Source organism: Curtobacterium sp. S6 (assembly GCF_000710345.2).
In the GTDB taxonomy this organism is placed as follows: Bacteria; Actinomycetota; Actinomycetes; order Actinomycetales; family Micrococcaceae; genus Rothia.
In genome coordinates this window covers 805,806-1,260,484 of the sequence record NZ_JHEL01000015.1, presented here as the reverse complement: position 1 = coordinate 1,260,484, position 454,679 = coordinate 805,806, and the positions used below count along the sequence as shown (strand labels likewise).

The window sequence follows — 454,679 nt, the reverse complement described above, 5'->3', positions numbered from 1 at the left end:
TTCAGAATCGTCTGGTGAGGACCATGCTCATCTTCGTCGGCCCTGCGCAGGGCTCGGCGCAGTCCGATCCACGGCAGCGGCTCAAGCGCGAATACGACCGCCGGAAGGCCCTGCACGAGCAGCGACTCGCCGACGGACAGAAGGACCAGCCGACCGGCTAGATCAGCTTGTTCTCCCGCGCCTTGGCGATCGCCGAGGTGCGGTTTTCGACGCCGAGCTTTCCATAGATATGGACCAGGTGCGTCTTGACGGTGGCTTCCGAGATGAAGAGTCGTTTGGCGAGTTCCCGGTTGCTCTTTCCGGTGGCCAGCAGGCGGAGGATCTCGAGTTCACGGTCGGAGAGGGACTGCGCCGGGCTGTGCATGCTGGCCATGAGCGCGGCGCTGACCTCGGGGGCCAGGGTCGACTTTCCCGCGGCCGTGTCGACGACGGCCTTCCGCAGGGTTTCCTCGGGGGCGTCTTTCAGGAGGTATCCCAGCGCCCCGGCCCGCACGGCCGCGACGATATCGGCCTGGGTGTCGTAGGTCGTGAGGATGAGCACGGGAGGTCCGGAGCGTTCCCGGAACTTCGCCGTCGCGGTGATCCCGTCCATGCCGGGCATCTGGATGTCCATGACGACCAGATCCACCGCATCCTCGGTGTCTCGAAGGCGCTCCTCTTCGCGCAACGCGGTCTCGCCGTCTCCGGCCTCGGCGACCACGGAAACGCCGTCGAAGCCGTTGAGGAGGGCGCGCAGACCCGCCCGGACCACCGGGTGATCGTCCACGAGCAGGACCTTCAGGGGTGTTCTCATTCTTCTCCTGGTGTTTCTGAGGGGGTCAGCGCCGAGGTGAGCGGGATGCGAATCCCGAGTGCCGTGCCTTCCCCCGGGGACGAGTCGATGCTGAGGCTTCCTCCCAGGGTCTCCAGGCGGCGCTGGAGGCCCTTGATGCCGTAGCCACGGGACGGGATGTCCTGAACGTCGCGATCGGGCGCGAATCCGCGACCGTCGTCGAAGATGTCCAGGGTGACTTCCGCATCCCACACGGCGAGGGTCACGACGGCGATGCTGGCCTCGGCGTGTTCGAGCACGTTGGCGAGGCTGCCCTGGGCGGCCCGCACCAGCGCAGAGCCCACGGGCTCCGGGAGGGTCGTGGCGTCGCCGCCCTCGACGCGCAATTCGCAACGAAGGCGGCTTCCGGATGCCGTCGCGCGATCCTGGGTGCGTTCGCAGATCGCCGTCAGAGCGGCGATCACGGAGTCGCTGAGTTCGGGCGAGGAAAGGTCTTTGACGAATCGCCGGGCCTCGTCCAGGCTCTCGGACGCGGTCTTGCCGATGGCTTTCACGCGAGCGGCGGCCTCTTCGGTGCGCATGTCCGCGAGCGAGGAAGAGGCCGCCCGAGACATCAAAACGATCGAGGAGAGTCCCTGAGCGACGGTGTCGTGAATTTCCCGGGCGAGCCGTTCTCGCTCCTCGAGCCGCCCGGACTGGTGTTCCTTTTCCGCGAGCTCGTCCTGGGTCAGGCGAAGAGCTTCGGCCACGTGGAGGTGGTGGAGGGCTTCCTCATGGAGCGCGCGGTAGGCGGTGGAGATCACGATCGCCAGAACGGCCCCGAGGAACGGGCCGACGAGGCCGCCGGCATTGACCTGTCCGGCCTGCCCCGACTGGGTCAGCTGGGCGACGGGAATCAGGGATGCGGCGATCCACAGGATGATGACCGCGATGATTCCCTGCCATAGCCGCAGAAGATGCAGAAAGAGGAACATCAGGGGGAAGACGACCCACACGAAGTTTCCCGAGATGAGTAGCAGGGCGAACCACAGAAGGGTGACGCACGCGAGCCACCACGGGGCGAATCGTCGGGGCGTGCCGCGGGACGGTCGTCGGCCGGCGCGCACGGCCCGTGCGTACCTGTTCTCCCAGACCGTGCCCACCATATAGACGGTCCCGAGGAGGACGGCGACGACGATCGCGCACACGGCGGGAGCCGTGCTGGGGGTATCGGAAGCGCCCCAGATGTAGCGCACCAGGCCGAAGAGCAGCAGAAAAGCGAACATCACGTGGAGCGCGATACGGAGGGACTGCAGAACCCGGTTCTGGCCCTCGCGGGGTGCCTCGGAGGTCGAAGTGCTCACGAGAGTACTGTATCCGCGTCCCGAAGCCGCGGCATCAACCGAACGGTTGATCGGAGGTTCACCCGTCCTCCCGATGTGTGCCGCGCGCCGGGCCGGAAGAGTGGATACCAACGGAATTCACTCGGAAGGAAACACGATGTTCGTCGGAATCAGAGACGTCTTTTACGCCAAGGGGAGGTTTGCGCTGATCGGCTCGGTCGTCGGCCTGATCACCCTGCTGCTGGTCATGCTCACCGGCCTGACCGGCGGCCTCGCATCTCAGAATACGTCGGCCCTCACGGCCCTGGGGCCGGACCGCTTTGCCTTCGGAGCCCCGTCGTCGAGCGTCGAGACGGATGGCTCCTCCAAGGACCCCAAGGTGGACTACTCCGCGTCGCAGGTGACCGAAAAGCAGGCCGATGAATGGGCCTCGACCGGTGGCGTCGACAAGGCCAGCCCGATCGGCTTCTCCCAGACGCAGTTGGCCGCCGACGGCAGCGCCGGAGTCGCGGTCTTGGGTGTTCCGGACGCGGACATCGTCAAGGACGCCGTGGGATCGGCCATCGACGGCAGCGTCAACCTCAAGGACGACGGCGTCGTGGTCTCCCAGTCGGTGGCCGACGAGCAGGGCGCGTCGGTCGGCAAGGAGGTCAGCATCTCCGGACAGAAGTTCACCGTCAACGGCGTCGTCCCGGACGAGTATTACAGCCACAGCCCGGTGGTCTGGATGGATACCGCGGGCTGGCAACAGGTCGCCCACGTTGCATCAACCGGCGATCAGGCCGTGGTCGGTACCGCCCTCGCCGTGACCGGAAACCTGGACAAGGACGCCTGGAACCAGGCCGCGGACAAGACCGGCACCGCGGTCTCCAAGGTCAAGGATTCCTTCTCCGGCCTGCCCGCCTACTCGTCGGAGCACAGCTCGCTGCTGACCATGCAGGCGTTCCTCTACGGAATCTCCGCCCTCGTCACGGTCTCGTTCCTGACGGTCTGGACCATTCAGCGAACCCGTGACATCGCGATCCTCCGGGCCCTCGGCGCGGGCGGAAAATACCTCATCAAGGACGCGGTGGGGCAGGCCGCGATCGTCCTCGCGGCGGGCGCCGTGATCGGCCTGGGTCTGGGTGCCGGCTTCGGCTGGCTGGCCCAGAACGGAGTCCCGTTCCAGCTCAACGCCGCAAACACCCTGCTACCGGCGGCCGGCATCTGGGTCCTCGGAATGCTCGGTTCCCTCCTGGCGGTCCGCAAGGTCGCCAGCATTGATCCCCTCATCGCCCTAGGAGGCAACTAAACATGTCGACGCATATTGCTGAACACGTGGCGGGTCAGACCGCCTCCACCACGAGCTCCCACGCTCTCGAGATGTCCGGGGTCACCCTGGAATACCCGGACGGGACGACCCCCGAAGGTAAGACCCGCACCGTCACCGCGCTGAACAGCGTGGACTTCCGGGCCGAACGAGGCACGATGACCGCCCTGGTCGGTGAGTCCGGATCGGGGAAGTCTTCCCTCCTGGCCGTCGCCGGAGCCTTGGTGTCACCCACGAGCGGATCCGTCCGCATCAATGGTCGAGAGGCCGTCGGGACCTCGGAAAAGGTCCGTGCCGGTCTGCGCCGGGACGAGATCGGCGTCGTCTTCCAGCAGCCGAACCTGATCCCCTCGCTGACGGCCCGGGAACAACTTCTGGTCGCCGACCACATCCGAGGCGTCCGCGGCAAGGAGCTGAAGCAGCGCCATCGGGCGGCCGACGAGCTGCTGGCTCGCGTGGGACTCGAGGGTCAGGGCGACCGCCGCCCGCACCAGCTCTCCGGCGGGCAGCGTCAGCGCGTGAACATCGCCAGGGCGCTGATGGGCAATCCTGTCCTTCTCCTCGCCGACGAGCCGACCTCCGCCCTGGATCACGAGCGGTCCCTGGAGATCGTGGAGCTGTTGCGTGAGGTCACCCGGGAGTTCGAGGTTGCAACGGTCATGGTCACGCACGAGACGGACCTGTTGGACCACATGGATGCCGTGGTGACGATGCGGGACGGAAAGCTCTCGTAAGTCCGCGACGGCCCCGGGCCGCCCGGAACCCGGGCCGTCGCCGAGGTATCGCACGAACGACAAGCGCGGGGCGGATCGGTATGACCGATCCGCCCCGCGCTTGTCTGCGTTCAGGTCGTCCTACGCCGCACCGGCGAGGACGAGCTGGGGCCTAGCGTCCCCACATCCCGTAGGTCTGAGCCAGCTCGGAGACCTTGCGCGCGCGGGCCAAGCGCGGCAGGTAGGAGCCATCCTTGGGGACGGCCCCGCCTTCTTCACGCTCGAGCATTTCGCGGGCCCACGAGATCTCTTCCTCGCTCGGTGCCAGCCCGCGGTTGATCGTGTCCGTCTGGGCGGGGTTCAGGGTCAGCTTGCCCGTCATGCCCATCGAGGCGGTCACGCGGCAGGCGTCCATCAGGCCCTTGTCGTCGACCCCGTTGGCCGGGCCGTCGATCGGGCCGGGAAGCTCACCGACGCGGGACGCGACGACCAGCGCGGAGCGCGCGTACGCCAGGGCCATCGGGTCGTCGCTGATGCCGGTGTCCTTGCGGTAATCGCCCATGCCGAAGGCGAGGCGGAAGGTCCCGGGGGCGCGAGCGATGTCGACCGCGTTGACGATGCCTACGGCCGATTCGATGAGGGCGATGATCGGCGTTCCGGCGCGGGACATCATCGCGGTGCGCGTGACGTCGTGAGGGTGCTCGGTCTTGGCCAGGACGATGCCGCGCAGGCCCTCGGCCTTGGACAGTGCCGCGAGGTCACCCTCCCAGAATTCGGTGGTGATGTCGTTGATGCGAACCCAGGCGCGCATGCCCTGGTTGAGGGCCTGGATGACGCGCTCGCGGGCCTCTTCTTTCCGGTCGGCGGGGACGGCGTCCTCCATGTCCAGAATGATGGAGTCGGCCTCGGACTCGTAGTTCGGCTCGAACGACTCTTCGTTGGATGCCGAGGTGAGCAGCCAGGAACGGGATAGGCGTGCCGGAAGGTTCGCGGCCCGTTCGTTGCGGTGATAGGTGTTGGTCACTGTCAGCCTCAGCTCTCCGTCGTTCTCATCTGCTGTCCCCGCCGCGCGGGGTTCACCCCTCATTGTGGCAAATCCACGGTGTTCGGAGGGAACGCACCGTTGCGTGCAAGACATAAGGCCCCGGAACGTCGAGGTTCCGGGGCCTTATGCCTTGTGAGAGCCCCCTGCCGGAATCGAACCGGCGACCTTTTCGTTACGAAGGAAACGCTCTACCGACTGAGCTAAGGAGGCCTGCGCGAGGAAGCGCGATCATGTGACCGCTCTCTTGCGCGAGTGCCACTGTAGCAGAAGGCGGGCCGCTCCCACCAACTCGTGTGACTCGAAGTGCACCGTGGGGGTTCCGGCATAAACGACCCGGTGCCATGGTTGTAGTGAACGACCACAAACCCCATGCAAAGGAGTCAGACATGGCACATATCGGCATCATCGGCGGACACGGCAAGATCGCGATGCTCGCGGCACCCCTCCTGGTGGAGGCGGGGCACGAGGTTACCTCGATCATTCGCTCGTCCGATCAGGTCGGCGAGGTCGAGGAGACCGGCGCCAACGCCCTGGTGAAGGACGTCATGGAGCTGTCGACCGAGCAGATGGGTGAGCTGTTCCGGGACCACAACTTCGATGTCCTGATCTGGTCGGCAGGCGCCGGCGGCGGCGATCCGGAGAGGACCTGGAAGGTCGACCGCGACGCGGCGATCCGTTCGATGGACGGGGCCGAGCGAGCCGGGGTCAAGCGTTACCTCATGGTTTCGTACCTCGGGGCTTCCTTTGACCACGGCGTCCCCGAAGACGACGACTTCTACGCCTACGCACAGTCCAAGGCCGAGGCGGACGAGCACCTGCGCGGAACCGACCTCGACTGGACCCTGGTCGGCCCGACGGCGCTTTCCCTCGACGAGCCGACGGGATCGATCTCGGTCACGACCGACCCGCAGGGGGCCAAGGCCTCGCGTGGAAACGTTGCTCGGGTGCTCGTCGCGGCGATCGCGGATGACGGCACGATCCGTAAGGCCTACCCCTTCGCGGATGGGGATACCCCCATCGCCCAGGCCCTTCGCGACGACACCGTGACGGATCAATTGGCGTAGGTGGATCCGCATGAGGTGGTTGAATACCCGACGCGGTCGCGGCTCCGAGAATGGTGCCGAGGCCGCGCCTGAGGCACGAATTGAGGCCATGGTCTCCGGACGCGTTCAAGGCGTGGGATTTCGGTGGTGGACCAGGGGCATCGCGCAGGAGAACGATCTCTTAGGCTTCGCCGAAAACCTTCCGGACGGTCGCGTGCGGATCATCGCCGAAGGTTCCCGGCGGGGGATTGAGGCGCTGTGGGGCGCGCTGAATTCCGGCGATACCGCGGGCAAGGTCAGCGACGTTGAGCGCTCCGATCCCGCGCCGACGGGAGAATTCGACCAGTTCGGTGTGAAATAGCCCGCACCGGGAGGCCTTCCCGAGGTGGTTCCGGCGAGATAACATATAAATAATTCCTTATATGTTAGGACGGTGCCTCATGGGACACGCGCACGATCACCATCACGGGCCCGAGACCGGGCGAAAGCGGCTGTCGATCGCCTTCGGGATCGCGCTGGCCTTGTTCGTCGTGCAACTCGTCGGGGCCATCTGGACCGGTTCGCTCGCCCTCCTGTTCGACACGGTGCACGTGCTGACCGACGCCGCCGGGTTGGGGATGGCGTTGTGGGCGGCGGTCCTCATGGGGCGCCCGGCCACGGAGCATCGCACGTGGGGCTGGAAGCGGGTCGAGGTCCTCGCGGCGGCCGTGCAGGCGACCGTCCTGATCGTCGTCGGGATCATCGTGATCGTGGAGGCCGTCCAGCGGTTCGCGAATCCCCAACCGATCGCGGATCGTGAGCTCATCGTCTTCGGCGCCTTGGGGCTGCTGGGGAATATCGCGGCCATCGTGGTGCTCTTTGGTGGTGAAAAGTCGCTGAACATGAAGGCGGCCTTCCTGGAGGTCGTCAACGACGCCCTCGGGTCGGTCGCGGTATTGGTCTCCGCGGTCGTCATCGGGCTGACCGGATGGGTTCAGGCCGACGCCGTCGTGGCCCTGTTGATCGGCGTCCTCATCATCCCGCGGGCGCTCGTGATTCTCCGCGAATCCGTCAGCGTGCTCCTCGAATCGGTGCCGCCGGGCTTGGACATCGCCGAGGTCAAGCGGCACATCGAACGCCACCCCCACGTGGTGACCGTCCACGATCTCCACGCGAGCCGCATCTCGACGGACCTTCCGGTGCTCACCGCCCACGTCGTGGTGCGGGACGATTGTTTCGAGGACGGCCACAGCGCCCAGTTGCTCTGCGAGATCCAAAACTGCATCTCGGAGCACTTTGAGGTCTCGATCGCCCACTCGACGATCCAACTCGACCCGCAGAGCCACTACCGTCACGAAGAGAACGAGTTTCCGGTATGACCGGGCAGGAGAGGCTGCGCAGCGTCAATCTCTCGTCCTCGGGCCTGAACGCCTTGATCCTCCCGGACGGGTTCAGCCCGCGCGGTTACGTCCTCGAGATCGGCGGTGCGGAACAGTCCCACGTGGACTTGGAGAACCCAGAACATATCTTCTACGAATATTTGCGGCGCATCGGCAACGTCGTCGATACGATCGCGCCCGAGGGGGAGCCCATCACCGCGGCCCACTTGGGAGCCGGCGGGATGACGCTTCCCCGATACATCCACGCGACCCGGCCGGGATCGCCGCAGGTCGCCGTCGACATCGAGCGGGAGCTGTCCAGCCTCGTGACCCGCGCGCTTCCCCTGCCGGAGGGCACCCGACTGGTATCGGTGACCGACGACGCCCGCGCGGCGATTCCCTACCTCGCCGAGGCGGCCGGTCTCCCACAGGATGCCGGCTTCGACGTGATCGTCGTCGATATCTTTTCGGGCCGCGACTCCCCGGAGCACCTGGCCTGCCGGGAGTTCTACGCCGAAGCGCTCCCGGTGCTTTCCGACCGGGGAGTCCTGCTCGTCAACGTGGGCGACGACCCCGGCTTGGGGTTCTTCGCCCGGCAGGCCGAGGCCTTGGCAGCAGCGACCCTGAGCGATCCGCGGCTCGGGCATCGATCCGGGGTGTGGACCCTGGCCGACACGTCCGTGACGTCGGGGCGGCGGGAGGGCAACCTGGTGATGGCGGCCGGCCCGGGGATGCTGGACGCCCCGCAGCGGGCCGATCGCTGGCTTGCGGCCGGCCCTCATCCGGCGACCGTGATGGATCCGGTGCAGACCCAGGAATTCGTCCGCGGGTTGTGAGAAAACGGCTCCAGGGGGCGTCCGAACCAGCCGAGAGCGGGGGAGAGGACGCGGGTGCGAGGTGCGCTGTCGGCTAAGAGGCTGATGAAGACGCGGTGCCCGTGGTTAGATGAGGGCATGGCACCGAAGTTTCCCTTTGAATCCGCAATGAAAAATGCCTTCGACGATCACGGGCAGCCCAAGCCCGCCTTGAATAAGGCGCTGGATTCGGTCCTTCGCGCCCAGCGTCCCCTGGTGGTCACGGCCATCAAGAAGCTCCGCAAGAAGCATCCGGATGACACCCCGGAGCAGATCGCCCAGCGCCTGGAGCGGTTGTACCTCCGCGATGTCACGGTCGGTGGCGGAGCCGTCGGCGCGTCGGCCTTCATCCCGGGCATCGGCACCGTCACCTCCGTCGGGCTCTCGTTCGTCGCCGTCGGCGGTTACCTGGAGCGCACCGCGATCTACGCGCAGTCCATGGCCGAGCTTTACGGCGTGCACGTGGACGATCCCGAGAAGGCGCGCACGATGGTCATGGCCCTGATGCTCGGCGAGGACGGCGCCGTGCTCATGAAGCAGATCCTGGGCCAGTCCGGTCGGACGGCCGGCATCAGCAACAAGTGGGGCTTGATGCTCGGCAAGGAGGACGGCAAGTCCTTCAGCGTGTCCCGGACGATTCGCAACATGTTCATCAAACGGTTCCTGACGCGGCAGTCCGGCGCCCTGCTCGGTCGCGCCCTGCCCTTCGGCATCGGGGCCGTGGTGGGTGGCGGCGCAAACCTCGCGCTGGGTCGCCAGGTGATCAAGTCGACCAAGGCCGCCTTCGGGAAGGTCCCCCAGGAGTTCCCGGACAGCCTCCAGCTGGACGGCCGGGCGCCGAAGTTCTCCGATCCCCACGAGGAAAAGAAGGCGCAGGCGCTCGCCGGCGACCTTCCGGCGGGCAAGGCCGCAGAGGCAGAACAGGAGAAGTCGGAGGACTCCTCGGACCAAGGCTCGAAGCGGTAGCACCCGAGCGCTGATCGTCCTCACCTCAAACGCAGGGCATCGACCACCACGGTGGCCGATGCCCTGCGTCGTCTCCCGGTGCGACTACTTCAGGTGGTCGACGAGCCGGGCGGCGATGCCGTGATAGGTCGCCGGGGTGAGGCTCGTGAGCCGAGACTCGGCCTCCGGCGAAAGGCCCAGGCCCGAGACGAACTCGATGAGTCGCTGCTGATCCACGCGGTGGCCGCGGGTCAGGTCCTTCAGGCGCTCATAGGGCTGATCCATGCCCTCGACGCCGGCGATGGATTCGGCGCGCATGACCATCTGGATCGCCTCGGCGAGGACCTCCCAGTTGTGGTCGAGGTCCTCCGCGAGGGTTTCCTCGGCGACGTCGAGCTTGGACAGGCCCTTGCGGACGTTGGAGATGGCCAGCAAGGAGTGCCCGAAGGCCACGCCGATATTGCGCTGCGACGAGGAATCCGTCAGGTCACGCTGCCACCGCGAGGTCACGAGGGTTTCGGCCAGGGTATTCAGCAAAGAGCAGGAAATCTCCAGGTTCGCTTCGGCATTTTCGAAACGGATCGGATTGATCTTGTGAGGCATGGTCGACGAGCCGGTGGCGCCTTCCACGGGGATCTGGCGGAAGTAGCCGATGGAGATATACGACCAGATATCCGTGCAGAGGTTGTGCAGGATCCGGTTGAAGTGGGACATCGTCGAGTAGAGCTCCGCCTGCCAGTCGTGCGACTCGATCTGCGTGGTCAGCGGGTTCCAGGTGAGTCCCAGGTATTCGACGAACCCGCGGGAGACCGATTCCCAGTCCACGGTGGGGGCCGAGGCGACGTGGGCCGCATAGGTGCCCGTGGCGCCGTTGATCTTGCCCAGGAATTCCTGGTTTTCGACGTGCTTGAGCTGACGCTGGAGGCGGTAGGCGAGGACGGCCATCTCTTTGCCGAGCGTCGTCGGCGTGGCCGGCTGGCCGTGGGTTCGGGACAGCATGGGAACATCACGGGTTGACTCCGCGAGGGACGCGACCATGTCCGTCAGCTCCCGGGCCGCGGGCAACCACGCGAAACGGACCGCGTCACGGATGCCGACCGCGTAGGAGAGGTTGTTGATGTCTTCGGAGGTGCACCCGAAGTGCACCAACGACGTCAGGTGCCCCAGTCCGAGGCCCTCGAGGCGGCGCCCGATGAAGTATTCGACGGCCTTGACGTCGTGAACCGTGACCGCCTCGATCTCGGCCAATTCCGCGATGGATTCCGCGTCGAACTCGGTGACCAGCGCGCGCAGTCCGGACTTCTGCGACTCCGTGAGGGGAGCGAGCCCCGGAAGGACCGAATTATTGCTCAAGTAAATAAACCACTCGACCTCGACGTGCACGCGATCTCGGTTGAGCGCCGATTCCGAGAGGTAGTCCACCAGGGGAGCGGTCTGGGGCTGGTAGCGCCCGTCAAGGGGGCCCAGGGCAATCGCCGGCGAGACCTCGGTGAGGCTGCGGCGACCGTTCGGCAAGGTCGATTCGGGCAGGGAGGTGTTCTCTGAGGAGTTGGCCATGGCTTTATTGTGGCACGGCCTCCCGGCCGACGCGGTGCCGTCCACAGGCATGACGTCATCTCCGGTGGGAAGGAACTTGTCCACGAATTCGTGGGGAACGGCCGCTCGTACCGGTCGCGGCGGGACGCGGCATCGGAAGCTGGTGGCGGACGGGGCGGAACGCTCGCAGTCTTCGGTCGCGAGAAAGGCAGGGGCACATGAATATCGTCGGCGCGTGGGGCATGGAGATGCCGGGGGTAGTGAGAGCGGTCGGAGAGGCCGCCGCGGAACGGGTCGAGAGCCTCGCCCGAGAAACTCTCGGGCTTTCGGAGGAGGTGCGCGCCGCGAGGGACCGGGTCGCCGAGACGGCGGCGTCCTCCTGGGAGTCCAAGGCCGCGCGGGCGTTCCGGGACGGTGTGCACCGCCACGTCGGGCGCGCCGACGCCGCGGCCGAGCACCTCCGGCGCGGCGTCGAGGAGCTTCTCCGCTCCGCGGATGAGATCCGACAGCGCATGAACGGCGTCGCGGTCGCCACGGAAGCCCTCGAGCGTCGACTCACGGAATTCACGGTCCGCCACGCGGCTCACCTGGGGCTGTCGGTGGGCTCGGTGATGGCGAACGTGGAGGAGTTCTTCGCGACCCTCGGCGCGCCCGCCGCTGAGGAACTCCGAACCATCAGGGAGGCCTTTCAGGGGCATGCGCACCCCGAGGAGATCGATGCTCTGCGCCGGGCCGTGTCCGGAAACGGAAGGAAGTGACGCGGTATGGGTGCGTTGACCGGATCGCTCCGTGAGTGGGCCGACTTCGCCACGGAGCCCGCGGGTGAGACCGGCGCCTTCGCTTCGGGATTTGGCCTGGTGCCCAGGGATGGGGCCGTCCTGCGGTCTTCCTCTGACCGCCTGCGGGTCGATACGGCCGAGGTCGGGAGAATCAGCGAGGTCTTGACGGAAGCGGCCGGAGAGACGGCGGCCGTCGAGGCTCGCTTGCTCGTCCTGGCCTCCGAGGTGGGCACGATATGGGCCGTGGTCTCGGAGCGGCTCCGGCAGGCATCGGAGTCGATGGCCCAGGCGAGGCGGGAGGTTCAGGCGTTCGTGGTGGGCGTCGGAGAATTCGCGGCCAAAACGCGCCTGGCGCAATTGTCCTATGAGCACGCGGAAGAGTTGGCCGAGACCTTGGTCAAGGGGTTCGACGCGGTTCATGCGGTGCCCTATCGGGTGCTCTACGGTTCGGCCTTCTCCGTGGGCATCCATCCGCTCGGACTGCTGACGGGCGCGGCGGGGTTTGCGGTCACGGAAGGAACCCTCCTGGCCGTGGATTCCGCGAGCCGGGGAACCGCGGCGGCGGTGCGGTCGTCGCTTGCCGGGAGCGGCCTTCCCCTGGAGACGCTGCGGGGTGACGTCTCCCGGGTCAAGGCCCAGAGGCGCAGCGTCGGGCTAGGTCTCGTGCGGTTGAGCGGTTTCCGGAAGGTCGGCGAGCACTCCGTGCCTCGAACATCCGCGGCCGGTTCGGCGACCGTGATCGCGGAGGGGCTTCGCGGCGCGGGGGCCCACGACGAGCAATTCGACGCCGCGACGGGGCCTCAAGAGAGGGTTTCCCTGGCGCACGTGGACGTCACCGAGGTGACGCGGCCGGACGGGACCCGCACGTTCGTCGTCGCGATACCGGGCACGGATTTCGATAACCTCCTCAGCCGGACGGATCCCAACAGCGCCTTCAGCATCGCCGATGTCGCGACGACCACCCCGGACACGCCGCTGGCGCAGTCACCGGCCCTCCTCCAACTCGTCGACCGCGCGTTGGCCGAGGCCGGGGCCGGCAGGGAAGACCCGGTTCTGCTGTCAGGCTTTTCCCAAGGGGGAATGGCGGCCATGGCGCTGGCCTCGAATCGGGAGTTCATGGGCAGGTACTCCGTCCGGGGCGTCGTCACCACGGGAACCCCGAGCACGATGTACCGCGCCGTTCCTCGGGATGTTCGGCTTCTGCATCTTCGTGACGTGAACGACCCGATTCCGGTCGTCACCGGCGGAGGGCCGGACCCGGGCAATGACCACGCCGTCGTGGTGGAAACGAACGTCGGGGTCGGTGGCCTGGTCGAGTTCACTCACGACGCCGAGGACTACGTTCGAGCCGGACGGGCGGCCGACCGCGTGTTGGCCACGACCTCCGAGGGCCGGGAACACGCCGAGTTGATGCGCCAGATGCTTCCCGCAGGGGCCGCCCTGCGCACCATGACCTTCGAGTCATCCGCGGAAAACTACGATCGAGCGTCATCGAATACCGCCGAAAGTGAGCGATGACACCTTTTGGGGGTGGCCCCGTTACAGTGGAATTCATGAGTGAGAATGAGCAAGCAGTTTCGCGCGGAATCACGCCGCGAGAAGTCTTCAGCGGTCTTCCCAAGTACGCAGCGGGCAAACCCCCGCGCGCGGTGGAAGGACTGACGCAATACAAGCTCTCGTCCAACGAGAACCCCTACGGTCCGGTGCCCGCCGTGCGCGAGGTAATTCGCGATTTCGCGACCGCGAACCGGTACCCGGACCCGTTGTGCACGCGTTTGCGCGGGGTCCTGGGTGAGCACCTGGGAGTGGACCCCGCGGACATCGTGACCGGCGCGGGCAGCCTGGGCGCGCTGAGCCAGATCCTTGCGGCCTTCGCGGGCGGCAATTCCGACGGGACCCAAGACGAGGTCATTTATCCGTGGCGTTCCTTTGAGGCCTACCCGATCGTGACCGGGCTGGCCGGCGCCCGCGAGGTTCGGGTGCCTAACTTGCCGAGCGGGGAACACGATCTCGAGGCCATGACCCGCGCGATCACGGACAGCACGAAGGTCATCATCCTGTGCACCCCGAATAACCCCACCGGGCCTGCCCTGACCAAGAAGAAGGTCCAGGACTTCATGGCGAGGGTGCCCTCGCACATCGTCGTCGTCCTGGACGAGGCCTATCTGGAATTCTGCCAAGAGTCCGAGCTCACCGAGGCCGAGATCGCCGAGGGCGGCCTGGCCGAAGGCATGGATCTGTACCCGGACTACGAGAACCTGGTGGTTCTCCGCACCTTCTCGAAGGCCGCCGGCCTGGCCGGGCTCCGGGTCGGCTACTCGATTTCCCATCCGGAGGTCACGCAGTACCTGCGGGTTTCGGCCACGACCTTCGCGGTGACCGCGGTGGCCGAAGAGGCCGCGATCACCTCGATCGAACACGACGCCGAGGTGCGGGACCAGGTGCGGCGTCTTGTCTCAGAGCGAACACGCGTCGTGGACGGATTGGCGAGCCAGGGGTGGACGTTCCCCGTGACCCGAGCGAATTTCGTGTGGCTGCCGCTGGGCGAGAGGACCCAAGAATTCGCCGAACTGGCAGACGAGAACGCACTGTCGGTCCGTGCCTTCGGGGCCGAGGGGGTGCGCGTGAGTATCGGGGAAGAGGAAGCGAACACCCGCTTCCTGCGCATCGCGGAAGAATTCTCCCAGCAGGGCGAACGGTAGGCTAAGGGTGTATTTTGTGACCGGAGGATCCGCCTGCTTGTCGGATCCGCCGGTCACGCCGGCCGCCGGACAACTTAGCCGCATGGAGGACTCATGGAAACCACGGAATCCCACCACCCTGGGGCTACCGAAGGTCAGCTGAGGAGAGTGACCATTCTCGACGAGAACGGTCGTCGGGGATCGGATCCCACCTTCGATCCGTATATCAAGGACCTCACCCTTGAGGACCTCCAACGCTCCTACACCGACATGCTGATGGTGCGTCGCTTCGACGATGAGGCGACCTCCCTGCAACGTCAGGGCAAACTGGCGCTCTGGGTCCCCTCCAAGGGGCAGGAGGCCGCCCAGGTGGGATCGGCCAACGCCATTCCGACGCAGGATTTCATCTTTCCCTCCTACCGAGAGCACGCCCTGGCGTACGCGCGAGGCGTCGACCTCGTGGACATCCTGAAGGTTTTCCGCGGATTCGCGCCCGGCGGCTGGGATCCGAAAAAGCACCGGTTCAACCTGTATTCCTTCGTTCTCGCCTCCCAGATTCCTCACGCCGTGGGCTACGCGATGGGGCAGAAGCTCGACCGCGAGATCCGCGGCAGGGAGGTCGACGAGGCGACGGTCGTCTATTTCGGCGACGGGGCCTCGACCGAGGGCGAAGCACACGAGTCCATGGTCTTCGCGGCCTCCTACGATGCACCCGTCCTGTTCTTCATCCAGAACAACCAGTGGGCGATTTCCGTCCCCTTCGCCACTCAATCCCGGTTGCCCCTCGCGGAGCGCGCGGCCGGCTACGGCTTCGAGGGAATACGCGTGGACGGCAACGATATCCTCGGCGTCCAGGCCGCGACCGCCTACGCGATGGACAAGATCCACCGGGGCGAAGGGCCCGTGCTGATCGAGGCGGAGACCTACCGCATCGGCGCGCACACGACGGCCGACGATCCCACCAAGTACCGCACGCGCGAGGAAGAGGACGAGTGGACGACCAAAGATCCCCTCGTTCGGCTCGAGCGTTACCTTCGCGACCAGGGCACGCCCGAGGAGTTCTTCGAGAGCGCCAACGCCGAGGCCAAGAAGTACGGGGCTTCCATCCGGGAGGCCGTGCTCGCCATGGAACCGCCGGAATTCGACGCGGCCTTCGAGCACGTCTACGCGGAGAAGAATTCTCTCGTCGAGCGGGAGCGCGCGTGGTTCCACGAGTATGAAGCAGGATTCGAAAAATCCGGCACCGCGGAAGGCGGGCGGTGAACGTGACCAGCAATGACAAGGTGGAGGCCTCCGTGGAAAACATGCCGATGGCGAAGGCCCTCAACGTGGCCATGTCCGATGCCCTGAGGGAGGACGAGACCGTCCTGCTGATGGGCGAGGACATCGGGACCCTCGGTGGCGTCTTCCGCGTGACCCAGGGGCTGAAACAGGAATTCGGCCCTCAGCGCGTCATGGACTCGCCGCTCGGCGAGGCCGGCATCGTCGGCTCGGCCATCGGGCTGGCCATGCGGGGGTACCGTCCCGTGTGCGAAATCCAATTCGACGGATTCGTCTTCCCGTCCTTCAACCAGATCACCACGCAGCTGGCGAAGATCCGGGCGAGGTCTCGGGGATCGGTGAGCCTACCGGTCGTCATTCGCATTCCTTACGGCGGAAATATCGGGTCTATCGAGCATCACTCGGAGTCCCCGGAGGCGCTGTTCGCCCACACCGCGGGCTTGCGGGTCATGACGCCGTCGAATTCGCAGGATGCCTACTCGATGATGCGCGAAGCGATCGCCTCGGAGGATCCGGTGATCTTCCTCGAACCGAAGCGGCGCTACTGGCTCAAGGGCGAGGTGGACCGCGCCACGGCCGCCCCCGGAAGCCAACGGGCGCAGATCGTCCGCGAAGGCAGGGACCTGACCCTGGCCGCTTACGGTCCGCTCGTGCCGGTCGCGCTGGCCGCGGCGGAGGCCGCGCGCGAGGACGGCCTCTCCATCGAGGTCATGGACCTGCGGTCGATCTCGCCGTTGGATTTCGACGCGGTCGAGGCTTCCGTCAAGAAGACCGGGCGGCTCATCGTGACCCACGAGGCCCCCACCTTCGGCGGCATGGGCGGGGAGCTTGCGGCCGAAATCGGGCAGCGATGCTTCTACAGCCTGGAGGCGCCCGTGCTCAGGGTCGGGGCCTTCCACATGCCCTATCCGGTCGCTGCCGTCGAAGAGGATTACCTTCCGAATATCGACCGCCTGCTGGAAGCCATCGACCGTTCGCTGAACTACTAGCCAGCCTCATCACCCAGGAGTTCTCATTGTCTTCGATATTTCATCTCCCGGACGTCGGGGAAGGCCTGACCGAGGCTGAGATTCTGTCATGGAAGGTCGGCCCCGGAAGCACCGTCGAGGTCAACCAGGTGGTCCTGGAGATCGAGACGGCCAAGTCGGTCGTCGAGCTGCCCTCCCCGTTCGCCGGTACGGTCGAATCGATCATCGCCGCAGAAGGTGAGACCGTCGAGGTCGGCGCGCCGCTGATCTCGGTCACGGTCTCCGGCGAGGCCCCGCAGCCTTCGGAGCCTGACGCGTCGGCGGAACAGGCCGAGACGGCCGCGGTCGAGACGCCGCGCGACGAGGTCGAGCCCGAGCAGGCCCCGGCCACGCGCGCCTCCGCGCCCAGCGGCAAGGCGTCGACCCCGTCGCCCGACGCGGCGGAGGAGACCGAGGCCCTGGTGGGTTCCGGGCCCAAGGCCGACCCGGTCAAGCGGCGTACCCGCAAGCGCGCCGTGGGCGCCGGGGTGACTCTCAACGCCGCCCCGTCGGAGCAGGCCTCCGCCGCCCCCGAAGGCGAGCACCCCGAGACGCTCCTGACGCAGCTCCTCAACCGGACGCAGCGCCAAGGGGGCATGGGCCTCGCCGAGCGCGCCAAGAGGCTCGCCGAGGAAGGCCGCGGCGCCCTCAAGCGGTTGCCCGGGCGCGCCGCCGAGGAGCCGATGGGCCAGGTTTCCGGTCACAAGACGGTGCTCAGCGAGCCGCCCCGGCGCCCCGCGCTCGCCAAGCCTCCCGTACGCAAGGCCGCCAAGGACCTCGGGATCGACTTGGCCGATGTCCCGGCGACCGGCCCGCAAGGCCAGGTCACCCAGCGCGATTTGGTCAACTTCGCCGCCCACGCGCAGGACGTCGAGAGCCACAAACCCGCAAACTTCTGGGTCGAGCGTGGCGGGACCGAGGACCGCATCGAGCGCGTACCGGTCAAGGGCGTCCGCAAGGCCACCGCGAAGGCCATGGTGAAGTCCGCCTTCGAGGCCCCGCACGTGTCGATCTTCGTCGACGTGGACGCCTCCCGGACCATGGAATTCGTCAAGAGGCTGAAAACCTCGCCCACCTTCGACGGCGTCAAGGTGACCCCACTGCTGATCCTGGCCAAGGCGGTCATCTGGGCCACGGCCAGGAACCCGCAGGTCAACTCGCAGTGGACCGACTCCGAGATCCTCATCAAGCGGTACGTGAATCTCGGGATCGCCGCGGCGACCCCGCGGGGTTTGATGGTGCCGAATATCAAAGACGCGCAGGACCTCTCCCTCCGGGAGCTCGCGGTGGCGCTGAACGCGCTGACCACCAAGGCCCGCGAGGGCAAGACTCAGCCGGGGGACATGGCCTCCGGGACCATGACGATCACCAACATTGGCGCCTTGGGGATCGATACCGGAACGCCCATCATCAACCCGGGCGAGGCCGCCATCGTCGCCTTCGGAACGATCAAGCAGAAGCCGTGGGTCGTGGACGGCGAGGTCATTCCCCGGTGGGTCACAACCCTGGGCGGATCCTTCGATCACCGCATCGTCGACGGTGACCTCTCGGCGCGTTTCATGGCCGACGTCGCCGCGGTGCTGGAGGAACCGGCGCTGCTGCTCGACATGTAGCCTCATCGTCATACACGGAACCCGCCCGGACGACCGTCCGGGCGGGTTCCGTGCATCGAGGCGACCGAACTTACCGGCCCTCGAAGCCCCAACGATCCACGGAACGGTGGAATCGGGTGCCCCAGAGGCCGCCGAGGATGGCCCCGATCAGGCCCACGATGAGGGCGCACACGGCCGCCGCGAGCCCCCAGAGGAAGTCGTCGCCGCCCAGAGACTGCACGGATCCCAGGGGGACGCTCGTGCCGACGCGATCCGCGAGGAAGAGCGACAGAACGGTCGTGACCGCCGCCCCCATGAGCTGCCACAGCCAGACGGCGACGCCCTGTTTGGCCCCGGCGAAGCGCCCGGAGCGTCCGGCGGCGAACCCTCCGACGACGTAAGAGACGAAATACACGGCCCCGAACACGAGCACCCAGGCGCTGCCGCCGGCCGAACCTTGCGTGAGCTCCTTGAGGGATGCGCCGACGTGGTCGGGCATGGTCGCGGAGCCGATGCTCGGCACGACCTGCCCCGCCAACCACAGCAGGAATCCGGCGACGGCGGTGGCCACGAGCCATCCGATCAGGCCCGGGAGTAGCTGAATCCGCCCGTACTCGGCCTTCTGCCGCCGAACGATCATGGAACGAAGCTCGGCTCCCGAGGGCCCGCGCGGCGGTTCCGGCGCGTAGCCACCCTGCTGGCCGCCCGCGGGGAAGCCCTGGGTCGGGGAGCCCGCGCCGCCCGGGGACATTCCGGCGCCGGCCGCGGGGGTGGAGGCGCGCGAGTCGACAGGCTCGGTGCGTCCGAGGACCTGCGTGGCGTCGTCGGCCCGGCCCCGGGCATCCCATTCGGCCGGGTCGTCGTATTCGAGGCCCGAATACTTGTGCGCTTCCGTGGTCCGGGATCCCTCCCCGTAGGCCGGGAGGGGCAGGGTCTCATTGGCCGACGCGTGGCTCGACCCCCAGGAGCCCCCGTCCAGGACCTGGGTTCGTTGGTCGTCCCCGGAGAGGTATTCGGTCCTGTCCTCGTCGAGAACCTCGGTGCGCTCCTCGTCGATCCGGCCCGCGGACGAGTGGGGGATCACCTCGGTCCGGTCGTCGTCCAGGGGGACGGTCCTGTTCGGGTCGTTCGAATCGGCGTCCGGGCGTTCATTCCACGGCCTATTTCCTGACGTGCTCACGCGTTCTGCTCCTGACTCGGATCGGTCCGATGCGATGGACGGTTAACCTGTTCCCGATACGACGGGGGAAAGTTCTCGAGGGCGTATTGGCCGGATCGTTCCTCGGGATCGATTGTGCGGATGACCCGCGCGGGGGAGCCGACCGCGATCGAGAACGGAGGAATGTCCTTGGTCACCACGGCCCCGGCCCCGACCACGGAGTCGTGTCCGACGGTCACGCCCGGCATGACGATGGCGCCACCGCCGAGCCACACGTTGTCCTCGATGGTGATCGGCAACCCGCCTTCCCACATGAGCCGCCGGTCGGTGGGGTTCAAGGGATGGGTGGGGCACAAGAGCTGCACGTGCGGGCCGATCTGGACGTCATCGCCGATGCGCACGTCGCAGACGTCGAGGATGGTCAGCCCGAAGTTCGCGAACAGCCGGTCCCCGACGTGGATGTTGTATCCGTAATCCACGTGGAACGGGGGACGGATGCGCACGTCCTCGCCCATGCTCCCGAGCAACTCACACAAGAGGGCCTGCGCGGAAGCCGGCTCGTCGAGATCGAGTCGCTGGTAGCGGTCCGTCATGCGGGCCGCCTCCGCGGAGGTCCGGGCCGAGAGCGATGCGTCATGATTCGTCTCGTTCGCCGTTCCCTCCCCTCGGTAGGGTAGGCCGGCGTGCATGCGTTCCCGCATGGTCATCGAATCCGGATCGGGTCCAGGTGCGCTCATTCGAGGAGGCCTTTCGTCGGAGTGGTTGGTCGGTCGTGGTCGGCTCGGTTAACGGAGGTGTCGCGGCCTCGGGCCTAGGTGAGCAGGGCCGCCAAGCCGATCACGACGAGGCCGATCAGGATGGCGATGCCGGTTCCGATCAGCATGCGGCGATTGATCTGTCGCATCACGGTGCGAAATTCGTCCTCGGTCCAGGGGCTCTTGCGGCGTGCGGTCATGCTGGACAGTATTCCAGGTGACGCGGCCACATGGCAGAATCTCGACCATGGATGCACTTCCGTACGACGGATCCGAACGAAGCACGCAACGCCGACCCTGGCTTAAGAACTACAATTCGACGACCTCGGAGACCCTCGACCTTCCGGAGACCTCTCTGGTCCACGTCATGGAGCGTTCCGTGAAGGCCGCGGGGCCGAAACCGGCCCTCGAATTCTTCGGGGCCACGACCAGCTATTCCCAATTGGGAGACCAGATCTCCCGGGTGGCCGAGGGGCTACGCCTGATGGGGGTGCAGCCGGGGGACCGCGTCGCGGTGATCCTCCCCAACTGCCCGCAACACATCGTCGCTTTCTACGCCATCCTGAGGCTCGGCGGCGTCGTGGTCGAGCACAATCCCCTCTACACCGACGGCGAGTTGCGGCACCAATTTGAGGATCACGGCGCGAAGGTCGCTTTCGTCTGGGACAAGATCGCCGCCAAGGTCACGGACCAGCCGGCCGACATCCGTCCCCGCGAGGTCATCGCGGTCAACCTCATCGAGGCCATGCCGCGCCACCTTCGGCTCGGGCTCAAGCTCCCGCTGCCTCGCGCCAAGGAATCCCGGGCCAAACTCGAGGGTCCGGCCCCGAGGACGACACCGTGGCGAAAGCTGCTCAAGGCCGCACCGATCGCGGCCGACCATCACCGCCCGACGGCCCACGACACTGCGTTGCTGCTCTACACCTCGGGCACCTCGGGGACGCCCAAGGGGGTCATGCTCACGCATCGTAACCTCGAATCCAACGCGCTCATGGGCGAGGAATGGATCGGTGTGGGAACCGACGAGGTGATCTACGCGTTGCTGCCGCTTTTTCACGCCTACGGGATGACCCTGGGGTTGGGCATCGCGATGGCCGTGCGCGCCAAACTGGTGTTATTTCCCACGGTGGACCTGGATTTGGTGTTCTCCGCGATGAAGAAGACCACCCCGACGATCCTTCCGGCCGTTCCGCCGATATATCAACGGCTGATGGATATGGCCCGGGAACGCGGCGCCGACCTGTCCGGTATCCGAACCTCCGTGTCCGGGGCCATGAACCTTCCGTCGCAGCTCGTCAGCCAGTGGGAGGCCAAGACCGGGGGATTCCTCGTCGAAGGGTACGGGCTGACGGAATGCGCGCCGCTGGTGTGTTGCAATCCGCTGAACGCCTCGCGCCGCACCGGATCCATCGGGGTGCCGTTCCCCTCGACGGATATCCGGATCGTCGACCCCGAGAGCCTGGAGGACGCCCCCGATGGCGAGGCCGGAGAGCTCTGGGTCAAGGGACCACAGGTTTTCCGCGGGTACTGGAAGAACGAGGAAGCGACCCACGCGGCGTTGACCGAGGACGGGTGGCTGCGCACGGGAGACATCGTCACGATGGACGAGGACGGCTACCTCTTCGTGGTCGATCGACTCAAGGAAGTCATCATCACAGGGGGATTCAACGTCTCGCCGTCGGAGGTCGAGACCGCGCTGAAGTCGAATGACCTCGTGAAGGACGCGGCCGTGATCGGCATCGACGCGGACGGGGGCGGGGAAGACGTCGTGGCGGCCGTGATCATGGAGCCGGGGCACGCCCTCGACGTCGAGGCGCTGCGGCAACACTGCTACTCCAAGATCACCCGCTACAAGGTGCCCCGCCGCATCGTCGAGCTCGAGGACTTTCCCCGGTCGATGCTGGGCAAGACCCTGCGGCGCGAGGTCAAGAAGCTCGTCGAGGAGAAGCTCGGCTAGCCCACGCGCAGGGCCGTACGACGATGCCCGCCGCGCCTCCCAGCGGGGGCGCGACGGGCATCGTCGTGTCGAGGGGCGGGCCTGACTAGCGGCGCATGATCTTGCGCGCGAGCCAGTTGCCGAAGAGCTGGACGAACTGGACCATGACGATGATGACCAGCACCGCGGCCATCGTGATGTCCCAGTTGAAACGCTGGTAGCCCTTGGACAAGGCGTAGTCGCCCAGGCCGCCGGCGCCGATGTAGCCGGCCATGGCGGACATGTCGACCACGCCGATCAGCAGGAACGTGTAACCGAGGATCAGGGGCCCGAGAGCTTCCGGCAGGATGACGGAGAACATGATCCGGGAGCGCGTCGCGCCCATTGCTCGCGCCGCCTCGATCACGCCCGGGTCGATCGAGACGAGGTTCTGCTCGACGATGCGGGCCACCGCGAAGACCGCGGCGACGACCATGCCGAAGACGGCCGCCTTCATCTCGATCGTCGTGCCGATGGTCGCGAGCATGACCGGCCCGAGGGCCACGAGCAGGATGATGAACGGGATTGGGCGGACGAAGTTCACCACGAGGTTCAGGACCCAGTTCAGGGCGCGATTCTGCAGGATGTTGCCGCGCCGCGTGGTGTACAGCAGGAGACCCACGATGAATCCGAGGATGCCGGCGATCACCATGGTGATCGCGACCATCTCGATGGTTTCCCAGGTCGCCTGCAACAGGTCGGGGCGGACCTCCGACCAATCGGTCTTGGGCTTGGCCTCGAGGGAGGCGGACAACAGGGTGTGTGCTGACAGCGTCATCAGGCGCGCACCTCCTGGACGAGAGTGACGGATTTGAGTTGTTCGATGACGGCCTCGATGGCCGTGACCTCACCCAGCAGTTCGAGGGTGAGTTTGCCGTAGGTACGGCCCTGGAGGGTCTCCAGGCCGCCGTCGACGATGTTGAAACGAACGTTGCGCTCGCCCAGGCGGGAGAGGACGTCGCCCAATTTGGTCTCGTCGGTCACCTCGACGCTGATGAGGAAGCCGCGGTGGCGTTCCTTGAGCTCACTGGCCCGAGCCCCGGAAGGCGTGGGCTTGACCGTCGTCGCGACGAAGCGCTGGGCCGGGGCCGTTTGCGGGTTCGAGAAGACGTCGTACACGTTGCCCTCCTCGACCACCTTGCCGCTTTCCATGACGGCCACCCGGTCGGCGATGGAGGCCACAACATCCATCTCGTGGGTGATGACGACGACCGTGATCCCGAGCTCCCGGTTGACCTTCTTGAGCAGGCCGAGGACCTCCTCGGTGGTCTCGGGGTCGAGGGCAGAGGTCGACTCGTCGGCCAGCAGAAGGCTCGGCTCGGTCGCCAGCGAGCGGGCGATGCCGACGCGCTGCTTCTGACCGCCCGAGAGCTGATCCGGATAATTTTTGGCCTTGTCTCGGAGGCCCACGAAGTCCAGCAACTCCTGAACCCGCTCGCGGCGTCGTGCCGTGGACCATCCCGCAACCTTGAGCGGGAATTCCACGTTGGCCGCGACCGTCTTGGAGTTCATCAGGTTGAACTGCTGGAAGATCATCCCGATGCTGGTCCGCGCCTTGCGCAACTGAGCATCGTTGGCGCCGGAGATCCGCGTTCCGTCAACCGTCAGGGTCCCCGAGGTCGTGGACTCGAGCCCGTTGATCAATCGGACCAGGGTGGACTTGCCCGCGCCGGAGTACCCGATGATCGCGAAGATGTGGCCGCGCTGGATGGACAGCGAGACATCGTCGACGGCCGTCACGGTGGTTTTCCCGACGGTGAAAACCTTCGAGACGCGATCGAGGACCACCATGTCCGAGGGATCTTCCCCGGTTGTGGAGCTCGTGTGCTCGGTCATGTGTTTCCCTTACTGCTTGTCGATGGGTTGCCGGAGCCGTCAGGCCCCCACAGCACACGAGACGCCGGCAGGCGGTGGCCGGCCGGCGTCTGACGAACGGCGGGTCAGCGACCCGCACGCGCGCCGTGCTACTACTTCTTGTCTTCGTTCTTCTTGTCTTCGTCCTCGAGCTTCTTCTGCGTGTCACGGAGCTTCTGGACGTCCGTGTTCACCACCACGGCGGTGTTCTTGGAGGACTTCTGCTGGGCGTCCTGAACCGGCTTGCTGCGGTAGATATCGAGGATCTTCTTGTAGGTGTCGTTGTCCTCCTGGCCCTTCTGGGACACGAAGACGTTGACGTACGGCAAGGCCGAGTCCTGGTTGGGGTCGTCCTGGAAGAGCGCGTTCTTCGGATCCAGGCCGGCGTCATCGAGGAAGTCGTTGTTCACGACCGAACCGTCCACGGAGGACATCGAGGTCACGGTCTGATTGGCCTCGACGGCGGTGACCTCGACCTTGGACTTGTCCTTGTCGATGTCCTTCTCGGAGGGCTGCGCGGCGTCGTTCTTGAGCTTCAGGAGCCCGGCCGACTTCAGCAGGCTGATGGCTCGGGCCTCATTGACGGCGTCGTTCGGGATGGCGATCTTGCCGCCCTGGGGGATGTCATCCACCGACTGGTGATTCTTCGAGTAGAGGCCCATCGGGAAGATCGCGGTGGGGCCGACGATCTGGAGATCGTCGTCGTTATCCACGTTGTAGTTCGCGAGGTAAGAGATGTGCTGGAACCAGTTCAGGTCCACCTGGCCCTGGGTCAGCTGCGGATTGGCCTCGGTGTAGTTATCGAGTTCTTTGTACTCGATATCGATGTCCTGTTTGGCCGCCTCTTCCTTCAGGACGGTATTGACGTCCATTTCTTTGGCGATAGCGATTTTGACGATCGTCTTACCGTCTTTGGTCTCGGGTCCGCTGGGTGTCCCGCCGTCGCCGCAGGCGGCGAGGGCCACGGTGATCGGAATGAGGGCCAAAAGGGCGCCAAGTTTTTTCTTCACGGCTATGAATCTCTCTACTCGGTGCGGTGAGTGCGATGCGACGGTCCGTGGCGGACCCATCGCCTGCCCAATTACACCACGGACCTTTTAGTCGGAAAGAAGTCGCGAATTTATGTATGTGAACTCTTCACGGAGCTTCATAATTCGACACAATTCACGAGAGGCTCGGCGAGCCCGCTCTCCGGCCGGTCGTCGAAGAGCATCCTGCGCCCCGCGGCGGCCGACATGGGGTTATCGCGTGAACTTATGTTCAGAACGGTTGTGCGAATGAGATCGTTGCGCTTATGCTGACCGCAAGCCTGTGGGGCGTCTCACGTAGTGGCCGGCGTATGTCGGCCCGTCGCCGCCGGGCACGTTCATCAATGGGGACCGACGTCGCGCCCCACAGAAGGAGCACCTTATGTCTTCCACCGCCGGCACTTCGGCTCCTCAAGTCGAGGGGCATTTTCTCGATCGCATCGGAATTCCCCAGGTCCTCAAATGGGGATTCCTCGGGGTTCTGCTCTTCATGACCGGCCTGGGTGTCGAGTCCAATATCCTGACTCCGCACCTCGTCGAGGTTCTGCACAGCAAGGAGAGCGCGGTGGCTGCGATCATCGCGTCGTACTCGCTCGCCGTCGCCGTCGGCAGCTACCTTTCCGGGGCCCTCTCCGACCTCATCGGCCCTAAGAAGGTCATGATGATCGGCTTCCTGGTCTGGGCCGTTTTCCAGGTCGGCTTCATCCTGGCCATGGCCAGCGGAGTCTTCTGGCTCGTGGCCGTCACGTACTTCTTCCGCGGCTTCGGCATGCCGCTGTTTACCTTCTCCTTCTTGGTGTGGGTCAACATCACGGCCCTGAAGTCCAAGGCGGGAACCGCCATCGGGTGGTTCTACGTGATGTTCACCGGCGGCCTTCCGACGCTCGGATCGCTGGTCGCGATCGGCGCGATCCCGACCTTTGGCGGCGGGGTCGGCGGCGAGACCGGCGCGATCATCTTCTCGTGCGTTCTCAACGTCGCCGGTTTCCTCCTGGTGTGGCTTGGTTGCCACGACGAAAAGGGCAAGCGGAGGATCGCCCCCGAGGGCGAGACCGCATCGCAGGTAATCTTCTCCGGACTGCGCCTGACGTTCACCAACACCAAGGTCCTTCAGGGATTCCTGGTTCGCCTGATCAACACCGCACCCGAGTTCGGCATGTTCATCGTGATGCCGGCCGTCATCAGCACGAGCCTCGGGTGGGGCCAGTCGCGCTGGTTGGCGATGACGGTGGCGGTCTACGCAGGCAACATCTTGTTCAATGCGTTCTTCGGCAACCTGGGCGACCGCCTGGGCTGGGTCACGACGGTCCGCTGGTTCGGTGTCTTCGCCTCGGCGGTTTCGCTGCTCGCGTGGTGGTACGTGCCCCACATGGTTCCGGCCGGATCCGGCTGGGGATACATCGTCTCGGTGGTCGCGGGTGTCTGCTACGGCATCTTCCTCGCGGGCTTCGTCCCGATGGGAGCGATCATGCCGGCGAATGCGCCGCAGCACCGTGGTGCCGCGATGGCCATGTACACGACCGCGGCCGGGGGCGCGACCTTCCTGGGCACCGCGGTGGTCACCATCGTCCTGAACATCACCGGGGCGTTCGGCATGAGCACCTTTGCCCAGAACTCCGCCGTGATCTGGACCTTCGTCGCGCTCTACGCGTGCGCGTTCATCATGGTCGGCAACCTGCGCACCGAGCAGGATGACCCGGAGCACCGCCGCAAGATCAAGGAAGCGGACACCCAGGCCCTTGCGATTCAGGAGGCCAACGAGAATCGCGTGACGATTCAGGACCCGGCCGGCCGCGACTGATCGACGGGGTCGTGCCCTGCCGGGCTCTGTAACGCTGTCCCACGACGACGCCCCCGCAACAACCTCATCGGTTGTTGCGGGGGCGTCGTCGTTGGCTTAACGGTCGGTTCGCTCCTCGAGTATCAGGCCCTCCCATGGCAGGGATCGGATATTTCCGAAGAACATGGCGGCCGATGGGTATGCCTCCAGTGAGGCGATGGGGGGTTGAGGCGTTGAGGTCGAGTACATGGATCCTCCTGGGTCGTGTCAGACGTCGCGTTGGTGGGGCTGAGGGTCAGTGGGGGCGGTTTACGGGAACGAAGATGGGCATGGTTGAGGTGTCGAGGTTCTCGTCACGGTCCTGGCCTCGCACCAGCGCCTCGGCCTCTTGGATGGACTCGACCACGGGCACGGATCCCACGAGCGGGCGCCGGGCCGACTCCTTCAGGAAAAACAGGGCCACCAGCGCGAGCAAAGCGAAGAACATCGCGTAGAAGGCCGGTGAATAGGCGCTGCCCGTCAACTGCATGAGTCCTTGGCTGAAGAACGGAGCGGTCCCGCCGAAGGCCGAGAGTGCGACGTTGTGGGTCAGGCCCATCCCGCCATAGCGTGAGGCGGTCGGAAACAGTGCCGGCAATACGGATGCGGTGAGGGAGAGGTATCCGGTTACTGGGATGGCGATCAGGAACATTGCGACGTATACCGACCACTCCGTGCCGCGGTGAACGATGGCGAAGGCAGGTATCAGCAGAATCAGGGTCGAGGCGATCGAGATGAGGTAGACCGGCTTTCTGCCTACCCTGTCCGAGAATCTTGCGGCGAACGGGATGCCTGTGGCGACCAAGATCAGGATCGGGATCGTGGCGACCGCCGCACCCACCGAAGTGACTCCTACCTCCGTCTCGAGGTAGGTGGGCATGTAGCTGGTCAGGATGTAGGACAACGAGCTGTCCGCGGCGGTCAGGGCGCAGCCGATCAGAATGGCCGGCCAGTAGTTCTTCAGGATGCCGAGGACGCCGTAGCGACGGAAGATCGACCCGGGCGGGATGGTCACGGACTTGTTGTACTCCTCCTCGAACGCCGGAGTTTCGGGGGTCCGGGTACGGAACCAGATGACCACGGCACCCAGGGGGATGGCGACGAGGAAGGGGATGCGCCAACCGCCGTCGAGCATCGCGCCCTCGCCCCAGATGCGGGTGGTCACCACCGAGGTGATGGCGACGACGCCGGCGCCGGCCGCGAATCCCAGCATGGATTGGCTGTTGAGCCACGACGTCGCGATGCCGCGCTTCTTGTCCGCAGAAAACTCCGAGACGTAGGTCGCCACACCCGAGAACTCCCCGCCCGTGGAGAAGCCTTGGATCATTTTCAGCAGGTACAAGGGGATGAGTGCCCACAACCCGATGGTGTGAGAGGTGGGGAGGAGCCCGATGAAGGCCGTCGAACACGCCATGAGGGTAATCGTCAGATAGAGGATCTTCTGACGGCCGATTTTGTCTCCTAGCGGACCGAGGATCATGCCTCCCAAGGGTCTCGTCAGGAAGGAAACTGCGAAGCCGGCCAGGGTGACCAGGAGGCCGATTCCCTCGTTCATTCCGTGGGTGAAGACCGACGTGATGGTTACCGCCAGGTACCCGTAGATGCCGAAGTCGTACCACTCCATGAAGTTTCCGACGCCGGCCCCTATCTGCGCGCGTCTCATCTTTCGTTGGTCGACGATGATCACGTCGCGAACTTCGAGGTCCCGCCCCATGAGGGGTGGGGCCGATAGTGACTCGGTGTGCTCCTGTTGTGCCATCCCGTGTCTCCTTCGGATGCGGTGGGGGCGGGTTGAGGCCCGCATGGCTCACATAACGACCAAGATGTTCATTAGATGGACGTTATTCGTGCTTGATGCATCATCGTAGGGTGCTCTGAATCACAGGTCAAGGGCCTCGGTCAACTAGGCGCTAGGATCGCAAATTTTCCGGCAAATAGATCCACATTGCCTGTAATCCGGGATTTTCCTGTCGTCTTGTGTGTGGCTTACTTTGTGGTCCTGTCAAAATCTCCAGCAGAAAACCACTTGACGCTGTGATTTGCACTACCGTAGGTTGTAGTCATTCAGTAAACGAGACGTTCATTAGATGAACACAAAGGAGTGTGGGATGAACACGCCGATGCGGCTCTTCGCCTTCGATTTCACGGGCCCAGCTCACCTGTCTGCCGGTCTCTGGCGCCACCCGAAGGACCGGGGTGACGAGTACACCTCGGTGCGCTACTGGACCGAGTACGCGACCATGCTCGAGAACGCCGGGTTCGACGGGATCTTTTTCGCCGACAACGTCGGGTACCACGATGTTTACAGGGGGTCCGTGGCGGATTCCCTCCGAGACGGCGCGCAACTTCCGGCCAACGATCCGACATACGTCATACCCGCCATGGCCGCCGTCACCAAGCGTCTGGGGTTCGGCGTCACGGCGAGCACTACGTACGAGAATCCCTACTCCCTGGCCAGGAAGTTCACGACCCTCGACCACCTGACCGACGGCCGCATCGGGTGGAACGTCGTGACCTCGTACTCAGACAGCGCGGCCAGGAACCACGGAATGGGTGACCACCACCTTGGTCACGAGGAACGCTATGCCAGGGCCGAAGAGTTCATCGATGTGGCCCTCAAACTCTGGGAAGGGTCGTGGGAGGAGGATGCCGCTCCGGTTGACCGCGCCGCCGGCATTTACGCGGACCCCGACAAAATCCACCCGGTGCAACACCGGGGAGAACATTTTTCGGTCCCCGGAATCCACCTCTGCGAACCGTCCCGACAGCGCACGCCGGTTATCTTCCAGGCCGGCGGATCGAGCCGAGGCACCGAGCTGGCGGCCCAAACGGCCGAGGCGGTGTTCATGAATGCCACGTCGAAGGCCGGGCTCAAGAAGCAGGTGGACAACCTGCGGCACCGCGCCGCCGAGAACGGGCGGGATCCGAAGAACATCGCAGTCTTGCAGATGATCACCGTCATTAGCGCGGCAACCGACGAGGAAGCCGAGCGCAAAGCGCAGGAATATCTTTCCTACGTTTCCTACGACGGTGCCATGGCTCGGTATAGCGGCTGGTCCGGTCTGGATATGGACACTTTTGATCCGGATGTTCCCCTCGCGAACGTCAACACGAACGCGGGCCAGACCATGGTGGATCTGTTCTCCAAGATGGACCCCACCAAGGAATGGACGCCGCGCGATATCGCCGAGTACATCGGGTTGGGAGGCACCTCTCCCGTCATCGTTGGGGGTCCGTCCACCGTGGCCGACGAACTTCAGTCGTGGATCGACGAGACGGGAATCGACGGTTTCAACCTGGCCCATGCCGTGGCCTATCAGGACGTCAGCGACTTCGCCGAATACGTGGTTCCCGAACTCGTCGATCGCGGTCTGCTGCTCACACCCGATAACGGCACGTCGCTCAGGGCGGCCCTGTTCGGTGGGGCTTCTGACCATCTCAGGGCCGATCATCCCGGCGCCAAGTATCGGCGTGGGTCGGTTCCCACGCCGGGACCGGAGATGTCCACGGACGCGCCGTCGGAGGCAACCGCGGGCCAGGCCCTGTCCACGGCCGGATCCTGAACACGCAGCACAACATATGAGAAGGAGGAGGACAGCATGAGCGCTACGCCCTCAACCGCCCCCGCGGCGGGAAACGTCATTACCAAAGAGGACTATCGCACGGTCTTCGGGCAATTGCCCACGGGAGTCACGGCGATTACCGGCCGTACCGACGAGGGCCATCCCATGGGCTTGGTCGTCGGAACGTTCGCGTCCCTCTCGCTCGATCCGCCGCTGGTCACGTTCTGCGTCGACAAGTCGTCGAGCACGTGGCCCAGCATCCGGCACATGGAGCGCTTCACCGCAAATATCTTGACGAAAGACCAATTGCCGACCTGCCGGGCACTGTCGCGTAAAGGCGCCGACAAATTCAGGGACGTTGCCTATTCCGAGAGCCCGCTTGGCACGCCGCGACTTGAGAACTGCCTGGCTTGGATCGATTGCCACGTTCTCTCCGAGGTCGTGGCGGGAGACCACTACGTCATCGTCGGTTCCGTGGAGGTCATGGAGGCCGGCGTCGGCGACGCACTGCTCTTCAAGGGCGGGAAATTTGGACGGTACGAAGGGATCGATATCGATCCCGGGAACACGGGAGGGGTCGCACGATGACTGACATGTTAAATAAGGTCACCGACGCATGGACGCGAGCCTGGGGCGAAGGAGATACCCAGGCCTTCGAGGATCTGGCCGCTCCCGAGTACCGGCGTCATTCCAAAACCGGTGAGGAAGGCATCGAGGAGGTTACCCAGCAGATCCGACAGTCCTCTGCTGCCTTCAGCGATTTCACGGTCGAGGTTGTCAACGCGATCGAAGACGACGGCGTCATCGCGATCCTGTGGCGAAGCACCGGCAAACACACGGGTGAGTTCATGGGCGTCCCACCCACGGGGCGAACCGTGACGGTCATGGGCTCTTCGTTTATCGAGCATCGGGACGGGAAACTTATCGACGAATCTTCGGTGTGGGACCCGCGAGAGCTGCTCTCCTCGATGCGGATCTGGCACCTCGGCGACTTCCTGCGACAGAGCAGTTAGGAGAGTAACCCATGGATATCGAGACAATCGCCCGTTCCATCATCGATGCGACGGATCGTCGCGAACCGATGGAACGCATTTTTCCGGACGAGACCGGCATGACGGCCGATCGCGCCTTCCGTGTTCAACAGGAAATCGTCCGGTTGAAGACCGAGCGCGGAGACACAGTGGCGGGGTTCAAGCTAGGAAACATCGCTAAGGCGATGCAGAATCGGTTCGGAATTGATCAACCCGATTTCGGATACATTATGGCCGAGCAGTTCCACCCCGAGAACATCACCCTCCCGTCGGAGAACTACATACAGCCCTTCGTCGAGGTGGAGCCGGCCTTCGTCCTGAAACGCTCCTTGGGCGGAAGACACACCACCTCCGCGGACGTGATCCGGGCGACTGACTTTGTGGTTCCGGCCTTGGAGATCATCGACTCACGGGTTCGGGGGTGGGACATCGGCATCTTCGATACGCTGGCCGATTCCGGCTCCACCGGGGCAATCATCCTCGGATCGCAACCGCGTTCCCTGAACGAGGTCAACCTTGCGGATACGCCGGGGCGAATCGACATCGACGGTCGCACAGTCATGACCGGCAATACCTCCGAAATTTACGGAAGTCCCATCTCCGCGATCGCGTGGTTGTGCAGGCGGCTGTCGAATTACGGCATCACGTTTTCGGAAGGCGACGTGGTCCTTCCCGGCAGTTGCCTCGAGGCCATCGAAATGCAGCCCGGGACCGACCTGGAAGGTGTCTTCGAAGGTTGGGGTGGTGTCCGCGTGAGATACGGAAGCTAGGCCATAGGCTGGTGGTAATCGATAGGAAGGCCACCACAGAATGACCGAGAAAGACCTCGAAGCAACCTCCGGCACGACGGGCGGCAACCGGTCCGTGGCCCGAGCGGTACAGATTATCAGGGCCGTGGCCGGTAGCGCGGACCCCGTGACGGCCAGCGAAGTCGCGAGAATCGTCGACTTGCCCCGGCCCACGGTCTTCCGGATCCTCCTCACCCTGGAGGAAGAAGGGTTCGTCGATCGTTCGAGCAACCACTACAAGCTGGGCTGGGACCTTGCTCGCATTGCGCGCAGCGTGGATCCCAAGGTCGGGATCGCTGCCCGGGCGGAACCCATCGTTCAAAGCATCGCCGAGGACCTCGAGGAAACCGTGACCCTGAGCGTGATGCAGGGGCCGGGCGATCTCGATCTGGTCATGCAGAAGTCTCCCAGAACAATGGCCGTGCGGCTCAATGACATGAGCGGGATGAAATGGCCCTTGCACGCTTCGGCCACCGGGAAATTGGTGCTGGCGGACCTGAGCGAACAAGAGCTCAGATCGGTGGCGGCTTCGGGACTGACGAAGATCGCGTCCAAGACGATCACGGATTTCGACGAGCTGGTCAAGGAACTCGCGTCCGTGCGAGGCAACGGCTGGGCAGAGATCGAGGACGAGCTCGAGGACGGGGTTTACTCGCTGGCCGTCCCGATCCAGGACAGCCACGGGGTCATGGTCGCGGCCGTCGCCCTCGTGGCCCAGAGCTACAAATTCGACTCCGTGAGCTTCCGCAACGAAAAATTGCGGATCTTGCTCAACGGGGCCCACGACATCAAGAAATTGCTGTATTCCGCGACGTCGAACGACGACAGGGAATCTCCCGAGGGGTCGATTCAAGCGACCCCATAATCGGATTCTGATTCTTCCGTCTTCGCCGTCGTGGGATCGGCGAAGGAGGAAGAATCATGACGACGACAACCACTCAGGGTTCGCTCATCGGTGGCCGTTCGGTGACCGGCACCGCGGGAACCGTCCGGGGCGTGGATCCCCGAACCAACCAGGCCATCGGAGACGAGTTCTCGCTTCTGGGCCCGGCGCAAGTCGAGGAAGCGACGGAGCTGGCCCACGAGGCCTTCGCGACCTATCGGTCCACGGACCCCGAAACGCGCGGCGCATTCCTGGAATCGATCGCCGAGCGCCTGGAATCCGTCGGCGCACAGGTCGTCGAAACCGCCCAACGCGAAACTGGGCTCCCCGAGGGGCGGCTGTCCGGGGAACTGGCCCGCACAGCCAACCAGCTACGTCTCTTCGCGACCGTGGCCCGCGCCGGGGACTATCTGGGGGCCAGGATCGAACCGGCCCTTCCGGACAGGAAGCCGTTGCCCCGACCGGACCTTCGCCAGGTCAAGCTCCCCCTCGGCCCGGTGGCCGTTTTTGGGGCCTCGAACTTCCCCCTCGCCTTCTCGGTCGCCGGAGGCGACACGGCATCGGCACTCGCGGCCGGTTGCCCCGTCGTCTTCAAGGCCCACAACGCGCATCCCGCCACGAGCCGCATCGTCGGGCAGGTCATCGCGGACGCGGTGGCATCGGCAGGACTCCCGCCCGGAACGTTCTCGTTGATCTACGGGTCGGGAAGCACCGTCGGTCAACGGCTGGCGGCCGATCCGCGCATCAAGGCCGTGGGCTTCACCGGCTCGCGATCCGCGGGTGTTTCGCTCATGGAGACGGCCGCGGCTCGTCCGGTGCCGATCCCTGTGTATGCGGAAATGAGCTCGATCAACCCGGTCTACGTCCTTCCGTCCGCGATCCGCGAGAATGCCGGGGCACTCGCGCAGGGGTTCGTCGGTTCCCTCAATGGATCGGCGGGGCAACTGTGCACGGCTCCCGGGCTTCTGTGGGTTCCGGAGGGTCCCGAGGGGGACCGCTTGATCGACCTCGTCATCGAGGAACTCACCCGGACGTGTGGGCTTCCCATGTTGACCGAGGGTATCTGCCGATCCCGCATCAACGGCGAACATCACATCGTCGACGTGGAAGGGGTCGAGCTGATCGCCCGAGGCCAGGAAGGCGACACGGAGAACGCCCCGGCCCCGGCCGTATACCGGACCACGGCCGAGAATTTTCGCCATCGTCCCGAGCTCTCGGCCGAAGTCTTCGGGGCCTTCTGCCTGATCATCAGGTATGCATCCGAGGACGATCTGCTCCAGGCGGTTGGGGCGACGGAGGGGCAGCTCACCGCGACGTTGCACGTGGACCCAGAAGACGTTCAGGACATTCGTTTTGCGCAAGACCTCGTCACGGCGGTCCAGTTCACGGCCGGTCGGGTTCTATTCAACGCGTGGCCGACGGGCGTTGACGTGGGTGACGCCATGGTTCACGGAGGACCGTTCCCCGCGACATCGGACGGCCGCTCGACGTCGGTCGGAACCCTGGCCATCGACCGTTTCCTTCGGCCCGTGGTCTTTCAATCCACGCCCGAGACGCTCCTGCCCCAGAGCCTGTTGGACTCGAATCCCTGGCACCTGGTCCGTCGCGTCAACGGCGAGTACGTCCTGCCTGCGACCCAGTAGCACCGCGACCGGACAGCAACAGAGAAGGAGAATGTGATGCAGACATACGACGTAGTCGTCATCGGCGCCGGATTCGCGGGCTTGGTCGCGGCACGGGAGCTTGGACGCAAGAACAAAAAGGTGTTGGTCCTCGAGGCAAGAGACCGCATCGGCGGACGCACCTGGACGGACCATCGTTTGGGGCGCGACCTCGAACTCGGCGGAACCTGGGTTCACTGGACACAGCCCCACGTCTGGTCCGAAATCAGCCGGTATGGCCTCGAGGTCACGCGCGGCCCGCGCGCCGAGCGAACCTATTGGCACGCCGGAGGCCGCGTGGAGACGGGAGACCTCGAGGAATTCATGGACCTCATCGATCCCGGGATGACTCGGCTCCTGGAAGAAACGACGGACTGGATCCCGCGCCCGGATCGGCCGCTCTCGAACGAGAAGCTCGCCGAGGCCGACGCCGTGACTCTCCAGGAGAGGCTCGACGACCTCAACCTTCCTCCCGAGGAACGGGACGCAAATGCCGCCGCGTGGGTCGGGCACTTTAATGGGCCCCCGGACCATAGCAGTTTCGTCAACGGTTTGCGGTGGACCGCCGCCGCGGCGGGCCACTGGAAACTGATGCACGAATCCACGGCGATCTTCCGTCTCACGGAAGGAACCAAGACGCTCGCGGCTCACATCGCGGAAGAGTCCGGGGCCGAAATCCGGCTCGGTAGCCCCGCGGTGGCCATCCGCCAGGACGACGACTCCGCGACCGTCGTGTTCGGGGAAGGCGAGGAAGTCCGGGCGCGCGACGTCGTGGTGACCCTGCCCCAGAACGTCCTGGACCGCATCGAGTATTCGCCGGAGCTGTCCGCCGCGAAGAAAGCGTCCTCCGAGGAGAAAACCGCCTCGCAGGGCCTCAAGGTCTGGATCCGGGTCAAGGGGCCGATCGAACCGTTCTTCGCCTATTCGACACCGAGACACCCGCTGTCGGTGATTCGTACCGAGTACGTGGGGGAGGACGACGCCGTGCTCGTGGCATTTGGTGCCGACTCGACCCGTCTTGACATCGAGGACATCGACCAGGTGCGCGAGGCCGTGGGGGCCTGGCGAGACGACCTCGAGATCCTTGAGGTCACCGGTCATGACTGGATGGCTGACGAATGGGCCGGAGAGACGTGGATGATCAGCCGCCCGGGGCAGTTCACGAATTATCACGAGCAGATGAGTACGGCTGAAGGTCGGGTCCACTTTGCCAGCGGGGACTTCGCCAATATCTGGGCCGGCTTCATCGACGGCGCGATCGAGAGCGGCTTCCGGGTGGCGCGAGAGATCGAGGACACCGAGCGCGGGACCGGCTCCGGACGCGCCGGAGCAGTCCACAGGGCGAATAGTTAAGGAGGCGGCGAGATGACCACGATTACCGGACGAGTGGTTCCGGGGGATCAACGGGGCCGACTCCTGGGATTCCCCACGGCCAATATTGCGCTCGAGGGCGGAGAAGATATCGACGGCGTCTGGGCCGGAACGGTGTGGCTACCCAGCGGGGTCCGCTACCCGGCCGCCGTGTCCATCGGACGGAGGAGCACGTTCTACGCGGAATCGACGGAGCGCTTGTTGGAGGCGCACGTCATCGGGTACACCGGCGATCTCTACGGCACCGAATTGCGCGTGGACCTGAAGGCTTTCCTCAGAGAACAGATTCCCTTCCGCACCGCCCAAGAGCTGATCGACCAGATGCACGGCGACGTGGCCCACGTCCTGGTGGCGCGGGAATCGTGGGAGACCACCGTGGGTGTTGGCCGCCTCGGTCCACAGCGATGGGACGAAGAACGCGTGGCAGTGGCGACGGGTCTCACCTCATGAGGCCTGCTGAAAACATCACGGAAGCACGGCCGCTGATTCGAGCGGGAACCTTCGAGGCCCGACCGCGAGTTCCTCGCTGGGCCGTTCAGCGCGTGGCCTCGGCGGTTGAGGCGGAACCATCCATCGGTGGGGCAGGCACCGTGCGCGGGCCCGCGACCGCAGCGCGACGCGTAGCGATCGCTGCGATCGCGCAAAAGGCCGGTATGAGCCGGAGCCTCACCCGAAGGTGCCTGGACCAACTGGCGACATTCGATGAACAAGGAGAAAGATAGACGATGCGTTACGAAAACAAGGTCGCCTTGGTGACCGGTGCGGCCGGCGGCGTCGGCCAGGCCCTGGTACGGAAGCTCGTGGACGAGGGCGCCGCGGTGGTGCTGAGCGATCTCGCCGAAGAACGGACCGGGGAACTTGTCCGGGAAATCCGCGCCCGGAATGGCAAGGCCGCTTATTTAGCGGGCGACATCCGCGATCCCGAGCACTGCCGAGAGCTCGTGAATCTGGCGGAGCAGGAATTCGGTCGACTCGATATTGTCGCGAATAATGCCGGAATTATCCCTCGGGGCACGATCCTCGAAACAACCGACGACATGTGGCATATGGCGCTCGACGTCAACCTCACCGCGATGTTCTACATCTGTCGCGCGGCCATCCCGTTGATGAAGGCCAACGGCGGTGCGATTGTCAACACCTCTTCCGTATGGGGTGTTTATCCTGGCCCTGGCCACATCGCCTATTGCACGAGCAAAGGCGCCGTTGCTTCTTTCACCAAGAGCCTCGGCCGGGACCACGCGCCGGATGGAATCCGCGTCAACGCCGTGTGCCCACATGAGATCAATACGCCGATGCTGCGGTCGGGTTTCGAGCGGCGGGGTCTCGACCCGCAAAGTGCCATCGATGACCTGGGGCAAACCGTCCCGTTGGGACGTGTCGCGGAGCCGGAAGACATCGCTGACGTCATCTTGTTCCTGGCCTCCGATGAATCGCGGTACATCGCGGGTGAAACCATCGAAGTGACCGGTGCGAAGCCGGTAGGAAGCTGAGGGATCATGCAACTGACAGAAAAGGTTGCCCTCGTCACCGGCGGAGGCCAGGGGATTGGGCGTGGGATCGTGGAAAGATTCCTCGAGGAGGGCGCCCAGGTGGTCATCGCCCAGCGCTCACCCCTGGACGCCGACCTGCAAGCCCGTCCCGACGTCGCACATGTGGTCGTAGACCTGTCCGATTCGGAGGCGCTGGCGGACGTGGCGGAGCAGGCCGCCCAGGCCTTCGGCGCGCTCGACATCCTGGTCAATAACGCGGGATTCATGGCGGAGCACCACATCTCGGAGTTGCCACTGAAGGACTGGCAGCGCATGGATGCGGTCAACGTGACCGCCCCTCTCTTCTTGTCCCAGGCCGTCGTGGCGCACCTCCGGGAGAGGGGCGGGGGAAGCATTATCAATATCGGATCGGTCGAGGGCATACTCACGAACCCCGCGCATGCCGCCTATGCGGCGTCGAAGGCCGCGGTGCACGGCATGACGCGAGCCATGGCGATCGATCTGGGCCCGCTGGGCATCCGGTGTAACGCGATTGCTCCGGGGTGGATCACCTCGGAACTCAGCGAAACGTACCTGGATTCCAAGAAGGATCCCGCCGCGGCTCGGACGGCCCTTTTCAACCTCCATCCCATCGGACGGCTTGGCCAACCGGCTGATGTCGGGGACCTCGCGGTCTTTTTGGGTGGGGATCGCTCGGCGTTTCTGAGCGGCGAGGTCATCGTGCTCGACGGTGGGCGGACGATTCGGTTGCCGACACCGGAATAACCGGTGTTTCCACGGCCCCCCCCGTGGGAAGGCCATCGGCGCGAAGGGGCCGCTCGAACTTGTCGTTCGGCCGGCCCCTTCGCACGCCGCGGTGCTTAGCCCTGGAGCGCGCGCAGAATTCGGGTCGCGGTGGCTTCGTCCGTGACCAGTCGGCGGAAGTGGCGCATCGAGGCGGCCACGATGATCGACCAGCTCTTCTCCTCGCCCACGGCGACCGCCGTCGAGTACGGAATCGCGGAGAGGTCCTTGGTGGGAATGCGCACGGTCCTCTCGGACCCGGGAAAGGACAGTTCGCGCCCGTCGCGGTTGTAGAAGTGCAGGCAGACGTCGCCGATCGAATCGGTGAGGCTGTCCTTCGGGATGGAGGAGGCCAGCGAGGTCCGCCCGGTGGTCGGGGAGCCGACGCCCACGAGCGCGCCCTTGGCCGAGCTCCAGAGGCGGCGAACCTCGGCGAAGGACTCGTCCCTCTGCAACGCCTGGTAGATGCTCTTGGACGGCACGGCGCTGGCGAACAGTGGGGAGTATTGGCTTCCCGTGGTCTGGGCGAGCATGCGCACGATTTCGTTCGTTTGGTGCCACGCCTCGGGCTCGGAGACCCCACCCACGGAAGGGACCAATTTAACCCCGTCCATCCGGGACAGGTGCATCTGGGCGATCCCGTACAGGGCCATGCCGGAGGAGACCACCAGGGCGTCGCCGTTGCCGAGGTGCATGTCGTCCAGGGCGCGTTGGACCGGCGGAAGCATTCCCTGTCCCATGGTGGCCGGTTGCATGCCCTTGGCGAGGTAGACCTCGTCCAGCTGGAGCGCGGCGCGAAGGTGATCGGCCAGGTCGGAGCGGCCCTCGGCGTCGGGATGAATCACCCGGATCTGGACCATGCCCATGGACCTGGCCTGCGAGAGCATGCGGCTGACCGTGGGTCGAGACACCTTAAAGGCCTCCGCGATGGCGGATTGACCCTTGCCGTCCTCGTAATACATGCGCGCCACCGCGTAGAGGCGGTCGACGTCGTAGAGGTCGGGGAGGGTTTGGCGTTGGTCCATCGTGTGCTCGTTCATAGGCGGACAGGGCGCCTTTATCGTAACTCGGATTCGTCGTGATGAACATATGTGCTTGACATATGTGCTGGAGGCTCGAAGAATGTGTGGTACGTGACATACGCGCGCGACACAAAGGAGTGACCATGAGCACCACGGATCTACCCACCCAGATGCGAGCAGTCGTCTGCAATAAGCCGGAGGACTATACGCTCGAAACGCGCCCGGTTCCCGAACTCGGACCGGACGACCTGATGATTCAAGTAGAAGCCGTGGGCGTGTGCGCGTCCGACCTGAAGTGTTATCACGGCGCGGCCAAATTCTGGGGCGACGAGAACCGTCCCCAGTGGGCGCTCGAAGATACTATCCCGGGCCACGAAATCACCGGAACGGTGGTCGCGGGCACCGATCTGGCCTTCAACTACCACGGTGTGCACGAGGGAGACCGCATCGTGGTCGAGCAGATCGTGCCCTGCGGCGAATGCCGCTTCTGCCGCCGCGGCGAATACTGGATGTGCGGCCCTCACGACATGTTCGGTTTCCGCAACTTCGACGGTGGCATGGCCGAGTACATGCTCGTTCCCCTGCGTGCGCGGGTCCACCGCATTTCCAAGGACGTCAAGCCGCAGCACGCGGCCTTCGCGGAGCCGCTGGCCTGTTCGCTGCATGCCGTGGAGCGCGGGAACATCAAGTTCGAGGACGTCGTCGTCATCGCGGGCGCGGGTCCGATCGGTCTCGGCGCGATCATGGGCGTGCGCGAGAAGAACCCGCTGAAGATCGTCGCCCTGGACATGGACGACAACAAGCTTGCGCTCGCCAAAAAATGCGGCGCGGACGTGACCATCAACATCAAGAACGAGGACGCGATCGCCCAGGTCAAGGAGATGACCGACGGCTACGGGGCCGACGTCTACATCGAGTGCACGGGGCATCCCTCGGCGGTCGGTCAGGGGCTCAACATCCTCCGCAAGCTGGGCACATACGTCGAGTATTCGGTCTTCGGTCAGGACGTCACCGTGGACTGGTCCATCATCTCGGACGACAAGGAGCTCAGCGTTCTGGGCGCCCACCTGGGCCCCTACACCTGGCCCAAGGCCATCAGCCTGATCGAGTCCGGGAAGCTCCCGCTCGACGAGGTCTGCACCGATCAGTTCCCGCTCGAGAAGTTCCAAGAGGCCCTCGACAGCGTCGCCGATTCCGCCGGCGCGTCCATCAAGGTCTCCATCATGCCGCAGTCCTGACCTGCCCCGCGCGGGCCGGGGGACCCTCCGGCCCGCGCCCCGATTCACCGCACGCCGCCGGCCGACCAGCGGCCATCCCGGGAGCCGTGGTTGCTCCCGGGCGACCCCCCAGAGGAGACAGCTCGATGACGAAGCTCTACAACGATCCCGCCGAATTCTCCGACGATCAGTTGGAGGGATTCGTCGACCTGTATTCGGACCGGCTCGCCCAGGTGCCCGGCGGCGTGATCTCGCTGCCGCCCAAGACCCCGCAGGTCGCGGTCATCGTTGGCGGCGGATCGGGCCACTATCCGGCGTTCGCGGGACTCGTGGGCCCCGGATTCGCCTCGGGCGCCGTGGTCGGAAACATCTTCACCTCGCCCTCGGCGGCGCACGTCTACTCCGTCGCGAAGGCGGCCGATCAGGGCAAAGGCGTCGTGCTGACCTTCGGCAACTACGCCGGGGACAACATGAACTTCGGCATCGCGGCCAAGATGCTGAAGGCCGAAGGCATCGACACCCGCATCGTGGTCGTCACGGACGACATCGCCTCCGACCCGGATTTCCAGAAGCGCCGCGGCATCGCCGGTGACTTCACCGTGTTCAAAGCGATGGGCGCGGCTGCCGCGGCCGGCAAGAGCCTGGACGAGGTCGAACGCCTGGGGAACCTGACCAATCTCCGGACGCGTACCTTGGGCGTGGCCTTTTCGGGATGCACCATGCCGGGAGCCACGACGCCGCTGTTCGACGTCGCCGAGGGCCAGATGGGCGTCGGGCTCGGAATCCACGGCGAGCCGGGCATCCGCGATGACGCGCGCCCGGAGGCCGAAGAGCTCGGAAAGCTTCTCGTGCGCACCGTGTTGAAGGATGCCCCGGACAGCCCCGGCGGACGCATCGGCGTGATCGTCAACGGGCTCGGGACCACCAAGTACGAAGAGCTATTCCTGCTCTACCGCACGATCGCGCCCCTGCTGCGGGAAGCCGGCTACGAGATCGTGGATCCCGAGGTCGGAGAGCTCGTGACGAGCCTCGATATGGGTGGTGTCTCGTTGACCGTTCTCTGGCTCGACGACGAGCTCGAACCCTTGTGGACGGCGGACGCCTACGCCGCGGCTTACCGCAAACAGTCCGCGCCCCTGGGGACCATCGAGGAAACCTACGAGGCCACGGCGACCTCGGTCGACGAGGAATCGCTGGTCGAGGCGAGCCCTGCCGCGCTCGACGTCGCGGGCTCGATCCGTGAGGTCGCGCGCCAGGTCGCCGAGCTCATGCGGGACCAGGAGGACTACCTGGGAGAGATCGACTCCTTCGCGGGCGACGGCGACCACGGGCGGGGAATGGTCCGCGGCAGCGAAGCCGCTCTCACGACCATCGACGAAGCGCCGCAGAAGGCCGGCCCCTCGGCGTTGCTCCGGGCGGGTGGCCGGTCCTGGGCCATGCAGGCCGGCGGCACCTCCGGCGTTCTCTGGGGCGCATCCCTCGAGGCCGCCGCCAACCGGATCGACGACGCCGCGGACCGGCTCGAGCCTACGGACCTCGTCCAGGCGGTGCGCGCTTTCGCCGACTCGATGGTGACGCTCGGGGGCGCGAAGGTCGGGGATAAGACCCTCCTCGACGCCTTGTTGCCGTTCGCGGACGCCTTGGAGGAATCCGAGGCCCCGCTCGCCGAGGCCTGGTCGGAGGCCACCCGCGTCGCGAAAGACAGCGCCGAGAAGACCTCGGAGCTTCGGCCGCAAAAAGGCCGGGCCCGGCCCCTCGCCGAGAAATCCGTCGGGCACCCGGACCCGGGCGCCGTGTCCATGGCGATGATCCTCGAGCTCATCGGACAGAGCCTGTAGCCAGGCTGAATTCACCGCCATCGGGGCGGCTCGCGACACGCAGATTGCGGGCCCGGTGGCAGACCACGAAAGGGCGGCCGTCATGGTCACACTCAAGAACTCAACCCTCCCAGAGATCGAACGAGCCGCGGCACACAAGGTGCCCGAGGGCAGCACTTTCCGGGTGCCCAACTACAACCGTGACGAACTGACCGTCGGCATCGTGCATTTTGGCGTCGGCGGATTCCACCGGGCCCATCAGGCGCGATACCTGGATGACCTGCTCAGCCAGGGAGAGGCCAGGGACTTCGCGATCTGTGGGATGGGCGTGCTGCCCCACGACCGGAACATGCGCGACACCCTGGCCGAGCAGGACTACCTCTACACGCTCGTGGCCCGCTTCCCGGACGGCCACGAGGACACCCGGGTCATCGGCTCGATCGTCGACTACGTGTGGACCCCGGAGGATCCCGCGGGCGCGGTGGAGTACCTGGCTCAGGAGAACATCAAGATCGTCTCGCTGACGGTGACCGAGGGCGGTTATAACTTCAACCAGGTCACGCACGAGTACGCCCTGGATAACCCGCAGGTCGCGGCGGACATCGCCGATCCGGCCCGGCCGAGCACCGTGTTCGGACTGGTCACCCAGGCCTTGAAGGTGCGTCGGGAGCGCGGCATCCCACCGTTCACCGTGCGCAGCTGCGACAACATCCAGGGCAACGGGCACATGGCCCGACGCGTCTTCACGGCGCACGCGCGCGCCGTCGACGCCGAGCTGGCCGAGTGGATCGAGCAGAACGTCAGCTTCCCGAATTCCATGGTGGACCGCATCACCCCGGCGACGACCGACGCGGACCGCGAGTACGTCCGCGATGCCTACGGGATCGATGACGGCTGGCCCGTGGTGACCGAAGACTTCATCCAGTGGGTCATGGAGGACGACTTCGTCAACGGGAGGCCGTCGTACGAGGACGTCGGGGTTCAGATGGTCGACGACGTCGAACCCTATGAGAAGCTCAAACTCCGCATGCTCAACTCCTCGCACCAGGGCCTCTGCTACTTCGCGCATCTCGCGGGGTATCACAAGGTCGACGAGGCCGTCTCGAACCCGCTCATCGCGGATTTCCTGCGCGCCTACATGAAGAACGAGGCCGAGCCGACCCTCGACCCGGTCGAGGGCATCGACGTCGACGAGTACGCCGAGACGCTGATCCGACGCTTCACCAACGCGTACGTCAAGGACACCGTTCCGCGGTTGTGCGCCGAGTCGTCCGACCGGATCCCCAAGTGGCTGGTCCCGGTCGTGCGGGACAACCTGGACCGCGGAGGTCAGGTGAAAATGTCGGCGGCGATCATCGCGAGCTGGGCCCGCTACGCGGAAGGCGTGGACGAGCAGGGCGAACCGATAACGATCGTCGATAACGCCGAGGATAAGGTCCGCGCGGCCGCCCAGGCGCAGGCCGAGGACGAGCTGGCCTTTCTCCGGGACCGCGACTTCTTCGGCGACCTGGCCGATCAGGAGCGGTTCACGAGCGAATACCTGGCCGCGCTGCGGTCCCTGCACGAGGTCGGCAGCCTGAAGACCTTGGAGAAGCTCCTCGCCGAGTAGCATGGGCACGACATTCCCCCGAGCCGACGAGGAAGTTTCCGTGAGCACATTCGTTCTGGGGGTGGACTCGTCCACCCAGTCCTGCAAGGCACTTTTGGTCAACGCCGAGACCGGGGAGGTCATCGACTCCCGGCGCGCCTCGCATCCGGACGGTAGCGAGGTGGATCCTCGGGAGTGGGCCCGGGCGTTGCGCGAGGCCACCCAGGAGCTGTTGCCGCGGGCCGACGCCGTCTCGATCGCGGCCCAGCAACACGGCATGGTGCTCCTGGACGCGGAGGGCGACGTCGTCAGGCCGGCATTGCTGTGGAACGACACCCGCTCCGCGGAAGCCGCCGAGCGCCTCACGGAAAGCCTCGGGGGCCCCGCGGAGGCCGCTCGCCGGGTCGGGAGCGTGCCCGTCGCCTCGTACACCGCGACCAAGCTTGCCTGGGTCCGGGAGAACGAGCCGGAGAACGCCGCGAAGACCGCTTCCGTCGCGTTGCCTCACGACTACCTGACCTCGGTGCTCAACGACTCCGGGCAGCTGTGGACCGATCACGGCGACGCCTCGGGCACGGCCTATTACTCTCCCGCTCGCCGCAGCTGGGTTCCCGAGATCGCGGAGCAGGCGCTGGGGCGCCCGGTGGACCTGCCCCGTCTGGCCGAGCCCGGCCAAGCCGTGGGGAAAACCTCCGGCGGCGCCCTGATAGGGGCCGGAACCGGAGACAATATGGGCGCCGCGCTCGGGCTGGGGCTGGAGCCCGGCGACGTCGCCGTCTCGATGGGGACCAGCGCGGTGGCCATGATGGTCAGCGAGACCCCGACCCACGATGCCTCGGGGTGCGTCTCGGGTTTTTGCGACGCGACCGGCCGTTACCTGCCGCTGGCGTGCACGCTCAACGGGGCGCCGGTGATCGATCTGGGGTGCCGGCTCCTCGGGGTGGACCACGAGGAGTTCTCGCGACTCGCCCTGGAGGCCGAGCCCGGGTCCGGGGGCGCGGTCTTCCTGCCCTATCTCCACGGGGAGCGCACCCCGAATTTGCCGAATGCCCGGGCCCGATTCGGGGGCCTGACCGGGGACTTCACGCGGCCTCAGATGGCGCGAGCCATGGTCGAGGGGCTGGCGAGCTCCGTCGTCGAGGCGATGGGTTACGTGACCGGTCAGGTCGGGCGTGAACCCCGTCGAGTCATCTTGATTGGCGGCGGGGCCAAGTCGGAGGCCTTCCGGCAGATCTTTGCCGACCTCGTCGGGCGGCCCGTGCAGGTTCCGGAGGCCCAGGAGTTCGTGGCCCTCGGCGCCGCGCGCCAGGCCGCGTGGGCCCTCAGTGGTCGGGCCGAGCCCCCGACGTGGAGTGTGGCCGCGGCCCCCGAGGTCGATCCCCAGGGATCGCCGGAGGCCTACCGCGCTTACCTCGATTTCCGCCGCGAGACGTATCCCGACGCCACCCGCGACGCTTGACGGCTCCCGGCCCCTCCGAGGAAAAGCCGGCGGCCGGGAGCCGCCCGCTCGATCACACGGTGGTGTATCCGCCGTCGATGACCATGTTCGATCCGGTGACCATGGCGGCCTCCTCGGAGACCAGATAACCCACCATCGCGGCGACCTCCTCCGGGAGCGCGAACCTGCCGGTGGGAATCTGTTCCTTGGCCCGTTCGCCCTTCTCACCGGCCCACGCCTTCTTGCCGAGGGGCGTCTCCACGATGGTCGGCGAGACCGCGTTGACCGTGACCCCGGCGGCGGCCCACTCCATGGACATGACCCGGGTCATGCCGAGGATTCCCGCCTTGGAAGCCGAGTAGGCGACGTGTTCCTGAAGGCCCACGATGGCCCCCTGCGAAGCCAGGTTGACGATCCGGCCGTAGCCCGCCTGGGTCATGACGCGACCGGCGGCCTGGGCCATGTAGAAGGATCCGCTGAGGTTGATGTCGATGGTTCGCTTCCAATCCGCCGCCGACAGCTCGGCCGCGGGGCCTAAGAACACCACGCCGGCCGAGTTGACCAGGATCTGCGGTGTGCCCAGGGTTCGCACGACGTCTTCGACCACGGTTCCCGCGGCCTCGGGATCCGTCAGATCGGCCCGAAAACCCCGGTGGCCCGCGCCGGGCAGGGCCTCGAGGAGCTCGTCGAGCCCGTCCGCGATGTCGACCCCGGCGATGCGGGCGCCGCGTTCGGCCAGGTGATGCGCGATGGCCGCGCCAATACCGCTCGCCGCGCCCGTGACGATCGCGATGTTTCCCTCGTACTTCTGGTCCATGGTTACTCCTTCTTCTCGCCGCGGTTTGGTTCGGCCGGAATCCCCGCGGTGTCGATCCCGGCAAGATGATGGGCGATGCTCGCGGTGGACTCGTAGAGACTGCGGTAGTCCTCGTACAGCGCGTCGTAGACCGGCGTCGGTTGCGGCTCGATGATCTTTTCCACCGGATTCCACTCCTCCAGATCGGTGACGAATCCCAGCGCCTGCGCGACCATGAAAGCGTCTCCGTAGGAAGCGCCCACCGAGTGCCGATGAATGCTCTGGGGGCGTCCGGTCACGTGGGAGACGATCTGCGGCCAGAGATCCGAACCGACGCCGCCTCCCGCGCACGTGATGCTCTCGATGCGGGCGCCGGCTTGTTCCATCACGTCGATGTTGTGCCGGACCGCGAAAGCCGTGGCCTCGAGCAGCGAACGATAGATGTGCCCCCGGGTGTGCCGGAGGGTGAGGCCGGCCATGACCCCTCGGGCGTCCGGGTCCTGGATCGGGGTTCGTTCCCCGGCAAAATAGGGCAGCGTCAGCAGCCCGTCCGATCCGGGCGGCACCCGTTCGGCCTCCGCGATCAGCTGCGCGAACTCATGACCGCCGGTCAGGTCCCGGAACCACTGGGTCAGGGCCCCGGAAGTCGCCAGTCCGCCCGCGAGGTTTCGCGTTCCCTCGCGGGTGCCCGTGGTTCCCCACATCGAGGCGTGGCGCAGCCGTTCGGAGGAGTTGGCAATGAGGAAGAGGGTGGTTCCGTACATCAGGAACAGCTCGTTCTCCGAGGTCGCTCCGACGGACTCTTGCTCACTCCAGGCGTCGATGCTGCCGTAGATGACCGGGATGCCGCCGTCCAGCTCCGGTAGCTCGGGGTTCGGGCGGGTCCGGCCGCAGACGTCGTTGCTCCAGCCGAGCCTCGGAAGCTCCGTGCCTTCGGCGAAGCGATCGACCATCTCGCGGTCCCATTCCTGGGACTCCGGGTCGTAGAGCGGGGTGCATTGGCTTGCGGAATGCCGATCGAGCACGTACTCGCCCGTCAGATGCCGGATGATCCAGCTCGATGGCATGTACAGGCGCACCCCGGCGGCGAACGCCTCGGGATGCCGCTTGGCGAACCATCGTACTTTGGGACCCGCGGCCTGAGAGGTCAAGGTGGAGTCGCACCGGCGGAGGAGACTGCTCTGGTCGAGGACGGAGGTCATCTCCTCGATTTCTTCCCGCGCCCGGTAGTCCACCCCGTAGAGCGCGGCGGGGGCGAGCGGAACGTCGTCGAGATCCGTCATGCCCACGCAGGGCCCCATTCCGGAGACGCCGATGCCCGCGACGCGCACGCCCGCGCCGCCGACGATCTGCGCGTACAGCTCCTTGAATTCCCGCCACCAGGCGCCCATGTCCATCTGGACCACGCCCTGGGGGAGCCGCTCGACCTGGTGCGCGGCGGTCCTCTGATCGAGCACGGTCCCATCGGGGGCGACCAGCACCGCCTTGGTGCTGGAAGTTCCCACGTCAAGACCGAAAAATGCGCTGTCTGTCATGTGCTCCATAGTGGTACACAATGTGGGCCACGGCCACGCCTCGACGTTAATGGGCCGGTCCGTTACCCCGCATCCAGTCCGAGTCGTAGAGGTCGGGGTCTCCTCCGCGGTCCTTCTGGCGCTTGCGCTCGGCAAAGTCGGTCTGGCGGAGGATCGAGTCGTCCTCGTCCGGGGGCGTCCACATGCGCAACGCGACGAGTCCGGCGGAGAGGCTGGCCATCAGGAGGCACAGGAACCCGAGCTCGGACCACATGAGGACGTGCGTGCGGATACGTACCGGATCCGGGTCGGTAAGCCAGCCCGGGATCAGGTAACTGACCACGAAAAAGACGGCGCTGAGGACCAACATGCCGATGGGGACCCAGAACCACCGGGCACCGGTGCGCCGCGGACGTCGTCCACCCGCGTCCCGGAAGGCGGGGAGCAGGCGCCACCAGACCGAGACGAGGCCCGCGACGCCGACCAGCAGAGGCGCGATGCCTGTGAGCGCCCAGCGAGAATGACCGGACGCCGCGAGCCCGAAGACCGCCAAGACGCCCAACATGCAGACGGCCAGCGACAATCCGGCGGCCATCCGGCGATAGGCCGAGGCCCTGGTGCCGCCGCCCCGGGCGAAGCCCTGCGCGGTAGGGGCGGTCGGTTCCGCACCGGGGCGACCGGAGGCGGCCCCGTGCGGCGTTGCGCGGATACCGTAAGCCGGGGTCGGTTCCTCGGAACGATGCCCGGCATCGTGAGCGTGAGCCATGCCGAACCTCCCTGAGTGTGTCCCGTGGTGGGCGGCGGCCACGGTGTGTGATCAGCCCGTGCCTCCATGGTAAGCCGCGGGTTCGTCGCGGGTCATCCGGTATGGGCGCGACAAGGACCGATTCTCACAGTCAGATCTCAGTCCCGGCGCATGGAACATCCAGAAAAACTAGATAACGTGGCTATGCAATGCCCGGGGGATCTGAGGAAGTGCGAGCCTCAGATTCCCCGGGCATTCGTTCGCCTGGGCCCGCTGGTCGCCCCGGCGTTCGCGCGGTTATCCGATCCAGGCGTCCATCTGGCGAAGAAAAGCGGCCTCCGTGAAGCTCGACGTCGCAAAGTGCGCCGGCGGCGCCGAGTCCGCGGGATCGCTCAGCGCGACCACGCGCGTCCCCGCGGCGACCGCGGCCGCCGCGCCGGGGCCGGAGTCTTCGAAGGTCAGCGCGCGATCCGGCGTGCCATTCAGCGCGCTGATCGCGGACAAATACATGTCGGGGGCCGGCTTCCCGTGGGCGACGTCGTCCGAAGAGACCCACGCGCCCAAAAACGGCTTGTAACCGGCGACCTCCAACTTGGCGTCCAGGATTTCCCGCGACGAGTTGGAGGCCACCCCCACGGGCAGGACGTCGGCGAATTTCCGGAGCAGGTCCATGGCGCCGGGTATGAGGTCGACGCCGCCGGCGATCCGCTGCCTATCCAGTTCGCTCAGGCGGTCCAAGATGTCCCGACCCCGACCTTCGACCTCATCGTCGGGGGCCCCGCTCGGGAGTTCCTCCCGGGCCAGGCCCTCCGCAATGGTCTTCGCGGGAAGCGCCGTCATCTTATCGGCGATCGCGTGGGGGTCGCCCAGGCCCAATTCCCGGCTCACCCGCGCAACTGTTTCTCCCCATGACCTTTCGGTGTCCATGAGGACTCCGTCACAGTCGAAGACCACCGTGGTGGGGGTCCACTCCGGGTCGAACGGGGTGGGGCTGAGGGGTGCTGACCAGGGGAGAAACGTCATGTCCCCATCTTTGCAGGCGAGTGCCCGCTCGAGCGACGTGGTGCAACTCACGGTGTGGCGGTCCTGGCCTGGCCTCCTCCCGTTTTCGCGTCCGGAGGTGACATATTTCGGTCATTTTTTAGTGCGCTAATTCGATCCGTTGGATAGTATGATGAGGCTTGCCTAAGAAGACCTCGACCTGAGGTGATTACGGCAGTCATCAATCATGCGAGTCGCGGTGGCTTGCATCGTGCGGGCCAGCCCCCGAACCCAGAGGAGTCACAAAACACATGGTTTCCATCTCACGCGGTACCTTCCTGAAGGCCGCTGCGGCCTCGGCGGCAGCGCTCGCGCTCGCCGGTTGCTCGACCGGATCGAAGGATGACTCTTCTTCCTCTGGCGACAAGGGATCCTCCGCCGAAGCCGATGCCTTCCCCGTAACCCTTCAGTCGCAGTTCGGCGAGACCAAGATCGAATCCGAGCCCAAGAAGGTCGTCGGCGTCGGCTGGATCAACGCCGAAATCGTTCTCTCCCTCGGCGTGGTGCCGATCGGGTCGGGTTACGTGAACTGGGGAGAGAATAAGAACCACTCGACCGACTGGTTCGACGACAAGGTCAAGGAGCTCGGCGGGGAACTGCCCACGCGCTTCTCGGAGACCGACGGCATTAACTTCCAAGAGATCGCCAAGCTCTCCCCGGACCTGATCGTCTCCGCGGTCGGCACCATGGATCAGGAGACCTTCGACAAGCTCAAGGACATCGCGCCGGTCGTGGTTTACAGCAAGGACTACCACGACGGCTGGACCGTCCCGTGGCAGGATTCCACGCGGACCATCGGCAAGGCCCTGGGCCGTTCCAAGGCGGCGGAGGATCTCGTCAAGAAGGTCGAGGGCAAGCTCAGCGACGCCGCGTCCAAGTACAGCCAGCTCAAGGACGCCACGTTCGTGGCCTCCAGCCTGTCCGTCGCGGACGCGCAGCCGAGCATTAGCGTCTACACCCAGGGTGACGGCCGCGTGAACTTCCTCCAGACCCTCGGAATGAAGCTGTCCGACGCCGCGAAGTCGCTCAAGACCGATACGTTCTACGGCACCTGGTCCAACGAGCGCGCCTCCGAGCTGTCCTCGGACATGATTTACTCCTGGGTCGACTCGCAGGAGAGCATCGACAAGATCAAGTCCAATGCCGTCTTGAAGCAGATTCCGGCCATCGCCAAGGACGCCGCCGTTCTCGACGCGGACAAGAAGCAGGCGTTGGGCATGGGCAATACGCCCCTCGGCATCGAGTGGCTCCTCGACAACACCGACTTCGTGAAGCAGATCGCCGACGCCGTGAGCAACGGCAAGAAGTAGTCTCGGGTTCTTGATGTCAACTGCCGTCGAGACCGTTCGACACAGCACGCCGGCCAGGGCCGGTTCCCGCAGGGGGACCGTCTTGGCCGGCGTGTCGGCGCTTCTGGTCGTGACCGCCCTGGCCTCGCTGTTGATCGGGTCCAACATGATCTCTCCCGCGGCCGCCCTGCGCGGCCTGACACACCCCGGGTCGGGGTCGGCCGAGTCGGTCATCATGTCCGGCCGGTTGGTCCGCACCGTCATGGGCGTGGTGATCGGGGCGAGCCTCGCGACCGCGGGTGCCGCGATGCAAGGGGTCACGCGAAACCCCCTGGGCGACCCCGCGATTCTCGGAATCAACGCCGGCTGCTCGTGCTTCGTGGTCATCGGTATCGCCCTCGTGGGTGCCTCGGGGGCGCCGGCCTTCGCGGCCTGGGCGATCCTCGGTGCCGCGGTTGCCGCCGTGGCCGTGTACTCGATCGCGAGCATGGGCCGGGACGGGGCGACGCCGATCAAGCTTGCCCTGGTGGGTGCGGCCTTCAGCGCCGGCGCCATGTCCATCACCAACGCCTTCATCCTGCAGGGTCAGGAAACCCTGGACGAGTTCCGCAGGTGGCAGATCGGGTCGCTGACCAGGTCTTCCTTCGGAGATCTGCTGAGCCTCGCGCCGCTGATCATCGTGGGTCTGGCGCTGACGGTCGGATTCGCCTCGTCGATCAATAACTTCGCCCTCGGCGACGACATGGCCGCGTCCCTCGGCGAAAAGGTCGCGGTCAAGCGGTTCGTGATTTTCGTGGGCATCGCGGCCCTGTGCGCCGCGAGCGTGGCGATCGCGGGGCCGATCGCGTTTCTGGGGCTCATGATTCCCCACGCCGTGCGAGCCCTGGTCGGCCCGGACTACCGATGGATCATGCCCCTCAGCGTCCTGGGCGGTCCCTCGATCCTCTTGGTCGCCGACGTCGTCGGTCGAGTCCTGCTTCCCCCGACCGAAGTCGAAGTGGGCGTCACGATGGCCATCGTCGGGGTTCCGACCTTCATTTACCTCATTCGTTCCAGGAAGGCGGTCGATCTATGAGCACCGCGACCACGGAGCGGCCCGCCTCGATCGAGCGTCAGGACGTCCCATCGTGCGACGTCCGCTCGTTGAGAAAGCGCCGCAATCTGCGACCTCGCCTGGTGATCCCCGCCCTGGCGGTGGCCCTGCTCCTCGCGGTGGCGGTCCGGGTTCTCCTCGGCAGCTACACCGTGACCATCCCGGATTTCTTCTCGATTCTGACGGGACATTCCATCCCCGGCGCCGGGGGCGCCAGGTTTATCGTCCTCCAGGATAAGTTGCCGCACGCCGTCCTCGGCGCGCTGGCCGGTCTGGCCTTTGGCTGCTCGGGCGCGATTTTTCAGTTGCTCCTCCGCAACCCGCTGGCCAGCCCGGACATCATCGGCATCAATGCGTCCTCGAGCCTTGGCGCGATCGCGGCCGTGGCCTTCTTCGGGGCCTCGGGCACCGGGATGGCCCTCGGCGGACTGCTGGGCGCCATCGCGTGTGTCCTGGTGATCTTTGGCCTCTCGGCGGGGCGCGACGGGCTCGTCGGCAACCGATTCGTCCTGATCGGTCTGGGAGTGGCCGTCCTGGCGGTCGCCCTGGCGAATTACCTGCTCTCGCGGGTCAACATCTACAAGGCCGCCGACGCCGCGATCTGGCTGACGGGCTCGCTCAGCTCCGCCAATTGGTCGCGGATCACGATGCTCGCCGTCGTGCTGGCCATCGTCTTCCCCCTGATCGCCCTCTTCACCCGGAATCTTCACGCGATGGAGGTCGGCGACGAGCTGGCCTCGGGCCTGGGTGTCCCCGTGGCCGCGACGCGCTGGGTCTACATCGTTCTCGCGGTGCTCCTCGTGGCCTTCGCGGTGGCCATGACGGGACCGATCACGTTCGTCGCGTTCGTCTCTGGTCCCATCGCCCGCAAACTCGTCGGAGGTCGACACTCCCTGGTGGCTTCCGCCCTCACGGGGGCGATCATCGTTGTTCTGGCCGACTTCGTCGCCGCGAACATGATCCCGGGCGGCCGCCTGCCCGTGGGTGTCATCACCGGAATCGTCGGTGCACCCCTCCTGCTGTGGCTCGTCGCCTCGGCCAATAAGGAAAGGTCCTGATCCCCATGGTCCAATCCACCCGGACCCCATCACACGCTCTCCGCCTGTGCGCGGAATCCCTGACCCTCGGCTACGGGGGACGCAATATCGTCGAGAACCTCGATTTCGAGGTTCCGCAGGGACACGTCACGGCGATCATCGGCCCCAACGGGTGCGGAAAATCGACGATGCTTCGGGGATTCTCCCGGTTGCTCAAGCCCGTCGCCGGGCGCGTGCATCTCGACGACAAAGACCTCGCCCGCTACGGCTCGCGGGAATTCGCGCGGCGCGTGGGGCTGCTTCCGCAGCATCCTGTGGCGCCGGAAGGCATCACCGTGGCCGACCTGGTCTCGCGAGGCCGGTACCCATATCAGGGCATGTTCTCGAAGGCCTCCGCGGAGGACGACGCCGCCGTCGCGTGGGCCCTGGAAGCCACGCACACGGATCAGCTCGCCGACGCCCAGGTCTCCGAGCTCTCGGGCGGCCAGCGGCAACGGGTGTGGATCGCGATGGCCCTCGCCCAGGAGACCGATGTTTTGCTCCTCGACGAGCCGACCACGTACCTGGACCTGGCCCATCAGGTGGAGCTCCTGGACCTCGTCGTCGAGCTGAACCGGACGCGGGGAACCACCATCGTCCTGGTGTTGCACGAGCTGAATTTGGCGGCCCGCTGCGCCGACCACCTGGTGGCGATGAAGGACGGCGCGATCGCCATGGCCGGGGCACCCTCCGAGGTGCTCACGAGCGAAAATCTCACCGATGTGTTCGGCCTGGACGCATCGGTCACCACGGATCCCGGGGGAACTCCCGTGGTCATCCCGGCACCCCGAAAGGAGTTCGCGTGAGTTCGGTTCCCATGGAGCTCTTCGAAGCACAAGTCACCGGCACGGAGAGGCTCAGCCGTGACTTCGTCCGCGTGCAATTGGCCTCCGAGCAACTGACCCGTCTGGCGGCTCCGGCCGGCGACGGCGTCGGGGAGCGCGTCGACGACGCCTACCTCAAGCTCTTCATTCCCCACCCCGACCTCGAGGGGCCGGTGCGCCTGGACCTTAACGACACCTGGCGCAAGGAATGGTTCGCCGCGGACCCTCGCGAGCGAGGGGGGTGGATCCGCACCTATACGATGCGCGACGCCCGCCCGTGGACCTCTCCCAAGGGCACCGACGGCGTCGAAATCGATATCGACTTCGTCCTGCACGCCCCGGAGGAGGGCGAAGAGTCGGCCATGGGGCCGGGTGCCGCGTGGGCCGCAAACGCCCAGGCTGGTGACTCCCTGACCTTTATCGGGCCCTCCCGGGACGGGCAGCTGTGGACCATGTGGCGGCCGGAAGAAGCCGGTAAGGTCCTCGTGTGTGCCGATGAGACGGCGGTGCCCGCAGCCCTGTCGGTCCTGAGGTCCCTCCCCGCGGGGGCCCAGGCCACGTTCCTGTTGGAGGTGGCCGAGGGCAACCAAGATCTTGCCGAGCTGGCGGCCCCCCTGGTCGAGGCCGCCCGGGAGCGCACCGAGATCGACCTGCACTGGCTCGAAAGGGCCCCGCGCCTCCAGCGGGGTCAGCTCACCCTCCGTGCGCTGCGCGACGTGCTCGGCGTGGAGTCGGCCGATGATGAGTCGGACAGCTCCCTGGGGGTGCGGATCCCGGCCGATGAATTCGTCTGGGGTGCCAGCGAACACCCCGGGCAGACGTACGTCTACCTCGCGGGGGAGGCCAGCGTCGTCAGAGCGTCTCGGCGCGTGTGCGTCAACGAGGCCGGGATCGACAAAGCGAGCATCTCGTTCATGGGGTACTGGAAGGCGGGACACGCCGAGTCGTGACCCGCCGGGGCGGGAGTCTCCCGGCCGTGTTGCGGTCCCGCGAGGACCGATATTAACCTCGAAGGAAAGCCTCCGCCGATTCGCGGGGTGCTATTCCCCAGAGCCCACGGATGCGGTGAATGATGTCGGCAGAGACGGTACGCGACGCACAGGAAAACCCAGAGCGCGATCCCATCAGGTTCGTCGCCCTGGGAGATTCCTTCACCGAAGGCGTCGGGGATCCCGATCCTTCACGCCCCAACGGGGTCCGCGGTTGGGCCGATCGCGTCGCGGAGCAGTTGACCCTGCGCTTCCCGCGCACGACGTATGCCAATTTGGCCATACGCGGCCGAACCATGGGCCCGATCCTCGACGAGCAGATCGAACCGGCCCTCGCCCTCGAACCCACCCTGGTCAGCATCTACGCGGGCGGCAATGACATCCTGAGGCCCAGCATCGATATCGACGACATGATGCTCCAGTACGAGGACGCGATCTCACGGTTGCGTTCGAGTGGGGCCCACGTCATGGCCTTCACGGGCTTCGACGCCAAGAACTTTTACGGCGTCTTCAAGGGCACCCGGGGGCGCGCGGCCATCTACAACGAACTCTTGCGGGAGATCGCCGACCGGCACGGCGTGATCTTGGTGGATTACTGGCGGATGAGTAAGGAATTCTCCGATCCGCGCCTCTGGGCGCCCGACAGGCTGCACATGAACTCCCTGGGGCATCAGAAGCTCGCGGGCAAGGTCCTGGAAGCCCTCGACGTGACTCCGGTGGTCGACCTCGGCCTGGAGGCCCTGCCGCAGCTGCGCAAGGTCTCCAGGGTTCAGACCACGCGCGCTAACGTGGAATGGATGAGGGAATTTGCCCTTCCCTGGGTCGGCCGGCGCTTACGCGGGACCTCGTCGGGCGACGGCATGAAAGCCAAATATCCGGAATTGCAGTCCCTGCACGTGACGGAATCGACCGAATCGAAGACCGGTAATTCCGGTGATTAAGGCCATGTTCCCGGACCGACAGGTTGCGGATGGCCCGGTAATTCCATAGTATTTAACGCTGTCGTAGTGGTGAGTCCACCTCTCGGCACCGAAGAAAGCTTCACCGTTATCCCGCGGCGGGGGCGACACCTGAAAATCTCACGCAGGCGTCTGCTCCACACTCATGGCCCGGCGAATAACCCGGTGCTCTAAGTAGGTGACGGAGCGCTCGGAATGCCCGCCCTCGAGCGGGCAACAACTGCGCACCGTCATTTCGTCAACATTGGAGGAGAAACTATGGCAGCCGTCTGCCAGGTGACCGGAGCTGTTCCCGGCTTTGGACACAGCATTTCGCACTCGCACCGCCGCACCAAGCGCCGGTTCGATCCGAACATTCAGAAGAAGCGCTACTGGGTCCCGTCCCTTCGCCGCAACGTCACCTTGAACGTGTCCGCTAAGGGCATCAAGGTCATCGACGCTCGTGGCATCGACGCGGTCGTAGCCGACATCCTTGCACGCGGGGAGAAGATTTAAGCATGGCATCGAATACCAAGGACGTTCGTCCGATCATCAAGCTCAAGTCAACTGCCGGCACCGGTTACACCTACGTGACCCGCAAGAACCGCCGCAATAACCCGGATCGCCTGGTCATGAAGAAGTACGACCCGGTCGTCCGCAAGCACGTCGATTTCCGAGAGGAGCGCTAAGAGCAATGGCCAAGAAGTCCAAGATCGCTCGTAACGAGCAGCGCAAGGTCATCGTTGAGCGCTACGCGGAAAAGCGTGCCGCCCTCAAGAAGACCCTTGTTGATGAGAACGCGAGCCCGGAGGAGCGCGAAGAGGCCCGCTTGGGTCTCCAGAAGCTTCCCCGCAACGCGTCGCCCATCCGCGTCCGTAGCCGCGACCAGATCGATGGTCGTCCCCGCGGTACTTTCCAGAAGTTCGGTATTTCCCGCGTCCGCTTCCGCCAGATGGCGCACCGCGGCGAATTGCCGGGAATTACCAAGTCCAGCTGGTAATTTTTCGGGTGTAGGCCGGTATAGTCGGCTTGAGCCAAGAAAATTCAAGTCTCAGGAGGGACACAGATATGGCTAAGAACCGTAGCGAACTCGTTGCAGAGGTTGCCGAGAAGTCGGGCATGAGCCAGGCCGCCGTGAATGGCGTTCTGGATGCCGTCTTCCAGGTTTTTGAATCCTCGGTTTCCAAGGGCGAGAAGATCACCATCCCCGGCTGGTTGTCGGTTGAGCGTACCGATCGTGCGGCTCGCACCGGACGCAACCCGCAGACTGGCGAGGCCATCAAGATTCCCGCCGGTCACGGCGTGAAGCTGAGCGCTGGTTCCAAGCTGAAGGCAGCTGTCGCCAAGAAGTAGTCGTCTGAGACTGCTGAACACCGAAGGCCCCGCATCCCACTATGGGATGCGGGGCCTTCGTCGTGCCGGGGATGAATCCGTGGCCCTGAACCGTCCCCGGCGCGCCCGTGAGGAATGACGGCAACGCCACACGGCCCCCGGATCCATCGGCGCACGGCCATTGGTAGACTGGCGCGGGAGTGGCGGCGAGCACGCCACTGCCGATTTCTCTCGTCATCACGCCGAACCGCAGGGGGTGAACCATCGTGACACGACGTCGTGCCCCGAGGTCTCGCCTCTCCCTGCTCGCACGCGGCTGGTCGGTAGCGACCATCGCGACGTTCACGGGCGTGGCCTCTCACATCGCCGCGATGGGGCATGCCCCGGGGGTTCTGCTGATCCTCGTGTGCTGGGCGCTCTCGGGCTTATTGTCGGTCCTCGCGGCCGGGCTGAAAGGCTCCGCGGTCTCGACCGCGGTGGGCGTCCTGCTCACCCAGGGCGTCCTGCACACGTTGTTCGCCCAAGCGGGCCACGGAGTCGTCATGCAGCCCGCCGACGGGTCCGGGTCGATGGCCATGGGGCACGCGGCTCATATGGACCACGGGTCGGGAACGCTGAGCGCGACCGGGATGTCGCACGGCGCGGAGCTAACGCCCGCGATGATCGCGACGCACGTGGCCGCCGCCGTCCTGACGTACCTGGCGATCCGCCGTGGGGACGAGGCCATCGCGATCCTGCGCCGCGCCATACGCATCGGCATGCGATGGCTTGCCCCGATGCTGCCGCGCCCCATCCTGCTGGGTTCGTCCCGCCGGGCCCTGCCGTGCAGCGCTCCGTTGCGGGTCCGCGTGCGCACTTTTCTTCCCGGTCCCATATCTCCTCGGGGCCCGCCGGCCTTCGTCGCTTCTGTCTAGAACACACATCACTCCGGGAACCGACCCTGGGCACCGAGCCCACGGCCCGGAGAGTCCAGCGACGAAAGAGAGAGCCGACCATGGCTTCGACCGAGCACAGCACCTTGACGACCACGACCCCGAACCGATCCCGCCGAATCTCCGCGATCCTCGCGGCCGTGATGATGGCCTGCGCCGTGCTGTTCACGGGTGGAACGGCCGCTCAGGCCCACGACCAGTTGGTCAGCACCGATCCGGCGCAAGACGCCACGATCGACAAGGCGCCGGATCACGTGACGCTCACGTATTCCGGCGAGATCACCGACGTGCAGAACGGCAACAAGGTCATCGTGACCGATTCGACCGGCAAGACCGTCAGCTCGGGGGACAGCACCGTCAACGGACGTGAGGTCACCCAGAAGATGAGCTCCGACGCGAAGGACGAGACCTACAAGGTCGCGTGGCGCGTCGTGTCTCAGGACGGGCACCCGATCGAAGGGTCCTTCACGTTCACCGTGGGCAAGGGTGGCTCGGGCAACGCGTCGTCCGCTAGTGCCAACGCATCGACCGGAGCCAGCTCCGGTTCCTCTTCCGCCGACTCGGACTCCTCGGATCATTCACAGAAGTCTGGCCTGCCGGTATGGGTGAGCGCCGTGATCGGCGCGATCATCGCCCTCGGCGTCTTGGCCGTCGTCGCCCTTCTCGTGGCGCGTGTGCGCGCCCGCAAGAGCGACGAAGAGAACGAACGGAAATAATCCTCATGAAGAATAAACGACACATTCTGGGCCCTGCCGTGCTCGTGCTGACGGCATCCCTCGCCCTGACCGCGTGCGGCGGATCCCAGGAGGCCTCGGGCGGCTCTTCGAGTTCGGCGTCGGCCTCGTCCTCCGCAAGCTCCTCGGACGCGGGCCTCAAGGTCAAGGACCCGTGGGTCAAGGCGGCGGACAAGGGCATGACGGCCGTGTTCGGAACCCTGACCAACACCACCGACAAGGACATGGTGATCTCCTCGGCCACGACCAACGCGTCGGACGAGGTCCAGCTGCACGAGACCGTGATCGATCCGAAGACCGGCGGCTCCTCGATGCAGGAGAAGAAGGGCGGGTTCCCCCTCAAGCCGGGTGAGTCCAAGGAGCTGAAGCCCGGCGGCGACCACATCATGCTGATGAACCTCAAGTGCTCGTTGCTGGCCGGCGACAGCCTGAAGGTCACGCTCAAGGTCTCCGACGGCAAGTCCGTCGTCGTCGATGCCCCCATCCGCGACTACACCGCGGCCAAGGAGAGCTACGCGCCCTCCGAGGGAGCGGACTCCTCGGAGCACGCTTCCCACGGTGGTGGCCACGACATGTCCTCGATGGACAACATGAGCTCCGGATCGAGCCAGTTGCCCAGCTGCTCGTCCTAGGGCCGAGGCATATGACCGACGATCAGAAGCAATCGGCACCACGGCGATCGCTGTGGAGCCGCAGAAATCTGCTGATCGGGGGCGCCACCGCGTCTGCGGGTGCCGTCGCGGGGGTGGGCGTTGAGCTCGCCGGCCGCGGCGGCACCCGTGAGGGCGGGTCCGGCGGCGACGGCAACGAGGGAAATCCTCAAGCCGTCGCCTCCGGGGGCGCACCCTTGGCATCCTCCCGCGTGGAGTTCCACGGCAAGAGACAGGCCGGCGTCGCAACCCCGGCGCCTGCCTACGGGAATTTCATCGGCCTGCGTCTTCGGGACTCGATCGGCCGCGACGACATCAAGAGGCTGTTGCGCATCCTGAGCGAGGACGCGCGGGCCCTGATGTCAGGGAAGGCCCCGCTCAACGACCAGGAACCGGAGCTCGCCGAAATCAGCGCGAACCTCACGGTCACCTTTGGTTTCGGCGAACGCATCTTCGACGTCGTGAACCCGCAGGGAAAACCCACCTGGCTCAAGCCGTTGCCGGCTTTTGACAAGATCGACCGGCTCTCTGACGATTGGGGCCCGGCCGATCTCCTCCTGCAACTGTGTTGCGACGACAAGGTGACGTTGGCGCATGCGCAACGCATGTTGCTCAAAGACACTCGCAGTTTCGGCAGCGTCCACTGGGTTCAGGACGGTTTCCGGAACGCGGCCGGGTCCCTGAAGAAGGGCACGACCATGCGGAACCTCTTCGGTCAGATCGATGGCACGATCAATCCGACCACGGAGGACTCCAGCATGGACGAGGTCGTCTACGGAAATATGGACGGCCTGAAGCCCTGGGTCGACGGAGGAACTTCCTTGGTGATCCGCCGAATTCACATGAATTTGGACACGTGGGACGAAGTGGACGGACCGGGTCGCGAGGACGCGGTGGGCCGGAAGATTTCCAACGGCGCTCCGCTGACCGGGAGCAAGGAGACGGACCCAGTGGATCTTTCGGCGAAGACCCCGATCGGGTTTCCCGTCATCGCCGAATACGCCCATATCCGGCGGGCTACGGCCAAGGCCCCGCACGAGCGAATCCTGAGACGACCGTACAATTATGACGTGCCGGTCTCTCACGCGTCGGGACTCGCGGAGGCCGGCTCGACCACCGGTGGCGTGAGCCAAACCGGCCTGATCTTTGCCTCCTATCAAACCGATCCCGTCAAACAGTTCGTACCGATACAGCAGCGATTGGCCGATCTGGACATGCTCAACACCTGGACCGTTCCTATCGGCTCCGCCGTGTTCGCGATCCCTCCGGGGTGTCACGAGGACGGATTCATCGGGGATTTCCTCTTCGAGGCTTGATCCTGAACGGCCCTCTCGCCCGACCCGTGTCCTCGGGGCGGGCGAGAGGGCGCCCCTTTCCATGACCGTCGATCCGAGGAACTGATGACGAGCAGCAAGTCGAACACGCCCCGCAAGGCCAACGCGATTGAGCGTGAGGTCCCGCAGGGCTTGGCGCGAGGGTTCTATCGACCCTGGCTACTGGTCATCCCGGCGGCCACGCTGCTCTTCCTGGTGATCTCGCTGGTCGCGACCGGCACGTCCAGCGCCACCGATCTCAACGATCCTGGGCCGTTCGTGCGGTGGGCGTTGCCCGTGGCCACCGCGATCCACAACCTGTCGATGGCCGCGACCATGGGTTCCTTGATCTTCGTGGTCTTCCTGATTCCCCGGTACGCCTCCGATGCGACCGGACGGAAAAAACGGAGACGGCGTAGCGCGCGGACGGTCGACGCGGACGTCATCAGCGTCGAGGACATGGCCGCGGCCTCCGCGGACGAGGCCAAGGAACTGCTCGACGCGGAGGACACCGGCAAGGCGGAGTATCCGCCATTCACCGCCGCCCTGAACTTCGGTGCGGTTGCGTCCCTGACATGGACGATCTCCGCCGTCGCGGTCCTTATCCTGGCCTATGCCGATGTCTCGGGCACCAGCGTCGGTACGGACAAAGCCTTCACCTCCCAGCTGATCAGCTACATGCAGTCCATCGCGGGAGGACAGGAACAGGTGACCATCGTCGTGGTCGCGGCCGTCGTGACGACGCTGATCTTCGCCGTGCGTCAACTACTCGGTCTGCTGATCACCCTGGGCGTCTCCATGATCGCTTTGGTCGCCCTCGCCCTGAGCGGCCACTCCTCGGGCGGCGACGACCACATGGGGGCGGTCAACTCGCTGGGTCTTCACCTGTTGGGCGTGAGCCTCTGGTTCGGCGGCCTCATCGTCCTCACGTACCTTTCACGCCAGCTCACCGGTAAGGATGCCGGAACCGGGACCTTGCCGGAACGCCAGCGGGGGAGCAAGAGCACCATGGCCCGGCGCGCCCCGATGGCCGTCGTGGTGTTGCATCGCTACTCGATCCTGGCCCTGGCCGGTTTCCTCCTGGTGTTCCTCTCCGGGGTCATCAACTCGGAGATCCGGATCTACGGCTGGTCCGATCTGGGCACCAGCTACGGATCCATGATCGTCGCGAAGGCCGCGCTGACCCTGTTGCTCGGGATCGCGGGGGCCGCTCACCGTCTCTACCTGATCCCGCGCATCGAATCCGGTGCCGTCCGGGCCTTCCGGGGTATTTGGCAGGTCATCCTGGCGGAACTGATCCTGATGGGCGCGGCCTCCGGTATCGCGGTCACCTTGTCTCGCTCGGCCCCGCCGGTCCCGGAACAGCTGAAGCCGGACGCCTCCCCGGCCAGGATCATCACCTGGTACGAAATGCCGCCCGAGCCGAACACCGCCTCGTGGTTCACGACGTGGCGCTGGGACTGGATGTGGGTCGCGATCGCCGTGTTGGCGCTCTTCGCCTACCTCTGGGCCTTCTTCAAGGTCAGGTCGCGGGGGATTTCGTGGAATCCGTTGCGACTGGTCTCGTGGATCATCGGGCTCCTCTTTCTGACCTTCGCGACCTCGGGCTCCCTTACCGTGTATTCCCGCGTCTTATTCTCGGCCCACATGGTCGAGCACATGTTGCTGACGATGATCATCCCGATCTTCCTCGTCCTGGGCGCCCCGGTGACGTTGCTGCTGCGCGGCCTGCAACCCCGTTCCGACGGAACGCGAGGCGCGCGTGAATGGATCCTGCGCTTTACCCACTCGACCTGGGCGAAGGTGGTGACCAACCCGATCTTCGCCGCGGTGAACTTCGCCGGGTCGATCGTGCTGTTCTACTTCACCCCGATCTTCGGGCTGGCGCTGAAGTATCACGTCGGCCACGAATTCATGATGGTTCACTTCCTCATGACCGGGTACATCTTCCTGCTGGTGCTCATCGGCATCGACCCGATCCCGCGACGTCCTCAGTTCGCGATCCGGCTCATCCTGCTGATTGCGACCCTGGGTTATCACGCCTTCGTCGGCATCGCCCTCATGAGCTCGAACGCGCTGTTGGAGGCCTCCTGGTTCGGGAACGTCGGGCGCCCCTGGGGGCTGTCGGCGATCGCGGATCAAAAACTGGGCGGCTCGATCATGTGGGGCATGGGGGAGATCCCGACCATGCTGATCGCGGTGGTCGTCGGCGTCCAATGGTCTATCGCGGACGGCCGCCTCGCCAAGAGGATCGACCGGCAGGCCGACCGCGACGGCGACGCCGAGCTGGAAGCGTACAACGACATGTTCGCGACGCTGAACGAAGGCGAGCCCACGGACCCCAGGTCGAGGCGCTGAGTTTTCCCCATGCTCAGGCCCGGTCGAAGAAATATGACGTTTTTCCACCGTGCGTGACGCACGGCCGCAACAGGGAACATCCCCGCGATGCGCCTTGTTACCCTGACGCAAGCCACTCGCGTGGATGAGACCCACCGCAAGAGAATTCAGAAGGAAAGAGGATCCGATGGTTGACCGCGCTCCACGAGTACGCGCCTCCGAGCTCACCGGCCGGAATTGGCTGAACACCGGCGGAAAGAACCTGACCTGGTCCGACCTGCGCGGAAAGATCGTGATCCTGGACTTTTGGTCCTTCTGCTGCATCAACTGCCTCCATGTCTTGGACGAGCTGCGTCCCTTGGAAGAGGAGTTTTCGGACGTCCTGGTGACCGTGGGCGTCCACTCGCCCAAATTTGAGCACGAGGCCGACCCCGATGCTCTGGCCGCCGCGGTAGACCGGTACGACATCGCGCACCCCGTTCTGGACGATCCCGAGCTGAACACGTGGCAGGCCTATACGGCACGCGCGTGGCCGACCCTCGTGGTCGTCGACCCCGAAGGCTACATCGTGGCCCACCTATCGGGTGAGGGCCACGTTCAGGGGCTGGTGTCGCTCGTTCGCGAGCTGGCGGAGGAGCACGAGGCCAAGGGAACCCTGCACCGTGGGTCCGGGCCGTACGTTCCCAGGCCCAAGCAGGAGGGCGTCCTCTCCTTTCCCGGAAAAATCATCGCGGTTCCGGAGGAGCTCCGCGCGGCCGGTGCCGAGGGCCAGACCTACTTGGTCACCGACACCGGACGGCACCGCATCGTCGAGCTGGACTCGACGCTCGAACGGGTTCTGCGGTCCTGGGGAGGAAACAGCAAGGGGTACGAGGACGGTGATGCGGACGCCGCCCGCTTCAACGAACCCCAAGGCTTGGCGGTGCTGCCGGAAAAGCTCCGCGCACGGCTGGGATACGATCTCGTCGTCGCGGACTCGGTCAACCACCGCCTGCGAGGCATTTCGCTCGAGGACGGAACCGTGACCACCCTCGCGGGCAACGGCGTACAGCGCTTGCTCGACGCCGAGGGGACCCGCACGGGCGATCCGAACGTGATCGATCCCCAGGCAGACCCCCTGAGCGTCTCCCTGTCCTCGCCGTGGGATCTCGTGTGGTCGGATCGTGTGGAGGCCTTCGTCGTCGCGATGGCCGGAACGCACCAGCTCTTCACCTTCGAACCGGTCGCGGGGACCTTGCAGGTCTTCGCCGGAACCGGCGCGGAAGGCCTCTTGGACGGGTCCGCGGCCGACTCCTGGTTCGCCCAGTCCTCGGGGCTCGCTCAAGCCCCCGACGGCACCGTTTGGGTCGCGGACTCCGAAACCTCCGCCTTGCGCCGGGTGAGCTTTGACAACGGTTCGGTCACCGTGAGCACCGCGGTCGGCCAGGGCCTGTTCGACTTCGGATTCCGCGACGGCGATCGGGAGGAGGCCCGCCTGCAACACTGTCTCGGCGTTGCCGTGCTCCCGGACGGGTCAGTGGCCCTCGCGGATACTTACAACGGCGCGGTGCGACGCTGGGATCCGGCATCGGGCGAGCTGACCACGCTGGCCCGGGACCTCGCGGAGCCTTCGGACGTTCTGCTCGAGGACAGGGGCCCGGAGGCCGAGCCGTTGTTGCTCGTGGTCGAGGCCAACGCCCACCAGGTGGTCCGGTTGCCGATTCCTCGGCAGGCCCAGCGCGTCGACGAAGGAGCCTCCCAGACGCAACGTCCGCCGTCCCTCCTGGCCGGCGAAACCCTGGAGATCGTCTCTCGCTTCGCCGCCCCCACCGGGCAGAAGCTCGACGATCGATGGGGCGATCCGACGCAGCTCAAGATCTCCTCGACGCCGCCGGAATTCATTACCGACGGCGCCGGCGCCGCTCAGGGGCTGACCCGGACGCTGACGCTGAATCCGGACATCACGGATGCCGTCCTGCATATCACGGCTCGTGCGGCCGCATGCGACGGCGAACCAGGGGGCGAGATCCCCGATCACGCGGCCTGCCATCTGTATCAGCAGGACTGGGGCATACCCGTTCGGGTGACGGGAAATTCCTCGGACGAGCGCAGCATGACCCTGGACCTTCGCGGCGTGAACTGACTATTTCCGGGCCAGCTCGACCGAGTCGCCGTTGACGCGCAGCTCGGCATTGAGCTGGAACGGCACGGTCTCATCCACCGAGGTGACCTTTCCGGTGTAGAGGTCCAGCGCCTGGAACCTGATGCGGGCCTTGCCCTGGGGATTGGTTAGTTTCCAGCGTCCCTGCGCGTCGATGGTCGCCGACGAATCGGGTTTCTCGACGATCGACCACGTGACGTCCCCTTGGACGCGACCGTCGAAGTCGTATTCGAAGGGGCAACCCGGGGGATAGAGGGAGTCCTGGGCGGCGCAACGCTTGAGGACGTCGTCGACCTGGGACCTGATCGAGTCCTTGGCCTGCGCACTGGGCGCGAGGTCCAGGGTCAACGACGGGTTCCGGTCCACGGTCTTGGTGGGATCCGCGCTGGTCACCGTGGTGGTCGACTCCCGGGCGCTCAGCAGCGAGGAACTGTACTGAGCCGTGTAGACCCCGGGGAAGAACACGGCGAACTTTTCGGAGCCCTGGGGGACGCCGACCTTCTCCCTGTTTAGCGTCGCGGTTTCGATCCCGGGGGCCGTGACGTTGAGCGTGGGAAGGGTCGTCGAGTCGATCTCCCAGTCGTCCAGGACGCCGGCGTGCACTCCGGTGCGGTGGACCGGGATCTCCGTCGAGGAGTCCTTGTCATTGAGCCGATAGCGCACCGTGACGACGGCTCGGTCCTCGGAGACGGTTTGGACTTCGTAGCGGAGATGTCCCAGGGTCTTCGTCGACTCGGAGAGGGCATGACCGTCGAGCATGGCGGCGTTCGAGTCGGGCACCTTCGCGTCCAGCAGCGCCATCGCTTTGCCACCGTCGCCATTGCGGATCGCCTGAATGTAATCCCGCACCGGCGCGGTCGGCCCGAACGCGTAGGCCGCGATCAAGGCCATGACCGCGACGCCCAGGGCTCCGGCGATCAGTACCCCGGCGCAAAACGTTGCCAGGGCGCGGGTGACCGGAGACTGGGAAGACATGTGGCAAGCATATCGGCCGCCGGTCCCCGCGGGCGTCATCGCATAGGGTTGAAGGCATGGCAGAAAACCTCCGCGATGTTCCGGCAAAGTATGGCCACACCCAGCAGGGATTTTATCCCCGCATCAATTCGTACGGCCGCCGGATCCTCGCGGTCCTGCCCACGATCCTGCTGGCCCTGGCCCTGTTGGCGATCCTGTACTTCAAACGACCCGCCGCGGCCTTCGTGGTGGTCGTTCTGGCGATGGAACTCGTCGCGGCGCTGACGGTGTATTCCCTGTTGAAGCCGGCCGTCGCGGTCCTGACCGATACGCACGTGCTGCGGGGCCGACTGATCGGGTGGAAGGCCGTTCGTCGCGACAAGATCCAGCACACGATTTTCGTCGAGAGGCTCCAGCCCAAGGCCGCGCTCACCGCGGGGGACGGGACCCTCGCCAAAATTCGGTATCGCGGTGTGCCGGGGCTCTGGTTCACGGGGGAGCGAGGAAAACGCCTCCTGCGTTTCGACGGCAGGATCTGGGACGCCAAGACGTTGCGGGAGCTCTCGACCAAAGTCACCCCCGAGACCACGAGGTACTCGGCGATCAACGTGACCGAGCTGGCCCGTGAGCACCAGGGGCTGGTCAGCTGGATCGAGCTCCATCCGGCCTTTCGGTCGACCGTGGTCGTCCTCCTCGGCCTCGCCTTTCTCGCGCTCATCGTCGTGCTCGGGGTCTGGCCCGAGGTGTTTGGCGCCCGCGACGGCATCGCCCATGTCGGGGAATAGGATGTGACCATGCGAGAGCCATCATTATGGGAAGTTCAGAAACAGCGAAATCCGGGACATTCGCGGTGGTACATCGAACGGTTCGAGACCATGCGCGCTCAGGGCGCGGATCTGAACGGGGAAGCACGATTCGTTGACGCCATGGTCCCCCGCGGGGCCGCGATCCTGGACGCGGGCGCGGGCCCGGGAAGGGTCGGCGGCGAGCTGACCCGGCGGGGCCACCGCGTGGTCGGGGTCGACATCGACCCGGATCTCGTGGACCAGGCACGGATCGATCACCCGGAGGCCACCTGGGCCGTGGGCGATCTGGCGGATCTGGATTCGGCCCTTGCCCCCGGATACCAGGGGAGCTTCGACGCCGTGGTTTGCGCCGGCAACGTGATGACCTTTCTGGCGCCGTCGACCCGTCGCGCCGTGCTGGCCGGCTTCGCCAGCGCGCTGGTTCCCCAGGGCCGCGCGGCCATCGGATTTGGGGCCGGCCGCGGGTACGACTTCACCGATTTCTTCGACGACGCCGCGGCGGCGGGCCTGTCCCGTAGCCTGACCCTCGGTACGTGGGACCTGAAACCCTTCTCGGACGACTCGACATTCCTCGTCGCGATCCTTGAAAAGCCGGCCGACCCGGCCCAGAGCAAGGGGGCCAGAACCAGCCTTCTCGGCTGAGGCTGTGGACAGTCCGACGCCGTCCCGCCGAGGGCGGAAAAGAAACACGGCGGATCGGCGAGAGGGTACTCGCCGATCCGCCGTGTGGTGGAGCGGCTGACGGGAATCGAACCCGCGTATCAGGCTTGGGAAGCGTGCGCTCTACCATTGAGCTACAGCCGCGCGGTGCCATGAGGCACGAGCTCTATTCTAACCCATCCTCGGGATGGGAGCGAACCGGGCGGCTCGCTTCTCGGCGGATGACCTATTCTTAGAGACGTGCTGATATCAGATCACGACATTCGCGAAGAGATTGACCGCGGCCGCATTCGCCTGGACCCGTACGACCCGGAGATGTTGCAGCCGGCGAGCATCGACGTCCGCTTGGACCGGTACTTTCGGCTGTTCGACAACCACAAGTACCCGCATATCGATCCGTCGAAGGATCAGCCCGAGCTGACACGGCTCATCGAGACCAAGCCCGGAGAGCCCTTCATCCTGCACCCGGGGGAGTTCGTGTTGGGCTCGACCTACGAGCGCGTCACCCTGCCCAACGACGTCGCGGCTCGCCTCGAGGGCAAATCCTCGCTCGGGCGGCTGGGATTGCTCACGCATTCGACCGCGGGGTTCATCGATCCGGGATTCTCCGGTCACGTGACCCTGGAACTGTCGAATATGGCGACGCTGCCGATGATGCTGTGGCCCGGCTCCAAGGTGGGGCAACTGTGCTTTTTCCGTCTCAGCTCGCCCACGGATCATCCCTATGGTTCGGGCGCATACGGCAATCGATACCAGGGGCAACGTGGGCCCACCGCTTCGCGAAGCTACCAAAATTTTCACATCACTGATACTTCGGAAAGTTAGATCACTCAATGACCGAGACCCTTGTGTTTTCCATGAGGGCTATGGGGGCGGTCGTGGACGTCGTTGCTCGACCCGGGATTCCTCCTCAGCTCATCGACTCTTTGCGGGCCTCCTGGATCGATTGTGAGCCCTTCCTGCCAGGGGATACCGGGCGCCAGGAGCCCCACGGCGACGTGCGAATAGTCCTCGCTCCGACGGAGGCACCAGCCACCGAGGGGCGCGTCGACGCCGCAATCCTGCGCGTCACCGCCGACGATCCATCATTGGCCGCGCGGGACTTCACCTCGATGGTGACGCTGGAGCTCATCAAGCATCAGATCGTGAAATTACATCTTTTCCACGCGGCGGCCCTGATGCAGGGGGAGACCGGGGAAGTGACGGCGTTGATCGGCCCGTCCGGGCGGGGGAAAACCACCGCCTCGCGGACCCTCGCCGGGAGCGGCTGGACCTACCTGAGCGATGAAACCTGCGCCATCGACCCGGCGACGCTGAGCGTGCTTCCCTACCCCAAACCGCTGTCAGTGATCGAGCATCCCGGGGCGCCCAAGGCCCAATGGGCGGCGTCCGGGATCGGCCTGAACACGTGGCGACGCGGCAAAGGCGCGGAGCCCCGGTTGTCGCGACTCGTGATCTTGGACCGGGTCGACGAGGCGCCCTCCGACCAGGAAGACGGGCTGTATCCGATGCCGCTCCTTCGTGGCGTCCAAATACTCGCGGAGCAGTCCTCCGGTCTGGCCCAAACACCGCACGCCCTGCGTGGGCTCGCCGAGCTCGCCGAACGCGTCGGCGGCATATGGCGCGTGCAGTACCGAGACGCCTCCCAGCTGCCCGGCCTTTTGGCGGCGGCCGGCGATCGGGACCACCAAGAGTGGGAATACGTCGAAGCCATGGGAGCCACCGGAGAGGCCGCGATCGCACCGGCCGACGATGAACGTCCGGCGGCCTCCATCGTCTCGCGAAATCCGGCGACGAGAGGGCTGCTGACCGAGGAGGGGATTCTGCTGATGCACGCGGACCGGACCGTGCTGTACACCCCCGTGGGCGCCGACCTGTGGCTCGAAGCGGGCGGCGGCATCACCCGTGAGGACCTCCGGCAACACCTGGAAGACATATACGGGCCCGCGCCCGAAGGTGCCTTCGAGGCGGCGCTTGCGGCCGCGGTCGACGACGGTGGCGTCCTCGAGTCGGTCCGGGGGCCGCGCGATGGCACGGAAGACACGCCTCCGCGGGACGAGCCCCACCCCGCTTCCGGGGCGGAGGAAGCCGCGTCGTGACGGCGAACCTGGTCCCGGCCGTGGTCCTCGCGGTCGTGCTCATCTGGTCCGGCGTCGCCAAGCTCCGGGCTCCGGGATCGGTGGTCTCCGCCATGGAGAACCTGGGGGTTCCGGCGGCCGTGCGCCGCAGGGTCGTCGTCAGGGCCTTTCCGTGGGGAGAGATCCTTCTCGGTGTCCTGCTGGTGGCGGCCCCGGGAGCCCTCGCCCCGGCGGTCGCCCTCGTGTGTCTGGCGCTTTTCGCGACGTACTGGGCCTTGATCTACCGGGTTTTGGGCTTTGACGAGCCCGTCGCGTGCCACTGTTTCGGGGCGAGCTCGGCCTCCGAGGTGACGCACCGGACGCTGTGGCGCAATACGATGTTCGTTCTCCTCGCCCTCTGGTGGACGGCGGCCTCGGTGGCCGCGTCCGGGCCCGCTCGGTGGCGCGACGTGACGGGTGCGGACGCGCTGTGGGGCCTTGGCCTGTTGTGCGTGGCCGCGACCGTCTGGCTGGTCACGGTGCCGCCCGCCGGCGCGCCCAAGCCGCGGCGGGAAGAGGATCCCGGAAATTCGGCCACCTCGGCGCGCTCGGGCGCGGGGACCACGGTCGCACCGGCCCAGGAACCCGTGGGCGACGAACTCGACTACCTGAGGACCCCCATCCCCGGCGTCGTCGTGCAGACCGCGGACGGGGAGTTGGTCTCCCTCAGGTCTCTGGCATCGAGTCAGGCACGGCTTCTCCTGTGGGTCTCGGCGGGGTGCGGCTCATGCGCCGCCGTGATGAGGGAGGCCGCCGGCTGGCGCACGGAATTCTCGCCGACGGTCGGGGTGCACCTCGTGACGCCGTCGAGCCGCGAGGCCCTGGAGACCGTTGCGCACCGCTCCCTCTGGGACTCGGCCCTCTACGACGTCGGCGGCGTGGTTTCCGAGGTCATGGAGCTCCCCGGGACCCCCGCCGCCATCTTGTTGGGCGCCGACGGGCTCTTGGCGGGCGGGCCCGTGCTGGGGCATGAGGTCATCGGGTTTGTGCGGGACGTTCGGGTCGAGCTGGCAGCCGCGCGGCCAGGGCAAGGCCTGCCGCAAGAACGATCATGATGCCCACGACGCCCCAAATCTGCGCGCCGAGCAGCCCGACGAACAGCGAGAAGAGCGCCGGGGCGAGGAAGCTCATCGCTCGCCCGGTGGTGGAGTAAAGACCGAAGTACTCTCCTTCGTCTCCCGGAGAGGTCAGCCGCGAGAGATAGCTCCGGGCCGCGGACTGCGCGGGTCCCACGAAGGTGCACAGCGCCAGGCCGCACACCCAGAACACCCACTGATCGTGGAAGAACAGCAGGGGAGCGGCGACGACGAGGAGCCCGGACAGCGAGACCACGATGACCCGGCGCGGGCCCCAGGCATCGTCGAGCCGTCCCCCGAGGACCGCGCCCAGGCCGGCGACCACGTTGCCGGCGATCGCGAAGACGATCACCTGGCTCGAGGAGAACCCGAAGGTTCCGGCCGCCAGGACGCCGCCGTAGGTGAAGATCCCGGCCAGGCCGTCACGGAATACCGCCGAAGCGATCAGGAAGCGGAGCGTGGTCGGTTCCTCGCGGTACATCCGCCGTAACGTCCGGCCGAGCCGCCGGTAGGAGCCGATGATCGAATCGCGGCGACCGGGGTTTCCCCCGCCCTCGGCCAAGCCGTAGCCGCTCGACGTCGCGGTGACACCCGGGAACCGGATGAGCAGCGGAAGGGAGAGCGCGAGGAGCCACACCGCCGAGAACAGCGCGATGGCCCGCAGATTCAGCGAATCCTCCTCGGGTATCCCCAACACCCCGGGGGAGACGAACCCCACCAGCACGATGGCCAGCGCCACGATGCCGCCAAAGTATCCGAAGGACCATCCCAGCCCCGAAACGCGTCCCACGGTCTCCGGGGTGGAAATGGACGGGAGCAAGGAGTTGTAGTGCACCGTGGCGATCTCGCTGAAGACGTTTGCCGCCGCGATCAGACCGACCCCGAGATAGAGAAATGAGGGTTCGGGGCGCGCCAGAAAGCACAGGGCGACGAACAGGCCGACGGCTCCCGTGGTCCAGGCGAGGGAGAGGCGGCGGGACCCGCTGCGATCCGCCCGCTGCCCGGTGATGGGGGCGGTCACGGCGACGACCACACCCGCGGCCGTCAAACCGGCCGAGAGGACTTGCGTGGTGTGTTCGGTGGACCCGAAGGCCTCGCTCGTGAGGTAGACGGTGAACACGAAGGTGGTCATCACGGCGTTGAAGCTCGAGGATCCGGCGTCCCACAGGGCCCAGGGGATCACCGGCTTTTTGCGGGAAGCGGCGGAGTGCATGATCCCCAGGATACAAGTGCCGTGCGCCACTGCGTGCCGCGGGCGAGGGCCGAAACGGTCTGGTCGAGGCATGCGCGCCGCGGAATTTATATTGCGCTGCAAAGCAATCAGCTCAGAGCTTGGCCGTCGGCGACCAAATTTCCCCGCTGATAAGCTTGACCGGGACTGGAACCGTGATCAGGCAGAGGGGGCGCCACGTGAGCATCGTGATTCTGGTCCACGCTTTGGCGGCGCTCGTCGCCCCGGCGTGCTTTCGCCGTTGGGGTAGAACGTGCTTCTACGCGCTCTCGATCGTCCCCGCCGTCAGCTTCGTCTGGCTCTGCACCACGGCCCCCGCCGTCTTCAGCGGTCACGTTCTCACCGAGAGCTACCCCTGGATCTCCCAGCTCGGGATCTCGCTGACGTTCCGCCTTGATCCGCTCTCATGGATTCTTTCGGCCATGATCCTGGGGATCGGCGCACCGATCATCTTCTACTGCGCGGCCTATTTTCGACACACGAACCAATACTCCGGGTCCTTTGCCGCCCAACTGGTTCTCTTCGCCGGCGTCATGTTCGGGCTGGTCACCGCCGACGACATGATCGTCATGTTCATCTTTTGGGAACTGACCAGCATCCTGTCCTATCTGCTCATCGGCTACGCGCACGTCAGATTCTTCGCCCGACGCGCGGCGCTCCAGGCGTTGATCGTGACGACCGCCGGTGGGCTCGCGATGTTCATCGGCATCATCATGCTGGCGGCCGCGAGCCACTCCTACCTTCTCTCCGAGGTCGTTGCCCGCGCCCCCGAGACCATTGCCTCGCCGGCGGGCGGGGTCGTGGTCGGCGCGGCCCTGGTGCTCATCCTGGTGGGCGCGATGTCCAAATCCGCGCTCTTCCCCCTGCACTTCTGGTTGCCCGGGGCCATGGCCGCGCCCACCCCGGTCTCCGCATTTCTCCATGCGGCCGCGATGGTCAAGGCGGGCATCTATCTCGTCGCGCGACTCGCCCCCGGATTCGCCGAGGTGGCCCCGTGGACCGGCGTCGTCGTGATCATCGGGCTCTTCACGATGCTCTTCGGCGGGTACGTGGCGCTGAAGCAATACGACCTCAAGCTGATCCTGGCCTACGGGACGGTCAGCCAGCTCGGCTTCATCCTGACGATCGTGGGCATCGGAAGCCCCGACGCGATTTACGCCGGATTGGCCATGATGATCGCCCATTCGCTCTTCAAATCCGTCCTGTTCCTGTCCACCGGAATCATCGACCACCAGGCCGGCACGCGTGAGATCACCCGTTTGTCCGGGATCTGGAGGAAAGCGCCGGTCCTGTTCGTGATGGCCGTGATCTCCGCGGCGTCGATGGCCGGCATTCCGCCGCTGGCGGGCTTCGTCTCCAAGGAGTCGATCCTCGAGCTCGGCGTGGAAGGTGCGGCGCAGGGCATGGGCGCGCTGGGACCGGGGCAGTCCGCCGTCGTGTTGCTGTGCGTCGCGCTGGGGTCCGTGCTGACCTTCGCCTACAGCGCCCGGTTCATCTGGGGCGCCTTCGCGACCAAGAAGCCCGACGACGCACACCCCGACCTGATCCAGGGCGGTTCCGTCCACGCGACGGATTTCCACGCGATCCCCTTCACCTTCGCCCTGGCCCCCGGGCTGATCACGGTCCTGACGATCGTCTTGGGGATCTATCCCGAGCCGGTTCACCTGATGGTCGGCGAATTCGCCGCGAAGTCCGGGGAGATCCACCAGCACCTGGCCCTGTGGCACGGGTTGACGCCGCCGCTGGGCATCTCCGCGATCATCATCGTTGCGGGCCTGGCGTTGTATCTGGCGCGGGTGCCGGTGCAGCGCGCGCAGATGTCTCTGCCGTCCGTGACCTCGGCCGATACGTCGTATCGCGGGGTCGTCGGGTTCATCGACTGGATGGCCGTCCGCGTCACGGGATTCACCCAACGAGGTTCCCTGAGCTTCTACCTCGCGGTGATCCTCGTGACGGCCGTCGTGGTGCCGACGATCGGGCTGTTCATCGTCGAGACTCCTCCGCTGAATCCCGTCAACTGGTCGGATTCCCCCGCCCAATGGGCCATTGCGGCCGTCATGATCGGCGCCTCGCTGATTGCCGTTCGCGCGAATAAGAGGTTCTTGGCGATCCTCATGGTGTCGGTGACCGGTTACGGGCTCGCGCTGATCTTTGCACTGCGAGGTGCGCCGGATCTCGCCCTGACCCAGATGCTGGTCGAGACGATCTCGCTGATCGCGTTCGTTCTCGCGCTGCGCATGTTGCCGTCGGGGATCGGTAAACGCCAGACCACGCGGCGGCCGGCCCGGGTGATCATCGCCGTCGGTTTTGGCCTGTTCATGATGGCGCTGGCGGCCTTCTCCATTTCCTCGCGCACGGCGACTCCGATCTCCCTGGAAATGCCCAAGCTGGCCTACGAGATCGGGCACGGAAAAAACGTGGTCAACGTGACCCTGGTCGATATGCGCGCGTGGGATACGTACGGGGAGATTTCGGTGCTGGCCCTCGCCGCGACCGGCGTCGCGAGCCTCATCTTCATCGCCGGACGTCAGGACGCGGGCCGCAACGGCCCTGCGCTGGATACAGGACGCATCCGGGCCGTCAACAAGAAATTCGCGGGGCGCACCGGCCTGAGCGCCGGAACCCGCGTCGTCGGTCGGTTCATGAACGTCAAGAGGGACCCGTTCCTGGTCGCGGGACGGACCTTGGCCCCCGAGAACCGTTCCCTGATGCTCGAGGTCATCACGAGATTGCTGTTCCACACCGTGGTCCTGGCCTCGGTGTATCTGCTTCTGGCCGGGCATAATCTGCCCGGCGGCGGGTTCGCGGGCGGGCTCCTGGCGGGTCTGGCCCTGGGGTTGCGCTACCTCGCGGGGGGACGCTACGAGCTCGAGGAGGCCACGCCCCTGAACGCGGGCGTGCTCCTGGGTTCGGGCATGATCCTGTCCGCCCTCTACGCGCTCCTGCCGCTGGCCTGGGGAGGATCGGTCTTCACGTCGTACGCGATCGAGCTGCACTGGCCCGTCTTCGGCGAGATCCACTTCGTGACCGCCACGATCTTCGATATCGGCGTCTACCTGATCGTCGTGGGGCTGGTCCTGGACGTGCTGAGAAGCCTCGGCGGCAAGATCGACGCGGTCCTGGAAGAGGAGCGCCGCCAGGAGCGCGAACGTTCCCGGGGAACCGGGCGCAAACGTCGTCGCATCAAGGTGCGCCGCGCCGGCGGGCCGCAGACGGTCGCCATTCCGTCGGGACCGGTCACGGCGACCAGCGAGGAAGAAGACCTGGACGGCTCCCACGCCGCCTCACGAGGGCCTCGAACGCGAGGCAACGACCAAACGAAGGGAGCCGACTCATGATCGATGCGTCATTGCTCCTGGTGATGGGCGTTCTCTACGCGGTGGGGGTTTACCTCGTGCTGGAGAAGTCGCTGACCAAGGTCCTCCTGGGCCTCATGCTCATCACGAACGCCACCAACATCCTGATCCTTCACACCGGTGGTCTGAAGGGGATCCCGGCGTTCTTCGATCTCAGCCGCGAGGCCGACGAGTACTTCGATCCGCTACCGCAGGCCCTCGTCCTGACGGCGATCGTGATCTCGTTCTCGGTGACCGCCCTGATGCTGGGCATGATCTACCGCAGCTGGGTGCTCTCACGCCGTGACGACATCATGGACGACGCCGAGGACCGCCGCGTGGCCGCGCAGCCGGATTACGATCCGGAGGATGACGACGCCGCACCGATCGAGCCGTCCGAGTTCGAGGGATCCGAGGAACAACGAGAGGAAGCTTATCGCCAGCGGAAACAAAGGGAGCAGTCGCGACGCGAGAGCGCACGCGGCGTTGCCGCCGACGAGTCGCCCGGCCTCGCGAGCGAGCACCACTCGCATCTCGGCCGCGGCGACCATGACCGGGGGGAGTGGCGTCCATGAACGTCGTTGAATTGGCCCCGGCCGCCGTCGTTCTTCCCCTCCTCGCGGCGGGCCTGAACTTTACGCTGTACAAATTCCCGAATGCTCAGCGCCTGCTCTCGATCATCGCGATGATCGTGATCTTGGCGCTCGAGATTACCCTGCTGATCTCGACCTGGGGGACCGGCCCCCAGGCCGTGACGCTGGGCGGCTGGGCCGCGCCCTTCGGCATCGTGATGGTGGTCGACCAGCTTTCGTCGCTGATGCTCGTGGTCTCCACCGTGGTGTCCTTCGCGGTGCTCATCTACGCGACCGGGCAGGGCCTGGCCGACGGCGACGGCGACGCGCCGATCTCCGTTTTCTACCCCACGTTCTTGGTGCTTCTGGCGGGCGTGTCCAACGCGTTCCTGGCCGGCGACCTCTTCAACCTCTACGTCGGTTTCGAGATCCTGCTGACGGCCAGCTACGTGCTCCTGACCATGTCGGGGACCGCCCCGAGGATTCGGGCGGGTGTCACCTACACCGTGGTCTCGGTGATCTCATCGATGCTGTTCCTGATCTCGATCGGCATGATCTACGCCGCCCTGGGGACCGTGAACATGGCGGATATCGCCGCCAAGGCGCCCGACCTTCCCGTGGGAACCCAGCTACAGCTTCACCTGATGCTCTTGGTGGCCTTCGGCATCAAGGCCGCGGTCTTCCCACTCTCGCTCTGGCTGCCCGACTCCTACCCGACGGCCCCTGCCCCGGTGACCGCGGTGTTCGCCGGATTGCTGACCAAGGTGGGCGTCTACGCGATCATCCGCACCGAGACCCTCTTGTTCCCCGGGGGCACCGTGGACAACCTCTTGGCCTTCGTGGCCGCCGCGACCCTGATCGTCGGGATCCTGGGCGCGCTGACCCAGAGCGATATCAAGAGAACCCTGTCCTTCATCCTGATCAGCCACATCGGCTACATGATCTGGGGGATTTCCCTGTCGACCCCCGAGGGCCTGATGGCCGTCGTGTTCTACGTCGCCCACCACATCGTGATTCAGACGAGCCTGTTCATGGTCGTGGGCCTGATCGAGCGCCGTGGCGGTTCCGCCAACACGGACAGGCTCGCGGGACTGGCCAAGATCGCGCCGATCCTGGGCATCCTGTACTTCATCCCCGCCATGAACCTGGGCGGCATCCCGCCGTTCTCCGGATTCCTCGGCAAGGTCGGACTCATCGACGCGAGCGTGCGCGCGGGCACGTGGCAGGGGTACGCGTTGGCCGGGGTAGGGGTCTTCGTCTCGCTGCTGACCCTGCTGACCCTGGCCCGAATCTGGAACCGCGTCTTCTGGCGCAAGCCGGAAGACGCCGAGTTCCCCGACCCGATCCTGCTGGCCAAAGACCAGGACGGTAACTACGGCGTCCGGACCTCCGGGGAGCTGAGCGTCGAGTCCCGTCGCTACAAGGGACGCGACGTCACTCTGCTTCCGCGGCCGATGATCGGGTCGACGATCGGCCTGGTCGCCGTGGGCGTGGCGATCACGCTGCTCGCCGGACCGCTGTTCGACCTGTCGGATCAGGCCGCGAACAACCTGAGCAACCCGCAGACGTATATCGAGGCGGTCCTCGGTCACGACCGCGCGGCAGCCGCGGAAGGAGGCCACTGACATGAGCCCCTCGGCGCATAGGGCCCCACGCATTCGACCCAAGAACACCCTCCGCACGGAGCTGCCTCTGCTGATCTGGCTCGTGTTGGTCTGGGGCGCCATGTGGCGCGACTTTTCCATCGGAAACCTGCTGTTCGGGCTGATCCTGGCCTTCGTTCTGGTGAGGGTGTTCTATCTGCCTCCCGTCCAGTTATCGGGACGGTTCAATCCCTTCTGGGCGGCGGTTCTGGCGGCCAAGTTCATCTGGTGGATCGGCGTCGCGAGCTTCGAGATCCTCTGGTTCGCGGTGCGGCCCCAGGGGGCGCCGCAGTCCGCGGTGGTTTCGGTCCGGCTGGACATCAAGAGCGACCTCCTCATCACGGTCGTCGGACACATCGTGTCGCTGATCCCCGGGTCCCTCGTGGTCGAGGTGGACCGACGCAACGCCGCGATCTATTTCCACGTGATCAATATCGAGTCCGACGAGGACGTGCGCCGTTTCCAACGGAGCGTTCGAATGATTGAGGCCTATGTGATCCGCGTGATGGGAACCAAGGAGAGCCATCAGGCGCTCAAGGCCGGTCGATTGAGCGAGGTGGAACGATGATCATCGTGATCGCGATCTGCGGCATCATCCTGGTGCTGGCGGCCATCGGCACCATCTACCGGCTCGCGCGGGGGCCGTCGCTACTGGACCGGGTGATTGCTTCCGACGTCCTCCTGGCGATCGTCGGGGCCGGCCTGGTCCTGGACATGGTCTATCGCGACAGCTACGAAAACGTCACCCTGCTCATCGTGATCTCCCTGGTGGGATTCCTGGGCTCGGTGACCGTCGCACGATTCGCCAATAATCAACGCGAGAAGGACGACGCCCGCGGTTCGTCGGCCGCCAGCACCACGCCCGCTTCGCGTGGGCCAGGCGGCAACGGCCGCGCCTCGGGAGGTGGAGGCTAGATGCTGGATACCATCCTGGACGTCGTGACCGGGGCGTGCCTGATCGTGGGGTGCCTCATGTCCTTGGGGGCCGCCGTGGGCATCATCAGGTTCCCGGACGTTCTCTCCCGATTGCACCCCGGCGCCAAGCCTCAGGTCTTCGGGCTCTTTCTGTTGCTGCTCGGTTTGGCTCTTGCGTCGCGGACCTGGAATCTCGTGCCGGCGTTGATCCTGGCCTGGACCCTGCAGATGCTGGCCACACCGGTGTCCTCGCACATGGTCGGCCGCTCCGGATTCCGAAACCGGCACTTTGCCGCGTCCTCGCTGACCGTCAACGAGCTGGCCGACCTCGTCGAGAAGATGGAACGCGAGGAAGAGCAGGAAGAAGCCCCGGAAGGGGCCGCGGATGCTCCCCGGGACGTCGGCCCGACCGACGCGGGCCTGGACCAGGAGGGGCAGGGCACCGGCTCGCAGTCATCCGACGGACCGGCGCGGTCCGAGGGTTAAAGACGACGACGGGCGCGTGATCTCATCACGCGCCCGTCGCCGTTTGAACGAGATGCCTCGGCTTAGACCTCTGCCTGGCCGCCGGTCTCGACCTCTTCCTTTTTCTCCATCTTGGCCGCGAGCCGGGTGACCCCGACCTTGATCAGCGTGGCAACGACGCCGCTGATCGCGGTCCAGATGATGACGTCACGAAGGCTCTCCTCCGGGTCCGGGTTGTTGGCGGGCGGTTCGTTGCCGGTGACCTTCTTCCAGCCAAGGGTCATGATCTTGTTGGCGGCGAAGACACCGCCCAGCGATGCAACGGTGGAACCGATCTTGATCACGGGATTGCTCATGCATTTCTCCTCTGTCTTCGGCCTGTGGTTCGGCCGGTCACGTTCAGCTCTCTCTAGCCTAATCGCACGGGTTCCGCTTTGTCCCACAGTGGACGGCGATTCTGCCGGAAGAAACAATCGGTTAGGATGGTCCGAGTTCACCACACGACAGGGGAGCCTCGTAGGAGGCTGAGAGTGCGAAAGCAGACCCTCGACCTGATCCGGTTCATACCGGCGTAGGGAGTCGAGATCTCGGGTGTACCCGGAACCACCGGGTATGGCCTCCCCTCCTGACGACCAACCCAGGAGGATACATCGTGAACGCATCACCGAACACCGTCCCATCCAAGGCCGCGCCCCGAGCCGCGTGGCGGGTCATCGATATCGTCATTGCCTCGGTCTTGGCCGTGGTCTGCGGCGTGATCTTCTGGATCTGGTCCAACGCCGTCTCACCGGTCGTGGGAACGGCCACGGCCGGCTTCCCGCCCCTGTCCGGCCTGATCGGCGGCGGGTGGCTGATCGCCGGTGTCCTGGGTGGCTTGGTCATCCGCAAACCCGGGGCCGCGCTCTACTGCGAGCTCGTCGGGGCCCTCGTCGAAGCCCTGCTCGGGACCCACTACAGCTTTGCCGTCTTGATCTCCGGCCTGGTTCAGGGCTTGGGCGCCGAGGTCGTCTTTGCCGCCCTCCGTTACCGGCGCTTCGGCTGGCCGGTCGCGCTCGCGTCGGGCGCGGTGTCGGGCCTGTTCATGTCGATCAGCGAAATCGCCATGTATTACGCCTTCTGGCAGACGCAGTACAAGATCATGTACGTGATCTTTGCGGTGATCTCGGGCCTGGTCATCGCCGGATTCCTGGCCTGGGTGCTGACGCGGGCGCTGGTCTCCACGGGTGTTCTGTCCTCGGTCGCGGCGGGCCGCGACGCCCGGTCGCGACGGGCGCGGGCGTGAGCCGGCGCGGAGCCCGGGTCGACGCACGCGATTTCTCGTGGCACCACGCGGATCGTGAAGCCCCCGCGTTCTCCGGCGTGAACCTGGAGATCCCCGAAGGCCAGAAGGTCTTGCTGCTGGGCCCGTCGGGCGCGGGAAAGTCGACCCTCCTCCACGCGATGGCCGGGGTCCTCGAGGATGAAGAGGGCGAGGCCGCCGGCGGAACGCTGAGCATCGACGGCCGGCCGGCCCGCGAGGCCCGCGGCAGGGTGGGGCTCATGCAGCAGGACCCCGAGTCCTCGATCGTGCTGTCCCGGATCGGCGACGACCTCGCCTTCGGCCCCGAGAACCTGGGGGTAGCCCCCGAGGACATCGTGCCGCGCTGCCGGAAGGCCCTGTCTTCCGTCGGCCTCGACCTCGACTGGGAGCACCCCACGTCGGCTCTCTCGGGCGGCCAGAAGCAACGGTTGGGGCTCGCCGGGATCCTCGCGATGGAACCGGGGCTGCTCCTGTTGGACGAGCCCACGGCCAACCTGGACCCGGACGGCGTGATCGAGGTCCGCGACGCCGTCTTGGACGCCGTGGGCTCCTACGGGGCCACGATGATCGTGGTCGAACACCGGGTCGCGGTGTGGGCGGACCACGTCGATCGCGTCATCGTGCTGGCCGCCGGGGGAGGAATACGCCACGACGGGCCTCCCGAGCGGGTCTTGAAGGATGCGCGCCGGGAACTCATCGACGCCGGGGTGTGGGTCCCCGGACACACGCCACGCGCCGCCGCCGGGGAGGCAAGCGCCCCCGGGGAAACCCTCGTGGAGGCGCGCGAACTGGCCGTATCCCGTCGTCCCGCCGACCGGCGGTGGGTCCGCGCGCGCCGCCGAGAGGTCTTGGCCTCACCGGATGCCCCGGTCACGGCGCGACGCCCGGGACCCGCGGCGGCCAGCGGCATCGATCTGGCGATCCGCCGCGGTGAGCACCTGGCGATCACGGGGGCGAACGGTGCCGGAAAATCGACGCTCGCCCTGACCCTCGCGGGTCTCGCCGAGCCGACACACGGATGGGTCTGCGCCTCCGACGCGCTGAGGGACCAGGCAACGGCCCCGAGGCCGAGACGGCGTCGCGCCTCGTGGGATCCGGTCCGCTGGTCCTCCACCCAGCTGATCGCGCGCATCGGCACGGTGTTCCAAGAGCCGGAACACCAGTTCGTGAAGTCGACGGTCCGCGACGAGCTTCTTCTCGGGGCCACCCTGACGTCTCGGGAAGCCGAGGCCAACGGTGGCACCCGCAAGAGTCCCGAAGAGACCGCGGCCGAACTCCTCGAACGGCTTGGCCTGGACCACGTGGCCGAGGCCAACCCGTTCACGCTCTCGGGCGGGGAAAAACGCCGGCTGTCGGTCGGCACGGCGTTGTCCGCGCGGCCCCGCGTTCTGGTGCTCGACGAACCCACGTTCGGACAGGACGCGAGGACCTGGGCCGCTCTCGTGGACCTCTTGCGCGAGGTGCTTCAAGACGGCGTCGCCGTGGTCTCGGTGACGCACGATGCCGATTTCGTCGCCGCCCTGGGAGGCCGGGAATATCGGCTCAGCGGTGCGCCCCCGGAGCCGCGACCGGGCACCGCTCGCGAGGACTCGGTGGAAAGGACCGTCGCATGGTCGACCTGATGAATAGCGCGCCGGCCGCGGATTCGGGCCTGGGCCGGGTCAACCCGGCCGTCAAGATCCTTCTGGGCGCGTTGCTGACCCTGGCGTTTCTGCTCAGCGCCGATTGGCTCACGGCGACCATCGGCCTGGCCGGGCTCTTGACGGTCATGACGACCAACAGAATCAACCCGTGGGAGATCGCCGTCCGGTTGTGGCCGGTCTTCCTGGCCGCGCTGTTCAGCGGGTGGGCCACGGCGATTCTGGCGGCCAAGACCGGACAGTCCCTGCTCCACGTCGGCCCGTTACTGATCACCTCGGATTCTCTGAGCCTCGGCGTGGCCATCGCCCTGCGCGGCGGGGCGCTCGCGATGATCTCGGTTCTCCTGTTGTTGACCACGGACGCCCGGGAGATCGGGGACTCGCTGGCGCAGACCTTCAGGCTCCCGGCGCGCTTTGTCCTCTCCGCGGTCGCGGCGTTCCGCCTCGTGGGGATCGTCATCGCGGAGTGGGAGACCCTCGCCGCGGCCCGCCGGGCCCGGGGGTTGGGTACCGATCGGTCCGTTCTGAGCCGAGTTACCGGTTTCGGTTCCCAATCCTTCGCGCTGATCGTGCAGGCCTTGCGGCGCGCGAGCCGGCTGGCCATCACGATGGAGGCGCGCGGATTCGGCGCGGGACCGCGGACCTGGGTCCACCGGCCCTCATATTCGTGGCGTGACGGGGTCGCGCTCTGCCTGGGCCTGGCCATACCGATCCTCGCCATCGGCGCCTCGCTGCTCCTGGGCACCTATCGGTTCTTCCACTGATGCCGGCCGCGCCGGTCCTCGACGGGTCCGGCGTGGCGCAGCGGCGTCGCAAGAGTAGAACTGTCTCTACCCCATGATCTTCTCTGCTCCACTGTGCCCGGCCCCGTGACCGGGAAAAGTGGAGGGTGTCAGCACAAGCCACCACCTTTGGAGACGACATGACCCAGCACACCGACGCGATCCCCCACCGGGCCGGGAACGCCCCCGGCGGTCTGCCGATCGCCTGCGCGGAATCCGTCAGCAAGGTCTACGGCGGCGGCGACCAGGCCGTCGCCGCGGTCCGAAATGTGAACCTTCAGGTCCAACCCGGCGAATTCGTCGCGGTCATGGGTCCGTCCGGATCCGGAAAATCCACGTTGATGCACCTCATGGCCGGGCTCGAAAGCCCGACCGAGGGCCGCGTGTGGATCGGAGATCAGGAAATCACCCACCTGGACGACGCCGCTTTGACGGAGGTCCGCAGGCGCCGGGTGGGGTTCGTCTTCCAGGCCTTCAACCTGATGCCGGCGATGGACGTCCGGGAGAATATTCTGCTGCCCTTCGAACTCGACGGCCGATCCCCCGATGCCGCGGAGAAGCGCTGGATCGACGAACTGTTGCAACGTCTCGGCCTGTCCGAACGCCAGGGGCATCGCCCGAGCCAGTTATCTGGCGGCCAGCAGCAACGCGCCGCGATCGCCAGGGCGCTCGCCACCCGTCCGGCGCTGATCCTCGCGGATGAGCCGACCGGAAACCTCGACTCACGCTCGGCGCTGGAAGTCTTGCAGCTGCTCCGCATGGCGTCCCAGGAACTCGGTCAGTCGATCGTCATGGTCACCCACGATCCCAAGGCCGCGGCTCACGCTCACCGCGTCGTCTACCTCGCCGACGGGCGCCTGGTCGATCAGAGCGACGGCGCCTCCCGCGCCGAAGATATCGCTCAGCGGATGCTTTCCCTGGAGGTGAACTGACATGAAAGACGCACTGCGCGAACTCACCCACCGTCCCCAGCAGCACCTGACGACCTTTTTGGTGGTCGTCGTCGGCTCGATGTTCGGCTCCGGGCTCATCGGTTCGGTGGGCCTGCTCCAGAAGATGACGGATCCGACCGGCGAGGCCGGTGGGACGTTGCTCGTCATGCTCGTGTTGACCTCGATGACGTTCTTCGCCGTCGCCCTCTTCGTTTCGTCCATGGTGGTGGTCAACACCTTCTCGATCGTCGTCGCCGGCCGCATTCAGCAGCTGGCCCTGATGCGGCTCATCGGTGCCAAGGCCGCGACGTTGCGCCGAGCCATTGCCGGTGAGGGGCTGATCATCGGCCTGGTGGGCTCCGCGGTCGGGCTGGTTCTGGGCGCCGCCGTGACCTGGGTGCTGTCCCTGTGGGGCGAGGCCAAGAACGCGGGGTTGGACTTGCAATCCACCGCCCTCAACCCCTGGATGATTGCTCCGGCCGTCATCGTCGTCGTGACCAGCTGGATGGCCGCGTGGAACGGAGCTCGGCCGGTCCTGTCCGTCTCTCCGTTGGAAGGAACCCGGCGCACGGTGGAACCCACCGGGCGCAGCCTGCGCCGCCGGTCAGGCGCGCTCGGCGCTTCGATCGCCCTCGTCGGCATGGGCGCTCTGCTCATCGCCGGCGGGATGCTGCTCGCGGCCGGAAACCCGGTCGGGATTCTCCCGGCCGTCTTCGGCGGGCTGCTCTCCTTCGCGGGCATCGCGGTGGGCGCCGCCTGGGTCATGCCGGTCTTCTTCCGCCTCTCCGCGCTGGTGATCGGCCACGGGACCCCGGGGCGGATGGCCGTGGGCAACGCGAAGAGGTATCCCCTCCGGTCGGCCCGCACCTCCATGAGCTTGGTCATCGGCATCACGCTGGTCGTCATGTTCGGAACCGTGGGATCCACCGTGAAGTCGGTCGTGGACATAATGGCCTCGAGCGAGGCCTACGACCCCGGCCAGATCGCGGTGGTCCACCAGATGATCGACAACGCCCTGCTGTTCGTTTACGGAATGATCGCCTTCGCCGTGGTCATCGCGGTCATCGGCGTCGCCAACAATATGCGTTCGGCCATCATGCAACGCCGCCGTGAACTGGGCATGCTCCGGACGATCGGGCTCTCGACCGGACAGATGTGGCGCATGATCTTCGGGGAGTCGGGCCAGCTGACCCTCTCCGCCGCATGCCTCGGAATTCCGCTGGGGGTTCTCTACGGCTGGGTCGGAACCTACTGCATGTTCGCGTCGGTCAAGGGCGTCGGCTTCTTCGGCCCCGCCCTGCCCTGGGGCATCCTGGCGATCGTGGTGCTCGGTTGCGCCGTGATCACGGCGGTCGCCACCGCGATCCCCGCCCGTTCGGTCGCACGGGATTCGCCGGTCCGCGCGCTCGCCACGGTCTGACCGGTTCGGCTCGGAGCACCCGACGGACGAGGCCCCTCACCCACGGTGAGGGGCCTCGTCCGTGCTCGGTCCGCCGTGGGCGGCGTCGTGCGAGATCGTCAGGAAGGATTGGCCGAGCGAGGCGCTCCCATTCCGGGGTCGATCTTCGTGGGGCCGGAGGCCGACGGACGGATGTCGATGTCGAAGATTTCCGTCGGCAGATAGACCGTGGCGCAGGAGTTCGGGACGTCCACCACCCCGGAGAATCGGCCCTCGATCGGTGCGGCCCCCAATAGCAGGTAGGCCTGTTCGGGGGAGTACCCAAAGGTCGTGAGGTAGTCGATCGCGTGGAGGATGGCCCGCTGATAGGCCAGCTGGGAATCGAGGTATCTCTGTTCCCCGTCCAGGGTCACGGACGTGCCCGAGAATGCGAGCCATTCCGAGTACTGCGGCGCGGTCCGTCCCGGCATGAAGATGGCGTTCTCGGTGACCCCGTAGGTTTCCATGCCGTTCTTGAGCACGTCGACCCGCAGGTCGATGAATCCGCCCATTTCGATCGCGCCGCAGAACGTGATCTCTCCGTCTCCCTGGGAGAAGTGCAGGTCTCCCACGGAGAGATTGCCGCCGTCGACGAATACCGGATAGAAGACCCGGGACCCCCGGGTGAAGTTCTTGATGTCCTGGTTGCCGCCGTTTTCCCGCGGGGGAGCGGTGCGGGCGCCCTCGGATGCAACGCGGGAGTACTCGTCGCCCTCCAAAGTTCCGAGGATCGCGCCGCTCGGTTCGGGAGGCAACGCGAGCGGCGGGAGGCGATGCGGATCCGTCGCGATGAGCTCGCCTTCGCGCCGGTTCCACTCGGAGAGCAATCGGTGCGATGGCGCGGTCCCCATCAGCCCGGGGTGGGTGATCCCGGTGAAACTGACGCCGGGGATGTGCCGCGAGGTCGCGACGTCGCCGGTGAAATCCCAGACCGCCTTGTAGGCGTCCGGAAACTGGTCCACGAGGAAACTTCCGCCGTTATTTTTGGCAAAAATGCCGGTGTAGCCCCACCCCTGGCCCGCGAGCGGCCCGGTCTCCTGGGGAATGGGCCCAATGTCGAGGATATCGACGATCAGCAGGTCGCCCGGCTGGGCGCCTTCGACGGCGAAGGGACCCGACAAGGCGTGCACCACGTCCATCGGAGCATCGCGGATGTCATCGGCCGAGTCGTCGTTCTTGATGGCGCCGTCGAACCACTCCCGGCAGTCCACGCGGATGGTCTGACCGCGTTTCAGGGTTTCGACCGGAGGAATATCGGGGTGCCAGCGGTTGTGACCGATCTTCTGCTGATCTGCGAAGGACCTTGCTGAGTCGAGGGGGAATACGACGTCGGGCATGGTGTGCCTTTCTTCGGAGTGGTCTATGGGCGGGGAAGCTTGAGATGACGCGGATCGTGCGTGATCCGCGCGGCCGAAGAAGACCCGGGGGTGGGGCCGGAGACGACCTCCGGTTCGGAGGCCGATCGCTCCCCGTCGGCGATCGCGTTCGCGCGGGCGGTGCCCAATCGGGACAACCCGACGGGCGAATAGACGCGGGTCGCCGTCTCGGAGCAGGTCCGGCACCCCCGATCACCGGGAACGGAGTCCATGGGGTACAGGGCTTCGAAGACCCCGCAGGAAGGGCAACGGAAATCGTAGAGCGGCATGGCTACCCCCTAATGGCTCTTCAGGAACTCCATGAGCTCCTCGGTGAGGTCGCCGTCGGTGATCAGTCCTTGGCGATTCAGGTGCGTGACGGGCGCCAGGAGGCGTACGGACGACGCCAGCCACAGACCGTCGGCCTCCATCAGATCCGTGGGGTACAGGGGACCGAATCCGACATCCCAACCGGCGTCGCGCGCTCCGGCGAAGATCGCGCCCTGAGTGGTCCCGGGGAGGATCCCGTGGTTCGGCTCCGGGGTGTAGATCTTGACGCCGGACCTGGTGCGGCGCGCCATGATGACCGAACTGGTCGCGCCCTCCAGGATGCGCCGGTCGGCCGCGGTGAAGATGGCCTCCTGCGCCCCCAGGGACTTGACGTAGCGCAGGACGGCCATGTTCACCGCGTAGGACAGCGTCTTGGCCCCCGACAGCAACCACGGCAGATCCGAGTCCTCCGCCGGATCGTGGCCGCGGGGGAGCAGCATCGCCTTGACCCCGGTGGTGCGTTGCTCGATGGTCGTGGCGGGCACGGGCGTCACGATCACCAGGCCGTACGCCCCTTCCTCGGGGGTGCCCCGGCTCAGCAGGGTCTTGACCGTGTGCTCGCGGCCGAGGGTAGTGTCCGTTCCCTCCGGCGCGGATCCCAGGGCGAGGTCCACGGCGGCCCGCCATGCGTCCTGGCCCGGGTTCCACAGCTGCAGCAAGCGCGCGGAGTGATCGAGCCGGGACAGGTGGCGCGGAAATTTGCGGACCGATCCGTCGACCGCGAGCATGGTCTCGAAGACGCCGTCGCCTCGGGTATAGCCCTCGTCCTCGATGTCGATGATGGGTCGCGACGCGTCCAACAGACGGCCGTTCGGTGATGCTTGGTCGATGCGTACAACGGTGGGTGCCATACGTCTCATTAAACGCGCTTTTCGCGCCGACGTGGGGGAACGGGGAAAAAATTCTCCCGCGGATGCCCCGTGGTCACCCGCGACGGTCGAAGAGTTCCGCCTCCTGCGCGGCCCACATCTCCCAGTACGGCCGGTACAGGTCGCCGTCCCGTCGCAGCGCTCGATGCCGGCGAACGGCGGAGTCCAAGCTCAGCCACACTCCAAAATGCCCTTCCACGCCGGGATGGCCGGGAGCGGAAGCCCCGACTCCCTCGAGGATCAGGAACGGGGTTCGCGCCGAGACAACCCGTTCGTCCTCTTCGGGCGCGTTGCGTTGCCAGTCCCATGCGCGCCACGGTGCGTCGCGACCGTCGAGCAACCGGGCCACCATGGCGGCGTAGGCCTCGATCCCGGAGGCCAGCCCGTCCCATCCCGGGTACAGATCCTCGAGGTGGAAAATTTCGACGTCGTGGCCCGTCTCCTGCCGGGCACGCCGGAGAAGCCGTTCCGCCAGGCGGGACTTGCCGGAGCCGGAGCGCCCATCGATCGTCAGAAGGAATGGGCCGGGCCCGTCATGGGCGTCGTATTCACGCCGTATGCGTTTCCACAGCGAGAGTTCCTCCGCGATACCGATGCTGTGGGAGGAGAGCACCCACCGACGACCGACCCCCGAGCCGCCGTCCGGAGGGTTCACCTGGGGTCGACCTCGCCGCCGTCGGCGCGGGCTTCCGCGTGGCGGGCGGCCTCTTCGACGACGCCGTTGACGGCGTCGTCGATCATCGTGAACGTCGCCTCAAAGTCCGAAGCATCGCCGTACCAGGGATCGTAGATTCCGAGGTCTTCCAGGGCGCGATCGCCGACCTGCGGATCGAATTCCCGGAGCAGGCGGATCTTCTGTTCTTGGCTCTCGTCCGAGGCCATGCGGCGCAACGCCCGATAGTGCGGCACGTCGAGGGCCAGGACCAGATCGCTGTCGGCCAGGTCCTTCCGCGTGACCTGCCGGGCCGCGTGGTCGCTCGTGTCGATGCCGAGGCGGGAGAGCACGTCCCGGGCCCTGGGGTCGATGGGGTTTCCCCGTTCTTCGTCACTGACGCCCGCCGAATCGACGACGACCCCGGGGAGGTCGGCTTGGTCGGCCGCTCGGCGGAGGAGGTACTCGGCCATGGGGGAGCGACAGATATTTCCCGTGCAGACGGTCACGATGCGATACATGCCCACCACCCTACCCGTGGAGCCCCGACGGGAGCAGGCGCCACCGGGCCCGGGGTGTCCGTCAATAAAGTTGAGTCGAGTTCGCTCAAGTCTCTTGACACCATCTCGATGTGTGGCAGACTTGAGTCAGGACAACTCAAGAAGTGAGACCTCCGGGTGCTCAAGAACGGTCACGGCCGCGAGAAACCTTCGCGACCACCCCCGAGCTCCCGGCATCGGATCGAGTAAAGGAGAAAACCATATGTCACGTGCAGTAGGCATTGACCTCGGAACGACCAACTCCTGCGTCGCGGCCCTCGAGGGCGGCGAGCCGGTCGTCATCGCGAACGCCGAGGGCGCCCGCACCACCCCGTCCGTCGTCGCGTTCGGCAAGGATGGCGAGACCCTCGTGGGCGACATCGCCAAGCGCCAGGCGGTCACCAACGTTGACCGTACGATCGCGTCCGTCAAGCGCCACATGGGCACCACCTGGACCGAGAACATCGACGACAAGAAGTATTCCGCCCAGGAGATCTCGGCCCGTATCCTCCAGAAGCTGAAGGCGGACGCCGAGGCCTTCTTGAACGACACCGTCTCGGACGCGGTCATCACCGTTCCGGCCTACTTCAACGACGCCGAGCGTCAGGCCACCAAGGAAGCCGGCGAGATCGCCGGGCTGAACGTCCTGCGCATCGTCAACGAGCCCACCGCCGCGGCCCTCGCCTACGGACTGGACAAGGGCAACGAGGACGAACTGATCCTCGTGTACGACCTCGGTGGCGGTACCTTCGACGTCTCCCTGCTGGAAGTCGGCAAGGATGACGACGGCTTCTCCACGATTCAGGTTCGCGCGACCGCCGGCGATAACCGCCTCGGCGGCGACGACTGGGATCAGCGGGTCGTCGACTGGCTGCTGGAGCAGGTCAAGTCGAAGAGCGGCGCGGATCTTTCCAACGACAAGATCGCCCTGCAGCGCCTGAAGGAAGCGGCCGAGCAGGCCAAGAAGGAACTCTCCTCCGCCAGCTCGACCAACATCTCGCTGCAGTACCTGTCGGTCACCGCGGACGGTCCGATCCACCTGGACGAGAAGCTCTCCCGCGCGAAGTTCCAGGACATGACCCAGGACCTGCTGGACCGGACCAAGAAGCCGTTCCACGACGTCATCGACGAGGCCAACGTCAAGATCTCCGACATCGCCCACGTGGTGCTCGTCGGCGGTTCGACCCGTATGCCGGCCGTCGTGGACCTGGTCAAGGACCTCGCCGGCAAGGAGCCCAACAAGGGTGTCAATCCTGACGAGGTCGTCGCCGACGGCGCCGCGCTGCAGGCCGGCGTGCTCAAGGGCGACCGCAAGGACGTTCTGCTCATCGACGTCACCCCGCTGTCCCTCGGCATCGAGACCAAGGGCGGCGTGATGACCAAGCTCATCGAGCGGAACACCGCGATCCCGACCCGTCGCTCCGAGACCTTCACGACTGCGGAGGACAACCAGCCTTCCGTGTCGATCCAGGTCTTCCAGGGCGAGCGCGAGTTCACCCGCGACAATAAGTCGCTCGGAACCTTCGAGCTGACCGGTATCGCCCCGGCGCCCCGCGGCATGCCGCAGGTCGAGGTCACCTTCGACATCGACGCCAACGGCATCGTCCACGTCTCCGCCAAGGACAAGGGCACGGGCACCGAGCAGTCGATGACGATCACCGGCGGCACCTCGCTGTCCAAGGAAGACATCGATCGCATGGTCAAGGACGCCGAGGCCAACGCCGAGGCGGATAAGAAGCGCCGCGAGGCCCAGGACACCCGCAACAACGCGGAGACCCAGGCCTACCAGATCGAGAAGCTGCTCAAGGACAACGAGGATAAGCTCCCCGAGGACGTCAAGTCCGAGGTTCAGAGCGACATTGACGAGGTCAAGAAGGCCCTGGAGGGCGAGGACGACGACGCCGTCAAGGCCGCGTTCGACAAGCTCCAGGCTTCGCAGACCAAGCTCGGTGAGGCGATCTACTCGCAGGCTCAGGAAGGCGCCGCGTCGGAGGGAACCTCCGAGGGCGACTCTGCGTCGGACGAGGAAGATGTCGTCGACGCCGAGGTTATCGACGATGAGGATGAGAAGAAGAAGTAATGACTGAGCCGAATGACACCACTAACCCTGAGGGAAACGACCCGCTCGAGGATGCCTTCAACGCGCCCGACGCGGAAGGTGCTCCCGCGGCGGAGGACGCCGAGGGTGTAGGTGCCGAGGCCGGCGAACAGGATGGGTCCGCGGCGGATTCGGCCGCGGACCCCGCCGAGGCGGAGCCCATCGCGGACCCCGCCACCGACGCCGAACAGCTCGCCAACGAACGCCTCGAGGATCTGCGCCGCCTGCAGGCCGAGTTTATGAACTTCAAAAACCGGTCGCAGAAGGAACGGGAGCAACTGCGTGAGTTCGTGGTCGCCGACGTCGTGGGCGCACTGTTGCCCGTCATCGACGATATCGACGCCGCGCGGAACGCCGGTGACCTGGACGAAGGCCCCTTCGCCTCGATCGCGAGCAAGTTCGAGGAAGCCCTGAATAAGCAGGGCCTCGAACGGTACGGCCAGGTGGGCGAGGAATTCGATCCCAAGGTCCACGAGGCCGTACTGCAGCAGCCCACGAGCGAGGTCCAGCCGGATCACATCGCGATGGTTTTGCGCAGCGGATATAAGGTCAAGGACCGCGTCCTGCGGGCCGCGCAGGTCGCGGTGGCCGCCGCGGAGGGCTGACGCCCGTGGTCCTCGGGGAATCATTCCCCGAGCGGCTTTCCGACTCGACGACGCCGGGGCCTCGGCCCTTCGCCCTCACGGCGGAGGGCTCGGCCTCGGCGTCGCTCGTATCCACGGTCAGCACGAGACAAAGGAATATCACGACGAAACGCTTTGAAAGGAGGCGTCAATGGCCAGCGAGAATTGGCTAGACAAAGACTTCTACAAGGTTCTGGGCGTCTCCAAAGACGCTAGCGACGCCGACATCAAGAAGGCTTATCGCAAACTCGCCCGGAAGTATCACCCCGATCAGAACCCGGGTGACGAGGCCGCGGAGAAGAAGTTCAAGGAGATCTCCGAGGCCAATACGGTGCTTTCGGACCCCGAGGACCGCAAACAGTACGACGCGATTCGCGCGATGGGCACCGGGGCGCGGTTCAGCGCCGGCGCCGGTGGGCCCGGCGCGGCAGGCCAGCCCGGCGCGGGAGGCTTCGAGGACATGTTTGGAGACATGTTCGGCGGAGGTCGCACGCGCGCCTCGTACGGGGGAAGCCCGTTCGGGGGAGCCGGCGGGCCCCGCGTGCAATTCGGCGGCGGTGGAGATCCCTTCGCGGACCTCTTCGGGGGCGGCGGCTTCGGCTCTGGCGGGAATAGTCCTTTCGGGGCGCAGCAAGCGCCGCGGAATCCCGACGTCGAGGCCAGCGTCACGGTCGACTTCCACCAATCCCTCGAGGGGGCCAAGGTTAAGGTCAACCGTCCGGACGGGCGGGGCACGACCATCCGTCTGCCCGAGGGCGTCAGGGACGGCCAAAAGGTTCGCTTGCGCGGCAAGGGGACCGTGGGTCCCGGCGGAAAATCGGATCTGATCGTGACGGTCCATGTGCGCCCGCACGAGCTCTTCGAGCGCGACGGCGACAACCTCACGATCCGGGTACCGGTAACCTTCGAGGAAGCGGCCTTGGGGACCATTATTTCGGTCCCGACGACCGATGGGTCGACCGTGCGATTGCGGCTGAAGGCCGGACAGGAGCCGGGGACCCGCATGCGCGTCAAGGGCCGCGGCGTGAAGACCAAGAAGCATACGGGTGATCTCTACGTGATCCCGGAGATCCAGGTCCCGGAGAACCTTTCTCCGGAGGCCGAGGAAGCCCTGAAGAAGTTCACGGAGCTTTCCGGCCAGAGCGATCCCCGCGCCGGCCTCGCGGAGCAGGCAAAGGTGGGATAGCCCGTGCAGTTCAGTGACGTGAATCAGCCGCTCTTCGTGATTTCGGTGGCCGCAGAGTTGGCGGATATGCATCCGCAGACCCTGCGGCAGTACGACCGCCTCGGACTGGTCACACCGTCACGACTGCCGGGCCGCGCGCGTCGATACTCCCAGCGGGATGTCGAACGATTGCGCCAAATCCAGGACCTCTCCCACCAAGGGGTATCCCTCGAGGGGATCAAGAGGATCCTTCAGCTGGAGAACCAAGTGGACGCGCTGCAATCGCGCGTTCGCGAACTGACCCAGGAATTGCAGGACAGCAAGGACAAACTGGACGAGTCCAGCAGGGTCTTCGCGGCGACGATCGGCGGCGACGTCATTCGTCTCGGGCGCGGGCAGCGCCCCGTGTCCCGCCCCAAGACCAAGGCCCTCGTGATGAGGAAGCCACCCTGGCCCCTGCCCTAGCGGACCGGCTCAGGCCTCCCGGGAGGGGCCTGAAAGCCGACGATAGGCGAGGTCGTGCGCGCGGCGCCCGGCCTCGCCTGCTTTGCGTTCAAAGCTGGTGAGGATTCGTCCGTCCCAGCGAGGGGCCCAACCGCCCTGGGGGTCTTCCGCGGTGGCGCCTTCACCGGGGTGGAGGTTCTCGAAGTCCGGGGCGGACTCCATGACCTCGCGCATGACCAGCGCGTATTCCTCCCAGTCGGTCGCGAGGCGCCAGACGCCGCCCGGCTTGAGAACCCGGGCCACCTTCTCCGCGAAGGCGGGGGAGACCAGTCGGCGCTTGTGATGGCGGGACTTGTGCCACGGGTCCGGGAAGAAGACCCAGATCTCGTCGACGGACGCGGCGTCGAGCAGGTGGTCCAGGACCTCGGGGGCGTTGGCCTGCACGCAACGAACGTTGGTGACCTCCGCCTGGCCCATCTTGAGCAGCAGATCCGCCAGGCCCGGCTTGTAAACCTCGACCGCGAGATAGTCGAATTCGGGGTGCTCGGAGGCGGCGTGGACGATCGCCTCGCCCAGACCCGAGCCGATCTCGACGACGAGGGGAGCCTCCCGCCCAAAGACCTCGCGATGATCGAAGTGCGCGCCCTCGGCGACCGACGTATCCGTGACCTCCCGGGGCACCTCGATCACGTGGGTCGGGGCGTAGGTGTCCCAGGCCTTCTGACGCCGGGCCGTCAGCCGGTCACCGCGGCGGACAAAGGAATAGGGCTGGCGATGAAATGGTGCGGGGACGTCGCTCACAGAACTGGCACTCCGATGGTGTGATGAAAACGGTTGGGCGGCAGGGATCGCCAGAACGCCGCCCGCGCGCCGAGCGTGACGGGCACGAAGGGAGCGCGGACGGCGTCGATCAGGCGGTGAAGACTACTTCTTCTTGGACTTCTTCTTGCCCTTGGACTGCACGATCAGGGCGATGGCGATCGCCGCGAGCCAAGAATCCTTGGAGACCGCGGTGCCTTCCTGGGACGGGCGGATGCCGTCTTCGAGGGTGAATTCTTCGGTCTTGAAGTACATGGCGAGCATGCCGCCGGCGAAAGCGCCGAGCGCGAGGCCCGCGACGCGGGTCGGGATGAAGGGAGCCACGAGGGTTCCGCCCACGGCCAGTTCGGAGTAGGCCAGGGCCTTGCCGAAGGTCGCCGCGTCAAGGTCCTTGACGGCGGGGAAAGCCTTGGCCGCCATGGACTGCATGTAGCCCGCGGACTGCTCGTCGAGGTTCAGCTTGCCGAGCCCGGAGTTGATGATGAAAGCGCCGGGAATGGCGCGGAGGGCTGCGTTGGAGAGTGAAAAGGCCATGATCGTTTCCTTTCGTGAGGGTTTTCGGTCGGGGCCACCGCACGCTATGCGACGGTCACCCACCCGGTGACAACCTTATACCGTGCCGCCCATCCGTCGTTAGGCGTACGACGCCGTCGGACGGCAGCACGGCTAGGCCGGATGCGGGGCGAATAGCTCGCGAAGAACGGCCAGGGTCAGCTCTTCGTGATCGAGGTGCAGGGTTCCCTCGCGGGGGCCGACCGGCTGCATCCCGGGCACCACGATCGTCTTCATGCCCGCGGCCATGGCGCTCGTGACGCCCGAGGGCGAGTCTTCGACGGCCACGCAATCGGTCGGTTCCACGCCGAGGGCCTCGGCCGCCATGAGATACGGCTGCGGATCCGGCTTGGGGGTGGAGACGTTTTCGTTGCCGATCACGGTCCGGAACAGCCCGGCGGGTCCTCGGGCGGCGGTCATGCTCGCGATCTCGGCCGTCGCGTTCGTGACGATCGCCGCGGGAATCTCGGCGTTGCTGAGCTCCTCCAGGAGCGCCGCCATGCCGGGGAGGAAAGGCACCTCGGTGCGGGCCACGATCTCGCGGGCGTCCGTCGTGAGGCGTTCCATGAGTTGATCCGAGGGAAGGTCGATGCCGATCGCGTGGAGCCGGTCGACCGTCTCGGACATGGGCCGGCCGAGACACACGAGCGTATCTTCCTCGGTCCAGGTCTTGCCGAATTCTTCGGCCAATTCCGTCTTGGCCCGGGCCCACAAGGGCTCGGTATCGACGAGGGTGCCGTCGTGGTCGAAGAAAACTGCGGCGGGAAAATTTGAAGTCATGGGGTCCAGACTACTGGTTTCACGGGCTCGACCGGTTCGGCCGCGGGACGCCGGGCGAGTTCTTTAGACTGGAATGGTGAATGCGAATCTCGATCGTCAGGCTTCATCCTCCGACCCCGCTCCCACCCCGAGTGGCCTCTTGCCGGGGCGCCACGCGGGCGCCTGGTTGAAGATCTCGACGTGGTTGGGTTTTCCGATGAGCCTGGTCGGTGCCGTGTGGATCACGGTGGGGCGTTCGTTCTTTGGGGCCGGAGGCTCGCTCGTGGTGACGTTTCTGGTCAGCGTCGGGCCGTTATTCCTGATCGTGATGCTGTTGGCCGCGTGGCGCACGTACCTGGACGCGTCCAGGTACGCGGCCCGGGCGACGTCGGCCCCGATCGCGGTCCTTCAGGTCACGACGTGGGTCTTGGCGTTCGTCTTCGGGTTTCTCATTCCGGACCGGGTGGACGGAAAGACCGTCTCGGCCCTGTCGCAGGTCTTCGGCGATGACCTCGTGGGCCTCTCGGCCGGATTCGGCAATACGTTTGGGATCCTGACGTTCGTGGCGGCCTTCGCGACCCTGATCGTGGCCTTCGGGCAGGACCGCTTCAGCAGAAATAAGGTCAGCGGGCGGCCCGCGACGGAAGATGAATTGCTGGACTCCCTCAACTACAACGACGGCGAGTACTGACGGACCCGTTCGGCGCCGCGGCCCGATGAGCGCGACGCCCGGGAAATCGGCCCAAAACCTGTGGAAAACTTTCGCGGAACCCCTATGCGTTAAGACTTGAGCGTAGTAGACTCAAGTTAGCTGAATGAAGATGAAGCAATCAGACCCTATTCCCGTTCACGAAGGAGCTCATCTTGGATACTCAATTCACCACCAAGAGCCAAGAGGCTCTGAACGCCGCCACCATGAACGCTCAGACCGCGGGCAATCCGCAGATCGAGCCGGCCCACATCCTCAAGGCCCTTCTGGACCAGCGAGAGGGTGTGGCCGTTGCGGTGCTCAAAGCCCTCGGCGTGTCCGTCGATGACCTGTCCGCCGAGGTCAGCGATGTCATCCATCGCTTGCCGGCGTCCTCCGGATCCTCCGTGGCGCAGGCGCAATTTTCCCGTCAGTCGCTGCGCGTCATCCAGAATGCGCAACAGGCAGGCACGGCCCTGGGCGACGACTACATTTCGACCGAGGTTCTTCTCCTCGGGCTGTCTCAGGTGTCCGAGGACGGCGCGGCGGCCGCGTTGGCGGGGGCTGGCGCCACGCCGGAGGCCATCGAGAAGACGATCCCGTCGGTCCGGGGCGATCAGACGGTGAGTTCCCCCGATCCCGAGGGAACGTTCAAGTCCCTCGAGAAATACGGTACGGATCTGACCGCCGTCGCGCGGTCCGGCAAGCTCGACCCGGTGATCGGCCGCGATTCCGAGATCCGTCGGGTGGTTCAGGTGCTGTCTCGGCGGACCAAGAACAATCCGGTGCTCATCGGCGAGCCCGGCGTCGGCAAGACCTCCGTCGTGGAGGGGCTCGCGCAACGCATGGTCTCCGGGGACGTGCCGGAATCGCTGCGCGGCAAGACGCTGATCTCCTTGGACCTGGGGTCCATGATCGCGGGCGCCAAGTACCGCGGGGAATTCGAGGAGCGGCTCAAGGCCGTCCTCGACGAGATCAAGAAGTCCGAAGGACAGATCGTCACCTTCATCGACGAGCTGCACACCCTGGTGGGGGCGGGCGCCTCCGAAGGGTCGATGGATGCCGGAAATATGCTCAAGCCGATGCTGGCCCGCGGGGAACTCCGCCTGATCGGGGCGACCACCTTGGACGAGTATCGGGAGAATATCGAGAAGGACGCGGCCCTCGAGCGGCGGTTCCAGCAGGTTTACGTGGGGGAGCCCAGCGTCGAGGATACCGTCGGGATCCTCCGCGGCCTGAAGGAACGCTACGAGGCTCACCACAAGGTCCAGATCGCCGACTCCGCGCTCGTCGCGGCCGCGACGCTGTCGAACCGATACATCACCGGTCGTCAGCTCCCGGATAAGGCGATCGACCTCGTCGACGAGGCGGCATCGCGTCTACGCATGGAGATCGATTCGGCCCCGGAGGAGATCGATCAGCTGCGTCGCCAGGTGGACCGCATGACCATGGAGGAGCTTGCCCTCTCCAACGAATCCGACCCCGCCTCGATCGAGCGCCTCGAGAACCTGCGGGCCGACCTCGCCGACAAGCGGGAGGAACTCACCGCGCTGAACGCCCGGTGGGAGGCGGAAAAGGCCGGCCTCAACCGCGTCGGCGACATCAAGACCCAGATCGACGAGATGCGTTCCAAGGCCGAGGTCGCCCAGCGCGAAGGGAACCTGGCCGAGGCCTCGCGGTTGCTCTACGGGGAGATCCCCGCGAAGCAGAAGGAACTCGATGCCGCGCAGGCCGAGGAAGACCAGCAGGCCAACCAGCACAAGGAGACCATGGTCTCCGAGGAGGTCACCGCGGACGATATCGCCGAGGTGATTTCCAACTGGACCGGAATCCCGGCGGGGCGGATGCTTCAGGGAGAGTCGGAGAAGCTACTCTCCATGGAATCCGAGCTCGGCAAGCGGCTCATCGGACAGTCCACGGCGGTGGGCGCGGTGGCCGACGCCGTGCGGCGCTCCCGGGCCGGCGTCGCCGACCCGGATCGACCCATCGGTTCCTTCCTGTTCCTGGGGCCGACCGGCGTGGGCAAGACCGAGCTGGCCAAGTCCCTCGCGGAATTCCAGTTCGACGACGAGCACGCCCTGGTCCGCATCGACATGAGCGAGTACTCCGAGAAGCACTCGGTATCTCGCCTGGTCGGGGCGCCTCCCGGATATGTGGGATACGAAGAGGGCGGGCAGCTCACCGAAGCCGTGCGGCGGCGCCCGTACTCCGTGGTCCTGCTGGACGAGGTCGAGAAAGCCCACCCGGAGGTCTTCGACATCCTGTTGCAGGTCTTGGATGATGGCCGCCTGACCGACGGACAGGGACGGACCGTCGATTTCCGCAACGTGATCCTGATCCTGACCTCGAACCTGGGAAGCCAATTCCTGGTCGATCAGACCCTGGAGGGTGCGGCAAAGAATGAGGCCGTGATGAACGTGGTCAACGCGTCCTTCAAGCCGGAATTCCTCAACCGGCTGGACGAGATCATCATGTTCGATCCGCTCTCGAGCGAGGATCTGGCCCAGATCGTCCGGCTTCAGGTTGAGGCCCTCGGGCGCCGGCTGGGGGACAAGAGGCTCACCCTGGACGTTAGCCCGGCCGCGACCGAGTGGCTCGGCACGACCGGTTACGATCCCGCCTACGGGGCGCGCCCGCTGCGCCGCCTCGTGCAGCGGCAAATCGGCGATCGGCTCGCGAAGGGCATTCTCTCCGGGGAGGTTCACGACGGCGACATCGTGCACGTGGACATCAATCCGGACGTGGCCGAGGAAGGCCTGTCTGTCACGGCCGAACGTCCCGGACAGACCGACCGGGCCTGAGCGATGCGCCGCCGCCCACGGGGCGGTGAACCGGGCAGGAGGCCGACGCCTCGACGTCGGTCCTCCTGCCCTCGGCGCTACGTCAGGCGGCGGCCCAGGAGTATGGTGATGGCGTGAACCCGCGACCCCTGGACGACGACCCCACCCTGAGCAATGCCCACCGCGCCGCGCTTCGATCCATCGCCCGCGTCGTCGAGGAGACCGCGCCGTCGACACCACCGGATGAGGCCCTCGAACGCATCGTTTCCATGATGCGGGAGGGCCCCGCGCTGGTCCTGACGGGGGCCGGGGTCTCCACGGATTCCGGGATCCCGGACTATCGCGGACCTCACGGTTCGCTCACGAGACATCGACCGATGACGTATCAGGAGTTTCGCCACGACCCGGCGGCGTCGCACCGATACTGGGCGAGGTCCTTCGTGGGCTGGCGCCTCATGCATCGCGCGGCCCCCAACAGGGTGCACTTCGCGATCGCGGAACTCGAGCACGCGGGGTACGTCAGCGGCGTCGTGACGCAGAACGTCGACGGCCTGCACCACACGGCCGGTTCGCGCCGGCTGGTGGCCCTCCACGGCGACCTGAGCACGGTGGTCTGCCTAAACTGCGGGGCGCTCGAAGACAGGCCCGGGTTGGATGCCCGGCTCGAGGCGGCGAATCCCGGTTACCTGGACTCGGTCGAACTCGACCCGAACCTGGTCAACCCGGACGGCGACGTCGAACTCACGAGCACCTGGGTGGACCGGTTCCGGATGGTGGGGTGTCTTGCCTGCGGGTCGCACATGCTCAAACCGGACGTGGTCTATTTCGGCGAGCCGGTGCCGGGAGCGAGGAAACGCGCGGCTCGCGAGCTTCTCCGCGAGAGCTCGGGGCTGGTGGTCGCCGGCTCGTCCCTGGCGGTCATGAGCGGATTGCGCCTGGCTCTGGACGCTTTGCGTGCCGGTCAGCCGCTGGCTGTGGTCAACGGAGGGCCGGGGCGGGCCGACTCCCGGGCCGGAGTCGTCTGGAGAACTTCGGTGGCTCCGGCCTTCGACGCGCTCTTGGACGAACTGAGCCCGTGAGCGCTTTCTTCACGGGCTGAATTCTGCCCCCGTGTCACGTACGTTCCTCGGTGGGCATACTACCGATAAACCATGTACCCTTAACACACGGAAGATTAACGGACATTCCGGTGTTGCGTCGTGTGCTGATTGCGGCGCCGCCGGTGCGAGCGATAAAAGGGGGTCACGCCATGGGGCGCGGCCGTCAAAAGGCTAAGGCGACGAGGCAGGCGCGGGAGATCAAGTACTTCAGCCCGCAAACTGATTACTCGGCACTCGAACGTGAACTCAGTTCGGCCAAGGAGCGCCGCGCTCAGCGCGGTGATTCCCAGCCGAGCGAAGATCGCCGTTCGGAGCACATCGACGAGTACGATTTGGATCCCGGCGAGGACCGGTAGCCTTGAGGGCGCTCGTCCTCCACAAAACGCCGCCGCACGCAGGAAACCGGCCCTCGGGCCGATAACTGCGAGCGGCGGCGTTTTGGTGTCCGCCGTCGGTCGGGGAAGTGGGCTTAAGCGTAGGAGCCGATCATGCGGACGGCACCGCCGTCGACGCCCTTGGCGCCCTGGACGTAGTCCACATCCGACTCCGCCGGGGGATTGGCCGTCGCCACGACGCCGAGGGCCCATGAGCTGACCCCGCGCTCGTTGAGGTGGGCAATCGCCGCATCGGCGACCGAAGGATCCACGATGGCGACCATTCCGACCCCGAGGTTCAGGGTCCGCTCGAGGTCCGCCTGGGGAACCTTGCCCAGCTCGCCGATCACGCGGAAGATTGCGGGGATCTCCCAGGACGAGCGGTCGATCCGGGCTTCGAGCCCCTGCGGCAGGACCCGGGCAAGATTCGCGGCCAACCCGCCGCCCGTCACGTGGGAGAATCCGCGGACCCCGTGTCCCAGCGACCCGTCCTCGCCGTTGACGGGGAAGGCGCGCGCCAGATCCAAGACATCGGCCGCGTAGACCTTGGTCGGCTCCAGGAGCTCTTCGCCGAGGGTCCTGCCGAACTCCGAAACCTCGCGGTCGAGCGACCACCCGGCCACGTTGATGACCTTGCGCACCAGCGAATAGCCGTTGGAGTGGATCCCCGAGGAGGCCATGCCGATCACGACGTCGCCTTCCCGCACGCGGTCGGGGCCCAGAAGCTCATCGGCCTCGACGATGCCGGTCGCGGCGCCGGCCACATCGTATTCGTTTTCGCCCAACAAGCCCGGGTGTTCGGCGGTCTCGCCGCCCACCAGGGCCGTGTCCGCGGTGGAGCAGGCCGAAGCGATCCCGCGCACGATGTCCGCGATGCGTTCCGGCACGACCCGCCCGCAGGCGATGTAGTCGGTCATGTAGAGAGGTTTGGCGCCGACCACCACGATGTCGTCGACGACCATGCCGACCAGGTCGAAGCCGATCGTGTCGTGGATATCGAGGGCCTGGGCGATCGCGACCTTGGTGCCGACGCCATCCGTAGACGTCGCCAGATATGGCTTGCGGAACTGGGCCAGGGCGGAAACGTCGAAGAGCCCGGCGAAACCGCCGACCCCTCCGACGACCCCCTGCCGATGCGTGGCCTTGACGGCGTCCTTCATGAGTTCGACTGCCCGGTCGCCGGCGTCGACGTCGACACCGGCGCTCGCGTAGGTCAGTCCGGAGGTCGTCGGTTGAGATTCAGCCATCGGTGGTCCTTCAGGGTCGGTGATCGTGGATCGTTCGAGGGGTTATTGCTCGTGGGGTGTGCGGTCCTCGGGCAGGACCAGGGACTCCAGCTCCGAGTCCGGGCCGGGCTCGCAGGTCGATCCCTGGGCCATGCGGCTCTCCGCGGTCGGGGCCAGGCCGGCGGGACGCGCCGGGCCGGACCGCGGCGCACGATGGGAGCCCGGATTCTTCGTCGCGGCGGACGAGCGATGCGCGTCGAAGAGGTTTTTGCCCAGTCGATCGGCGTCGGGCAGCTCGATCGGGTAGTTTCCGGTGAAGCACGCGGTGCAGAGCTTCTCCCGCGGCTGCTCCGTCGCCTCGATCATGCCGTCCTCGGAGATGTACCCCAGCGAATCGGCGCCCATGGACGCCCCGATCTCGTCGACGGACATGCCGTTGGCGATCAGCTCGGCGCGCGAGGCGAAGTCGATGCCGTAGAAGCACGGCCACTTGACCGGGGGAGAGGAGATGCGCACGTGGACTTCCGCCGCCCCGGCCTCGCGCAACATGCGCACCAGGGCCCGCTGCGTATTTCCGCGGACGATGGAGTCGTCCACCACGACCAGGCGTTTGCCGGCAACGACGGTTCGAAGCGGGTTCAGTTTGAGCTTGATGCCCATCTGACGCATGGTCTGCGTGGGCTGGATGAAGGTTCGGCCGACGTAAGCGTTCTTGACCAGGCCGTTGCCGTAGGGGATTCCCGATTCTTCGGCGTATCCGATGGCCGCCGGAACCCCCGACTCCGGCGTAGGCATGACGAGGTCCGCCTCGACGCGATGTTCGCGGGCGAGCTGACGGCCCATCTCCACGCGAGATTCGTAGACGGCCCGACCATTAATCACGGCGTCGGGGCGGGAGAGGTAGACGTGCTCGAAGACGCAACCGGCGGGCGTCGCCTCGGCGAACCGTCGGCTCCGGAGGCCGTCCTCGTCGATCGCGATGAATTCCCCGGGCTCGACGTCGCGCACGTAGCTCGCGCCGACGATGTCCAGCGCGGCGGACTCGGAAGCGACGACCCAGCCGCGCTCCAACCGGCCGAGGACCAGGGGCCGGACCCCGTAGGCGTCGCGGGCCGCGTAGAGCGTGGTCTCGTCCATGAAGGTCAGGCAGAAGGCGCCCTTGAGCGTCGGCAACAGGTCGATCGCGGCTTCCTCGAGCGAGTCATGCGGGTGCTCGGCCAAGAGGGAGGTCACCAACGCGGTGTCGGTGGTGTTTCCCTGCGCGACCTCACCGGCCGAGGGGAATCCCGATTTATCGATGAGTCGGTCGTAGAGGTCGGCCGAATTGGTCAGATTGCCGTTGTGGGCGAGGGATACCGTGCCGTGCGGGGTGGAACCGAGGGTCGGTTGTGCGTTGGCCCAGGTCGTCGCGCCCGTGGTGGCGTAGCGGCAGTGGCCGATGGCCATGTGCCCGCCGAGGGTTCCCAAAATGGTCTCGTCGAATACCTGGGAAACCAGCCCGAGGTCCTTGTAGACCGAGATGCGATCGCCGTTGCTCGTGGCGATGCCCGCCGACTCTTGGCCGCGGTGTTGCAGGGCATAGAGACCGAAATAGGTCAGGGTCGCGACGTCTTCCCCAGGGGCCCAGACGCCGAACACCCCGCATTCATCCTGGGGTGCCTTTTCCCCGGGGTGGAGATCGTGCGACAGTCTTCCGTCGGGTCGAATCACGGAGAGCTTCTTCCTAAAATGGGCCGTGTGATCGTCAGTGCCGCTTCGGGGTAACGCGAACAACCTTTAGTGTATCGGGACTTCCCGACAGCGCCGAAGAATTACTCCCGACTGTCATCGTCGATGCGGATGGCGCGGAAGCGCCGGGCCTTTTTGCGTGACCTCCGGTCGGCGATGAGCCCCACGACGGCGCCCACGACGGCGCCGATCGTGCCGAAGATGACGGCCATCATGCCGAAAATCGCGCCCGCCGTGTACTTCTGATCCGGCGGGCCGAGGATCGTGGACACCCCGGCGACGATGAGACCCAAGATCAGGCCCGTCACGAGGAAAGCGATGACCGAGGGCGCCCGGCGAACCACAATCTCGCGCTCGTCAGGGCCGCGGTCGGGCGAAAGGTCCTCGGGGTCGTCGGAAGCTGACGATGCGGTGGAACCGTTGGTGGCAGACGGGGAATCGGTCATTTTTTCAGGGTACCTTTTTCCGCCGAGCGCTTCATCGAGACGCGGGTCGCAAACAGCGGGAGCAAGGCGGAGATGTCGCTGCGATTCCCCGAGGCGTCCACGGACCCTCCGGTGCGCGCTTCCTCCCAGCTCAAGCGGCCGGTGACGAGCCCGAGCCAGGTCTCGGCCGAGGTCTCGACCACGTTTGCCGGGGTCCCGCGCGTGTGGCGTGGCCCCTCGATGGCCTGCGTCACGCCGAAGGGAGGGACCCTCACCTCGACCGAGTTTCCCGGCGCTCGGTGCGCCAACTCTTCCAGGGCGTAGCGGACCGCGGTGGCCCGCGTCTTACGGTCGATGGCCTCCGGATCCCGTTCCCAGGAGCGGATGGCCGCGAGCCCGGCGTCGTCGGAGATTTTGCGTCCGGCCATGGTTCAGCCCTCGGTCCTCGGCGCCGGGTCCCGATCGAAGGCGGAGCCGAGGCGAATCTCGCCTACCGTCCGATCCGCCCCCGTGATGGGAGGGGTGGTGCGTTGGATGAGCTCTTCGGCCGTCTCGGGATCCACGTATCCTTGCTCGGACAGGAGGCTCAACGCGACCTTGGTGACGGCGCGCGGGGAGCCGTCCAAGGCCTTGACCGCCACGCCCGCGCCCTCGCGGGTCCCGATGGCCAGGATTCCTTCGGCGCCGAACTTCGCCACGGCGTCGAGCTCCTCCATGACGAGGGTGTTTGGTCTGCCGTGGTTCTGGACCATCTCCGGGTAGTCGTTCATGGCCGTGGCCATGGTCGCGATCCGGGCGTCCGCGGACATGTTGCGGATCCCGGCGCCGAGCGTGGCGTAGGCCTGGGCGAGCCCGTTGAGGCTGAAGGCCGTGACGGGCGCACCGCAGCCATCGATGCCGACGTGTTGGACGGCCTCGCCGGTCACTTCCTCCACGGTCTCGATCACGAGGCGCTGCAGGGGGTGATCCGGGTCGAGATAGGTCTCGGTGTCCCATCCGTTGTGGACGCACGCCGCAAGGAATGCGGCGTGTTTACCGGAGCAGTTGAACGCGATGCGTCGCTTGCCAGTCTCGTGCGTCACGAGGTAGGCGCGGGCGGCGTCGTCCTTGGGGTACGCCGCGGGACACCGCAGGTCCTCCGGCGAGAGACCCGCGGAGGCCAGGATCTCGGCGACGACCCGCATCTGTTCGAAGGATCCCTCGTGCGAGCCCGCGGCGATCGCGATCTGGGCGCCTCGCAGGGCGGCACCAGCCTTGAGGGACGCGATGGCCTGGAACGGCTTCAGGGCGGAGCGCGGATAGATGGCGGCGTGCGAGTCGCCCAGGCTGCGGACCAGTTCGCCCTCCGGCGATATCACCGCCGCGGCGCCGAGGTGGCGCGACTCCACGAAACCGCTTCGTTCGACGACGGCCAGCTCGGCCGCCCTGTCTGCGCTGAAAGTCTCCATGCGAGCATTCTTCCACGTGGCCTCGGAGGTCACCGGGCCCCGACGCGACGGGATGCCGAATCCGGGGGATCCGGATGATTCCCCTCACTTCCGGTGGGATATGTCGGTTCGCGAAACGGTCGGTGGCTCGTGTTCGTGACCTTTTCGTTATTGTTGCTCTATGAAGGTTTTAGTCCTTGGCCCCGGTGGGCGAGAGCACGCGATCATTACTGCGCTCCTGCGCGATCCCGCCGTATCGGAGGTGCATTCGGCTCCGGGTAACGCGGGGATCTCGGAGATCGTTCCGACCCATTCCATCGACGCGAACAGTCCCGAGGAATCCACGGCGCTCGCGGAGCGGATCGAGGCCGACCTCGTGGTCATCGGACCCGAGGCTCCTTTGGTGGCCGGCGTCGCCGACGCCCTCCGGGAGGCGGGATTCCCCGTGTTCGGGCCCGACGCCGCCGCGGCCCGGCTGGAGGGGTCCAAGGCATTCGCCAAGGAGATCATGGCCGAGGCAAACGTTCCCACGGCCATGTCCCGCGTCGCCCACGATGCCGCGACGGTCGAAGAATGCCTCGACGCCTTCGGCCCGCCCTACGTCGTCAAGGACGACGGTCTCGCCGCCGGCAAGGGGGTCGTCGTCACCGAGGATCGTCACGAGGCGATGGCTCACGCCCAAGCCTGTTTCTCGGCGGGATCCACGGTGGTGATCGAGGAATACCTGGACGGTCCCGAGGTCTCGCTGTTCGTGATCTGCGATGGCCGACGCACCGTTCCGCTCACGCCCGCTCAGGACTTCAAGCGGATCTTTGACCGTGACGAGGGCCCGAATACCGGGGGGATGGGCGCGTATACGCCTCTGCCGTGGCTTCCGGAGGACTTCACCGACGACGTCGTCCGCCGCGTGGCGCAACCCACCGTGGATGTCATGGCCCAGCGGGGAACGCCGTTCGTCGGGGTGCTGTATTGCGGGCTCGCGATCACCAGCAGGGGACTGCGGGTCATCGAATTCAACGCCCGCTTTGGCGACCCCGAGACGCAGGCAGTTCTTGCCCGGTTGAAGACGCCCCTGGGCCAGCTTCTTCTCGCGGCGGCCAACGGCGAGCTCGACGGCCGCGAGTCCCTCCGCTGGGACCTGCGCACGGCCGTCGGCGTCGTGATGGCGGCCGCCGATTATCCCGATGCGCCGCGCAAGGGCGACGCGATCCGGGGGCTCGAGGAAGCCAAGGGGCTGGAGGACGTCACGGTGCTCCACGCCGGGACCCGACGCGCCGTCGACGCGGCTGGCGAAGAGACCGTGGTCACTCATGGCGGCCGGGTGCTGGCGGTCGTGGCGCTCGGAGAAGACCTCGCCGATGCCCGAGCCAAGGCCTATCAGGGCGTCGCCACGATCTCGTGGGACGGTGCGCAATACCGCACCGATATCGCCCAGCGAGCCGCCGCCGGCGAGATCGCGATTCCCACCACGTAAAGCTCATCACACATCGGGCCGCGCGTGTGCGGCCCGGGCCGCACATCACTCACACACCCCAGGAGCGCACCGCATGTCCCCAGAGCCCACCGAGATTCCCGGCTGGAAACACATCTATTCCGGTAAGGTCCGAGACCTGTATGTACCGGCCGAGGGCAACGACGTGGTTGGCTGTTCGATCTCGAATAATGCGCAGGCGCGAGCCGGGTCGGTCATGGTCGTCGCAACGGACAGGATCAGCGCCTTCGATCATGTCCTGCCGACGATCATCCCGGACAAGGGAAAGATCTTGACCCAACTGAGCCTGTGGTGGTTCGACCAGCTGGATCAGGTCCCCAACCATGTTTTGTCGACCAATGTTCCCGATGAGGTCGCCGGCCGGGCGATGATCTGCAAGTCCCTGTCGATGTTCCCGGTCGAATGCATCGCGCGCGGCTACCTGACCGGCACCGGGCTGAAGGAGTACCAGCGCTCCGGGACCGTGTGCGGCCTCGGGCTGCCGGACGGGCTCGTCGACGGTTCGCGCCTCGAGGAGCCGATCTTCACCCCGACCGGCAAGGCCGAGGTGGGGGAGCACGACGAAGCGATCACCTATGAGGAGATGACGGACGCCGTCGGCCGCGCGATGGGCGAGCGAGTCCGAGAGCTCACGCTGTACATCTACTCGACCGCCGAGAGGATCGCGCGCGAGCGGGGAATCATCCTGGCCGACACCAAGGTCGAGTTCGGTCTCGACTCCTACTTCGGCGAGGTCACTTTGGGAGACGAGGTGCTGACCCCGGACTCCTCGAGGTTCTGGGACGGTCAACAGTGGGAGCCGGGCCGGCCCCAAGCGAGCTTCGACAAACAATTCGTCCGCGACTGGCTGACCTCGGATGCCTCGGGATGGGACGGCACGACGCCGCCGCCGGAGCTGCCGCAAGAGATCGTGGACAAGACCCGCGCTCGTTACGTGGAAGCCTACGAAAAGCTCACCGGGCTGGAATTCTCGGCGTAGGCCACCCCGTAGAACCACCGGATGTGGGCCCGAACCCGCTCGGCGGCGAGTTCGGGCGCCCGATCCGTCACCGCGGCGAGGATTCCCCGGTGCTGATCCTGCAGATGCGCCTTGACCTTGGACCAATCGTCGAGCCTGGGCACGGCCTCCTGGACGTAGCCCACCGTGGCCTGGCGGAGCGAGTCGAGAATCGTCGTGACCACCACGTTGCCGCTCAGGCTGGAGATGAGCAGGTGAAACTGCGCGTCGAGCTCGTGGAATTGTGCGTCCGGGATCGAAGGATCGTCCAACTCTTCCAGGCACCGGGTGGCGCGGGTGATGACCACCTTGTCCGAGGTCCCGGACCACCTCGCGGCGGCGTCCGCGGCGGCCTGAGATTCGAGCTGTTCGCGGGTCGTGACGACGTCGTGCACCGGGAGGAAGCGCGAGGCCAGGTGCATGCGAAGGCCCCAGCCAAGGGCGGCCGAGGGCTCTGAGACCACGACCGCCCCCGCGCCGGGGCCGGAACCTACGCCGGATCGCACCAGACCCATGGCGTCGAGGACGCGAATGCCTTCGCGAACCGACGCCCGGGAAATTCCGAACTGCTCCGCGAGCGCCCTTTCGGAGGGAAGACGATCTCCGACGGTGAGCTCGCCGGTGCGGAGCTTCTCCTCGAGGGTCTGGACGATAATGCTGTAGGTCTTATTTTCCACATGCTCACCTTAGACGGTGAGAACACCCATCTGACTAGGGAAGCATCCAGGACAGCACGTTCGACTGGAGGAATACCAGCAGGCAGATGACGACCAACATGGCGACGGACCACGGGACGACCTTCTTGAAGATGTCCGACTCCCGGCCTTCCATCCCCACGGCGGTCGCCGCGATCGCGAGAGACTGCGGGGAGACCATCTTGCCCACCACGCCGCCGCTCGAGTTGGCGGCGAGCATGAGATTCGGGTCGAGCCCGGCATTCTGCGCCGCCGTGTGTTGCAGATTGGAGAACAGCGCATTGGCCGAGGTGTCCGAGCCGGTCACCGCGGTTCCGAGCCAGCCAAGGGTCGGCGAAAGGAACGCGAAGATCCCACCCAACGAGGCGAGGAAGGTTCCGATGGCCACCGTCTGGCCCGAGAAATTCATGACGTATGCCAGCGCCAAGACCGACACGATGGTCAGCGCGGACCACCGCATCTTGTAGAAACAGGTCCACAGCTGCGCGACGGCGTGCCCGAAGCCCAAACGATAGCGGCCCTTCTCGTTGAAGATTCCGTACAGGATGGTCACGAGCAGACCGGCGATCAGGAGCATGGTGCCGGGGTTGGACAACCACTGGAACTTGTAGACGGCCCCCGAGATGGGGGTCCCGTTCGAACCGAGGATATGGTCCGAGATGACCGGCCACGGAACCTTGAGGTCGGTTTTGGCCAGGAGCGCCGGGAGATCCACTCCGGCTTTCCAGAGCTTGCCGATCGCGAAGACCGCGACGACCACCACGTAGGGAAGCAGGGCCATCCAGACGCGGCCGGGCTGGAGCCCCGAGGAACGAGGCGGCGTCGGGATGTCGTTGCGCTCGCGGAAACCTTCGGCCCCACGGGGCTTCCAGAACTTGAGGAAGACCACCGCGACGCCCATGGAGACCAGGCAAGCGACGATGTCGGTCAACTCGTAGGAGAAGTACGTCGACGACCACCACTGCGCGATCGCGAAGGAGCCGCCAATGACGATCGCGGCCGGCCAGGCGTCCTTGATGCCGCGGAACCCATCCAGGAGCCACAACAGGATCATCGGGACGATGAGGGCCACGAAGGGGGCCTGGTGCCCCACGATGGCGCCGATATGGGCCGGGTCCTCTTTGGTCAGCGTTCCCGCGGTCGTGATCGGGATCGCCAGCGCCCCGAAGGCTACGGGGGCCGTGTTGGCCACCAAGACCACCACGGCCGCCCGGAGGGGAAGGATCCCCAGGGCGAGGATCATGGTGGCGGTAATGGCCACGGGTGCGCCGAAACCGGCGAGGGCCTCCAAAAGCCCTCCGAAACAGAAGGCGATGAGGATGGCCTGGATGCGGACGTCGCCGCCGCCGATTCGGTCAAAGGTGAGCCGAAGGTCCTCAAACCGGCCCGATTCCACCGTGATCTGGTAGAACCACAGCGCCGTGACGATGATCCAGACGATGGGAAAAGCGCCATAGGCGAGGCCCTGCGTGCCGGATAGCAGCGCCAGCCCTATCGGCATGTGAAAGCCGATCCAGGCGACCAGGAGCGAGACCAGCAGGGCGCTGAGCGCGGAAACATGCGCCCGGGCTTTCACCCCGAGCAGCATGATGAAGAACGTGAGCAGTGGCAATGTTGCGACGAGCGCCGTGAGGCCTACCGAACCGGCGACGGCCGTCGTGGTGGCTGTGAAAGAGTCCACGGGGTCTCCTTGTGTCGTGGTGAGGACTCCGCGTTCGGCACGCGTTCCTTACCCTGATGCGATGTGTGACGTCAAACCGTGCGACCGAATCCACGTCGATGTGTCTTCAGTTACACTGTGGTCAGACCAGACCAGACCATACCTAGATCGATGACCGATTCCAAACCGCGCTTCCCCCGGTATCGCGGTGCAGCCGCCAGGTGCGCGAGGTCCCGCGGTCGCGGGGGCGTCGGGGTGATGGGTGGCCAGCCGTGTTGCCCGACGTGACACGCCGCGATGCACGTGGGGCCGCCGGTCCGGAGGACTTAGGGCGGCCTTATTGGAGCTGTTTAACAATTTGTCACTAAAGTGAAATCAACTTCGGCGGCCGGTTTGTGCGCAGCAGGCCGGTTTCCGCCAGCATCCACCGGATTGGAGACGCCATGAGGATCGCACTCTTTTCAACCTGCATCGTGGACGCGATGTACCCCAGGGTCGCGAGGGCGACCGTGGACATCCTGGAGCGTCTCGGTCATGAGGTGATCTTCCCTCCGGGGCAAACCTGTTGTTCCCAGATGCACGTGAATAGCGGATACTTCGATGATGCGTACCCTGTGGTCAAGAACCACGTGAAGGCCTTTTCCGAGTGGGACTACGACGTCGCCGTCGCGCCGTCCGCCTCGTGCGTGGTCTCCCTGGACCACCAGCAACCGATGATTGCCCGCCATGCCGGCGACGAAGCCACCGCCAAGGCCGCGGAGGAGGTCGCCGGACGGACCTTCGAGCTGTCCAAGCTCCTCATCGACGTCCTCGGCGTGACCAATGCCGCCGAGCAGTTGGGCTCCTACTTCCCGCACAAGGTCACGTTCCACTCGAGCTGCCACGGGATGAGGATCATGCACCTCGGCACTCGCCAATCCGACCTCGTCCGGACGGTCGAGGACGTGGAGTTCGTCGACCTCCCGGACCTGGATCAGTGCTGCGGATTCGGCGGAACGTTCTCCTTCAAGAACGCCGATACCTCGGGCGCGATGGCCGCGGACAAGGTCAAGAACATCGAATCGACCGGCGCCGAGTTGTGCACCGGCGGCGATGTGTCCTGCCTGATGAACATCGGTGGTGCGCTCTCCCGCAAGGGTTCCGACGTCACCACGGTGCACTTTGCCGAGATCCTCGCGAGCACCCGGGAAAACCCGCTGGAGGTTTCCGGGCCGGTCGCGTTGTCCACCACCGCGGGAGGTAAGTAGAGATGACTGTCACATCATTGGGAATGCCCAAGGTGCACCACGGCACCGGCAATATCGTCGCGGAAGAATCCTTTACGTCCTTCGCGAGCCGTGAGCTCAAGAACGAGCAGCTCAGGGAAAACCTGGGTTTCGCGACGCACACCATTCGTGAAAAGCGCGCCAAAGTGGTCAGCGAACTGCCGGACTGGGAGCTGTTGCGCACCGCCGGCTCCGAGATCAAGCAGGACGTCATGGCTCGCCTGCCGGAGCTGTTGGAGGAATTCGAAAGAAACTTCACCGAACGTGGCGGGCACGTGCATTGGGCGCGCGACGCGGACGAGGCCAATCAGATCGCGCTCGACATCATCCGCGAACAGGGTGTCGAGGAAATCATCAAGATCAAGTCCATGGCCACCCAGGAGACCGGGCTGAACGAGTTCCTTGCCGAGCAAGGGGTCAACGCGATCGAGACCGATCTGGCCGAGGAAATCGTTCAGATGGGCGAGGACAAGCCCTCGCATATTCTGGTGCCCGCGATTCACCGGAACCGGTCCGAGATTCGCGACATCTTTTTGAAGAAAATGCCGGGGATCGATCCCAACATCTCGGACAATCCGCCGGAACTGGCCGAGGCCTCGCGTCATCACCTGCGGGAGAAGTTCTTCCGGAACACGGTGGCCGTCTCCGGTGCCAATTTCGGGGTGGCCGATTCCGGGATGCTCACCATCGTGGAGTCGGAGGGTAACGGCCGCATGTGTCTGACCCTTCCCGACACCCTGATCTCCTTCATGGGGATCGAGAAGCTCATCCCGACGTTCCGGGACCTGGAGGTCTTCCTTCAGCTTCTTCCCCGCTCCTCGACCGGCGAGCGGATGAACCCTTACACGTCGATGTGGTCCGGGGTCACCCCGGGGGATGGGCCGCAGAATCTCCACGTCATCCTCATGGACAACGGGCGCACCGCCGCCCTGGCCGACGAGGTGGGGCGGCAGGCTTTGCACTGCATCCGCTGCTCCGCCTGCATGAACGTGTGCCCCGTTTACGAACGCGCCGGCGGGCACGCCTACGGTTCCGTGTACCCGGGCCCCATCGGGGCGATCCTGTCCCCGTTGCTGACGGGCGTCGAGGAACAGGCGAATAACTCGTTGCCGTACGCCTCGTCCCTGTGCGGCGCCTGCTACGAAGCGTGCCCGGTCAAAATCAATATCCCGGATGTCCTGGTCCACCTGCGCGGCAAGGACATCGACGCCAAGCACGGCAAGGCGGAGGGCGAGAAGCGGCACGTCCCCGACCAGATGGATCTGATGATGGCCGGCGCCAAAGAGATGTTTTCTCGGCCGATGCTGTTGTCCGCGGCGGAACGAGGGCTCCCGGTGGGGCGCGTCGCGGCGGGCCCCAAGCACAAGATCAGCTGGCTGCCCGGGCTGGTGGGTGGATGGACCAAGTACCGTGACATCCCCGAGCCGCCCAAGCAGGCCTTCCGCCACTGGTGGAAGAAAAACCGCAAGAATGGCGCCAAGAAACCCGCGGATCGTTCCCCGGTGGACCTTCAGGCGTTGCTCGCCCAGAATGAGGGCCTTGCCCAACGGCTCCACGAGGAACAGGCCCTCAAAGCCAGGGACGCCGCACCCGCCGCGGAAGGCCGGGACTCGTCCTCGGAGGGCTCCACGAGCCAGAAAGGTCGTAACTGACGATGTCCGATGCTAAAGCTGACATCCTGGGTCGTATCCGCGCTTCGCTCGCGGATCATCCCCAGGCTCCGACCCCTACCCGCGAATATCGCACGGAGTCCACCAAGTCGAGCGAGGCCATCAGGGACATGCTCAAGGACCGGCTCTTGGACTACAAGGCGAACGTCTACGAAGAGACATCCTCGAGCATCGCCGGCCGCATCCAAGAGCTCCTCGGCAAGTCGTCGATGTACGTGATCCCCAACGGGCTCAATCTCGCCTGGATCCCCGAGGACAGCGCGGCCCGCCGGCATATCGTTGATTCCGGGTTCGCGCCGCGTGCCGGGTCTCTCACGCACAGGGAGCTCGATGCGGTCAACGCGGTCGTGACATCGTCGACCGTTTCCTGCTCGGAGACCGGCACGATATTCCTCAACGGGACGTCGGAAGAGGGGCGTCGTGCCATCACCCTGGTTCCGGATCATCACATCTGCGTCGTGCCCTCCGATTCGATTGTGGAGTTGATCCCCGAGGCCCTGCGCCGGATCAATCCGGAGCGTCCCATCACCATGATCTCCGGCCCGTCGGCGACGTCGGACATCGAGCTGCAACGCGTAGAAGGGGTTCACGGACCCCGGACCTTGGACGTCATCATCCTGGACGCGTGAGGTTCGCTGACGCTTCTTCCACCATTGACCCGAGCTACCTCAAGAAGCGGCGCCCGTCCACAATCGGTGAGCGACCGCTAGGAGCCATTCCCGGGGTCCGGTGACCCGGTGCCAATCTGGCGCCATGAAGAGGCACGAGAGGGTTGGCCCCGTCACCGCGGGGATCGGGACATGGGTCCTGTGGGCGATCGTCGTCATCGCCGCGGGCGTGATCGCGGCCTGGGCCGTTCCGTGGGGTGGCGTCAAGGCGCCGGCCTGGGCGCCGGCCGGCGGGCAGATCGTGATCCCGGAAGCGGCCGCCCGGCAGATTGCGGCACTTCGGATCGGTGAGAAGCAGGGTCGTGAATCGTACCGCCGGGATCGTTTCGGCGCGCCATGGTTCGACGAGGACCACAACGGTTGTGACACCCGCAATGATGTCTTGCGCCGGGACCTGGACCATCCCGTGATGAAGGGGCACGAGGGTTGCGTGGTCGCGAGGGGCACCCTGCACGATCCCTACACCGGCCGGGACATCGAATTCATCGCGGGCAAGGATTCCCGCCGGGTTCAGATCGACCACGTGGTGGCCCTGGCGGACGCGTGGTCCTCCGGCGCCCGGGACTGGCCGAACGAACGGCGTCGTGCCTTCGCCAACGACCCTGAGAATCTTTTGGCCGTCGACGGCCCCGCCAACGAGGAGAAGGGCGCCGACGACGCGGCGGCCTGGTTGCCGCCGAATATCCCGTTCCGCTGCCCGTACGTTCTTCGTCAGGCGAGGGTCAAAGCCCGGTACGGGCTCAGCGTGACCGAAGCGGAACGAAGCGCCATGCTGGCCACGCTCGGGGACTGCCAGGGGACAGGATGAGCCGAGGGTCAGGTGGTGGGGTCGAGTTGGCGATTGATCCGGTGGACGAGCATGTCCAGGGCGACGAGGTTGCCGCCTCCCTCCGGAATGATGAGGTCCGCGCGGCGCTTGGAAGGCTCGACGTACAGCTCGTGCATGGGCTTGACCGTGGACAGGTACTGATGTTCCACGGATTCGACGGACCGCCCCCGCTCGAGAACATCGCGCTTGATGCGTCGTAGGATGCGCACGTCGGCGTCCGTGTCGACGAACAATTTGATGTCGCACCGCTGGCAGATCTCTTCTTCGGCGAAGATCAGGATTCCTTCCATGATGACGATGGGTTGCGAGTCGATCATCACGGTCTCCTCGGACCGGTTGTGATCCGCGTAGTCGTAGATCGGGCACTCGATGGTTCCGCCGGCGATCAATTGATCCAGGTGCTTGACCAGCAACTCGTTGTCGAAAGCCTCGGGGGCGTCGTAGTTGAGCCGGCACCGCTCCTCGTAGCTCAGAGAATCCCTACGCTTGTAATAGTTGTCGTGGTAAACCACGGCCACGTGCTCGTCGAAGCGGGCAATCAGCTCTCGGGTCAGGGTGGTCTTTCCGGAGCCGGTGCCCCCGGCGATGCCGATGACCAGTGGTTTCATGGCTTAGCTGCTCTCTACGACGACGACGTGCCTCTCTATTCTGCCGCAATCGTCGAGCGCGGGGACTCACGAGCGCCGTGCCTCACACCCGCCCGATGCGCAAGACCCGGCCGCGGATGCCCGCCGATCACATCGGCAGGCCCACGACCGGGTCTTGCACGGACGCCGAGGTCGGCGTCTGGACTCGGAAAGCGCGCCGCTAGGCGGTGGCCTCCGCGTCGTCGAAGGTCGAGGTGTCGATCACGCAACGGAACTTCACGTCGCCGGCGACCACGCGGTCGTAGGCCTCATCCACCTCATGAACCGAAACCTTCTCGATCTTCGCGCCGAATCCGTGCTCGGCGCAGAAATCGAGCATTTCCTGAGTCTCGGGAATGCCACCGATATTCGAGCCGGCGATCGCCTTGCGTCCGCCGATCACGGAGGCGAAGCTGAACTCCTGCTTCTCCGGGGGGAGACCAACCACGGCCATGACCCCGCGGGGCTTGAGCAGGCTCATGTACTGATCGACCGGGATCGACGCGGAGATCGTGTTGAGGATCAGGTCGAATTCGCCACGGTGTTCGGAGAAGAAGTCCTCGTCGGAGGTCGCCAGGGTGCGGGTCGCACCGAGTTCCAGCGCCTCCTGCTCCTTCTTCAGGGAACGGGAGAGCACGGTGACCTCGGCTCCCTTGGCGGCGGCGATCTGGACGCCCATGTGGCCGAGGCCTCCGAGGCCGAGCACGGCAACCTTCTTGCCCGGGGCGGCATCCCAGGTGGCCAGCGGGGAGTACGTGGTGATTCCCGCGCAGAGCAGGGGTGCGGCGACGTCGAAGTCCAGCGCATCCGGAATGCGCAGGACGAAGTTCTGGTTCACGACCACCTTTTCGGCGTAACCGCCCTGGGTGATGGAACCGTCGACGTCCTCCGAATTGTAGGTGCCGACCATGCCGCCGTTGGTGCAGTTCTGTTCCTGGCCATCGCGGCACTCGTCGCAGGTGCCGCAGGAGTTGACCATGCAACCGACGCCCACGCGGTCGCCAACCTTGTACTTGGTGACCTCGGGGCCCACGGCCTCGACGACGCCCGCGATCTCATGCCCCACGGTCAGGGGGAAGTGGGCCTCGCCCCATTCGTTGCGGATCGTGTGGATGTCGCTGTGGCAGATGCCGGCGGCCTTGATGTCGATGACGACGTCGTCCGCGCGGGGATCGCGCAGGTTGATCTTGGCGACACGGTACGGCTGGTCCGGACCGGTCTTCTGAAGGGCTTTGACGGAAATGGGCATAGGGATGCCTCCTGCAATAGTCGTCGTTGGATCCACATATCAATGTACGACTATGTATCCGTGCTGTCGCCCACCGTTCGCCCTGCGCATGAACGGGGTGAGGGGAATCATCACTTCCGTGCGTACCGGTGAGACACGTAATGGACGGAATCGCCAGGTCAGAGTAGGACTGGACACCATGGCCACTCCTCAATCCTCAGAATCCTTCGCCGGCGAGCAGAAGAAAATCCTTGCCCTGACCCTGGTTCCGCTGTTCATGTCCCTGCTCAGCGTGTCGATCGTCAACGTCGTGCTGCCCTCCGTCCAGGACTCCCTCGGGGCGGGAAGCTCCGCGTTGCAGTGGGTCCTTTCCGGGTATGCCCTGGCCTTCGGGGTGCTTCTCGTGGCCGCGGGTCGAGCCGGGGATGTTTACGGCCGGGGCCCGCTGTTCATGGCCGGCGTCGGTCTCTTTGGGCTCGGTGCCCTGGTCTCCGGGCTGGCGCCCTCCGTGTTGGTGCTGAATATCGCCCGTGTGGCCATGGGCCTCGGCTCCGGCCTGCTGAACCCGCAGACCATCGGCCTCATCCAGCAGTACTTCAAGGGCGCCGCGCGCGGAAAGGCCTTCGGTATGTTCGGCGGCGTCGTCGGGGTCTCGGTGGCCATCGGGCCGGTGCTCGGCGGCGTCCTGGTCGCGCTCTTCGGCGAAAGCATCGGTTGGCGTGCATCCTTCCTGGTCAACGTGCCCATCTGCGTGATCGCGTTGCTCTTGGCCAAGGCCTGGTTGCCGGAGTCAGCCTGGAAGCCGGTGCCCGCGGAGCACTCGACGTCTTCGATGCCGGTGATCGATCCGGCGCATCCCCAGCGCCGGCCGAAAGCCGACTTGGACCCGGTCGGGCTCGTGAGCTTTGGCCTCGCCGTGCTCCTCGTGATGCTTCCTTTCGTGGAGTCGTCCGTGGGCCCGTGGATCTGGGGATCCATCGTGGTCGGCGCCGGGCTGATGGCCTTCTGGGTCTGGTGGGAACGGAGATACCGACGCCGCGGTGGGGAGCCCATGATCGACATGGACCTGTTCGCCACGCGGTCCTTCGCTAACGGAACCATGCTGATCGGCCTGTACTTCGTGGGGGTCACGAGCATTTGGGTCCTGGTCGCCCTCTACATGCAATCCGGCCTTCACCACACCGCATTGGCCTCGGGAATGATGGGACTTCCGGCCGCCGCGGCCAGCGCCATCAGCGCGCCCATCGCGGGCCGGTACATCGTGAGGATCGGCCGGCCGCTGGTGCTCATCGGGATGTCCTCGGTTCTCTTCGGCCTGCTGACGACGGCGCTACTCGTCTACCTCCACGGGGCGATGGGGCTCAGCGAATGGTGGATGCTCCTGAGCCTGACCTTCGTCGGCGGTGGCCAGGGGCTCGTGGTGAGCCCGAACCAGACCCTGACGCTTGCGGACGTTCCCATGCGATACGCCGGATCGGCCGGCGGAGTGCTCCAAACCGGACAGCGCGTCGGCACCTCGATCGGCATCGCCGCGATCACCGGAATCGTCTTTGCCATGGTCGCGCGCTCGGACTGGCCGACCGCGATGATGACCGGCCTGCTCGTGATCGCCGTCGTGGTGATCATGGCAGGGTGCATCGGCGTGCGCGACATGATGCAGGGCCGAGGAGAGGCGAAGGCGGCCCGGGCCTCCTCCTGAGGCTCCGGTGGCCGGGGCGCCCGAACCCGGGAACGACAAAACCCCGGAGCATCCATGATGCTCCGGGGTTCATTGGTCGGGATGACAGGATTTGAACCTGCGACCTCGTCGTCCCGAACGACGCGCGCTACCAAGCTGCGCCACATCCCGATGTTGACGTGTCCGCACGAAAATTCGTTATCGCGTCACGCAACTTCTCTAGAATAGCGGATCGGCCATAAGCCGGCAAACCGGAACCGTGTGGTCTGGGCCATTCGGGAGCAATGCGTCAGCGGCTCGCCCACTCCACGAGCTGCACGATGTTCTGATACGGCCGGCCGGTGGCCTCGGTCATGCCTTGTTCGCAGGTGCGGTTGGTCGAGGCGTAGGCATCGAAGGATCGGCGATTGACCTCCTCCGCCTCGGCGCGGGTGGCCGCAGCCGTCAGCTCGGGGTGGAGCATCCCTCGGTCGCCCGCGTAACCACAGCACGCCCAGCTCAGCGGCACCTCGCACTCCTCGGCCACGGCGCGACCCAGGGCTTCGAGCTGGGGCTGGAGGCCCATGTGGGTCAGGGAACACGTGGGGTGGAGCACGAGGGTATCCAGTTTTCTCGCGATGGTCAGGCGCGGGAGCACCCGGTCCGCGACGAATTCCACCGCGTCGACGAAGTGGATCTTCGAGAAGTCCCGGACCTGGCCGTCCTCCGCCGTGACGGGCCCGACGGTTGCGGCGTCGCGCACCTTCTCCTTCATGGTCTCCAGACCTTCGGTGCACGAGGAGGCGTCGCAGACGACGGGCAATTCCCCGCCGCGGGTCGCATCCCAGAGCGCATCGAGGACCCGGTCCGACATGACCTGGTAACCCGAGGTGAACCCCTTCGACTTCCACGGGGTCCCGCAACACATCGATCCGATGCCTTCGGGCGTGGCCCAGCGAAGCCCGGCACGGTGGGCCACCGTCATGAGCGAGGACGTCGCGCCGTCCATCGTCGCGTTGCCCTCTGAATCCACGGCCCCGAACATGGCGTTGACGCAGGCCGGGAAGAAGACGAAAGACGCCTCGGGGTCGCGACGCGGGGCCCGGCGTTGACCGCCCGAGGGGAGGTCCGGGTTGTACCGGGGGACGACGTCGTCGCCGGCCAGGCCTCGAGCGGCATCGGTGACCGCGGTGGGCACGGGCCACGGCAACCTCTTGGCCGCTCGTAGACCGTAGCCCGCGGCGGTGTTGGCCGCGCCCCATCCGTGCGCTGCGACCTTCCAGCCCGTGGCGGCCGCCGGATTCTGGTCCTCCGATCGGAGGCGACGAATCAGGTCACCGGTGTTGATGTCGACTGGGCAGCGAGTCGCGCACATCCCGTCCACGGCACACGTCTGCTCGCCGGCATAGTCCCAATCCCGTCGCAGCTTCTCGGTCAGCTCGTGATCGCCCCGAGTCTCCGCGGCCTTGATCTCCCGGCGTATCACGATGCGTTCGCGCGGCGTCAGGGTCAGGTCCCGGGACGGGCACACCGGCTCGCAGTAGCCGCATTCCACGCAACGATCCACTTCTTCCTCGACCGTCTCGGCAACCTTGAGGTTCTGCACGTACGAGTCGGGGTCGTCGTTGAGCAGAACACCGGGGTTGAGCACCGTGGCCGGGTCGACGAGGCGCTTGATCTCTTGCATGACCTCGTAGAGTTCGTCGCCGTATTGCCTGCGGACGTAGGGGGCCATGATCCGGCCGGTCCCGTGCTCGGCCTTGAGGGAGCCGTCGTTGCCCAGGATGAGCGAGACCATGTCGTCCGTGAAGGACTGGTACCGATCCACCTGGGAAGGCTCCGCGAATTGCTCGTTGAGCATGAAGTGGATATTGCCGTCCTTCGCGTGCCCGAAGATGACGGAGTCCGAGTAGCCGTGCTGGGTGAACAGTTTCCCCAGGGAACGGCACGTCTCTCCCAGAATATCCACGGGCACCACGACATCTTCCAGCAGGGCATTCGTCCCGGTCGGGCGGTTTCCGGCGACGGCCGCGTAGAGATTATTGCGGGCGGCCCAGAGGAGGTTCCGCTGGCCCCGGTCCTTCGTCATGGAAAACGGTGCTGCCAACGGGAGGTTGTCGAGCAGGCTTCGGGCCTGCCCCTGCCTCTCGGCGATCTCGTCCTCGCTATTGCCCTCGAACTCGACGAGCAGCGCCGCCTGCTGGTCGACATCGATGCTCGAGAGGGCATCGGCGACCCGTCCGCTTCGCTGGGCGACCGCGATCGAGGTGGCGTCCAGCAGCTCCACCGTCGCCATGCCCGCGTCGACCAAAGCGGGAACCGTCGAGGTCGCCGACAGGAGATCCGGGAAAACCATCAGGCCGGTGGACGCGGCCGAGCGTATCTCCAGGGTCCGGAAGGTCGCGGAGGCCACGAACCCCAGGGTGCCCTCGGAACCGATCAGCAGGTGTTCGAGGATCTCGACGGGGCTGTCGAAGTCCACGAGGGCGTTGACGCCGTAGCCCATGGTGTTCTTCATCGAGAATTGGTGCTTGATGATGCGTTGCGACGCCGGGTTGTCCATCACGCGCCGGCGCAGGCGGAGGAGTCCCTCGTGCAGCTCGGGTTCGAGCTCGCGCAATCGCCGGTCGGCATCGGGCTCGGAGGTGTCGATCATGGTTCCGGAGGGCAGGACGAAAACCATCGATTCCAGCGTCCGGTACGTATTGAATTCGGTGCCACAAGACATCCCCGAGGAATTATTGGCCACGACCCCGCCGATCGTGCAGGCCGAGGACGACGCCGGATCGGGGCCGAGCTTGCGGCCGTGCCCGCGCAGGGCGGCGTTGACGGAGGCGACCGTGGCCCCGGGCTGCACCCGCACGCGCGCACCGCCGTCGAGGACCTCGATGCTCCGGAAGGCGCGGCGCGTGTCCACCATGACGCCGCCCGCGACGGACTGGCCGGAGAGGCTCGTGCCGCCGGACCGGAAGGTGACCGGCAGGCCGGCCTTGCTTGCCGACGACATGACCGCGGCGACGTCTTCGGGCGTGGTGGGATGAACGATTCCCTGAGGAACCAGGAGGTAATGGGAGGCATCGTGGGCCATGGCCAGTCGGTCAATCTCGCGATGACTCGTGGCGATGTTGTCCTCCCCGAGGATCCGCTCCAGCGCGGTGAATTCGGGAGACTCGGGAACGGAGGAATCGGCGAGGGGGGAACGGCTCTGCGCGGTGGACGTTGCGGTGTGGCTCATATCGTCATCCTAGGTAACCCCTTGCCCCGGTTCTAGGGAGGTTTGCCCTACCTAAAAACGGCATCACCACGACGGGATCGCCACCGCTCATCCCGGCACGGGATCGCGAAAAATTAGAGCGCGTCCCGCACCGTGAGCCTGACGAGCACGGCCTCCGGCGGGCAGAAGAGCCGCACGGGGGCGAAACGGGAGGTTCCCAGCCCTGCCGAGACCTCGAGGGGGACGCTGTCCTCATAGCTGACGCCCTTGGCCCGCGACGGGTCCAGATCGCAATTGGACACCAGCGCGCGACCGCCGGGAAGGCAGATCTGCCCACCGTGGGTGTGGCCCGCGAACATCACCTGGGCACCGTCGGCGACGAAGCGGCGGATGGTCCGAACATAGGGCGCATGCATGACCCCGATCCGGACGGCGGGAACCTCGGGGTCGACGCCGTGGGGGAGGGGCGCGAAACCCGGGTGACGATCGTAGCCCAGGTGGGGGTCGTCCACGCCCGAGAAGTCCAACCGCACGCCTCCGATGGTCAGGGAGTCCGTTCGGTTGATGAGTCCTCGCCAACCGCGGGCCTCGAACGCCGCGTGCATGGCTTCGAAGGGCAGGGCGTCAAAGTCCGCGCCCCTGGACTCGTTGCCGGTGTGGCGCCACAGGTAGCGCGCCGGATTCTTGAGTTTGGGCGCGAAATAGCAATTGGATCCCGGGACGTAGACGCCGGGGAAGTCCATCAGGGGCCCCAACGCGTTCAGAAGCGGGGCAAGCCCCTCGAGATGGCTGAGGTTGTCTCCGGTATTGATGACCAGGTCCGGCTGGAGATCGGCGAGGCCGTGCATGAACCGGGTCTTGCGTCGCTGCCCCGGGATCATGTGCATATCCGAGATGTGAAGAATTCGCAGCTCGGGAGATCCGGGAGGAAGGACGGCGAGCGTCTCCTCGCGCACGTGGAATCGGTTCAGCTCGACGAAATGCCCGTAGGCGACGACGGAAGCGGCCCCCGCCGCGGCCAGCAACCCGGCCCCACCGATCATGGCGGGGACGGATACGGTCGCGGCGGGGGCCGCCGGGCGATGGCTATCGCTCATCGGGAACTACTTGGCCTTTTCGGACTTGATGTTGTCGTTGATGACCTTGTCCGAGGGGTTCGTGAACGCATCCGTGTTGTAATCCCGAGACACGGCCTTCATGTAGTTCTGCCACTGCTGGCCGGCGTAGGTCGAGCCGTCCACGTAGTCCTTGGTCTGGCCGTTGATGCGCAGACCGTTCAAGGAACGCGAGCCGAGGTCGACGTTGCCCACCCACGAGGCCGTCGAGACGCCGCGGGTGTAACCGACCGTCCACGTCTGGGTGGAATTATCCGTGGTACCGGTCTTGGCGGCCGAGGCGTTCTCCAAGCCGATGCCTCGGTTATACGCGGAACCCTTGGTGAGGACGTTCTTCAGCACGTAGTTCACGCCGCGAGCGACGTCCGGGTCGACGGCCTGGTGGCAGTCGCTCGGAGCGACGTCCAGCTTTTTGCCGCTACGGTCCGTGATCTCTTGGATCGAACGCGGTGCGCAGTATTTGCCCTCGGCGGCGTAGGTCGCGAACGCATTGGCCATCGCCATGGGGGCAACGTTTTCGGTACCGATCAGCGACGCGAGGGAATCCTCGGTGTTGATGCGGCCGCGGGACTGATCGCCCTTGACGACGCCGAGGTCGGCGGCGGTCTGCCCGACCCCACAGAGATCGAGGTAGTTATCCATCGCGTACAGAGCCGAGTTGATGGAGTTGTAGATTCCCTCGTTGACCGTCATGGGGTGGTTATAGCCCTTTTCGGCGTTCTGGAAGGACCAGGCGCCATTGGCTCCCGGGTTCTCCACGGATCCGCCTGGCTTACAGCTGGCCCGCCACTTGGTGCCCGCCGGATAGCTCAGCGGCGTTGCGTCGATCGTGGCGTCCACGCCGTTGCCTTCCTTGATCCACTGGGTCAGGGAGAAGGCCTTGAAGGTCGAGCCGGGCTGGAATCCGGGCGTTCCGCCCATGGGTGTGTCGACGTTGTAGTTATAGACGGTGTTGCCGACGCCCTTGCCGTTGTTGTAATTCGAGTTCTGGGCCATCGACAGGATGTTGCCCGTGCCGGGCTGGACCGACACCAACGACGTGCTGACCGCGTCGGGGTTGTCATCCGTCGGCTGGGTCTGATTGACCTGGTCCTGAGCGGTCTGCTGGTCCTTGCTCTTGAGCGTGGTCTTGATCGTCAGCCCACCGCGGGTCAGCCTGGCCAGACGCTCCTTGTAGTTCGCGCCGTAGCGCTCGTCCTGCGTGAACTCGTTACGCACGTAGTCGCAGAAGTACGGCGCGTCGACCGCGGCCGAACATCCGGAATTCGTGCGGTGGATGTCCAGATCGAGGGGAGCGGCCTTCGCCTGCTCGTACTGATCCTCGGTGATCTTGTTGTGGATCAGCATCGAGTGGAGCACGGTGTTTCGTCGGTCGGTCGCCGCCTTGGGATTGGCTTCGGGATCGAAATAGGTCGGCGACTGGACCATGCCGGCGAGAAGAGCGGATTGCTGGATGTTGAGGTCCTTGGCGTCCTTGCCCCAGTAATACTGGGACGCGGCTTGGACGCCGTAGTTGCTTCCGCCGTAGTTCACGATGTTCAGGTAGCCGTTGAGGATCTCGTCCTTCGACTTATTCTGTTCCATCGAGATGGCAAGCTTCATCTCTTTGATCTTGTCCAGCATGCCCTTATTGGCGCCCATGGTGGACGTGGCGTCCGAACCCTTCTGGGTCGCCTGATCGATCAGCAGGTTGTTGACGTACTGCTGGGTGATCGTCGATGCGCCCTGGCGGGTTCCGGGGTGCACGATGTTGTTCAACACGGCTCGCCCGATGCCAAACGCATCGACGCCGCCGTGCTCGTAAAAGCTGTCATCCTCGATGGCCAGCTGCGCGTTGACCATATTGGGCGAAATCTGGTCCAGGGAAACCTCTTCGCGGTTCTCCGAGTAGAAGGTCGCGAGGGTCTTACCGTCACTGGTCAGAAACGTCGACGGCCCGGAGAGGGGGCCGTCGGAGAGGTCGCTGGGGAGCCCCTTGAACCAATTGATCGAGGCGCTGGCGGTCAGACCGGCCGTGGCGGCCGGAGGGATCAGCAAACCAGCCGTCACGAAGCCCGCGACGATACTCAGAGCAATGAACTGGATGAAGTCGCTCGGCGTGCGCCGTTCGCGCCGTCGAGCGGATTTCTTGGGTGAAGCCATTCCAACAGCATACAAGTCGATCGGCGAAAACGTGTGGCGAACGGGACCTCTGTGGACAAATCACAGCGTGTCCGGAGATCGGCTGAAAAGCCCCTGTAAGCATCGTGCGGATTTCGTCCATCGTGGCCCGGGATGCCGGGCCCGCGGGGCGGCCGCGAATAGCGCCGGGCTTGTTGTCCTGGATAGGCTGGGGGCATGACTCAATGGGAATACGCCACAGTGCCGCTGATGATCCACGCGACCAAGCAGATCCTCGACAACTGGGGGCAGGACGGGTGGGAGCTCGTGACTGTTCTGCCCGGTTCCGCCCCGGCGGGGGACGCCCCCTCAGGAAACATGGTTGCACCCACGCAGACCAACCCCATCGCGTACTTCAAACGCCCGAAGGAGAGCTAGATCATGTCGTTGTCTCAGGTGGAATCTCGACTGCAGGACATGGGGCTGACGGTCCCCGAGGTTGCGACGCCCGTGGCCTCGTACGTTCCCGCGGTCATCTCGGGGAATTACGTGTACACCTCGGGGCAGATCCCCGTTCAGAACGGGGAATTCGCTGTTAAGGGCAAGGTGTCGGAAAACCCGGGCGAAGGTTTGGTGAGCGTCGCGGACGCGACGGACCAGGCCAGGATCTGCGCCTTGAATACCCTGGCCGCGGTCAAGTCCGTGATCGGCGATCTCGACCGCGTCAAGCGCGTGGTGAAGGTCACGGGGTTTGTGAGCTCTGACCCCAATTTCACTGGTCAGGCTCAGGTTCTCAACGGTGCGTCGGAGCTGTATGGTAAGGCCTTCGGGGAAGCCGGGATTCACGCCCGGTCGGCCGTCGGAGTGGCCGTCCTTCCCCTCGACGTCCCTGTTGAAGTGGAACTCATCGTTGAATTTTCCTAAACCTCTGGCCTACCCGGGGCACCGGGTGACCGCCAAGTCCGGTCAGGCCGCCTGCGCCGCGCCGCCGAGCCCGCATTACTTTCCGCTGTCTGCACGGCAGGCGACGGCGGCGCGCGCGTGGTTGGAGGAGGATGACCCGTCGGCCTGTTGCCAGATGAAGACGGCAGCCTCGGTCATTTACATCAGAGAAGGCCACGGCGGGCTCGAGACCTTCCTGACCTATCGCACCACCTCGGGGTCGCCCCTGGGGAGGGTGAGTTTTCCCGGCGGCGTGGTGGAGCCTGATGACCACGAACCGGTGGGCTGGTACGGTCCCACCCCCACGCAGTGGGCCACCAAGCTGGGCCACGACGACGTCGTCGCGGCGAGAAGCGCCGTCGTGGCGGCCATCCGGGAGAGCTTCGAAGAGGTCGGGGTGCTTCTGGCGGGGCCGACCGAGCAGGACACCGTCGAATACACCGAGGCCAGCGAGACGATGGCGTCACGCGAAGCCATCGCGGGCCACGAACTCGGTTTCATCGACTATCTCAAGCGGGCCGGTCTCAAGGTGCGCACCGATCTGTTGAAGCCGATCGGTCGCTGGCAGACCCCCGATTTTTCACACCGCCGATACGACACGCATTTCTTCGCGTCGGTGGTTCCGGTCGGGCAACGGCCCAAGCTCCTGACGTCTAAGGGCGTCTGGGGGCGGTGGGTCTCGCCGGAAGACCTGGTCGCGAATCCCAGCTCGACGGAACTCGGCGACGAGATCGGCCTGGAGGACACCGTGGGAAAGACGATTCCCGAACTCGTCACCCCGGGCACGCTGTTCCTTCTCAAAGCCATCGCCGCGTGCCCCACGACCATCGCGTTCCTCACGAAGAAGCGTCGGGTGCATGTGAAGAAGCCGGAACTCGTCGAGAAGGACGGGCAGCTGATGCTCGCCTTCGATCCGCCCCGGGACGCGGTGAAGACCCGAGACAAGGGCGCCTGAGCGCGGCTCGCGGCCGTCGCGGGGGACATAAAAAAGGCCGGGTGCGGTAAAGCACCCGGCCTTTTCCGTTCGCCGTCAGGGGCGAGCGGGGGTATTCATTACCGGCTTCGCTGGCGGAGACGCTGGAGGTCGAGGATCACCACGGCCCGGGCTTCGAGCCTGATCCAGCCGCGCTGAACGAATTCCGCGAGGGCCTTGTTGACGGTTTCGCGCGACGCGCCGACCAGCTGGGCCAGCTCTTCCTGCGTGAGCTCGTGAGCCACGAGGATGCCGTCCGTAGCCGGGCGGCCAAAACGGTCCGCGAGGTCGAGCAGGGCCTTGGACACGCGGCCGGGAACGTCGGAGAAGACCAGATCCGCGAGGTTCTCGTTGGTGCGGCGGAGGCGACGGGCCAACGCCTGGAGGACCTGACCCGAAATCGACGGGCTCTTATCCATGGCCTTCTTGAGGCTGGAGTGCTTGACGCCGGCGAGGCGGGTTTCCGAGACGGCGGTAGCGGAGGTCGAGCGGGGGCCCGGGTCGAAGAGCGCCATCTCGCCGAAGATCTCTCCCGGACCCATGATGGCCACCAGGTTCTCGCGGCCATCGGAAGCGGTGCGTCCCAGCTTGATCTTGCCGGAGACGACAAAGTACAGCTGATCCCCGGGATCGCCCTCGTAGAACAGGGTTGCCCCGCGGGAGAGGTCCACCTCGGTCAGGTCGTCGGTCAGGGCGGCAAAAGCCTCATCGTCAAGAGTTGCGAAAAGCGGCGCCCTGCGCAGAACCTCGATATCCATAATTCTCCTCAGTGGTCAGGGTCTTATCTGAGGCCGGATGCATATCCTGCATCTCAACAATCCTGCCGATAAGCGGGACTGTGGCCTCATGTGACAAATTCAACGGATCTGGAAGCCACTCTATAAGCTACATGTCGAATCCGCCACAGAGGGGACCATCTCTTCACGCTGAGCGTGTAGACCGAGAAATGTTTGAGCACTCTGTCAGGTGAGGCGGGTAACGTCAAAGGCTCCACCGACCACGGCTTTTTTGCGATCCGTTCGCGATGATTGGTGTTCTACACATGACTGACCTGACTGTTCTCGACTGGATACTCATCCTGGTCCTGCTGGCCTACCTCCTGGGCGGATACGCCCGGGGCTTCTTCCTGACCCTGGGGGCGGTGGTCGGATTCATCGCGGGAGCCGTGGCGGCTTTCTACGTCACTCCGTTCCTCGTCGAACGGGTCGACGGTGGGTGGAAGATCGCGGTCGCCGTGGCCAGCATCGTCGTGCTCATCCTCGTGGGCCAGGCCCTCGGCATCGCCTTGGGGCGTCCGTTGCGCAGGATCACCGAGCGCACGGGGCTCGGAGTGCTCGACCGCATCGGCGGTGCGCTGCTGAACTTGGTGACCTGCGCGCTCGTCATCGTGGTCTTGAGCTTCTCCGTCACGCAATTCGGGGTTCCCGCGATTTCGACGACCGTCGGTAACTCCAAGGTCATCACGGCGCTCGAAGGCATCACTCCCGAACCGGTCCAGCGCGGTATCGCCCAGGCGCGGGCGGCGGCGCTCCAACAGTCCGGCATTCCTCGGCTGAGCGAGCAGCTCTTCCCCGAGCAGGCCGCCCCCACCATTGATGCGCCGCAGACGGATGGGCTGGACGCGGCCATGGCGTCCGTCGTCAAGATTAACGGCGCCGCGGATGCCTGCGCGCAGAACCAGTCGGGTTCGGGTTTCGTCGCGGCGAATGACCACATCGTCACCAATGCGCACGTGGTCGCCGGTGTCACGAATCCCATCGTGCAGACGCGCGGCGGGCAGACGGTGCAGGCCAAGGTCGTGGCCTTCAACCCGGAAAAGGATCTGGCGGTGCTCGATGCCCCGGACCTTTCGGCACAACCTCTCGACTTGGGAGAGAACGGAAAGGCCGGCGATACTGCGACCATCATGGGTTACGACCTCGGCGGGCCGTTCATGTCACGTCCGGCGTCGATCCAGGGTCTGCAATATACGACCACCAAGACCCAGAATGGTGTCACTAATAGTCCGCGCGAAATGTATCAGTTGGCGGCTAACGTCCAGGAGGGTAATTCGGGCGGCCCATTGCTCAACGGGCAGGGCCAGGTGATCGGAGTGATCTTTGCCAAGGCCACCCAGGGCGAGACCGGTTACGCGCTGTCCATGACGGAGTTGCATCCGACTCTGGACGCCGCGACCACGAGCACCGAACCCGTCGGAACGGGGCAGTGCACGGCGGGCTAACGCTGAGCCAGGTATTCCAGGCCCAGGATGTAGCCGTAGGCGCCGGCGCCCGCGATCACGGTCTCCGCCTGGAGCGAGACGTACGACAGGTGACGAAAGTCTTCCCGGCGATGAACATTCGACAGATGAACCTCGACGACGGGTAGTTCGGCGGCCTCCAGCGCATCATGGATCGCGATGGAATAGTGCGTGAAGGCCGCGGGATTGATGATGATGGCGCAGGCCTCGTCCCTGGCCCGTTGGATCTCGTCCACGAGGTCACCCTCGTGATTCGACTGCATGAATTCGATCCCAAATCCGAGCTCTTCGCCGCGGTCGCGGACCTTCTCCTCGATATCGGCCAGGGTCGTGGTCCCGTAGATCTCCGGCTTGCGCCTGCCGAGCATGTTGAGGTTGGGGCCATTGAGGACGAAGATCGGTTTGCTCATGGGCACATTCTGGCATGTCGAATCTCAACGCAACGACGGGCGCCCCGAAGATTTCTTCGGGGCGCCCGTCGTTGGGGAGCGATCCGGGCCCTACTTACCGAGAGTCTCCGTGATCTGATCCATGACGGTCTGATCCGCGAGCGTGGAGACGTCGCCCACGGGCCTGTCTTCGGCGACATCCTTCAACAGGCGTCGCATGATCTTGCCCGAGCGCGTCTTCGGAAGTTCGGGAACGATCAGCACCTTCTTCGGCTTCGCGATCGGGGAAATCTCCTCGCCCACGTGGTTTCTGATCTCCGCGGCGAGCTCGTCGGTGTCGCGCCCTTCGGCCACGGCCTCGTCCGAGAGGATCACGAAGGAGATCACGGCCTGACCGGTGGTTTCATCGGAGGCGCCGACGACCGCGGCCTCGGCGACCGAGTGGTGCGAGACCAGCGCGGACTCGATCTCGGGCGTCGACAGACGGTGTCCCGAGACGTTCATGACGTCGTCGACGCGGCCGAGGACCCAGATGTCGCCGTCCTCGTCGCGCTTGGCGCCGTCACCGGCAAAGTAGGTGGTCTCGTTGAAGCGGGACCAGTAGGTGTCCACGAAACGTTGGTCGTCTCCCCAAATGGTCCGCAACATGGAGGGCCACGGCTTGGTCAGCACGAGCAGTCCGGACTCTCCATTGCCGAGGGTCTCGCCCATGTCGTCGACGACCTCAACGCCGATACCCGGGAGGGGGCGCTGCGCGGAGCCCGGCTTGGCCGCGGTGACCCCGGGCAACTGCGAAATCATGATGCCGCCGGTCTCGGTCTGCCACCAGGTGTCGACGATCGGGCACTTTTCCTTGCCGATGACGCGATAGAACCACTGCCAGGCCTCCGGGTTGATGGCCTCGCCCACGGTTCCCAGCAGGCGCAAGGATTCGAGGGAGTACTGGTTCGGAATGTCCTCGCCCCACTTCATCATGGTGCGGATGGCCGTGGGGGAGGAGTACATGATCGTCACGCCGTACTTGTCCACGATCTCCCAGAACCGTCCGCGGTGCGGCGAATTGGGGGTGCCCTCGTAGATGACCTGGGTGGAACCGTTGAGCAGGGGACCGTAGGCCACGTAGGTATGGCCGGTGACCCACCCGATATCGGCGGTGCACCAGAAGACGTCGGACTCCGGCTTGATGTCAAAGACGTTGTGATGGGTGTATGCGGCGTGCGTCAGATATCCGCCCGTCGTGTGGAGGATCCCCTTGGGCTTACCCGTGGTGCCCGAGGTGTACAGGATGAACAGGGGGTCTTCGGCGTTATTCGGGACCGGTGTGTGATCGGCCGAGGCGGTCTCGACGGTCTCGTGCCACCAGACGTCGCGGCCTTCGGTCCAGGCGACGTCTTCGCCGTTGCGCTTGACCACGACGACGTGCTCGACGCTCGCGCCACCCTTGGAAAGCGCATTGTCGACGGCCGGCTTCAACGTGGTCGGCTGGCCGCGGCGGAACGAGCCATCCGCGGTGACCACGAGCTTGGCCTGGCCGTCCTCGACCCGTGACCGGATGGCATCCGCGGAGAAGCCCCCGAAGATCACGGAGTGGATCGCGCCGATCCGCGCGCACGCCAACATCGTGATCACGGCCTCCGGGATCATGGGCAGATAGACCGCGACGCGATCGCCCTTGCCGACTCCCAGGTCAGAGAAGGCGTTGGCGGCGCGGGAGACCTCGTCCTTGAGGTCCTGGTAGGTGTAGGTACGGCTGTCGCCGGGCTCTCCCTCGAAGTAGATGGCGACGCGGTCGCCGTGGCCGTTCTCGACGTGCCGGTCGACGGCGTTATAGGCGGCGTTGAGCTCTCCGTCCTCGAACCACTTGGCGAAGGGAGGATTGCTCCAGTCAAGGGTCTTCGTGAATTCCTTGTCCCAGGTCAGATACTTCTTGGCCTGGTCCGCCCAAAACTCGGTGCCCTGCTGCTCGGCCTGCTCGTACAGGTCCGCCGTGGCATTGGCCTGCGCCGCGAAGGCTTCGGACGGCGGGAAGGTCTGGGAATTCTCGCTCACTGTTCTTCCTCTCGTGTGATCGATCGCGGACGATATCGTCCGCGTGTGCGTCTTTTTCCCACTGTAATGGACATCTCGTGATGGGAATCACTGGTGCCCTGTCGTTTCGCACCGAGGGAAATCTGGGGACCGGCGTGGGCCACGAGGATCGGCGTCGCCCGCACCCGCGGCGATGGGTAAGGTTGGGCCGTATGACCGTCGAAGACCATAACCAGCGGCCCAGTCTCGAGATCCGGCAGGTCCCGGACGCGAAGGCGCGCGCCGGAGCCGCCAAGAGACGGCGGACCGGCGTGGAGGAAACACACCGAGGGCTCGTGAGGCGCGCTCGGAAGATCAACCGGATCTTGGGCGAGACCTATCCCTACGCCGTGGCGGAACTCGACTTCGGCAATCCCTTCGAGCTGCTCGTGGCCACGGTCCTCTCGGCGCAGACCACGGACGTGAAGGTCAACTCGGTCACTCCGCGGCTCTTCGAGGCCTACCCGACGCCCGAGGCCCTGTCCTGCGCCTCCGCCGAAGACGTCGAGGACATCGTCCACCCCCTGGGGTTCTACCGGGCCAAGACCCGGTCCATCATGTCCCTTTCGCGCCAGGTCGTGGACGAATTCGATGGTCAGGTGCCCCGTACCCTTTCGGAGCTGACCAGTTTGGCAGGGGTGGGACGGAAGACCGCCTTCGTCGTTCTCGGCAATGCGTTTGACGAACCGGGGCTGACGGTGGATACGCATTTTGGGCGCCTGGCCAGGAGGCTTGAGTTCACCCGACACGAAGACCCCGTCAAGGTGGAACGAGATGTCTCCGATCTCTTCGAACGATCGGATTGGACGATGCTCTCCCACCGCCTGATCTATCACGGCCGTCGCATCTGCCACGCGAAGACCCCGGCCTGCGGGGTGTGCCCGATCGCGGATCTTTGTCCGTCCTACGGCCTCGGCGAAACGGACGAGGAGGCCGCGGAGAAACTCCTGCGCTACGAATTCACGCCGGGCCGCGAAGAGCTCCACCGACGGTTCTTGGAAGGGGCCACGCGGCGTGAGCTTCGACGGGAGGGTTACAGCCTTGGCGCCTGACGAGACGGATCGCCGTGCCCTGGACGACCTGCGCGAACTCGCCGCGCGGGGGTCGGAGATCGTGATGGACGACCGAGAGCCCTGGCGTATCGGCGGAATCGACCCGGAGACGGTACGCGACGCGGCGGTCTTGATCCTCTTCGGCGTTCTCGACGACGCGCCGGCGACCTCCCGGCCCGGCGCAGCCGGGGCGGTGGGGGATGACCTCGACGTGCTGATCGTGGTCCGCTCCGATTCGCTCCGACAACACGCCGGACAGCCGGCCTTCCCAGGAGGAAAAGTCGACCCGGAGGATCGGGAGTCCGAGGATCCTTTCGTGGAGGCCGCGCTGCGTGAGGCCGTGGAGGAGACCGGGCTGGACCGCTCGGGGGTGACCGTTCTGGGGAGGCTGGCGCCGGTGCCCTTGCCCGTCAGCAATTTCATGGTCACGCCCGTGCTGGGGTGGTGGGTCTCGCCGTCGCCGGTCGAGGTCGTCGACGCCGCGGAATCCGCTCAGGTGTTCCGCGTGCCCGTGCGAGACCTGACGAACGCCGAGCACCGGTACTACGCGACCATCACGCGGGGTCCTTCGACCTACAAATCGCCGGCCTTCGAGGTGCATTCCGCGGACGGCCCCGTGACCATCTGGGGATTCACCGGGGTGGTCCTGGACCGGGTGCTCCACGAGCTGGGCTGGGACGAGCCGTGGGACCGGCAACGGAAGAAGCCCGCGCCGATCTGATCCCGCGTCCGCCCCGCGCGGGTCACTTGGCGTCGGCGTACGACTCGACGGTCGCGATCGTCAAGGGAAAGTCCACGGGAGCCTCGCCAAAGAGCAAGCGCCCCGCGGCGGCAGCCGACTCCTCGACGATCCCGGAGACGGTCTCGGCTTCCTCGGCAGGTCCGTGGAGGACGACCTCGTCATGAACGAAGAACACGAGGGTGGTCTTCAGCGCCGGGCCTCCGGAGCCCTCGTTGCGGAGTCGCCGGCGGATCTCGCCCATCCAACACAGCGCCCATTCGGCGGCCGTTCCCTGGACGACGAAATTCCGGGTGAACCGCCCCTGGGAACGCGACATGGTTCGGGATCGTGATTCCGCGGCCGAGGTGCTGACATCGCGCACCGCGTCGACCCAGGATTGGTCCGGAGCCGGGGAGGTTCTGCCGAGCCACGTCGTGACCTGACCGCCTTGCTCGCCCGTGGCCGCGGCACGTTCGACCAAGCCAATAGCGTCGGGGAAGAGCCGTTTGAGATGCGGGGCCAGCGAGCCCGCCTCGCCGGAGGTCGCGCCGTACATGGCGCCCAACAGGGCAACCTTCGCCGCCGGGCGGTCTTTAAGGGGCGAACCGGTTCTTTGCCCCAGTTCCGCGATGCCCCGGTACAGATCCTTGCCCCGGCCGGCGACGGCCAGGGCCGCGTCTGCCGACATGGCGGCCAAAATTCGGGGCTCGACCTGCGAGGCATCGGCCACGGTCAGCAGATGCTCCGGGTCGGCGCGCACCGCGTCGCGCACGATCTGGGGAATCTGCATGGCGCCCCCGCCGTGGGCCGCCCAACGGCCGGTCACTACCCCGCCGACGACGTAGGCGGGATGGAAACGCTCATCTCTGACCCAGTCCCTGACCCAATGCCACCCATTGGCGGTCCATAACCGGTACAGCTGTTTGTACTCGAGGATCGGGGCGATGAGGTCGAAGCGTTGCCGACGATGGTTGCCCCCGTGGTCCGCCCACTCGGTGAGCTCCCACTTCCGGGTCGAGGCGACCTCAACCCCGGCGGCCCTGAGCGCGCGGAGCAAATCCTGCGGTGAGTCGGGGTTGAGGTGATCGGAGCCGAGCCTGGCCGCGATGGCCTCGGCCAGGGCCTGCATGCGTGCGGGGCGGTGCCCTTCGCGAGGCTCCGGGCCGAGCCGGTCATCAAGGATCCCTCGGTGGCGTTCGGAGCTCCACGGTAGGCCTTCGTGATACATCTCGGCGGCAACCAGGCTTCCCTGGGATTCGGCGGCCAGCAAGAGTTGGAGGCGACGCCGCCCGGGCGCCTCCGCGACCGCTTGCTGCTGGGCTTCCAGCTCGGTCACGAGGGCATCGATCGTGAGGATCGCGGGCTCCGACGGGCGCGCGGGGGCTTCGAAGAGCGACGTTTGCTGCGGATCGACGCGAGCTGCCGGGAGCCCACCGGCAGGCCCGTGCGGCGATTCGTTGAGCTCGACGGTGGGAGAGTAGCCGAGTCCATTGTCGGTCAGCGTGGCCGCGTGGGACAGGATCGTCTGGCAGAGCGTGAGGTCCCAGCACCGGGAGACCGTCACGCCGGCGGCCACGAGACGTGGATAGACCGCCCTGGTCGACGACCACACCCACCGGATGCGATGCGGTTCGGGGGCGTGATCGAGCACCGACCGAACGAATGCGGGAAGGTGGCCGAGAGCGAAGCGCTTGCGGCTCCCCTCGGCCCCGCGTTGGAGAGAGACCGCGCACCAGGGCGCCGCCTCCGGGTCCGAGGGGCGGTCCGAGGTTTCGGGACCGATCACGATGAGCATGGGTCCATTATCCCGCCCTGTCGAGGAGGTACGTTGAGGCTTGTGGATAATTCCGAGAAATGCCCCCAGGCCACCGGCCGGCCCGACGTCTACGGTCAGGTCATCGACGACCAGACGCGGTGCGTTCACTACGGGACTGCCCAGGACATCGTGGCCATCAAGTTCAAGTGTTGCGGGCGGTACTTTCCCTGCCACCGGTGCCACGATGCGGAAGCGAATCACCCGGCGCGGACCTGGGCCCGGGACGAACGCGACGTCCCCGCGATCCTCTGCGGCGTGTGCCGGAGAGAGATCACGATAGCTCAATACATGTCCGTTTCAACCTGTCCGATGTGCGGGGCGGAGTTCAACGAACGGTGTGCGTTGCACTACGACCTGTATTTCGACGTGGACTGAGCCGGCTCGTACACAACCGGTAGGTTTCGGGGGAAGGGTCCGGAACCGTCCCCATCGCGTGGAATTACATGTCCTTGGTTCGCCCCGCGGGTCGCACCTTGCGGCAACCTGCCGTCATGAAAACCCTTTCGCACGTCTCACAGGTCCCCACCCCGTTGGGCCCCGAGTCATTTGTGGACGAAATATCCCGAAGGCACTCCCACCAAGCGCGCTCGGCGATCTCCGCGCGAGGCGTGGTCGCCTATGGAGAGCGGCGCAGTTTTCTGCGCGTCATAGAAGACATCGCACAGGCCGCTGACCTGCCCTTTCGACGCTCTAGCGTCGCGGATGGGCCGCGGTGGACCAGGCGCGACATCGTGGTTGTCGAGGCCGACGTGGCGCGTTCCCTGCTCCGATCCGCGCCCGTCGCGACGCGACCCGAGATGTGCGTGGTGGTCGGAGTCCCAGGGGGAGCCGATCCCTGGTCCGTCGCCCGGTGCATGCCCGAAAACTGGGGGATACCCGAAGTCGTCATGTTTCCGCAGGGCCGGCTGTGGCTGGCCGACCGGCTGACGGTCTCGGGGCGGGAGCGTGATACCTGGCCGAAGATCGCGGTCATGGGATCCTGCGGAGGAATCGGGGCCACGTCCCTCGTTCTGTGGACGGCCTTGCGGATGAAGGACGATGGGCAAGCGCCGGTCGTGATCGACGCGGTTCCGGGCAGCGTCGCGCTCGACGCCTGCATGTCGGCCGACCTCGTCGGAGGCGCACGATGGCTGGATATCGAGGCCCTTCCGACCCTCCCGGACGGTGCTCGACTCCTCTCCTCGTTACCCGCCCCGCACGGAATTCCGGTGATCACCAACGGCACGGGGGACGAACCGGGGAGGGCGACCGATGCCACGCGTCGCCGTGACGCGATCGTGGCGTTATCGGGGCAGGGACCGGTGATCGTGGACGTCGGCGCGGATTTCGAACCCTCCGAGGAATCCGGAGACTTCGCGAGCCCGGCCGACTACTCCTGTCTGGTCCTGGTTGTTCCCTTCACCGTGCGAGGGCTCGCGAACGCGCAGTCCATCTATCGCCGGTGGCAGGGGACGGTGCCCGTGCTCGTGGTGGGGACGGGCCTGCGGTGGTGCGACGTCTCCGATCGTGAGGCGGCCGAGATCGTCGGTACGGACTCGTTGGCCGCGGTCATCCCGCATCTGCGGGCCGCTCCCGAAGCCTATGAGGCCGGGCGAATCATGGAATTGGCTTACCGGAAGCCCCTGCGACGTCCGCTCGCGGAACTCGTCGACGGAATCGGTCACCTGGCGGAGGAGAGAATCTCCCGGGAACCCGCCGTCTCGTCCACCGAGACCTCTCGATCCGGTCGGAGGATTACCTTCGGCGGGGACCGTCACGGCGTCTCGACGGAGGGGTCATGACGCAGTCGGCCAGTGCGAAGCTCGCGTCCTGGGAGTCGGAAAGGGCGCATTACCAAGGACTCGGCCCCCTCGAAGTCCTCCTGTGGCGGACCGATGTGACCGATATTTACGTTAACGGTCCCGACGAGGTGTGGGTGGACGGGCCCCGGGGCCTCGAACGGACGGAAATCCGGTTTTCCTCGGATGACGAGGTCAGGGAACTCGCCGTCAGGATCCTGGCTGGGGAGGGCCGACGTCTCGACGCGAGTCAGCCGTGCGGCGGGGTACACACGACGTCGGGGTATCGATTGCACGCGGTGCTACCGCCGATAGCATCCGGACACACTCACCTGTCCATCAGGATCCAGCCCGAGGACCGTCCCGATCTGCGAGACCTGGGCGCTGCCGGCATGTTCGGATCGGCGGTGGAATCGCTGTTACGGAAGATCGTCTCCGCGAAGAAGACCTTCCTCATCAGCGGCTCCACGGGGAGCGGCAAAACCACGCTGCTCAATGCGATGCTCGGCACGTGCCACCCGGCGGAGAGACTGCTGCTGATCGAAGACTCCTCCGAGCTGGCCCCGCGTCATCCGCACGCCGTCTCGTTGCGGACGCGGACGTCCAACGCCGAAGGCGCGGGCGCGGTGACGCTCACGGATCTCATCCGGGAATCGCTACGTATGGGGCCGGACCGGATCATCGTCGGGGAATGCCGGGGCCCGGAAGTGACCGACCTGTTCCTGGCCATGAACACCGGGCACGAAGGCGGCGGAACGACGATTCACGCCAATTCCGCGAACGCGGTGCCCGCACGCCTCATGGCGCTCGGAGCGCTCGCCGCCATGAGCCCGGAAGAGGTGGCCCGGCAGGCGACGACCGCGATTCAGGTGGTGATCCACCTCGAACGAGGCGCCACCGGGCGCCGCGTTGAGCAGGTCGGCATGTTGGAGCCGACAGAAGCGGGCATGGCCGTGCTGCCGGCGGTGACCGTAGACGCCTCGGGGGACGTGACCACGACGCCTCGGTGGCCAGCCCTACGCCGGCTTCTCGACTCGGCCGCTGGATCGCCCTCTCGGCGGGGAGATATTCCGCCCCGCGAGGCGAATGCCGGCGTGTTTGTCGGGGAGGGCTCATGAGCGGGTGGGTCGTGATCGTGTGTGGTGCCCTGCTGGGGTGGTGGTCCTCGCGGCGATCGACCCTGCGAAGGGTGAGAGCGCTGTCGATGGCCGAGCCGGTGTCGTCGACGCGATCGCGGGTTCGTGTGTTTCTTGCACTCGCGAGGGGCCGTCGCCGTGACGGCTCCGGCGAATGGCCGGAATTGATCCGGCGGCTGGGGACCCTACTGCAGTCCGGTGAAACCGCCCACTCCGTGTGGGCGGTCCTGGCCAGCGCGGGCAGGGTGCCGGAATGGGAACCATCCATGCCCCAGACCCGGGAAAGGGAAGATGTCGTGGCATTCCTCGACCACATGGTTCGGGTGACGTCCGCCGGGTTGGACCCGCTGACCGGCCTGAGGACGGCCGCGGTTCGGCTCCCACGGTCGCGGAGGGTCGTCTCCACGCTGCGAGCCAGTTGGCAACTCGCGCAAAGAACCGGGGCGCCCCTCGGGGACGTGCTTGCCCGGATGTCGGAAGCCTTGGAAGACGAGATCCACGCCTCGGACGCACGGGAGTCGGCGGTGGCCGGGCCGCGCGCCACCGCACGGATCCTGGCCTCGTTGCCCGTCATCGGGTTGGGGCTGGGGGCCCTTTTGGGCACGGATCCGTGGGGAACTCTCATCGGAACTGCCTGGGGACGGGCCTCGTTCTTGTGCGGGGGTCTCCTGGCCTTGGGCGGGGCCGTCTGGAGCCGCCGGTTGGTGCATGAGGCGGTGTCGGGGACCCTGAGCGGCTCCTGGGTCGTGCGCGATCCACGCCGCGTGGCACGTTCTCGACGGCGTGGACCGGCCGTGATCGGCAGGTCGCGGCCGGACCATCACGGGAAACGAGATCCGACATGACGTGGGTGGCGTGGCTCGTCGGTCTCCTCATGGTGTGGTGGCCGCATCGTGTGGGGCGGAGGGTGCGGGACCAGGAACGACGTTCCCGGAGGGATCCGTCGCTGAGCCTCGGGGCGAGGCTCGGCCTCGTGGCCGCTGCCCTCGACGCGGGTTTGCCACTTCCCCAAGCCGTCATCGAGCTTGCCCGGGCCGAAGACGATCCCGAGCTGGGGGCCGTCGCCGACCGGCTTGAATGGGGGCTTTCCTGGCCGGTCGCGTGGGAGATCGCGAACGAGGAGGCTCCGAAGCCAGGCCGATTCGGTCGAGAACCCCGAACCGGACGACGGAATGGCCTCGCGGACCTCTATCAGGCCTTGGAGTTCTCGGCCGCCACGGGAAGTCCGGCCGCGGCAATCTTGCGCGCGCGCATCGGGCACGTGAGGCAACGGCAGATTCACGAAGCGGAAAGGCTCGCGACGGTCTTGGGTGTGAAGCTCGTTCTTCCGCTGGGGCTGTGTTCATTGCCCGCGCTCGTGTGCTGGGGAGTGCTTCCGGTCCTGATTGGTCTGGTCTCCGAGGGCACCGTGGCCCACGCCGTGGACTCAACGAATTGAATCATCGAGAGAAAGGAAAAATGATCATGCACCGTGACCCGGAGGACGTTCAGGTGGTGGAGCGCGAGACCGGCAGCGGAGGCCCCGCTCGGACGACGGGACGCGCAAGGCCGGTTGGCGGCGGAAACGAACCGGTGACGGACCCGGAGCACCCGGAACTGGGGGCCAGCACCGCCGAATACGGCATCGTGATGTTGGCCGCGGTCGGGTTCGCCGGGCTCCTGGTCGCCATCTTGAAGAGCGGCGAGGTTAAGGACCTTCTTTTGGGGGTCATCCGTACGGCCTTGTCGACCGGATGATGCGGGCCAACGCTAACGGGAGCCCGAAGACGGCCCCTGCCTCGCACGATGGTGTGGGGCAGGGCGACCGCGGTGCGGGCCGGGCCGTAGGGGCAGGGGACCGTGAGCGCGGGTCCGTGACCGCCGAGTTCGCGGTGATTCTCCCCAGCGTCGTGGCCTTGGTCGCCGTGGTGGTTTCCGTGGGGGTCTATGGGGCGCGAACCGTCGCGGCCCAGGAAGCCGCTCGGGCCACCGCCCGGTCCATCGCCCGCGGTGACCCGTGGGAGGCGGCCCGGGCGAACGGGCAGGACATTATCGGGCGTGACGCGACGATCACCATCGAAAAAGCCGGTGCCGGCGCGGAGATCACCGTGGCCTCGCCGGCGCCGGGAATCCTCGGCGACTGGGGAGGGCTGGAGATCCACGCCCGCGCCTATGCCGACGTTGCCGAGGAGGCCGTCCCGTGATCGCGCCTCGGCGACGCGACGTCGTACCCCGAGGACTCCGGGATGGGCCTGACCGGGGATCGGGGTCGGTGCTAGCGGTCGCGCTCCTCGGCGCGATCATGGTGATGGTGGTTTTCGTGATCGCCGCGGGGCAGGCCGCGTGGGCTCATCATCGCGCGCGCACGGCGGCTGATCTCGCCGCCTTGGCCGCGGCCGACGCCGCCCGGGGACTGACCTCGGGGGAACCCTGCGCGGTGGCGCGGAGGGTCGCCGAGGCCAACGGGGCGCGACTGGTGGGGTGCTGCCCGCCGTCGGACCGCGGCGAGGTGCGAGACGTCCGCGTCGAGGCGGACGTGCCGGCGTGGCTGGGCCGGTTGGGTCCGGTGACCGGGCTCGCGAGGGCCGGGCCACCGCGAGACGACCTGGTCCAGCGCGAATACGGCACGCCCGCCTTCTGCGCCTGAGGGCACGCCTTAGGCGGCGTCCTCATCGGCCGTATCGAGCAGGCCTCGCAAGAGCGAGATGGCCCCCGCCTTGCTGAGGGGGTTGTTCTTATTGCCGCACTTCGGCGACTGTACGCAGGACGGGCACCCGGTCTCGCACTCACAGGCGAGGATGGCTTCCAGCGTGGCTCGCAACCACCGGGTCGCGACCCTGAAACCGTGTTCCGCGAACCCCGCGCCGCCCGGGTATCCGTCGTAGACGAAGATCGTCGGCATCTCGGTGTCGACGTGCAACGCGGTGGACAAGCCGCCGATATCCCATCGGTCACAGGTAGCTACGAGGGGCAACAAACCGATGGCGGCGTGCTCTGCCGCGTGGAGGGAACCCGGGATGTCGGGTTCGGTCACCCCGGCGCCGGCCAGCACCGTGGTCGGGATCGTCCACCACACGGCGCGAGTCACGAGCTCCTGGGCCTCGAGCTCGAGGGGTTCTTCATCGATGACGTCGTTCGTGGCGACCGCCTTGCGCTGGAACGAGACGACCTGGGTTCGCACCCGGACAAGCCCCCGGTGAAGCGTTACCGGGCCCCAGTCGCGGGTGTCCTCGGTCTCGAGGACGCTTACTTCGGTGATATCTCGGGCCTGGGTGTAGTAATTGGGGTGCACGCGGCTGACCAGCACGGTACGGTCCTGCTCGTCGAGACGTTCCACGTGCCACGTCTTGCCTTGGTGAACGTAGATGGCTCCCGGATGGGCCTGATAGTGCGACTGCCCGGACTCCATGGTCCCGATGATCCCGCCGGTCTCGGCCTCGATGATCTGCAACCGGTGCCCTCCGTCCCCGCGGATATCGACCAGGTCGGCCGCCGATTCCGGGTGCGTCCAGAACCATCCGGTGGGCCGCCGCCGGAGGTGTCCGGCCTGCACCAGCGACTCCAGGACCTCGGGTGTGGCCGGGCCGAAAAGGCTCAGCTCCTCGGGGCGAAGCGGCTTTTCGGCCGCCGCCGAGCAGAGATGCGGTGCCAGGACATACGGATTATTGGGGTCGAAGACTGTCGCCTCGACCGTCACGTCGAAGATGTCCCTCGGATGGTGCGCCAGGTAGGTATCCAACGGGTCGTCGCTGGCCACGAACACGGCCAAGGAATCTTGACCGGCTCGGCCCGCGCGCCCAATCTGTTGGAAGAACGACGCCCGGGTGCCGGGCCAGCCGGCGACGAGCACGGCGTCGAGCCCGGCGACGTCGATGCCCAGTTCCAGCGCAGGTGTCGACGCGACCCCCAGCATTTCCCCGGACCGTACCTGGCGCTCGAGTTCGCGTCGTTCCTCGGGGTGGTACCCCGAGCGGTATGCACAAACGCGGTGCGCGACGGCCGGATCGATCTCTTGAAGATAATCCTGGGCCTGGGCCGCCATGGTCTCGGCGCCCCGGCGGGATTTGATGAAGGCGATGGTCCTGATGCGCTCGGCGACCAGGTCGGTCAGCATCTCGGCCGTCTCCGAAAGCGCGGAGCGTCGACGCGGTGCCCCGTTCTCCCCGGAGCCCGCCGGGCCCGCCCCGTTGAAGCCCGAGCCGGGCACGGGAACATCGGCCGACGCCGGAACACCCGGCGCCAGGCCATCCTGGGCGACGCGATCCTCCAGCAGGGGCTCCCACAGGAGAACCTGCACCGAGCCGTGCGGGGAGTCGTCGCGTTCGACGGCGCGGACCTGAGTCGCCTCGACGCCCAAGAGCCGGGAGAAGGACTCGGCGGGAGAGGCCGAGGTCGCCGACGCGCCGATGAAGGTCGGGGCCGATCCGTGCACGGCACACACCCGCCGCAAACGTCGCAGGATCATGGAGACGTGCGCCCCGAAGACGCCCCGATAGCCGTGCGCCTCGTCGACGATCACGTAGCGCAGGCGCCGCAGGAAACGGGCCCAGCGCTCGTGGTTGGGCAACACACCGGCGTGCAGCATGTCCGGATTGCACAGCACGAAATTCGAATGGTCCCGAATCCAGGACCGTTCCCCGAATTCGGTGTCCCCGTCGTAGGTGTCGGCACGAAGCCCGGGAACGCCCAGGGACCGGATGGAGGCCAGCTGATCCGCCGCCAAAGCCTTGGTCGGGGACAGGTACAACACCGTTGCTTCCTGGGACCGCAGGCCCGTGCCCGGCTCCAACGCGCCGCGGACGATCGCGTCCAAGGCCGGTAGCTGGTAGGCGAGTGACTTGCCGGACGCCGTGCCCGTGGAAATGATGACGTGATCGCCGCTCTTCGGCGAGACGGGACGACCCCGGGCGTGACGCTCGGCCGTGTATTCGGCCGCCGTGGCCGCGGCGGAATGCGCCGCATCGGCGGCTTGCGCTTGATGGCGATACGGCTGCGGAACGCCCAAGGAAACGAAGGCGTCCTTGACCGAGGGGTGGAGCCACTCCGGCCACGCCGCGGTGACCGCCGCGCGCTCGGGAAGAACCCGGGTGTGGACGACCTCGGGAGGGTCGTCGCCCCGGTTTAACGCTCGGAGGAGAAGGTCAGTTTGCGGCACGAAACCATTGTGACACCCCCCGCCCGCCCGACGGACGAGCCCCGTCGCCGGGGTGAATCGTGACACAATAACACCATGAATTTGCCCATGAATATCGCCGGATCCGACGCGTCCCGGGACCCGGAGCCTCGGGTCCGAGTTTTGAGCGACGATGAATGCTGGGATTTCCTCGCGACGACCCGTTTCGCGCGGCTCGCGACCGTGGACCACGGCGAGGCGGACATCACCCCGCTGAACATCGCGGTCTCTGGCCGGCGCATCTATTTCAGGACGGCCGCCGGAAATAAGCTGACCAGGCTGTTGCTGAACCCTGCCGTGGCGGTGGAATCCGACCGGGTCGAGGGCGGTACCGCCGTCAGCGTGGTCGTGCGCGGCTCGGCCAAGCTCCTGGCGGATTCGGATGAGATCGCGGCGGCGGAGTCGCTAGACATCTCCCCGTGGCTTCACACCGAAAAAATCGAGTACGTGGAGATCACCCCGGCCCAGGTCAGCGGGCGGAAATTTCGCTTGGGCGAGTAGCCGGCGGCGTGAGGAACGGATCATGCGGATCCGCGCGGGGGTCGCCTAAAATGACCCCGTGGCACTTTCCCGAATCGTCCTGTATTACCATTTCGCGCCCATCGCCGATCCCGAGGCCGTGGTGCTCTGGCAGCGCGCCCTCTGCGAAAAACTCGGCCTGCGCGGACGCATTCTCGTGTCCCCACACGGCATCAACGGAACCGTCGGCGGGGAAATCGCCGCTGTCAAGCAATACGCCCGGACCACGCGGCAGTTCTCCGCGTTCCGCGGGATGGAATTCAAGTGGTCCGACGGCGGGGCCGAGGACTTTCCGCGCCTGTCCGTCAAGGCCCGGGAGGAAATCGTGGCCTTCGGCGCGGCCGATGAACTCGTGGTCGACGAGGGTGGCGTCGTCGGCGGGGGCACGCATCTGAGCCCCCAGCAGGTCAACGAGCTCGTCGAGAAGGAGGGAGACGACGTCGTCTTCTTCGACGGCCGCAATGCCTTCGAGTCCCGCATCGGCCGGTTCAAGGGGGCCGTGGTGCCGGACACCAGGACCACGCACGATTTCCTCAAGGAGCTCGAGTCCGGAAAATACGACGACCTCAAGGGCAAAAAGGTCATCACGTACTGCACCGGTGGGATCCGTTGCGAGATCCTCTCCGTGCTGATGAAGAACCGGGGATTCGAGGACGTCTACCAGATCGACGGCGGCATCGTCCGCTACGGCGAAGCCTTTGGCGACTCGGGCCTCTGGGAAGGTTCGCTGTACGTCTTCGATCAGCGCATGCACATGGAGTTCACCCCCGACGCGGTCACGATCGGGCGGTGCGAACGGTGCCAGGCGCCGTCGAACAAGTTCGTCAACTGCGCGAATTCGCGGTGCCGAGAGCTCATCCTGCTGTGCCCCGACTGCTCCGCGGCGGAGGCGACCTGCCCCAATGGATGTCAAACCTCCGCCCAAGGCCAGCGCGCCGCCTAGGCGCCTCGCGCGGCTGACCGGCATCGATAGAATGTCCGAGTGACTTCCGCACCCGAATTCTCCCGCGTCCCCGACGCTCCTCGCAGCGACGACCTTGAGGCCCTTCGAAGCCTCTCGGAAGCGCTCGCCGCGGCCGACTATTCCTACGACGCGATTCTGGACCTGTTGGGCCGCGGCCCCTTCGAGGCCATGGTCCGCGAACAGGTCGTCCCCGCGCGCCATCGCATCCACGAGATCCTGAGCGGGAAGGTTGCGGTCAAGGCCGGGCAGCGCCGCCTGGCCGGGGTCGTCGACTTCCTGATGCTCGGCGGCGAGGCCAGCCCCGAGTCCCTCGACGCGACTCTTGGGGAAGGCGCCTACTCGGTGCTCGAATCGCTCCGATTCCTTGCCCCGGGGCGCACGGGCCTCGAGCACGCGCGGGTGCGGGCCGCCTACGATCTCCGGCCGCATTCGGCCGACGACGGAACCGACCTGTGGGTGGTCTCCGACCTCGGCGCCCACCAGACCGACGGAGCCCTGCCGACCGATTACGTCCTCGGTGTCGGCCAGGCCTCCCTGACCCTCGCGCAATTCACCGAGCGGTCCCCGGTGCGGAGAGCGCTGGACCTCGGGACCGGTTGCGGGATCCAGGTCTTCCACTTGCTCTCGCACGCGGAGCACGTGACCGCGACCGACATCTCGGCCCGGGCCCTCGCGATGACCCGGTTCAACCTCGTCCTGAACGCCTCGGCCTGGGGACTGGACCCGGAGCACCTCGACGACCGAGTCGTCCTGCGGCACGGTAGCTTGCTCGATCCGGTCGCCGGCGAGGGCTTCGACCTGGTCGTGACGAACCCTCCTTTTGTGATCACTCCGCGTCGGGCCGGCGAGACCGAGGCCGAACGCTACACCTACCGAGACGGCGGACTCCCCGGAGACGAGCTGGTCGCGCAACTGGTGCGCGATATCCCCTCGGTGCTGCGGCCCGGCGGGCGGGCGCACCTGCTGGGCAACTGGGAAATCCACGCCGACGCGGACGCCGAGGACGGGCAGGCGCCGTGGGATCGCCGGCCCCGCACCTGGCTCGCCGACGGTTGCGATGCCTGGTTTATCCAGCGGGAGGAGACCTCCCCCGAGGCCTACGCCGAAACGTGGCTCCGGGACGCCAGCCAGAATCGCGACGCGGGCTCGTTCGAATCGGCGTATCTGGACTACATCCGGGACTTCCACGACCGTGACGTCGCGGCCGTGGGGTTCGGCATGATCTGGCTGAGACGGCGCGAGAACCGCGAGCCCTTCCTGCGCTTCGAATCGATCGAGCACCCCATTCAACAGCCGATCGCACCGTTCTTCGCGGCGGCGGTCGCGGCCCACGACCTCGTGGCGGGCCTCAGCGACGAGGACCTGCGGGCGAGACACCTGGTCGTCGCCGACGACGTGACGGAGGAACGGCACCAGCGTCCGGGGGCCGAACACCCGGGAGTGATCCTGCTCCGGGAGGGCGCCGGCCTGCGGCGCACCGAGTTGCTGTCCACCCCAGCGGCGGGCTTCGTGTCGGCCTGCGACGGCGACCTCGCGGTGGGGCAAATCATCGATGCCCTGGGAGCCCTCTTGGGGTGGGAGGACGACGCCCCGGCCGCCGAGCTCCTGGGCCACGTGCGTTCGCTCGTGGACGGCGGATTCCTGGTGGGCGCGGGGGAGGGCTAACCGCTGGTGGCGCGGTGGTCCGGGGCGAAAGTTCCGGCCGGGCCGGTGCTTCGACCGCGGGTTGCCAGGTCGAGTAGCGTGTAACGGTACCTCACCCGAAACTGGGGAGGCATACCTCACCGTGCCTGTGGAAGCGTGACCGGCTAGTCCTTTCCTCGGCTATTGTGGGGGCGTATCCACCGGACCGGACTCAAGGAGCGACGTGCCAACACAGGCCAAGGGCAAGACGACGGGTAAGAGTCTCCTCATCGTGGAGTCTCCTTCCAAGGTCAAAACCATCGGCGGTTACCTTGGGGACGCCTATATCGTCGAGTCCTCGATGGGGCACATTCGCGACCTGCCGCAGCCCTCGGAACTTCCGGCCGAGCTGAAGAAGACCCCGGTGGGAAAGTTTGCCGTGGACATCGACGACGGCTTCGAGCCGTACTACGTGGTGAACCCGGATAAGAAGAAAAAAGTCTCCGAGCTCAAGCGGCTCCTGAAAGACTGCGACGCGCTGTACCTCGCGACGGATGCCGATCGCGAGGGCGAAGCCATCGCGTGGCACCTCCTGGAGGTGCTCAAACCCAAGGTCCCGGTGCACCGCGTGACCTTCCCCGAAATCACCAAGGAAGCAGTCGAGCGCGGCTTCGAGAACGTTCGGACGATCGACGACTCGCTCGTCGATGCCCAGGAAACCCGCCGCGTCCTGGACCGCATTTACGGCTACGAAATCTCACCGGTGCTGTGGCGCAAGGTTTCGCAGGGGCTTTCCGCCGGGCGCGTGCAGTCCGTGGCCACGAGGCTGGTCGTCGAGCGCGAGCGTGAGCGCATGAAGTTCCGCTCGGCGCAGTACTGGGATCTGGCCGGAACCTTCGAGACGGCATCCTCGGAGAGCTTCGGCGCCAAGCTGTCCTCGCTGGACGGCAAGCGCGTGGCCTCGGGCAAGGACTTCGCGGACTCCGGCGAATTGAAGGCGTCGTCGGCCTCCAAGGTGGCCCACCTCGACGAAAAGGACGCGCGCGGCCTGGTGGCGTCCCTGGAAGGCTCCGAATTCTCGGTGTCGTCGGTCGAGACGAAGCCGTATACCCGCCGGCCCGCCGCGCCGTTCACGACCTCGACCCTTCAGCAGGAGTCGGCGCGCAAGCTGCGCTTCTCCTCGCGGTCGACCATGCAAGTGGCCCAGCGCCTGTACGAAAACGGTTACATCACCTATATGCGTACCGACTCCGTGGCGCTGTCCGATCAGGCGATCAACGCCGCGCGGAAGCAGGCCACCGAGCTGTACGGCAAGGAATACGTTCCGTCCTCGCCCAGGTTGTACGCGTCCAAGTCCAAGAACGCGCAGGAAGCCCACGAGGCGATTCGTCCCGCGGGTGACTCCTTCCGGACCCCCGCGGCCGTCAAGTCGCGCTTGTCTCAGGACGAATTCCGGCTCTACGAACTCATCTGGAAGCGCACGGTCGCCTCCCAGATGGCCGACGCGAAGGGCCAGACGGCGTCCCTCAAGTTGGAGGCCCAAACCAGCGACGGTCGCACCGCGGAATTCTCGGCATCCGGAACGGTCATCACGTTCCGCGGTTTCCTCGCGGCCTATGAAGAAGGCAAGGACGCCGCCCGAGACGCCGAGGACGCCAAGTCCGACGGGTCCGACAAGCGTCTTCCGCGGTTGACGGAAGGCGACAGCCTGACCGGCCGCGATATCGAGGCCAACGGCCACGAGACGTCTCCGCCCCCGCGCTACACCGAAGCGTCGCTGGTCAAGGCCATGGACGAGCTCGGGATCGGTCGCCCCTCCACGTACGCCGCGGTGATCTCGACGATCATGGACCGCGGTTACGTCAATAACCGCTCGGGTTCGCTCGTGCCGTCCTGGACGGCTTTCTCCGTGGTGAGGCTGCTCGAGGAGCACTTCTCCAAGTACGTCGACTACGAGTTCACCGCGGCCATGGAAGACGATCTCGACCGCATCGCCCGCGGCGAGGCGCAACGGGTCGACTGGTTGACCGGCTTCTATTTCGGCAACGACGCCAAGAGCGGTCTCAAGCCGATCGTCGAGAATCTCGGCGAGATCGACGCCCGTGCCGTGAACTCGATCGAGATCGCCGACGGCGTCACGCTCAGGGTCGGCCGCTATGGGCCGTACCTGGAAACCGGCGGCGGTCTCGACGAAGAAACCGGCGAGATCAAGGATCCGATTAGGGCAAATGTCCCCACGGATCTCGCACCCGACGAGCTGACCGCGGACAAGGCGGCGGAACTGATCGAACGCGGCAAGGCGGACGGTCGGGAGCTGGGGCAGAACCCGGAGAACGGACGCACGATTCTGGCCAAGGACGGCCGGTTCGGACCGTACGTGACCGAGGTGGTCCCCGAGATCACCGACGAAGAGCTGGCGAACCAGCCGGTCGAGTACTACAAGAACGGCAAGCCCAAGCCCCCGAAGAAGCCGAAGAAGGAAAAGCCGCGGACGGCCTCGCTCTTCGCGTCGATGTCCTTGCAGGAGGTCACCCTGGAGGAGGCTCTTCGCCTGCTGTCGCTGCCCCGCGTCGTGGGACAGGACGACGAGGGCGTCGACATCACCGCGCAGAATGGTCGGTATGGCCCGTACCTGAAGAAGGGCACGGACTCCCGCTCGCTGACCTCGGAGGATCAGATCTTCTCGATCACGCGGGACGAGGCCATGGCCATCTACGCGCAGCCCAAGCAACGGGGTCGCGCCGCCGCGAAACCGCCGCTGGCGGAGCTCGGCAACGATCCCAGCAACGATAAGCCGATCGTGATCAAGGACGGCCGGTTCGGGCCGTACATCACCGATGGCGAGACGAACGTGACCGTGCCTCGCTCCGAGACGCTGGAATCGATGACGTTCACGCGAGCCGTCGAGCTGCTGGCGGATAAGCGCGCCAAGGGCCCGGCCAAGAAGAAGACCACGGCCAAGAAGCCCGCCGCCAAGAAGACCACGGCCGCCAAGACCACCGGCACGCGCAAGACCACGGCCAAGTCGACCGCCAAGAAGACGACCGCGACCAAGAAACCGGCGGCCAAGAAACCGGCCGCGAAGAAGACGACGTCCACGACCTCGTCACGCCGGTCCACGGCGTCGGGCACCACCAGCAAGGAGAACTAACGTGCGCCTCTCGGTCCTCGACGTCGGCTCGAACACCGTCCACCTGTTGCTCCTGGACGTTCAGCCCGGCTCGAGGCCCGAGCCGTACGCGTCGCACAAGATGGCCCTCCAGCTCGTCCGGTACCTGGACGATCACGGGGACATCACCGACGAAGGACGCAACGCCCTGACGAATTTTGTCGCCGAGGCCCGTGACTTCGCCGCGGATCACGACGCCGAGGATCTTTTGGCCTTCGCGACCTCGGCGATCCGCGAGGCCGGAAACGGCGGCGAGGTTCTGGATCACGTGAAATCGGCCACCGGCGTCAACCTCACCGAGATTTCCGGCGACCAGGAGGCCGCGATCACGTACTTCGCGGTGCGACGCTGGCAGGGCTGGGGCGCCGGCACCATCCTTGACCTGGACATCGGCGGCGGCTCCTTCGAGATGGCCCTCGGGGACGACGCCTTGCCGAGCGTCGCCGTCTCGACGCCCCTGGGCGCCGGCCGCCTGACCCGGCAATTCATCCACCACGATCTCGCCAAGCCCAAAGAGATCAAGGCCCTGCGCAAATACGTGAAGTCGGAGCTGACCCCGGCCGTGGAGACCGTCTTGAAGGCGGGGAAACCCAACATGGTGGTCGGCACCTCCAAAACGTTCCGCTCGCTCGCCCGGATTTGCGGTGCCGCGCCGTACGCGGCCGGCCCGTACGTCAAGCGGGAATTCCACCTCGAGGACCTCCGCCTGTGGACCCGGCGCATGGAAGCGATGACCCCGGAGGAACGGGCAGACCTCCCCGGTGTCTCCTCGAAGCGCGCCGCGCAGATCCTGGCCGGCGGCATCGTCGCCGAAACCGCGATGGATCTGTACGGCATCACCACGATGCGGTCCGTTCCCTGGGCATTACGTGAAGGTTTGATCCTGAGACGGATGGATCGGATCAACTCCCAAGATTCGGCGGCTATGGTGGACCCGAAGTCACTGAAGTCGAGCGCAAAGGAGTAACCGCCGTGGAGGAGTCTGCCTCACAGGGATCCGGGACCGAATCGGATCCGAGGTCGCGGCCTCTCATCGCGCTGTCCACGTCCTCGGTGTTCCCGATGGGCGTCAAAGATACCTTTGCCGTCGCGAAAGACCTCGGATATGACTCGGTCGAGGTCATGATCACGGGAAACCCCTTGTCGCGGGACCCGGACGAGCTCCTGGACTACGTCCAAGAATTTCAGATGCCGATTTCGGCGATCCACGCGCCCACGCTGTTGCTCACGCAGCACGTCTGGGGCGATGCCTGGAACAAGATCAGGCTGGCCGCCAAGATGGTCAAGCGGGTCGGGGCCGACGTGATGGTCGCCCACCCGCCCTTCGTGTGGCAGCGGCGCTATGCCCAGGGGTTCCCCGACGGCGTGCGCGAGATCTCGGATTCCGAGGGCGTGAAGATCGCCGTCGAAAACATGTATCCCTGGCGCTTCGGCCGTCGGGAAGTGCTGATGTATGCCCCGCATTGGTCCCCCATCGGACAGAACTACGAGTGGGTCACCTGGGACTTTTCCCATGCAGCGGCGTCCGGCACGGACTCGCTCGAGGCGGTCCAGGAGCTGGGGAGCCGGCTCGGACACGTTCACCTGACCGACGGCTCCGGCAATTCCCTGATGGACGAACACGCCCGGCCCGGGCACGGGACCCAACCCGTGGCCGAGACTCTGCGCTATCTCGCCGAGACCCGCTGGGACGGGGTGGTCGGCGTCGAGGTGTCGACCCGAAAGGCCAAGAACGCCGGTGAAAGGGACGAGTGGCTCCACGAGTCCCTCGAATTCGCGCACCGGCATCTCGGCGGGTAGCCGGCGGGACCGAGCGTCCCCGGGCGCCGTTGGCCGCGGTCCTCGCCGTCCCCTCGCGACGGGGGGGCAACCCAACGCCCACGAATGTCGGCGCCTGGCCTCCTTCGATACCGTGGACCATGACGAAACCATCACGACGACTCAGGAGGACCCATGTCCGAACCCATCATTGCTTTTCTGGGAACAGGTTCGATGAACGGATCGATCATGTCCGGTCTGCTCGCCGGCGGGACCGACCCCGGCACGGTGCGGGCGACCACGCGTTCGGCCGCATCCGCCAGCCGTTTGGTCGACTCCCTTCCCGAGGAGCATCGCGGCGTCACCGTCACGTCGAGCGAAGATGACCCGTCGGCCAACGCGCACGCGGTCGACGGCGCCGATGTGGTCCTGCTGGGCGTCAAGCCCAAGGGGATCCTGGACTTGGCGGCGGAGATCAAGGACGCGCTGGCCCCGGATGCTTTGGTCCTGTCCGTGGCCGCGGGCATCGACCTCGAAATGCTCGAGGGGGAGCTCCGCGAGGGACAGCCGGTGATCCGGTCGATGCCGAACACCCCGTCCCGCGTCGGCCGCGGCGTGATTGCCCTGGCACCGGGCGCCCACTGCTCCGACGAGCAGCTCCGGCTCGCTCACACCGTGCTGCAGAACTCCGGAACCGTGATCGACGTTGAGGAGAAGCAGCTCGACGCCGTGACCGGCGTGTCGGGGTCGGGGCCGGCGTATGCGTTCTTCCTCGCGGAGGCCATGCAGAAGGCGGGGGAGTCCATGGGGCTCGACGCCGAGACCGCGCGCCTGCTCGCGAAGGAGACCGTCGCGGGCGCGGGCGAGTTGTTGCACGCCGACGACGCCGACCCGGAAGCCCTGCGGAAGGCCGTGTGCAGCCCGAACGGCACGACCGAACGGGCGATCAACGTCTTCGCGGAGGGCGGGCTCATCGAGCTTACCGAGAAGGCCGCGAAGGCCTCGGCGCACCGCAACGCGGAGATGGTCGAGGAATTCCGCCGCTGAGCATGTGACCGCGTCCCCGGGCTAGGGCCGCGCCGCGAACCTTTCGATCAGGTCCACCTGCCCCGAGACGATCAAGACGTCTCGCGAGGTGACCTTGGTCTTGGCCGTGGCGTAGGTGAACTCCTCGCCCGGGGACTTCACGCCCACGATGGTCACGCCGTAACGGTTCCTGACATCGGACTCTTCGAGCGTGAAACCGTGAGTCTCCTTGGGCGGATACATCTTGACGATCGCGAAGTCGTCGTCGAATTCGATGTAGTCCAGCAACCGTCCCGAGACCAGGTGGGCGGTGCGTCGTCCGGCGTCGGCCTCGGGGAAGATCACGTAGTGCGCCCCGATGCGGGAGAGAATCTTGCCGTGGGCGGGGGTGATGGCCTTGGCCCAGATGCGGTCGATGCCCAAGTCCACGAGGTTGGCCGTGATCAGCACGCTGGACTCGATCGAGGTTCCGACGCCGACCACCGCGGAGGTGAAGTCCCCGGCACCGACCTGGCGCAGGGCATCGATGTCGGAGGCATCGGCCTGCACCACGTGGGTCAGCAGTCCCGACCAGCGCTGGACCATGTCGGAGTCGCGCTCGATCGCCAGGACTTCCTTATTTTGCCGCCTCAGTTGCTGCGCCGTCGCCGCGCCGAAGCGACCCAGCCCGATGACCAGCACGGGGGCGTTGTGGGGTGACCGATCAGCCAATGATGGGCCTCTCTTCCGGGTACTTGTACAGGCGACTGCGGGTCCGCAGGGCCAAGCCTGTTGCCACGGTGATGGTACCGAGTCGGCCGATAAACATCAGGACCGATAGCACGTACAGGCCCGAGGCCGGCAGCTCCGCAGACAATCCTACGGACAACCCGCACGTGGCGTAGGCGGAGATCACCTCGAAAAGGATCTCGTCCAAGGATGCTCGCGAGATCAGCATCAACATCGCGGTGCCCAGGACCACGATGGTTGCGCTCATCATGACCACCGAGATGGCGATGCGGAGCACGGTGTCCGGGATCGTGCGGTGAAACGCGATCACGTGCTGGTCGCCGCGTGCCTCGGCGATGATGGCGATGAAGATGACCGCCATGGTGGTGATCTTGACGCCGCCGGCCGTCGAGGCCGAACCGCCGCCCACAAACATCAGCAGGTCGGTCAACAGCTTCGAGATCGGGTGCAGCTGATCCATATCGACCAGGTTGAACCCGCCCGACCGGGTCATGATCGACGCGAAGAACGAGTGAAGGATCCGTTGCACCGGGTGTTCGCCGCCGATCGTGGCGTCGTTGTTCCACTCCGCCAGGCCCCACAGGATCGTTCCCGCGATCACGAGGGCGATCGATCCGAACACGGTGATGCGCGCGTTGAGGTTCCAGTGCCGCACCCTGAGGCCGAACATCCGGATGACCAGGATGACGGGAAATCCGAGGGAGCCGGTCCACACGCCGGCGCACAGGGGGAGAAGGATCCACCAGTCGTTGCCGTAGGGAACCAGGCCGTCCGAGTGCGGCGTGAATCCGGCGTTATTGAAGGAGGAGATCCCATAGAACACCCCGTGCCAGAGGGCTTCGGGGAGGGACTCTCCCAGGGTCATGAGTCGGAGCATCACGATCGCCGCGATGGTCGCCTCGATGGTGGCCGAGGTCAGCACCACGACGCGCAGCAAGGAGCCGATCTCGCCCAGCTTGCCTTGCTTGCTCGTGATGCTCAGCCCTTCCTGGGCGAAAAGCTTGGTCTTCAGCCCGAGCTTCCGGCCGAGGGCTATGGACAGGAGGGAGGTCATGGTCAGCGTGCCGAGACCGCCGATCTGCACGCCGAAGAGGATCACGACCTGACCGAAAAAGGTCCACTGGGTCGCCGTGGTCAGGGTCGTGAGCCCCGTGACGGTCACGGCCGACGTCGCCGTGAAGGACGCCTGCGAGAGGGCCGGCGGATGCCCCGACTGGCTCGCCATCGGCAGCATCAGCAGAAGCGAGCACAGGACGATGACCAGGAAGAAGAGCGTGATCGAGATGCGGGACGGCGTCGAACCGAAGACACGGTTCACCAGCGCCCTGAGGCGTTCCGTGGCCCGGAGGGGCTCCACGGCCAGGGTCGAGTCCTTGCTCCGCACGCGTGCTCCTGCCGAGATGCCGATGGATGAATGACCCTCCCTAGCGTAATGGCCCGGGCGCCCCGGGGGCCCCAAATGGGCCGCAGCCGTCGACCCGTGACACAATTACCCTGTGACCTCAATTACAAACTTTCGCGGAAGTGAGCGAGGCGCCGCCCCCACCACGATGGTGACCTGGGATGCGGCCATGACCTCCTACTTCTTCGGTGATTACCACCCCATGAACCCGTGTCGCCTCGACGCGACGGCTCGTCTCGCCCAGGACTTGGGCCTTTTTGAGCTGGGCCACGTGCGCGTCGAGAAACCTCACGTGGCAGACGACGCCGCCCTGCGCACGGCCCACTCGCGCGAGTACATCGACAGCGTCAAGGCCGTCAGCGCCGATCCCAGCCTGAAAATCCCGGGCAGCGGCCTGGACGGCGAGGACACCCCCGGTGTGGCGGGCCTGCACGAGGCCGCGGCCCGGCTCGCGGGCGGCAGCGAGCTGGCCGCCGAGTCCATGGTCGACGGGTCCACGGTTCGCGCCGTGAACTTCGGCGGCGGGATGCACCACGCACACCGCGACCACGCGAGCGGCTTTTGCGTCTACAACGATTGCGCGGTCGCGATCCAACGACTGCTCGACCGCGGAGTCCAACGCGTGCTGTACATCGACATCGATGCGCACCACGGGGACGGAACCCAGAGCATCTTCTGGGACGAGCCCCGTGTGTTTACGATTTCCCTTCACGAGACCGGGATGTCGCTGTTTCCCGGCACGGGATTCTCTAACGAGATGGGCGCCGACGGGGACGCGTTGGGAAGCGTCGTCAACGTCGCCCTCCCGACGACGGTCTCGGACGGCGCCTGGCTGCGGGCCTTCCATGCGATCGTCCCGCAACTGGCGCGGGCCTTCGATCCGGAGGTGATCGTCTCCCAGCACGGCTGCGATTCGCACTACAAGGACGACATGACCCACATGAGGCTCAGCGTCGACGCCCAGCGGGAAGCCACGATGACCATCGCCGACCTGGCCGATGAGCTGACCGAGGACCGGTGGTTGGCGCTCGGCGGGGGCGGATACAACTGCCTCGACGCCGTTCCACGCTCGTGGGCACACCTCGTGGGAATCGTGGCGGGACGGCCGGTCGAACCCACGCTGCCGACCCCGGAGTCGTGGCGAACGTACATCGCCGACAAGTACGGAACCCGCGCGCCTCGCCTGATGGGTGACGAGGCCGACGTGTGGTGGAGGTCCTGGGAGATCGGCTTCGATCCCAGTGATGCGCTGGATCGGACCGTGATGGCGACCCGGAAGGCCGTCTTCCCCCTGTGGGGCCTGGACCCGTGGTTTGACTGACTCGAGCCGGGGAAAGACCCGAGCGGGACCACCGGTCGCAATTCGACGGGCGTGTATGCATACGCCTGCCGGAATACACCGTTATGGTGGAGGCATGAGCACTGACGTATTTGCCGTGGTTGCTGACGCTACCCGACGGCGCATTCTCGCCGTCGTCCAGACAGGACCGCGTCCTGTCAACGACGTCGTCACCGAGCTGGGCGTGAGCCAGCCGACCGTGTCGAAACACCTGAAGGTCCTGCGCGAGGCCGGACTGGTCACCATGAAGGCCCAGGGCCAGCGGAGGCTGTATTCGCTGAATACGGCGCCCCTGGCGGAGATCAGCTCGTGGGTCGAGGAGCTCTCGGCGCCCGCGGCCGACGCCGAGGCCCCGGCAACCCCGGCAACCCCGGAAGCCCCGGAGTCGACCGAGCCCGACGCGACGGCGACCGCGCCCGAGGACGCCCCCGCCGCCCCCTCGGAGCCCGAGGCCTCCGCACCCGCCGCCGAGGTCGCGCCCGAAGCCCAGGATGATTCCGCCCCGGAGGATTCACGCGAGGCCCCCGCGCGCCCGCATCTGTCCCCGTTGACTGAGTCCGAGGAGTATTACGCGGCCGACCCGGAGCCCGAGCACGTCGACGCCGAGGAAGCCCGACCGGTCGCTCCCGCCGTCGCGGAGGCGACCGGCACCGACGGTCCCGCCCCGATCGCCCGGTCCCGGCACGACGGGGTGACTTTCACCCCCTTGACGCCGTTGAATATCGGCCCGTCCACGACCGGGGATGCCGCCACCTCCGCGCTGAGGGCCCCGGCCGCATCGAGCGCCTCCTCGGCGCGTGCAGCGAGCGTTCCCGGCGCCGCACCGGCCGGCGGCGACCCCGAGTCCCGTCGGGCGCCGCAACACCGGCGTTCCGCCGAATCGTCGGGCGAGCGGGCCTCGTGGGAGCCGCTGGATCCCCAGGTTCGGCGCGCGGAGAGCCCCTCGGATGGCGAGGTGGCCTCGGGAGAGCACAAACCTTCAGGCTTTTTGGCTAATCTGTTTGGCAGGAAGCGTGGACGATAGGAGGAGGGCTTCCCCTTCGACCTGGAACCGCATCGTTGACCACAGCATGAAAGATTCATCACCGCATGGCTACCGACCGTAAGATCCTTCAATGGCTGGAGAACGAGCTGTTCGACGGCAACCTCGTCCTGGGACAGGAGCTGCCGAGCGAGCGTCGAATCTCCGATGCCGTGGGGACGTCCCGCAGCGCGACGCACGAGGCGCTCAAGGACCTCGAATCCAGGGGGATCCTCCGGCTCTACGAGGGCAAACGACACCAGATGATCGCCCAGCTCGTGCGGGAGCCAGCGGCCAGCGCCGGGCCGGCGCTCAAGCTGCACATGGCGACGGCGGAATATCCGCTCCGCGATATCGTGCACACCCGGGTCCTGCTGGAAACTTGGGCGCTGCGTCGTGCCAACCCCGAGCACCCGTCCATGCGGGAACTCGCCAAGATTATCGACGAGATGTCCCGAGACGACCTGTCCCTCAAGGATTTCCACCACCTGGAGGTCTCCTTCCACGTCGCCCTCACGCGCTTGGCGGGCAACAGCCTGGTCACGGGGCTATTGACGTCCTTGCGGGACTCGATCTACGAGTACACGCTCTCGCTCGTCGGGTACGTCCCACTGTGGTCCACCACGGCAACGCGGTTGTGCGCCGAACACCGCGCGATTTACGCCGCGATCGAATCGGGGGATAACGAATTGGCCGCTCGCATGGTGGCCGAACACATCGAGGGCCACTATCTCGAGGCCGGCGTGGACCCGGAGCGCAAACAGCGTTCCTCGGCCTCCGTCTTCGTTCAGCCCGAGCTAGGGGAGGACGGAGAGGTCCATCCGCTGGCCCCGACGTCGAAGCTTGCCGATCACGTGGCGGACAACAAGTCCCGGGACGCGGACCTTCCGGACGCGGCCCCGCGAGCCAACGAGACCCTCAACCCCATGGAAGCGGCCTCGAACGGCGGATCCTCCGCATCGGCGGGTGAGTCGGCCGGGTAAAAGCGGCCGATTCGAAGATATTTGACTCCACCTTGTAGGGTATGTGAGGAACGTTTTCGCTGTATTGGGCTTTTCTTTGCCTGCAGTAAACCTCATGAGCGAACGTTTTGACCGCAAGCCTCCGCCGTCCTCGGCACGGGGGACAAGGACGCCACCCGGTGGCTTTGCCGCGCATGAGCGTGCTTGCCACCGACGTACGACTATCAAGGTAGGGATCCTATGGGTTCAGTTATTAAGAAGCGCCGCAAGCGCATGGCGAAGAAGAAGCACCGTAAGCTGCTTCGCAAGACCCGCCACCAGCGTCGCAACAAGAAGTAGACTCTTCTTGTCTTGAGCATTCTCGGCCGTCACCTCGCATCGCGAGGGGCGGCCGAATGCGTACCCAATCCCGGCACGGCCAACGAACGGAAGATGTCCATGGAAGACCGCGAATCGGCCCCCGCTCCGGGGCACACGCCCACGGTCGAGCTGCTGACCTCCCCGGGCTGTCACCTGTGTGACCAGGCGCGGATCGACCTGAAGTCCGTGACGGATCCGCTCGGGATCGAGGTCACCGAGATTAACGTCGAGGAACGGTTGGACCTGCTGAAACGGCATGCCGAGGAGATTCCCGTGGTTCGCGTCGACGGGGTCCCGCGTGACTTCTGGCGGGTGGATCAAGGCCGAATCGAGCGCATTCTCCGCGGCATCCTCGCGGGGCGTGACCCGGAGGAACCGTGAGCCGACGTCCGGGGTCCGGACGAATGGCCGCCAGAGGGACTATCTGAGAGACTAGGCCCATGTCTCACAGCGCTACCGTTCACCTCATGCGCCACGGCGAGGTCCACAATCCGGATCGCATCGTTTACGGCCGGCTCCCGGAATTTCATCTCTCCGCGGCCGGGCACCAGATGGCCGAACTCGCCGCGCGGGAATTCGAACGACGTGCCGCGCGAGGAGCGCGATTCGTGTACCTGGCGGCGTCGCCCCTGACGCGCACCCAAGAGACTGCGGCGCCGATCTCTCAGGCCCTGAACCTTCCGGTGACCCTCGACGAGCGCGTGATCGAGGCCGGCAATTATTTTGAGGGCCTCCACGTGAGCCGCGATGAGCTCGTGCGGCACCCTCGCCACTGGCGCTTCATGACCAACCCCCTGCGTCCGTCGTGGGGCGAGCCGTATCGTGAGCAAGTCCGGCGCATGGCCGCGGCCATCAAAGATGCCGCGGTGGAAGCGGTGGCGCGCGGTGGGGATGGGGCCCAGGCGATCATCGTCTCCCACCAGCTTCCGATCTGGATGGCGCGATCGAGCGTCGAAGGGCGGATGCTCCCGCACGATCCTCGTACCAGGCAGTGCAACCTGGCCTCGGTGACCTCGCTGACATTTGAGGACATTTCGGCCCCGCGGGCCCCGAAAGTGACGTATTCCGAACCGGCCGCCGAGCTATATCCAGGGGTCATTCAGCTTCCGGGATCATAATCGAACGATGGGTTTGACCTACGGGCCGGCCCCCTTGCCGGCTGGACGCGACCGCGTCCGGAGGCCGGCCCCGACATCTTGACATCATTTCCAGAGAGACACCATGCCCAGTTCTTCACCCCGCCCCATGACCCGCCGCGGACTGTTTTCGGTTGCCACGGTCGCGGGTCTGGCGGTCGTGACCGGATGCTCGAATAAGGACAATTCGGACCTCTCGGATCAGGCGAACTCCGCGGATGGCAAGGGATACATCTCGGGTGACGGTTCCGTGACCGAATTCAGCAAGGCCAAGCGCGGAGAGCCCGTGTCCTTCGAGGGCAAGCTTTTCGGCGGCGAGTCGCTGACCGGAGACCAGCTTCGCGGTAAACCCAGCGTTTTGAACTTCTGGTACGCGGGGTGCGCACCCTGCCGTGCGGAGGCGCCACACCTGCAGAAGCTGTCGCAGGAATTTGGCGACAAGGTCAACTTCTACGGCATCAACCTCCGGGACGAGCAGGGTACGGCCGAGGCCTTCGAGCGGAACTTTGGCATCGCCTATCCGTCGGTCGAGGATCGCGCCGGAGGCGTCCTCATGGCGCTTTCGCAGTACGTGCCCGCGCAGGCGGTCCCCACGACCCTCGTGCTCGACTCGCAGGGGCGCGTCGCGGCGCGCGTGCTCGGCCAGATCGACGAATCGACCGTCCGGAGCCTCGTCCAAGACCAGATCGACGGCAAGGACGCATCTCACCCGTCGAAGGGTTCGTAGGTTCATCGTGCTCCTGGCCGCCGAATCGTCCTTTGGCTCCGTGGTGTTGGAAGGCTCCCTGTGGGCCTCCATCCCCCTGGCAGCCTTTGCCGGGCTGATCTCTTTCGCGTCGCCCTGCGTTCTTCCGCTCGTTCCCGGGTACCTCGCCTACGTGACGGGCCTGACCGGTAGCGACCTGCAACGACGCCGCCGCGGTCGCATGTTCGCCGGAACGGGCCTGTTCATCCTCGGGTTTTCCCTCGTCTTCGTGCTGTTGTCCGTGGTCCTGGCGCAATTCGGTGCGGCACCGTGGGTCAGGAGTCAAACCTGGCTGCAGATGGTCCTGGGGATTCTGGTGATCGCCCTCGGCATCGTGTTCATGGGTGGATTTTCCTGGTTCCAGCGCGATCGCAAGATCCACGCCAAGCCGCCGGCCGGCCTGTGGGGCGCGCCGCTGCTCGGCATCACCTTCGGGCTGGGGTGGGCGCCCTGCATCGGGCCGACGTTCGCCGCGGTCCAAGCGCTCGTCTTCCTGGAAGGCCCCAACAGCCTCAAGGCCATTGTCCTGACCGTGGCCTATTGTCTGGGGTTGGGGATACCGTTTCTACTGATCGCCCTGGGTTTCCGGAAGTCGGCAGAGATGTTTGCCTTCCTGAAGAAGCACCGCCGGACCCTGCAGATCGTCGGGGGCGTCGCCCTCGTGATCGTGGGGCTCCTGATGGCCACCGGGCTATGGGGCGCGATGATGTCCTGGCTCCAGGGGATCACCCCGGGTTACGAGCTTCCGGTGTGATCGGCCCGCGGGACGAACCCCCACGTCACACGGCAGAAATCCGCTACCGAAAATGGATGGCATGAGTAAACAGAAGACAGCAGCCAAGAAGGTCGCCCCGGCTCTGGGGCCCATCGGCATGCTCCGGTGGGCGTGGACCCAGCTGACCAAGATGAACACCGCGCTGTTCCTGCTCCTTCTGCTCGCGGTCGCCGCGGTTCCGGGGTCGATGTTCCCCCAGAACATTCAGGACCCGCAGAAGGTCCAGGAATACATGGACTCCCACAAAACGTGGGGGCCGATCGCCGAGAAACTTCAGCTGTTCGACGTCTTTTCCTCGGCCTGGTTTTCGGCCATTTACCTCCTGCTGTTCATCTCCTTGATCGGTTGCGTGATCCCGCGGGCCATCAAGCACGCCAAAGCTTACGGGGCCAAGCCGCCGCGCACCCCGCGCAACCTGAGCAGGCTCCCGCAGCACCGGACCCTGACCATTCCCGTGGATTCGGTGGACGGCGGGCTGACGGCAGGCGGGGCCGCGGCGACGGCGCAGCGCATCCTGAAGAAGCGGCACTACCGCACCGAGCTGCGCGAGGACTCCTCGAGCCCGAGCGTCGGCGCGGAGCGCGGATATTTCCGCGAGATCGGCAATCTGGTGTTCCACGCGGCCATGATCGGCGTCCTGATCGGCGTGGCCGTGGGCGGGCAATTTGGCTACAGCGGTCAGAAGATCGTGGTCGAGGGCGAGTCCCACGTCAATACGCTCGTCAGCTACGACCAGTTCAAGCCGGGCACCAACTACAACCCCGATTGGCTGCGCAACTTCTCCGTCACGCTCGACAAGCTCAACGTGACCTACGACCGGGATAAAACCTCGTCGACCTACGGGCAGGACCTCGGCTACGACGCGCAGATGACGGTCAAGGATTCCCCGAACGCGGAGCCGAAGAAGGAATCCCTGAAGGTCAACGAGCCGCTCAACATCGACGGCAATAACGTGTACCTTTCCGGCAACGGATACGCGCCGATCGTCAAGGTCACCGACGGCGACGGAAAGGTGGCCTATGAGGGCCCGGTGGTGAGCCTGCCGACCGATAAGGTCTTCACCTCCTCGATGGTGCTCAAGGTTCCCGACGCGTCACCCGACCAGCTCGGATTCGTCGGCATGTTCTTGCCGACCGCCGTGATCCAATCCGGTCAGATGCCGCACTCCGTGGACGCGGCTCCGGCCAATCCGGCCCTCGTGCTCTCCTCGTACTACGGGGATCTCGGCCTCGATAAGGGCGATCCGCAGAACGTGTACGTGTTGGATACCAATAAGCTTCACGAGCTGAACTCCATGAAATCCGATCACGGCGGCATCGTGCTGACCGAGCAGAACAACACTTACCAACTCCCCGAGGGGAAGGGTAGCGTCCAGTTCGAGGGCGTCAAACGGTACGCGGGCCTGGATATCCACTACGATCCGGGCAAGCCGGTCGTCCTGGTTTCCTTCCTGCTGGCCTTCAGCGGTCTCATCGTCTCCCTCTTCGTGGCCCGGCGTCGCGTCTGGGTCAAGGCCCACGAGACCGTGCTCGACGGGGGAGCCCGCGCCGTGGTCGTCGAATACGGCCTGCTGGCTCGCGGCGAAGACCCGCGCATTGCCATGGAGGCCGACAAACTGACCGATCTCTTTGCCCAGGAATGGGGATTAGAATTCAACGAGGCGTAATTTTCTCGCATCGGGACTGGTCACCGCGTCAGGGGTGGCTTCCGACGAGCGGCCCAGAAAGGGAAGCATGACTATCAACGAGAACCTGGGTCAGTGGAGCGAGGCATTTATGCTCCTGGCCGCGGTGATCTATCTAGTGTCCTTCGTGTCCTTCACGTGGGACCTCGCGACCAATTCGCGGGCGACCCGCAAGGCTGAGGCCGCCGCGCTCGAGGGCGATCGGGAGCCGGCCTTGGCCGGTGCCACGGCCTCGGCGGGCTCGTCGTCGAGCTCCTCGGCGATCCACGTCGAAGGCGGTGGCGGGGGAAGCCGCGGGCGGGCGTACACCGCCAGCACGCGCGCCAAGCTGACCGAACACGTCGCGGACGATTCCATGGCCTATTCCGGCCAGCGTCGTCCGGCCGCCAAGGTGGCCGTGGCCGTCATGATCATCGCGTGCGTGGTGCACGCGATCGGCGTCGTCACGCGCGGGCTGGCCGCGGGCCGCGTCCCGTGGGGCAATATGTACGAGTTCTGCACGACCGGCGCCCTCGTGGTATCCGTCGTGTTCCTGATCGCCCTGATCTTCCGGGACCTCCGGTTCGTGGGCGCCTTGGTCACGGGCCTCTCCCTGATCATGATGGTGGCCGCGACCATCGGCTTCCCGACGCCGGTCGGGCACCTGAAGCCCGCGCTTCAGTCGTACTGGCTCGTGATTCACGTGTCCGTGGCCGTGATGGCCTCCGGGGTCTTCACGCTGACCTTCGCGATGGCCGTCTTGCAGTTGATTCAGTCGCGTCGCGAGAAGAAGCTGATCGAGGGCGAGAAAGCCGGCCTCGGCTTCATGCGCCTCGTGCCGTCCTCGCAGGCCCTGGAGAACTTCGCCTTCCGCCTCAACACCGTCGGCTTCGTGATGTGGACCTTTACCCTGGCCATGGGCGCGATCTGGGCGAATAAGGCCTGGGGCCGCTACTGGGGCTGGGACACCAAGGAGGTCTGGACCTTCGTCATCTGGGTCGTCTACGCGGCGTACCTGCACGCGAGGGCGACCCGTGGCTGGACCGGCCCGCGTTCGGCGTGGTTGTCGATCATCGGCTACGGATGCATCATCTTCAACTTCACCGCCGTGAACGTCGTCTTCAACGGACTGCACTCCTACTCGGGGCTGTAAATCCATCGGGGGCTTAGTCGATGCCCCGGAACCATGAGACCCCCGGAATCCTTAGGGATTCCGGGGGTCTCGTGGTTTTCGCGCGATGCCGCGGGGTCAGCGGTCGTTCTCGCCCGATTCGCGGCGACGGCGTTCCTCGTCGCGGCGTCGGCGTTCGGCCTGTTGCTGGAGGAACCGGAGGTATTTTTCGTCGTCGTCCGGCGCAGATCCGGGGGTAGGGTGAGCGTCGGCCCGGCGGCCGCCCGAGGGCCGCCGGCGATAGCCGAAGGCGAGCCACAGCCCGGGCCCGATCACCGGAACGATCAGGGCGATGATGAACCACGCCCATTTGGGCAGGGCAACGATCCGGTGCCTCTCCGTCCGTCCGATGTCCAACAGGGCGTAGATGGTCATGCCGACGACGACCGCGGCCGCGACGATGATCAGGACTGCTCTCATAGCACTCCATCTTACCGGTGGGCGCTGATTCCGGTGTCGAGCGGATTACCAGGTCAGGCGGGTACACTCGAGCATCGTGAAGTTTCTGTACTATTCGCTCATCCGGCTCGCCCTCATGGTGATCGTCTTCGTCGTGTGCGCCCTGTTGCACACGGGACTCGTCCTCGCGGCGGTCTTCGCGATCCTCATTGGATTCGCCGTCGGCTACTTGGCGTTCCCCAAGCTCCACGCAGACGCCAGCCGCGATTTCATGCGGTTCTGGGGCAAGCTGCGCGGCAAGAAGAAGTCGACCGTGGTTGACGAGACCGCCGAGGACGAAGACCAGTACGTCGACGAGCAATTGCGTCGCGAAGGCAGGGACATCTAGCCCTCCGGAGAAGATGGCCGCCATCACGATGCGTGGTCGGCGAGGAACTCCTCTCCCGTTTTGAGTAGCAGTTCATAGAATTCCATGACGGCCTCGGACGTCTCCGGTCGTCGAAGGATGACCACGCGCCGTCCTGGAGGCGGAAGATCGGGGCGAACGGCCTCGAGTCGAAGGCACCGCACATCGTCGTGGGGGCGGGCCAAAGCAAACTGAGGTAGAACGGCTCGTCCCAATCCGGCTGCCACGAGATCTTGTGTGGTCTCGAAGGTGTCCGTGGACAATTCGTAGGGTGGTGTGAAGCCGAGGGCTCTGCATTGGTCGGCGACTGATCGCGAGCATGAACCATTGGCGGCGTCGTGGTTGATCCACGGGCGGTCCCGTAACTCGGCCAGGGTTACGTGTCCGCGGCCGGCTAGCGGGTCGTCGACGGGCACGACCGCGACGAATGGTTCATGGAGAGCACGGGAAGCGACCAGGCCATGAGGCACCTCTGAGGCGAAGCTGAACGCCAGATCGATCTCCCCACGAGCCATTTTGAGGGCCGTTTCGTCCGCTTGGCTTTGCAAGGAGAATTTCAAACAGATATCGGGGCGTCGTCGGGACAGTGCTGTGGCCGCGGGGCTGAGGACCGAGCTGCCCACGCTCGCGACGAATTCGACGGTAACCTCGGAGGACTTCTTCGAGGCATAGTTACTCAGATCCTTGTTGGCCCGTTCGAACTGGACTAGGAGGTTTCTGGCGTGCGGTTCCAGGATGCCTGCGGCAGAGGTGGGAAAAATCCGATTGCCGTGACGTTGGAACAGGGCGTGGCCCGCCTCCCGGGCCAGCGTCCGTAGTTGTTCGCTGACCGTGGAGGGGGCATACCCGAGTTCGGCGGCGGCCTCCGTGACGGACCCGGCATCAAAGACGGCCAAGAAGATCCGCAAGCGGTGCAGATCGGGCGATAAGGACACAAGATCTCCCGTGGAAGTCGATGATGAGGCGGTCCAACTCTACGAGACGAGCCGCTGGGGTGGGCCCGCGATTCGGTGGCTCCGAAGAAGGATTCGGCAGATGACGATTCACGGAGCAACCTTCGCCGTCGGAGGATGAGGCAACTAGACCCATCTTCCCTTAGGAGTTGCCATGCACGTCATCTACGCTATCGCCGCCTTAATAGCATTGCCGCTCGGCGGTGGAACCATAGCCATTGTTACCACCGCATTCCTGTGCGGCCACATCCTGATCCCGGCGCGGGAACGGATCTCGCCGCGGAGTTTGGGATGGCTCGGTTTCTGGACCACGGTGTGGCGCGGTCTATGCGTGTTGCCGCGCGGGTGGGCCCCCATCGGACGGGAGACCGAACCTGCTGGCGGGCCGGCCTCGGCCGAGGATGCCTCGGGTTGCCCCTAGGAGCCGACGCCGATCTTGCGGTCCCGCCCGGCCAGCGCCCCCGCCACGAAGTGCACGAGGGTCAGCGCCAGAAGCACGAAGAGAACCGCCGACCAGCCGCCGGCGAGGTTGGCAAAACCGCCTGCCAGGAGGGGCCCAAGTGCCGCCATGAGGTAACCCAGGCACTGGGCCATGCCCGAGAGCTTCATGGTCTGCGCATAGTTGTTGGTGCGGTAGCCGATCATCGTCATGGCCAAGGCGAAGCTTCCGCCGCACCCGATGCCGACGAAACACGCCCACAACGGCGCCGCGGGCGGGAAGATCAGACCGCCGGCCACCGCGACGACCAGGAAGCCTGCCAGGATCATCGCGAGCCAACTCTGCGACGAGCGGATCCCGGCAAAGAAGCTCACGCTCAGGTTGCCCAGGATGCCGACGATCTGCATCAGGAACAGGTGGAACCCCGACTGCGCCGGGCTGAAGCCGATGGTCGCCTCGATCGTGGGCAGCCAGTTGGCGGTGGTATAGAACAACAGCGACTGCAACCCCATGAATAACGTGATCTGCCACGCGATCGGATGCCTCCACAGGGAGATCTGGCGCGAGCCGCTGGGTTCGACGGGCGAGGGAACGACCTGCAGGGACCCCGTCGCGGCCTGCAGCACCGATCCCGAGCGTTCGTATTCTTGCCGGCGTGCGCGTCGGGTGAGGAGCGCCCACCAGATGCCCGCGACGATGGGGACGGCCGCCCAGAGCGCCAGGGCGGTCCTCCAGCCCCCGGGAAGGGAATGGGATAGCGGGGCCGTGAGCCCCGAGGCCGTCGCCGCACCAACGGACAGAACCGCGGTGTAGAGCCCGGTCATGAGGGCCACGTGACGGGAAAAGTCCCTCTTGACGATCACGGGGACCAGCACGTTGCCGATGGCCAGCCCCACGCCGATGAGCAGCGTGCCCAGCCAGAGCAGGAAGATTCCCGGTGTCGACCGCAACAGGATCCCCAGGCTCAGAACGATCAGCGCGATCAGCACCACGCGTTCGATACCGATGCGTTGGGCGGGCATGGCCACCAACGGGGAGAGCACCGCAAAGGCCAACAGCGGCAGCGCGCCGATCAGTCCCAGACCGCCAGCCCCGAGCCCCGTGTCGTCGCCGATCTGATGCAGCACCGGACCGACCGTGGTCAGCGCGGGCCGCAGGCACGAAGCGATCAGCAGAACGACGATGCACCACGCGGCGGTAGCCTTGCGGGGCGACGGGGCGGAGGTCGTGGGCAAGGGCAATCAGGCTCCTAGGATCGAGGCGACGAGCAGCAACAGGGCAAAGATCACGCTGAGGATGCCCGTCTGCTTCAGGACGGGAATGAGTCTGCGCATATCCTGCGCGGTGAGAACCGTGCGAATCGCCGGGATCGCGAACGGCAGGGCCAAGAACACCAGCAGATTCCACGGATTCTCGGCAACCGTGAAGAGCATCAGCGCGAAGGCGAGAACAATCTCCACCGCGTAGGCCAGGCGGGCCCGCGGGGCGCCCAATCGCACGGCAAGGGTCTTCTTCCCGGCCTCCGTATCGGTCGGGACGTCTCGCAGGTTATTGGCCATCAGCAGGCCGCAGGCGATCAGCCCGAGGGCGATCGACGCGAAGACCGAGGTCGCCGACAAGCGGGAGGCCTGCGAAAAGGTCGTGCCCATGGTCGCGACCAGACCGAAGTAGAGGAAGACGAAAACATCGCCGAGCCCGATGTACCCGTACGGGTGTTTGCCGCCCGTGTATCCCCAGGCCGCGAAGACCGCGGAGAGCCCCACGACGAGGAACCACCACTGGAGCGTCGCGAGGACGAGCACCAGCCCCGCGACCATGGCCGCGCCGAAACACGCGAAGGCCGCCAACTTGACGTGGCGGGCGGGGGCGGCGCCCGATCCCGTCAACCGCATGGGTCCGACGCGCGAGTCGTCGGTGCCCTTGATGCCGTCGGAATAGTCGTTCGCGTAGTTGACGCCCACCTGCAGAAAGAACGCGACCAGCAGGGCCAGGACGGCCGGCAGCGGACGGAAATCCCTCAGCTGAACCGCGGCGGCCGTTCCGGCGATCACGGGAGCGACTGCCAAGGGGAGAGTGCGTAGCCGAGCACCCTCGATCCACTGTCCGACGGTTGCCACGCAGTCTCCTCTCGAGGTGCCGGGCGTGGTTTCGCCCGGTCAAAGGGTGGGAATGTTCCATCTAGTGTCTCACGCGAGGCACCGAGGTCCATCCGGGGTCATGGGCGCGACGAGGGCTCCTGCGGCCCCAGCGCGCGGCGCGCCGCCGCGGCATCCGGTTTCCCCGTGCTCGTCAGCGGCAACCGGTCCACCACCAGGATCCGCTTTGGCACCGCGGGCGCACCGAGTTCCTCGCGCACGCGCTCGCGGAGGGCCTCGACCGCGGGCTCGCGACCCGGCCTGCGCGAGAGTATCGCGCGAAGCTCCTGGCCCCAGCGGTCGCTGTCCACGCCGACGACCAGGGCCTCGCGGACCGCGGGATCGCGTTCCAGGGCGGCGGCCACGGCACGGGCGGAAACCTTGATGCCGCCGGTGATCACGACGTCGTCGGCACGCCCGGCGACCTGCAGCCGGCCATCATCGGTCAGGGTCCCGAGGTCGTCCGTGCGGTACCAGGTCAGGCCGGCGGGATCGCGTCGGAATGCGCTCGCGGTCCGGTCGGCGTCGTCGAGGTATCCCGAAGCCAGCGTCGGGCCGCCGAGCCAAATCCGCCCCGGGGCCGTGGGGCCCGGCCCGGGCGGCTGCTCGATCGTGATGCGCGTGCCGGGCAGAGCACGGGAGTCGTAGACGCAGCCGCCGGCGGTCTCCGCGCTGCCGTAGGTGAGGACCAAGGGTATGTGCAGATCGCGGCATCGTTCCAGGAGGTCTTCGGAGGCGGGCGCCCCGCCGAGCAGGATCGCGTCGAATCCGCGCAGGGCGCCGAGCAACTCGTCCGACGGGACCTCTCCCGCCTCGGCCTCCTCGAGCAGCGTGTGGACCTGCGTTGGGACCAGCGAGGTCATGAGATGGTGACCGGTCAGTGTCTCGGCGGTCCGCAGGAAATCCCGGGCGCCGAACCGTGCGCCCCCGGCCAGGGAGGCCGTCCGAACCGGCGTGGTTCCGGCGATGATGGAGCGTGCGATCACTTGCGCCCCGGCCACGTAGTGCACGGGAAGCGCGAGGAGCCACTCGGCCCCGCCGTCGGTCCCCGTCGCGGACTCGGTCGCCAGCCCCGAGGCCCGGAGGGCGCGCGCCGAGAGCACGGTGCGTTTGGGCCGGCCCGTGGACCCCGAGGTCGAGACGACCAGCGCAGGGGTCTCTTCCCCGATCCTGGTCTCCCGGGTGATCATCCCGGAGAGCTTCCGGTACACCTCGTCGGGGGACACCGAACCGGGGCCGTCGAGCACCACGGCGGCATCGGGGACGGAGGTCGGGCAAGGCACGGGGGAGAAGGTAGTGAAATCCATGACCTTCTCAGACTAGACCCGTGCCCGCCCGGCCGGAGATCAGAAGTAGTACGGGAAGCTCGACCAGTCCGGGTCCCGCTTGCCGAGGAAAGCATCGCGACCCTCGACCGCCTCGTCGGTCATGTACCCCATGCGCGTGGCTTCACCCGCGAAGACCTGCTGACCGACCATGCCGTCGTCGGGCAGGTTGAACGCGAACTTGAGCATGCGAATGGCCTGCGGGGATTGGCGAGCGATGTCCGCGGCGTACCCGAGGGCGGTCTCTTCGAGGGAAGCGTGGTCCACGACCTCGTTGACGGCCCCCATCTGATGCATGCGTTCGGCATCGTATTCGCGGGCGAGGAAGAAGATCTCGCGCGCGGCCTTCTGCCCGACCTGCCGGGCCAGCAGGGCCGAACCGTAGCCCGCGTCGAAGGAGCCAACGGTCGCGTCGGTCTGCTTGAACTTGCCGAACTTCCGGGAGGCAATGGTCAGATCGCAGACGACGTGCAGGGAATGCCCGCCGCCGGCGGCCCAACCCGAGACGACCGCGATGACGACCTTCGGCATCGTGCGGATCAGGCGCTGGACCTCCAGAATGTGCAGGCGGCCGGCCCGGGCCGGGTCGATCGTGTCGGCGCTCTCCCCGTCCGCGTAGTGGTATCCGTCGCGTCCGCGGATCCTCTGGTCGCCGCCCGAGCAGAAGGCCCAGCCGCCGTCCTTGGCGGAGGGCCCGTTGCCGGTCAGCAACACGGTTCCGACGTCGCTGGTCATGCGCGCGTGATCGAGGGCCCGGTAGAGTTCGTCGACGGTTCCCGGGCGAAAGGCGTTGCGCACCTCGGGCCGGTCGAAGGCCACGCGCACGCACGGCAGGTCGCGAACGATCCGGCCGGCCTCGTCCCGCTCGACCTGGCGGTGATACGTGATGTCCTGGAAATCCTCGAAACCTTCGACGATCCGCCACCGGCGGGGGTCGAAAATATCGGAGACGGACGGGGGTAACTGCGATTCTTCGGAAGTGCTCATCGCCTCGATCCTAGTCCGGATGTCACCTCCGCGCCGCGAGCGCCTTGGCTTCATCGAATTCGCGCGTGATGCGCTCGTCGGGCCGGCGGGTCGCCCACGACGTCGCAACGCCCGCCACGAGCGAGGCGAGGAAGCCCGGAACCATCTCGTACAGGGACAGGATTCCGGCGGAATCGGGATCCTTGACGACCGTGCCCCACACGATCGTCACGACCGCCCCCGTGACGAGGGCGCCGAGCCCGCCGAGAGCCGTGAGGCGTTTCCAGTACAGCGACAGCAGCGTCAGCGGCCCGAAGGATGCACCAAATCCGGCCCACGCGAAGGAGACCAGGGTCAGCACCGCGGAATCCGAATCGACGGCGATCAACGCCGCGACGATCGCCACGAGGCTCACGGCGCCCCGCGACATCCAGAGTTTGGCCCCCGGGGACGGGGCACGCCGCAACAGCAACATCGCCAGGTCCTCGACGGCCGCGGAGGAGGAGACGATCAGCTGTGACGAGATCGTCGACATGATCGCGGCCAGGACCGCGGCGAAGACGAATCCCGCGACCAGCGGGTGGAACAGGATTTGGGAGAGGTCCAGGAAGACGGTTTCGGCCGAGGCGGCATCGGTCAGGCGCGCCTCGGGGTGCGTCGAGAAATAGGCGATGCCGGTCAGCGCGGTCGCGATGGCCCCGGCCACCGAGAGCACCATCCAAGAAATGCCGATGCGGCGCGCGGTCGGGGCGTCCTGGGGAGACCTGAGCGCCATGAAGCGAATCACAATGTGGGGCTGGCCGAAATAGCCCAGGCCCCACGCGAGGGCCGAGATCACACCGACCGCGGTGGCGCCCTTGGCCAGGGAGAGGGCGTTCGGGCTCGCGGTGACCACGGCGTCGAGAACCGCGGGAAGGCCGCCGAACTCCATCACCGCGACGATCGGCACCATGATCAGCGCGGCGAGCATCAGCAGCCCCTGGGCGACGTCGGTGAACGTGGCCCCGAGGAAACCGCCGAAGAACGTGTAGAGCACCGTGATGCCCGCGATCACGAGCATGCCCAGCAGGTAGTCGCCGCCGAAAATGGTCTGATAGAACTTTCCTCCCGCGACCATCCCGGAGGATACGTAGAAGATGAAAAATACCAGGATGACGATTCCGCAGGTCACCCGGAGAACCCGGCTTGCTTTGCCGGTTTCGGCGAGACGGTGGTCGAAGAAGGACGGAATCGTGATGGCGTTGCCCGAGATCTTCGAGTAGGCCCTGAGGCGAGGCGCGACCACCTTCCAGTTGACCCACGCGCCGACGGTCAGCCCGATGGCTATCCACGCATTGACCATTCCGGTCAGGTAGACCGCCCCGGGCAGGCCCATGAGAAGCCAGCCGGACATGTCCGAGGCGCCGGCGGAGAGCGCCGCGACGCTGGGGCGTAGGGAGCGGCCGCCGAGCATGTAATCCTCGGTGTCCTTATTCTTGGTGCCGGCCCACAAGCCGATGCCGATCATTCCCAGGAAATAGATCCCCAGTGCGAGGTACTGAAACGACTGATCTGCCAACGGTTTCCTCCGGTGCGATGCTCCAATGGGCGCGGGGGATCGGGCCGCAGGGACGTCCTACGGCCGGGGTGGTAGCAGTATCCCAGATCGTCTCGAGGTAGTAAAGATTTGAATCACGAGCGGTGGTCGCGCCGATTGACCCGGGGGATCCCCGAGGTTCGGATCAGCTGGAGGGCCTCCGTGTGGGTGGTGATGGCCGCCGCCGACCGGTTGGCGCGCCAGGTCACGGCGGCTCCCGAAACGACGATCAGGGCGATGCCGACGTACGCCGAGACCGACAGGACCTGCCCCAGGAGGGCGAGCCCGACGAGGGACGAGACGACGGGATCGAGCGAGAAGAACACGCCGACGACCGCGGGGTTGGTCAGGTTGGCGGCCAGGGCGTCGCACGAGAACGCCAGGGCGAGGCCGACCGCGCCGATGAAGATCGCTATGCCCCAGTCGCCCAGGGTCATATGCGGCACCGCCATGGCGGTGGCCGGGGACCACAAGATCGCGCCGATGCCGATCGACACCGCCAGCCCCCGGATCCCCGAGGTCGCTTCCGTGCCGCCGCTGATCTTGCCCGAGAGGATCGTGTACCCGGCCATGGAGGTCGCGGCGAGCGCGGCGAAGAGGTATCCGAGCAGGTCGGTGTGGCCAAAGGTCGGGCCGGCGATGAGCACGACCCCCGCCAGCGCGCCCATCGCGAAGAGGCCGTCCTTGACCTTGCGCACGCCGAGCATCGCGACCGTGAACGCCCCCAGGTACTCGACGGTGACCGCCACCCCGAGCGGAATCCTCTCCACCGCGAGGTAGAAGAAGACGTTCATGAGGGAGGAGACCACGCCGTAGGAGGCCACGGAAAACCAGTCGGCCTTCGAGAAGCGCCAGAACCGGGGCCGGGCGATGATCAGGAGCACGACCGCCGCGGTCGTCATGCGCAGCCCGGAGACCGAGACGGGGTGGAATTTCTCGAACAGGGTCGACGCGACCGCCGTGGTCGTCTGGATTCCGGTGGATCCGATGAGCACCGCGAGCAGGGCGGCCGAGCCGCGCCGGGACGGTGGAATGCGGCTAACGAGGGACACAGGCAGACTCCATCAACGGGTCGAGAACGGTCCAGGGGTCGAGGGATATCGACCGGGGGTCGAAGACCTCAAGCATCTGCGCGGCCGTTTCCGGCAGGTGCGGGCCGTTCTGACCGCGCACCGGGGGCAACGGCATCGACCGGGCGATCATGCGCACCACCTCGGCGACGGCGAGGCCACCCGCCGTGAGCTGCGAGAGCGTGACGGCGCCGTCGCGCTTGGCCAGCCGATCCCCGTGGCGGTTGAGGGCCAGGGGAACGTGGGCGTATTCGGGAGGGGTGAGGCCGAGCAGATGGGCCAAATAGGCCTGGCGGGGTGCGGAGGGGAGCAGATCGTCGCCGCGCACGACCTGATCGACGCCCTGGTGGGCGTCGTCGACGACCACCGCCAGGTTGTAGGCGGCCCGGCCGTCGTTGCGCACGAGCACGACGTCGTCCACGGCCCCGGAGTATGTCCCGGCGTAGAGATCCCGCACGCTCCATCGACTCTCCTCGGCCCGGAGCCTGAGGGCCGCCGGGCGGGACTCGGCCCGGCGCGCCCGCTCGGCGTCGGACAGCTCGCGACAGGTCCCCGGGTAGGCGCCGGGGGCACCGTGAGGCGCGGACGAGGCTTCCTGGATTTCGCGCCGGGTGCAGAAGCACTCGTAGACCAAGCCGCGCTCCCGGAGGTCCGCGACGGCCTCGCGGTAGGCGGCCGTGCGGTGCGATTGGACGAGCGGCTCGCCGTCCCAGTCGATGCCGACGGATCGGAGGTCGTCGAGTTGGCGCTCGGCCGAGCCTTGTTGCACCCGGTCGAGATCCTCGATGCGCATCAGGAAACGGCGCCCCGTGTGCCGGGCGAACAGCCACGCGAAGAGGGCCGTGCGCACGTTGCCCAGGTGAAGATCGCCCGACGGGGAAGGGGCGTAGCGGCCCGCTCCGGTGCGGGTGCGTGGGGGTTCGACTGGCGTGAGCATGAATCCATCGTAGCGAGGCGGGCAACCGTGTGATCGCGGCCAGCGGACGGGTCGGCGCGCGAGGGTGACGCACGCATCAGCGCTGATCAAGTACCGTAGGCATATGGCTCGTACACAAGAAATTGCCGACGGTATCTACGTCATCACCACGGATGACTACCGTTTGAACACCGGTCTAATCGTGGGCGGCGAGAAGGCCATGGTCATCGACACCGGCGCCGGCCCACGTCAGGGCGCCGAAATTTTCCGCGCCGCGCGCCGGCTGACCGACCTGCCTTTCGTGGTCGTCAATACCCATGCTCACTACGACCACATCTTCGGCAACGCGGTCTTCGCGGCCGACGGCGTCACGGACTTTTGGGCCCACCCGAATGCCGAGAGGGCCATGGAACGGTACGCGGATCGGCAGCGGGGATTCGTCGAGACCCTGGAACCGGAGATGGCCCACCACCAGGGCCCGAACACCGACATCATCCTTCCCACCCGGTTGCTCCCGGGCGACGGCGGCCGCGCCTCCTTCACCCGCGTGGACCTGGGGGACCGTGCGGTCACCCTGTTCTATTTGGGGTTGGGCCATACGGATAACGACGTGCTCGCCGGCGTCGACGAGGTGCTCTTCACCGGGGACATCGTCGAGCAGGGCTCGGACCCGGCGTTCGACGATTCCTTCCCCGAGGTGTGGGTGCAGACCCTCGCGACGGTCGCCGGCCTGGACCGTTACCACGTCTTCGTTCCCGGTCACGGGACCCCCGTGGAGCGGACCTTCGTGCAGCGTCAATCCGAGACCATGAGGGTGGCGATCGACCGGATCGCCGCCTCGACGGCCAATCCCGACGCCGGCCCCACGACCGCGGCGATGTACAAGCTTCCGTACGACGCCGGGGTGACCCGCATACTCCTGGATCGCCTCGCGTGGCTCGAGGAAAAGGGCATCACCGGTCAGGACTACACGGCCGACGAGGCACCCTCCGGCGTTACCGGGCCCATCACCACGGGCGAGCACGCGTAGGCGAGGAGCCCGGGCACGAGGGTTTTCGGCCCTAACGGCGCGGCGGGCCCTGAGGCCAACGCGCCCGCCCGGGTCGGGAGGTTAGTAGGTCCACACTTTGGTATAGGGCCGCTCGGCGAGGGGCTGCTTGCGTCGCAACAGCCACACGAGCAGCGCGGTATTGAGCATCCCGACCGCCAGGATGAGGCACAGGCTTCCGAGCAGGGCCGCCCCCGTGAAGTGCTGAGTAGCGGAGATCATGTAGGTCGCGACCGCGCAAAATCCGAGGAAGAGCCCCGTGATGACCATCAGAGGGATGATGAGCATCCCGGTGTGGCGGGTGCTCGAGGTGTCGTGATCCTCGGCCGGAACGAAGCGGAGAATCAGCAGGCCGAGGGCGGTCCAGCCGCCGACCACGAACAGCGCGGCGACGACGTCGGCCGGGCGGTGCCACTCGTTGATGACGGTCGCGACCCCGGTCATGACGCTGAAGAGGAACATCACGAGGGACAGGAACGGGCGCCATTTCTTGGGGGCCGCCAGGAACAGCGCGGCGCCCGCCGCCGCGGCGAACGTGGTGTGGCCGGAGGGCAACGAATTGATGGTCGCCTCTTGGACGCCCAGGTTGGGCTTGTTCAAGATCGCCGACTTGAGAATCTGCGTGGTGCCGTTGGCCCCGGCGGCGACGAGCAACCCGATCAACGCCGGCGCGAAACGATGGCGCCGGACCAGCACGAACACGATGCCGACGAGCGCCAGAACGCCGGAAATGGCCGGCAGGGCGTTGAGCAAGCTCACCGAGGGCTGGCTGTAGCGCCGAAGATTGTTACTGACCTCGGATAAGGCGGTCTGGTCGATCCACTGACCGGAGTAGCTGTCCAGAAAGGCCCATATGGTGGCCCACAGGCCCGCGACCATCAGAGCGATCACGATGAGGTGTTTGACGACGACTTTGGTGGTGGGCAACTGGTAGGCGCCTCTCCGCGACGAGGACCAGTCGCGGTGGGGATCCTGCCCGACCTCGCGGGTCGGTTCTGTGGTCATGCGCCTCGGGCCCCCCTTAAAATCCTCGTCGGTACGCTTCTCACGTCCGAGCATGCCAGCGTGACCTGCCCGTTTCTCGGAATTTTCCTGAATATTCCCTGGTGGCGAATCGTGAGATTCGTTTCCTCCGTTCGATCGGTGCACAGTGAGTACATGAGCTCAATCGTGACCCCCACGCTGGAACAGTTGCTGGATACGGCCGTCGTGGTTTCCGTTCCCTTGAATGTCCGATTCCGCGGGGTGACCCACCGCGAAGCCCTGCTGTTCCGCGGGCCCGAGGGATGGGGCGAATTTTGCCCCTTCCTGGAGTACGAGCCCCTCGAGGCCGCCCGCTGGCTGGCCTGCGCCATCGAGTCGGCCTGGCAACCGTATCCCCCCGCGGTGCGGGAGCGCATCCCGGTCAACGCGACGGTGCCCGCGGTGGGCCCCGACCGCGTGCCGGAGGTGCTCGCGCGCTCGCGCGGCGAGGTACGCGAGGTGAAGATCAAGGTCGCCGAGCCCGGGCAGAGCCTCGAGGAGGATCTCGCCCGGATTGCGGCGGTCCGGCGGGCCGCCCCGGGGGCTGTGGTCAAGATGGACGCCAACGGCGGCTGGGGGCACGAGGCCGCCCTCGACGCGCTGCGCGCCTTCGCGGAATTCTCTCCCGCCTACGTGGAACAGCCGGTTCCCACGATCGCCGGCCTGGCGCGCCTGCGTGAGGCCGTAGAACGGGAAGGACTCGGCGTGCCGATCGCCGCCGACGAATCGGTGCGCAAGGAGTCGGACCCCCTGCGGGTCGCGGCCGAGGGCGCGGCGGACCTCATCGTGGTGAAGGCGGCCCCGCTCGGCGGCCCCCACCATGCCTTGAGCATCATCCGGGAATCGGGGTTGCCGGCGGTGGTCAGCTCGGCCCTGGAGACCTCGGTGGGCATGAGCGCCGGGCTCGCGCTCGCCGCCGCCCTACCGGCGCTCGATCACGGATGCGGGCTGGGCACCGCGTCGTTGTTGGCCGGAGACCTCGTGGCCGAGCCCTTGATCCCCGAGGACGGGTTCCTGTCGGCCGGGCGGGTCGATCCCGATCCAGGCCGCCTCGAGGAATGGGCGGTCGGCGGTTCCCGGCGCGACGCGTGGCTGGAGCGGCTGCGGGCCTGCCACGCGGAACTCGACGGGACTCCGACGAACGCCTAAGCCACGATCCCGGCCCTCGAGGCCGCGGTGGGGTGGCCGACCGAGCCGGTCGGCAAGGCCCGGTCGACCCCGGGGGGGTCACCCTGGACCCGGGCTTGCGCCGTGCGAGGGCTCTTGGGGGATTCGCCCGCCCCACCGCACCGAGGACCACGGCAGACGGGGCGTCTGACCGCGCTCGTCGAGCCGGTGCGGCGCGAAGACCGAGACGTGCGGGACCGATTCCGTCGCGGTAAAGACCGGGTCGAGATAGCGGTGGCCGGTATCGGGACAGAGCATCAGGACGGCCCCCGGGGCGGGGCGGCATCCGGCCGGTTCCTCGGGCCCGCGGCTCAGGGCGTCCCGCGCGACCGCGTAGGCCGCACCCGAGCTGAGGCCGGCGAAGAGCGCGTGGTCGCGGCAGAGGGACACGGCACCGGCGCGGCCCACGCGGTAGGAGACCCAATGGATCTCCTCGTAGAGGTCGTGGTGCACGTTCTCGAACGTGATGGAGCTGCCGATACCGGCGATGAGCATGTCCGGGTCGTCGACCCGTTCGGAGCCGAAGGTCACCGACCCGAAGGGCTGGACCCCCGTGAGCGCGGCCGACAGGCCCGCCTCGGTCAGTCCCGTCGCGATGGCGGCGCTCGAAACCCCCGAACCGACCGGGGCCACGAGGTTGACGTGCCGGGAGCCCGCCCGCGCCAAGAGGCGGCCCACGCTCCGGGCCAGGGGGCGGTATCCGAGGCGGTGAACCGCGTCGTGGTACTGGCGCATCCAGTGCCACTCGGGATGGCGTGACAGGAGCTGGTGCACGCGGGCAACGCGGCGGTCCTGATCGGCCCGGAGGGAGTCCGAAGGCGGCATCTGCTCCAGCTCGGCGCCCATCATGGCCAGTTGGGCGCGCAATACCGGGTCGATCGTCGTGGACCCGATGATGTAACACTTCAGGCCGAACTCGTGGCAGGCCATCGCCAAGGCGCACGCGTAGATGCCGCTCGAGGAGTCGATTACGGTCCCTCCGGGGGCGATGCGGCCCTCGGCCAGGAGGCGTTCGAGGGCCGCGCGCGCCGATCTGGCCTTCATGACCTCGAAACGCAGGGCGTAGAGGCCCGGTTCGAGTCGGATCAGGTCCGGGGCGCCGAGGGCCTGGCCCGCGTGCGTCGCGATGGCAGCGGGGAGGTCGGTCTGGGAGGTCACGGATTCAGAGGGGGACACGGTGTGATTCCGATCTTTTCTCGAGGGTGGGGGTGAATCCCGCGCGGCTCAGGGCCGCTCGAGTCCGGGAGATCTTTCGGGCGACGTCGGGCTCCCGCTCGTCGAGCAGGACGCCACAGACGGTGCCGCTGTGCGCGATCTGCACCCCGACGCCGCCGACCGCCCGGCAGATCTCGACGACGTGATCGAGACCGGGGCGGTGGACGCGGCGCTGGTGGATCTCGGCCGAGCGCGTGGCGACGCGTCCGAGCAGCCGCGGGTCGGCCCGCACGACGGCGGCATTCAGGAGCCCGCCCAGGCGGGCGAACTCGCGTTGCTCCGACGGCGTGTAGGGCTCCAGCTCGATGGCCAGGGTGTCGACCGGCTCTCCCGGGAGCCGGCATCCCACCAGGGCGACGGGCGGAAACGGGCGGCTCCAGCGCCGGAGCAGGCGCGCGTGGCGCTGGGCGAACAGCACGGGGGTCTCGTCGTAGGCCAGGGGATCCGAGGCGGCTTCGGCGCGGACCGCCACGTCGCTGATCTCCCACCGCGAGAGGGTCACGCCGCAGCCGGCGCAGACGGCCCGGACCGTCGCGATCACGTCGGAGGTCGAGGAGCCCATGCCCCAGCCGCGGTCGTCGTGACCCGAGATCTCGACGACGCCGCCGGCCGGGTGGTTGCCGCCGCGGTCTCGGCAGGCCTCCAGCGCCAGAGCCGCGGCCCGGGCCGACTTCGGCCGGTCACCGGGGACGTGAATCCCGTCCCCGTCGGCCGGGCGAAAGATCGCGTGGGTCCGCAGCTCGGGGACCGGCACCGTGACCAGGCCGGGCACGTGGGTGCCGCTCGCCGCATCCCAGAAGCAACCCTGCAGGAATTCGCCGTGGTGCCGGATGCAGCTGCCGTGTCCGACGCGGAAGCCGCCGACCGCGGCGCCGGTCCTGGCGCTCACGACGAGCCCTCGCCCGAGGAGTGAGGATCCGCCGCGTCCGCCCCTGGGGAGCTGCCGGCTTCCGCCGATCGATCCGCGCGGCGCAGGCCCACGGCGGCGACGAAGGCGGCACCACCGGCCACCGCCGTGACGGCGGCCAGCAGAAGGCCCACCCCCGCCCATCCGCCCACGGCGAGCCCCAGACCGGCGACGGAGGCCCCGATGCAGACGCCCAGGCTCTGACCCGCGCCGTTGAGCCCCAGGACCGTGCCGCGCCGACCGGCCGACTGGCCGACCAACAGTACGGTCACGCTGGCGGCCAGGACGGCGTGCGACGCGCCGAGGACCGCCGTCGCGGCCAAGGCCCACGGCGCGGTGGGTGCCAGGAAGAGGCCGCCCACGGCGAGCGTTCCCACGAGGGCCGCGGCGCACCCCACGAGGGCCGTCCGCCACGGCGCGTTCACCCGGCGGAGCGCCCTGCCCCCGAACCAGTTCCCCAGGAAAAAGGCGCTCCCGGACAAGGTCCAGACCAGGGAAAATACCCCCGGTCCCAGGGCAAACCGATCGTGATAGAACACGGCCAGGTACGCCAGCTGGCCCATGAACGCCGAGGTCCTGGCCGTCGAGGCGATCAGCATCGGGACGACTCCCCGCAGCGCGGCCGCCGCTTTCCAGGAGGCCGCGTAGCCCCGAGGGACGGACGGGGCCCCGGTACCCGAGGCCGAGCCGGGCGGGGGCGTCGTCGTGATCAACGGGCTCGTCATGAGCGCCGCGAGCGCGAGGCACAGGACGGCGGTGGCCACGAAGTCCCCCTGCCACCCCCAATAGATCGCCGGACCCGCCAGAAGAGGGGCCGAGAGCACGGCCGTGAGCGTCATGACGGAGGAGACCTGCGTTGCGGCCCGGCCCGAGGCGGCGTCGTCCTCGAACAGGTCCGCGGCCAGGGCCGCGGCGGCGGGATTCAACACCGCGGTCGCGCCCCCGACCACGAGGCAGAACAGGACCCACGCCCACGCCGTCGCGATCAGCCCCACGAGGCAGGCGAGCGCCAGGACCGCGAGCGCCGCCGCCACCGCGGCGCGCCGGGAGATGCGGTCCAGGAGCGGGGCGCAGGCGAAGCCGACGATGAGCGCCGCGACGCCGCCGGCCCCGCGCAGGGCCCCCATCAGCGCCGCGGACGCCCCGGAGACCTCGGTGATCTCCACCAGAAAGTTCGAGTAGATCGTGAAGGGGACCAGCCCCAACGCGCAGGCCGTCCACAGGGGCCACACGGTCGCCGCGATCCGGCGGTCCGAGGGGGCCTGCGGATCGGCGCACGCCGACGCCGTCGTGGCACCGGAGGCGCTAGACATGCCCGACCACCTCGTCTCCGGGGTGCCGATACACGTACAGGGGCGATGCGTCGGCGCTGAACTGGGAGAACGGGAAATGTTCGGCGCTCACGGCGGAGACGCCGCGCCCCAGATACTCCCGGGCCACGGCGGCACCGGATTGGGCGTAGATCGCGAGCGGGATGCGACGGTCGAGGCAGCGCCGGCGCAGGGGGTCGAACGTCCCGTTGCCGAGGGTCATTCCGGTGGCGATCACGGCGTCGGCCCGGTCGATCACGCGCGTCATGTCCCGTTCCACGGGGTCGCCCCACTGGGTTTCGGTCATCGACAGATCGCACGGCAGCGGCGTGGCCCCGCGCGCCCGGATGGCCTCGACCAGGGGGTTGACCACGCCGATCAGGCCCACACGCATCCCGGGTCGCAGATCCAGCAGGCCGGCGATCTCCCGATCGCGGGCCACCGCGCGCTCGCGGGGCGTGCCCGCGGGAAGGGTCACGACCCGCGCGCGGGGATCCGCCCGGTGCGGCGAGGTGGCGCCCAGCCAGGCGTCCAGGGCGGCGGTCCGCAGCGGCATCGACCGGTGGGCCAGCAGTTCGCGGACCGGACGTCCCGACATCTCCGCGATCTCCGGGCCGAGCTCGCCGTCGTCGAACGAGCAGGCGCCGAAGGCCGTGCCCACCCGGACGAGCACGTAGCGGTTCCGGTAGAGCGCGCTCTCCGGGGTCAGCCGCGTTCCGTGCTGGACCCAGAAGACGCTGTTGGCCACGGTGGGCGCCCGACCGTCGTCCTCGGCGGAGCGTTCGTGCCGCAACACCGATGCGAGCAGGTCGTCGATGGTCGAGTCGTCATGAAGGGGCATCACGCTCATCGCAGCCCCCTGGCCTTGAGGTATTCCCCGAGCTTCTCGGCGGCCTCGATGTTGCGCGGGCTGGAGATGGCCTCGCCGTAATCCATGACGTAGATGTTCCCGTCCCGGACCGCCGGGGAATCCTTGAGCGGGGACTGCGTCGTGAGGTAGTCGATCTTCTCTTCGACGGGCTGCTTGTTGTAATCCACGACGACGATCGCCCGCGGCTCGGACTTCACGACCGGCTCCCAGCCGACGGTGTCCCAGCGGGCGTCGACGTCGCCGGTCACCGAGGTGGCGCCGGCGAGGTCGACGATCGACGTCATCGCGGTGCGTCGACCGGCGGTGTAGGGCTCGGTGGTTCCCGAGTCGTACACGAACACATTGCTCGGCGTGTGGGGACGTGGGGCCTCCCGCAGGGCCTTCTGTCGTTCACGCAGATCACCCACGAGATGCTCGGCTCGGTCCTCGACCCCGAAGATCTGCCCCAGGTCCGTCAGGTCGTGGTAGGTGGCCTCCAGGGGGTCCGTGTCCGCGGAACCTTCCCCGTAGTTGAAGCAGGTCTCGTTCTGCATGTACGAATTGATGCCGACCTTCTGCAGCGAATCCGGGGTCACGCCGCGCTCTTCGCTGAAGCCGGCCTGCCACCCGGCGAAGACCCAGTCCGCCTTGGCGGCCACCACGGCCTCCTGACCCAGGACGGTATCCGATATGGTCTCCGTCTTGGCGTAGTCGTCACGGTACGGGGACTTGTCGATCACCGACGAGACGGTCTTGGGCAACACGATCCCGCGCATCGAATCGGCCAGGCCGAGGGAGAACATCTTTTCGATGGCCGAGACGTCGTAGGCGACCGGCCGCTGAGGGGTGGGGTACGAGGTCGTCCGCCCGCAGTTCGTGATCGACGTCCGGTGCTGGTGCGAGTCCTCCGAGGCGACGTTCGCCCCGCAGCCGCTGACCAGCAGCAGGCCGACGACGCTCACGGCGGTCAGGGATGCCGTCCGGGACAACCGACGTCTCGGGGTGGCGGGGGAAATGGTGCGATTCATGAATCCTCCTGGGTTTGGGTGAGGGGAAAGAAAAGGTGTGGGGCGCCGGTGTCCGGCCGGCGCGCGAGGGTCGGACGGACGCCGTAGACGGTCTCGACGATCCCGGGGTCGAGGGATTCCTCGGGGGCCCCGTCGGCGACGACGGCTCCCTCGGACATCACCACGACGCGATCGCAGAGCCCGGCGGCGAGGTTGAGATCGTGCAGAGCCAGCACGGCGGCCGGGGGATCGGGCGAAGGGCTTTCGTGGACGTACCGCCGCACCTCGGCGGACAGATCGAGTTGATGGCGCAAGTCGAGGTGGTTCGTCGGCTCGTCCAGCAGCAAATAGCGGGCCCGCTGCGCGAAGGCCCGGGCCACGAGGGTGCGCTGGCGCTCGCCGCCCGAGAGGCCGAGGACGCTGCGATCCGCGTGCCCGCTCATGCCGGTGCGCTCCAGGGCCCGTCGGACCGCCCGCTCGATCTGATCGGGTGCGGCGTCGGTGCCCGCCGTGGCGCCCAGGGCCACGACCTCGGCGACCGTGAAGTCCAGTTCCGTCCTCTCTTCCTGAGGCAGCGCGGCGACCAGTTTCGCCGAATCGCCGAAGCTCAGCTCCGCGAGGCTCCGGCCGTCGATCACGATGGTCCCGGATCGCGGGCGCGCGGCCCGGTACAGGGATCGCAGCAGCGTGGACTTACCGCATCCATTAGGCCCGACGAGGCCGACCACGGTTCCGGGGCGAATCGACAGCGTCAGTCCGTCGATCACCTCGCGGCCCGCCACGGGAACGGACAATCGGTTCAGGTGTACTCCGGGCATCGCGGTCATCGGGAACCCCCGAAGACGTATCCGCGGCGCCGCAAGAGCACGATGAAGACCGGGACCCCGAAGAGGGCGGTCACGACGCCCAGGGGCAGTTCCCTCGGCGGCGTCGCGACGCGGCTGATCAGATCCACCCAGACCATGAAGATCGCGCCGAGCAGGGGTGCGATGACGGTCGCGGCGCGGTGGGCGGGACCAAACGCGATGCGGGTCAGGTGGGGGATCACCAGGCCCACGAACCCGATGGTTCCCGCGACGGAGACGAGCGTCGAGGTGCCGATGACCGTCACCAGGAACAGGCGTCGGCGCAGGGCCTGAGGGTCCACTCCGAGCGACGCCGCGGAACCGTCGCCCATCGACGCGATGTCCAGGTCACGGGCGCGCATCCGCAGGTACAGCACGCAACCGATCGTGACCACGGCGGCCAGGGGGAGCTGCTGCCACGAGGCGCCGCCGAGAGATCCCAGCATCCAGAACATCACCGACCGGGCGGCGTCGCCCCGGGACGCGAAGAAGACGATGGCGGACATCAGCGCCTGGAACCCGAAGGACAGCACGACGCCGGTCAGGATCAGCCGGACGGGGGCCACGCCGCTGGGCGTCCGGGACAGCGCGTACACCACGACCGATGCGAGGAGTGCGCCGGCGAAAGCGGCCGTCGAGAGGGCGTATACCCCCAGGGACGCGAATAGGCCCCAGGAGACGACCGCGCTGGCCCCGACCGAGGCGCCCGAGGAGATGCCCAGGATGAAGGGGTCGGCCAGGGGGTTGCGCACCATGGCCTGCGCCGCGATCCCGAGCGCGCTGAGCCCGGCGCCCACGAGCCCGGCCAGCAGGACGCGGGGCGTGCGGATGTCGACGACCACGGTGTAGTCGGTCATCTCATCGGCGGCGATGGTTCCGCCGGTCAGCCCGGCCCAGAGATGGGAAAAGGTCTGGGTTAGGGGGAAGGGGGCGGCGCCCCAGGAGATCGCGGCCAGGATCGAGGCGGCGAGGAGCACCGTCAGGAGCGTCGCGAGGGCCGCGAGGCGGCCGGGTGTGAATCGTGCGAGAGTCGAGGTCATGATTGGTTAATGATAATGATTCTCAATAAAAAATAAAGTCGAAACGCCGACGTCGGGTTTGCCCATCCCGGGCGTAAAATGGCCCGGGTGACCTCAGCAGATGCTTCCCCCGACGCTTTCCTCACCGCGGTGTCCGTTCTGGACTCGCTCATCCGTTCCGGCATGCGTCACGTGGTGGTGGCCCCCGGCTCCCGCTCCGCTCCGCTGACGTACGCGCTCGCCGCGGCGGACGAGGCGGGCGTCCTCGACGTCCACGTGCGGATCGACGAGCGGTCGGCGGCCTTCACCGCTCTCGGGATGGCCGCCTCGAGCGGAAGCCCGGTCGGCGTGGTGACCACCTCCGGCACGGCCGTGGGGGAGCTGATGCCCGCCGTGATGGAGGCGAATCACTCCGAAGTGCCGTTGGCGGTGATCTCGGCGGATCGCCCGCCCCGGCTCCGCGGCACCGGGGCCAACCAGACCACGTGGCAGGCGGATCTCTACGGCGTGCACGTGCGAGCCGCCGCGGACCTCACCGCCTACCCGGAGGACGTGGCCGGTCAGCAGACCGCGGCCTTCACCGAATGCCTGGCGGCCCTGACCGGCCGGGACCCCCGGGATTGGGGATCCGCGGCGGCGCGCCCGATCGGACCCGTGCAGATCAATGTCTCCTTCGACGACCCGCTGACCCCGGACCCGCGGATGCGCCAAACCCTCCGCGCGTGGGCGGATACGTTACGCGATCTCGAGGTTGCCCCGGCCCCGAAGATCGTCGACCGTAGCGCGGCCGTGGCCCTCGAACCCGCGGGGGCGGGCGCGCCGGCCACGCGGGCCGTCGTCGTGGCGGGGGACGGCGCGGGCCTCATCGCGCGTCGGTTTGCCGAAGCCACCGGAGCGCCCTTGCTGGCCGAACCCTCCTCGGGGGCCCGCGCCGGCTCCCACGCGATCGGGGCCTATCAACTGATACTCGGCGGAGGGCTGGCCCGCGAGATCGAGACGGTCATTCTTTTCGGACGGCCCACGCTCTCGCGACCCGTGCAGCAATTATTGGCCCGTCCGGACGTCGCGTCGGTCCTGTACCTTCCGCGCCCGATCGCCTGGGCGAATCCCGACCGGCGTTCAGAGCGCGTCGTGACGAGCCTGCGCGAGGCGCGCGACGTCGTCGGTCGGTGCGAGCCCTCCTGGCTGCAACGGTGGCGCGAGGCCGACGCCGCCGTGAGCGCCGGGCTGGGCCGCGTGATCGCAGGGGACGAGGAGACTCACGGGGTCCCGAGCGGACCCGGGGTCGCCCGAACCGTCGCGGAAGCCTCCGGCCAGGACGGCGTGACCCTGGTCGCGGGGTCCTCGAACCTGATTCGTGATCTGGACATCGCCCCCGCGCCGAAACCCGGGGACGGAGAGTACGAGGTGCTCGCCAACCGCGGCCTGGCCGGGATCGACGGCACGATCGCGACCGCCTCCGGGGTCAGCCTGGCCCGCGGGAAGCCCGTGCGCGCGCTCGTCGGGGATCTCACGTTCCTGCACGACGCCGGATCGTTGCTCATCGGCCCGACCGAACGGATGCCGAACCTGCAGATCGTGGTGTTCAACGACACCGGCGGCGGAATCTTCTCGACGCTGGAGCACGGTCACGTCGCCCGCGACGACGACTGGGCGGACCCCGTGGAACGATTCTTCGGCACGCCCCACGCCGTGACGATCGAAAGCCTGGTCACCGCCCACGGCCACGATTTCCGCCGGGTGCGAGACCTCGGCGAACTGCGCGAGGCCCTCGGTGAACCCATCCGGGGGATCGGGGTGATCGAGGTCCTCGGTACCCGCGACGGCCTCTCCGAGGATCGGGAGCGGTGGAAGGACCTGGCGCGCGAGGCCGGCGCGTAGCCGGGCCGGCCTCGGTCGGGGGCTCTCCGACCGCGGCGGACCGCCCCGGATGCGCAGGAGCCCCCTGAGGCGAACATCGTCCCAGGGGGCTCCTGTGGTCTCGGCCTCACGGCCCACGAATTACCGGTCCTGCCCCCGCGACCTGCGGGAGGCAACGAACAGCCCGAAGCCGATCACCAGCAGGATCAGGCCCAGACCGATCGGGATGCCGATCTTGGCTCCGGTCGAGGCGAGCCCGTCGTCGTTCTGCTGGCCCCCGGCCTGATCGCCCGAGGCCGAGGCGGAGGGGTCCTCCCCGGAGATCTCGCCGGAGCCCGGGTTATTCCCGGTGCCCGTTCCGTTGCCCGAGTCGCGATCGTCCGGGGTTACCCCGGTGCCGGCGCCGTTCGACGCCTCATCGCCCGGTGTCGCGGAATCGCTCGGGGAAGGGCTCTGGCTCGCCGGCGGATCCTTGGACACGACCGTGCCGTTGGATTCGTCCAGGGCCAGCGGCGTCGTATTCGGCGCCCTCTGGAAGTCGAACATCGAGGTCAGGGGGTTAGCCTTCTCATCCAGCGAGTGGTCGCCCACCCGGCCGAGGCCCCAGTTGTCTTCGATGAAGCGCAACACCGAGGTCTGGTCCGTCTGCGTGTGATCCACGTAGTTGGTTTTCGAGTAGGGGGAGATCACGAGCAGCGGCTGCCGGGTTCCCGGGCCGCAGCGATCCTTGTAGCCGCCGGAGATGTCGACGCCCTTCTCGGCCGCGTCCGTGCAGATGGCCTGGTCCCCCTTGGGGGAGGTGTCGTTGGACGCGTTGGTGATCTGCGCTGCGACGTGGTCGTACCAGCCGTCCGAGTCGTCATAGGCCACCACGACGGCGGTGTTCTTCCAGTTCTTGGACTGCTGGATCTGGTTGATCTGGTGCGTCAGGAAGTGCTGTTCGTCCACGGGGTCCGAGTAGGAGGCGTGACCGTCCTGGTACTCGCCGGCCTTGAGGAACGAGACGGCGGGCATGTTGTCCGAGTTCACGACCTTGTCGAAGTCGGTCAGGTCGTAGTTGTGATTGGCCTGCCCGTTGTGGCCGATCTCGGCGTCGTTCGCCGGGGCGGTGTGGTGCTCGTTGGCCGTGGACTTGTAGTAGGCGAACGGATTGTGGTGGGGCGAGTAGTCGATGGACTCCTGGCCCGCGACGTTGGCGTGCTTCGCCTGGCACTGCGCGGCGGTATCCCCGCTGGCCTCGGTGGTGGGGCGGAAGCCGCCCTGGAACCAGCCCCAGCTCTGACCGGCGCCGTTGAGCATGTCCCCGACGTTGCGGCCGGACAGCGAGGCCAGGTTATTGGAGGCTTTCCCGGAGTTATTCGAGCAGTCGTCGTACAGCGGATCCGGGTCGTTAATCACGGTGCCGACGCCGTTCTCGTCCGGGCTCTGGATCGCGTAGGGATCCGGCGTGGCCGTCTTGTCGCCGGTCTTCGGGTCGTGCGACGTGACGCCGTGCGTGTTGCCCGAGATCAGGTTCAAGGCGCCGGGCGTCGAGGGGCCGAAATTGGCCGAGTAGGAGTTATCGCTCATCGAGTAGTTCTGGGCGTAATTCCACAGGGCGGTGACGGTGTTGCCGTCGTAGTAGCCCATGGTCTCGCCGTTGGCCTCGTACATCGAGGATCCCGCCGAGGCGCACTTATCTTTGGACACCGACTGGACGAATTGGTCCATCGCGCCGCCATTGTAGGCCTGTTGCTCCGCGCCATAGTTATGGTTCTGGTCGCACGTGACGGCCTGCTCCGGGGTGAAGCGGAAGGGCTTGACGGAATTGGGGTTCTGCTCGCCGTCCAGGTGGTCCTGGGAGAGGGTCTTGACGTCCGTGGGCGTGTCTTTGGCGGCCGTGAACTGTCCCGCGGCGCCCCCACCCTGGAGCTGCTCGTCCGGGGTGTTGGCCGCATTCGGGTAGGTGCCGAAGTAATGGTCGAAGGAGATGTTCTCGTCGAAGATCACGACGACGTGTTGGATGGGAGTCGCGGTCTGATCGTCGGCCGATGCCGGTGTCAGGCCGGCGATCGATGTGCCGGCCGCCAAGGTCAAGGCCGCGGACAGCCCCAGTGCTGAGCGCAGAGATCGTGTGCGCATGGTGTTCCCCTCGTGGGTTCTGTGGTGAGTGATGGTTGGTGTGTGAAGGGCAGCGTGTGGAGGTGGCGGTCAGGCCAGGAGCGGCCTGGCGAGGAAGTCGCGGGAATCCCGGACCCCGGGCAGGGCCAGAAAATATCCGCCACCGATGTGGGAGATGTAGTCGTTCAGGGGGTCCTCGGCCAGCCTTTTCTGGATCGTCGCGAACTGCTCCGCGATGTCCGACTGATAGCACACGAAGACCTGCCCGAGGTCGAGGTCTCCGTTGGAATTCATGCCGTTCTCGTAGTTGAAGGCGCGTCGCAGGATTCTTTGGTGCGCGGTCTCGTCCGTTCGCGGATTGGCCAGGCGCATGTGGGAGGTCAGCGGCACGACGGAGCCGCGGGGATCGTAGACGTACTGCGGCTCGTCGGATTCCTTGGTCCCATCCAGCGGCGCGCCGGTCGCGCGGTCGCGTCCGAAGATGTTGTTCTGCTCGGTCAGGCTGATGCGGTCCCAGAACTCGGTGAACATCTGGATCAGGCGGATGACCTGGTACGAGCCGCCGGCCGTCCACGGTTGGTCCTCGTCGCGGGCCCACACCAGGTTTTGCATGCCCTGTTGATCCGAGGTGTCCGGGTTCGAGATGCCGTCCTTGTAGCCGAAGTGGTTGCGCGGAACGCCAGCCGGCCGCGGCGTCGAGGTGAACCCGTCTTGCTTCCAGCGCAGGGTCGCGGCGCCCCTGGTGTGGCGCAGGATATCGCGCACGGCGTGGAGCACGGCGTCGCGGCCGTCGGCGGAGACGACGAGCGAGAGGTCACCGTCGCGGAGATCCTCGTGCAGCCGGTCGCCGTCGAAGGTTTCCATGGAGGTGAGGCGTTTCGGCTTCTTGGCGGCCAACCCAAAGCGGTCGTCGAAGAGCGACGAGCCGACACCGACCGTGATCGCGAGGCCGTCCCGGGGCATGGAGTCCCCGAGCGTTCCGGAGTCGGCCGGCGCGGAGGTCACGGAGTTGGCCGCGTCGTCGAAGATCCCGGTGGTCGTGAGCCGCCGGGCCCGGTCCGTGAGGGCCTTGAAGAAATCGGTCAGCTCGGCGCGGTCCTTGCAGGTCACGTCGAGGGAGACGGCCGTCGAGGCGGCGCGAGGGCTCTCGACGATGCCCGCCTGGTTGGTCCCGTGGAACGCGGGGTTCGGCGTGCTGTCCTTGGCGGTCTGCTGCGGCGTGCTGGTTTCGGACGCGGCCGCGTGGGCGGCGTAGCCGACCCCCGCGGATCCGAGGCCGATGCCTCCGGCGAGGAGGAACGAACGGCGTGTGCTCACGTGGCTCTCCTGATGTCCGTGACGGCCGCGACCTCCGCGAGCTGCTCGGAGAGCTGCCCGACCTGCGAGCGCACCCGGCCACGCGCGTCGGCGGGAAGATCGGCCGGTGCGGTGTCGGGGTGGGACGAGGCGGCCTCGTCGATGGTGTCGAGGGCCCGGTCGAGCCGCTCGTAGATGGCGTCGAGGTGGCCTGCGGGGAGGCGGTCGGCGAGCAGCGGGCGTTGCAGGTCCACGAGCTCGCGGGTGCCTTCGAGTTGCGCTCGGGCCGAGTCGAGGCCGGAGTGGGATCCGAAGTCGTCCTTGCCGCTGAGGGTCAGCGTCGCCGTGTCTTCGGAGATTTCGTGCGTCCGGAGGCCGAGCTCCAGGGCGCCGACCTGCAAATCATCGTCCCCGAGCGCCGAGATGTCGCTGCTCAACCCTTGTGCCAAGGGGAGCAGATCGTCGGGGGATTCGTCGGACCAGAGGCCCTTTTCGATCCGGTGGAATCCGGTGAATTCCTCATCGTCGGCGCCGTGTTCCAGGCCGGCCGCGGTGCCGTCGATGGCGTCGCCTCGGTCGCCGAAGGCACCGTAAGCGGCACCGAGTTTCATGTAGTCGTGGTGGGCGGAGAGCCAGATGTGTTGGGCGTCCTGCCGCCAGGTGGGGCCGCGGCGTTGGATGACCTCGGCGAGCTGGTCGGTCTGCGTACGGATCCCCGGCAGCTGGTCCTTGACCCACCGCTCGTATTTCTGGGTGTACGGGATGATTTCCTGCTCGGTCGCGGCTTCCGCGTGCTCGACGGGCGCGGGCAGCGAGGCGGCGAGGTCGGGATCCGGCTCGGGGACATCGGTGTCGTCGCCGGTGACGGCCGGGCCATCCTCCGGCATGCAGGTGAAGTGGTAGGTCCCCGCCCCGATGCTCGTGGTCAGATCGCGGGTGACGCCGGGCCCGAGGGCCTCGAGCTCCGCGAAGATCTGCGCGTGCTGAGCATCCTGGTGAGCGCCGGTGGAGCCCTTCGTGTCGGTCCCCATCAGCTGGACCTCCATCGGGCGGTCCGAGGTGTTCTTGACCTCGAAGACCTGGGCCCCCGCGCCGGCGTCGGTCCAGTCGTGGGTGCACCCGTCCAGCCCAACCTCCAGGCGGGTCCGACGCGGGTGGGCGGAGGTGCCGTCGCCGGTGGGGCTCTTCTCGGCGGTGCCCTGCACCGCGTGCTGTCCCGCGGGGCCGAGCGTGTGGGCCAGGCCGTATCCGATCAGGGCCAGGGCCAGCACGATGCAGGTGAGGACCACCCAGCGAGACGCGAGACGATGGCGCACTGCGGGTCCTTCCTCGAGGCGGAGCGAGCGAAACGGTGGGTCGGGCCCTCGAATCGGGTCCGACCTAGTCACGGTATGTCCCGCCGGTGCCCTTCCCGGGCGGCTTAACCGTTTTCGAGGTGTCTGTTCACGTGAAGTTTCTTTAGCGACGTCACGGTCGCGTCATCGGCAGAGACAACAACGCACCGGCCACGAGTCGTGACCGGTGCGTTGCGGGACGCGGAGAGGAGGTGCTCCTACTTCTCCTCGAGCGAGGAGCCTTCCACGTCGACGTTCGGAAGGATCTTGTCGACCCATCGCGGGAGCCACCAGGCCTTGTCACCCAGCAGGTACATGACCGCCGGGATCAAGGTAAGCCGCACCACGAAGGCGTCGAAGATGACGCCGGCCGTCAGCCCGAAGCCGATCGAAGCGATCATGGCCTGGCCGCTGAAGACGAAGCCGAGGAACACGCCGGCCATGATCAGCGCGGCGGCCACCACGACCTTCGAGCTGTGGTTGTACCCCACCAGGACGGACTTCTTGCCGCCCCGCCCCTTGCTGAAGGCCTCGCGCATCGCCGAGACCAGGAACACCTGATAATCCATCGCGAGTCCGAACAGGATTCCGACGGCGAGGATCGGCAGGAAGCTCAAGATCGGTCCGGGTTCGGTCACCCCGAACAACTTGCCGAGCCATCCCCACTGGAACACCGCGACCGTCGCCCCGAAGGCCGCCAGGAGCGAGAACAGGAAGCCGATGGTTGCGGTCAGGGGCACCAGGATCGAGCGGAACACCAGGATCAGCACCAGGAGGGACAGGCCCAGGACCACGGCCAGATACTCGGGCAACGCCTTGAAGAGGTTCTCCGAGATGTCGATGTTCATCGCGGTCTGGCCGGCGACGCCGAAGGTCACCTTGCCCTGGTCGGTGTCGACCGTGTGGTCGCGCAGCGAGGTCACGAGGTTGGTCGTGGACTCGTCGTTCGGTCCGCCGTTCGGCACGATCTGGTACATCAGCATGCTGTTGTCTTTGGAGATCGCGGCGGGGACCACGGTCTTAACGTCGTCCTGCTTCTGGAGGTCCTGGCCGACGTCGATCTGCAGCTGTTTTGCCTGTTCCGCGGTGGTCCCCTCGGGCAGGTTAGCGGCCGTGATCATCGTGCTGTTTCGGCCGGCGCCGAATTCGTCCTCGATGATCTTGTAGCTCTTGTAGGCGCCGCTGTCCGGGCTGGAGCTGGTCGCGTCGGGCAGTCCGAGGCGCATTTGCGTCATCGGGATGGCGACGATGGCCAGCACCACCACGGAGATCACCGTGGTCAGCACGGGGTGGCCGGTGACGACCTTGAGCCAGCCCCGAGCGCTGGACTCGTGTTCGGCATTGGCCTTCGCGGCGCGGTCCTGGACCTCGTGGCCGGCCACGAGGTTCTCGCGTGCGGATTCTTCCCGCAGGCGCGCCCGTCGCTGAATGACCTTCCAGCGCTTCTTGGCGATGACGTGACGTCCCGCCAAGCCGAGCATGGCCGGGGTGAGCGTGACGGCCACGAGCACGGCCAAGAGGACGGACATCGCGGCGACGTTACCCATCACGGACAGGAAGGGGATGCCGACGATGTTGAGGGCCAGCAGGGCGATGATCACGGTCGTGCCCGCGAAGACCACCGCGTTGCCGCTCGTGCCCGTGGCGAGGGCGATCGAGGACTTGATATCCATGCCGCGCACGAGGTTATTTCGGTGCCGGTTGATGATGAACAGCGAGTAGTCGATGCCGACGGCGAGCCCGAGCATCATGCCGAGGGTCGGGGTCGAGGAATTCATCTCGACGGTGCCCGAGAGCGCGAAGGTCGCGAGCATGGCCGAGCCGACGCCCACGAGCGCCATGAGGATCGGCAGGCCGGCCGCGATGAAGGTGCCCATCATGATCATCAGGATCACGAAGGCGACCACGACACCCGCGGCCTCGCCCACGCCGCCGATTTCGGGCTGTCCCTCGAGGTTTTGGTCGAATTCGACGTCCAGCCCCTTGAGGTCGGCGTCGGACAGGTCGGAGCGCACCGAGGCGAGCGTGTCCGGGGAGACCGAGTTGATCTCATCCTTGAAGCTGATGCTGGCGATCGCGGCCGAGCCGTTGTCGGAGACCGAGGAGTACCCGCTGGACATGTCCAGCTTGGCCTTGTTCTGGTCGTATTCGGTCTTCTTGGCCTGGAACTCTTGCTTCTTCTGGTTGAGCTCGTCCTGCTTGGTGTCGATCTCCCGGGAGGCCTGTGGGGGAGCGTCCGAGGGGATCTTCGAGCGTGCCTCGTCGATCTGCTTCTGGGCGTCCTCGAGCTGCTTCTGACCGCCCTCGATCTGCGGTTTCGCCTGATCGAGCTTGGCCTTGCCCTCGTCGGTCTGTTTCTGCTGTGCGAAGGGATCGGTGGTCGATTCGACCCCGTCTTCCTTGCCGACCTTCTGCAACGCCGAGGCCAGGGCCTGCTGCTGCGCGGAGGTGATCCGGCTGCCATCGTCGTTCTTGACGACGGCCTGGCCGGTTCCGGCGTTGGCGTTGAGATCGAATTTGTCGCTGAGGTCGTCCTGGAGCTGCTGGGACTTGGTTCCGGGGATGGTGATGTTGGAGCTCAGCTCGCCCTTGAACGCGGCGAAAGCGCCACCCAAGGCAAGGATGATCACGATCCAGAGGCTGATGATCACCCAGGCCTTGCGAGCCGCGAAGCCGCCGATGCGGTACAAAATTGTTGCCATGATCTCTCTCGTTGTTTGGCGGTGCGGTTCTAGATGCGAGGTCGGCCGATGGCCACTTGATCGAAGGCCCACAGGAGGTCTTCTCTCAAGGTATCCAGGGTGAACCGGTGAAGGTTCGGGTTGTCCTGAAGGTTAAGGCACGGGGTCATTCCGTCTTCGGGGGTCTGCCCCGGGCCGGATTCGAAGAGGTTCAGCCGGTAGACCCCGTGAAGCAGGCCGAAGGCGATGCTGGTCGTGAGGTTGAAGACGTACATCTGCAACGGCACGCCCTGCGCGGAATCGAGGGCGGGATACTTCTGTTTGAGATCCGCCGTGAAGCTCTTAGCCACGTCGGCCAGGGTCCGCAGGATGTGGTCACCCAGCAGATCCAGCATTTCGGCGGTGAGGCAGATGCTCAGCCTCAAGAACCCCGCGAAGAGTTCGTCGGCTTCGGGGCGGGAAAAGCTCGCGCGGAATTTGTGGTCGATGGCCTGGGGCAACTCCGCCGGCTCGATGCCGACGGGGACCTCGGGCGCGTCGAGGATCCGGGTGAGGTAGGAGCTGACCCGCGCGAGGATCACGTCGTCCAGGTTGGAAAAGTGGTTGAAGACCGTCCGTTCCGAGGTGCCCGCGCGTTCCGCGAGGCGGCGGGACGTGAGCGAGCCGAGACCCGCGGTGACCACAATCTCCTCTGCCGCATCCAGGATCGCCTGACGGGTCGCCTGGCGGCGCGCGTGTCGGAGGTCTCCCGTGGGGCAGTGCGACAAACTCATGAATTTACAGTAACTGTAAATTCTTTCCCCGGGCAATGATTCTTGGTGTGCGCTTTGACACGTCGGGTCTCAGGGGAGGCCCCGACCGTCCGGGGGTTTCTCCCACGTGGGCCGATGCCTCTTCGCCACGGTACGGGTGTGCCGCTCGGTCTGACAGAATAGACAGCGTGAACCGAGCTGATCTTGATAAGAAGTCCGAAGAAGTCTCCGCGATGTTCGACGGGGTCGCGCCGAAGTACGACCTCATGAATACCCTCCTGTCTCTCGGGCAGGACCGCGGGTGGCGTCGAGCCACCGTCGCGGCGGTCGAACCCCGCAAGGGGCAGCGCATTCTGGACGTCGCGGCCGGCACGGGCGCCTCGTCCGTTCCTTATCAGAAGGCCGGTCTCGACGTCGTCGCCGCGGACCTTTCCGAGGGGATGCTCGCCGAGGGGCGTCGCCGTCACCCCGGGATCAACTTTGTCCGTGCCGACGTGACGGACCTGCCCTTCGCCGATGAGGAATTCGACGTCGTCACGATCTCCTTCGGGATCCGCAACGTCGCGGAATACGCCACCGCCCTGCGCGAATTGCACCGGGTCACCAAGCCCGGCGGCCGGATCGTCGTCTGCGAATTCTCGACTCCGGTCTGGGCGCCGTTCCGCATGGTCTACCAGGAGTACCTGGTGAAGGCCCTTCCGTTTGCCGGGCGGCTGTTCTCCTCCAACCCGGAGTCGTACTCCTACCTGGCGGAGACCATTCAGTCCTGGCCCGACCAGGAAGCCTTCTCCGCCGCGATCTCTGGCGCCGGTTGGCGCAACGTTCAGTACCGGAACCTGACCGGCGGAATCGTCGCGTTGCATCGAGGCTTCAAGGCGTAGCGCATGAGAGTACTCGTCGTCGGTGCCGGGCCCGCGGGGGCCACGGCCGCATTCTGGCTGGCCCAGGCCGGGCACGAGGTCACCGTCCTGGAGAAGACGCGGTTTCCTCGGGAAAAGGTCTGTGGCGACGGGCTGACCCCGTTGGCCGTTCGCGAGATGAACCTCATGGGCATGGCCCACGGGCCCGACCAGGGCTATCACGTCCAGAAGGGCCTCCGCCTGCGGGCGGCGGGGACGAGCCTGGAGGTTCCCTTCGAGTCCGACGGCGACATCCCCGGTTACGGCCTGGTGCGGACCCGTCTCGGATTTGACCAGGAGCTCGCCGAGCACGCGAGGTCACGAGGCGCTGTTGTCCTGGAGGGACACGCGGCGCACGAGGTCATCCGTGCCTCGGAGACCGGCCCGGCCGCCAGCGGGCTCCCGGAGGCGTTGCTCGGTGACCCGGACCGCGTCGTGGGAATCCGTGCTCGCGTGCACGACGAGCGCGGCCGACGCACGGAGGAGACCAAAGACTTCTTCGCCGAGGTCGTCCTCGCGGCGGACGGCAACTCGACCCGCGCCGCGGTCACGGCCGGGCTCGGCAAGCGCGACGACCGCCCCATGGGCGTTGCGGTCCGCGCCTACTACGACTCGCCCCTGGGCGATTTGGACTGGATGGAAGGCTGGCTCGAACTGGAGGGATCCCGGAGCCGGCCCGAGGACAAGGGCGAGCTGCTGCCCGGCTACGGGTGGATCTTCGGCGTCGGGGACGGCACCGCGAACGTCGGGCTCGGAATTCTCAATACCTCGGAATACTTCGGCAAGCTGGACTACCGCCAGGTCCTGGCGGACTGGACCGCGGGCATGCCGGAGGAGTGGTCCCTTGACGCGGATCATCGCACGGGTCGGGTGCTCGGAGCCGCCCTGCCGATGGCATTCAACCGCACGCCCCACTACATTCCCGGACTCATGCTCCTGGGCGACGCCGCGGGGCTCGTCTCGCCGTTCAACGGCGAGGGCATCGCCAACGCGATGACCTCGGCGCGCATCGCGGCCGAGGTGGTCGATCACGCCGCGTCCGCCAACGGCCCCTTGCGCCGCGAGCTGGCCCTGGACCGATACCCCGAGATCATCAGAGACACGTGGGGATCCCACTTCACCCTCGGGCGCCTGTGCGCCGAACTGATCGGGCACCCTGCCCTGATGCGCGCCTCGGTCACCGCCGGCATGAGGTTCCCGGCCTTGATGACGAAGGTGGTGGGGCTGATGGCGGACATGAACCCGCGCGAGCCGCGCACCATCGTCGACCGCGCGATTGACCTTGTGGAGCGTTTGACCCCCGCGACGCCCACGCGGTAAACCACGCCAGTCACCACGGCCTTTGGCCCCGAGAGAAACGGTTAGTGTTAACCCGTGACCGATACACAGCCCGGACAGCCCGATGAGCGTACACAGCAGAGCCCGGCGGACCCGTCCGCCGCGGCCGATGGTCTGCGCCTGCCGAGCGGATTCGACCTCATCGCCGAGGACACCGTGCTCGGCCCCAAGATCCTTCAGGGGCTCTCGGACGTCGAAGACCGCCTGAGCGAGGCGCTCAGGTACACCGACGCCTTGGCCGACGTCGCCGCCCGGCATCTGATGGAAGCCGGCGGCAAACGCGTCCGCCCGTTACTGACCCTCCTCGCGGCGGAGATCTCCGGTGGGATTAACGGCTCGGTGATCGAGGCCGCCGTCGTCACGGAGCTGACCCACCTGGCGACGCTCTATCACGACGACGTCATGGACGACGCCTCCAAGCGCCGCGGCGCCGACGCCGCGCACACCATTTGGGGCAATTCCGTCGCGATCCTGACCGGTGACCTGATTTTTGCCCGGGCGTCCCTCATGGTCTCGGAGCTGGGCGCCCGAGCGCTGATGACCCAGGCCAAGACCTTCGAGCGCCTGGTTCTCGGCCAGCTCTACGAAACCGCGGGTGCCTCGGCGGACGAGGACCAGCTCGCGCACTACATCCGGGTCATCGAAGGCAAGACCGGCTCGCTCATCTCCGCGGCCTGTGACTACGGCTCCCATCTCGCGGGCGCCGGAGATGCCACGGTGCAGACGCTGGTCCGCTACGGGGAACTCGTGGGCGTGGCCTTCCAACTGGCCGACGACGTCATTGACGTCACGGCGAGTCATCAGGTTTCGGGCAAGACGCCGGGAACCGACCTTCGGGAAGGCGTGCCCACGTTGCCGTCCATCCTCGTCCGCCAGTCGGCACGGGACGGGGACGACCAGGCCCGTCGCGTGGTCGAGCTGATGGACCGGGACCTCAGCACGGACGAGGCGCTGGGTGAGGCCGTGGACGCGCTGGCCGCGCACCGGGTGACCAACATGGCCTGGGACATCGCCTATCGCTGGGCCGATGACGCGATCCAGACGCTCGCGCCCCTGCCCGATTCCACGGCCAAGCGCGCGTTGGAGTCCTTCGCACAGGCTGTGGTGCATCGGGAGTCCTGACCCGCCGCCGGGCCGGGGGACCGCTTTGCTCGCTCCGGCCGCCCACACACACCGAGGGCCACGATTCGTACGAATCGTGGCCCTCGGTGTGTGCCGGTCGGGGCGTGTCTACAGCCCGAAGAATCGGCTGAAGAAGCCCTTCTTCTTGGTGCCGTCCTCGGCCTGAGCAGCCTGGCGCTCGGCGGCCTCTTCCTGTTCGGAGACCGGTTCCGCGTACCGCTGGGCATCGCGGTCGTCCGACCGCTGGCCGGTCGCCGAGGAGCCCGCGCTCGCGGCGGGACGCTCCTGACGCTGCGGTCGCCCGCCCGCCTCGGCCTGCTCGGCGCGCAGTCGATCCAGCGCGGATTCCGTGGCGTCCGCGTCCTCGGAGTCGGCGGGGGCGCCGTCGGCGAGGGGAACCGTCTGCTCTTCGACGATCGGGTGCTGATCCGTGACCGCCTCCTGCTCGGGGGCGAGATCCGCGTCGGAGACCGGTGCGGAGGAGGGAACATCCGCGGCGGGAACGGCATCCCGGCGGGTCTGGCCGACCGACTCTTCGCCCTCGTCCGGGACCACGTGCGTCGAGACGATGCCGGGCTCGGCATCCTCGCGGGGCTCCTGGTCGAAGGGGGCGCCGACGCCGTCGGCGCGGGCGGGCTCCACGCCCTCGGTCTGCTCGATGGGGGTGGCCGTGGGTGCCTCGGTCGTGTCGCTCAGGGCGGCCTCGGTCGCCGCGACGCGCTGCGCCTCGGCCTCTTCCCGGGCCCGACGCTGCTGTTCGGATTCGCGGTGCGCGATCGACAGGGCGCGGCGGGCGTCCGCCCGGAGCGACTGCCGGTTTTCCTCGGCCTGCTTGGCCGCGCGCGCCAGATCACGCTGATCGACGACGGGTTCGGCCGGCTCGATCCCGGAGATCCGGTGCTCGTCGAACCACAGGCGCAAGGCCCCGTCGGAGGCCGTGATGACGGCGCAGGCTTCGGTATCCCACGAGATGTGGGCCCCGCGGAGTCGGGCGTAGGAGTCCACGGCGCGCTGGTGATGCACCGCGGTATTGGTCTGAAGTGCCTGCGCCATGACCCGGCCCATGCGGTGGACGGTGGGCTCCGGGAGCTCGAGCTGCGGCCCGTCGACCAGGAGCCACGCGCGGACGCCACCCCCGGCCGCGGCCGGGTAGTGAGCGAAGAGTCCGGTCACGGCCTTGGCCGCCAGGGTCAACCGGCGGGCCAGGCCTTCGGAGAGCACGAGCTCGTCCGTCGTGAGCTCCTGAACGCCGAGGTTCTCGCCGGCCTCACGGGCCTGGACCGCGGCCGCAACGACCTCGTCCGGGAAATGTCCCAGTTCCTGCCACGACCAGATCCACGAACCGCGCTGTTCGGACTCGGTTCCCAGCAGGCTAGGGGTCAGGGAGACGGACGGGTCCGACTTCAGGGTGAATGACGGTGCCGAGAAGTCCACGGACCAGTCGGATTCACCGGTCAGCTCGGCCAACCGGGCCTGGTATTCGGTGGAGATAAAGATCGCTTCGTCAATCAAGTCCTGCAGTGTTTTCGTCATGAAAACAGGCTAGCAAGTAAACGCCGGCGCCGCGGCCTCGACCCGTTCGGTGACTGTGTAGGCTCGGAAAGAAAAGGACGCCATAGGAACGGCCAGACCGGCCCCACCGACCAGCGGAGGAACACCCATGTCGAGCACACCCCACAGCAATCCCGTGGAAGAACTGCCCGAGGCTGAACGGCAACAGCGCACCGGGGACGCGGTCAATCGCCTGGGTCACTGGTTGCTGTCCTCGACCACCACGGAGCCCGGGTGGGACCAGCTCATCGGGGACTTCAAGCCGGTGCCGAGCCGGCCGGGCTCGTACCTGGCCCGCATCACCGAACTTCGCGGTCAGCGAGAGCTGACCGGCGCCACGGGGTTGGTTTCGGAAGAGTCGTCGGTGGTTCCGGTCCTTCAGGAATTGCGTCAGGCCACCTACACTCGCGAGTCGGGCGCGTGGCTGTCGGCGAGCCTCATCATTCAGGCCGAGGACTGGCCCGAACCGCGATATCAGGTCGGTTCGGATCTCAACTTCGACCAGGAGCCGGAGCAGTGGACCAACGAAGCGCCGCTCTCCGGCGAGGACATGATGACCGATTGGGAGACCTACCCGAGGAATCAGCGGGGCATGCCGGCCTGGATGCTCGAGCGCACCGAAGGGCTCCGCGCGGTCGTGGATCACACCGAACGCCCCGAGGCTGCCGGACCCACCCTGAGCACCGCGGCGGCAGCCTCCGCCGCGGCGCAGACTGCCTCCAACCCGATCCTCAACGCCCCCGAGGCCGAGGACGAGATCGTCAACGTCGAGGCTTTCCGGGCGCTGTCCCATTTTGGGCGGAAGCCCACCGAACAGACCATCGCGAATGTCCTGCGTACCCTCATGGCCGGCGAGGTCCTGCTGGACATCTCCGGCTCCCACTTCGTTCCCGGGCCGGACGGCGCGGCCATCGGCCCGGACTCCCAGATCCGGGTGCAGGCGGTGCTGAATAAGGACGGCAAGCGCTCCCTGGCCGTGTATTTGCGTGAAGAGACCGCGCGGCAGGTGATCATCGGCTCCGGTCGGTCCGCGGACGACCTGGTGCTCAGCCGTGAATCGGCGGTCTCGGTGCTCCAGAATTTCGTCCACGACGACACCCTGGCGGAGATCGTCGTGGAACCGAACGCGAGCCCGTCTTGCCGCATCGAGGGGCCCCAGGCGGCGTGGGCCATCAATACGCCCCGCAACGACGCCGCCAAGAACGCGCTGCTCCACGGAAGCATGCAGCAGCTCGTCGGGTCCTTCATGGGGCCGGCGGCCGTGCTGCTGATGGGAATGCGCCACGGCGATAACGACATGCGTCCCGTCTACGCCCAGCCGGACGGCGACGGCGACCCGGACACGTTCCTCCTGTTCACCTCCGCCCCGGAGGTCGCGGCCCTCGACCCGCGGTTGGAGGTGCGCTCCGTGCCGGCCATGGACGCGTTGCGGTTCGCGGTGGACGCCGGCGCCCGTTACGTCATGATCAACGCGTTGGGCCCCAGCGCACGACTGCCGATCGAGCAGGTCAAGGAGCTGCTGGACATCGCCGCCGCGCAGGAGCGGCTCGTCCGCCAGTAGGGCAGTGCGGCCGTCCGGCGCACGCGTCGGCGCGGAGGCGGCGCAGGGGCCGGGCACAAGAAACGGGGGCTCCCCACCGAATCGGTGGGGAGCCCCCGTTGGTCTACCCGGGCCTCGGGTTCACCCGAAGGACCGGATGCGGGACCGTGATTAGGCGCCGGGAACGTCGTCGCCGGCGTTCTCCTTGACGGCCTTCTCGATGCGCTCGCCGACTTCCTGGTCGATGTTCTTCCAGTACTGGAAGACGTTCGACAGGACCGGCTCCTCGCAGTCGCCGAGCATGCCCGAGACCGTCTTGATCAGGCGCTCGCGGGCGCCCTCGTCGTAGACCTCGCGGACCAGGGTGTGTGCCTGGCCGAAGTCGTCGTCCTCGGAGTGCAGGGTGTACGCAGCGCGCACGAGCTCGCCGTCGGACTCCCAGCCGTTGTCCACGGGGCCCTGGGCGTCCTGGTAGGAGCGTCCGTACGAGTTCGGGGCGTAGACCGGAGCGTTTCCACTGTGGTGGAACTGCATCTGGCCTTCCTTGTCGTAGGAGTTCGTGGAGACGACCGGCGCGTTGACCGGCAACTGGTTGAAGTTGGTGCCGATGCGGTTGCGCTGAGCATCCGGGTAGGAGAACACGCGTCCCAGGAGCATCTTGTCCGGGGATACGCCGGTTCCGGGAACCGTGTTCGAGGGGCTGAAGGCCGCCTGCTCGATCTCCGCGAAGTGGTTGGTCGGGTTGTGGTTGAGCGTGAACTTGCCGACGGGGATGCGCGGGTAGTCCTTCTGCGACCAGGTCTTCGTGAGGTCGAACGGGTTGAAGCGGTACGTCTTCGCGTCCTCGTACGGCATGACCTGGACCTCCAAGCGCCACGACGGGTAGTCGCCGCGCTTGATGGCCTCGAAGAGGTCGCGACGGTGGTAGTCACCGTCGGAGCCGGCCAGCTGGTCGGCCTCGTCGTTGGTCATGTTCTCGACGCCCTGCTCGGAGAGGAAGTGGTACTTGACCCAGAACTTCTCTCCGGCCTCGTTGACCCACATGTAGGTGTGGGAGGAGTAGCCGTTCATGTGGCGCCAGCTGCGGGGCAGACCGCGGTCACCCATGAGGTAAGCGACCTGGTGGGCGGACTCGGGGGACAGGCTCCAGAAATCCCACTGCATGTTGGGATCGCGCAGGCCGGAATCCGGGGTGCGCTTCTGGGAGTGAATGAAGTCGGGGAATTTCATGGGATCGCGGACGAAGAACACGGGGGTGTTGTTGCCCACCATGTCGAAGTTTCCGTCTTCGGTGTAGAACTTCAGGGCGAAGCCGCGGACGTCGCGCCAGGTGTCGGGCGAGCCGAGCTCACCGGCGACGGTGGAGAAGCGGGCCAGCATCGGGGTCGTGGTGCCCTTCTGGAGGAACTTCGCCTTGGTGTACTGACTGACGTCCTCGGTGATCTCCAGCTCGCCGAAGGCGCCGGAGCCCTTCGCGTGGGGGCTACGCTCCGGAACGCGCTCGCGGTCAAAACGCGCGAGCTTCTCGACCAAAGCGACATCGTGCAACATCAGGGGGCCGTTGGGGCCCACGGACAGCGAGTTGGCGTCCGATTCCCGACGCGCGCCCGACTCGGTGGTCGAGGGCTTCGTGGGATCCGTGGTGCTCTGGCTCGAAACGAACTCAGTCATCGTCGATCTCCTTCTTCTGTATCTTGTGTGTGGCTGTGTTGTGATGACGCCGGACTCAGCGGGAGCCGAGCCCGGACACTTGTGATGAGGCGGCCGGCGCCGCCCGCGAGACGGACTCGTGCGAGTCCGGAGATTCCGCCTGGGCCGCGCACTGCGCGCAGATGCCGCGGAAGACGACGTCCGCGGCGAAGACCGTCATGCCGTGAGTATCGCTGGGGGACAGGCAGGGAGCCTGCCCCACCGCGCAATCGACGTCCTCGATGCGACCGCACCCCACGCACAGAATGTGGTGGTGGTTGTCGGCCGTGCGCGTCTCGTAGAGAGCCGGGGTGCTCGGAGGCTGGAATTTGCGTAACAGCTCGATCTCGGTGAGATCGGCCAAGACGACGTACACGGACTGCACGGTGATGCTCGGCAATTCCTCGCGAACGTACCTCACGATGTCTTCCGCGGGGGCGTGCTGATTCCGGTGTACGGCGGTCAGGACGGCCAGGCGCTGGCGGGTGACCCGCCGACCGTGGGCCCGGAGCTCGCCCGACCACTGCGCACGCAGAGCATCGAGGGCGGTGCCCTCGGATGCGTGGCTGGTGTCTGGCTGAACCGATGTCATGAACACCATCTTACCGTTATTTTGAGTCGCTCACAATAAGGGCAACCTTGTGGAAAATTGGTTGAACCGTGTCTTCCCTGGTCAGATGGAACTTGGGGCGCTTGTACAGGCGGATCTCGGGAAACCGCAATCGTTTCGTGACGCCCAGTGCTTTACAGTTGAACCATCTCGACTAGTCGGTGGGCTCACCGCCCGCAAAATACGCGCGCCGAAACCAAAGGCCTCGCAAGGAGATGCACCGTTTATGCACACACACTTCAACGGGATCAAGACCGCCCTGCTCATGGGCGGAATGTTCGCGGTCTTGTTGGCCGTCGGCGGCGTGCTCGCGGCGGGCAGCCGCAGCAGCATCTTCATCTGGGTCTTCGCCATCGGGGGCCTCATCGCCACGGGCGTGAGCTACTGGAATAGCGACAAGATCGCGATCGCTTCGATGCAGGCCCGGTCGGTAAGCCGGCAGGAGGCGCCCGGAATGTACCGGATCGTCGAGGAGCTCTCGGCCAAGGCGGGGCAGCCGATGCCCAGGCTCTTCATTGCGCCGACCATGTCTCCCAACGCGTTCGCGACCGGTCGCAATCCACAGCACGCCGCGGTGTGCTGCACGGAGGGCATCCTGCAGCTGTTGAACGAGCGGGAACTGCGTGGGGTGCTGGGGCACGAGCTGATGCATGTTTACAACCGAGACATCCTCACGTCGTCGATATCGGCCGCGATCGCCGGCGTCATCACCTCGGTGGCGCAGTTCATGATGTTCTTCGGCGGGGCATTCGGCGGTCGCGACGAACGCGGCGGCAACCCGATCGCGGCGATCCTGATGGCTCTGCTCGCGCCGTTGGCCGCGACCGTGATTCAGCTTGCCGTCAGCCGTACTCGGGAATACGACGCTGACGAAGACGGCGCCAAACTCACGGACGACCCCTTGGCACTGGCGTCGGCGTTGCGGAAACTCCAGCAGGGCACGCAACAGGTCCCCATGGACCCGGAGAACCAGAAGACCGTGAACACCGCGCACATGATGATCGCGAATCCCTTCCGCGGCGCCCAGGTCAAGAACCTGTTGTCGACGCACCCTCCCATGGAGAAGCGCATCGCACGGCTCGAAAGCATGGCCGGTTACGGAGGAAACGTTCCCCGCCGCTAAGGCCCCGGGGAGCCGGTTGCCCGGAGCCCCTGACGCCGAAGGCCCCGCGGCCGGACCATGAAAGGTCCGGCCGCGGGGCCTTCGTCGTGGGGAGCCCTTAGCGGTAGTTGACGAATTGGAGGTCCACGTCGAGGTCGGCGGACTTCAGCATGGACATGACCGCTTGAAGGTCGTCGCGGGACTTCGAGGAGACGCGCAGTTCGTCGCCCTGAATCGTCGCCTTGACTCCCTTCGGGCCCTCATCGCGGATCATCTTGGAGATCTTTTTGGCTTGGTCCTGGGCGATCCCTTCCTTGATGGAGGACTCGATCCGGTATTCCTTGCCCGAGGCGTACGGCTCGCCCGCGTCGAGGGACTTGAGGGAAATGCCGCGCTTGACGAGCTTGGACTCGAAGACGTCCAGGACGGCTTTCGCCCGCTCTTCGGAATTGGCCTTGATGAGGATCTTCTCGCCTGAGAACTCGATCGAGGCCCCGACGCCGCGGAAATCGTAGCGTTGCGAGACCTCCTTGGACGCCTGGTTGAGCGCGTTGGAGACTTCCTGGGTGTCGACCTTGCTGACGATGTCGAAGGAGGATTCGCTGGCCATGGTGGGCTCCTAATCTCGTGGGAAACGGTGGTCTCGGATGTCGCTGTCTAGCTTAAAGCACGGGCGCGATACACCGACCGCACCCTGTATCCCGCCCCCCGTCGGCCGCTATGTGAGACAACACCCGTGGAATCGTTATCGAATCGTCACCTCATTCCGTACCTCCTCACAGGTGGGGCCCGCAGACTGGGAATCATGAAAATCACCACTACGAGTACGAGCCGTCGGGGCTCGCTGGTCGGGCCGAGGCAGAGAAGCGGGGCCGCGACGTCGGGCTACCGATCCGCGTCGCCCCGCTCGGTGATCTCGGGACATGCATCGCGCTCCGTGATCAGCGACGGGCCGGCCCACGGACGGCTCGTGGATCCCGCGCTCATCCGCCGCCTCGAAGGAGTCCGCGAAGACCTGGAAGCCTCGCGCGAGCGGGGCGAGGTCACCGACGAGCAGCTCGAAAAATTCCTGGCGCGGTTGGAGGAGCGACTCCTGTCCGAGCAGGGCGGGGCGCCCACGAGCTGATCCGCCTCCGGGATCACCGTGGTGGCCCTATCCAGTGCGGTTGGTCACAATGAACCGCGCGCGGCCGTTCCGGTTTGTGCATCCAGAAGTTCTTTGGGTACTGTTGTATCCGCTCCCGTTGACCGGGGGCGCGGTTCTGTTCGGGCCTGAAGGTCCGCGGAACGCTCGGCAGATTACCCGAGCGGCCAAAGGGGGCTGACTGTAAATCAGCTGGCACTGCCTACGGGGGTTCGAATCCCTCATCTGCCACCGCCGCCAACGCGCCGCAGATTCTTCGGAATCTGCGGCGCGTTGCTTTTAACGCCCTGTCGGGCCCCCGCATCCACAACAGATGCTTCGCAAGCGCAACGCCGTGGCTGAGCTGTCGGTGAAAGTCGTTGGGCCGCCCCGGCCACCCTCTGTAGTCTCGGGGCCATGTCGACTATTGAACTTACGCAAGAGAACTTGAACGACACCATCGGTCAGAACGACATCGTCCTGGTCGATTTCTGGGCCGAATGGTGCGGCCCGTGCAAGCAGTTCGCGCCGGTCTTCGAGTCCGCGTCCGAGAAGTACGAGGACGTCGTCTTCGGCAAGGTGGATACCGAGGATCAGCAGCAGCTCGCCGCGGCGGCCGGAATCACCTCGATCCCGACCCTCATGGCGTTCCGTGAGCAGACCCTCGTGTTCGCACAGCCCGGCGCCCTGAACGGCGCGCAGCTCGACCAGGTCATCGAGGCCGTTCAGGGCCTGGACATGGACGACGTCCGCAAGCAGATCGCCGAGGCGGAAAAGGAAGCCGAGCAGGAGGGCCAGTCCGCCACGGAGCCCGGCCAGGCATAAGGCCGTCCGCCCCATCGAGAAGGGGCGGGCCATCGACTACTTTCTATCCGGCGAGTGACTGAGGGGCAACCCTCGGTCCTCGCCGGGGCTCGTTAAGCCCGGAGGCCCCGATCATGCGCACGACGCGTTGCCGGTGCCCGGCCCAGGGCTTCAGGAGTTCCAGCATCCGGGTGTCGTCGCCCCGGCGTCCGTCCAGGGCGAAACACACCCCGTGGGCCAGGTGATAGTCGCCCACGCTGATCGCGTCGGGCAGCCCGTGGGAGCGTTGCATCGTCTCCGCGATGGTCCAGGGGCCGATCCCCGGCAGGGCGGCGAGGGCGCGGGCTACGGCCCCGGCGGGTTCGTGGTCGGCAAGTCGTATCAACGAGGGCGCGGTCTCGGCGAGGGCCCGCACGGCGTCGCGACGGTGACCGTCCACTCCCGACCGCCGCCATTCCCACGAGGGAATGTCGAGCCAGGCCCGCGGCGTGGGGAAGACCCTCATGTCCACGGGGAAAGGGACCGCACCGTGAGGTGATGGGGGCGGAGCGTCCCCGTAGCGGGCCGCGAGCCGCTGCCACGCGCCAATGGCTTCGCTGCCGGTCACGCGCTGCTCGAAGATCGCGGACACGCCGTGCTTGAAGATCCACCCGGTCGCGCAGAGACGAAGCCCGGGGTGGAGGCGATGCGAGGACCGCACGGCCGCCGGCAACAGGGGATACGTCGGGGCGTCGAGGAGCCCCGACCAGTCGTCGTCGAAGCCGAGAAGCGACGGGATCTCGTCGAGGAAGGCCTCGACCTCCAAGGGCTCCGCACCCCAGGCGGCCACCGTGATCGGGGCGAGGTGTCGCGGCAGCCGGCCGGCACGTTGTTCGAGGACCGCCGCGACACCCCGGCCGAGGTGCTCGCTGAGTCGCGCGGTGAGATAGACGCGGCAATGCCGCTGGTCTGCGATCACCCGTAGAGTGGGGTCGTGCTGACCGCGCCGGAGGACCGCAATGGTCCGTTCGAGATCGACCGGCGTGTTCGGCACGAATCGGCGTTCTGAGGCGTGCGCGGGGGACATTCCACCATGGTCTCACGGGCGCCGGACCGATTCTGATGCCCACCCCTGGGACGAATAACCGCCGGCAGGTCAGACGATGAATGATTCCAGCACTCCCACGGTCGAGGTCGGCCGCGTCCGGAGTCTCCTCGGTGGGTCCGATTCCCGCCGAGCTCGGGTCGCCGTCCGTACCCGTCGGTGGGTCGGTCGGCGGATCCCGATCACGGTGGCCGTGACCGCGGCGCTGATCGCCATGGCGGTGTACTCGACGACCTCCGCGTTCCAGTGGCACCGCATGGATACACCCTCGTGGGATCTGGCGATCTTTACGCAACTGGCCAAGGCCTACGCCGCCGGCCAGCCGCCCATCGTGGACATCAAGGGCCACGGCTTCAATCTTCTGGGCGATCATTTTCACCCCATCCTGGTTTTGCTCGCCCCCGTCTACCTCGCGTGGCCCTCGGGCCTGAGCATCATGCTCGTCCAGGATGCGCTTCTCGCCGCGTCGGTCGGGATTTTCGGGTGGTTTGGCGCCAGGAAACTCGGCGCCTTCCGTGGCTCGTGCTTGGCCCTCGGCTTTGGCCTGAGCTTCGGCGTGTTGGAGGCCGTCAGGGTCCAATTCCACGAGGTGGCTTTCGCCATACCCCTGATGAGCCTGTCCCTGTGCCTGCTGGCGTGCGGGAGATTGCGGGCGGCGACCCTGTGGGCGGTCCCGCTCGTCTTCGTCAAGGAGGATATGGGTGTGACCGCCGCGATGATCGGCGCGCTGATCGCCTGTCGTGACGTGCGCGCCGCGGGGCTCCATCTGGGCGACGCCGGTCGCGTCGGGAGGTTCCTCACGATCGGTGAGGGCCGCCGGGGCCCGTTCCTGATCGTGTGGGGGTTGGCCTGGAGCGCGCTGGCGGTCTTCGTCATCGTTCCGTGGTTCAACCCCGGCGGCAACTTTGCCTATGGGGGAACGATCGACGTCCTCGGCGCGATCGCCGATCCGCTCCAGTCGTTGGGGCTCATGTTCTACCCCTGGGCCAAATCCCAGACCCTGGGTCTTGTGCTCGTCGCGGGCACGCTGGTGTGTCTGCGCTCGCCGATAGTGCTCGTGGCAGTTCCCACGCTGGTGTGGCGGTTTCTCTCCGATAACCCGGGGTATTGGGAGGCGTCCTGGCATTACAATCTCGTGGTCATGCCGGTCTTGTTCGCTGCGATCCTCGACGCGTCGATGAAGGCCCGTCCTACCCGCGCCGGGGCCTTCGCCCGCGGTATCGAGAGGATGTCTGCCCTCGCCCCGACGCTGGCGGCGGGCGTGGCCCTGGTTTTGCTGCCGACCTCCGGGCTGATTTCCGTGCTGCTCGGGGCAGGGGCGCCGCCGGAAACCTCGGTCGCCGCGGAGGCCAGGGCCATCGATCGGATTCCGGCGGGATCCAGCGTCGCGAGCGACCTCACCGGTTTGGTGTACCTCGTGCCGGATCACGATGTTCAGTGGATCGGCACCGACGGGGACCCCGCGCCGGATTATGTTCTGATTAACGCCCGAAGCAATACGTGGAACACCGGGAACCTGGGCGATCCCCGGGGGCTGGCGGAGAAGCGGTACGGGGTCGCGTATCGACCCGCCTTCGACTCCGACGGCGTGGTGCTCCTGGCCAAGTCGACGTGAGCGATGCGTCACCCCGAGCGGTGAAACGGCAAACCATGCGGTAAAGTAGAGGCATTACCGGGATTCCCCGTTTTGTGCCGAGTCAGTCCTCATCATCGAAGGACCCGGCCGTTGCATGACGTGTAATAGCTCGCCGTAGCGCTCACCTCACCCACTGCCCCACACCATCGAATTCGATCGGTTGGCCGTGAACGATCCATAGACAAGGTTCATGAGGTGCGCCCATAGGAGGAACACGAGACTCTGAAGAATTTCAGAGGGTGTTCGCGGGCAGATTCAAAGGGGATAATCCGGCCGCCGTTCACAACGAACGGTGCGAGAACCCCAACATTAATAAGGACTCATTGGTGACTGAAACCAACCAGACCCTGCCCGAAAACTCCTCGACCGCCGCTGCGGAGCCCGAGGACAACTCCATCAAATTCACCGATCTGGGCCTGGACGCTCGCGTCCTCGCCTCGCTCGAAAAGGTCGGCTACGAGAAGCCGTCGCCGATTCAGGCGGAAACCATCCCGCTGCTCCTGCAAGGACGCGACGTCGTCGGCTTGGCCCAGACCGGCACGGGTAAGACCGCGGCCTTCGCGGTCCCGGCCCTCTCGCACCTGGCCGAGCTCTCGGACGTGCACGGCCCCAGCAAGAACACCCAGGTCCTCGTCCTCGCCCCCACCCGCGAGCTCGCGCTCCAGGTCGGCGAGGCGTTCTCCTCCTACGCGAGCGAGATGCCCAGCTTCACGGTTCTGCCGGTCTACGGCGGTTCGCCCTACGGTCCGCAGCTGGCCGGTCTGCGCCGCGGCGCCCAGGTCGTCGTCGGCACCCCCGGTCGCGTGATCGACCACCTCAAGCGCGGCTCGCTGGACCTGTCGAACCTGCAGCACCTCGTCTTGGACGAGGCCGACGAAATGCTCCGCATGGGCTTTGCCGATGACGTCGAGCAGATCCTCGCGAAGACCCCCGGCGACAAACAGGTCGCCTTGTTCTCGGCGACCATGCCGAAGTCCATCCGGAAGCTCGCGGAGCAGTACCTCAACGATCCGGTCGAGGTGAAGGTCGAGTCCAAGACCACGACCGCCTCCAACATTCGCCAGCGCTACATGCAGGTCATGCACTCCCACAAGCTGGACGCGATGACCCGTGTGCTCGAGGTCGAGGACTACGACGGCGTGATCGCCTTCGTCCGGACCAAGAAGGAGACCGAAGAGGTCGCCGACAAGCTCAAGGCCCGTGGCTTCCAGGCCGCCGCGATCAACGGTGACATCCCGCAGAATCAGCGCGAGCGGACCGTTCAGGCCCTTCGCGACGGCACCGTGGACATCCTCGTGGCCACCGACGTTGCGGCCCGCGGCCTCGACGTCGAGCGCATCAGCCTCGTGGTCAACTTCGACATTCCCCACGACACCGAGTCCTACGTGCACCGCATCGGCCGTACGGGCCGCGCGGGTCGTGCCGGCGAAGCCATCCTGTTCATGACGCCTCGTGAAAAGCACATGCTGCGTCAGATCGAGAAGGCCACCCGCCAGAAGGTCGAGCAGATGAACATGCCGACCGCCGACGACGTCAACGCGAACCGCTTGGAGCGTTTCGCCGAGCAGATCACCACCACGATCGAGTCCGAGGACATTTCGGTCTTCAAGGAACTCGTCGAGAAGTACGAGGCCGAGCACGACGTTCCGGCCGAGGACATCGCCGCGGCGATCGCCCTGATCGCCCAGAACGGCCGTCCGTTCCTCGTCGAAGAGCTCCCGGCCAAGGGCCCGGCTCGTGGACGTGAGCGTGACGAGCGCGGCCCGAAGGGCGAACGCGGCGGACGCAAGCGCAGCGACGAAGGCCTGACGACCTACAAGATCCAGGTGGGACACGACCAGCGTGTTTCTCCCGGTTCGATCGTCGGTGCCCTGACCAACGAAGGCGGCCTGGACGGGTCGCAGGTCGGCAACATCGACATTCGCGGTGGATTCTCCCTGGTGGACCTTCCGGAGAACATCAACATCAACGAATTCCGCAACATTCAGATCAACGGCAACACGATCGATATCGAACCGGATCGCGGCGGCAATTCCTCGCGCGGCGGCAGCCGTGGCGGAGGGTTCCGCAGCGGTGGTAACCGTGGCGGCGGCTACCGCGGCGGCGGAGACCGCGGTGGATACCGTGGCGGCCGCGAGGATCGCGGCGGTCGGGACGATCGCGGTGGGTACCGCGGCGGACGTGGCGGCGGCCGGAACGAGCGTGGCGGCTACCGCGAGGACCGCGGTGGCGGCCGCGGGGGATTCCGCAAGGGCGGTTACCGCGACTAGTCGTTGCCTGCCAAACGGCAAGAAACGACCGTAGGGGGCCACGAGACCGCTCGCGGCACCCCGATTGGGGCGCGAGGCGGGTCGGTGCTCTGACGGAGCACTGAGGCCGAAGGCGGCGTGGGCTGAGTAGCCCACGCCGCCTTTCGCGATCCATCGACCCGTTCACGAAGGGGAGAACATCATTGTGGCGGGAAACACTCACCCGTGAATTTGTTTATGCCCGGGGGTGGCTGTAAAGTTATATGTCGTTGCCCCGATAGCTCAGTGGTAGAGCGCCATCTTGGTAAGATGGAGGTCCCGGGATCGATTCCCGGTCGGGGCTCTCATGATGAGGGCCTGCGTGAAGCACATGCTCCGCGCAGGCGCTTCCATGTTTTGGCGGTGTAGCTCAGCTGGTTAGAGCGCACGACTCATAATCGTGAGGTCGACGGATCGAGCCCGTCCACCGCTACAGAAACCCCCGTTTGACTAGGGAATACCGGTCAAGCGGGGGTATTTTTGTGTCCGCCTCCCGGTATGAAAAGGCTTGTCAACGGTCTGAGTAAACCTGGCTCTACTGTGCTTGACCGCCAGCCGCTCGACCCGCCACGGTGCCCGGGGCCTTTCCCTGGACGAGATTCTTTAGGCGCGTCGTGCAGGGTTGATTCCGCAACGGTCTCACCTTCACCGTGAGAAACGTTGACGCCCGAGAGCCACGCAATGGGGGCGAGCCCCGTCGCAGCGGGATTCCGTGACGCCGTCGCCTCACACGCGACCGTCGCGCCTCTCACGACGACGCCGCCGCCGGCCGGAGTCGTCGTCTCGGCCGAAGACGCCCACCGCGATCCAGGAGAGGGCCACGACGGCCCCTCCGATCGCCGCGTACCCCTGCGGTGTTTCGTCGAAGGCCGCGAAGCCCACCCCGTAGAAGATCGTGATGGCCAATGCGATGAAGGACAGGTATCTGCGTTTCATAGCTCGATTCTCACACAGTATTTGTGATCTGGATCATAAATCTGTGGAAAACCCGGATCGGGGCCGACCGGGACCGGTAGCCGCCCGGTAAGGTGGGCGCCAGTAAGAGGCGTCCACGGCCGGCCCACCGGATTGGCTCGGCCGACCCAGAGCATGAGGAGCTGTATGTCTGAAAACAAGGGCATCGCCGAAGACCTTCAGGGGCGTGAGTACACGGGCGCCCCCGTCTACTCGGTGTCCCGGGAAAAGATCAGAGAGTTCGCGCGCGCGGTCAAGGCCCAGTCGCCGGCCCACGTCGACGTCGAGGCCGCCATGGCGCTCGGGCACGCGGATCTCGTGGCGCCGCCGACCTTCGCGATCATCGTGAGCCAGGCCGCGGACGCTGAACTCATCCAGGACCCGACCGCCGGCATCGACTTCTCCCGCGTGGTCCACGCGGACCAACGATTCACCCACCACCGGCCCATCGTCGCCGGAGACGAGCTGACGACCACGGTTCACGTGGACTCCGTGCGCCTCATGGGCTCCGGCGCCATGGTGACCACCCGGGAGGAAATCGTGGACCACCAGGGTCAGCCCGTCGTCACCGCCGTGTCATCCCTCCTGGTGAGGGGCGAGGAGTAATCATGCAGCAACCCACCATCGAGTCCCTGGAAAAGGGGCAGGTCATCGGAACCCGCGAGATCGAGGTCACCAGGGCTGACCTGGTGCGCTACGCGGGGGCGAGCGGAGACTTCAACCCGATTCATTGGAACGAGCGCTTCGCGTCCTCCGTCGGGCTTCCCGGGGTCATCGCGCACGGAATGTTTACGATGGGCGCCGTCGTCGAGCTTGTCAGCGATTGGATCGGCGATCCGGGACGGATCCTCGACTACCAGACGCGATTCACCAAGCCGGTGCCGGTTCCGGACGCCGACGACGACCAGAGCCCGGATCAGGGTGGCACCGTGATCACGGTCGAGGGAAAGATCGGCGCGCTCGACGAAGAGAACGGCACGGCCCGCGTGGACCTGGCCGTCTCGGCCCCCGACACGGACGGAAAGCCCCAGAAAGTCCTGGTCAAAGCGCAGGCCCTCGTCCGCCTCTAGCGGCTATTTGGTGGCCGGTGCTCGCACCGGCGAGGCATCCTGAGGAAGGGGAACGCCCGTGACGGCTCCGCGCGTATCCGACCGGTCCTGGCTGATAGCCGTGCTGGGCGTGTACCTGGCCAGCGGCCTGTCCATCTCGGCGTGGCTCGTCCGGGTCCCGTCGATCGCGCACGAGCTTCACCTGAGCGCGGGACCCCTGGGGATCCTGCTTCTGGCCCAGACCTTCGGGGCGTTCCTGTCCGTTTCGGCCTCCGGGATGGTCGTCATGAAGCTGGGCGCCCAAAAGACGCTATGGCTGACCTTTGCCCTGATGATGATCGGCGGGCTGGGCCTCGCGGCCGGGGTGTCCTTCGTCCACTCGATCCCGATGGCGGGCCTCGGGCTCGGGCTTTTCGGCCTCGGCCAGGCGACGTTTTCGGTCGCGGCCAACGTCCAGGGCGCAGCGGTCGAACGGGCCGTCAAGAAGCAGCGAATGCCCCTCATGCACGGGTGTTTCTCGATCGGCACGGTCATCGGCTCCGTCGTGGGCACGGCGATGACCGCGTTGAACGTGTCGGTGTTCTGGCACATGTTCAGCGTGTACCTCGTGGTCATCGCCCTGGTGATCGTGGCCATGCGGTACACGCGTCACGAAGGCGGAGACATCCATCCGGGAACCACGGGCCTGATGGCCATCGTCGATTCCGGAGGTGGCGCCTTCTCGGTCCGCGATGCCTGGGCGGAAAAGAGAACCATCCTGTTGGGTCTCTTCGTGTTGGGAATGGCGTTGGCCGAGGGGTCCGCCAACGACTGGGTAGCCCTGGCGCTCACGGCCGGGTACGGCGCCACCGCGGCCGTTGGGGCCGTGGGGTACGGCCTGTTCGTGACGGCCATGACGACCGGCCGTCTCCTGGGCACCGGGCTCCTGAACGTTTACGGCCGCGTCGCCGTCATGAGGATCGCCTGCGTTCTCGCGGTCCTCGGCCTGGGAACCTTCGTGGTGTCCCCGTGGATCGGGCTGGGCATGGTCGCGATCTTCGTCTGGGGGATAGGGGCCGCGCTGGGCTTTCCCGTCGGGATGTCTGCGGCCGCCGACGATCCGGTGCGCGCCTCGGCCCGAGTCTCCGTGGTCTCGACCATCGGGTACGGGGCATTTTTGGGCGGTCCGCCGATCCTCGGGGTCCTGGGTGAGGCCCTCGGCGTCCGCAACGGCCTGGCCGTGGTCTTGGTCATGGTGATCGTCTCGCTTCTTCTGGTCCCGCAATTGAGAAACCCCGCCTCTCGCGGGGAGGAGCGGTCGAAAATCGGACACGAGGACCCCGAGGCGCGCTGGGTCAACGAGCAGGAGTACACGGGCGCGCCGGACCGAACCCCGCCCGACGAGGCGACCCCGATGGATGAGGCCCTCCGCCGCCGACGCCGCGAGCACCCGGGCCACCACGATCCCTCCTAGCCGGGCTCTGAACGCTCGACGTGGCCGGAGGCTGTCACGGTTAGACTGGAGGGCGTGACTGAGACCCTTTTGAGCGAATTGACGACCATCGGCGTCGGCGGCCCGGCCCGCCGCTATGTGCGGGCCACCGCCGAGGACCAGATCGTCCAGGCCGTCCGCGAGGCCGACGAGCGGCAGGAACCCGTCCTGATCCTCGGGGGAGGTTCCAACCTCGTGGTGTCGGATGAAGGGTTCCGCGGAACCGTGATTCACGTGGCATCCCGTGGCATCGCGGTGGAGGAACACGCAGAGAGCACGCTCCTGACCGTCGCCGCCGGCGAAGCCTGGGACGACGTCGTGCGGTACACCGTTGATCAGGGCTTCACGGGCCTGGAAACCCTTTCCGGAATCCCCGGGACGGCGGGGGCGACCCCGGTGCAGAACGTCGGGGCGTACGGAACCGAAATCTCACAGCATTTTGCCTCGGCCCTGGTCTACGACCGAAAGGCGGGTCAGACGCGTCGATTCCGCGGCGAGGACCTCGAATTTTCCTACCGCAACTCGTTGTTGAAGCGAGAAATTCACGACGGATCCCCCCGCTACGTGGTCCTATCCGTGCAGTTCGACGTGCGACGCAGCAACCTGTCTCAGCCGATCCGATACGCGGAGCTGGCCCGCCGTCTGGGCGTCGAGGTGGGGGAGCGCGCGGAAGCGGCCACGGTGCGCGAGACCGTGATCGAACTCCGCTCCGGCAAAGGCATGGTCCTCGACCCCTCCGACCGGGATAGCTACAGCACCGGTTCCTTTTTCACCAACCCCATCATTGCCGCGGAGCAGCAGGCGACCATCCCCGAGGACGCCCCGCGGTATCCCATGCTGGACCCGCACGGGGCGGTGGACGAGTCCAAGATCAAGCTGTCCGCCGCGTGGCTGATCCAAAACGCCGGCTTCGACAAGGGCTTCGGGTTGCAGAGCGAGCACCAACCGATCGCGGGCGGCCGGGCGAGCTTGTCCACCAAGCACACCCTCGCGATCACCAATCGCGGGGGAGCCACGGCCCGGGACATCCTGGCGATCGCCCGGACGGTGCGCGACGGCGTTCGCGAGGAGTTTGGCGTGACCCTCGAGGCCGAGCCCGTGATCATCGGTTTCACCCTCTAAACCGGAGTCTCCCTGCTGATCACCAGGGGACGGTGCGAGACTCGAACCAACCGAGTTGCATTGGTCGCACCGCACTGCGGAGGCAGAGCCCACACGGCTAGACTGAACGGAACGGCCGGGTTTCGCCACCGCACCGTGGGGCGCCGGTGACGGAACCCATCTCGGAGAGAAGGAGTGCCGCGTGGGAATCGAAAAGGAAATCGAGCAAGGCCAGCAGGAAGGCCGGTTGCACCATGCCCTGAACCGGGTGCGGCGGTTCACCCAGCGGCATCCCGCCCTGGCGCTCTGCCAAAAGATCATCGTCACGATCATCGGCGGGGCCATCGTGCTCGCCGGAATCGTCATGCTCGTGACGCCGGGCCCCGGGTGGCTGGCCATTTTCCTCGGTCTCGGCCTTCTCGCCACGGAGTACCCGATCATTCACCGATTCAATCAGTGGGCCAAGGCCAAGGTCGTCAACACCTGGCATCGATTGGGTCAGTGGCGGATGGAACGCAAGGCCCGCAGGCAGGCCGCGCGTGAGCGGCGGGCCCAGGCCCGGGTCGCCAGGATGCAACACCGCCAGTATCTCGACGCTCAATTCCGACGCAGCCACAATTGCGCGCCGCATCGGTCTCCCAAGAACCCGCGGCTGGTCATGCCGCGCCCTCGAGGCGCGGGCTCCGGCCTGCACCGGGTCCCCAAGGTTTAGAGGGACTCCTCGTCCAGCACGCGGCGGAGGAAAGCCTCGGCCTCATCCCCGTAGATGCCGATTTCGGCCAGCGACGTCAGGTACTTTCGCGTCAGCCTCAAGGCCTTGTTCTCCACGGTGGACTTCGGGCGGATATAGCTTCCGGCTCGGCCTTTGGTCTCGACGACGCCCGAGGCTTCCAGCTCCTTATATGCCTTGGCGACGGTATTGCTCGCCAGGCCCAGGGCGGCCGCAAGTTTTCGCACCGGTGGGATGCGCGTTCCGGATTCGAGCTCGCCGGTATGGCGGGCCTCGACGAGACGCCTCCTCAACTGGGCATACGGAGGCACACGGTTGGTCGTGCTCAAGGCGAAGAATTCCCGCGTGGCCTGCACGTCCTCCCAGTCGATCGAGCGGGGCCGGACCGGGGAAGCTGAAGATGCGGTTCGGGCCACGGCGATCAGACCTCGGAGGCGCCGGTGGCGATCTTGAGCATGCGGCGGACGGGCTCGGCCGCACCCCACAAGAGCTGATCTCCGACGGTGAAGGCCGAGACGTACTGCGGCCCCATGGCGAGCTTGCGAATGCGCCCCACCGGGATCGACAAGGTTCCCGAGACGGCCACGGGGGTCAACTCGCGCACCGTCTCGTCCTTCGAGTTGGGGATCACGCGAGACCATTCGTTGTCCTCGTCGATGATCCGCTCGATCTCCTCCACGGGGATGTCCTCGGTCAGCTTGAGCGTCAGGGCCTGCGAATGGGACCGCATGGCCGCGATGCGAACGCACAGCCCGTCCATGATGACGCGATCTTCGCCGTCGAGGCCCAGAATCTTGTTGGTCTCCGCGTCGGCCTTCCACTCTTCCTTGGACTGGCCATTGCCGAGGTCGGCGTCGATCCACGGAATGAGCGAGCCCGCCAGCGGAGCGCCGAACTGGGCGACGTCGAGACCTTCCGAACGCTGAAGATCCAGAACCTTCCGGTCGATGTCGAGGATCGCCGAGGCGGGGTCTTCGAGCTCGGTCGCGACGCTACCGGAGATATCCCGAAAGCCCTTGAGAACCTCGCGCATGTGCCGGGCCCCTCCTCCGGAGGCGGCCTGATAGGTCATGGCCGTGGTCCACTCGACCAGGCCGCGGCGGAAGAGCCCGCCCAGGCCCATGAGCAGGCAGGAGACCGTGCAATTGCCGCCGACGAAGTCCTTCACCCCGCTGGCCAGGCCGCGGTCGATCACGTGACGGTTGACCGGGTCGAGAACGATCACGGCGTCGTCGTTCATGCGTAGCGTGGAAGCGGCGTCGATCCAGATGCCGTCCCAGCCGCGGGCCCGCAAGGCGGGGTGGACCTTCTGCGTGTAGTCGCCGCCCTGCGTGGTGACGATGATGGGCAGACGGGCCAACTCGTCGAGATCGTAGGCGTCGCGCAACACGCCGGAATCCTCGACGCCGCGAAAACTCGGGGAGGGGCCGCCGGGGCTAGACGTCGAAAAGAACACGGGTGACATGGCGGCGAAATCGCCTTCTTCTTCCATGCGATTCATGAGGACGGACCCCACCATGCCGCGCCAACCGACAAAACCTACAGTATCTCCGGGCCGAAAAGTCATGGCCCCTACTCTACCGATGTGGGAGCCCCGGCGTCTGCCCCGGCGGAATGGGGCGTCGCCTGGAACGTCATAAAGGGAGGGCCAGGTATCAGCGGGTGTACTCCACGAAGCGATAGGGCACGGGCAGGGACGTGAGACTCCCGGACGCATCGGCTACCGCGCCTCGCTCGTCGGTTCCGGCGTCGAGCACGCGCCGGGACCACTCCGGGCCCAGGGGAGGGGCGGCGCGATCTCCCACCACCGAAAGGCCCAATTCGGTCACCAGAACGCGGGTCACCTTCCCGCGGTGCACCCCGGGGATATCGGAACGAGACAAGGCGTTGGCATAGACCCCGGCGCCACCGATGATCCACAGCTCCGCGGCGTCGGGGGAGGCCAGGACCGCCGCCCGGACGGATTCGTCGAGGCCCGAGGTCCAGAGCGCACCGTCGCGCTCGACGGGCTCGGGCCGGGCCGGAAGAGAACGCGTCATCACGATGTTGGTCCGCCCCGGGAGCGGACGGAATCGCGGCGGAAAGGACTCCCACGTGGAACGCCCCATGATGACCGGGGACCCCGCGGTGCTCCGCTTGAAGAAGGCCAGATCGTCCGGGACCGACCACGGCATGCCGCCGCCCGACCCGATGACCCGCTCGGCGGCTTGCGCCCAGATCGCCGAAAGCCGCGGTGACTCGCCGGCGGGGGCCGATTCGCGCGGACTCATACCGCTTTGGGGGCCCTGATGACGGGGTGCGGGTCGTAGCCGACGATCGTGAGGTCCTCGAATTCGTACCGATCGATGGAATCCCGGGCGGCGATCTCCAGGCGGGGGTATTCGCGCGGCTCGCGGGAAAGTTGTAATTCCACTTGATCGCGATGGTTGTCGTAGATATGGCAGTCGCCGCCGGTCCAGACGAATTCGGCGGGGACCATGCCCACCTGCGCTGCGACCAGGCTCGTCAACAGGGCGTAGGAGGCAATGTTGAAGGGAACCCCGAGGAACATATCCGCCGACCGCTGGTAGAGCTGGCAGGAGAGCCGATCCGGCCCGTCGGCCACGGGCTCGACGTAGAACTGGAAGAGGGCGTGGCACGGGGGCAGCGCCATCTCGTCGACCTCCGCCGGATTCCACGCGCTCACGATGTGGCGCCGCGAATACGGGTTGTCCCGAAGGGAGTTGATGACCTTGTCGATCTGGTCGATGGATTCGCCGTTCGGCGCGGGCCACGAGCGCCACTGCGCCCCGTAGACCGGGCCCAGGTCGCCGTTCTCGTCGGCCCATTCGTCCCAGATATGGACGTTGCGTTCCTGGAGCCACCGGATGTTGGTCGAGCCCCGGAGGAACCAGAGCAGTTCCATCGCGATCGCCTTGAAGCGGACGGTCTTGGTCGTCAGGAGCGGAAAGGACGAGGACAGGTCGAATCGCATCTGGCGACCGAAGACCGACGTGGTGCCGGTTCCGGTCCGGTCGGAACGGTGATTGCCGTGGGCCAGGATGTCCCGGAGGAGATCTTCGTACGGCGTGGGAATAGCTGTGTCAGTCATCGAAGGGCTCAATCTTTTCCACGGCAATGACCCGGTCGCGATGCTTGATGCTCAGATCCAGCACCAGCATCTGACCGGGTGTGAGGTAGGGGTCTTCGGCCGGAAGGTATTGGCGGAGTTCCTTGGGCAGGTGGCGGTCGATGACCTTGAGGATCGTGGGCAAGACCGGCCGGTGCGTGCAGAGCACCGTGGAGTGATTGGCGTCGAAGAGGGATTCCATCAGCTTGGCTGCCTTGGCGGGCTTCCTCTTGTGCTCGGCCTCCGTCAGGCGATTCTTCTCCTTGATCGCCAGCCCATTGGCCTTGGCGTAGCCCGCGACGGTCTGCATGCACCGCGACCACGGGCTGGAGATGATCCGGGTTGGCTTCCACGCATCGAGGAGGCGCCACACGGCGTGGGCCTGTCTCTTGCCGGTCGCGGCGAGGGGCCTATCGCTCTCGGCCCGAGACCACGAAGAGCGCGGCTTGGCCTTGGCGTGGCGCACGATGATCAGCTGCCTCGTCCGCAGGTCGCCCGCCTCGTGGAGCTCGACGAGGCGGTCCAGGGGATAACGGTCGGAGGAGTTGGTCAGCAGCTTGCGGGCCTTGGTCGGGGAAACCCAGTCGAGCCGGTCGACCTCGCGGTCGTCCACCTGAGGCTTTTTATTCGACGGGATCTCGGAGGCCCAGTAGTAGACGTTCTTCAGGCCCGACGAGACGCGATAGCTCGTGGTCGTCAGGGGCACCCCGAGGGTGATCTTGAGGCCCACCTCTTCGCGTACCTCGCGAACGGCTGTTTCGGGGATGGACTCGCCGTCGTCCTGTTTCCCCTTGGGCCAGGACCAGTCGTCGTATTTCGGGCGATGGATGATCAAGAGCTCCAGGCCCTTGGGTCCCTCGCGCCAGCAGAGGGCGCCGGCGGCGATGACCGCCGGTTTGGCTGTGGAAGAGTCTGACATCGGGGGAATGTTCCTTCGGTGGTGCGTGATGCTGACGGCTGGAACCGGGCTACTGGCCGGGGTAGGTGCCCCGGTGGGATCGCGATTCCAGCAGGTAAGACTGGATATCCCTCAGCGGCTTGCCGTTCTCGTCACGAGAGTGACGGGTCCAGGTTCCCTCGGAGTCGAGGTGCCACGTGGAGGTCTTCTCCGATAGGTACAGGGACATCATGTCCAGGAGGTACTTGACGTGCACCGGATCCTTGATGCGCACCAGGGCCTCGACGCGACGATCGAGGTTGCGGTGCATCATATCGGCCGACCCAATATACGCCACCGGCTTGCCGCCGTTCTCGAAGGTGAAGACCCGAGAGTGTTCCAGGAACCGGCCCAGGACCGAGCGGACCGTGATGTTGTCCGAGAGGCCGGGGACGCCCGGTCGCAACGCACAGATGCCGCGGACCACGACGTTGACCTCGACGCCGGCCTGCGACGCGCGGTAGAGGGAATCGATGATCGCTTCGTCCACCATCGAATTGCACTTGACCTGGATCTTGGCGTTCAACCCCGCGCGCTTGTGGGCAATCTCCCGATTGATGCGGTCGATCAGGCCGGAGCGCAACGATCGGGGCGCGACGAGCAGTGACTTGTAGGAGGTCTTGGGCGCGTACCCCGAGAGCTGGTTGAAGAGCCGGGAGATGTCCTCGGCGACCTGCGTGTCGGCCGTCAACAGGCCCAGGTCTTCGTAGAAGCGAGCGGTCGAGGGGTGGTAGTTGCCCGTGCCGATGTGGCAGTAGCGACGCAGCCCGTCCGGTTCCCGGCGCACCACGAGCGACAGCTTGCAGTGGGTCTTGAGCCCCACGATCCCGTAGACCACGTGAACCCCGGCCTCTTCGAGCTTGCGGGCCCACGAGATGTTGGCCTGCTCGTCGAACCGGGCCTTGATCTCGACGACCGCGAGGACCTGCTTGCCGGCCTCGGCGGCCTCGATCAGCGCATCGACGATGGGCGAATCTCCGGACGTGCGGTACAGGGTCTGCTTGATGGCCATGACCTGGGGGTCCGCGGCCGCCTGCTCCAGGAAGGCCTGGACGCTCGTGGCGAAGGAATCGTAGGGGTGCTGCAACAGGACATCGTGCTCGCGGGTCGCGGAGAAGACGTCCGCGGCCTTCGAGGTCTCCGCGGCGTTCAAGTAGCGGCTCGTGTGAGCGATGTGCTTCGGATAGTGCAGTGCCGGGCGGTTGACCTTGGCGACATCCGCCATGCCCCGCAGGTCCAGCGGCGCCGGAAGCCGGTAGACCTCGGAGTCTTCGACGCGGAGCTCGGAGACGAGCAGGTCCAGGATGGCCGGGTTGATCGAGTCCTCGACCTCGAGGCGCACGGGAGGGCCGAAACGCCGCCGCAAGAGCTCCTTCTCGAGGGCCTGGAGGAGGTTTTCGGCGTCGTCCTCCTCGACCTCCAGGTCCTCATTGCGGGTCACGCGGAAGACGTGGTGTTCGACGACCTCCATGCCCGGGAAGAGCTGGTCCAGGTGCTGGGCGATGATCGACTCCAGCGGGATGAAGCGCGCCGTCCGGGAGGGGGAATTCGCGTGGCGCGAGCCATCGACCGAGATCATGCGGTCCAGCTGATCCGGGACCTTAATGCGGGCGAAGAGTTCCTTGCCCGTCTGCGGGTTCCTGACGATCACCGCCAGGTTGAGGGAGAGCCCGGAAATGTACGGGAACGGGTGTGCCGGGTCCACGGCCAGCGGGGTCAGAATCGGGAAGACCCGCTCTTGGAACTGGGCCGAGAGGCGTTCCCGGGCGGCGGGCTCCAGATCATCCCACTCGACGATGTGGAGTTTCGCCTTCTCGAGCTCCGGGAGCACCTGGTTCTGGAAGACGTCGGCGTGGCGCAGCTGGAGCCGGTGCGCAGACTCGCTGATGAGTTCCATCTGCTCATCCGGCGTCAGGCCCGCCGGCGTGGGCACCGCGATGCCGGTGGCGATGCGGCGCTTCAGGCCCGCGACGCGGACCATAAAGAATTCGTCCAGGTTGGACGCGACGATCGAGAGGAAATTCAGCCGCTCCAACAGGAAAAGGGAGGGGTCTTCGGCCAACTCGAGGACGCGGGTGTTGAAGTCGATCCAGGAGGATTCCCGATCGGCGAAGCGTTCGGGGCCGAAGTCGCCCTGGAGCAACGGGATCGAGTAGTGCTCGGGGGCGTCGATGCGGTCGCCGCGCGTTTCGGCCCGCTCGATCTTGGCGATGGTCGACGCGCCGCCGGGGTGGGTCAGGTTGCGCTGGTCGTTCTCCGTCGCGTCCCGGGGGCTTTCCTCGGTGGACGGGAGATCGACGGCGCCGGGCGCATACATCGTGTCGATGTCCCAGGGGCGGAAACCGAGGGATCGGTAGAGGCCCACGGCGGCCTGATTGTCGGCGTCCACGTACAGCACGATGGCCTCTAGCGGGCTCTCCGCGCCGTCGTCGCCGATCTTCGCGAGGTAGTCCATGCCGATCAGGGTCAGCGCGCGGCCCAGGCCCGTTCCCTGGGCATCGGGGGAGACGCCGACCGCGTAGACCTCGCCCTCGCGGGGACCGTCCTGCTGATCTTCGATCTTGGTCCAGTGGAATCCCAACAGGGCCGGGCTGCCCGTCGAATCCTGGATGGATTCCGCGAGGAAGAAGCCCTCGGGACGGAACCACGACTCCTGCTGACGGTCGCGGAGGTCGTCGATGCCCAATTGGCCCTGCTCCGGGTGGTCGGCGAACGCGCGGGCGTTGAGCCGGACCCATTCCTCGGCGTCGGAGTCTTGGAACGTGCGGACCCGGACCGGGTCGCTCGGCCGGTACTCCTGGGCCTTCGCCGCGATGTTGGCGCGGGCCTTGGGCGTCAGGTCCAGGCGCATCTTCCAGAGTTCGCGCACCGGGGTGTAGCCGAAGACGCGCGCCAGCTGGGCCGCCGCCAGCGGAGCCGAGTAGTCCTGCGACGGGGAGGCCTCTCCCGAACCGTGAACCCACACGCGGTACTGTCCGGCCGCCTGGCCTAAGCCCTCGTCCCCCAGGAGGAACTCGGCGATGCTCCGACCCAGACCGTTCGCGCGATGCTCCGGCTCGACGGCGCCTTCGACCGTGCCCGTCGAATCCTGGCCCTCGGGGGCCGTAGCGATCGCCGCGCCGACGAGGTCCTCACCGTGATAGGCGGCCGCCACCACGAGGCCGGTTGCCTGGTCCGGGTGCTGGGCCGCGCGTCGCAATTCGACGAGGGTCTGCTCCGAGAATGGATGCGCCGAATCGTGGGTATGAACCGAGCGCGTCAGGTTGCCGATGCTCTCGACGAGGTCACTCGACGGCCGCGCACGGCGGACGGAGTATCCAGAAGATGGTCCATTGAGCGCAGAATTCACCGCGTACCTACCCATTCTGAGTCGATTCCAGGCCGGCCGGGTTGTCCCCGACGCGTCACCCTCTACTCTACCTACTCGGTTCCAGGCCTTGGGCCAGGCGAAACGTTCAACGAGGAGTCTCGACGGCGCCGGGTTAACGCCCGGAGGACGGGCCGTGGCCGGACCGTGAACGTCACGAATCCGTGAGGCTCTGACGCACCTGGGTGAAGCTGTAGCCGACGTTGCGCACCGTCGTGATGAGCTGGTCGTGGTCGGGTCCGAGCTTGGCGCGGAGGCGGCGGACGTGCACGTCGACGGTTCGGGTGCCGCCGTAGTAGTCGTACCCCCACACCTCGGAGAGCAGTTGGGCGCGGGTAAAAACCCGTCCGGCGTTGAGAATCATGAACTTTAACAGCTCGAATTCCTTATACGTCAGGTTCAGGGTGTTCGAGCCTGCCTTCGCCGAATAGGCCGCTTCATCCACGACGACGTCACCGCATCGCAGAACGTCGCCCCCGTCGGCCTCTTCCTCGGTGCGCACGCCGGCCAGGCGGATCCGGGCCTCGACTTCGGCCGGTCCAGCGGTCGAGAGGACGACGTCGTCGACCGACCAGGACGGAGAGACCGCGGCCATTCCGCCTTCCGTGAGGACCATGACCAGAGGCACGCTCAGCCCGCCGCCCCTGAGCAACTGGGCCGTGTTGCGGGCGGCGATCAGCCCCGTGCGCCCATCGATCAAGACGACGTCGGCCTGGGAACCCTCGATGTCCTGCGCGGTCGCCGAGATGGGCCGGGCCGTGACCGAGTGGTCCAGGAGCTCGAGGGACGGAAGGGCTTCGGCGCCGGGAGCCGCGGCGTCGCTGAGAACCAGGATCTTGGCCATGGATCTGTACCTTCCGGGTCGGGCGGTTGGCCCGACGGCGTGGGCGCCGGCCGGGCTATGGGCTCGGGCCCGCCGAGAACGCGTGTTTCTCGGGCCCGAGGCGGCGCCGTTGCCTCTTGACGGCCAGTATAGGTTGCGAGGTGCCGTGAGCCCGATTGATACGCTGCGTTGCTTGGCCATCGGACCTGGATAGACTAAAAAATACGAACCGTGCCGCTCGGCACGTGATTCGTCGACAGCATCCCCGCAAATCAACGGAGGAATCGTGGCGCACAGCGAGATGACGACGGGTACGTACTCGTTGCGCACCGTCGGCACCGAAGGCAAACAGCGTTATTGGCTCGTCGCCGTGTCGAGCGTCGTGGCACTCATCGTGTCCCTGGCCGCGGGCGTGATCTCCCCGGGAATCTCCGTGATCGCTACCGCATTGATGGTCGCCATTATCGCGTGGGGTTGGCCCGCGGCCTCGGGTCTCACGGTCCTGCGAGGCACCAAGTGGATCCCCGCCCACAGCGCGCTCTTCGCGGCCTGCGGGTGGATCAGTTGCGCGGTGGTGTATTTTGCTCCGGTCGGCCGGTTGCTGGCCCTCTTGCCCGCGGTCGTCGCCGTGGGCGTCGTCGTGGCCTTCCTGATCGAGCTCCTCCGCGGGGAGGGGGCGGCGGCCCGACTCGAGTCGATCATCACGGCCGCCGTGGGTGTTCTGGCCTCCGTGAGCGCCGCGGGGTGGGTCGGAATGTCCCTGATCCACAGCACCAGCCAGGCCTCGGTGATCGTCTGGGGGAGCGGGGTCGTGATCGCCGTGTGCATCGCGATTGTGGGCGTCCGCATGATCGCGGCCGGGCCGCGCGGTGGTCCTCGCCGAGGGGCCATGACACTCGGCGTCACTCCGGTGGCCTTCTTGGGGATTCTCGGATACGCCGGCGCCCTCGTGATCGATCGCGTGATAGTTTGAGTGCATGATCATTGCACTGGAAATCCTCTTTTTGACCCTTCTGGGGCTCGCTTCTCTGTCGATTCTCGGGTGCGCCGTCATGGTGATCGGCGGCCTCTTCCGGGGGCAGAAGTAGCTCCATCCCGACGAAGCTCAATGGCCCAAGCATGGATGCTTGGGCCATTGATGTTTAAGATGGTCATATGCCTATTGAGATCCCGTCAGATTTGACCCCCGAACTCGTTCCCTTCGCGTGGCTCTTGGGCCACTGGGAAGGCGTCGGAGTGCTGGGATATAACGACGCCGAAGAACGCCAGTTCGGACAGATCGTCGACTTCACCCACAACGGCCAGCCGTACCTGGAATACCGTGCCGAGTCCTACCTCCTCGACGACGAGGGCAACCGCACCCGCCTGATCACGGTCGAGAACGGCTTCTGGCAGATCGATCGCAAGCTGGGCGAACAGGACCTCGGTCCGGGGCTGCTCCCGGGCGCCGAAGAACCCGCGCTCAAGACCGCGGCCGACGTCGAGAAGCTGCGCAACGGCGACGAGGGCTTTGACATCCTCGCGACCATCAACCACCCCGGTGGCGTCAGCGAGCTATACGTGGGCGTGATCGACGGCCCCCGCATCCAGATGGCGACCGACGCCGTGATGCGCGGCGCCCACGCCAAGGAGTACACCGCCGCGTCCCGCATGTTCGGGCTCGTCAACGGGGAACTCATGTGGGCCTGGGACATGGCCGCCCAGGGTCAGCAACTCTCCTCGCACGCCTCGGCCAGGCTGCGGAAGGTGGACGACGCCGCATGACCTATTCCTCTCCACTTCTCTCGGTGCACGGGGCGGTTCCGGCCTCCGAGCCGGACGCCGGGGTCGCCGCTCACTACGGCGACCCCATCCCGGAGCAGCGGCGACTCGACCGACCGTCGGCGGAGGCGATCGCGGGCGTGGACCTGTCCCACCGCGGCGTCGTCAGCGTCTCGGGCGAGGACCGAGCGAGCTGGTTGACCACCCTCTCCTCGCAGGTCATCGACGGACTCCCCGCGGGATCCAGCACCGAGATGACCCTGCTTTCGGCCCAGGGGCGCATCGAATTCCAGCCGCACGTGATCGTCGGCGCGGACAAGATCTGGTTGATCGTCGAGGCCGGCCAGCAGGCCGGACTCGCCGCATTCCTCGATTCCATGCGATTCATGCTCCGGGTCGAGGTTGCCGATGAGACCGAGGCCTACGCGGTGATCGGATCGACGTCCCCCCTGCGGGGCCGCGGTGGGGTCTCCGAGACGGCCGACGCGTGGCGGGATCCGTGGCCGAATATCGGCCCGGGCGGCACCTCCTACGCCGGGACGGAGCATCACCCCGGGGAAGACTGGAGCTATTGGGAGACCCTGGTTCCGCGATCGGACCTGCCTCGGCTCGAGGTCGAGTGGGTCGGAATCTGGGCCATCGAGGCCCTGCGCATCGCGGCCTGGCGCCCGCGGTTCGCCACCGAGGTGGACGAGAAGACGATTCCCCATGAACTCGACCTCATGCGCACGGCCGTTCACCTGTCCAAGGGATGCTACAAGGGGCAGGAGACCATTGCCCGAGTTCACAATCTGGGGCATCCGCCGCGCCGATTGGTGTTCCTCGACCTGGACGGCTCCGAGCACACCCTGCCGGAGACCGGATCCGAGGTCTTCGTGGTCGACGGCAAGCGTTCGTCGGGGAAGATCACGAGCGTGGCCCTGCACCATGAGGCCGGGCCCATAGCGCTCGCGGTCATCAAGCGCGGGGTCGATCCCGAGGCGCCCCTCGTGGTTCGGGATGCGACCTCTCACGTCGATCCGGGCGCCGACGAGGGCCGGGGCGCCCCCGCGACCGTCGAGTACGCCGCGGCCCAGACCGTGGTCGTCAGCCCCGAGGCGGGACAGGCCGTAGGGCGACGCAACCGCGGAGATTTCCTGAGATAACAGCCACACACGACGAGGCGCCGCCCACCCGGAAGGGGAGCGGCGCCTCGTCGTGTATGAGCGCTGGTGGCCGGTGCCCCGGCCGCGGCCTTTAGCGCCCGAAGAGGATCTTTGCTTCGTCCCAGCGGCGCTGGGGCACGGACTTGAGCCCCTTGAGGGCTTCGGCGAAGCCCACGCGGTCGATGTCCGTGCCGTGTAGCGCGACCATCTTGCCCCACTCTTGGTCGTGGACCAGGTCGACCACGGCCATGCCGAGACGGGTGGCCAACACGCGGTCGAATCCGGTGGGGGCCCCGCCGCGCTGGATATGCCCGAGGGTGGTGTTGCGCGTTTCGATGCCGGTCATGTTCTCGATCTCCCGGGTCACGAACTCCCCGATGCCTCCCAGGCGCGGGCGGCCGTCCTGTTCGAGGCCTTTGTCGTGGAGGACGTCGTCGAGCCCCTCGGGAATGAATCCTTCCGCGACGACCACGAGCGGGGAGCGCCCCCGTTCATGGACCTCGCGGACCCACTCCGCGACCTGGCTCATGGGGACCTTCTGTTCCGGGATGAGCACCGCGTGGGCGCCCGCGGACATGCCCGAGTGGAGGGCAATCCAACCGACGTGACGACCCATGACCTCCGCGACCATGCACCGGTGGTGCGATTCACCGGTGGTGCGGAGCCGGTCCATGGCGTCGGTCGCGATGGAGACCGCGGTGTCGAAGCCGAAGGTGAAGTCGGTCGCGTTGAGGTCGTTGTCGATGGTCTTGGGGACGCCGACGACGGGCAGTCCAGCATCCGAGAGGCGTTTGGCGCCCGCGAGGGTGCCCTCGCCGCCGATGGCAACGATCGCGTCGATGCCCTGCTCGGCGAGGACCCGGGAAATGTTCTCCGGGCCGCCGAGTGGCCCGTCAAAAGGATTGGTGCGCGAGGTGCCCAGGATGGTGCCGCCGGTTCGGGCCAGGCCGCGGACGCGAGTTCTCGGGAGGTCCATGATGTCGGCCTCGAGGACTCCTCGCCAGCCGTCACGGAATCCGACGAATTCGTCCTCGTACATCTTGACTCCGTTGAGGACCGCGCCCCGGATCACGGCGTTGAGCCCGGGGCAGTCGCCACCGCTGGTCAGAAGTCCGATTTTCATGGGGGGTCTCCTCGCCTCGATCCAGACAAAACGCTGGTTTCAGTTTAGCGAATTGTTGGGAATTTGTGGATGCCAACATTCCCGGACTATGGACGAGCCCCCGGCAGGTCATGCTGCCGGGGGCTCGTCCCTCAAAGATGTTGCTTTATGTTGGTTTTCGGTATCGAGGCGCGAATCAGCGCTCGGCGGTGGCCAGGAATTCCTGAAGGCGGGCGAGGCCCTCGGCGAGGTCATCGTCGGCCAGAGCGTACGACAAGCGAAGGTATCCGCTCGGCCCGAAGGCTTCGCCCGGCACGACGGCGACCTCGGCCTTTTCCAGGATGACGTCGGCCAAATCCGCCGAGGTCTCCACGGTGCGCCCGCCGAGCTTTGCGCCCAGCAACTGCGTGACGTCCGCGTAGGCGTAGAAAGCGCCCTGGGGGACGGGGCAGGTGACGCCCTCGATCGCGTTGAGCCCCTCGACGATCGTGCGGCGGCGACGGTCGAAGGCGACGCGCATCTGCTCGACGGCATCCTGGGGGAGCGTGATGGCCGCAAGCGCCGCCCTCTGCGCGATGTTGTTGACGTTGGAGGTCAGGTGGGACTGCATGTTGGAGGCGGCCTTGATGACGTCGGCCGGCCCGATCATCCAACCGACCCGCCACCCGGTCATGGCGTAGGTCTTGGCGACACCGTTGAGCACCACCACGTTGTCCCCGAGTTCGGGTGCGGCCGCGGCGATCGAGGTAAAGGGCGTTCCGTCGTAGGTCAGGTGCTCGTAGATCTCGTCGGTCAGGACGAAGATGCCCTTGTCCGCGGCCCATCGGCCGATCGCCGTGGTCTCTTCCGGGGTGTACACGGCGCCGGTCGGGTTGGAGGGAGAGACGAAGATCAGCGCCTTGGTCGCCGGGGTGTAGGCCTCCTCGAGCTGCTCCACGGTGACCTTGTATCCCTGCTCGGAGCCGGCGAAGACCTCGAGGGGGTTGCCGCCCGCCAGGCGAATGGCCTCCGGGTAGGTGGTCCAGTAGGGGGCGGGGAGGAGGACGTCGTCGCCCTCGTCGATGACGGTGGCGAACGCCTGGTAGACCGCCTGCTTGCCGCCGTTGGTCACGATCACCTGGGACGGGTCGACCGAGTAGCCGGAATCGCGAAGGGTCTTCTCCGCGATGGCCTTCTTCAGCTCGGGCAGGCCCGTGGCCGGGGTGTACCGAAAATTGGCGGGATCGTTCAAGGCTTCGCGGGCGGCGTCCACGATCGGGGCCGGCGTCGGAAAGTCCGGCTCGCCGGCGCCAAATCCGATGACCGGTCGGCCCTGGGCCTTCAGCGCCTTGGCCTTGGAATCCACGGCGAGGGTTGCGGACGGGGCGATGGCCGCGATGCGCGCGGAGATGCGCTGTTGAGAGGACATGAAAATCACTTTCGTCGACGACGGAACGAACTCCCACCATCCTATGGGGGAGGGGCGCGGCGGGCCTACCGATTCCCGGACTGTGGACGGCGGGTCGCGCCGCCGAGTCGGCCCGTGTGGGACCTCAAATTGCGATGGTCGGCCAAACTCGCTAGAGTAAACGACCGGTGCTCGCCACCGCGGATCGCGCATGCCTGGAATGGATGCGGCGGCCGAAAGGGCGGAACGACGGTTCGCCGTCGAAGGGCAGTGGCGCAATTGGTAGCGCAGCGGTCTCCAAAACCGCAGGTTGCAGGTTCGAGTCCTGTCTGCCCTGCATTTCCATCCCCTCACGAAGACCTCATTCGTGGCATATAGTCGAGAACGTTGCACAACGTCCAAGCCATAACGTCAGAAAGGGGCGGTACCGAATGGCTAGAGCTGCCGCTACGGGAGCCGCCGAGGAAGATGCCAGCACGGCCAAGCGTGGCTTCTTCGGGCGTATTTTTCTATTCTTCAAGCAGGTCATCGGCGAACTGAAAAAGGTCGTCAGCCCCACGCGACGCGAACTGGTGAACTACGTCATCATCGTGTTGATCTTCGTGGCCTTCATGATGATGCTGATCTTCGGCCTGGACTACCTCTTCGGCCAGGGATCGTTCTGGCTCTTCGGTGACGGCACCTTCGGGCAGAAGCCCGCGGGCGGCCAAGGCTAAAGTCCAGAACATTCAGACGAGCTCGTCTGGCGACCAGGTGCTTGGTTGCGCGGGCGTGAGAACCCCCTAAGAAAGCAGGAAACGCAGTGTCCGAGCAGGAACTCGAGAACTCCGCCGAACAGCCGGTCGAGGAGGTCTCTCCCGAACAGGCCGAGCAGGCCGCTGCCGCGGAGCAGTCCAGCCAGTCCGGATTCGAGCAGACTGAATCGGCGCTGGTGACGTCCGCGCAGGAGGACTCCGAAGCGTCCGAAGATGCCTCCGAGGGCTTTGACGACACCGTTCAGGACGCCGCGGAATCGGCCGAGGCCGAGGACGACGTCGACCCGATGCAGGAATTCCGGTCCAAGCTCCGCCGTCAGGAAGGCGATTGGTTCGTCATCCACACCTACGCGGGCTACGAGAACAGGGTCAAGACCAACCTGACGACTCGCGCGCAGTCGATGAACATGGAGGACGATCTCTTCGAGATCCAGGTCCCCATGGAAGAGGTCGTCGAGATCAAGAACGGCCAGCGCAAGACCGTGCGTCGCGTGCGCATTCCCGGATACGTGCTGGTCCGCATGAACCTCACCGACGAGTCGTGGGGCGTTGTGCGCCACACGCCCGGCGTGACCGGCTTCGTGGGGCAGGATGCCTACAACCCGGTGCCGTTGCGTCTCGACGAGGTCGTCGACATGCTGGCGCCCGTCTTCGAAGCGGAGCAGGCCGAGGAAGCCAAGGCCGCCGGCGAACCCATTCCGGAGGCCGTGGCGCCTCAGGTCAACGTCGGCTTCGAGGTCGGGGAATCGGTCATCGTCAAGGAGGGACCGTTCGAGACCCTTCCGGCGACCATCTCCGAGATCAAGCCCGAAGCTCAGCAGCTCGTGGTGCTGGTCTCGCTGTTCGAACGCGAGACGCCCGTGACCCTGAGCTTCAACCAGGTCACCAAGATCTAAGGATCGGACCACACGCGACGACGCGGCTCGCCCTCGAGGGGATGGGTCGCGTCGTCGCTTTAACGCGTGAGATTCCTCCCTTCAGGTGGAGAATCCCCGCGGCTCAGGTCTAAGATGGTGATCGCGTGTGCTCGTTAAGCTTTGGCGAGCCTCCACGCAGGGACGCCGCGCCACGGCGACCCATCGCCGCCGTACACTCCTGTGCGACGGTCAGCCCCGTTTACGAAAAGGACCTCCATTGGCTCCCAAGAAAAAGGTCTCAGGCCTTATCAAGCTGCAGATCCAGGCAGGCGCCGCTAACCCGGCACCTCCGGTCGGCCCCGCGCTCGGTCAGCACGGCGTCAACATCATGGAATTCTGCAAGGCGTACAACGCCGCCACGGAATCCATGCGCGGAAACGTTATCCCCGTGGAAATCACGGTCTACGAGGACCGTTCCTTCACCTTCATCACCAAGACCCCTCCGGCCGCGGACCTGATCAAAAAGGCCGCCGGCGTCGCCAAGGGCTCGGGCGTTCCCCACACCAACAAGGTCGGCAAGATCTCGATGGACCAGGTTCGCGAAATCGCCGAGACCAAGATGCCCGACCTCAACGCCAACGATCTCGACGCAGCGTCCAAGATCGTCGCAGGCACCGCCCGTTCGATGGGCATCACCGTCGAGTAATCCCCCGGGGATTCTCGATACTTCAGACAATGTAATGAGCCCGCGCTCGTCGCGGGAGGCCCACACCAGTGGGTCGGTGGCAGGGCCCGCGCGGTCCGACAGACCACAACTGCACAAGGAGAAATAGCAGATGGCACAGCGCAGCAAAGCGTACAAGGCAGCCGCAGCCAAGATCGAGCAGGACAAGCTCTACGGCGTCGGCGAAGCAATCGCCAAGGCCCAGGAGGTCAACACCTCCAAGGCCGACGCGACCGTCGAGGTTGCCCTCCGTCTTTCGGTTGACCCCCGCAAGGCGGACCAGATGGTTCGCGGCACCGTGAACCTCCCCAACGGCACCGGCAAGACCGCCCGCGTGGTCGTCTTCGCCCAGGGTGACAAGGCCGCCGCGGCCGAAGAGGCCGGCGCGGACTTCGTGGGTTCCGACGAACTCATCGCCAAGGTCGCCGACGGTTGGGTCGATTTCGACGCCGCCGTCGCGACCCCCGACATGATGGGCAAGGTCGGTCGCCTCGGTAAGGTTCTCGGTCCCCGTAACCTCATGCCGAACCCCAAGACCGGCACCGTGACCATGGACGTCGTCAAGGCCGTCGGTGACATCAAGGGCGGCAAGATCGACTTCCGCGTCGACCGCAACGCCAACCTTCACTTCATCATCGGCAAGGCATCCTTCGACGCCGCCCAGCTCGAAGAGAACTTCCGTGCCGCCATGGAAGAGATCGTTCGTTTGAAGCCGTCCTCCTCGAAGGGTCGCTACATCTCGAAGATCACCGTGGCGACCACGTTCGGCCCCGGCGTCCCCGTGGATCCCTCGATCGCGGAGAAGTAAGAGGCACTGACCCGGATCGCTTCACGGCGACCGTTTCGGTGCGAGAGCCCCGGATCCATCATCACGATGGGTCCGGGGCTTTTTCGTCGTCGCCCCGTCGGACGGGGAGGATGTGAATAGACTGGAGGGGTTGTACCAAGGTGAGGAGCCGTGTCCGTGAGTCTGAGTTTTCGGGGCATCGAGAAGCGCTTCGGCGCGGAGCGGGTGTTGAGCGGGGTCGATCTCGACGTTGAAGACGGCCGGATGCTGACCGTGGTGGGGCCCTCAGGAGGAGGAAAGACCACTCTCCTGCGTCTCGCCGCGGGCCTGGAGCGACCAGACGCCGGTCGGGTGACCATAGATGGTCGCCCCGCGCGCCTGGGGGACTCGTCCGTGGCCTTTCAGGACACGCCGCTCTACCCGCATCTGACCGTGGCAGAGAATGTTCTCTTTCCGTTGCGCCTCGCCCGATCCCGAACGACCGGAGGGCAGGGGAGGGCGGCCCAACGGAAGCGGGCCGAGGATGCCCTCGAGATGATGCGGATCGGCGGACTCGGGTCCCGGCGCATTCACCAATTATCGGGCGGCCAGCGCCAGCGGGTCGGCATCGCCCGGGCACTGGTCCGGGACGTGGCCCTCTACCTGTTCGACGAGCCGCTCGCGCACCTCGATCCCGCGTTGGCCCGCCTCATCCGTGACGATCTGCGGTCGGTGCAGCGTGATACCGGGCTGACGATGATGTACGTGACCCACCACCTCGACGAGGCCTTTGCCTTGGGGGACACCGTTGCCGTGCTCAACGGCGGGAAACTCGAACAGGTCGGCACGCCGTGGGATCTATGGAACCGCCCGGCGGGACGCTTCGTCGGGGAATTCCTCGGCGGCGTCCCGATGAACTTCGTGGACGGCAGGCAGGGGGAGACCCTGGGATTCCGGCCGGAACACTGCGTCGTCGAGCCGGCGGATTCCCCCGACGCACCCGCGCCCTGGTCGGGGCGGGACGGCCTGCGGATCGCCGCACGGGTTGTCACCGCGACCTTCCTCGGCGAAGAGACCCTGTTGCACCTGGACGTCACCGAGGGCGGACAGCGGTTGCGGGCCATGGTGCCGTCCTCCGAGTGGTCGTCGAGCCGCGGGGGCGCGGTGGACTCGCCGGCCCGGGTCGAGGTTTCCGTCCCGCCGCAACGGATTCACCGTTTCGACGGGGCCACCGGCCGGCGCATCGACGGCTGATCCCTGCAGGGGCCGATCGTGAGCTGCGCCGCATCTGGGGTATCGGGGTGGCCCTTGGCCCTTCCGTGTGGTTTACTGGGAACACCAAAGACCGCCGGTCGTAGGTTTCTCATGCCCGTGAGGGTGTGTTTATCCGCCATAAGAGTTCCCACAAGGAACGGCCAGCGCAGGTGAACGTGACACTTTAACCTCCGTGCATTCTCATGCGCGTTGAGGATTATCGTGCCCCGCCATCTGCGCGGGGCATTTTTTTGTGGGCTCATGGGCGTCCGGCAATCAGACCGGAAGGAGTACCATGGCGACACCGGAAAAGGCAGCCGCTGTATCGGAGTTGAAGGAGCTTTTCTCCAACTCAGATGCCGCTGTTTTGACTGAGTATCGTGGGCTCACCGTGGCGAAGCTCAAGGAGCTGCGTCGTTCACTCGGTGAGAACGCTGAATATGCCGTGGTGAAGAACACGCTGACCGCCATTGCGGCCAAGGAAGCCGGCATCGAAGGCCTGAACTTCGATGATCTCAACGGCCCCACCGCTATCGCCTTCATCACCGGGGAACCGGTTGAGGCGACCAAGAGCCTGCGTGACTTCGCCAAGGACAACCCCCAGCTGGTCCTCAAGAGCGGTTACTTCGAAGGTAAGACGCTCAACGAGGACGACATCAAGAAGCTTGCGGATCTTGAATCTCGCGAGGTGCTTCTGGCCAAGGTTGCAGGTGCCGCAAAGGGCACGCTGTCCAAGGCCGCTGCGCTGTTCCAGGCACCGCTGTCCAAGACCGTTCGCACCGCAGAGGCCCTGCGCGCGAAGGTCGAGGAGCAGGGTGGAGAATCCGCTGCCTAAGACGTCCCCGGACGTCATCAACGGGACACCGTTGGCCCTGCGCCTCAGCCTGGGGAGCAGGAGAATGCAAGATCCGTTGCGGATATCCACCGCAACAAGACATGAGAAGGAGCCAAACACATGGCTAAGCTGACCACCGAAGAACTCATTGAAGCTTTCAAGGAACTCTCCCTGATCGAGCTGTCCGACTTCGTCAAGGCCTTCGAGGAGACCTTCGACGTCACCGCTGCCGCTCCGGCCGCAGTTGCCGCCGCCCCGGCCGCCGGTGGCGACGCCGGTGCTGACGCCGAAGAGCAGACCGAGTTCGACGTCGTCCTCGAGTCCGCTGGCGACAAGAAGATCGCAGTGATCAAGGAAGTTCGCGCCTTGACCTCCCTCGGCCTCAAGGAAGCCAAGGACCTCGTTGACAGCGCCCCCAAGGCCGTCCTCGAAGGTGCTTCCAAGGAAGACGCCGACAAGGCCAAGGAGCAGCTCGAGGGCGCTGGCGCGACCATCACCCTCAAGTAATTCCTTCCGGAATTCTTTGGTCGAAGGCTCTCCCACCTCGCGGTGGGGGAGCCTTCTCCCTTTTAACGGGCGGCGGGGCCGTTCGGCCCTTCGGGTGCCGGAACCCGGGAGCCCGGGCCGGCCGGAGGTCTGATCATCAGGTTGAGAAGCCGAGGGGGAGGGACCTGACCACATCGCCGGCTTCGACCCCTTCCCGGGGAATCAGGGCGAGCTCCTCGGCCGCGGCCAAACCGGAGAGCATGTGGGACTGCACCTTGGGCAGGGGCACGAGGTAATCCTCGTGGTGGGTGCACGGAATGAGCCTCAGGGTCCGTTGACGCAGGGGCCCGAGCGCCTCGGAGATCCGTGCCCGTCGAACGGGTGGGAGCGGTCGTCCGTACAATCCCGCCAGGGCCACGGGGGCGAAGGAATACAGGGCCGTGTAGGCCGCCAGGGGGTTTCCCGGCAGGCCGAGCACGATGCGACCGTCGGCGAGTTCGGCGATGAGCGTCGGATGGCCCGGGCGGATCTCCACGGACGACGCGATCACGTTCGCCGCGGCGTCTTCGATGACGCGCCGAGCGAAGTCTTGTCCCGAACCTCCCGAACCTCCGGTCACGAGGACGAGCCGCCCCGGGGCGCGGGAGACCCAGTCGCGGACCGCCGGTTCGTCGTCGTGAAGGCGAGAGCACGCGCTCACGGTGCCACCCCAGGCGGCAAGGATCGTGGGCAGCGACATCGCAAAGGCGTCACGAACTTCCCCAGGCCCCGGAACCCCGCGCTCGATGACCTCGTTGCCGGTCAACGCGACGCTGACGGGCACGGTCTCCTTGACGGTCACGTCGTCGACGCCGCAGGCCGCCAGATGGGCCGCTTGGCGGGGGCCCATCTGTTGGCCCGCCGGAAGCAGGACGCTCCCGCGGGGCAATTCCTCGCCGGTTCGCCGCATGTCCCGACCCGGAACCACCTCGTGTCCCGGCAGCGGAGTGAGGGAATCATGCTCCAGCCGGGCATGCTCCGATCGGAGGATGCCCTCGGTGCCTTCGGGAAGCACGGAGCCGGTCAGCACGGGACAGGCCGTCCGGGGGCTCAGGACCGCCGTGCGTCGATGCAGGTTCTCGGTGCCGGATCCCCGGTGCTCCGCGAATAGCAGCCGCCAGGGCGGGGGCCCGGCCACCGCATAGCCGTCCATGGCCGACGAGTCGAAGTGCGGCACGGGCATGGGGGAGTAAACGGGCTCGGCGAGCGTCATCCCCATCGCATCATGCAACCCGACGGAACGGGTGCCGAGGGCCTCTCCGAGGCGCGTGGCGGTCGCATAGAGGCCTTCCCGCGCCTCATCCCACGTGCGCCTCACGGTGCGCTCCTCCCGTGCGATGAGGAGAAGCCTAGGGCCACGGCATCGTCCCAGGTATCGACGTCGGCGCCGGACCCGCGCGGTATCGGGACATCGAGGCAGCGCAGCCGCCCGAGGCGCGATCGGATCGAGGCACTCGCCGAATCGGCGTCGAAGGCCTCGACCGCGGGCCCCCACCGCATGACGCTAAGCAACGGCTGGCGCCGCCCGTCCTCGTCGCCGATGATCGCGTGGATCTCCGCGTCGGCTTGCTCCGCGGCCTCGCGCAGGACCCGGAACCCGGGCCCGGCCTGCGGCATGTCGGCGGCGGTCACGAAGACCCACGGACCGGCGTCGCTTCGCGTTCCGGTCTCGCCCAGGAGCCCGCCGATGGCGATCAGGCCGGCGCGAATCGCGGACGCGGGGCCGGAGAAGGGCGGGTCTTCGCGAGTGACGGTAGCACCGCGAGGAACCGGCAGGTCCTGCGGTCCGACGACCACGCAACGATGCATCGACACGTCCACGGCCTGGCTCACTTCGCGGAGGCTGCGTTCCAGCAAGGTTCCGGACGGCCCCGCCAGGAGGGGCTTATCGCAGGTGGGAGCCGGTGCGCTGTCGTGCAGGCGCGACGACCGGCCACCCGCGAGCACGATGACGAAATACTCGCGAGATTCCACGCCGGTCTCACCCACCGGCGAAGGGAGGCATGATGTCCAGCTGGCGGGCCGAGGCCACGGGGGCATCCCGCCGAGAGGACGTGCCGTCCAGCAGGAAGGTGCATCGACCAAAGACCTGCGCCAAGGTATTCCCGGCGGCCCGGCCTTGCGTGTGGACGGCCCCCAGGTGATCCAGGACGTCGCCCACCGTGGGCTCCCGATCGGTACCGAGCCCCGAGGCGTCCAGCTCGTCGGTCTCGGCGCCGCGGGCCGCCTTGGCGGCGGCGAAATAGTTGACGGTCAACACCGCTTCTTATCCTCCGATTGCGCTCATGCTTCGTTCCGGCTGCACGAATTCGGGGGTGTCGAGCCCCACCGCGTCGTGGCCGTGCGCCTTGGGCTTGATCCACATGGCATCCTGCCAAATCTCGGCGATCTGTTGGTCCGTGGCATCGGACCGCAACGCCGTCAGCAGGTCGGTCTCTTGGTGGGAGAACAGGCAACTGCGAATCTTGCCGTCGGCCGTGATCCGGGTCCGGCTGCACGCCTGGCAGAACGGCTCGGTCACGGAAGCGATGATACCGACCTGGCCGAGCGGCGTCGTCGCCGCGTGGTCGGAGCCGGCTGGAAAGACGTCCCACAACTGCGCCGGCGCGGAGCCCCGAGGCTCATCGTGGGGTGCCAGGTCGTATTTCACCGAGAGCAGCTCGCGCATTTCTTCGGCGGTGATCATTCCTTCACGGGTCCACCCGTGATCGGCGTCGAGGGGCATCTGCTCGATGAATCGGAGCTGGAAGTCCTGCTCCAGGCACCACTCCAAGAGCTCGGCGGCCTGGTCGTCGTTGATCCCTCGCATGAGCACCGCGTTGATTTTGACCAGGTGCAGACCGGCCGCCTTGGCGCCCTCGAGCCCCTGGAGGACCTGGGGGAGCCTGCGACGCCGCGTGATCTCGGCGAAGGTCTCCGGACAGATGGTGTCCAGGGAGACGTTAATGCGTTGCAGGCCGGCGGCGACGAGACCATCGATGCGCTTCTCGAGCCCGATGCCGTTGGTCGTGATGGACATCGGCAGATCGGGGTGGGCTTCGTGCAGGGAGCCGATGATGTGTTCGAGGTCGCGCCGGACCAGCGGCTCGCCACCGGTGAAGCGGACCTCCCTGATGCCCAGGAGCCGGACTCCGATATCGGCGATGCGCACGGCCTCGTCGGCGGTGAGCGTCTGATTCTTGGTGAGCCAGTCAAGCCCTTCCGCGGGCATGCAGTAGGTGCAGCGGAGATTGCACTTGTCGATCAGGGAAAGGCGCAGGTCGTTGGCGACGCGTCCGTGGCGGTCTTCGAGCAGTCCCACGAGTCCTCCTCACGGCCAATTCTTGAGGGTATTGGCCTCTCTTCAGGCTACGCTACCCCTCCGCGCCTCGAGAGGAAGCCCCCGGACGGTTCGGGGAGGGCAGGGACCGACCGGCCGAACGCGATGGGAGAACCTGCACGTGAGACCGACGATTCGGATGTGAGATTCACCTCTATTACACTGGGATTATCAATCGTTCTTGTGCCGAGCTTTGTCTTGGCCTTCGCCGGAGGTGCTTTCATGAATCGTCCCCAATCGAATGACGCAACCAGCCGTTCCGCCCGGAAACCTGCGCCGCGTTGGGGTCTTCTCAGCGCCTCGACCCTAGCCATCGGAGTGCTGGCGCTCTCGGGTTGCGGCAGCTCCGGGCCCGGCCAGTCGGCTTCGAGCGAGGGCGCTTCCGCCTCGGACACGACCCAGCAGAAAACGGTTACGGTCTTCGCCGCGGCCTCGATGAACAAGGCCGGCGAGGAGCTCGGAAAGAAATACGAGGAAGACCATCCCGGGACCAAGATCTCCTGGAACTTCGCGGGTTCTTCCAAACTGGTGCAGCAGATGCGCGAGGGAGCCTCCGCGGATCTCTTCATCTCGGCCGATCAGGCCAACATGGATAAAGCCACCAAGATCGACGCGTTCAAGGGCTCTCCCGACGCCGAGATCATCGCCAGCAATACGCTTCAGCTGGTCACCGCCCCGGGCAACCCGGGGCACGTCTCCAGCATCCAGGATGCGGCCGACCATCCCGTCGCGGTGTGCGCCCCCGAGGTGCCCTGCGGGACCCTGGCTCAGAACGCCGTGGACGCGGCCGGTGTCCACCTGAACCAGGCCAGCCAGGAAGCCAACGTCTCCGCGGTATCCACCAAGGTCAGCCAAGGTGAGGTCGACGCCGGATTCATTTACTCGACCGACGCCCTGAACCTGAAGAACAGCGGCAAGGACGTCACCGCGATCGAGCTCAAGGGCATCCCGAAGAATAAGTATCCGGCGGCCATGACGAGCTCCGGAAAGGATCGCTCGGAGGTCAAGGACTTTTACAAGTGGCTCACCTCGGATGACGCCCAGCAGATCCTCAAGAAGTACGGTTTTGGCTCGGGTCAGTAATCGCAACTACGCGTTCCCGCCGTGGATGTTCGTCCCGGCGGGAATAGCTCTTCTCCTGGTGGTGGGGCCGCTCGTCGGCCTGATCGTCAAGATTCCGTGGGACCGGGCCCAGGAGTTGTTGACGGCTCCGTCGGCGGTTTCTTCGCTCAAGCTGTCCCTGAGCACGGCGATCGTCGCCACGATCGTGTGCGTGGTCGTGGGCCTTCCCCTCTCCTTGCTCCTGTCCCAATGGGCGCGCCGACACAGCGAACGACGCGGCGCCCGCGGATCGTCGCTCGTGCCCGTTCTGGGTGGCGGAATCGCCTTCATCGTCTATGCCCCGCTCGTCCTCTCGCCGGTCGTCTCCGGTCTGGCGCTCATGTTTTTCTGGGGCCGCAACGGGCTCCTGGGGAAGATCATGGCCTCGGGCGGGCTGAGTGTGTCCTTCACCTCGTGGGCCGTGGTCCTCGCCCAGGTCTTCGTCTCGTTGCCTTTTTTCGTCTCCACGGCGGTGACCGCGCTGTCATCGATTCCGGGTCGATTCGAAGAGATCGCCGCGACCGAGGGCGCTCGCCGCGGGGAGATCGTGCGTAAGGTGCTGTTGCCGCTCGCGGCGCCCGGGCTGGTTACCGCGGCCGTGCTGAGTTTTGCGCGGGCGCTCGGTGAATTCGGCGCCACCATCACCTTCGCGGGCAATATCGATGGCATCACCCGCACCATTCCGCTCAACATCGAGCTGGGCCTCTCCTCCGACGACGTCGACGCCGCGCTGGGAAGCTGCATCATGCTCTTGGCCTTGTACATCGTGGTCGTGGCCCTGCTGGTGCTCGCCCGATGGCTCGGTAATCTCCGCCAACGTTAGGGAATTCGATGTCCGAACCGCACAACGACGAGGGCGCCGGCCCCCGAACGCCGAAGCAGCACCGTGAATCCGTGATCGATCACTGGCGGTCCTTCGGCGCGTCCGTGGGCCGTGAGGCCGTGGCCGTGGACCCCGGGGCGCTCGGGCGGATCCTCTCCGACGACGTCGCAGCCCCCGCCGACTCGCCCCGATTCGACAACTCACAGATGGACGGATTCGCGCTGACGTCGCCCGACGCGTCCCGGGCGGACCGGCGGTTCCGCATCGGCCCGACCGTCGCGGCCGGGGCAGACCCCGGTGAGCTGTACCCCGGCGGATTGCCGGAGGGCACCGCCTGCCCCATCATGACGGGGGCCAAGATCCCCGAGGGAACCGGGGCCGTGGTTCCGGTTGAGCGCTGCGAACCCCCGGAATTCGGCAGGCCCGGGGCCGACGTGATTGTTCCGCCGGCCCCGGCGGGCCAATTTCTGCGGTTGGCCGGATCCGATATCCGCGGCGGCGACACGGTTCTTCGGGCGGGGCAGGTCGTCTCCCCGCATCTGCTGGCCGTGTTGGCCGGCCTCGGGCACCGCGAGGTCATGGTGCGAGGTCGTCCGCGCGTCGTGGTGTGCACGGGCGGAGAAGAAATCGTGGGATCCGGAGACGGCACCGAAACCGGTGGCGACGTGCTCGGTTCATCGCGCATCTACGACGCCAACGGCCCCATGCTCGAGGCGCTGTGCCGCGACTACGGGCTCGAGCCGGTCGGGCGAGTCCTGACGGGCGACCGGCCTGCCGAGGCCGAGGACAGAATGCGGCAGGCCGTGCGGGATCATCGCCCCGATCTTGTCGTCACGTCGGGTGGAATCAGCCACGGAGCCTTCGAGGTGATCCGGCAGGTCATCGGGAACAGCGCCTCGGCGTGGTTCGGTCACGTCAGCCAGCAACCGGGAGGGCCCCAGGGATACGGGGACCTCGAGGGTGTCCCCGTGGTGTGCCTGCCGGGTAATCCAGTGAGCACGATGGTCTCGTTCCGGATGGTCCTCGCGCCGGCCGCCGCTCGCGTGTGGGGCAGCCGGGAGCCGGAGACCGGGATGGCCATCCTGCACGGTCCCGCCTCCGGCCTGGAGGAGAAAACGCAGTATCGGCGCGGCAGGCTTGGCTGGGACGGGCCCCAACGCACGGCGAGTTTTGTGGGAGGCCCGGGGTCCCACCTGCTGGCGCAGACCGCAGGGGCGGACTGCCTGATCGAGATCGCGCCCGGAGCCCGGCTGGCCGGCGGAGAGGCCGTGACCGTTCATGCCCTTCGTCCCGCCGCGATGCCGATCGAATCCACACCTCAGCATCAGGAGATACACCATGACCGATGAACCCACAGAATTGACGCACGTGCGGGCCGATGGCTCCGCGCATATGGTCGATGTCACCGGCAAGGCCGTGACGACCAGGCAGGCCACCGCGGTGGGGACGCTGCGGACCCGGCCGGACGTCGTCGAACTGGTCTACGCGGCCGACCTCCCGAAGGGCGACGCGCTGCCGGTCGCGCGGGTGGCCGGAATCATGGGGGCAAAGCGCACCTCGGAGATCATCCCCCTGTGCCATCCCTTGCCGCTGGGAAAAATCACCCTGGATTTTCACCGACTGGAGGCGGGCATTCGGGTCGAGGCGACCGTGAAGACCACGGGCGTGACCGGCGTCGAGATGGAGGCCCTGACCGCGGTCAACACCGCGCTGTTGGCCCTCTACGACATGATCAAGGCCGTGGATCAGCACGCGATCATGGAGGAAATCCATGTGGTCGCGAAATCCGGAGGAAAATCCGGAGATTGGCGTTTGGACGATCGGTCATGAGCACCGCCCGAGGGAAGACCGGCCTGGTGATCGTCGCGTCGACCCGGGCGGCCCGGGGAGTATACGAGGATCGTTCGGGGCCGATAGCGGTTGAGTGGTTGCGCGGGGTGGGGTTCGAGACCCCCGACGCCCTCGTGGTGGAGGACCGAGCCATCGAGGAAACTTTTGCGCGAGTGATCGAGCATCCCGGGACGCGCCCCGACTTCATCATCACGAGTGGGGGCACCGGTCTGAACAGCGACGATCGCACGGTTGAGGCGGTCGCGCCGCACCTCGATCGGCAAATCCCCGGGATCATGCACGCCCTCTGGACGCGGGGGATGGCCTCGACTCCCGCGGCCGTCTTGTCGCGGGGTGTTGCCGGGGTGATCGGGAAGACCTTCGTCGTGACCCTCCCGGGCTCGCGGGGCGGGGTCAAAGACGGCCTGGAGGTACTCGACGGAATCTACGAGCACATTCTGCGCCAACTGGAGGATTACCATGACCACTAGCCATTCCCCGGGTGACCCGGAACGTGTCCAGCGGGAGACGGGCCGCGTGGTGCGTGTCGACGTGGTCTCCGACCCGCTGGAGCCCCTCCTCGCGGAGGCCCGCTCGGCCACGATGACCCCCGCGATGGGTGCCCTGGTGGTCTTCGATGGCATCGTAAGGGACCACGACGGCGGCCGGGACGTCACGGGCCTCACCTACACGGCGCACCCCCGCGTGGCCGACTTCATGCGCCGCACCGCGGACGCCGTGGCCTCGCGCCACCCCGACGCCCGCGTGTGGGCTGTTCATCGGATCGGTCCCCTGGAGATCGGCGAATCGGCCCTCACCGTGGTGGCCGCGGCCGCCCACCGCGGGGCGGCTTTCTCCGCGTGCGAGGACCTCGCGGACTCGATCAAGGCCGAGGTGCCGATCTGGAAAGAGCAGTACCTGGCGGATGGCTCCGTGGATTGGGTGGGCCTGGGTTCCTAGGCCGTGACTACCGCATATGTTCGTGTGAGTCACGTATCGTGAGAAAGGGTCAGGATTACCCTTTCGGCGAATTACATACGAACACTTAGTTATTCCGTGACCCTATCTCTTCTCGCCAGTGTTACTCATCACAGTCGGGTCGTCAGGTGGTTACCCGGGGCCGCGAATATCCCCGCTGTGACTGGTAATAACGGGGAAAATCGGTGTTCCCGGAAATATGGAAACAATTATCTGTCGTATTTATTGAATGTGCCTCGATCTACTATTGGGGCATGACCAGAGGGAATGATCTGCCCGGGCTCGACGGGCCGCTTTCGGAAAAGTTAGTAAAACTAGGTAAACACTTTACGCGGATCGATCAAACCGATGACGCACGAGCCCAGTTTCGTCAGGGCGGACGCCGAGGGGACGTCTTTTATCGCGATCGTTGGAGCCACGACAAAGTGGTTCGTTCGACGCACGGTGTCAACTGCACGGGGTCGTGCTCCTGGAAGGTCTATGTCAAGGACGGCATCATCACCTGGGAGGCCCAGGAGACCGACTACCCCTCCGTCGGACCGGATCGACCCGAATATGAGCCTCGTGGTTGCCCTCGGGGCGCCGCATTCTCTTGGTATACGTATTCGCCAACCCGGGTGAAGTACCCGTACGTTCGCGGTGTCCTGCTGGAGATGTACCGGGAGCAGCGGGCCCTGGGTAAGGATCCGGTCGAGGCCTTTGAAGCCGTGACGAGCGACCCCGAGAAGCGCCGTCGTTATCAACGCGCGCGCGGTAAAGGCGGTCTGTCCCGCTCGACGTGGGAAGAGGCCCTGGAGATCGTTGCCGCGGCCCAAATTAACACCATTCGGAAGTACGGCCCGGACCGGAACATCGGGTTTACCCCGTTGCCGGCGATGTCCATGGTCTCCTTCGCCTCGGGCTCCCGCTACATGGAGCTCATCGGTGGCTTGATGACCTCTTTCTACGACTGGTACGCGGACCTCCCGGTGGCCTCTCCCCAGGTCTTCGGCGACCAGACGGACGTCCCCGAGTCGGGCGACTGGTGGGACGCGAGCTATCTCATGATGTGGGGTTCGAATATTCCCGTCACGCGCACGCCGGACGCGCACTGGGTTGCGGAGGTCCGGTACCGGGGAACCAAGGTCGTCTCCGTCAGCCCGGATTACGCGGATAACACCAAGTTCGCCGACGAGTGGCTGCCCGCCCAACCGGGGACCGACTCGGCGCTCGCGATGGCCATGGGTCACGTGATCCTCAAGGAAAACTTCGTGGACCGTCGCGTCGAGTTCTTCGAGGACTACGTCACGACCTTCACGGATCTGCCCTTCCTGATCCGTCTCGACCGCGCCGAGGACGGCACCCGAACCATCGGGAAATTCCTCACCGCCGCGGACCTGCCGGACGAGGCGGGGCAGGCCGACGCTGCGTTCAAGACGGTCCTTCTCAACCGCGAGACCGGCGAGCCGGTGGTTCCCAACGGCTCCGTGGGGCACCGCTATAACGCCGAAGACGAGGGTCGGTGGAATCTGGACTTGGGCGGGGTCAAACCGGCATTGTCCATCCGGGACGCGGCGGGCCTGGAGACCGCCGCCGTGCCGTTGACCCTCGCCGCGTTCGACACCCCCACGGGGGAGGGGAGGACCGTACGACGCGGCGTACCGGTGACCCGCATCGCCGGCCACGAGGTCACCACCGTTTTTGACCTGATGCTGGCTCAGTACGGCGTCGGTCGTCCTGGCCTGCCGGGGGATTGGGCGCGGGACTACCAGGACGCCTCGATCCAGTACACGCCGGCGTGGCAAGAGGAGATCACCTCGGTTCCGGCCGAAGCGGTGATTCGGATCGGGCGCGAGTTCGCCAAGAACTCCGAAGAATCCCACGGACGATCCATGATCATCCTCGGCGCCGGTATCTGTCAGTGGTACCACGGGGATACCACCTACCGGGCGATCCTGGCTTTGCTCATGCTCACGGGCTGCCAGGGGCGCAACGGCGGGGGATGGGCCCACTATGTCGGCCAGGAGAAGGTTCGCCCGTTCACTGGCTGGGCGACGTTGGCCAACGCCGTGGACTGGAGCCGTCCGCCCCGGACCGTGATCGGCACCGGATTCTGGTACATGCACACGGATCAATGGCGCTCCGACGGCTACTCGACCAATTACCTCCAGTCCCCGCTCGCCCGAGGCGACCTGCGGGGCACCCACACCGCCGACGTCTTGGCCCAATCGGTCCGGATGGGCTGGATGCCGTTCTACCCCCAGTTCACCGAGAATCCGCTCGAGGTCGCGGACCGAGCGGCACGGGCCGTGGCGGAAGGTCGGGCCGAGGACGCGGCGTCGTACGTGGCCGATCGCCTCAACGAAGGCGATCTGCAGATGGCCGTCGAGGATCCGGACGCCGAGGAGAACTGGCCGCGCACCCTCATGATGTGGCGGGCCAACCTCTTCGGTTCCTCGGCGAAGGGCGAAGAATACTTCCTCAAGCATCTGCTCGGAACGCACAACAACGTCATGGGACGCGACCACGAGGAGTCGCGTCCGAAGGACGTGACCTGGCGCGAGGAGGCTCCGCAGGGAAAGCTCGATCTGTTGGTCACCGCGGATTTCCGGATGACCTCCTCCACGTTGCTTTCCGACGTGGTGTTTCCGGCGGCCACGTGGTACGAGAAACACGATCTGTCCTCGACCGACCTGCATCCCTACGTACACGCGTTCTCCCCGGCCATCGACCCGCCCTGGGAAGCGAGGACCGACCATCGGCTGTTCCAGGGCCTCGCGGAGGAATTCTCGCGACAGGCCGCAAAGCACCTGGGCGTGCGACAGGACCTGGTGGCCGTGCCGCTTCAGCACGACACCCCCGGGGAGGTTGCCCAGCCCGGAGGTCATGCCCGCGATTGGAAAAACACCGGGGTGCGAGGGGTTCCCGGCAAGAACATGCCGGTCTTCACCGTCGTCGAGCGCGATTACCCGGCGATCGCCGACATGCTCAACACGATCGGTCCGCTCGCGGAGACCCTGGGCCTGGTCACCAAGAACGTGAAGTTCGACGTGGGGCATCAGCTGCGCCAGCTGGCCGCGGAACACGGCGTCATGAGCTCGGGCAAGGGCGCGGGCCGACCCGCCGTGGACTCCGACGTCAAGATCGCCGAGGCGATCCTCGCCCTGTCGGGAAGCACCAACGGCGAATTGGCGCTCCAGGGCTACGAGACGCTCGAGAAACGCACCGGCGTCCGGCTGGGCGACTACGCCGCCGGCAGCGAGGAGCGGCGCGTCACCTTCGCGCAGACGCAGGCCGCTCCCGTGCCGGTGATCTCCTCGCCCGAGTGGTCCGGAACGGAGACCGGCGGCCGCCGGTACGCGCCATTCACCGTCAACATCGAACGGCTCAAGCCCTTCCACACGCTCACCGGGCGGATGCACTTCTTCCTGGACCACGACTGGATCACGGAGATGGGAGAGAACCTGCCGATTTTCCGCCCCCCGCTGGATATGAATCAGCTCTTCGGGGAGGCCAAGATCGGCGAGCGGGGAGAACTGTCGGTGGCGGTCCGCTACCTCACGCCCCACAACAAGTGGTCGATTCACTCCGAGTACCAGGACAACCTATTCATGCTCTCGCTCTCCCGCGGCGGGACGACGGCCTGGATGAGCCCGCAGGACGCCCAAAAGATCCAGGTCAAGGACAACGACTGGATCGAATGCGTCAACAACAACGGTGTCTTCGTCGGCCGGGCGGTCGTCTCGCACCGCATGCCCGAGGGCGTGGTCTACGTGCACCACGCGCAGGAGCGAACCGTGGATGTCCCGAAGTCGGAAGCGACCGGCCGCCGGGGCGGGATCCACAACTCGGTCACCCGCATCCTGATGAAGCCGACGCACCTCATCGGCGGGTATGCGCAGCTTTCCTATTCCTTCAACTATCTCGGCCCGACGGGGAACCAGCGAGACATCGTCTCGATCATTCGCCGGCGCCGTCAGGAGGTGACGTACTGATGAGAGTCATGGCTCAAGTCGCCATGGTGATGACCCTGGATAAATGCATCGGGTGCCACACCTGCTCCGTGACCTGCAAACAGGCCTGGACCAACCGGGCGGGAACCGAATACGTCTGGTTCAACAACGTGGAGACCCGGCCCGGTCAGGGATATCCGCGGCGCCACGAGGATCAAGAGAAGTGGCGTGGCGGGTGGACCCTGAATCGAAGGGGCCGGCTCCAGCTCAAGTCCGGCAATCGTCTCCAGAAGCTGTTCGGGATCTTTGCGAGCCCCGTTCAGCCGGAGCTCAAGGACTACTACGAGCCCTGGACCTACGACTACGCTTCCTTGGTCAACGCCCCGCTCGGCGACGACTTTCCGGTGGCCCGCCCCAAGTCGCTGATCACCGGAGAGGACACCAAGGTCGAGTGGTCCGCCAACTGGGACGATGACCTGGGCGGAACCACCGAGATGGGCCACCTGGACCCCATCGTCGAGAAGGTGCGGAGGGAATCCGAAGAAAAGATCGCCTTCGAGTACGAGAAGACCTTCATGTTCTACCTCCCTCGAATCTGCGAACACTGCCTCAACCCCTCGTGCATGGCCTCGTGCCCATCTGGGGCGATCTACAAGCGCAGCGAAGACGGCGTGGTGCTCGTGGACCAAGATCGCTGCCGCGGGTGGCGTCAGTGCATCACCGGGTGCCCGTACAAGAAGATCTACTTCAACCACAAGACCGGAAAAGCCGAGAAGTGCACGTTCTGTTACCCGCGCATCGAGGCCGGCATCCCCACGGTGTGCGCCGAGACCTGCGTCGGCAGGATGCGGTACATCGGCGTCTTCCTCTACGACGCGGACGCCGTCACCGCAGCGGCCTCGGCGCCGGAGGAAGAGCTCTACCAGGCACAGCTCGATCTCATGCTCGATCCCCGCGACCCCGAGGTGATTCGCCAGGCCAAGGCCGCGGGCATCGAGGGCTCCTGGCTCGACGCCGCCCGTCGTTCCCCGGTCTATAAGCTGGCGAAGGAATGGAAGGTCGCCCTCCCGCTGCATCCGGAGTACCGGACGATGCCGATGGTCTGGTACGTGCCGCCGTTGTCGCCGATCGTGGACCTCCTCAAAGAGCAGGGACACGATGCCGAAGACGCGGGCAACCTCTTCGGTGCCATCGATGCCCTGCGCATCCCGGTCGAATACCTGGCCGAGCTGTTTACCGCGGGGGACACCGGCATCATCACCGACGTCTTGAATAAGCTCGCCGCGATGCGCTCATACATGCGTGATATCACCCTGGGCCGCGACCCTCGGGAAGAGATCGCCCAGGCCGTCGGCATGAACGGGGCCGAGATGTACGAGATGTACCGCATGATGGCCATCGCGAAGTACAACGATCGATACGTCATCCCCAAGGCCCACGTCGAGGACGCCCACCGCCTCGAGGAAATGGGGTGCTCCCTCGACTTCGAGGGCGGCCCCGGAATGTACGAAGGGGCCTTCGGCGAGACCAGCGGCCGGCCGATGCCCGTGGCCGTCGAGACCTTCCAGAACCTCAAGGACCGTCAGCGGAGCGAGGCCGTCGCCGGCTCGGGCGGCAGGGTGAGCCTGCTGACCTGGGACAGAGACGAACGCCCCGACGCGTTGTTTCCGCCCGAGACCACCGGTGGCCCCGGTGGGTCTCCCCGGAATACGGCGGGAGGAGCGCGCTGATGGCAGGATTCTTTTCCGCGAAAAACCGGACCGCGGAAGAGCCCACGAGCTGCCCTCCGCCAGAGGACCCCTTCGAGGCCAATCTCGGTCTCGGCACGCCCGCGGACCGAGTGGTCTATCAGGTCACCGCGACCCTGCTGGGATACCCGAGCGACGAGTTGCTCCGTCAGGCCCGGGGACTGATCGACCTTGCCCGGGCCACCGAGGACCAGAGATTCATCGAGGCGTGCGGTGCGACGGTCGAGTGGCTCGTGGGGCGGGACGCGGGGTCGGTACGCGGCGACTACGTCCAGGAATTCGACTTATCGAGACGCCACAGCTTCCACCTGTCCTATTGGACCGATGGCGACACCCGGCGCCGTGGCGTCGCGCTCGCGCGCTTCAAGCGGATGTACCGCGAATCGGGGGTGCTCACTGACCTGCACGGGGAGCTGCCCGACCACCTCGGCGTGGTCCTGGAGTTTGCGGCACAGGTGGACGCGGTCAAGGGGCGCGCGGCATTACAGGCCTACCGGTCCAGCCTCGAACTTTTGCGATTCGCCTTGGACGACGCGCACCTGCCTCATGCGGGACTCCTCGCGGCCGTGTGTCGGACCTTGCCCGGCGCCTCCCCGGCAACGCGTGAGGAGATCCACCGCATAGCCGCCTCCGGGCCCCCGCAGGAAACGGTCGGACTCGACGGCTACGGCGGTGTGGACGCCGGTTTGTCCGCCAACGACCCACGATTACTACCCATCCTTCAGAATGCCTCGACAGGAGAGCAGCCATGAACGTGTGGATCATCCTTCTCTGGGGGGTCCTTCCCTACGTGACCCTCGTCGTGTTGATCGGCGGGACGATTTGGCGCTACCGCTACGACCAGTTCGGTTGGACCACCAGGTCCTCGCAGGTTTACGAATCCCGCTTGATGAAGATCGCCTCGCCGCTCTTCCACCTCGGAATCCTCGTGGTCCTGGTGGGGCACATCGTGGGGCTGGTGATCCCGAAAACCTGGACCGACGCGCTCGGGGTGAGCGAGCATCTGTACCACATCATGGCCCTGGGTTTCGGCTCGATCGCGGGCATCGCGACCCTTGCCGGGCTGATCATGCTGATCTATCGGCGCCGTCGGGTCGGAACCGTGTTCATGGCGACGACCGCCAACGACAAGGTGATGTACGTCTTCCTGCTGGGGACCATCGTGATCGGCGTTTCGGCGACGCTGATCGCGCTGTCCCGCGGGGAAGAGGCGCACAACTACCGGTTGTCGATCTCGCCGTGGTTCCGTTCGATTTTCATGCTGCACCCGGAGGTCGAGGCCATGGCCACGGCCCCGCTGTCCTTTCACATCCACGTGGTGATGGCGATGAGCCTCTTCATGCTGTGGCCGTTCACCCGATTGGTGCACGCGTTTACCGCACCCGTGCACTACCTCTTCCGCCCGTACATCGTCTACCGGTCTCGCGACACCACGCCGGGCCGCGCTCGCGCCCCGATCGCCGCCCGATGGGATCCGGTGAATTCCACCGACACCACGGCACGCCAGGCCCACGCGCTGAAAGGCCGGCGACACTCGGGGGCGTCGCACTGACGCGCCACGGGCAGTGCGCCCCGCCCGGGCGGCCCAAGCATCGTCGATGACCGCCGCGGCACACCACCCATTCACCATCACTCGTTCGTGAGGAGAACCATGTCTGAAACATTGAGCGATACCAGCGCGGCGCGCCTGAAGAACGGGCAGCTGCGTCACCTGATCCTGGCGACCATCGCATCGGTCTTCGGGTTTTGGGGGTGGACCATGATCGGCCCCCTCAGCAAGTACTACGCGGGGCACCTGAACCTGAGCACCGGGCACATCGCCACGCTCGTGGCGATGCCGGTGATCGGGGGATCCGTGGCTCGCATCCCCGCGGGCGCCCTGACGGATAAATACGGCGGGCGGGTGATGTTCACCGTGGTGCTGGGCCTGACCGCACCGCTCGTGCTCCTCACCGGGCTCGCCGGAATCCTCGGTAGCTATCCGTTGCTGCTCGTCGTGGCCTTTTTCCTCGGGGTGGCCGGGACCGTTTTTTCCGTGGGCATCCCGTTTTCCTCGGACTGGTATGAATCCCACCGCAAGGGATTCGCGACGGGCGTTTTCGGCGCGGGAATGGCCGGCACGGCGGTCTCGGCGTTCGTCACACCTCGGTTGAACGCCGCGTTTGGTTACCTGCCCACGCACATCATCGTGGCCATCCTGATAGGTCTGATGGCCGTGGCATCGTGGATTTTTCTGCGGGATTCCCCCGCGTGGCGGGACCGGGAACCGGCGCCGATGCTGCCCAAGGTCAAGCACGCCTTCAGCCTCGCGGTGACGTATCAGATGTGCTTCCTGTACGCGATCATCTTCGGTGCCTTCGTCGCATTCTCGAACTACCTGCCGACGTACCTGGGTAACGTCTACGACTTCGACGCGACCGCCGCCGGGACGAGGACCGCGGGCTTCGCGCTCGCGGCGGTCGTCGCTCGCCCCATCGGGGGAAGCATCGCGGACAAGATCGGTCCGCGCCTGGTGACCCTCGCGTCTTTCCTCGGGGTCATTCTCTTCGCCGCGATTCTGGCATTCCAGCCCACTGACGAACGGCACTTCGGCCCGGCATGGGTTCTGATGGCCCTGTGCGTGGGGCTGGGCACCGGAGGGGTCTTCGCGTGGGTCAGCCGGGCGGCACCCGCGTCCGCGGCCGGCACGATCTCCGGCGTGATCGCCGCGGCCGGCGGTCTCGGCGGATACTTTCCGCAGCTATACATGGGGGCCACCTACAACGCCCAGGAGGCGAGTTATTTTGTGGGTCTGATGACCTTGGCGGTGTTCACCCTTCTGGGCGTGGTCCTGACGTTGGTGATGCGTCGCGGTGGATCGGAAAGGGCGTCGACGGACTGAACCCGGGGCGTTTCCACACGTCGGACGGGGGACCGGTCCTCGCTTGGAGGAGACCCCCGGAGGTCCGCCTCGATCGGCCCCGTGGTGGGTCCGGGGCGGGTCCGCCACGGGGAGCGCGATGGCGGCGACCGACCGGTGTTGGACGCTCCCGTGTGGTGTGGCAGACTTGAGAAAAATTGCCGCGGACGCACTTCCGGGAGAGATCCGGTCGAACCGGACGCCGAAGGAGCAAACCCTCCCCGGGAAACTCTCAGGCCCATGAACCGAAAGTGCCAGGCAACTCTGGAAAGGAACCCCACGGTTCCGCCGAAGGGGCAAGGCATCGCGACGTCGCGATGCCGAAAACTCTCAGGTCAAGACACAGAGCGGGGAGGGCAGGTCCGACCCCGGAGAAATCATGTCCTTCATCGATCGCCACCTTGGCCCCCGAACCTCCGACATCTCGTCCATGCTTCGCGAGCTGGGGTATGACACCCTGGCCTCGCTGTCCGATGCGGCCGTTCCGTCGTCGATTCGGCGGTCGGAATCGCTGGTCCTCCCGGGGCTTGACGAGCCGTTGAGCGAGCACGAGGCCACGCGGCGGTTGCGCGGGCTCGCGGATCGCAACCAGGTCAAGGTCCAGATGATCGGGCAGGGTTATTCCGAGACCATCACCCCCGCGGTGCTGCGCCGCAATATTCTCGAAAACCCGGGGTGGTACACCTCCTACACCCCGTATCAGCCCGAGATTTCGCAGGGCCGTCTCGAGGCCCTTCTCAACTTCCAGAACGCGATCATGGACCTGACCGGAATGGACATCGCCAACGCGTCCATGCTCGACGAGGCGACCTCGGCCGCGGAGGCCGTCGTGATGATGCGCCGCGCGAATCGCAAGGTCAAGGGCGGGGCCGTGGCGATCGACTCCCGCTTGCTGCCGCAGACCCTCCGCATCATCGAGGGACGCGTGACCGCCCTCGGCATCGACCACCGGATCGTCGATCTCTCGTCGGGCCTGCCGGAGGAAGAATTATTCGGCGTCATCGCCGCGCAGATCGGGGCCGAAGGGCAGATCATCGACAACACCGAGCTCGCGTCGGCCGCGCACGAGCGCAACGCCTTGGTCACGATCGCGACCGATCCGCTGGCCCTGGCGCTCATCGCGTCGCCCGGATCGCAGGGGGCCGACATCACGATCGGCAGCTCGCAACGGTTCGGGGTGCCGCTCTTCTTCGGCGGCCCTCACGCCGCGTTCATCGCGATCCGGCGGGGGTTGGAGAGGTCCCTGCCGGGACGACTCGTCGGCGTCAGTACCGATGCGTCGGGCCGGCCCGCGTATCGCCTGTCCCTCCAGACCCGCGAGCAGCACATCCGCCGCGAGAAGGCGACCTCCAATATTTGTACGGCCCAGGCGCTCCTGGCGATTGTCGCGGGTGCCTACGCCGTTTATCACGGCCCGGAGGGGCTCCGCCGGATCGCCGAAGAGATCCACGACAAGGCGGCCTACCTCGCCGCCGGCCTGGAGGCCGCCGGTATCGAGGTGGCGCACGAGTCCTTCTTCGACACCGTGACCGCGCTCGTGCCGGGCCGCGCGGACGAGGTGATGGCCGAGGCCCTGAAACGAGGCATCAACCTTCGTCGGGTCGACGCCGATCGCGTGGGCGTAAGCATCGGCGAACCCCACACGTTCGAAGAGATCGACGCGGTTCTTTCGGCCTTCGGCGCCGCGCCCTCGGACCAACCCGGGTCCTACGACCTTCCGGCGGAGCTGCTGCGTCAGGACGATTACCTGGGGCACCCCGTCTTCCACTCCCACCGGAGCGAGACCCAGATGATGCGGTACCTCCGGGAACTCACCGACAAGGATCTTGCCCTCGACCGCACCATGATCCCGCTGGGCTCGTGCACCATGAAGCTCAATGCGGCCGCCGAGATGGAACCCATCTCGTGGCCCGAGTTCGCCTCGATCCACCCGCTCGCCCCGCGGGACCAGGTCGAGGGCTGGACCGAGCTCATTCGCAACCTGGAGGATTGGCTGACGGCCGTGACCGGGTATTCCGCGGTGTCCCTCCAGCCCAACGCCGGTTCCCAAGGCGAATACGCCGGTCTTCAGGCGATTCGCGATTACCACCGTGACCGCGGGGAGTCCGAGCGCGACGTCGTGCTGATCCCGGCCTCGGCTCACGGGACCAACGCCGCTTCCGCCGTGATGGCCGGGCTGCGCGTCGTCTCGGTCGCCACCGCGCCGGACGGTTCGATTCAGCTCGAGGATCTCGCGACCAAGATCGAGAAATACGGTCGGCAGCTCGCGGGCATCATGATCACGTATCCCTCGACGCACGGGGTGTACGAGGAAACCGTCACCGAGGTCTGCCGCCGGGTCCACGACGCCGGGGGACAGGTCTACGTGGACGGGGCCAACCTCAACGCGCTCATGGGGCTCGCGGCACCCGGAGAATTCGGTGGCGACGTCTCGCACCTGAACCTTCACAAGACCTTCTGCATCCCGCACGGCGGAGGCGGCCCGGGTGTGGGGCCGGTGGCCGTGGCACCCCAGCTCGCACCCTACCTGCCCGGAGACGCCGCGGAGCTCGAGACCGACTCAGGAGCCGACTCCCGGCGCGTCGAGGCGGTCTCCCAGGCCTTCTTCGGGTCGGCCGGGGTCTTGCCCATCTCGTGGATGTACATCGCCATGACCGGGGCGGAAGGGCTGCGGGCTTCCTCGGAGGTCGCGATCCTCAACGCCAATTTCCTCGCCAAGCGCCTCTCCGAGTACTACCCGGTGCTCTACACGGGACCCTCCGGACTGGTGGCCCACGAGTGCATCCTGGACCTGCGGGAGCTGACGCAGGCCTCCGGCATCACCGCCGAGGACGTGTGCAAGCGCCTGATCGACTACGGTTTCCACGCCCCGACCCTCGCGTTCCCCGTGGCAGGGACCCTGATGGTCGAGCCCACGGAGTCCGAATCCCTCGAGGAGCTCGAGCGGTTCATCGAGGCCATGGTGCAGATCCACGCCGAGATGACCGAGGTCGCGGACGGCAGGGTCGAGGTCGATCGGTCGGTCTTGCGTTTGGCGCCCCACACCGCCGAGGTGCTGACCGCCGACGAGTGGGATCGTCCGTATTCGCGAGCCGAAGCGGCCTATCCGGTGCCGAGCCTGCGGCGGTCGAAGTATTGGGTTCCGGTTGGGCGCATCGACGGGACCGCCGGCGACCGCCACTTCGTGTGTGAATGCCCACCCATCGAGGCCTTCGACCTGGAAGGCCCTCTCGCCGCCGCCGGCGAGGACGCATAACCGCACCCTGACGCAGAGAGGCACAGACATGACGACCCAGAATCACGACTTCACCCCCAACACCGAGGGCCCGCGCAGGACCATGCTCCACGCGGTGCACGAGCAGCTCGGAGCCAGCTTCACCGATTTTGGTGGTTGGGAGATGCCGCTGAAATACGCCAATGACGTCGCCGAGCACCAGGCGGTGCGCGAGGCGGCAGGCCTTTTCGACCTCTCCCACATGGGCGAGATCAGGATCGTTGGCCCCGAAGCGTGCGCGCTGCTGGACCACGCCCTCGTCTCCTCGTTCGCCAAGCTGGCGGTCGGGCGGGCCAAGTATTCGGTCATGGCCAACCGGGACGGCGGCCTCGTCGATGACCTCATCACCTACCGCCTCGGCGAGCAGGAGTATCTCGTGGTGCCCAACGCCTCGAACGCCGACGCCGTGCTGCGTGAGTTCACGGTGCGCGGCGCCGACTTTGACGCGTCGATCCACGAGGAGACGAGCGCTACCTCCCTCGTCGCCCTCCAAGGGCCGGTCGCGGCCGAGGTCCTCGGGGGCGTGCTCGAGGAATTGAACCTGGCCGACGGCGGTGAGGATCTCGCAGAGCTGAAGTACTACGCCGCGGCCCCGGCCGTCGTCGGCGGGCTGGAGGTTCTCTTGGCCCGCACCGGCTACACCGGGGAAGACGGCTTCGAACTCTACGTCCCCAATGAATCCGCGGTAGAGCTCTGGAACACGTTGCTCGACGCGGGCCGGGACCGGGGCGTGGTCCCCGCGGGGCTCGCCGCACGCGACTCGCTCCGCCTCGAAGCGGGCATGCCCCTGTACGGTCACGAACTCGCCGCCGACGTGTCACCGTATGCCTGCGGACTGGGTAAGATGATCGACATTGCCCTGAAGAACAAGCCGGACTTCGTCGGGAAGGAAGCCCTCCAAGAGGCCCAGAGACGCGCGGACGAACCACGGCAGCGCGTCCTGATCGGCCTTCGCGGGTTGTCCAAACGACCCGCGCGCGCCGAGGCGAAACTGGTGGTCGGCGAGGGCGCCGACCGCCGTGAAGCAGGCGTCGTCACCTCGGGGATCCCCTCGCCGACGCTCGGATATCCCATCGCCATGGCCCGGGCCGAACGCGAGCTGTCCGAGATCGGAACCACGATCACGGTCGAGATCCGGGGCAAGTCCAACGACTTTGAGGTCGTCGGACTGCCGTTCTACCAGCGGTCCAACTAATCACTCGGCTCCGGCCTGCCGGAACCCCAACCCCTGACGGAGGTGTGGAAGGCCATGAAGAGCACCACTGACATCAGCGTCTTCGACCTGTTCAGCATCGGCGTGGGCCCCTCAAGCTCACACACGGTCGGTCCCATGCGAGCGGCGAACCGTTTTGTCTCCGAGGTGATCGGCGCGAACCGGCTCGACGACGTCGCCGAGCTTCGGGTGGACCTCTACGGCTCGCTCGCGGCCACGGGCGCCGGTCACGGGACGATGTCCGCGACCGTCAAAGGTCTAGCCGGATGGATCCCGGAGACCATCGACATCGAGGCGTCCGAACGCATGATCGCGGAGAACCAGGCGACCGGCAAGGTCGTGCTTGCGGGTTTCGCCCCCGAGATCGAACGCTCGACCGCTGGCCGGGAGCACCTCGTGACCGGCCCGGAGGTCGAGGTCAGCGAGGCATCGATGGTGCTTCGCCCGCTGACCGTCCTGGAGAGGCACACCAACGGCATTCGCTTCACGGCGAAGGATTCCGAGGGCCTGCTGATCGACGAGCGGACCTATTTTTCGGTCGGCGGCGGATTCGTCATCGCCGAGGGTGAGGAGGCCGCGGGCGGGGACAGCCTCACCGACGTTCCGTATCCCTACGACTCGGCCGAGGAGCTCGTCGCCCTGGCCAACCAGAACCGCCTGTCCATCGCCGAGCTCAAGATGGCCAACGAGACCACGGTGCGCTCCCGGGAGGAGGTCGAGGCGGGGATCCTGCACATTTATCACGTGATGCGCGAGTGCATCGGTTCTTCGCTCGCGCGCATCGGATACCTCCCCGGGGCGCTCAAGGTGCGGTGTCGCGCGCAACGATGGCACCGCGAATTGCTGAGCGAGGACCCCAATAAGGATCCGCAGTACTCGATCGACTGGGTCAATCTCATCGCGCTCGCGGTCAACGAGGAGAACGCGTTCGGCGGTCGCGTCGTGACGGCGCCGACCAACGGCGCGGCGGGGATCATTCCGGCGGTCTTGCACTACGCCGTCAATTACGTTCCGGAGGTTCGCCACGGCGGGCGCAAGAAGCGCGAACGCGCCGTGATCGATTTCTTCCTGGCCGCCGCCGCGGTGGGGACCCTGTACAAGAAGCGGGCCTCGATCTCCGGGGCCGAGGTCGGCTGCCAGGGGGAGGTCGGTTCCGCCTCGTCGCTCGCGGCCGCGGGCCTCAGCCAGGTGCTCGGCGGCAACGTCGAACAGGTCGAGAACGCGGCGGAGATCGCGATGGAGCACAACCTCGGCCTAACCTGCGACCCCGTGGGAGGGCTCGTGCAGATCCCGTGCATCGAGCGCAACGCGATGGCCGCGGCGAAGGCCGTGAACGCCGCCAAGATGGCGATGCGCGGGGATGGCGAGCACCGGGTTTCCCTGGATCAGGTCATCGAAACCATGCGCCAGACCGGCGTCGATATGTCGAATCGATACAAGGAGACCTCGCAGGGCGGTTTGGCCGTCAACGTCGTGGAGTGCTGACCGCGCGCGACGACGGCGCCCCGCGGGGCCGTCTGGACAAACTTGCGGGGCGCGTGTAGAGTAAAAATTTGCGCTTTCCCTAAATTTTTGTGCCTTCATATAGCGGTGGGTACAACTGATGGATCCAGCTCACGCTTCCAGGCAACCACGACCACCGACTCACTGAGGACGCTCTGACTAGAGGGCGGTCCTCGTGCGCCTTCGATCGCCCGCCGGAATGTGCGAGACCGTGGATCCGGGCAAGCCTTCGTGTACCGACAGGTCTGTGGAAGGATCCAATCTTGGTCGCCTCGAGCACCTCTAATTATGACGCCGCTCTCGCGGAGGGAAACCCGCACGACGGTTCCGCCTCACGCATTTCTTTTGCAAAGATTCACGAACCACTCAGCGTTCCTAACCTGCTTGCCCTGCAGACAGACAGCTTCGACCGCCTCGTCGGCAACGACCGCTGGAGCCAGCGGGTCGTCGAAGCCGAGAAGACCGGCGACGATTCCGTCGAGCGCGTGTCCGGCCTGACCGAGATCTTCGAGGAGATCTCTCCGATCGAGGACTTCCAGGGCACCATGTCCCTGTCCTTCTCGGAGCCCGAATTCGCGGACCCGAAGTACTCCATGGAGGAGTGCAAGGACCGCGACGCGACCTACTCGGCGCCGCTGTACGTCAAGGCCGAGTTCATGAACAACGAAACCGGCGAGATCAAGCAGCAGACCGTGTTCATGGGCGATTTCCCGCTCATGACCGAGTCCGGAACCTTCGTGATCAACGGTTCCGAGCGCGTCGTCGTCTCGCAGCTCGTTCGTTCGCCGGGCGCCTACTTCGAAAAGGCCGCCGACCGCACGTCGGATAAGGACATCTACTCCGCCCGCATCATCCCGTCCCGCGGTGCATGGTTCGAGCTCGAGATCGACAAGCGCGATCAGGTCGGCGTCCGCCTCGACCGCAAGCGCAAGCAGTCGGTCACCGTTCTGCTCAAGGCCCTGGGCTGGACCGACTCGAAGATCCTCGAGGAGTTCGGCGAGTTCGACTCGATCCGCGCAACCCTCGAGAAGGATGCCGTGGAGACCCGCGATGAGGCCCTCATCGACATCTACAAGAAGCTCCGCCCGGGTGAGCCCCCGACGGTCGACGCCGCGCAGTCGCTGCTCGACAACATGTACTTCACCCCGAAGCGCTACGACCTGGCCAAGGTCGGCCGGTACAAGATCAACCGGAAGCTGGGCCTGGACAAGGCCCTCACCGACAACGATTCCTCGGTCCTGACCCAGGACGACATCGTGGCGATGATTCGCTACCTCGTGACCTTGCACGCCGGCGGCCAGTCCATCAAGGGCAAGCGCGACGGCGTCGAGACCGACATCCTGGTCAGCACCGACGACATCGACCACTTCGGCAACCGCCGCATCCGCGCGGTCGGCGAGCTGATCGAGAACCAGATCCGCACGGGTCTTTCCCGCATGGAGCGCGTGGTCCGCGAACGGATGACGACCCAGGACGTCGAGGCCATCACGCCGCAGACCCTGATCAACATCCGCCCGGTCGTCGCCTCCATCAAGGAGTTCTTCGGCACCTCGCAGCTTTCGCAGTTCATGGATCAGAACAACCCGCTCGCCGGGCTGACCCACAAGCGTCGTTTGTCCGCGCTGGGCCCGGGAGGTCTCTCCCGAGACCGCGCCGGCATGGAGGTCCGCGACGTGCACCCGTCCCACTACGGACGTATGTGCCCGATCGAATCCCCTGAAGGCCCGAACATCGGCCTGATCGGTTCGCTCGCGACCTTCGCGCGCATTAACCCCTTCGGCTTCATCGAGACCCCGTACCGCGCGGTCGTCGATGGCAAGGTCTCCGAGAAGGTCATGTACCTCACCGCGGACGACGAGAAGGGCAAGATCATCGCCCAGGCGAACGCCCCCCTCACCGAGGACCAGCGCTTCGCCGAGGAGTACGTGCTGTGCCGCGCCGCCGATGGCTCGGGTGAGGCCGAGGCCAAGCCCGCCGGGGACGTCGAGTTCATGGACGTCTCTCCGCGCCAGATGGTCTCCGTGGCCACCTCGCTGATTCCTTACCTCGAGCACGACGACGCCAACCGCGCGCTCATGGGCGCCAACATGCAGCGTCAGGCGGTGCCGCTGCTCGAGTCCGAGTCGCCGGTCGTCGGTACGGGCATGGAAGGCTACGCCGCGATGGACTCGGGCGATTCCGTGCTGGCCAAGAAGGCCGGCGTGGTCCGAGAGGTTTCGGCCGATCTCGTGGTCGTCGGCAACGACGACGGAACCACGACCTCGTACCCGATCGCCAAGTTCCAGCGCTCCAACCCCGGTAACTGCTACAACCACCGCGTTGTGGTCTCCGAGGGCGACCGCGTCGAGTTCCGCAGCCTGATCGCCGACGGTCCCTCCACGGACCAGGGCGAGCTCGCGCTCGGCAAGAACCTCCTGGTGGCTTACATGTCCTGGGAGGGCCTCAACTACGAGGACGCGATCATCCTGTCCCAGCGCATGGTTTCGGACGACGTCTTGACCTCGATTCACATCGAGGAACACGAGATCGACGCCCGCGACACCAAGCTCGGTGCCGAGGAGATCACTCGCGACATCCCGAACGTCTCCGAAGAGGTGCTGTCGGCGCTCGACGAGCGCGGCATCATCCACATCGGTGCCGAGGTCGAGGCCGGCGACATCCTGGTCGGTAAGGTCACCCCGAAGGGCGAGACCGAGCTGACCCCCGAGGAGCGTCTGCTCCGCGCGATCTTCGGCGAGAAGTCTCGCGAGGTCCGCGACACGTCCCTGAAGGTCCCGCACGGCGAGTCCGGAACCGTCATCGGTGTCCGCGTGTTCGACCGCGACGAGGACGACGAGGACATGCCTCCCGGAGTCAACCAGCTGGTTCGCGTTTACGTGGCCCACAAGCGCAAGATCACCGACGGCGACAAGCTCGCCGGCCGTCACGGCAATAAGGGCGTCATCTCCAAGATCCTTCCGGTCGAGGACATGCCCTTCATGGCCGACGGCACCCCGGTGGACGTCATCCTGAACCCGCTGGGCGTTCCGGGCCGTATGAACATCGGCCAGGTGCTCGAGGTTCACACGGGCTGGCTGGCCAAGCAGGGCTGGAAGATCGAGGGCAACCCCGAGTGGCTCGACAACCTGCCGAACTTCCCCAAGGAATCCGGCCCGACCAAGGTCGCGACCCCGGTGTTCGACGGCGCGGAGGAGCAGGAGATCTTCGACCTCCTGGACCACACGACCCTCAACCGTGACGGCGAACGCCTGATCGACCGCTCCGGCAAGACCATGCTGTTCGACGGACGCACCGGCGAGCCGTTCCCGGAGCCGATCTCGGTCGGTTACCAGTACATCCTCAAGCTGCACCACTTGGTGGACGACAAGATCCACGCCCGTTCGACCGGACCCTACTCGATGATTACCCAGCAGCCGCTGGGCGGTAAGGCCCAGTTCGGCGGACAGCGCTTCGGCGAGATGGAGGTGTGGGCGCTCGAGGCGTACGGCGCCGCCTACACCCTGCAGGAGATCCTGACCATCAAGTCCGACGATGTTCACGGTCGCGTGAAGGTCTACGAGGCCATCGTGAAGGGCGACAACATCCCCGAACCGGGTGTTCCCGAGTCCTTCAAGGTGCTCATCAAGGAAATGCAGTCTCTGTGCCTGAACGTCGAGGTCCTCTCGACCGAAGGCAATGCGATCGAAATGCGCGACTCGGAGGACGAAGGATTCCGGGCTGCCGATGAGTTGGGTATTGACCTCTCCCACAACGAGCCGAGCTCGGTCGAGGAAGTCTAAACACCCCTCATCCACACCAGATCCTTCTAGAGTTTTTTGAGAGAAAAGGACCCCATGTCCAACGAATCTTCACTTGGTTTGATGCGGATTGGCCTGGCCACCGCGGAAGATATCCGAAACTGGTCGTACGGTGAGGTCAAGAAGCCGGAGACCATCAATTACCGCACCCTGAAGCCGGAGAAGGAAGGCCTGTTCGACGAACGGATCTTCGGTCCGACGCGCGACTGGGAATGCTACTGCGGCAAGTACAAGCGCGTGCGCTTCAAGGGCATCATCTGTGAGCGCTGCGGCGTCGAGGTGACCCGCGCCAAGGTGCGCCGCGAGCGGATGGGCCACATCGAGCTGGCCGCACCGGTCACGCACATCTGGTACTTCAAGGGCGTTCCCTCGCGTTTGGGTTACCTGCTGGATCTCGCGCCGAAGGATCTCGAGAAGATCATTTACTTCGCCGCGTACATGATCACCTGGGTTGACGAGGAAGGTCGCCACGACGATCTGCCGAACCTTCAGGCGGCTCACGATAAGGACAAGAAGGCCCTCGAATCCGAGCGCGACTCCGACATCGCGGCGATCGCCAAGGAGACCGAGGAAGAGCTCGCCCGCATCGAGGCCGAAGGTGGCAAAGCCGCCGAAAAGCGCAAGCTGCGTGACTCCTCCGAGCGTCAGATGGCCCAGGTCCGCAAGCGCGTGGACGCCGAGATCGCCCACCTGGATCAGGTCTTTGACCGCTTCAAGAACCTCAAGGTCAGCGACCTCGAAGGTGACGAGGCGCTCTACCGCTCGATGGTCGACAAGTACGGCATGTACTTCGAGGGCTCGATGGGCGCAGAGTCCATCAAGCGCCGTCTCGAGAACTTCGACATGGAAGCCGAGGCGGGTGCCCTCAAGGAGATCATCCAGAACGGTAAGGGACAGCGGAAGACCCGTGCGCTCAAGCGACTCAAGGTCATCAACGCCTTCCTGACCACGGACAACTCGCCGCTCGGCATGGTCCTGGACGCGGTTCCGGTCATCCCGCCGGAGCTTCGCCCGATGGTTCAGCTGGACGGCGGCCGCTTCGCGACCTCCGACCTCAACGACCTGTACCGTCGCGTGATCAACCGCAACAACCGCCTGAAGCGTCTGCTGGATCTCGGCGCCCCCGAGATCATCGTGAACAACGAGAAGCGCATGCTCCAGGAGGCCGTGGACTCGCTGTTCGACAACGGCCGCCGCGGCCGCCCCGTGACGGGACCTGGCAACCGCCCGCTCAAGTCGCTCTCCGACATGCTCAAGGGCAAGCAGGGACGCTTCCGCCAGAACCTGCTTGGTAAGCGCGTCGACTACTCGGGTCGTTCCGTGATTGTCGTCGGCCCCCAGCTGAAGATGCACCAGTGTGGTCTGCCCAAGCAGATGGCCCTGGAGCTGTTCAAGCCGTTCGTGATGAAGCGCCTGGTCGAGTTGAACCACGCGCAGAACATCAAGTCGGCAAAGCGCATGGTCGAGCGTTTCCGCCCGCAGGTCTGGGACGTCTTGGAAGAGATCATCACCGAGCACCCCGTGCTGCTGAACCGTGCGCCAACCCTGCACCGCCTGGGCATTCAGGCCTTCGAACCGCAGCTCGTCGAGGGCAAGGCCATCCAGCTTCACCCGCTCGTTTGCTCGGCCTTCAACGCCGACTTCGACGGTGACCAGATGGCCGTGCACCTTCCGCTGAGCCCCGAGGCGCAGGCCGAGGCGCGCGTTCTCATGCTCTCCTCCAACAACATCCTCAAGCCCTCCGACGGCCGGCCCGTGGCCGTTCCGTCGCAGGATATGATCATCGGTCTGTACCACCTGACCACGGTCCGCGAGGGTGAAAAGGGAGAGGGGCACGCGTTCTCGTCCCTCGCCGAGGCCCTGATGGCCATGGAGCGTCACCAGATCCACCTGAATTCGCGCGTGAAGATCATCCTCGATGACTTCGTGCCCTACGAGGGATGGGAAGCCCCCGAAGGATGGGAGCAGGGCCAGCCGGTTCTGGTCGAGTGCACCGTGGGCCAGGTCCTGTTCAACGAGACCCTGCCGGCCGATTACCCGTGGTTCCGCGGCATCGCCGACAAGAAGGGCCTCGGCCAGCTCGTCAACGATCTCGCCGAGAACTACCCGATGGTCGACGTCGCGCGGACCTTGGATAACCTCAAGGACACCGGCTTCTACTGGGCCTCGCGTTCCGGCGTGACGGTCGCCGTCTCGGATATCGCGACCCCTCCGAGCAAGCCCACGATCATGGCAGGCTACGAGCAGCAGGCCGACGAGATCCAGGGCCAGTACGAGATGGGTCTGATCGACGACGACGAGCGTCGTTCCGAGCTGATCGACATCTGGACCAAGGCGACCGACGAGGTGGCCGAGGCGATGCGCGACAACCTCACCGACCTCAACACGATCAACCGCATGGTGTCCTCGGGCGCCCGTGGTAACTGGATGCAGGTCCGTCAGATCGCGGGTATCCGTGGCCTGGTGGCCAACACCCGTGGCGAGATCATGCCCCGCCCGATCAAGTCGTCCTACCGTGAGGGCCTGTCGGTTCTGGAGTACTTCATCGCGACCCACGGTGCCCGTAAGGGCCTCGCGGATACCGCGTTGCGTACCGCGAACTCCGGTTACCTGACGCGTCGTCTCGTCGACGTGTCGCAGGACGTCATCGTGCGCGAGCTGGACTGCCAGACCCGCCGCGGCCTGGTCTTGCCGCTCGTGCAGATCGACGCGGACACCGGAAGCATCTCGCTCCACGAGGACGTCGAGAACTCGATTCACGGTCGTATCCTCGCGGTCGACGTCAAGGACTCGGACGGAAACGTTCTGGTTGCGGCCGGTGAAGATGTCTCCGACGCCGTCATCCAGAAGCTGTACCAGGCGGGTATCCAGGAGGTGCGCGTCCGTTCGGTCCTGACCTGCGAGTCGGCCGTGGGCGTGTGCGCCAAGTGCTACGGACGGTCCATGGCCTCCGGCAACCTGGTGGACATCGGCGAGGCCGTCGGCATCATCGCGGCTCAGTCCATCGGTGAGCCGGGCACCCAGCTGACCATGCGTACGTTCCACACCGGTGGTGTGGCTTCCGCGGAGGACATCACCCAGGGTCTGCCCCGTATTCAGGAGCTCTTCGAGGCCCGTACCCCGAAGGGCGTGGCCCCGATCTCCGAGATCGCCGGTCGCGTGACCATCGAGGACACCGAGAAGGCCCTGAAGATCGTCGTGACCCCGGACAGCAAGGACGACGAGGCCATCGCCTACCCGATCCTGCGTCGCGCGCGCCTGCTCGTGGAAGACGGCGAACGCGTCGAGGTCGGCCAGCAGCTGGTCTCGGGTGCCGTGGACCCCAAGGAAGTTCTGCGTATCCGCGGTCCCCGCGAGGCGCAGAAGCACCTGGTGGACGAGGTCCAGGGCGTGTACCGCTCGCAGGGTGTGGGCATCCACGACAAGCACGTGGAGGTCATCGTGCGACAGATGACCCGTCGCATCACCGTGATCGAATCCGGCGAGACCGATCTGCTTCCGGGCGAATTGGTCGAGACCGTGCAGTTCCAGCAGGCGAATAAGAAGGCCGTCACGACGCAGCAGCGTCCCGCGGCCGGGCGTCCGGAACTCATGGGCATCACCAAGGCCTCGCTGGCCACGGATTCCTGGCTCTCCGCGGCCTCCTTCCAGGAGACCACTCGCGTCCTCACGCAGGCCGCGATGGAGGGCAAGTCCGACCCGCTGGTCGGGCTCAAGGAGAACGTCATCATCGGTAAGCTCATCCCGGCGGGTACCGGTCTCGACCGTTACAACGACGTCGAGATCGAGCCCACCGAGGAAGCCCGCGAGAAGATGTACGCCAACTCCACCGGGTTCGGCGACTTCAGCTACGCGGCCGAGAACGACGCCTCCGTGGCCGCCGAGTTCCAGGCCATCCCGCTGGATGACTACGATTTCGGCAGCAACTAACCACCCCGTCGCGGACCTGCCCTAGGGCAGGTCCGCACGGCACGACGGCCGGTTTCCCTCCTTCCCGGAGGGGGACCGGCCGTCGTCGTTGGCGGGGGAGTTCCGAGCCCGCCACGGGCCCCTCCCGCCGCGCTATGGTGAGAGTCGAGCACCCGGGAGGAGCGAACGGATGGCCAATTCGACATCGGGAGACTCGCTGATCGAGCGCGCGGATCGGATCCTCGGGGGCTTCGACGCGGCGCATCGGGAACGCTCGCTCGCGCAGATCGGTGAGGATGCCGAGCTCCCGCGCTCGACCGTGCACCGGATGGTCCGTCAGCTCGCGGAGCTCGGCTGGCTGACCCGGACGGCTCCCGGCCGGTACGCCGTGGGCACGCGGCTGTGGGTCCTCGGTTCCTCCGCCCCGCTGAACCGTCAGCTCTCCGCCGTGGCCAAGCCCTACCTCTCCGATGCCCACGCGGTGTTACGCCAGCACATCCAGCTCGGGATCATCGAGGGGCAGGAGGTACTGGTCGTCGAGCGGATCGCGGCCAATTCGTCGGTTCGGCTGCGTTCCGAGGTGGCCGGCCGGTTGCCGCTGCACCAGTCGGCGACCGGCCTGATGCTTTTGGCCGGTATGCCGCGTGCCTTCGTGGCCGACTACCTCGAGATCCTGCGCCGGGCCTCGCTAGATCCGTCCGTGGCCGCCGGCATGGTCACGGAGCTCCGCCGTTTCCGCGCGAAGGGTTACGCGATCCAGCGCGGATTGATCGACGAGGAAACCTGCGGGGTGGCCGTCCCCGTGGCCGTCGAGAACTCGGCGGTTCCCGTGGCATTGGGGACCGTGATGAACCGCTCCGACCTACCGCCCGAGGCCGTCCATGGCGTGGTGAATACCCTTCGCGTGGCGGCTCACGGGATCGAGCGCGCGGCGCGGGGATCCGCCTGACCTGCCGACGGGGCGCGCCGGCTACCGTCCCATTGAACGGAACGGATGTGGTCCGTCTAACGGTCTGGGCTTAGCGTGAGGTGAATCGCGCGGGAGGAGACCACAGGATGCCACAGATTCCACGGGACGAGCGGAAGACGGTCGACGCCGATGTCGGGATCATCGGTGCCGGGCCCGCGGGGCTGATGCTCGCGCACCTTCTCCGTCGATCCGGACTCCGCGTGGTCGCGATTGATCACCGCGGGGCCGAGGAGATCCACCGGACGCATCGCGCCGGAATTTTGGAGCACGAGTCGGTGCGGATGCTCGCCGAGCCGGACCTGGGCAGCCGGGTCCTGACCGACGGCCATCTGCACGACGGGATCGACCTCCGGTTCGGTCGCCGCTCGCACCGGATCGACTTTCAGGAGCTCGTGGGGGAGTCGGTCTGGCTCTACCCTCAGAACGAGGTCTTCTGGGATCTCGCGCGGGCGGCCGAGCATCACCGTATGGACGTCAGATACGGGGTGGCCGATGCCTCGGCGTTCGACGTCGCCACGGACCATCCCGGGATTCGATTCACGGACTCGGACGGCTCGGCACGCGAGATCAGGTGCCGCTACGTCGTGGGGGCGGACGGTTCGAAGAGCGCGACCCGCGGGCTCATACCGCGCGAGATCCGCCGGGACTACTTCGCCGAATACCCTTTTGCGTGGTTCGGCATCCTGGCGGAGACGCCACCGAGCGCCCCGGAATTGATCTATGCCCAGTCTCCCCGCGGGTTTGCGCTGATCTCGCAGCGCAGCGACACCGTCCAACGCTTGTACTTCCAGTGCGACCCAGCCACGGACCCGGCCGATTGGTCTCAGGACCAGATCTGGGAGGAACTCCAGGCGCGGATCGACGGTCCGGACGGGATGACGTTGCGCCGAGGGCCCATCATCGAGTCCACGGTCCTGAAGTTTCGGTCATTTGTGTGTGATCCGATGCGGTACCACCGTCTGTACCTCGCCGGGGACGCGGCGCACACCGTGCCCCCGACGGGAGCCAAAGGATTGAATCTCGCGCTGGCCGACGTCAGGGTCTTGGCCCCCGCCCTGATTCGGGCCGTCCGAGACGGCGACGAAACCCTCTTGGGCGAATATTCCGAGACCGCCCTCTCGAGGGTCTGGAAGGCCCAAAACTTCTCGTACTGGATGACCACGATGTTGCACACCGCGCCGGGGGAGACGGAGTTCGCGACGGCGCGGCGCCTCGGGGAGTTGCGGGCGGTCACGGAATCCCCGCACGGGCGCGCCTACCTCGCGGAGCAGTACACGGGGTGGCCGTTTCACCCAACCGTTTCGTGACGCGACCCGCGGGCCCGTGACGGGCACTCCGGGGGTTCGCATTGCGCACAGAAATTCTGACAGCGAACTTTTCGTCGATACATTGACCATGGCGCGGATCACGAGCGGATTCGGGCACAGGAAGGGAGGACGGCATGACACAGGAGTCACACGCCGAAAAGAATCTGGATGAGGAGAACTTCACCCAGCCGGTGGTGGTGGATTCCGACGCCGCCGCGGATAGCCAAGAAACGATCAATCGCGACATCGATCGGGTGCACCGGGCGGCTCGAAGCGGCGGATCGGTCGAAACGCAACCCCGCCTGGACTTTCCCCCGTACCGGAGTTCGGTATTGCGGCACCCGACCAAGGACCTCCACCACACGGATCCGGAGCTCATCGAGCTCACGTCTCCGGCCTTCGGGCACCGCGACGTCCACGAGCTCGAATCCGACCTGACGATCCAGGGCGGGGGAGAACCCGTGGGCGAAAGGATCAAGATCACCGGTCGGGTCATGGACGCCGCCGGCCGCCCGGTCCGTCACCAGCTCGTCGAAATTTGGCAGGCCAACGCCGCGGGACGCTACATCCATAAGAGGGACCAGCATCCGGCCCCGATCGACCCGAACTTCACGGGCGTGGGCCGGTGCCTGACCGACGATGCCGGAAATTACGAATTCACCACGATCAAGCCGGGGCCCTACCCGTGGAAGAATCACCGCAATGCCTGGCGCCCGGCGCACGTGCATTTTTCGCTGTTCGGCACGGACTTCACGCAGCGCATGATCACCCAGATGTACTTTCCCGGTGATCCGCTGTTCAGCTTGGATCCGATCTACCAGTCGATCACGGATCAGAAGGCGCGTGACCGTTTGGTCGCGACCTACGATCACGGGGTCTCGGAGCACGAATGGCTCCTGGGCTACCGCTGGGACATCGTCCTCGGTGGCAGCCAACGGACCTGGATGGAACCCGAGGAGGAGCAGCAATGAGCCGCGACACGACGACGCGTCCGACCAGCACGGGGCGGCCCCTGGCGGACCGCCCGCACGATCTCACGCCCACCCCGGGGCAGACGATCGGCCCCTTTTTCGGTTACGCGACCGCGGCCGAGGCCGTCGGGCTGCCGTATCGCGGCGGCAACGAGCTCGTGGACCGTTCGCGACCGGGCGCGGTGCGCCTGACCGGGCAGGTCTACGACGGCAACGGAGACGTCGTCCCCGATGCCCTGATCGAGATCTGGCAGGCCGCCGAGGACGGCTCGATCCCCGAGGAAACCGGGTCCCTGAATCGCGACGGCTACACCTTCACCGGCTGGGGAAGGGACGCCGTCGATCGGCTCGGGACCTATTCGTTCACGACCGTCAACCCCGGTCCCACGGACCGCGGGCATGCGCCGTATTTCCTCATGGTCGTCTTCGCCCGAGGCCTCCTCAACCGCTTGTTCACCCGCGTGTACCTGCCGGACGATGCCGAGGCGCTGGATGAGGATCCGCTCTTGGCCTCCCTGCCGGCCGACCGTCGGGCCACGCTGATCGCGGATCGCGAGCCGGACGGTACGTTGCGGCACGACATTCACCTGCAGGGCGAGGCAGAGACCGTGTTCCTCTCGTACCCCGGAATCGACGGCTGACATGTCCTTCAGTGATCTCCTGATCCCCGGTGGGCAGCGCGCCGAGCCCGTGGTCGGGGACGACGCGGTGCTCCGGGCGCTGGTGTCCACGGAAGCCGAGTGGGTTCGTGCCCAGGCCGACGCCGGGGTGCTGGATCCGCCTTTGGCCGCCCGCATCGCCTCCGCGATCGAGCAGGCAGAGATCGACCAGGAGGCCCTCGCGAGCGGTGCCGAAGGCGGGGGAAACCCCGTGATCGGGCTCGTCGCGATGTTGCGTCGCGCGGTCGGGCAGCGGGTCTCGGAAGAGGCCGCCGTGGCCGTTCATCGGGCATTGACCAGCCAAGACGTGATGGATACGGCGCTCATGAGCGTCATCGCCTCGGCGTTGGCGGGATGCCACGATGCGCTGGGTCGCACCGGGGATTCCTTGGCCCGGCTATGCGCCGAACACGCCGAAACGCAGATGATCGCCCGGACGCTGGGCCAGCACGCCCTGCCGACGACCTTTGGCGCCCGGGCCGGTCGATGGCTCGACGGCGTCGCGGCCGCCTACCGGCAGACGGATCCCGAGCACACGTGGTTGCCCGTTTCCGGCGGCGGCGCCGCCGGAACCCACCGCGCGGCGCTGGGCCTGGAATCCACGGCCGCCGACTTGGCCCTGGACATGTCGTTGGGGGATCGGCTCGGGCTCTTCTGGGCGCGCCGATTGGGTCTCAACGGGCCCGCCGCCGATCAGGTCTGGCACACGCGGCGCCGCCCCATGATCGATGCGGTCGAGCCCATGGCCCGAGCCGCCGCCGCCTGCGCCAAAATGGCCGGCGACGTCGTGATCTCCTCGCGCAACGAGATCTCCGAGCTCGCCGAACCGGCCGCCGAGGGCCGTGGCGGTTCCTCGGCGATGGCGCACAAGCGGAATCCCACCCTGTCGATTCTGATCCGCCGGTCCGGGGTCGCGGCCTCGCGCGCGGTCGGCGCCCTGATCGAGTCGGAGGCCCTCGCGGTCGAGGAACGGTCGGAGCTCGCGTGGCACCTGGAATGGGAGCCGATACGCACGATCGCACGCCACGGGCTGATCGCGACGTCCCTGACGGCGGAACTGGCGGACGGACTCATCGTCGATCCCGAGGCGATGACCCGAAATCTCAACCTCGACGGGGCCTCGGCCGCGGGCCGGGACACGGGAAACAGCGCGGACCAGGCCCGCGCGGCCGCCCGCCGATGGACCACAGCAAAGGAGCAATCATGACGGTACCGGACCTGACCTCGGTGGCCCTCGGAAGCAATCTCGACGGCGAGGAATCATCCTCGCGGCGGGCGAAACCCCTGCTGATCGTCGGTCCGTCCCTCGGGACGTCCGTGACGCCGCTGTGGGCCCCGGCCGCGGAGCACCTGCGGGAGGACTACGACGTCGTCGGCTGGGAACTGCCCGGGCACGGGCGGGGCACGCCCGTGAGCGAGCCTTTCACGGTCGAGGAGCTTGCCGAAGGCGTGCACCGGCTGGCCGATCGGATCCGTGCCGAACGAGGCAGCCCCCAGGAGAGTTACCTGTATGCGGGGGTCTCGGTCGGCGGAGCGGTCGGTCTCGCCCTGGCCCTGGCCCACGGCGAGGAGCTCAAGGGCCTGGCGGCGATCTGCACGGGCGCCAGAATCGGCCAGGCGGAGAGCTGGATCGGCCGCGCCGAACTCGTGGAGGGTTCGGGCACGCCGACGCAGGTGATCAATTCCGCGAAGACCTGGTTCGCCCCCGGGTTCCTCGACCAACAGCCCGTGGTGGGCACCGAACTTCTGCACAGCCTGCAGGAGGCCGACCGGGCCAATTACGGCCTGGTGTGTCGTGCCCTGGCGGTCTATGACGTCCGCGAGAGGTTGTCCGAGATCGACGTCCCGGTGCTGACCATCGCGGGCGGTCACGACCCCGCGACGCCGCCCGAATCCCTCCAGGAAATCGCCGAGGGGGTCCAGGCGGGACGCTCCGCGGTCTACCTCGACGCGTCGCATCTCGCGGTCGCCGAGGTTCCGGACCAAGCCGCGGCGGACCTGACCGAATTCTTCCGCGACCTGCCCGAAAGCTCCGCGACCGCGGGGCCGGGGGCAGGCGCGCTGCCGGATCCTTCGAGGACCCGCGACGAGGTCAAGGCGGACGGTATGGCGGTTCGCCGCCAGGTCCTCTCCGATGAGCACGTGGATCGCGCGGAATCCGCGACCACGTCCTTCACGGAGCCCTTCCAGGACCTCATCTCCCGGTACGCCTGGGGAGAGATCTGGACCCGGCCAGGGCTGGATCGCAAAACGCGCAGCGCCGTCACGTTGACCGCGATGATCGCCCTGGGCCACTGGTCCGAATTCGAGATGCACGTCAAGGCGGCCCGCCGCAACGACGTGAGCATCGCGCAGATTCAGGAGATCATCCTGCAATCGGCGATCTACTGCGGCGTCCCCGCAGCCAATACCGCATTCGCCCGCGCGCAGGCCGTCCTGCGCGATCTTGGCGAGATCAGCTGAACCTGCGCCTACCAGGAGGAACCTCATGACCGACCCCACCGCAACTTTTATCTACGACGCGGTCCGGACGCCCTTTGGCAAATACGGAGGCGCCCTGTCCGGCACGCGCCCCGATGATCTGGCGGCCTTCGTGGTGCGCCGTGCGGTCGAGCGCTCCGAGGCCCTCGACGCCGCGGAGGTTTCCGAGGTCATGCTCGGCAATGCCAACGGGGCGGGGGAGGAGAACCGCAACGTGGCCCGAATGGCGGCGCTCTTGGCCGGATTCCCGGTATCGACGCCGGGAACCACGATCAACCGTCTCTGCGGCTCCTCGCTGGACGCCGCCATGCAGGCGAGCCGGTCCATCGCGGTCGGTGACGCCGAGATCGTCGTCGCCGGCGGCGTCGAGTCGATGTCTCGGGCGCCCTGGGTCCTGCCCAAGACGAGCAAGCCGTTCCCCGCGGGGGACCTCAACCTGGCCTCGACCACGCTCGGGTGGCGGCTCGTGAACCCGCGGATGGAAGAGGACTGGACCGTGTCCCTGGGAGAGGCCACGGAACGGCTGGCCGATCGCTACGGCGTCGAACGCGAGGACATGGACGAGTTCGCCGCGACCTCGCACCAGCGCACGGCCTCGGCCTGGGACGAAGGATTCTACGACGACTTGGTCGAGCAGATGCCCGGGACCGACCTCGAACGCGACGAGTCGTTGCGGCCGGGGAGCACCCCGGAGACCCTGGCCGGGCTCAAGACGGTCTTCCGCCGCGACGGCGGGCGGGTCACCGCGGGGAACGCCTCGCCCCTCAACGACGGCGCCTCGGCCGTGCTGCTCGGCAACGAGAAGGCCGCCGACCGCATTGGGCGTGCGCCGATTGCCCGCATCGCCGGACGCGGGACCGCGGCCAACGAACCGCAATTCTTTGGATACGCGCCGGTCGAAGCGGCCCACCGCGCGCTCGAACAGGCGGGGATCGACTGGAGCCAGGTCGGGGCCGTCGAACTCAACGAGGCCTTCGCCGCCCAGTCCCTCGCGTGCATTCGCGCGTGGGACATCGATCCGATGATCGTGAACCGCCACGGCGGGGCCATCGCGATCGGGCATCCCCTGGGTGCCTCAGGAACCCGCATTCTGGGCACGCTCGCGCGTTCACTCCAGGCGTCGGGCCGGCGCTGGGGCGTCGCGGCGATCTGCATCGGCGTCGGCCAGGGATTGGCCGTCGTCCTCGAAAACGTTGAAGGGAAGAACTGAACCATGACGGAATTCGCGCAGACCGCGACCGAGGCCGTCCGACACATCACCGATGGATCGACCGTGATGATCGGCGGATTCGGGGTGGCCGGGCAACCCGTGGAACTCATCGATGCGTTGATCGACCAGGGCGCGAGGCACCTGACGGTGGTCAACAATAACGCTGGCAACGGGGACGTGGGCCTGGCCCGCCTGATCCAGCTCGGACGCGTCAGCAAGGTCATCTGTTCCTTCCCCCGCCAAAAGGACTCCTGGCATTTTGATGAAAAATATCGGGCCGGGGAGATCGAGCTGGAGCTGGTGCCTCAGGGCAATCTCGCCGAGAGGATCCGCGCCGCCGGGGCGGGGATCGGGGGATTCTTCACGCCGACCGGCTACGGCACCCAACTCGCGGAAGGAAAAGAAACCCGGGAGATCGACGGCGTTCACTACGTCCTGGAGCGGCCCCTGCGGGCGGATTTCTCGCTGACCAAGGCGCAGACGAGCGATGGCGTCGGCAACCTGACGTATCGCAAGACCGCCCGGAACTTTGGGCCGATCATGGCCTCCGCCGCGCGGCACTCCATCGTTCAGGTGGCCGAAAGGGTCGAGACCGGCCGATTGGACCCGGAAGCGGTCGTGACCCCCGGGATCTATGTGGATACCGTCGTCGCGATCGACCCCCAGACGCAGAAAGGTGACCAGGCATGAGCACGGTGACAGAGACCCCTCAGACGCGCGAGTCGGCCCTGACCCGCGAAGACATGGCCCAGACGGTGGCCCGCGACATCCCCACGGGGGCCTTCGTGAACCTGGGGATCGGCCAGCCGACTAAGGTCGCCGACTACCTCGACGTCGACCAAGGCGTGACCCTGCACACCGAAAACGGCATGTTGGGCATGGGGCCCGAGGCCCACGGGGAGGATATCGACCCCGACCTGATCAACGCGGGCAAGATCCCGGTCCTGGAGACCCCGGGGACCTCGTATTTCCATCACGCGGATTCGTTCGCCATGATGCGCGGCGGTCACTTGGATATCTGCGTCCTGGGTGCCTTCCAGGTCGCGGCCAACGGCGACCTCGCCAACTGGTCCACCGGGGAACCCGGGGCGATTCCCGCGGTCGGAGGGGCCATGGACCTGGCGATCGGCGCCAAGCAGACGTTCGTCATGATGAACCTTCGATCCAAGGACGGTTCGGCCAAATTCGTCCCGGAGTGCACCTTTCCCCGGACCGGCGTGGGGTGCGTCTCACGGGTCTACACGGAAGCGGCCGTTTTCGACATCGCCGCCGACGGCGTGCACGTGCGCGAGACCTTCGGCGTGACCGCGGCGGAACTCGCCGAAGAGCTCGACGTCGAACTGCTGGGCCCGCTCGGTGGGGCCTCGGAAGAGGCCTCGACCCGATGAGCGACGCCTTCGTGCAGTCGCTGGCCCGTGGGATCTCGGTCCTGCGGGCCTTCGACGCCGACCACGCGAGCATGTCGCTGTCCGAGGTGGCCCAACGGACGGACCTCACGCGGGCCACCGCCCGGAGGTTCCTGCACACCCTGGTCGACCTCGGCTATGTTCACCAGGTCGACAAGGAATTCCGATTGAGCCCGACCGTGTTGGGCATCGGCTACTCCTACCTGTCGAGCCTCTCCCTGCCCGACCTGGCGTACCCGCATCTCCGGGAGCTCTCGGGCAGGATCGGGGAGTCGACCTCGATGTCGGTCCTGGAGGGCGACGACATCATCTACGTGGCCCGTGTCCACGCGCGTCGCATCATGCACGTGGCGATCAGCGTCGGGACGAGCTTTCCGGCCCACGCGACGTCCATGGGTCGCGTCCTGCTGAGCGGACTATCCGAGGACCGCCTCGAGGAATACCTGGCTCGGCAGCGGCCGGAGAGCATCACGGATCGGACCATCACCGACGTGCAGGATCTGCGCACCCGCATCCGACGCGCGCGGGAGCGGGGCTGGGAGATGGTCGATCAGGAGCTCGAGATGGGGCTTCGATCCGTCGCCGCGCCGGTCAAGGACGCCCGCGGCGCCCACATCGCGGCGATCAACGTGTCCATGCGCGTCGGCACGGAGAACGCCCGCGCGGACACGATGGTCGAGCACATCGTTCCGCGCCTGGAGGAAACCGCTCGGCGGATCGGACACGCGTATCGATCAGGCGTTGGCCTCAGCGTTCAGCCCTGAACCACCGGCGTTGTGTGCGCCACATGCGTTCGCCAAGTCGGGGGATCTGGGGTAGTGTTGATGCCGAAGTACTCAGTCTCAGTGCGAGTGTGCTGTGCGAGGTAGCTCCGACCAGGACGTTGACGGTATTCTCTCCGAACAGCGTGGTCGGCGGAATCACCGCGGTACGCGACCGGGATGGGCTTCAGAATCAATGGCAGGTATGGATACGGTCCTCTGGCACTCTTTTTTATTTTTGTGCCAAAATGCCATCAGTTAACTATGCCCATTTACCGATAACGCTAGACCGGTTATCAGTGCCCTCAGCGCGGCTCACACCGCACGAGGCATACATTTCAAGGCGACCCGCGAGGGCCGCCAAGATCAAACGGAGAACTCGAAATTGCCTACAATTCAGCAGCTGGTCCGCAAGGGCCGGACTCCCAAGGTCGTCAAGACCAAGGCGCCCGCGCTTAAGGGCAGCCCCATGAAGCGCGGCGTTTGCACCCGCGTGTACACCACCACCCCCAAGAAGCCGAACTCCGCTCTGCGTAAGGTCGCTCGCGTCAAGCTCAACGGCGGCATCGAGGTCACGGCATACATCCCGGGCGAGGGTCACAACCTCCAGGAGCACTCGATCGTGCTCGTTCGCGGCGGTCGTGTGAAGGACCTCCCCGGTGTTCGCTACCGCATCGTCCGTGGCGCGCTGGACACCCAGGGTGTCAAGAACCGCGGCCAGGCTCGTTCGCGCTACGGCGTCAAGAAGGAGAAGAAGTAATGCCTCGTAAGGGTCCCGCCCCCAAGCGTCCGCTCGTCGTCGATCCCGTCTACGGATCCCCGCTCGTGACGCAGCTGATCAACAAGGTCCTGCAGGACGGCAAGAAGTCCACCGCCGAGCGCATCGTCTACGGTGCCCTCGAAGGCGTGGCTCAGAAGACCGGTTCCGACGCAGTCACCACCCTCAAGAAGGCGATGGACAACATCAAGCCTTCCCTCGAGGTCCGTTCCCGCCGCGTCGGCGGCGCAACCTACCAGGTTCCGGTCGAGGTCCGTTCGGGCCGTTCGACCGCCCTGGCCCTGCGTTGGCTCGTGGGCTTCTCCAAGCTTCGCCGCGAGAAGACCATGACCGAGCGCCTGATGAACGAGATCATGGATGCCTCCAATGGTCTCGGTGCCGCTGTGAAGCGTCGCGAAGATACCCACAAGATGGCCGAGTCCAACAAGGCCTTCGCACACTATCGCTGGTAATTTCATCCTGTTGGCCCGCTCGATTCGGGCGGGCCTTCCGGCTGATCCACCTGAAAGGGACACATCGTGGCACTTGACGTGCTTACCGACCTGAACAAGGTCCGCAATATCGGCATCATGGCCCACATCGATGCCGGCAAGACCACCACTACCGAACGCATCCTGTACTACACCGGTATCAACCACAAGATCGGTGAGACCCACGACGGTGCATCCACGATGGACTGGATGGCCCAGGAACAGGAACGCGGCATCACCATCACGTCCGCGGCGACCACGTGCTTCTGGAAGAACAACCAGATCAACATCATCGACACCCCGGGTCACGTCGACTTCACCGTCGAGGTGGAGCGTTCGCTCCGCGTGCTCGACGGCGCCGTTGCCGTCTTCGACGGTAAGGAAGGCGTTGAGCCGCAGTCCGAAACCGTGTGGCGTCAGGCGGACAAGTACGAGGTCCCCCGCATCTGCTTCGTCAACAAGATGGACAAGCTCGGCGCGGATTTCTACTTCACCGTGGACACGATCATCAAGCGCCTCGGTGCTACCCCGCTCGTGATGCAGCTGCCCATCGGTGCAGAGAACGACTTCGTCGGCGTGGTGGATCTGCTCGAGATGAAGGCCTACGTCTGGCACGGCGACGCCAAGGGTGACGTCACGCTCGGACAGTCCTACGAGACCCAGGAAATCCCCGCGGACCTTCAGGAGCGTGCCGAGGAGTACCGCAACAAGCTCGTCGAGCAGGTTGCCGAGTCCTCCGAGGAGCTCATGGAGAAGTACCTCGAGGGTGAAGAGCTGACGATCGACGAGCTCAAGGATGGCATCCGCCAGCTGACCGTCGACAACGCCGCGTACCCCGTGTTCTGTGGCTCGGCCTTCAAGAACCGCGGTGTGCAGCCCATGCTCGACGCCGTGATCGATTACCTGCCCTCGCCGCTGAACGTGCCGCCGATGATCGGCCACGATCCCAAGGACGAAGAGGTCGAGCTGACCCGTCGTCCGGCCAAGGACGAGCCGTTCTCCGCTCTCGCGTTCAAGGTTGCGGCCCACCCGTTCTACGGTCAGCTGACCTACATCCGCGTTTACTCGGGTGTGGCCAGCTCCGGCCAGCAGGTGCTCAACTCGACCAAGCAGCGTCGTGAGCGCATCGGCAAGCTCTTCCAGATGCACTCCAACAAGGAGAATCCGGTCGAGGAGATCCAGGCGGGTCACATCTACGCCGCGATCGGCCTCAAGGAGACCACGACCGGCGACACCCTGTGCGATCAGGCCAACCCGATCGTTCTCGAGTCGATGACCTTCCCCAAGCCCGTGATCTTCGTGGCCATCGAGCCGAAGACCAAGAGCGACCAGGAAAAGCTCTCGACGGCTATCCAGAAGCTCTCCGCTGAGGACCCGACCTTCACGGTCAACCTCAACGACGAGACCGGCCAGACCGAGATCGGCGGCATGGGCGAGCTTCACCTGGACGTCCTCGTGGACCGCATGAAGCGCGAATTCCGCGTGGAGGCGAACGTGGGCAAGCCGCAGGTTGCTTACCGCGAGACGATCAAGAAGGCCGTCGAGAAGGTCGACTACACCCACAAGAAGCAGACCGGTGGTTCCGGTCAGTTCGCTAAGGTGCAGATGAACTTCGAGCCGATCGCGCTCGACTCCGAAGAGCTCTACGAGTTCGAGGATAAGATCACCGGTGGCCGCGTGCCCCGTGAATACATTCCGTCGGTGGATGCCGGCATCCAGGATGCGATGCAGCTCGGCATTCTCGCGGGATACCCCGTGGTTGGTGTGAAGGCCACCCTGGTGGACGGCGCCTACCACGACGTCGACTCCTCCGAGATGGCCTTCAAGATCGCCGGTTCGATGGTATTCAAGGAAGGCGCTCGTCGCGCCAACCCGGTACTGCTCGAGCCGCTGATGGCCGTCGAGGTCCGTACTCCGGAGGAGTACATGGGTGACGTCATCGGCGACCTGAATTCGCGCCGTGGCCACATCCAGTCCATGGAAGATGTCGCCGGCGTCAAGCTGGTCTCGGCTCTGGTTCCGCTGTCCGAAATGTTCGGCTACATCGGCGACCTGCGTTCCAAGACGCAGGGCCGCGCGGTGTACTCGATGACCTTCGATAGCTACTCAGAGGTTCCGAAGGCCGTCGCCGAGGAAATCATCCAGAAGAGCCGCGGAGAATAATTCTGCAGCACGGCGGCTCTTCTGGGCCGCTGACCTAATCCATCAAATACAGCCTCGGAAGCTTGCGCTGGTTTTCATACGGGAAGTCTTTTCCGTTATTGTTGATCAGGAATCCGTCTTCAACCACGGACTGCGCAGAAAGCCAGCGCAAGCTTCCATCAAACGTTCTAGGAGGAACATAGTGGCTAAGGCAAAGTTCGAGCGCTCCAAGCCGCACGTCAACATCGGTACCATCGGTCACGTTGACCACGGTAAGACCACGCTGACGGCGGCCATCTCTCAGGTTCTGGCGACCAAGTTCCCGGACCTGAACGAGAAGCAGGACTTCGGTATGATCGACTCCGCTCCCGAGGAGCGGCAGCGCGGCATTACCATCAACATCGCTCACATCGAGTACCAGACCGACAAGCGTCACTACGCACACGTTGACGCCCCCGGTCACGCTGACTACGTCAAGAACATGATCACCGGTGCTGCCCAGATGGACGGCGCAATCCTCGTGGTCGCCGCTACCGACGGCCCCATGGCCCAGACTCGCGAGCACGTTCTGCTCGCCCGTCAGGTCGGCGTCCCCTCCCTCCTCGTCGCCTTGAACAAGTCCGACATGGTTGAGGACGAGGAGCTCCTGGATCTCGTCGAGATGGAGGTCCGCGAACTGCTGTCCTCGCAGGAGTTCGACGGCGACAACGCTCCCGTCATCCGCGTGTCCGCTCTCAAGGCCCTCGAGGGCGACGAGAAGTGGGTCAAGTCGGTTGAGGACCTCATGGAGGCCGTGGACGAGTTCATTCCGGACCCGGTCCGCGACAAGGACAAGCCCTTCCTCATGCCGATCGAGGACGTCTTCACGATTACCGGCCGCGGCACCGTCGTGACCGGCCGTGCAGAGCGCGGTACCCTGAAGCTCAACTCGGATGTCGAGATCATCGGTATCCGCGACCTTCAGAAGACCACCGTGACCGGTATCGAGATGTTCCACAAGCAGCTCGACGAGGCATGGGCCGGCGAGAACTGTGGTCTGCTCCTTCGTGGCCTCAAGCGCGACGATGTCGAGCGTGGCCAGGTTGTCGCAGCCCCCGGCTCGATCACCCCGCACACCAACTTCGAGGCGAACGTCTACATCCTCTCGAAGGACGAGGGTGGCCGTCACAACCCGTTCTACTCGAACTACCGTCCGCAGTTCTACTTCCGCACCACGGACGTCACCGGTGTCATCACGCTGCCCGAGGGCACCGAGATGGTTATGCCCGGCGACAACACCGAGATGAGCGTTGAGCTGATCCAGCCCATCGCTATGGAAGAGGGCCTCGGCTTCGCTATCCGCGAGGGTGGCCGCACCGTTGGTTCGGGTCGCGTTACCAAGATCACCAAGTAGTCTTCGGTGATGATGCCGAACCGGGAATGACTAGTCGTTCCTGAAATTCGGACCTCAAGGGCCCCGGCTATGCCGGGGCCCTTTTGCGTGCCCTCGACGCCGGATTGGTGGCGGTGCGATGCGGTCGGGAGTATCTTGGTGTCCATCTGATTAAAAGTTGAATAACCCATTCTTCCGTGAAAGCTCGGCTCTCTCGGAGCCGTGGCCGAACAATTCATGAGGAAAGCAGTCGAATTGTCTCCGTCACTTTCTCGTCGAACATTCGTCACCACCACCGTGGCCGCCGGCGCCGGAGTTGCGCTCGGGGCCGCGGCGGAGCCCGCACTGGCCACCCCGGCCGAGGTGCGCACCGGCCCCCGAATCGCCATCATCGGCTCTGGATACGGGGGAGCCGTGGCGGCCCGGAGCCTCGCCCAGGCGGGGCGTCGGGTCGATCTCATCGAAATGGGGGCGGACTGGGAGGCCATGGCGTCCGGCAAGGGCGCTGTCTTCACTTCCATGCGGTCGCCCAACGAACGCTCGATGTGGTTTAAACGCCGAACCGACATGCCGTTCAGCTACCTGGGTGGCATGGATATCGTGAACCGCCCCATCAAGCCCGGCGCCGGCGTGCTGGACGTCGAAACCTTCGCCGAGATGAAGGTGTACGTGGGGCGCGGCGTCGGCGGCGGGTCCCTGGTCAACGGCGGCATGGCCGTGACGCCAGTGCGCTCTTTCTTCGAGAAGGTCCTTCCGCAGGTCGACGCCGAAGAAATGTACTCGACGTACTTCCCGAGGGCGCGGCGGAACCTGATCGTGACCGACCCGCCCGCGGATATCGTGCTGAATTCCCCGTGGTACCAGTTCGCGCGAGTCAGCGCGCAGCAGGCCAAGCGGGCCGGCTACGGGCACCGCATGGTTCCGAACGTGTACGACTTCGACTATCTGCGCCGGGAAACCTTCGGGCAGGTGCCTCGGTCGGCCCTGGCGGCGGAGGTGATGTTCGGCAACAACTATGGCAAGAATTCCCTGCCCAAATCGATCCTTCGGGAGGCGTTGGCGACCGGGCGCGTCAACCTCATGCCGATGACCGAGGTGACGCGGCTGACTCAGCGGCCCGACGGTGCCTTTGACCTCAGCCTGCGGAGGATCGACTTCTGGGGAAGCCTCCTCGAGGAGCGCACCGCGACCTATGACCGCGTGGTCCTCGCGGCCGGATCGATCGGCACGGCGCGGCTCCTCGCGAAGGCCCAGCACCAGGGGACGATCAAACATCTGCCGCCTGGCCTCGGCGGCGGGTGGGGCCCCAACGGGAACGTGATGGTCGCGCGGCGCCTCTGGGGCACGCCGACCGGCGCGCATCAATCGACGATCCCGGTCATGGGCGTGACCAACTGGGACGACTCCCCGCAGTCGGTCTTCGCCGAGATCGCGCCGTTCCCCACTGGCATCGAGCTGTATACCGGGGTCTACCTGGCCATCACGAATAATCCGAACCACGGAGAATTCAGCTGGGACGCCCAGACCAACACCCTGCGCTTGAACTGGGATAGGGGCAAGGCCAAGCCGGGGGTCGACGCCGCACGAGCATTCTTCGACCGCATCAACCGGGCCAGCAGGAACACCAGCTATCGGTCCGACGTCTTCGAGAGGCACCAGGAATTTGCGGACTACTTCTCCTATCATCCGCTCGGTGGTGCCGTTCTCGGCGAGGTGACGGACCTCTCGGGCGAGGTCAAGGGCGTTCCGGGCCTGTTCGTGATGGACGGCTCGCTGATCCCCGGAAAGATCGGCGTCAACCCGTTCGTGACCATCACGGCCCTCGCCGAGAGAAATATGGACAGGCTCCTCGCGGGCCGTCGATTCTAGGAGCATTCGTCAATGACTGATTCAGATACCCTTGCCACGCCGCGTCGGCGATTCGTCGGAGCCATCATGTGGAGCGCCCCGGCGATCGCCGCGACGAGCCTCGTCCCGGCCCATGCCGCAAGTTCGACCGGGGCGGGCCTCCGGATGCTGCTGTCGGATCCGCCCGTGAATTTTGGCACCTTCGACCCGGAACGGACGGTTCCGGTCTACCGATTCGCGACGGGCAACAACGTCCGGACCCTTGCTTCCCTGCCACCTTCGGTCGTGCTGAGGAACGAAGGAACGGCACCCGTGACGGACCCGTCCGGCCGCATGACCGTGACCATGCGAGACTATGGATCGGACTATGCCCCGGTGGGCGCCAACCAGTTCAAGGTGACCTCGCCGATGGCCCAGGTGAGTGTCCAGGAGGAACGCACGCGGATCGGTTCCAGGGAAGGGGCGCGTTTCGGGGTGACCTATCGCGGCACCATTTCGCCGGGCCAGGCGATCAATGTGCCTCTGCGATACTTCGTGAACCCACCCTTCCGCAACGTCACGTTCAACGTCCTGGTGACCGTCGAGACCGCGGGGGAGGGCGGCGCGACCGCCTCCCGCGACGACAAGATGGGATACGTTCCCGGATTTGGTGGTTGGATCTAGGCGGCATCGGTGTCGGGGAGCCCTCGGCCTGGGAAGCTGGGGCCGCCCCGCCCGGAATCGCACGCCTTCCGCGTGTGTCGCTAACCACTTCGTGAATTATGGGTTGCCAAGGCATGACAAGCTCTGGCAAGATGGAGGACGTTGTTCAAGCGCTTGTCCGCGTTGAATTGCCCCATCCGACCTTCTTGGTCGCACGGGTGATCCGCGCAAGCCCAAAATGACCCGGTCCGGAAGCTAGGGATTATCGCGCGAGCATTGCGCGACACGCCCGAGTACGGGGGTCGGTGCTTCAACGAATTGAGGAACCCGGGAATGCCGGATTCAGTTCGTGTGAGGCGGCGCCGGAAATTCACATCACTTCGCGTAAGCCTTGAGATGTGAAGGACTGCCTGAAGACGCCATACAGAGGAACCCACGAGGTTCCGACACAGGGAAGTACTTGAAGAAAGAGAGTCCGACAGATGGCGGGACAGAAAATCCGCATCCGGCTGAAGTCGTATGACCACGAGGTCATCGACTCTTCGGCCCGGAAGATTGTTGAGACGGTGACGCGCGCAGGTGCGACGGTTGTCGGCCCCGTGCCGCTGCCCACCGAGAAGAACGTGTACTGCGTAATCCGCTCGCCGCACAAGTACAAGGACAGCCGCGAGCACTTTGAGATGCGTACGCACAAGCGGCTGATCGACATCGTCGACCCCACGCCCAAGGCAGTTGACTCGCTCATGCGCCTGGACCTGCCGGCAGACGTGAACATCGAAATCAAGCTGTAAAGAGGATCTCATCCCAATGACTACCAAATTCGAGCGCCAGGTGAAGGGCCTGCTGGGCACCAAGCTTGGCATGACCCAGGTCTGGGACGAGAACGGCAAATTTGTGCCGGTCACCGTCGTCAAGGCCGATTCCAACGTCGTCACCCAGCTGCGCGGCCAAGAGTCCGACGGCTACAACGCTGTCCAGATCGGCTACGGTGCGATCGACCCCCGCAAGGTCACCAAGCCGTTGGCCGGACACTTCGAGAAGGCCGGGACCACCCCGCGTCGTCACCTCGTCGAGATCCGCACTGCCGACTCCGCTGAGTACTCCCTCGGACAGGAACTGTCCGTCGATATCTTCGAGGTTGGCCAGCGCGTCGACGTCGTGGGTAAGACCAAGGGCAAGGGCTTTGCCGGTGTGATGAAGCGTCACGGCTTCAAGGGCGTGAGCGCCTCGCACGGTGCGCACAAAAACCACCGCAAGCCGGGTTCCATCGGCGGCGCCTCTTACCCCGCCCGCGTGTTCAAGGGAATGCGCATGGCGGGACGTATGGGCAACAACCGTCACACCACCCAGAACCTCACGATTCAGGGTGTCGACACCGAGAACAACGTTCTGCTGATCAAGGGTGCCATTCCCGGCCCCAAGAACGGCGTGGTTCTGGTTCGCACCGCTGTGAAGGGAGCCTAACTCCAATGGCTACTGAAACCGTCAAGGTCGACCTGCCGGCCGATGTCTTCGGTGTCGAGCCCAACGAAGCGTTGATGCACCAGGTCGTCATCGCTCAGTTGGCCGCTGCCCGCCAGGGCACGCACAAGGCCAAGAACCGCGGCGAGGTCGCCGGTTCGGGTCGCAAGCCGTTCAAGCAGAAGGGCACCGGCCGCGCCCGTCAGGGTTCGGTCCGCATGCCGCAGCACACCGGCGGTGGCGTCGTTCACGGGCCCGTGCCGCGTGACTACTCGCAGCGCACCCCGAAGAAGATGAAGGCCGCGGCTCTCCGCGGTGCTCTCTCCGACCGCGCGAATCACGGCCGCATCCATGTGGTCAGCTCGCTCGTCGAGGAGATCTCCACCAAGGCCGCCAAGGCAGCCCTGAGGGGCATCACCTCTCGCAATAAGGTGCTGGTGGTTATCGACCGCAAGGAAGATAACGTCGCCCTGTCCGTCCGCAACCTCGAGTTCGCCCACGTTCTGTACGCGGATCAGCTCAACACCTACGACGTGTTGCGCGCCGACGACGTGGTCTTCACCAAGGATGCGTTCGACGTATTTGTGGCATTCGCCAGCAAGGCTGGAAAGAACCAGGAGGACGCCAAGTGAGCGCCACCATCAAGGATCCCCGCGACGTCATCATTGCGCCTGTCGTCTCGGAGAAGAGCTACGGGCTGATCGACGAAGGTAAGTACACCTTCGAGGTCGACACCCGTTCGAATAAGTCGGAAATCAAGGATGCCGTGGAGCGTATCTTCGGCGTCAAGGTTTCGACCGTCAACACCATCAACCGTGCTGGAAAGCGGAAGCGTACTCGCTTCGGCTGGGGCGCCCGCAAGAGCACCAAGCGTGCGATTGTGACCCTGCGCGAAGGCACCATCGATATCTTCGGCGGTCCGCAGGCCTAGCGCCGCGGAGACCACTTTAACGAGGAACTAAACTATGGCTATCCGTAAATACAAGCCGACAACCCCGGGCCGTCGCGGCTCGAGCGTTGCCGACTTCGCAGAAATCACGCGTGCGACTCCCGAAAAGTCGTTGATCCGTCCGCTCAGCAAGACCGGCGGACGCAACAACAGCGGTCGCATCACCACCCGTCACAAGGGCGGCGGACACAAGCGCGCATACCGCTTGATCGACTTCCGTCGTCACGACAAGGACGGCATCGATGCCCGCGTCGCACACATCGAATACGATCCCAACCGCACGGCGCGCATCGCGCTGCTGCACTATGTCGATGGCGCCAAGCGCTACATCGTTGCCCCGAATCGCATGAAGCAGGGCGACGTCGTCGAGTCCGGCCCCAACGCGGATATCAAGCCCGGCAATAACCTGCCGCTGCGCAACATCCCCGTCGGTACCGTGATTCACGCGGTCGAGCTGCGTCCCGGTGGCGGTGCCAAGCTGGCACGTTCCGCCGGTGCGTCGGTTCAGCTGGTCGCCAAGGAAGGAAAGTACGGACAGCTCCGTCTTCCCTCCGGCGAGATCCGCAACGTTGACGTTCGTTGCCGCGCGACGATTGGCGAGGTCGGCAACGCCGAGCAGACCAACATCAGCTGGGGCAAGGCCGGTCGTAACCGCTGGAAGGGCATCCGCCCGACCGTCCGCGGTGTCGTCATGAACCCCGTCGACCACCCCCACGGTGGTGGCGAGGGCAAGACGTCCGGTGGTCGTCACCCCGTCAACCCGAACGGCAAGCCCGAGGGACGCACCCGTCGCCCCAATAAGGAAAGCGACAAGCTCATCGTGCGTCGTCGTCGTACTGGCAAGAACAAGCGCTAAGGAGCCTGAAACATGCCTCGTAGTTTGAAGAAGGGCCCTTTCGTCGACCAGCACCTCTTCCTGAAGGTTGCCGCTCAGAACGATAAGGGCAGCAAGAACGTCATCAAGACGTGGTCCCGTCGCTCGATGATCGTCCCCGACATGCTCGGCCACACGATCGCAGTGCACGACGGACGCAAGCACGTACCCGTGTTCATCACGGAGTCGATGGTCGGGCACAAGCTCGGCGAATTCGCTCCCACGCGGACTTTCCGCGGCCATGTGAAGGACGACCGCAAGGGTAAGCGTCGCTAAATCGGGCAACCGATTAGCAACGTTCACTCTTCGGCATAAGACGAAAGAGAGATAGGCAATGGAAGCCAAGGCATCTGCGCGCTACGTTCGCGTGACGCCTATGAAGGCCCGGCGCGTCGTCAACCTGATTCGTGGCAAGCAGGCGAATGAGGCTCTGGCGATTCTGAAGTTTGCCCCGCAGGGCGCTTCTGAACCGGTCTTCAAGATCGTCGAGTCGGCAGTGGCTAACGCCCGCCAGCTCGCGGACCGCGACAGCGTAGCTTACAAAGAAGAAGAACTCTTCATCAGCGAAGCCTACGTCGACGAAGGCCCGACCATGAAGCGGTTCCAGCCGCGTGCTCAGGGTCGTGCATACCGCATCAACAAGCGAACCAGCCACATCACCGTGGTGCTCGCTACCCCGGAGAACGAGGAGGACCGCTAAGTGGGACAGAAAATCAACCCGCACGGATTCCGACTGGGGATCACCACGGACCACAAGTCGCATTGGTTCGCTGACTCCAACAAGGAAGGCCAGCGCTACAGGGACTTCATCCGCGAGGATGTGAAGATCCGTGAGCTCATGTCGAACGGCATGGAGCGCGCCGGCATCGCCAACGTCGAGATCGAGCGCACCCGTGATCGTGTGCGTGTGGATATCCACACGGCACGCCCCGGCATCGTGATCGGCCGTCGTGGCGCCGAAGCAGACCGCATCCGCGGCGAGCTCGAAAAGCTCACCGGCAAGCAGATCCAGCTGAACATCCTCGAGGTCTCGAACCCCGAGGTCAACGCCCAGCTCGTTGCTCAGGGCGTTGCGGAGCAGCTCGCTTCCCGCGTGGCATTCCGCCGCGCGATGAAGAAGGCCATCCAGTCCGCTGAGCGGGCCGGGGCCAAGGGCATCCGTATTCAGTGCTCGGGTCGCCTCGGCGGCGCCGAAATGTCCCGCTCGGAGTTCTACCGAGAAGGACGCGTGCCGCTGCACACCCTCCGCGCCAACATCGATTACGGCTTCTTCGAGGCCAAGACCACCTTCGGTCGCATCGGTGTCAAGGTGTGGATCTACAAGGGTGACATGACCGATAAGGAACTTGCTGCTCAGCAGGCCGCGCAGGGCAACCGCCGCGGTAACGATCGTCGCGGAGGCGGCGAGCGTCGTCGTCGCAACACCGGTGGAGCCGGTCGTCGCGGAGGACGCAACGAGCAGCAGAATGGCGCTTCGGAAGCCCCGGCGGCCGAAGCCAAGACTGCAGAAAACGGTGAGGCATAAATGCTGATTCCCCGTCGCGTAAAGTACCGCAAGCAGCACCACCCGAAGCGCAGCGGCGTCGCCAAGGGCGGCACCACCGTGACATTCGGTGACTGGGGCGTTCAGGCACTGGCACCCGCGTATGTGACCAACCGTCAGATCGAGGCTGCCCGTATCGCCATGACCCGCTACATCAAGCGTGGCGGTAAGGTCTGGATTAACATCTTCCCGGACCGCCCGCTGACCAAGAAGCCCGCCGAAACCCGTATGGGTTCCGGTAAGGGTTCCCCCGAGTGGTGGGTCGCCAACGTCAAGCCCGGTCGCGTTGTCTTCGAGCTGGGTGGCGTCAGCGACGAAGTCGCGAAAGAGGCACTTCGCCTGGCAATCCACAAGCTCCCCATGAAGGCACGCATCGTGCGTCGCGAAGGTGGTGAATAGAAATGGCAGTAGGATCCAAGGATCTCTCGATCGATCAGCTCGCAGAGCTGGACAACGCGGCTCTCACCGAGAAGCTGCGTTCGGCCAAGGAAGAGTTGTTCAACCTCCGTTTCCAGAAGGCCACGGGGCAGCTCCAGAACGCGGGCCGCTTCAAGGCTGTCAAGCGCGATATCGCGCGCATCTACACGGTGATGCGTGAGCGCGAATTGGGCATTCGCCCCGAGGCAGAGCCCGCCGGTGACGCCTCTGACAAGAAGGCCGACAAGAAGGCTGCTAAGGCAGCGAAAAAGGCCGACAAGGCTAGCGCTACCGAAGGTGATGCCAAGTGAGTGAACAGAAGACGGAAGAGCGTAATCTCCGCAAGACCCGTCGCGGCTTCGTCGTGTCCGACAAAATGGACAAGACCGTCGTCGTCGAGGTGGAGGACCACGTCAAGCACGGCCTCTACGGCAAGGTCCTGCGCCGCAGCAGCAAGGTGAAGGCGCACGACGAGCAGAATACTGCTGGCGTCGGCGACTTCGTGCGCATCATGGAGACCCGGCCGCTGTCGGCCTCCAAGCGTTGGCGCATCGTCGAGATCCTGGAGAAGGCCAAGTAAATTGGCTCTCCCGGCTCGATAGCCCAAGGAAAGGCCCCCTCCCGAGAGATCGGGAGGGGGCCTTTTTGCGTGCATTGCGCCGTGCCGCGTGTCCGAATTCGCCCGCCGGGGCCGGGAAGCGCGCTCGGTGCGGCCCCGGACACGGTGACGTGGTGCGGAATCTTCGCTAAACTGAGGGGACACTTAGTGCCAGGAGTGGGGGGACTTAATGCACGGTGTGCTAAGCCTTGTTATGTATCGCGTGGGGAGCGCTCAGCGCCGGGTCGGAAAGGCGCTGGTCGCGGGTCTCGTGCTTCTCTTGGCGCTGACGGCCTGCGGTGTCGCGGCGACCACCGAAGACGCCGGTAGCCAGGGGCTAACCAGGGTCGTCAAGGACATCGACGACGCCGAGGTGACGGTTCCGGAGCACCCGCAGCGCGTGGTGACCCTGTCGGAACCGACCCTCGACGCCGCGTTGGCGCTGGGCGTCAAGCCCGTCGGCACCGTCGCGGGCCGCGGTCAGGCCCGGGCCCCGCACTACCTGGGGGATCTGGCCGAGGGTATCCCGTTGGTCGGAACCATTGGCAACCTCGACTACGAAAAGATCTCGTCGCTGGACCCCGATCTCATCGTGGTGGACGGGACGAGCGTCAACAACCGGCCGGACATCCTGGACATCCTCAAGAAGATTGCTCCGCTGGTCTTCACGGGATACGCGGGAGGCCGGTGGGAGCTGAACTTTGACCATGTTGCCGATGCCCTGAACCTGGCGGACCAGGGGGTCGAATTCAAGCGACGATTTGAGGAGAAGGTCTCCGACAAGCGCCAGGCCTTGGAGGGCAAATACTCCGAGAAGACCTTTTCGATCGTCCGCTGGCAGGGGAGCGGCCCGTCACTGATCCTCAAGGAGCTTCCGGCGGGAGAAGCCCTGGACGCCCTAGGGCTGCGCCGGCCGGAACCGCAGAACCGTGAAGGCCGCGGGCACTCCGAACCCGTGTCATTGGAAAGCCTGTCAACGATCGATGCCGACTACATGTTCTTCGGGACCTTGGGCGGCGCGAGCCAAGCGAATCCTCACTCGGAGGACGACCCCGGCCTGGACTCGGCCCGCAAAGCCTTGGAGACGGCGGAAGGGGTCTCGGGCTTCAAAGACCTGCGAGCCTATCGCTCCGGCAACATCGTTCTGGTCGACGGCTCCCTGTGGACCTCGACCGGCGGGCCGCTCCTGATGGACGGCATCGTCGACGACGTCGCCAAGGCCCTCTTGGCTTCCTAGGCCTCACGGGGCCCGCCTTCCGGGCCCTCGACCCGAACATCACGAAGTACCTGACATGAAACAACGAACTCCTTCCCGACCGAATGTCCGTGAGCTATCCGTGTGGTGCGCCGGATTGACCACAATTCTCGTCGGTGTGGCCACACCGTTACCCGCGTGGTCGGCCGATATCCCGCAGACCCCGCAGGCATCCGCCGTCGATACCTCCGATTGGGTCGCCACCACGATTCCCTCTGACGGCGGCAGGCCGCCGGCCGAGTTCCGCGTGGAGCCCATTACCACCGGGGAGGCAGCCACGCTGAGGATCACCGGAACCGGGTGGTTGTCCGCGGCCGGAGATTCCGGATCGACCCTTGCCCTGAAAATCAACGATCTCGACGGGAACGGAAAGCCTCGTCAGCTCCGGCGCCCGGACGGCGCCATCGGCGCCTATCTGTCATCCCTCGGACAGGCCGAGGACCCCACGATCTGGGCCTTGGTGCGGCCCGAAGGCGCCGGCCCGGAGGATCCGGACCACGGGATCTTCTCGGTTCGCCGGGATGGTTCCTTCGACATCACGGTCAAGGCCCCCGAGGAGCTGGCGCACGCGCGGCCGGGGCATTACGTCACGGTCACGGCGCAGTCGGGGCACATCATGAGGCACGACGTGCAGCGGCGCGGCGTGTCCCGCCCGATCCCGGTGGACGGCCTCGCGGCTCCCGAACTCGCGCACGAGTCCGCCGGGACGTGCCGTTCGGATGTGGAGAAGCCCGTCGCGACCATTGAAAACCGCTCCGTTGCCCCCGGCGGCAAGCTGCACCTGGTGGGCGACGGTTGGTGCAATCCCGTCGAGAGCGGCGGGGCTCCCCGCGTCGCCATCAAAATCGACGAGGGGAAGATCGCCCGGACCGACGACGCCGTCTTTTCGAACAGAACCGTGTGGGCGATCGTGGATCCCGACGCGAAGACCGGGCGCCTGGACGTGTGGATCGATCTACCGGATGGGTCCGACGCCGCTTCCTCTCCCGCGCTGGGCCCTGGGCTGCACTCTCTCCGGCTGCTCTCGGGGTCTCTCCGCGAAGGGGACTTGCATACCAGTTACGGAGGCCCCGCCACGCTGAACTTCACCGTGGGTGACTATCGGCCCAACGGGTTGCCCGACACCGTGGGATTGGCCGATCTCGGCCCTGAGCCCGGTCGTCACATCAGCGTGTCTCGATCCGAGCGCCGGGTGACCGTGCGTCTGAATGATGCATCGGGCGGTGAGTGGGTCATCGCGACGCCCTACATCGCCGGTTCCGCTCGGCCGCAGTGGGGCAGCGGATGGATGCGGCTGTCGGAGGACGGGACCTTTGCCTACGACCTCCCCTCCGCGATGGCGGGCGGAAAATACCGGCTCGTGGTTCAGCGAGGAGACCTGGGCCTTCTCGGCGAGGTCGCCGGCTGGGACTGGCTCGACGTCGAGGAGACCTCGCGCGCACCCGCGGGCGGTGGAGAAGCCGGGGCCCCAGATCCGGCGCGAGCAACGGCCTCGGCCGTGGAGGCCCACGATCATGCGTCCGTGCCCTCGCCTGGCCTCCACGACGACGCGGAGCGTGCCTCCGGGGGAGCGCGGGATCGGCCGGAGGCGATGCCGGCGCACCACGCGGATGCCGGTGGGCGCGGTCCGCGCGTCGAGAGCGCGTTGGAACGCTTCGCGGGATCGGCACGCCCCGCGCGCCAGGTGTTTCGCCTGAGGCCGAGGCCGGTCGCGCAGCAGGCTGCTGTGGAAGATGTCGCGTCGCCGCGTCCGCACGTCACGGAGGTTCCCCACACCCCCGGTTCAACGCTCGTCGAGGGGCCTAACGTAGCGCGCCCTCGGCCGGCCGATGCCGTCTCCTCGCGTTCCGGGGCCCGGATCTTCTCGGCCGACAACGTTCTCCTGGCGCTGGCGGGCGTCGTCGTGCTCGTGGCGACCGTGGCCACGACGCGCCGCCGGCCGGCGTCACCGATGCAGACCACGGAAGAAAGGGAATAGGTCATGTCCGTCGTTCAACGTCGACTCGGGGGTCTCTCGCTCGGTGCACTCGTCTCGGCCCTGTGGTTGGGGGTGTGGGGAGCCCCCGCCGGCGAGGCGCTTCCCCCGACGGGCGCCGGGGTCAACACCCCGGGGACGAGCTCGACCGTAGCCCCCCAGGTCCTCAAAGCGGGGGACACCATCGGGTTTGATCTCACCGGTTTTCCCCGCAATGAGCAGGTATATATCAAGATTGATAACGGTCAGGCCTGCCCGGCGGACTCGCCGCAGGGGGCGTGCGTCGTTCATCAGCAGAAGTCCGACGGCACCGGTCGCGTCGAAGGCTCCCTGGTGCTTCCGCGGGATCTCTCCGAGGGAACGCACACGTTGCGTTTCCTGGCCACGGCACTGCTGCCCGATGGGAAGGGCACCAAGGGGTATACCAACGAGAGCCCCGGATTCACGGTCCAGGGGGTCAACGAGTCGTCGGTCGGCGGGCGGGTATATTCCGTGGATGCCAAGGACATCGCCGCCGGGGCGGGCGGTTCCTCCGGGGCGGGCACCCCCGCGAATCGCACGGATCGAGAAGGTTCGGGACGTCTCGGGGAGTCCTCGGGCAACGGGTCCCCGGCCGACGCGCAGGGGGCTTCCGGGCGGGACGGAGCGCAGGGCGATTCGCGGGGCCAGGACCAGGCCGTCGAGTATCTCGACGAGGCCGGCCGGCCCATCTCGGCGGAGGAATATGCGCGGCGTCAAGCCGAAGGCTCCGGATCGTCTTCGGTCACCGTGAGCCCGTCGGCCTCGGCGACGGCCGCGAGCCCGTCGGGAACACGCGGGGCGGAGAAATCGACCGCAGCCGAGGTCTCGGCGCCCACGGCGCAGGCCGCCTCCACCGAGCACCGGGACCGCGAGGCCGGGGCCTTCCCGTGGGCCGGGACGATCGTCCTGGTCCTGGCCGTTGCGGTCGCGGCGGCCATGTGGATGCGCCGTCGGTCCCCATCCACGGCGGACCCGTCGGCTCCGGTCGATGGAGGGGAGTGAGTGTACCGCAGGCCGATGTGGCTCCTGGGCATGGGAGCCCTGAGCCTTGTCACCGTGCTGGCCTCGCTCTACTGGGGATCACATGCCTTGCCCGTCGGCGAGGTGACGCGGGCCCTCTCGGGGTCGGCCAGCTCTCTGGCACGGACCATCCTGTGGGAACAGCGCATACCGCGGACCATCCTGGGGGTAGCCTGCGGGATGGCCCTGGGCCTGGCAGGGTCCCTGATGCAAACGTTGACGCGCAATCCGCTCGCGGAACCCGGGATCCTCGGGCTCAACGCGGGTGCGGCGGCCGCCGTGGTGCTCCTGGTGGTGGTGACGGGCTCGGCCTCCCTTCCGGCTTACATGCTGGCCGCCTGGGTGGGGGCGAGCGTGACCGCGGCGCTGGCCTTTTCCCTGGGAGGCGGTGCCCAACGGAACGTCGTGCGACTCATCCTGGCGGGAATCGGCCTTTCCGCGGCGCTCATGTCCCTGACCGAGGCCATGATTCTGGCGAATCACGATGCCTTTGATGAATTCCGGGTATGGATCGCCGGCTCGTTGGAAGGGCGCGGGCTGTCGGTCGTGGCGCACGTCGTGCCCGTCCAGCTCGTGGGGGTACTTCTGGCGCTGTCGGTGACCAGGTCCCTTCATGCGTTGGCGCTGGGCGATGAGGTGGCCATCTCCCTGGGGGTCTCGGTTCAACGGACCCGGACCGTGGCCCTCGTGGCGGTGGCCCTGCTCTCGGCAACCACGACCGCCGCGATCGGGCCGATCGCGTTCGTGGGCCTGGCGGTTCCGTACGTCGTCCGGTCGGTTCTCGGCAACGACGTCCGGTGGGTCAACGTGGGGTCGATCATCCTCGGTCCGGCGTGGGTTCTCGGGGCGGACGTCGTGGCCCGCGTGATCCTCGCGCCCCAGGAAGCGCCGGTGGGGGTCCTGGCCACCCTGCTGGGGGCTCCACTCTTCGTGGCGCTGATGATGCGACGGCGGGTCCTCGCGCTATGAGGGGGTCGGTGGGAAAGACCGCGCTATCCTGCGGGCCCGATCTGGGGACCAGGCCCTCCCTCACCCTGCGGGGGGTCGTCAACGCCCGGGTATCGGTCAGGGCGGTGGTGATTCAGGTGATCCTGCTGTCGGGCATCCTCGGGCTGGTCGCGTGGTCCCTCGCCTTGGGGGAGCGCGATCTCCGCGGCGGCGAGGTCTGGGCCGCCCTGTGGGGCCAGGGAAACCGGCTGGATATCTATTTTGTGAACCAGGTCCGCTTGCCGCGGGCGATTGCGGCCACCGCCGTGGGCGCGGCATTCGGGGTCTCCGGCGCGATCTTCCAAATCATCACGGGAAATTCGCTGGGCAGCCCCGACATTATCGGCGTCAGCCGGGGCGCGGCCACGGGTGCGGTGGTGATGATCATTCTGGTTCAGGCGGATCCTTCCGGGATTGCGCTGGGAGCCGTCCTCGGCGGGATCGTCACCGCCGGAGTCATCTATCTCGCCACCCGCAGCAACGGCGTCCGAGGGCACCGGCTCGTGATCGTCGGGGTAGGGATCGGGGCGACCCTCGGGGCCGTCAACACGCTCCTGGTCTCTCGCGCGGAATCCGCCCTGGCCCAGGCCGCCCAGATGTGGCTGGTCGGTTCGTTCAACACGATGACCTGGTCGAAGACCCTGGTCGTGGTGATCGGCGTGGCGGTTCTAGGCCCGGTGATCGTCGCCGGCGCTCGCCCATTGGGGACCCTGCGTTTCGGAGACGCGACCGCGGTCGGCCTCGGCGTCCCGCCGGGATGGCGCGCGGTCATGCTGATCGTCGGCATCATGCTGGTCAGCGTCGCGACCGCAACCTCCGGGCCGCTGGCCTTCGTCGCGATGGCGGCCCCTCATCTGGCCAGGGCGTTGACGAGGACTTCCGGGGCGGGGCTTGCCACCTCGGCGCTGACGGGGGCCGCCCTGGTGCTCGCCGCGGATCTCTTCGGTGCCCACGCCTTTGGTCTGCACCTGCCCGCGGGGGTGATCACCGGCGCGGTCGGAGGACTGTATCTGGTCTACGTGATCTTGGTGGAACGGAGAAAATTGTGAATCACCCCGTGAGCGTTCCCACCGGGGCGGCCGATCATCGCCTCGCGGCCCACCACATCAGTTGCGGCTACGGTTCCCGGACCGTGCTGCGTTCGCTGGACCTCGCCGTCCTCGACGGGGAGCTGACCGTGATCCTCGGCCCCAATGCGTGCGGCAAGTCGACGCTTCTGAAAGCGCTCGCGCGGGTCGTCGAGCCGCATGAGGGGTTCGTGACGCTCGACGGCAGGCCGCTCAAGGGCATTCGTAGCAGGGCGCTCGCTCGCGAGCTTGCGATGCTACCCCAAACCCCGGAGGCCCCTCTCGGGGTGACCGTCGCCGACGTCGTCGCCCGCGGGCGATATCCGCACCAATCCCTGGTGAACTCGTGGACCTCGCGGGACGAGGAAGCCTGTCGGCGCGCTATGGCCGCGACGAACGTCTGGGACCTGCGCGACCGGCCGGTGGAATCCCTGTCCGGTGGGCAACGGCAGCGCGCGTGGATCGCCATGACCCTGGCCCAAAGCACCCCGGTGATCCTTCTGGACGAGCCGACCACGTACCTCGACATCACGCATCAAATCGAGGTCTTGGACGTCACTCGCCGCCTCCACGAGGAGGGGCGGACCGTGGTCGTGGTGTTGCACGACCTCAACCTTGCCCTGCGCTATGCGACCCACCTGGTGATGATGAAGGAGGGGATCGTCATCGCGCAGGGGAGGCCGGCTCAGTTGGTGACCTCTTCCCTGGTGGAGCGGGTTTTCGACCTGCCGAACGTGGTGATCGAGGATCCCGCGACGGGCGGCCCCTTGGTGGTGCCGCTCGACACGAAACGCGGTCGGCCGGAGGCCACTCCCGCCGACACATGAGGGGTCGCGATCAGGTAGTGGGGGAGCCGTCCGATCGGAGGGTGACCGCAGTGTGGTGATCAAGATCACTCTGGGGGCTCGACCTCCCGGGTCATGGGCCTGACGTGCGCGAACGAATTCGTGCCCGTGCGGGGGCGCCTGAGGAAGCGTCTCGGTCAGAAAATAAGGGTTGCTTTAATACGGGGTTAGGTAAACTTATACGCGCGTGGAAGGTGCCGTTGCTTTTCTCGTCGCTGGTGATGAATAGAGCCGACGGCGCAGTGGCTCCGTCACGGCCCGAGACGCAATTCACCGCATACTAGAGAACGAGGAAACATGATTTTCTCCTGCAATAAACCCTCTTCGACGGCTTTCCGCCGGATGGCCCTTGCCTCGAGCTCCATGGCACTACTCGTTGGCGGCACCTTCGCCCCGTCGGCGCTGGCGGCTCAGGCACCCGCTGCTGGACAGACTCCCACGCAGTACCGCTCCTTCCAGGTGCAGGCCCAGCAGACTCAGGGTCTGCCGGGCCAGTACCAGGCCGGATACTCGGCGAAGAACGATGCGCTATGGGTTACCTCCTCGGCGTGGGGAGCCGTGACCGGCACCTTGGCCAAGGTCAACCCGAAGACCATGAAGATTGAGAACACCGTGTCGATGGACGTCGTGGACTCGATTCCGCGCGGTGGTACGACGCCGACGGGTCATCGCCTGGCGACTCCCTACGGGGTGGGCGTCGATGACGCGCATAACACCGTCTGGGTGACGAACACCCTGGACGACTCGATCACCGTCTACGACCAGACCACCATGAAGAAGGTCTTCACGACGCGGGATCTGCCCCAGGGGGAGCGAGAAGCCCTCGGGATGATCCACCCCCGCGAGGTGCACGTCGCCCGGGGCATGGCGTTCGTGGGCGTGAGGGGGCAGGTGATCGTCTTCGACGCCGGTACGTACAAGCACCTCAAGACCTTGAAGCTCGCCGATGTCCAAGACCGGCAGTTCGCCGTCATGAACAGCTACTTCGATGAGAAGGACGGAAAGGCCTACTTCCCGCTGCGGATCACCCGTCAGGTCAAGGTCGTCAACCTCAACAACCTGGACGAGGCTCCGCAAACGTTGACCCTGGAGGGCGGCGAGGATAGCTCGGCGACGTTCATGCCCTCGGATATCGCCGTAGACCACTCGCTGAACGAGATGTACGTGACCTCTCAGGGCAAGGACGGCAAGAACTCCGGGGTGGGGATCTACGACCTGTCGACGGGTGCCTTGAAGAAGTGGATCGAGCTCGGCGGCACGACGTTGGCCGTGGATAACGATGAGGAGCACGACCTCGTCTACGTGACGAACTTCGATCGCGCCAAGAACAGCCGGGACCGCGGTCTCTACGTCCTCGACGGGAAGACCCAGAATATCGCCGCGGTCGTGTCGCAGAACCCCATGGGGACGGCCTTCGGAGTGAACGACGTCGTCGCGACGCCTTACGGAGCGATTACCCTCGACAAGAGCGAGGCCTACCTTGCGGGAGAGGTTCCGTTCACCATCGATTACACCACCGGGCAAAACCGCCCCTCGGCGACCGAAATTTCCGGGGTGACCAATACGGCGGCCAAGGGCGAAGACCCGGTGTGGAAACTCAAGGACGCTACCCCGATCAAGGCCGACACTATCACCAAGGTAGAGGTCACGGAGAACGGTATGGTTCCGGGGCACACGGAGACCGCCCAGGTTGAGGCCACCGAGGTCAAGACGATCGCCACCCGGCAGGACGCCAACGCGACCGTGACAGGGGCGACCGTTCTGCCGCAGGGTCAGGGCATCAAGTTCACCGGTGAGGGTTGGAAGGTCGAGGATGGATCGGCCGGCTCCACGGTGGTCGCCAAATACGACAAGAACCGGGTGTCGGTCAATGGATCGACCGAGATCGCCACGATCCAGGCGGACGCGAACGGAAAGTGGGAGGCGACCCTGCCCTTCCCCACCGCGGAGAACTCCAACGCGGCGGCGGGAACCTGGGATCCAGGCACCAAGCACACGATCTCCTTCCTCTCGGGTTCGTCGAAGGATGGAGATAAATCCCGCGGGGTCAACGTCGAGGTCACCATCGCGGCGGGCGGCAAGACCGAGGTGACCGCCCCGGAGGCCCAGGCCGTGCGGCCGATGGAGGTTGCCTTCCAGGGGTACGGAACCTACGTGGACTCCACGAAGGGGCTGGAGATGAAGTCGGAGCCTCGGCCCGATGACAAGGCCAAGCCTGAGGTGAAGCCTGATGAGAAGGCCAAGCCGGAGGAAAAGGCCGACGCAAAGAACGACGCGAAGCCCGAGAAGGACTCCACTGCCGCTCCGGAGGTGAAGAACGAGGCGACCCCCACGTCGGACGAGCAGAAGATCTCCGCCCCCGCGGGGGACCGGAAGGACTCCGCCGAGAGCGCCCCCGCGGCTGACGCTCCGCGGATGGACGGCGGTCAGGGTGGCCCGGGTGTCGCCTCGAACGGAAATTCCTCGGCTCAGCCCCAGGCTCAGGCTCCGGCCGTCAACTCCACCCGCGCCAAGTCCGACTCCCCGTCGGGTCAGCTGGCCTACACGGGTGCCGGTGGCATCGGCTGGATGATCGGCGCCGGCGCAATTGCGCTCGCGGCGGGTGCGACCTTGGTCGTGCTGCGCCGCCGTCGGACGGCCTAACCTGACGCGGGGAGGCCCGGCCCGGCGGGCGGCCGATAGCCACAACCAGGGCCTCTCGCGTGGAAGCTAGAGGGGGTGTGCCCGGTCAAGGCCGGGCGCACCCCCTCGTTTATCCCTTCTGGGGCGTTCTTCGTGACGAGAATCATCACGGTCGCCGCGGCGACCGCCCCTTTAACTCGTCGAGAGGAACTGGTAGAGTATTGACCTTGTGTGGACTTTCCGTGCCCTCACTTCGGCGGCGTATGCCTTCGGCGGTGTGGCGCGGTGCCACACATGTTCCACGGAATTTTTCCGTGCCAGTGCATAATGACGCGGGCACCAGCCACGTTCGGTCGGTGAGCCAGCGGTTCACGATGTTCCTGGCATGAAGAATTCCCAGGCGTACCGCTGACCCTTTCCTACGAGGGCAGAATATTCTGCTCGACGTCGGTCAGCAGGGGAAACGGTGCGTCATCAACCCCGACCAGCTGTTCCACAAGGCCCACGGCGATCGAGCAGGCAAAGCCTGCCTCGGCGTGAGAACCGGTGAGACGACAGGAGTAACCAGTGATTCAGCAGGAGTCACGGCTCAAGGTCGCCGACAACACGGGTGCCAAGGAAATCCTTGCCATTCGTATTCTCGGTGGATCTGGCCGTCGCTACGCAGGTATCGGCGACATCATCGTCGCCACCGTCAAGGACGCAATTCCTGGCGGCAACGTCAAGAAGGGTGACGTCGTCAAGGCCGTCATCGTTCGTACCAAGAAGGAGACCCGTCGTTCGGACGGCTCCTACATCAAGTTCAATGAGAACTCAGCAGTGATCCTCAAGAACACCGACGGCGAGCCCCGCGGTACCCGTATCTTCGGGCCGGTCGGTCGCGAGCTGCGCGATAAGCGGTTCATGAAGATCATTTCGCTTGCTCCGGAGGTGCTCTAACTTATGGCTAAGATCAAGAGCGGTGACCTGGTACAGGTCATTTCAGGTTCCGACAAGGGCAAGCAGGGCAAGGTCCTGAAGGTCTTCCCGGAGACCAACCGCGTTCTCGTCGAGGGCGTCAAGGTTGTCACCAAGCACACCAAGGCCAACCCGAACACCGGCGAAGGTGGCGGCATCCAGAAGGTTGAGGCCTCGATCCACGTCTCGAACGTCGCGATCGTGGACCCCGAGACCAAGAAGGCCAGCCGCGTTGGCTACCGCGAAGAGACCGTTGAGCGTGATGGACGCGACCGCACCGTTCGCGTGCGCGTGTCCAAGAGCTCGGGTAAGGACCTCTAATGACCGAAACCAAGATCACCCCCCGCCTCAAGACCAAGTTCAAGGACGAGGTTGTTCCGGCGCTGCAGAGCGAGTTCTCCTACGGAAACCCGATGCAGTCCCCGAAGCTCGTCAAGGTCGTCGTCAACATGGGTGTGGGAGACGCAGCACGCGACTCCAAGCTCATCGATTCGGCCGTCAAGGATCTGACCCTCATCACGGGTCAGAAGCCGCAGGTCACCCGCGCCAAGAAGTCGATCGCGCAGTTCAAGCTGCGTGAGGGACAGCCGATCGGCTGCCACACGACGCTGCGTGGAGACCGCATGTGGGAATTCCTCGATCGCCTGATCTCCCTGGCGCTGCCCCGTATTCGCGACTTCCGCGGACTCTCGGATCGCCAGTTCGATGGCAATGGTAACTACACGTTCGGTCTGACCGAGCAGTCGATGTTCCACGAAATCGACCAGGACGCGATCGATCGCGTGCGCGGTATGGACATCACCGTGGTCACCACCGCCAAGACCGACGACGAAGGCCGCGCGCTGCTCCGCCAGCTCGGCTTCCCGTTCAAGACCAACTAACTGCTACGTTTCAGGTCCGCTCCCGGCCTCCGGGGTGACGGAAACCGTAACGAGGAAGGGCAAGTGCCCACATGACCATGACAGATCCTGTCGCAGATATGCTGACGCGTCTGCGCAACGCAAATTCGGCACACCACGAATCCGTGTCCATGCCGTACTCCAAGCTCAAGGCCCGGATCGCTGACATCCTCAAGGCCGAGGGCTACATCAAGGATTGGCACGAGGAAGAGGCCCGGGTCGGCAAGACCCTCGCCCTCGACCTCAAGTTCGGTCCGAACCGCGAGACCTCGATCGCCGGGGTTCGTCGCATTTCCAAGCCGGGCCTGCGCGTTTACGCGAAGTCCACCAACCTTCCTCAGGTTCTCGGTGGACTCGGCATCGCCATCCTGTCCACCTCTTCGGGGTTGCTTACCGACAAGCAGGCCTCCAAGAAGGGCGTGGGCGGCGAAGTCCTCGCCTACGTCTGGTAGTCGGTCACAAGAGAAAGGAAGAGAAGAATGTCACGTATTGGACGTCTCCCCATCTCGGTGCCGGCTGGTGTTGAGGTAAAGATCGACGGCTCCCTCGTGAGCGTGAAGGGGCCCAAGGGAGAACTCTCCCAGGAGATCGCCTCGCCGATCACCGTCTCCCTCGATGGAGATACCCTCACTGTCAACCGTCCCGACGATGAGCGCGAGTCCCGCTCGCTCCACGGCCTCAGCCGCACCCTGATCAACAACATGATCGTCGGTGTGTCCCAGGGCTACAACAAGAAGCTCGAGATCGTCGGCACCGGTTACCGTGTGCTGGCCAAGGGCACGGACCTGGAATTCGCGCTGGGCTACAGCCATCCCGTCTCTGTGAAGGCTCCGGAAGGAATCACCTTCACGGTCGAGGGCAACAACAAGCTCACCGTCTCCGGTATCCACAAGCAGCAGGTCGGCCAGGTGGCCGCCAACATTCGTAGCCTCCGCGCTCCCGACCCCTACAAGGGCAAGGGTGTTCGCTACGAGGGCGAGCAGATCCGCCGCAAGGTCGGAAAGGCTGGTAAGTAAACATGGCTAACAAGACGAAGTTCGCTGCTCGCAAGCGCCGTCACACGCGCGTTCGCAAGCACGTCTCCGGTACCGCCGCGCGTCCCCGTCTCTCGGTGTTCCGTTCGACCAAGCACATGTTCGTGCAGGTCATCGACGACGCCCAGGGCAACACGCTGGCCTCGGCCTCCACGCTGGAAGCCGAGTTGCGTTCCGCAACCGATATGGACAAGACCGCTAAGGCCAAGCGCGTCGGCGAGCTCATCGCCGAGCGTGCCAAGGCCGCGGGCGTCGAGTCCGTTGTATTCGATCGTGGCGGCAACAAGTACCACGGCCGTGTGGCCGCTGTTGCTGAAGGCGCCCGGGAAGGTGGGCTGGCACTGTGAGCGAGCAGACTGCAAACGAAAAGGAAAATCAGGTGGCAGAGAACAACGCTGCAACCGAGAACTCCGAGACCGAGAACTCCTCCAAGCGCGACGACCGTCGCGGCGGCAACCGCGGTGAACGCGGCGGCCGTGGTCGCAATGACCGCAACGATCGTGGTGGCCGCGGTGGACGCGGTGGCCGCGACGAGGAGAAGGACAAGTACATCGAGAAGGTTGTCACCATCAACCGCGTCTCGAAGGTCGTCAAGGGCGGCCGTCGCTTCAGCTTCACCGCTCTCGTCGTCGTTGGCGACGGCAACGGTTTGGTCGGCGTCGGCTACGGAAAGGCCAAGGAAGTTCCCTCGGCCATCTCCAAGGGCGTCGAAGAAGCCAAGAAGAACTTCTTCCGCGTGCCCCGCGTCGAGGACCGCACCATCCCGCACCGCGTGCAGGGTGAAGCGGCCGCAGGTGTCGTGATGCTCCGTCCCGCAACCGCTGGTACCGGTGTTATCGCCGGTGGTCCGGTGCGCGCGGTGCTCGAGTGCGCCGGCATCCACGACGTGCTGTCCAAGTCCCTCGGTTCCTCGAACCAGATCAATATCGTGCACGCGGCCATTGAGGCCCTGCGTATGCTCGAAGAGCCCGTCGCCGTTGCGGCCCGCCGTGGTCTGCCGAACGACGAGGTCATCCCGAGCTACCTGCTGCGCGATGAAAAGGCAGGTGCGTAATGATCGGAAAGCGTATTCAGCCCAGCGATGCGAAGCTGGAGATCACGCAGTTGAAGTCCTATGTTGGCCAGAAGCAGAACATGCGCGATACTCTGCGCTCATTGGGACTCAAGCGTCCGGGCAACAAGGTTGTTCGCACCGCCGATCCGGTGACCTGCGGTATGGTCAACACCGTCGCTCACCTCGTGAAGGTTGAGGAGGTCAAGTAAAAATGGCAGATACGAACGAAGAACGCCAGGCCATCAAGCTCCACGACCTGCGTCCCGCCCAGGGATCCCACAAGGCCAAGACCCGTGTGGGTCGCGGCGAGGGATCAAAGGGTAAGACCGCTGGTCGAGGAACCAAGGGCACCAAGGCTCGTTACCAGGTCAAGGCCGGCTTCGAGGGTGGGCAGCTTCCGCTGCACATGCGCCTTCCGAAGCTCCGTGGCTTCAAGAACCCGTTCCGCGTCGAGTACCAGGTTGTTAACCTGGAGCGCATCTCGGAACTGTTCCCCGAAGGTGGCGACGTCACCGTCGAGAACCTCGTGGCCAAGGGTGCGGTTCGCAAGAACCAGCCGGTCAAGGTCCTCGGCCAGGGTGAGCTGACCGTTAAGGTCAACGTCACCGCGGACAAGTTCTCCGCCACCGCGGCGGAGAAGATCGAAGCCGCAGGCGGCACCGCGACCGTCACCGGCAAGTAGTTCTGCGGTTGAGCTGATGCTCGACTCCAGTTCTTAGGAACAAGGTCCCTTCCCGGATACCGGGGAGGGACCTTGTTGCGTCCCGAGAACTTTCGGTTGATTCAGCGGGCTGTCTCACAGAATCGGGCTCCCGCGGGGCATTGCCGTTAGACTAACCAAGGACTAATGGGATCGGCCTGCCTCCAGGAGGGGCGGCGACGCGATCCCGTGCGAACATACTCTTACAGGAGGCCAAGTGCTCGGCGCTTTCGGACGGGCGTTCAAAACCCCCGATCTACGACGCAAGCTGCTGTTCACGCTCGCGGTCATCGTGATCTACCGCGCCGGTACTTTCGTGCCGGCGCCGGGGGTCGACTACGGGAACGTGCAGCAGTGCATCGCCATGGGCGGTACCACGGGTGGTATCTACGACATGGTCAACCTCTTCAGCGGCGGCGCGCTCCTCCAGCTGTCGATCTTTGCGCTGGGCGTGATGCCTTACATCACGGCATCGATCATCGTTCAGCTGCTCCGCGTGGTGATTCCCCGATTCCAGGAGTTGCACGAGGAAGGCGGCCAGGGCCAGCAGAAGCTGACGCAGTACACGCGTTACCTGACCATCGGTCTGGCCCTGCTCAACGCGACCACCATCATCTCCCTGGCCCGCTCCGGCGCGCTGTTGGGCAATTGCCCCTTGCCGGTCATCCCGGACGATTCGATCCTGATGGTCCTGATCATCATCATCACGCTGACCGCCGGCACGGGAATCATCATGTGGCTCGGCGAGCAGATCACCGAGCGCGGCGTGGGCAACGGCATGTCCCTGCTGATCTTCACCTCGATCGCCGCCTCCTTCCCGACCGCGCTCGGCCAGATCTTCAAGACTCAGGGCTGGGGCATCTTCGCCGCGATCCTGGGCATCGGGCTCGTCGTCATCATCGCGGTCGTCTACGTGGAGCAGTCCCAGCGACGAATCCCCGTGCAGTATGCCAAGCGCATGGTGGGACGCCGAACCATCGGCGGAACGACCACGTATATCCCGCTGAAGGTCAATATGGCCGGCGTGATCCCCGTGATCTTCTCGTCGTCGTTGCTCATGCTTCCCGGCCTTCTGGCGCAGTTCTCGACGCCCAAGGACGGCACCCCGCCGCCCGAATGGGTCAACTGGATCAACGCCAACCTGGTCAAGGGCGACCACCCGATCTACATGATCCTGTACTTCCTGCTGATCGTCGGCTTCGCGTACTTCTACGTGTCGATCACGTTCAATCCGCAGGAAGTCTCGGACAACATGAAGAAGTACGGCGGCTTCATCCCCGGCATTCGTGCGGGCCGGCCGACCGAGCGATACCTTGGCTACGTGCTCAACCGCATCACCCTGCCCGGTTCGCTGTACCTCGGCATCGTTGCCCTGATTCCGTTGATCGCTCTGGTGATGTTCAACGCGAACCAGAACTTCCCGTTCGGTGGTACGTCGTTGCTGATCGTCGTCGGCGTCGGGTTGGACACGATTAAGCAGATCGATGCACAGCTACAACAACGACACTACGAAGGACTATTGCGATGAACCGTTTGCTCATCATCGGCCCTCCCGGCGCCGGAAAAGGCACCCAGGCGACCAAGATCTCCGAGGAGCTGTCCATTCCGGCCATCTCCACGGGGGACATCTTCCGTGCCAACATCAAGAACCAGACCGAGCTGGGCCGCGAGGCGAAAGAGTACATCGACGCCGGGAACCTGGTCCCGGACTCGGTGACCAACCGCATGGTTCGGGATCGTCTGGCTCAAGACGACGCCGCCCGCGGATTCCTCCTCGACGGCTACCCGCGAAACACCGCACAGGTCGAAGAGCTGGATTCGATCCTGACCGACCTGGATCAGAAAATCGACGCCGTCCTGTTGTTGACCGCCGATAACGAGGAGCTCGTGCAGCGCCTCCTGGGTCGTGCAGCCGATCAGGGTCGCAGCGACGACACCGAAGAGGTCATCCGTCATCGTCTCGACGTCTACGCCGAGGAGACCGAGCCGATCGTGGACCTTTACGAGGCCCGCGGCATCGTGACCCGCGTCGACGGACTCGGCACGATTGACGAGGTCACCGAGCGGCTTTTGTCGGCCGTCCGCTGACCACGGCGTAACCCTCGCGTGAGGGCATCGCGACGGGCCCCCGACCGCCATGGCGTCGGGGGCCCGCTTCGCATCGGGGATCATCCCCTCCATCATCTGAGAACCGGCAACGAGGAAGTGCGGCATGTTCGGTCGACGCAAAATCGAGTACAAGAGCAATGATCAACTCCGAAAAATGGTGCGCGCGGGAGTCGTGACCTCGCGTGCTCTGGACGCGGCGGTCGAGGCGACCGCGGTCGGCGTGAGCACGCTGGACATCGACCGGGCGTTCCGGGAGGTGTTGAGCGAGTACGGGGCAACCTCGAACTTCCTGGGATACTACGGGTACCCCGCGACCGTTTGCGCTTCTCCCAACGACGTTGTGGTTCACGGAATCCCGAACGACGAGCCGCTCGCGGACGGGGACATCATCTCGATCGATGGGGGAGCGATCGTCGACGGATGGCACGGAGACTCCGCGCGCACGGTGCTCGTCGGGCAGGCGAGCACCGCCGATGCGGACCTCTCCGAGATGACGCGTGCGGCGATGTGGCGGGGGATCGCGGCGGCGGCCTCGGCCGACCGCGTGGGCGAGATCGGCAACGCGATCGAGGCCTACATCCGTCAGGAGTCCGGCGGAACCTACGGAATCATCGAAGACTTTGTGGGTCACGGGATCGGCACCGAGATGCATATGGCGCCGGACGTTCCGAATTACCGGACCCGTGATTCAGGTCCCAGGATCAAGGCGGGGATGGCCCTGGCCATCGAGCCGATGCTTGTGACAGGATCGACGGAGACCGTGACCCTCGACGATGACTGGACCATCAAGACCGTCGATGGATCTCACGCGAGCCAATGGGAACACTCGGTCGCATTCCACCGGGATGGCATCTGGGTCCTGACCGCCGAAGACGGCGGCGCCGAAGAACTGGCCAAACTCGGGGTCACCGTAGCCCCCATCCCTGACTGAACACCATCACACCGCACCGAGGAAGAAGGGGCACCATCATGTCATCTGAGACGTCGACGCCCGTCGAAATCACCACCCGCCCCGAGCCGGGCAAAATTCTGCTCCAGGCGCCCCGCCGCGGCAAGCCTCCCCGCCACATCGCGGACTTCGATCTCAAGGGTCGTAAGGAGTTCCTCAAGGAACTTGGCTACGAGCCCTTCCGCGCCTCCCAGCTGTCCAAGCACTACTTCGAACGGCTCGTGACCGACCCGGCGGATATGACGGACCTGCCCGCCGCGACGCGCGAGCAGATGGTCTCCGATGCGATGCCCACGCTGCTGACGACCGTCAATACGCTGGAGGCCGACGGGGGAGACACCCTGAAGTTGGTTCACCGCCTCTTCGACGGGGCCCTCGTGGAGTCCGTGATCATGCGGTATTCGAATCGCGTGACCATGTGCATCTCCTCGCAGGCGGGTTGCGGGATGAACTGCCCGTTCTGCGCGACCGGCCAGGCCGGGCTGACCCGCAACCTCTCGACGGCCGAGATCGTCGAGCAGGTCGTGGCCGGCGCCCGGATGGTCAAGGAGATGGAGGGCCTCGAAGGCGCCGAGAACGGCCCCGAAGAGACCAAGCCCCTGCGTATCTCCAATATTGTCTTCATGGGCATGGGAGAGGCGTTGGCCAACTATAAGTCCTCGCTCGGGGCCGTACACCGTCTCATCGATCCGTCGCCCGAGGGCCTGGGAATCTCCGCTCGTGGCATCACGATGTCCACGGTCGGCCTGGTTCCCGGCATGTACAAGTTCACGCAGGAGAACCTGCCGGTGACCTTGGCGCTGTCCCTGCACGCCCCGGACGATGAGCTGCGCGACGAGTTGATCCCGATCAACAACCGGTGGAAGGTCGATGAGGCGCTCGACTCGGCCTACGACTACTACCGCCAGACCGGACGCCGGGTCTCGATCGAATACGCGCTCATCCGCGATATCAACGATCAGGGCTGGCGCGCGGATCTCTTGGGCAAGAAGCTGGCCCAGCGCGGACGAGGCTGGGTTCACGTGAACCCGATCCCGCTGAACCCGACCCCCGGATCCAAGTGGACCGCCTCGCGACCCGGTGTCGAGCAGAACTTCGTGGAGCGCTTGCGCGCGCACGGCATCCCGACGACCGTGCGCGATACCCGAGGATCGGACATCGACGGGGCCTGCGGGCAGCTCGCCGCCGCGAGCTAGGAGACGACGCCGCGACGACCCGCCGTCGCGACGCCCGGCCCGCCGGGGCGCGGCGTCGTGGCGACCAACGTCACAGATGCCTCTGCCCCAACTCCGGGTTAACATACAGCAAGGTATGGCGTACACTTGACTGTTGGTTGTGTCTGCCATCCGTGTATTTTCCTGCTCGGACAGGCGGAAAGAATCAAAAGCATGCCCCGCGCACTCAGCGTGGGTCACCGACGTTAGCGGAGGATATGGCCAAGAAAGACGGCGTAATCGAGATTGAAGGCGCAGTGGTGGAAGCCCTGCCCAACGCGATGTTCCGCGTGGAGCTGGACAACGGCCACAAGGTTCTTGCACACATCTCCGGAAAGATGCGTCAACACTACATTCGGATCCTCCCCGAGGACCGCGTGGTTGTTGAGCTCTCTCCGTACGATCTCTCGCGTGGTCGCATCGTCTACCGCTACAAGTAGATCTCATACCGTCGCCCCGTGCGGCGGATGAAGGGCGCTACCCCTATGGGTGGTGCCTGTCTGCGTGAAAGGGGACCGGATGCTCTCCGGGCCCCGGAACAACTACAAGTTGCAACAACGCAAAGGAATGCGATGAAGGTTCAGCCGAGCGTGAAGCCGATCTGCGATAGCTGCAAAGTGATCCGCCGCCACGGCGTGGTCATGGTTATCTGCAGTAACCCGCGCCACAAGCAGCGTCAGGGCTAATAGCCCGTTCGACGCACGCCGACCCAGGTCGGCACATCTACAAGGTACCGCTCCCCATCAGTGGGACACCTCCGGATACAGAGGCCGGAGACCGAGGAAACTCGGGAAGCGATGCCACAAACCTCTGGATCAACTACAAGGAGAACCGCCACTATGGCTCGTCTCGCAGGAGTAGATCTTCCCCGCGAAAAGCGCGTGGAAATTGCTCTCACGTACATCTATGGCGTGGGTAAGACCCGTGCCGATGAGGCCTTGGCCGCGACCGGCGTTAGCCCGGAAATCCGCGTCAAGGATCTCTCCGACGCTCAGCTGGTTCAGCTGCGCGACTACATCGAAGGCAACTTCAAGGTTGAGGGTGACCTCCGCCGCGAGGTGGCGGCCGATATCCGCCGCAAGGTTGAGATCGGCAGCTACCAGGGACTTCGCCACCGCCGCGGTCTTCCCGTTCACGGCCAGCGCACCAAGACCAACGCTCGCACCCGCAAGGGTCCGAAGCGCACGGTCGCCGGCAAGAAGAAGTAATCACCCTTTTCGCGTAGGAGAAGTTTTTAATGCCCCCAAAGACTCGTGCTGCGGCCGCTCGTAAGCCCCGCCGCAAGGATAAGAAGAACATTGCCGCCGGTCAGGCGCATATCAAGTCGACGTTCAACAACACCATCGTTTCGATCACCGACCCCTCGGGTGCCGTGATTTCCTGGTCCTCCGCCGGTGAGATGGGCTTCAAGGGTTCGCGTAAGTCGACCCCTTACGCCGCTCAGATGGCCGCGGAGACCGCCGCGAAGCGTGCTCAGGAGCACGGCATGCGCAAGGTGGACGTGTTCGTGAAGGGCCCGGGTTCGGGCCGCGAAACCGCTATTCGTTCGCTTCAGGCCACCGGCCTCGAGGTTGGCTCCATCTCGGACGTCACCCCGAGCGCGCACAACGGTTGCCGCCCCCCGAAGCGCCGCCGCGTCTAATAGAGGCGTTGCCGTCCACCAGGCTGGTGTCTCCCTCATGTGGGAATCGCAAGCCTGGGGGTTCGCGGTCGTCGCCGCGAACTATCCGGGTGCCGCGCCCGCGGTGCCTTATCCCTTGTTTTCCCCAACCTGTGTTGCGTCATATAGCGGATGCTCGCTGAAAGGAAACATCAGTGCTCATTGCACAGCGCCCTACCCTGAGTGAAGAAGTCGTCGAGGAAAACCGCTCGCGCTTCACGATCTCGCCTCTCGAACCCGGATTCGGCTACACGCTGGGTAACTCCCTGCGTCGCACGCTTTTGTCCTCCATCCCCGGTGCCGCCGTGACCAGCATCCGCATTGACGGTGTGCTGCACGAGTTCTCCACCGTGGACGGTGTGAAGGAAGATGTCACCGAGATCATCCTGAACATCAAGCAGCTCTCGGTCTCCTCGGAGAACGACGAGCCGGTCGTCGCCTACCTGCGCAAGCAGGGACCGGGCGAATTGACCGCGGCGGACATCGAGGTGCCCGCCGGTGTGGAGATCCACAACCCGGATCTGCACATCGCGACCCTCAACGCCAAGGGAACCTTCAACGCCGAGCTGACCATCGAGCGTGGACGCGGTTACGTGTCCGCCTCGCAGAACAAGGTCGGCACGGGAGAATCCGAGATTGGCCGCATCCCGGTCGACTCGATCTACTCTCCGGTCCTCAAGGTGACCTTCCGCGTCGCAGCTACCCGTGTGGAACAGCGCACCGACTTCGACAGCCTCGTGCTCGACGTCGAAACCAAGGCAGCCATCGCTCCCCGCGATGCCGTGGCCTCCGCCGGCAGCACGCTGGTTGAGCTCTTCGGCCTGGCCCGTGAGCTGAACACCGAAGCCGAAGGCATCGAGGTTGGACCGTCGCCGGCCGACGAGTCCATGGCCGCCGACATGGCGCTGCCCATCGAGGATCTCGACATGTCCGTGCGTTCGTACAACTGCCTGAAGCGCGAGGGCATCCACACCGTGGGTGAGCTCGTGACTCGGTCCGAGGCCGATCTGATGGATATCCGTAACTTCGGTGCGAAGTCCATCGACGAGGTCAAGGACAAGCTGGCTGAGTTGGGGATGTCCCTCAAGGATTCGCCCGCCGGCTTCGACCTGGCGGCGCGAGTTGCCGAGGACGAAGAGGGCGACGAAGAAGAGTCCTTCTAGCTTCGGAACGGCAACGAGCCGACCACAGTTCACACCACAATCTTTGGTCCCCGCGAGCTGAATACGCGGGAACCGTGACCAATGGAGAAACAGTCATATGCCTACTCCCACTAAGGGGCCGCGCCTCGGCGGTAGCCCCTCGCACCAGCGCCTGATTCTGGCGAACATGTCCCAGCAGCTCTTCGAGCACAAGCGCATCACCACCACGGTGACCAAGGCCAAGCGCCTTCGTCCGGTGGCGGAGCGCCTCATCACGTTCGCGAAGCGCGGCGATCTCGCCTCGCGTCGCCGCGTGATGCGTAGCCTCACGGACAAGTCCGTGGTGCACGAGCTGTTCACCACCATCGCCCCGGCCATGGCCGAGCGTCCCGGTGGATACACCCGCATCACCAAGATCGGTTACCGGTCGGGCGACAACGCCCCCATGGCCGTCATCGAGCTCGTCATGGAGCCCGTTGCGTCCAAGTCGGTAGTCGACGAGGCCACCCAGGCCGCGAACGCCGCTGCGGCGTCGAACCAGGCCGCTGCCCCGGCAGCCGAGGCACCGGCCGAGCCGGTCGTCGAGGAATCCGCTGCGGCCGAGGCGACCGCTTCGGACTTGCCCGCGGGTTCGCACGCGCCGCTGGAGTCCGGGGACGCCCCCGAAGGCTTCCAGATCAAGGGCAACCGCGACTCGATGAAGTACCACGTCCCCGGTTCGCGCTGGTATGAAAACACCCGCGCCGAGATCTGGTTCGATACCGCGGATTCCGCTATCGCAGCCGGATACGCACCGGCCGGCGGCGCCGCTGCCCAGAAGGTTTCCGAGTAGGAAATACCTCGCGAGCAACGCCGTGACTCAAGCCCCGTTCACCCCCGTGGTGGGCGGGGCTTGAGTATTCTGTAGGGGCCTGCGCAGAGCCGACGACGAGGAGATGCCATGAACGAGCGTGACGATGAGCCCGTGCACGCGTCGGGGGAAGCCTGGGAGCACCCGTTGGGAGCCGTCTCGGTGGCCGATCCCGTCAGCGGTCAGGCCTTGGTACGCGTGCGACTCGACCTCGGATACGACGGCGGATATTTTTCCGGTTGGGCCAAGCAACCGGGGTTGATCACCGTGGAGGGCTGCCTCGAAGAGGCGGCCCACCTCGTCCTGAGGGACTCGATCAAACTGACCGTCGCGGGGAGGACCGACGCGGGAGTGCACGCGGCCCATCAGGTGGTGCACTTCGACCTGTCCGCGGACGTCTGGGAGCGGCTTCCCGGGCGGCGCGGAGCCGACGGGGTGGGCACCGACGAATCCGGCGCATCCCTGGTTCGTAAGTTCAACGGGGCGCTCTCGCGGATTCTCTCCGCTCGCTTCCCGCCGGATCGGCCGGGGGCGCCATCCCGAGGCGTCGGCGCCATCGTGGTTCACGGAGCCCGGCGTGTGGACCCGGGTTTTGACGCCAGGTTTTCCGCGCTTTCCAGGTCGTACACGTATCGCATCGCCGACGGTCTGGCCCGTCAGTCGCCGCTGAACCGGGCCACGTCGTACTGGACCAAGACGGCACTGGACGTGAGCGTGCTGAACGCCGCGGGGGATCGGTTGGTCGGCCTCCACGACTTCTTGTCCTTTTGTAAACCGCGGGCGGGTGCGACGACGATCAGGAACGTTCAATCGGTGGAATTCCGGCGGGCGGCAACCGGGTTGATCGAGGCGCGCATCAGCGCCGACGCCTTCTGCCACAACATGGTGCGCGCCATCGTGGGGTCCTGCGTGTTGGTTGCCGAAGGTAAACGGGACCTGGCGTGGCTCGACTCGCGCCTGGCCGAGCCGGTCCGAGACTCCTCGGTGAGGCTCGCACCCCCGGAAGGCCTGATCCTCGAGCGGGTCGACTACCCGGAAGACCCGGGCCTGTGGGCGTGGCGAGCCGAGCAGACACGGGCCAAAAGAACAGCCTCGGGGTCCTGACGGAGGACGTGTGCCACCGCGATGTGGGCGAGATCGCCACTTCGTTCCGCACAGCTGTGGATTAAGGCAGGCTACTTAGGTATAGTTACTAGCTGTTGTGCGTGTCCCACCTCGGTTCATGCGCCCAAGACATTCGCCCAGTTGCAGGGCCCACGAATGGCTCGGGCGGCGAGACATCGGGACGGAACGGATGTTGTCTGGCCCTCACCCAGACCCCTTCGAGCGCACCTGACCTGGCGCGATACCCAACTAGCGCCAATGAAGTAATTCCGACACGAAGGCAAATTAACGTGCGTACGTACACTCCGAAGCCCGGCGACATCAATCGCCAGTGGCATGTCATCGACGCCACCGACGTTGTCCTGGGTCGTCTTGCCAGCCAGACCGCAACACTGCTGCGCGGCAAGCACAAGCCGACCTTTGCTCCTAACGTGGACACCGGTGACTTCGTCATCATCATCAACGCCGACAAGGTCGCCCTGACCGGTGCCAAGCTCGAGAAGAAGCGGGCCTACCGCCACACCGGTTACCCGGGTGGCCTCCGTTCGGTTTCCTACATGGAACTGCTCGACAAGAACCCGACCAAGGCTGTCGAGAAGGCCGTCAAGGGCATGCTGCCCAAGAACAAGCTGGCCGCCGAGCAGATCAAGAAGCTCAAGGTCTACGCGGGCGCCGAGCACCCGCACGCTGCCCAGCAGCCGAAGACCTACGAATTTGACCAGATCGCCCAGTAATCGGGCCTACGAAGAAACTGTCAGGAGAAATCGTGGCTCAGAATACTGAAGACCAGATCAACCCCGAGGGCGAGGAGATGACCTCGTACACCTCCGAGTCCACCGAAACCGTCGCCGAGACCGCTCCCGCCGAGCGCCCCGCGTTGACCGTTTCGGGTGCGGCCGTTGGCCGTCGCAAGCAGGCCATCGCCCGCGTTAGGGTCATCCCCGGCTCGGGTCAGTGGAGCGTCAACGGTCGCCCGTTGGATGTCTACTTCCCGAATAAGCTGCACCAGCAGGAAGTCAACGATCCGTTCAAGCTCCTCGAGCTCGAGGGATCGTACGACGTCATCGCCCGCGTGCACGGTGGTGGCCCCTCCGGCCAGGCCGGTGCGATGCGCCTCGGCGTGGCTCGTGCACTGAACGAGATCGACCTCGAAAACAATCGTCCGGCCCTCAAGAAGGCAGGATTCCTGACTCGTGACGCCCGCGTCATCGAGCGCAAGAAGGCCGGCCTCAAGAAGGCCCGCAAGGCCTCGCAGTTCTCCAAGCGTTAATTCGCCCGGAACCGCGCAAACCCCTCTTCGCCCTCGGGCGGGGAGGGGTTTGTCGTTTAAGGGCCGCCCGCCTCGGGATAAAATGACCTGACTGGAGCCGAGGAGAAGGAGAATCCTGATGGCGAAGAAGACTCATCGGAACGATCCGCGGGGGCCCGGGGCCTCCGGGAAGCCCGCCTCGACGGCGAAGCGGGCCGAGGACCCACGCGGGGACACCGAGACGACCCGGCCCTCGGAGCGGAGCCGGCAGGCCGCTCGGGTCATGGCCGGAGGCCAAGCCCCGACCAAACCCGGACAGGAGGAGACCCCGGCGGTGGACGAGGCCTTGAAGAAACAGGCCCGACGGCGCTCGGTCACCGAGGACTACGCTGCGGAACTCGACGAGATCGCCTCCCTGACGCATCGGTTGCACAAGAACCATTCCGCATCCGACGTGTGGAGCATTGATTATCCCTACGACGAAAAGCTCAAACGCAAAGAGTACGAGAGAACCAAACGCTCCCTGCAGATCGAGCTGCTGAAGCTTCAGCTGTGGGTCAAGGAGTCCGGGCAGAAGATTCTGCTGATCTTTGAGGGCCGAGATGCCGCCGGTAAGGGCGGGTCGATCAAGAGATTCATGGAGCACATGAATCCTCGCGGCTCGCGGGTGGTCGCCCTGGAGAAGCCCACCGAGATCGAACAGACGCAGTGGTATTTCCAGCGGTATATTCAGCATCTCCCCTCGGGAGGCGAGATCGTGCTGATGGACCGGTCCTGGTACAACCGGGCCGGCGTCGAGCGCGTCATGGGCTACTGCACGCCGCACCAATACTACGAATTCATGCGGCAGGCCCCTGAGCTCGAGCGGATGCTCGTCAACTCGGGGATCCACCTCATCAAGTTTTGGTTCTCGGTGACCCGCGCCGAGCAATTGGCCCGTTTCGAGGCCCGCCGAACGGATCCGGTGCGGCAGTGGAAGCTCTCACCGACCGACTTGGCCTCCCTGGACAAGTGGGACGATTACACCGAGGCCAAGGAAGCGATGTTCTTCTACACGAACACCGGCGACGCCCCGTGGACCATCGTGAAGTCGAACGACAAAAAGCGCGCCCGGCTCGAAGCGATGAAGTACGTGCTGTCCCAGTTCGATTACCCCAATAAAGACCACGACGTCGTCGGGACGCCGGACGGCCTCATCGTGGGGCCCGCTACCGAGGTCTTCGAAGAAGAAGAACGCAACCGTGAGGGGTTTCCCGTAGTCAAGTCCGAAGTTGAGCGGGGACATGCGTAGAATGACCAACGATGTCTAGATTATTTGGTACCGACGGTGTACGAGCCCGCGCGAACAGCGACAAAATGTGCGCCCTGTCCTCTTTGGAATTGGCACAGGCGGCAGCACTGGTCCTTGGATTCGACCAAGTCGCCGAGGGGTCTCGACCCAAGGCAGTGATCGCTCACGATTCGCGCGTGAGCGGTGAATTCATCGGCGCCGCCATCATGGCGGGCCTCGCGTCCTCGGGCGTCGATGTGTATGACGCCGGGATGCTCCCGACCCCGGCCGCGGCGTATCTTGTCGCGGACCTGGACGCCGATTTTGGCGTCATGATCTCCGCTTCGCATAATCCGTTCTACGACAACGGCATTAAGTTCCTGGCCCGCGGCGGCAAGAAGCTGCCCGACGAGATCGAGGACCGCATCGAGGCGGTCTACCGGTCCAAGGAATTCAGGTACCCGGATGGGGGAGAGGTCGGAAAGATCTCGCGCTTCGCGGATGCTGAGGATCGCTACGTGACGCACCTGCTCTCGACGCTCCCCGGACGGCTGGCCCTCGAAGGCCTGACGATCGTTCTGGACTGCGCCAACGGCGCGGCCTCGGGGTGTTCGCCGGACGCCTTCCACATCGCGGGGGCCAAGGTCCACGTCGTGGCGGCCGAACCGAGCGGAACCAACATCAACGACGGGGTGGGCTCGACTCACCTGGCCGGCCTGCAGGCGAAGGTTCGCGAGCTCGGAGCGGACCTCGGGATCGCCCACGACGGCGATGCCGACCGCTGCCTGGCCGTGGACGAACGCGGTGAGATCGTCGACGGCGACATCATCATGTCCATTCTGGCCATTGCGCGTCGCGATGCGGGGAAGCTCAAAGACAACACGTTGGTCGCGACCGTGATGACCAACCTGGGGATGGAGCAATACCTCGCGTCCGAGGGGATCTCGCTGATCCGCACGAAGGTCGGTGACCGGTACGTGCTCGAGGCCATGAAGGAAAACGGATACAACCTCGGCGGCGAGCAGTCCGGTCACGTGATCATGAGCGACTACGCGACCACGGGCGACGGTATCCTCACGGGCCTGCACCTGGCGGCGGAGATTAACCGCACGGGTCTGTCCCTGTCGACCCTCGCGCACCGCTTCGAACGCGCCCCGCAGACCATGATCAACGTGCCCGGCGTGGACAAGGCCTCGGCGGATTCGAATGAGGCGGTTCAGGCGGCCGTCCAGGCCGTCGAGACCGAACTCGGGGCGGACGGACGCGTTCTCTTGCGCCCCTCCGGGACCGAGCCGCTCGTGCGCGTCATGGTTGAGGGGCCGGATCAGCCCACGGTGGACCGCCACGCGACCCGCTTGGCCGACGTCGTGGCGAAGGAGCTTGCCCTGTAGCGCCACCCGAAAGAAAACGGGCCCCGCACCATGTGGTGCGGGGCCCGTTGCGTTAGCGGGGGACTAGTTCTTGTGGTCGGGATCGATGTAGGAATCGGCCCCCGTGACGTTCTTATTGGCCAGCAGGGCGTCGCGAATCTCGGTGAGCAGCGCGACCTCGGGCTCGGTCTCGTCTTCGTCTTCCAGACCCAGCTTCTTGGCGCGGCGCGCATTCATCGCATTGATCGGCATGACGATGCAGAAGTAGAGGGCCGCGGCGACCAGAAGGAAGTTGACGACGGCGGTCAGGAAGACGCCGACCTTGATGTCCCCGAAGGCCAGGAACGAATCGAAATTGGGGGAGCCGACGAGCATCGAGATCGCGGGCATGATGACCGACTGGACGAGGGCCGTCACGACGGTGCTGAACGCGCCACCGATGATGACACCGACCGCGAGGTCGATGACGTTGCCCCGCATAATGAATTCTTTGAAACCTTTAAGCATGTCGTTATCGTACACATGCATTTCGGTTCAAGGAATGCATTTCGACCTGTGGAGCGCTACATCACCCCGATACCGGTGATTGCTAAAAAATGAAATAGATCCACCGGGGTTTCACAACATCGCTAATTCTTGCGAAGAAGAACCCGCCGAGTCGAGTGATCGGCATCCTTGGAGAGGATCAACTTGGCGCGGCCACGGGTCGGTCGCACGTTGTGGACCAGGTTGGGCTCGTTGATCCGGCGCCAGATATCGCGGGCCGTGCTGCGCGCCTCGTCGTCGGAGAGATCCGCATATTTACGGAAATAGGATTCCGGATCCGTAAATGCCGAGCTCCGGAGCTTGAGGAATCGTTCGACATACCAGTGCTCGATATCGCTCGTCCGCGCGTCGACGTAGATCGAGAAATCGAAGAAGTCGCTCAGGGCGAGGGCGGCCGTGTCGTCGGGACGCAATTGCGCGGGGGCAAGCACGTTAAGGCCCTCGACGATCAGCACGTCCGGGCGGGTGACCACGGTTTCGTCGTCCTCGAGGATGTCGTAGGTCATGTGCGAGTACTTGGGCGCCGTGACCACGGGAGAGCCGGACTTGATCTCCGAGACGAAGCGCAACAGGGCCCGCCTGTCGTAGGACTCCGGGAATCCCTTGCGTTGCATCAGGCCGCGGGCCTCGAGCTCGGCGTTGGGATAGAGGAATCCGTCGGTCGTGACCAGCTGGACGTTGGGGGTCGTGGGCCAGCGGCTCATCAGGGCCCGGAGGAGGCGCGCGGTCGTGGACTTGCCGGCCGCCACCGAACCCGCGACGCCGATCACGAAGGGTGTGCGCTGGTGATCCTCGTGAAGAAATCGGTTGGTTTGCTGATTGAGTTCCCCGACCGAATTCGCGTAGAGGTTCAACAGGCGCGATATCGGCAGGTAAACCTGGCGGACCTCCTCGACATCGAGGGTCTCGCCGAGGCCACGGAGCCTCTCGATTTCATCGCCGGAGAGGGGAACTTCGATCTCGTCCGAAAGGCGCGACCACGTTTCCCGGTCGAGCGACACGAACGGAGAGGTGCGAGAGATCGCCGTCAAGTGGGTCATTTCACGCAGTTTACGACCCGCGTCCGGGGAATTCGAATTCGATGCGTGTCCCGTGATCCCGCAAGCCCGGTTCGAGATCGCCGGAAATGGATATGATAGTGCCAGATTGGGGGCCGCCGAGAATTACTCGTGGATCCTCGCCATGACGCATTCACTGATTCGATGCGTCGGCGTCAACGGTGGCGCCGGCGGTCCGGGCCCGGTTCCCGGTTCGGAGAAAGTGAACCCTCTGAACCTGGAGATACCTTGTCTACCACCGCTACAACCTCCCCGAAGAAGAAGGTCGGCACGCGCGTGCGCGTGCAAAAATTCGGCACCTTCCTCTCGTCCATGATCATGCCCAATATTGGCGCCTTCATCGCCTGGGGCCTGCTCACGGCGCTCTTCCTCTGGTCCGATGATCCGCAGGGCGGGCACGGGCCGTTTGCCAACGAATACATCAACTCCGCCATCAGCCCGATGGTGACCTACTTGCTGCCGATCCTCATCGCATACACCGGTGGCAAGCTGATCCACGACGTGCGAGGCGGCGTCGTCGGCGCCGTCGCCACCATGGGCGTCATCCTGGCCACCTCCTCGCCGGTCTTCATCGGCGATAAGCCCGGATCGCCCATGTTCCTGGGCGCGATGATCATGGGTCCCTTGGGCGCCTGGGTGGTCAAGAAATTCGACCAGTTCATGGAAGGCCGGATCAAGCCCGGCTTCGAAATGCTGATCAACAACTTCTCCTCGGGCATCATCGGGGCGGCGCTGGCGATCGCCTCGATGTTCTGGCTCGCGCCGATCATGCACTGGCTCATGGAGATCGCGGGCGGCGCGGTCGGTTGGCTCATCGACATGAAGCTTCTGCCCTTGGCCTCGATCCTGATCGAACCGGCCAAGGTGTTGTTCCTCAACAACGCGATCAACCACGGCATCCTGACGCCCCTTGGCACGGACCAGGCGCTCCAACAGGGTAAGTCCATCCTGTTCCTGCTCGAGGCGAATCCCGGGCCGGGCCTGGGAATTCTGCTGGCCTACACGTTCTTCGGTCGCGGCGCCGCACGGGCCAGCGCTCCCGCCGCCGCACTGATTCACGCCCTCGGCGGTATTCACGAAATCTACTTCCCCTACGTTCTGATGAAGCCGCAGTTGCTGGCGGCCACGATTCTGGGCGGCATGTCCGGCGTCTTCGTCGAGCTGATCTTCCACGCCGGCCTCCGCTCGCCAGCGGCGCCGGGGTCCCTGATTTTCCTCTACGTGAACGCCCCGCCGAACGCGATCCTCGGCGTCACCCTCGGGTGGCTCACGGCCACGATCGTCTCGCTCCTGGTCGCCTCGATCATCCTCAAGGTCTCCAAGAAGGACGACGGTGACCTCGCGAAGGCGACCGCCGACATGGAGTCCATGAAGGGCAAGAAGTCATCGGTCTCCGGCGCCCTAGTGGGAGACGGCTCCAAGAACACGGTGATCCGCTCGATCGTCTTCGCCTGCGATGCCGGCATGGGATCTTCCGCGATGGGTGCCTCGGTGCTCCGCAACAAAATCAAGGATGCCGGGTACGGTCAGGACGTCACGGTCGTCAACAAGGCCATCAACTCGCTGCAGGACGACTACGACCTGTTGGTCTCCCACGAGGACCTGGCCGACCGCGCCGCGGCGCCGACACCCTCGGCGCAGCACGTCGCGGTGGACAACTTCATGAGCTCGCCGCGCTACGACGAGATCGTGGAGCTGATTCGCGAGCAGCACGAGGGCGCCTCGAAGGGTGCTGCAGAGGCCTCGGCCTCGGGCACCGCCGCAGAGGCGACCGCGACGGGTTCGGCGGCCGGCGCGACCGCCGCCACGGCGACGGCCTCCTCCGACGGCGAGGCCTCGGATGCCGCCGGTGATCGGGTCATTCTGGACCGCTCCTCGATCGTTCTGGGCGGGCGGGCCACCGACCGCGACGCCGCCATCGACGAGGCCGGGAAGTTGCTGATCGAGACCGGAAAGGTCGACCCGTCGTACCTGGAGTCCATGCATGAGCGTGAGGCCTCGGTGTCCACGTTCATGGGCAACGGCCTGGCGATTCCCCACGGAACCAACGAGGCCAAGTCGGCGATCCATTCCTCCGCGATGTCCTTCGTCCGCTACGACGACGGCGTCGAGTGGAACGGTAAAGAAGCCCGCTTCGTGATCGGCATTGCCGGCGCGGGCGGCGAGCACCTGAGCCTCCTGCAGAAGATCGCCAAGACCTTCTCGAGCAAGGAGGCCGTGGCGCAGCTGGAGGCGGCTCAGTCGCCCGAGGAGATCCTCGACATCTTCGGAAAGGTGAATTCATGAAAGCCCTGCATTTTGGCGCCGGAAACATCGGCCGCGGTTTCGTGGGGGTCCTGCTCCACGAGGCCGGATACGACCTCGTCTTCGCCGACGTGGCGCAGCCCCTGATCGATTCGCTGAACTCGGAAAGCACGTACACCGTGCACGAGGTCGGCGCCGAGCCTCGGGACATCCCGGTCACGAACTTCAGCGGGGTCAATTCCGCGACCGACCCTGAGGCCCTGACCGAGCAGATCCGCACGGCGGACATCGTCACGACCGCCGTGGGGCCCACGGTCCTGAAGCTCATCGCCCCCGCCATCGCCCAGGGCCTGAAGGCCCGCGCGGAGTCGGGTGCGGGCAAGGTGGCCGTGATGGCCTGCGAAAACGCGATCAATGCGACGGACGGGCTCGCCGCGGCGATCCGCGAGGTGTACCCGGAGGCCGACGACGTCGCGATCTTCGCGAACACCGCGGTCGACCGGATCGTCCCGAACCAGGAGCCGGGGCAGGGCCTGGACGTCACGGTGGAGACCTACCACGAGTGGGCGGTTCACGCGGAACCCTTCGCCGGGCAGACCCCCGAGGTTCCCGGCATCACGTGGGTCGACGACCTCGCGCCGTACATCACGCGCAAGCTGTTCACGGTCAACACCGGCCACGCGTCGACGGCCTATTTCGGTTACCGGGCGGGTATCGAGAAGATTTCCGATGCCCTCGCCGCGCCGGAGGTCCGCAGCCAGGTAGAAGCGGTGCTGGCCGAGACCAAGACCTTGCTGGTCGCGAAGTTTGGGTTCGCCCCCGAGGTGCAGCAAGCCTATGTGGACAAGATCCTGACTCGCTTCACGAATCCGCACCTGCCGGATACGGTCGACCGCGTGGGCCGCGCTCCCTTGCGGAAGATCTCGCGGAACGAGCGGTTCATCGGGCCGGCCGCGGAACTCGCCGAGCGCGGGGAGCAGGCCACCGCGCTGCTCTCGGCCGTCGGCGCCGCGCTGGCCTTTGATGTCCCGGAAGACGCGGAGTCCGTCGAGCTTCAGGGGAAGCTCGCGCAAGCCCGCGGGGATCGTTCCGCCACGGACGCCTTGGCCACGGAGTTGACGGGAATCGACTCAGGGCATCCGCTCTTCGGCGAGCTCTCGGAGGTCTTCGCGCAGGCGTAGGACTCCCGATCGCAACCACGCGGCCCCTCTCCTCGACGGGAGAGGGGCCGCGTTGTTCATCACGGGTTTCTTGGCCAAATGCGGGCTCCACGTGGGATAAGCTGACCGTATGTGTGGAATCGTTGGATACGTAGGCCAGCCCGACTCGGCCGCTCGTCAGTACTATGCACTTGATGTCGTCCTAGAGGGCCTTCGCCGTCTCGAATACCGAGGCTACGACTCGGCCGGCGTCGCCGTCGTCGCCGACGGAAGCGTCGAGTACCGCAAGAAGGCCGGAAAGGTCGCTGCCCTGGACGCCGAGCTGGAGGCCCGACCCCTCCCGAACTCGACCCTGGGCATCGGACATACCCGGTGGGCCACCCACGGCGGCCCCACCGACCTGAACGCCCACCCGCACGTGGTGGACCAGGGCCGTCTTTCCCTGGTGCACAACGGCATCATCGAAAACTTCTCCGAGCTGCGCAAAGAGCTCGGCGCCAAAGGGTATGAATTCGTCTCCGAGACGGACACCGAGGTCGCCGCGACTCTGCTCGCCGACATCTACAACGGGCAGGCGCAGCACGACCTCACCCTGGCGATGCGACTGACCTCGCAGCGACTCGAGGGCGCGTTCACCCTGCTGGCGGTCCACGCGGATCAGGAAGACCGCATCGTGGCCGCCCGCCGTAATTCACCGTTGGTGATCGGTGTCGGCGACGGGGAGAACTTCCTCGGATCCGACGTCTCCGGCTTCATCGACTACACCAAGCAGGCCGTCGAGATGGGTAACGATCAGGTCGTGACCGTCACCGCGACCGACTACCAGATCACCGATTTCGAGGGGAACCCGGCCGAGGGCAAGCCCTTCGAGGTCAAGTGGGACGCCACCCAGGCCGAAAAGGGCGGCTTCTCCTCGTTCATGGACAAGGAGATCCACGACCAGCCCGCCGCCGTCAGGGACACCCTGCTGGGCCGGTTGGACGAGAAGGGTCGCTTGACCCTCGACGAGATCCATATCGACGAGTCGGTGCTTCGCTCGGTGGACAAGATCGTCGTGATCGCTTGCGGCACGGCCGCCTACGCCGGACAGGTCGCGCGCTACGCGATCGAGCACTGGTGCAGGATCCCCACCGAGGTGGAGCTTGCCCACGAGTTCCGTTACCGGGACCCCATCGTCAACGAGAAGACGCTGGTCGTCGCCCTGTCGCAGTCCGGCGAAACCATGGACACCCTGATGGCGATCCGTCACGCCCGGGAACAGGGCGCCAAGGTCATCGCGATCTGCAACACCAACGGCTCCTCGATCCCGCGTGAGTCCGATGCGTCGCTGTACACCCACGCGGGTCCCGAGATTGCGGTCGCCTCGACCAAGGCGTTCCTCGCGCAGATCACCGCGGCCTATCTCTTGGGCCTGTACCTCGCGCAACTGCGCGGAAACATGTATTCGGACGAGATCGTCGAGATCCTCGACGAGCTCCAGAAGATGCCGGAGAAGGTCCAGGAGGTCATCGACGCCGAACAGCAGGTCAAGGATCTCGGCGTTCAGATGCACGACGCCTCCTCGGTGTTGTTCCTCGGTCGCCACGTGGGCTTCCCCGTGGCACTGGAGGGCGCGCTCAAGCTCAAGGAGATCGCGTACATCCACGCGGAGGGCTTCGCCGCCGGTGAGCTCAAGCACGGTCCGATCGCCTTGATCGAGGAAGGCCAGCCGGTCTTCGTGATCGTTCCCTCGCCCCGCGGGCGGGATTCGCTGCACGCCAAGGTCGTCTCCAACATTCAGGAGATCCGGGCGCGTGGGGCGATCACCATCGTCATCGCGGAGGAGGGCGACGAGGACGTCCAGCAATACGCGAATCACATCATTTACGTGCCGCAGGCGCCGTCTCTCATGCAGCCGCTCCTGGCCACGGTCCCGTTGCAGATTTTCGCGTGCGCTCTCGCCGGAGCCAAGGGCTACGACGTCGATCAGCCGCGTAACCTGGCCAAGTCGGTCACGGTCGAATAAGACCACGTGAAAACGCCCGCTACATCTCGGTGTGGCGGGCGTTTCGCGTATCGGCTCCGGTCGGCCCCGATGAGGAGGTGCCGGGCCGCATCACACAACACCACGACATGCTGGAGGCGCTCAGTGATCATGGGAACCGGGGTGGACGTGGTCGACATCGATCGTTTCGCCCAGATACTCGCCCGCACCCCGCGGTTACGCGACCGACTCTTCACCCGGGAAGAGCACGACCTGCCGGACCGTTCCCTGGCCGGGCGCTTCGCGGTGCGTGAGGCCACGGCCAAGGCACTGCACGCGCCCCCGGGAATGATTTGGCGGCACTGCTGGATCGAGAAGAATAGGTATGGCGCCCCGCGCCTGGTGGTCACCGGGACCATCCAGGAGACGGCTGCCCGACTGGGCATTAATCGATGGCACGTGAGCATCACTCACGACGGCGGAGTGGCCGTCGCGAGCGTTATCGCGGAGCGGCTCACCGATGAGGAATTGGCCGCAGCACAGGTACTGGAGGACATGACATGGGGTTGAAGACCTACTCGGCACGGCAGATTCAGGAGGCCGAAGCACCGGCGATCGAGGCGGGTGTGCCGCTCATGGAGCGGGCATCGCGGAGACTCGGCGAGTCCGTCGTCCGGATGCTTGCCAACCGCACCCGGACCGCGTTCGGCAAGCATGCCGTCCTGCTCGTCGGTAAGGGCAATAACGGGGGAGATACGCTGTTCGCCGGCGCGTACATGCGTTCCCAGGGCGTGTCCGTGACCGCGGTTCTCATGGAAGATCGTTGCCACGAGGAAGGCCGCCGCGCCCTCGAGGCCGCTGGCGGGACCGTGCTCCGGGTCGACGGCTCGGAGAGCGACGCAGCCAAGGAGCGGGCCGTCGACCTTGCCGTCGGTGCCGACGTGATCATCGACGGAATCCTGGGAACCGGCGGACGCGGGGCCCTCCGCGGCGCGGCGCGGGACATCGTCGAGGGCATCGTGTCGAGGCTGGGATGGACGCGCCGGTCGAACGGCGAGGGGTGCAACCCGCTCGTGATGGCCTGTGACGCGCCGTCAGGAATGGACGCGACCACGGGCGAGGTCTTCGGGCCGGTGCTCCCCGCGGACGTGACGGTATCCTTCATCGGCGCCAAGTCGGGCCTGGTGGCGACGCCGCACCGCGGGCTCGTGGGCCGCGTCGTGGACGTCCCCCTCGGTCTGGACGAGGACCTGCCGGAATCGACGGTCCGTGCGTTGTACGACAACGACTTCTCCTCGGTGTGGCCCCTCCCATACGAGGGCGATCACAAATACACCCGTGGCGTGCTGGGCACCGTCGTAGGCTCGGACGAATTCCCTGGCGCGGGCCTGATGTGCATCCGTGCGGCCTTGAACTCCGGCACCGGCATGGTTCGCTACACGGGTGGCGACTCCTTCGCGGGGCTCGTCGGAATCTCTTGCCCGGAGGCCGTGCGGACCCCGTCGGTCGGCGCGCATCGCGTGCAGGCCTGGGCCGTGGGATCGGGCGCAACCGGCAGGGACCGGGAGCCGGATATTCGCGAAGCGATCGACTCCGGTCTTCCACTCGTGGCCGACGCCGCCGCCCTCGATGTTCTGGCACGGGACGCGGCCGAGGGGCGACCCGCCGATCCTCGGGTCGTGATGACACCTCATGCCGGCGAGCTGGCGCAGTGCCTGGAGTGGTTCGTCAGGCTGAATCAGCGGGGCGCGCGGGTGTTGCAGGAGGCCGCGAACGCCTCGGATCTGCAAGACGGTCGCTTCCCCGACCAGGGTTTCCCGACGCGAGAAGAGATCGAAGAGGCCCCGCTCGTCTGGGCGAGGGCGGCCCAAAAGGTTCTGGGCGGAACGGTGTTGCTCAAGGGGCCGACCACCATCGTGGCCGGCCCGACCCTGAGCTGGGCACATTCGGGCAACAGCCCGTGGCTGTCCACGGCGGGATCCGGCGATACCCTCACCGGGATCCTCGGCGCGGGAATCGCGGCGTGGGCGGCCCGCGTGGAACGGGGAGACATCGAGCATGACGACGATTCCTGGGGCAGGGTCGCCGCCGGCGCCCTCCTCGTCCAGCGTCGCGTCAGCACGCTGCACGCGGGGCCGATTCCCCCGAGCATCGCCGCCGCTCGGATCCCCGAGGCCATTGCCCTGCTGATGAACTAGTACGCGCCGCTGCTACGGATCACCGCGCGCACGGTCTTGAGGAGCACCAGAACGTCGCCGAGGATCGACCAGTTCTCGACGTAGTACAGGTCGAGCCGGGTCGACTCCTCCCAGGAGAGGTCCGACCGGCCGGAGATCTGCCACAGCCCGGTGATCCCGGGCTTGACGAGCAGACGGCGGTGGATATCGGCCTCGTATCGGGAAACCTCGTCCTTCAGCGGCGGACGAGGCCCGACGAGGGACATATTTCCCACGAGAACGTTCCACAGCTGGGGAAGCTCGTCGAGCGAATAGCGGCGCATCATGCGCCCCACGCGGGTGACGCGGGGGTCATTGGTCATCTTGAACAGGACGCCGTTTCCCTCATTCTGGGAAAGCAGCTGATTCTTGAGCTCCTCGGCGTTGGGGACCATCGAGCGAAATTTGTACATCGAGAAGGCCCGGCCGCAGTACCCCACGCGCTTTTGTGTGAAAAAGACGGGGCCTCGCGGCGAATCGATCTTGATGGCGGCGGCCAATACCAGGAACACGGGGGACAGCACCAACAGCGCGAATCCGCTGAGCAGGATGTCCAACACCCGTTTGGCGAAGGCCGCCGGTCCCCTCATCCGCGGGGTCGAGACGTGGATCAAGGGCAGGCCGTTAAGCGGCTGGGTGTGAAACCGCGGACCCGCAATATCGGTCAGGGCCGGGGCCATGATGAGGCCGACGTGCTCGTCCGCCAGCAGCCAGCCGAGCCGGCGAAGATTACGAGGCCAGATCATGTGTCCGGTCGAGATGGCCACGACGTCTATCGCGTGCTCTCGGACGGTCTGCATGATGTCTTCGGGCTTGATGCTCCGGCCGAGGAGAGGGACGCCGCCGTATTCGCTATCCGTGCCGGTATCCACCCCGGCGAAGTACACGCCGACGGGGGTGTATCCGTAGTTCCGGGCGCCCTTCATGGTTTCGACCAGATGCGTGGTCGACTTGGGGTCGCCGATGACGAGTGCCCGGATGAGGGCTCGGCCATCGCGGCGACGCCGGACGATCCAGGCGCGAAAAAGCCACCGCTGGGCCGTCAAAACCGCGATGCCCAAGGGCGCGGCGATGAGGACGTAGCCTCGTGCCAGTTCGAGGCTCGTGATGTAGGCGGCGATCGCCAGCGCGGCGAAGACCCAGAGCGAGGACGAGATGACTTTTCGATATTCGTCGTTGCCGGCCCCGAGGATGCGGGCGTCACGGGAGCCACCGAGCCAGAGAGCGATCCACCACGCGAGGCACAGCGCCGCCGAAACGATGGAATACCCGACGGAATCCTTATTCTCGATGGGCAGGGCCGCGGCATCCGATGAGCCGAACCGCAGGAACTGGGCCGCGAAGACGGCCACCACGATGGCCACGGCGTCGGTCGCCGATAGAACCTTAACCGCCTTGACGTTCCACGTCATGCGGTGCGGTGATGCTTTGGCGGGCTCGGCATCGCCCCGGAATGAAAACATAGCTCGGTGGTCCCCCTACCCCCAGAAGCCTGCGACGCACCTCGCTACCAGTCGGTAGGCGAGGAAACCTTGTACCGTTAGGTACAAATCATCAGTATATGGCGCCTAGGAAGCCGGCGACCGGCCCTCGAGTATGTGATTGGTTACTTCCGAGTAATACCCGGGCAGCACGTTGTCGTCCATCGGAACGCACACCTCGAGGTCGCGCTGCGCCTCGGAGACGAAGAGCCCCGGGTCGTTGCAATCCGCGATGCCGATGGTGGGGATGCCCGCCGACGCGGCGGCGCCGGCCCAGCCGTGGTCGGCCACGACGAAGCTCGGGGGTGTCCCCGCCTCGGAGAGCTGCGCCAACACCAGGCGCATGGGTTCCGGGTAGTGCGTGTGGGCGAGGGAGCCGTACTGCTGGAACATCACGACGTCGTTGATCTGCCGCAGATCGCCGCCGTTGAAGCCGATGCCTTCGCGAATCTGGAGCACCCGCGCGCCGTGCTCGCGGGCGGCCGCCGCGAGATGCTGGTAGATCGGAAAGAGCCCAGCGGGGTGCCCCGTGGCGAAGAGGATGTCCGCGCCCTGATCGACGGCCGACCAGAAGCGGCGCCGGTATCGTTCGAGCGCGTCCAGACACTGTCGCGTGCCGATCGTGTCCTGCCCCTCGCGGTGATCGCGATCCGGGTCGATGCCGCACCGCTCGACCATCAGGTCGAAGACCTCGTCCCACGTCCAGAATCGACGCATATCCACCCCGAATTCGAGGTGCTCGTTGCCGTCGAGGAAACCCGTGATGTGAGCCAGGTTGATCTCGCGGGCGGTCGCGACCTGGCCGGTGATCTTGGTCTGCTCGAGATGGCGGCCGAGGGCTTCTCGATCCAGGTGTGGCACGGGTGTCTCCTTAACTCTGGGTGGTGTGATGTCCGTATCGAAAGGCGTCAGGCGCCGGGGGCTCCGACGCGGCGATGAGGTGGTCGTACAGCGCCGCCGTGGCGTGTGCGGCGTGGTCCCAATCGAGGGTCCGCGCGTGGGCGATGCCGGCCCGGGACAGCCGCTCGCGAGCCTCGGGGTCTCCGGCGAGCTCGGCGAGGGCGCGCGACCACGCCTCGGGGGTCCGCTGCGGGACCAGGAGACCCGCCGCGCCGTCGTCGAGGGCGGCGCGCAGCCCGCTGACGTCCGAGGCCAACACCGGCACGCCGCAGGCCTGGGCCTCCAGTGCGACCAGACCGAAAGTCTCCGAGGACGACGGACAGGCGACGGCGTCGGCCGCGCGGAACGCCTCGGCCAGCTCGCTGCGCCCGCTCGCGGGAAGGAAGCGGCAGCGATCCGAGATCCCACGCTCGCGGGTGCGCGCCTTGAGGCCGTCGAGATACTCGGGGGCGGCCGTTCCACGGATATCCAGCCGAATGTCGGGGACGTCCGCTGCGGCCAGGGCCACGGCGTCGATGAGGATTTCGGGGCCCTTGAGCGGCTGAGGACGGCCGGCGAAGACGACCCGGAATTCGTCGTTCCCCTCCGCACGCGGGGCCGTGGCCGGGTGGAAGGTCGAGATGTCGACCCCGGGAGGGATGATGTGCAGGTTTTGTTCCGGGGCGCCGTAGAGGCTTCGCATCTGATCGCGCTCGTCAGAGGTGTTCACGACCGTCGCTTCGGCCGTCGACAGGAGCGCGCGCTCCGCATCGATTCGCCGCTGCGGTTCCGGCGTCTCGCCGTCACCGGACTGGAGGTTTTTGGCCTCGCCCGTGGTATGGAGCGTCAGGACCAGCGGCGCCCCGGAGCCGAGGGCCCGCCGGTAGGATCGTGCCGCCTCGCCGGAGAGCCAGTAATGCGCGTGGAGCACATCGGGGGAGAGCCCCTGGTCCGCGGCGTATCGGGCACATGCGCGCCCGAATCGATCGGGCAGATCCGCCAGGTCCTCTTTGGTCGCGTCGCGGGCTTCCGGCACGTAGATCGTGTGAACCGTGTACCCGGGGACGACCGGGGTTCTGCCGGCATCGGCTCGGTCGGGGTCTCCGTGGTGGCGCGGGACGTCCCGGATGTCGGTGGCCAGGGTAAAAGCGTGCACCGAATAGCCGCTCCGCGCGAGGGCCTGGGAGAGGTGTGAAACATAGACGTTCAGCCCACCGGCGTTGCCCTCCCCGGGACGGGCGAGGGGAGAGGTGTGCATGCTGAACAGATGCACCGACCCTCGCTGACGTTCCCCGGAATCCAACACTCTCCCCACCTTACGTGAAGGAGCCGGGTGTTACGGCCCCTGCCGGGACACACGGTTCGGAGGCTCCGCGGGCGGGTGAGAGAATGTCGACATGCAGTCCCCTCATTCCCCCATGGCTCCGGAGGAGCCCGAAAACTACCGTCACGAGTTCCTGCTCGACCAAGCGCCGCCGGAACGCGCGGCGCTCGTGGATCTGGACGCGATCGCCTCGAATGTTCGGCGGATTCAAGAGCTCATCGGCGATGCGGGACTGATCGCGGTCGTCAAGGCGGATGCCTACGGGCACGGCGCGGAGCCGGTGGCCAGGACGGTTCTTGAGGCCGGCGCCCAGGCGCTCGGCCTGGCCCATATCCGGGAAGCCCTTGAACTGCGGGCCGCCGGCGTCGACGGGAGGATGCTCGCCTGGTTGCACACGGGCACGACCGATTTCGACGCCGCGCTCGAGGCCGACATCGAGATCGGCGTCTCCGGCTGGGACCTCGAGGCGGCGGCGGAGGCCGCGGCCCGGACCGGCATCCCGGCCAAGGTGCACCTCAAGATCGACACGGGACTCGGACGCAACGGGTGCACCGTCGCCCAATGGCCGACGATGGTCGGTCGCGCCGTCGAGCTGGAGGCCCAGGGGCTGATCCGCGTCGTCGGCATCTTCTCTCACCTGGCGGTCGCGGACGAGCCCGAACGACCGCAGACCCTCGAACAGCTGGACCACTTGGACGCCGCCGAGCGGATTGCCCGCGACGCTGGCCTGCGCCCCGAGACGGTGCACATCGCCAATACCCCCGGAATGCTCACCGCGTCCCGATACGCGGACAGCCACGGAAACCGAATCACTCGCGACGCCGTTCGCGTGGGTTTGGGCCTCTACGGGCTCTCGCCGCTTGAAGACACGACGCCGGAGGACTGGGGGCTGCGACCGGCCATGACCGTCCAGACCTTCGTCAGCTCCGTCAAGGAGGTCCCGGCCGGTCAGGGGGTTTCCTACGGCCTCCGCTACCGCACCGAGCGCGCGACCACTTTGGCGCTCGTCCCCGTCGGGTACGCCGACGGCGTTCCCCGCGTCGCGACCGGCGGCCCTGTTCGCATCTATCCCACGGGGGACGCCTCCGCGACCTACGCCGAGGTCGGCCGGATCGCGATGGACCAGATGGTCGTCGACCTGGGACGTCCGGGGCTCTCGGACCCCGAGCTGGGATATCTCCACGCACCGGTTGTCCTCTTCGGTTCCGGCGAGAACCCGTCGGTCAACGAGTGGGCGCACGCCGCCGGGACCATCAACTACGAGATCGTCACGCGGATGTCGCCTCGGCTCGACCGCGTCTACCTCAAGGAGTCGCGATCATGACCCAGCCCTTGTCGGAGACCGACGGCGCGATCCCGCGCTCGCTCGAGCTGATCCTGGATAGCCGGGAGGCCACCGCGCGCGTGGCGCACGCGCTCGCAGGGAATCTGCGCGCCGGAGATCTGGTCATCCTCACGGGGGAGCTCGGCGCGGGAAAGACGACCATGACCAGGGCGCTCGGGGACGGCCTCGGGGTGCGGGGTGGCGTGATCTCCCCGACGTTCGTGCTCTCCCGCATCCATCCGAACGATCCGGACGGATCCCGGCCCGGCGGCCCGGACCTGGTGCACGTGGACGCGTACCGGCTGAACAGCCCGGAAGAGGTCGACGACCTCGACCTCGAATATTCGATGGACCGATCCGTGACCGTGGTCGAGTGGGGCGCCGGGCTCGTGGAGCATCTTCACGAATCTCGGGTCGAGATCGATCTGGAACGATCCCTCGGCCAGGAAGCGGTTCCCGTGAGCGGCGAGGAGGAAGACACCGAGCCGCGCCGTCTGACCATGAGGTTCGTGGGCCCGAGGTGGGGCGAGCGCGAGGTGGCCGACCTGCACGGCAAAGTGCGCAACGCGGCCATGGGCTGAGTCGGCTGACGGTAGACTGTGGGCCGTGTTCATTCTCGGTTGCGATACATCGTCCATTGCCAGCGGCGCCTTGATGCGCGTCGACGACGCCGCGGCGGAAGGCGGCGGCTATGCCGGTCCGGTCGAGGTCCTGGGAAGTTTTCACACCGAGGACACGCGATCCCACGCCGAAGCGATGGCCCCCGGCATTCGACGAATCCTCGACGAGGCGGGCATCGCGGGCCGTGACCTCGGGATGATCCTCACGGGAGTCGGCCCCGGACCGTTCACCGGCCTCCGCGCCGGAATCGCCACGGCGCGCACCATGGCGTGGGCCTGGGGCGTGCCTCTCCGGGGCGTCATGAGCCTCGACGCGGTCGCCGAGGACTCCTGGATGGATGCCCACCGGGAGGGGCATCGAACGTTCCGGGTCGCCACGGACGCCCGCCGACGCGAGGTCTATTCCGCCCTCTACGAAGTATTCGACCGGAGCTCCGAGGCCGAGGCCGGTTACCGGCGCCTCGGCCAGCCCCAGGTCGGGCCGGCCACGAGCCTCGATCCCGAGATCCCGACCGCCGGCCGCGGGGCACGGCTGTATTCCGATGCCCTGTCGCCCCTGCCGGACCACCAGGACGACGAGCCCTGGGCGGAATGGCTGATTCGTTCCGCCCTGCGTCAGGGACTCGGCGCGACCGCCGCGTCGACGAGCCCGCTCTACCTGCGCGAATCCGACGCCCGCGTGCCCTCGGAGCGGAAGCGTGCCACCCGATGACGCAACCGAGCATTGGCCCCCGTCCCACGCGGCCGCAAGAACTCGAGACCGGCGAGGAACCGATCGACGCCTCGACCCTGCCCGAGGGATATCAGGCCCGCGCGATGACCCTCGCCGACGTCGAGGCGGTCCACGAGCTGGAAATTCGGCTCTTCCCGGAGGACGCCTGGCCGGTCGACATGTTCCTGGCCGAGATCTGCCATCCAACTCGCCGCTACACGGTCGTCGAGTGCGACGGCGCCGTCGTGGCCTACGCGGGCATGATGGCCGTCGCGGAGACCGGTGACGTCCAGACGATCGCGGTCGCGCCCCGCCACGAAGGCCGGGGGATCGGTCGCTGGCTCATGAACCGTCTGCAGCGACAGGCCATGCGGGCGGGTGCCGAGACCATGATGCTGGAGGTGCGGGCGGACAATATGAGGGCCCACGGTCTGTACGCCTCCATGGGATACGCCTCGATCCATCGACGCCGCGGCTACTACGCCGGGGGCCATGACGCCATCATCATGAGTCTCGAATTGCACGGCCCCCACGAAAGCATCACGAAGGAGACCACCGATGACCACCGCTGAATCCACGTCTCAGGGGCCGCTCGTGCTGGGAATCGAGTCATCCTGCGACGAGACCGGCATCGGCATCGTCGCCGGCGACACCCTGTTGACCAATACGGTCTCTTCCTCCATGGACGAACACGTTCGATTCGGCGGCGTGATCCCCGAAATCGCCTCGCGGGCCCACCTCGAGGCGATGATCCCCGCCCTCACCGCCGCGCTCGCGGAAGCCGGCGTGACGCTGGAGGACATCGACGCGATCGCCGTGACGAGCGGTCCCGGCCTCGCGGGCGCCCTGATGGTCGGCGTGAGCGCGGCCAAGGCCCTCGCCGTGGCCACCGGCAAGCCGCTGTACGCCGTCAATCACCTCGTCTCGCACGTGGGCGTCGGTCTCCTGGACGGGGTCGAGGTGTCCGCGGAGGCCGAACCCGATGCCCTTCCCTCGGGACTCGGGGCCCTGCTGGTCTCGGGCGGTCATACCGAAATACTCAAGGTCAACGACATCACCTCGGACGTGGTTCTGCTCGGGGCGACCCTCGACGACGCGGCGGGGGAGGCCTACGACAAAGTCGCTCGCATCCTGGGCCTGGACTATCCGGGCGGCCCCGCGATCGATCGGGCCGCGGCCTCGGGAGACCCCACCGCATTCCGTCTGCCTCGCGGGCTGACGGCGCGCAAATACATGGGGACCGCCGAGGAGCCGGGCCCGCATCGCTACGATTTCTCGTTCTCGGGCCTCAAGACCGCGGTCGCACGGGTCGTCGAAGGTATCGAGGCCGACGGCGGCGAAGTCCCCGTCGCCGACGTCGCGGCTTCCTTCCAGGAAGCGGTCGCCGAGGTCATCACGGCCAAGGCGATGCTGGCGTGCGACGAACACGGCATCGAGACGTTGCTGCTGGGCGGTGGCGTGGCGGCCAACTCTCGGCTTCGCGCCCTGACGGCCCAACGCTGCGCGGAGCACGGGATACGGCTGGTGGTTCCGAAATTCTCGCTGTGCACCGATAACGGTGCCATGGTCGCGGCGCTGGGCGCGCGCCTGGTGATGAGCGGTGTCGAGCCGACCGGGCTCGGCTTCGCCGTGGACCCGTCGCTGCCCGTCACGACCGTCTCCGTTCAGGGCGCACCGGCTTAGGCCGACCTCCGGCGATCAGCGAGCCGCCGCGGACTCCCCGGGTGTGGAAAGCCCTTCTCGGGTCGCGCCGACGATCGTTCGAACGACCTCGCGGAGGCTTCCGTCGGATTCCTCGAACGTGCGGCGCTGCCGAATGTAGCCGGGCCCGCCGCGGATGATCTGGCGTACGTGGGCGAGTTCGGCCTCGCAGTCGAGGTCGCGGGAAATCGGTTCCAACCGGTCGACGAGCTCCTCGAGCTCCTGGGCCACCGGCCGAACCGAACCGTCGGCGGCGACGATTACCCGGGCGTCCAAGCCGTACCTGGCGGCGCGCCATTTATTTTCCTCGGCGTACCAACGGGGCAGGCCGTCGACGGTGCCGCCATTGTTGATCGTGCGGGAGGCCTCTTCGACGATGCACTGCGTCAGGGCCGCGATCGCGCCGATCTCCTGGACGGTGGCCAATCCATCGCACACCCGCATCTCGACGGTCCCGTATCGGGCCACAGGCCGGATATCCCAGCGGTTCTCGGACTCTTCCTCGATCGTCTCGGAAGCGATAAGCCCCTCGATGTAGTCGGAGTATTCGGCCCACTGCGTGAACTGGTAGGGAATGCCGCTGGCGGGTAGTTGCTGGAAGATCATGGCCCGTTGGGAGGCGTATCCGGTGTCCACGCCCTCCCAATACGGGGAACTCGCGGAGAGCGCGAGAAGATGCGGGTAGTACCTCACGAGCCGACGCACCACGGGGAGGGCCTTATCCCGCGAGTCGAGCCCCACGTGGACGTGGACACCGTAGACGAGCATTTGTCGTCCCCAGTACTGGGTCCTCTCCAGGACCTTTTCGTACCGATCCTTCGCCGTGACGGGCTGCTCGGTCCACCTCGCGTAGGGGTGGGTCCCGGCAGAGTAGAGATCGACGCCCAGGGGATCGGCGCAGCGCTGGAGCACCTCGGCGATTCTCGTGAGTTGGTCGGTGGCCTCGGAGACGGTCGCGCAGACGCCGGTCACGGCCTCCACGGTGTTCGCCAGAAATTCGCCGGTCACCTGCGGCGAAAATCCCTCGGGTTCAAGGAACTCTCCGTGCGAGGCCTCGACGGCGGCCATGAGCTCGGCCGCGGCGGAGACGAGGTCGCCCGATTCGCGGTCGGCGAGGGCAATCTCCCACTCGATGCCGAGGCTCGACTGTGGGGAAGAGGAAAAGGGGATCATGGGAGTCCTTGCGGCTAGAGTCAATTCATCTTAGCGGTGCAAACCTGCTGGTACGAGACCTGAAGCGGGGGACGACACGCGGGGCTCTTTCCCGCGGCCATGAGCTCGGCCGCGGCGGCACGGTCACGCGATTCGTCGCACCGAAAAGGCCGCGCGTTGCTCTCCGTCGGGGGTTTCCCACCGGGTCAGGATAAGGGTCGCTTCCGGGCCCTTGGCGGACCTCTTGGTGCCGGCGAGCAGTTGCGCCCGGAGGGCCTCGGGGACGACGTCGACCCCGCGCTTCTTGATGGTCAGTCGCGTGATTCCTCGCTGGCGCACCCATTTCTTGAGCTGTTTGACGCCCATCGGAAGCCTCTCCTCGATCTCCCAACCGGTGGCCCAGAGCAGGTCCACGCGGTGATCCGAGGTGACGTAGGCGATTCGTGGATCCAACATATGGCCTCCGGAGGCCGTGACCAGGCGGTTCACGAGCTCGGCGCGAATCACCGCGCCATCGGGCTCGTAGAGGTAGCGCAACGGCGGGCCGGCGGGCTCGGGCGGTTCGGTGTCGAAGTCCGTTTCCGCGTCCAGGGCGGCGACCGGTTCCGGGTCCAGGGGGTCGGCGGACAGCAACGTCGCCGCCCGGCGAACGGTGGGCCGAGCCAAGGCGTTGAACCACAGCACGAGCTCCACGACGTCGCCCCCGCAGCTGACCCACTCGGCCTCCGCGCCGTCGGGAATCGCGGACCGATCCATCCCGGGACCCATCTTGACGCCGATGGGCATGCCGGTTGCCGCCCACCGGGTGATGGCGGAGAACGGGGGCGCAAAAGCCTCGGGGTCGAAGAGCCGTGACGTGGTGCCGCCGGTGGTCTCTCTGCGGGCCGGGTCGAGCCACAGCGCCTCGACGGGATGCCCCGCCTGCGTTCTGAGGGTACGAGGATCCAGCTCCATCACGTCGCCCTGTCGGATCTCGGAGCCGGGAAAACGGGAGAGGTTGTGGCGGGCGGCCGCGGCGGTCTCCGGGTCGATCTCGACGGAGAGCACCGTCATGCCCGCCCGTAGTAAGGCCGCGGAGTCGGCCCCGAGGCCGCAGCCCAGGTCGGCGACGGTGCGTATTCCGGCATCGGCAAAACGGTGCGCGTGCCGGTCGGCCACGCCGCGGCGGGTGGACTGTTCCAGCCCGGCCCGGGTCAAGAGCGAGCGGCCGGCGTCGGGTCCCCACTTCGCGATCGCCTCGTGGCGTAGTTTCGCTTGGGTCAGGATCGCGGAGACCCGTTCGGGGGCCAGACCGCGGCGCCTCAGATCGGTGGAGATCTTGAGGACCTCGGATTCGCGGTAATCGATGCTCTCGAGGACCTCGAGTTCTGCGGGGGAGAAGAATTCGGACACGGGCCCACTGTATCGGGGTCGTCGCAGGCCAGCGGGAGACGTCGCATTACAGCTGTCCGCGAAACCTGGCACTCGCCTTGACCCTCTGCTAAACCCGGGAATAGAGTCGTGTCTAGCACTCTGGGACTTAGGGTGCTAACTGGGCCTGGCGCTCAATCGGCACCGCGACGACGGTTGGCACGCCCCACACGGCTCACGCCATTGTATTGATCCATCCAAGGAAGAAGGTCACTATGTCCGTCTCCATCAAGCCCCTCGAAGACCGCATCGTCGTTCAGCCCGTCGAGGCAGAGCAGACTACCGCATCCGGCCTCGTGATCCCGGATACCGCCAAGGAGAAGCCCCAGGAGGGCAAGGTCGTAGCTGTCGGTCCCGGCCGCGTCGACGACAAGGGCAACCGCGTTCCCGTGGACGTCCAGGAAGGCGACGTCGTCATCTACTCGAAGTACGGCGGAACCGAGGTCAAGTACTCGGGCCAGGAATTCCTCGTGCTGTCCGCGCGCGACGTGCTGGCCGTCGTCGAGAAGTAAGTCTCGACGCGTCCGCATCGTCAAGTAGATCCGTAAGGAGTCATGTAGTTCATGGCAAAGCAGTTGGAATTCAACGATGCCGCCCGCAAGGCCCTCATGGCCGGCGTGGACAAGCTCGCTAATACCGTCAAGGTCACGTTGGGCCCGCGTGGCCGCAACGTGGTCCTCGACAAGCAGTGGGGCGCTCCCACGATCACCAACGACGGCGTGACCATTGCGCGCGAGGTCGAGCTCGACGATCCGTACGAGAACCTCGGTGCTCAGCTCGCCAAGGAGGTCGCCACCAAGACCAACGACGTGGCCGGAGACGGCACCACCACGGCAACGGTCCTGGCCCAGGCCTTCGTCAACGAAGGATTGCGCAACGTCGCGGCCGGCGCCGCGCCGAGCGAAATCCGCGTCGGTATCGAGGCGGCCGTCAAGGCCGTCTCGGAGCGGTTGCGTGAAAACGCCCGCGAGGTCGAGGGTGCAGAGGTCGCGCACGTCGCTGCCATCTCCGCTCAGTCTCCGCAGGTCGGCGAGTTGCTGGCCGAGGCCTTCGAGAAGGTCGGCAAGGACGGCGTCATCACGATCGAGGACGGCTCCTCGACCGAGATTGAACTGTCCGTGACCGAGGGCATGCAGTTCGACAAGGGCTACCTGTCCCCGTCGTTCGTCACGGATGTCGAGCGCCAGGAAGCGGTCCTCGAGGACTCCGCGATCCTCATCTACCAGGGCAAAATCTCGGCGATCGCCGACCTCATGCCGCTGCTGGAAAAGGTCGTGCAGGCCAAGAAGCCGCTGACGATCATCGCCGAAGACGTCGAGGGTGAGGCCCTGTCGACCCTCGTCGTCAACAAGTTGCGCGGCAACCTGAACGTCGTGGCCCTCAAGGCCCCCGGCTTCGGGGATCGCCGCAAGGCAATCATGCAGGATCTCGCGATCCTGACCGGCGGCGAGGTCATCACCAGCGAGCTCGGCATTTCGCTGGACTCGGTGACCCTCGAGCAGCTCGGCACGGCCCGTCGCGTCACGGTGACCAAGGACAACACCACGGTCGTCGACGGAGCCGGTTCCGCCGAAGCGGTCGCCGATCGCGTGGCTCAGCTCCGTTCCGAGATCGAGCGCGTGGATTCCGAATGGGATCGCGAAAAGCTCAAGGAGCGCCTGGCCAAGCTGGCCGGGGGAGTTTCCGTGATCAAGGTCGGCGCCGCGACCGAGGTCGAGGCCAAGGAACGCAAGCATCGCATCGAAGACGCCGTGTCCTCGACGCGTGCCGCGCTCGAAGAAGGCATCGTCTCCGGCGGTGGTTCGGCTCTCGTCCACGCCGGTAAGGCGTTGGAGGGTGACCTCGGCCTTGCGAGCGAGGACGCCCGGACCGCAGTGGACATCGTCCGCCGTTCCCTGGTTCAGCCCCTGCGCTGGATCGCGGAGAACGCGGGCGAGGACGGCTACGTCGTCGCGTCCCGAGTCCAGGAGCTCGAGCCGGGGCACGGCTTCAACGCCGTGACCGGTGAATACGAGAACCTGCTGAAGGCCGGCGTGATCGACCCGGTCAAGGTCACCCGTTCGGCACTGGAAAACGCGGCGTCCATCGCCGCGATGGTGCTGACCACGGAGACCCTGGTGGTCGACAAGCCCGAAGAGGACGACGAATAGTCGATCCGATTCCCCGTATCACCACGTCCCCGTCACCGTTTGGTGGCGGGGACGTTGTGCTGTGTGCACGTGACGTTTACCCGCGAAAGGATGCCTGAGAGCCGCGGGTGACGTACCTTAGATGGTCAAGAAGAGCGAAGCCGGGCCCAGGCCCCGACCATCGGAGACGAAAGCGCGCCACACCGCGCGGTGAGAATTTCATGAACACATCGGCGACACGACGCGGGTCGCGCCACGCCGTCCCCGGGGCGGCACGACGATTCCGGCCCGATATCCAGGGGCTTCGCGCCGTCGCGGTCCTCTTGGTCGCGAGTTACCACTTTTGGTTCGGCCGGGTCTCCGGGGGAGTCGACGTCTTCTTGATGGTTTCCGCCTTTCTCATGGCGGGCAGCTTCGCGCGCCGGATCGAGTCGGGCGAAGCTTTGACCCTCCGCGTGCTGATCGGCCACTGGGTCCGGGTCTTTCAGCGGATCGTTCCGCTCTGCGTCCTGACCGTTCTTGGCGTGCTGCTCGCGACGCGCCTGTGGTATCCGCCGTCCCGCTGGCACGAGATGATGTCCGAGGCCGTTTCGGTCGTCCTGTACTGGAACAACTGGTTCTCCGCCGCGACGGATGTGGACTACTACGCGACGGACACGTCGCTGGCCTCGCCGCTGCGGCACTTCTGGTCCCTGTCGGTTCAGGGGCAGATCTTCATCCTGTGGCCTATCCTCTTCGCGGTCGCCGGGTGGGTGATCGGCCGTCGTCGTCTGCCGGTTCGGTCGACGCTGAGCGCGTGGTTCGGGATCATTGGTGGCGCCTCGTTCGTCTTTTCCGTGCTGTACACGGCGGCCGACCAGGAGGGCGCCTATTTCAACACGTGGGCGCGCGCCTGGGAATTCGCCCTGGGGACGTTGGTGGCCTTTGCCGCACCGGCACTGAGATTGCCCGAGTGGCTTCGCACGGTCATGGGCTGGCTCGGGCTGGGTGCCATCGTGGCCTGCGGCTTCGTTCTGGACGTCGAGGGCGCTTTCCCCGGGTGGGGAGCGCTGTGGCCGACGGTCGCCGCGAGCTGCGTGATCGTGTCCGGCCAACGACCGACGCGATGGGGCGTCGAGCGGTTACTCTCGCTGAGGCCGCTGGTCTGGCTGGGCGGACGTTCCTACGCGCTGTATCTGGTGCACTGGCCGCTGCTGGTGTTCTACCTGGTCTTTCGTGGAGGGGAAAAGGCCACGCCGTGGGCCGGGCTCGGGCTGCTGGGCGTGTCCATCCTGGCCGCCGCGGTGTTGACGGCCGCGGTGGAGACCCCGCTGAGAAGGTGGGCCTGGCCCAACGCCACCCGACGACGCGGCCTGGCCTGGTGCGCGGCCATGATCGCGGTGGTTCCGGCCACCGTCGTCGGCTGGAATCAGTACATCTCGTACATGACCGGGCCTTACGTGGTCCAGAACGCCGCCCAGAAGAATCCAGGAGCCCAGGCGGTCGCCGCGGGTGCCGCCGCCTCGCCACCGGGCCAGGGCCCGAGCGCCAAAGAGCTGCCGTACCCGACGCAACGCGTCGAGGACCTGTATTCGGGCGAGGCCTCGTGCGAGTCGGAAGGCATCGAGACGGACGGTCTGGAGGACGGCACCTGTTTCCACCCGGTGCGCAACGATCAACCATCGGCCACGGTCATGGCGGTAGGCAACAGCCACACCGAGCAGTGGCTGACGGCCCTGTCGACGACCGCCGAACGGCGTGGTTGGGACCTGATCATCGTCATCAAGCACGGGTGCTTCCTGACCACGCCGGAAGATAATTCCTTCGATGAAACCTGTCAGGAGTGGGCCCCGCAGGCCCAGCAGCTCGTTCTCGATCGACGGCCGGATCTGCTCTTCACGCAGGGGACGGCCTCGACCTACACGCGTGATCGTGCCGAGGGGGAGTACATCAGGCCCGGCACCGAAGATTTCCTGGCCAGGGTGGCCCAGGAGGGGACCGACGTCGTGGCGTTCCGGGATAACCCGCGTTTCGAGGAGTCTCACGAGAAGTGTGAACGGCTCGGGTCCGCCTGCGATTTCCCGAATCCGATCCGTGCCGGGACCAATCCCCTGGAAGAGTGGGTCGGGCCGAGCCATCCGGGATTCGGGACGATGGACATGAATGATCTCATCTGCCCGCACGGTGTGTGCAGCCCGTCGGTCGGCAACGTCTACACCTACGTGGACGACAACCACCTCACGGCTACCTTCGTGGCGACCACCCAGCACGTCTTCGAAGAACGGCTGGACCGGGCCATCGACCAGGCCCGGGCCGCCAGGGCATGAATCGCCGCGCGAGGCCCGAGACGAAGGTAATTATTGTCACGGAGGATTCGACCGCGGGGAAGCCTATGCCCCCTTGTCGCCCGGCATGCCGCCCGAGGAGCCGTCAGATGCCGGGAGGGCAGAATGGGCGTCGTCAACCGCGGGGTAGGATTCCTCCGAACCTTGGATGCCGAGGTTCTGAAAATCGTGGCCGAGGCGCATAGCATGTAGCGAAGTCCTTGCCGCGCGCCATGGAGCGCGTGGCCACCCGTGCAGAGGCCGGCCCCCGACGACCCGTGGATTGCGGGGCGGGCGCCGACCGAACTGGTTGCCCAGGACGACCGCCGGCGCTGTGAGGCTGCTCGGCAGAGGCAAACACAGGAAGTTGCATGACACAATCTCAAGGCGACGGCACAACCCCCGCACCGTCGAATGGCGCCTCCGCACCCGAGGCGCAACCCCGTCGAAAGCGCGCGTTCCGACCGGAAATTCAAGGACTTCGCGCCTTTGCCGTGCTCCTCGTCGCGATCTATCACATCTGGTTCGGCCGGGTCTCCGGCGGCGTCGATGTGTTCCTGATGATCTCGGCGTTCCTCATGACGCTGTCCTTTACGGGAAAGATCGAGCGCGGGGTCAGCATCGGGTGGACGCAGCTGAGCACCTATTGGGTCCACGTGTTCAAGCGCATCATGCCCCTGGTCGCCATCATCGTCGCGGCCAGCTTGGTGACCACGAGGTTCATGCTCTCGCCGGCCCAGTGGTCCTCGATCATGCACGAGGCCTACTCGGTCATCTTCTACTACGAGAACTGGTTCTCGATCTTCAACGCGGTCGACTACTACGCGGCCGACTCCGGGGCGGCGTCCCCGTTCCGGCACTTCTGGTCCCTGTCGATTCAGGGACAGATATTCCTCATGTGGCCGCTGCTCTTTGCGCTCGGCAGCTTCTTGGTCATCAAGTTCCGGTCGAAGGCCCGGGTCACCCTGGCCGTGATCTTCGCGATCGTCTTCGTCGGCTCCTTTGCGTTTTCGGTGTACTACACCGAGTCCAACCAGACCGCCGCGTACTTCAACACCTTCGCGCGCCTGTGGGAATTCGCCCTCGGCTCCCTGATCGCGATCGTTCTGCCCTGGATCAAGGTTCCCAAGGGGATCAGCGCCGTCTTGACCTGGGTGGGCCTGCTCGCCATCTTGCTCTGCGGCGCACTGCTCGACGTTCAGGGGCAGTTCCCGGGGTACATCGCCCTGTGGCCGACCCTCGCCGCGGCGTTCATCATCATCTGCGGTGAGTCCACCACATGGTGGGGCGCCGACCGCATCCTGAAATGGAAGCCGCTCGTGTGGCTGGGGTCGAACTCCTACGGCCTGTATCTCGTGCACTGGCCGTTGCTGGTCTTTTACCTCTCCTACACCGAGCGCGAGAAGGCCGGTCTCTTCTCGGGCCTGGTGATCCTGGCCGTCTCGATCGTGGCCGCATATCTGCTGACGAGGCTCGTGGATACGCCGGTGCGCACCTGGAAGTGGTCCGAGGCCAAACGCTGGCGAGCCCTCGTGGTGATCGCCGCCTGCATCGTGCTGGGAGCCGGAACCGTGATCGCGTGGCAGGGCCGCATCGCCCTGGTCACCCACAACATTGAGGCCAAGGCGGATAAGAACAACCCCGGCGCCGAGATCCTGGATCCCGAGTACACGTATCGCGGAGAGGAACACCCCGGTCTGCTCCCCACGGCGCTCAAGCGCAGCGAGGACTTCGCGCAGTTCAACGGCATGGGCGAAGAGTGCTCGAAAGAGGACGACTTCGGCAAGGACCTGCACGGGCTGGACGGCGAGGCGTGTTACCACGTCGTCGAGAACGATCATCCGTCCAAGCACGTGGTCGCCGTCGGCAACAGCCACACCGAACAGTGGATGACCGCGATGGAGGCTCAGGCCAAGGACCGCAACTGGGATCTGGTGTTCATCCGGGAGCCCGGATGCTTCTTCACGAGCGTCGAGGATAACCATGACGTCCCGTATTGCCAGGAGTGGATCCCCAAGGCCGAGGCCGCGATTCAGGACTGGCATCCCGATAACCTGATCATCCAGTCCACCTTCACGGCCTATGACGGGTCGGGCGAGGACATCCGAGCCGGCTCCGAGGATCAGGTCCGAAAGTGGACGAGCGAGGGGATCGGCGTGATCGGCATTCGCGATAACGCGCGCTTCTCCGAGTCGCAGGCCGACTGCGAGGAGGACAAGAGCTTCGAGGAGTGCACCTTCCCCCACGTCACGGGGAATACGCCGGACCCGACGCTCCCGTGGGAGCAGGAGATCCCCGGATACGGGGCCGTGGACATGGACGATCTCATCTGCCCCGACGGAATGTGTCCCCCCGCCATCGGCAACATTTACACGTACGTGGACAGCGGCCACCTGACGGCCACGTACATCCGGTCGATGAAGAAGTTCATGGACCAGCGCCTCGGCGACGCGCTGAGCACCTCCGACAAGGGGTTGTCGGCACCGAAGTAGGTGGGCGTCATATCCCGCACCCGGTGAGAGTTCCCTCTCACCGGGTGCGGGATCGGTCGTTTACGGGATTGCCAATCGTCCTATGATGGAGGGCAAAGCTCGACGCACGTCTTCCGTGCCGATGCCGAGACGCGAGATGCGAAAGGTTCACCACCCTTGAATCAGCCCACCGCCCTTTCCGACGATCCGTTCGGCCTGACAGGTCTGACGTACGACGACGTCCTCCTGCTCCCGGGAAACACCAACGTCAATCCGTCCGAAGCGGATACGACCACGCGCTTGTCGAAGCGTATTACGCTCAACACGCCGATTATCTCGGCGGCCATGGACACCGTCACGGATTCCCGCATGGCCATCGCCATGGCGCGGTTGGGCGGCATGGGGGTCATCCACCGTAACCTGTCGATCCAGGATCAGGCCGAGCACGTCGACCGCGTCAAGCGCAGCGAGTCCGGCATGATCACGAATCCCGTGACCATTTCCCCGGAGGCGACCCTTCGGGAACTGGACGATCTGTGCGGCCGATACAAGGTTTCGGGCCTGCCGGTCGTCGACGGCGAGGGCGTCCTCCTGGGCATCATCACCAACCGCGACACCCGGTATCTTCCCGAGCAGGAATTCGACGAGCGCCGCGTCAGCGACGTCATGACCAAAATGCCCCTGGTCACCGGGCACGAGGGAATGACCAAGGACGAGGCCTTCGGCCTGCTCGCGGCGCACAAGATCGAGAAGCTTCCGCTGGTTGACGACGCCGGGCTGCTCACCGGCCTCATCACCGTCAAGGACTTCACCAAGACCGAGCAATACCCGCACGCGACCAAGGACGAGGAGGATCGCCTGCGGGTCGGCGCCGCGGTCGGGTTCTTCGGCGACGGCTACGAGCGGGCCATGGCCCTCATCGAGGCGGGCGTCGACGCCCTCTTCATCGACACGGCCAATGGCCATTCCCAGGGCGTGCTGGACATGATCGCGCGTTTGAAGAAGGACCCCGCGGCCGATCACGTGGATATCGTCGGAGGTCAGGCCGCGACCCGGGAAGGCGCCCAGGCGATCGTCGACGCGGGCGCGGACGCCGTCAAGGTCGGGGTTGGCCCGGGATCCATCTGCACCACGCGCATCATCGCCGGCGTGGGCGTTCCCCAAATCACCGCGATCAACGAATCCGCCAAGGCCACGATCCCGGCGGGCGTCCCGCTGATCGCCGACGGTGGCCTCCAGCATTCGGGAGAGATCGGCAAGGCCATGGTCGCCGGCGCCGATTCCGTGATGTTGGGGTCCATGCTGGCCGGTTGCGACGAGTCTCCCGGAGATCTCATCTTCATCGACGGCAACCAGTTCAAGGCATACCGCGGCATGGGCTCGCTGGGGGCCATGCAGACGCGCGGCAAGAAGGCATCCTTCTCCAAGGATCGCTATTTCCAGGCGGACGTCAACAGCGAAGATAAGCTCATCCCGGAAGGCATCGAAGGTCAGGTCGCGTACCGAGGCCCGCTGTCGGCCGTCCTGCATCAGCTCGAGGGAGGCCTGCGCCAGACGATGTTCTATGCCGGGTCGATGACCATCGACGAACTCAAGCACAAGGGAAAGTTCGTGCGCATCACTCCCGCCGGTCTGAAGGAATCGCATCCTCACGACATCATGATGACCGTCGAAGCGCCCAACTACCGCCGCTAGATCCGCCGCGTCGGGAAGCCGATGCGCAGAAGGAAAACCGTGTCCAACGACATCCAGATCGGGCGCTCCAAGAACGCCCGCAGATCCTATTCGCTCGACGACATCGCCCTGGTTCCCGCGCGGCGCACGCGCGATCCCCGGGATGTTTCCACCCAGTGGCAGATCGACGCGTTCACCTTCGAGACCCCGATTCTCGCGGCACCCATGGACTCCGTGATGTCACCGCAGACCGCGATCGCTCTGGGCAAGCTGGGCGGTCTTGGCGTGCTCAATCTTGAAGGACTCTGGACGCGCTACGAAGATCCGCAGCCCTACTTCGAGGAAATCTCGCTCCTGCCCCGGGACGACATGTCATACGTGACGCGTCGCATGCAGGAGATCTACGCCGAGCCGATCAAGGCCGAACTGATCACCGAGCGTCTCGCGGAGATCCGCGAGGCCGGCGTCGTGGTCGCGGGCGCGCTGACCCCGCAGCGGACCCAAGAGTTCTACAAGACCGTGGTCAACGCCGGAACCGATCTGTTCATCATCCGCGGGTCCACGGTCTCCGCCGAGCACGTCTCGCAGAATCAGGAGCCCCTGGACCTGAAGAAGTTCATCTACGAGCTCGATGTTCCCGTGATCGTCGGTGGGGCGGCCGGATACACCCCCGCCCTGCACCTGATGCGGACCGGCGCCGCCGGCGTGCTCGTGGGCTTCGGGGGAGGAGCGACCACCACGACGCGTCGTGCCCTGGGGATCCACGCGGCGATGGCGTCGGCGATCTCCGACGTCGCGGCGGCGCGCGGCGACTACCTCGACGAGTCCGGCGGGCGCTACGTTCACGTGATCGCCGACGGCGGCCTGGGCCTCTCCGGCGACATGGTCAAGGCCATGGCCATGGGCGCCGACGCCGTCATGGTGGGAGCGCCGTTGGCCCGTGCGACCGAGGCCCCCGGGCGCGGTTATCACTGGGGTCCCGAGGCCCATCACCACGAGTTCCCGCGCGGAACCCGGACGCCCATGAACCAGGTCGGTTCGCTGGAAGAGGTCTTGTACGGACCGTCGCACCACGTGGACGGAACCTCGAATCTCATGGGAGCGTTGCGGCGGGCCATGGCCACGACCGGTTACTCGACCCTCAAGGAGTTCCAACGCTCCGACGTTCTGCTGGCCGGCCGCCCGCAATTCTGATGACCGCGAGGACCGGCCCGCGGCACCCGCGGGCCGGTCCCTTGACGACTTGGGGAAGCCCCAGGTTCAACCGATAGACTGGACGACGTGCTCAAATTAGCCTTCACCCCCCGGTGGCTGGGGGCACTGGTGCTCGCGCTGGCCCTGGCCACGGGCTTCATGCTTCTGAGCCAGTGGCAACTGGGGTCGGCCGATTCGCACCAGATCAATGCGGATCCCGCCAAGGAGACCGTTCAGCCCCTCGACAAGGTCGCCAAGCCGCTGTCGCCCGTGCTCGCGAGCCAGGCGGATTCCATGGTTTCCGTCACGGGGCATTACGTCGAGCACTCGAGTCGCTTGGTCGAGAACCGCGTCAACGACGGGACCAAGGGCTACTGGGTCGTGAGCCAGTTGCAGACCGACCAGACCGCCGGCCAGGGCTCGGAGAAGTATTCGGTCGCCGTCGCCCGCGGCTTCACGACCAACTCGGATCCCACGAGCTTGGGCGCGGAGCCGACCTGGACGGTCACCGTGACCGGGCGCCTGGTGGCCAACGAAGGCCCGGTGACCACGCGGAAGGCCGGCTCGCAACAGATTCTCGGTTCGGCGGCGACGGCGCAGCTGACGAATATCTGGGACGCGCCGCTCTACGCCGGAACGATCACCGCGACCTCGGAGACCCCCGAGGGGCAGCCGACGCCCCTCACCCAGGACGGGCGCGTCCGGCCGGACGCGAGCCTCACGGATCCCCAAGCCGGCATGCACAAGATCCACACCGAACAGGTCGTCGATCACTCCGTGAACTGGCTCAATATCTTCTACGCCATCGAGTGGGTGGTCTTCGCGATCTTCGCGGTCTTCCTCTGGTGGCGGCTCCTGAGCGATGAACACGAGCGCATGACGCACCCCGAGAAGTACTACGAATTCGCCCCCGAAGGCAGCCAGAACGTGTTCTTGGAAGAGGACACGGGCCGCCACTATTACTACGATTCCGAGCACGAGCAGTACTACTACTTCGACGAATCCGATGCGACGGAGACGACGGAACCGACGCCGGAATCGGCCCACAACCAGCAACGAGGTAACCACGGTGACCGATAAACCCACACCCGAGAACAGCCCCCGACCCGTCGAGAGAACCGACGGCAAAAAGGTGACGTTGCCGAGCGATGCGAGCCCGGCAGCATCCGGGAAGCCCCGGGTCACGCGGCGCAAATTCGGCGGCACGCAGGCCCAGATCCGGGGCGCCCTGTCGCTCTACAAGTACTGCGCCTGGATCTCGGGTACGTTCCTGCTGTTGCTCGTGATCGAGATGATCACCCGATACGCGTTCGGCTACGACCTGATGGCCGGCGCGACCAACGCCGCGACGGGTGAGAACGTGGCGCTCGGCTGGCTCAATCGACACACCGGCAACCTCACCGGCGGGTTGAACATCTCGACCGGCGTGCTGATCGTCCACGGTTGGTTCTACGTGATTTACCTGCTCGCGTGCTTCCGCCTGTGGCTGCTCATGCGGTGGCCATTGCCGCAGCTGATCGTGATGGCACTGGGCGGCGTCGTGCCGTTCCTGTCATTCATCGTCGAGCGCAAGATCCATCGCGAGACCGTGGCGCAGGTCGCCGCGAACCCCAAATCCACCAAGAGGTACTAGCTCGGGCCCGGAGACTCCCGGTGTCCTAGACTGAGGTCCGAGGAGCACGGGAGAGCCCGAGGCTTCGTGCACGCATCCACCCCAACCCCGAAGGTAAGGCAGTGACCCCATCCGAAAACTCGGCGTCGACCGAGCTGGAAGACCGCCCCGTCCTGGTCGTTGACTACGGCGCGCAATACGCCCAGCTGATCGCGCGACGCGTTCGTGACGCGAACATCTACTCGGAGATCGTGCCGCACACGATGTCCGCCCGGGACATTCTCGCCAAGAATCCGGCCGCGATCGTTCTCTCCGGGGGCCCCTCGAGCGTTTACGCCGACGGTGCCCCGGCGGGGCACCCTGACCTGTACGACTCCGGAGTCCCCGTGTTCGGGATCTGCTACGGATTCCAGGTGATGGCGCAGACCCTCGGGGGTAAGGTCGCCAAGACCGGCCTGCGCGAATACGGCGCCACGGACGCCACGTTGACCGGCGGCGGGGTGTCCTTCCTCGGCGGCACCCCGGTGGCGCAGAACGTGTGGATGAGCCACGGCGATTCCGTCACGGAGGCCCCGAACGGGTTCGAGGTCCTGGCAAGCACGGAAGGCGCGCCGGTGGCGGCCTTCGTCAACGAGTCCCGCAAGCTCGGCGGGGTGCAATGGCATCCCGAGGTCAAGCACTCCGACTACGGCCAGCAGATTCTCGAGAACTTCCTGTTCAACGTGGCCGGGTTGACCCCCACCTGGACCACGGGCAACGTCATCGAGGAACAGGTCCAGAAGATCCGCCAGCAGGTGGGTGACGCGAAGGTCATCTGCGCGCTGTCGGGCGGCGTCGACAGCTCGGTGGCCGCGGCGCTGGTCCACCGCGCCGTGGGCGACCAGCTGACCTGTTTCTTCATCGACCACGGGCTCCTCCGCGAAGGGGAGCGGCAACAGGTTGAAGAAGACTACGCCGAGACCATGGGCATCAAGGTCGTCACGATCGATGAATCCGATCGCTTCCTGAGCGCCCTGGAAGGGGTCAGCGACCCCGAGACCAAGCGCAAGGCGATCGGTCGCGAATTCATTCGTTCCTTCGAGGCCGCGCAGCGCAAGCTCGTTGCTGAGGCCGGCGGAAGCGGAGAAGACATCAAGTTCTTGGTTCAGGGAACCCTGTACCCGGACGTCGTGGAGTCCGGCGGGGGCGAAGGCGCGGCGAATATTAAGTCACACCACAACGTCGGGGGATTGCCCGAGGACCTGGCCTTCGATCTCGTGGAGCCACTGCGGACCCTGTTCAAGGACGAGGTGCGCGCGATCGGTCGTCAGCTCGGGGTCCCCGAGAAGATCGTCGCGAGGCAGCCCTTCCCGGGACCGGGCCTGGGCATTCGCGTGATCGGCGAGGTGACGAGGGAGAACCTGACGGTTCTGCGCGCCGCCGACGCCATCGCACGCGCGGAGCTGACGCGCGCCGGACTCGACGAGGAAGTCTGGCAGATGCCGGTCGTCCTGCTCTCGCAGGTACGTTCCGTGGGCGTCCAGGGCGATGGGCGCACCTACGGCCACCCGATCGTGTTGCGTCCGGTCTCCTCCGAGGACGCCATGACGGCCGATTGGTCGCGGCTTCCCTACGACCTGCTCGCGCGAATCTCGAATCGCATCACCAACGAGGTTGAGGAGGTCAACCGAGTGGTCCTCGACGTGACCTCGAAGCCCCCGGGAACCATCGAATGGGAGTAGTCCCCTCGGTCGTCCGCCCCGGCGGCGTCCGGAAGTGAATCGTGGCCCGACACGTTGACAGCGCGTCGGGCCACGATTCCGTTTAACGGTGGAAAAGCCCGCAGGTGCGACATCGACGGAAGAGACCTCTTACTATAGATGTGGTGCGCCGGATAACCGTCGCCCAGACGATGCGCGAACACCCTCCGACCACACGGAAGCAGAGACAACGTGACGAAGCCAGATTCCGCCGATCAGCACGAGAAGGACCCGTCGAGGAATTCGGCGTCGAGTTCCTCGAAGGCCTCGGCACCTTGGGCCGCCCAACCGGCGCCCGAGGCGACGTCGGGCGGTTCCCCGGTCGAGCCCCGACCCCAGGGCACACCCTCCGATGCGAGCGGGGATGCCGATGAGGCGGTCTCCACGGGGTCGGAACGCTCGACCGACCACGACGTTCGGATCGCCGCGGTCGGCCAGGCGGATGTCGAATCCGCGCGACCCGAATCGTTGGCATCGGTCTCGGCACTGAGCGTCGTACCCGACCCCGAAACGGAGGACCCCTCTCCGGCCGAGGCCCAGGAGTCTGCGTCCAAACCCGAGCCAGAGCCCGCCGAGACCGGAGCCGAGGAACCCCACGAAGGGTCTCGCGCGGCCGCCCGGCCCTCCGGGGACACCGCCTCGGACGAGGCCGAAGACGAACAGGCCGCCACCGCGGACGCCGACGACGAGCTTCTCCTGGAACGTTGGCTTCACCAGGTCGACGTGTACACCGGGCCCGACGCTCTGCTCGATTTCAATATGGTCGACAACGTCCACATTGACCTCACCTCCTCGAATCCCTCCGGCTACGCCCAGTTGCTGGCCGGTCGCAAGACCCGCCTCTCGACGATCCTGCGGGACCGGGGCGCCTTCACCAACGGCGTCCGTGCCGCGCGAGCCATCCGGGCCAAAATCTTTGAACTCGACGCGGACCATGGCCTCGACGCAGGCTTCCTCGCCGCCGGAACGGCCTCGTGGTTCGCGTCGCGTCACCCGTCGCGCGTGCCCGACGGGGCCCGGGGGGAACGCCGGCATATCGCGCCGGTCCTGCTCGCTCCGGTTGTCATCAATCCCCATCCGGACGGGGACGACTTCGAACTGCGCATCAACGGACCGGCACGGTTGAACCCGGCCATGGTTCGTCAGCTTCGTCGTGACTTCGGAATTGACCTCTACGCCGAGGGCGTTCATCGAAAGGCGACCTCCGGTTCGAGGCTCACCCCGGAAGCCGTCCTCGAAGCGATGCGTTCGACCTGCATGGACGTGCCCGGGATGCACATCGAGTCCCGCACCGTGATCTCGACCTTTGCGGACCTGTCGGACACCGTCGGCGATCTTCCGACCAGGGCGGAGTCGGGTCTGCTGCGGGAGGCATCGAATCTTAATCGGGCGCAGGTTCACCGCCCGCGGACCCGGCGCGAGTTCACCTCCACGCCGAAACACCCGAACGACGTGGATCCCGCCGACGAAGTCCTCGTGTACGACGCCGACGAGCGCGTTTCCGACATCGTGCAACGCGCTCGCGCGGGAGAGTCGATGACCGTGACGGCGCCGGCGGGCACCCAGCACCTCCGCGCGGCGCTGAACGTGGTGGCCGGGCTGTTGGCCGACGGAAAATCGGTCATGGTCCTCGCCGAACGCCGGGAGACGCTCGCCAACGTGCGTCGTCGGCTCGCGGAACTCGGTCTCGAGGACCTGACCCTGGAGGTCGGCGAGGAACATTCCGCCGACGGCCTGACGAGGGACTTCATCGATGCCATCGTGCGCTACGAACGTGCCGTGGAGCCTCGCTTGGGCGGGCTTCACGAGGACCTCGTCGACAGCCGCCGCAAACTCATCCAGCACGTCGATTCCCTGCGGTGGCGCGACGAGCGCTGGGGCGTCTCGCCCCTTCAGGCCATGCAGACGCTCGCGGAACTGACCTCGCGGGACCACGCGCCCTCGACCCGGGTCCGCTTCAAGCGCGCCGTGATGGACGCGACGGTGGACCGGGACGAAACCGTGGCCCAGTTGGAGAGGGTCTCGGAACTCAGGGCCTTCAACCCCACGACGCGCACCGCTCCCTGGTACGGCGCGCGCTTGGTCAATACGGAAGAGACCAAACAGGCGCGGGCCCTCGTGCGGGACCTGCTACAACAGACGCGGTCCTTGCGCTCCGAGATCAGCGAAACTTTCGAATCCATCGGTCTGAGGCCAGAGAACAGCCTGGGCGGGTGGAAGAAGCAACTGAATCTGCTCGATGGGATCCGCGGTTCGTTGCGGCGCTTTAATCGAGACATCTTCGAACGCCCCGTGACCGATCTGATCGCGGCGACGGCCTCGGCGACGTGGCGCCGGGAGCGAGGCATCGAGATGTCCGCTTTGCAGCGGTCCCGGTTACGTCGGGCCGCCAAGGAGTACATTGCGCCGCAAGTGCACATCGACGATCTCCACCAGGCGCTCATCACCGTTCAGGCGCAGCGTGAACAGTGGCAGGAGTGGGCCCACGAGGGCCGCACGGTCCAGCTACCCGGGCAACTGGCGGAGATGACAAGCGCTTATGGGCGGTTGGCCGACGGCGTCGCGGACCTCGCCATCGTCATGGAGGAGAGCCCGTCCCGCAAGGACTACTTCACCATTTCGATCTCCGAGCTGTTGGAGACCTTCGAGGCGATGGCCAATGATCGCTTCCTGCTGGACACCCTGCCGGAACGGGAACAGCTTCTTCACATCCTGCGGAGCAAAGGCCTCGAAGAGCTCTTGGCCGACCTCGAGGAACGTCACGTCCCCACGCGCCAGGTCGGCGCGGAGCTCGACCTCGCGTGGTGGCAGTCGGCCTTCGAGATCATGCTCGATCGGCCGGAGGTCAACCTGGTGAGCGGGAAGTCGCTGGCGCAGTGGGAGTCCACCTTCCGGCGCTCGGACGCCGCCCACATCGCCTCGGGCCCGGCTCGAGTCCGATACGCCGCGGCGCGCGGCTGGAATCGACGGGTTCAGCTGAAGCCCGTCCAGGCGAGGGAACTTCGCCAGATCCTCAAGGGCGCACCGATCGGCCTGTGGGGTTACTTCGATCGCGCACCCGATATGGTCGCGGGGCTTCGGCCGTTGTGGTTGTCGAGCCCGTTCGGTGTGGGACGAGCCCTGCCGGCTTCGGCCCGGGTCGATGCCGTGGTCATCCTGGACTCGGAATCCACGCCGTTCGGTACGTGTCTGTCCGCGTTGGCCCGAACCGATCAGGTCATCGCCTTCGGCGACCAGCACGCCGGATACCCGCAACCGTTCATCGTCTCGCCCACGACCGGTGGCGATCACGCCCCGTCCGACGATGCGGTGGAGTCGGTCCTCGATGTGCTCTCCCAGATGATTCCGGGAACCTCTCTCGGCAGAATCCACGAAGCCCGGGACCAAACCTTGGTTTCCTACCTGAATAAGGCCTTCTACGGCGGCGAATTGGAGACCATGCCGTTCGGGGAGGAGGCGGTCACCTCGCAGCGGTCCGTCGTCGTGGATTATCTGCGTGACCCGCAACCGGACGATCACGTCGGAGCGCCTATAGTCGAGTCTCCCAAGGCGGAGGTCAAGGCCGTCGTCGAGATGGTCTTCGATCACGCGGCCCGCAACCCGCGGCAGTCCCTCGCGGTCCTCACCGCGGGCTCACGGCACGCGGCCCGGATCGCCGAGGGGGTTCGCCTCGGCCTGGAAAGCCATCCGGAGCTCCGTGAGTTCTTTGACCCCGGCCTGGAGCCCTTCCGCATCTTGGACGTGGCCCGCGCACAGGGGCTCACCCGGGATCGCGTGATCTTCAGCCTGGGTGTCGCCCCGGCGGCCGGGGCCCAGGCGTCTCACTTCGGCCAGCTGGCCGAGCCCCACGGGCGTCAGCGGTTCGTCAAGGCCATGTCGACCGCACGGTTCCAGACCAGGATCGTGAGCTCGCTGAGCCTCGAGAGCCTGAAGGAATCCGCCTTGGCTGAAGGCATGAAGGATTTCGTGGCCTTCCTCGAGGAATACGACGCGGCGCACCAGGCCACCGAGGGTGACGAGCGTGTCTCGGCGATCCTGGCTCCGGAGCACGCCGGCAGCGAGTTCCTCTCCGTGCGTGACGTGCAAGAAGACGAATACAAGGCCGATTGGCTCTTGGCCGACCTCGCCCATCGCCTGCGTCGCTCCGGTGCGGACGTCACCCTGACACCGGGGCAGGAGGTCGACGGCATCGCCACGGCGAAGACGGAGTCCCTCTCGGCCGGTGCCGTGCCGAGCCCCCGGGCGCGGACCGCGGGTCCCAAGGAAGGGCCGGCGATCGGCGGGCTGAGGCTTCCCGTGGGGATCTCGACCGACGGGACCGCGCGGTACGCCGCCTCGTCGGTGCGGGAGCGCTCGCGACTTCGCCCGGAGCGTTTGGAGCGCACCGGGTGGAATCAGGCCTCGCTGTGGACGGTCGACGTCTTCACCGATCCGCAGGCCGTCGCCAACCGGATCCTCGGCTATTTGGGTCTGGACATCCCGTCGGAGGATGAGCGGCCGTCGTGAAGGACACCGAGCTCGTGAACGCTCCGGACGGGCCCCTGGACGCCGGTCGGACCTCGACCCCGGCGGGGGAGCCGACCGGGCGGGGCGGCGCGGCCGACCGGGAGCCGACCGGGCGGCCGGAGACCGACGACGCCGGACGTCGTCGCTACCGGCATCGGGGTCCTCGTCGGGCTAGCGGCGGAACCAGCACGAGCCAGGGTGAACCGGAACGCCTTGCCGGGTTCGGGCCTGTCCCCGGCCCGGCAGGTTCGAGCGACGCCGCGGGGAAGACCTCACCCGGGGCAAGCCGTGACGAGATGGGCCGGTGGCTCTTGGAGCAACGCCCGCCTCACTGGGGGTAATCTGCGCCGGGCCCGCCGCACCCCGGAGCCCGCCGAGCCGTCACCGGGATGCGGCGTGAGACGCGATCCGGTGGATCGCGCGCCGGGACCGAGACCTACCGGGGCGCCGCGGAGCGCGCCAGGACTATCGCTTCCTCCGCGACACTGCCCAGCGCCGCCGCCGTTTCGGTGTCGGTCCCCACGAAAATCACGTTCTTGCCGCTCTCCGTAGGGGACCGTGAGGCGCCGGTATCCGAGAATCGTGGGGCCCAGAGCAAGACCGCATCCATGCTCCGAGCATTTCCCTGACCATCGTGCGTCACGAGCCGTACGGGGGCGCCCGGGCCGAGCAGAACCAGGGAATCCGGGTCGTGGATCCGAACGGCCACCGCGACGAGCCCATCCGGAAGGTGCTCGGTCAACGCGGGGGACACGAGCAATGAACGAAAGATCGGTTGGTCTCGGTTCACGGGGACGGCGAGCGTCTCCCCATCCAGGTCATCTGGCCCGGGAGGATCGCGCGGAAGGTACTCGGCCACAGGCCCGGTCGCCTCGACCACCCGAAGGTCCGAGGCCGCCAGGCGATGCCCGAGGGGTAAATCACGCGCGGCCAACACCACGTGGGCGGAGCCGGCGGTGCCCGAGTCGGACCACAGCATATTGCTCAACGAAGCACCGATGATCAGCAAGAGCCCCACGGTGCGCAATCGTCGGCTGACGTGGTGCCGCCACCTCACGGCTAGGGGGATGGCCGTGCTTCGTTGTATTCGCCGGCGAGAAGTCTGAGTCCGCATGCACCGAGCTTGGCACCGGGTGCTCGCTCGCGGTGGCAAGCCCCGGCGCTCCGGCCGCCGTGTGGGGACGGTCCCTGCGTCAGCTCACGAAAAGAAGGGCACTGTGGATGAAGCGTCTACTCCGAGGTGGACGTCGTGGATGTCGATTCCGTGGAAGAGCCGCTGCTTGAGGCCCCGCTCGACTTCGAATCGGTGCTGTAGAAGCCGGACCCCTTGAAGCTTACGCCCACGGTGTTGAACTTCTTCCGCAGGGAGCCTTGGTGGCACTCGGGGCATTCGGTCAGCGCGTCATCCTGAAAGGTCTGGCGAATATCGAACGCGTGCTGGCAGTTCTTGCACACATACGCGTAGACCGGCATGAAGAATCTCCTCGGGTGTGGACGGGTGGGGTGTGTAGCCCCCTTATAGTACGACCCCTCACCGAAGGGTCGTTAACCCGTGCTCGGTGCAGACTCGCGGGAGACGAGCGTCGTGCGGCTCCGCGGGGACGGCGCCGGCCGGGAGGACCTCGTCCGAGAAGCACACCGCGACGTCGGCACCCGCCGCGGGCCCTCGTCCGGCCGCGGCGAGGGCGGCGTCGTAATATCCGCCCCCGTAGCCCAGGCGCGTGCCGTGCTCGTCCACCGCGAGGGCGGGGACCAACCGGAGCGCGGACTCCGAGAAGGCCTGAGCGCCGAGTCGGTCTCCGGTGGGTTCTTCGATCCCGAACGAACTCGTCTCGGTGGCCGCCTCGGGCGTCCACTCGGCCCATTCCAAGACCCGGAAGGGGAGGGAGACCGGGACGATGACCGAACGCCCGGACTCGTGGATGGCCCGCAATGCCTCGCGCAGGGGCGGCTCGGCTTCCGTGGGGAGGAAAGCCGCGACGGTTTCGCCGACGGGAACATGAGTTTCGGTCGCGCGCAATAGCGCATCACGCCATGCGGCGGCCAGGAACCGGCGCTTCCTGCCGGTCGGGTCGGCGCGTAGGCGGGCGGCGCGACGCTCGAGCATCTCGCGCCGGAGTCGAGCTTTAGCTGCGAGGGTCTGGTCAGAGTCCACGGCAAGCCTTTCCTGAGCGGATCGACGGCTCGGGGCCGTCGGGTTGGGCCCCGCCTCGCGACCTCTCGCAAAAAATGCTGGTGGCCAAGGGCGGGCTATGTCTGAACGGTGTATTGACCCCAAAAAGGGGGAAAACACCACGATTTTCTGGGGGTCTCCGCTATTCTGAATTGTATGACCGCAAATGATTCACAAAAACCCGTCACCAAGGCCGTCATTCCGGCCGCAGGCTTGGGTACTCGGTTCCTTCCCGCGACCAAGGCGAGCCCCAAGGAAATGTTGCCGGTGGTTGACCGCCCGGCCATTCAGTACGTGGTTCAGGAAGCCGTGTCCGCTGGTCTTGATGACATTCTCATGATTACGGGCCGTTCAAAGCGAGCCCTCGAGGACCATTTCGACCGTATCCCCGATCTTGAGGCATCGCTCAAGGAACAGGGCAAGGATGCCCTGCTCGAGTCGGTGCAACAAGCCACGGCTCTCGGCGAATTGCATTACCTTCGCCAGGGCGATCCCAAGGGGCTCGGTCACGCGGTATTGCGAGCCAAGACCCATGTGGGCGACAACCCGTTTGCCGTGCTCCTCGGCGATGACCTCATCGACGAAAAGGAAGACCTCCTCGAGCGGATGATCACCGCGCAGGAGGCGACGGGCGGCAGCGTCGTGGCCCTGATGGAGGTTCCCCAAGAACAGATCAGCGCCTACGGTTGCGCTGCCGTCGAGGCCGTCGAAGGGGAAGAGTACGTCAAGGTCACCGGCATGGTCGAGAAGCCGAAGCCGGAAGAGGCCCCCTCGAATTTGGCCATCATCGGCCGCTACGTCTTGCATCCGCACGTCTTCGACGTCCTGGAGAACACCCCTCCCGGACGCGGTGACGAGATCCAGCTGACCGACGCCTTGGAGACCCTGGGCCAGGGAAGCGGTGAAGGCGAAGGCGTGTACGGCGTCGTCTTCAACGGCCGACGTTTCGACACGGGCGACAAACTGTCCTATCTCAAGGCCAACGTGATCTTGGCGGCCGAGCGCGACGATCTCGGCCCCGGTCTGCGGAGCTGGCTCAAGGAATTCGTCCAGACCCTTCCCGAGGGCTGATTCGGTTCGGACCACACCATCCCCGCGAGGCGGGACGTTCGTGAGGACGTCCCGCCTCGCGCGTCTGCGGGACGTAACGTCCGCGGGCAAATAATGAGGGGCGTGACACACCCTCCGGGAACCGCGAACCACCGCTCGGCCCGGCTAAACTACAATCGTGTCTTTTTCATGGGTTTCAGCCTCCAGCCTCCTGCTGGTCGTTGTTTTCGTAGTCGTCTTTTGGTCGGTGCGCGTCATCGATCGACGTCGTCGTCCCTTCGTCGTCGCGCAAGTCAGCGCCACCGATATCATGGAAAAAACCGACCCCGCCTTCCCCCGGGACCACGTGCTACTGCGTCAAAGGAATGACATGTACAGTAACCAGTCCCCGAGCCCCCATAGCGCAGGCTCAGACGGTGCCGAATCCCGGCGCGACGCCATGGCGAGAGAATCCGTGGTTGCCGCTGACGAGACAATGCAGGAGGGCGTTCGCGTGCCGCGACCGTCCCAGCGCCGTGACGCGGCCATCGCGCCCGCCGGGCGCAATGCCGCCCCCCGCATTCGTTGGGGGCGTACGTGCACGGCCCTCATCGGCGTCGCGGCCATTCTGTGCGGTCTCGTGACCGTGGTCCTGGCCCCACTGACGGCCATTTCGTGGACGCTTCCGGTGTTCCTCCTGGTGGTGGGCGTCGGCGCCTTCGCGGGTCTTCGGTATTTGGCGCTCGCCGATCGCCAACAGGCTCGCCGCCCAGCAGCGAGGCGTGTGGAGGAGGATCGCGCCTCCGAGTGGGCCGAGGAATCCGAAGAACGGGATCTCCCCGTAGCAACCGAGTCCTCGGAAGGACTCGTCATCAAGGGCCGCCGGGACGTCTTCGATGCCCAAGCGGGCGCAGCGTCTCACGAGGAAATCAAGGCCTTCCAGGCTCCCGCCGGCCAGGCATCGTTCGATGCCGCTCCCTCGGCCCAGGCCGCGGGGACCAGCCTTGAGGCGGAAGAATACGACCATTCCCAAGACGTACCCTTCGTCCAGGAACCCGGTCTGGATATCGAGACCCTCCGCGAACAGGCTCGCCGCGTCGCCGCGGGTAAGCCGGTGGCCTTCACCCCGGCCACGAGCGAGTGGTCTCCGGTCGAGGTGCCCCGTCCCACCTACATCGACGCACCGGAGGTCCATCGCTCCGCGCCCGAACCCGTCGAGGTTCCCCAGGCGCCGAAGTCCACGTCCTCCACGCTGACCGAGGCGGCCTCCAAGGGCACCAACGATTCGCGGCTCAACCTCGACGACGTCCTGTCGCGCCGTCGGGCCTAGGCAGACCCCAATCCTCAGAGCGATCCCATGCAACCCGTCGGAGACATCCGGCGGGTTGCATTATGTATAGGGTTGTTGACGGACCCGAACCACGGCGTCACCGATGACACGGTGGCGGAAAGAGGCGTAACCACCATGAGCAACACCCATCAAGAAATCGAACGCAAATATGAGGCTCCTGCCGAGGACGAGGTGAATATCGACCTCGGCGCGCTGAAAAACCTGTTCCCGGACGACCAGCCTCAGGATCAGCACCTGGACGCGACCTACTTCGACACCGCCGGCCGTGACCTGGCCCGGCACCGCGTGGTGCTCCGGCGTCGTCGTGGGGGCCACGACGAGGGCTGGCACGTGAAATTCGTCCTCGGCGAGGCTCGCCACGAGGTGCACGCGGATCTGCTGAAGTCCTCGGACGCGATGCCCGCCTCGATGAAGAACCTTCTTGCGGGCATCACCCTCGGTGAGGAGCTGCAGCCCGTCGCCCACCTGGCCACTCACCGCATCCGCACGATCATCCGTGATGAGGACGGAACCGAAGTCGCAGAGCTCTGCGATGACACTGTCCATTCGACCGATCACGCGACGGGGACCGAACGGACCTGGCGCGAGTGGGAGGTCGAGATCCTCGATGAATCGCTGGGGGAGAAGGCCCAGAACAAGATCTTCACCAAGCTCGAAAAGGTCCTTCACCGAGCCGGCGCCCACCCCTCGACGTCGTTCGCCAAAATCGGCCGCGCCCTGGGCCAGGATCGTGACTTCGACGAGGCCGCCGAAATACAGCGGCCTGAGGCGCCCGAAGCGAAGAAGGATTCACCGAAGCTGACGGGGGCTCAGAAGGTGATCTCCGCGGCCCTGCACGAGTACCTCGACGACATCCCCGCGTTGGACCTCGGGGTCCACGCGGGCGTCGACGACTCGATCCATCAGCTCCGGATCCGCATCCGTGGGTTGCGTAGCGTATTGCGCGGGCTACGCGGCGTGATCGACCCGGAGATCGAGAAGCGGCTGAACGAGGAGCTCAAGGCCTCCGGCGCGGTCCTGGGGGAGGCCCGGGACCTGGAAGTGGTCCGTGAGGTCCTGACCGAAGGTCACGGATGGGAACGCCTGACCCAGGTGGCTCAGGGGCACGTCTCGGATCTCCTGGCGGAGGACGAACAGGCCGCCGTCCGGGCATCGATCACGCGCCTCCGCACGACAGAGCACCTGGAATTGCTCGGCGAGCTCCGCGCTTTCGCCCGGCAACCCGTGATGGCCGAGAAAGCCGCGGAGTGGTCCGGCAAGAAGGTTGCGAAAGCGATTCTCAGCACCCTCGCCAAACGCCTGTCGCATCGCGAGGGCAAAGCGGAGGGCCTGGAGGATCCGCTCGTGGAGGAAGCCCTCGAGGGAATCCACGACGTTCGCAAGGCCGCGAAGTCGCTGCGGTACGCGATCGACACCCTGGATGCCGAGTCGGCCGTGCCGAAGAAGCGGCGTCACGACGTCAAGGCGGACCGGCGCGAGGCCAAGACCTTGCAGTCGCACCTGGGCCGCACGATGGATCTGGAGGCCGCCGGCCGGTGGCTCGACCACGCCGCCCGGGTCTTCCAGCGGCGGGATCTGGACCGTTACGGCATCGGGCTGCTCGCGGGAGAGCTCAGCGTAAGCCTGGAGGCGTCGCTGGCCGATAGCTTGAATCTTGTCCACGAGATGGACGAGAACTGACAGCGGGCGTTCGCGACCGGTGTTAAAGGCGGATGGCCCCGGGGTAAACCCCGGGGCCATCCTTTGCATCACACACAGGAAGAAGGTCTTCACTCTTCGGAGGCGCCGACCGCACTGAGCCCATTCACATGGACCGTCCCAGGCCTGCCTCCCGGCTATTTGGTAATAAAAACCTTACCTAATGTTGATGAGCCTGGCTAGTCTCAACTTAGGTTTGCCTTGTGTCACTTGATGACACTATGTCAGAAACGGGAAAATGCGCTGATATTCCGGGGTTTTTGGGAGTCTCGGTCGTCAATTGCCGACGATATTTGTGATGGAGATCATGTGGCTGTCTGCCCTAGATAAGGTTCTGCTGGCCTCATTGGGTAAGGTCGAGATATGCGCGAGTGGATCGAAAACCTGGATCTGGGGATGGCGATCCTCTTCTTTTGGGCCGTCGGAATCATCAGGACCTCCGTGGTGTACGGCCTCGGCCGTGCCGCGGCGGCGGGTGGGCGACGGGCCTCGAAACTGAACGCGGCCTTCGACTCTGCGATCTACCGGCACGCACAATCATTCGTGAACCGTTGGGGCGTCCTGGCGGTCCCGGCATGCTTTGTGACCGTCGGCTTTCAGACGGCGGTCATCGTGGTCACCGGCTTTACCCGAATGCCCCTCGCCCGGTGGGTTCCGGCGATGCTCGTGGGGACGCTGATCTGGGGGAGCATCTACGGAACCGTGGGAATGGCCGTGCTGTGGGCGTGGCTCCAGCGGCCGTGGCTCGCAGCGATCGCGATCTGCGTCGTGGCCTTGGCCGTCGTCACCGTGAAATTCTGGCCGTGGCGGGCTCGCGAGGCCAAGACCACCCCTACCCAAAGCGTCCCGCCGGAACAGCTCTGATACGAAAAAAGGGACCCGGTCTTGCGACCGGGTCCCTCACACGTGGAGCTAAGGGGAATCGAACCCCTGACCTTTTCATTGCGAACGAAACGCTCTACCAACTGAGCTATAGCCCCGTGCAACCCCTCTAGCGTACTCCCGACGCCCCGAGTCGACAAATCGACGGGACGACCGGGCGGTGGCGCGCTGATAAGTTGTGAGCATGACTCCGACACCAGAAACCGGCACCCCAGCCGGAGAGCCCGACGGCACGGCCCCCAACGATCCCGAGCCCGTGGGGCGTCCGGTAGAAGGGCTGACGGTGGGATTCGTTCCCGGTGTCATGCCGGGGAAGTGGTTTGACCGTTGGGACGAACGTTTCTCCCGGACCACTCCCTTATCTCGCTTTCCGCTCGAATCGGATGCCGGACTCGAGGCTTTGGCGCAAGAACGAGCGCATATGGTCTTGGCGCGGCCCGACCACGAGCCCGATCTCTTGGATCGCGACCGGTTTCATTCGGTGAGCCTGTACGAGGAGCACATGGTCGTCATCCTGCCGATCGATCACGTGTTGACGCTCTTCGACGAGGTGCCGTTAGAGGAATTGGCCGGCGAATTCATGCTGCAGGAGCCCGAGTCGATTCCGGAATGGGCAACGGTCAGTCACGCCACGCGCGCGGAGTCGTCGAGGCCGTTGCCGCAGATGCGGGACACCGCGGATGCCGTGGAGCTCGTGGCGGCCGGCCTCGGCCTGCTAATCGTCCCGATGTCGATCGCGCGCCATCACCATCGTAAAGATCTCACGTATCGCCCAGTTCAGGGATTCGCGGCGCGGACCGTGGCTCTGGTTTGGCCCCGAGAACCGGATCGCGCGGAGGAAGACGAAGCCATTCTCCAGGAATTCGTGGGCGTCGCCCGGGGGCGTAAATCGTCGAGCTCTCGGAGCGCCACGGCGCATCGGGAACCGACGGAAAAGGCTTCGAACGCACGACGCCCGGCGCCGGTTCGCGGTCAACCGGGCCGGGCGTCGTCGGCGTCGAACAGGGGTAAGGCTACGTCGCCGAAGAACCGTGCGACGAAGAGCCGCCGTGCCCCGACTCGGGGGAAGAAGCGGTAGTTTTTGCCGACACGATCGGCATGCTCTGCGTCCCGTGGATCACGGACTGGTTCATCAGCGGAATGCGCAGGCCGTCGTGGTCGAGGGCTTCCTTGACGTAGATGCGCAGGATTCGGGCAACGTCCCATTGCTGTAGCGGCGCGGTGCGCACGGCGATCCGCAGGGTGAGATACTCGCCGGTCATCTCCTCGATGCCCCACACCTCGGGCTTTCCGCGGATCGAGCGCCCGATCTCCGTTTCCTTCTTGACGCGTCGGGCCGCGTGGAGGAGGAGGTCCGTGACCTCTTCGATATTCGAGTTGTAGGGCACCGGGACGTCCACGATCGTTCGGGCCCAACCCTGCGACTTATTGCCGACGCGCAGGATTTCTCCGTTGCGAACATGCCAGAGGGTGCCCTCGACGTCGCGAACCTGCGTCACGCGCAGGCCCACGGACTCCACGGTCCCGCTGGCTTCGCCCAGGTCCACGACGTCGCCGATCCCGAGCTGATCCTCGGCGACGATCGAGATGCCCGCCAGGTAGTCCTTGACCAAGGACTGCGCGCCGAAGGACAGCGCGACACCGGCGATCCCGGCGCTGGCGATCACGGGGGCGATATTGAAGCCCAGCTCCGAAATGATCATGAGGATCGCGATGGTCCAGATGACGATCGTGACGACCGACCGGAGCACCGACCCCACGGTTTGGGCTCGTTGGGCTTGTCGTTTGCGTGCGGTGGCGGCGTCTTCGACCCACTCATCGTGGTCATTGGGGGAGTTCTTCTTGCTCACGACCCTGGCCCGTGTGCCCCGGGCGATGCCCGCGGTGACCTTGTTGATCAGGGATTTGGCCAGGATGTTGAGGCCGATCGCGATGATGAAGATCAGCACAATGCGCAATGGGTGGGAGAGCCAGAAGTCCAGACTGGAGACGTCCGTCAAGAGACTGCCTGAGTTCTCGGCGGTGATATTCATGAGTTCAACTTTAAGACGATGGGTTGGGTCGTGACTAATAGTGGGCTTACCGCTCGCTGAACGCGGAAGGTCGGGCACGCCACTAGGATTGACCCTATGGCTCTCCAGATGGACACACGACCCGCCGCCTACGCGGTGATCATCGAACAAGGCAAGATTCTGCTGACGCACTGGACCGGTGAGCGTCACCCCGAACGCGCGGGGTGGACCCTCCCCGGCGGCGGGCTGGAAATCGGCGAGACGGCCGAAGAAGCCGTCGTCCGCGAGGCCTACGAGGAGAGCGGTTACCGGGTGAGGGTCGACGGCATTATCGCCGTAGACAGCAAGTACTACGACGACGGCCGCGACAAGCCCTTCCACAGCCTGCGTCTGCTGTACCGGGCGTTTATTACGTCCGGGCGTGCCGAGGTGACCGACGTCGGCGGATCCACGGACGACGTCGCCTGGATTCCACTCGAAGACCTGCCGAAGATCCGCAAGGTCTCACTCGTGGAGGTCGCCGCGAAATACTATGGATTGCCGTATTAGGTTTCGGGCGACGCCAGACCCGTCCTGCCGTGAACACCCGAGGAGTGTTTTTGTGAAGCGTTGGTTCGTTGCGGTCGTCGCCGTCCTGGCGGCCCTGACGGTCGTGTTGACCGGCTGTTCGGGTGGCGAGGGCAGCACCTCGGATCCTTCGGCCTCGGAACATCGCCCGATCCGGATTGGTAAGGGGCTCACGCACGAGAGCGAGACCCTCGCCTATCTCTATGCCGGCGCACTCCGCGACGCGGGCTACAAGACCGAGGTCATCGACTCGGCGACGAGCCGCGAACAGTACGTAGAGGACATGAAGGTCGGCGGAGACTCTTCGCCGGATGTTGTGCCGGACTATTCCGGCAATCTGCTCCTCGGGTTGACGCACGGGGGCAAGGACAACCCGCAGGCGTCCGCGACGCCGTCTCCCACCGAGAGCAGCGGCATCGACCCGCGGGCGAGCGCTTCCGTGACCCCGTCGCCGACCCCCACCGCGGACTTCAACGTTCATGGAATGTCCAGCAGCGATATTACGGCGACGCTTCCCAAGGTCCTTCCCGATGGGGTCGGAACCCTCAACGCTTCGTCGGCGGAGAATAAGGATGCCCTCGTGGTCAACCGCATCACGGCCGCTAAATTCAAGCTGTCGACGATTTCCGATGTGGCCGAGAAATGTCAGGAGCTGACCTTTGGTGTGCCCAAGGACTTCCCCTCGAAGACCTACGGGGAGAAGGGCCTGAGAGATCTGTACGGTTGCTCGCCGAAGAAGTTCGTCGAGGTGGATAACCAGGAAGACCTGGCCAACCAGCTGGCCAGCGGCCAGGTCGACGTCGCCGATATTTTCTCGGCCTCGGCGGCGATTCCCGACAACAACTACCTGGTGCTCGAGGATCCCAAGGCGAACTTCGTGGCCCAGCAGGTGATTCCCGTGGTTCGAAAGGATGAGTTGCCGGACTCGGCCCGGGATGCCATTAACTCGCTGTCGGGAAAACTCGCGACCGCCGACCTGATTTTCCTGGACAGGTTGACCACGGGAGATCAGCCGATATCCGCCGAGGATGCCGCGAATTTCTGGCTCAAGGAAAACGACGGCTGACGAGGGACGTCGCGTCGCGACATGATTCCGGTGGACGGATGACACAGATCGGCACACTCGCCGACGGAGAGTAATCTGGCCGTCATGGCACAATTCCGGCAGTCGCAAAAGCTGAACAACGTCCTCTACGACATCCGTGGTCCGGTACTCGAAGAGGCCGAAAAGATGGAGGCGCAGGGGCATCGAATTCTCCGCCTCAATATCGGAAATCCCGCGCCCTTTGGCTTCGAGGCCCCGGATGCGGTCATGATGGATATGATCCGTCACCTCCCGGAGGCGCAGGGATATTCGGATTCTCGCGGAATCTATTCGGCGAGGACCGCGGTGGTCCAGTATTACCAGACGCGCGGCATCCGGAATCTTGCAACGGACGACGTCTATATCGGCAACGGCGTCTCGGAAATGATCACGCTCTCGTTGCAGGCCCTGTGCAATCCTGGCGACGAAATTCTGGTCCCGTCCCCGGATTACCCGCTGTGGACCGCCTCGGTGGCGCTCTCGGGCGGAACGCCCGTTCACTATCGCTGCGCGGAGGAAGACGGGTGGAACCCGGACGTCGAGGACATTGCCTCGAAGATCACCCCGAATACCAAGGGCATCGTGATCATCAACCCGAATAACCCGACGGGCGCGGTGTATTCGCAGGAAACCCTTCAGCAGATCGTGGATCTCGCGCGGGAGCACGAGCTGATCCTGTTTTCGGACGAGATCTACGAGAAGATCACCTACGACGACACCACCATGATCAACACGGCGACCCTGGCCGGGGAAGACGTCCTGTGCCTGACCTATTCGGGCCTGTCCAAGGCATACCGGGTGGCGGGGTATCGCGCCGGTTGGTTGGCCATCACGGGGCCGATGTGGAAGGCCAGCGACTATGTCGAGGGGATCAAACTCTTGGCGAATATGCGTATGTGCGCGAACGTTCCCGCGCAGCACGCGATCCAGACCGCCCTGGGCGGATATCAGTCCATCAACGACCTCATCCTGCCCGGGGGACGTCTCAAGGAGCAGCGCGACCTCGCGCATCGCAAGCTCAATAGCATCGACGGCGTGACGTGTCAGCAGGCACAGGGGGCGCTGTATCTCTTCCCGAAGCTAGATGCCGAGAAGTTCGGGATCGTGGACGACGAAAAGTTCGCCCTGGATCTGCTCAAGGAACAAAAGATTTTGGTCAGCCACGGAACCGCATTCAATTGGGAGGCTCCGGATCACTTCCGTCTGGTGACGTTGCCGGATGTGCAGACGCTCGATACGGCGATCGACCGCATCGGCGAATTCCTCAGCGGGTACCGCCAGAGCTGATCCCGGATCGGCCCGAGCCGGATCTTTCCCGGCTCGGGCTACGAGGCCGGACCTGATCCCGAATCCGCCTGTGCGCGGCGTTCCTTCGCCGCGTCCAGGCGGTTTTTTGCACCGTCCAGCCATTCTTCGCAGCGCTGGGCCAGGGCCTCGCCCCGCTCCCAGAGTGAGAGGGAATCTTCCAGGCTTGAGGTGCCCGATTCGAGCCTCGAGACGATGCTCATGAGTTCTTCACGGGCCTGTTCGTAGCTCAGGTCCTCGACGGGCGTCGGGGTGTTTTCGGTGTCGTTCATGGGTCGAAATGCCTTTCGTGGTGTGTCAGGAATCGGGGCGCGGTTTACTGATCGCGCGGGTCGTCGGTGTGGAGGGAGTCCACCGTGGCGTCGAATCCGCCCGACGCCACCCGGATTCGGATCGGGCCGCCGGGGGAGAGGGCGTCGGCATCGCGAACCACGGTCCCGGCGTTTGCGTCTTGGACCACGGCATAGCCTCGATCCAAGGTTTTCTGGGGAGATAGGGAACGCACGCGGGAACGGAGGTGCGCCACGGATTCACGATGTCGATCGAGGGATACGGTGACGGCACGGAAGGCCCGTTGCCGGGCTGAGTCGGTTTCTTCTTCCCTGGCCATGAGTATGGTTTCGGGGTGGGCCAGTACGGGACGGGACCGGAATTGAGCCAAAGCTTGCGCCTCGCGGTCGAGGTACGTGCGGATGGTTCTCTCGGTCGCGGCACGGGCCTGGGCGATCCTCAGGCGTTCTTCTTCGACGTCGGGGACGACGGTCTTGCCGGCATCGGTTGGGGTAGAGGCCCGCCAGTCAGCCACGTAGTCGAGGAGAGGCTGGTCGGCCTCGTGGCCGATGGCCGAGACCACGGGGGTCTGCGCCTGGTAGACGGCTCGGATCATCGCTTCCTCGCTGAAGGGCAGGAGGTCCTCCAGCGCCCCGCCGCCGCGCGCGATGACGATGACGTCCACGGCCGGATCCTCGTCCAGTTCGTGCAGCGCCGCGGTGACCTGACTGAGCGCGTGAACCCCTTGCACCGCGACCTCGCGGACCTCGAAGTTGGCCCCGGGCCAGCGGAGCCGGGCGTTACGAATGACGTCTTTCTCGGCGTCGGAATCGCGGCCGGTGATCAGGCCGATGCGCTGGGGCAGCACCGGTAGCGGGGCCTTATGCGCCGGGTCGAAGAGCCCCTCGGCCTGGAGGCTTCGACGCAAACGCTCGATCCGCTCCAGCATGTCTCCCAATCCGACCTGCCGTATGCCGCTGCCGAGCATGGACAAGCGCCCGGTTTTGGTCCAGAAGTCGGGCTTGAGCCGGACGACCACCCGCATGCCGTGTGCGAGTTCGCCGTCGATCATGGCCGTCTCCCGGGGGAAGAGGCTCACAGGGACCGAGATCTCCTCTTCGAGATCTCTCAGGGTGATATAGGTGACGCGGGCACGCTTCTTGAGCTCGATGATCTGTCCCTCGACCCACATCGGATCGCATCGGGCGATGTACTGATGCAGCTTCTGGGAGAGCAGGTGGAGGGGCCACGGGTTATCCGCAGTGGTGTCCCTGGCCAAGGTTGCCAGGGGCCGCTCGTCGGAGGAGGCGACGTCGCCGTCCGTGAGCCTCGGCGAGGTGGACCGTTGTGGGTCCGGGGCTGATGAGTTGGTCATGTCTTATGCCTACCGTGTCCGCCTGAGATGGGATGGCGCGTCGTCGTGTGGTGCCGGTCAGTTGTGTACACCCGGGCCCGAAGGGTCGCCGTGGGGGTTGTTTCCCACAGCCACCATCGAACATACGTTCGACCTGAGGTGATTGCAACCATCTCATCGTATCCAGGCGCAGGTTCCTCCGGCGAGCGCGGAGGCTCCGCACAAATTGCGCGGTTCCCGGGGATGATGGGAAGGCGGGGCTGGACCAATTATGGTTGCGGTATGCCGACTTCCGCTCGCCCTCATCCCCTTCGCTGGGTTCTCTCGGGGATTCTTGCTCTCGCCGCCGTCCTTCTGGCGGCGTTGACCGTCGCGCTGGCATGGTTCGGCGCGACCGTCGTGGACTCGAACAATTTTGTCGACAAGGCCGGCGCGGTGGCCCAGGAGGAAAATTTCCGGGACCAACTGACCGATCACGTCACGGACGACATCATGGCCTCTGAGGCCGTCACTCACTATCTGGGGGACGGCTCGCAGGGCGGAATTCTCTCCGGGGCGAAAAATGCGCTTCGGGACACCGCCAAGCGCGTCATTCGTTCGGCCGTGGACGCGACCGTGAATTCCTCCGATTTCCAGTCGGTGTGGAAGGACACGGCCTCAGCGACCCACGATGCGAACTTCGGCCCTTCGCCCTCGTCGACCTTGGTCCTGGACGCGAGCCCGTTCTACTCGGAGATCAACGACCGAGTCCACGGGCTCGTGCACGTCAATCTGGGCCTCGACCAGGGCGACCACCGCATTGCCTTGGAGTCCGCTCCGGCGGGTCAGACCGAGGGCCCCACGGCGGAGGTCTTGCACCGTGGCCAGACGCTGTCCGCGATGACGCCGGTCCTCGGCACGGCGACCGCAATCGCGGCGCTCGCGGCGGCCGTGATCGCTCCCCGCGGGAAGTTGCTGATGGTGGCACTGATCTCGGCGGCGGCCGCGTTGGTGACCTGGGTCGGGATGAGCGTTCTCGGTAGCCGGTTCAATGCGGCCATGGGCTCCGTGGGGGACACCGGAGGGCTGATCGCCCAACACCTCGGGAAGGCCCTGACCTCGAATATCCAGGCGTGGACGCTCACCTCCCTCGGAGTGGGCCTAGGCCTCGCGGTGATTTTGGTGATCGTCCACGTTCTTGGGGGGTCTCGTGGGGAGAACCGTCACGTCTTCTGAGCCTCCGGCGGTGAGGGGCGGTTCCTCGTCGTAAAATTCGGGCGCCGTCAGCGGCTTGGCGGCCGCATCGACAGGTCGCACGGATAGCCGCTCGTCCATGGGCTGCGTGGCGTCCATGTCGTTGAGGCGGCGTGCCGTGACCAGAACCCGCGACTCCAAAGAACCCAACATCGAGTTGTATGCCTCGACGCTCTTGGTCAGCGACCGGCCCATCGCCCCGAGGTGGCCGCCGACGGTGGCGAGCCGCTCGTACAGCTGACGGGACAGTTGGAGGAGATCCCGCGCGTTCTGAGATACGGCCTCTTGGCGCCACGAGAGCGCGACGGCTTTGAGGGATGCCAAGAGCGAGATGGGAGAGACAAGGGCGACGCCCTTGCCGGAGGCGTAATCCAACAGGCCGGCGTCTGCCCGGAGCGCGGCGGAAAGGGCCGACTCCATCGGGAGGAAACACAGCACGATCTCGGGGGAAACCTCGCGGGAATCCCAGTACCTCTTGGCCGCCAGAGCGTCGACGTGGGCCCGCACTGACTTGGCATGTTTGGCTTCCCACGCCGCTTTCTCCGGTTCCTCGACGGCCTCCTGGGACTCGAGGTAAGCATCCAGCGGAGCCTTGGAATCCAGCACGATCTCTTTGCCGGCCGGCAGGGATACCACCATGTCGGGGCGGACGCGGCGGATATTTCCCGAGGCGTCGGGTGCCTCCGAACTGACCTGCTCCGAGTACGTGACGTGCGGCGTCATGCCCGCGGCCTCGACGACGCGCCGAAGCTGGGTCTCGCCCCACGAGCCCCGTGCGGACGTGGCGCGCAGGGCGCTGGAGAGATGGTGCGTGGACTCACGAAGGTCGTCCTGGCCGCGCTGAGCAACCTCGAGCGCTTCCCGAACCGAACCGAACTGATCGGCACGCTCTCTTTCCATGACCCGGACCTGTTGCTCGACGGTCGCGAGTTGGGACTTGACCGGGGCCAGGGCCCGCAGGACGTCCTGGTCGGTTCGGGCACGGGATTCGAGCGCTTCGACGCGCTCGGCGAGGAGCTGCTTGCCTTCCTGGGCGGCGGCAAGTTCGGCTAATAGCCGGGAATTCTCCTGTTCGAGATCCGGTGACGCCTGACGCCGGTGCTGGCCCACCAAATAGCCGGCGAGGGCGCCAACCACCAAGGCCAGGAGCGCGATCAACACGAGGGGAAGAGTAGTCATGGCCTCTACTGTGCCAGCAGCGACTGACAATTTAAGCACGCACCCGGTGCGTGGCTCAGAGCCACCCGTTGTCCTGGGCGCGCCGGACCGCCTCGTACCTGTTGCCGGCGTCCGTCTTTCGAATCACCGAGGATAAATGATTGCGCACGGTTCCCGAGGAGAGATGCAGATGCGCGGCGATGGCCTTGACGCTCGGCCCCTCGATCGAGGCGCGGCACACGTCGATCTCTCGCTCCGTCAGGGGATTGTCCTGGCTGAAGAGGGATTCCTCGGCCAACGACGGGTCGATGACCTTGAGCCCCGACCGCACGCGTCGAACGGCCTCCGCCAGCTGACCGGGCGGGGTGTCCTTCACGACGAATCCTTGCACCCCGGCGGCCAGCGCGCGTTTGAGATATCCGGGGCGGCCGAAGGTCGTGACGATGATCGTCGCGCACCCCATGCCGCGGTCGCGGAGCGTCTCGGCGGCCTCAATGCCCGTCATCCCCGGCATCTCGATATCCAAGAGAGCGACGTCCACGGCGTGGGAACGCACCGCGTCGAGCACGTCGTCCCCGCGCCCGACCTCGGCGACGACGTCGATGTCCGGCTCGGCGCTGAGCAATGCGCTCAGGGCGCCCCGGATCAGGTGCTGGTCGTCGGCGATCAAAACTCGGATGGTACTCATGATGTCTCCAGGGGCTGGTGGTCTCCGCTCATGGTCACCAAGAGCCGAGTCCCGGGGGAGCGTTGGTCCTCCGAGGTGTGCTGTGAAAAGAGAGGGCCGATGTCCAACGACCCGCCGGATTCTTCGACCCGCTCGCGAAGACCGGATAAACCATTGCCGGCCGTGCCACGAAAACCCGCGCCGTCGTCGTCGACCTGCAATTTTTCGGGGGTGACCAGGACCCGGCACATCGAGGCCCCGGAATGGCGAACCACATTGGTCACCGCCTCTCGCAACGCCCAGGAAAAGAGCGGGGCGTTCACGCCGGGCAGCTGGCGCGCGGTGTGAGGGTCGGGGAGGTCCGCGGCGATGCCGGCGGTGTCCAAGGCTCGCTGGGCGGCCTCGACCTCGCCGCCGAAATCGGGGCGGCGCAGACGCGTCACGGTGGATCGGACATCGGCCAGGGCCACGCGCGATAACCGCGAAATCTCCAGGATCTCATCCCGTGCCCGTGCGGGATCCGAATCCAACAGTTTCGCGGCGACCTCGGCCTTGAGATTGATGACGGTCAGCGAATGCCCGAGCAGGTCGTGGACGTCTCGGGCCACGTGCTCGCGCTCGCCGGACACCGCCAGCCGGTTTTCGAGGTCGCGCTTGGACTCTTCGCGTCGCGCCAAGATGGCGATCACGATGATGATCGCCGCGCCCACCAACGTTCCGGAGGTCGAGTAGAGCATGGACACGGCGTTCTCCGAGAAATGGATCAAGGAGATACAGGTCAGGATCATGATGACGGCCGAGACCGAGAGCCCGACGGCCAGGGGGAGGGTGAACATCGTCGCCGCCACGAAATACGGCATGAGGTTGAAGACCCAGTGGCCGACGAACAGCGATATCCACACCGCGATCGCCACCAAGCTCACGAACCAGTAGAGCAACCAGGGGCGCCACCGACGGTGTGGCACCGCCTCCGTGTATCCGAATCCGATCACGTAGACCACGGCGAAGAGGAGGATGACGCCCAACCCTTCGAGCACCCACAGCGTGGAGCTTTCCTGGCTCACCAGATACCCGATCGGGAAGGCGAGGAACACGAGCCACACGCCGGCCTGGATCGCGTGGCCGGCGTGGAACCTGGGCGGCCGAGTCATTGACGTCCCTTGTGGCGCTTGCCGAGGAGGGCGCAGAGCCCGGCGAAGACGAGGGTCCACGCGATGATGTTGACGACCGCGTACCAGAGGGGATCGGTCACCGTACCACTCCCGTCGCTGATCGACTGGATGCCTTCACTGAGAGGATATCGTGCGAGGGCCGACGGGCCGTACATCGGGGTGAAGCGTGCCAGTCCCATGAGGAACCCCGGCAAGGGAGAAAAGGCGTTGCCGATGAAGGCCAGAATCACCAGGCCGGTGCTCGAGATCGAGACCGCCGAATCCGACCGGAAGATCAGGCCGAAGAGCATTCCGTAAAACCCGAACGGCAAGGAGACCAACACGGACAGCAGCGCCGCGGTTATCCACTGGCCCGCGGGCATGTCAGCGTTGGTGAACAGGCCCGCGATGTTGACGGCGGCCACCGGCAAGGCGGCACGAACCAAGATGATGATCGCTTTCGAACCCAGCATGGTCGCGGACGACAACGGGGTCAGGGCCAGTTGTCGCCCCCAACCGGTGGTTTGTTCGACCACCACGTTGCCCACCGTGTTGCACGCGGCGACGATGCCGCCGTAGACCGCCATTCCGATCATGACGTAGCCGGCCACGTTGCCGTCGTTGAGCGGCATATCGGAATACTGCTGCATCGCTCCGAAGAGCAGGTAGAAGATGACGGGTAAACCGATCGAGAAAAAGAGTCCGGCGCGATCGGAGAGGACCCGGCGCAGGTCGATGACTGTGTAGAGGGCGAAGTTCATGATGGATCCTTTGGTCGTGCCGTGCGGCTAAGCCGCCTGGCCGGCGTCGTCGTTATCTGAGGTCAGGGCGATGAAGGCGTCTTCCAGGGACGCATTGGCGATCAGGACGTCCGAGGCTTCCGTCTGCGTGAGCAGCAATCGGGCGAGCGCGTCCGAGTCGGTGGTGGTCATGGAGGTTCGATCGCCGCTGGTCTTCGCGGAGATCACGCCGGGCAGGGACCGCGGGTCGAGGCTCGGCGGCAACACCGCGCTGACCGTCTGGGAGGAGGCCTGGGCGCGCACCTCTTCGGTCGGCCCGTCGGCCACGATGCGGCCCTTGCCGACCATCACGATGCGTTCGGCGAAGTTTTGGGCTTCCTCGATGTAGTGGGTCGCGAAGACGATCGTTCGACCCTCGTGGGCCTGTGCGCGCATCGACTCCCAGAAACGGTGGCGGGCGTTGGCGTCCATTCCCGTGGTGGGCTCGTCCAGGATCAGCAGTTCGGGCGAGGCCATGATCGCCAGGGCGAATCGGACTCGTTGCTGTTCACCGCCGGAGCACTTGACCACCTTGCGATCCGCGAGTTCCGTCAGGTCGGCCTGCTCGAGGACTTCGCTGATCGGCATCGCGTTGCGGTGGGTTGCCGCGATCATGCGGAGGGTGTCTCGGACCGTGAGCTGGGGGAGCAGGCCGCCGGTTTGCAGGACCGCCCCGATGCCGCCGCGGGCGATGGCCGCGCGTGGGGCCCCGCCGAGGACCCGGATCGAGCCTCCATCTGGAGAGGTAAGCCCGAGGACCATGTCGATGAGCGTGGATTTTCCGGCGCCGTTGGGGCCCAGCAGGCCGATGATTTCTCCGCGCCTGATGGTTGTCTCGATCCCGTCCACGGCGTTGAAGCGCGTCCCGGATCCGGTCTTGAAGGACTTTGTGAGGCCTTGCGCCTCGATGACTGGCTCGTTCATGCTTCGAGCATCTCGGGAAACCGCCGTGTTGGCGCATAGCGGATGTCACGAATGGGCCATGACGTTTGTCAGGGGTGGGGCATGGGGCAGGATGAAGACATGAGCGAGAACATGAACGAGTCAACCTCCCGTCAGGACGATCCCGGATATCGCCACGTCGAGCTGCAACGCCTCGGCCAGAAGAGGTACCAGGCCACGAACGCCGAAGGCGTGACCCTGGAATTCGGCCAGGGTGAGGGGCTCATGACGCCCGTTGAGCTTCTTCTGGCGGCGATCGCGGGGTGCTCGGCGGTCGACGTCGACGTCGTGACCTCCCGTCGCGTCGAGCCGGAGGAATTCCGGGTCAGCTCGAGCGGCGTCAAGTACACGGATGAGGAAGGCGGAAGCCGTCTGGGCGACGTCGAGCTCTCCTTCCGGGTGAAGTTCCCCGAGGGCAAGGCGGGGGAGAAGGCCGCGTCGTTGGTGCCCCGCCTGGTCGAGTTGTCCAAGACCAAGGACTGCACGGTGTCACGAACTGTCGAACACGAAACGCAGGTCAGCATGCGGGTCGAGGACTAGGCCGGTAAGGTTAGTCAACGTGGCTTTAACTATCGGAATCGTGGGGCTGCCCAATGTGGGCAAGTCGACCCTCTTCAACGCACTGACCCGTAACACCGTTCTCGCGGCGAACTACCCGTTCGCGACGATCGAGCCGAACGTTGGCGTGGTGAACCTGCCCGACCCGCGTCTCAGCCGACTCGCCGAGATCTACTCGTCGGAGCGGATCCTCCCCGCGACGGTCTCGTTCGTGGACATCGCCGGCATCGTCAAGGGCGCCTCGGAAGGTGAGGGACTGGGCAACCAGTTCCTCGCCAACATCCGCGAGGCCCACGCGATCGCCCAGGTGGTTCGCGCCTTTGACGACCCCGACGTGATCCACGTGGACGGCAAGATCGACCCGGCCTCCGACATGGAGACCATCAACACCGAGTTGATCCTCGCGGACCTCCAGACGCTGGAGAACGCGATCCCGAGGCTCGAGAAGCAGGTCAAGATCAAGAAGGGCGATCCCGCCCAGCTCGCCGCCTACCAGGAGGCTCAGAAGATCCTCGAGGCCGGCGACACGATTTTCCGCGGCGCCCCGGGCGCCAAGCTCGAGACCGAATACCTGCGCGAACTCAACCTGTTGACCGCCAAGCCATTCATCTACGTCTTCAACTGCGACGACGGCGTGCTCCAGTCGGAGGAACGCCAGCAGGAACTGCGTGACCTCGTGGCACCGGCCGAGGCCGTGTTCCTGGACGCCAAGCTCGAGGCCGACATGGTCGAGCTGGATGAGGACGAGGCTCGCGAGATGCTCGAGATGTCCGGCCAGGACGAATCCGGCCTGGACAAGCTCGCCCGGACCGGCTTCCAGACGCTGGGGCTGCAGACGTATCTGACGGCAGGACCGAAGGAATCGCGCGCGTGGACCATCAGCAAGGGCGATACCGCGCCTCAGGCCGCCGGGGTGATTCACACCGATTTTGAGCGTGGGTTCATTAAGGCGGAGATCGTTTCCTTCGAGGACCTCGATGCGCTGGGGTCAATGGCCGAGGCCAAGTCCGCGGGGAAGGTGCGGATGGAAGGCAAGGAGTATGTGATGAAGGACGGGGACGTGGTGGAGTTTAGATTCAATGTATAGGAATGTTCGATTTATTTTGTTCCGAGGGGCTGGAACCTGTTCATAATAGGCACGGTCGTTCACTAGCCTGTGGTTGCACAGGTGACATTGCAGATGGAGCCCCCTGGTGAGCGTCGACGCCGTCTAGCATGAAAGTCCTGTCATCCCTGAAGTTGGTTGATCCACGTGTAGGGCCATCCGCCCGCGAATAGAATTGTCAGCACTGTAAGAGCCATGCCCGACACAGCCCAGCCCCACCCAAGAGGGAGGCTGAGGCGACAAGCGGCGAAATGCCAGAACCGCGCTGGGCGAACGTCCTCAGCGGCGTAAATGGCGGCCACTGCCGCCATCTGCCAGCGGACTGTGCTGAGGGCCAAGATTACATAGAGTGCACCACCAAAGATGGTGTAGACCAGATACTGGAGTCCATTCGTCCCATTGCCGCTAGCGTTAAAATCGCATACTGCCAATGCGTGCCGGACCCCATCTGGTGCGAATGGGGTCCTCCAGAGGAGTGCCGCGACTACGATACCCGCTGCGCCATAGATAAATGGCAATATCAAGCAGGTGGCAATGGCGTGCGTTCCCGCGATTACGCGACGCAGCCACGCTATGACAACAACAACTGTGGCGGTCAATCCAATTGAGATGCCAATTCCGGCGAGTATGACGAGTACCCACGGTCGCCATCTGACGTATAGGAAGATTATAATCACGGCGCCAACGAGCCAGGCAAATAAATCGTCGTTGGTTGCGGAGTTCCTTGAAACGGCTTGGCGCGCCCTCCGTAAGTATGTCCCAGACTTTGCTGCGAAGCTGATCTCTTGAAGGCTCCGTCCCTTGCCTGCACCCTCGGTAAACCAGGAAAGGGCTGGGCCTACTATTCCACCAAGCAGGATGCCGGCTAGTGCAAAACAAAGAGTAATCAGATTATCGAGGGGCATGCTTGGTTCTCCATTTTTGCATCGCTGCGGAGATGAGTGCAGTGGCGATTGAGCCTATAAACAACGTGACCAAGTCGATCGTGTGGCTGTCGATGAATTGGATCAAATCGCTGGCGACAGAGGAACAATTGTTCATGACATTCCCTGGGTGTGTGGGGTGGGAGCTGACGATGCGGTTCCCAATATACTACGGTCACGCGGTTTACCAGTTCTGACGACCGGTGGTTCTAGGCATGTTGCTCCGCTGGGAGCCTTGTGTTCACTCGACTAGCATGGCCTTGGTGGTGCCGAATCCTTGGAACGTAGAGCGCCCACACGGTAGTAATGTCATGAGGTCGGTGGAGTTCCGGTTTAACGCCTAGCGTTAATAACGGTCCCCGTTATACGCTGGTTGCATGGTCAGATCGTTCGGCGCCAAAGAAACCGAACGGCTATGGCGCCGTGAGCGCGTGCGGGCGATCGATCCGAGGATCCATCGGGTTGCGTTGCGCAAGCTACGTCAGGTGGGGCCCGCGCAGTCTCTTGAGGGCCTCCGCATCCCGCCCGGCAATCGGCTCGAAGCGCTCAAGGGCGATCGGGTCGGTCGGTACAGCATCGGGATCAACGACCAATGCCGCATCTGCTTCGTGTGGACCGACGCCGGACCGGAGGAGGTGCAGATCGTTGACTAACACTGACAGGATTGAGCCGATCCACCCGGGTGAGGTTCTCATGGAGGACTTTATTGAGGGCTTCGGCCTCACGCAGAACAAGCTCGCGGTCTCGATCGGGGTTCCGCCCCGACGGATCAACGAGATCGTGCACGGCAAGCGAGGCATCACGGCGGACACCGCGCTCCGGCTTGCGAAATTCTTCGGGACCTCGGCGGAGTTCTGGATCAACCTGCAAAGCCACTACGAGCTGGACCGTGCGGAGGACCTGGTGGGAGAGCAGATCGCCTCGATTACGCCGCTGGCGGTCGCCTGAGCGGCCGTCTCGCCGTGCTCTCGGGGCCTCCCGGTGCCGGAAACACGAGCGTTGCCGAGGTAATCGCTGCACGTACGGGGTCGGTCCACCTGACCATATACTCACGGCGTAGCAACTTTGACAGACCTTGACTTTGATGCCTCTAAGACCGAGATTTTCAAGAGGCGAATAGCGGCGAAAATGTGATCCACGGGTCACAGCAGAGGAGAAGTTCATGGTGAAAGCATGGGTGGTGCGCGCAGGCAGTGTCGGCGAGCAGGAACAAGCCAACCTTGAATCTGGCACTGCCGCCATCGGGTGGGAGGTGGGAGACCTTTCTGCGTGTACGTCCCGCGAGGACGTGCGAACCATGATCGATGCGGTGTATCCGAATGACTCGTCAGGTCGCCGAGCAAACGCCACTGGTCAGGTCTGGGCGTTTAGCAACGCGATTGCACGTGGCGACATCATCGTCATGCCCTCCAAACGCCGACCCGGTTACGTGTACCTCGGCCGGTGCGCGGGCAATTATCGGTACGCGGCCGATGAGGCCGATCGGGGGCGGCGGCATCAACTTCCCGTGAAATGGCTCCCGGAGCCGGTGTCCAAGTCCGTCATCAAGGACGACCTGCTTTACTCGCTCAACGGCATCATGACCGTCTTCAATCCGAGTAGGAACAACGCGGCAGAACGAATTCTGGCCCTATACGAGAAGGGCGCAGACCCGGGCAACAACACACCCGCCGGTAGCCAGCCGGAAACTTCTAGCCACACGGTCGGCACGGAAATGGCCGAGGTAACCGATCCCGACCCCGTGCCTACCCTTGAGGCCATCCGCGACCGGATCCGTACACATTTGGTCGAGAATTTCGCCGGTCACAAACTCACCCACCTCGTAGCAGACATTCTGGAGGCTCTCGGCTTTCATTGTGAGGTTTCCCCGCCAGGTCCCGACGGTGGGGTCGACATACTCGCGGGGCGAGGGCCACTAGGACTGGACTCGCCGACGCTGATCGTCGAAGTGAAGAGTGAACCATCTGCTGTCGACGTCAAGGTCGTCCGGGGCCTGCATTCTGCGATGACGCAACACCGCGCGGATCAGGGGCTTCTTGTTGCGTGGGGTGGAGTAACCAGGGCGGCAGATCGGGAGTTCTTGCGAGATCGCACGAGCTTCCGGATCTGGGACTCTGAGGAACTGCTTTCTCGCCTGTTCGAGACCTACGACCAGCTTCCCGCTTCCACTCGTGCGCGCATCCCGTTGAAGCAGGCCTGGGTGCTGGACGAGAACGGCTAAGTTCCTCTGAACGTGACCTCTTGGCTTGGCTCGTGCGTTGCAACTCCGTGATGACCAGCCGGTGAGCCTCGATGATCGTGCCAACACCCAGCGTCCCCACGAATCGACCCGCCCTGGCCAGCCCCGCCGCCTTGCGAGAGACTAGGACCGACAATGTCCTCACCCGCGCAAACTCAGGAGCCACACCATGAGCGTCAAGATCGTCCAGCAGGCCTTCGGGGGGCCCGAGGTGCTCGAGCCGATGAACGCCGACACACCGACCGTCGCCGACCTGGCGCCCGACGAGGTGCTCGTCGCGGTCGCGGCGGCGGGAGTGAACCCGATCGATGTGATGACCCGAGAAGGTGGCGGCATGGCCGCGGCCGGTGTCATCACCCTGCCCTTCACGCCCGGTTGGGACGTCGCTGGCACGGTCGAGGCGATCGGTTCCTCGGTCACCGGTCTGACGGTCGGGCAGCGTGTGCTCGGTCTGGCCTGCTTTCCGAAAGAAGGTCGCGCCTACGCCGAATACGTGATCGTCCCCGCCGAGGACGTGACCGCCACCCCGGACAACCTGACGAATGAGCAAGCGGGTGGGTTGCCCATGGCGGCCATGACCGCGTGGCAGGCCTTCACCGACACGACCCGGGTTGGTCCCGATCAACGAGTGCTCATCACCGGTGCCGGGGGAGGCGTCGGGCACCTCGCCGTGCAGATCGCCCACCACCTCGGCGCGCATGTCACCGCGATCGCTAGTACGGGCAAGCACGAGTGGCTGCGAGGGCTCGGTGCGGACGAGACCATCGATTACCGGGATAACGAGGCCGTCGCGGCGCTGACGGACACGGTCGATGTGGCGCTCAACCTGGCCGCGGGTTCACGCGAGAGCGCACTCCAGTCGGTCCGGGCAGGCGGAACGCTCATCGCTCTCGGCGGTGGATCCGAGGACCTTGCCGCTCAAGCGGAACAAGCGGGTATCCGCTTCGCCGCGACCCACGTTCACACGCAGCGCGACTGGCTCGAAAGCGTCGTGGAGCTCGCCGCACAGGGCATCATCGAACCAACCGTCTCCGAGGTCTTCGACCTTGCCGAAGCCGCCGCGGCGCATCGGTCCGTTGAGTCCGGTCACAGCACGGGCAAAATCGTCCTGAGCACCACGCGCCAGAGCTAATACCGCAATACGAACGGCATCCGTGAACCGTGCAAGTCAAAACGTCAGGCCGAAAGCGTAGCCCAAAGGATCCTCATTTCGAGGCATCCGGTTTGGAATCCCTCGCGAAATCCCGGGCCTTGATTCGTTCCGGCGTCAATTTATTGCGCAAGGCGGCCCAACGCGTGTTTCGGTCGCCACCGACGACATGGTCACGACCCGCGAACAGGGCGTCGACGCCAAGTTTAGCGACGAGCTCGGGGTCGTTTTTCCAGGAATTGTCGCCGAATTTGGTCTCTTGCATTCCGGCGGTGTCGTGGAATTCGGTAGCTGTTGCGCCGGGGAGCAGGGCCGTGACCGAGACACCGTATTCCCGCATTTCTTCGCGAAGGCCCTGGGCGAAGCTGTACATGAAGGCGCGGGTCGGCCCGTAGATCGATTCGTACGGGGTCGGCGTCGTGGCCGAGAGTGACGTGGTGATCAAGATTCGCCCTTGCTTCTGCTGCGACATCCGCCGGACCACGCGCTTGGCGAGGATCACCTGGCTCGTCACGTTGAGGTCGAGCATGTGCAGCTCCTCGTCGAGGTCAGTGTCGACGAAGCCGCCGCCGAGGCTCTTGCCGGCGTTGAGCACGGCGGCGTCGAGGCTTGTTCCGAGCTTCTCGAATGCCTCCCACGCGGCATCGAGCTGGGCACGGTCGGTGAGGTCGGCGCGGACCGGAGTCACCGTTGCCTGCGGTAGTTTCGCGGGCAGCTCGAGGATCCGTTCGCTCGCGCCGACGCCGACAATGTCGTACCCGCGGTGGGCGAGCTGTTGGGCGATACGGAAGCCGATCCCGGAGGACGCTCCGGTGACGAGTGCGGTGCGAGTCATGATGTGGTCCTATCTTGAGGTTCTTGGGGTGTCTTCGGTTCGGCAGCTTTCACATCGCCGGTATGGAGATGAATTGCGTCCCTCTACTCATAATCCACATTGTTTCAACGCGATCCCGGCAATGGGAAGGAGGGTGCATTCTAGGTTCGTCTAGCTCCCCATTGGGCTGGCTACGAGAAAATTTAGATAGAAGAGTTATGGTACCATAATCTTGTACCACTCATTTCGACCAGGAAGCTCGCGATATGTCCATCAGTGCAAGCGAAGCCCGTAGGACTCTGTTCCCACTCATAGAACGAGTCAACGATGACCGTGAGGCAGTCGAGATTGTCTCCCGGAACGGTAACGCCGTTCTTATGCCAGCCGATGAGTACGCCGCGTGGAAGGAAACAGCGTACCTATTCCGGTCTCCGGCCAATGCTCGGCGGTTGCTTGACGCCTACGACCGCGCCCGAGCGGGGGATACGCAGGTTCACGAACTCGATCGAGTTGACGAGGATGTTTGAGTGCGGCTGGTTTGGGACGAGGCGGCTTGGGAAGACTATAAACATTGGCAAGTTGCCGACCGGAAGATCTTGAAGCGAATCAACACCCTCATCGACGCTTGCCTCCGCGAGACATTCGCGGGAATCGGTAAGCCCGAACCACTGAAGTACGGAGCGCTAGGTGCTTGGTCCAGGCGCATCACCGACGAGCATCGACTTGTCTATGTGGTGATAGGGAATGATCTTGTGGTCTTGCAAGTTCGCTACCATTACTGACGAGTTAAACCTGTGCAAGGGGAAGTGCCGTGGCTGTCGATCGTCGATACCAACGCTGACCTAGCCGAGCAGTTCTGGAGAAAGCTCGGCTACGAGCCGACCGGTGAAGCGTCGCCGTACAAGACCGGCGGCGTCGAGTCGACGGCCCGAGCCTGGAGCCGCCCGGTCATCGATGAGAATTCTGCGATGTCACGGTGAGCTTCTTCGGGGCCGATCCCTCAACAGGGGGGGGCAGAGCTCCGCGGGCGAGGGCGCGACAAGCCGCCACGGTGCTCAGACCCTCGCGTCCTCAAGCTCCTCCCGAACAATCCGTGCACCAGCGCTCAACGCACTCAGCTTTTCAAAGGCAATATCCCTCGGGAACGGCGCCATGCCGCAGTTGGTGCTCGGGATGAGCTTGTCCGCGTCGACAAAGCGAAGCGCCTTCCGGAGAGTATCGGCGACTTCCCCCGGCGTCTCGATATTTTTGGTGGCCACGTCGATGGCACCCAGCATGACCTTTTTACCGCGAATCAGCTCGATGAGTTCCATCGGAACACGGGAATTCTGACATTCCAGCGAGACGATATCGATCGCCGAGGCTTGTAGGAGCGGAAGGGACTCCTCGTACTGCCGCCATTCAGAACCGAGGGTCGCTTTCCACTCGTTATTGGCCGTGATCCCGTAGCCGTAGCAAATGTGCACGGCGGTTTCGGCGCGAAGCCCCTCGGCGGCCCGTTCGAGGGTGGCAATTCCCCAGTCCTTCATGTCGTCAAAAAAGACGTTGAATGCGGGCTCGTCGAATTGGATGATGTCCACGCCCGCGGCCTCGAGATCCTTGGCTTCCTGGTTGAGAACCTTCGCGAATTCCCAGGCCAATTTCTCGCGGCTCTTGTAGTGGCCGTCGTAGAGGGTGTCGATCATGGTCATCGGCCCGGGCAACGCCCACTTGATCGGCCGGTCGGTCTGCCTACGGAGGAACCTCGCGTCGTCGACGAAGACCGGATGATCGCGGCTGACCTCGCCGACCACGGTCGGCACGCTGGCGTCGTAGCGGTCGCGGATGCGAACCGTCTGACGCTTGTCGAAATCGACCCCTTCGAGATGCTCGATGAAGGTCGTGACGAAGTGCTGTCGGGTCTGCTCGCCATCGCTGACGATGTCGATGCCGCGGCTCGCCTGCTCGTGGACCGCGATCCGCAGGCCATCCCGCTGGCCCTCGGCCAGGGCATCGCCCTCCAGCGCCCAGGGGGACCAGAGGGTTTCCGGACGGGCGAGCCAGGACGGCTTGGGCAGGCTACCGACGGTGGTCGTGGGCAAAAGCGTCTGAGTCAAGAATTCTTCTCCGATGGTCATGCAGCGGGTACGGGGTATTTGGCGGCCCATCGCTCGAGAACGTCTCGGTGTGGGGTGACGAAGAATTCGTCGGTGAACTTGCCTTGTTTCGTGGCGAGCTGGCTACGTTCGACGCGATCGTACGTAATCGGCGTCTCGGAAAAATCGTCTTGTTCCAGCGAGGGCCGGTAGATTTCTCCGGCGCTCACGTTCGCGTTGTAGATCTCCGGGCGGTAAATCCTTTGGAAGGTTTCCATCGTGCTGATGGTGCCGATCAGCTGCAGGTTGGAGTAATCGTTGAGCAGATCGCCGCGGAAATAAAAAGCCAGCGGGGCGACGGCGCCGGGAGGCATGAAGTAGCGAACCCGCAGCCCCATTTTTCCGAAGTATTCGTCGGTCAGGGAATACTCGTCCTGTCGGTATTCGACGCCGAGCACCGGGTGATGATTGCCGGTGCGGTGATAGGTCTTGCTCGTCGACACGCTAATACAGATCACGGGGGAGGCCTGAAAGCGCTCGCGGTAGGCCGGGGAATTCAGAAAGTGCTGAAACAGCTTGCCGTGCAGGTCGCCGAAATCCTCGGGTACGGTGAACTCGGTCGCGGTGCGATTTGCCGCCGGGAGGCGCACGCTGAAATCGAAATCTCGAACGTACGACGAGAAATTATTTCCGACGATCCCGGGGTGCCGCTCACCCGTTACGCGGTCAAGGATCCGGATATCCAGGACTTCGAGCAGCGGGAATTCGCGCTCCTTGCCGCCCGAGGTGAATTCCAATTCCCCGGAAACGATCTCGAGATCCACGACGTAGCGGTCCCCGGCGGGATTATCCCAGTGGGCCAGCTCGTTGAAGCGCCGATTAATCATCGACAACGTCTCGCGGAGATTCTGCTGACGGCGCTCGCCCCGAGCGAGGTTGGCGAAATTTGTGGTGGCCCGCGAACTGTCCGACGGCGAGTAATCCTCGTCGAATCGCGTGGTGGTGATGGTGAACGTGAACTCGGTTGTCATAAGCGCCCAATTCGGTGACTGATCGGCCGGGTTCGGCCTTGCGGAGGTCTGTGAATCCATCCTGAAGGCACCTGGCGGTCATTGGGTAACTTGGGTCAGCTATGGATTCCTATAGCCTGGGGCTATGTCTCCCGGTTCGAAGAACATCACGCTGTCGCAGCTGAACTATTTCATCGAGGTCGCGGCGGAAGGGTCCATCACCGCCGCCGCCGACCTGCTGTATGTCTCGCAACCAACGTTGTCCGCGGCGATGAAGGACCTCGAGTCCAGGACCGGGCGCGCGCTTCTTGTCAGGTCGCCCCGCGGGGTTTCCCTCACGGTCGACGGCGTGGAGTTCCTCGGGTACGCCCGGCAAGTCGTCGAGCAGATGGAGCTCCTCGAGCAGAATTACCTCGGCCGGCCGCCATCGCGGCGCCTCCTCGGAATTTCGGCGCAACACTACTCATTCGTCGTGGATGCCTTCGTGCGGATGGTTAAGGCCAGCGACGCGGCCGAATACGAGTTTTCTCTCCGCGAGACCCGAACGTGGGACATCATCGAAGACGTCCGGACGCTGCGCAGCGAACTCGGAATTTTGTATCGAAGCGATTTCAACCGGAAAGTCATCGATAAACTGTTGCGGGATTCGGGGCTGGTCTTCCATCCCCTCTTTCACGCGGCGCCGCATATCTTCATTTCGCGCAAAAATCCGTTGGCTTCCCGGGAACGCGTATGCCTCACCGACCTGGCCGGCCTTCCGCGGCTGACCTTTGACCAAGGGTCGAATAATTCGTTCTATTTCGCCGAGGAGATTCTCTCCACGTTGTCGAGCACGCAGGAGATTCAGGTCTCGGACCGGGCGACCATTTTCAATCTCATGATCGGACTCGACGGATACACCATTTCCACGGGCATCATCAGCGACGACCTTGACCCAGAAATCATCGCGATACCGCTCGACGTCGACGAGCGCATCGAAATCGGCTGGATCGACCATTCCGGGATGCCGCTCACCGATCAGGCGCAACGCTATCTCGACGAGGTGCGGTCCGTGGTCGACGGTTTCGGCATCGCGTTGCTCGACGAGGCATGACCAACGAACAGCCTCGTGTTCTCGACGGCGCAGGCGGACGCGCCGCCTCACCGTCGCCGCTTCGCGACGGTGGGGCGGCGGTGCGGTTTTACTCGCCGAATTCCTGCAACAACGCGGCGACCGAATCCTTGCCCAGCTGATGGGCCGCCAGTGGGCTATCGCCGGTCAGCAGGTTTCCGTCACGCGTCGTGGTCCCGCTCATCTGCGAGTTGGTGATCACGAATCCATCCCGGGTGAGGGCCTCGCCCAGCGCCCACGGCATGGTACCGGGCAGGTAGCCGATCTCGACGTTCGCGCCGGCATCGATGGTGTCGGGGAAGGCCACGATCTCCCGCCCGGCCAGGGGATTGGTCTCGCGGTCGAGGCTCAGCGTCAGGAGCGCGGCCGGACCGTGGCAGAGGGTAATGATGAGCCGGTTCTCCGCGATGAAGAAATCCAGGGCATCGCGGACGTCACGGCTTTCAGGGATGCCATTCATCGCGCCGTGTCCACCGGGGATGAAGATCGCCGCGTAGTCGTCCAGGCCCTCGGAGATGACGTCGGCCAGCTTGTGGGGTGCCTTGAATTTCTCGCGCGTGGCCTCCCACGTCTCGCCCACGGCCCGATCCTCGCCGGGGTAGGCCCACCATTCAAATTTGCCGACGCCGCCGCCGATCGTCGCGACGTCGATCCCGTAACCGGCCTTCGCCATGTGGTGAAGCGGAAGCAAGGTTTCCACGGGGTGGTTGCCGGTCGAGAAGAACGTCCCGTTCTGCATGGGCATGTATCGTTCCTCGGTCGCGATGACCAGAATTTTCCAGCGATCACCCGGATAGGTTGCATCGGTGCTCAGGCCATCAAAATCCGTGGTCGGCGCCGTGTATTGGCCCAAAGAATACGGGGACGGGAAATAGGCGTTATCCTCGGCCGGATCCCTGGTCGGTTGCCGATCCTCGGTTGATGAATTCGATGCCGTCTCGGACATGATGACCTCCGTAAATTCGTGGCCGGAGAACCGTCTTCTCCGGTGGTTTTGCCATTCCTTACCCTATGCACCGAGCCGATCCGCCAACAGCTCGAAAACCCATTTCCCGGGATATTGTTCTCAGCGCGAACGGCCCCTGAGCGACGATCCGTGACACGATTTAAACAAAGATTTTTGGGAATGTGGTTCGGCGGCGGATCGGTGGAAGAATCTCGTTGCGACCGGACCATAGAATTCATTTTCCCCACGGAAGGCCGACAAGACTCCTCATGGCACGTCACCTCAGCTACGTCACCACCTTGCACATGCCTCCCCAGGACGTCTGGAACCGAGTGGGTCCGGCACTGGACCGCCTAGGTGGACGCGCCAGCACGTTCATCGCCCAGGATGTTCTGAAAAATGACACAGGGTGGAGCGCGGCCTCCTGGGGAGAGGTGATCACGATATCGCTCGAACCAGGCCCGGCGTTCACGACCATGACCATTCGCAGTGAGAACTCCATGGCCACGCAACTTTCGGGTATGGGCCGTCACCGCAAAAACATAGATAAGATCCTCGAGGCCGCGGGGCTGAATCATGACCCCGGAGGTCGGTACGCCAAGGGGTTCTGAGGGCCCTCGCCGTCAGCGGCGGGCCGGCCACCGAATCACTCGGCGGGCGGCGTGCGACGTTGCCGCTTCACATCCGACCGGCGCTTCTTGGCCTGGAGCCGGCGCCGCCGGGAACCGCGGGTGGGCTTGGTGGCACGCCGTGGCGCCTCCGGTTGGATCGCGCGACGCAGAAGGTCGGCGAGGCGCTCGCGTGCGGCGGCCCGGTTGCGCCACTGGGAGCGATGTTCCGCCGCGGCGATGATCAGCAGGCCGCCGGCCAGGCGTGACGACAGGTTGGCCATGACCCGGCGGCGTTGCGTCTCATCCAGCGCGCTGGTCGAGGCGAGGTCAAGGCTCAGTTGGACGCGGGAGTCGGCGGTATTGACGCCCTGACCGCCCGGCCCGGAAGCATGAGAGAACTGCTCGACCAGCTCGTGGGCGGGGATGAGCAATCCCCGCGGGGCGCCGGGGCCGGGCGAAACGTGCAGATCATCCATACCTCGAGTATGCCCGCCCCGGACCCCGGATCGTCACCGCGGGGCCGCCACGGCCCGGGTTACTCCGGCCAATCGTTGCCGCGGATGATCTCGACGAAGTCGTCGCGCTCGAACCCGGGGACAAAATGCTCCAGCACGTCGGCCTTGACGTTTCCGAAGGTGGTCTCCGGCCGGTGCTTGATCCCGTCGGTGAAGGCCTGAAGGATCTGCTCCTTGAAATTGGGACGCGGGTGGACCGCGACGACGGCCTCGCGTTCTTCCGGGCTCACGGCGTCGTACCCGATCCCCAGGACGTCCAGCTCCACTCCACGGGTGACCAAGGCGACGACGGAGCTCATGTGCAACGGAATCTCCGGGGTGGTGTGCAACGCGATGGACTGCCAGACGGTCTCCGCGTCCGCCGCGGAGATGCCGTGGCCGTTCAGGAAGCGGCGGGCCTCGTCGGCGCCGTCGATCTCAAAGCGCTGATCGTCACGGCGGTAGCGTTGCGTCAGCCCGAGGTCGTGGAACATGGCGCCCACGTAAAGCAGCTCCGGATCGGCCTCCAGGCCCTGTTTCTGGCCTCGGAGGGACCCGAAGAGGAAGACCCGGCGGCAGTGGTCGTAGATGAGATCCGAGGCGGCGTCCCGCACCAACTCGGTGGCCTCTCGGGCCAGGTGACTATCCGGAATGGTGATTCCCGCGATGGTTTCGGTCATGTTGTGGTTCCTTTCGTGCGCTGATCTCCGAGGCCCTCGGGGATCGGGTACTGACCACTCTGCCGAATTTCGGCCCTCAAGGCCACGGATTCTTCCGCGCGAGAACGGGAGGTCACGACGCCGCTGGACCGACCTCCGCGACGCCTATCCTCGGGACCGCGCTCCCGCGACACGTTCCTGCGCGAAGGAACGGAACAGCTGCTGTGAGGTCGGGGGAGGTGGTAGCTCCTCCGCATCCGTCTGGAGGGAGGCGAAGGACAGCGCGGCCACCCGCCGCCACGCCTCCGGTGCGCTGCGCCGGGTCGCCTGAACGACCCCGGAGATCGACCAGAGTAAGAGGGCCACGTCCTGGTGGGTGACGTCCGCCCGCAACCGTCCGGTGGCCCTGGCCCGCTCGACCAGGTCGGGCAGGAGCCTGCTGGCCCGCCGCTGTTTTTCGGTGAATTCCGGGACTCCGGGAACGCTCATGGTCAACACATCGGTGAAGGCGCAGTCGCGAGCCTGCATCTCGAAGGCCAACTCGAGAAAGGTCCGGAAGCCGCGCCACCCGTCGGCGTCCTCGAGCCCGGACTCCAACGCCGAGACGTAGGCCTCGAGCTTTTCCTCGAAGACCGCGGCCAGCAACTGCCCGCGCGTCGGGAAGCGCCGCAGGAGGGTCGCGATGCCGACGTTGGCCCTGCGGGCGATCTGGTTCATCGAGGCGGAGGTTCCCGATTCGGCAAACTCCGTGCGGGCGGCGGAGAGGATGGCCTCCCGATTGCGCGCGGCGTCGGCCCTGAGTGGGCGTGAGCCGCCGGTCGTCGAGGTCGTCATGTGTCCACCCTAACAAAGTGAAGCGGGTGCTCCATTTCGGTGCTATGGTCTCTATGTGGAGCGGTTGCTCCACATCGTGCGTGCGCCGCGTCGGCGACAGAAAGGGACCACCATGTTTCACCAGACTCCCCACCCGGATTCCCTACGGCCGCGTTCACAGGACCAGTTGTTGGCGCCCGAGACCCGCATGGGCGCCGTCGAATTGCTCGTCGGCGACCTCGACGCGATGATCCGCTTTTACCACGAGGCGGTTCTCCTCGACGTCCTCGATCACACCGGAAACACCGCCGTCCTGGGGCTCCACGGACGAACCCTCATGATCCTTCGACAGACCAGGGATCTTCCGGCGCCCGCCCGCAACCAGGCCGGTCTCTTCCACACGGCCATCCTGTTCGACACCCCCGCGGAATTGTCCGCCTCGGTCATGTCCATCGCCCAGCGGTTCCCCGGGTCGTTCACGGGCAGTGCCGACCACCTCTATAGCGAGGCCTTCTACTTCGATGACCCCGAGGGAAACGGCGTCGAGCTCTACACGGATCGACCCCGCGAGTCGTGGATTCGCGAGGAGAACGGTCTCTACGCGCTCGCCACGGATCCCCTGGACCCCAACGCGTATCTTCGAGGTCATTTCGACGAATCCGTCACGGCTCCGGCGGGAACCCTGGGCCACGTTCACCTTCAGGTCGGAGATATCCCGACCGCGCGGCGCTTCTACTCCGAGATCCTGGGGTTCGAGGTGACCGGCGAGATTCGCTCGGCCCTGTTCGTCTCCGCCGGGGGATACCACCACCACATGGCCCTCAATACGTTCAACAGCCTGGGTGCGCCGGCTCGGGCGGCCTCGTTGGGCCTGGGCCTGGTCGACATCGATGTGCCCCACGACGACGCGGTGGCCGCCGTCCGGGAACGACTCGCGGATCACCGCATCTCGTCACGCCACGACGGTCGGACGCTCTCCTTCGAGGATCCGTGGAATACCACGATCCGGCTGAAGGTCGCCGAAGACTGAAAAGGGGACGACCAGGCCGATTTTCCCCGCCCGCATCTTCCGGTGAGATGGATCACGTGCCATATTGGGCATACGAATCACGACCACTCAAGGAGAATCCCGTGGCCCCCTCACTGGCAACTTACATTTCCCTCCCCGGCCAGACCGCCGAAGCGATGACTCACTGGCACGAGGTCCTGGGCGGAGAGCTCTCGATTCTTCGCTACGGCGACGTCGACCTGGACGGAATGCCCTTCACGCCCGATCCCGAATCCGTCGCCCACTCCACCCTGACCCTGCCCCACGGCAGCATCGCGGCGGGCGACTCCATGGACGCCCAGAATGAGTACCCGATTCGCGGCACCGCGTATTCGTTGCTCTACACCACGGACACGCCCGAAGAATCGCGGAAATATATCGATGCCTTCGTTGAGGCCGGCGGAACCGTCAATATGCCGTTCGGCAAGGCTCCCTGGGGCGATTGGTACGGCCAGGTCTTCGACCGATACGGCGTCATGTGGTCCTTCTCCTCGGATGGAGAATGACCCGTGCCCATCGCTCTGGAGAATGTGGGCATCGCCGTCGAGAACCTCGACGCGACGGTGGCCTTTTTCACGGACCTCGGTCTGAGCGTCGCGGGAACGGACGAGATCAGCGGCGAATGGGCAGATACGGCGGTGGGCCTGGATGGCAATCACGCCAAGATCGCGCTACTGACCACGCCCGACGGCCAGGGCCGGCTGGAACTCTTCGAATACATCCACCCCGAGGCCGTGCCGACCACTCCGACGTTGCCGCACGAGATTGGGATGCACCGCGTCGCCTTTTCCGTGGACGATATCGACGAGTCGCTGCGGATCGCGGCGCGCCACGGTTGCCATCCCTTGCGTGGAGTCGCTAACTACCAGGACGTCTACAAGCTCGCGTACCTGCGCGGGCCGAGCGGGATCATCGTGATGTTGGCACAAGCCCTATCTGACGATTAACCGCGTCGACTCGACGGTTTCACCACCGGCCCTTGGTGATGGGCGCCTTGTAGATCGCCTTGACGCGCTCGCCATCGAGCCATTCCTCCAAACGGCGAGCCTGCCGGTCGAGGTGGCGCCGAGCGGTGCTTCCGGGATCGCGGCCCAGGACGAGCTCGACCGTGCCCTTCTCGTTCTGGACGTAGGACCCCACGATCCGGCCGTCCCACCAGGCGGTCGTGCCGGGGTTTCCGGCCCAGTCGTAGATGGAGGACGCGAAATCCGCGTCGAGGTAGAACGCGCGGTCCTTCCAACCCAGCGCCGCCGGATCCAGCGCGGGCAGGAGCGCGGCCCACGGGTCGACCGGTTCGGGAGGCTCGAGGTCATCGGGAAGCACCCATCCGGTGCCCTCGCGTTCCAGCCGGACCTCCACCGCGTCGACGTCGGACAGGGCCTTTCGCATCGCCGATTTGGTGGACCCGAACCACCACGCGAGGTCCTGTTCGGTGGCGGGTCCGTGGCCGCGCAGGTATGCGGCCACCAGCTCACGGTAGGACTCCCGTTCCGAGGGGCGGGCGGGCTCGTGTCCCACCCATTCGTCCATGCGGGCCCAACCGAACCGATTGATGCGCCAATGCGAGGCGCCGTGCCCACGCACGATGTCGCCCGCGGCCCCCATCCACGTCACGAGCCGCGGGGCGATGTGGCTCTCGGCTTCGTATTTGGTTCCGGCATTGACCGTCATGGTACCGACGACCTCGGGAACCAACTCGCGTAGCTCGGACTGTTGGTGCTCGCGACCGCCGGCCAGGAAACGCAAGATGGCCTGGCGGGCGGTTTCCAGCCACCCTTCCGGATCCTCGCTGACCCCGGACGCCGAAATCTCGCGGAGCAATCGCTTGTACTGCGTGACGGCAACGCGTGCGGATGGCGCGCCCAGGACGGCCGGGAGGTGCTCGCGAGGGAACGCGAAGAGCGTGCGACGCATCGCGAGCTGCCGGATGAGGGATCGATCCTCGTAGAGGGCCGCGTCGACCTCGTGGCGGTTGATCCCGTCGACGCGCGCGTGGAGCGACAGGTGCGGCGTCGCCGGTTCCGTCGCGTGCAGGGCAAGCACCGCCCGGGCCGCGTCCAGGACCGTGGGAAGGCGATGGTCGGGGGAGATGCCATGCCGGCGAGCGAGCCGGGCCCGACGCTCGGCGTCGTCGATTAACCTCATGGCGCATCCTTCGGTGAGGGCCCACGGGCTGGGCCGAATGGCCCCAGCATAGCCGCGCTTCTCGCGACGGGGGAGGCCCGCGCAGCCGCGCGTTGCCCGGGCCGTCGCGGTCTCGGGCCTTTATGTGCTCACCGAGCTGGACGACGGGGTATCGCCGCGGGATACGCTCATGGGCATGATGACCCGGAGATTTCACACCAAATGGCTCATATGGGGCGTCGGAATTGCGGCGTACCTGCTGGCCCTCATCAACCGAAGTTCTTTCTCTGCGCTCGGCCCGACCGCGCAGGAGCACTTCGGTGCGGAGGCGACCGTTCTCTCCTCCTTCCTGGTCCTCCAACTGGTGGTCTATGCGCTGTGCCAGATTCCCGTCGGCGTGAGCCTGGACCGCTTCGGAACCTCCTGGGTCATCGCGACCGGTCTGCTGCTCATGTCGGTCGCGCAATTCGCCCTATCCACGACCGACCTGATCCCGGTGGCCATCGGCGCGCGCATTCTTCTGGGGGCCGGCGACGCCTGCATCTTCACCTCGGTCGTGCGCCTGGCCGCGGAGTGGTTCACCCGGAAGCAATCCCCGGTCGTCAACCAGATCACCGGCCTGGCGGGTCAGGTCGGTCAGCTCGTGGCCGTGGCACCGCTGGCCGCGGTCATCGGGGCCTTCGGGTGGTTGACGGGATTTGCGAGCCTCGCGGCGATCGGCGTCGTGATCCTGATTCTCGTCGCGCTCATCATGCGTGATGGGCCGGGCGCCGGGACGATCGCGGAGCGGATCACCGGCAAGAACCAGGAGATCGCGACGACCCCGGCACCCGTGGTCGCCGACACGGGACCGATCATCCTCACCGAGGTCCTGCCGGTGGTCGGGCCGGGGTCCAGCGGGGTCATGCCGGCCATCGCGTCTCTGGTCAAGAGGCCCGGCGTGCGCCTGGCGTTCTGGGTGCACTTCTCGACGATGTTTGCGCCCGACAGCTTTTTGCTGCTGTGGGGCACCCCGTTCTTGACGGGCGGTCTCGGGTACACCGACGGTCAGGCGCACCTCGTGCTCGACGCGGCGATCGTCGCCTCGATGGTCGGCGCGCTCGTCTTCGGGCCGATCATCTCGAAGTACTCGGACCACCGCGTGACCCTCGCCCTCGGCGGCGTCCTCACGATGTTCGCTTCGTGGATCGTCCTCATCGCGTGGCCCGGGGCCGCGCCTCTGTGGGTGACGATGATCGTGGGCGTCATCATGGGCGCCGGCATTCCGCTGTCCATGATCGCGTTCGACGTCGTCAGAACCCACGCTCCCAGGCGACAGCGCGGCGTCGCGACCGGTCTCGCCAACATGGGAGGGTTCACCGCGGCCCTCGTCACGGTCCTGATGGTCGGCGTGGTGCTGGACCTCATGGGAGCAGGCACCCCGGATACGTATTCGCTGGGCGGGTTCAAGGCCGCGATGGCGGTTCAGTTCCCGCTGTGGATCATCGGGGTCATCATGATTCTCATCGAGGCTCCCCACGCGCGTCGGTACCTCAGGGACAGGGCCCGTCCGGAAGGATAGGACGCATTCCACGAGGCTTCCGGCCGCCGATCTGGCGAGATCGACGGCCGGAGGCCTTCGCGTTAAAGCTCCGCCTGAGCACCCATGACGGTCGTGCGCGCCGGCGGAAGATGCAGGGCGTGGGTCCTGTTGGCCGAGAACTTCTCGAGGAAACGGAAGAGCCCCTTGCGCCACCGCGGCATGCACCGGTCATCGCCCTTTTCGATGCGGAACACCGAGAGCATGTAGGTGGCCTCCTCGGGATCGAAGCTCAGCTCGTCGCAGCTGCCGGCGGCGAGGCGGAGCGCCTGGGGAACGTCCTGGGAGTCGTTGAAGCCCACGCGGCACAGGATGTGCACGATGCCGTCGCGCGGATCTCCGAGGTCCGAGACCCGGATCCGGTCCTCGGTATCCACGTGCGGGACGCCGACGTTCTTCATGGTGATGATCACGGCGTGCTCGTGCAGCACATGGTTGAACTCCATGTTGTTGCGTAGCGCCAAAGGGGCCGTGGTCGGGTTGCCGTGCGGGTACACCGCCACGCCGGGCACCCGGCGAATGTGGGAAAGGCGGACCCGGTCCACAAAATCTCTGATCGGCCCTTCCATATCGGCCCGTCGTCCCCACATGATCCGCGAGCCCTTGCGCCAGGTGAGCATGATGGTGATCGAGGCGGCTGCGATGATCAGCGGCAACCAGCCTCCCGAGAAGACCTTGACCACGTTGGCGCCGAATAACAACAATTCCAGCCCGCCGACAAAGAACGCGAGGGCCCCGACGCGGACGATCGACCAACCCCAGACGGCGTGCGCCAAGAGCAGGAACAGAGAGAGCTCGAGAAGCAGCGTTCCCGTGACCGACAGGCCGTACGCGGCCGCGAGGCTGCCCGAGGACTGAAAGACCAGGACGAGCGTGAGCACGCCGAGGAACAACAGGATATTGACCGTGGGCATGTAGATCTGACCGCCCTGGTCCTTGGAGGTCTGGACCACGCGCAGGCGCGGCAGAAGGGACAGCCGGGTTGCCTGGCGCGATACCGAGAACGCGCCGGAAATCACCGCTTGGGACGCGATGACGGTCGCGCACGCGGCGAGAACCACGAGCGGAATCTCCGCCCAGGCGGGCGCCAAGTGGAAGAAGGGGTTGTCGATGGTCTGCGGCTCGCGCAGGATCATCGCCCCCTGCCCCAGATAGTTGATGGCCAATGCCGGGAGCACCAGCATGCACCAGGCCAGCATGATCGGTTTCCGGCCGAAGTGGCCCATGTCCGCGTAGAGGGCCTCGACGCCGGTCACGGCGAGGACCACGGCACCCATGGCCACGAACGCGATGAACGGCCGGTCGAGGGCGAAGGCCACCGCGTAGGTTGGGGAGAATGCGCGGAAAATCGAAGGATTCTGCACGATCTGGGGAACGCCGAGCAGGATCAGCACGACGAACCAGGTGACCATGATCGGCCCGAAGGCCTTGCCGATCGAGCCCGTGCCCCAGCGCTGGGCCAGGAACAGCACGGCCAGAATCACCACCGAAATCGGGACGATGTACTCCGCAAAGCCCGGGTCGGCGACCTCGATGCCCTCGATCGCGCTCATGACCGAGATCGCCGGGGTGATGAGTGAGTCCCCGTAGAACAGGGAGGCGCCGATCACGGCCAAAATGATGGCTGCCCCCGCGCGGTTCGATTTCCTGCCGAGGTTATGCCAGATCAGGGACGCGAGCGAGAGGATTCCGCCTTCGCCCTGGTTGTGGGCCTTCATGATGAAACCGATATAGGCCACGGTGACGATCAGGATCAAGCACCACAGGACCATCGAGATCACGCCCAAAACGTCCTGCTCCGTGGGGGCGATCGCCCCGTCGTGGATGCTGAAGACCGTGTGCATCGAGTACAGAGGGCTGGTTCCGATATCGCCGAAGACGACGCCGAGGGCCGCTATCACCATGACCGTCAGGCCCCGAGAACGAGGTCGCGGGGCATCGAGGGGAATGGACATGGTCTCGGATGCGGCTACCGGGGCCGACGAAGAATTCGCCGGCTCGGAGGCGGGCTCCGTGGCCCGATTGTGATTCGAAGAAGAATCATCCGTGGTATTCACGAACGATGATTGTGCCACCACCCCCGGGGCGCGGCAATAGGCAAGATATCGGTTTCGATGTGATGTCTCTGACCACCATTTTTCCTGATCAACGTGGAAAATCCGGGGGACATCAACCCCGGTGCGACCGACGGCGATTCCCCGATACGCTGTGGGAGCCGTCCGTTGCCAGCAGCCAACCCGAGGATGAATCATGCACCAGGACCAGACCGTCCCCCGATCCCGCCTGTTGCCCATGGTCCCTCGACGGCCGGAAGAGCCCGGACGCGTCGCGAGTTCCTTGGAATTATTCTTCGACCTGGTGTTCGTGGTTGCCGTGAGCACGGCCTCGCAAAACCTCCACCATCTGATGGCCGAAGGACATGTTGCCGACGGGCTGTTGCACTACGGGATGGCATTCTTCGGCATCTGGTGGGCGTGGATGAATTTCTCGTGGTTCGCCACCTCTTTCGACACGGACGATTGGCTCTACCGGGTCTTCACGATCGTGCAGATGGCCGGCGTCCTGGTCCTGGCCGCGGGCCTAGAACCGGCCTTCCTCGACAACAACTACGCCGTGTTGGTGATCGGGTACGTCATCATGCGCGTCGCCATGGTGTGCCAGTGGCTGAGGGCCTCGCGCTGCGGTGGACCGGCCGGAAGGTCGGCCAGGATCTACGGGTTAAGCATTCTTCTCGTGCAGATTCTCTGGATCGCCTGGCTACTGATCCCGGTCGGCGGCACGCAACTGGTCGGCTTCGTGATCCTCATGCTCGCGGAGATCTCGGTGCCGGTGATCGCCGAGAAGGCGGGTGGAACGCCGTGGCATCCGCACCACATCACCGAGAGATACAGCTTGTTCACCCTGATCGTCTTGGGCGAATCGTTGACCGCATCGACCAACGCGATCATCGAGTCCCTGCACGGGGACCAGGACTTTGCCGATCTGATCTCCATCGCGGTGCTGGCCCTCGTCGTCACGGCGGGTCTCTGGTGGATCTACTTCTGGCCGGAGCATCACAAGGCCATCACCACCTTTTCCTCCTCGCTGAGGTATGGGTACGGGCACTATTTCGTCTTCGCCGCGGCGGCAGCGTTCTCGGTGGGAATCGAGTTGGAGATCGACCAGCTCGGCGAGGCCCCCGCGCTCCCGGCGGTGGCCGCCTCATACGCCGTGGCGATTCCGGTGGCCGTTTTCCTCCTGGGGGTCTGGGGGACCGCCTACGTCAAACAATCCGACCCCGTGGTCAATACCGCGGTGCCGGTGGCGGCCTGCCTCGTCCTTCTGGATCCGGTGCTTCCCCTGGCGGTTGCCGTGACCGCAGGAGTGATCGTGGCGTTGGTCGTCGTCCTCGTGATCCGACGTCCCGTCGCCGGCTCCCCGGCGCAGGACGAGTCCAACTGAACCACCTGGCGGCCGACGGCCGTCGCCCCTCCCGAGGCGTGACCCACCGGCCGGGGTCGATTCGTCTCGTCCCGCAACACGATCCGCCACATCGGGGAGCTCGAGCGGGTAGATTCGGGAATAACGGAGGCGCCCGAGAAGTTCCTCCACCAAAATGTCCATGACCCTCTGGAGGTAATGTGTCAGTCCCAGCCGAAAGCAACACCAAATTTGCCCAGTACGCCCACCCGGAGCGTCTGGTCAGCACGCAGTGGGTGGACGATCACGCCAAGGACCCCGGCGTCGTCGTGGTCGAGAGCGACGAAGACGTTCTGCTCTACGAAACCGGCCATATTCCCGGAGCGGTCAAGGTGGACTGGCACACCGAACTCAACGACCCCGTGACCCGCGACTACGTGGACGGCGAGGCCTTCGCAGACCTCATGGCCCGAAAGGGCATCAGCCGCGATTCCACGATCGTGGTCTACGGGGATAAGTCCAATTGGTGGGCCGCCTACGCGATGTGGGTCTTCACGCTGTTCGGCCACGAGGACGTCCGCCTCATGGACGGCGGGCGCGCCAAGTGGGTCGAGGAGGAGCGCCCCCTCACGACCGACGTGCCTTCACCCGCCAGGGGAGACTACCCCGTGGTCGAGCGCAACGACGCCCCGATTCGGGCGTACCTGCCCGAGGTCCGCGAGGCCATCGGCCAGGTTCCCCTGATCGATGTCCGGAGCGCCGATGAATACACCGGACGTCGGACCCACATGCCCAATTATCCCGAGGAAGGCGCTCTTCGCGGGGGACACATCCCCACCGCGCATTCCGTCCCGTGGGCACGGGCCGCCAACGAGGACGGCACCTTCAAATCCGCCGACGCCTTGCGCGCCATTTACCAGGACGAACTTGGCCTGAGCCCAGATCAAGACATCATCGCCTACTGCCGCATCGGGGAACGGTCCAGCCACACGTGGTTCGTGCTCGACTACCTGCTCGGCTTTAGCAATGTCCGTAACTACGACGGATCCTGGACCGAGTGGGGCAACGCGGTCCGCGTCCCGATCGTTCAGGGCGAGCAGCCCGGAGAGGTTCCCGCAGCATCATGACCGAAACCACCACGGACCTGCCGGATACCCTGCAGGAGATCGTCGACGACTTCGCCGAGTTGCAGCCCCAAGACCGGCTGCAGCTTCTGCTCGAGTTCAGCAACGGGCTGCCCGAGCTCCCGGCGCGCTTCAAGGACCATCCCGAACTTCTGGAACCGGTTCCGGAGTGCCAGTCGCCGATCTTCCTCGTGACCGAAGTCGAGGAGGACCGCACCGTGCGACTCTTCTTCTCGGCTCCGCCGGAAGCGCCGACGACTCGAGGCTTCGCGGGGATCCTCCAGGAAGGTTTGGACGGGGCCTCGGCCGACGTCGTCGCCGCGGTGCCGGCGGACCTTCCGTTGCGGCTATCCCTCACGCAAGCGGTCAGCCCCCTGAGGCTGAACGGCATGAGTGGCATGCTGGCACGGATCCAGCGCCAGGTCGCCGAGAAAACACAGTAGATTTCACCCACCCACACCCATCATCGCGACTCGAGGAGTACCCCCATGGCTGAAGTGACATTCCAAGGAAACCCGACCCAGACCTCCGGATCCCTGCCCGAACCGGGCACGACGCCCCCGGCCTTCACCCTCGCCGGAACCGACCTCGGCGAGGTCACGGAGAACGATTTCCGCGGCAAGACCGTGATCCTCAATATCTTCCCGTCCGTGGACACCGGCGTGTGCGCGGCGAGCGTCCGGAAGTTCAACCAGGAGGCAGCCCAGCTCGATAACGCCGCGGTGGTGTGCGTGTCCAACGATCTCCCGTTCGCGCTGGGCCGTTTCTGCGGGGCCGAGGGCATCGACAACGTCGTGACAGCATCCGGCTTCCGCTCGACCTTCGGCGACGACTACGGCGTCCGGATCACCGACGGCCCCATGGAAGGCCTGCTCGCTCGCTCCGTCGTCGTGATCAGCCCCAAGGGCGAAGTCGCTTACAAGGAGCTCGTCCCCGAGATCGGCCAGGAGCCCAATTACGACGCCGCGCTCTCGGCCGCCACGGCCTAATCCAGGCAGACCACCGAGAAGGAACCCGTCGGGGGAGAGCACACGGCTCGCCCCGGCGGGTTTCTTTGTGTCCGCGGCCCGTCGGACGGCGGGAAATCAACGGTCGCGGGCCCGTGCTGCCGGTCGCGCCGGACCGTGACATTCCCGCTGATCAACGGCCGATGAGGCGGGCCTCGGTGGTAGCCTGAACTGAATTTAGGCGCTCAACCCAACGGGAGAACCGTGTCCACACGAACCAAGCCGCAGGCCTTGACCGACGAAGGGCTTAAGCGGGGCCTCCGCAACCGGCATATGCAGATGATCGCCATCGGGGGTGCGATCGGCACCGGATTATTCGTCGCCTCGGGCGGCACGATCGCCAACGCCGGACCGGGCGGGGCGCTCGCGGCGTACGTCGTCATCGGGATCATGGTGCTGTTGCTGATGCAGTCCCTGGGCGAGATGGCCGCGCACCTGCCGGTCGCCGGTTCGTTCCAGACCTATGCAACGCGATTCGTCAGCCCCTCGTTCGGATTCGCGATGGGCTGGAACTACTGGTTCAACTGGGCCATCACCGTGGCCGCGGAATTGGTGGCCGCCGGCTTGATCATGTCCTTCTGGCTGCCCGACGTGCCGGGGTGGATCTGGGCGGCCGTCTTCCTCATCCTTCTGACGGGGCTCAACGCCCTATCGGCGCGAGCCTACGGGGAGGGGGAATTCTGGCTCGCCGCGATCAAGGTCGCGGCGGTCATCCTGTTCCTGGTCGCGGGCATCCTGATGATCGTAGGCGTTTTCGGTGGCCACTCGCCGGGAACGTCCAATTGGACGACCGGCGATGCCCCCTTCAACGGGGGTTTTCTGTCCATCATCTCGGTGTTCATGATTGCCGGCTTTTCGTTCCAGGGGACCGAGATGATCGGTGTCGCCGCGGGTGAGGCCGAGAACCCCCGCCGCGACGTGCCCAAGGCGCTTCGCTCCGTCTTCTGGCGGATCATGCTGTTCTACATCGGGGCCATCGCCGTGATCGGGTTCCTCATCCCGTATACGGATCCCAATCTCCTGCGAAATAACGAATCGGACATCGCGTTCTCTCCCTTCACGCTCGTCTTCGAGCGCGCGGGCATCGCTTTCGCGGCCTCGCTCATGAACGCCGTGATCCTCACGGCGATCCTTTCGGCGGGAAACTCCGGCCTGTACGCCTCGACGCGCATGTTGCTTTCCCTGGCGCTCGAGGGCAAGGCCCCCAGGATCTTCGCCAGGGTCAACAAGCGGGGTATCCCGATGCCGGCGCTGCTGGCGACGGCCTGCGTCGGTTTGGCCGGCTTCATCACGGCCATCGTGGGGCAGGGCGCCGGGTACACCTGGCTGGTGAATATTTCGGGGCTCTCGGGGTTCATCGTGTGGGTCGGCATCGCGGTGTGCCACTACAGATTCCGGCGCGCTTACGTGGCACAGGGATACGATCTCAAGGACCTGCCGTATCGGGCCCCGCTGTTCCCTCTGGGGCCGATCATCGCGTTTGTTTTGTGCATCATCGTGATTCTGGGACAAAACTACGAGGCGGTGTTTAAGGGGCAACTCGTCGAGGTGCTGACCTCCTACATCGGTCTGCCGGTCTTCCTGCTCGTCTGGCTCGGACACAAGGTCATCACGCGCTCCAGGACGGTCCCCCTGATGGAGGCCGACGTGCAGTCCCTGAGCCCTTCTCAGGCCCCTGAGACCGCGACGCGGGACTGACCGCGACGCCTCCCGCACGATCCCGCCCGTCGGCCCCCCCGACGGGCGGGATTTTTTATTAAATGTATACGCGCAGGGGCAGCGCCCTCAGCGAGGATGCGCAGCCGAGCGACTCATTGAGCTATGCGTCGCGTGTGACTCGCATGAAAACGGCGAGAGAAATGGCTGAAAATTGCAAGAAACTTCTGATCCAGGGCCAGGGTTCGTGAGCGGCGCTCACCGGAATGGCCGCGCGATGGCTGGGATCTGAACGAGTCGTGACGATGGATCAAAATTAATACATTTGTGGTTACGCCGACAGGATAAACTCGTACCGTTGACCGATGGTTCCCGGGGCGATAAGTTGGCTATATAAATCGAAACCGTTTGGTTTCGTAATTAGATTGTGAACTAATGTGGATCGACAATCAGGAAGTAGGACCATGACTAATAATCAGAACATTGAGTCCCTGCGTAACAGCACCGTCTACGGCAACAACGGCGACAAGATCGGTAAGGTTGGCGAGATCTATCTCGACGATCAGACCAATGAACCCACCTTCGCGACCGTCAACACCGGATTGTTCGGATCCAAGGAAACCTTCGTCCCGCTGAATAAGGCCAAGGCGACCGACGATGGCATCACGGTTCCTTTCGACAAGGATTTCGTCAAGGACGCGCCGAACATCGACGACGATGGTTCGTTGAGCCCCGAAGAAGAACAGCGCATCTACGAGTACTACTCGCTGGACCGCGGTAACTCTGCTCAGGGCGGCAACGCGGACCAGGGCCGTCACGACGGCGCCGCGGGTACGGCTGCCGCCGGGACCGCCGCCGCGGGCACCGCTGCCGGATCCCCCGGTCGGAGCGACGAGAACGCTCAGGCCGGAAATGGGCGTCACGCCGCTCAGGGTGAGACCGTCGGCACGCAGGCCAGCCCCGGTCAGACCGCGGGAACGAACGCCGACGACCGCCAGGCCGCCGGTGTGCAGGCCAACGGGGGACAGAACGCCGCCGACAACGACGTCGTCGCCCACGAGGAGCGCCTGCGCGCCACGGGTCAGACCGAACGCCGCGAGGCGGGCCAGGTCCGTCTGCGCAAGCACGTGACCACCGACACCGAAACCGTCGAGGTTCCGGTTCGCCACGAGGAAGTCCAGGTCGAGCGCACCAAGCTTGATCCGGATTCGCCCGAGGCCCGTCAGGCCGGTCAGAACGTCGAGTTCGGCAACGATGAGGACGTCACCGTCACCGCTTACGAAGAGCGCCCGGTGGTTTCGACCGAGACCGTGGCGACCGAGCGCGTGTCCCTGAACAAGGAAGCTCGTCAGGAGACCGAGAAGGTCACCGGCGAGGTCCGCAAGGAAGAGATCGAGATCGACGAAGACGGCAACCGCCGCTAAGTCGATGTCGGCCTCGTGAAGGCCGAACGCCCCGGTCGCCGCGTACGCGGCGACCGGGGCGTTTTTCGTGGGCGGCGCGGCCTCGGAGGCATGAATGGCGCCCGGGCCAGAGCGAGCGAAGGGCCCCCGACGCTATGGTCGGGGGCCCTTCGTGGCCTGCGTGGCGCGGTGCCGTCGTCAGCCGGTCGCGACGGATCGGTTGACGACGGACCGGCTTACTGGGTCAGCTTGGCCAGGATGCCGTTGAGAGTGCTCGACGGCCGCATGACCGGCTCGGCCTTCTCGTCACGGGGGCGGTAGTAGCCACCCAGTTCGACCGGCGATCCCTGAACGGACAGGAGTTCCTCGGCGATCTTGTCCTCGTTGGTCGCGAGGTCTTCCGCGATGCCAGCGAACAGCTGGGCAAGGTCGGCGTCCCGCGACTGATCCGCGAGCTGCTCCGCCCAATAGGTTGCCAGGTAGAAGTGGCTTCCACGGTTGTCGATCTCGCCGACCTTGCGGGAGGGTGACTTATTCTCTTCCAAGAACTTGCCGGTCGCCGCGTCGAGAGTATCCGCGAGGATCTGCGCGCGATCGTTGCCCGTGGTGGTGGCCAGGTGCTCGAAGGATGCCGCCAGCGCCAGGAACTCGCCGAGGGAATCCCACCGCAGGTGGTTTTCCTCGATGAGCTGCTGAACGTGCTTCGGGGCGGATCCACCCGCGCCCGTTTCGAACAGCCCGCCGCCGTTGATCAGCGGGACGATCGAGAGCATCTTGGCCGACGTGCCGAGCTCCAGGATCGGGAACAGGTCGGTCAGGTAGTCACGCAGAACGTTGCCGGTCACGGAAATCGTGTCCAGGCCCTGACGGATCCGGTCCAGGGAGAACTTGGTCGCGGCGATGGGGTCGAGGATTCGAAGGTCGAGACCCTCGGTGTCCTCGTCCTGGAGGTACTCGTTGACCTTGGCGATCAAATTGGCATCGTGAGCGCGCTCGGGATCGAGCCAGAACACGGCCGGCGTGCCCGACTCGCGGGAGCGCCGGACGGCCAGCTTGACCCAATCGCGCACCGGAACGTCCTTCGTTTGGCACGCGCGCCAGATGTCGCCCTGTTCGACCTCGTGGGACATGAGGACCTCGCCGGCGGAGTTGAGGACGTCGACGACGCCCTGGCCCTCGATCTCGAAGGTCTTATCGTGTGAGCCGTATTCCTCTGCCTTTTGCGCCATGAGCCCCACGTTGGGGACCGAACCGATGGTGGTCGGGTCGAGGGCGCCGTTGGCGCGGCAGTCCTCGATCACCGCCTGGTAGACGCCGGCGTACGAGGAGTCGGGGAGGACAGCGAGGGTGTCGTGCTCGTCGTCGTCCGCTCCCCACATGTGGCCCGAGGTGCGGATCATCGCGGGCATCGAAGCGTCGACGATGACGTCCGAGGGGACGTGCAGGTTGGTGATTCCCTTCCGGGAATCGACCATCGCGAGCGAGGGGCCTTCTTCCAAGCCGCGCTCGATGCCTTCCTTGACGCCGCGGGCGGTGTCCTCGTCGAGGAGGTCCAGCCCGTTGAGGATCGAGGCCAAGCCGTTGTTGGGGGAGAGCCCCGCCGCCGCGAGCTGCTCGCCATAGGTTTCGAAGACGCCCGGGAAATAGGCCTTGACCGCGTGCCCGAACAGGATCGGGTCGGAGACCTTCATCATGGTCGCCTTGAGATGGACCGAGAACAGGATGTCCTCCTGCGCGGCCCGCTTGACCTGCGCGGCGAGGAACTCGTCCAGGGCCGAAGCGCGCATGACCGTGGCATCCACGATCTCATCCTTGAGGACCGCGAGCCCTTCCTTGAGAACCTTCTCCGTGCCGTCCGCGGCGGTAAAACGGATGGTCAACGTGTCGTCCGACGGCAGAATGACGGACTTCTCGTTGGACTTGAAGTCGTTCTCACCCATCGTCGCGACGTTGGTCTTCGAGTCGGGGGACCACGCTCCCATGGTGTGCGGGTTCTTGCGGGCGTAATTCTTGACCGAGAGGGGAGCCCGGCGATCGGAGTTGCCCTCGCGCAGCACCGGGTTCACGGCGGAACCCTTGACTCGGTCGTAGCGTTCGCGGACATCGGCGTCCTGCTCCGACTTCACCTCGTCCGGGTAGTCCGGCAGGTCATAGCCGGCGGCCTGAAGCTCCTTGATCGCGGCCTTGAGCTGCGGAACCGAGGCGGAGATGTTCGGCAACTTAATGATGTTGGCCTCGGGGGTCTTGGCCAGCTCGCCGAGCTCCTTGAGCGCGTCGGCGACCCGCTGATCCTCGGGCAGAACATCGTTGAACTGCGAGATGATTCGTCCCGCCAGCGAGATATCACGCGTTTCGACGTCGACACCGGCGCTCTTGGCGTAGGCCTCCACGATCGGCTTGAAGGAATAGGTGGCCAGCAACGGTGCTTCGTCGGTCTGGGTGTAAATAATCTTGGACATACGCTTTGGCGTGCTCCCTGCTTCATCTCGAGGGTAATTTCCACGTTTCAATATACCGGACCGGCCGAATCACGTGACGGGTTCGGTCGCTGTGTGGACTCACCGACCGGGTGCGGACGAGATAGCGTGAGATTTATGACGACATATCGGATCAAGCGCGTTTACGAGGCGCCCGAATCGACCGACGGGGCACGGGTTTTGGTCGACCGCATGTGGCCGCGCGGTGTGGCCAAGGCCGACGCTGAGCTCGACCAGTGGGCGAAGACCATCGCACCCTCGCCGGAGCTTCGACGCTGGTTCGGTCACGATCCCGAGAAATTTGCCGAGTTTCGGAATAAATACCGGCACGAGCTGGCCCATCGGGAGGAGAACCGAGAAGCCGTGGCGAACCTTCCGCAGGAGGACACGGTGACGCTGGTTTACGCCGCCAAGGACGAGGAACACAACCACGCCGTGGTCCTCAGAGATTTCCTCTCCTCGCGATGACAGAATCCGGCCGGAGCGCTTATACAGTGGATTCATGCCTCATCTCACCGTCTCCGCCGTGGTCGTCTCCGATGCCGAAGGTCGGGTCCTGACCGTCCGCAAACGTGACACGGGCGCCTTCATGTTCCCCGGCGGCAAGCCCGAGCCCGGAGAAGAGCCGGGGGCCGCGGCGATCCGCGAGGCCCGGGAAGAGCTGGGCGTCGGAATCGACCCGGGCGACTTGGAGTATCTGGGCACCTGGGAGACCGACGCCGCCAACGAAGCCGGCTACGGCCTCACGGGCCACGTCTACCGGTGGGTCGGTTCGGAGAAGGCTCTGGAGGGTCGGGTCCTCGAGCCCCGCGCCGAAATCGACGAGTTGCGGTGGGTCTTCCCGGAAGACGGAGAGCCCATGGCGGACCTCGCGCCCCTGACCAGAGACTGCGTCTTTCCCGCGCTGGCTTCCCGCGCGCCGGCCAGCGGGAAGAACTGAGAAACCCACAGGCCGAAATCGACGGGAACACAGGCCCGGCAAAGGCGGGAGCGGCATCCTCAGAAACATGAAAACACAGGGTGCGAATCACGAGACCAACAGCCCGACCGGCGTTCCCGCCCGACCGGGGTCGCAGCCCCGCCGATCCTGGGCACGGCGAGTCCTGTCCGGAGCGGGGGCCACCGCGATGCTGGCGCTCGCGGGCTTCGGGGTGATGTCCGCCGCGGAGACCCAGGCCGCCGGGGTCAAGGCGCAGAATTACGTGGCGATGCAGCAACCCGCGGTGATGAACGGCGAGGCGGCCTATCGCGACCGACCGAACCTCTAAAATCTCGGGTGATGACCTGAGGACGCACCGCCTTCACGAGGAGGTCTTACCATGACCCGAATCCTGATGACCGGATTCGATGCCTTCGGCGGATTATCCGCCAACCCTTCCTGGGCGGCCGCCCGTCACGTCGCGGATCGAGGCTCCACCTCGGGCGTCGACGTCGTGGCCGAGCGGTTGCCCGTGAGCTTCGAGGAAGCACCTCGTCGGCTTGCCGAGTTGATCAGGCGCTATCGCCCGAGCGCCGTCATCAACCTGGGGGTGGCCATCGGTCGACAGAGCCTGTGCGTGGAACGAGTCGCGATCAATTGCCTGGACGCCGGAATTCCGGACAACAGCGGTCGCCAACCCATCGACGAAGAAGCGGTTCCGGGAGGCCCTACCGCGTATTTCAGCACCCTGCCGCTGCGAGAGATCGTGAGTGCGTGGGATGCAGAGGGGTTGCCGGGGCGGATCTCCAACACCGCCGGAACCTACGTGTGCAACCGCACCATGTACGAAACTTTGCACACCGCGGCGGAGAACGGCGTCGTTCGCGGCGGTTTCATCCACGTTCCCTTGACCCGCGAATCATCGGGGGCCGAAGACCTCCCGGTGCTGGACCAGCGGCACATCGATCGCGGGGTTCACCTGGCTCTGAACGAAGTGGTGCGTTCCCTCGACCGGGCCACCGGTTGAGGGAACGCACCCCGAGTGAGGGCTGTTACTTCCTGCGCTTGTCGAGGTAGTAGGAAATCAACGAGCGAGTCGAGGAATCCTCGCGCGCGACGGCATCGGCGTCGCCGCCGACGGCCGGCGCGAGCTCCTTGGCGAGCTGTTTGCCGAGTTCGACGCCCCACTGGTCAAAGGAGTCGATGCCCCAGATGGTTCCTTCGACGAACGTGATGTGCTCGTAGAGGGCGATGAGCTGTCCCAGCACCGACGGGGTCAAGGCCGGGGCCATGATGGACGTCGTGGGACGGTTCCCGGAGAACACCCGGGCCGGGACGACGGACTCTTCGGTTCCCTCCGCGCGGACCTCCTCGGCCGTCTTGCCGAAGGCCAAGGCCTTTGTCTGGGCAAAGAAATTCGCCAGGAAGAGTTCGTGCACATCGTTATCCCCGTCTCGGGTCGGGTGCACGGGATTCGCGAAGGCGATGAAGTCGGCCGGGATGGTCCGGGTGCCCTGGTGAATCAGCTGGTAGAAGGCGTGCTGCCCATTGGTTCCAGGTTCACCCCAGAAGATCTCGCCGGTTTGGGTGGTAACCGGCGACCCGTCCCAGCGCACCGACTTGCCGTTGGACTCCATGGTCAGCTGTTGCAGGTATGCGGGGAATCGATGCAGGTACTGGTCGTAGGGAAGGACAGCGTGGGATGCCGCATCGAAGAAGTTGACGTACCAGACGTTGAGCAGCCCCATGAGAAGGGGCAGGTTGCTCTCGGCCGGAGCGGTACGGAAGTGCTCGTCCATCGCGTGGAAGCCCGCGAGGAATTCCTCGAAGGCGTCCGGCCCGAAGACGACGGCCAGCGAGGTTCCGATCGCGGAATCCACCGAGTAGCGACCGCCCACCCAGTTCCAAAATCCGAAGGCGTTCTGCGGGTCGATGCCGAAGGCCTCGACCTTGTCTAAGGCCGTGGAAACCGCCACGAAGTGGCGGGCGACGGCGTCCGCCTCGGACGCGTCCTGTAGCGCGCCGGATTCGCGCAGCGTGTCCAACAACCACGCGCGGCAGACGCGGGCGTTCGTGAGCGTCTCGAGGGTGCCAAAGGTCTTGGACGCCACGATGAACAGCGTGGTCTCCGGATCCAGGTCCGCGACGGTTTCGGCGGCGTCGGTCGGGTCGATGTTCGAGATGAAACGCGCCGACAGCCCATCCTGAGCGTAGGGCTTGAGCGCCTCGTAGGCCATCACGGGACCGAGGTCTGAGCCCCCGATGCCGATGTTGACCACGGTCTCGATCGGGCGATTCGTTACGCCGGTCCATTCGCCGGAACGGACCCGATCCGCGAAGTCGTAGATCTTGGCGAGGACCTCGTGGACGTCTTCGTCGATATTCTGTCCGTCGACCACGAGCTCCGGTTCGGCACCGCGCGGGCGTCGCAACGCGGTGTGGAGGACGGCGCGGTCTTCGGTGACGTTGATGTGCTCACCGGCGAACATGGCATCGCGGCGTTTTTCGACCCCGGCCTCCTCGGCCAGCTTCAGGAGGAGATCCCTGGTCTCGCGGGTCATCAAGTTCTTGGATAGGTCGGCGACCAGATCGCCGGCCGTCACGGTGAAATTCTCTGCTCGGTCGGGGTCCTGTTCGAACCATCCCCGCAGATCGGGGGAGAGCTCGGAATGGTGACGCGTCAGCGCCTTCCAGGACTCGAAGGACGTGACGTCAGACAGCTCTGTAACACTCATGCCTTCATTCTGCTCCGTGCGGCCCGGATATTCCACACACGAATACTGCCCGTCGCGCCCCCGCGGTGGTGCCGGGCTCCGAGGGAATCACGGGGCGGACGAGTTGGCCCCGGCGCGGCATTTTTGTTTAGGCTTTAAAAAGGTGCCAAATTACTGTGAATTTCTGCAGTGGCCACCGTGAGCAATCCTGTGGACCAGGAAATAGATAGTAAAGCAATCTTGTTTGTCGAGACCCGTGGACGTGAGTGAAGAAGTGAGTGGTGTATGGCGAATATTCTGACGAAGAAGCCGGATCTGAGGGTCGGAGACGTACCTGACAGGCTTCAACGAAAAATGAAGCGGGGTGCCATCGATCCCCGTGTGTTTGTTCCTGCCGCCATCATTATGGCGATTTTCATTAGCATCACTATGATTTTCCCGGAACAGGCCAACGACGTGTTCACGGCGCTTCAGGAAGACGTCATTGGATATTTCGGGTGGTACTACACGGCGATTGTTGCCATTTTCGTCATCTTCGCCCTGTACCTCGGCTTTAGCCGCCTGGGTGACATCAAATTGGGGCCGGATGACTCCACGCCCGACTACTCGTTCCAGACGTGGCTGGCGTTCCTGTTCGCTGCGGGCATGGGGATCGGGCTGGTTTTTTACGGTGCGTCCGAGCCGATCTCTCACTTTGTTTCCCCGCCGCCGGAGGTCTCCGGCACGCGAGAGCAGGTGGCACAGCAGGCGATGTCGCGTTCCTTCCTTCACTGGGGCCTGCACCCGTGGGCCATCTACGTGATCGTCGGAATGGCCATCGCCTACGCGACGCACCGGAAGAAGCTCCCGCTGTCCATCCGCTTCTCTCTGAAGCCGCTCCTGGGAAACAAGATCAGCGGCGTGTGGGGCGACGTGATCGACGTCGTCGCTCTGGTCGGGGTGCTCTTCGGTGTCGCGACGTCCATGGGCCTGGGTGTCATGCAGATTGCCTCGGGTCTGGGATTCCTGGACATCGATGCCTCGAATAACGTCGGCTACACGCTGATCATCATCCTGCTGTCGGCCGTCACGCTCTTCTCGGTGGTGACCGGCCTGGAAAAGGGGATGAAGTGGTTGTCCAACGGCAACCTGATCCTGGCGGCCATCATCGTGCTCTTCGTGCTGATCATGGGACCCACCATTTTCCTGTTGCGGGAGTTCATTCAGTCGATCGGCAACTACCTGCAGAACGTCATCCAGATGACCTTTTCGACGTTCGCCTTCAACGGCTCCGAAGGCCAGGAGTTCGCGGGAACGTGGACGACCTTCTACTGGGGTTGGTGGATTTCCTGGTCGGCCTTCGTCGGCATGTTCATCGCCCGTGTTTCCCGCGGCCGCACGGTTCGTGAATTCGTGCTCGCGGTCCTGCTGGTCCCGGCCGCGATGTCCTTCTTCTGGTTCGCCGTGATGGGCGGTACGGCCCTCAATCGGGAACTCTTCGGCGAGGGAGGCCTGGGGCAGCTGTCCTCGGACGGAGTCCTCTTCACGGTGCTTCAGGACCTGCCCGCCTCGGGCGCCTTGATCGTGGGCTCGGTCATCCTGATCATCGTGTTCTTCGTGACCTCCGCCGACTCGGGGGCTCTCGTGCTCGGCATGATCTCTTCCTCGGGGTCCCCAGATCCGAAGACCTGGGTCAGGGTCTTCTGGGTCCTGGTGGCCGGGGGCACGGCACTGTCCCTCCTCTGGGCCGGCGGTGAGAACTCGCTCAATGCGATCCAGACGATTTCCATTCTGACCGCGTTGCCGTTCTCCGTGGTGATCGTCTTGATGTGCATTTCGCTCTTCAAGTCGCTCCAGGCGGAGCACGAGCTGCTGATTCGCGCGCAGCGTCGTCAGGCGCGCCACGAATTGGCCGACGAGATCACCGAGAGCGTGAACAACCAGGTCGAGGCCAACTTCAGCGAGTTCGAGGAGCAGTGGAATGAGCGCCTGGAAACCGAGGCGACGGCATCCGCTACCTCGGGCGGGACGTCTTCGACGGAATCCGGCGGCGGACGGGGTAAGTCGTCCTCGCGTCGGATGCGGCGAGGGCGTCATCGTTCGGAGTAGGTGCGTTCGTGCCCTAGTCCACGTGGACTGACATGAAGTGGCCCACCGTCCGATCGGACGGTGGGCCACCGCCGTTAACGCTGTTAAAAATTCGTAATATTCGTCATGAAGCACGAAGTGGAGAAGTGGGAAAGCTTCCGACTTGGGGCTTTGCTGACGGAGGTGCCCCGGGGTGAATTCCCGGGCTCGGGTTCCATGAAATCTGAACTATCCTTTCTCGTGACGTGTAGCCCGTCACATGCATGTGGTGGCAACCGCCGGCCGAGACCCTCGGATCCGGAAGGTTCAACGCGTACACCTTTTAGTTCGAACCCAGACCAAGGAGGCGTCATGCGCTTCTCTCGATTCACTTCCGTACTCGGCGTCGCCGCCGCCTCTGCGCTCGTGCTGTCGGCATGCGCGTCGACCGGTGATAGCAACGCCGCAAGCAAGGACCAGACCAAGTCCATCTCCATCGCCGAGACCAACTCCTTTACCTCCCTGAACCCCGAAAGCGCGGACGGCAACAGCGACATCAACAGCAAAATCGCGTCCTTGACGCACGGTGGGTTCCTCACCATCAGCGATCAGCTTGAGGTCCTGAAGAATGACAAGAGCTTCGGAACCGTCGAGGTGCTCTCGAAAAGCCCGCTCAAGGTGAAGTACACGCTCAACGAGGGCGTGGAGTGGGATGACGGCAATAAGGTCGACGCCGGCGACTTCCTGCTCTCGTGGGCCGCGATGTCCGGACACTTCGACGGGAAGGAAAAGGACGGAGTCACCTACTTTAACTTTGCGGGTGACTCCGAAGGCCTGGGCATGACCGACATGCCGGAGCTGAGCGACGACGGCCGGTCCATGACCCTGACCTACTCGGAGCCGTTCATCGACTACGAGACAGCCTTCGACATGGGGGTTCCGGCTCACGTGGTCGCCAAGCGTGCCGGGATGAGCGAAGAGGACCTGGTCAATCTCATCAAGACCGCGAAGCCGGGCGAGGAGAACGAGCAGCTCCGCAAGGTTGCCGATGTCTGGAATAAGGGCTTCTCGACCACGGTCAAGCCGGACGACGCCTCGTTGCTCGCCTCGAGCGGACCCTACAAGATCAAGGACATCGTCGAGAACCAGTCGGTCACTCTGGTCAAGAACGACAAGTACAAGGGGCCGGCGCCGAAGATCGACGAGATCACCATCAGGACCCTCGGCGACGCCAACGCCCAGATTCAAGCCCTGAACAACGGCGAGGTGGACATCATCTCGCCGGCGGCCTCCGTGGACACGATTCAGCAGCTCGAGAAGGCTCAGGGGGTTAAGACCCTCGTCGGGGACCAGCTCTCCTACGACCACCTCGATCTGAATTTCGGCAGCGATGTCTTCGCGGACGAGGATGTCCGAAAGGCGTTCCTCCTCACGATTCCCCGGCAAGAGATCGTGGACAAATTGATCAAGCCGATGTCGGATAAGGCCGATGTGCTGGATTCCCAGGTATTTGTTTCCAGCCAGAAGCAGTACAGCGATGCCAAGGCCAAGAACGGATCCTCCGAATACGACCCCGCGAAGGTCGAGGAAAACATCGCGAAGGCCAAGGATTTGCTCAAGGGTAAAACCCCCGAGGTCCGGATCTTGTACAACAATAACAATCCGGTGCGGAGCAATACCTTCCAAATGATCCAGGCGTCCGCGGAGAAGGCCGGCTTTAAGGTCATCGATAAGGGCTCGGCCGACTGGTCAAAGCAACTTCCGAAGGGCGACTACGATGCATCGCTCTTCGGCTGGGTGTCGACCGGTGTCGGCCATAGCAGCTTCGGCCAGATCTTCGACTCCAAGGGCGGAAGCAACTTCACCAAGTACGACAATAAGATCGTCGACGAGAAGACCGCCGAGATGCGGACCACCGTTGGCGACGAGGATAAGGCCGATCAGCTCGCCGTGGATATCGATCGCGAGCTCTTCAAGGACGGCTATGGTCTCCCGCTGTTCCAGACCACGGGGGTTCTCGGTATTAAGGACCGCGTCAAGGGCATCGAACGCTATAACCCCGGATCCGCGGGCATTTATTGGAATGTCCAGGATTGGGACGTGACGTCCTAATCAGGAAACGCTCGCTGCGGCCCGTGGGTCGAATGTCATGGTCGAGTCAAGAGCATGACATCCAGCGCGTGTCCCCGGTCAACCCAGGGGACACGCGCGATGCGACCCGCGGGCCCCGTGACGATATCCATCGACGGGTGAATTCATGCTGGTTTATATACTCAGGCGGCTCGCGGCTGCGTTGCTGATCCTCTTTGCTGCCACGTTCCTCGTATTTGTCTTGGTCACCTACGCGGGGGATCCTCTTAAAGAATTTCGAGAAAGCGCCGATCCCAGCGCCAAGGCGCTCATGGCGGCCCGGGAAAAGGCGCTCCATCTGGACATTCCACTCATTCCGCGATATTTCATGTGGCTGCGGGGAGCGGTGGGATGCCTCAACCCGCTCGGTAACACGTGCGATTTGGGCCACACCTTTTCCGGTCAATTAGTCACCGAGGCCCTGGGGAATGCGATTGTCCAGACCCTCATCTTGATTACCGCGGCAACGATCCTTTCCATCTTGATTGGTATCGCCTTGGGCGTGGTTGCCGCGCTGCGTCAAAATTCCACGGTGGACTATGGAATCACGTTCATCGCGTTCCTCAGCTTCTCTCTGCCCTCCTTCTGGATCGCGGTGTTGCTGAAAGAATTCGGCGCCATCGGATTCAACAATTTTCTCCAGGATCCGACCCTGTCCGTCGCGACCATCGTGGTCGTCGGCGTCGTGGCCGGGGTGATCTGGTACCTGGCCTCGTACGGACGCCGAGGGACGCGTCTCCTGTTCGGGGGCATCGGCTTCGTGCTGACCGTCCTCGTTCTCTTCGGGGTCTCGGCGACCCGCTGGTTGGCCCGCCCCTCCTTGGGCATTCCGCTGATCCTCGTGCTGGGCGTGGCCACGGCGCTTCTCTTGACGAGCCTGGTCTCGGGGCTGCGGAACCGGAGGGCGCTCTGGTCCGGCCTCGTGGTGGTGGCCATCGGGCTCGGGGTGTATTTCCCGATTCAGACGGTCCTGGGGCAGGCGACGTGGTGGCTCATCATCGGGTTGGGAATCCTGGCCCTGGTCATCGGGGCGGTCGTGGGGTGGCTCTTCGGAGGTTACGATCGCGGTCAGAACATCAAGGTCTCCATGATGACCGCCCTGGTCATTAGCCTTTTGGTCTTCGCGGACCGGATGATGCAGTCCTGGCCGGCCTACGTAGCCAACGGGCGCATCTCCGGCCGGCCGATCGCGACCGCGAACTCCGCGACGCCGGGGCTGAGCGGAGACCTGTGGATCACCGGGATCGACCGATTCACCCACCTGGTTCTGCCGACGATTGCCCTGACCCTGTTGGCGCTGGCCTCGTACTCCCGGTATTCGCGGGCCTCCATGCTGGAAATCATGTCGCAGGACTACATCAGGACCGCGCGCGCCAAGGGTGTTTCGGAGCGTTCCGTGGTGGTCAAGCACGCGTTCCGCAACGCATTGATACCCCTCGCAACGCTGATCGCCTTCGACATCGGAGGCATCATCGGCGGCGCGGTGGTCACGGAATCGGTCTTCGGCTTTTCCGGCATGGGCAACCTGTTCGTTAAATCATTGGGCGGCCTCGACATCTACCCGATCATGGGATTCTTCCTGGTGACCGGGCTGACGGCCATGGTCTTCAACCTCGTGGCCGACCTGGTGTATTCCGTCCTCGATCCGAGAGTGAGGGTCAAAGCATGACACGGTCTCGTTTTACGCCTGGACACCGCGAGCCCGAGGAAGAGCCGCTGACCCAGACTCAGGCCTTGAAATTGGAGGCGGCGCTGGAGGAAGCCCAAGGGGCCGTCCCCGTCGGAAAGAGCCTCACGCAGGGCCAGATGGTGTTCAAACGGTTCCGGGGCAATAGCGGGGCGATCGTAGCCCTCGTGTTTCTTCTGGGCATCGTGGTCCTGGCCGTGACGTCCATCGGGATCGGTCCCGTGCCGGGCTGGTGGAAATACGGATATACGGACATGAGCCCGCTGGTCGACGGCGGCGCCCCGACCATCGGGCTCGGGGGCCTGGGCGAGCACCCCTTTGGGCAAGATACGACGGGCCGGGATCTGTTCGCGATGACCATGCGGGGAACGCAAACCTCGCTGTTCGTCATGGTCATCGTGGGGATCATCGCGGCGATATCCGGGGTGGTCGTCGGCGGGGTCTCGGGTTACTTCCGGGGCTGGACCGAGGCGATCCTGATGAGGTTGACGGATATCGTGATCATCGTTCCGATGTTGGTGCTGACCGCGGTTCTCGGTCAGATGGTGATCAGCCGCATTCCCGCGGGTCCCGGTCGAATCGTGGCCCTGTCGGTGCTGATCGGTCTGGTGGCGTGGACGGGGCTCGCACGGTTGGTGAGGGGCGAGTTTCTCACGCTCCGCGAGCGTGAGTTCGTCGACGCGGCGCGTTTGGCGGGGGCGTCGTCGCGACGCATCATCTTCAAGCACATCCTCCCGAACTCGGTCGGCGTCATCATCGTCAACGTGACGCTGCTGATGTCGGCGGCGATCCTGATCGAAACCTCCCTGTCCTACCTCGGGTATGGGATTCAGGCGCCGGACTGGTCCTTGGGCTCCGTGATCAATGCCAACCAATCGGCGTTCTCGACCCGTCCGTGGCTTTTCTGGTGGCCGGGACTCTTTATCGTCGCCATTTGCCTGTGCATCAATTTCATCGGTGATGGCCTTCGAGACGCCTTCGACCCGCGGCAGAAGAAGTTCAACCCGCGGCGTGCGAAGGCAACCTCCGCACATGCCTCCGAATAGGACGCCGGGCCTACCGCGGCACCCGGTGTCACCACAGCGCGATCATCGAGGCGAACAGCACCACGGCGATGCTCATGGGAAGGACGTTCCACCGTGACGTTGGAGGGGTGCTGGCCTCCCGGGTCTGACCCGTTTCGACCTGTTCCGTCCAGTGCCCCACGATCACGTGGGCGGCCTGACCGGAGACGGTGGTCTTGAGGTCGCCGAGGGAAATTCCCTCGTGGGCCCCGGATCCCCGGAGGACGGCGTGGTGCCGCACGTGGTCCGGGAGCGCCCGCTTCACGGATGCGACGCCACCCGACGGGGCCCCCACCACGTGGATCCTGCGCGTGGCGGTGACCAGGTGCAAGCCGAACCTCGTGGACACGTCCACGAGGTGCGCGAAGCGGATCTCGTGGGTCTTGAGGGGGTTGACCACCGTGATGCGGTGCTCCTCCACGACCAGCCGCGGATAGGCCAGTAGCCACCAGGCCAGGTATCCGGCGAGGGCGAGGTGCGTGGCCACGGGGGCCGCCCGGTGAGGCTCGTGCGCACCGACCGCGATCAGGACCACGAGGAGCAGCGTGTCCGCGAGGATCACGAGGATCCGCATGGGCCAGGACCGAAAAACTATCCGTTGCTGAGTGAAGAATCGCGTCGACATACATCAAATTTAAAACACCGTTCGGAGGAAGCAACCCGAGCGCTCACGAGACAAGGACATATCGATGAAGAAGCAGGCCGGAGGATTCGGCAGGGGAGTGCTGTCCGGGCGAAGGGGACGGCACGCGGCGGGTCGCGGGGGTGCGCAAGAGGCGGCGTCGACGGCGGGACCGTTGCTGCAGGTCCAGTCGCTGCAGGTGGAATTCGGGGTGGACCGTTCCTGGATTCCGGCCGCCATGGACGTGAGCTATCACGTCAACGCGGGAGAGGTCTTGGCCCTCGTGGGGGAGTCGGGGTCCGGGAAATCCGTCTCGACGATGGGCATGCTGGGCCTTCTGCCGAGCAACGCGCGCGTCACCGGGTCGGTCAAGCTCCGTGGCCAAGAACTCGTGGGGCTGTCGAATCGCGAGCTGCGCCAGGTGCGCGGGGACGACGTCGCGGTGATCTTCCAGGAGCCCATGACCGCCCTGAACCCCGTGTACTCCGTGGGCGACCAGATCGTCGAGACCCTGCGTCTGCACCGGGACATCTCTCCGGCCGAGGCCAAAGAGCGGGCCCTGGCCATGTTGGAACTCGTGGAACTGCCCGACCCGCAGAAGGCCTTTGCATCCTTCCCGCACCAGCTCTCGGGTGGTCAACGTCAACGGGCCATGATCGCGCAGTCCCTGTCCACGGATCCGCAACTGCTGATCGCGGACGAACCCACCACGGCCCTGGACGTCACGGTCCAGGCGGAGATCTTGGACCTGTTGCGGAATCTGCAACAGAAGCTGCACTCGGCGATCATCCTGATTACCCACGACATGGGCGTGGTCGCCGATCTCGCCAACCGGGTCGCCGTCATGAGGCGCGGGCGGATCGTCGAAATGGGTGACGTGCACGATGTCTTCGAAAACCCCCAGCATGACTATACGAAGGCGTTGCTGTCCTCCGTCTTGCACTTGGGCCACGGGGAGCAGGACCACACCCTCGACGTCAACGCCGCGATCGAGGACGTCGCTCGCGGCGAGCGGCCCGTGACGGAGGCCTTGGAGAAGTTGGCGCCCCGCCGGGAGGGCGAGGTGGTGTTGAACCTGACCGACGTCGTCCTCGAGTACCCGAGGCAGGGGCGCGTGCCGGCGTTCAGGGCCGTGGAAAACGTGACCATGTCGATCTACGAAGGTGAGGTGGTCGGCCTGGTCGGGGAGTCGGGGTCGGGGAAATCGACCATTGGCCGGGCCTCGGTCGGATTGCTGGACATCGCCGCGGGGTCGCTGACCGTCGGCGGCACGGAACTCCGGGGAGCGAAACCCTCGACCATACGCAAGGTCCGGCGGGACGTCGGCATGGTGTTCCAGGATCCCTCCTCGTCGTTGAATCCTCGGTTGCCCATTGGAGAATCCATCGGGGAGCCGCTGTACCTGGCGGGGGTCGCCAAGGGGGCCGAGCTTCAGCGGAGGATCGCCGATCTTCTGGATCGGGTGCAGTTGCCGCACTCGTACCGGAACCGCTTCCCTCACGAACTCTCCGGCGGCCAGAAACAACGGGTCGGGATTGCTCGGGCCCTCTCGCTGAGCCCCCGCCTGTTGGTCGCCGACGAGCCGACGTCGGCCCTGGACGTATCGGTCCAGGCCAAGGTCCTGGAGCTTTTCAAGGATCTGCAGAAAGAACTGGGGTTCGCGTGCCTCTTCGTGACCCATGACCTCGCCGTGATTGACGCACTGGCCGACCACATTTGCGTGATGCAGCGCGGCAAGTTCGTCGAGCAGGGGCCTCGCGAGCAGGTGTTGCGCTATCCGCGCGAGGCCTATACCCAGCGGTTGCTCGCGGCGGTCCCTTTGCCGGATCCTCAGCAACAGAACGAGCGCCGGAAATTGAGGGCGCAATTGGCCAACACCTCGGCCTGAGAGGTGCTCCTGTAGATCGGGGCACGCGACCCGCGCCAACATGACGCTCGGTTGCGTGCCCCGATCCGCGCGTGTGTCGATATCTCCGCGAGATTTTTTTCGGGGACCGCGGATCGGCCGTCCGGGCCGGAATTCCGCGGCGGAGGCCTTGCCGACCTGGTCCGATGATGGTCCTGGGTGAACGGATGGGGGTATCCGCGTCCAAGATGTGGTCTACACTACACAGCAAGCGTGTTGTGTCTCACAATGTCCGTTCCTCGACGATGAGGACCGAGGCCGAAGTACGAGGACCGCTCGCCGATCACATCGATATTTCACCTAGGAGGCGAAATGCGCTTCTCCCGCATTTCAACGTACGCGAGCGTCGCGGTCATTTCTGCGTTGGCTCTTTCAGGCTGTGGCGGAGGCTCCGGTTCCTCCGGCGGCCAAGCCGATGCATCCGCGGTCATCACCGCGGATAGCGTCGAGCCGCAGCACCCGCTGGTCCCCACCGACACCAATGAAAACGGCGGGGGAGTGGTCGTTGAGAATCTTTTCAACGGCCTGATTTCCTATGACGAGAACGGCAAGGTCGAGAACGATCTCGCCGAATCCATCGACTCTCAGGACCAGCAAAACTGGACCATCAAGATCAAGAAAGACAAAAAATTCACCAATGGCGAGCCCGTAACGGCCCAGTCCTTCGTGGATTCGTGGAACTTCGGCGCGGCCGCCAAGAACGCCCAGGCATCGTCCTCGTTCTTCAGCCCGATCGAGGGTTATGACGCCGTCGCCGCCGAGGGGGCAACCGAGGACAAGATGTCCGGCCTGAAGGTCGTCGACGACACCACCTTCACCGTCAAGCTCTCCTCGCCGGAATCCGACTTCAGCCAGCGTTTGGGCTACACGGCCTACGCGCCGATGCCGGAGTCGGCCTTCAAGGACATCAAGGCCTTCGGTGAAAACCCGGTGGGCTACGGGCCCTACAAGATGGCCAAGGAGGGCGCCTGGCAGCACAACACCCAGGTCGACCTGGTGAAGAACGACGATTACGAAGGCCCCGAAAAGGCCAAGAACGGCGGCATCACCTTCAAGCTCTACCAGAACCCGGATACCGCGTACCAGGATCTTCTGGCCAACAACCTGGACGTGTTGCAGCAGATCCCCACCTCCGCGTTGAGCAACTACAAGGACGATCTCCCGGACCGCAACCTGGATAAGCCGTACGCCGGCAACCAGACCATCGCGATCCCGGAGTACCTGAAGAACTGGAGCGGCGAGGCGGGCAAGCTGCGTCGCCAGGCCATCTCCAAGGCCATCGACCGCGACGAGATCACCAAGGTGATCTTGAACAACACGCGCAAGCCGGCCACGGACATGACGGCTCCGGTCCTCGAGGGCTACAAGGACGATCTGAAGAACTCGGATAACACCAAGTTCGACAAGGACGAGGCCAAGAAGCTCTGGGACGAGGCCGAGAAGATTCAGCCGTACGACAAGTCCGAGAAGTTCACGATCGGCTACAACGCCGATGCCGGCGGACACAAGAAGTGGGTCGACGCCGTCGCGAACCAGATCAAGAACAACCTCGGGGTCGAGGCCGAAGGCAAGTCCTACGCGACCTTCAAGGAGCTCCGGACGGACGCGACCAGCGGCAAGCTGACCGGTGCGGTGCGTTCCGGATGGCTGGCCGACTACCCCTCGCTGTACAACTTCATGGGCCCGATCTTCACCAAGGGCGCCGACTCGAACGACTCCCGGTATGACAACCCCGAGTTCGAGGCCAAGCTGAAGGAAGGCCTCGAGGCCAAGGACCAGTCCACCGCGCAGGAGAAGTTCCAGGAGGCCGACTCGATGTTGCTCGGCGACCTCCCGGCGATTCCGCTGTGGTACCAGCAGGCCAACGTCGGCTGGTCGGAGAACGTTTCGGGCGTCAAGGCGTCCTGGAACGGAACCCCCATGTACTACGCCGTGGAGAAGACCTCTTAAGAGTGTCCTCGTCGACACACTAGTCACGCGATGGAGGGTCGTTGATCGGCCCTCCATCGCCGCTTGCCTCAAAGGTTGATCATGATGACTTTTTGCAGTTCCCCATTGCGCCCTCACGCGGGCGTCGCGACATCGAGGAGGGGATAGGGCATGTTGTGGTATCTCGTCAAAAGACTCCTCCAGCTGATCCCCGTTTTCCTGGGTGCGACACTTCTGGTCTATTTCTTGGTTTTCATGCTGCCGGGCGACCCGCTCGCGGCACTGTGCGGTGACAAGGGCTGTAGCCCCGGCGTCGCAGCGGCGCTGACCGAGAAGTACCACCTCAACGACCCCTTCTTTGTTCAGTACTTCCACTATCTCGGGGGATTGTTCACCGGTGACCTAGGGGTTAACTTCTCCGGCCGCGAGGTCAGCTCGATCGTGGCCAATGCCTTCCCGGTCACGGCCCGACTGGCCATCGAGGCGTTGCTTTTTGAGGCGTTCTTCGGTGTGCTCTTCGGCCTCTACGCGGGGCTGAAGAAGGGTAAACTCTTCGACTCGACGGTTCTGGTCGTCTCCCTGATCGTCATCTCGATCCCGATCTTCGTCTTGGCCTTCGTCCTGCAGTTCGTGGTCGGCGTCAAGTGGGGACTGGTCAAGCCGACCGTCTCGGGCACTGCCGGATGGGGTGAGCTGATCCTGCCGGCGATCGTGCTCGGCCTGGTCTCCTTCGCTTACGTCCTGCGGCTCACCCGCACGGCCGTGGCCGAAAACGCGAGTGCCGATTACGTCCGCACCGCGACCGCCAAGGGGCTCAGCCGCCGCCGCGTGGTTGGCGTGCACATTCTGCGCAACTCGATGATTCCCGTCGTGACCTTTCTCGGCGCCGACCTCGGTGCGCTCATGGGTGGCGCCGTGGTGACCGAGGGAATCTTCAACGTTCCCGGCATCGGCTCACAGCTGTACAAGGCCCTCACCCTGGGCGACGCTCCCAGCGTGGTTTCCATCGTCTCGATCATGGTTTTGGTCTTCTGCGTGGCGAACCTCCTGGTGGATCTGCTGTACGCCTGGCTCGACCCGAGGATTCGCTATGCATAAATTTGAACCCACAGATTCCGAATCGGTCGCCACGGACACCGCGGCGGCCTCCGGGCGGCACCGCGCCACCCCGGAAATGGCCGAACACGCCGTGGCCGGAAACCAGAAAGATTTCGGTGCCTCCGCGATCGCGACCGAACGGTTCGTCGCCGATATCGACGAGACACCGGTGGTCGCGACGGACTCCGCGACCACGGACGAAGCGCCGCTGAGCCTCTGGCGCGACGCGTGGCGGCAGCTCAGGAAGAAGCCGACGTTCATCGTCTCGATGGTCTTGATTGTTCTGGCGGTCCTGATCGCGTTCTTCCCGCAGATCTTCTGGACGGAGAACCCCGCCAACGCTCAGTGCCTGCTGGAACACTCCAACGGCAAGGCGACCGGCGGGCACTTCATGGGATTCACCGCGCAGGGCTGTGACGTGTATTCCCGCGTGATCGCGGGCACCCGTGCGTCGCTGACCGTCGGCCTGTTCTCGACCCTGGGGGTCGTGGTCATCGGCGGCATCATCGGCGCGATCGCCGGCTACTTCGGCGGTTGGGTCGACGCCGTCCTGGCGCGACTGGGCGATATCTTCTTCGCCCTGCCCCTGATCCTCGGTGCCCTGGTCGTCATGCAGCTTCCCGTCTTTCGCGAGCATCGCGGTGTCTGGACCCTGGTCGCGATCCTCGTGCTCCTGGGCTGGCCGCAGGTGGCGCGCATCATGCGCGGCGCCGTCGTCGAGGTGCGCAACGCGGACTACGTCACGAGCGCCCGATCTCTCGGGGTCTCGCCCTTCGGAATCCTGTTGAAGCACATCATCCCGAACGCCATGGCCCCGGTGATCGTGATCGCGACGATCTCGTTGGGCACGTTCATCGTCGCGGAATCGACCCTGTCCTACCTGGGCATCGGCCTTCCTCCCGAGTCGATGAGTTGGGGAAATGATATTTCGGACGGTAAGGACGCGTTCCGCTCCAACCCGATGCCCGTGTTCTGGCCCGGTTTGGCCCTGTCCCTGACGGTCTTGAGCTTCATCATGTTGGGCGACGCCCTGCGCGATGCGCTCGACCCCAAATCACGGAAGAAGTAGACGATGACGGAAGAAACAGTGCAACCACTCCTCGAGATCAAGGACCTGGGAATCACGTTCCAGACCAGCACGGGCGAGGTCGAGGCCGTCAAGAACTCGAATTTCACCGTGATGCCCGGGGAGACCGTGGCGATCGTGGGCGAGTCGGGGTCGGGCAAATCGACCTCGGCGCTCGCCGCGATCGGTCTGCTCCCGAGCAACGGCCGGGTCTCCAGCGGGCAGATCATCTTCGACGGCAAAGACATCACGCACGTCTCCGAACCGGAGATGGTCAAGTTGCGCGGCAATCAGATCGGCATGGTCCCGCAGGATCCGATGTCCAACCTGAACCCCGTGTGGCGGATCGGCTTTCAGGTCAAGGAAACCCTCAAGGCCAACGGTCTGCCGAGCGGTGACAAGGACGTCAGCAAGGTCCTGGAGCAAGCGGGGTTGCCCGACGCCGAGAAGCGCGCCCGGCAGTACCCGCACGAATTCTCGGGTGGCATGCGACAGCGTGCGCTGATCGCGATCGGGCTCTCGTGCCAGCCGCGCCTGTTGATCGCCGACGAGCCCACATCGGCGCTCGACGTCACGGTCCAACGCACGATCCTGGACCACCTCGATACGATGACCTCGGATCTGGGCACGGCCGTGTTGCTCATTACCCACGACCTGGGGTTGGCCGCCGAGCGCGCCCGGAAGGTCGTGGTGATGTACAAGGGTCGAGTGGTCGAGGCCGGCTCGGCCTTGGACCTGCTGCGCAACCCCCAGCATCCTTACACCAAGAAGCTCGTGGAGTCGGCCCCGTCGCTGGCCTCGCGTCGCATCCAGGTGGCCAAGGAAACGGGGCAAGAAGCCGAGGATCTCCTGGCGGAGCACCCCAAGACCGAGATCCAGCGTTCGCTGCAACAGGACTTCGTGGAGGTCAAGGACCTGACCAAGGTGTTCAAGCTGCGGGGCGCGTGGGGGAGGTCCGAGGATTTCACGGCGGTCGACGGCGTGTCTTTCTCGATCCCGCGGGGTACGACCACCGCGGTCGTGGGGGAGTCCGGTTCGGGCAAGTCCACGGTCGCGCGCATGCTTTTGGGCCTCGAGACGATCACCCGGGGGAGCATCTCGTTCGACGGCAAGAACGTCGCCAGCCTCAAGGGGCGTGCGATGTTCGACTTCCGGCGGCGCGTCCAGCCGATCTTCCAGGATCCGTACGGCTCGCTCGACCCGATGTACAACATCTACCGCACGATCGAGGAACCTCTCCGGGTCCACAAGGTGGGCAGCAAGTCCGAACGGGAAAAGAAGGTCAAGGAGCTGCTGGATCAGGTCTCTCTTCCGCAATCCATGATGGCTCGGTACCCGAATGAGCTCTCCGGCGGGCAGCGCCAACGCGTCGCGATCGCGCGTGCGTTGGCGCTGAACCCGGACCTCGTGGTCTGCGATGAGGCCGTCTCGGCCTTGGACGTCCTGGTTCAGGCGCAGATCCTGAACCTCCTGGCGGAGCTCCAGTCTGAGCTGGGCCTGACCTACCTGTTCATCACGCACGACCTGGCCGTGGTTCGGCAGATCGCGGACAACGTGTGCGTCATGGAGAAGGGGAAGATGGTCGAGACGGGATCGACCGATTCGGTCTTCGAATCTCCCGAGACCGATTACACGCAAAAGTTGCTGGCCGCGATCCCCGGTGCCGGCCTCATGATCCCGCCCGAGGCCGCCTAAACCTCAGGGACTCGGCTCCGCGCCCACCCCGTTCATCGGCACCGATGAACGGGGTGGGCGCGCGCCGTTTGACGAGGTGGCTATGATTGAACACGGCCCTATGCGGTCGCGCCCGAACGCGCCTGAAAGGCGTGGTGGTGTGGCCCATCATCACGTCACACCAGCTATCCACCAGCAAAGTGAGCCTTATCGTATGACTGAATCGTCCAGCACCGCCACTCGTACCGACATCCGCAACGTCGCCATCGTCGCGCACGTTGACCATGGCAAGACCACCATCGTGGACGCCATGTTGAAGCAGACCCACTCGTTCTCCGAGCACGGGGACGTGGAAGATCGCGTGATGGACTCCGGTGACCTGGAACGAGAAAAAGGCATCACCATTCTCGCGAAGAACACCACCGTCGAGTACGCCGGTCCGGCCGCCAACGGGGAATCGATCACCATTAACGTCATCGACACCCCGGGCCACGCCGACTTCGGCGGAGAGGTCGAGCGCGGCCTGTCCATGGTCGACGGCGTCGTTCTCCTCGTCGACGCCTCGGAAGGCCCGCTGCCGCAGACCCGCTTCGTGCTCCGCAAGGCCCTCGCCGCCAAGTTGCCCGTGATCCTCGTGGTCAACAAGGTGGACCGCCCCGACGCGCGCATCGAGGAAGTCGTTTCCGAGTCGATGGATTTGCTTCTCGGCCTGGCCTCCGACCTCGCGGAAGAGGTCCCGGACCTCGACCTCGACTCCGTTCTGGATGTTCCGGTGGTGTACGCCTCCGGCAAGGCCGGCCGCGCGTCCACGGAGCAGCCCGTCGACGGTGAGCTGCCCGAGAACGAAGACCTCGAGCCCCTGTTCAAGACCATTGTCGACCACGTTCCGGCCCCCACGTATGACCCGAACGGTGTCCTGCAGGCTCACGTGACCAACCTCGACTCCTCGCCGTTCCTCGGTCGCCTGGCCCTGTTGCGCGTGTTCAACGGAACCCTCAAGAAGGGGCAGACCGTTGCCTGGGCGCGTCAGGATGGACAGCTCAAGAACGTTCGGATCTCCGAGCTGCTCAAGACCAAGGCCCTCGACCGCGTTCCCGCCGATGAGGCTCGTCCCGGCGACATCGTGGCCGTGGCCGGCATCGAAGACATCACCATCGGTGAGACGCTCACGGACGCCGAAAACCCGCAGCCGCTGCCGCTCATCACGGTCGACGAGCCCGCGATCTCGATGACGATCGGTATTAATACTTCCCCGATGGCCGGCCGCGTCAAGGGCGCCAAGGTCACCGCTCGCCAGGTCAAGGACCGTCTGGACAAGGAGCTGATCGGTAACGTTTCGATCCGCGTCCTGCCGACGCAACGCCCGGATGCCTGGGAGGTCCAGGGCCGTGGCGAGCTGGCCCTGGCGATCCTCGTCGAGCAGATGCGCCGCGAAGGCTTCGAACTGACCGCGGGCAAGCCGCAGGTCGTCACCAAGATCATCGACGGCAAGGTCCACGAGCCGATCGAATACATGACGATCGACGTTCCCGACGAGTTCATGGGCGCCGTGACGCAGCTGATGGCCTCGCGCAAGGGCCGCATGGAGACCATGACCAACAACGGCACCGGCTGGGTCCGCATGGAATTCCGCATCCCGGCCCGTGGCCTGATCGGCTTCCGCACCCAGTTCCTCACGGAAACCCGTGGCGCGGGCATCTCGAACTCCTACGCCGACGGTTTCGAGCCGTGGGCCGGCGACATCGAGTACCGCACCAACGGTTCGTTGATCGCCGACCGCGCCGGCGTCGTGACCCCGTACGCGATGATCAACCTCCAGGAACGCGGAACCTTCTTCGTGGAGCCGACCTCCGAGGTCTATGAGGGCATGATCGTCGGCGAGAACTCTCGCGCCGACGACATGGAGGTCAACATCACGAAGGAGAAGAAGCTGACCAACATGCGTTCGGCTTCCGCCGACTCCTTCGAGAACCTGACGCCTCCGCGGAAGATGACCCTCGAGGAGTGCCTCGAATTCGCCCGCGAGGACGAGTGCGTGGAGATTACCCCGGAGGCGTTCCGCATCCGCAAGGTCGTCTTGGACTCCAACGAGCGCGTCAAGGCCTTCCGCGCCCGCAACCGCGCCAACTAAGTCCCAGAAAGCGAGCGCGCTTCCTCACCGATGGCCACACCCACGACGCACGGCTCTCATCCGGAGCCGTTCTACCCAGAACAGGGCGAATACATCGCGCCCGATGCCGTCCGTTCCCTCCTCCCGGAGGGGGCGGACCCGGGCGAGGTGACGATCCTGTTCATCCACGCCCATCCGGACGACGAGTCGACGTCTACCGGTGCGAGCATGAGTCACTACGCGCGGGCCGGCGCCCGCGTGGAATTGCTGACCATGTCGCGGGGCGAGATGGGGGAGGTCATCGGGGAGGAGCACGCGCATCTGGATGTGCGTGCCCGGCCCGCTCAGGATTCGGGGGATGCCCTCGGTCGGGTCCGTGAGGCCGAGCTGGACGACGCCTGCCGCGCGCTCGGCGTCGCCGGGCATCGATTTGCACGACGCCGTTCGGGCACGGGGTTCTTCCGCGATTCGGGCATGTCGTGGGGGAAGAACGGCCGCGCGACCTCCGCGACCAACGCGACCGAGGATTGCCTCTCGCGGGCACGGCTCAGAGAGCCGGCCGCGGCCATCGCCGAGGTGATGGAAGAGATCCGTCCGGATGTCGTGGTGACCTATGACGTCGACGGCGGCTACGGCCACCCGGATCACCGCAGCACCCACGAAGCGACGCTCAAGGCGCTCACGATGATCCCCATTCATGCTCAACCGAGTTTGGTCTGGGGTGTGGAGGGCGAGGCCGACCCCGCCGACGAGCGCCAACAGGCCGTCGTCGACGGAGATGCCGAGGCCAAGAAGCGAGCGATGGCGGCCCACCGGACCCAGGTCACGGTCTCCGACGGCATGACTTTCCACTATTCCAACAACGTCGAGCAGAAGATCTCCGGCAGGGAATCCTTCCGCTTGCTCGCGCGCACCGTGGACGACGCCGTGGATCAGGCCGAGCAGGTCCCGGCGGGGACGATCAATTCCGCGGTGACGGGCGTCGGCCTCGGCTTGATCGTCGGTTTCATCGGCACGATGTTCCACGCGTCGATCAGCTACTTTCCGGGTTGGTATCTTCCCTGGGGCCTGATCGTGGCCTTGATTCTGGTGCTCTCCGCGACGCTGTGGACCGCGCACGTGACGCGGCGGGCTTGGGCGACCGTGCTGCCCGGCGTGACGGCCTTCGTGCTCCTCGGGTTTTTCGTCTATGCGAGATCCGACTCCCTCCTGGTCATCCCCAATCCCACGGTGGCCATCGGTCAGGTGGGCATCGCCTGGGTTCTCGGGACCATCGTCATGACGGTGCTGGGGCAGTGGATCGCCGGCCGAAAGATCCTTGGAACGCGACGGTCATAACGTCGTCCAAAGTCACCTGGCTTAACGGCCTCGGGGACTGGGGTTCCGAGAGCCTATGGTTGTGGGATTGATCGCGGGAGACTGTTCCCGCGGATGACTAGACTGGTGACCTAACGGATCCACCGGGACCCTTCGAAATACACCGTGACGAGAGCGCACCCGGTGCCGATGAGAGGTTTGAATGACTTACGTAATTGCCCAGCCCTGCGTCGATGTGAAGGATCGCGCATGCGTTGAGGAATGCCCGGTCGACTGCATCTATGAGGGCGAACGTACGCTCTACATTCATCCCGACGAATGCGTGGACTGCGGGGCCTGCGAGCCGGTATGCCCCGTCGAGGCCATCTACTACGAAGACGACGTTCCCGAGGAATGGGACGAGTACACCACGGCCAACGCCGACTTCTTCGACGATCTGGGCTCGCCCGGCGGAGCCGCCCGGACCGGAGCGATCGATCACGATCACCCCTTCATCGCGGCGCTCGCCCCGCAAAACCAGGACTGAAAGGCATCCCCGCATGACTTCCTTCGGCCTCACCCTGCCGGATTACCCCTGGAATTCCTTGGCCCCGTACCGGGAGAGGGCGGCGGAGCATCCGGACGGAACGGTCGACCTGTCCATCGGGACCCCCGTGGACCCGACCCCCGAGGTCGTGCGGCAGGCCCTCGCTCTGGCCGCGGATGCCCCCGGGTACCCCACGACCCAGGGAACCTCCGAGGTGCGTTCGGCGGTCGCCGAATGGTACCGGAGGCGTCGCGGCGTCGGAGGTCTCGACGAGTCCTGTGTCATGCCCACGGTCGGTTCCAAGGAGCTGGTCGCTTGGCTGCCGTTCTTGTTGGGCCTGGGGGAGGGCGACGTCGTCGTGCGCCCCCGGGTCGCTTACCCGACCTACGATATCGGGGCGACGTTCGCCGGGGCGCGCGCGGTCGCGGCCGACGAACTGAGCGACCTGGACGAGGCCACCCGTTCCCGGGTGCGTCTGGTCTGGGTGAATTCCCCCGGAAACCCCACCGGCGAGGTTCGTGACGAGGAATCCCTCGCCCGCCTCGTGCGCGAAGCCCGTGAGCTGGGCGCGGTCGTGGCCTCGGACGAGTGCTACGCCGAGCTTGGTTGGGGAGCCTGGGACGAGGCCCGGGGCGGTCGCCGCGTGCCATCGATCTTGGATCCCACCGTCTCGGCGGGATCCCTCGACGGTCTGCTGTCCGTCTACTCCCTGTCCAAGCAGTCGAACCTGGCCGGATACCGCGCGGCTTTCGTCGCGGGAGATCCCTCGCTCGTGGCCAATCTCATCAACTCGCGGAAGCACGCCGGAATGATCGTCCCGCGACCGATTCAGGACGCCATGACGGCGGCGCTACGAGACGAGACTCACGTGGTGGCCCAGAAGGATGCGTATCGGCGTCGGCGTGAGGCCCTGAAGCCCGCGGTCGAGCGGTACGGCCTCGAACTGTCCGGCTCCGAGGCGGGGCTCTACCTCTGGGGAACCGCGGGGGAGGACACCTGGAGCACGGTGGGCCGTTTCGCGGATCTGGGCATCGTGGTCGGCCCCGGAGTCTTCTACGGGGATCAGGGCCAGGGATACATCCGGATCTCCCTGACGGCCTCGGACGAACGCATCGCCGCGGCGGTCCAGCGACTCTCGTGACCGGTGGTGGCCTCGCGCCGTGAGGCCCCGCAAGAGCGTTCCATGGCCCTCAGATGAGGCCCAGGTCAAGCCGGCATGAAATCTGTCTCCATATCCCCGGCTGATTCGTGACGGTGTGTCGACAAAGGGTAGGGTTGTCCCAGAGATACTGTGTCCCCGCCCACGACACGGCCCATGGCCGCGCTCGGAGGGCGGCGATTTTATGGCTGGGATCGGGCAACCCCCGACGTCCCCCGGATGGATCGGCGGACACGTTCACACGGGAGGAAATATGACCGATAAAGCGACCTTCACCTTCGCTGGAACGAGTGTCGATTGCCCGGCCGTCGAACCCACTGACGGAACCGGCGCCTTCGACATCGCCAAATTGCGTTCGGAGACCGGCGGGTACGTCACGTACGACCCGGGGTTCATGAACACGGCGAACACCAAGTCGGACATCACCTATATCGACGGCGACGCCGGGATCCTGCGGTACCGCGGATACCCGATCGAAGACCTCGCCTCGAAGTCGAGCTTCGTCGAGGTCGCGTACCTGCTGATCTACGGCGAGTTGCCGACCGACGATCAGCTGGCCGAATTCGACGAGATGATCCGCACCCACACGATGGTCCACGAGGACCTGAAGATCTTCTTCTCCGGTTTCCCGAGGACCGCGCACCCCATGCCCGTCCTCGCCTCGGCCGTCTCGGCGCTCTCGACGTTCTACAACGACTCCTTGGACCCGCACGACGAGCGCGAGGTCGAAATCTCGACGATCCGCCTGCTCTCCAAGGTCCCGACCTTGGCGGCCTACGCGTACAAGAAGTCCAAGGGCGAGCCGATGCTCTACCCGCAGAACAGCCTGAATTACACCGAGAACTTCCTGCGACTCTGCTTTGGGGTTCCCGCGGACCAGTACGAGATCGACCCGGAGATTTCCAAGGCCCTCGACCTGCTGCTGATCCTGCACGCCGACCACGAGCAGAACTGCTCGACCTCGACGGTGCGCCTGGTCGGCTCCTCGGACGCCAACATGTTCGCCTCGGTCTCCGCCGGTATCAACGCGCTGTACGGCCCCAAGCACGGAGGCGCCAACGAGGCGGTTCTGAACATGCTGCGCCGCATCCAGGCCGAAGGGATTTCCCCCGAGGACTACATGGAGAAGGTCAAGAATAAGGAGGAAGGCGTCCGCTTGATGGGCTTCGGGCACCGCGTGTACAAGAACTACGACCCGCGCGCCCGCATCGTCAAGTCCACGGCCGACTCCATCCTCACGAAGCTCGGCGGGGACGACGAGCTGCTCGACATCGCCAAGCGCCTCGAGGAAAAGGCCCTGGCGGACGACTACTTCGTCGAGCGCAAGCTGTACCCGAACGTCGACTTCTACACGGGCCTCATCTACAAGGCCATGGGCTTCCCGGAGCAGATGTTCACGGTCCTGTTCGCGATCGGGCGTCTTCCCGGTTGGATCGCCCAGTGGCGAGAGATGATGCAGGATCCGTCGACCAAGATCGGGCGCCCTCGCCAGGTCTACACCGGTAAGACCGAACGCCGGTACCCCGGAATCGACTCCTAAGAAAAAGGTCTCCCGCCGGTCCTCGACCGGAAAGACCAACGCCGCCGCGATCGTGCCGCCCTCGTGAAGAGGGGGACACGATCGCGGCGGCGTTTTTCGTATCGAGTCAAGCCCCGGGGAGACGGTGCTCGTGCTCCCCGAGCGGTCCGGGCCTAGCCTTCGTATCCGTTGGGGTTTTCGTGCTGCCAGCGCCAGTGGTCTCGGCACATCGTGTCGATGTCTCGCGTGGCCGACCACCCGAGATCTGCGAGGGCCGACGAGGGGTCCGCGTAGGAGACCGCGACGTCGCCCGGGCGACGATCGACGATCTCGTACGGGATCTCACGCCCGGAGGCCTTCTCGAAGGCCTCCCGGACCTCGAGGACCGAGTAGCCGTTGCCGGTGCCGAGGTTCCACGTGCGCAGACCCCCGCCGTCGGAGATGACGTCCAGGGCCTTGAGGTGACCGTCGGCCAGGTCGACCACGTGAATGTAGTCGCGAACGCCGGTCCCGTCGGGGGTCGGGTAGTCCGCACCGAAGACCTTGAGCTTCTCGCGGCGTCCGACCGCTACCTGGGCGATGAACGGCAGGAGGTTGTTGGGAATGCCCGTGGGGTCCTCGCCGATTCGGCCCGATTCGTGCGCCCCGACGGGATTGAAGTACCGCAGCAGGGCCACGTTCCAGGAGGAGTCGGAGGCGGCCAGATCGATGAGCATGTCCTCGATGTGTTCCTTGGTACGCCCGTAGCAGGACTGGGCATCCATCGGCAGCTTCTCGGTCAACGGCATCTCGTCGGGTGCGCCGTACACGGTGGCCGAGGAAGAGAACACGATGGTCCGGCAATCCGCCGCATCCATGGCGTACAAGAGGTTGATGGTGCCGGCGACGTTGGTGTTGTAGTACCACAGGGGCTTTTCCGCGGATTCCCCGACGGCCTTGAGCCCAGCGAAGTGGATGACGGCATCCGGGCGGGTCTCGTCGAATAGCCGGTTGAGGGCCGGAGCGTCCAGGAGGTCGACGAGGTGGAATTCGGGCGTCCGGCCATGGGCCAACTCGCTCACGCGATCCAGGGAAGCGCGCGAGGAATTGGACAGGTTGTCCATGACGACGACGTCGTGTCCGGCCTCGAGCAGGGCCAGGACCGTGTGGCTACCGATATAACCGGCTCCGCCGGTCACCATGATTTTCATGTATTCGTCCTTGGGTTTCGGTGACTAATTGGCGTGCAGAATGGAGTTCAACTCGACGGACCCGGTGGACCTGGGGATGGCCTCGACTGTTCCGGACTGCGAATTGCGGCGGAACAGCAGGTTGGAAGCGCCGGACAATTCGGACGCCTTGACGACCTTCGAGGTGCCGTCCGCGGCCACGGTCACGCGGGTTCCCGAGGTCAGGTAGAGACCCGCCTCGACCACGCAGTCATCCCCGAGGGAGATGCCCACGCCTGCTTCGGCGCCGAGGAGCACCCGCTCGCCGAGGCTCACGCGTTCCTTGCCGCCGCCCGACAGGGTGCCCATGATCGAGGCGCCACCGCCGATGTCGGTGTGGTCTCCGACGACGACCCCCTGGCTGATGCGGCCCTCGACCATGGCGTGGCCCAAGGTTCCGGCGTTGTAGTTGACGAAGCCTTCGTGCATCACGGTGGTGCCTTCGGCCAGGTACGCACCGAGGCGCACGCGATCGGCGTCGCCGATCCGAACCCCGCTCGGCACCACGTAGTCGACCATGCGGGGGAACTTGTCCACCTGGTAGACCGTCACGTGGCCTCGGGCGCGCAGGGCAAGCCGTGCCTGCTCGAACTCGGCGGCGAGCACCGGGCCGAAGTTGGTCCAGGCGACGTTGGTCAGCGCGCCGAAGATTCCGTCGAGGCTGATCGAGTTGGGGGTCACGAGTCGGTGGGACAGGATGTGCAGCCGGAGGTAAGCGTCCGCGGCGTCCGCGGGGGCCTCGGCGAGCCGCGTCGACTTCTCGATGACCGTGAGCCTCACGTTGCGGGCCTCGTCGTTGCCGCGAGCGTCCTCGAGGGCCGAGCGCACGGAGTCATCCGGCGCCTGGGTCAGGGTGGGGGCGGGGTACCAGACGTCGAGAATGGCGCCCTCGTAGGGGCCCGAGGCGACCACGGTCGCCAGGCCGATGCCGGATGCGTATTCAGGGGTCGTGCTTTGAGTCATGGTTGCCATTCTACGAAGCGCACCCCACATTCCGCACGGAATCGACCCGTCATGACACATCGTGGGACGCGATGGGTTTCGGGGCTTATGGTGATCACATGACTCAAGCCCCCGCCACAGCCTCAACCGCCCGACCGAATCTGGATCTCGACCAGGATGTCGCGGATCTCACGGCCGATCTGTTGGATATTCATTCCGTCTCGGACGCTGAGAAGCCGCTTGCCGACGCCGTCGAGAGCGCGCTGCGGAGCCTGGACCACCTGACCGTCCACCGCCACGGTGACACGGTCGTCGCCCGCACCTCCCTCGGGCGTGCCGAACGCGTGGTCCTCGCCGGACACCTGGACACGGTCCCGTTGCCGACGACCCCGGGGTCACGAGGGACCGTGCCCTCGGAGTGGGACGAGCAAGACGGCCGGCCGGTCCTTTACGGCCGGGGCGCGACCGATATGAAGGGCGGGGTCGCGGTTCAGCTCAAGCTCGCCGCGTCCGTGGTCGCCCCCAACCGGGACATCACCTACGTGTTCTATGACCACGAAGAGGTCTCGAGCGAGGCCTCCGGGCTCGGTGCCCTGGTCGAGGCCGCTCCCGAGCTGGTCACCGACGCGGATTTTGCCGTCCTGCTGGAACCGACCGACGGGCACATCGAGGGCGGATGCAACGGAACCATGCGCTTTTGGATCACGACCAGCGGCGTCGCGGCCCACTCGGGGCGCGCCTGGATGGGGCGCAACGCGATCCACGGGATGGGGGACATCCTGAGGATCCTGGACGGCTACGAGCCGAAGACCGTGACCGTCGAGGGCCTGGAATACCGCGAGGGACTCAACGCGGTGCAGATTTCCGGCGGGGTCGCGGGAAACGTCATACCGGACACCTGTGCGGTTCACATCAACTATCGGTTCGCCCCGGATAAGAGCCTCGAGGAGGCCACCGCCCACGTCAGGGAGGTATTCGCCGGGTATGAGCTGGACATCGTGGATGCCTCGGCGGCGGCGCGCCCGGGACTCGACGCCCCGCTGGCCCAAGAGCTCGTGCGGTCGGTTGGCTCGGAGCCCAAACCGAAATACGGGTGGACCGACGTCGCCCGCTTTTCCGCGCTGGGCATCCCGGCGGTGAACTTCGGCCCGGGGGACGCCCTGTTGGCTCATTCCGACAACGAGCACGTCTTCGCGTCCGAAATTCGGTCCTGCCTTCAGGCCCTGACGGCCTGGCTAGTTTCCGCCTGAGCCACCAGGGCGGCGGGTGCCCGAAAGGTCATCCGAAGACGCCTGCCCCGGCCCATGGTCCACAATAGAGATATGAACTTTATCCTGGTGGGACTGACCTTCGTGATCCTGGCGGCCGTTCTCATATCGTGCGCGGTGTTGGGGGCGGACCGGCTGGCCGGTGCCGAATACGTCTCCCGAGACGGGATCGAGACCCCGGGACCGGAGCGCGGTCCCCTGGAGGCCTCCGATGAGCGATCCACCCCGGCCTCCGCCGAGGCCACCAGCTAACGGTGAATCCCGCGCAATTATTGGCCCGCCACGCGGCCTCGAGTTTTCGACGGTGGCTCACGGACCTGCCGATCTGGACCTGGCTTCTGGGCGTCTACGTCGCCTCGCGCATCTGGGGATGGATCGTCTTCACCATCGTGGGGCGGCAGCAACAGGCGAGCCCCTGGAGCGATGGCCCGATGTCGTATCTGCAGTACATCGGAATCTGGGACAGCGACTGGTATCGACACATCGCCGAGATCGGCTATCCGAGCACCCTGCCGATCAGCGCCGGCGGCACCGTCGATCAGAATCCGTGGGCTTTCTACCCGCTCTTTCCGATGACCGCCTCGGGTCTGATGAAGGTCACGGGATGGTCGTGGCCCATGGCCGGGGGAGTGGTATCCCTCCTCTGCGGTGCCGTGACGGCGATCCTGCTCTACGGCATCTTCGCCTCCTCCTGGACGCTTGCCACCGGTTCCGAGGACGCGGGTGGCGAGCAGTACGTGAGTCCACGCCGAATTCTGCACGGTCTGGGCCTGCGCCAACCGGCGCGGGGAGTGGACCGGTTCGCGCTGTGGAGCACCGCACTGGTGCTGGTCAACCCGGTGGCGCCGATTCTGCAGACGCCCTACGCGGAGTCGATGAACCTCATGTTCTTGGCCGGCTTCGCCCTCGCGTTGGTGCGCGGCAATCTTCTCCTATGCTCCCTGCTCCTGGTGCCCACGTGCCTCAGCCGACCGGTGGGGGTGCCCCTTGCCGCCGCGTTGGGCCTGTGGTGGGTGACGAGGTTTCTCCTGGACTACCGGGGCACGACCGGTCGGCCCTTCGTGGATCGGGTGAGGCAGTCGATGAGGTCTACGTGGCGATTCCTCGCCGTCGCGCTGTTCGCCTGCGCCTGCGCGCTGACCTGGCCGGCCATCGCTTGGGCGGCGACCGGACGCGTTGACGCCTACACCGCCACGGAGACGGCGTGGCGCGGCGAACACCTGCTGCCCTTCCAACCGTGGATCCAGCAGTCGGTCACCTATTTCGGCGCTCCCGGGCCGCTGATTCTCCTGCTGTTGGTCGTGGGATTCCTGTGGGTCATGAGCACACGGACCGTGCTGACCACGATTCCTCGTCACCTTCGGTATTGGTGTTACGCGTACACGGCCTATCTCCTGGTGTTTCTCTTTCCGCAATCCTCGACTTTCCGGCTCTTGCTTCCCCTGTTTCCCCTCGCGGGGCCGCTGATGGCACTGTCGAATTCGCGGGCCTATCGCGCCACGGTGGTGCTGGGAGCGCTGCTCGGGCAGCTGATTTGGGTCGGGTGGCTCTGGCATTGGAAGGAACTGCCCAGCGGCGGGGACTACCCGCCGTGATCGCCTCGCGACGCCCGTGACCAGTCGGTTAATGTGATCGCGCTATCATTGGGATATCGGGGGACCGCCGTTCCTCACCAAGATCGTCGATCCGACAAGGAGCATCAATGGCTGCGATGAAGCCGAGAACCGGTGAAGGTCCCATGGAGGTAGCCAAGGAAGGCCGTTCTCTCATCATGCGCATCCCTCTCGAAGGAGGGGGCCGGCTGGTCCTGGAGATCTCCAAAGACGAGGCGCATGACCTGAAGGCCTGCCTGGATCCCATCACCGAGTCCTAGAGGGCGGGGAGGGTCCTGATCTGACACGCCGGCCAGCGGGGATGCGGTGTAGCGCACGGTGGGTACACGGACAGAGCTGGTAATGTGCTGGTGTGTTTGGAATCAACGGTGCCGAGTTCATTGTCTTGGCCGTTATCGTCTTCGTGGTGATCGGGCCGGAGCGCATGCCCGAGTACGCCCGCCAGCTCAAGGACCTCATTAAGACCCTGCGACGCACGGCGATGGGCGCCAAAGATGACCTCAAAGACACGCTCGGTCCCGAACTGGATGACATCAACTGGCGGGCGTACGATCCCCGTCAGTACGACCCGCGCCGCATCGTGCGTGAGGCCCTGCTCGAGGACGACGAGGAGCTGGCCGCAGAGCAAACCCGCTCCACGACGCCGCCCGCAGCCGCCACCAGCCGGCTTTCGCCCGGAGAATTGGCTCCCTTCGACACCGAAGCCACCTGAGCCACACCGAGGGCAGCGACAGGCCGTGGCCGACGAATGAAGTCATTCGTCGGCCACGGCCTTTTTCGTTTCCGGGGTTGCCCGGCGGGTCGCGTCTAGATGAGGTTCAGTGGCAGGCTTTTGCCGGAGAGCCCGCGTCGATGCTCGCGTAGACTCTCGGCGATCGCGCGCAACGTCGTGCCCGAAGGGGAATCGGGGTCGGACCAGACGACCGGTGTCCCCTCGTCGCCACCGCGTCGCAGCGAGAGATCGAGGGGGACGGAACCCAGCAGGGGAACCTCGGCATCGAGGGCTTGCGTGAGGCGCTCGGATAGCTTTTTTCCGCCGCCTTCACCGAACATCTCGACGCGGCTCCCGTCGGGCATGACCATGGCCGACATGTTCTCGACCACGCCCAAGACCTTCTGCCCGGTCTGCAACGACATGGTTCCGGCACGCTCGGCGACGTCGACGGCCGCGGCCTGCGGGGTCGAGACGACCAGGAGGCTGGCCGTGGGGACCAGCTGCGACATGGAAATGGCCACGTCGCCGGTGCCTGGCGGAAGGTCCAGGAGCAACACATCGAGGTCCCCGAAGTGGACGTCGGTCAGGAATTGCTCCAGGGCCCGGTGGAGCATCGGACCCCGCCACGCGATGGGCTGGTTGCCCTCGACGAACATCCCGATCGAGATGACCCGGATCGATCCGGGCGGTCGACCCTCCGGTTGCCGACGCCGATGTTCGGGGACCTCGACGACGGGCGGAAGGATCATGTCTTCGAGTTTGGTCGGCGGTTGCGTCACGCCGAGCAGGCCCGGGATCGAGAAGCCGTGCACGTCGGCGTCGACGATGCCCACGGATAGACCGTCGGAGGCCAGGGCGGCCGCCAGATTGGCCGTGACCGTGGATTTACCCACGCCGCCCTTGCCGGAGGCCACCGCGTAGACCTGGGTGAGGTTGTCCGGAGACGCGAAAGGATTGGTCTTGGTATGACCGAGCCTGTCCCTCAGCGACCGCCTCTGCTCGGCGTTCATGTAGTCGAGATCTATGTGGACGTCCTCGACGCCGTCGAGGCGGATCACGGCGTCCCTGACGTCCTGCTGGATCGTATCCTTCAGCGGGCAGCCTTGGATCGTCAGCCGAATGCCCACGGTCGCGACTCCCGAGGTGATCTCGGCGTGGCTCACCATCCCCAGATCGGTGATGGGTCGGCGCAGCTCGGGGTCGATCACCGTGCCGAGGGCCGCGAGGAGAGTCTCATTCATTCTTGTCCTCGGCGGAGGCCCGGGAGCCGTGTGGCCGAGGAACGCGATCGGCTTCCACGAGCCCCGAATTCTCGAGGTCGAGAATCGAGGTCTTGGTGTCTGAGTCCGCGGATCCCCGATGCTGGTCCTTTTTCTTGCGCTTGGGGGTGTCGGAACGATCGTCTGACTCGTCCGGATCGTCGTTGCCTTTGCCGACGGTCTCCTCCACCAGGTCCCGGATCTCGGAACGCATGAAGTCGCGCGTGGCGACCTCGCGCAGGGCAATGCGCAGCGCGGCGATTTCCCGCGTCAGATACTCGGTGTCGGCGAGATTCTGCTGGGTCCGCTGACGGTCCTCCTCGGCGACGACGCGGTCGCGGTCGTCCTGGCGGTTCTGGGCGAGGAGCAACAGGGGAGCGGCGTAGGAGGCCTGCAGGGACAGCATGAGCGTCAGCAGCGTGAAGTTCAGGGTCTTGGGGTCGAACTGCATGCTCTCCGGCATGAGGGTGTTCCACAAGAGCCAGATGGTCACGAAGACGGTCATCCACACGAGGAACTGTGGCGTTCCCATCCAGCGCGCAAAGGATTCGGTCATGACCCCGAAGGATTCGGGGTTGGGCTGATAGCGCTGATACCACTTCGGCTTGCTGGCCAGCGGGGTATCGAGCCCCGCGCGGTGGGGATCGCGATTGCGGCGGTTGCGGTTCATATCACTCAAATTTGCGTCCCACCTTTCGGACGGGTGTTCCGTCGTCGTTTGTCCGCCAGTCTTCGGGCAACAGCGCATCCAGGACGTCGTCGATGGTCACGGCGCCGACGAGCCGGTCATGCTCGTTGATGACGGGGATGATGGTCAAGTCGTAGGTGGCCAGCACCCGCGAGAGATCCTCGAGGGAGGCCATATCGGAGATCGGTTCGACGCTGCGGTCGATGATGTTGCCGACGGACTCCGGGGGAGGGAAGCGCAGGAGCTGTTGCATATGGACCATGCCGATGTATCGACCGGTGGGTGCCTCGAGCGGAGGGCGGCAGACAAAGACCGCGGCGGCCACGGCCGGGCTGATCTCTTCCTGGCGGATGTGGGCAAGGGCCTCGGCCACCGTGGCCTCCGGAGGGAGGATGATCGGCACGGGCGTCATGAGGGAACCGGCGGTGCCCTCTTCGTATTCCAGGAGGCGTCGGACGTCTTCGGCGTCGTCGGGTTCCATGCGGCCGAGGAGCGTTTCCCGTTGCGAATCGGTGAACATGTTCAGCAGGTCGGCGGCGTCGTCGGGCTCCATCTCTTCCAAGATGTCCGCCGCGCGCTTGAGGTCCAGGTGCGAGAGGATCTGGACCTGGTCCTCGACCGGCAGTTCCTGCAGGACGTCGGCGAGCCGCTCGTCCTGCAATTCCTCGGCGACCTCGAGCATGCGCTTGTCGTTGAGGTCGTGGAGGGCATCGGCGAGGTCCGCGGGCTGGGTCTCCTCGTGCGTCGCGAGGAAGTGGGAAGCGCCCTGCGGGTCCATGGCCGTTCCATAGACCACGTCCTCCCAGTCCACGACGAGGGTCTCGTTCTTGCGGCGCATGAGCCTGCCGGTGGGCTCGGAGCGCCGGACGAACAGTTCGGTGATCTTCCAATCGCCGTTCTTGGTCTGTTCCATCGCGCAATCTTCGATCGTGGCCACCCCGGTGCCATCCGTGAAGTGCACCTTGCGGTCGAAGAGCTCGCCGATGACCAGGGCCTCGGCCCCTCGCTGTTCGAAGCGACGCAGGTTCACCAGGCCGGTGACGATGATTTGCGTGGCGTCCATGGTGTTGACGCGCGTCATGGGCACGAAAACGCGCTTCTTTCCCAGGACCTCGACGACGATGCCGACGACGAGCGGTTGCAGGTGTTTTCGCTGCGCGTCCCTATTGAGCACGACGACATCCCTCAACCGGCCCAGGCGGTCTCCGACGGGGTCGAAGACGTCCAGGCCCAAGAGGCGGGCGATAAAAATTCTGCTCGGTACGTTGCTCACTTGAACAGATTACTCATATGTACTGGTTAGGAACATCTTCGGGGTTCACCAGTGGCGATACCTTGACGTGTGGTTGGCGGTCTCGTCACGGGTCAGGGAAAATGACGGCATGGCAAATTCCGGAAAGTCCAGACTCGCGGCCCTACGGAGCGAGCACCTCCCCAGCTCGGTGACCGTCGGGAAATTCTCCAAGTACCAGGACGCGCAGGGCGCCGTGGACCTGTTGGCGGAGCGCGGATTCCCCGTGCAGAATCTCGCGATCGTGGGGACGGACCTGCGCCAGGTGGAGCACGTCGTCGGGACGCTGTCCTACGCGCGAGTCGCGGCCTCCGGGGCCCTGCAAGGCCTCTTCTACGGCGTATTCCTCGGGTTCTTGCTGATGCTCTTTGGCCACGAGAACCCGATGGCCGCATTCCTGACCTCGGTTCCGCTGGGCGTCGCGTTCTGGATGATCTTGTCGATCGTCAGCTTCTCCCGGCGCGGCGGTCACCGGAGCTTTACGGCGGTCGGCCAACTCGTCGCCGGCAGCTATGACCTCGTCTGCACCCCGCAGGAGGCCGGCGAGGCCCGGCGTCTGCTGGGCGGTTCCTCGCAGCGCCCACCGCTGCGCCCCGTCGCCCCGGAACAGCCGTATTTCCCGAACCACGGCGCCGACCTCCACGGCGCTCAGGGAAACCAGCATCCTCAGGCCCCGGCGCCGAGGCCGCCGCACTCCGATGGCTCGGCCAACGGCCCAGGGCAGGGCCAGCACGCCCCGGCGCCGACGGGGCGCGAACCGTGGGGGCAACCCGGTGCTCCGCAGGGTCCCCAGGGAGAGAATCCTCCCGCCGGACCGGACGGCGCGGAGCCCCAGCAGGCTCGCGATTTCAAGGACCTTCCGGACGGTCGTCCCCGTTTTGGCATTCGGGATGAGAACCCACGGGGGAGCCACAGCCCAGACGGGCAGACTCGGCCGGCCGAGGGCACCGACGAGCCCACCGCACGATAATCCGCCCACACACCACGAAGCCCCGGACGGGAACGTCCGGGGCTTCGTCGTGTGGACGAGTCCTCAGCGCGAGAGGTCCGCGATCCAGGCCTCGATCTCCTCCGTGGTCCGGGGGAATTCGGCGCTCATGTTCTCGGGCCCGTCGGCGGTGATCAGCACGTCGTCTTCGAGCCGGACGCCGATGCCGCGGTATTCTTCGGGAACCGCGAGATCGTCTTCCTTGAAGTAGAGGCCCGGCTCGATCGTGAAGACCATACCCGGCTGGATCTCCCCGTCGAGGTACAACTCGCGCTTGGCCTGCGCGCAGTCGTGCACGTCCAGCCCCAGGTGGTGGCTCGTGCCGTGGGGCATCCAGCGGCGATGCTGGCCGCCTTCATCGGAAACGGCTTCGGCGACCGAGCAGGGAAGGATTCCCCAGGCGTCGAGGGATTCCGCCAGGGATTTCATGGCGGCCGCGTGCACGTCGCGGAACCGGTTGCCGGGCACGGCCGCCCGGAACGCGGCCTCGGAGGCCTCGAGCACGGCGTCGTAGATCTTCTTCTGGGTCTCGGTGTACTTGCCGTTAACCGGCAGGGTGCGGGTGATGTCTGCCGTGTAGAGGGTATCGTCCTCGACTCCCGCGTCCACGAGGATCAATTTGCCGTCGTCCACCGTGCCGTTATTGCGAATCCAATGCAACACGGTCGCATTGTTGCCGCACGCGGCGATCGTCTCGTAGCCCACGTCGTTGCCTTCCGCACGCGCGGCCGCGAAGAAAGCGCCCTCGACGATCCGCTCGCCGCGGTGATGGTCCCGGGCCTGGGGCAGAGCGCGAACGATGTTTTCGAAGCCTTGCTTGGTGGAGGCGATCGAGCGACGCAGGTTGGCGATCTCTTGCTCGTCCTTGATGAGCCGCAGCTCGGAGAGGGCCTCGGTCAGCTGCCCGTCCAAAGCATCGGACTGTTCGAGGTCCACGCTGGTATTCATCCGGGAGGTGTCCACGAGCGCGTCAACGTTCAGGTCCACCTCGCGCAGGAGGCGGACGCGCACGCCGCCCAGCGCCTGAGGCCCGGCGTTCTTGGTGATGGCCACCTCGAGATCCGCCAGGTCCTTGCACTCGATGCCGTATTCGGACTCGATCTCGGCGAGGGTCGGCTGGGGGCCGACCCAGAACTCCCCGTAGCGGGGATCGGAGTAGAACTGGTCGGTGTCGCGGCCGGCCAGCGGCCGGAAGTACAGGGTGGCCCGGTGCTGCGAGCCGTCCTCGGCCGGCTCGTCCAACGGCTCGAAGATCAGAACGGCATCGGGTTCGTGGTCGACGCCCAGGCCCGTCAGGTGGGCGAAGCCGGAGTGCGGGCGGAACCGATAATCGGTGTCGTTCGAGCGGGTCTTGAGCGGCCCCGCGGGTACGACCAGGCGCTCGCCCGGGAACTGCGCGGACAGCGCGGCACGGCGCTTGGCGGCGAAATCCGCGACGGGCGCCCGCGCGGGAAGCGGCTTGGTCGAGGGGGCCCAGTTCGAGCCGATGAACTCCTTGAACGCGGAAGAGCGCGGCGGCTGTGACCGGTTCCCCACGCGCTCGGCGAGGGGCTGCGCTGCGGCGGGGTCCTGGGGTTCGGAAGAATTATTGTCAGTCATGACTCCACGATATATCCGCACCTCCCGCCGGGGCACACCGGGCCATCGATCCGACGGCGGGTAGATTGAGGAAGGTGAGCATCGACCTACATACCCACTCAACCGTCTCCGACGGCACGGAGTCCCCGGCTGTCGTCGCGGAGCAGGCCGCCAGGGCCGGCCTGGAGGCCTTCGCCCTGACCGACCACGATTCGACCTCGGGGTGGGCCGAGGCCGCGGCTCGCTCCGCGGAGGTCGGCGTCGACTTCGTCCCGGGGATGGAGGTCTCGTGTGCCACGGACCGCGGCATCTCGGTTCACCTGCTCTCGTATCTCCACGATCCCGAGGCGCCGGGCCTCTCCGAAGAGATCGAAAGATCGCGAACGGCCCGTCGGTCCCGGGCGCGGCGCATGGTGGAGAAGCTCTCCGAAGATTTCCCGATCACGTGGGAGGACGTCCGGGCCCAAACCGCGGAGGGAGCCACCGTCGGGCGGCCGCACATCGCCGATGCGTTGGTCGCGGCCGGCGTCTGCGGCGAGCGATCCGAGGCATTCGGGCGTATCCTCACGACGTCGTCGCGATACTACGTGCCCCACTATGCGCCTCATCCCGCCGTGGCCGTGTCCCTCGTGCGTCAGGCGGGTGGGGTCCCCGTGTTTGCCCACCCGATGGCCAGCTCTCGGGGGAGGGTGGTCGATCGAGGCGTCATGGAAGAGATGGTCGAGGCCGGGCTGGCGGGTCTCGAGGTGTTCCACCGCGACAACGCCCCCGCCGACCGTGACATGCTGTTGAGTTTTGCCCGCGAACGCGGCCTTCTGGTCACGGGGTCGAGCGATTACCACGGGGCCGGGAAACCCAACCGATTGGGCGAGAACACGACGGCCTCCGAAACCCTGGCGGCGATCAGGGACCAGGCCCGCGCCTAGTCGTTCTCCGGGCCGAGGAACCGGGCCTCGGGCAGGCGCGTGCGCATGACGTCAATGGCTTGGTCGTTGGCGTCGATACAGACGAATCGGCGGTCCAGTTCACGCGCCGCCGCGCCGAGGGTTCCGGACCCGGCGAAGAAGTCCAGGCACCAGTCCCCGGGCCGGGAGGAGGCCGCGACCATGCGTCGCAGCAGTCCGAGGGGCTTCTGCGTGGGGTAGCCGGTCTTCTCCTTGCCCGTGGGCGAGACGATCGTGTGCCACCACACATCCGTGGGTAACTTGCCCCGCGCGGCTTTCTCCGCCGTGACCAGGCCGGGAGCCATATAGGGCTCGCGGTCGACCTCCGTGGCGTCGAAGAGGTACCTCGACCGATCCTTGACGTACACGAGGATGTTGTCGTGCTTGGCGGGCCAGCGCTTCTTCGCCCGAGCCCCGTAGTCGTAGGCCCAGATGATTTCGTTCAGGAAACAGTCGCGCCCGAAGACCATGTCGCACATGACCTTGGCGTAGTGGACCTCGCGATAGTCCAGGTGCAGGTAGAGCGTGCCGTGATCCGCGAGGAGCTCTCGCGCCGCCTCCAGCCGGGGCAGGAGGAAACCCCAGTAGTCCTCGAAGGAATCGTCGTACCTCGAGAGGGTTTCCAAGACGCTGGCATACGTGCGTCCCTTGAAACCGCGCCGATCCGCTTCCTCCGGTTCGACGCGGCGGTTCCGCTGGTTCCGACGCACCTGGGCCCGCCCCGTGTTGAAGGGCGGGTCCACATAAATCATCGAGAAACGACCGGCGGGAAGCCGGGGAAGGACGTCTCGATTATCGCCGTGGACGATCAGATTCGCATCGTCGAGGCTGATTCCCGTCAAGGCGGTGCTTATTGCTGCGACGCGGACTGGCCGTTGCCACCGCTGCGGCGACGCCGGCGGCGGCGCGGGGTCTGAGAAGCCGACTCGTCCGCGGGCGCGTTATTGCCCTGCCCCGAGGCCTTCGAGTCCGAGGCATTGTCCCCGGAACGACGGCCCGAACGGGGACGGGAGTCGGAGGACCTCTCCCTGCCGCGTCCGCCGCCGGAGCGGCCCCGGCCATTCTGCGAGCCGCCGCGCCCCTCTCCCTTACCGGAACGGGATGAGCGGGAATCTCCGTCGATGTCTTCGACTTCCTCCGCGGCGAGACCGGCGTGCTTGCGCTGGTCCTTCGGAAGTTTGCCCTTGGTTCCCGCGGGGATATTGAGGTCCGCGTAGAGGTGGGGCGAGGACGAGTACGTCTCCACGGGCTCCGGGACGCCAAGGTCCAGTGCCTTGTTGATCAGGGACCAGCGGGGAACGTCTTCCCAGTCGACCAGGGTGATCGCGGTGCCCTTATTTCCGGCGCGGCCGGTACGGCCGATGCGGTGCAGGTAGATCTTTTCGTCTTCCGGGCACTGGAAGTTGACCACGTGGGTCACGTCGGTGACGTCGATTCCGCGGGCGGCCACGTCGGTCGCCACAAGGACGTCCACCTTGTCGTTGCGGAAAGCGCGAAGGGCCTGCTCGCGGGCGCCCTGGCCGAGGTCGCCGTGGATCGAGGCCGCCGCGAACCCGCGCTTGATGAGTTCGTCGGATAGGCGCGCCGCTGCCCTCTTGGTCTTGGTGAAGATGATCGTGCGTCCGCGGCCCTCGGCCTGGAGGGAGCGTGCGATCAGCTCGTCCTTGTCCATGGGGTGGGCGCGGTAGATGACCTGCCGGATGTCCTTTTTGGTTGCGCCCTCGTCGTCGGGGGCGTTGGCCCGGATATGCATGGGGTGGGACATGTAGCGGCGGGCCATCGCGATGACCGGGCCGGGCATGGTCGCCGAGAACAGCATCGTCTGGCGGACCTCGGGCACCGCCGAGAGCAGGCGCTCGACGTCCGGAAGGAACCCCAGGTCGAGCATTTCGTCGGCCTCGTCCAGGACCACGGCGCCCACCTGCGAGAGGTTCAGGATCTTCTGTCGGTGCAGGTCAATCAGGCGTCCCGGCGTTCCAACGACGACCTCGACGCCCTTTTCGAGCTCCGCGATCTGCGGCTCGTAGGCACGGCCGCCGTAAATCGTGGCGACTCGGGCGTTGCGCTGTTTCGCGGCCGCGGAGAGATCGCTGCCCACCTGGACGGCGAGCTCGCGCGTCGGGACCACGATGAGGGCCTGGGGGGCGCCGGGGGACTTGAGCTTGCCCCAGGCGTCGTCGTCCCGGCCCGCGACCCGCTGCAACACGGGCAGGCCGAAACCGAGCGTCTTGCCGGTGCCCGTCTTGGCCTGTCCGATGATGTCCTGTCCGGACAGCGCGACCGGGAGGGTGAGGGACTGGATGGGGAAGGGATGGGTGATGCCGTTGGCGGCCAGCGCGTCGCAAATGTCCTGACGCACGCCGAAATCGGCGAAGGTCTTATCTTCTTCGGGCTGGATCTCCTCGGCCACGGGGGCCTCGGCGTCGATCAGTTCCTGGACGGCTTCTGGGGTTTCTTCGAGCACGGTGGTCTCGGTCTTGCTGGTCTCGTTCACGTGCTGTCGCTCCGTTGGTCGATGGTATGACCGCGGCACGGCTATTCGCTGGCCCTGGCATCGCGAGATATTCACGCGGGCGGTGGGGCCGCCTGCCACTGCGGTCTGAGGATCGGTAGGAAGCCGATCGCGAGAATCATCGGGTGACGCGTTCCGCGAGCTCGGGCTCGTACGTCGCGTCAAATGCGAAAGGTCAATTCAACGGGTAACGACCGGGCATCCAGATAAGACAAGTCTAGACCCCTCAACGCGACGTGGGGAGGACCTGCGCCACGTCGGGCGGGTCCTCCCCACGGAATATGCGGGTTTGGTCGGGGTTTAGTTCTCGCTGAACGGACCAAAGCCGATGTGCCGACGGGTCTCGGCGCCGATCTCGACATAGCCGATGGCCGCTCCTGGAACCAGGGTCACGTTGCCCTTGGTGTCGGAGAGGTTGAGCAACGTGTTCTGCTCAATGGCCTCGGCGACCTGGCGGCGGATGTCCTCGGGGGTCTCCTCGGACTCGATGACGACCTCGCGGGCGACGTCCTTAACGCCGATCTTGATTTCCATGGGTGTGCCTCCTGAACATGCTGACGGATACTTGCGTTGTGTCTCAGCCTACTCAGCAGGGGTCCCTCACGAGGATGCCTTCGTGCCGATTTCGCTCAGCGCGGGAGAGCGCGTCACTCCTCGGCGATCTGTTCGACGCCGCCCCACACGAGCTTGACGAGCAGATGCTCGTAGCGTTTTTGCATCGAGGCATCGGGGTTGGCGGCGATGACCTCGGCCGCCCTGATGGCCAGGATGACGAGGGTGTGGGCCAAAAACTCGCAGTCCGCCCGGGGCATGCCGGAATTGTCCTGCAACGTGTGGCTCACGCGCTGGGAGACGCGTTCGACGAGGCCCTCGATCTTCTCATTGCATTGTTTCTGGGCGTGCATATCCGAGTGGAAAATCATGCGGTACGCCGTCGGGTCGTTGGTGACCACGGAGATGAAATTGGAGATCATCCGGCGTGTGCGTTCCTGATTGGTGAGGTCAAGGAGTAGCGCGGGGTGACCACCTGATGCTCGAAGAGTTCGATGCAAGAGTCGAGCACCGCCTCGTAGAGCTCGGATTTTCCGGCGAAGTGCTGGTAGAGCACCGGCTTGGTGACGTCGGCGGCCTTGGCGATATCATCCATCGTGCTCGTGTGAAAACCGTTGGCGGAAAATTGATCGCGGGCGACGGCGAGCAGCTGGCGGCGACGGGCCGGAGCGGGAAGGCGGCGGGGTCCCTCGGGGGATAATCCTGGTTCTGTCGATGCAGACAACGTCTCGTCCTTTGACGGTCTTGGCGAGATGGGAGACCGTCTTGGTCGTGCGCCCTCTCGTCAGGGGTTCAAGTTAGCGAACCAACTATAGAACGTTTTGCCTAGTCAGGAGGCTTTTGGCGCGCGTTCCTCGACGAAGGATGAGGCGGGTTTTTGGGCGGGCTCCTCTGCGGGGAGATCCTCGGGGGAATCCACCGAGATGTCGTACAGAGCCTCGATGGCGTCGACGAATTCCTGCTCGCGGCCTTCCGCCGCCAGGCGCCGGGCCTTGACCATGGGCGTGTGCAACAGGGAGTGCATCATGCGGCGCATGGCGAATTCGACCTGCTCCGCCTGGGCCCCGCACCCGTATTGGTGCCGGACCTTGTCCATCTCGGCGTCGAGGACGGACATGGTGTGCTTTCGTAGCGCCACGATCGCCGAGTCGACGTTCTGCTGGTGACGGCGCGAGCGGAAGTCCCGCGATGCGCGAGCGACGATGTCCCGGGCGGCGGAGACGGACTCGTCGGTCTCCTCGGGCGCCGCGAGGCGTACCGATTCCAACGTGATGAGCTCGACGCCCGCCAGGTCGGCGACCGACGGATCGAAGTCGCGGGACAGGGCGAGGTCCACGACCACCCGGGGCCCGGCGGGGAATGCCTCGGCGGGCATGGGGGCCGAACCGCCGCTGCACCCGATGATGACGTCGGCGGTGCGCAGCGCTTCGTCCAGGCCCTCGTCCGAGACAGGGGTGCCGCCGCGTTTGGCGGTGAATTCCGCGGAGCGGCCCGACGCCGAATAGACCCAGATGTTCCGGCAACCCCGCGCTTGAAGGGCGGCCATGGTCGCGCCCGCGTAGGCGCCCGTGCCGAAGACCAACGTCTTGGCCTGATCCAGGGGGAGGGGCGCGACCTCGCTCGCGAGGTCCAGGGCCACCGAGACGATGGACCGACCGCGCTCGCCGAGCGACGTCTGCGCGCCCACCGTGCGGGCGGTCCGGGCGGCGGTCTCGAATAGCCGAATCAACTCGCTGGAGGCCGTTCCCTCCTCGCGGGCGTTGACCAGCGCCCGGCGCACCTGCCCGGTAATCTCGCGTTCGCCGACGACGGCCGACTCGAGCCCCGAGACCACGGTGAACAGGTGGGAGGCGGCGTCGTCATCGAAATGGACGTCGAAGGCGCCGCGCACAAAGGTGGGGTCCAGGTCCGCGTCGGCGGCAACGCGCTGCACGATCTCCTCGATCGTGGCCTCGGTTCCGTCCTGCGTCGCGGACGCCTCTCCGTAGAGTTCGAGGCGATTGCACGTGGAGAGCGTCACGAGGCCCTTGAGCGGGCCATGGTGCACCAGAGTAGGGGCTATGGCCCCAACACCGGTCGACACTCGTGCGACGGTGTTCAGGTCGACATTTTTATGCGATGAAACCAGCGAAAACAAAACCACGACTCATTCATAATAACCACGCCTGAATGGTCCTGGGAAATGACCTTCGTCGCCGTCTGGGCGCGCCGCCGTGCTGACAACCTGTCCGCAAAAAGCGGGTCGTGAGTTGGCACAATGGAAGCACTATGACGACTTCATCCTCTTCGCGACGGGCATTGCTCACGGACGCGCAACTTTCCCGGCTGGCCCCGACGCACCCCCTCCGCGCGGGCGGGACCGCCGCTTCGCCGCTGATCCGGGCGATGGTGGGGGATCGTCCCGAGCATCCGCCGGTGTGGTTCATGAGGCAGGCCGGAAGGTCGTTGCCCGAGTACCGGCAGGCGCGCGAAGGCACCAACATGTTGGAGTCGTGCCTCACGCCCTCGCTGGCGGCGGAAATCACGTTGCAACCTGTCCGACGTCACGGCGTCGATGCGGCCATCTTCTTCTCGGACATCGTGGTCCCCCTCAAGATCGCCGGTCTCGACGTCGATATCGTCCCCGGGCGCGGCCCCGTCATGGGGTCGCCCTACCGGACCATGCGGGAGATCGAGACCCTGCCGGAGATTCCGGACGCCGCGTTCGATCCGATTCGGGAAGCGGTCTCGCTGACCGTGGAACAGCTGGGCAGCACCCCGCTCATTGGCTTCGCTGGGGCGCCTTTCACGGTGGCCGCCTATATGGCCGAGGGCGGATCCTCGAGGGATCATTTGGGCCCCCGCACGATGATGCACCGGGATCCCGAGGCATGGGAGGCGCTGGCGACCTGGGTCGCTCGCGTATCGGGCCAGTTCCTCGCGGCGCAGGTCGAGGCGGGTGCCAGTGCGGTGCAGCTCTTCGACTCGTGGGCGGGCTCGCTGCCGGAGCGCGATTATCGGGCCCACGTCCTGGCCCATTCCGCCGCCGCGCTCGGGGCCGTGGAGAAGTACGGGATTCCGCGGGTTCATTTCGGCACGGGAACCGGTGAGCTGCTGGGCGCGATGAAGGAAGCGGGCGGCGACGTCGTCGGCGTCGACTACCGCGTGGACCTGGACGAAGCGAGCCGCCGCGTCGGCCCCGAGACGCCGCTCCAGGGCAACATCGATCCGGCGATGCTCGACGCGGGGTGGGAAGTTCTCCAAAAGCACACGACCGACGTACTCTCGAAGGGCAGGGCCGCCGCGGCGCACATCGTCAATCTGGGTCACGGCGTTCCGCCGAGCACGGATCCGACCGTGCTGACTCGGCTCGTCGAATTCATCCACGAAAGTTAGTGTCGATGGCAACCACACCAGAGAACAGCACCGAAACCGGCGCCCGGACCATCAGCTCCGGGACCCGCGCCTCCATGAGCAACACCTCGTCCCCCGAACCTGAGACGAAGCCTCCTCATCGACTGCGCAAGGCACGGACGGCCCTGGTGGTCGGCGGCGGAGTCTCGGGGCTCCTCGCCGCGCGCGAACTCGCGGACCGCGGTCTGCGCGTCGTCGTGACCGAGGCCAGGGACCATTTCGGTGGGGCCGTCGGCGCCCACCAGGTGGGCGGCATGGTGCTGGACTCCGGCGCCGAGTCTTACGCGACCCGCAATGGGTCCGTGGAAGAACTGATCGAGGACCTGGGGCTCAGCGAGCTTCGCACCACGCCGGACGCTCACGGGTCGTGGTTGTACCTGCCGACCGGCCCCACCAAGATGCCTTCCTCCGGCGTGCTCGGGATTCCGGCGAATCCGCAGGATCCCGATCTCCGGGGAACGTTGACCCCCATGGGGCGGCGTCGGGCCGCGATGGACCGGCATATGCCGACGTCGGTCGGCAGCCACCAAAGGACGCTCGGGGGCCTGGTGAGGGCGCGCATGGGCCAGCAGATCGTCGACCGCTTGGTCGCTCCGGTCACCATGGGCATCCACTCGACCCATCCCGACGACCTAGACGTCGATACCGTCGCCCCCGGGCTGCGCGAGGGGATCCGTACCTACGGCTCCCTCGGAGCGTCGGCGGCGGTGCTCCGGTCGAATGCGCCCGCCGGCACACAGGTGGGAAGCCTGGTCGGTGGCATGAATCAGTTGTCCGAGGCGCTGGTGAAGGATCTCACCCGTCGCGGCGTCAGGCTGTTTGCCGGGTGCGACGTGATCGCGATCGACCGCGACGAGGTCAGCCAGAGCTGGATCGCGATCCGGCGTCAGGAAGGCGCAGCCGGCAAGAGGGCCGGGCTCACCGCCGACGTCCTCGTTCTCGCGACCGACGGACCCACCGCGGTTCGGCTGTTGAGCCCCCATCTGGATGGCGATCTGCTCCCGGACGTGCGGCGGGGCCCCGAAATCGCGTTGGTCACGCTGGTCGTCAACGCGCCCGTCCTCAACACTCCTCCCCGCGGCACCGGCGTCCTCGTGAGCGACCAGGTGCGCAACGTGCGCGCCAAGGCTCTGACCCACGCGACGGCCAAGTGGCAATGGATCGCCGACCGAGCGGGGGCGGACCGTCACATTCTTCGGCTGTCCTATGGTCGGGGGAATACCTCGCAGGGGCAGTCGATCACGGAACTGACACTCTCCGACGAACAGCTCATGAGCCTCGCGCTGCACGATGCGTCGCGCATCATGGGGACGAGCCTGAGCCGCAAGCACCTGATCGACGCCGACGTCGTCCGCTGGAAATCCGCGATGCCCCGGGTCTCGGTCGGACACCAGGAGAAAATCAAGGCCTTCCGCAAGAATCTTTCGACGCTCAGCCGGGTCGCCTCCGTGGGGGCCTGGCTATCCGGTACGGGGCTCGCCTCCGTGGTGCCGGACACTCGCACAACCATTGCCCAGCTCGACCTCGGGCAGGGCGAGACCGGATCCACCGACCCTCGGGCCTGAATCATCCCCGAGGGCACGGGACCCCTTCGTTTCGACCCTCAGCGCGTCCTGCTTTCCAGGGCGCCGTCACCGAAAGGACAGAACAACCATGGCTGATCAGAATACGGAAAGCGCACCCCGCAACTCGCGCGCCGCGACCGGCGACGACCGTCTCTACTACGCGCTCTACACCGTGTTCGCCCGTCGGGGATCCGCCTCGACGGGATCCGATGCTCAGGCCGACGCCGCCGAACTGAGCGCCGCGCTAGGACGTCTCGAGGCGGATGGCGTGACCGTTCGTGGCCTCTACGACGTCTCGGGCATGCGAGCCAACGCCGATGTGATGGTGTGGACGCACGGCGAAAACCCGGAAGACCTTCAGGCGGCCGTGCGCGAGTTGCGGCGTACCAGCGCGCTGGCCGACACGGACATCGTGTGGTCCACGATGGGCGTTCACCGCGACGCGGAATTCACCCGCAACCATGCCCCGGCCTTCGCCAAGGGCGCCGAGCCCGAGGCCTGGGTCTGCGTCTACCCGTTCGTCCGTTCGTGGGATTGGTACTACATGGACGAGGGGCATCGTTCGGAGATGCTCAAGAACCACGGCATGAAGGGCCGGGATTACCCTCAGGTCCTGGCCAACACGATCGCGACCTTCGCGCTCAACGACTACGAATGGGTCCTCGCCCTCGAAGCGCCCGAACTGGTCGACCTCGTGGACATCATGCGTCACTTCAGGAACACCGAGGCACGGCTTCACGTGCGAGAAGAGACACCGTTCTACACGGGACGTCGCATCGACGCGACCGAAGCCGTCGAGGTTCTCCGATGAAGACGCGTGCACAAGAACCGATCCCCAACCGGACCGATCCGAGAAATACCGCCAGCAACGGTCCGCAGGTCATCGACGAATCCACGGACATGATCTCCGAGGAGAGCATCGTGCGCCCCCGAGCCCAAGCGCCGGAGCATTACGACGCCGTGATCCTCTCGTCCTTCGGCGGGCCCGAGGGACAGGAGGACGTCATCCCGTTCCTCCGCAACGTCACCGCGGGACGCGGAATCCCGGATGAGCGGCTCGAAGAGGTGGCCACGCATTACCGGGCCAACGGCGGCGTCAGCCCGATCAACGAGCAGAATCGCCATCTCCTCGAGGCCCTGCGCGCGGAATTGGACGAACACGGTCCGCACCTTCCGGTCCTGTGGGCCAACCGGAATTGGGAACCGTACGTCGCCGACGTCGTCAAGGAAGCTCACCGGCGCGGCTATCGCAAGCTGCTCGTCCTGGCCACGAGCGCCTACCCCGGCTACTCGAGCTGTCGCCAGTATCGGGAGGATTACGGGGTCGCCCTGGAAGAGCTGGGGTTGACGGGTCAGATGCAGATCGACAAGCTCCGTCAGCACTACGACGCCCCTGGGTTCATTGCCTCGTTCGTGGACGGGCTCACCGACGGGCTCCAGGAGGTCCGGCGCAAGATGTCCTCCGCCGACAAGCCGGCCGCCGGAAATGGCCGGATCCGGATCGTTTTCTGCACTCACTCGGTTCCCACCAGCGCGGCCAACGAGGCCGGTCCGCGGGGAGTCGACTACGAGGGCGGCTCGGCCTACGTCGAGAAGCACCTTGAGGCCGCGCGCGCGATCCTTCGCGGGGTGGAGTCCGAAGACCCGAACCTCCTGAGGGACTGCGACTGGGAGCTGGTGTACCAGTCGCGGTCGGGCTCTCCCTCCACACCGTGGCTCGAACCCGACGTCAACGACGCGCTCGAGACGTTGAAGGGAACCGTGGACGGCGTCGTCATGGTTCCGCTGGGATTCGTCTCCGATCACATGGAAGTCAAGTGGGACCTGGACACCGAGGCCATGGAGACGTGCGAGGACCTGGGCATCCAGGCCGTCCGCGTGCCGACGCCGGGGACCCACCCGGCCTACGTCCGCTCGCTGCGGGACCTCATCGCCGAGCGGCACTCGGAGACGGCGCCCTCGACCGACCCCGAGCGCCTGGAAGCCAACCGCACGACGGCCTGCGGCGGCCGGGGCTGGTTCGATCAGTGCGATCCCCAGTGTTGTCTGCCCGCGAGGGCCGTGACCCGCAAGCCCGTGATCGCCGAATATTCGGGCCCCGCCCGAGAGGAGAAGGCAACCGTATGAGTCCCGTCCTGGTCGGTACGCGTGCATCGTCGCTGGCGACGACCCAATCGCAGCACGTCGCGGACCTGCTGACCGCGGCCGGGGTCCCGGCCGAGTTGGCCACCGTCACGACCACCGGCGACGTCACCTCCGGGCCCCTCGCGCAGCTCGGGGGCACGGGGGTCTTCGCCGCGGCGCTCCGCCAAGAACTGTTGCAAGGCAAGGTTGACCTGGCGGTTCATTCCCTCAAGGACCTGCCGACCAAGGATCTCTTCGACGGAAAACTTGCCCTCGCATACCCACCGCGAGAGGATCCGCGGGATGCCTTGGTCGGTCGCGACGGAATGCGACTCGATGACCTGCCCGAGGGGGCAACCATCGGAACCGGGTCCCCGCGTCGCGCCGCGCAGATCCGGGCGATCCGCCCGGACTGCGTCGTGACGGATATCCGGGGAAACGTGGGAACCCGGCTCTCTCGCGTGCGGGGGCTGGAACATTTTGCGACCAAGGACACCGGCGTCGGGCGAGGCACCCACGGTGACCTCGACGCCGTGGTGCTGGCCGCCGCGGGGTTGCGCCGTCTCGGATTGGCCGAGGTCGCCACCGAGTACTTGGCCGCGGACAGGGTCCTGCCTGCCGCAGGCCAGGGTTGCCTCGCCATCGAGTATCGAGCCGGCGACACCGCCGAGGAGATCCGCAAGGCCCTGACGGTGATCGAGGACGTTCCGACCAAGATCGCCGTCCTCGCGGAGCGCTCGCTCCTGCTGCGGCTGGAAGCCGGATGCGCGGCCCCGATTGGGGCCCACGCCGACATCGCAGGCGAGGAGCTGAGCCTCGACGTCGTGGTGGCCCACCCCCGGGGCACGGAGAGGTTGAGGGAACGCGGAACCACGAGCGATCTGACCCCGGAGGGCGCGGAACGGCTCGGCCGTGAACTCGCGGACCGCCTCCTGGTTCGCGGCGCCGGGCGATTCACGGAGCTGACGCTCGATTGAGCCACGTCACGGCCGAACCATCGGGACGCCGGGACGCACCTCGTGTCCTGATCACGCGCGGAATGGATCGGGCGGGGGAGCTGGTGGATCTTCTGCGACGGCACGGTGTCGAGCCGGTCCTCACGCCCCTGAGCGAGGCCGCGTCGGTCTCGGATGAGGATGCCCGAGGCGCGCTCGCCGTGCTTCGGCGCAGGCCATTTGACGCCGTGACCTTCACGAGTGCCTACGGCGTCTGGGGGTTGCACGACGTCTGCGGCCGGGCCCCGGAGCCGTTTCCCATGGGGGAGATCGCGCCGATCGTATGGTGCGTGGGCGGGGCGACCCGCGCCGCGGCGGTCGAGGCCGGTCTGGACCCGGTCGAGGCCCCGGCGACCAGCAGCGGGCGGGGCATGGTCGAGGACCGCCGCCGCGTCCTGGGAAACGAAGGCCGCCGGCGAGTGCTGTGCGTCCGCGGACGTCCGGCGCGGACCGAACTCGTCGAGGGACTGCGGGCCGACGGACACGACGTCGTCGAGGCGGTCGTTTACGAGCGTCGGCCGTACCCCGTGGACCGACCGCTGATCGCCCGGACCGAGCAATCGCCGGATCCACCGATGGTTTTAGACCGAGGGGAAACCGCGGAATTCCTCGTCAGCGGCGGCGCCTCGGCGGTCATCGCGACGTCGCCGAAGCTCGTGCAGACCGTGCACTCGCTGGGTCCGGTATCCGTGCCGGTCGTGTGCATCGGGTCGACGACGGAAGCCGCGGCCCAAGCGCTCGGCCTCACGACGATTTCTTCCGAAGGCACCACGCCCCAGGACCTCGTGCGGGCGACCACAAACCTCCTGTCCGCGCAAGACAACGAACAGAGTCGATCAAGAAAGCAGTAAAGACCATGAAGGCAGACTCAACTCAGCACGCACTCGATCTGACCCGGCGGCCGCGACGCCTTCGGACCACGCCCGCGCTGCGCGACATCGTCGCCGAGACGCGGTTGCACGCCGAAGACATGATCCAGGTGTTGTTTGTGCGCGACGGCATCGATCGCCCCGCCGAAATCACCTCGATGCCGGGCCAGTATCAGCACACGGTGGACTCCCTTCTGGAGGCGGTTCGCGAGGCCGAAAGGGCCGGCGTGAAGTGCATCGACCTTTTCGGCGTCCCCCGGGATGAGGACAAGGATTCGGACGGTTCCGTGGCGTGGGCACGCGACGGGATCCTGAACCGCGCGATTCGGGCGGTGCGGGAAGAATTCGGCGATCGCATCGTGATCATGGCCGATACCTGTTTGGACGAATTCACTGATCACGGACACTGCGGCCCGGTCATCGAGGACGCCTCCGGCGCAGTGGTGGTCGACAACGACCGCAGCGTCGAACTCTACGAGCGCATGGCGGTATCCCAGGCCGAGGCGGGGGCCCACGTCGTGAGCCCGTCCGGGATGATGGACGGGCAGATCGCCGGGATTCGCGCAGCGCTGGATGCGAAGGGTTTCCAGGACGTGTCGATCATGGCGTATTCGGCCAAGTATGCGTCGGCGTTCTTCGGCCCGTTCCGTGACGCGGTCGGATCCTCGCTGACCGGGGACCGAAAGACCTACCAGCAGGATCCGGCGAACCGGCGAGAGGCCCTGCTGGAGACCCAGCTCGACCTCGAAGAGGGCGCGGACATGGTGATGGTCAAGCCGGCCATGTCCTATCTGGATGTGCTTCGTGAAGTTGCCGACTTTGCCCCGGTTCCGGTGGCCGCCTACCAAGTCTCCGGCGAGTACGCGATGATTGAGGCGGCCGCCGCCAACGGTTGGGTGGATCGCGAGCGGATGGTCCTGGAGGTCCTCACCGGGATTCGCCGCGCCGGCGCCGACCTGATCTTCACGTATTACGCGACCGAGGTTGCCGGATGGCTGGCGCAGGGGAAACGCTGAAGCGGTTCGGCCCCACACTTCACACACCGATCTCAGGAGGAAAATCGTGACCGTTTCTGAAGAACTCTTCGACCGTTCGCGCAAGGTCATTCCGGGCGGGGTCAATTCGCCCGTGCGCGCGTTCAATTCCGTCGGCGGGGTTCCGCCGTTCATCGTGGAGGCCGAGGGGCCGTACATCACGGATGCCGATGGGCGGGAGTACGTTGACCTGGTCGGCTCGTGGGGCCCGGCGCTGCTCGGCCACCGGTATGCCCCGGTCATCGAGGCGGTCCACGCGGCGGTCGATCACGGGCTCTCCTTTGGCGCGACCACGGTAGGGGAGGCCGAGCTGGCCGAGACGGTCGTGGACCGGATCAACCGCTCCGCCGTCAACGGCAACGCGATCGACCAGTTGCGGCTCGTCTCCACCGGTACCGAGGCCACGATGACGGCCATTCGCCTTGCCCGCGGGTACACGCAGCGCGATAAGGTCATCAAATTCGCCGGGTGCTATCACGGGCACGTGGACGCATTGTTGTCCGAAGCGGGTTCGGGGGTGGCGACGCTCTCCTTGCCGGGCTCCGCGGGCGTCACGGCCGCGACGACCGCCGAAACCATCGTATTGCCGTACAACGACCTGGACGCCGTGCGCACGGCCTTCGAGAAGTTTCCCGGCGAGATCGCCGCGGTCATCACCGAGGCGGCGCCGTGCAACATGGGCGTGGTGACCCCCAAGGACGGTTTCAACGCCGGCTTGAGGAGCATCACTCGTGAGAACGGGGCGCTCATGATCTTCGACGAGGTGCTCACGGGTTTCCGCGCCTCGTCGGCCGGGTA

Annotated in this window: 423 protein-coding genes, 8 tRNA genes, 2 pseudogenes and 2 riboswitches (2 of these 435 cut by a window edge); of the genes and pseudogenes, 299 read left to right on the top strand and 134 right to left on the bottom strand. The window is 65.7% G+C overall.

The window, feature by feature from the left end:
- Positions 1 to 161, top strand: the 3' portion of a protein-coding gene (locus CURSPS6_RS07980; protein WP_030015402.1) for a hypothetical protein. Its footprint begins 46 nt before the window's first position; only the last 161 of its 207 coding nucleotides appear in the window; the start codon falls outside the window, past its left edge; the stop codon is at positions 159 to 161.
- Here the strand turns inward: CURSPS6_RS07980 and CURSPS6_RS07975 are convergent.
- Positions 158 to 793, bottom strand: a complete 636-nt coding sequence (locus CURSPS6_RS07975; RefSeq protein ID WP_030015401.1) for a response regulator — start codon at positions 791 to 793, stop codon at positions 158 to 160. The genes CURSPS6_RS07980 and CURSPS6_RS07975 overlap by 4 nt on opposite strands.
- Entirely contained in the window at positions 790 to 2,115 is a 1,326-nt protein-coding gene (locus tag CURSPS6_RS07970; protein ID WP_051687745.1) for a sensor histidine kinase, read from the bottom strand. The genes CURSPS6_RS07975 and CURSPS6_RS07970 overlap by 4 nt, the downstream gene beginning before the upstream one ends.
- A gap of 136 nt (positions 2,116 to 2,251) precedes the next feature.
- Between CURSPS6_RS07970 and CURSPS6_RS07965 the strand changes: the two genes are divergently transcribed.
- Positions 2,252 to 3,385: an ABC transporter permease gene (locus tag CURSPS6_RS07965; RefSeq protein ID WP_030015398.1), complete on the top strand. Its 1,134-nt coding sequence runs from the start codon at positions 2,252 to 2,254 to the stop codon at positions 3,383 to 3,385.
- Between the two features lie 2 nt (positions 3,386 to 3,387).
- Positions 3,388 to 4,137 (top strand): ABC transporter ATP-binding protein, encoded by a 750-nt coding sequence (locus tag CURSPS6_RS07960; RefSeq protein ID WP_082470235.1) that lies wholly within the window; start codon positions 3,388 to 3,390, stop codon positions 4,135 to 4,137.
- A 151-nt stretch (positions 4,138 to 4,288) separates the two neighbouring features.
- On the opposite strand, the gene CURSPS6_RS07955 is transcribed toward CURSPS6_RS07960, so the two are convergent.
- On the bottom strand, positions 4,289 to 5,203 hold the full coding sequence (locus CURSPS6_RS07955) for an HpcH/HpaI aldolase/citrate lyase family protein (protein WP_082470233.1): 915 nt from the start codon (positions 5,201 to 5,203) through the stop codon (positions 4,289 to 4,291).
- 95 nt (positions 5,204 to 5,298) lie between these two features.
- Positions 5,299 to 5,371 (bottom strand) — tRNA-Thr (locus tag CURSPS6_RS07950).
- Between the two features lie 176 nt (positions 5,372 to 5,547).
- Between CURSPS6_RS07950 and CURSPS6_RS07945 the strand changes: the two genes are divergently transcribed.
- From CURSPS6_RS07945 to CURSPS6_RS07925, 5 genes are all read left to right on the top strand, one after another.
- Entirely contained in the window at positions 5,548 to 6,225 is a 678-nt protein-coding gene (locus CURSPS6_RS07945; protein WP_030015394.1) for an NAD(P)H-binding protein, read from the top strand.
- A gap of 10 nt (positions 6,226 to 6,235) precedes the next feature.
- The gene (locus tag CURSPS6_RS07940; RefSeq protein WP_082470231.1) at positions 6,236 to 6,565 is read left to right on the top strand and encodes an acylphosphatase; all 330 of its coding nucleotides are present in this window, start codon (positions 6,236 to 6,238) and stop codon (positions 6,563 to 6,565) included.
- Between the two features lie 79 nt (positions 6,566 to 6,644).
- Positions 6,645 to 7,562: a cation diffusion facilitator family transporter gene (locus CURSPS6_RS07935; RefSeq protein ID WP_030015391.1), complete on the top strand. Its 918-nt coding sequence runs from the start codon at positions 6,645 to 6,647 to the stop codon at positions 7,560 to 7,562.
- The gene (locus CURSPS6_RS07930) at positions 7,559 to 8,398 is read left to right on the top strand and encodes a spermidine synthase (protein ID WP_030015389.1); all 840 of its coding nucleotides are present in this window, start codon (positions 7,559 to 7,561) and stop codon (positions 8,396 to 8,398) included. Before CURSPS6_RS07935 ends, CURSPS6_RS07930 begins: the two co-directional genes overlap by 4 nt.
- A 147-nt stretch (positions 8,399 to 8,545) precedes the next feature.
- A complete protein-coding gene (locus CURSPS6_RS07925; RefSeq protein WP_200910872.1) occupies positions 8,546 to 9,382 on the top strand; it encodes a di- and tripeptidase in 837 nt (278 codons plus the stop codon).
- A gap of 84 nt (positions 9,383 to 9,466) precedes the next feature.
- On the opposite strand, the gene purB is transcribed toward CURSPS6_RS07925, so the two are convergent.
- Complete coding sequence (gene purB / locus CURSPS6_RS07920) at positions 9,467 to 10,918, bottom strand: adenylosuccinate lyase (RefSeq protein ID WP_030015386.1); 1,452 nt, start codon at positions 10,916 to 10,918, stop codon at positions 9,467 to 9,469.
- 197 nt (positions 10,919 to 11,115) lie between these two features.
- Between purB and CURSPS6_RS07915 the strand changes: the two genes are divergently transcribed.
- The 6 genes from CURSPS6_RS07915 (at position 11,116) to CURSPS6_RS07890 (ending at position 18,258) form a co-directional block, all read left to right on the top strand.
- Positions 11,116 to 11,655 carry a hypothetical protein gene (locus CURSPS6_RS07915; protein ID WP_030015385.1) on the top strand — a complete coding sequence of 180 codons (540 nt, stop codon included), beginning with the start codon at positions 11,116 to 11,118 and terminating at the stop codon, positions 11,653 to 11,655.
- A gap of 6 nt (positions 11,656 to 11,661) precedes the next feature.
- A complete protein-coding gene (locus CURSPS6_RS07910) occupies positions 11,662 to 13,194 on the top strand; it encodes a hypothetical protein (protein ID WP_030015383.1) in 1,533 nt (510 codons plus the stop codon).
- Between the two features lie 35 nt (positions 13,195 to 13,229).
- Positions 13,230 to 14,378, top strand: coding sequence for a histidinol-phosphate transaminase (locus CURSPS6_RS07905; RefSeq protein WP_030015382.1), 1,149 nt, complete (start codon positions 13,230 to 13,232; stop codon positions 14,376 to 14,378).
- 93 nt (positions 14,379 to 14,471) lie between these two features.
- On the top strand, positions 14,472 to 15,620 hold the full coding sequence (locus CURSPS6_RS07900; RefSeq protein WP_030015380.1) for a thiamine pyrophosphate-dependent dehydrogenase E1 component subunit alpha: 1,149 nt from the start codon (positions 14,472 to 14,474) through the stop codon (positions 15,618 to 15,620).
- Positions 15,621 to 15,661: 41 nt separating this feature from the next.
- Positions 15,662 to 16,627, top strand: coding sequence for a transketolase C-terminal domain-containing protein (locus CURSPS6_RS07895; RefSeq protein ID WP_030015379.1), 966 nt, complete (start codon positions 15,662 to 15,664; stop codon positions 16,625 to 16,627).
- Positions 16,628 to 16,653: 26 nt separating this feature from the next.
- Entirely contained in the window at positions 16,654 to 18,258 is a 1,605-nt protein-coding gene (locus CURSPS6_RS07890; RefSeq protein ID WP_030015377.1) for a dihydrolipoamide acetyltransferase family protein, read from the top strand.
- Positions 18,259 to 18,328: 70 nt separating this feature from the next.
- Here the strand turns inward: CURSPS6_RS07890 and CURSPS6_RS07885 are convergent, their stop codons facing one another.
- The 3 genes from CURSPS6_RS07885 to CURSPS6_RS12635 form a co-directional block, all read right to left on the bottom strand.
- Complete coding sequence (locus tag CURSPS6_RS07885) at positions 18,329 to 19,417, bottom strand: YrzE family protein (protein WP_030015376.1); 1,089 nt, start codon at positions 19,415 to 19,417, stop codon at positions 18,329 to 18,331.
- Positions 19,414 to 20,133 carry a sugar O-acetyltransferase gene (locus tag CURSPS6_RS07880; RefSeq protein WP_082470229.1) on the bottom strand — a complete coding sequence of 240 codons (720 nt, stop codon included), beginning with the start codon at positions 20,131 to 20,133 and terminating at the stop codon, positions 19,414 to 19,416. The genes CURSPS6_RS07885 and CURSPS6_RS07880 overlap by 4 nt, the downstream gene beginning before the upstream one ends.
- A 74-nt stretch (positions 20,134 to 20,207) precedes the next feature.
- The gene (locus CURSPS6_RS12635) at positions 20,208 to 20,351 is read right to left on the bottom strand and encodes a hypothetical protein (protein ID WP_160319780.1); all 144 of its coding nucleotides are present in this window, start codon (positions 20,349 to 20,351) and stop codon (positions 20,208 to 20,210) included.
- 47 nt (positions 20,352 to 20,398) lie between these two features.
- On the opposite strand from CURSPS6_RS12635, the gene CURSPS6_RS07875 reads away from it, so the two are divergent.
- Positions 20,399 to 22,108: a long-chain-fatty-acid--CoA ligase gene (locus CURSPS6_RS07875; RefSeq protein ID WP_051687743.1), complete on the top strand. Its 1,710-nt coding sequence runs from the start codon at positions 20,399 to 20,401 to the stop codon at positions 22,106 to 22,108.
- 85 nt (positions 22,109 to 22,193) lie between these two features.
- Here the strand turns inward: CURSPS6_RS07875 and CURSPS6_RS07870 are convergent, their stop codons facing one another.
- The 3 genes from CURSPS6_RS07870 to CURSPS6_RS07860 all read right to left on the bottom strand — a co-directional run bounded on the left by CURSPS6_RS07870 (position 22,194) and on the right by CURSPS6_RS07860 (position 24,990).
- Positions 22,194 to 22,904: a methionine ABC transporter permease gene (locus CURSPS6_RS07870; protein WP_051687742.1), complete on the bottom strand. Its 711-nt coding sequence runs from the start codon at positions 22,902 to 22,904 to the stop codon at positions 22,194 to 22,196.
- Positions 22,904 to 23,962, bottom strand: a complete 1,059-nt coding sequence (locus tag CURSPS6_RS07865; protein ID WP_082470227.1) for a methionine ABC transporter ATP-binding protein — start codon at positions 23,960 to 23,962, stop codon at positions 22,904 to 22,906. Before CURSPS6_RS07865 ends, CURSPS6_RS07870 begins: the two co-directional genes overlap by 1 nt.
- A 131-nt stretch (positions 23,963 to 24,093) precedes the next feature.
- Complete coding sequence (locus tag CURSPS6_RS07860; RefSeq protein WP_030015369.1) at positions 24,094 to 24,990, bottom strand: MetQ/NlpA family ABC transporter substrate-binding protein; 897 nt, start codon at positions 24,988 to 24,990, stop codon at positions 24,094 to 24,096.
- Between the two features lie 400 nt (positions 24,991 to 25,390).
- On the opposite strand from CURSPS6_RS07860, the gene CURSPS6_RS07855 reads away from it, so the two are divergent.
- Complete coding sequence (locus tag CURSPS6_RS07855; RefSeq protein WP_082470224.1) at positions 25,391 to 26,809, top strand: RbtT/DalT/CsbX family MFS transporter; 1,419 nt, start codon at positions 25,391 to 25,393, stop codon at positions 26,807 to 26,809.
- A gap of 274 nt (positions 26,810 to 27,083) precedes the next feature.
- Here the strand turns inward: CURSPS6_RS07855 and CURSPS6_RS07850 are convergent, their stop codons facing one another.
- A complete protein-coding gene (locus CURSPS6_RS07850; protein ID WP_235503696.1) occupies positions 27,084 to 28,586 on the bottom strand; it encodes an MFS transporter in 1,503 nt (500 codons plus the stop codon).
- Between the two features lie 349 nt (positions 28,587 to 28,935).
- On the opposite strand from CURSPS6_RS07850, the gene CURSPS6_RS07845 reads away from it, so the two are divergent.
- From CURSPS6_RS07845 to CURSPS6_RS07805, 10 genes are all read left to right on the top strand, one after another.
- The gene (locus tag CURSPS6_RS07845; protein WP_152978087.1) at positions 28,936 to 30,390 is read left to right on the top strand and encodes an LLM class flavin-dependent oxidoreductase; all 1,455 of its coding nucleotides are present in this window, start codon (positions 28,936 to 28,938) and stop codon (positions 30,388 to 30,390) included.
- A 36-nt stretch (positions 30,391 to 30,426) separates the two neighbouring features.
- Positions 30,427 to 30,978, top strand: a complete 552-nt coding sequence (locus CURSPS6_RS12695; protein WP_200910866.1) for a flavin reductase family protein — start codon at positions 30,427 to 30,429, stop codon at positions 30,976 to 30,978.
- Positions 30,975 to 31,403, top strand: coding sequence for an ester cyclase (locus tag CURSPS6_RS12690; RefSeq protein ID WP_030015363.1), 429 nt, complete (start codon positions 30,975 to 30,977; stop codon positions 31,401 to 31,403). Before CURSPS6_RS12695 ends, CURSPS6_RS12690 begins: the two co-directional genes overlap by 4 nt.
- An 11-nt stretch (positions 31,404 to 31,414) precedes the next feature.
- Positions 31,415 to 32,191: a 2-keto-4-pentenoate hydratase gene (locus CURSPS6_RS07835; protein WP_030015361.1), complete on the top strand. Its 777-nt coding sequence runs from the start codon at positions 31,415 to 31,417 to the stop codon at positions 32,189 to 32,191.
- Positions 32,192 to 32,231: 40 nt separating this feature from the next.
- Positions 32,232 to 33,074: an IclR family transcriptional regulator gene (locus CURSPS6_RS07830; RefSeq protein WP_051687741.1), complete on the top strand. Its 843-nt coding sequence runs from the start codon at positions 32,232 to 32,234 to the stop codon at positions 33,072 to 33,074.
- 56 nt (positions 33,075 to 33,130) lie between these two features.
- Entirely contained in the window at positions 33,131 to 34,735 is a 1,605-nt protein-coding gene (locus tag CURSPS6_RS07825) for an aldehyde dehydrogenase (NADP(+)) (RefSeq protein WP_030015359.1), read from the top strand.
- 36 nt (positions 34,736 to 34,771) lie between these two features.
- Positions 34,772 to 36,106, top strand: coding sequence for a flavin monoamine oxidase family protein (locus CURSPS6_RS07820; protein WP_051687740.1), 1,335 nt, complete (start codon positions 34,772 to 34,774; stop codon positions 36,104 to 36,106).
- A gap of 12 nt (positions 36,107 to 36,118) precedes the next feature.
- A complete protein-coding gene (locus CURSPS6_RS07815) occupies positions 36,119 to 36,574 on the top strand; it encodes a riboflavin kinase (protein WP_051687739.1) in 456 nt (151 codons plus the stop codon).
- 275 nt (positions 36,575 to 36,849) lie between these two features.
- Complete coding sequence (locus tag CURSPS6_RS07810; RefSeq protein ID WP_030015354.1) at positions 36,850 to 37,614, top strand: SDR family NAD(P)-dependent oxidoreductase; 765 nt, start codon at positions 36,850 to 36,852, stop codon at positions 37,612 to 37,614.
- A gap of 6 nt (positions 37,615 to 37,620) precedes the next feature.
- Positions 37,621 to 38,379 (top strand): SDR family NAD(P)-dependent oxidoreductase, encoded by a 759-nt coding sequence (locus tag CURSPS6_RS07805; RefSeq protein WP_030015353.1) that lies wholly within the window; start codon positions 37,621 to 37,623, stop codon positions 38,377 to 38,379.
- A 95-nt stretch (positions 38,380 to 38,474) separates the two neighbouring features.
- On the opposite strand, the gene CURSPS6_RS07800 is transcribed toward CURSPS6_RS07805, so the two are convergent.
- Positions 38,475 to 39,437 carry a sugar-binding transcriptional regulator gene (locus tag CURSPS6_RS07800; RefSeq protein ID WP_051687738.1) on the bottom strand — a complete coding sequence of 321 codons (963 nt, stop codon included), beginning with the start codon at positions 39,435 to 39,437 and terminating at the stop codon, positions 38,475 to 38,477.
- Positions 39,438 to 39,562: 125 nt separating this feature from the next.
- Here CURSPS6_RS07800 and CURSPS6_RS07795 point away from each other — a divergent pair, with 125 nt between their 5' ends.
- The 4 genes from CURSPS6_RS07795 (at position 39,563) to xylB (ending at position 45,500) form a co-directional block, all read left to right on the top strand.
- On the top strand, positions 39,563 to 40,657 hold the full coding sequence (locus tag CURSPS6_RS07795) for a zinc-binding dehydrogenase (protein WP_030015349.1): 1,095 nt from the start codon (positions 39,563 to 39,565) through the stop codon (positions 40,655 to 40,657).
- A 125-nt stretch (positions 40,658 to 40,782) separates the two neighbouring features.
- Positions 40,783 to 42,474 carry a dihydroxyacetone kinase family protein gene (locus CURSPS6_RS07790; RefSeq protein WP_030015348.1) on the top strand — a complete coding sequence of 564 codons (1,692 nt, stop codon included), beginning with the start codon at positions 40,783 to 40,785 and terminating at the stop codon, positions 42,472 to 42,474.
- Between the two features lie 82 nt (positions 42,475 to 42,556).
- The gene (locus tag CURSPS6_RS07785; RefSeq protein WP_030015344.1) at positions 42,557 to 44,062 is read left to right on the top strand and encodes a mannitol dehydrogenase family protein; all 1,506 of its coding nucleotides are present in this window, start codon (positions 42,557 to 42,559) and stop codon (positions 44,060 to 44,062) included.
- A 40-nt stretch (positions 44,063 to 44,102) separates the two neighbouring features.
- A complete protein-coding gene (gene xylB, locus CURSPS6_RS07780; RefSeq protein WP_235503695.1) occupies positions 44,103 to 45,500 on the top strand; it encodes a xylulokinase in 1,398 nt (465 codons plus the stop codon).
- Positions 45,501 to 45,552: 52 nt separating this feature from the next.
- Here xylB and CURSPS6_RS07775 read toward each other — a convergent pair whose 3' ends face one another.
- The 4 genes from CURSPS6_RS07775 to CURSPS6_RS07760 all read right to left on the bottom strand — a co-directional run bounded on the left by CURSPS6_RS07775 (position 45,553) and on the right by CURSPS6_RS07760 (position 49,557).
- Positions 45,553 to 46,296 carry a GolD/DthD family dehydrogenase gene (locus CURSPS6_RS07775; protein ID WP_030015341.1) on the bottom strand — a complete coding sequence of 248 codons (744 nt, stop codon included), beginning with the start codon at positions 46,294 to 46,296 and terminating at the stop codon, positions 45,553 to 45,555.
- 2 nt (positions 46,297 to 46,298) lie between these two features.
- Positions 46,299 to 47,810: an FGGY-family carbohydrate kinase gene (locus tag CURSPS6_RS07770; RefSeq protein ID WP_051687854.1), complete on the bottom strand. Its 1,512-nt coding sequence runs from the start codon at positions 47,808 to 47,810 to the stop codon at positions 46,299 to 46,301.
- A 46-nt stretch (positions 47,811 to 47,856) separates the two neighbouring features.
- A complete protein-coding gene (locus CURSPS6_RS07765) occupies positions 47,857 to 48,555 on the bottom strand; it encodes a hypothetical protein (protein WP_030015339.1) in 699 nt (232 codons plus the stop codon).
- 276 nt (positions 48,556 to 48,831) lie between these two features.
- The gene (locus CURSPS6_RS07760; protein ID WP_082470220.1) at positions 48,832 to 49,557 is read right to left on the bottom strand and encodes an HAD family hydrolase; all 726 of its coding nucleotides are present in this window, start codon (positions 49,555 to 49,557) and stop codon (positions 48,832 to 48,834) included.
- 269 nt (positions 49,558 to 49,826) lie between these two features.
- Here CURSPS6_RS07760 and CURSPS6_RS07755 point away from each other — a divergent pair, with 269 nt between their 5' ends.
- From CURSPS6_RS07755 to CURSPS6_RS07680, 16 genes are all read left to right on the top strand, one after another.
- The gene (locus CURSPS6_RS07755; protein ID WP_030015337.1) at positions 49,827 to 50,885 is read left to right on the top strand and encodes an ABC transporter substrate-binding protein; all 1,059 of its coding nucleotides are present in this window, start codon (positions 49,827 to 49,829) and stop codon (positions 50,883 to 50,885) included.
- A 13-nt stretch (positions 50,886 to 50,898) separates the two neighbouring features.
- Positions 50,899 to 51,939, top strand: coding sequence for a FecCD family ABC transporter permease (locus tag CURSPS6_RS07750; RefSeq protein ID WP_082470218.1), 1,041 nt, complete (start codon positions 50,899 to 50,901; stop codon positions 51,937 to 51,939).
- A complete protein-coding gene (locus CURSPS6_RS07745) occupies positions 51,936 to 53,015 on the top strand; it encodes a FecCD family ABC transporter permease (RefSeq protein WP_082470216.1) in 1,080 nt (359 codons plus the stop codon). The genes CURSPS6_RS07750 and CURSPS6_RS07745 overlap by 4 nt, the downstream gene beginning before the upstream one ends.
- Before the next feature lie 5 nt (positions 53,016 to 53,020).
- A complete protein-coding gene (locus CURSPS6_RS07740) occupies positions 53,021 to 53,839 on the top strand; it encodes an ABC transporter ATP-binding protein (protein WP_051687735.1) in 819 nt (272 codons plus the stop codon).
- Complete coding sequence (locus CURSPS6_RS07735) at positions 53,836 to 54,807, top strand: siderophore-interacting protein (RefSeq protein WP_030015332.1); 972 nt, start codon at positions 53,836 to 53,838, stop codon at positions 54,805 to 54,807. Before CURSPS6_RS07740 ends, CURSPS6_RS07735 begins: the two co-directional genes overlap by 4 nt.
- Positions 54,808 to 54,929: 122 nt before the next feature.
- The gene (locus CURSPS6_RS07730; RefSeq protein ID WP_051687852.1) at positions 54,930 to 55,787 is read left to right on the top strand and encodes an SGNH/GDSL hydrolase family protein; all 858 of its coding nucleotides are present in this window, start codon (positions 54,930 to 54,932) and stop codon (positions 55,785 to 55,787) included.
- A gap of 276 nt (positions 55,788 to 56,063) precedes the next feature.
- On the top strand, positions 56,064 to 56,300 hold the full coding sequence (rpmB, locus tag CURSPS6_RS07725) for a 50S ribosomal protein L28 (RefSeq protein WP_030015329.1): 237 nt from the start codon (positions 56,064 to 56,066) through the stop codon (positions 56,298 to 56,300).
- Positions 56,301 to 56,302: 2 nt separating this feature from the next.
- Positions 56,303 to 56,473, top strand: coding sequence for a 50S ribosomal protein L33 (gene rpmG, locus CURSPS6_RS07720; RefSeq protein WP_030015328.1), 171 nt, complete (start codon positions 56,303 to 56,305; stop codon positions 56,471 to 56,473).
- A 5-nt stretch (positions 56,474 to 56,478) separates the two neighbouring features.
- Positions 56,479 to 56,784, top strand: coding sequence for a 30S ribosomal protein S14 (gene rpsN, locus CURSPS6_RS07715; protein ID WP_030015326.1), 306 nt, complete (start codon positions 56,479 to 56,481; stop codon positions 56,782 to 56,784).
- 68 nt (positions 56,785 to 56,852) lie between these two features.
- Positions 56,853 to 57,137, top strand: coding sequence for an HU family DNA-binding protein (locus CURSPS6_RS07710; protein ID WP_030015324.1), 285 nt, complete (start codon positions 56,853 to 56,855; stop codon positions 57,135 to 57,137).
- Positions 57,138 to 57,382: 245 nt separating this feature from the next.
- Complete coding sequence (locus CURSPS6_RS12630; protein WP_035810315.1) at positions 57,383 to 58,030, top strand: hypothetical protein; 648 nt, start codon at positions 57,383 to 57,385, stop codon at positions 58,028 to 58,030.
- An 80-nt stretch (positions 58,031 to 58,110) separates the two neighbouring features.
- Positions 58,111 to 58,764, top strand: coding sequence for a copper resistance CopC family protein (locus tag CURSPS6_RS07700; RefSeq protein ID WP_051687734.1), 654 nt, complete (start codon positions 58,111 to 58,113; stop codon positions 58,762 to 58,764).
- A gap of 5 nt (positions 58,765 to 58,769) precedes the next feature.
- Positions 58,770 to 59,414, top strand: coding sequence for a copper chaperone PCu(A)C (locus CURSPS6_RS07695; RefSeq protein ID WP_035810313.1), 645 nt, complete (start codon positions 58,770 to 58,772; stop codon positions 59,412 to 59,414).
- A gap of 11 nt (positions 59,415 to 59,425) precedes the next feature.
- Positions 59,426 to 60,748 (top strand): Dyp-type peroxidase, encoded by a 1,323-nt coding sequence (locus CURSPS6_RS07690; RefSeq protein WP_030015320.1) that lies wholly within the window; start codon positions 59,426 to 59,428, stop codon positions 60,746 to 60,748.
- Positions 60,749 to 60,832: 84 nt separating this feature from the next.
- The gene (locus tag CURSPS6_RS07685) at positions 60,833 to 63,103 is read left to right on the top strand and encodes a cytochrome c oxidase assembly protein (RefSeq protein WP_035810310.1); all 2,271 of its coding nucleotides are present in this window, start codon (positions 60,833 to 60,835) and stop codon (positions 63,101 to 63,103) included.
- A gap of 166 nt (positions 63,104 to 63,269) precedes the next feature.
- On the top strand, positions 63,270 to 65,204 hold the full coding sequence (locus CURSPS6_RS07680; RefSeq protein ID WP_030015315.1) for an NHL domain-containing thioredoxin family protein: 1,935 nt from the start codon (positions 63,270 to 63,272) through the stop codon (positions 65,202 to 65,204).
- Here the strand turns inward: CURSPS6_RS07680 and CURSPS6_RS07675 are convergent, their stop codons facing one another.
- Positions 65,205 to 66,197, bottom strand: a complete 993-nt coding sequence (locus CURSPS6_RS07675; RefSeq protein WP_030015313.1) for a hypothetical protein — start codon at positions 66,195 to 66,197, stop codon at positions 65,205 to 65,207. It abuts the gene before it with no gap.
- 56 nt (positions 66,198 to 66,253) lie between these two features.
- Here CURSPS6_RS07675 and CURSPS6_RS07670 point away from each other — a divergent pair, with 56 nt between their 5' ends.
- Both CURSPS6_RS07670 and CURSPS6_RS07665 read left to right on the top strand, forming a co-directional pair.
- Complete coding sequence (locus CURSPS6_RS07670; RefSeq protein ID WP_051687733.1) at positions 66,254 to 66,961, top strand: hypothetical protein; 708 nt, start codon at positions 66,254 to 66,256, stop codon at positions 66,959 to 66,961.
- A gap of 9 nt (positions 66,962 to 66,970) precedes the next feature.
- Positions 66,971 to 67,624, top strand: coding sequence for a class I SAM-dependent methyltransferase (locus CURSPS6_RS07665; protein WP_051687732.1), 654 nt, complete (start codon positions 66,971 to 66,973; stop codon positions 67,622 to 67,624).
- An 88-nt stretch (positions 67,625 to 67,712) separates the two neighbouring features.
- On the opposite strand, the gene CURSPS6_RS07660 is transcribed toward CURSPS6_RS07665, so the two are convergent.
- Positions 67,713 to 67,786 (bottom strand) — tRNA-Gly (locus CURSPS6_RS07660).
- Positions 67,787 to 67,882: 96 nt separating this feature from the next.
- Between CURSPS6_RS07660 and dcd the strand changes: the two genes are divergently transcribed.
- Genes dcd through CURSPS6_RS12625 form a run of 3 tightly spaced genes read left to right on the top strand, consistent with a single transcriptional unit; the run spans position 67,883 to position 70,814 of the window.
- Positions 67,883 to 68,467 (top strand): dCTP deaminase, encoded by a 585-nt coding sequence (gene dcd, locus CURSPS6_RS07655; protein WP_030015308.1) that lies wholly within the window; start codon positions 67,883 to 67,885, stop codon positions 68,465 to 68,467.
- 8 nt (positions 68,468 to 68,475) lie between these two features.
- Complete coding sequence (locus tag CURSPS6_RS07650) at positions 68,476 to 69,741, top strand: hypothetical protein (protein WP_152978086.1); 1,266 nt, start codon at positions 68,476 to 68,478, stop codon at positions 69,739 to 69,741.
- Positions 69,738 to 70,814 (top strand): MauE/DoxX family redox-associated membrane protein, encoded by a 1,077-nt coding sequence (locus CURSPS6_RS12625; RefSeq protein ID WP_030015305.1) that lies wholly within the window; start codon positions 69,738 to 69,740, stop codon positions 70,812 to 70,814. The genes CURSPS6_RS07650 and CURSPS6_RS12625 overlap by 4 nt, the downstream gene beginning before the upstream one ends.
- On the opposite strand, the gene CURSPS6_RS07640 is transcribed toward CURSPS6_RS12625, so the two are convergent.
- Entirely contained in the window at positions 70,735 to 72,048 is a 1,314-nt protein-coding gene (locus CURSPS6_RS07640) for an MFS transporter (RefSeq protein WP_051687731.1), read from the bottom strand. The genes CURSPS6_RS12625 and CURSPS6_RS07640 overlap by 80 nt on opposite strands.
- 197 nt (positions 72,049 to 72,245) lie before the next feature.
- On the opposite strand from CURSPS6_RS07640, the gene CURSPS6_RS07635 reads away from it, so the two are divergent.
- Genes CURSPS6_RS07635 through mnhG form a run of 6 tightly spaced genes read left to right on the top strand, consistent with a single transcriptional unit; the run spans position 72,246 to position 79,017 of the window.
- Positions 72,246 to 75,404 (top strand): Na+/H+ antiporter subunit A, encoded by a 3,159-nt coding sequence (locus CURSPS6_RS07635; RefSeq protein ID WP_051687730.1) that lies wholly within the window; start codon positions 72,246 to 72,248, stop codon positions 75,402 to 75,404.
- The gene (locus CURSPS6_RS07630; protein ID WP_082470207.1) at positions 75,401 to 75,976 is read left to right on the top strand and encodes a Na(+)/H(+) antiporter subunit C; all 576 of its coding nucleotides are present in this window, start codon (positions 75,401 to 75,403) and stop codon (positions 75,974 to 75,976) included. The genes CURSPS6_RS07635 and CURSPS6_RS07630 overlap by 4 nt, the downstream gene beginning before the upstream one ends.
- Complete coding sequence (locus CURSPS6_RS07625; RefSeq protein ID WP_030015298.1) at positions 75,973 to 77,598, top strand: Na+/H+ antiporter subunit D; 1,626 nt, start codon at positions 75,973 to 75,975, stop codon at positions 77,596 to 77,598. The genes CURSPS6_RS07630 and CURSPS6_RS07625 overlap by 4 nt, the downstream gene beginning before the upstream one ends.
- A 1-nt stretch (position 77,599) precedes the next feature.
- Positions 77,600 to 78,184, top strand: coding sequence for a Na+/H+ antiporter subunit E (locus CURSPS6_RS07620; protein WP_051687729.1), 585 nt, complete (start codon positions 77,600 to 77,602; stop codon positions 78,182 to 78,184).
- Positions 78,181 to 78,531, top strand: a complete 351-nt coding sequence (locus CURSPS6_RS07615) for a monovalent cation/H+ antiporter complex subunit F (protein WP_082470206.1) — start codon at positions 78,181 to 78,183, stop codon at positions 78,529 to 78,531. The genes CURSPS6_RS07620 and CURSPS6_RS07615 overlap by 4 nt, the downstream gene beginning before the upstream one ends.
- A complete protein-coding gene (gene mnhG, locus CURSPS6_RS07610; protein ID WP_152978085.1) occupies positions 78,532 to 79,017 on the top strand; it encodes a monovalent cation/H(+) antiporter subunit G in 486 nt (161 codons plus the stop codon).
- Between the two features lie 62 nt (positions 79,018 to 79,079).
- Here the strand turns inward: mnhG and CURSPS6_RS07605 are convergent, their stop codons facing one another.
- Positions 79,080 to 79,352 (bottom strand): DUF4235 domain-containing protein, encoded by a 273-nt coding sequence (locus tag CURSPS6_RS07605; RefSeq protein WP_035810306.1) that lies wholly within the window; start codon positions 79,350 to 79,352, stop codon positions 79,080 to 79,082.
- A gap of 139 nt (positions 79,353 to 79,491) precedes the next feature.
- Positions 79,492 to 79,591, top strand: a riboswitch (TPP riboswitch).
- Between the two features lie 57 nt (positions 79,592 to 79,648).
- Between CURSPS6_RS07605 and CURSPS6_RS12810 the strand changes: the two genes are divergently transcribed.
- The 5 genes from CURSPS6_RS12810 (at position 79,649) to CURSPS6_RS07580 (ending at position 85,070) form a co-directional block, all read left to right on the top strand.
- Positions 79,649 to 80,278 (top strand): ECF transporter S component, encoded by a 630-nt coding sequence (locus CURSPS6_RS12810; RefSeq protein WP_235503694.1) that lies wholly within the window; start codon positions 79,649 to 79,651, stop codon positions 80,276 to 80,278.
- Complete coding sequence (locus CURSPS6_RS07595; RefSeq protein WP_051687728.1) at positions 80,275 to 81,918, top strand: ABC transporter ATP-binding protein; 1,644 nt, start codon at positions 80,275 to 80,277, stop codon at positions 81,916 to 81,918. The genes CURSPS6_RS12810 and CURSPS6_RS07595 overlap by 4 nt, the downstream gene beginning before the upstream one ends.
- On the top strand, positions 81,906 to 82,700 hold the full coding sequence (locus tag CURSPS6_RS07590; protein WP_152978084.1) for an energy-coupling factor transporter transmembrane component T family protein: 795 nt from the start codon (positions 81,906 to 81,908) through the stop codon (positions 82,698 to 82,700). Before CURSPS6_RS07595 ends, CURSPS6_RS07590 begins: the two co-directional genes overlap by 13 nt.
- 158 nt (positions 82,701 to 82,858) lie before the next feature.
- Positions 82,859 to 83,650 carry an ABC transporter ATP-binding protein gene (locus tag CURSPS6_RS07585; protein WP_051687727.1) on the top strand — a complete coding sequence of 264 codons (792 nt, stop codon included), beginning with the start codon at positions 82,859 to 82,861 and terminating at the stop codon, positions 83,648 to 83,650.
- 1 nt (position 83,651) lies between these two features.
- Positions 83,652 to 85,070, top strand: coding sequence for an FtsX-like permease family protein (locus tag CURSPS6_RS07580; protein ID WP_035810304.1), 1,419 nt, complete (start codon positions 83,652 to 83,654; stop codon positions 85,068 to 85,070).
- Between the two features lie 98 nt (positions 85,071 to 85,168).
- Here CURSPS6_RS07580 and fmdA read toward each other — a convergent pair whose 3' ends face one another.
- From fmdA to CURSPS6_RS07555, 5 genes are all read right to left on the bottom strand, one after another.
- Entirely contained in the window at positions 85,169 to 86,425 is a 1,257-nt protein-coding gene (gene fmdA, locus CURSPS6_RS07575; protein WP_030015281.1) for a formamidase, read from the bottom strand.
- Between the two features lie 23 nt (positions 86,426 to 86,448).
- Complete coding sequence (locus CURSPS6_RS07570; protein ID WP_030015280.1) at positions 86,449 to 86,733, bottom strand: FmdB family zinc ribbon protein; 285 nt, start codon at positions 86,731 to 86,733, stop codon at positions 86,449 to 86,451.
- A 9-nt stretch (positions 86,734 to 86,742) separates the two neighbouring features.
- Positions 86,743 to 87,624, bottom strand: coding sequence for an aminotransferase class IV (locus CURSPS6_RS07565; RefSeq protein WP_030015279.1), 882 nt, complete (start codon positions 87,622 to 87,624; stop codon positions 86,743 to 86,745).
- 73 nt (positions 87,625 to 87,697) lie between these two features.
- A complete protein-coding gene (locus CURSPS6_RS07560; protein ID WP_051687726.1) occupies positions 87,698 to 88,297 on the bottom strand; it encodes a hypothetical protein in 600 nt (199 codons plus the stop codon).
- Entirely contained in the window at positions 88,294 to 88,815 is a 522-nt protein-coding gene (locus CURSPS6_RS07555) for a low molecular weight protein-tyrosine-phosphatase (RefSeq protein ID WP_035810301.1), read from the bottom strand. Before CURSPS6_RS07555 ends, CURSPS6_RS07560 begins: the two co-directional genes overlap by 4 nt.
- Positions 88,816 to 89,056: 241 nt before the next feature.
- On the opposite strand from CURSPS6_RS07555, the gene dnaK reads away from it, so the two are divergent.
- From dnaK to CURSPS6_RS07535, 4 genes are all read left to right on the top strand, one after another.
- Complete coding sequence (gene dnaK / locus CURSPS6_RS07550) at positions 89,057 to 90,913, top strand: molecular chaperone DnaK (protein ID WP_030015275.1); 1,857 nt, start codon at positions 89,057 to 89,059, stop codon at positions 90,911 to 90,913.
- Positions 90,913 to 91,536 carry a nucleotide exchange factor GrpE gene (locus CURSPS6_RS07545; protein ID WP_030015274.1) on the top strand — a complete coding sequence of 208 codons (624 nt, stop codon included), beginning with the start codon at positions 90,913 to 90,915 and terminating at the stop codon, positions 91,534 to 91,536. The genes dnaK and CURSPS6_RS07545 overlap by 1 nt, the downstream gene beginning before the upstream one ends.
- Positions 91,537 to 91,705: 169 nt before the next feature.
- Positions 91,706 to 92,740 carry a DnaJ C-terminal domain-containing protein gene (locus CURSPS6_RS07540; protein WP_030015272.1) on the top strand — a complete coding sequence of 345 codons (1,035 nt, stop codon included), beginning with the start codon at positions 91,706 to 91,708 and terminating at the stop codon, positions 92,738 to 92,740.
- 3 nt (positions 92,741 to 92,743) lie between these two features.
- A complete protein-coding gene (locus CURSPS6_RS07535; protein WP_030015271.1) occupies positions 92,744 to 93,184 on the top strand; it encodes a heat shock protein transcriptional repressor HspR in 441 nt (146 codons plus the stop codon).
- A gap of 9 nt (positions 93,185 to 93,193) precedes the next feature.
- Here the strand turns inward: CURSPS6_RS07535 and trmB are convergent, their stop codons facing one another.
- The 3 genes from trmB to CURSPS6_RS07520 form a co-directional block, all read right to left on the bottom strand.
- Positions 93,194 to 93,964: a tRNA (guanosine(46)-N7)-methyltransferase TrmB gene (trmB, locus tag CURSPS6_RS07530; protein ID WP_035810298.1), complete on the bottom strand. Its 771-nt coding sequence runs from the start codon at positions 93,962 to 93,964 to the stop codon at positions 93,194 to 93,196.
- A gap of 123 nt (positions 93,965 to 94,087) precedes the next feature.
- Positions 94,088 to 94,516 carry a hypothetical protein gene (locus CURSPS6_RS07525; RefSeq protein ID WP_030015269.1) on the bottom strand — a complete coding sequence of 143 codons (429 nt, stop codon included), beginning with the start codon at positions 94,514 to 94,516 and terminating at the stop codon, positions 94,088 to 94,090.
- A 132-nt stretch (positions 94,517 to 94,648) separates the two neighbouring features.
- On the bottom strand, positions 94,649 to 95,314 hold the full coding sequence (locus tag CURSPS6_RS07520; RefSeq protein WP_030015268.1) for an HAD family hydrolase: 666 nt from the start codon (positions 95,312 to 95,314) through the stop codon (positions 94,649 to 94,651).
- A 73-nt stretch (positions 95,315 to 95,387) separates the two neighbouring features.
- Here CURSPS6_RS07520 and CURSPS6_RS07515 point away from each other — a divergent pair, with 73 nt between their 5' ends.
- The 4 genes from CURSPS6_RS07515 (at position 95,388) to CURSPS6_RS07500 (ending at position 100,217) form a co-directional block, all read left to right on the top strand.
- Positions 95,388 to 95,984: a hypothetical protein gene (locus CURSPS6_RS07515; RefSeq protein WP_051687724.1), complete on the top strand. Its 597-nt coding sequence runs from the start codon at positions 95,388 to 95,390 to the stop codon at positions 95,982 to 95,984.
- A 173-nt stretch (positions 95,985 to 96,157) separates the two neighbouring features.
- Positions 96,158 to 98,782, top strand: a complete 2,625-nt coding sequence (gene clpB, locus CURSPS6_RS07510; protein WP_030015265.1) for an ATP-dependent chaperone ClpB — start codon at positions 96,158 to 96,160, stop codon at positions 98,780 to 98,782.
- A gap of 113 nt (positions 98,783 to 98,895) precedes the next feature.
- Entirely contained in the window at positions 98,896 to 99,840 is a 945-nt protein-coding gene (locus CURSPS6_RS07505) for a Sir2 family NAD-dependent protein deacetylase (protein ID WP_235503693.1), read from the top strand.
- Positions 99,841 to 100,010: 170 nt separating this feature from the next.
- Complete coding sequence (locus tag CURSPS6_RS07500) at positions 100,011 to 100,217, top strand: DUF3073 domain-containing protein (protein WP_030015262.1); 207 nt, start codon at positions 100,011 to 100,013, stop codon at positions 100,215 to 100,217.
- Positions 100,218 to 100,330: 113 nt separating this feature from the next.
- Here the strand turns inward: CURSPS6_RS07500 and purM are convergent, their stop codons facing one another.
- From purM to CURSPS6_RS07475, 5 genes are all read right to left on the bottom strand, one after another.
- Positions 100,331 to 101,482, bottom strand: a complete 1,152-nt coding sequence (gene purM, locus CURSPS6_RS07495) for a phosphoribosylformylglycinamidine cyclo-ligase (protein ID WP_030015261.1) — start codon at positions 101,480 to 101,482, stop codon at positions 100,331 to 100,333.
- Between the two features lie 42 nt (positions 101,483 to 101,524).
- Complete coding sequence (gene purF / locus CURSPS6_RS07490; RefSeq protein ID WP_030015259.1) at positions 101,525 to 103,171, bottom strand: amidophosphoribosyltransferase; 1,647 nt, start codon at positions 103,169 to 103,171, stop codon at positions 101,525 to 101,527.
- A gap of 101 nt (positions 103,172 to 103,272) precedes the next feature.
- Positions 103,273 to 103,635, bottom strand: a complete 363-nt coding sequence (locus CURSPS6_RS07485) for a hypothetical protein (protein WP_030015258.1) — start codon at positions 103,633 to 103,635, stop codon at positions 103,273 to 103,275.
- Positions 103,632 to 104,042 carry a sterol carrier family protein gene (locus CURSPS6_RS07480; protein WP_030015256.1) on the bottom strand — a complete coding sequence of 137 codons (411 nt, stop codon included), beginning with the start codon at positions 104,040 to 104,042 and terminating at the stop codon, positions 103,632 to 103,634. Before CURSPS6_RS07480 ends, CURSPS6_RS07485 begins: the two co-directional genes overlap by 4 nt.
- A 3-nt stretch (positions 104,043 to 104,045) precedes the next feature.
- Positions 104,046 to 105,062 carry an asparaginase gene (locus CURSPS6_RS07475; RefSeq protein ID WP_051687723.1) on the bottom strand — a complete coding sequence of 339 codons (1,017 nt, stop codon included), beginning with the start codon at positions 105,060 to 105,062 and terminating at the stop codon, positions 104,046 to 104,048.
- 160 nt (positions 105,063 to 105,222) lie between these two features.
- Here CURSPS6_RS07475 and purD point away from each other — a divergent pair, with 160 nt between their 5' ends.
- Both purD and CURSPS6_RS07465 read left to right on the top strand, forming a co-directional pair.
- On the top strand, positions 105,223 to 106,515 hold the full coding sequence (gene purD, locus CURSPS6_RS07470; protein WP_030015254.1) for a phosphoribosylamine--glycine ligase: 1,293 nt from the start codon (positions 105,223 to 105,225) through the stop codon (positions 106,513 to 106,515).
- Between the two features lie 73 nt (positions 106,516 to 106,588).
- Positions 106,589 to 107,512 carry a phosphoribosylaminoimidazolesuccinocarboxamide synthase gene (locus CURSPS6_RS07465; protein WP_030015252.1) on the top strand — a complete coding sequence of 308 codons (924 nt, stop codon included), beginning with the start codon at positions 106,589 to 106,591 and terminating at the stop codon, positions 107,510 to 107,512.
- Here CURSPS6_RS07465 and CURSPS6_RS07460 read toward each other — a convergent pair.
- Entirely contained in the window at positions 107,476 to 108,207 is a 732-nt protein-coding gene (locus tag CURSPS6_RS07460; protein ID WP_035810296.1) for a FadR/GntR family transcriptional regulator, read from the bottom strand. The genes CURSPS6_RS07465 and CURSPS6_RS07460 overlap by 37 nt on opposite strands.
- 34 nt (positions 108,208 to 108,241) lie before the next feature.
- Positions 108,242 to 109,906: an L-lactate permease gene (locus tag CURSPS6_RS07455; RefSeq protein ID WP_030015249.1), complete on the bottom strand. Its 1,665-nt coding sequence runs from the start codon at positions 109,904 to 109,906 to the stop codon at positions 108,242 to 108,244.
- A gap of 422 nt (positions 109,907 to 110,328) precedes the next feature.
- Between CURSPS6_RS07455 and CURSPS6_RS07450 the strand changes: the two genes are divergently transcribed.
- The 4 genes from CURSPS6_RS07450 (at position 110,329) to CURSPS6_RS07435 (ending at position 114,296) form a co-directional block, all read left to right on the top strand.
- The gene (locus CURSPS6_RS07450) at positions 110,329 to 111,132 is read left to right on the top strand and encodes a (Fe-S)-binding protein (RefSeq protein WP_030015248.1); all 804 of its coding nucleotides are present in this window, start codon (positions 110,329 to 110,331) and stop codon (positions 111,130 to 111,132) included.
- Positions 111,133 to 111,134: 2 nt separating this feature from the next.
- Positions 111,135 to 112,802 (top strand): lactate utilization protein B, encoded by a 1,668-nt coding sequence (locus CURSPS6_RS07445; protein ID WP_051687722.1) that lies wholly within the window; start codon positions 111,135 to 111,137, stop codon positions 112,800 to 112,802.
- Between the two features lie 2 nt (positions 112,803 to 112,804).
- Complete coding sequence (locus tag CURSPS6_RS07440; protein ID WP_030015245.1) at positions 112,805 to 113,449, top strand: LutC/YkgG family protein; 645 nt, start codon at positions 112,805 to 112,807, stop codon at positions 113,447 to 113,449.
- Positions 113,450 to 113,573: 124 nt separating this feature from the next.
- Positions 113,574 to 114,296 (top strand): HNH endonuclease family protein, encoded by a 723-nt coding sequence (locus CURSPS6_RS07435; RefSeq protein ID WP_051687721.1) that lies wholly within the window; start codon positions 113,574 to 113,576, stop codon positions 114,294 to 114,296.
- 8 nt (positions 114,297 to 114,304) lie between these two features.
- Here the strand turns inward: CURSPS6_RS07435 and udk are convergent, their stop codons facing one another.
- Entirely contained in the window at positions 114,305 to 114,925 is a 621-nt protein-coding gene (gene udk / locus CURSPS6_RS07430) for a uridine kinase (RefSeq protein ID WP_030015243.1), read from the bottom strand.
- Between the two features lie 199 nt (positions 114,926 to 115,124).
- Positions 115,125 to 116,192, bottom strand: coding sequence for an NAD(P)-dependent alcohol dehydrogenase (locus tag CURSPS6_RS07425; RefSeq protein WP_030015242.1), 1,068 nt, complete (start codon positions 116,190 to 116,192; stop codon positions 115,125 to 115,127).
- A 178-nt stretch (positions 116,193 to 116,370) separates the two neighbouring features.
- Between CURSPS6_RS07425 and CURSPS6_RS07420 the strand changes: the two genes are divergently transcribed.
- Positions 116,371 to 117,870: an MFS transporter gene (locus CURSPS6_RS07420; RefSeq protein WP_035810293.1), complete on the top strand. Its 1,500-nt coding sequence runs from the start codon at positions 116,371 to 116,373 to the stop codon at positions 117,868 to 117,870.
- Between the two features lie 73 nt (positions 117,871 to 117,943).
- Here CURSPS6_RS07420 and CURSPS6_RS07415 read toward each other — a convergent pair.
- From CURSPS6_RS07415 to CURSPS6_RS07400, 4 genes are all read right to left on the bottom strand, one after another.
- Positions 117,944 to 118,020: transfer RNA gene (locus CURSPS6_RS07415), tRNA-Pro, on the bottom strand.
- Between the two features lie 118 nt (positions 118,021 to 118,138).
- Entirely contained in the window at positions 118,139 to 121,063 is a 2,925-nt protein-coding gene (locus CURSPS6_RS07410) for an FAD-binding and (Fe-S)-binding domain-containing protein (protein WP_082470203.1), read from the bottom strand.
- Between the two features lie 113 nt (positions 121,064 to 121,176).
- On the bottom strand, positions 121,177 to 122,139 hold the full coding sequence (locus CURSPS6_RS07405) for a metallophosphoesterase (protein ID WP_030015237.1): 963 nt from the start codon (positions 122,137 to 122,139) through the stop codon (positions 121,177 to 121,179).
- A gap of 6 nt (positions 122,140 to 122,145) precedes the next feature.
- Entirely contained in the window at positions 122,146 to 124,299 is a 2,154-nt protein-coding gene (locus tag CURSPS6_RS07400) for a transglycosylase domain-containing protein (protein WP_030015236.1), read from the bottom strand.
- A gap of 195 nt (positions 124,300 to 124,494) precedes the next feature.
- On the opposite strand from CURSPS6_RS07400, the gene CURSPS6_RS07395 reads away from it, so the two are divergent.
- The 3 genes from CURSPS6_RS07395 to CURSPS6_RS07385 are packed head-to-tail and all read left to right on the top strand — an operon-like array spanning position 124,495 to position 126,154.
- On the top strand, positions 124,495 to 124,695 hold the full coding sequence (locus CURSPS6_RS07395) for a DUF4177 domain-containing protein (protein WP_030015235.1): 201 nt from the start codon (positions 124,495 to 124,497) through the stop codon (positions 124,693 to 124,695).
- A 3-nt stretch (positions 124,696 to 124,698) separates the two neighbouring features.
- Entirely contained in the window at positions 124,699 to 125,181 is a 483-nt protein-coding gene (locus tag CURSPS6_RS07390) for a RidA family protein (protein WP_030015234.1), read from the top strand.
- A complete protein-coding gene (locus CURSPS6_RS07385) occupies positions 125,168 to 126,154 on the top strand; it encodes an NUDIX hydrolase (RefSeq protein ID WP_235503692.1) in 987 nt (328 codons plus the stop codon). The genes CURSPS6_RS07390 and CURSPS6_RS07385 overlap by 14 nt, the downstream gene beginning before the upstream one ends.
- 98 nt (positions 126,155 to 126,252) lie before the next feature.
- On the opposite strand, the gene CURSPS6_RS07380 is transcribed toward CURSPS6_RS07385, so the two are convergent.
- A complete protein-coding gene (locus tag CURSPS6_RS07380) occupies positions 126,253 to 126,930 on the bottom strand; it encodes a Crp/Fnr family transcriptional regulator (RefSeq protein WP_030015231.1) in 678 nt (225 codons plus the stop codon).
- 284 nt (positions 126,931 to 127,214) lie between these two features.
- Between CURSPS6_RS07380 and CURSPS6_RS07375 the strand changes: the two genes are divergently transcribed.
- Entirely contained in the window at positions 127,215 to 128,393 is a 1,179-nt protein-coding gene (locus CURSPS6_RS07375; RefSeq protein ID WP_030015229.1) for a MarP family serine protease, read from the top strand.
- Here CURSPS6_RS07375 and aroQ read toward each other — a convergent pair.
- Both aroQ and acs read right to left on the bottom strand, forming a co-directional pair.
- Positions 128,390 to 128,821 carry a type II 3-dehydroquinate dehydratase gene (gene aroQ / locus CURSPS6_RS07370; RefSeq protein WP_030015228.1) on the bottom strand — a complete coding sequence of 144 codons (432 nt, stop codon included), beginning with the start codon at positions 128,819 to 128,821 and terminating at the stop codon, positions 128,390 to 128,392. The genes CURSPS6_RS07375 and aroQ overlap by 4 nt on opposite strands.
- 90 nt (positions 128,822 to 128,911) lie before the next feature.
- Positions 128,912 to 130,849, bottom strand: a complete 1,938-nt coding sequence (gene acs / locus CURSPS6_RS07365) for an acetate--CoA ligase (protein WP_030015227.1) — start codon at positions 130,847 to 130,849, stop codon at positions 128,912 to 128,914.
- A gap of 191 nt (positions 130,850 to 131,040) precedes the next feature.
- Between acs and nth the strand changes: the two genes are divergently transcribed.
- Both nth and CURSPS6_RS07355 read left to right on the top strand, forming a co-directional pair.
- Complete coding sequence (gene nth / locus CURSPS6_RS07360) at positions 131,041 to 131,919, top strand: endonuclease III (RefSeq protein WP_051687719.1); 879 nt, start codon at positions 131,041 to 131,043, stop codon at positions 131,917 to 131,919.
- Positions 131,909 to 132,640 (top strand): NUDIX hydrolase, encoded by a 732-nt coding sequence (locus CURSPS6_RS07355; RefSeq protein WP_051687718.1) that lies wholly within the window; start codon positions 131,909 to 131,911, stop codon positions 132,638 to 132,640. Before nth ends, CURSPS6_RS07355 begins: the two co-directional genes overlap by 11 nt.
- A 22-nt stretch (positions 132,641 to 132,662) precedes the next feature.
- Here CURSPS6_RS07355 and CURSPS6_RS07350 read toward each other — a convergent pair whose 3' ends face one another.
- A complete protein-coding gene (locus tag CURSPS6_RS07350; protein ID WP_051687717.1) occupies positions 132,663 to 134,435 on the bottom strand; it encodes a bifunctional 3'-5' exonuclease/DNA polymerase in 1,773 nt (590 codons plus the stop codon).
- Positions 134,436 to 134,477: 42 nt separating this feature from the next.
- On the opposite strand from CURSPS6_RS07350, the gene CURSPS6_RS07345 reads away from it, so the two are divergent.
- The 8 genes from CURSPS6_RS07345 to CURSPS6_RS07310 all read left to right on the top strand — a co-directional run bounded on the left by CURSPS6_RS07345 (position 134,478) and on the right by CURSPS6_RS07310 (position 139,996).
- The gene (locus CURSPS6_RS07345; RefSeq protein WP_051687716.1) at positions 134,478 to 134,831 is read left to right on the top strand and encodes a CHY zinc finger protein; all 354 of its coding nucleotides are present in this window, start codon (positions 134,478 to 134,480) and stop codon (positions 134,829 to 134,831) included.
- A 116-nt stretch (positions 134,832 to 134,947) separates the two neighbouring features.
- Entirely contained in the window at positions 134,948 to 136,237 is a 1,290-nt protein-coding gene (locus CURSPS6_RS07340) for a hypothetical protein (RefSeq protein WP_152978082.1), read from the top strand.
- Positions 136,234 to 137,352 (top strand): TadA family conjugal transfer-associated ATPase, encoded by a 1,119-nt coding sequence (locus CURSPS6_RS07335; protein ID WP_051687715.1) that lies wholly within the window; start codon positions 136,234 to 136,236, stop codon positions 137,350 to 137,352. Before CURSPS6_RS07340 ends, CURSPS6_RS07335 begins: the two co-directional genes overlap by 4 nt.
- Complete coding sequence (locus CURSPS6_RS07330; protein WP_051687714.1) at positions 137,349 to 138,215, top strand: type II secretion system F family protein; 867 nt, start codon at positions 137,349 to 137,351, stop codon at positions 138,213 to 138,215. Before CURSPS6_RS07335 ends, CURSPS6_RS07330 begins: the two co-directional genes overlap by 4 nt.
- Positions 138,212 to 138,808 (top strand): type II secretion system F family protein, encoded by a 597-nt coding sequence (locus CURSPS6_RS07325; protein ID WP_051687713.1) that lies wholly within the window; start codon positions 138,212 to 138,214, stop codon positions 138,806 to 138,808. Before CURSPS6_RS07330 ends, CURSPS6_RS07325 begins: the two co-directional genes overlap by 4 nt.
- A 20-nt stretch (positions 138,809 to 138,828) precedes the next feature.
- The gene (locus tag CURSPS6_RS07320; protein ID WP_035810290.1) at positions 138,829 to 139,107 is read left to right on the top strand and encodes a DUF4244 domain-containing protein; all 279 of its coding nucleotides are present in this window, start codon (positions 138,829 to 138,831) and stop codon (positions 139,105 to 139,107) included.
- A 116-nt stretch (positions 139,108 to 139,223) separates the two neighbouring features.
- Complete coding sequence (locus CURSPS6_RS07315; RefSeq protein WP_035810287.1) at positions 139,224 to 139,553, top strand: TadE family type IV pilus minor pilin; 330 nt, start codon at positions 139,224 to 139,226, stop codon at positions 139,551 to 139,553.
- A complete protein-coding gene (locus CURSPS6_RS07310) occupies positions 139,550 to 139,996 on the top strand; it encodes an Rv3654c family TadE-like protein (RefSeq protein ID WP_152978081.1) in 447 nt (148 codons plus the stop codon). Before CURSPS6_RS07315 ends, CURSPS6_RS07310 begins: the two co-directional genes overlap by 4 nt.
- Positions 139,997 to 140,005: 9 nt before the next feature.
- Here the strand turns inward: CURSPS6_RS07310 and CURSPS6_RS07305 are convergent, their stop codons facing one another.
- Entirely contained in the window at positions 140,006 to 142,504 is a 2,499-nt protein-coding gene (locus tag CURSPS6_RS07305) for a DEAD/DEAH box helicase (protein WP_030015213.1), read from the bottom strand.
- 75 nt (positions 142,505 to 142,579) lie between these two features.
- Between CURSPS6_RS07305 and CURSPS6_RS07300 the strand changes: the two genes are divergently transcribed.
- The 7 genes from CURSPS6_RS07300 (at position 142,580) to proC (ending at position 151,602) form a co-directional block, all read left to right on the top strand.
- The gene (locus tag CURSPS6_RS07300; RefSeq protein ID WP_082470197.1) at positions 142,580 to 143,023 is read left to right on the top strand and encodes a pyridoxamine 5'-phosphate oxidase family protein; all 444 of its coding nucleotides are present in this window, start codon (positions 142,580 to 142,582) and stop codon (positions 143,021 to 143,023) included.
- A gap of 58 nt (positions 143,024 to 143,081) precedes the next feature.
- Complete coding sequence (locus CURSPS6_RS07295) at positions 143,082 to 143,984, top strand: rhodanese-related sulfurtransferase (RefSeq protein WP_030015210.1); 903 nt, start codon at positions 143,082 to 143,084, stop codon at positions 143,982 to 143,984.
- Between the two features lie 39 nt (positions 143,985 to 144,023).
- A complete protein-coding gene (locus CURSPS6_RS07290) occupies positions 144,024 to 145,670 on the top strand; it encodes a methyltransferase (protein ID WP_030015207.1) in 1,647 nt (548 codons plus the stop codon).
- Positions 145,671 to 145,872: 202 nt separating this feature from the next.
- On the top strand, positions 145,873 to 148,779 hold the full coding sequence (topA, locus tag CURSPS6_RS07285) for a type I DNA topoisomerase (RefSeq protein WP_030015206.1): 2,907 nt from the start codon (positions 145,873 to 145,875) through the stop codon (positions 148,777 to 148,779).
- A 1-nt stretch (position 148,780) separates the two neighbouring features.
- Positions 148,781 to 149,764, top strand: a complete 984-nt coding sequence (locus CURSPS6_RS07280; protein WP_030015205.1) for a Ppx/GppA phosphatase family protein — start codon at positions 148,781 to 148,783, stop codon at positions 149,762 to 149,764.
- Positions 149,765 to 149,769: 5 nt separating this feature from the next.
- Positions 149,770 to 150,597 (top strand): sugar phosphate isomerase/epimerase family protein, encoded by an 828-nt coding sequence (locus CURSPS6_RS07275; protein WP_051687711.1) that lies wholly within the window; start codon positions 149,770 to 149,772, stop codon positions 150,595 to 150,597.
- 153 nt (positions 150,598 to 150,750) lie between these two features.
- Positions 150,751 to 151,602: a pyrroline-5-carboxylate reductase gene (gene proC, locus CURSPS6_RS07270; RefSeq protein ID WP_030015202.1), complete on the top strand. Its 852-nt coding sequence runs from the start codon at positions 150,751 to 150,753 to the stop codon at positions 151,600 to 151,602.
- Positions 151,603 to 151,623: 21 nt separating this feature from the next.
- On the opposite strand, the gene CURSPS6_RS07265 is transcribed toward proC, so the two are convergent.
- Together CURSPS6_RS07265 and CURSPS6_RS07260 are read right to left on the bottom strand one after the other, a co-directional pair.
- Positions 151,624 to 152,292, bottom strand: a complete 669-nt coding sequence (locus CURSPS6_RS07265) for a potassium channel family protein (protein ID WP_030015201.1) — start codon at positions 152,290 to 152,292, stop codon at positions 151,624 to 151,626.
- Positions 152,285 to 153,694: a TrkH family potassium uptake protein gene (locus CURSPS6_RS07260; RefSeq protein ID WP_235503691.1), complete on the bottom strand. Its 1,410-nt coding sequence runs from the start codon at positions 153,692 to 153,694 to the stop codon at positions 152,285 to 152,287. Before CURSPS6_RS07260 ends, CURSPS6_RS07265 begins: the two co-directional genes overlap by 8 nt.
- Before the next feature lie 166 nt (positions 153,695 to 153,860).
- Here CURSPS6_RS07260 and CURSPS6_RS07255 point away from each other — a divergent pair, with 166 nt between their 5' ends.
- From CURSPS6_RS07255 to ccsB, 10 genes are all read left to right on the top strand, one after another.
- The gene (locus CURSPS6_RS07255; RefSeq protein WP_051687710.1) at positions 153,861 to 155,033 is read left to right on the top strand and encodes an acetoin utilization protein AcuC; all 1,173 of its coding nucleotides are present in this window, start codon (positions 153,861 to 153,863) and stop codon (positions 155,031 to 155,033) included.
- A gap of 94 nt (positions 155,034 to 155,127) precedes the next feature.
- Positions 155,128 to 156,075 (top strand): ArsR/SmtB family transcription factor, encoded by a 948-nt coding sequence (locus CURSPS6_RS07250; RefSeq protein WP_051687709.1) that lies wholly within the window; start codon positions 155,128 to 155,130, stop codon positions 156,073 to 156,075.
- Positions 156,076 to 156,140: 65 nt separating this feature from the next.
- A complete protein-coding gene (locus tag CURSPS6_RS07245) occupies positions 156,141 to 157,055 on the top strand; it encodes a FadR/GntR family transcriptional regulator (RefSeq protein ID WP_051687708.1) in 915 nt (304 codons plus the stop codon).
- Positions 157,056 to 157,274: 219 nt separating this feature from the next.
- Positions 157,275 to 157,373 carry a 30S ribosomal protein bS22 gene (locus CURSPS6_RS12345; RefSeq protein WP_003792170.1) on the top strand — a complete coding sequence of 33 codons (99 nt, stop codon included), beginning with the start codon at positions 157,275 to 157,277 and terminating at the stop codon, positions 157,371 to 157,373.
- 12 nt (positions 157,374 to 157,385) lie between these two features.
- On the top strand, positions 157,386 to 157,775 hold the full coding sequence (locus CURSPS6_RS07240; RefSeq protein ID WP_321164024.1) for a glutaredoxin family protein: 390 nt from the start codon (positions 157,386 to 157,388) through the stop codon (positions 157,773 to 157,775).
- Positions 157,776 to 157,834: 59 nt separating this feature from the next.
- A complete protein-coding gene (locus CURSPS6_RS07235; protein ID WP_030015193.1) occupies positions 157,835 to 158,512 on the top strand; it encodes a histidine phosphatase family protein in 678 nt (225 codons plus the stop codon).
- Between the two features lie 103 nt (positions 158,513 to 158,615).
- The gene (locus tag CURSPS6_RS07230) at positions 158,616 to 159,257 is read left to right on the top strand and encodes a TlpA family protein disulfide reductase (protein ID WP_030015192.1); all 642 of its coding nucleotides are present in this window, start codon (positions 158,616 to 158,618) and stop codon (positions 159,255 to 159,257) included.
- 13 nt (positions 159,258 to 159,270) lie between these two features.
- Positions 159,271 to 160,029: a cytochrome c biogenesis CcdA family protein gene (locus CURSPS6_RS07225; RefSeq protein ID WP_030015190.1), complete on the top strand. Its 759-nt coding sequence runs from the start codon at positions 159,271 to 159,273 to the stop codon at positions 160,027 to 160,029.
- Positions 160,030 to 160,090: 61 nt separating this feature from the next.
- Entirely contained in the window at positions 160,091 to 161,716 is a 1,626-nt protein-coding gene (gene resB / locus CURSPS6_RS07220; RefSeq protein ID WP_030015189.1) for a cytochrome c biogenesis protein ResB, read from the top strand.
- A gap of 67 nt (positions 161,717 to 161,783) precedes the next feature.
- Positions 161,784 to 162,866 (top strand): c-type cytochrome biogenesis protein CcsB, encoded by a 1,083-nt coding sequence (gene ccsB, locus CURSPS6_RS07215; protein ID WP_030015188.1) that lies wholly within the window; start codon positions 161,784 to 161,786, stop codon positions 162,864 to 162,866.
- Between the two features lie 96 nt (positions 162,867 to 162,962).
- Here ccsB and CURSPS6_RS07210 read toward each other — a convergent pair whose 3' ends face one another.
- Positions 162,963 to 163,304, bottom strand: a complete 342-nt coding sequence (locus CURSPS6_RS07210) for a PLD nuclease N-terminal domain-containing protein (protein ID WP_030015186.1) — start codon at positions 163,302 to 163,304, stop codon at positions 162,963 to 162,965.
- A gap of 76 nt (positions 163,305 to 163,380) precedes the next feature.
- On the opposite strand from CURSPS6_RS07210, the gene CURSPS6_RS07205 reads away from it, so the two are divergent.
- A complete protein-coding gene (locus CURSPS6_RS07205; RefSeq protein ID WP_030015185.1) occupies positions 163,381 to 163,671 on the top strand; it encodes a DUF4229 domain-containing protein in 291 nt (96 codons plus the stop codon).
- A 23-nt stretch (positions 163,672 to 163,694) separates the two neighbouring features.
- Here the strand turns inward: CURSPS6_RS07205 and CURSPS6_RS07200 are convergent, their stop codons facing one another.
- Positions 163,695 to 164,624, bottom strand: coding sequence for a LysR family transcriptional regulator (locus CURSPS6_RS07200; RefSeq protein ID WP_030015183.1), 930 nt, complete (start codon positions 164,622 to 164,624; stop codon positions 163,695 to 163,697).
- A gap of 172 nt (positions 164,625 to 164,796) precedes the next feature.
- On the opposite strand from CURSPS6_RS07200, the gene CURSPS6_RS07195 reads away from it, so the two are divergent.
- Entirely contained in the window at positions 164,797 to 165,063 is a 267-nt protein-coding gene (locus tag CURSPS6_RS07195) for a hypothetical protein (RefSeq protein ID WP_030015181.1), read from the top strand.
- On the opposite strand, the gene CURSPS6_RS07190 is transcribed toward CURSPS6_RS07195, so the two are convergent.
- The 7 genes from CURSPS6_RS07190 to gluQRS all read right to left on the bottom strand — a co-directional run bounded on the left by CURSPS6_RS07190 (position 165,060) and on the right by gluQRS (position 173,090).
- Positions 165,060 to 166,316 (bottom strand): CynX/NimT family MFS transporter, encoded by a 1,257-nt coding sequence (locus tag CURSPS6_RS07190; RefSeq protein WP_160319779.1) that lies wholly within the window; start codon positions 166,314 to 166,316, stop codon positions 165,060 to 165,062. The genes CURSPS6_RS07195 and CURSPS6_RS07190 overlap by 4 nt on opposite strands.
- 6 nt (positions 166,317 to 166,322) lie before the next feature.
- A complete protein-coding gene (locus tag CURSPS6_RS07185; RefSeq protein WP_030015178.1) occupies positions 166,323 to 167,198 on the bottom strand; it encodes a 1,4-dihydroxy-2-naphthoate polyprenyltransferase in 876 nt (291 codons plus the stop codon).
- Between the two features lie 98 nt (positions 167,199 to 167,296).
- A complete protein-coding gene (locus CURSPS6_RS07180) occupies positions 167,297 to 168,523 on the bottom strand; it encodes an AMP-binding protein (RefSeq protein WP_051687707.1) in 1,227 nt (408 codons plus the stop codon).
- 39 nt (positions 168,524 to 168,562) lie between these two features.
- Complete coding sequence (locus CURSPS6_RS07175) at positions 168,563 to 169,528, bottom strand: 1,4-dihydroxy-2-naphthoyl-CoA synthase (protein ID WP_030015175.1); 966 nt, start codon at positions 169,526 to 169,528, stop codon at positions 168,563 to 168,565.
- A 22-nt stretch (positions 169,529 to 169,550) separates the two neighbouring features.
- Positions 169,551 to 171,065 (bottom strand): sodium/proline symporter PutP, encoded by a 1,515-nt coding sequence (gene putP, locus CURSPS6_RS07170; RefSeq protein ID WP_030015174.1) that lies wholly within the window; start codon positions 171,063 to 171,065, stop codon positions 169,551 to 169,553.
- A 113-nt stretch (positions 171,066 to 171,178) separates the two neighbouring features.
- A complete protein-coding gene (locus tag CURSPS6_RS07165; RefSeq protein WP_051687706.1) occupies positions 171,179 to 172,135 on the bottom strand; it encodes an EamA family transporter in 957 nt (318 codons plus the stop codon).
- Positions 172,122 to 173,090: a tRNA glutamyl-Q(34) synthetase GluQRS gene (gene gluQRS / locus CURSPS6_RS07160; protein ID WP_030015171.1), complete on the bottom strand. Its 969-nt coding sequence runs from the start codon at positions 173,088 to 173,090 to the stop codon at positions 172,122 to 172,124. The genes CURSPS6_RS07165 and gluQRS overlap by 14 nt, the downstream gene beginning before the upstream one ends.
- A gap of 103 nt (positions 173,091 to 173,193) precedes the next feature.
- Between gluQRS and CURSPS6_RS07155 the strand changes: the two genes are divergently transcribed.
- Positions 173,194 to 174,099 carry an MBL fold metallo-hydrolase gene (locus CURSPS6_RS07155; protein ID WP_030015170.1) on the top strand — a complete coding sequence of 302 codons (906 nt, stop codon included), beginning with the start codon at positions 173,194 to 173,196 and terminating at the stop codon, positions 174,097 to 174,099.
- A gap of 81 nt (positions 174,100 to 174,180) precedes the next feature.
- Here the strand turns inward: CURSPS6_RS07155 and CURSPS6_RS07150 are convergent, their stop codons facing one another.
- Entirely contained in the window at positions 174,181 to 175,122 is a 942-nt protein-coding gene (locus CURSPS6_RS07150; RefSeq protein ID WP_160319778.1) for a phosphatase PAP2 family protein, read from the bottom strand.
- 153 nt (positions 175,123 to 175,275) lie between these two features.
- Between CURSPS6_RS07150 and CURSPS6_RS07145 the strand changes: the two genes are divergently transcribed.
- Positions 175,276 to 176,289 carry an o-succinylbenzoate synthase gene (locus CURSPS6_RS07145; protein WP_030015168.1) on the top strand — a complete coding sequence of 338 codons (1,014 nt, stop codon included), beginning with the start codon at positions 175,276 to 175,278 and terminating at the stop codon, positions 176,287 to 176,289.
- Between the two features lie 78 nt (positions 176,290 to 176,367).
- On the opposite strand, the gene CURSPS6_RS07140 is transcribed toward CURSPS6_RS07145, so the two are convergent.
- Genes CURSPS6_RS07140 through CURSPS6_RS07110 form a run of 7 tightly spaced genes read right to left on the bottom strand, consistent with a single transcriptional unit; the run spans position 176,368 to position 183,481 of the window.
- On the bottom strand, positions 176,368 to 177,483 hold the full coding sequence (locus CURSPS6_RS07140; RefSeq protein WP_235503689.1) for a pyridoxal-phosphate dependent enzyme: 1,116 nt from the start codon (positions 177,481 to 177,483) through the stop codon (positions 176,368 to 176,370).
- Positions 177,470 to 178,411, bottom strand: a complete 942-nt coding sequence (locus CURSPS6_RS07135) for a hypothetical protein (protein WP_051687704.1) — start codon at positions 178,409 to 178,411, stop codon at positions 177,470 to 177,472. Before CURSPS6_RS07135 ends, CURSPS6_RS07140 begins: the two co-directional genes overlap by 14 nt.
- Complete coding sequence (locus CURSPS6_RS07130; protein ID WP_082470193.1) at positions 178,408 to 179,742, bottom strand: MFS transporter; 1,335 nt, start codon at positions 179,740 to 179,742, stop codon at positions 178,408 to 178,410. Before CURSPS6_RS07130 ends, CURSPS6_RS07135 begins: the two co-directional genes overlap by 4 nt.
- Positions 179,735 to 180,589 (bottom strand): Rossmann-like domain-containing protein, encoded by an 855-nt coding sequence (locus CURSPS6_RS07125; protein ID WP_082470191.1) that lies wholly within the window; start codon positions 180,587 to 180,589, stop codon positions 179,735 to 179,737. The genes CURSPS6_RS07130 and CURSPS6_RS07125 overlap by 8 nt, the downstream gene beginning before the upstream one ends.
- Positions 180,586 to 181,617: an ABC transporter substrate-binding protein gene (locus CURSPS6_RS07120; RefSeq protein WP_082470189.1), complete on the bottom strand. Its 1,032-nt coding sequence runs from the start codon at positions 181,615 to 181,617 to the stop codon at positions 180,586 to 180,588. The genes CURSPS6_RS07125 and CURSPS6_RS07120 overlap by 4 nt, the downstream gene beginning before the upstream one ends.
- On the bottom strand, positions 181,614 to 182,414 hold the full coding sequence (locus CURSPS6_RS07115; RefSeq protein ID WP_030015160.1) for an ABC transporter ATP-binding protein: 801 nt from the start codon (positions 182,412 to 182,414) through the stop codon (positions 181,614 to 181,616). The genes CURSPS6_RS07120 and CURSPS6_RS07115 overlap by 4 nt, the downstream gene beginning before the upstream one ends.
- Positions 182,415 to 182,419: 5 nt before the next feature.
- Positions 182,420 to 183,481, bottom strand: a complete 1,062-nt coding sequence (locus CURSPS6_RS07110; RefSeq protein WP_030015159.1) for a FecCD family ABC transporter permease — start codon at positions 183,479 to 183,481, stop codon at positions 182,420 to 182,422.
- 78 nt (positions 183,482 to 183,559) lie between these two features.
- Between CURSPS6_RS07110 and menD the strand changes: the two genes are divergently transcribed.
- Positions 183,560 to 185,341, top strand: a complete 1,782-nt coding sequence (menD, locus tag CURSPS6_RS07105; RefSeq protein ID WP_051687703.1) for a 2-succinyl-5-enolpyruvyl-6-hydroxy-3-cyclohexene-1-carboxylic-acid synthase — start codon at positions 183,560 to 183,562, stop codon at positions 185,339 to 185,341.
- A gap of 120 nt (positions 185,342 to 185,461) precedes the next feature.
- On the opposite strand, the gene CURSPS6_RS07100 is transcribed toward menD, so the two are convergent.
- The 5 genes from CURSPS6_RS07100 to CURSPS6_RS07080 form a co-directional block, all read right to left on the bottom strand.
- Positions 185,462 to 187,441: a phospholipase C gene (locus CURSPS6_RS07100; RefSeq protein WP_082470187.1), complete on the bottom strand. Its 1,980-nt coding sequence runs from the start codon at positions 187,439 to 187,441 to the stop codon at positions 185,462 to 185,464.
- A 69-nt stretch (positions 187,442 to 187,510) separates the two neighbouring features.
- Positions 187,511 to 188,737, bottom strand: coding sequence for a Dyp-type peroxidase (locus CURSPS6_RS07095; RefSeq protein WP_030015156.1), 1,227 nt, complete (start codon positions 188,735 to 188,737; stop codon positions 187,511 to 187,513).
- Positions 188,734 to 190,032: an EfeM/EfeO family lipoprotein gene (locus CURSPS6_RS07090; protein WP_051687702.1), complete on the bottom strand. Its 1,299-nt coding sequence runs from the start codon at positions 190,030 to 190,032 to the stop codon at positions 188,734 to 188,736. Before CURSPS6_RS07090 ends, CURSPS6_RS07095 begins: the two co-directional genes overlap by 4 nt.
- A 236-nt stretch (positions 190,033 to 190,268) precedes the next feature.
- Positions 190,269 to 192,752 carry an MMPL family transporter gene (locus CURSPS6_RS07085; RefSeq protein WP_030015153.1) on the bottom strand — a complete coding sequence of 828 codons (2,484 nt, stop codon included), beginning with the start codon at positions 192,750 to 192,752 and terminating at the stop codon, positions 190,269 to 190,271.
- A gap of 29 nt (positions 192,753 to 192,781) precedes the next feature.
- Complete coding sequence (locus CURSPS6_RS07080) at positions 192,782 to 193,504, bottom strand: TetR/AcrR family transcriptional regulator (RefSeq protein WP_082470185.1); 723 nt, start codon at positions 193,502 to 193,504, stop codon at positions 192,782 to 192,784.
- A 167-nt stretch (positions 193,505 to 193,671) separates the two neighbouring features.
- Between CURSPS6_RS07080 and CURSPS6_RS07075 the strand changes: the two genes are divergently transcribed.
- The 3 genes from CURSPS6_RS07075 to CURSPS6_RS07065 are packed head-to-tail and all read left to right on the top strand — an operon-like array spanning position 193,672 to position 196,842.
- The gene (locus CURSPS6_RS07075; RefSeq protein WP_030015150.1) at positions 193,672 to 194,364 is read left to right on the top strand and encodes a demethylmenaquinone methyltransferase; all 693 of its coding nucleotides are present in this window, start codon (positions 193,672 to 193,674) and stop codon (positions 194,362 to 194,364) included.
- 3 nt (positions 194,365 to 194,367) lie between these two features.
- Positions 194,368 to 195,702: a geranylgeranyl reductase family protein gene (locus tag CURSPS6_RS07070; protein ID WP_030015149.1), complete on the top strand. Its 1,335-nt coding sequence runs from the start codon at positions 194,368 to 194,370 to the stop codon at positions 195,700 to 195,702.
- A 54-nt stretch (positions 195,703 to 195,756) separates the two neighbouring features.
- A complete protein-coding gene (locus CURSPS6_RS07065; protein WP_030015148.1) occupies positions 195,757 to 196,842 on the top strand; it encodes a polyprenyl synthetase family protein in 1,086 nt (361 codons plus the stop codon).
- 108 nt (positions 196,843 to 196,950) lie between these two features.
- Here the strand turns inward: CURSPS6_RS07065 and CURSPS6_RS07060 are convergent, their stop codons facing one another.
- Positions 196,951 to 198,375, bottom strand: coding sequence for a DUF6882 domain-containing protein (locus CURSPS6_RS07060; RefSeq protein WP_030015147.1), 1,425 nt, complete (start codon positions 198,373 to 198,375; stop codon positions 196,951 to 196,953).
- Positions 198,376 to 198,502: 127 nt separating this feature from the next.
- Here CURSPS6_RS07060 and CURSPS6_RS07055 point away from each other — a divergent pair, with 127 nt between their 5' ends.
- Complete coding sequence (locus CURSPS6_RS07055) at positions 198,503 to 199,954, top strand: SseB family protein (RefSeq protein ID WP_030015146.1); 1,452 nt, start codon at positions 198,503 to 198,505, stop codon at positions 199,952 to 199,954.
- Between the two features lie 150 nt (positions 199,955 to 200,104).
- On the opposite strand, the gene CURSPS6_RS07050 is transcribed toward CURSPS6_RS07055, so the two are convergent.
- Both CURSPS6_RS07050 and CURSPS6_RS07045 read right to left on the bottom strand, forming a co-directional pair.
- Positions 200,105 to 201,604 (bottom strand): catalase, encoded by a 1,500-nt coding sequence (locus CURSPS6_RS07050; protein ID WP_030015145.1) that lies wholly within the window; start codon positions 201,602 to 201,604, stop codon positions 200,105 to 200,107.
- A 55-nt stretch (positions 201,605 to 201,659) separates the two neighbouring features.
- Positions 201,660 to 202,214 (bottom strand): Fur family transcriptional regulator, encoded by a 555-nt coding sequence (locus tag CURSPS6_RS07045; RefSeq protein ID WP_200910856.1) that lies wholly within the window; start codon positions 202,212 to 202,214, stop codon positions 201,660 to 201,662.
- A gap of 244 nt (positions 202,215 to 202,458) precedes the next feature.
- Here CURSPS6_RS07045 and htpX point away from each other — a divergent pair, with 244 nt between their 5' ends.
- The gene (htpX, locus tag CURSPS6_RS07040; RefSeq protein ID WP_030015143.1) at positions 202,459 to 203,355 is read left to right on the top strand and encodes a zinc metalloprotease HtpX; all 897 of its coding nucleotides are present in this window, start codon (positions 202,459 to 202,461) and stop codon (positions 203,353 to 203,355) included.
- Positions 203,356 to 203,452: 97 nt separating this feature from the next.
- Here the strand turns inward: htpX and CURSPS6_RS07035 are convergent, their stop codons facing one another.
- A complete protein-coding gene (locus CURSPS6_RS07035; RefSeq protein WP_030015142.1) occupies positions 203,453 to 203,944 on the bottom strand; it encodes a YajQ family cyclic di-GMP-binding protein in 492 nt (163 codons plus the stop codon).
- 195 nt (positions 203,945 to 204,139) lie between these two features.
- On the opposite strand from CURSPS6_RS07035, the gene CURSPS6_RS12525 reads away from it, so the two are divergent.
- The 3 genes from CURSPS6_RS12525 to trxA all read left to right on the top strand — a co-directional run bounded on the left by CURSPS6_RS12525 (position 204,140) and on the right by trxA (position 205,282).
- Positions 204,140 to 204,460 carry a hypothetical protein gene (locus tag CURSPS6_RS12525; RefSeq protein WP_152978076.1) on the top strand — a complete coding sequence of 107 codons (321 nt, stop codon included), beginning with the start codon at positions 204,140 to 204,142 and terminating at the stop codon, positions 204,458 to 204,460.
- Positions 204,461 to 204,627: 167 nt separating this feature from the next.
- Positions 204,628 to 204,709 (top strand) — tRNA-Tyr (locus CURSPS6_RS07025).
- Positions 204,710 to 204,874: 165 nt separating this feature from the next.
- Positions 204,875 to 205,282: a thioredoxin gene (gene trxA, locus CURSPS6_RS07020; RefSeq protein ID WP_030015139.1), complete on the top strand. Its 408-nt coding sequence runs from the start codon at positions 204,875 to 204,877 to the stop codon at positions 205,280 to 205,282.
- A gap of 43 nt (positions 205,283 to 205,325) precedes the next feature.
- On the opposite strand, the gene CURSPS6_RS07015 is transcribed toward trxA, so the two are convergent.
- The gene (locus CURSPS6_RS07015; RefSeq protein WP_030015137.1) at positions 205,326 to 206,327 is read right to left on the bottom strand and encodes a DNA-3-methyladenine glycosylase family protein; all 1,002 of its coding nucleotides are present in this window, start codon (positions 206,325 to 206,327) and stop codon (positions 205,326 to 205,328) included.
- Between the two features lie 76 nt (positions 206,328 to 206,403).
- On the opposite strand from CURSPS6_RS07015, the gene CURSPS6_RS07010 reads away from it, so the two are divergent.
- From CURSPS6_RS07010 to CURSPS6_RS06995, 4 genes are all read left to right on the top strand, one after another.
- A complete protein-coding gene (locus tag CURSPS6_RS07010; RefSeq protein ID WP_051687701.1) occupies positions 206,404 to 207,960 on the top strand; it encodes a DUF2079 domain-containing protein in 1,557 nt (518 codons plus the stop codon).
- A 344-nt stretch (positions 207,961 to 208,304) separates the two neighbouring features.
- Positions 208,305 to 210,251: a DEAD/DEAH box helicase gene (locus CURSPS6_RS07005; RefSeq protein ID WP_416371661.1), complete on the top strand. Its 1,947-nt coding sequence runs from the start codon at positions 208,305 to 208,307 to the stop codon at positions 210,249 to 210,251.
- 250 nt (positions 210,252 to 210,501) lie between these two features.
- Positions 210,502 to 210,573 (top strand) — tRNA-Thr (locus CURSPS6_RS07000).
- Positions 210,574 to 210,628: 55 nt separating this feature from the next.
- Positions 210,629 to 210,702, top strand: a tRNA-Met gene (locus CURSPS6_RS06995).
- A 293-nt stretch (positions 210,703 to 210,995) separates the two neighbouring features.
- Here the strand turns inward: CURSPS6_RS06995 and CURSPS6_RS06990 are convergent.
- Positions 210,996 to 211,205: a hypothetical protein gene (locus tag CURSPS6_RS06990; RefSeq protein WP_035810281.1), complete on the bottom strand. Its 210-nt coding sequence runs from the start codon at positions 211,203 to 211,205 to the stop codon at positions 210,996 to 210,998.
- A gap of 165 nt (positions 211,206 to 211,370) precedes the next feature.
- Between CURSPS6_RS06990 and CURSPS6_RS06985 the strand changes: the two genes are divergently transcribed.
- The 5 genes from CURSPS6_RS06985 to CURSPS6_RS06965 all read left to right on the top strand — a co-directional run bounded on the left by CURSPS6_RS06985 (position 211,371) and on the right by CURSPS6_RS06965 (position 215,556).
- Positions 211,371 to 211,829 carry an FAS1-like dehydratase domain-containing protein gene (locus CURSPS6_RS06985; protein WP_030015131.1) on the top strand — a complete coding sequence of 153 codons (459 nt, stop codon included), beginning with the start codon at positions 211,371 to 211,373 and terminating at the stop codon, positions 211,827 to 211,829.
- A 2-nt stretch (positions 211,830 to 211,831) separates the two neighbouring features.
- Entirely contained in the window at positions 211,832 to 212,293 is a 462-nt protein-coding gene (locus CURSPS6_RS06980; protein WP_030015130.1) for a MaoC family dehydratase, read from the top strand.
- 58 nt (positions 212,294 to 212,351) lie between these two features.
- Entirely contained in the window at positions 212,352 to 213,725 is a 1,374-nt protein-coding gene (locus CURSPS6_RS06975) for an MFS transporter (RefSeq protein WP_051687700.1), read from the top strand.
- Between the two features lie 45 nt (positions 213,726 to 213,770).
- Entirely contained in the window at positions 213,771 to 214,865 is a 1,095-nt protein-coding gene (locus tag CURSPS6_RS06970) for a UDP-N-acetylmuramate dehydrogenase (RefSeq protein WP_268750748.1), read from the top strand.
- A gap of 181 nt (positions 214,866 to 215,046) precedes the next feature.
- The gene (locus tag CURSPS6_RS06965) at positions 215,047 to 215,556 is read left to right on the top strand and encodes a PGPGW domain-containing protein (protein WP_051687699.1); all 510 of its coding nucleotides are present in this window, start codon (positions 215,047 to 215,049) and stop codon (positions 215,554 to 215,556) included.
- On the opposite strand, the gene CURSPS6_RS06960 is transcribed toward CURSPS6_RS06965, so the two are convergent.
- The 8 genes and pseudogenes from CURSPS6_RS06960 to CURSPS6_RS06930 form a co-directional block, all read right to left on the bottom strand.
- On the bottom strand, positions 215,553 to 215,990 hold the full coding sequence (locus CURSPS6_RS06960; protein WP_235503688.1) for a GntR family transcriptional regulator: 438 nt from the start codon (positions 215,988 to 215,990) through the stop codon (positions 215,553 to 215,555). The genes CURSPS6_RS06965 and CURSPS6_RS06960 overlap by 4 nt on opposite strands.
- 5 nt (positions 215,991 to 215,995) lie before the next feature.
- A complete protein-coding gene (gene asd, locus CURSPS6_RS06955; protein WP_030015122.1) occupies positions 215,996 to 217,141 on the bottom strand; it encodes an aspartate-semialdehyde dehydrogenase in 1,146 nt (381 codons plus the stop codon).
- An 88-nt stretch (positions 217,142 to 217,229) separates the two neighbouring features.
- Complete coding sequence (locus tag CURSPS6_RS06950; protein ID WP_051687698.1) at positions 217,230 to 217,844, bottom strand: dihydrofolate reductase; 615 nt, start codon at positions 217,842 to 217,844, stop codon at positions 217,230 to 217,232.
- Positions 217,841 to 218,665, bottom strand: a complete 825-nt coding sequence (locus tag CURSPS6_RS06945) for a thymidylate synthase (protein WP_030015118.1) — start codon at positions 218,663 to 218,665, stop codon at positions 217,841 to 217,843. Before CURSPS6_RS06945 ends, CURSPS6_RS06950 begins: the two co-directional genes overlap by 4 nt.
- Positions 218,658 to 219,602 carry an NUDIX hydrolase gene (locus CURSPS6_RS06940; RefSeq protein WP_030015117.1) on the bottom strand — a complete coding sequence of 315 codons (945 nt, stop codon included), beginning with the start codon at positions 219,600 to 219,602 and terminating at the stop codon, positions 218,658 to 218,660. Before CURSPS6_RS06940 ends, CURSPS6_RS06945 begins: the two co-directional genes overlap by 8 nt.
- Positions 219,603 to 219,651: 49 nt before the next feature.
- On the bottom strand, positions 219,652 to 221,937 hold the full coding sequence (locus CURSPS6_RS12805; protein ID WP_416371670.1) for an RNA degradosome polyphosphate kinase: 2,286 nt from the start codon (positions 221,935 to 221,937) through the stop codon (positions 219,652 to 219,654).
- A 6-nt stretch (positions 221,938 to 221,943) separates the two neighbouring features.
- Positions 221,944 to 222,984: pseudogene (gene mshD, locus CURSPS6_RS12800) on the bottom strand (mycothiol synthase); the annotation flags it as partial.
- A gap of 157 nt (positions 222,985 to 223,141) precedes the next feature.
- On the bottom strand, positions 223,142 to 223,831 hold the full coding sequence (locus tag CURSPS6_RS06930; protein WP_030015114.1) for a response regulator transcription factor: 690 nt from the start codon (positions 223,829 to 223,831) through the stop codon (positions 223,142 to 223,144).
- Between the two features lie 265 nt (positions 223,832 to 224,096).
- Here CURSPS6_RS06930 and CURSPS6_RS06925 point away from each other — a divergent pair, with 265 nt between their 5' ends.
- From CURSPS6_RS06925 to CURSPS6_RS06915, 3 genes are all read left to right on the top strand, one after another.
- Complete coding sequence (locus CURSPS6_RS06925; protein ID WP_051687697.1) at positions 224,097 to 224,783, top strand: hypothetical protein; 687 nt, start codon at positions 224,097 to 224,099, stop codon at positions 224,781 to 224,783.
- A gap of 182 nt (positions 224,784 to 224,965) precedes the next feature.
- Complete coding sequence (locus tag CURSPS6_RS06920) at positions 224,966 to 225,574, top strand: FABP family protein (protein ID WP_030015110.1); 609 nt, start codon at positions 224,966 to 224,968, stop codon at positions 225,572 to 225,574.
- A complete protein-coding gene (locus CURSPS6_RS06915; RefSeq protein ID WP_030015109.1) occupies positions 225,571 to 226,716 on the top strand; it encodes a YgfZ/GcvT domain-containing protein in 1,146 nt (381 codons plus the stop codon). The genes CURSPS6_RS06920 and CURSPS6_RS06915 overlap by 4 nt, the downstream gene beginning before the upstream one ends.
- Positions 226,717 to 226,807: 91 nt before the next feature.
- On the opposite strand, the gene CURSPS6_RS06910 is transcribed toward CURSPS6_RS06915, so the two are convergent.
- Both CURSPS6_RS06910 and CURSPS6_RS06905 read right to left on the bottom strand, forming a co-directional pair.
- Positions 226,808 to 227,839: a 6-phosphofructokinase gene (locus tag CURSPS6_RS06910; protein WP_030015108.1), complete on the bottom strand. Its 1,032-nt coding sequence runs from the start codon at positions 227,837 to 227,839 to the stop codon at positions 226,808 to 226,810.
- A gap of 175 nt (positions 227,840 to 228,014) precedes the next feature.
- Positions 228,015 to 229,226, bottom strand: a complete 1,212-nt coding sequence (locus tag CURSPS6_RS06905) for a pyridoxal phosphate-dependent aminotransferase (RefSeq protein WP_030015106.1) — start codon at positions 229,224 to 229,226, stop codon at positions 228,015 to 228,017.
- Between the two features lie 243 nt (positions 229,227 to 229,469).
- Between CURSPS6_RS06905 and CURSPS6_RS06900 the strand changes: the two genes are divergently transcribed.
- From CURSPS6_RS06900 to rplL, 8 genes are all read left to right on the top strand, one after another.
- Positions 229,470 to 229,542: transfer RNA gene (locus CURSPS6_RS06900), tRNA-Trp, on the top strand.
- A gap of 94 nt (positions 229,543 to 229,636) precedes the next feature.
- The gene (secE, locus tag CURSPS6_RS06895) at positions 229,637 to 229,921 is read left to right on the top strand and encodes a preprotein translocase subunit SecE (protein ID WP_030015105.1); all 285 of its coding nucleotides are present in this window, start codon (positions 229,637 to 229,639) and stop codon (positions 229,919 to 229,921) included.
- Positions 229,922 to 230,007: 86 nt separating this feature from the next.
- Entirely contained in the window at positions 230,008 to 230,856 is an 849-nt protein-coding gene (nusG, locus tag CURSPS6_RS06890) for a transcription termination/antitermination protein NusG (protein ID WP_030015102.1), read from the top strand.
- Positions 230,857 to 231,094: 238 nt separating this feature from the next.
- The gene (gene rplK / locus CURSPS6_RS06885; protein WP_030015100.1) at positions 231,095 to 231,523 is read left to right on the top strand and encodes a 50S ribosomal protein L11; all 429 of its coding nucleotides are present in this window, start codon (positions 231,095 to 231,097) and stop codon (positions 231,521 to 231,523) included.
- Positions 231,524 to 231,653: 130 nt separating this feature from the next.
- On the top strand, positions 231,654 to 232,349 hold the full coding sequence (rplA, locus tag CURSPS6_RS06880) for a 50S ribosomal protein L1 (protein ID WP_030015099.1): 696 nt from the start codon (positions 231,654 to 231,656) through the stop codon (positions 232,347 to 232,349).
- Positions 232,350 to 232,505: 156 nt separating this feature from the next.
- Positions 232,506 to 233,561, top strand: a complete 1,056-nt coding sequence (locus tag CURSPS6_RS06875; protein ID WP_030015098.1) for an ABC transporter ATP-binding protein — start codon at positions 232,506 to 232,508, stop codon at positions 233,559 to 233,561.
- Positions 233,562 to 233,856: 295 nt separating this feature from the next.
- A complete protein-coding gene (gene rplJ, locus CURSPS6_RS06870; RefSeq protein ID WP_030015095.1) occupies positions 233,857 to 234,396 on the top strand; it encodes a 50S ribosomal protein L10 in 540 nt (179 codons plus the stop codon).
- A 120-nt stretch (positions 234,397 to 234,516) separates the two neighbouring features.
- The gene (gene rplL, locus CURSPS6_RS06865; protein ID WP_030015094.1) at positions 234,517 to 234,903 is read left to right on the top strand and encodes a 50S ribosomal protein L7/L12; all 387 of its coding nucleotides are present in this window, start codon (positions 234,517 to 234,519) and stop codon (positions 234,901 to 234,903) included.
- 136 nt (positions 234,904 to 235,039) lie between these two features.
- Here rplL and CURSPS6_RS06860 read toward each other — a convergent pair whose 3' ends face one another.
- From CURSPS6_RS06860 to moaA, 4 genes are read right to left on the bottom strand one after another with little or no spacing between them, the layout of a single operon-like run.
- Positions 235,040 to 236,239 (bottom strand): molybdopterin molybdotransferase MoeA, encoded by a 1,200-nt coding sequence (locus CURSPS6_RS06860; protein ID WP_035810276.1) that lies wholly within the window; start codon positions 236,237 to 236,239, stop codon positions 235,040 to 235,042.
- On the bottom strand, positions 236,236 to 236,895 hold the full coding sequence (gene mobA, locus CURSPS6_RS06855) for a molybdenum cofactor guanylyltransferase (RefSeq protein WP_030015091.1): 660 nt from the start codon (positions 236,893 to 236,895) through the stop codon (positions 236,236 to 236,238). Before mobA ends, CURSPS6_RS06860 begins: the two co-directional genes overlap by 4 nt.
- Positions 236,896 to 236,902: 7 nt before the next feature.
- On the bottom strand, positions 236,903 to 237,181 hold the full coding sequence (locus tag CURSPS6_RS06850) for a MoaD/ThiS family protein (protein WP_200910845.1): 279 nt from the start codon (positions 237,179 to 237,181) through the stop codon (positions 236,903 to 236,905).
- Positions 237,182 to 237,187: 6 nt separating this feature from the next.
- On the bottom strand, positions 237,188 to 238,222 hold the full coding sequence (moaA, locus tag CURSPS6_RS06845; RefSeq protein WP_030015089.1) for a GTP 3',8-cyclase MoaA: 1,035 nt from the start codon (positions 238,220 to 238,222) through the stop codon (positions 237,188 to 237,190).
- 240 nt (positions 238,223 to 238,462) lie between these two features.
- On the opposite strand from moaA, the gene modA reads away from it, so the two are divergent.
- The 74 genes from modA to glmM all read left to right on the top strand — a co-directional run bounded on the left by modA (position 238,463) and on the right by glmM (position 315,480).
- On the top strand, positions 238,463 to 239,323 hold the full coding sequence (modA, locus tag CURSPS6_RS06840; RefSeq protein WP_160319775.1) for a molybdate ABC transporter substrate-binding protein: 861 nt from the start codon (positions 238,463 to 238,465) through the stop codon (positions 239,321 to 239,323).
- Positions 239,307 to 240,164 carry an ABC transporter permease gene (locus CURSPS6_RS06835; protein WP_235503687.1) on the top strand — a complete coding sequence of 286 codons (858 nt, stop codon included), beginning with the start codon at positions 239,307 to 239,309 and terminating at the stop codon, positions 240,162 to 240,164. Before modA ends, CURSPS6_RS06835 begins: the two co-directional genes overlap by 17 nt.
- Before the next feature lie 8 nt (positions 240,165 to 240,172).
- Positions 240,173 to 241,513, top strand: a complete 1,341-nt coding sequence (locus CURSPS6_RS06830) for a molybdopterin molybdotransferase MoeA (RefSeq protein ID WP_082470169.1) — start codon at positions 240,173 to 240,175, stop codon at positions 241,511 to 241,513.
- Positions 241,503 to 241,994, top strand: a complete 492-nt coding sequence (gene moaC, locus CURSPS6_RS06825) for a cyclic pyranopterin monophosphate synthase MoaC (RefSeq protein WP_030015082.1) — start codon at positions 241,503 to 241,505, stop codon at positions 241,992 to 241,994. Before CURSPS6_RS06830 ends, moaC begins: the two co-directional genes overlap by 11 nt.
- Positions 241,991 to 242,485 (top strand): MogA/MoaB family molybdenum cofactor biosynthesis protein, encoded by a 495-nt coding sequence (locus CURSPS6_RS06820; RefSeq protein WP_030015079.1) that lies wholly within the window; start codon positions 241,991 to 241,993, stop codon positions 242,483 to 242,485. The genes moaC and CURSPS6_RS06820 overlap by 4 nt, the downstream gene beginning before the upstream one ends.
- Positions 242,475 to 242,954: a molybdenum cofactor biosynthesis protein MoaE gene (locus CURSPS6_RS06815; RefSeq protein ID WP_030015077.1), complete on the top strand. Its 480-nt coding sequence runs from the start codon at positions 242,475 to 242,477 to the stop codon at positions 242,952 to 242,954. The genes CURSPS6_RS06820 and CURSPS6_RS06815 overlap by 11 nt, the downstream gene beginning before the upstream one ends.
- A 272-nt stretch (positions 242,955 to 243,226) precedes the next feature.
- Positions 243,227 to 246,946 carry a nitrate reductase subunit alpha gene (locus CURSPS6_RS06810; RefSeq protein WP_030015076.1) on the top strand — a complete coding sequence of 1,240 codons (3,720 nt, stop codon included), beginning with the start codon at positions 243,227 to 243,229 and terminating at the stop codon, positions 246,944 to 246,946.
- Complete coding sequence (narH, locus tag CURSPS6_RS06805) at positions 246,946 to 248,634, top strand: nitrate reductase subunit beta (protein WP_030015074.1); 1,689 nt, start codon at positions 246,946 to 246,948, stop codon at positions 248,632 to 248,634. The genes CURSPS6_RS06810 and narH overlap by 1 nt, the downstream gene beginning before the upstream one ends.
- Entirely contained in the window at positions 248,634 to 249,404 is a 771-nt protein-coding gene (gene narJ, locus CURSPS6_RS06800; protein ID WP_082470167.1) for a nitrate reductase molybdenum cofactor assembly chaperone, read from the top strand. The genes narH and narJ overlap by 1 nt, the downstream gene beginning before the upstream one ends.
- Positions 249,401 to 250,204 carry a respiratory nitrate reductase subunit gamma gene (gene narI / locus CURSPS6_RS06795; RefSeq protein ID WP_051687693.1) on the top strand — a complete coding sequence of 268 codons (804 nt, stop codon included), beginning with the start codon at positions 249,401 to 249,403 and terminating at the stop codon, positions 250,202 to 250,204. The genes narJ and narI overlap by 4 nt, the downstream gene beginning before the upstream one ends.
- Before the next feature lie 99 nt (positions 250,205 to 250,303).
- Positions 250,304 to 251,533, top strand: a complete 1,230-nt coding sequence (locus tag CURSPS6_RS06790; RefSeq protein WP_030015071.1) for an MFS transporter — start codon at positions 250,304 to 250,306, stop codon at positions 251,531 to 251,533.
- A 184-nt stretch (positions 251,534 to 251,717) separates the two neighbouring features.
- Positions 251,718 to 251,809, top strand: a riboswitch (glycine riboswitch).
- 121 nt (positions 251,810 to 251,930) lie between these two features.
- Positions 251,931 to 254,807, top strand: a complete 2,877-nt coding sequence (gcvP, locus tag CURSPS6_RS06785; RefSeq protein WP_030015070.1) for an aminomethyl-transferring glycine dehydrogenase — start codon at positions 251,931 to 251,933, stop codon at positions 254,805 to 254,807.
- A gap of 28 nt (positions 254,808 to 254,835) precedes the next feature.
- The gene (gene gcvT / locus CURSPS6_RS06780) at positions 254,836 to 256,020 is read left to right on the top strand and encodes a glycine cleavage system aminomethyltransferase GcvT (RefSeq protein ID WP_051687692.1); all 1,185 of its coding nucleotides are present in this window, start codon (positions 254,836 to 254,838) and stop codon (positions 256,018 to 256,020) included.
- Between the two features lie 54 nt (positions 256,021 to 256,074).
- On the top strand, positions 256,075 to 257,523 hold the full coding sequence (locus CURSPS6_RS06775; protein ID WP_030015067.1) for an L-serine ammonia-lyase: 1,449 nt from the start codon (positions 256,075 to 256,077) through the stop codon (positions 257,521 to 257,523).
- A gap of 281 nt (positions 257,524 to 257,804) precedes the next feature.
- On the top strand, positions 257,805 to 261,320 hold the full coding sequence (gene rpoB, locus CURSPS6_RS06770; RefSeq protein ID WP_030015065.1) for a DNA-directed RNA polymerase subunit beta: 3,516 nt from the start codon (positions 257,805 to 257,807) through the stop codon (positions 261,318 to 261,320).
- A 54-nt stretch (positions 261,321 to 261,374) separates the two neighbouring features.
- A complete protein-coding gene (locus CURSPS6_RS06765; RefSeq protein WP_030015064.1) occupies positions 261,375 to 265,268 on the top strand; it encodes a DNA-directed RNA polymerase subunit beta' in 3,894 nt (1,297 codons plus the stop codon).
- A 169-nt stretch (positions 265,269 to 265,437) separates the two neighbouring features.
- Positions 265,438 to 266,196, top strand: a complete 759-nt coding sequence (locus CURSPS6_RS06760; protein WP_051687691.1) for an IclR family transcriptional regulator — start codon at positions 265,438 to 265,440, stop codon at positions 266,194 to 266,196.
- Positions 266,197 to 266,303: 107 nt separating this feature from the next.
- Positions 266,304 to 267,524, top strand: a complete 1,221-nt coding sequence (locus CURSPS6_RS06755) for a 4-hydroxybenzoate 3-monooxygenase (protein WP_030015061.1) — start codon at positions 266,304 to 266,306, stop codon at positions 267,522 to 267,524.
- 134 nt (positions 267,525 to 267,658) lie between these two features.
- A complete protein-coding gene (gene pcaH / locus CURSPS6_RS06750) occupies positions 267,659 to 268,495 on the top strand; it encodes a protocatechuate 3,4-dioxygenase subunit beta (protein ID WP_082470165.1) in 837 nt (278 codons plus the stop codon).
- Entirely contained in the window at positions 268,492 to 269,136 is a 645-nt protein-coding gene (gene pcaG, locus CURSPS6_RS06745; RefSeq protein WP_082470163.1) for a protocatechuate 3,4-dioxygenase subunit alpha, read from the top strand. The genes pcaH and pcaG overlap by 4 nt, the downstream gene beginning before the upstream one ends.
- A gap of 1 nt (position 269,137) precedes the next feature.
- Positions 269,138 to 270,361, top strand: a complete 1,224-nt coding sequence (locus CURSPS6_RS06740) for a lyase family protein (RefSeq protein ID WP_051687690.1) — start codon at positions 269,138 to 269,140, stop codon at positions 270,359 to 270,361.
- On the top strand, positions 270,358 to 271,617 hold the full coding sequence (locus tag CURSPS6_RS12915) for an alpha/beta fold hydrolase (protein WP_030015057.1): 1,260 nt from the start codon (positions 270,358 to 270,360) through the stop codon (positions 271,615 to 271,617). The genes CURSPS6_RS06740 and CURSPS6_RS12915 overlap by 4 nt, the downstream gene beginning before the upstream one ends.
- Positions 271,618 to 271,642: 25 nt before the next feature.
- The gene (locus CURSPS6_RS06730; protein WP_030015055.1) at positions 271,643 to 272,845 is read left to right on the top strand and encodes a thiolase family protein; all 1,203 of its coding nucleotides are present in this window, start codon (positions 271,643 to 271,645) and stop codon (positions 272,843 to 272,845) included.
- Between the two features lie 3 nt (positions 272,846 to 272,848).
- Positions 272,849 to 273,535: a 3-oxoacid CoA-transferase subunit A gene (locus CURSPS6_RS06725; protein ID WP_030015054.1), complete on the top strand. Its 687-nt coding sequence runs from the start codon at positions 272,849 to 272,851 to the stop codon at positions 273,533 to 273,535.
- Positions 273,532 to 274,233, top strand: coding sequence for a 3-oxoacid CoA-transferase subunit B (locus CURSPS6_RS06720; RefSeq protein ID WP_030015053.1), 702 nt, complete (start codon positions 273,532 to 273,534; stop codon positions 274,231 to 274,233). The genes CURSPS6_RS06725 and CURSPS6_RS06720 overlap by 4 nt, the downstream gene beginning before the upstream one ends.
- Positions 274,230 to 275,015 carry an IclR family transcriptional regulator domain-containing protein gene (locus CURSPS6_RS06715; protein WP_030015052.1) on the top strand — a complete coding sequence of 262 codons (786 nt, stop codon included), beginning with the start codon at positions 274,230 to 274,232 and terminating at the stop codon, positions 275,013 to 275,015. Before CURSPS6_RS06720 ends, CURSPS6_RS06715 begins: the two co-directional genes overlap by 4 nt.
- 382 nt (positions 275,016 to 275,397) lie before the next feature.
- Positions 275,398 to 275,772 carry a 30S ribosomal protein S12 gene (gene rpsL / locus CURSPS6_RS06710; RefSeq protein WP_030015051.1) on the top strand — a complete coding sequence of 125 codons (375 nt, stop codon included), beginning with the start codon at positions 275,398 to 275,400 and terminating at the stop codon, positions 275,770 to 275,772.
- Positions 275,772 to 276,242 carry a 30S ribosomal protein S7 gene (gene rpsG / locus CURSPS6_RS06705; RefSeq protein WP_030015050.1) on the top strand — a complete coding sequence of 157 codons (471 nt, stop codon included), beginning with the start codon at positions 275,772 to 275,774 and terminating at the stop codon, positions 276,240 to 276,242. The genes rpsL and rpsG overlap by 1 nt, the downstream gene beginning before the upstream one ends.
- 66 nt (positions 276,243 to 276,308) lie before the next feature.
- Positions 276,309 to 278,423: an elongation factor G gene (fusA, locus tag CURSPS6_RS06700; RefSeq protein ID WP_030015049.1), complete on the top strand. Its 2,115-nt coding sequence runs from the start codon at positions 276,309 to 276,311 to the stop codon at positions 278,421 to 278,423.
- A 181-nt stretch (positions 278,424 to 278,604) separates the two neighbouring features.
- Complete coding sequence (gene tuf, locus CURSPS6_RS06695; protein ID WP_030015048.1) at positions 278,605 to 279,795, top strand: elongation factor Tu; 1,191 nt, start codon at positions 278,605 to 278,607, stop codon at positions 279,793 to 279,795.
- 234 nt (positions 279,796 to 280,029) lie between these two features.
- On the top strand, positions 280,030 to 281,643 hold the full coding sequence (locus CURSPS6_RS06690; protein WP_051687689.1) for a GMC oxidoreductase: 1,614 nt from the start codon (positions 280,030 to 280,032) through the stop codon (positions 281,641 to 281,643).
- 12 nt (positions 281,644 to 281,655) lie between these two features.
- Complete coding sequence (locus tag CURSPS6_RS06685) at positions 281,656 to 282,285, top strand: hypothetical protein (protein ID WP_030015046.1); 630 nt, start codon at positions 281,656 to 281,658, stop codon at positions 282,283 to 282,285.
- 461 nt (positions 282,286 to 282,746) lie between these two features.
- A complete protein-coding gene (rpsJ, locus tag CURSPS6_RS06680) occupies positions 282,747 to 283,055 on the top strand; it encodes a 30S ribosomal protein S10 (protein ID WP_030015043.1) in 309 nt (102 codons plus the stop codon).
- Positions 283,056 to 283,071: 16 nt separating this feature from the next.
- Positions 283,072 to 283,728, top strand: coding sequence for a 50S ribosomal protein L3 (rplC, locus tag CURSPS6_RS06675; protein WP_030015042.1), 657 nt, complete (start codon positions 283,072 to 283,074; stop codon positions 283,726 to 283,728).
- Positions 283,729 to 283,733: 5 nt separating this feature from the next.
- Complete coding sequence (gene rplD / locus CURSPS6_RS06670; RefSeq protein ID WP_030015041.1) at positions 283,734 to 284,357, top strand: 50S ribosomal protein L4; 624 nt, start codon at positions 283,734 to 283,736, stop codon at positions 284,355 to 284,357.
- Positions 284,354 to 284,656 (top strand): 50S ribosomal protein L23, encoded by a 303-nt coding sequence (gene rplW / locus CURSPS6_RS06665; protein ID WP_030015040.1) that lies wholly within the window; start codon positions 284,354 to 284,356, stop codon positions 284,654 to 284,656. The genes rplD and rplW overlap by 4 nt, the downstream gene beginning before the upstream one ends.
- A 34-nt stretch (positions 284,657 to 284,690) precedes the next feature.
- Positions 284,691 to 285,530 (top strand): 50S ribosomal protein L2, encoded by an 840-nt coding sequence (rplB, locus tag CURSPS6_RS06660; RefSeq protein ID WP_030015039.1) that lies wholly within the window; start codon positions 284,691 to 284,693, stop codon positions 285,528 to 285,530.
- 12 nt (positions 285,531 to 285,542) lie between these two features.
- Complete coding sequence (gene rpsS, locus CURSPS6_RS06655) at positions 285,543 to 285,824, top strand: 30S ribosomal protein S19 (protein ID WP_030015038.1); 282 nt, start codon at positions 285,543 to 285,545, stop codon at positions 285,822 to 285,824.
- Positions 285,825 to 285,882: 58 nt separating this feature from the next.
- Entirely contained in the window at positions 285,883 to 286,248 is a 366-nt protein-coding gene (rplV, locus tag CURSPS6_RS06650) for a 50S ribosomal protein L22 (protein WP_030015036.1), read from the top strand.
- Positions 286,249 to 287,073 carry a 30S ribosomal protein S3 gene (gene rpsC, locus CURSPS6_RS06645; protein ID WP_030015034.1) on the top strand — a complete coding sequence of 275 codons (825 nt, stop codon included), beginning with the start codon at positions 286,249 to 286,251 and terminating at the stop codon, positions 287,071 to 287,073. It begins immediately after the preceding gene.
- Entirely contained in the window at positions 287,074 to 287,490 is a 417-nt protein-coding gene (gene rplP / locus CURSPS6_RS06640; RefSeq protein ID WP_030015032.1) for a 50S ribosomal protein L16, read from the top strand.
- A 2-nt stretch (positions 287,491 to 287,492) separates the two neighbouring features.
- Positions 287,493 to 287,819, top strand: a complete 327-nt coding sequence (gene rpmC, locus CURSPS6_RS06635) for a 50S ribosomal protein L29 (protein ID WP_030015031.1) — start codon at positions 287,493 to 287,495, stop codon at positions 287,817 to 287,819.
- Positions 287,816 to 288,088, top strand: a complete 273-nt coding sequence (gene rpsQ, locus CURSPS6_RS06630; RefSeq protein ID WP_030015029.1) for a 30S ribosomal protein S17 — start codon at positions 287,816 to 287,818, stop codon at positions 288,086 to 288,088. Before rpmC ends, rpsQ begins: the two co-directional genes overlap by 4 nt.
- A gap of 241 nt (positions 288,089 to 288,329) precedes the next feature.
- Positions 288,330 to 289,343, top strand: a complete 1,014-nt coding sequence (locus tag CURSPS6_RS06625) for an iron-siderophore ABC transporter substrate-binding protein (protein ID WP_235503686.1) — start codon at positions 288,330 to 288,332, stop codon at positions 289,341 to 289,343.
- Positions 289,344 to 289,458: 115 nt separating this feature from the next.
- Positions 289,459 to 291,339: a hypothetical protein gene (locus tag CURSPS6_RS06620; RefSeq protein ID WP_152978074.1), complete on the top strand. Its 1,881-nt coding sequence runs from the start codon at positions 289,459 to 289,461 to the stop codon at positions 291,337 to 291,339.
- Between the two features lie 3 nt (positions 291,340 to 291,342).
- Positions 291,343 to 292,359 carry a hypothetical protein gene (locus CURSPS6_RS06615; protein ID WP_051687688.1) on the top strand — a complete coding sequence of 339 codons (1,017 nt, stop codon included), beginning with the start codon at positions 291,343 to 291,345 and terminating at the stop codon, positions 292,357 to 292,359.
- On the top strand, positions 292,360 to 293,346 hold the full coding sequence (locus CURSPS6_RS06610; RefSeq protein ID WP_030015024.1) for a FecCD family ABC transporter permease: 987 nt from the start codon (positions 292,360 to 292,362) through the stop codon (positions 293,344 to 293,346).
- An 8-nt stretch (positions 293,347 to 293,354) separates the two neighbouring features.
- Positions 293,355 to 294,413, top strand: coding sequence for a FecCD family ABC transporter permease (locus tag CURSPS6_RS12520; RefSeq protein ID WP_051687687.1), 1,059 nt, complete (start codon positions 293,355 to 293,357; stop codon positions 294,411 to 294,413).
- An 8-nt stretch (positions 294,414 to 294,421) separates the two neighbouring features.
- Positions 294,422 to 295,258 carry an ABC transporter ATP-binding protein gene (locus tag CURSPS6_RS06600; protein ID WP_035810736.1) on the top strand — a complete coding sequence of 279 codons (837 nt, stop codon included), beginning with the start codon at positions 294,422 to 294,424 and terminating at the stop codon, positions 295,256 to 295,258.
- Between the two features lie 381 nt (positions 295,259 to 295,639).
- Entirely contained in the window at positions 295,640 to 297,919 is a 2,280-nt protein-coding gene (locus tag CURSPS6_RS06595) for a YncE family protein (RefSeq protein ID WP_152978073.1), read from the top strand.
- Between the two features lie 546 nt (positions 297,920 to 298,465).
- A complete protein-coding gene (gene rplN / locus CURSPS6_RS06590; RefSeq protein ID WP_030015019.1) occupies positions 298,466 to 298,837 on the top strand; it encodes a 50S ribosomal protein L14 in 372 nt (123 codons plus the stop codon).
- 3 nt (positions 298,838 to 298,840) lie between these two features.
- A complete protein-coding gene (gene rplX, locus CURSPS6_RS06585) occupies positions 298,841 to 299,176 on the top strand; it encodes a 50S ribosomal protein L24 (protein WP_030015017.1) in 336 nt (111 codons plus the stop codon).
- Positions 299,176 to 299,736, top strand: coding sequence for a 50S ribosomal protein L5 (gene rplE, locus CURSPS6_RS06580; RefSeq protein WP_030015016.1), 561 nt, complete (start codon positions 299,176 to 299,178; stop codon positions 299,734 to 299,736). Before rplX ends, rplE begins: the two co-directional genes overlap by 1 nt.
- Positions 299,737 to 299,807: 71 nt before the next feature.
- On the top strand, positions 299,808 to 300,206 hold the full coding sequence (gene rpsH, locus CURSPS6_RS06575; RefSeq protein ID WP_030015015.1) for a 30S ribosomal protein S8: 399 nt from the start codon (positions 299,808 to 299,810) through the stop codon (positions 300,204 to 300,206).
- A gap of 27 nt (positions 300,207 to 300,233) precedes the next feature.
- A complete protein-coding gene (gene rplF, locus CURSPS6_RS06570; protein WP_030015013.1) occupies positions 300,234 to 300,770 on the top strand; it encodes a 50S ribosomal protein L6 in 537 nt (178 codons plus the stop codon).
- 2 nt (positions 300,771 to 300,772) lie between these two features.
- Positions 300,773 to 301,135, top strand: coding sequence for a 50S ribosomal protein L18 (rplR, locus tag CURSPS6_RS06565; protein ID WP_030015012.1), 363 nt, complete (start codon positions 300,773 to 300,775; stop codon positions 301,133 to 301,135).
- Positions 301,132 to 301,842, top strand: a complete 711-nt coding sequence (gene rpsE, locus CURSPS6_RS06560) for a 30S ribosomal protein S5 (protein ID WP_030015011.1) — start codon at positions 301,132 to 301,134, stop codon at positions 301,840 to 301,842. Before rplR ends, rpsE begins: the two co-directional genes overlap by 4 nt.
- A complete protein-coding gene (rpmD, locus tag CURSPS6_RS06555) occupies positions 301,842 to 302,051 on the top strand; it encodes a 50S ribosomal protein L30 (protein WP_200910843.1) in 210 nt (69 codons plus the stop codon). The genes rpsE and rpmD overlap by 1 nt, the downstream gene beginning before the upstream one ends.
- 2 nt (positions 302,052 to 302,053) lie before the next feature.
- Positions 302,054 to 302,524 carry a 50S ribosomal protein L15 gene (gene rplO, locus CURSPS6_RS06550; protein WP_030015009.1) on the top strand — a complete coding sequence of 157 codons (471 nt, stop codon included), beginning with the start codon at positions 302,054 to 302,056 and terminating at the stop codon, positions 302,522 to 302,524.
- A 235-nt stretch (positions 302,525 to 302,759) separates the two neighbouring features.
- Positions 302,760 to 304,070: a preprotein translocase subunit SecY gene (gene secY / locus CURSPS6_RS06545; RefSeq protein WP_030015006.1), complete on the top strand. Its 1,311-nt coding sequence runs from the start codon at positions 302,760 to 302,762 to the stop codon at positions 304,068 to 304,070.
- On the top strand, positions 304,067 to 304,630 hold the full coding sequence (locus tag CURSPS6_RS06540; RefSeq protein ID WP_030015005.1) for an adenylate kinase: 564 nt from the start codon (positions 304,067 to 304,069) through the stop codon (positions 304,628 to 304,630). The genes secY and CURSPS6_RS06540 overlap by 4 nt, the downstream gene beginning before the upstream one ends.
- A 124-nt stretch (positions 304,631 to 304,754) precedes the next feature.
- On the top strand, positions 304,755 to 305,582 hold the full coding sequence (gene map, locus CURSPS6_RS06535; protein WP_030015003.1) for a type I methionyl aminopeptidase: 828 nt from the start codon (positions 304,755 to 304,757) through the stop codon (positions 305,580 to 305,582).
- A gap of 38 nt (positions 305,583 to 305,620) precedes the next feature.
- Positions 305,621 to 306,796 carry a 23S rRNA (adenine(2503)-C(2))-methyltransferase RlmN gene (gene rlmN, locus CURSPS6_RS06530; protein ID WP_030015002.1) on the top strand — a complete coding sequence of 392 codons (1,176 nt, stop codon included), beginning with the start codon at positions 305,621 to 305,623 and terminating at the stop codon, positions 306,794 to 306,796.
- Between the two features lie 236 nt (positions 306,797 to 307,032).
- Positions 307,033 to 307,254 carry a translation initiation factor IF-1 gene (infA, locus tag CURSPS6_RS06525; protein ID WP_030015001.1) on the top strand — a complete coding sequence of 74 codons (222 nt, stop codon included), beginning with the start codon at positions 307,033 to 307,035 and terminating at the stop codon, positions 307,252 to 307,254.
- A 132-nt stretch (positions 307,255 to 307,386) separates the two neighbouring features.
- Positions 307,387 to 307,500 (top strand): 50S ribosomal protein L36, encoded by a 114-nt coding sequence (gene rpmJ / locus CURSPS6_RS06520; RefSeq protein ID WP_030014999.1) that lies wholly within the window; start codon positions 307,387 to 307,389, stop codon positions 307,498 to 307,500.
- A 153-nt stretch (positions 307,501 to 307,653) separates the two neighbouring features.
- Positions 307,654 to 308,022: a 30S ribosomal protein S13 gene (gene rpsM / locus CURSPS6_RS06515; protein WP_030014998.1), complete on the top strand. Its 369-nt coding sequence runs from the start codon at positions 307,654 to 307,656 to the stop codon at positions 308,020 to 308,022.
- A 29-nt stretch (positions 308,023 to 308,051) separates the two neighbouring features.
- Positions 308,052 to 308,456 carry a 30S ribosomal protein S11 gene (rpsK, locus tag CURSPS6_RS06510; protein WP_030014997.1) on the top strand — a complete coding sequence of 135 codons (405 nt, stop codon included), beginning with the start codon at positions 308,052 to 308,054 and terminating at the stop codon, positions 308,454 to 308,456.
- A gap of 173 nt (positions 308,457 to 308,629) precedes the next feature.
- Complete coding sequence (locus CURSPS6_RS06505; protein WP_030014995.1) at positions 308,630 to 309,637, top strand: DNA-directed RNA polymerase subunit alpha; 1,008 nt, start codon at positions 308,630 to 308,632, stop codon at positions 309,635 to 309,637.
- 97 nt (positions 309,638 to 309,734) lie between these two features.
- Positions 309,735 to 310,448 carry a 50S ribosomal protein L17 gene (gene rplQ / locus CURSPS6_RS06500; RefSeq protein ID WP_030014994.1) on the top strand — a complete coding sequence of 238 codons (714 nt, stop codon included), beginning with the start codon at positions 309,735 to 309,737 and terminating at the stop codon, positions 310,446 to 310,448.
- 108 nt (positions 310,449 to 310,556) lie between these two features.
- Complete coding sequence (locus tag CURSPS6_RS06495; protein ID WP_082470157.1) at positions 310,557 to 311,570, top strand: tRNA pseudouridine synthase A; 1,014 nt, start codon at positions 310,557 to 310,559, stop codon at positions 311,568 to 311,570.
- 290 nt (positions 311,571 to 311,860) lie between these two features.
- Positions 311,861 to 312,304: a 50S ribosomal protein L13 gene (gene rplM / locus CURSPS6_RS06490; protein ID WP_030014992.1), complete on the top strand. Its 444-nt coding sequence runs from the start codon at positions 311,861 to 311,863 to the stop codon at positions 312,302 to 312,304.
- A 32-nt stretch (positions 312,305 to 312,336) separates the two neighbouring features.
- On the top strand, positions 312,337 to 312,840 hold the full coding sequence (rpsI, locus tag CURSPS6_RS06485; protein WP_030014990.1) for a 30S ribosomal protein S9: 504 nt from the start codon (positions 312,337 to 312,339) through the stop codon (positions 312,838 to 312,840).
- A 262-nt stretch (positions 312,841 to 313,102) separates the two neighbouring features.
- Complete coding sequence (gene ppk2, locus CURSPS6_RS06480; RefSeq protein WP_082470354.1) at positions 313,103 to 314,110, top strand: polyphosphate kinase 2; 1,008 nt, start codon at positions 313,103 to 313,105, stop codon at positions 314,108 to 314,110.
- 11 nt (positions 314,111 to 314,121) lie between these two features.
- Positions 314,122 to 315,480, top strand: a complete 1,359-nt coding sequence (glmM, locus tag CURSPS6_RS06475; protein WP_030014987.1) for a phosphoglucosamine mutase — start codon at positions 314,122 to 314,124, stop codon at positions 315,478 to 315,480.
- A 63-nt stretch (positions 315,481 to 315,543) separates the two neighbouring features.
- On the opposite strand, the gene mscL is transcribed toward glmM, so the two are convergent.
- Together mscL and coaA are read right to left on the bottom strand one after the other, a co-directional pair.
- Positions 315,544 to 315,966: a large conductance mechanosensitive channel protein MscL gene (gene mscL / locus CURSPS6_RS06470; protein ID WP_030014986.1), complete on the bottom strand. Its 423-nt coding sequence runs from the start codon at positions 315,964 to 315,966 to the stop codon at positions 315,544 to 315,546.
- A 122-nt stretch (positions 315,967 to 316,088) separates the two neighbouring features.
- The gene (gene coaA, locus CURSPS6_RS06465) at positions 316,089 to 317,045 is read right to left on the bottom strand and encodes a type I pantothenate kinase (RefSeq protein WP_030014985.1); all 957 of its coding nucleotides are present in this window, start codon (positions 317,043 to 317,045) and stop codon (positions 316,089 to 316,091) included.
- A gap of 246 nt (positions 317,046 to 317,291) precedes the next feature.
- On the opposite strand from coaA, the gene CURSPS6_RS06460 reads away from it, so the two are divergent.
- The 5 genes from CURSPS6_RS06460 (at position 317,292) to CURSPS6_RS06440 (ending at position 324,628) form a co-directional block, all read left to right on the top strand.
- Positions 317,292 to 319,349 (top strand): PTS mannitol transporter subunit IICBA, encoded by a 2,058-nt coding sequence (locus tag CURSPS6_RS06460; RefSeq protein ID WP_030014983.1) that lies wholly within the window; start codon positions 317,292 to 317,294, stop codon positions 319,347 to 319,349.
- The gene (locus tag CURSPS6_RS06455; protein ID WP_030014982.1) at positions 319,346 to 320,488 is read left to right on the top strand and encodes a mannitol-1-phosphate 5-dehydrogenase; all 1,143 of its coding nucleotides are present in this window, start codon (positions 319,346 to 319,348) and stop codon (positions 320,486 to 320,488) included. Before CURSPS6_RS06460 ends, CURSPS6_RS06455 begins: the two co-directional genes overlap by 4 nt.
- 109 nt (positions 320,489 to 320,597) lie before the next feature.
- Complete coding sequence (gene glmS / locus CURSPS6_RS06450; RefSeq protein ID WP_030014980.1) at positions 320,598 to 322,472, top strand: glutamine--fructose-6-phosphate transaminase (isomerizing); 1,875 nt, start codon at positions 320,598 to 320,600, stop codon at positions 322,470 to 322,472.
- Between the two features lie 123 nt (positions 322,473 to 322,595).
- Complete coding sequence (locus CURSPS6_RS06445) at positions 322,596 to 323,000, top strand: holo-ACP synthase (protein ID WP_030014979.1); 405 nt, start codon at positions 322,596 to 322,598, stop codon at positions 322,998 to 323,000.
- On the top strand, positions 322,991 to 324,628 hold the full coding sequence (locus CURSPS6_RS06440) for an NAD(P)H-hydrate epimerase (RefSeq protein ID WP_030014977.1): 1,638 nt from the start codon (positions 322,991 to 322,993) through the stop codon (positions 324,626 to 324,628). Before CURSPS6_RS06445 ends, CURSPS6_RS06440 begins: the two co-directional genes overlap by 10 nt.
- On the opposite strand, the gene CURSPS6_RS06435 is transcribed toward CURSPS6_RS06440, so the two are convergent.
- The 3 genes from CURSPS6_RS06435 to CURSPS6_RS06425 form a co-directional block, all read right to left on the bottom strand.
- A complete protein-coding gene (locus CURSPS6_RS06435; RefSeq protein WP_030014976.1) occupies positions 324,625 to 326,058 on the bottom strand; it encodes a sugar transferase in 1,434 nt (477 codons plus the stop codon). The genes CURSPS6_RS06440 and CURSPS6_RS06435 overlap by 4 nt on opposite strands.
- Before the next feature lie 156 nt (positions 326,059 to 326,214).
- On the bottom strand, positions 326,215 to 326,979 hold the full coding sequence (locus CURSPS6_RS06430) for a phosphatase (protein ID WP_030014975.1): 765 nt from the start codon (positions 326,977 to 326,979) through the stop codon (positions 326,215 to 326,217).
- A 19-nt stretch (positions 326,980 to 326,998) separates the two neighbouring features.
- A complete protein-coding gene (locus tag CURSPS6_RS06425; RefSeq protein ID WP_152978072.1) occupies positions 326,999 to 328,312 on the bottom strand; it encodes a glycosyltransferase in 1,314 nt (437 codons plus the stop codon).
- A gap of 112 nt (positions 328,313 to 328,424) precedes the next feature.
- Between CURSPS6_RS06425 and alr the strand changes: the two genes are divergently transcribed.
- Genes alr through tsaD form a run of 5 tightly spaced genes read left to right on the top strand, consistent with a single transcriptional unit; the run spans position 328,425 to position 332,669 of the window.
- Positions 328,425 to 329,654, top strand: coding sequence for an alanine racemase (gene alr, locus CURSPS6_RS06420; RefSeq protein WP_082470153.1), 1,230 nt, complete (start codon positions 328,425 to 328,427; stop codon positions 329,652 to 329,654).
- The gene (gene tsaE, locus CURSPS6_RS06415) at positions 329,651 to 330,235 is read left to right on the top strand and encodes a tRNA (adenosine(37)-N6)-threonylcarbamoyltransferase complex ATPase subunit type 1 TsaE (protein WP_030014971.1); all 585 of its coding nucleotides are present in this window, start codon (positions 329,651 to 329,653) and stop codon (positions 330,233 to 330,235) included. The genes alr and tsaE overlap by 4 nt, the downstream gene beginning before the upstream one ends.
- Positions 330,236 to 330,260: 25 nt before the next feature.
- A complete protein-coding gene (gene tsaB, locus CURSPS6_RS06410) occupies positions 330,261 to 330,986 on the top strand; it encodes a tRNA (adenosine(37)-N6)-threonylcarbamoyltransferase complex dimerization subunit type 1 TsaB (protein ID WP_030014970.1) in 726 nt (241 codons plus the stop codon).
- Positions 330,983 to 331,558 carry a ribosomal protein S18-alanine N-acetyltransferase gene (rimI, locus tag CURSPS6_RS06405; RefSeq protein WP_082470151.1) on the top strand — a complete coding sequence of 192 codons (576 nt, stop codon included), beginning with the start codon at positions 330,983 to 330,985 and terminating at the stop codon, positions 331,556 to 331,558. Before tsaB ends, rimI begins: the two co-directional genes overlap by 4 nt.
- Positions 331,545 to 332,669: a tRNA (adenosine(37)-N6)-threonylcarbamoyltransferase complex transferase subunit TsaD gene (tsaD, locus tag CURSPS6_RS06400; protein ID WP_030014967.1), complete on the top strand. Its 1,125-nt coding sequence runs from the start codon at positions 331,545 to 331,547 to the stop codon at positions 332,667 to 332,669. The genes rimI and tsaD overlap by 14 nt, the downstream gene beginning before the upstream one ends.
- A gap of 15 nt (positions 332,670 to 332,684) precedes the next feature.
- On the opposite strand, the gene CURSPS6_RS06395 is transcribed toward tsaD, so the two are convergent.
- The gene (locus CURSPS6_RS06395; protein WP_035810263.1) at positions 332,685 to 333,860 is read right to left on the bottom strand and encodes a glutamate--cysteine ligase; all 1,176 of its coding nucleotides are present in this window, start codon (positions 333,858 to 333,860) and stop codon (positions 332,685 to 332,687) included.
- 123 nt (positions 333,861 to 333,983) lie between these two features.
- Entirely contained in the window at positions 333,984 to 335,231 is a 1,248-nt protein-coding gene (locus tag CURSPS6_RS06390) for a THUMP-like domain-containing protein (protein ID WP_030014964.1), read from the bottom strand.
- Between the two features lie 233 nt (positions 335,232 to 335,464).
- Between CURSPS6_RS06390 and groES the strand changes: the two genes are divergently transcribed.
- From groES to CURSPS6_RS06335, 11 genes are all read left to right on the top strand, one after another.
- Positions 335,465 to 335,761: a co-chaperone GroES gene (gene groES, locus CURSPS6_RS06385; protein ID WP_030014963.1), complete on the top strand. Its 297-nt coding sequence runs from the start codon at positions 335,465 to 335,467 to the stop codon at positions 335,759 to 335,761.
- Between the two features lie 51 nt (positions 335,762 to 335,812).
- Positions 335,813 to 337,399, top strand: a complete 1,587-nt coding sequence (gene groL / locus CURSPS6_RS06380) for a chaperonin GroEL (RefSeq protein WP_030014961.1) — start codon at positions 335,813 to 335,815, stop codon at positions 337,397 to 337,399.
- A 200-nt stretch (positions 337,400 to 337,599) separates the two neighbouring features.
- Positions 337,600 to 339,684 carry an acyltransferase family protein gene (locus CURSPS6_RS06375; RefSeq protein ID WP_030014960.1) on the top strand — a complete coding sequence of 695 codons (2,085 nt, stop codon included), beginning with the start codon at positions 337,600 to 337,602 and terminating at the stop codon, positions 339,682 to 339,684.
- Between the two features lie 368 nt (positions 339,685 to 340,052).
- Complete coding sequence (locus tag CURSPS6_RS06370; protein WP_051687685.1) at positions 340,053 to 342,173, top strand: acyltransferase family protein; 2,121 nt, start codon at positions 340,053 to 340,055, stop codon at positions 342,171 to 342,173.
- Between the two features lie 156 nt (positions 342,174 to 342,329).
- Complete coding sequence (gene guaB, locus CURSPS6_RS06365) at positions 342,330 to 343,847, top strand: IMP dehydrogenase (protein ID WP_030014957.1); 1,518 nt, start codon at positions 342,330 to 342,332, stop codon at positions 343,845 to 343,847.
- Between the two features lie 39 nt (positions 343,848 to 343,886).
- A complete protein-coding gene (locus tag CURSPS6_RS06360; protein WP_030014956.1) occupies positions 343,887 to 345,020 on the top strand; it encodes a GuaB3 family IMP dehydrogenase-related protein in 1,134 nt (377 codons plus the stop codon).
- 87 nt (positions 345,021 to 345,107) lie between these two features.
- Entirely contained in the window at positions 345,108 to 346,100 is a 993-nt protein-coding gene (locus CURSPS6_RS06355) for an SURF1 family protein (RefSeq protein ID WP_030014955.1), read from the top strand.
- A complete protein-coding gene (locus CURSPS6_RS06350; RefSeq protein WP_030014954.1) occupies positions 346,090 to 346,653 on the top strand; it encodes a DUF3817 domain-containing protein in 564 nt (187 codons plus the stop codon). The genes CURSPS6_RS06355 and CURSPS6_RS06350 overlap by 11 nt, the downstream gene beginning before the upstream one ends.
- Positions 346,654 to 346,754: 101 nt before the next feature.
- Positions 346,755 to 348,353: a glutamine-hydrolyzing GMP synthase gene (gene guaA, locus CURSPS6_RS06345; RefSeq protein ID WP_051687684.1), complete on the top strand. Its 1,599-nt coding sequence runs from the start codon at positions 346,755 to 346,757 to the stop codon at positions 348,351 to 348,353.
- 210 nt (positions 348,354 to 348,563) lie between these two features.
- Positions 348,564 to 352,877 (top strand): hypothetical protein, encoded by a 4,314-nt coding sequence (locus tag CURSPS6_RS06340; protein WP_051687683.1) that lies wholly within the window; start codon positions 348,564 to 348,566, stop codon positions 352,875 to 352,877.
- On the top strand, positions 352,874 to 353,218 hold the full coding sequence (locus CURSPS6_RS06335; RefSeq protein ID WP_030014948.1) for a hypothetical protein: 345 nt from the start codon (positions 352,874 to 352,876) through the stop codon (positions 353,216 to 353,218). The genes CURSPS6_RS06340 and CURSPS6_RS06335 overlap by 4 nt, the downstream gene beginning before the upstream one ends.
- Positions 353,219 to 353,313: 95 nt before the next feature.
- Here the strand turns inward: CURSPS6_RS06335 and CURSPS6_RS06330 are convergent, their stop codons facing one another.
- From CURSPS6_RS06330 to CURSPS6_RS06320, 3 genes are all read right to left on the bottom strand, one after another.
- A complete protein-coding gene (locus tag CURSPS6_RS06330) occupies positions 353,314 to 353,934 on the bottom strand; it encodes an SAF domain-containing protein (protein ID WP_030014946.1) in 621 nt (206 codons plus the stop codon).
- A 173-nt stretch (positions 353,935 to 354,107) separates the two neighbouring features.
- Positions 354,108 to 354,350, bottom strand: coding sequence for an FmdB family zinc ribbon protein (locus CURSPS6_RS06325; RefSeq protein WP_030014945.1), 243 nt, complete (start codon positions 354,348 to 354,350; stop codon positions 354,108 to 354,110).
- A gap of 58 nt (positions 354,351 to 354,408) precedes the next feature.
- Positions 354,409 to 355,032, bottom strand: a complete 624-nt coding sequence (locus CURSPS6_RS06320; RefSeq protein WP_051687682.1) for a 5-formyltetrahydrofolate cyclo-ligase — start codon at positions 355,030 to 355,032, stop codon at positions 354,409 to 354,411.
- A 174-nt stretch (positions 355,033 to 355,206) separates the two neighbouring features.
- Between CURSPS6_RS06320 and galU the strand changes: the two genes are divergently transcribed.
- The 4 genes from galU to CURSPS6_RS06300 all read left to right on the top strand — a co-directional run bounded on the left by galU (position 355,207) and on the right by CURSPS6_RS06300 (position 359,992).
- A complete protein-coding gene (galU, locus tag CURSPS6_RS06315) occupies positions 355,207 to 356,121 on the top strand; it encodes a UTP--glucose-1-phosphate uridylyltransferase GalU (protein ID WP_030014942.1) in 915 nt (304 codons plus the stop codon).
- A 349-nt stretch (positions 356,122 to 356,470) separates the two neighbouring features.
- Positions 356,471 to 357,409, top strand: coding sequence for a hypothetical protein (locus CURSPS6_RS06310; protein WP_152978070.1), 939 nt, complete (start codon positions 356,471 to 356,473; stop codon positions 357,407 to 357,409).
- 135 nt (positions 357,410 to 357,544) lie between these two features.
- Positions 357,545 to 359,110, top strand: a complete 1,566-nt coding sequence (locus CURSPS6_RS06305) for a CYTH and CHAD domain-containing protein (RefSeq protein ID WP_030014940.1) — start codon at positions 357,545 to 357,547, stop codon at positions 359,108 to 359,110.
- A 381-nt stretch (positions 359,111 to 359,491) separates the two neighbouring features.
- Positions 359,492 to 359,992 carry a DedA family protein gene (locus CURSPS6_RS06300; protein ID WP_200910839.1) on the top strand — a complete coding sequence of 167 codons (501 nt, stop codon included), beginning with the start codon at positions 359,492 to 359,494 and terminating at the stop codon, positions 359,990 to 359,992.
- Positions 359,993 to 360,035: 43 nt separating this feature from the next.
- On the opposite strand, the gene CURSPS6_RS06295 is transcribed toward CURSPS6_RS06300, so the two are convergent.
- Positions 360,036 to 360,108: transfer RNA gene (locus CURSPS6_RS06295), tRNA-Ala, on the bottom strand.
- Positions 360,109 to 360,194: 86 nt separating this feature from the next.
- On the opposite strand from CURSPS6_RS06295, the gene CURSPS6_RS06290 reads away from it, so the two are divergent.
- Positions 360,195 to 361,088, top strand: coding sequence for a LysR family transcriptional regulator substrate-binding protein (locus CURSPS6_RS06290; protein WP_082470147.1), 894 nt, complete (start codon positions 360,195 to 360,197; stop codon positions 361,086 to 361,088).
- On the opposite strand, the gene CURSPS6_RS06285 is transcribed toward CURSPS6_RS06290, so the two are convergent.
- Positions 361,024 to 362,043, bottom strand: coding sequence for a mechanosensitive ion channel family protein (locus CURSPS6_RS06285; protein ID WP_051687680.1), 1,020 nt, complete (start codon positions 362,041 to 362,043; stop codon positions 361,024 to 361,026). The genes CURSPS6_RS06290 and CURSPS6_RS06285 overlap by 65 nt on opposite strands.
- 96 nt (positions 362,044 to 362,139) lie before the next feature.
- On the opposite strand from CURSPS6_RS06285, the gene CURSPS6_RS06280 reads away from it, so the two are divergent.
- From CURSPS6_RS06280 to CURSPS6_RS06270, 3 genes are all read left to right on the top strand, one after another.
- Entirely contained in the window at positions 362,140 to 362,571 is a 432-nt protein-coding gene (locus tag CURSPS6_RS06280; protein WP_082470145.1) for an NUDIX domain-containing protein, read from the top strand.
- Between the two features lie 52 nt (positions 362,572 to 362,623).
- Positions 362,624 to 363,655 (top strand): ABC transporter substrate-binding protein, encoded by a 1,032-nt coding sequence (locus CURSPS6_RS06275; RefSeq protein ID WP_035810257.1) that lies wholly within the window; start codon positions 362,624 to 362,626, stop codon positions 363,653 to 363,655.
- Between the two features lie 84 nt (positions 363,656 to 363,739).
- The gene (locus CURSPS6_RS06270; RefSeq protein WP_030014931.1) at positions 363,740 to 364,960 is read left to right on the top strand and encodes a pyridoxal phosphate-dependent aminotransferase; all 1,221 of its coding nucleotides are present in this window, start codon (positions 363,740 to 363,742) and stop codon (positions 364,958 to 364,960) included.
- A gap of 38 nt (positions 364,961 to 364,998) precedes the next feature.
- Here CURSPS6_RS06270 and CURSPS6_RS06265 read toward each other — a convergent pair whose 3' ends face one another.
- Complete coding sequence (locus tag CURSPS6_RS06265) at positions 364,999 to 365,250, bottom strand: exodeoxyribonuclease VII small subunit (RefSeq protein WP_030014929.1); 252 nt, start codon at positions 365,248 to 365,250, stop codon at positions 364,999 to 365,001.
- 44 nt (positions 365,251 to 365,294) lie between these two features.
- On the bottom strand, positions 365,295 to 366,623 hold the full coding sequence (xseA, locus tag CURSPS6_RS06260) for an exodeoxyribonuclease VII large subunit (protein WP_051687679.1): 1,329 nt from the start codon (positions 366,621 to 366,623) through the stop codon (positions 365,295 to 365,297).
- A gap of 261 nt (positions 366,624 to 366,884) precedes the next feature.
- Here xseA and CURSPS6_RS06255 point away from each other — a divergent pair, with 261 nt between their 5' ends.
- Entirely contained in the window at positions 366,885 to 367,817 is a 933-nt protein-coding gene (locus CURSPS6_RS06255) for a hypothetical protein (protein ID WP_030014925.1), read from the top strand.
- Here the strand turns inward: CURSPS6_RS06255 and CURSPS6_RS06250 are convergent.
- The 5 genes and pseudogenes from CURSPS6_RS06250 to CURSPS6_RS06230 all read right to left on the bottom strand — a co-directional run.
- The gene (locus CURSPS6_RS06250; RefSeq protein WP_082470141.1) at positions 367,743 to 369,014 is read right to left on the bottom strand and encodes a DNA recombination protein RmuC; all 1,272 of its coding nucleotides are present in this window, start codon (positions 369,012 to 369,014) and stop codon (positions 367,743 to 367,745) included. The genes CURSPS6_RS06255 and CURSPS6_RS06250 overlap by 75 nt on opposite strands.
- Before the next feature lie 55 nt (positions 369,015 to 369,069).
- On the bottom strand, positions 369,070 to 369,681 hold the full coding sequence (locus CURSPS6_RS06245; RefSeq protein WP_030014923.1) for a response regulator transcription factor: 612 nt from the start codon (positions 369,679 to 369,681) through the stop codon (positions 369,070 to 369,072).
- On the bottom strand, positions 369,678 to 370,811 hold the full coding sequence (locus CURSPS6_RS06240) for a sensor histidine kinase (protein WP_030014921.1): 1,134 nt from the start codon (positions 370,809 to 370,811) through the stop codon (positions 369,678 to 369,680). The genes CURSPS6_RS06245 and CURSPS6_RS06240 overlap by 4 nt, the downstream gene beginning before the upstream one ends.
- Positions 370,808 to 371,572, bottom strand: a complete 765-nt coding sequence (locus tag CURSPS6_RS06235; protein ID WP_030014920.1) for an ABC transporter permease — start codon at positions 371,570 to 371,572, stop codon at positions 370,808 to 370,810. Before CURSPS6_RS06235 ends, CURSPS6_RS06240 begins: the two co-directional genes overlap by 4 nt.
- A 27-nt stretch (positions 371,573 to 371,599) precedes the next feature.
- Positions 371,600 to 372,442 (bottom strand): annotated as a pseudogene (locus CURSPS6_RS06230) (ABC transporter ATP-binding protein); the annotation flags it as partial.
- A gap of 171 nt (positions 372,443 to 372,613) precedes the next feature.
- Here CURSPS6_RS06230 and CURSPS6_RS06225 point away from each other — a divergent pair.
- The 6 genes from CURSPS6_RS06225 to CURSPS6_RS06190 all read left to right on the top strand — a co-directional run bounded on the left by CURSPS6_RS06225 (position 372,614) and on the right by CURSPS6_RS06190 (position 378,489).
- Positions 372,614 to 373,072, top strand: coding sequence for an OsmC family protein (locus CURSPS6_RS06225; protein ID WP_152978069.1), 459 nt, complete (start codon positions 372,614 to 372,616; stop codon positions 373,070 to 373,072).
- A gap of 19 nt (positions 373,073 to 373,091) precedes the next feature.
- Entirely contained in the window at positions 373,092 to 374,177 is a 1,086-nt protein-coding gene (ychF, locus tag CURSPS6_RS06220) for a redox-regulated ATPase YchF (protein ID WP_030014916.1), read from the top strand.
- A gap of 1,318 nt (positions 374,178 to 375,495) precedes the next feature.
- A complete protein-coding gene (locus CURSPS6_RS06205) occupies positions 375,496 to 375,771 on the top strand; it encodes a type II toxin-antitoxin system RelE/ParE family toxin (protein WP_030014913.1) in 276 nt (91 codons plus the stop codon).
- Positions 375,764 to 376,066: a HigA family addiction module antitoxin gene (locus CURSPS6_RS06200; RefSeq protein ID WP_030014912.1), complete on the top strand. Its 303-nt coding sequence runs from the start codon at positions 375,764 to 375,766 to the stop codon at positions 376,064 to 376,066. Before CURSPS6_RS06205 ends, CURSPS6_RS06200 begins: the two co-directional genes overlap by 8 nt.
- 214 nt (positions 376,067 to 376,280) lie before the next feature.
- Positions 376,281 to 377,339 carry a restriction endonuclease gene (locus CURSPS6_RS06195; protein WP_030014910.1) on the top strand — a complete coding sequence of 353 codons (1,059 nt, stop codon included), beginning with the start codon at positions 376,281 to 376,283 and terminating at the stop codon, positions 377,337 to 377,339.
- A gap of 187 nt (positions 377,340 to 377,526) precedes the next feature.
- Positions 377,527 to 378,489 carry an NADP-dependent oxidoreductase gene (locus tag CURSPS6_RS06190; protein ID WP_030014909.1) on the top strand — a complete coding sequence of 321 codons (963 nt, stop codon included), beginning with the start codon at positions 377,527 to 377,529 and terminating at the stop codon, positions 378,487 to 378,489.
- A gap of 73 nt (positions 378,490 to 378,562) precedes the next feature.
- Here the strand turns inward: CURSPS6_RS06190 and CURSPS6_RS06185 are convergent, their stop codons facing one another.
- On the bottom strand, positions 378,563 to 379,342 hold the full coding sequence (locus CURSPS6_RS06185; protein WP_030014908.1) for an SDR family NAD(P)-dependent oxidoreductase: 780 nt from the start codon (positions 379,340 to 379,342) through the stop codon (positions 378,563 to 378,565).
- Positions 379,343 to 379,587: 245 nt separating this feature from the next.
- On the opposite strand from CURSPS6_RS06185, the gene CURSPS6_RS06180 reads away from it, so the two are divergent.
- From CURSPS6_RS06180 to CURSPS6_RS12620, 3 genes are read left to right on the top strand one after another with little or no spacing between them, the layout of a single operon-like run.
- On the top strand, positions 379,588 to 379,848 hold the full coding sequence (locus CURSPS6_RS06180) for a type II toxin-antitoxin system Phd/YefM family antitoxin (protein WP_030014906.1): 261 nt from the start codon (positions 379,588 to 379,590) through the stop codon (positions 379,846 to 379,848).
- The gene (locus CURSPS6_RS06175) at positions 379,849 to 380,103 is read left to right on the top strand and encodes a Txe/YoeB family addiction module toxin (RefSeq protein ID WP_030014905.1); all 255 of its coding nucleotides are present in this window, start codon (positions 379,849 to 379,851) and stop codon (positions 380,101 to 380,103) included.
- Positions 380,104 to 380,127: 24 nt separating this feature from the next.
- Positions 380,128 to 380,301: a hypothetical protein gene (locus CURSPS6_RS12620; protein WP_160319774.1), complete on the top strand. Its 174-nt coding sequence runs from the start codon at positions 380,128 to 380,130 to the stop codon at positions 380,299 to 380,301.
- Positions 380,302 to 380,376: 75 nt separating this feature from the next.
- Here the strand turns inward: CURSPS6_RS12620 and CURSPS6_RS06165 are convergent, their stop codons facing one another.
- Both CURSPS6_RS06165 and CURSPS6_RS06160 read right to left on the bottom strand, forming a co-directional pair.
- Positions 380,377 to 381,417: a methionine synthase gene (locus CURSPS6_RS06165; protein WP_235503685.1), complete on the bottom strand. Its 1,041-nt coding sequence runs from the start codon at positions 381,415 to 381,417 to the stop codon at positions 380,377 to 380,379.
- Between the two features lie 17 nt (positions 381,418 to 381,434).
- A complete protein-coding gene (locus tag CURSPS6_RS06160; RefSeq protein WP_030014901.1) occupies positions 381,435 to 382,427 on the bottom strand; it encodes a putative oxygenase MesX in 993 nt (330 codons plus the stop codon).
- A 124-nt stretch (positions 382,428 to 382,551) separates the two neighbouring features.
- Here CURSPS6_RS06160 and CURSPS6_RS06155 point away from each other — a divergent pair, with 124 nt between their 5' ends.
- On the top strand, positions 382,552 to 383,499 hold the full coding sequence (locus CURSPS6_RS06155; RefSeq protein WP_030014900.1) for a LysR family transcriptional regulator: 948 nt from the start codon (positions 382,552 to 382,554) through the stop codon (positions 383,497 to 383,499).
- 88 nt (positions 383,500 to 383,587) lie between these two features.
- On the opposite strand, the gene hchA is transcribed toward CURSPS6_RS06155, so the two are convergent.
- Positions 383,588 to 384,463: a glyoxalase III HchA gene (gene hchA / locus CURSPS6_RS06150; protein ID WP_030014898.1), complete on the bottom strand. Its 876-nt coding sequence runs from the start codon at positions 384,461 to 384,463 to the stop codon at positions 383,588 to 383,590.
- Positions 384,464 to 384,732: 269 nt separating this feature from the next.
- On the opposite strand from hchA, the gene CURSPS6_RS06145 reads away from it, so the two are divergent.
- Complete coding sequence (locus tag CURSPS6_RS06145; protein WP_030014897.1) at positions 384,733 to 385,074, top strand: hypothetical protein; 342 nt, start codon at positions 384,733 to 384,735, stop codon at positions 385,072 to 385,074.
- A 35-nt stretch (positions 385,075 to 385,109) separates the two neighbouring features.
- Here the strand turns inward: CURSPS6_RS06145 and arfB are convergent, their stop codons facing one another.
- The 3 genes from arfB to CURSPS6_RS06130 all read right to left on the bottom strand — a co-directional run bounded on the left by arfB (position 385,110) and on the right by CURSPS6_RS06130 (position 387,061).
- A complete protein-coding gene (gene arfB, locus CURSPS6_RS06140) occupies positions 385,110 to 385,550 on the bottom strand; it encodes an alternative ribosome rescue aminoacyl-tRNA hydrolase ArfB (protein ID WP_030014896.1) in 441 nt (146 codons plus the stop codon).
- A gap of 59 nt (positions 385,551 to 385,609) precedes the next feature.
- Entirely contained in the window at positions 385,610 to 386,248 is a 639-nt protein-coding gene (locus CURSPS6_RS06135; protein WP_030014894.1) for an HD domain-containing protein, read from the bottom strand.
- 144 nt (positions 386,249 to 386,392) lie between these two features.
- A complete protein-coding gene (locus tag CURSPS6_RS06130) occupies positions 386,393 to 387,061 on the bottom strand; it encodes a TetR/AcrR family transcriptional regulator (protein WP_035810251.1) in 669 nt (222 codons plus the stop codon).
- 112 nt (positions 387,062 to 387,173) lie between these two features.
- Here CURSPS6_RS06130 and CURSPS6_RS06125 point away from each other — a divergent pair, with 112 nt between their 5' ends.
- The 3 genes from CURSPS6_RS06125 to CURSPS6_RS06115 all read left to right on the top strand — a co-directional run bounded on the left by CURSPS6_RS06125 (position 387,174) and on the right by CURSPS6_RS06115 (position 389,035).
- On the top strand, positions 387,174 to 388,070 hold the full coding sequence (locus CURSPS6_RS06125; RefSeq protein WP_030014892.1) for a VOC family protein: 897 nt from the start codon (positions 387,174 to 387,176) through the stop codon (positions 388,068 to 388,070).
- Positions 388,071 to 388,171: 101 nt separating this feature from the next.
- Positions 388,172 to 388,594: a VOC family protein gene (locus tag CURSPS6_RS06120; protein ID WP_030014890.1), complete on the top strand. Its 423-nt coding sequence runs from the start codon at positions 388,172 to 388,174 to the stop codon at positions 388,592 to 388,594.
- Positions 388,595 to 388,597: 3 nt separating this feature from the next.
- Positions 388,598 to 389,035: a VOC family protein gene (locus CURSPS6_RS06115; RefSeq protein WP_030014889.1), complete on the top strand. Its 438-nt coding sequence runs from the start codon at positions 388,598 to 388,600 to the stop codon at positions 389,033 to 389,035.
- A 19-nt stretch (positions 389,036 to 389,054) separates the two neighbouring features.
- Here the strand turns inward: CURSPS6_RS06115 and CURSPS6_RS06110 are convergent, their stop codons facing one another.
- Positions 389,055 to 390,233 (bottom strand): winged helix DNA-binding domain-containing protein, encoded by a 1,179-nt coding sequence (locus tag CURSPS6_RS06110; protein ID WP_030014887.1) that lies wholly within the window; start codon positions 390,231 to 390,233, stop codon positions 389,055 to 389,057.
- A gap of 124 nt (positions 390,234 to 390,357) precedes the next feature.
- On the opposite strand from CURSPS6_RS06110, the gene CURSPS6_RS06105 reads away from it, so the two are divergent.
- The gene (locus tag CURSPS6_RS06105) at positions 390,358 to 391,773 is read left to right on the top strand and encodes an MFS transporter (protein WP_152978068.1); all 1,416 of its coding nucleotides are present in this window, start codon (positions 390,358 to 390,360) and stop codon (positions 391,771 to 391,773) included.
- 62 nt (positions 391,774 to 391,835) lie between these two features.
- Here the strand turns inward: CURSPS6_RS06105 and CURSPS6_RS06100 are convergent, their stop codons facing one another.
- A complete protein-coding gene (locus CURSPS6_RS06100) occupies positions 391,836 to 393,848 on the bottom strand; it encodes a potassium transporter Kup (RefSeq protein WP_235503684.1) in 2,013 nt (670 codons plus the stop codon).
- Positions 393,849 to 394,041: 193 nt separating this feature from the next.
- On the opposite strand from CURSPS6_RS06100, the gene CURSPS6_RS06095 reads away from it, so the two are divergent.
- The 6 genes from CURSPS6_RS06095 (at position 394,042) to CURSPS6_RS06070 (ending at position 400,401) form a co-directional block, all read left to right on the top strand.
- Positions 394,042 to 395,232 (top strand): low temperature requirement protein A, encoded by a 1,191-nt coding sequence (locus tag CURSPS6_RS06095; protein ID WP_200910838.1) that lies wholly within the window; start codon positions 394,042 to 394,044, stop codon positions 395,230 to 395,232.
- Between the two features lie 179 nt (positions 395,233 to 395,411).
- Positions 395,412 to 396,317: a sulfurtransferase gene (locus tag CURSPS6_RS06090; protein ID WP_030014882.1), complete on the top strand. Its 906-nt coding sequence runs from the start codon at positions 395,412 to 395,414 to the stop codon at positions 396,315 to 396,317.
- The gene (locus CURSPS6_RS06085; RefSeq protein ID WP_030014880.1) at positions 396,314 to 396,757 is read left to right on the top strand and encodes a SufE family protein; all 444 of its coding nucleotides are present in this window, start codon (positions 396,314 to 396,316) and stop codon (positions 396,755 to 396,757) included. The genes CURSPS6_RS06090 and CURSPS6_RS06085 overlap by 4 nt, the downstream gene beginning before the upstream one ends.
- Before the next feature lie 45 nt (positions 396,758 to 396,802).
- Entirely contained in the window at positions 396,803 to 397,303 is a 501-nt protein-coding gene (tpx, locus tag CURSPS6_RS06080) for a thiol peroxidase (RefSeq protein ID WP_030014879.1), read from the top strand.
- A 291-nt stretch (positions 397,304 to 397,594) separates the two neighbouring features.
- The gene (locus CURSPS6_RS06075) at positions 397,595 to 399,019 is read left to right on the top strand and encodes an amino acid permease (protein WP_082470352.1); all 1,425 of its coding nucleotides are present in this window, start codon (positions 397,595 to 397,597) and stop codon (positions 399,017 to 399,019) included.
- Positions 399,020 to 399,441: 422 nt separating this feature from the next.
- On the top strand, positions 399,442 to 400,401 hold the full coding sequence (locus CURSPS6_RS06070; RefSeq protein ID WP_030014876.1) for a PRC and DUF2382 domain-containing protein: 960 nt from the start codon (positions 399,442 to 399,444) through the stop codon (positions 400,399 to 400,401).
- A 215-nt stretch (positions 400,402 to 400,616) separates the two neighbouring features.
- Here the strand turns inward: CURSPS6_RS06070 and CURSPS6_RS06065 are convergent, their stop codons facing one another.
- Positions 400,617 to 402,839, bottom strand: coding sequence for an NADP-dependent isocitrate dehydrogenase (locus CURSPS6_RS06065; RefSeq protein WP_030014874.1), 2,223 nt, complete (start codon positions 402,837 to 402,839; stop codon positions 400,617 to 400,619).
- 135 nt (positions 402,840 to 402,974) lie between these two features.
- Here CURSPS6_RS06065 and CURSPS6_RS06060 point away from each other — a divergent pair, with 135 nt between their 5' ends.
- The 4 genes from CURSPS6_RS06060 to pcp all read left to right on the top strand — a co-directional run bounded on the left by CURSPS6_RS06060 (position 402,975) and on the right by pcp (position 404,803).
- Positions 402,975 to 403,325, top strand: a complete 351-nt coding sequence (locus CURSPS6_RS06060) for a DUF488 domain-containing protein (protein ID WP_030014873.1) — start codon at positions 402,975 to 402,977, stop codon at positions 403,323 to 403,325.
- Between the two features lie 34 nt (positions 403,326 to 403,359).
- Positions 403,360 to 403,797, top strand: coding sequence for an NUDIX hydrolase (locus CURSPS6_RS06055; RefSeq protein ID WP_030014872.1), 438 nt, complete (start codon positions 403,360 to 403,362; stop codon positions 403,795 to 403,797).
- A gap of 67 nt (positions 403,798 to 403,864) precedes the next feature.
- On the top strand, positions 403,865 to 404,125 hold the full coding sequence (locus CURSPS6_RS12515) for a hypothetical protein (RefSeq protein ID WP_030014870.1): 261 nt from the start codon (positions 403,865 to 403,867) through the stop codon (positions 404,123 to 404,125).
- 51 nt (positions 404,126 to 404,176) lie between these two features.
- Complete coding sequence (gene pcp / locus CURSPS6_RS06050; protein WP_030014869.1) at positions 404,177 to 404,803, top strand: pyroglutamyl-peptidase I; 627 nt, start codon at positions 404,177 to 404,179, stop codon at positions 404,801 to 404,803.
- 25 nt (positions 404,804 to 404,828) lie between these two features.
- Here pcp and pgi read toward each other — a convergent pair whose 3' ends face one another.
- Positions 404,829 to 406,511 carry a glucose-6-phosphate isomerase gene (gene pgi / locus CURSPS6_RS06045; protein WP_030014868.1) on the bottom strand — a complete coding sequence of 561 codons (1,683 nt, stop codon included), beginning with the start codon at positions 406,509 to 406,511 and terminating at the stop codon, positions 404,829 to 404,831.
- A 333-nt stretch (positions 406,512 to 406,844) separates the two neighbouring features.
- Here pgi and CURSPS6_RS06040 point away from each other — a divergent pair, with 333 nt between their 5' ends.
- From CURSPS6_RS06040 to CURSPS6_RS06025, 4 genes are all read left to right on the top strand, one after another.
- Complete coding sequence (locus tag CURSPS6_RS06040) at positions 406,845 to 408,578, top strand: BCCT family transporter (RefSeq protein WP_051687676.1); 1,734 nt, start codon at positions 406,845 to 406,847, stop codon at positions 408,576 to 408,578.
- A gap of 330 nt (positions 408,579 to 408,908) precedes the next feature.
- Positions 408,909 to 410,648 carry an ABC transporter family substrate-binding protein gene (locus CURSPS6_RS06035; RefSeq protein WP_030014866.1) on the top strand — a complete coding sequence of 580 codons (1,740 nt, stop codon included), beginning with the start codon at positions 408,909 to 408,911 and terminating at the stop codon, positions 410,646 to 410,648.
- Between the two features lie 145 nt (positions 410,649 to 410,793).
- The gene (locus CURSPS6_RS06030) at positions 410,794 to 412,335 is read left to right on the top strand and encodes an ABC transporter permease (RefSeq protein WP_030014865.1); all 1,542 of its coding nucleotides are present in this window, start codon (positions 410,794 to 410,796) and stop codon (positions 412,333 to 412,335) included.
- A complete protein-coding gene (locus CURSPS6_RS06025) occupies positions 412,332 to 413,399 on the top strand; it encodes an ABC transporter permease (RefSeq protein ID WP_082470139.1) in 1,068 nt (355 codons plus the stop codon). The genes CURSPS6_RS06030 and CURSPS6_RS06025 overlap by 4 nt, the downstream gene beginning before the upstream one ends.
- Before the next feature lie 28 nt (positions 413,400 to 413,427).
- On the opposite strand, the gene CURSPS6_RS06020 is transcribed toward CURSPS6_RS06025, so the two are convergent.
- Positions 413,428 to 414,042: a PH domain-containing protein gene (locus tag CURSPS6_RS06020; RefSeq protein WP_152978067.1), complete on the bottom strand. Its 615-nt coding sequence runs from the start codon at positions 414,040 to 414,042 to the stop codon at positions 413,428 to 413,430.
- A gap of 64 nt (positions 414,043 to 414,106) precedes the next feature.
- Here CURSPS6_RS06020 and CURSPS6_RS06015 point away from each other — a divergent pair, with 64 nt between their 5' ends.
- From CURSPS6_RS06015 to CURSPS6_RS05970, 10 genes are all read left to right on the top strand, one after another.
- On the top strand, positions 414,107 to 415,927 hold the full coding sequence (locus CURSPS6_RS06015; RefSeq protein ID WP_082470137.1) for an ABC transporter ATP-binding protein: 1,821 nt from the start codon (positions 414,107 to 414,109) through the stop codon (positions 415,925 to 415,927).
- Between the two features lie 330 nt (positions 415,928 to 416,257).
- Positions 416,258 to 417,895: a peptide ABC transporter substrate-binding protein gene (locus tag CURSPS6_RS06010; RefSeq protein ID WP_030014859.1), complete on the top strand. Its 1,638-nt coding sequence runs from the start codon at positions 416,258 to 416,260 to the stop codon at positions 417,893 to 417,895.
- A 150-nt stretch (positions 417,896 to 418,045) separates the two neighbouring features.
- Entirely contained in the window at positions 418,046 to 418,972 is a 927-nt protein-coding gene (locus tag CURSPS6_RS06005) for an ABC transporter permease (protein WP_030014857.1), read from the top strand.
- A gap of 76 nt (positions 418,973 to 419,048) precedes the next feature.
- Positions 419,049 to 420,041, top strand: a complete 993-nt coding sequence (locus tag CURSPS6_RS06000; RefSeq protein ID WP_051687837.1) for an ABC transporter permease — start codon at positions 419,049 to 419,051, stop codon at positions 420,039 to 420,041.
- 3 nt (positions 420,042 to 420,044) lie between these two features.
- Complete coding sequence (locus CURSPS6_RS05995; protein ID WP_030014855.1) at positions 420,045 to 421,733, top strand: dipeptide ABC transporter ATP-binding protein; 1,689 nt, start codon at positions 420,045 to 420,047, stop codon at positions 421,731 to 421,733.
- A gap of 193 nt (positions 421,734 to 421,926) precedes the next feature.
- Positions 421,927 to 423,843, top strand: coding sequence for a translational GTPase TypA (gene typA / locus CURSPS6_RS05990; RefSeq protein WP_030014854.1), 1,917 nt, complete (start codon positions 421,927 to 421,929; stop codon positions 423,841 to 423,843).
- 30 nt (positions 423,844 to 423,873) lie between these two features.
- Positions 423,874 to 425,160, top strand: coding sequence for a PIG-L family deacetylase (locus CURSPS6_RS05985; RefSeq protein ID WP_051687675.1), 1,287 nt, complete (start codon positions 423,874 to 423,876; stop codon positions 425,158 to 425,160).
- A 181-nt stretch (positions 425,161 to 425,341) separates the two neighbouring features.
- Entirely contained in the window at positions 425,342 to 425,665 is a 324-nt protein-coding gene (fdxA, locus tag CURSPS6_RS05980) for a ferredoxin (RefSeq protein WP_030014851.1), read from the top strand.
- A gap of 13 nt (positions 425,666 to 425,678) precedes the next feature.
- The gene (gene dapC / locus CURSPS6_RS05975) at positions 425,679 to 426,806 is read left to right on the top strand and encodes a succinyldiaminopimelate transaminase (protein ID WP_030014849.1); all 1,128 of its coding nucleotides are present in this window, start codon (positions 425,679 to 425,681) and stop codon (positions 426,804 to 426,806) included.
- A 271-nt stretch (positions 426,807 to 427,077) separates the two neighbouring features.
- Positions 427,078 to 428,364, top strand: a complete 1,287-nt coding sequence (locus tag CURSPS6_RS05970) for a citrate synthase (RefSeq protein ID WP_030014847.1) — start codon at positions 427,078 to 427,080, stop codon at positions 428,362 to 428,364.
- 152 nt (positions 428,365 to 428,516) lie between these two features.
- Here the strand turns inward: CURSPS6_RS05970 and galE are convergent, their stop codons facing one another.
- Both galE and dapD read right to left on the bottom strand, forming a co-directional pair.
- Positions 428,517 to 429,533, bottom strand: coding sequence for a UDP-glucose 4-epimerase GalE (gene galE, locus CURSPS6_RS05965; protein WP_030014846.1), 1,017 nt, complete (start codon positions 429,531 to 429,533; stop codon positions 428,517 to 428,519).
- 24 nt (positions 429,534 to 429,557) lie between these two features.
- Positions 429,558 to 430,523, bottom strand: coding sequence for a 2,3,4,5-tetrahydropyridine-2,6-dicarboxylate N-succinyltransferase (dapD, locus tag CURSPS6_RS05960; protein WP_030014844.1), 966 nt, complete (start codon positions 430,521 to 430,523; stop codon positions 429,558 to 429,560).
- Positions 430,524 to 430,612: 89 nt separating this feature from the next.
- On the opposite strand from dapD, the gene dapE reads away from it, so the two are divergent.
- From dapE to CURSPS6_RS05940, 5 genes are all read left to right on the top strand, one after another.
- Positions 430,613 to 431,743 carry a succinyl-diaminopimelate desuccinylase gene (gene dapE, locus CURSPS6_RS05955; RefSeq protein ID WP_030014843.1) on the top strand — a complete coding sequence of 377 codons (1,131 nt, stop codon included), beginning with the start codon at positions 430,613 to 430,615 and terminating at the stop codon, positions 431,741 to 431,743.
- 72 nt (positions 431,744 to 431,815) lie between these two features.
- Entirely contained in the window at positions 431,816 to 432,013 is a 198-nt protein-coding gene (locus CURSPS6_RS05950) for a hypothetical protein (protein WP_030014841.1), read from the top strand.
- A 2-nt stretch (positions 432,014 to 432,015) separates the two neighbouring features.
- Positions 432,016 to 433,356, top strand: a complete 1,341-nt coding sequence (locus CURSPS6_RS05945; RefSeq protein ID WP_051687674.1) for a hypothetical protein — start codon at positions 432,016 to 432,018, stop codon at positions 433,354 to 433,356.
- A gap of 107 nt (positions 433,357 to 433,463) precedes the next feature.
- Positions 433,464 to 433,634 (top strand): DUF3117 domain-containing protein, encoded by a 171-nt coding sequence (locus CURSPS6_RS12340; protein WP_082470133.1) that lies wholly within the window; start codon positions 433,464 to 433,466, stop codon positions 433,632 to 433,634.
- 92 nt (positions 433,635 to 433,726) lie between these two features.
- Entirely contained in the window at positions 433,727 to 434,086 is a 360-nt protein-coding gene (locus tag CURSPS6_RS05940) for a twin-arginine translocase TatA/TatE family subunit (protein WP_030014839.1), read from the top strand.
- A gap of 95 nt (positions 434,087 to 434,181) precedes the next feature.
- Here CURSPS6_RS05940 and CURSPS6_RS05935 read toward each other — a convergent pair whose 3' ends face one another.
- Genes CURSPS6_RS05935 through CURSPS6_RS05925 form a run of 3 tightly spaced genes read right to left on the bottom strand, consistent with a single transcriptional unit; the run spans position 434,182 to position 437,309 of the window.
- Positions 434,182 to 435,330 carry an Mrp/NBP35 family ATP-binding protein gene (locus CURSPS6_RS05935; protein ID WP_030014837.1) on the bottom strand — a complete coding sequence of 383 codons (1,149 nt, stop codon included), beginning with the start codon at positions 435,328 to 435,330 and terminating at the stop codon, positions 434,182 to 434,184.
- On the bottom strand, positions 435,323 to 436,018 hold the full coding sequence (locus CURSPS6_RS05930) for a DUF1003 domain-containing protein (RefSeq protein WP_051687673.1): 696 nt from the start codon (positions 436,016 to 436,018) through the stop codon (positions 435,323 to 435,325). Before CURSPS6_RS05930 ends, CURSPS6_RS05935 begins: the two co-directional genes overlap by 8 nt.
- 1 nt (position 436,019) lies before the next feature.
- On the bottom strand, positions 436,020 to 437,309 hold the full coding sequence (locus CURSPS6_RS05925) for a magnesium transporter MgtE N-terminal domain-containing protein (protein ID WP_030014834.1): 1,290 nt from the start codon (positions 437,307 to 437,309) through the stop codon (positions 436,020 to 436,022).
- A 109-nt stretch (positions 437,310 to 437,418) separates the two neighbouring features.
- Here CURSPS6_RS05925 and CURSPS6_RS05920 point away from each other — a divergent pair, with 109 nt between their 5' ends.
- Complete coding sequence (locus CURSPS6_RS05920) at positions 437,419 to 438,297, top strand: general stress protein (RefSeq protein WP_051687672.1); 879 nt, start codon at positions 437,419 to 437,421, stop codon at positions 438,295 to 438,297.
- Between the two features lie 63 nt (positions 438,298 to 438,360).
- On the opposite strand, the gene CURSPS6_RS05915 is transcribed toward CURSPS6_RS05920, so the two are convergent.
- Positions 438,361 to 439,914, bottom strand: coding sequence for an aminopeptidase P family protein (locus CURSPS6_RS05915; RefSeq protein ID WP_030014831.1), 1,554 nt, complete (start codon positions 439,912 to 439,914; stop codon positions 438,361 to 438,363).
- Positions 439,915 to 439,988: 74 nt separating this feature from the next.
- On the opposite strand from CURSPS6_RS05915, the gene CURSPS6_RS05910 reads away from it, so the two are divergent.
- The gene (locus CURSPS6_RS05910) at positions 439,989 to 440,819 is read left to right on the top strand and encodes a PHP domain-containing protein (RefSeq protein ID WP_030014830.1); all 831 of its coding nucleotides are present in this window, start codon (positions 439,989 to 439,991) and stop codon (positions 440,817 to 440,819) included.
- Here the strand turns inward: CURSPS6_RS05910 and CURSPS6_RS05905 are convergent.
- The 6 genes from CURSPS6_RS05905 to CURSPS6_RS05885 all read right to left on the bottom strand — a co-directional run bounded on the left by CURSPS6_RS05905 (position 440,816) and on the right by CURSPS6_RS05885 (position 446,044).
- The gene (locus CURSPS6_RS05905) at positions 440,816 to 441,679 is read right to left on the bottom strand and encodes a DNA-methyltransferase (protein WP_035810247.1); all 864 of its coding nucleotides are present in this window, start codon (positions 441,677 to 441,679) and stop codon (positions 440,816 to 440,818) included. The genes CURSPS6_RS05910 and CURSPS6_RS05905 overlap by 4 nt on opposite strands.
- An 8-nt stretch (positions 441,680 to 441,687) precedes the next feature.
- Positions 441,688 to 443,331, bottom strand: coding sequence for a DEAD/DEAH box helicase (locus CURSPS6_RS05900; RefSeq protein ID WP_030014826.1), 1,644 nt, complete (start codon positions 443,329 to 443,331; stop codon positions 441,688 to 441,690).
- 318 nt (positions 443,332 to 443,649) lie between these two features.
- Positions 443,650 to 443,883 (bottom strand): DUF3107 domain-containing protein, encoded by a 234-nt coding sequence (locus CURSPS6_RS05895; protein WP_030014824.1) that lies wholly within the window; start codon positions 443,881 to 443,883, stop codon positions 443,650 to 443,652.
- A gap of 113 nt (positions 443,884 to 443,996) precedes the next feature.
- A complete protein-coding gene (locus CURSPS6_RS05890; protein WP_030014823.1) occupies positions 443,997 to 444,323 on the bottom strand; it encodes a hypothetical protein in 327 nt (108 codons plus the stop codon).
- Positions 444,320 to 444,625 carry a TetR/AcrR family transcriptional regulator gene (locus CURSPS6_RS12335; RefSeq protein ID WP_200910834.1) on the bottom strand — a complete coding sequence of 102 codons (306 nt, stop codon included), beginning with the start codon at positions 444,623 to 444,625 and terminating at the stop codon, positions 444,320 to 444,322. Before CURSPS6_RS12335 ends, CURSPS6_RS05890 begins: the two co-directional genes overlap by 4 nt.
- A gap of 105 nt (positions 444,626 to 444,730) precedes the next feature.
- The gene (locus tag CURSPS6_RS05885; RefSeq protein ID WP_030014821.1) at positions 444,731 to 446,044 is read right to left on the bottom strand and encodes a glutamyl-tRNA reductase; all 1,314 of its coding nucleotides are present in this window, start codon (positions 446,042 to 446,044) and stop codon (positions 444,731 to 444,733) included.
- A gap of 125 nt (positions 446,045 to 446,169) precedes the next feature.
- Between CURSPS6_RS05885 and hemE the strand changes: the two genes are divergently transcribed.
- The 8 genes from hemE to hemL form a co-directional block, all read left to right on the top strand.
- On the top strand, positions 446,170 to 447,276 hold the full coding sequence (gene hemE / locus CURSPS6_RS05880) for a uroporphyrinogen decarboxylase (RefSeq protein WP_082470130.1): 1,107 nt from the start codon (positions 446,170 to 446,172) through the stop codon (positions 447,274 to 447,276).
- A gap of 5 nt (positions 447,277 to 447,281) precedes the next feature.
- On the top strand, positions 447,282 to 448,859 hold the full coding sequence (hemG, locus tag CURSPS6_RS05875; RefSeq protein WP_235503682.1) for a protoporphyrinogen oxidase: 1,578 nt from the start codon (positions 447,282 to 447,284) through the stop codon (positions 448,857 to 448,859).
- Between the two features lie 88 nt (positions 448,860 to 448,947).
- Positions 448,948 to 449,670, top strand: a complete 723-nt coding sequence (hemQ, locus tag CURSPS6_RS05870) for a hydrogen peroxide-dependent heme synthase (protein ID WP_030014817.1) — start codon at positions 448,948 to 448,950, stop codon at positions 449,668 to 449,670.
- Positions 449,667 to 450,986 (top strand): ferrochelatase, encoded by a 1,320-nt coding sequence (locus CURSPS6_RS05865; RefSeq protein WP_030014816.1) that lies wholly within the window; start codon positions 449,667 to 449,669, stop codon positions 450,984 to 450,986. Before hemQ ends, CURSPS6_RS05865 begins: the two co-directional genes overlap by 4 nt.
- Positions 450,983 to 451,960 carry a hydroxymethylbilane synthase gene (hemC, locus tag CURSPS6_RS05860; protein ID WP_030014814.1) on the top strand — a complete coding sequence of 326 codons (978 nt, stop codon included), beginning with the start codon at positions 450,983 to 450,985 and terminating at the stop codon, positions 451,958 to 451,960. Before CURSPS6_RS05865 ends, hemC begins: the two co-directional genes overlap by 4 nt.
- Positions 451,957 to 452,829, top strand: coding sequence for a uroporphyrinogen-III synthase (locus CURSPS6_RS05855; RefSeq protein WP_030014813.1), 873 nt, complete (start codon positions 451,957 to 451,959; stop codon positions 452,827 to 452,829). Before hemC ends, CURSPS6_RS05855 begins: the two co-directional genes overlap by 4 nt.
- 5 nt (positions 452,830 to 452,834) lie before the next feature.
- Positions 452,835 to 453,863, top strand: coding sequence for a porphobilinogen synthase (gene hemB / locus CURSPS6_RS05850; RefSeq protein ID WP_030014812.1), 1,029 nt, complete (start codon positions 452,835 to 452,837; stop codon positions 453,861 to 453,863).
- A 46-nt stretch (positions 453,864 to 453,909) separates the two neighbouring features.
- Positions 453,910 to 454,679: the 5' portion of a glutamate-1-semialdehyde 2,1-aminomutase gene (gene hemL, locus CURSPS6_RS05845; protein ID WP_030014810.1), read on the top strand. The gene runs 562 nt beyond the window's last position; the window shows 770 of its 1,332 coding nt (coding positions 1–770); the start codon lies at positions 453,910 to 453,912; the stop codon falls past the right edge of the window.

Excerpts from the sequence above, each read along its gene's own strand:
- CURSPS6_RS06285 (WP_051687680.1), bottom strand. The coding sequence starts at position 362,043 with ATGAATATCACCGCCGAGAACTCAGGCAGTCTCTTGACGGACGTCTCC.
- CURSPS6_RS07475 (WP_051687723.1), bottom strand. The coding sequence starts at position 105,062 with ATGGAGACTTTCAGCGCAGACAGGGCGGCCGAGCTGGCCGTCGTCGAA.
- CURSPS6_RS06810 (WP_030015076.1), top strand. The coding sequence starts at position 243,227 with ATGACCAGAGGGAATGATCTGCCCGGGCTCGACGGGCCGCTTTCGGAA.
- CURSPS6_RS07670 (WP_051687733.1), top strand. The coding sequence starts at position 66,254 with ATGGCAGAAAACCTCCGCGATGTTCCGGCAAAGTATGGCCACACCCAG.
- CURSPS6_RS06540 (WP_030015005.1), top strand. The coding sequence starts at position 304,067 with ATGAACCGTTTGCTCATCATCGGCCCTCCCGGCGCCGGAAAAGGCACC.
- resB (WP_030015189.1), top strand. The coding sequence starts at position 160,091 with ATGAGTAAACAGAAGACAGCAGCCAAGAAGGTCGCCCCGGCTCTGGGG.
- hemG (WP_235503682.1), top strand. The coding sequence starts at position 447,282 with ATGGCAACCACACCAGAGAACAGCACCGAAACCGGCGCCCGGACCATC.
- CURSPS6_RS07080 (WP_082470185.1), bottom strand. The coding sequence starts at position 193,504 with ATGAGTTTGTCGCACTGCCCCACGGGAGACCTCCGACACGCGCGCCGC.
- CURSPS6_RS07940 (WP_082470231.1), top strand. The coding sequence starts at position 6,236 with ATGAGGTGGTTGAATACCCGACGCGGTCGCGGCTCCGAGAATGGTGCC.
- rplL (WP_030015094.1), top strand. The coding sequence starts at position 234,517 with ATGGCTAAGCTGACCACCGAAGAACTCATTGAAGCTTTCAAGGAACTC.
- CURSPS6_RS05985 (WP_051687675.1), top strand. The coding sequence starts at position 423,874 with ATGGCCACACCCACGACGCACGGCTCTCATCCGGAGCCGTTCTACCCA.
- CURSPS6_RS07755 (WP_030015337.1), top strand. The coding sequence starts at position 49,827 with ATGGTTTCCATCTCACGCGGTACCTTCCTGAAGGCCGCTGCGGCCTCG.
- CURSPS6_RS06950 (WP_051687698.1), bottom strand. The coding sequence starts at position 217,844 with ATGAGTCCGCGCGAATCGGCCCCCGCCGGCGAGTCACCGCGGCTTTCG.
- CURSPS6_RS06125 (WP_030014892.1), top strand. The coding sequence starts at position 387,174 with ATGTTTCACCAGACTCCCCACCCGGATTCCCTACGGCCGCGTTCACAG.
- CURSPS6_RS06755 (WP_030015061.1), top strand. The coding sequence starts at position 266,304 with ATGCCACAGATTCCACGGGACGAGCGGAAGACGGTCGACGCCGATGTC.
- CURSPS6_RS06905 (WP_030015106.1), bottom strand. The coding sequence starts at position 229,226 with ATGTCCTCTCAACAGCGCATCTCCGCGCGCATCGCGGCCATCGCCCCG.
- CURSPS6_RS07250 (WP_051687709.1), top strand. The coding sequence starts at position 155,128 with ATGAGCACTGACGTATTTGCCGTGGTTGCTGACGCTACCCGACGGCGC.
- CURSPS6_RS06180 (WP_030014906.1), top strand. The coding sequence starts at position 379,588 with ATGTCCATCAGTGCAAGCGAAGCCCGTAGGACTCTGTTCCCACTCATA.
- CURSPS6_RS07045 (WP_200910856.1), bottom strand. The coding sequence starts at position 202,214 with ATGACATCGGTTCAGCCAGACACCAGCCACGCATCCGAGGGCACCGCC.
- CURSPS6_RS07125 (WP_082470191.1), bottom strand. The coding sequence starts at position 180,589 with ATGAGCGTGATGCCCCTTCATGACGACTCGACCATCGACGACCTGCTC.
- CURSPS6_RS07425 (WP_030015242.1), bottom strand. The coding sequence starts at position 116,192 with ATGCCCATTTCCGTCAAAGCCCTTCAGAAGACCGGTCCGGACCAGCCG.
- CURSPS6_RS07690 (WP_030015320.1), top strand. The coding sequence starts at position 59,426 with ATGACCGACGATCAGAAGCAATCGGCACCACGGCGATCGCTGTGGAGC.
- CURSPS6_RS07915 (WP_030015385.1), top strand. The coding sequence starts at position 11,116 with ATGAATATCGTCGGCGCGTGGGGCATGGAGATGCCGGGGGTAGTGAGA.
- modA (WP_160319775.1), top strand. The coding sequence starts at position 238,463 with ATGAATCGTCCCCAATCGAATGACGCAACCAGCCGTTCCGCCCGGAAA.
- CURSPS6_RS07880 (WP_082470229.1), bottom strand. The coding sequence starts at position 20,133 with ATGAGCGCACCTGGACCCGATCCGGATTCGATGACCATGCGGGAACGC.
- CURSPS6_RS05970 (WP_030014847.1), top strand. The coding sequence starts at position 427,078 with ATGACCGATAAAGCGACCTTCACCTTCGCTGGAACGAGTGTCGATTGC.
- rplX (WP_030015017.1), top strand. The coding sequence starts at position 298,841 with ATGGCTAAGATCAAGAGCGGTGACCTGGTACAGGTCATTTCAGGTTCC.
- CURSPS6_RS12690 (WP_030015363.1), top strand. The coding sequence starts at position 30,975 with ATGACTGACATGTTAAATAAGGTCACCGACGCATGGACGCGAGCCTGG.
- CURSPS6_RS06005 (WP_030014857.1), top strand. The coding sequence starts at position 418,046 with ATGTTGTGGTATCTCGTCAAAAGACTCCTCCAGCTGATCCCCGTTTTC.
- CURSPS6_RS07900 (WP_030015380.1), top strand. The coding sequence starts at position 14,472 with ATGGAAACCACGGAATCCCACCACCCTGGGGCTACCGAAGGTCAGCTG.
- CURSPS6_RS07155 (WP_030015170.1), top strand. The coding sequence starts at position 173,194 with ATGGCTCGTACACAAGAAATTGCCGACGGTATCTACGTCATCACCACG.
- rplJ (WP_030015095.1), top strand. The coding sequence starts at position 233,857 with ATGGCGACACCGGAAAAGGCAGCCGCTGTATCGGAGTTGAAGGAGCTT.
- CURSPS6_RS07350 (WP_051687717.1), bottom strand. The coding sequence starts at position 134,435 with ATGCTCATCGTGATCGGTCCCGAAACCTCGGACCGCCCCTCGGACCCG.
- CURSPS6_RS06135 (WP_030014894.1), bottom strand. The coding sequence starts at position 386,248 with ATGACCGAAACCATCGCGGGAATCACCATTCCGGATAGTCACCTGGCC.
- CURSPS6_RS07680 (WP_030015315.1), top strand. The coding sequence starts at position 63,270 with ATGGTTGACCGCGCTCCACGAGTACGCGCCTCCGAGCTCACCGGCCGG.
- CURSPS6_RS06270 (WP_030014931.1), top strand. The coding sequence starts at position 363,740 with ATGGCACAATTCCGGCAGTCGCAAAAGCTGAACAACGTCCTCTACGAC.
- CURSPS6_RS07710 (WP_030015324.1), top strand. The coding sequence starts at position 56,853 with ATGGCTAAGAACCGTAGCGAACTCGTTGCAGAGGTTGCCGAGAAGTCG.
- galU (WP_030014942.1), top strand. The coding sequence starts at position 355,207 with ATGACCGCAAATGATTCACAAAAACCCGTCACCAAGGCCGTCATTCCG.
- ccsB (WP_030015188.1), top strand. The coding sequence starts at position 161,784 with ATGACTATCAACGAGAACCTGGGTCAGTGGAGCGAGGCATTTATGCTC.
- coaA (WP_030014985.1), bottom strand. The coding sequence starts at position 317,045 with ATGACCCACTTGACGGCGATCTCTCGCACCTCTCCGTTCGTGTCGCTC.
- proC (WP_030015202.1), top strand. The coding sequence starts at position 150,751 with ATGTCCGAACCCATCATTGCTTTTCTGGGAACAGGTTCGATGAACGGA.
- CURSPS6_RS07625 (WP_030015298.1), top strand. The coding sequence starts at position 75,973 with ATGAACGTCGTTGAATTGGCCCCGGCCGCCGTCGTTCTTCCCCTCCTC.
- CURSPS6_RS06035 (WP_030014866.1), top strand. The coding sequence starts at position 408,909 with ATGCGCTTCTCTCGATTCACTTCCGTACTCGGCGTCGCCGCCGCCTCT.
- CURSPS6_RS07015 (WP_030015137.1), bottom strand. The coding sequence starts at position 206,327 with ATGTCCCCCGCGCACGCCTCAGAACGCCGATTCGTGCCGAACACGCCG.
- pgi (WP_030014868.1), bottom strand. The coding sequence starts at position 406,511 with ATGAGTGTTACAGAGCTGTCTGACGTCACGTCCTTCGAGTCCTGGAAG.
- CURSPS6_RS07620 (WP_051687729.1), top strand. The coding sequence starts at position 77,600 with ATGAGCCCCTCGGCGCATAGGGCCCCACGCATTCGACCCAAGAACACC.
- rplC (WP_030015042.1), top strand. The coding sequence starts at position 283,072 with ATGACTACCAAATTCGAGCGCCAGGTGAAGGGCCTGCTGGGCACCAAG.
- CURSPS6_RS12915 (WP_030015057.1), top strand. The coding sequence starts at position 270,358 with ATGACGGTACCGGACCTGACCTCGGTGGCCCTCGGAAGCAATCTCGAC.
- CURSPS6_RS06595 (WP_152978073.1), top strand. The coding sequence starts at position 295,640 with ATGGCACTACTCGTTGGCGGCACCTTCGCCCCGTCGGCGCTGGCGGCT.
- CURSPS6_RS06190 (WP_030014909.1), top strand. The coding sequence starts at position 377,527 with ATGAGCGTCAAGATCGTCCAGCAGGCCTTCGGGGGGCCCGAGGTGCTC.
- CURSPS6_RS07525 (WP_030015269.1), bottom strand. The coding sequence starts at position 94,516 with ATGGCCTTTTCACTCTCCAACGCAGCCCTCCGCGCCATTCCCGGCGCT.
- CURSPS6_RS07650 (WP_152978086.1), top strand. The coding sequence starts at position 68,476 with ATGACCGAGACCCTTGTGTTTTCCATGAGGGCTATGGGGGCGGTCGTG.
- rpmG (WP_030015328.1), top strand. The coding sequence starts at position 56,303 with ATGGCATCGAATACCAAGGACGTTCGTCCGATCATCAAGCTCAAGTCA.
- CURSPS6_RS07555 (WP_035810301.1), bottom strand. The coding sequence starts at position 88,815 with ATGTATCGCATCGTGACCGTCTGCACGGGAAATATCTGTCGCTCCCCC.
- CURSPS6_RS06020 (WP_152978067.1), bottom strand. The coding sequence starts at position 414,042 with ATGTCGACGCGATTCTTCACTCAGCAACGGATAGTTTTTCGGTCCTGG.
- rpmB (WP_030015329.1), top strand. The coding sequence starts at position 56,064 with ATGGCAGCCGTCTGCCAGGTGACCGGAGCTGTTCCCGGCTTTGGACAC.
- CURSPS6_RS07450 (WP_030015248.1), top strand. The coding sequence starts at position 110,329 with ATGAGGATCGCACTCTTTTCAACCTGCATCGTGGACGCGATGTACCCC.
- tpx (WP_030014879.1), top strand. The coding sequence starts at position 396,803 with ATGGCTGAAGTGACATTCCAAGGAAACCCGACCCAGACCTCCGGATCC.
- CURSPS6_RS07845 (WP_152978087.1), top strand. The coding sequence starts at position 28,936 with ATGAACACGCCGATGCGGCTCTTCGCCTTCGATTTCACGGGCCCAGCT.
- tsaD (WP_030014967.1), top strand. The coding sequence starts at position 331,545 with ATGACCACCGCTGAATCCACGTCTCAGGGGCCGCTCGTGCTGGGAATC.
- CURSPS6_RS07440 (WP_030015245.1), top strand. The coding sequence starts at position 112,805 with ATGTCCGATGCTAAAGCTGACATCCTGGGTCGTATCCGCGCTTCGCTC.
- CURSPS6_RS07945 (WP_030015394.1), top strand. The coding sequence starts at position 5,548 with ATGGCACATATCGGCATCATCGGCGGACACGGCAAGATCGCGATGCTC.
- CURSPS6_RS07835 (WP_030015361.1), top strand. The coding sequence starts at position 31,415 with ATGGATATCGAGACAATCGCCCGTTCCATCATCGATGCGACGGATCGT.
- CURSPS6_RS06055 (WP_030014872.1), top strand. The coding sequence starts at position 403,360 with ATGCCTCATCTCACCGTCTCCGCCGTGGTCGTCTCCGATGCCGAAGGT.
- CURSPS6_RS06195 (WP_030014910.1), top strand. The coding sequence starts at position 376,281 with ATGGTGAAAGCATGGGTGGTGCGCGCAGGCAGTGTCGGCGAGCAGGAA.
- CURSPS6_RS07745 (WP_082470216.1), top strand. The coding sequence starts at position 51,936 with ATGAGCACCGCGACCACGGAGCGGCCCGCCTCGATCGAGCGTCAGGAC.
- CURSPS6_RS06765 (WP_030015064.1), top strand. The coding sequence starts at position 261,375 with ATGTCCAACGAATCTTCACTTGGTTTGATGCGGATTGGCCTGGCCACC.
- CURSPS6_RS07790 (WP_030015348.1), top strand. The coding sequence starts at position 40,783 with ATGACGAAGCTCTACAACGATCCCGCCGAATTCTCCGACGATCAGTTG.
- CURSPS6_RS06325 (WP_030014945.1), bottom strand. The coding sequence starts at position 354,350 with ATGCCGGTCTACGCGTATGTGTGCAAGAACTGCCAGCACGCGTTCGAT.
- purM (WP_030015261.1), bottom strand. The coding sequence starts at position 101,482 with ATGGCTGAATCTCAACCGACGACCTCCGGACTGACCTACGCGAGCGCC.
- CURSPS6_RS07085 (WP_030015153.1), bottom strand. The coding sequence starts at position 192,752 with ATGGCAACAATTTTGTACCGCATCGGCGGCTTCGCGGCTCGCAAGGCC.
- rpsM (WP_030014998.1), top strand. The coding sequence starts at position 307,654 with ATGGCTCGTCTCGCAGGAGTAGATCTTCCCCGCGAAAAGCGCGTGGAA.
- rpsG (WP_030015050.1), top strand. The coding sequence starts at position 275,772 with ATGCCTCGTAAGGGTCCCGCCCCCAAGCGTCCGCTCGTCGTCGATCCC.
- CURSPS6_RS07785 (WP_030015344.1), top strand. The coding sequence starts at position 42,557 with ATGGTCACACTCAAGAACTCAACCCTCCCAGAGATCGAACGAGCCGCG.
- gcvP (WP_030015070.1), top strand. The coding sequence starts at position 251,931 with ATGTCCTTCATCGATCGCCACCTTGGCCCCCGAACCTCCGACATCTCG.
- CURSPS6_RS07545 (WP_030015274.1), top strand. The coding sequence starts at position 90,913 with ATGACTGAGCCGAATGACACCACTAACCCTGAGGGAAACGACCCGCTC.
- CURSPS6_RS07500 (WP_030015262.1), top strand. The coding sequence starts at position 100,011 with ATGGGGCGCGGCCGTCAAAAGGCTAAGGCGACGAGGCAGGCGCGGGAG.
- nth (WP_051687719.1), top strand. The coding sequence starts at position 131,041 with ATGACCGTCGAAGACCATAACCAGCGGCCCAGTCTCGAGATCCGGCAG.
- CURSPS6_RS07975 (WP_030015401.1), bottom strand. The coding sequence starts at position 793 with ATGAGAACACCCCTGAAGGTCCTGCTCGTGGACGATCACCCGGTGGTC.
- CURSPS6_RS06370 (WP_051687685.1), top strand. The coding sequence starts at position 340,053 with ATGACACAATCTCAAGGCGACGGCACAACCCCCGCACCGTCGAATGGC.
- CURSPS6_RS06990 (WP_035810281.1), bottom strand. The coding sequence starts at position 211,205 with ATGAAACGCAGATACCTGTCCTTCATCGCATTGGCCATCACGATCTTC.
- CURSPS6_RS07230 (WP_030015192.1), top strand. The coding sequence starts at position 158,616 with ATGCCCAGTTCTTCACCCCGCCCCATGACCCGCCGCGGACTGTTTTCG.
- CURSPS6_RS07060 (WP_030015147.1), bottom strand. The coding sequence starts at position 198,375 with ATGACGAAAACACTGCAGGACTTGATTGACGAAGCGATCTTTATCTCC.
- rlmN (WP_030015002.1), top strand. The coding sequence starts at position 305,621 with ATGTCATCTGAGACGTCGACGCCCGTCGAAATCACCACCCGCCCCGAG.
- CURSPS6_RS07615 (WP_082470206.1), top strand. The coding sequence starts at position 78,181 with ATGATCATCGTGATCGCGATCTGCGGCATCATCCTGGTGCTGGCGGCC.
- CURSPS6_RS06070 (WP_030014876.1), top strand. The coding sequence starts at position 399,442 with ATGACTAATAATCAGAACATTGAGTCCCTGCGTAACAGCACCGTCTAC.
- CURSPS6_RS06065 (WP_030014874.1), bottom strand. The coding sequence starts at position 402,839 with ATGTCCAAGATTATTTACACCCAGACCGACGAAGCACCGTTGCTGGCC.
- aroQ (WP_030015228.1), bottom strand. The coding sequence starts at position 128,821 with ATGAGCAAACCGATCTTCGTCCTCAATGGCCCCAACCTCAACATGCTC.
- CURSPS6_RS07540 (WP_030015272.1), top strand. The coding sequence starts at position 91,706 with ATGGCCAGCGAGAATTGGCTAGACAAAGACTTCTACAAGGTTCTGGGC.
- CURSPS6_RS07905 (WP_030015382.1), top strand. The coding sequence starts at position 13,230 with ATGAGTGAGAATGAGCAAGCAGTTTCGCGCGGAATCACGCCGCGAGAA.
- CURSPS6_RS07055 (WP_030015146.1), top strand. The coding sequence starts at position 198,503 with ATGTCGAGCACACCCCACAGCAATCCCGTGGAAGAACTGCCCGAGGCT.
- CURSPS6_RS07590 (WP_152978084.1), top strand. The coding sequence starts at position 81,906 with ATGGTCGACCTGATGAATAGCGCGCCGGCCGCGGATTCGGGCCTGGGC.
- CURSPS6_RS06760 (WP_051687691.1), top strand. The coding sequence starts at position 265,438 with ATGGCCAATTCGACATCGGGAGACTCGCTGATCGAGCGCGCGGATCGG.
- fdxA (WP_030014851.1), top strand. The coding sequence starts at position 425,342 with ATGACTTACGTAATTGCCCAGCCCTGCGTCGATGTGAAGGATCGCGCA.
- CURSPS6_RS07175 (WP_030015175.1), bottom strand. The coding sequence starts at position 169,528 with ATGAGCACTTCCGAAGAATCGCAGTTACCCCCGTCCGTCTCCGATATT.
- CURSPS6_RS07765 (WP_030015339.1), bottom strand. The coding sequence starts at position 48,555 with ATGGCTCACGCTCACGATGCCGGGCATCGTTCCGAGGAACCGACCCCG.
- CURSPS6_RS06060 (WP_030014873.1), top strand. The coding sequence starts at position 402,975 with ATGACGACATATCGGATCAAGCGCGTTTACGAGGCGCCCGAATCGACC.
- CURSPS6_RS07955 (WP_082470233.1), bottom strand. The coding sequence starts at position 5,203 with ATGAGGGGTGAACCCCGCGCGGCGGGGACAGCAGATGAGAACGACGGA.
- CURSPS6_RS06440 (WP_030014977.1), top strand. The coding sequence starts at position 322,991 with ATGGGGTTGAAGACCTACTCGGCACGGCAGATTCAGGAGGCCGAAGCA.
- CURSPS6_RS12340 (WP_082470133.1), top strand. The coding sequence starts at position 433,464 with ATGGCTGCGATGAAGCCGAGAACCGGTGAAGGTCCCATGGAGGTAGCC.
- CURSPS6_RS07485 (WP_030015258.1), bottom strand. The coding sequence starts at position 103,635 with ATGACCGATTCCCCGTCTGCCACCAACGGTTCCACCGCATCGTCAGCT.
- CURSPS6_RS06075 (WP_082470352.1), top strand. The coding sequence starts at position 397,595 with ATGCAGATGATCGCCATCGGGGGTGCGATCGGCACCGGATTATTCGTC.
- CURSPS6_RS07445 (WP_051687722.1), top strand. The coding sequence starts at position 111,135 with ATGACTGTCACATCATTGGGAATGCCCAAGGTGCACCACGGCACCGGC.
- udk (WP_030015243.1), bottom strand. The coding sequence starts at position 114,925 with ATGAAACCACTGGTCATCGGCATCGCCGGGGGCACCGGCTCCGGAAAG.
- rpmJ (WP_030014999.1), top strand. The coding sequence starts at position 307,387 with ATGAAGGTTCAGCCGAGCGTGAAGCCGATCTGCGATAGCTGCAAAGTG.
- CURSPS6_RS12695 (WP_200910866.1), top strand. The coding sequence starts at position 30,427 with ATGAGCGCTACGCCCTCAACCGCCCCCGCGGCGGGAAACGTCATTACC.
- CURSPS6_RS06235 (WP_030014920.1), bottom strand. The coding sequence starts at position 371,572 with ATGAACTTCGCCCTCTACACAGTCATCGACCTGCGCCGGGTCCTCTCC.
- CURSPS6_RS07870 (WP_051687742.1), bottom strand. The coding sequence starts at position 22,904 with ATGACGCTGTCAGCACACACCCTGTTGTCCGCCTCCCTCGAGGCCAAG.
- CURSPS6_RS07300 (WP_082470197.1), top strand. The coding sequence starts at position 142,580 with ATGAATTTGCCCATGAATATCGCCGGATCCGACGCGTCCCGGGACCCG.
- CURSPS6_RS07675 (WP_030015313.1), bottom strand. The coding sequence starts at position 66,197 with ATGTCTTCCCAGTCTCCGGTCACCCGCGCCCTGGCAACGTTTTGCGCC.
- CURSPS6_RS06395 (WP_035810263.1), bottom strand. The coding sequence starts at position 333,860 with ATGATCCCCTTTTCCTCTTCCCCACAGTCGAGCCTCGGCATCGAGTGG.
- rplA (WP_030015099.1), top strand. The coding sequence starts at position 231,654 with ATGGCACAGCGCAGCAAAGCGTACAAGGCAGCCGCAGCCAAGATCGAG.
- CURSPS6_RS07245 (WP_051687708.1), top strand. The coding sequence starts at position 156,141 with ATGGCTACCGACCGTAAGATCCTTCAATGGCTGGAGAACGAGCTGTTC.
- CURSPS6_RS06915 (WP_030015109.1), top strand. The coding sequence starts at position 225,571 with ATGACCTATTCCTCTCCACTTCTCTCGGTGCACGGGGCGGTTCCGGCC.
- CURSPS6_RS07795 (WP_030015349.1), top strand. The coding sequence starts at position 39,563 with ATGAGCACCACGGATCTACCCACCCAGATGCGAGCAGTCGTCTGCAAT.
- CURSPS6_RS06255 (WP_030014925.1), top strand. The coding sequence starts at position 366,885 with ATGCCGACTTCCGCTCGCCCTCATCCCCTTCGCTGGGTTCTCTCGGGG.
- CURSPS6_RS12635 (WP_160319780.1), bottom strand. The coding sequence starts at position 20,351 with ATGACCGCACGCCGCAAGAGCCCCTGGACCGAGGACGAATTTCGCACC.
- dnaK (WP_030015275.1), top strand. The coding sequence starts at position 89,057 with ATGTCACGTGCAGTAGGCATTGACCTCGGAACGACCAACTCCTGCGTC.
- CURSPS6_RS06205 (WP_030014913.1), top strand. The coding sequence starts at position 375,496 with ATGGTCAGATCGTTCGGCGCCAAAGAAACCGAACGGCTATGGCGCCGT.
- CURSPS6_RS07395 (WP_030015235.1), top strand. The coding sequence starts at position 124,495 with ATGACTCAATGGGAATACGCCACAGTGCCGCTGATGATCCACGCGACC.
- CURSPS6_RS07960 (WP_082470235.1), top strand. The coding sequence starts at position 3,388 with ATGTCGACGCATATTGCTGAACACGTGGCGGGTCAGACCGCCTCCACC.
- CURSPS6_RS07070 (WP_030015149.1), top strand. The coding sequence starts at position 194,368 with ATGAGAGTACTCGTCGTCGGTGCCGGGCCCGCGGGGGCCACGGCCGCA.
- CURSPS6_RS07330 (WP_051687714.1), top strand. The coding sequence starts at position 137,349 with ATGAGCGGGTGGGTCGTGATCGTGTGTGGTGCCCTGCTGGGGTGGTGG.
- CURSPS6_RS07770 (WP_051687854.1), bottom strand. The coding sequence starts at position 47,810 with ATGACAGACAGCGCATTTTTCGGTCTTGACGTGGGAACTTCCAGCACC.
- infA (WP_030015001.1), top strand. The coding sequence starts at position 307,033 with ATGGCCAAGAAAGACGGCGTAATCGAGATTGAAGGCGCAGTGGTGGAA.
- purD (WP_030015254.1), top strand. The coding sequence starts at position 105,223 with ATGAAGGTTTTAGTCCTTGGCCCCGGTGGGCGAGAGCACGCGATCATT.
- CURSPS6_RS07375 (WP_030015229.1), top strand. The coding sequence starts at position 127,215 with ATGACTGACCTGACTGTTCTCGACTGGATACTCATCCTGGTCCTGCTG.
- CURSPS6_RS07665 (WP_051687732.1), top strand. The coding sequence starts at position 66,971 with ATGCGAGAGCCATCATTATGGGAAGTTCAGAAACAGCGAAATCCGGGA.
- CURSPS6_RS06110 (WP_030014887.1), bottom strand. The coding sequence starts at position 390,233 with ATGAGGTTAATCGACGACGCCGAGCGTCGGGCCCGGCTCGCTCGCCGG.
- CURSPS6_RS06985 (WP_030015131.1), top strand. The coding sequence starts at position 211,371 with ATGTCTGAAAACAAGGGCATCGCCGAAGACCTTCAGGGGCGTGAGTAC.
- glmS (WP_030014980.1), top strand. The coding sequence starts at position 320,598 with ATGTGTGGAATCGTTGGATACGTAGGCCAGCCCGACTCGGCCGCTCGT.
- rplE (WP_030015016.1), top strand. The coding sequence starts at position 299,176 with ATGACCGAAACCAAGATCACCCCCCGCCTCAAGACCAAGTTCAAGGAC.
- pcaH (WP_082470165.1), top strand. The coding sequence starts at position 267,659 with ATGACACAGGAGTCACACGCCGAAAAGAATCTGGATGAGGAGAACTTC.
- CURSPS6_RS07100 (WP_082470187.1), bottom strand. The coding sequence starts at position 187,441 with ATGCGCACACGATCTCTGCGCTCAGCACTGGGGCTGTCCGCGGCCTTG.
- rplD (WP_030015041.1), top strand. The coding sequence starts at position 283,734 with ATGGCTACTGAAACCGTCAAGGTCGACCTGCCGGCCGATGTCTTCGGT.
- hchA (WP_030014898.1), bottom strand. The coding sequence starts at position 384,463 with ATGTCCGAGACGGCATCGAATTCATCAACCGAGGATCGGCAACCGACC.
- hemQ (WP_030014817.1), top strand. The coding sequence starts at position 448,948 with ATGGCTGATCAGAATACGGAAAGCGCACCCCGCAACTCGCGCGCCGCG.
- CURSPS6_RS06940 (WP_030015117.1), bottom strand. The coding sequence starts at position 219,602 with ATGTCAGACTCTTCCACAGCCAAACCGGCGGTCATCGCCGCCGGCGCC.
- CURSPS6_RS06040 (WP_051687676.1), top strand. The coding sequence starts at position 406,845 with ATGAAGCGGGGTGCCATCGATCCCCGTGTGTTTGTTCCTGCCGCCATC.
- groL (WP_030014961.1), top strand. The coding sequence starts at position 335,813 with ATGGCAAAGCAGTTGGAATTCAACGATGCCGCCCGCAAGGCCCTCATG.
- CURSPS6_RS07580 (WP_035810304.1), top strand. The coding sequence starts at position 83,652 with ATGAAAGACGCACTGCGCGAACTCACCCACCGTCCCCAGCAGCACCTG.
- CURSPS6_RS06185 (WP_030014908.1), bottom strand. The coding sequence starts at position 379,342 with ATGACTCGCACCGCACTCGTCACCGGAGCGTCCTCCGGGATCGGCTTC.
- CURSPS6_RS06495 (WP_082470157.1), top strand. The coding sequence starts at position 310,557 with ATGAACGAGCGTGACGATGAGCCCGTGCACGCGTCGGGGGAAGCCTGG.
- narI (WP_051687693.1), top strand. The coding sequence starts at position 249,401 with ATGAACGTGTGGATCATCCTTCTCTGGGGGGTCCTTCCCTACGTGACC.
- CURSPS6_RS06280 (WP_082470145.1), top strand. The coding sequence starts at position 362,140 with ATGGCTCTCCAGATGGACACACGACCCGCCGCCTACGCGGTGATCATC.
- CURSPS6_RS06830 (WP_082470169.1), top strand. The coding sequence starts at position 240,173 with ATGTCCGAACCGCACAACGACGAGGGCGCCGGCCCCCGAACGCCGAAG.
- CURSPS6_RS06300 (WP_200910839.1), top strand. The coding sequence starts at position 359,492 with ATGCGCGAGTGGATCGAAAACCTGGATCTGGGGATGGCGATCCTCTTC.
- CURSPS6_RS07875 (WP_051687743.1), top strand. The coding sequence starts at position 20,399 with ATGGATGCACTTCCGTACGACGGATCCGAACGAAGCACGCAACGCCGA.
- xseA (WP_051687679.1), bottom strand. The coding sequence starts at position 366,623 with ATGACCAACTCATCAGCCCCGGACCCACAACGGTCCACCTCGCCGAGG.
- CURSPS6_RS05930 (WP_051687673.1), bottom strand. The coding sequence starts at position 436,018 with ATGAACCGCAACCGCCGCAATCGCGATCCCCACCGCGCGGGGCTCGAT.
- CURSPS6_RS07390 (WP_030015234.1), top strand. The coding sequence starts at position 124,699 with ATGTCGTTGTCTCAGGTGGAATCTCGACTGCAGGACATGGGGCTGACG.
- CURSPS6_RS07800 (WP_051687738.1), bottom strand. The coding sequence starts at position 39,437 with ATGAACGAGCACACGATGGACCAACGCCAAACCCTCCCCGACCTCTAC.
- CURSPS6_RS07685 (WP_035810310.1), top strand. The coding sequence starts at position 60,833 with ATGACGAGCAGCAAGTCGAACACGCCCCGCAAGGCCAACGCGATTGAG.
- CURSPS6_RS06775 (WP_030015067.1), top strand. The coding sequence starts at position 256,075 with ATGAAGAGCACCACTGACATCAGCGTCTTCGACCTGTTCAGCATCGGC.
- CURSPS6_RS07235 (WP_030015193.1), top strand. The coding sequence starts at position 157,835 with ATGTCTCACAGCGCTACCGTTCACCTCATGCGCCACGGCGAGGTCCAC.
- CURSPS6_RS07805 (WP_030015353.1), top strand. The coding sequence starts at position 37,621 with ATGCAACTGACAGAAAAGGTTGCCCTCGTCACCGGCGGAGGCCAGGGG.
- hemB (WP_030014812.1), top strand. The coding sequence starts at position 452,835 with ATGAAGGCAGACTCAACTCAGCACGCACTCGATCTGACCCGGCGGCCG.
- CURSPS6_RS07825 (WP_030015359.1), top strand. The coding sequence starts at position 33,131 with ATGACGACGACAACCACTCAGGGTTCGCTCATCGGTGGCCGTTCGGTG.
- CURSPS6_RS07930 (WP_030015389.1), top strand. The coding sequence starts at position 7,559 with ATGACCGGGCAGGAGAGGCTGCGCAGCGTCAATCTCTCGTCCTCGGGC.
- CURSPS6_RS05950 (WP_030014841.1), top strand. The coding sequence starts at position 431,816 with ATGAACTTTATCCTGGTGGGACTGACCTTCGTGATCCTGGCGGCCGTT.
- rpsK (WP_030014997.1), top strand. The coding sequence starts at position 308,052 with ATGCCCCCAAAGACTCGTGCTGCGGCCGCTCGTAAGCCCCGCCGCAAG.
- rplP (WP_030015032.1), top strand. The coding sequence starts at position 287,074 with ATGCTGATTCCCCGTCGCGTAAAGTACCGCAAGCAGCACCACCCGAAG.
- CURSPS6_RS06435 (WP_030014976.1), bottom strand. The coding sequence starts at position 326,058 with ATGACGTGGAACGTCAAGGCGGTTAAGGTTCTATCGGCGACCGACGCC.
- CURSPS6_RS07895 (WP_030015379.1), top strand. The coding sequence starts at position 15,662 with ATGCCGATGGCGAAGGCCCTCAACGTGGCCATGTCCGATGCCCTGAGG.
- CURSPS6_RS07630 (WP_082470207.1), top strand. The coding sequence starts at position 75,401 with ATGATCGATGCGTCATTGCTCCTGGTGATGGGCGTTCTCTACGCGGTG.
- CURSPS6_RS07760 (WP_082470220.1), bottom strand. The coding sequence starts at position 49,557 with ATGACGTTTCTCCCCTGGTCAGCACCCCTCAGCCCCACCCCGTTCGAC.
- htpX (WP_030015143.1), top strand. The coding sequence starts at position 202,459 with ATGCACACACACTTCAACGGGATCAAGACCGCCCTGCTCATGGGCGGA.
- CURSPS6_RS06250 (WP_082470141.1), bottom strand. The coding sequence starts at position 369,014 with ATGACTACTCTTCCCCTCGTGTTGATCGCGCTCCTGGCCTTGGTGGTT.
- CURSPS6_RS06310 (WP_152978070.1), top strand. The coding sequence starts at position 356,471 with ATGTACAGTAACCAGTCCCCGAGCCCCCATAGCGCAGGCTCAGACGGT.
- CURSPS6_RS07340 (WP_152978082.1), top strand. The coding sequence starts at position 134,948 with ATGAAAACCCTTTCGCACGTCTCACAGGTCCCCACCCCGTTGGGCCCC.
- CURSPS6_RS07120 (WP_082470189.1), bottom strand. The coding sequence starts at position 181,617 with ATGAATCGCACCATTTCCCCCGCCACCCCGAGACGTCGGTTGTCCCGG.
- pcaG (WP_082470163.1), top strand. The coding sequence starts at position 268,492 with ATGAGCCGCGACACGACGACGCGTCCGACCAGCACGGGGCGGCCCCTG.
- CURSPS6_RS06130 (WP_035810251.1), bottom strand. The coding sequence starts at position 387,061 with ATGACGACCTCGACGACCGGCGGCTCACGCCCACTCAGGGCCGACGCC.
- CURSPS6_RS05915 (WP_030014831.1), bottom strand. The coding sequence starts at position 439,914 with ATGACTGACAATAATTCTTCCGAACCCCAGGACCCCGCCGCAGCGCAG.
- map (WP_030015003.1), top strand. The coding sequence starts at position 304,755 with ATGTTCGGTCGACGCAAAATCGAGTACAAGAGCAATGATCAACTCCGA.
- CURSPS6_RS07925 (WP_200910872.1), top strand. The coding sequence starts at position 8,546 with ATGAAAAATGCCTTCGACGATCACGGGCAGCCCAAGCCCGCCTTGAAT.
- alr (WP_082470153.1), top strand. The coding sequence starts at position 328,425 with ATGGCTCCGGAGGAGCCCGAAAACTACCGTCACGAGTTCCTGCTCGAC.
- CURSPS6_RS07410 (WP_082470203.1), bottom strand. The coding sequence starts at position 121,063 with ATGAGCCACACCGCAACGTCCACCGCGCAGAGCCGTTCCCCCCTCGCC.
- CURSPS6_RS06720 (WP_030015053.1), top strand. The coding sequence starts at position 273,532 with ATGAGCACGGTGACAGAGACCCCTCAGACGCGCGAGTCGGCCCTGACC.
- CURSPS6_RS06095 (WP_200910838.1), top strand. The coding sequence starts at position 394,042 with ATGCACCAGGACCAGACCGTCCCCCGATCCCGCCTGTTGCCCATGGTC.
- CURSPS6_RS06375 (WP_030014960.1), top strand. The coding sequence starts at position 337,600 with ATGAACACATCGGCGACACGACGCGGGTCGCGCCACGCCGTCCCCGGG.
- CURSPS6_RS07320 (WP_035810290.1), top strand. The coding sequence starts at position 138,829 with ATGATCATGCACCGTGACCCGGAGGACGTTCAGGTGGTGGAGCGCGAG.
- tsaE (WP_030014971.1), top strand. The coding sequence starts at position 329,651 with ATGACCCAGCCCTTGTCGGAGACCGACGGCGCGATCCCGCGCTCGCTC.
- CURSPS6_RS07130 (WP_082470193.1), bottom strand. The coding sequence starts at position 179,742 with ATGTCTAGCGCCTCCGGTGCCACGACGGCGTCGGCGTGCGCCGATCCG.
- CURSPS6_RS06725 (WP_030015054.1), top strand. The coding sequence starts at position 272,849 with ATGACGGAATTCGCGCAGACCGCGACCGAGGCCGTCCGACACATCACC.
- CURSPS6_RS07935 (WP_030015391.1), top strand. The coding sequence starts at position 6,645 with ATGGGACACGCGCACGATCACCATCACGGGCCCGAGACCGGGCGAAAG.
- CURSPS6_RS12805 (WP_416371670.1), bottom strand. The coding sequence starts at position 221,937 with ATGTATGCGCCCGGCGCCGTCGATCTCCCGTCCACCGAGGAAAGCCCC.
- CURSPS6_RS06820 (WP_030015079.1), top strand. The coding sequence starts at position 241,991 with ATGAGCACCGCCCGAGGGAAGACCGGCCTGGTGATCGTCGCGTCGACC.
- CURSPS6_RS05865 (WP_030014816.1), top strand. The coding sequence starts at position 449,667 with ATGAAGACGCGTGCACAAGAACCGATCCCCAACCGGACCGATCCGAGA.
- CURSPS6_RS06930 (WP_030015114.1), bottom strand. The coding sequence starts at position 223,831 with ATGGCCAAGATCCTGGTTCTCAGCGACGCCGCGGCTCCCGGCGCCGAA.
- ppk2 (WP_082470354.1), top strand. The coding sequence starts at position 313,103 with ATGGCCGGAGGCCAAGCCCCGACCAAACCCGGACAGGAGGAGACCCCG.
- dapE (WP_030014843.1), top strand. The coding sequence starts at position 430,613 with ATGACTCAAGCCCCCGCCACAGCCTCAACCGCCCGACCGAATCTGGAT.
- CURSPS6_RS07195 (WP_030015181.1), top strand. The coding sequence starts at position 164,797 with ATGCACGTCATCTACGCTATCGCCGCCTTAATAGCATTGCCGCTCGGC.
- CURSPS6_RS07335 (WP_051687715.1), top strand. The coding sequence starts at position 136,234 with ATGACGCAGTCGGCCAGTGCGAAGCTCGCGTCCTGGGAGTCGGAAAGG.
- CURSPS6_RS07910 (WP_030015383.1), top strand. The coding sequence starts at position 11,662 with ATGGGTGCGTTGACCGGATCGCTCCGTGAGTGGGCCGACTTCGCCACG.
- CURSPS6_RS06145 (WP_030014897.1), top strand. The coding sequence starts at position 384,733 with ATGGCACGTCACCTCAGCTACGTCACCACCTTGCACATGCCTCCCCAG.
- CURSPS6_RS06265 (WP_030014929.1), bottom strand. The coding sequence starts at position 365,250 with ATGAACGACACCGAAAACACCCCGACGCCCGTCGAGGACCTGAGCTAC.
- CURSPS6_RS06945 (WP_030015118.1), bottom strand. The coding sequence starts at position 218,665 with ATGACTGACACAGCTATTCCCACGCCGTACGAAGATCTCCTCCGGGAC.
- rplR (WP_030015012.1), top strand. The coding sequence starts at position 300,773 with ATGGCTAACAAGACGAAGTTCGCTGCTCGCAAGCGCCGTCACACGCGC.
- groES (WP_030014963.1), top strand. The coding sequence starts at position 335,465 with ATGTCCGTCTCCATCAAGCCCCTCGAAGACCGCATCGTCGTTCAGCCC.
- CURSPS6_RS06030 (WP_030014865.1), top strand. The coding sequence starts at position 410,794 with ATGCTGGTTTATATACTCAGGCGGCTCGCGGCTGCGTTGCTGATCCTC.
- CURSPS6_RS06000 (WP_051687837.1), top strand. The coding sequence starts at position 419,049 with ATGGCCGAACACGCCGTGGCCGGAAACCAGAAAGATTTCGGTGCCTCC.
- rimI (WP_082470151.1), top strand. The coding sequence starts at position 330,983 with ATGACGCAACCGAGCATTGGCCCCCGTCCCACGCGGCCGCAAGAACTC.
- CURSPS6_RS06290 (WP_082470147.1), top strand. The coding sequence starts at position 360,195 with ATGACTCCGACACCAGAAACCGGCACCCCAGCCGGAGAGCCCGACGGC.
- rpmD (WP_200910843.1), top strand. The coding sequence starts at position 301,842 with ATGATCGGAAAGCGTATTCAGCCCAGCGATGCGAAGCTGGAGATCACG.
- CURSPS6_RS06920 (WP_030015110.1), top strand. The coding sequence starts at position 224,966 with ATGCCTATTGAGATCCCGTCAGATTTGACCCCCGAACTCGTTCCCTTC.
- rpsN (WP_030015326.1), top strand. The coding sequence starts at position 56,479 with ATGGCCAAGAAGTCCAAGATCGCTCGTAACGAGCAGCGCAAGGTCATC.
- CURSPS6_RS07255 (WP_051687710.1), top strand. The coding sequence starts at position 153,861 with ATGGTGACCTGGGATGCGGCCATGACCTCCTACTTCTTCGGTGATTAC.
- CURSPS6_RS07585 (WP_051687727.1), top strand. The coding sequence starts at position 82,859 with ATGACCCAGCACACCGACGCGATCCCCCACCGGGCCGGGAACGCCCCC.
- CURSPS6_RS07010 (WP_051687701.1), top strand. The coding sequence starts at position 206,404 with ATGAATGATTCCAGCACTCCCACGGTCGAGGTCGGCCGCGTCCGGAGT.
- CURSPS6_RS06160 (WP_030014901.1), bottom strand. The coding sequence starts at position 382,427 with ATGACAACCGAGTTCACGTTCACCATCACCACCACGCGATTCGACGAG.
- CURSPS6_RS07695 (WP_035810313.1), top strand. The coding sequence starts at position 58,770 with ATGAAGAATAAACGACACATTCTGGGCCCTGCCGTGCTCGTGCTGACG.
- CURSPS6_RS07965 (WP_030015398.1), top strand. The coding sequence starts at position 2,252 with ATGTTCGTCGGAATCAGAGACGTCTTTTACGCCAAGGGGAGGTTTGCG.
- CURSPS6_RS07605 (WP_035810306.1), bottom strand. The coding sequence starts at position 79,352 with ATGAGCAATCCCGTGATCAAGATCGGTTCCACCGTTGCATCGCTGGGC.
- CURSPS6_RS06240 (WP_030014921.1), bottom strand. The coding sequence starts at position 370,811 with ATGACTCGGCCGCCCAGGTTCCACGCCGGCCACGCGATCCAGGCCGGC.
- CURSPS6_RS05995 (WP_030014855.1), top strand. The coding sequence starts at position 420,045 with ATGACGGAAGAAACAGTGCAACCACTCCTCGAGATCAAGGACCTGGGA.
- narH (WP_030015074.1), top strand. The coding sequence starts at position 246,946 with ATGAGAGTCATGGCTCAAGTCGCCATGGTGATGACCCTGGATAAATGC.
- galE (WP_030014846.1), bottom strand. The coding sequence starts at position 429,533 with ATGAAAATCATGGTGACCGGCGGAGCCGGTTATATCGGTAGCCACACG.
- CURSPS6_RS07820 (WP_051687740.1), top strand. The coding sequence starts at position 34,772 with ATGCAGACATACGACGTAGTCGTCATCGGCGCCGGATTCGCGGGCTTG.
- CURSPS6_RS06730 (WP_030015055.1), top strand. The coding sequence starts at position 271,643 with ATGACCGACCCCACCGCAACTTTTATCTACGACGCGGTCCGGACGCCC.
- CURSPS6_RS06455 (WP_030014982.1), top strand. The coding sequence starts at position 319,346 with ATGAAAGCCCTGCATTTTGGCGCCGGAAACATCGGCCGCGGTTTCGTG.
- menD (WP_051687703.1), top strand. The coding sequence starts at position 183,560 with ATGGCCCGGGTGACCTCAGCAGATGCTTCCCCCGACGCTTTCCTCACC.
- secE (WP_030015105.1), top strand. The coding sequence starts at position 229,637 with ATGGCTAGAGCTGCCGCTACGGGAGCCGCCGAGGAAGATGCCAGCACG.
- CURSPS6_RS07750 (WP_082470218.1), top strand. The coding sequence starts at position 50,899 with ATGTCAACTGCCGTCGAGACCGTTCGACACAGCACGCCGGCCAGGGCC.
- CURSPS6_RS12525 (WP_152978076.1), top strand. The coding sequence starts at position 204,140 with ATGAAAATCACCACTACGAGTACGAGCCGTCGGGGCTCGCTGGTCGGG.
- typA (WP_030014854.1), top strand. The coding sequence starts at position 421,927 with ATGACTGAATCGTCCAGCACCGCCACTCGTACCGACATCCGCAACGTC.
- CURSPS6_RS07855 (WP_082470224.1), top strand. The coding sequence starts at position 25,391 with ATGTCTTCCACCGCCGGCACTTCGGCTCCTCAAGTCGAGGGGCATTTT.
- hemC (WP_030014814.1), top strand. The coding sequence starts at position 450,983 with ATGAGTCCCGTCCTGGTCGGTACGCGTGCATCGTCGCTGGCGACGACC.
- CURSPS6_RS06790 (WP_030015071.1), top strand. The coding sequence starts at position 250,304 with ATGTCTGAAACATTGAGCGATACCAGCGCGGCGCGCCTGAAGAACGGG.
- CURSPS6_RS07210 (WP_030015186.1), bottom strand. The coding sequence starts at position 163,304 with ATGAGAGCAGTCCTGATCATCGTCGCGGCCGCGGTCGTCGTCGGCATG.
- CURSPS6_RS06910 (WP_030015108.1), bottom strand. The coding sequence starts at position 227,839 with ATGAAAATCGGACTTCTGACCAGCGGTGGCGACTGCCCCGGGCTCAAC.
- CURSPS6_RS07700 (WP_051687734.1), top strand. The coding sequence starts at position 58,111 with ATGGCTTCGACCGAGCACAGCACCTTGACGACCACGACCCCGAACCGA.
- CURSPS6_RS06740 (WP_051687690.1), top strand. The coding sequence starts at position 269,138 with ATGTCCTTCAGTGATCTCCTGATCCCCGGTGGGCAGCGCGCCGAGCCC.
- dapD (WP_030014844.1), bottom strand. The coding sequence starts at position 430,523 with ATGGCAACCATGACTCAAAGCACGACCCCTGAATACGCATCCGGCATC.
- CURSPS6_RS07480 (WP_030015256.1), bottom strand. The coding sequence starts at position 104,042 with ATGGCCGGACGCAAAATCTCCGACGACGCCGGGCTCGCGGCCATCCGC.
- CURSPS6_RS07050 (WP_030015145.1), bottom strand. The coding sequence starts at position 201,604 with ATGACTGAGTTCGTTTCGAGCCAGAGCACCACGGATCCCACGAAGCCC.
- CURSPS6_RS05895 (WP_030014824.1), bottom strand. The coding sequence starts at position 443,883 with ATGGAAATCAAGATCGGCGTTAAGGACGTCGCCCGCGAGGTCGTCATC.
- rpsJ (WP_030015043.1), top strand. The coding sequence starts at position 282,747 with ATGGCGGGACAGAAAATCCGCATCCGGCTGAAGTCGTATGACCACGAG.
- CURSPS6_RS07180 (WP_051687707.1), bottom strand. The coding sequence starts at position 168,523 with ATGGATTTCACTACCTTCTCCCCCGTGCCTTGCCCGACCTCCGTCCCC.
- CURSPS6_RS07465 (WP_030015252.1), top strand. The coding sequence starts at position 106,589 with ATGTCCCCAGAGCCCACCGAGATTCCCGGCTGGAAACACATCTATTCC.
- asd (WP_030015122.1), bottom strand. The coding sequence starts at position 217,141 with ATGACTTTTCGGCCCGGAGATACTGTAGGTTTTGTCGGTTGGCGCGGC.
- mscL (WP_030014986.1), bottom strand. The coding sequence starts at position 315,966 with ATGCTTAAAGGTTTCAAAGAATTCATTATGCGGGGCAACGTCATCGAC.
- CURSPS6_RS06225 (WP_152978069.1), top strand. The coding sequence starts at position 372,614 with ATGAGCGAGAACATGAACGAGTCAACCTCCCGTCAGGACGATCCCGGA.
- arfB (WP_030014896.1), bottom strand. The coding sequence starts at position 385,550 with ATGGATGATCTGCACGTTTCGCCCGGCCCCGGCGCCCCGCGGGGATTG.
- CURSPS6_RS07810 (WP_030015354.1), top strand. The coding sequence starts at position 36,850 with ATGCGTTACGAAAACAAGGTCGCCTTGGTGACCGGTGCGGCCGGCGGC.
- fmdA (WP_030015281.1), bottom strand. The coding sequence starts at position 86,425 with ATGCCCGACGTCGTATTCCCCCTCGACTCAGCAAGGTCCTTCGCAGAT.
- CURSPS6_RS07110 (WP_030015159.1), bottom strand. The coding sequence starts at position 183,481 with ATGACCTCGACTCTCGCACGATTCACACCCGGCCGCCTCGCGGCCCTC.
- CURSPS6_RS07865 (WP_082470227.1), bottom strand. The coding sequence starts at position 23,962 with ATGACCGAGCACACGAGCTCCACAACCGGGGAAGATCCCTCGGACATG.
- CURSPS6_RS07640 (WP_051687731.1), bottom strand. The coding sequence starts at position 72,048 with ATGCACTCCGCCGCTTCCCGCAAAAAGCCGGTGATCCCCTGGGCCCTG.
- pcp (WP_030014869.1), top strand. The coding sequence starts at position 404,177 with ATGACCCGAATCCTGATGACCGGATTCGATGCCTTCGGCGGATTATCC.
- rpsH (WP_030015015.1), top strand. The coding sequence starts at position 299,808 with ATGACCATGACAGATCCTGTCGCAGATATGCTGACGCGTCTGCGCAAC.
- moaC (WP_030015082.1), top strand. The coding sequence starts at position 241,503 with ATGACCGATGAACCCACAGAATTGACGCACGTGCGGGCCGATGGCTCC.
- CURSPS6_RS07570 (WP_030015280.1), bottom strand. The coding sequence starts at position 86,733 with ATGCCGCTCTACGATTTCCGTTGCCCTTCCTGCGGGGTCTTCGAAGCC.
- CURSPS6_RS07515 (WP_051687724.1), top strand. The coding sequence starts at position 95,388 with ATGGTGAATGCGAATCTCGATCGTCAGGCTTCATCCTCCGACCCCGCT.
- mnhG (WP_152978085.1), top strand. The coding sequence starts at position 78,532 with ATGCTGGATACCATCCTGGACGTCGTGACCGGGGCGTGCCTGATCGTG.
- CURSPS6_RS06980 (WP_030015130.1), top strand. The coding sequence starts at position 211,832 with ATGCAGCAACCCACCATCGAGTCCCTGGAAAAGGGGCAGGTCATCGGA.
- CURSPS6_RS06015 (WP_082470137.1), top strand. The coding sequence starts at position 414,107 with ATGAAGAAGCAGGCCGGAGGATTCGGCAGGGGAGTGCTGTCCGGGCGA.
- hemE (WP_082470130.1), top strand. The coding sequence starts at position 446,170 with ATGACGACTTCATCCTCTTCGCGACGGGCATTGCTCACGGACGCGCAA.
- CURSPS6_RS07145 (WP_030015168.1), top strand. The coding sequence starts at position 175,276 with ATGAGCTCAATCGTGACCCCCACGCTGGAACAGTTGCTGGATACGGCC.
- glmM (WP_030014987.1), top strand. The coding sequence starts at position 314,122 with ATGTCTAGATTATTTGGTACCGACGGTGTACGAGCCCGCGCGAACAGC.
- CURSPS6_RS07035 (WP_030015142.1), bottom strand. The coding sequence starts at position 203,944 with ATGGCCAGCGAATCCTCCTTCGACATCGTCAGCAAGGTCGACACCCAG.
- CURSPS6_RS05890 (WP_030014823.1), bottom strand. The coding sequence starts at position 444,323 with ATGATCTCCAATTTCATCTCCGTGGTCACCAACGACCCGACGGCGTAC.
- trxA (WP_030015139.1), top strand. The coding sequence starts at position 204,875 with ATGTCGACTATTGAACTTACGCAAGAGAACTTGAACGACACCATCGGT.
- gluQRS (WP_030015171.1), bottom strand. The coding sequence starts at position 173,090 with ATGCTCACGCCAGTCGAACCCCCACGCACCCGCACCGGAGCGGGCCGC.
- CURSPS6_RS07850 (WP_235503696.1), bottom strand. The coding sequence starts at position 28,586 with ATGGCACAACAGGAGCACACCGAGTCACTATCGGCCCCACCCCTCATG.
- dapC (WP_030014849.1), top strand. The coding sequence starts at position 425,679 with ATGACTTCCTTCGGCCTCACCCTGCCGGATTACCCCTGGAATTCCTTG.
- rplV (WP_030015036.1), top strand. The coding sequence starts at position 285,883 with ATGGAAGCCAAGGCATCTGCGCGCTACGTTCGCGTGACGCCTATGAAG.
- rplF (WP_030015013.1), top strand. The coding sequence starts at position 300,234 with ATGTCACGTATTGGACGTCTCCCCATCTCGGTGCCGGCTGGTGTTGAG.
- CURSPS6_RS07115 (WP_030015160.1), bottom strand. The coding sequence starts at position 182,414 with ATGCCCGGAGTACACCTGAACCGATTGTCCGTTCCCGTGGCGGGCCGC.
- CURSPS6_RS05935 (WP_030014837.1), bottom strand. The coding sequence starts at position 435,330 with ATGAATGAGACTCTCCTCGCGGCCCTCGGCACGGTGATCGACCCCGAG.
- CURSPS6_RS06245 (WP_030014923.1), bottom strand. The coding sequence starts at position 369,681 with ATGAGTACCATCCGAGTTTTGATCGCCGACGACCAGCACCTGATCCGG.
- rplO (WP_030015009.1), top strand. The coding sequence starts at position 302,054 with ATGGCAGATACGAACGAAGAACGCCAGGCCATCAAGCTCCACGACCTG.
- rpsS (WP_030015038.1), top strand. The coding sequence starts at position 285,543 with ATGCCTCGTAGTTTGAAGAAGGGCCCTTTCGTCGACCAGCACCTCTTC.
- CURSPS6_RS05920 (WP_051687672.1), top strand. The coding sequence starts at position 437,419 with ATGGCAAATTCCGGAAAGTCCAGACTCGCGGCCCTACGGAGCGAGCAC.
- CURSPS6_RS06155 (WP_030014900.1), top strand. The coding sequence starts at position 382,552 with ATGTCTCCCGGTTCGAAGAACATCACGCTGTCGCAGCTGAACTATTTC.
- rplB (WP_030015039.1), top strand. The coding sequence starts at position 284,691 with ATGGCTATCCGTAAATACAAGCCGACAACCCCGGGCCGTCGCGGCTCG.
- CURSPS6_RS06305 (WP_030014940.1), top strand. The coding sequence starts at position 357,545 with ATGAGCAACACCCATCAAGAAATCGAACGCAAATATGAGGCTCCTGCC.
- CURSPS6_RS07815 (WP_051687739.1), top strand. The coding sequence starts at position 36,119 with ATGACCACGATTACCGGACGAGTGGTTCCGGGGGATCAACGGGGCCGA.
- CURSPS6_RS06085 (WP_030014880.1), top strand. The coding sequence starts at position 396,314 with ATGACCGAAACCACCACGGACCTGCCGGATACCCTGCAGGAGATCGTC.
- CURSPS6_RS07420 (WP_035810293.1), top strand. The coding sequence starts at position 116,371 with ATGGCCACTCCTCAATCCTCAGAATCCTTCGCCGGCGAGCAGAAGAAA.
- gcvT (WP_051687692.1), top strand. The coding sequence starts at position 254,836 with ATGACGACCCAGAATCACGACTTCACCCCCAACACCGAGGGCCCGCGC.
- CURSPS6_RS07775 (WP_030015341.1), bottom strand. The coding sequence starts at position 46,296 with ATGGACCAGAAGTACGAGGGAAACATCGCGATCGTCACGGGCGCGGCG.
- CURSPS6_RS07520 (WP_030015268.1), bottom strand. The coding sequence starts at position 95,314 with ATGACTTCAAATTTTCCCGCCGCAGTTTTCTTCGACCACGACGGCACC.
- CURSPS6_RS07400 (WP_030015236.1), bottom strand. The coding sequence starts at position 124,299 with ATGGCTTCACCCAAGAAATCCGCTCGACGGCGCGAACGGCGCACGCCG.
- CURSPS6_RS06715 (WP_030015052.1), top strand. The coding sequence starts at position 274,230 with ATGAGCGACGCCTTCGTGCAGTCGCTGGCCCGTGGGATCTCGGTCCTG.
- CURSPS6_RS07740 (WP_051687735.1), top strand. The coding sequence starts at position 53,021 with ATGGTCCAATCCACCCGGACCCCATCACACGCTCTCCGCCTGTGCGCG.
- CURSPS6_RS12345 (WP_003792170.1), top strand. The coding sequence starts at position 157,275 with ATGGGTTCAGTTATTAAGAAGCGCCGCAAGCGCATGGCGAAGAAGAAG.
- purB (WP_030015386.1), bottom strand. The coding sequence starts at position 10,918 with ATGGCCAACTCCTCAGAGAACACCTCCCTGCCCGAATCGACCTTGCCG.
- CURSPS6_RS06010 (WP_030014859.1), top strand. The coding sequence starts at position 416,258 with ATGCGCTTCTCCCGCATTTCAACGTACGCGAGCGTCGCGGTCATTTCT.
- CURSPS6_RS06025 (WP_082470139.1), top strand. The coding sequence starts at position 412,332 with ATGACACGGTCTCGTTTTACGCCTGGACACCGCGAGCCCGAGGAAGAG.
- CURSPS6_RS07380 (WP_030015231.1), bottom strand. The coding sequence starts at position 126,930 with ATGGATATCGAGGTTCTGCGCAGGGCGCCGCTTTTCGCAACTCTTGAC.
- CURSPS6_RS12515 (WP_030014870.1), top strand. The coding sequence starts at position 403,865 with ATGAAAACACAGGGTGCGAATCACGAGACCAACAGCCCGACCGGCGTT.
- CURSPS6_RS07565 (WP_030015279.1), bottom strand. The coding sequence starts at position 87,624 with ATGGCACCCACCGTTGTACGCATCGACCAAGCATCACCGAACGGCCGT.
- CURSPS6_RS07150 (WP_160319778.1), bottom strand. The coding sequence starts at position 175,122 with ATGACCACAGAACCGACCCGCGAGGTCGGGCAGGATCCCCACCGCGAC.
- CURSPS6_RS07435 (WP_051687721.1), top strand. The coding sequence starts at position 113,574 with ATGAAGAGGCACGAGAGGGTTGGCCCCGTCACCGCGGGGATCGGGACA.
- CURSPS6_RS07730 (WP_051687852.1), top strand. The coding sequence starts at position 54,930 with ATGTCGGCAGAGACGGTACGCGACGCACAGGAAAACCCAGAGCGCGAT.
- narJ (WP_082470167.1), top strand. The coding sequence starts at position 248,634 with ATGGCAGGATTCTTTTCCGCGAAAAACCGGACCGCGGAAGAGCCCACG.
- CURSPS6_RS06815 (WP_030015077.1), top strand. The coding sequence starts at position 242,475 with ATGACCACTAGCCATTCCCCGGGTGACCCGGAACGTGTCCAGCGGGAG.
- rplQ (WP_030014994.1), top strand. The coding sequence starts at position 309,735 with ATGCCTACTCCCACTAAGGGGCCGCGCCTCGGCGGTAGCCCCTCGCAC.
- rpmC (WP_030015031.1), top strand. The coding sequence starts at position 287,493 with ATGGCAGTAGGATCCAAGGATCTCTCGATCGATCAGCTCGCAGAGCTG.
- CURSPS6_RS06615 (WP_051687688.1), top strand. The coding sequence starts at position 291,343 with ATGTCCGTCGTTCAACGTCGACTCGGGGGTCTCTCGCTCGGTGCACTC.
- CURSPS6_RS07830 (WP_051687741.1), top strand. The coding sequence starts at position 32,232 with ATGACCGAGAAAGACCTCGAAGCAACCTCCGGCACGACGGGCGGCAAC.
- CURSPS6_RS07325 (WP_051687713.1), top strand. The coding sequence starts at position 138,212 with ATGACGTGGGTGGCGTGGCTCGTCGGTCTCCTCATGGTGTGGTGGCCG.
- CURSPS6_RS06685 (WP_030015046.1), top strand. The coding sequence starts at position 281,656 with ATGACTGATTCAGATACCCTTGCCACGCCGCGTCGGCGATTCGTCGGA.
- CURSPS6_RS07405 (WP_030015237.1), bottom strand. The coding sequence starts at position 122,139 with ATGAGCGATAGCCATCGCCCGGCGGCCCCCGCCGCGACCGTATCCGTC.